This is a genomic window from Chitinophaga eiseniae, assembly GCF_900167135.1.
GTDB classification, from domain to species: domain Bacteria; phylum Bacteroidota; class Bacteroidia; order Chitinophagales; family Chitinophagaceae; genus Chitinophaga; species Chitinophaga eiseniae.
The window spans coordinates 344,835-806,207 of the sequence record NZ_FUWZ01000001.1; the positions used below are offsets into that span (position 1 = coordinate 344,835).

A 461,373-nucleotide genomic window follows, 5' to 3' on the forward strand; every position below is an offset into this window, starting at 1 on the left:
CACAAATGCGAAGAGCGTACCGATGCTCACCATTTCACCCACTACATGTACCGGTACGAAAGCGGAGAACAAGGATACAAACACCATGAACAGCAGGTTGGATTTATACGGCGTGCGGTATTTAGGATGTACGTCGGAGAAAGCTTTCGGCAGCAGGCCGTCCTTCGACATGGAGTAGAACACGCGGGACTGGCCCATGAGCATTACCAGGATCACGGAAGTATAGCCGGCCAGGATAGCGAGGATGATGGCCTGTTGCAGCCAGCCGTAGGGTGTTTTCGCAATGGCGATCGCTACCGGTGCGGCGCTGTCTTTAAATTCTTTATAGTTGGCCAGGCCGGTCATCACGTGGGCAAACAGTACGTACAATATCGTACAGATAACGAGAGAGCCCAGGATACCGATAGGCATGTCTTTCTGCGGCCTTTTGGCTTCCTGCGCGGCGGTAGACACCGCGTCAAAGCCGATGAAAGCGAAGAACACCACAGCGGCGCCGCGCAATACGCCGGAGATACCGAAGTGGCCGAAGCCTTCATTTTCAGGAACATAAGGCGTATAGTTGGCGGGGTCCACATGGTTCCAGCCAACTGCAATAAATACCAGTACAACGGTTACTTTCAGCGCTACCAGCAGGGCGTTGGTGAAGGCGGATTCCCGGGTACCGCGGATCAGCAGCATGGACAGCGCACCTACGATCAGGATAGCGGGAAAGTTCATGTAGCCGTGTACGGTAGTGCCATCCACCAGGGTAACGGTTTCAAAAGGCGAAGCCGTTAGCTGTGCCGGCAGGTGTATGTTGAAATGATGCAGGAATTTTACGAGGTACTGCGACCAGCTGATGGCCACGGTAGCTGCACCCAGTGCATATTCCAGCACGAGGTCCCATCCGATGATCCAGGCCATGAATTCACCCATGGTAGCGTAGGAGTAGGTGTAAGCACTTCCGGCGATAGGGATCATGGAGGCAAATTCGGCATAGCATAAACCTGCGAAAGCGCAACCGATAGCGCCTACGAGGAAGGAGATAGTAACGGCGGGGCCGGCATTGTTGGCTGCTGCCAGACCAGTCAGGGAAAACAGACCTGCGCCGATGATAGCGCCAATACCCAGGGCAACAAGATTCGTTGCGGATAAAGATCTTTTCAGTCCTTTCTCTGACTCGCTCGCCTCATTCATGAGCTGATGTAAAGACTTGGTTCTGGAAAATAGAAGACCCATACAAAAGAAAAGTTGTGGTTGATGTTTTAAGGTAGTTTAGTTCTGTTGTGTTGTATGTCGATCCGTCAAATATAATATCTAAAATCTAGAACGGATACTTTTATTTTAGCCTGAAACGCTTATTTGTACCGGCAGAACCTTATTTTTGGGAAATTTTCCGGTTACAACAATTATTAAATTTTTTAAAGAAGAAAAAATCCTGGCGTTGCATGAAGAAATCATCAAATAAGCTTACGCTGTTCATTTTTATTGCCATGTTGGTAGGCATCAGTACTGGTTATGCAGTTTGGCTGGCTTATACTCCTGCTGAAGACATGTTGAAAACCGGAGCGGCTGCGGCTACGCCAGGCACCCCTGAGGTGTTTGCTGACCGTATTTCTATCCTCACCGATATATTCCTGCGATTGGTGAAAATGATTATCGCTCCATTGGTATTTTCCACCCTCGTGGTAGGCGTGGCCAAAATGGGTGATATCAAGGCAGTGGGCCGCGTTGGCGGCAAAACTATGCTGTGGTTTATCAGTGCAACCTTTGTATCATTGTTCCTTGGCCTGGTGCTCGTGAATATTATGAAGCCCGGCTTGTCTCTCAACCTGCCGCTGCCTGATTCGCATGCCAGTACCGGCATTGCCAAGGCCGATATGACGCTGAGAGGCTTTTTCCATCACGTGGTGCCCGACAGTGTGATAGAAGCGATGGCTAAAAATGAAATTCTGCAGATCGTGATATTCGCGATTTTCTTCGGGGTGGCCGCGGCCGCCATCGGAGAAAAAGCGCAGCCTGTCGTAAAACTGATGGACAGCGTAGCGCATATCATGCTGAAGGTGACCGGCTTTGTCATGAACTTTGCGCCTTTCGCAGTATTCGGCGCCATGGCCGCCATTATCGCTACCAAAGGGCTTTCCGTGCTACTGGTATATGGCAAATTTATCGTTCAGTTTTATCTGGGCCTGTTTAGCTTATGGCTGGTACTGGCATTGGTAGGATGGCTGATCCTCGGCAAGCGCGTGTTCCGTTTGCTGGGCGGTATCAAAGACCCGTTGCTGCTGGCTTTCGGCACCGCCAGCAGTGAAGCGGCGTATCCGCGTACCATGGCGGAACTGGAGCGCTTCGGCTGCGATAACCGCATCGTAAGTTTTGTATTACCCCTGGGTTATTCCTTTAACCTGGACGGCTCCATGATGTATATGACATTTGCCAGCCTGTTTATTGCACAGGCTTATGGCATGCACCTCAGTATGGACCAACAGATCACCATGCTGCTGGTGTTAATGATCACCAGTAAAGGCATTGCAGGCGTACCAAGGGCGTCCCTGGTGGTGATTGCCGGTACCCTGTCCATGTTCCATATCCCCGAAGCAGGCCTGTTACTGCTGCTGGGAGTAGACCACCTGCTGGACATGGGCCGCTCTGCCACCAACGTAATTGGTAACGCAATGGCCACTGCAGTGGTATCCAAATGGGAGAATAAACTGGGCCCTGGCGATAGTGACGGAATGTTAGTTAACAAATAGATAACAGTTTTATTCTTATTTTACCGATTCTGAACAGAATTTACTTAGCATGGACCAGATTTTAGAGTTTTTTAAGCACCTCATTAATCCCTCGTGGATTATTGAACACGGTGGCCTGTACCTGTTACTGGCGATTATTTTTGCGGAGACCGGTTTATTTATTGGCTTTTTTCTCCCCGGCGATTCCCTGCTCTTCGTAGCAGGTATTTACAGTGAAGATCTCTGCCGGAGTTTCTTTGATATGCCGTTTTTTTTCGTGATGCTGCTGATAGCGCTGGCCGGTGTGCTGGGCAATATGGTGGGTTTTTGGTTCGGTAAAAAATCCGGTCCCCTGTTGTTTAAAAAGAAAGATACCTTCTTCTTTAAAAAGAAACACTTACACCAGGCACATGATTTCTTCGTAAAATACGGCGGCGGTGCCATCTTACTGGCCCGTTTCCTCCCCATTATCCGCACCTTCGCTCCTATCGTGGCAGGCATGGTGCAGATGGACAGAAAGAAATTCATGCTGTTTAATATCATCGGTTCCTTTGCCTGGGTGTTTTCCATGATGCTGGCCGGTCACTACCTGGACAAGCTTTTCCCCAACCTGAAAAATCACCTCGAGCTGATCATTCTCGTTATCATCCTGATCACTACCTTACCGGTGATCCTCAAAATAGTTTTCGGAAAAGCGAAACATCATCCGGACCATGATCATCCGGAAGTGACCAACACAACAGATACAACTTTGTAATATTTTTTTGAAAATGGGCTATTTAATAGCCCATTTTTTATTTTACCGTTATTCCTTTTATCAACCAAAAGTCCACATGAAAACTGATAGCCGCCCCGCTTCTATCTTTAACGTAGCCGTGATCGTTGCATCACTGGGTTATTTTGTAGACATCTATGATCTGCTTCTCTTTACGATTGTACGTGTTCCCAGCCTGAAAGATCTGGGCTTGCCGCAGAGCGAAATTGATGCGGGCGCGGGTTTGCTGCTGATCAACGTTCAGATGCTGGGCCTGCTGATTGGCGGCATTGTCTGGGGGATTATCGGCGATAAAAAAGGGCGTCTGAGTGTGTTGTTCGGTTCCATTCTTATTTACTCTGTGGCCAATATCGCGAATGGGTTTGTACACGGTATCAACGGATATATCCTGTGGCGTTTTGTAGCCGGGTTCGGACTGGCGGGAGAGTTGGGGGCCGGCATCACCCTGGTATCGGAGATCCTGTCTAAAGAAAAAAGGGGGTATGGCACTATGATAGTGGCTACTGTAGGTGTTTCGGGCGCTATAGCGGCCAATCTGATCGCGAAACTGGTGGGTGACTGGCGGATCTGTTATTTTATAGGAGGCGGTCTGGGACTGTGTTTGCTGATATTGCGGGTGAGTGTGATGGAATCGCATATGTTCAATGCCGTGCGTACTTCTGCTGCGGCCAGGGGCAGCTTTTTTGCGTTGTTTACCAGCCGGGAGCGGTTTCTTAAGTATTTGAAATGTATTTTGTTAGGAACGCCGACCTGGTTTGTGGTAGGAATCCTGATTGTTTTCTCCAACAAGTTTGCAAAGGAGATGAACGTGGCCGGGGACATCAATCCCGGCGACGCGGTAGCTTTCTGTTATGCGGGGATCACGGTAGGCGACTTTGCTTCCGGTGTGCTCAGCCAGCTATGGAAAAGCCGGCGTAAGGTGATGTTGGTGTTCCTGGTGCTGACAGGCGCCATGGTGGCGGTATACCTGAATATGTTCGGCGCGGCCACCTGGGTGTTTTATACGGTTTGTTTTATCCTTGGCTTCAGTGTAGGCTTCTGGGCTATTTTTGTCACCATTGCCGCAGAGAGTTTTGGCACCAACCTGCGGGCTACGGTGGCCACGACAGTACCCAACTTTGCGCGGGGCATGTTACCGCTGATATCCCTGTTGTTTGTGCAGGTACAGCATTCATTTTCTTTTCTGCAGAGTGGCGCTATCGTAGCCGTGATATGCATCGGCATAGCGATGATAGCGGCCTGGAAGATTGAAGAGACTTTTGGTAAGGACCTGAATTACCTGGAAGAAATTTAGTGGTAGGCTTCCAGCATTTTGTCCAGCAGCTTATTGAGCTGACTGAGTTCTTTTTCGTTCAGTGCTTTGAAGGTGTCATTCAGTTGACCGATTTCCGCGTCAATGGCACTGAGCAGTTCCAGGCCTTTGGCGGTGATTTTTACGTCTACCGCTCTTCTGTCCAGTTCACAGCTTTTACGTTCCACGAGGTCCGCTTTCCGCAGTCTTTCCACGAGACGTGACACATCGCTCATTTTGTCCAGCATGCGGTCTTTCAATACGTTGATGCTGGCGGCTTTGGGGTGTTGTCCGCGGAGGATGCGCAGTATGTTGTACTGCTGCATGGTAATGTCGTAACGTTTGAAAAACTGCTGATGACGGGAGGTGATCCAGTTGCCCACGAAGATGAGGCTCACAAGTCCCCGCTGATTTTCATCTCCGAAATTTTTTTGTGTGATTAGTTTTTCAAGATTTGACATACGCTGTTGCTATGAGTTAGCGAAATGGTGCCCGTATTTGTTTTGGAAGTATTTCATTTATACCAGTTTATGCAGGCTCTGGATCAAAATTACGAATCTTTTTTAACACTGGTTAACATTAGCAAAGGGGCGGGTGCAGGTATTTTTCCCGGGAGGTGAGGCTGTTTTACAAATAACAGCGGATTACAGCAGCGAAAATTTTTTCGGTTGCTGTAATCCGTTTTAAAGTTTGGATACAGGTTACGCAGTGGCAGACTGCATTTTATCCAGGACGTCCATTACTTCCTTCACGTGTTGGGCGGAAGTATTGAGCAGTGTTTTTTCGTCGGCATTGAGTTGCAGTTCCAGTATTTTTTCGATACCGTTTTTACCCAGTACTACGGGAACGCCGAGGTAGATATCTTTCAGGCCGTATTGACCGGTGAGCCATGCACAAACGGGGAAGATACGTTTTTCATCTTTTACGATGGCTTCCACCATTTGGGCGGCTGCAGCGCCGGGAGCGTACCAGGCGGAAGTGCCGAGGAGGTTGACGATTTCGCCGCCGCCTACTTTGGTGCGTTGGATGATGGCGTCGAGTTTATCGGCGGCCACCAGTTCCGTTACCGGAATACCGCTGACAGTGGTGTAGCGGGGGAGGGGTACCATGGTATCGCCATGGCCGCCCATCAGGATGGCCTGAATATCTTTAGGGGAACATCCGATTTCGTCCGCCAGGAAAGCGCGGTAGCGGGCAGTATCAAGGATACCGGCCATGCCGAACACTTTATTGCTGTCTTTTTTGGCGGTCAGGTAAGCGCAGTAGGTCATCACGTCCAGCGGGTTGCTGACAACGATGATAATAGCGTTTGGAGAGTGTTTGGTAATATTTTCAGTAACCGATTTAACGATGTTTGCGTTGGTGGAAATCAGGTCATCGCGGCTCATACCAGGTTTACGGGGGAGACCGGAGGTGATGACTACCACATCGCTGTTGGCGGTTTTGGCGTAATCGTTGGTAACGCCGGTCACCTTAGTGCTGTAATAATCGATGGGGGCCTGTTGCCAGGTGTCCAGCGCCTTGCCTTCAGCTGTTCCTTCCTTAATATCCAATAAAACCACTTCCTGCAGAAAATCTCTATGGGCCAGCACATTGGCGCAGGTAGCGCCCACATTCCCAGCTCCTACTACTGTAACTTTCATCTTGTCGATAGCTTTAAAAGTGAAGAATGATTATAATAAACAAATGTAATGATTCGGGATCAGATCCTGCCGCGGTGCTATTTCCATTTTATAGGGGTATAGCCCAGGTAGTGCACCAGTGAGTCCAGTTTAACCGTGCCTTCAAATCCTTTGATAAATTGTTGTTTTTTATCGTACAGATAAAGTCCCGGGAAGTAGTGGAGATCATAGAAATACATGATCTGGCGGGTGGGTTCGCTGGCCATTATGATGTTGGGGTATTTTTTGATATTATAATGGTCATAGTATTCCTTCATCTGCTCTACTTTAAAGGGTGTTACCATCAGGATCTGTGTATTCTTGAACTTTTCGATGTTTTTCAACATATCTTCCGTCAGCTGTTTACAGTGGTCACAGTCCACGCTGAAAACAAAAATCATGGTTTTTTCGTTCTTGCGGAGGTCATTTTTGGTAATGGTATGGCCGTCCGGCAGGGTCAGCGGGAATGCGGGGATGATGGGATATTGTAAGTACGCTGGTTTGGAGGGAGGGGTATTCTGAGCCTTCAGGAACATTGGTACACAACACAATACAAATAATAAAAACTGACGCATACTACTGTTGATTTGCTTGATTTAAAATTCAATTTAGCCCTTTAATGTCATTTATTGGAGAAAAAAGACGAAAATTGGGTCGAAAAGAGACGAATCTGCCTAATTTTAGGAATTTGTTGTTCGTTCATATGCAAAAATTTCTACTTTTGCAATCCGTATAAATTTTTAACTTAAAATCAGTAACCTATTTATGGCTACCACCGCAGATATCAGAACAGGATTAATCATCAAGCTGGATAACAGTTTGTATTCTGTTGTAGAGTTTGGTCAAAACAAAACCGCCCGTGCAGCTGCAAAAGTTTGGGCTAAATTGAAGGGCGTTGACAATAGCCGTTCTATAGAGCACACCTGGAACTCTGGTGATACCATTTTCCCGGTTCGTATCGAAAAGAAAGCTTTCCAGTACTTATATAAGGATGACACCGGTTACAACTTCATGGACAATGAAACATTTGAACAGATTGCCATGCCGGAACAGTCTATCGATGCTCCCCAGTTCCTGAAAGAAGGCCAGGAAGTAAGTGTTCAGATCAACACTGAAACTGAACAGTACATGGCGGTGGAACTGCCTGACAAAATCGTGGTACTGGTAACGTACTCTGAGCCGGGCGTAAAAGGTGATACGGCCACCCGTACCCTGAAACCTGCTACCGTGGAAACAGGTGCAACCGTGATGGTACCGCTGTTTGTGGAAGAAGGCGAACTGATCCGTGTGAATGCAAAAACCGGCGAATACATCGAAAGAGTAAAGGGGTAATTCATTCAAGGAAATTATTTATTGGCTGCCGGGCTGCCCTTTGGGCGGCCCCGGTTGTCCGGTAAAGGACCATATACGTTCATAAATTATAAACCAAAAACTGTCTACATGGACTTTAAACAGATTCAGGAACTGGTAAAAATGATCAACAAATCAAATATCAGTGAACTGAGCATTGAGCAGGACAAGTTCAAGATTACAATAAAACAGAAAGACAACGAAGTACAGCAGGTAATCGCTGTTCCTGCGGCCGCAGCGCCGATCCAGACGGTAGCAGCTGTAGCTCCGGCAGCCGCTCCGGTACAGGCAGCAGCAGCACCAGCAGCCGCTCCATCTGCACCTAAAGCAGATAACCTGATCACTATCAAATCTCCGATGATCGGTACCTTCTACCGTTCAGCAGGACCTGATAAAGCTCCTTTCATCAATGTAGGCGATGAAGTAACTGCCGGCAAGGTGGTATGCATCATTGAAGCGATGAAATTATTCAATGAAATCGAAAGTGAAGTAAGCGGTAAGATCGTCAAAGTACTCGTTGACGATGCCACTCCGGTAGAATACGATCAACCTTTGTTTTTAGTAGAACCGTAATAACAGCCATTAGCGCTTAGCAGTTAGCCTTTAGCCTCTGACAGATTTTTTACAGGGTTAAAGGCTAACTACTGGGAACTAGTGGCTGAATTGCTCTTAGCTATTATAATCACTTATAAGGAAAACAATGTTTAAAAAAATATTGATTGCCAACCGTGGCGAGATTGCCCTTCGGATTATCCGTACCTGTAAGGAAATGGGTATCAAAACGGTAGCAGTTTATTCTACTGCAGATAAAGACAGCCTGCATGTGAAGTTTGCGGATGAAGCTGTGTGTATTGGTAAACCACAGAGCAGCGAATCTTACCTGAACATCCCTCACCTCATGGCTGCTGCCGAGATCACCAATGCAGACGCTATCCACCCGGGCTACGGCTTCCTGGCGGAGAATGCGCGTTTTGCGGAGATCTGCGGCGAACATGGTATCAAATTCATCGGCCCCACTCCGGAAATGATCCGCAGAATGGGCGACAAGATGACTGCGAAAGAAACCATGATCGCAGCCGGCGTACCGGTTATCCCGGGATCTGAAGGCCTGCTCCAGAGCGTTGAAGAAGCTAAAGTCCTCGCTAAACAAATGGGCCTCCCTGTGATCCTGAAAGCTACTGCCGGCGGCGGTGGTAAAGGGATGCGTGTGGTTTGGGACGAGAGCGAACTGGAGAACGCCTATAACATGGCTAAAAATGAAGCCCGCGCTGCTTTCAATAACGACGGTATCTACATGGAGAAATTCGTGGAAGAGCCCCGCCACATTGAAATCCAGGTTGCAGGTGACCAATATGGCAAAGTATGCCACCTGTCTGAAAGGGACTGCTCTATTCAACGTCGTCACCAAAAACTGGTGGAGGAATCTCCTTCTCCTTTCATGACGCCGGAACTGCGCGAAAAAATGGGTGAAGCCGCCATCAAGGCTGCCAGCGCCATTAATTATGAAAGCGTGGGTACCATCGAATTTCTGGTAGACAAACACCGCAACTTCTATTTCATGGAAATGAACACCCGTATCCAGGTGGAACACGGTGTGACGGAAGAAGTGATCAACTTTGACCTGGTAAAAGAACAGATCAAGATCGCAGCAGGTATTCCTATCTCCGGTAAAAACTATACGCCACAGATGCACGCCATCGAGTGCCGTATCAATGCGGAAGATCCATACAACGATTTCCGTCCTTCTCCGGGCAAAATCACCACCCTGCATATTCCGGGCGGCCACGGCGTACGCGTGGACTCCCACATTTATGCCGGTTATGTGATCCCTCCATATTACGACTCCATGGTTGCTAAAATCATCACCATGGCGCAAACCCGCGAGGAAGCCATCAATACCATGGAACGCGCCCTGAGCGAATTTGTGATTGAAGGCGTTAAAACAACTATTCCTTTCCACCAGCAACTGATGCGCAATGAGGACTTCCGTAAAGGCAACTTTACGACCAAGTTCACCGAAACCTTCAAACTGGTATAAGAAAGTGCACTGTATTGGAAAAGCTCCGGAGATGGCTCCGGAGCTTTTCTGTTTTATGGCCGGTATTCATATTGGAGACCGGCACGGGGCATGAAGATTCCCAGTACCTCCATGTATTCCAGCGGCGGCGCGGGCGCAATTTCCCGCGGCAGGCCATACGGATCGGAACTGATTATTTTGTACGCGTTGTTTTTATTATAGTTTCTGTCGATGAACTGCCATACCGGATGCAGGTTGTGATAATCCGGCTTGTTGCCATACACCGGGTAGGTAACGGAGGTGTCAGGACGTGGGCAGTGAGGGACACAAAGGGAGTCGGGCAGAGAGACATCCAGGTAGATGTTCTCAATTTTCCAGGCATTGCCGTCGTTGTTGTAATAGTAGTTGGTGGTAGTGCGGTAGTGGGGAAATTCAGGTGTCAGGTTAGTGGTGACGGTCCGGATTATCCGGTCCCGGTTATCATAGCTGTAGGCAGTGGTACGTATGGCTTTGGCGTCGATGCGGACCGGGTTAACGGTCGTGTCGTACCTGCCGAAAACATACACGGAGTCCCGGATGATGTTGCCTTTGGGGTCGTGCACGTAACGATAGGCCATTTCAAATGACGGTATACCGGTATCGTAGGCGCCGATCCTGGCGATGAGCCGTTGGTGGTCATCATAGCGGAACAGCCACATGGGCTTGCCGGTAGACACCACGCTGGGAAGGAGTTTGGTAGGATATCCCTTGCGGTTGTAGTAGACTTTGAACGAGTCGGGATAAGCGCTCCTATCATTGATTTGGGAAATCCTGAACAGGTATTGTCCGGGCGGGCCTGTAATGGGACCGTGTTTGAGGCAGGCAGGCAGCACGAGAAGGGCAACGAAGGCGCAGTACAGCAGGGCTGAGGGGCGTTGTTTCATGGGTATATTGATTTTGGTGAGGAAAAACTTTCCTGTGGCAGGTGTACAGGTTAAAAGGGGCAGTGGGGGTAACGGTCAGGGATATATTTTAATATACGCCGAAATACCGGAAAAACAAAGCCCCGGATAAAAATCCGGGGCTAATCATACACCAAAACAATCTTACGGTTTTATCGCAAGAAAAGCAGTTCTCTGTACTTAGGCAGTGCCCATCTTTTATCATCTACCAGGAACTCCAGTTTATCGGAGTGGTAGCGGATAATATCGAAGTACGGTTTAATTTTTTCGCAGTATTCGATCGCTTTCTGGCGGCTGTCGGTCAACTTGTTGGTCACTTTACGTTGCTCGATCATGGCCTGAACATTTTCGCTGATCACGTTGATGTGTTCAGAAATTTTGGCAGCGATCTGTGTTTGTGCTTTGTAGGCAGCTTCACCCATGCCAATTTCTTTCAGTCCGCGGATATTGCTGATCAGGTCGTTGAGATAGCTGATCGCAGCGGGTAAAATAGTGTTGGTGGCCAGGTCTCCGATTACACGGGCTTCGATCTGCACTTTCTTCACGTAGTCTTCCAGCAGGATCTCGTGGCGGGCGTGTAATTCTTTTTCGGTATAAACACCGGTTTCGGTATACAGCTGGGCGGCTTTAGGGGTGATCATCGCATCCAGCGCTTTTGGCGTGGTTTTGATGTTCTGCAACCCTCTTCTTTCAGCTTCTTTTTCCCATTCCTCGCTGTAGCCGTCGCCTTCGAACAATATTTTTTCCGAATCTACAATATATTTCCGAAGAGTTTGCATGATGGCAATCTCTTTTTTCTCACCTTTTTCGATCAGGCCGTCCACTTCCACTTTAAAGTCGGTCAGGGTTTTGGCCACGATGGTGTTCAGAACGGTCATAGCGGAGGCGCAGTTGGCGGTAGAACCTACGGCGCGGAACTCGAACTTGTTGCCGGTGAACGCAAAAGGAGAAGTACGGTTACGGTCGGTGTTGTCCAGCATCAGTTCAGGAATATGACGGTGCAGGTCCAGTTTCAGGATGGCCTCGTCTTGTTCGTCGAACTTGTTGCTTACGCGGGATTTTACTTCCTGCAGTACGTCGTAGAGGTATTTACCGGAGAATACGGAGATGATAGCCGGAGGCGCTTCGTTGGCACCCAGCCGGAAGTCGTTGCTGGCAGAAGCGATAGCGGCTCTCAGCAGGTCGGAGTAATCGTGTACGGCTTTGATGGTGTTCACGAAGAACGTGAGGAACATCAGGTTGGTTTTCGGGGTTTTGCCCGGAGCCAGCAGGTTTACACCGGTATCGGTGGCCATGCTCCAGTTGTTGTGTTTACCGGAACCGTTGATGCCTGCGAATGGTTTTTCGTGCAGCAGCACTTTCAGTTTGTGGCGTTTGGCCACTTTATTCATGATGTCCATCAGCAGGGAGTTGTGGTCCACTGCGATGTTCACTTCTTCAAAGATAGGAGCGCATTCGAACTGGGAAGGCGCAACTTCGTTGTGGCGTGTTCTCAAAGGAATACCCAGTTTGTAGGATTCTTCTTCGAAATCGCGCATGTAAGCATAAATACGCTCGGGGATGGAACCGAAGTAGTGGTCTTCCAGCTGCTGACCTTTGGATGGTGCGTGGCCTACCACGGTACGGCCGGTCATGAGCAGGTCGGGACGGGCGTTTGCCAGATTTTCGTCTACCAGGAAGTATTCCTGTTCCCAACCGAGGGTAGGAGTTACTTTGGTAACGTTCTTATCGAAATAGTTACATACGTCTACAGCGGCTTTGTCGATAGCAGCCAGTGCTTTCAGCAGCGGAGCTTTATAGTCGAGTGATTCGCCGGTGTAAGAAACAAATATCGTAGGGATACAGAGTGTTTTGCCATAACCCTGTTCCAGGATAAAAGCAGGAGAGGAAGGGTCCCAGGCAGTGTAGCCACGGGCTTCAAAAGTAGCTCTCAGACCGCCGTTCGGGAAGCTGGAAGCGTCAGGCTCCTGTTGTACCAGGGCGTCGCCGTCGAAAGTTTCCAGGGCAGATCCGTCACCTTTCAGGGTGAAGAACGAGTCGTGTTTTTCGGCAGTGGTGCCGGTTAAAGGCTGAAACCAGTGAGTGTAGTGGGTTACACCTTTTTTCATAGCCCAGGCTTTCATGCCGGAAGCGATTTGCTCCGCCATTTTGCGTTCCAGCTTGGTGCCATTTTTAATAGAGTTCATCAGGCTTTTGTAAGCCTCGTCGCTCAGATATTCTCTTACAATTCTTCCGGCAAAAACATTGCTGCCAAATACTTCGGTGATTTTACCGTTGTGTTCGGGAAGATTGGAGTCTACGCCAGCTAATCCTTCCAGCGCGGTGAAACGTAACGATTGCATGCTGTAATAATTTTACACAAAAGAACGGTAACCTCGTTGTAAATGCAAATAAATTGTTCACTTTAACCAAAAAATTACATTTCATGGTTTGTAAAGGCGGTTTTTTTGAGAAATGAATAAAAAAAAGAGCTGGTTGAGGTCTGAAACTGATAAATTAAAAATTTTATAATATGATTTAACGAGTACGGCCGTTTGTATTGGTTAACCAACTGCATGTAAAGCACGCCGCGGGAAGGGGCGATAATGAAAAGGATCATGCCCGGGAGGGATACCGCGGGAAGGGGAAATAATGAAAGGGATCATGCCCGGGAGGGACTGATAAGAGGCAGACGAAACGCGAAAAGGGAGAGGGGCTGAGGGGGCGGGACACAATAAAAGGGGGCGTACCGGAAAAAGAGGCAGGCGGGCGGGCTGCTATCATTTTTAAGGCAGTCGTATCACCCCATTTCTTGGCATTTGCCATAAAATCTTGTAGGTTTGCATCTTCTTTTTAATTACTCGTTTTTTTATACTTAAACTACATGCAAACCACCGTAGAAATTGCTGAACAGCTGGGCCTTACTGCTGACGAGTTTGAACGTATTGAATCTATCTTAGGGCGTAATCCCAACTTTACCGAATTGAGTATGTACTCCGTTATGTGGAGTGAGCACTGCTCTTACAAAAACTCAATCGTATGGCTGAAGTCATTACCACGCGAAGGTGACCGTCTCCTCGTGAAGGCGGGTGAGGAAAACGCCGGCCTGGTAGATATCGGTGATGGATACGCAGTTGTATTTAAAATCGAATCCCATAACCACCCTTCTGCTATTGAGCCCTTCCAGGGCGCTGCTACGGGGGTGGGTGGTATCCACCGTGATATCTTCACCATGGGCGCCCGCCCTATCGCGGCACTGAACTCCCTGCGCTTCGGCAATATCAACGATAAAAAAACACAGCACCTGGTAAAAGGTATCGTACACGGTATCGGTCACTATGGTAACTGCTTCGGTGTCCCCACTGTAGGCGGCGAAACTTACTTTGAAGACTGTTACGGCACCAACCCGCTGGTAAACGCCATGAGCGTGGGTATCGTAAAAGTGGGCCAGACTGTTTCCGCTACCTCCCACGGTGAAGGCAACCCCGTTTTCATCGTAGGCTCCGCTACCGGTAAAGACGGTATCGGCGGCGCTTCCTTCGCTTCTGCCAACATCACGGAAGACAGCGCGGAAGACCTGCCTGCAGTACAGGTAGGTGACCCCTTCCAGGAAAAGAAACTGCTGGAAGCCTGTCTCGAAGTCATCAAAACCAACGCTATCATAGGCATGCAGGATATGGGCGCCGCCGGTATCACCTGCTCCACTGCCGAAATGAGCGCTAAAGGCGAACACGGTATGAACATCTGGCTGGATAAAGTACCTACCCGCCAGGAAAATATGAAAGGATGGGAAATGCTGCTGAGCGAAAGCCAGGAACGTATGCTCATCGTAGTAAAAAAAGGCCAGGAAAAACCTATCCTCGATATCTTCGAAAAATGGGACCTGCACTGCGTTCAGATCGGTGAAGTCACCAAAGACACCAACCTGAAATTCTATATGAACGGTGAACTGGAAGCGGACGTACCGGCTGAAAGCCTCGTGCTCGGCGGCGGCGCTCCCCAATATCACCGCGCGTATACTGAACCTGCCTACTTCCAGAAAGTCAAAGCGTTCGATATCCAGAACGTTCCCGATACTGAACATGCCCGCTTCGCGGCAGAAAGGATCATCGCACTGCCTAACATCGCTTCCAAACGCTGGATCTATAACCAGTACGACAGCATGGTAGGTACCGCCAACGCCACTACCAACGCTCCAAGCGACGCTCCGATCGTACTGGTGAAAGGCACTAAAAAAGCGCTGGCCATGACTACCGACTGTAACAGCCGCTACGTATTCGCCGATCCTCACAAAGGCGGCCAGATCGCTGTGGCGGAAGCTGCCCGCAACATCGTTTGCTCCGGCGGTGAACCACTGGCTATCACCAACTGCCTCAACTTCGGTAACCCTTACGATCCGGAAGTATACTACCAGTTCGTACACGCCGTACAGGGTATGGGCGAAGCCTGCCGCAAATTCAACACCCCCGTTACCGGTGGTAACGTGAGCTTCTACAACCAGTCACCCGACGGTGCGGTATATCCTACCCCAACCATCGGTATGGTAGGCCTGCTCGATAGCCTCGATCAGCGCATCACCCTCGACTTCAAAGAAGCCGGCGACCTCGTATATCTGCTGGGCCGCAGCCGCAACGATATCAACAGCTCCGAATACCTGCACAAAATCATCGGCATCGAATTCAGCCCTGCTCCGCATTTCGACCTCGAAGAAGAACTGCAACTGCAGAAAGCTGTCGCCAAACTGAACAAAGCCGGCCTGCTCCAGTCGGCGCACGATGTCAGCGAAGGCGGTCTGTTCGTGACCATGATGGAAAGCGCCATGCCTAAAGGCCTGGGCTTTGAACTGCAGCTGAACGATAAATTCCGTAAAGACGCCTACCTCTTCGGTGAAAGCCAAAGCCGCGTAGTGATCTCCATCAAACCGGAAGACAAAGAGAAATTTGAAGCAGTAATGCACGGTCTGATCGACGCTACCGACGTTTCTGTACGTTACGTGAAAATAGGCGCTGTAACCGGCGATCATGTGAAAGTAGGTGGTGAAGACTGGGGTAAAGTAAGCGACTGGAAACAGATCTACGATACCTCTGTGGAAGAACACTTAAAATAGTTCACGCAAAGGCGCAAAGCAGCAAAGAACGCAAAGTTTCAATAAGATTAATAAGAAAGCAAAGGAGCGAAGACCAATTTGATTTGATCTTCGCTCCTTTGCTTTCTTTGTTTCTTATTTATTCTCTTTGCGTTCTTTGCTGCTTTGCGCCTTTGCGTGATCAGAAATTATACCGGAAACCCAGGTTAAACCGGGCGCCGCTGCCTTTGATATAGGAATTTGTTCTTACCCGCGCCTGCGACATCACCGGGTAATAATCGGCATTCAGCAGGTTATCCACGCCCAGCCGGAGCGACGCGGCGGGGCTGAACCGGTAAGCTGTATACAGGTTGATGAGCGAAAAATCACCCACCGGCCCATTGCCCAGATCATACTCTTTGGTGTTGGGATTGGGGTCGAAACGTTTCCGTACGCCGGAATAGATGTAATACACGCCAAGGTCCCACTGTTTCAGCGGAGAATAGTTCACATTGACGGTCATCTTGTCCGGTGTGATGCGGGTGGTAGGCAGCCATGTCTTCACCCCGTTGATGTCCTTTTTACCTTCTACATGGGTATAAGCTGCATTGGCAGAAAGGTTGGGGAGAAACTGGTAACCTGCGGTGACTTCAAAACCCTGTACGCGCTCCGGCGCTCTTTCCGGCACCGCCACGCCGTTAACGTCTTTCAGGCTGGTACCGAGGTTGGAGGTGCTGATAAAATAAGAACCGGAAGCGTTGAATTTACCAATGTTACTATTGAAGCCCGCTTCGTAGTTGTTGGTAATGATCGCTTTGGTTTCGATGGTATTAATACTGGCGGAGCCATTGCTGACAGCCTTGGCCAGCCGCAGGGTGCGGCCCAGGTCATACAGGGAGAAGCTCTGGGAATAGCTGACGAACGGGTTGAATGCCGGGAACCGGGTATAACGCAGCCCGGCGTTGAACACCAGCGCTTCGTAAGGCAGGTTGCCGCCCTTAACGAAGACGCCGCCGGCATAGTTCCCAAATTTAATGGTCGTATAGTCAGGAATATCGAGCCGGATATTTTCGTAGCGCAGGCCTGCCTTCACCAGGAAGTCTTTGAACAGGTAGGTTTTCAGCTGCGCATAAGGCGCCAGGTTTTTCATGTTCATTTCCGGTACGAAAGGACGTCCGTCGGTCAATGGCTGGGCTGTTTTATCGTTCAGTACGTCGATACCCCAGGTAACATCGCCGTACAGGTTTGGATGGAAATTGAACAACGTGTTAAAATTCACACGGGCACCCATTTTTTTGGAGGTAATGGCTGAATTGCCTGGCGGGGCGTAGAAGTCGGAATATTCAAAGACGGTGTAAAAGTCCTGGTAGTACAGGTTTACGTTCAGTGACGTATTACGGAAGATGTTTTTGCTGGTGAAATTCACATAGGCGTTGTGGTTATAGGGCGTGCCCTGCTTGTCACCGGGATTGGTGCCAATGACGCCAATGATGGGGCGTTGCCCGAATTTACCACCGGAGTCAACGTAGCTGCTGTTCTGCATGGTCCGGTAATAGTTGTACATCACTTCCAGGCGGTTGTTGTCATTGAAATTGTATCCGAGTTTGGCGAACAGGTTCACGTTTTCATTCTGGCTGAGCGACTGGAAAGGGGCTATTACTTCGCCCCTGGCGTCTTTGTTGACACCGGTTTGCTCATAAGTGCCGGCCACTACGTAGTCGAATTTGTTGACGCGGCCGCTGAACTGCTGCGCCACGCGTGCGCCGAGGCTGTTGGCAGCACTGGTGAGCGAGCCGCTGGCGCTGATGTCGGTACTGCCACTGAAGCGTTTATTGGGATTGGCTTTGATGGTGATGAAGTTGATGATGCCGCCATCGGCGCCGTTACCGTAGATGGCGGTGGAACCTTTGATCACTTCCACTCTTTCAATGACAGACACGTCGATGCTGCGCATGTCTTTATCGCCGTTGCGCAGCGGTGTGGATTGCGGAATACCGTCGATCATGATCAGCATACCGCGCCCACGCAGGGTTTGTCCTTTGTTGGCAGATGTATTGGTTCCCAGCGTAAGGCCTGGCACGTTCATGCTCAGCAGCTGGTTAATGTCGGTGGTGATGGCGCTTTGTTCCCGCAGTTGTTTGCCGCTGATGATCGTGATGGAGGACGGGACGGTACCGAGTGTTTCCCGGTTACGGCTGGCGGTAACCACTACTTCGTTCAGGCCTACGTCTGACGGCTGTATGGTCAGTGCAAGGGTAGTGATACTGTCGGTGATGGTCACCGGTTGTTCCAGCGTGTTGTAGCCGATGCCGGTGACGACCAGCTTGTAGCTGCCTGGTTTTATGTGATGGATGCTAAAGGTGCCGTCGGGGCCGGAGAGCGCATGTTTCTGCGTTCCTGCCAGGTAGATGCGCAGCATCGGTACCGCGGTTTGCGCCGTATCGCGGATGGTGCCGGTCAGTTTTTGTGCCGTTGTTTGTAAAGTTACCAGAAGTGCTATAAGGCACAGCGCCAGGTATTGTTTCATTTTCAAAGCTGATGTTTTTTAATGATGTACTTCCGGCGGTACCATATCAGGAAACCGGATACGGACAGGATGCCGGGTGTAAGGCCCAAAAGAGCATACAGTATTTTAACAGGAATACCGCCATAGTTGCCGAAGTGCAGGGGCGCCATGGCAGCGTTGAATTTATCGCCGAGGGGGGCGTTGCTGAAATTGACTGTCTTTTTTATCTGCCCGTTGACATCGAAATGCACGGAGGAACTGTAACGGCCCCAGATAGGTGCTTCGTAGGCATGGCCCAGGATACGGACGGGGTCGCCGGCTTTTTTAGGCGTACGGATGCCCATGGCTTTAAACCCGGGAATTTGTACCGAGGCTTTGGTCAGCATCGCTTCGTAATCAATGGGAAGGGGGACGCCTGCATTGGGAAAAGGACCAGGTGTTTTCCGGTTCTCCAGTACTTTCAGTTGCATCATGAAGCCGGTGAAGGCGATGAGAAGGTTGAACAGCAAGGCCCAGACCCCGACTATGCGATGCAGATTACGCCAACGCCGGGTGCGGCTGCTCCATTCGGGCTTCAGACGGAAGGAAAGCACTTTGTAGATGGACTTCCGGTACACCCAGATACCGGTGAGGAGAGAGATAAACAGCAGGATGCTGACCACCAGCATCACTTTAGCGCCTGTTTTCCCGCTCAGCAGGGAGAAGTGAAGGTATATCAGAAAGCCCGAAAAATAACCGGTATTGGTATGCTGGTGGATGACTTCCCCGGAGTAGGGGTTCAGGAAAAGATATACTTTATGATCGGGGCCGTATTCCGCCCTGACGATGGCTGGTTCTTCCGGGGTTTGCGGCAGCCGGGAAAAGAAAAGATAAGGGGTGCCTGCTTTGAGTGATTTGCCGGCTTGCTGCAGCAGCTCAAACAGCGGTTTACGTTGTGTGCCCGGTGCGATGTGATAGGTTTCATGATGCAGGGCTTCGTCTATTTCTTCGCTGAACACCAGCAGAGAGCCCGTTATGCTGGCAAAAAGCAGCATAATGCCTACGATGAGGCCTGTAATACGGTGAACAGTGAAAAGCTGTTTATGCCAATATTGTTTCAATTTCCTTATTAGTTTTACCTGCTGCCTGGTGCTGATTGACAGGGGGTGGGCACGAAAGTGCTATGTCCCGGTGGTTGACTGTGACCAGTTATCTGTTGCACCAGCTATTTGCAGTCGTGGCTGCAAAGGTACTGCTGTACTGCGGGAAGCGTTTACGCAATCGGGAAAATTATTTGCGGGCAGGGCTGAAAGAGCGGATTTTGACAGTCAGCTGATTTATTGTTGCAGTCTTCTACTTTAACAAGCTATTAACAAAATACCACATTGGTGTTATATGATACTGAGAAAACTACTCTATTTTTGAAATGTAGCAATGATACAACGCTAAATACAGAAAAAGATAATTATATAAAATACTTGGAATCACTTGGTTATTCCAAATTCTATGAAGACCATATATTCTACCATGTCCTGATGAAAATTTAGTGAAATTTTACACCTAGTGAAAGAACGATTTGAGTAGGGCTGAGGAAACTCAGCCCTTTTGTATTTTTGATATTTAGGCCTTCCTATATCTCCTTTGAGAAACTTTGCTGTAGCAACCTCACCAATAATTGACCCCGTAACCCGAAAAATAACATACTTGTGAAATTTTATGTCCGCTTTATAGTTGTGAAGAGATATGTTCCCAAAATGGTAAAGGCTTTGTGGCTTTTGATCATCGTAGGTTTGGTTATATTTATAGCTGGCTCATTTATAGCTGCTATTAAGTTTTTATTACCCTATGCTTTAGGTGGTTGTGTGCTGGGGGCAGTGGCGCAGAATTTTTTCGATCGATATAAAGAAACAGGAGCATGTGCCCTGACTGACCAGGAGATTATTGTCGCATCGGGGGAGGAAATAACACATTATCCGCTTTCCGCCATAACGGATCTTAAACTGCATTTGTTTTACCAACAACATCTGAGTGCGATGAATACGCTTCTTGCGATGTGGGAAGAGCAGGGGATCACCTGCGAATTGTATGGCAGAAAGAATGTGGAGAGAAGGCGGTTCAGGGTATAATTACTCACAGGGTTATCATCAAATGCGCCGATAAAAAAGAGGCTGTCTCAATAGTAAACCTGATGGCGAGAGTTTTCGTTTACGCAATTCTTAACGCCTTCAAATTACTATTGAGACAGCCCCTTTTTATATAAATTAGTTGGCAGATGGCTTATACCATTGGAATTTCTGCCACCTGGTAAACTTTCTCGTCGAGCTTCGCTTTGGTTTCGCTGAAAGCTTTCAGGGTCAGTTCAATATCCTCGTCTGTGTGAGCAGCGGTTGGGATGAGGCGGTAGATGATCTGGCCTTTAGGAATAACGGGGTATACCACGATAGAGCAGAAGATGTTGTAGTTTTCGCGGAGGTCGAGGCACATGGCGGTGGCTTCCGGAATATCTCCCTGCAGGTAGATCGGGGTAACGGGGGAGTTGGTTTTACCGATGTTGAAACCGCGGGCTTTGAGGCCATTCTGCAGTTTATTCACATTTTCCCACAGTTTTGCTTTCATTTCCGGGTATTTGCGCATCAGTTCCACTCTTTTCAGGTGGCCGATAACGATAGGCAGCGGAATAGATTTGGCAAATATCTGGGAGCGCATGTTATAGCGCAGGTAGTTAATGATGGCTTTTTCGCCGCTGATGAAGGCGCCGATGGAAGCACCGGATTTAGCGAAGGTGTTGAACAGGAGGTCGATTTTATCCTGAACGCCTTGTTCTTCGCCGGTACCGGCACCGGTTTTACCCATGGTACCGAAGCCGTGGGCGTCGTCTACCAGCAGGCGGAATTCAAATTTATCTTTCAGGGCAGCGATTTCTTTCAGTTTACCCTGATCGCCGGCCATGCCGAAAACGCCTTCTGTTACTACGAGGATACCGCCGCCTTGTGCGTTGGCCAGTTCGGTAGCGCGTCTCAGTTGTTTTTCACAATCTTCGATGTCATTGTGTTTGAACACATAACGTTTGCCGGGGTGGAGGCGTAAGCCGTCCAGAATGCTGGCGTGGCATTCTGCATCGTACACAATAACGTCCCTGCGGCCGCAAACAGCGTCGATGGCACTCATGACGCCCTGGTAGCCGTAGTTCAGCAGTGTGGTATCTTCTTTACCCATGTAATCGGACAGTTCGCGCTCGAGCTGCTCGTGATAGTTGGTATTGCCGCTCATCATGCGGGCGCCCATAGGCGCTGCCAGACCGAAATCGGCTGCTGCCTTTGCGTCGGTAGCCCGTACTTCCGGATGATTGGCCAGCCCCAGGTAGTTGTTGAGGCTCCAAACTATTTTTTCATTGCCCCGGAATTTCATGCGGGGGCCTATTTCTCCTTCCAGTTTAGGAAAAGCGAAATAGCCATGGGCTCTGTCTGAATGCTCCCCAATGGGGCCCATGTGTTTCAGCAGTTTCTCGAAAATATCCATACGCTATATTATGTAATAGTTAAATGCTTTGATAAAAAGAGGACACAAAGGTATTAAAATATTGCTTTTTCTAAACTTCGATTACTTTTGCCAGCGTCATTTTTAATGCAACAATGTTGCCGGACGCTGCCGGTAAAAGTACATTTATCTTATAAAAAGTAATAATATCTAATGAAAAGGATTTCCCTGATTGCCTTTACCCTGGTCATCGCCACTATAGGCGCCCGGGCACAAAAGGCCACCTCACCAAAACCTTTCAATCATCTGGCGGCAGCCAAAAACAGCAAAACAGCTGCCAGACCTAAACTGATCGTAGGCATGGTCGTAGACCAGATGCGCTGGGACTACCTGTACCGCTATAGCAACAGGTACAGCGCCGGCGGCTTTAAAAGATTGCTGCATGACGGGTTTTCCTGCGAAAATACACTGATCAATTATACCCCCACCATCACCGCCTGTGGTCATACCTGTGTGTATACCGGCTCGGTACCTGCCATACACGGTATTATCGGCAACACCTGGTACAGCCCGGAAATAGGCCGCACCATGTACTGCGTGGAAGATACCACCAGGACCACCGTCGGCAGTGCTTCTGCCGCCGGTAAAATGAGCCCGCGCAATATGCTGGTGACCACCATCGGCGACGAATTGCGCCTCTCCAACCAGTTCCAGAGCAAAGTAGTGGGCGTGGCCATCAAAGACCGCGGCGCCATCCTGCCGGCAGGCCACAGCGCCAACGCTGCTTTCTGGTACGACGGCAGCACCGGCAACTGGGTGACCAGCTCTTACTATATGAACGAGCTGCCATCCTGGGCGCAACAGTTCAACAGCGAAAAATGGCCGCAGCAATACCTGTCCAAACCCTGGACCACGCTGTATCCCATCTCCACCTATACCCTCAGCACGGCAGACGAGAAACCGTATGAAGGCAAGTATAAAAACAGCACCACCGGCACCTCTTTCCCGCATGACCTGAGCAGCATTGCCAACGGTTCCATTGCCGCTTCTCCTTTCGGAAACACTATGACGCTGGAATTTGCCAAAAAAGCCATGGAAGCCTATAACATGGGTAAAGGCGCTGTGACCGATTTTCTCGCTGTCAGCCTGTCTTCCCCGGATTATGTAGGCCACCAGTTTGGTCCCAACTCCATTGAGGTTGAAGACACTTACCTGCGCCTGGACCACGATCTGGCCACTTTCTTCCAGTACCTGGACGCCCATATCGGCAAAGGACAATACCTCTTCTTTATCACTGCCGACCACGGCGTAGCGCATGTACCGGGATTCCTGGAAGAAAACAAGCTGCCCGGCGGTACCTGGGACGACCGCGCCGCCATGAAAGACCTGAACGAGAAACTGGCTGCGAAATTCGGCATAAAAGACGCGATCAAAGCGGTAGACAACTACCAGCTGTGGCTGAACCACGACGCGCTGGAGGCTTCCGGTAAAAACTATAACGACATTCAGCAATTCATCATTACCACCCTGCAGAAATCACCCGCTGTTGCCAAGGTTTTCCCGATCAAAGAGCTGATGGTGACGGTATTACCTGAACCGATGCGTACCATGATGACCAACGGTTACAATACCAAACGCAGCGGCGATATCCAGATCGTTCTTTCCCCTGCATATATCGACGGTGGCAAAACCGGTACCACACACGGTTTATGGTATCCTTACGACGCGCACATCCCGCTGGTATGGATGGGATGGGGGGTGAAACCCGGAAAAACCAACCGCACCGTGGGAATGACGGATATTGCGCCTACCCTGGCCGCCCTGTTGCGTATACAGATGCCCAGCGGCAACGTAGGACAAGTGATCCAGGAGATTACTCATTAAAAGTTTATTCCTTATATTGCTCATGGAAGTACGGATGGTGCCTCCCTTTGGGGCCATCCGTACTACGTAATTCTTTACCATATGGAATTCAACTTGTTGCAATATGAGGTGGCGTCCCGCGTCGCCACGGTCACGCTGAACCGGCCTGACAAACGGAACGCGCTGAACGGCCAGCTGGTAGCGGAGCTCCGGCAGGCATTTGCCCGGGCTGCCGCGGCGGACGACGTGAAAGTGATTGTTTTGAAAGGCAACGGAGAAGCTTTCTGCGCCGGGGCAGACCTGGAATACCTGCAACAGTTGCAGCAAAATACCTATGATGAAAACCTTACAGACTCGCGGGAGCTGATGCAGCTGTTCCGCGAGATCTACCAGCTCGATAAAGTCGTAATAGCCCAGGTAGAAGGTCATGCCGTAGCCGGCGGATGTGGCCTGGTGACCGTTTGTGACCTGAGTTATGCCGTACCCGAAGCCATGATGGGCTATACCGAAGTGAAAATAGGCTTTATCCCTGCCCTGGTGGCTGTTTTCCTGGTCCGTAAAATAGGGGAGGGAAGGGCCCGCGAGTTGTTGCTGACCGGCCGCCTGGTGACCGCCGAAAAAGCCGCCCGCGACGGTCTGATCACCGCTGTTGTTCCTGCCGGAGAAATGAAGGAATATGTAGCCAAAGTGGCCGCCAGTTTGTGTAACGATGCGTCCGGCAACTCCCTGAAGGTGACAAAAAAATTGATTGGCACAGTGTTGGACTTACCTATACAAGACGGGCTGGAGCATGCAGCTGAATTAAATGCCGCCACCCGTGGACATGAAGACTGTAAACGCGGGATAGCTGCGTTTCTGCATAAAGAAAAGCTGGTATGGTAAACCCTGCCGGCTGTCAACCACTCACCAACACCACGACTATGTCATACCGGTTGTTTTTAACATATTTCCTGCTCTGTATCACCAGCCCTATACTGGCGCAACGCGTCATTTCGGACGCCAAGATCGTTTACAAGATAGACCTTCCGCCGGAGCGGGCCCAAATGGATGCCATGCAGGAGGGCAGTACCCTCACCCAGTATATGCGGGGGCAGTTGAGCAGAATAGACATGGACTTCAACATTGTCAAATATACCTACCTGATCAACAGCAAGGAAGAAACGTTGACCACGCTGATAGACCAGCATGGCAATAAGTACCTGATCCGGGCCAGCAAGGGGCAGTACGAAAAGGAGCTGAAGCAGTATGAAAACGTACAGTTCAAGGACCAGCCTGAGACCCGGCAGATAGCGGGGTATACCTGTAAAAAGACCATCGGCACCATGCCGGACGGGGTCACTACCTTCGAGGTGTATTACACGCCCGACCTGGTGCCCGAAAACAGGCATTATAACCGCCGTTTTGCCAATCTGAAAGGGATACCCCTGGAGTTTGAGATCGTGACGAAAACCGGCTCCAAAATGCGAGTAATTGCCACCAAGGTAGAATTGTATCCCATCCCGGCTTCTTATTTCGATATACCGAAGACCGGTTATAAGGTCGTGAGCCCGGAAGAGCTGAAGAATATGCAGTGATGCGGTGGCGCGGGCGCCCGGCCCGGAGGGGGCAGGAATATGCTGGCAGGCGGAAGCTAACAGGCGAGGACATAATTATCTCCCTAAAAAATCATAAAAGCAAAAAGGCCTATCAAGAAGTCGTTAAACTTGTTGATAGGCCCGTATTTGTATTGAAGAAACGTTAAGGTCAGCCTTTCTTAAGCGGCAGGATAATCTGCAGTTTCTGAAAGTTCATGTTGTTGGGCTGCTGTATGGGTTGTACAGTGTAAGGCACAACATATGTCATGTTCCCTTTGGTATAGGTCATGACAGATTGAAAATTAATCACATTGGTATTGGTGAACTTAAAATTCGAATTATAGCTGCCTGTGAATCTGTAACCGGCGTCCAGGGCCAGGTTGGTTTTGGGCATGGCGGTATTTAACACGAAATGGACGTTATCGGTTTTTTTCGCCTTTTCTTTTTCATTATCGGTAGGCAAAAGGGTATTTGCCACTGCGCTGATAGCAAACAGAGCCATAGCGCCTGCTAACAAACAGGACAATGAAAAAGTCTTTGATATGTTGATTTTCGTTTTCATTGTAACACAAATATACAAACTTATTGGATCTGTTATATAACAAATCCTTAACGCAATTTACAACAAATTCTTAATAAAATGTTAAAAAGTTTATAAACGGTTTTAAATGCTGCGATTTGGTGGATACAGAAATGTCTTATATTTACATTAATGAGTAAAGATTTTTCTTTTTTAAACGAGGATTTTGATGATCTGAGAGACTTGTTGCAGCAGTTTGAAAATCTGAGGGCGGGCAAATCTCACTCTTTTCTGGACGAGGACTCATTTGAGCAGATCATAGACTACTATGACGAGCAGGACGAAATGCCGACCGCATTACAAGCCGCCGAAATAGCCATAGCACAGTTTCCCTATTCTTCTACACTCCTGCTGAAAAAGGCCAACTTACTGATAGAAACCAAAAAGTACAAAGAAGCCCTTCATTTACTGGACAAAGCCGCTTTACTGGACCGCAACGATATCAACCTGTATATCCTGCAGACCGATGTATACCTGGCGCTGAACCAGCATCAGAAGGCGGCGGACGTACTGAATGAGCAGATTGACCAGTTTGAGGGGGAAGACAAGACGGAATTGTTACTGGAACTGGCCGACGTATATGATGACTGGGAGGAGTTTGAGAAAGTGTTCGATTGTCTGAAAATGGCGCTGGAGCACGAGCCCAACAACGAGGAAGCGTTGCACAAGATCTGTTTCTGGACAGAGTTTACCGGCAGAAACGAGGAAAGTATCCGCTTACATACCTGGATCATCGACGAGCATCCGTTTAACCAGCTGGCCTGGTTTAACCTCGGAACCGCTTATCAGGGGCTGAAACTGTACGAAAAAGCCATAGACGCTTACCAGTATGCAGTAGCCATTGACGAGAAGTTTGATTACGCCTACCGTAACATGGGCGACGCCTATATCCGCCTGCGCAAGTACGCCGATGCGATCGAGGTATTACAGAAGCACCTGGAAATTGCCAAACCGGAAGACGTGATCTATGAGGCCATCGGCCACTGTTATGAGCGGCAGCGTAAGTATACCCAGGCACGTTATTACTACCGGAAAGCCTCGCACCTGAGCCCCAACGATGATAAGCTGTATTACAAGATCGCCGTGGCCTACATGATGGAGGAGAACTGGGACAATGCCGCCAAATCACTGCTTAATGCACTGAAAATAAACAAACAAAGCGCAGAATACAACATGAGCCTCGGCGAATGTTATCTGCAGATGGGCAAGGAAAAAGATGCCCTGCTTTATTTCGTGAACGCCGTGCGTATCCGTCCGAAGAGCATACAGCCCTGGCAGGAGCTGGTAAAAGGCTTGTATGTGTTTGGTTTTCTGGAGGAGGCGCTTGAGCAACTGGCCGCTGCTGAAGAAAAGGCCGGCCGTAAACCGGTATTCCAATATTACCGGGCCGCCATCCTGATAGCCCAGGGTAAGACAAAAGAAGGATTGCTGCACCTGGAAACCGCGCTGCAGCAGGCTCCCAAGGCCCTTAAAAAACTGGTGGAGCTGGACCCAGCCATTTTACAGCATGTGAGTGTGGTAGACCTGATCGCTCAATACCGCAGGAAACGTTAACCAATGTTATTTACTTTTAAAATAAAGTATAGTCTTCTTATTTTTGCGCCGGCTTTTTAAATTGTCATGGACATAAGCCATTGTATTTCCGGTTACTAAAATTGCAGCTAAACTATCCCAACTTGCCAGGTGAAAAATAGTGTATGTTTTACTGACCAATAAGAAGATAAAAATATTTCAAATGAATTTTAATCTGACACAAATCCCGGAAAGGACGCAGAAACCCCGCACCCATGGACTTACCATGGTGATGGACAAGGGGCTTAGTTTGGAAGAAGCAAGAAATTTTTTATCGGCGTCGGGACCTCACGTGGACATCCTGAAGCTCGGCTTTGGTACTGCGTTTGTCACGCCCAACCTGCGCGCAAAAATTGAGCTTTACCAGTCGGCCAACATTCCGGTATATTTTGGCGGTACTTTGTTTGAAGCATTCCTGATCCGTAACCAGTTTGATGAATACGTGAAACTGGTGAAGGATTACGGTATTAGTTACATGGAAGTGTCTGATGGTTCTATCATCATCCCGCATGCTGAAAAATGCGGCTACATCGAAAAACTGTCCAAAATTGGCCTGGTATTGAGTGAAGTAGGCTCCAAAGATGCGGAACATATTATCCCTCCTTATAAATGGATCGAATTAATGAGAGCGGAACTGTCTGCCGGCGCCACCTATGTGATCGCAGAAGCCCGCGAAAGCGGTAACGTAGGTATCTACCGCGGTACCGGTGAAGTGCGCGAAGGCCTGGTACAGGAAATCCTGACCCAGATCCCCGCCGAAAAAATCATCTGGGAAGCACCACAGAAAGCGCAGCAGCTGTACTTCCTCGAACTGGTAGGCTGCAACGCCAACCTCGGCAACCTCGCCCCGCATGAGGTGATCTCTCTCGAAGCCATGCGCGTAGGCCTGAGAGGCGATACCTTCCACCTGTTTCTCGACAAAGAATAATTATTCCCTAAAGGAATGATATATTGGGACCTGATTATTTATAATGCAACAAAACATTCTAAATAATCAGGTCCTTTTCTGTTTTAAATCATCATGCATGAAAACGTACGGTCTTATTGGTTATCCGCTCAGCCACTCTTTTTCCAAAGGTTTTTTTACCCGGAAATTTGAAGAGGAACATATCGCCGGATGTCAGTATGAAACCTTCCCCATACCCGCCATCACCGAATTGCCGGCATTGCTGGCGCAACATCCGGGCCTGTGCGGACTGAACGTCACCATTCCCTACAAAGAACAGGTGATCCCTTATCTCGATGAACTGAGCGATGCCGCCGCCAACATCGGCGCGGTCAACTGTATCCGCCTGAAGGACGGAAAAAAGAAAGGCTTTAATACGGACGTGATCGGGTTCCGTAATTCCCTGCAGCCCTTGCTGCAACCGCATCACAACCGGGCCCTGGTACTGGGTACCGGCGGCGCCGCCAAAGCGGTCATGTATGCGCTGCAGGAAATGAACATTTCCTTCACAGTAGCCAGCCGTACGCCCGGCAATGGCACCGTGGCCTACAACTCGCTGGACAAGGCTGCCATGGAGGCCCACACGCTCATTATCAATACTACACCACTGGGCATGTATCCTAACGTAGACGCCTGTCCGGATATTCCGTATGACTTCATCACTTCCCGCCATCTGTTGTACGACCTGGTATACAATCCGGCAGAGACCCTGTTCCTGCAAAAGGGGGCCGCACAGGGAGCCGCCATTAAAAACGGGCATGAGATGCTGATACTGCAGGCGGAAGCTTCGTGGGATATCTGGAACGGGTAGTTTCTCGCAAAGCACGCAAAGCAGCAAAGAGCGCAAAGATCATATAAGCGAGCAGAGAAAGCAAAGGAGCGGAGATCAAATTTGATCTCCGCTCCTTTGCTTTCTTATTTAAACTTAAAAAAATCTTTGCGCTCTTTGCTGCTTTGCGTGCTTTGCGAGAACCACCGCGAGCGTTATGCTGGTTTAATCATATAATACATGCACGTAGTCACGAAATCGCGTACATAGGGGATAGCCGCTACGGGCTTCCACTGTTCGCGGGCGCTGACGTTGAACTTGTATTTGTAAATGGGATTGATCAGGTAAAACCGGCGCCGGGTGATTTTATAACCCTGGCGTTTGACGATCCGCTCAAACCGTTCAATGGAAATACCGGTAGACTTCACGTCCATCAATTCCGATACGATATCGTTTTCTTCACCGAACATCCGCAGTACGCCACGATAAACCGGCCTGGGCAGCAGGTGGATATAGGGCACCATGCTCAGGAATTTATTATGACAGATCTGCTGGTGACCGCCGTGCGGCATATACCAGGGAGGGAAACCAAAGTACACCTGTCCGCGCGGCGTAAGCAACTGTTTCAGATGTCCCACAATTTTCTCCTGGTCCGGTATATGTTCAATGGCATCTTTCAGGATGATCACATCGAAAGCGTTACGGAACGCTCCCAGAAAATCGACGTCATAAATATTTTGGGCAATCAGTTTCAGTTGCCCGGTCGTTTCGTATTTCCCCAGAAAACTTCTGGCCAGTTCTATCCTGGCAGGCGCCAGGTCTACTCCCACACAGTGGCAGCCTTTTTCCAGCAACGGTGTCAGCACACCGCCTTCGCCGCAGCCCACTTCCATAACGCGGAGGCCCTCCAGCCGGGGAAACTCCTGCTGGATAAAGGGCACTACGTAATCACGGGAGTTGTCTACCTGCTGCTGATAACGGAGCGTTGCATTCTTATGGTGTTCTAATGACATGTTAGCAAAATTGCGTGAATTTATGCAAAAGCTTCTAGCTTTTACGGGTTATTTGTTACAATATTTTACTATATAACCAGTAGTTATACAGGATATGGTCCGCTAAACGTGATTTAGCTATCTTTGCGGGATGCAAACAACAGATAAGACAAAATACCAGGAAGGAGCTGTAATACTGGTTAATAAACCGCTGACATGGACTTCCTTTGATGTAGTACGCAAAATAAGAAATTTAACCAAAGCCAAAATAGGTCATGCCGGCACGCTGGACCCGCTGGCTACCGGGTTGCTGATCTGCTGCACCGGTAAAATGACCAAAAAAATAAACGAATACCAGGCTCAGGAGAAAGAATATACCGGCACTTTTACCCTTGGTGCCACCACGCCTACTTTCGATATGGAATCGGCGCCGGAAAACTTCAAGGACATCGCCGGCATTGACGAAGCAGCCCTGAAAGCCGCTACCGAAGGGTTTGTAGGCGAAATTATGCAACTGCCGCCCATTCACTCCGCGATCAAACAAAACGGGAAACCCATTTACCTGCTGGCCAGAAAAGGGGTGGATGTGAAAGTAGAACCCCGTAAGATTACCATCTCCGAATTTGAGATCACCAAAATTGAACTGCCTGTAGTGCATTTCCGCGTGGTATGCAGCACGGGCACGTATATACGTTCTCTCGCCAGCGATTATGGTGCTGCTTTGGGTTGTGGCGCTTATCTGAGCAGTTTGTGCCGCACCCGTATCGGTGCATTCAGACTGGAAGAAGCGGTGGATATGGAAACTTTTATATCAGCCAACAGCGCTCCTAAAACGGATAACCAATAGCGATATTCCAGATGATATTGTCTCTGCGCCATTTGCCGTCTCCCAGGTTCCACTCGCTGAGATACCAGCCGTTGTTGCTGTCGGCATAATAAGGCACCTTCACCGGGATACCCCAGTCGAGCCGGATCAGGAAGAAGGAGAAATCCAGCCTCAGGCCGGCGCCGGTACCAATGGCCAGATCGTGATAGAGCTGGTTGAAGCGGAAATCGGAGCCTGGCCTTGTCAGGTCTTTCTTGATCATCCAGATATTACCCATATCCAGGAAGGTGGCGCCTTTGAGATTAATGGTGCCGCCAAACATCCTAAGCAGGTCGAAACGGTATTCCACGTTGCCTTCCAGCTTCATATCGCCGGTTTGGTCCGGGAAGATCTGTGCGCTGGCGGAGGTATCTTTATAAGAGCCGGGGCCCAGTGTACGCAGGCGGAAAGCGCGGATACTGTTAGGGCCGCCGGAGGTGAACTGCCGCACATAAGGCAGTACAGAGGACGTACTGTAAGGGATACCTACCCCTGCATATATCCTCGTTGCCAGCCCGCTATGGACGCCCAGCCGCCAGTAGTGACGGTAATCGGCCTCCATCTTCACAAAATTGGAAATATTTACTTTGGTGAGGGATTCAATGTTTGATCTCTTGCCGGTAGCCATATCTACCAGGCTGTTGATGCCATTCAGCCACAACCCTGATTCTTCGATGTTTGCCCGGAAATAACTGTAATGCCGCTGGTGCAGCAGGTCATTGTTGCTGTAAATGAACGACACGCTTTCCCCGCCAATCAGCGCCGGCTCGAAGCTGCGCTTCAGGTAAGGATTAGGATCTACTGTCTGCGCCTTAAAATTAGGATCGAGGTTAACCCCCACATAGTTCAGGGTAAAGGGTTTTACGATCCAGCGTTTGTATAGGCTTTCGTTCCAGTCGTAACCATAGGAGAGGTTGATACTGGTGATGTCGAACTTCTCGATACGCGACAGGTAATTGGCGCCGAAAGTGAGCCTGGTTTTTACATTGGAGCGGGCAGCCTGCCGGATGTTGAACGGCAGCGCGAAACGGGGCCAGGTAAAGCCCATCTCACCACCAAATTCCCTGGATTGCAGCACCCATCCTTCTTTTTGCCTGTTCACCAGTTCAATACCGGTGTTAAGGCTCATGCTCAGCTGGGTAGCGCTTTTAGCGAGATTGATATGCCGGTAGTTGAGGCTGACGCCGGAGCCCAGCGTATAGTCGGAACTGTTGCTCACTTCGAAGTTGACACCCAGCTCCTGCCGGCGGCGGGGGGTGAGGAACAGGTAGGCGTCCAGTCCGTGTGCGGTATCTTTGCTTTCCCTGTATTGCAGGGTAACGAACTGCCACACGCCGAGGTCGTAGAGTTTGTTGACCGTATTGTTGTACTGCTGCAGCGAGTAGGTTTCCCCGGGCCGGAGCAGGATGGATTTAGACAGTGTTTTAGGTTTCAGGATATCCTGATGGGACCGGATGGTGATGTATTTGCGGTTGTCCTGCCGCAGGGTGGAATCGTTGGGGTTGCCGTTCAGCGGGAAGTCGGGGTACGCATATATTTTACTGATATGATAGCGTTGCCAGGTGGCGTTGGCTGAATCTTCGGGGTTTTTGATCCTCACTTCCACGTCCATCGTAGGTTTTTCGCGGCCTTTGTTTTCCGCGAAGATGTTCACAAATCCTTCAAAGGGATTGAGGGAGTTGCGGAACAGCGCTTTGTTGAGGGTGTCGACTTCGAATTCAACGGCGTCGCGGCCGAACTTATAGTAACCGGCGTCGCGGATGATGCGGGTGAGCCGCTCCCTTTCGGACGACAAGGTAGCGGACTTGTAGGCCACGCCTTTTTTCAGGAGGGACAGGTTCTGATTGGCCTGTACCACCGCGAGGATGTTGGAATCGGGCACCTCGTAGGTGATTTTATCCAGTACGAAGTTGCGGCCGGTATTTACCTTGTAGGTAACGCTGGTTTTGCGGCGTTTGTCGCTGGCGTCGGCTTCCACTGTGGCATAGAAAAAACCCTGGTTGTGCAGGTAGCTGGTCATACGGGAAATAGACTCCCTGGTTTTGGCGGAGTCGTATACCACCGGCTCCTCCATGTTCCTTTTGGAGAGCACCATGTTCCAGAACCAGCTGGATTTTTTCTCGTTATATTTTTGATTGTACAGCCATACTTTAATGCGGGTAGCCAGCAGTTTTTTGTTGGGCTGCTGTGTCATAAGAGACTTGGAAGAGAGGGAGCTGCGGATATCCTGTTTTTCGGAGTTGAGGATGTCCCCATTTACATCTACCGTGCTGCCGACATACAAGGTCTGGTCCTGTTGCAGGTATTTGGTATTGGAACATGCGCCCAAAGCCAGTATGCCAACCAGTAGCAGCAAATATCTCAGCAAAGAAATTCTCGAATTGGGTGGCGGCTGCATCACGGGCGAAAACGTTATAATATTTTAAATGGTAATACTGAACCCTACCTCCTGCCAGCCTGTTTCTTGGCTGATTAAAAGAAATCGTGTAGGTTTGGCCTCATGTTGTCAAAGGCGCAAATTAAATATATTCAATCATTACAGCACAAAAAAAACCGTCAAAAATCCAGCCAGTATATTGCGGAGGGAGATAAGATCGTACAGGAACTACTACAGGCGGGCATGCCCGTGAAAGCAGTATATGCCACCAGCGCATGGCTGCTTCAGCACCGGGAGGCGGTGGACCGTTTACCGGCGGATGCTGTAAAGGAAGTAGATAATGCGGTCCTGAAACAACTGTCGGCGCTGACCACGCCCAACAATGCCATGGCGCTGCTGGACATGCCTGCAGCGGATACCGGCCTCCCTCCGGAAGGAGCGGTAGTACTGGCGCTCGAAGCCATCCAGGACCCGGGCAACATGGGCACGCTGATTCGTATAGCCGACTGGTTTGGTATCCGTCAGCTGATCGTTTCCCCGGATTGTGTGGATGTTTACAATCCCAAAACCATACAAGCCACCATGGGCAGCATTGCCCGGGTACAGGTGAAGGAAATGGATATCCTGCAGCTGCTGGAAGAAAGTAAACTGCCTTCCTATGCCGCCACCCTGCATGGAGAAGACATCACCCGCTTTACCACCCTCCGGGAGGGGATCATCCTGATTGGTAACGAAGGGAGAGGACTGACGGACGACGTCATTGCGCGTGCCACCCACCGGATCACCATCCCGCGCCTTGGAGGCGCGGAGTCCCTGAATGCCGCCGTAGCCGCCGGCGTTATCTGTGGCAGATTATTGATTTAATAGTAAGTGATGCCCCGATATCTTTTTTTGTGTTTGTTGATACTGTGCTTCGCCTGCCAACGTCCTGCACCGCGACAGGTAACGCCTGCTTTTTACTACTGGAAACAGGCATGGACCGGCAATGCCAGCGAAATGCAATACCTGCGCGGGCTGCCAGCTAAAAGGCTATACGTTAAAATGTTTGATACCGACAGGGACCCGGCCACCGGTCAACCCATGCCGGTAGCCATACTGCGGGAACAGGCGCCCCTGCCCGATAGTGTGGACATTGTCCCGGTGGTATTTATCGTGAACGAAGTGTGGGAGAAGCCGGATACCGCGCTGGCCTTTAATATTAACCGGTTGCTGGAACAGTTGTGCCGCGATATCCCCGCCGGCCGTATCCCGGAGGTGCAGATGGACTGCGACTGGACCCGCAGTTCCCGTAACGCCTACTTCGCTTTCCTGCAACAGCTGCGGGAGCAACCTTTTTTCCGTGATCGTACACTTTCCGCCACCATCCGGATGCACCAGGTGAAATTCATGACCGCCAGCGGTGTGCCGCCAGTGGATAAAGGCCTGTTGATGTGCTATAATATGGGCGACCTCCGGAAAATGGGCAGCCACAATTCCATCCTGGATGAAAACACCATGAAATCTTATATCGGCAGCGACAGGGTATCCGCATATCCGGTACCTTTGGATATCGCTTTGCCGCTGTTTGACTGGTCGGTATTGTTCAGGGATGGCCGTTATGCCGGTATTCTCCGCAGCATAGACGATGCCGCGCTACGCGACACCGCCCTGTTTGCGCCTTCCGGCAATCTCTATACGGTGCGGAAAGACAGTGTGGTAAACGGTTACCTGCTCAAGGCCGGTAATGTGGTACGCCGCGAAACCAGCGACCCTGCGGTGCTGGAAAGGGTATCCCGCATGGTGGCCCGGCAACGGCAGGACTATAACCCGGTCGTTATTTTTTATCATTTGGATTCAGTAACCCTTCATAATTATCCGTTGGATGAACTACAAAAAATTTATCGCTTTTTCCATTAGCTTTTGTGCTGTGCTGTTCGGCAATGTGATCTATACCCTGTCCTGCGGACCGGATGCAGATCCCTATGACTATTACATCTCTTTCTTTAATCCTTATCAGTCAGGGAAAGGATACGAGCCGTTTTATTATACCGGCATGAGTCCTTTTTATGACGAAGCCACATCGCCTTCCGAACTGGAGGAGAATATAAGCGACTGGCAGCGGTTTGCCGGCGATAAGGTAAAAGCTGCCGATATCCGCGAGTATGTTTACACGTATACGAAAGACCAGATGTCGGCGGTGGCGACCCGCAGCACGGCTGCTTTGCCCGACAGTATACGCAACAACACCTTTGCAAGGTTCCTGCAGGAGGAACGTAACCAGGATGCGGCCCGCTACCTGCTGTTTGCAAAAAGCTGTGAACCGTCTGTGAGCGTGGCTGACCGCTGGACACCGCCTGACCGCAACAAGTCCCTGATGGATGCCCTGGGAAAAGAAGCGGCGGAGCGCTATGAGCAAACCGGCAATAAGGAACTCCGCGAACGTTATGCTTTTCAGCAGGTAAGGCTGCTGCATTACAGCGGCCGCTATGAAGACGCCTCCGCTACGTTTGATAAATTATTCAGGAAACCCGGTTCATCGCTGATGTATTACAAGGCTCTGGCCCTGAAAGCAGGCGCTGTGCAGCATATGGGCGATTCTGTGCAGGGTGCCTACCTGTTTTCCCGCGTGTTTGACAAAGCACCCGCCCTGCGTGTCAGCTGTTATACCAGTATGAGATGGGGCAACGCGCCGGAAGAAGCCGTTTACAATCTTTGTAAAGACAACCGGGAGAAGTCCATGGTAGCGGCTATCTACGGTATGAGAAAGGACGAGATAACACTGGAGCCGCTGAAGAAAGTATACGATTTTGATCCTGCATCTCCGGCGCTGACCGTATTAATCGGCCGTGAGATCAGCAAGCTGGAATCCCGTTTTCTCGACAGGGTAGTTTCCACTTCCACCGATTCGGCGTCTATGGCCAACATCGTGGCGTTGCCGCCAGAAATGGCCACCATCGCCAATACCCAGATACGGCCGATGATCGGCTGGATGAACAGTGTGATCGACAAAGGGAAGGTGAAAGACCTCGCTTTCTGGCAGGTGAACTCCGCCTATCTTTCTTATATGTGCCGCGACTATGATGTGGCAAGAGCCCAGCTGAACAAGGTGACCAGCAAAGAGCCGGCTATCCGTAACCAGTGGGAGGTAGTCAACCTGCTGATCAACATCAACGAACATAAAACCATCGATAAAGCGCTGGAAGATAAATTACTGGGCACCTTTAGATGGCTGGATGGCCAGCTGGGAGCAGCACCGCGACCGGAAGACTGGTGGGCAAGCGGCCGTGACAGGTTTTTCAGTAAAACTTACCGTAATCTGCTGGGCGCTATCCTGGCACCGAAATATCATCAGCAGAAAGACTATGCGAAAGAAGCGTTGGTCCGTGGCCGTTGTGACAGCCTGCATGTGTATGATTATTTCCTTTCCGGTCAATCCGCCACGGAGCAGATCCGTGATGAGATGAACACCGCGCAGCTGCTGCAATTGCACAACTTCATGAAGTCCACCGATAAAACGCCTTATGAGGCTTACCTCGCAAGTTTCTTCCCGAAGACAGTGGATATGAATGCCAGCATCGCGGAAAGTTACCTGCGTGTGCATGATTTTAAAAATGCGCAGCAATGGTTCAGGAAAGCCGGTAATATGGAAACTTCTTACCTGGTGTTTAAAGAGCTGTTCCAGGACTTCGGGTTGGATAGCGCGGAGAAAGCCTATCCCAAAGTGATCACGCAGTTACAGTTTTGCGACAGGATGCTGGCATTGCAGGATAAGATGAAAGTAACGCCGGTTGATGCGAAGGTGTACTACGAGTACGCTACCGGCTTGTTTAATATCAGTTATTACGGCAGAACGTGGAATTTTGTAAGAAGATTTCGTCCTTCTACCCGGTGGTATACTACCGCATGTGAAAAAGATCCTTTCGAACGGCAGTATTTTGGTACCTATGCTGCGGAAAGTTATTATCTGAAAGCGGCGCAGGCGGCCACAGATCCTGAGTTCAGGGCAAAGTGTTTCTTTATGGCAGCGCGTTGTTACCAGAAACATGTGCCGCCGATGGACGACAGCGATAAATACTACGGAGCGTTGGTACGTAACCGTTACTTCCCCGTGTTGAAGAGCAATTATTCCCAGACACGGCTTTACCAGGAGGTATACGGACAATGCAGTTATCTGCGTGATTACATTAAAAGCGGAAAATAAAGTTACTTGAACTGGATCGCTTTTACCGGTGTGATTTTCCGGATAATCAGCGATGGAATGAGTAGTACCAGCAGGCAGATGGTGAGGGTACCCAGATTAATCAGCAGTATCTCATGCCATCTGACATCGATAGCGGCCACCGACATGTAGTAGGACTCTTCCGGGAGTTTGAAGATGCCGGTGGCCTTTTGCAGAAAGGCCAGTCCGAGCCCGAAAAAGTCACCGATAAATATCCCCATGAGAATAATGTAACCCGCCTGGAAGACGAATATCTTCTGAATTCGCCAATCGCGCATGCCCAGTGCCTTGAGGATGCCTACCATGTTGGTACGTTCCAGTATGAGGATGAGGATAGCGGTGATCATATTGATAACTGCCACGATGGTCATGATCACGATGATGATCAGTTCATTCTGGTTCTGTAGCTGCAGCCAGTCGAAAATGTTGGGGTAGATATCGCGGATAGTGCGGGTAAAGAGTTGATCAGGGAGTACGTTGTTGTCGATGATACGGGCGGTAGTGTCCATCAGGTGGTAGTCTGCCAGCATGATCTCATAGCCGCCCACCTGTGTGGGGTCCCAGTCATTGAGCCGGCGGACGAGGTTGAGATCGCCGACGACATAGGTCTTATCATATTCTTCGATGCCGGTTTTAAAAATCCCTGATACCTGTAATTTGCGGGCGCGGGGTGGCAGTCCGCCTCCCTGGATGAAATAGATGATCACTTTGTCATCGACTTTCAATTGCAGGTCCTGCGCCATGTTGGTGGAAATCATGATTTCCGGGGCGTAGCTGCTATCGTTAAAGCGGGGAGGGCGGCCGCTCTGCATAAAACGTTGCAGCTGTGGCCAGTCGTAGTTTTTGTCTATTCCTTTGAAGATGATACCGTTGATTTCCTTTTCGGACTTGATGATGGCCGATTTGGTAGCATAGGGGTTTACCGACTTCACACCGGGCACTCTTTTGATACTGTCTATCAGGGTGAGGGTGGACGTAAAGGGTATTTCTTCTGTCAGGGGGCCGGCGTTGGGTTGGTATTGATTGACATGAAGATGGCCCCAGAAGCTGAAAATTTTGTCCTGAATGACCTGCTGAAAGCCGTTGACCAGGGCTGTTGCCAGAATCATGACCGCCACGCTGACTGCGGTGGCAGCAACAGCGATGTTGATGATGAATTTCGAAAAAGTGGAGGCTTTATTGAAAGCAATCCTTCTGGCAATAAAAGCAGATAATTCCATTGAACTGAATTCGATTAGGACAAATGTAGGAAATCAAAAATCAAATCTCTAAATAAGCAAATAATCGTAACTTGAATACAACCAAATAGCCAGTATGCGTACAGCAGCTTTTCTTTTATGGGTGGTCCTGGCCGCCTGTCTGTTTACCGGCAGGGTGATGGCGCAGGCCAATGTCATTACGCCGGACCATGTTTACCACAACAACATCAGATCCGTCAAATTCAATCAGCTGGGAGATCCTCTGAGCATGCCCATGTATACCATTGGTACGGGGGAGAAGCTGGAGTTGTCTTTTGATGATATGGACAATGATGTGAAAAACTACTATTACTCTTTTGTGATGTGTAACGCAGACTGGACGCCGGCACAGGTGAACCAGTTTGATTATATGCGGGGTTTTTCTGAAACGAGGATCCTCAACTATAAGATGTCGGCTGTGGCTTTGCAGCGGTATACGCATTACAGTGTGCAGTTGCCGGGTACCGGCAGTTACCCGATCAAGTCGGGCAACTATCTGCTGAAGGTGTACCTTGACAGCGACACCACCCAGCTGGCTTTTACCCGCCGGATGTATGTGGTGGAATCGAAGGCCGGTATTGCCGGGTTTATCCAGCAGCCGGTGTCGCCGAAATTGTTCCGCACACATCAGAAGGTGAATTTTGAGATCAATACCGGTTCGCTGAACATTCAGAATCCTTTTGACCAGATCAAGGTCGTGATCCTGCAGAACTACCGCTGGGACAATGCTATTACCAATCTGAAGCCGCAGTTTATCAACGGCAACGTGATCAAATACAATGCGGAGCTGGATTGTGTGATTCCCGCCGGGAAAGAGTTCCGGTGGATAGACCTGCGTAGCCTGCGCTTACAGACAGAAAGGGTCCGGCATTCGGAGTATCACGCCAACAGTACCGATGTATATGCCGTCACGGATTTTGAGCGGGCGGACAAGCTGTATCAGTTCATCAAAGATGTTAACGGCAAGTATTACCTCGCCACGCTGGATGACTATGATCCCAACTTTGAGGGCGACTACGCTTCTGTGCATTTTACTTTTGCGGCTCCTGAGCCTTATGCCGGTTATGACATGTATATTTTCGGGGAGATGACAAACTATGAGCTGAACAACAACAGCAGGCTGACTTATAACGCGGCCAGCAGGGCTTATGAGGGGACGTTGTTTCTGAAGCAGGGTTACTACAACTATATTTACGGGTTGGTGGATAAAACGGTGCCTAACAGTAAATTCAATACGGAGTTAACAGAAGGTAACTGGTGGGAAACGGAAAATAACTACACGATTCTGTTGTATTTCCGGCCGTTGGGTGGTCGTGCGGATGAGCTGGTGTCGAGCATTACGTTGAATTCGATCCTGAACCGCAAATAGGCGTTTGCGATAAAATAAAAGCAAAGACCTGATGAACAATTCATCAGGTCTTTTGCATTTTTAACAATAAAACACCTATTATATATAACAACAAAACAACCATGTTTGGGTCACACGCCTACGGTCTGCCGTAGTTTCACGATATTGGCGGCGCCGCGTTTGATGATGATGCGGGTGCCTCTTTCGTAGGTGAAATAGCGGTAGAACCAGTTGATGAACACCACCAGTTTGTTACGGAAGCCGAGCAGGCTCATAAGGTGTACGATCATCCACACGATCCAGGCGAAGTAGCCGCTGAGGCGCATGTTGGCGAATTCGGCCACGGCCCTGTTACGGCCAATGGTGGCCATACTGCCGAGGTCTTTGTAATAGAAGCCTTTGAGGGGCTTTTTCTCCAGCAGCAGGCGGATGTTGTGCGCCAGGTTTTTACCCTGCTGGATGGCCACCTGGGCCACCATCGGATATCCTTTCGGGAAGCGCTGGTCGTTGGTCATCTGGGCGATATCGCCGATGGCAAACACGTTTTCATATCCTTTTACCTGGTTGAACTCATTAACGACGATGCGGCCGTTGGGCAGGAGAATATCCTGTGGCAGGCCTGTTACAGGTACGCCTTTCACGCCGGCAGACCAGAGCAGGGATTGTGACTGTATCGTTTCCCCGTTGCTGAGGGTGATGATGTGACCATCATATTCTTTTACGCCGGTGTTGACCATCACTTTTACACCCAGTTCCTGCAACGCTTTTATGGTGCGTTCGGATGTTTTTTCGCTGAAGGAAGCCAGCAGTTTGGGGCCTGCTTCTATCAGGTAAACGTTCATGAGGGATTGGGGCAGATCGGGATAGTCTTTGGGCATAATATATTTCCGCAGTTCGGCGAAGGCGCCTGCCAGTTCCACACCGGTGGGGCCGCCGCCAACCATGACGAAATTGAGTTTGGGTTTTATTTCTTCCGGGTCCTTCAGCAGCAGGCTTTCTTCGAACTGTTTCACCACATAGTTTCTGATCTGTACCGCTTCGATGAGCGATTTCATGCCGATGGCGTTGTCTTCGATGGCTTTGTTGCCGAAGAAGTTGGTGTTGCTGCCAGTGGCGAACACGAGATAGTCGTAGCGAATTTCACCGATACCTGTTTCCAGTATGTTTTCTGCGGTTCTGATACCGGTCACTTCCGCCATACGGAAGACGAGGTTTTTCTGTTTTCTGAAGATACCTCTGAGCGGGAAAGCGATGCTGTCCGGTTCCAGGCCGGCAGTAGATACCTGGTAAAGCAGCGGCTGAAAAAGGTGATAGTTGTTTCTGTCGAGCAATACGATCTGTACCGGAGCATGTTTCAGTTGCTTGGCCAGGTTAATACCACCAAATCCTCCTCCTACAATAACTACGCGCGGTTGGGCAGACTCCGGAATGTTAGGCTGGATCATAATTCATCTGTTTTTTGTGTTGGATATGGCATACCTCGTTATAACATTCTGATACTACCGGCAGTTCAAACGCCGTACCAGTAGTTATCTTTATCAAAGTTACAAAACTTTCAGAAAAAAATGAAAATTAAGAACATGATAAATATCAGGTTTTCAAAAATTTAGTGAGACATTTTTTAGGATAGTCGTTGCCGTAAAAATGGCTTACTGAAGTATGCGGGTGTTTATGCTTAAGACTGTATGGAGCATTGGAATAGGAGAGACGCTATGGTTTGGTTGGCATAGGGGATGTAGCCCGGGGCGCGGACCCCGGGCCTCAAAAATGTATATCACGAAGCCAGGAAAGCATTATATATCAGCGCTGCCGTGACAGCGCCTGCAACGGGCCCTGCGATGGGTATCCAGGCGTAGGCCCAGTCGCTGCCGCCTTTGCCGGAGATAGGCAGTATAGCGTGCATAATGCGTGGACCGAGGTCTCTGGCGGGATTGATGGCGTAGCCGGTGGGGCCGCCGAGGGAGAGGCCGATGGCCAGTACCACGAAAGCTACGGGCAGGGCATCGAGGGAGCCGATGCCGGTAGCGGGCTTGGTGATATAGAATACAGCCAGAATAAAAACGAGCGTGGCAATAAACTCTGTGAGGAAGTTATAGCCGGGTGTTCGTATAGCCGGGATGGTGCAGAACACGCCCAGTTTGCTGGCGGCGTCTGTGGTGGCGTCGAAGTGTTTTTTATAGCAGAGCCAAACGAGGAGGGCGCCGAGCATAGCGCCCAGCATCTGGGCGGCAATGTAGGCGGGTACAAGCGCCCAGCTGAAGGAGCCTTTCACTGCCAGGGCGATGGTAACGGCGGGATTGAGGTGTGCGCCGCTGTATTGTCCGGCGCAGAATACCCCAACAAATACGGCCATGGCCCATCCCATGGTGATGACGATCCAGCCGCCCTGGTTGCCTTTGGACTTGTTGAGTACTACGTTGGCGACTACGCCGTCGCCGAGGGCGATAATAAAAGCTGTTCCGATAATTTCGGCTAAGAATGGTGACATGTGTGGAATTTTTTAGTCTTCTGCTGTCCAGGCCTGGGCCGCTCTGATAGCGCGTTTCCAGTCCTTGCAGAGTTGTTGGCGTTGTGATGTTTCCATAGATGGTTCGAAGGTGGCGTCTACCTTCCATTGGCGGGCGATAGACGGGATGCTGTCCCAGAACCCTACGGCCAGCCCGGCGAGGTAGGCAGCGCCCAGCGCGGTGGTTTCGGTAATATGCGGTCGTACCACACGTACCTGCAGGAGATCTGACTGGAATTGCATGAGCAGGTTGTTGCTGGTGGCGCCGCCATCGACGCGTAGTTCGCTGATCGGCATACCGGCGTCGCCCTCCATGGCTTTGAGCACGTCCATGGTCTGGAAGGCGATGCTGTCGAGCGCGGCGCGGGCGATATGGGCGGCGCTGGTGCCGCGGGTGATGCCCACCATGGTGCCGCGGGCATGCTGGTTCCAGTAGGGGGCGCCCAGTCCCGCGAATGCCGGTACGAAATATACGCCATCGCTGTGAGGCACGGTAGCGGCCAGTTTTTCCACGTCGGCGGAGTGGCGGATGATACCGAGACCGTCACGCAGCCACTGTACTACGGCCCCACCGATGAAGATGCTGCCTTCAAGGGCGTAGGTGGTTTTGCCGTTAATCTGCCAGGCGACGGTCGTGAGCAGGTTGTTTTTAGATGGGATGGGTTTATCGCCGGTATTGAGTACCATAAAACAGCCGGTGCCATAGGTATTTTTCAGCATGCCGGGCTCGGTGCACATTTGTCCGAACAGGGCGGCCTGCTGGTCGCCGGCGATGCCGGCAATAGGAATGCGGTAGGGGGTGAGCGTTGCTTCCGAGTAGCCGTACACTTCGCTGGAAGGTTTTACTTCCGGCAGCATGGAGGCGGGGATGCCGAAGAGGGAGAGCAGTTCATCATCCCATTTCATGTCGTGGATATTAAACAACAATGTGCGGGAGGCATTGCTCACATCGGTGATATGCAGCTGCCCGTTGGAGAAGTTCCAGGTGAGCCAGCTATCTACCGTGCCGAAGGCCAGTTCGCCGGCTTCCGCTTTTTCTCTGACACCGGGCACGTTGTCCAGTATCCATTTTATTTTGGTGGCGGAGAAGTAGGCGTCTATCCGCAGGCCCGTTTTGTCTTTGATGAGTTGTTCCTTGCCGTCTTTGATAAGGCTGTCGCAGTAGGCGGCGGTGCGGCGGTCCTGCCATACGATGGCGTGATGAACAGGTTTGCCGGTTTTACGGTCCCATACGATGGTGGTTTCCCGTTGGTTGGTGATGCCGATGGCCGCGATGTTATCGCCGGTGATGCGTGCTTTGAGCAGCACTTCTGCGGCCACGCTGGCCTGTGATGTCCATATCTCCATGGCATCGTGTTCCACCCATCCGGGCTGGGGGAATATCTGTTTGAATTCTTTTTGTGCAGTCGCTTTGATGCTGCCGTCGTGGTCGAAGATAATGGCGCGGGAGCTGGTGGTGCCCTGGTCCAGCGCAAGAATGTATTTCCCCATCCGGTTAATGGTTTTAGTGGTTAACAATTTACAAAAAAAATCCCCGGCGCAAGAACTGCACCGGGGATACACCATCTAAAAAATATCTTTGAAATTACATTTTCTTGGCATCTTCCAGGAACTTGGCGAGGCCGATATCCGTTAACGGATGTTTCAGCAGGCCAAGGATGGAATCTAACGGGCAGGTACATACGTCGGCACCTACTTCTGCGCATTTAACGATGTGGAGCGCGCTGCGGATGGAAGCTGCGAGGATCTCTGTTTTGAAGCCCTGCAGGCTGTAAATCTGCGCGATCTGTGCAATCAGTTCAACACCGTCCCAGTTGCTGTCATCGATGCGGCCGATGAAAGGAGATACGTAGGCAGCACCTGCTTTGGCAGCCAGGATCGCCTGACCGGCAGAGAACACCAGGGTGCAGTTGGTACGGATACCGTTCTCGGAAAACCATTTGATGGCTTTTACCCCTTCTTTGATCATCGGAACTTTCACCACAATATTGGGGTGAATAGCGGCCAGTTTCTTTCCTTCCTCCACGATAGATTTGAAATCGGTAGAGAATACTTCCGCGCTCACATCACCGTCCACGATTTCGCAGATGTCTGCATAATGTTTCAGGATAGCGGCTTCCCCTTTGATGCCTTCTTTGGCCATCAGCGATGGGTTGGTGGTTACACCATCCAGCACGCCGAGATCATGAGCTTCTCTTATCTGATCGAGATTGGCTGTATCGATAAAGAATTTCATACTATTAAGAATTAGTTTGTAAGGACTAGATTTGTGTCATTTGTGGAGTACACTGTCATTAGTGAAGAGGTGAGCAAATAGTAACCAGATGACTACTGACGAGCGACTAATGACCTTTAAAAAAGAAAAAAGGCAAGTTACTTATATCGCACCGCTTCAACCACCTACCCTTGCTACATTCCTGTCCTGGGGGAGTTCAGCAGGAGCTGGTCGTATAAGACTTGCCGGTTGCAAAGGTAATCCAATCCACTGAAAATCCAAATTTTATAGAAGAAATCTCAAAAAAAATGTTGGATCAGCTCCTTTGGTCTGTGATTTTCTGTTTAAAAAATCAACTAAATATGTATTCACTTCATTTGTTATACTTGAATTTTTGTGTATCTTGTTGGTGTTTTAATCCCCGGCAGTAAGCTGAACATGTGACAGCTCCTCTGTCTTATCTTTCATTCAAAACTATATTCTTATGGACAACGCCAGTAATGCGGCCGTTCTTGCCCTAATGCTTCCCTTTATTATCTTCGGGCTTGCCCTCGCCGTCTTCTCGATTATCTGTATGTGGAAAGTATACAGGAAAGCGGGTTTTGAAGGCTGGGAGTCTATCATCCCCATCTACAGCACGATCATCATGCTGAGAATTATCGGTAAACCATGGTGGTGGCTGCTGCTGTTCTGTATTCCCGTCGTGAACATTATTTTTGCGATCATGGCAATGGACCTGCTCAGCAAAAGTTTTGGAAAAGGCACGGGCTTTACCCTCGGGCTGATTTTCCTGAACTTCATCTTCCTGGCTATCCTGGCATTCGACCGTACCATCGTATACCAGGGCCCGGCAGGCGATCCCAATGCTCCCCGGCCGCAACAGGACATCAACACCATTGGTAAAAACCTCGTTTAATTTTTTTAACCGCTTTATATTTTAACCTATGGATACAATTAACCAAAACAAAAGTTCCGACCTGCTCTCTGACCTGCAGGAAACCGCTAACCTGGAGCACGCCTCCAAAGGCCAGCGTTTTGCCAATCTGCTTATCGACGGCATCATTGTGGGCGTAGCCCAGAATATCCTTGCCGCCGTACTGACACTCGGCTTAATGGAATCTATTTTACTCAGCCTGGTAATTAACCTCGCCTACTACACGGTTATGGAAGGTTCTGCCGGCGGTCGTACTGTCGGCAAAATGGTGACCGGCACGCACGTAGTGAGCACTAACGGAGAACCGCTGACCACCGGCCGTATCATGCTCCGCACCGTTTGCAGATGGGTGCCTTTTGAACCTTTCAGCATGCTGTTTGGTGATGCTCCCTGGCATGACACCTGGACAGACACCGCCGTAGTAAAAGGCAAATAAGTCTGCACAAAAATTTTTCTTTAAACAACAAGGCCGAAGCAATCTGCTTCGGCCTTGTTATTGCTTATCATGTGCATCAGTTGTCACGCGTGGTGTAGTAGTTGTAATCATTCAGCACCGTTTCCAGGAAACTGGTATTGGGCAGTTCCGATTCAATATGAAGCACCTCCTTTACCCGGAAGGCCACCTTGGCCGCCAACACTTCATCTCCGGCTTTTAATGCCTTGTCAAGCAGGTCTTTTACCTTGTTCATGTCCCGGTCGGATAACCGCATGATCTGCGGAAACTGAGGCTGGTAGTCGGAGGCAGACATATCCCGGAAAATGGTTTCTTCAATGCTGCCCTTACGTTTGGTATTGATCACAATGGTGCCGGCCACCAGGTCGCCAAGGCGCTGACTGTAGGGCGTGCGGGCCATCGTTATAATAGGCAGGATCACCGGAATGAAAAACAGCCCGGCCATCAGCGGGGATTCTATCATCCGGAATATCCACCGGATCAGGTGTTGGCTCGCGGTTGGCTGGTTGCCCGTCAGGCTCACCGCCTTTATATGTAAGATCTTCTTCCCCGGAGAAGAACCACCCATGACGATCTCCGTCACCAGGAAATACAGCATGACAGGTAGCATCGCCACCAGTATGACCAATACCATCCGGGCGTCGCTGTTTATTTTAAAAGTGGAGATCACCATAAATGCCGCCAGGACATATACCCCCCGGATCGCAAAATCAATGAGCCACGCCAGGAAACGCGTCATCGCGTCCGCCGTTTCAAATTCGAGGTCAATGTTGAAGGAAGTTGGTATTTTTATGTTGCTCATACTCAAATTTACATATTAGTTTATATATTGTTAAGCGATTTAGTATGTTTGCCCGATACTCCCCCTTGTGCTGTAGGAAGATATCCGGATATTAAATGGGAATTTGACTCACTATGAGAGAATCATTGTTTATCAAGAAAAATTTGCCCCGCTGGAAACAAATCCAGGAGGAGCCAACCGAGGACCCCGATGAAATGGCGGAAAGATTTGTTTCCTTGCTGGATGATCTCTCTTATGCCAAAACATTCTATAGCTTCAGTAAAGTCACCCGATATATCAACGGACTGGCAGCCGGTATTTATCAGCGTATCTACCAAAATCGTAAAGAAGAAGTAGGCCGTTTCCAATTGTTCTTCCGGTATGAACTGCCGCTGTTGTTCCGCCAGTATCACCGGTTGTTGTTGTTTACCTTTTGCTTTTTCCTGTTGTTCTGTATTATCGGCGCTTTTTCCTGCGCTCATGATGAAACTTTTGTCAGAGGTTTTCTGGGCGACGAATATGTGAACATGACAGAACGGAACATTGCGAACAATGACCCGTTTGGCGTATATAAACAAGGCAATCCGCTGCTGATGTTCCTCCAGATAGCTGTCAATAATATACGGGTATCCCTGATGTGTTATGTGGGCGGTATCTTCCTTGGTGCGGGTTCTTTATACCTGTTGCTGCACAACGGCATTATGCTCGGCGTGTTCCAGTATATCTTTTTTTCCCATGGCCTCGGCTTCAAATCCATACTGGTGATCTGGATACACGGAACACTGGAGATTTCCAGTATCGTTATCTCCGGTTGCGCGGGTATTATCCTCGGCAAAAGCCTGTTGTTCCCCGGTACGCGCAAGCGGCTGGACTCCCTGCGCAAAGGCGCAAAAGACGGCATCAAGATCATGGTAACGCTGATTCCTGTTTTTGTGGTGGCGGCTTTCCTCGAAGGCTTTGTTACCCGGTACACCGAAATGCCGTTATGGCTCAGCCTTTTTATACTCGCCGCTTCGCTGTTGTTCATGGTCGGTTACTTTGTCGTATACCCGATCCGTTTACACCGCAAGGGATATCGTTTAAGCGAGACCGGTAAAGTGATCGTCCCGCTGCCCGGTTCAAAGCAGTTAAGTTAATATCATGAGAAGAATTTGCAGAAAATATGGTCAGCGACTGCTGTTGTTATGCCTGCTAAGTGTACCACTGCCAGCGATCTCCCAGGATACGCCTCCTCCGCCAGCGGAAGACGTGCCGCTGCTGGCGCCGCCGGATACCGCGCTGGCGACATCCGTGGCGGAAGATGCTGCTATTGAAACAACACCGGTAGAAACCAGCCCCCTGGTAGATGAATACGGGAAGGAAATAGAACTGCCTCCGTTTGATAAACGGGCGGTAGGCGCAGGTACCATGAAGACGCTGAAAGCAGATAAAAATATGCACTATCGCGATAAGCCCGTGGAAACCACCGACCAGAAAAACGCCGGACGATTTGCTGCTTTTATGTCGATGGTGCTCTATGTCCTCTGGCAATTCAGCTGGGTGATCCTTATCCTGCTGCTGGCAGGCCTCGGCTACCTGTTGTACCGTTTTATGAAAAACAACGGCCTGAGTATCTTCCGAAAACCGAAACTGATCGATGGCCTGGAAGAAATACAGGAAGAGGACCTGCAAAGCGCAGCGGAATATGAAGATAAAATCCGTGCTGCCATTGCCGCCGGGGAAATCAGGCAGGCTGTCCGCTGGTGGTATCTGTATACGCTCTTCCAGCTGGCTAGCCGTCAGCTGATCACGCCCGGCCGGGAAAAAACCAACAACGATTATCTCCGCAGCATGCGGAATACACCTTACTATAAAACGTTTTCCACATTGACACTGGATTATGAATACATCTGGTATGGTGGATTTGATATCAGTGAAGACAACTTCAGGACCGTGGACCAGCAGTTCAGGGATTTTAATCACCAATTAGGCAAAGCTTCGTGAAAAACAGGACCACCTATATCATCATCGGCGTTGTATTGCTGTTGCTAATACTGCTGGCTATCGTCGGCAAAAAGGGCTCCATGGGCGATGACAAGTTGTCCACCAGGATGGCTAAATCATCTTTCTCCAGTAAAGATAAAAAGGCCGGCGGCGCTTATGTGGCATTCAAAACATTACCGGAACTATTTATCCGCCGCTCTATACAGGTGGTGACCAAACCCTTCGCCACCACTTATGCCAGGGAAACGGAACTGCGTTATTCGGGCAACAACTACATCCTGGTGGCCAACGAGCTGTTCACAACAGAGAAAGATATTGAAGCCATGATGGAGTATGTGGCGATCGGGAACTATCTGTTTCTGAGCGTCAACAAGATCGACCCGTTGCTGGCCAAGAAACTGGAATGTAAAATAGAGCATGGTTCGAACTATCAGCCTGGCACTCCTCATAAAGTACAGGGTTATAAAGATAAAACAGTGCCGCTGGATACGAGCTACAGTTACAGCGGGATGATTGCCACCAGCTATTTTTCTGAGATCGATACCACCTATACGAAAGTGCTGGGTTCCAACTTTAAAGGCAAACCCAATTTTGTCCGGGTGGTGCATGGGCGCGGCTGCTTCTTTATTTCGCTGAACCCATACACTTTCAGCAATTACTTCCTGCTGGAAAAAGACAACATTGCAGCACTGGAAACACAGATGTCCTACATGCCGGATAATGCGGCCAATATTTATTGGGACGATTTTTACAGCCACCAGTTCAGCGCACAGTCGGGCGATTTCAGCGAGTGGCAGGTGCTGATGCGTTATCCTTCCATGCGATGGGCTTTATGGCTGGCGGTATTACTGCTGCTGCTGTATGTGATCTTCGAAGGAAAAAGAAGGCAACGTATCATCCCGGAGAAACCTTTGCTGGCCAACAACTCCCTGGAATTTGTGGATGCCATCGGCCAGTTGTATTATCAGCAGCACGACAACTTCAACCTGGCGCATAAAATGACCCTGCACCTGTTGGAGTATATCCGTACCCGTTACTATCTGAATACAAACCATCTCAACCTGCAATTCATAGAAACATTGTCTAAAAAAGCCGCTATGCCGGAAAATGAAGTGCGGGAACTGATCGATATGATTCATAACATACAGTTGGCCGGCGCGGTGAGTGACGAACAGCTGCAGCATTTTTATCAACGCATTCAACATTTTTATTTAAATACGAAATAATGGATATCAATACCTTTCAACCCAGGACTGATTTTACCACCCTGCATGAAGGCGTGGAAGCTATCAGAGCACAGATTGGTCAAGTAATTGTGGGACAGCACCAGATGGTGGACCTCCTGATAGCAGGCCTGCTCACACAAGGGCATGTCCTGATTGAAGGGGTGCCGGGCGTGGCCAAAACACTGACCGCTAAATTACTGGCGCAGTGTATAGACGCTGATTTTTCCAGGATACAGTTTACCCCCGACCTGATGCCGGCGGATGTGCTGGGTACGTCTGTTTTTAATCCCCAGACACGGGAGTTTGAATACAAAAAAGGACCTGTTTTCAGCAATCTCGTACTGATCGACGAAATTAACCGCGCCCCGGCCAAAACGCAGTCGGCGCTTTTTGAGGTGATGGAAGAAAGACAGATCACCAATGATGGCACTACTTATCAGCTGGACCGCCCGTTTATGGTGATTGCCACCCAGAACCCGATAGAACAGGAAGGTACTTACCGGTTGCCGGAAGCGCAGCTGGACCGCTTTCTTTTCAAAGTGGAAGTGAAGTATCCCGATCTGAAAGAAGAAGTGGCGGTGCTGCAAAGTGTGCAGCGGCTGAACGGCGCCACAGACCTGTCTAAAGTAGTGGCCAAAGTAGTGACCGCCACGCAGGTGATCGAATTCCAGAACCTGGTGCGCCAGGTGAGAATTGAAGAAAAGCTGTTGCATTACATTGCTTCCATTATCCAGGAAACCCGCATGAATGCGTCTTTGTACCTGGGTGCTTCACCACGTGCATCCATTGCCGTGATGAACTGCGCCAAAGCCATGGCGGCCATGCGTAACCGGGACTTTGTAGTGCCTGATGATATCGTGGAAATGATTCCGCATGTGCTGCGCCATCGTATTATGCTGACACCGGAAAAAGAAATGGAAGGTATCCGCACAGATGATGTGATTGCACAGATTATCAAGATGGTAGAGGTTCCCAGATAAGCTGATTATATATGTCTTCAACTGTAAAAAACAACTTGTATCAGCAGCTGTTTTTCAGCAATCGCCTGTACATGGGACTGGGAGCCAACATTCTGTTGTTCATCATCTCCTTTTTTATACCCGGGCTGTTCAATGTTGCTATATTGATTTTCGCGGTATTGGTGGTATTGCTGCTGCTCGATATTATACTGCTGGTATTGAGGCCGGCCAATATCCTCGAAGCGATGCGCACAGCCAGTGCACGTTTCAGCAATGGAGATGAAAACGAGGTGGCCGTTACCTGCACCAACCGTTATCCTTTTCCCGTGTTTGTCACCCTGCTGGAAGAGCTGCCCTTCCAGTTCCAGGACCGTAATTTCTCTATGAAGGCGAAACTCAATGCCGGCGAGGAATACGTGTTTAAGTATAAGCTGCGTCCGGTGGAAAGGGGCGTGTACCAGTTCGGATATACTTACATTTTTGTACAGAGTGCGTTGGGCATCGTGAATCGTCGTTTTGTTTTTAATACGGAGCAGGACGTACAGGTATATCCCAGCTTTCAGCAGCTGCGGCATTTTTCGCTGTATTCGTACATGAACCGGCTCAATGAGATAGGCGTACATAAACGCCGCGTTATCGGGCACAGTATGGAGTTTGATCACATCAAACCTTACACCAAGGGGGATGATGTGCGGATGCTCAACTGGAAGGCCACGGCCCGTTCCGGTAACCTGATGGTAAATAACTACGTAGAAGAAAAATCGCAGCAGGTATATTGTGTGATCGACAAGGGACGTAGCATGAAGATGCCTTTTGACGGGCTTACCTTGCTGGACTACGCGATCAACGCATCGTTGGTGTTTAGTAATGTAGCCCTGGGCAAAGGTGACAAGGCGGGGCTGGTGGCGTTTAATGAAAGTGCGGTGGAAGTATTGCCGGCGAGCAACAAGAAAGTACAGCTCAACAAGATACTGGAGCAGCTGTATGCGCAGGAAACACAGTGGAGAGAAAGTGATTTTGAAGCGTTGAGCGTACAGTTGCGTAGTCATTTATCCCATCGTTCCCTGTTGATGTTATTTACCAATTTTGAATCCATGTCCAGTCTGCAGCGGCAATTGCCTTTTCTGCGGCGGCTGGCGAAGTATCACCTGGTGCTGGTTATCTTCTTTGAAAATACAGAGCTGAAGCGGGTGACAGAGCAGTCGGCAACAGATGTGGAGGCTATTTACAAGCAGACGATCGCGCAGAAGTTTGCCTATGATAAAAAACTGATCGTGAAGGAGCTGGCCAAATATGGCATTATGTCTTTGCTGAGTACGCCGGAGCACCTGACGCTGAACGTGGTGAACAAATACCTTGAGTTGAAGGCGCGTACGCTGATTTAATTTTATTGACGCCGGCCCCGTGATCCCGGCTGCTTTGCCGGAGGTGGCAGATCGGGGTCGGGCATTATTTTGATAGGTACTTCCGAACGGATATACAGGTCCGGGTTGGGTTTATACCATGCTTCCATGAGTACTGCCTTTGCAGTATCGTTTTGTTCCACCAGCACATCCTGTCCGATAACAGCGCCGGCAGACGTCCGGAACCGCAGCTGTACGGTATCCAGTGGTAATACACGGCCGCTGCTGAATTTCCCTTCTACGTTCATATAATAGCGGATGTTGCGTTTGATGCTGTCCGTATAATGATTGAAGCGCATGCCTACCAGGTAGGGCAGGGTAAGTGTGTTAGAAAGCGGCGTATTTCCTTCCCTGTTGACGGTAATGGTTATACGATAACGGTCCTTTACCAGTTGAAGACGGTTAAAATAAAGGACCCCGTTCTGAATGCTGCCATTGGAGGAGCTGACCTGTATTTTATTCCAGCGGAGGTTACCGCGTAGCAGACCGGTCGTCTGGCGGCTGCTGCTGTCGGCGTATACCAATTCCAGTCCGAGGGGTACGCGGTCATAGAGTTCCGCCACGGCGGTGGTATCGTACCATATGTTGATACGGGCCACCTTAGCTTGCTGGGCGTGTGTCAGCAGGCTAAGCAGTAATGATATGGACAGCAGCAGGTATTTATTCAAAGCTTAGTGTTTATCGCACCGCCATTTGCCGGGCTACGTATTTGCCCAGGATATCAAACTCCAGGTTAACCAGGTGTCCCGGATGCATGAATTGTACGTTGGTGAATGCGAACGTATATGGTATGATGGCCACTGAAAATTCTTTTTCGGTGATATCGAACACGGTGAGGCTGATGCCGTTCATGCAGATGCTTCCTTTTTCCACGATGAGGCCTGCGTTGGTGGTGGGGTAGGTGAAGCGGTACAGCCAGCTGCCGTTTTGCTCTTCGCGGGCAACGCAGGTACCGGTGCCGTCCACGTGGCCCTGTACCAGGTGGCCGTCGATGCGGCCGTTGAACACCATAGCCCTTTCGAGGTTTACCTTAGCGCCCGGTACGAGCAGCGACAGATTGGTTTTCTGCAGTGTTTCCGCTACGGCTACGGTTTCGTAGGTGTCGCCCTGTATGTTGGTAACGGTCAGGCATACACCGTTGTGGGAAATGCTCTGATCTACTTTCAGTTCACCGGCAATAGACGACTTGATGTTGATGATGAGATTGCCGCCGTCTTTGCGGGTGGATATAACTTCTCCTGTTGTTTCAATGATTCCTGTGAACATGCAGCGAATTTAAGAAAAAAACTATACCCTCGGTTTCCAGGGGATTTCTTCCACGCCCAGCTTGTGGCCGGTCCAGCGGGCCAGCACAAAGAGATAATCGCTCAGGCGGTTGATGTATTTGAGTACCAGTGGTTCGATGAACATTTCCTGCTCCTGCATGCCTACGCAGAGCCTTTCGGTGCGGCGGCATACGCAGCGGGCGATGTGACAGGTAGATACGGCTACGTGTCCGCCCGGGAGAATGAAGTGTTTCATGGGGGGCAGTTCTTCATTCATTTTATCGATGCTGGATTCCAGCAGCTGGATATCTGCTTCGTGGAGATCGGGGATGCGCATTTTTGTTTCCTTGTCGGGGTCGCACGCCAATGCCGCGCCAACGGTGAACAGGCGGTCCTGTATTTCCTTCAGGAGGGTTTTGGTGTCCGGATCTGCCGTATAATCGCTGACCAGCCCGATATAAGAGTTCAGTTCGTCTACCGTGCCGTAGGCATCGATGCGGAGATCGCTCTTGGGTACTTTGGTGCCGCCGATCAGGGAGGTTTTGCCTTTATCCCCTGTTTTGGTGTATATTTTAAGAGACATGCTTTTTTTCTGCAAAATACGAATTACGCAGCGGTCATGATTTGAGAAGGGCTTCTTTTTTCTCATTCACCCTGTCAGACTCGATGACGCCGTCTCTCAGCCGGATAATTCTCCTGGCGTGGTCTGCGATGTCTTCCTCGTGGGTTACCAGCACCACCGTGTTGCCGGAGGCGTGGATGCTGCCGAATATTTCCATGATTTCGATAGACGTTTTCGTATCGAGGTTACCGGTAGGTTCGTCGGCCAGGATCAGGGAGGGGTCGTTGACGAGGGCGCGGGCGATGGCCACACGCTGGCACTGACCGCCGGAGAGTTCGTTGGGCTTGTGTTTGTAGCGGTCGCCCAGTTTCACTCTTTCCAGCATCATGCGCGCTTTCTCTTCCCTTTCTTTTTTACCGATGCCGGCGTAGATCAGGGGTACCGCTACGTTTTCCAGGGCGGTGAGGCGGGGCATGAGGTTGAACTGCTGGAAAACGAAGCCGATTTCTTTGCCGCGTACGCCGGCGAGGGCGTTGTCTTCCATTTTGCTTACATCATGGCCGCTCAGGATATATTTACCGCTGGTGGGGGTGTCCAGGCATCCGAGGATGTTCATGAGGGTAGATTTGCCGGAGCCGGAAGGTCCCATCAGGGCTACATACTCGTTTTTGAAGATGTCCAGGGATACCCCCTTGAGTACAGGTAGCTCATTTTTACCTAAAAAATAGCTTTTTTTGATGTCTTCCAGGTGGATAACGGACTTTTGCATGTGGTTATTTCTTTATGACTTTTGGTACCTCGAAGTATTCTGAGGTGGCCGCAGGTGCGTTTTGAAGGCCTTCTTCCCGGGTGATGGTGGTGATTACCTCGTCTTCCCGGAAAACGTTATAGTCAGCGGTTAGGTGCAACAACGGTTTTACATGGGTAGTATCCAGTTCATTCAGTTTCTCCACAAAGGTGATCATTCGCTGCAGGTCGCCGCGGATGGCGGTTTTCTCCTGCTCGTTGAATTCCAGTCTGGCGAGATCGGCTAACTGTTGTACCAGGGCGTCGTTCACTTCCATAATCAAATTAAATCAAAAAATAATAAAATGTAATGACCAAAAAGGATGGTATCTCAAAAATAGGGATAAACGGAGAGCTTTCAACCGCCTGCCATCGCCTTTTTGGTCATTTTATGATATTTTTTTTACAGACGGGTGGATAAGGGAATATTAAAAGCTAACCGCTTATTCTTTAAATTGCGCCCTGTTATGGCTACAGAAAAAGAAATTGTGGTGAGTGGCATACGCCCCACCGGTTATTTGCATTTAGGCAATTATTTTGGCGCGATTCGTAATTATATCCGGATGCAGGAAGAGTTTGACTGCTACTTCTTTGTGGCGGACTGGCACTCGCTGACGACCCATCCGAACCCGAAAGACCTGCAAGCCAATGTGATGCGGGTACTGGCGGAGAACATCGCTTCCGGCCTGGACCCGGAAAAAGTGACCCTGTACGCGCAAAGCCATGTACCGGAAATAGCGGAGCTGTACCTGCTCATGAATATGCTGGCTTATAAAGGAGAGCTGGAGAAAGTACCAACGTTTAAAGACAAGGTAAGATTACAGCCGGAGAACGTTAACGCCGGCCTGTTGACCTACCCGGTGCTGATGAGCGTGGACATCCTGATCCAGCGCGCCGTGAAAGTGCCGGTGGGTAAAGACCAGGGCCAGCACCTGGAGATGGCCCGCAACTTTGCACAACGTTTTAATAACCGTTACGGCAACCTGTTCCCCGAGCCGGTAGCCTTTAACTATGGTGATAACCTCGTGCGTATCCTGAGCCTCGATGGCAAGGGCGGTAAAATGAGCAAGAGCGAAAACGAGATGTCTACCCTCTACCTGTCTGACAGCGATGAACAGATCCGTAAGAAGCTGGGGAAGGCAAAAACAGACAGCGGTAGCGGCGTTCCGGGTGAACCCATGCCGGAATCCGTGGCCAACCTGATAGAGATCATGAAGCTGGTGTCCACACCAGATACCGTTCAGTTTTATACAGATGCCTTTAACGCGGGTTCGATCCGTTACGGCGATATGAAAACGCAGCTGGGGGAAGATATGGTGAAATTCATCGCACCTATCCGCGAAAAAGCCAAAGACCTGCAGGAAAACAGGGCCTATCTGCATAAGATCATGAAGGAAGGTGCTGAAAAAGCACGGGCAAATGCGGCACAAACTTTGCAACAGGCGAGAAACCTTATGGGTTTAAACTATTTTGAGTAACCACAGCTGTCAGCAATTTTTCAGTATTCACGACCTTTCATTAGCATGGCAAAACAAAATAAAATCAAACATATCGCGATCGCCGGCAATATCGGCGCGGGTAAAACCACCCTCACCGAAATGCTCTGCCGCCACTATAAATGGCACCCGCAGTATGAAGATGTAGAGCACAATCCCTATCTGAATGATTTCTATGAAGATATGCCCCGCTGGTCTTTTAACCTGCAGGTATACTTTCTGAACGGCAGGCTGAAACAACTGCTCGAGATCCAGAACGGAAAAGAGACCGTGATACAGGACCGCACCATCTACGAGGATGCGCATATCTTTGCGCCCAACCTGTATGAGATGGGGCTGATGACCAAAAGGGATTTTGACAATTATTTCAACTTTTTCCAGACGCTGAAAAGCATGGTCAAGCCGCCGGACCTGCTGATCTACCTGCAGGCTTCCGTGCCTACACTGGTAGCGCAGATACAGAAACGGGGAAGGGAATACGAAGAGAATATCCGGCTCGACTATCTCAAACGGCTAAACGAATATTATAACAACTGGATTGAGAAATACGAAGAAGGGCCGTTGCTGGTGATTGATATCGATAAAAATAAATTCCCGGAGAGCGATGAAGATCTCGGGGAGATTATTTCAAAGATAGATTCCCAGTTGTACGGACTTTTCTGATCCGGCGACGATACTTTATTAAACCCCGTCAGGCTATGGCCTGACGGGGTTTTGTTTTTTCAGCCAAAAAATTTTCCGGCGTTAAGAAGTAATTAACATTCTACATTTTTCTCCGTTGTATGTTTGCCGTACCAGAATTGTTTGTTAAACCCTCATCATGAAACCAATGTTATTGACCATTGTTTGTGTGCCATACTTTCTCGTAACGTATGCGCAATCTTTTTGGACGCCTGCCGGGAAAGACGCCGCTGCAGGCAGTTACAGCCGCCGCTTTCAGCAGGTGGCGTCCGCGGCTTATCATCCGGCAGGATTGTCCTGCCTGCGCACTTTCACTGCGGGTATTTATGCCGAGCAGCGTTTTTTATTAAAGGAGATACCGTTCTACCAGGCTATGGCAGCCATCCCGGCGGGCGCCGGCGCTTTCGGGGTGCAGCTGGCGCGTTTGGGTAGCAGTGCTTACTACCGGCAGTTGGTGGGCCTGGCCTATGGGATGCGGCTGGGAGCCAGCGTAGGCATGGGGTTGCAGGGGAGTTATCTCACGGAGGTAACGTCCGGATATGGCAACCGCAGCGGCCTGTCCGTCACGGGTGGACTGCTGTGGCATGCCGGGGAACGATGGCATACGGGTATCCGCATCAGCCATTTCCGGCCGGGAACGACGGTATACAGTGCCGGTATTGGCTTTGAAGCCTCCTCCGCTTTTTTGCTCAGCGCCGAAATAGGAAAAGTCGGCCATGAAACCGCCTGGCTGAGAGCAACCGCCAGCTACAGGATTGTTCCGCCGCTGGCATTGCAATGGGGATTTGCCACCTGTGCACCCTTTCAGCATGCCGGTATCACCATTCATTGGCATATGCTGCGGATCATGTTTGCAGCGGGCTTTCATCCGCAACTGGGCATCACTCCTTCAACCACTATCATATGGCAGCGGGATGGCGCAGAGTAACCGCGGTGTTGCTACTGTTGTGTGGTAGCTGGGGGAAGGTGGTTGCCAGGCAGGAAGAGGAACTGCCCGCCGTCATGGAAAACGCACTGGAAAATGAAACAGCCGTGGCGGACGTTCCTTCCGATGATGATGAAAACTGGCAACAGCTGGAGGATTTCAGACGGCACAAAATACAGCTGAACACTGCCGGCGAGGCAACGTTGCAATCGTTAGGTATGCTGACAGATATACAGATCGGTGAGTTGCTGACATACCGCCGTCTGTTGGGTGACCTGGTCAGTATCTACGAGTTGCAGGCGGTGCCGGGGTTTGAACCCGAACTGATACAACAGCTGCTGCCCTACGTAAAAGTGGGGAACGACCTGTCGCCGCATTATACTTTGCGCGATTATCTGCACAAAGGCGGGCATACCTTGCTGCTGCGGTACGCCAGGCAGCCGGAAAGGGCCCGTGGATATCAGCGCGCAGGCACCGCTGCGGCGGCTTATCAGGGAAGCCCGGACAAGGTATTGCTGCGTTACCGGTACAGCTTTCCGCGTTATGTCAGCTGGGGCGTTACTATGGAAAAAGATGCAGGTGAGCCGTGGAACGGTTTTCCGCGGCAACGGGGATTTGATTATTACAGTGCGCATGTGTTTGTCCGCAATACCGCCTGGCTGAAAACGATCGCACTGGGCGATTACACGGTGAACTTCGGCCAGGGGCTGCTACAATGGCAGGCGCAGGCCTATGGAAAAGGCGCGGCCCCTATGCAGATAAAAAGAGAGGGCGACCTGCTGCGGCCACATACCTCCGCGGGAGAGAGCAATTTTTTCCGCGGGGCGGCCGCTACCTGGGAGCAGGGAACGTGGCAGGCAACCGCTTTTTTTTCATGGCGGCAGCTGGATGGCACACTGACGCCTTCTGATGAGGAGGAAGATAAAAATGCTACGGCTTTGCAGCGCAGCGGTTACCATCGCACAGTGGCAGAGCTTTCCCGTAAGGGCGCTGTGCGGCAGTGGAGCAGCGGGGCCAACATCCGGTACCAACGCCATCGCTGGCAGATCGGGGCCAATGTGGTCGCCCACCGGCTCTATCCTGCACTGCAAAGGGAACTGAAGCCGTACAGCAGTTTCGAATTTACCGGTAGTCAGTTGACCGGCGCCAGTATGGACTATGCGGCCTACTGGAAAAATATTCACCTGTTCGGGGAGCTGGCGGCCAGTGATAACGGGAAGCCTGCCTTTGTACAGGGCGCGCTGGCCAGCGTAGCGCCCACGGTGGATGTGGCAATAGCATACCGGTATTACGACAAAGCCTATCAGTCTTTTTATGCCGCTGGTTTCGGCGATGGTTCCAGGACGGTGAATGAACAGGGATGGTATGCCGGCGTCAGCCTGTTGCTCAGCCGGCGGTGGAAGGTAGAAGGGTATGCTGATTTTTTTCGTTTCCCCTGGCTGAAATACCGTGCTGATGCGCCATCCGGTGGACGTGATTTTTCCGCACAGGCGGTGTATACGCCCGATAAACGCAGCAAGTGGCTGCTGCGGGTCAGCCAGGCCACACATGCGCAAAACAGCCAGTCTCCCGGCAATGCCCTGAAAGTTTTGTCGGATGTAACGTCAACGCATATACGTATACAGGCAGATGTAAGCTGCAGCAGAAGCTGGCAGTTTCGCGGAAGGGGAGAGTACAGTATTTATGCGGCGGACAGTGGCAGGAAAACAGGCTGGATGGGATACCTGGAGGCTGCCTGGCACCCGCGTGCCTGTCCGCTGGCACTGAATGCAAGGCTTGTCCGCTTTGGAACGGCTGACTATAATTCGCGCATATATGCCTATGAGCGCAGTGTGTTATACGATAATGCGGTGTCGCTGTTGTATGGGAACGGTTGGCAGTACTATCTGAATATTAAATGGAAAGTAAACCGCCGTTTGGCTTGCTGGCTGCGGATGCACCAGGTGATTTATCCCGGGCAGCAAACCATCGGAACAGGACCTGAAACAGTGGAAGGCAACAGAAAAACGCTGTTTCAGTTTCAGCTGCTCCGGTCATGGTGAGTATTCCGTAATTCCATATTAATTTTAATTTAGTTAATAAATTGATTTGTAGTTAGTTAGGTTCTTTTTTCCATTTGCTGTTAAAAAAATGTTAAGCGCAAAGGAGCTAGAAAGCTTTTTTTTTATAACTTGGGGATGTTCAACCAAAATCTAAATCCTAAAAAACTAATCAAACCAATGAGCCGCTTTTACCTTAGAAAAGCTGTGTCTTCCAACGGTGGCTATTCCAACGTGTTACTTTTATTTGCTTAGTTGCTTGTTTGCTTGTGACCACATAGATGTGTTTTTGCTTGTCACACCGTAACATTTAATGTTTAATCAAAGCCAGATCAGGAGAACTATATGCCGGTAGTGGTATATACAATCGTATTGTATATACCAGGTTTAGGATAACGATATAAAAAATGTCGGACGTGTGTCCGCTTTCTTTTTCAACCAAAATTTGAATCTTTTTATGAAAAAGGTTTTACTCCTTTTTGCCATGCCTATGGCAATTGTTAGTCTGGCCTACGCACAGGAGCGTCAGGTATCAGGCACAGTAAAGGGCAGCGACGGAAGCCCGGTACTAATGGCGACCATACAAATTAAAGGGACGACCACAGGTACCACTACTGATAAACAGGGAAATTTCCACCTCACTGTTAAAGATGCGAAAACCGTACTGGTAGTAAGAAGCGTAGGCTTCCTCACCCGGGAAGTGACGGTAGGAGAGAATACTACATTAGACATCACGCTGCCGGTAGATACCAAAGCACTGCAGGAAGTAGTGGTAACGGCGCTGGGCATACGCCAGGAGAAAAAAGCGCTCGGCTATGCAGCTCAGGATGTAAAAGGAGAAGAACTGGTCAGAACAGCTCCTTCCAACCCACTCAGCTCCCTCTCCGGTAAAGTAGCAGGCGCCAGTATCGTTACCTCCTCCGGTACGCCCGGCGCTCCGGTGAGAGTGCAGCTCCGTGGCGCTACTACCATCATGGGTAGCAACCAACCACTATTTGTAATTGATGGTTTACCGGTAGATAACAGCGAATCCAACACCTCCAGTGATGGCGCCGGTACTGCCGGTGTACTGCAGTCCAACAGGATGGTAGATATCAACCCTGACGACATTGAAAATATCACTATCCTGAAAGGGCCGGCTGCTGCCGCTTTATACGGTAGTATGGCGTCTAACGGTGCGGTGATCATCACCACAAAGAAAGGAAAAAGAAACCCTGATGGCAGGTCCTTTAATATCTCCTACGGTATTACTGTCAACTTTGATAAAGTAAGCCAGTTACCGGACAGACAAAACAAATACGCCCAGGGTTACGGCGACCTTTCCCATCCCGGCGATGCCGGCGGTCCCAAAGCCTACTCTTTCGGACCAGCCATCGATACCCTGGTGTTTGACGGCAAACCCTATCTGTGGGACAGAAACGGTATGTTGGTGGGCAAAAGCCAGAATCCCGGCGGAAAAGCGGCGATCGTTTATGACCCTTATGATTTCTTCCAGACAGGTATCGGTACACAGAACAACCTGGCCATCAGCGGAGGTACGACCGCCCTCACTTATCGCGTGTCTGCCTCTGTCTATAATCAGAAGGGTATGATCCCGCTCACTGATTTTAAGAAGAATACCATCGCTTTCTCTACAGATTATAAGTTCTCCGATAAATTCACCGTGTTCTCTACCATGAACTATGTGAACTCCGGCGGCAAACGTGCGCAGCAGGGTAGTAACCTGAGCGGTATCATGCTGGGCCTCCTGAGAACAACGCCTACCTTTGATAACTCCAACGGTGTAACAGATCCCTCCGATCCATCCGCCTACCTCCTGGGCGACAACAGCGGCGATCAGCGCAGCTACCGCGGCAGAGGTATCTATGATAACCCCTACTGGACGGTAAATATGAACCCTTACAAAGATAACGTACAACGTTTCTTCGGTACCGTAGGTGCTGTTTACAAGCCATTCGAGTGGTTGAGCATCACGGAAAGGTTCGGCGGAGATTATTCCCTGGACAACCGTAAGCAGATCTATTCCAAAGGCTCCGGCGGTTTCCCTGACGGTCAGTACTTCGAAGATCAGCTGAGCACCCTGGTGATCAACAACGACCTGTTTGCCACTTTTACCAAGAAATCTGGCAAGTTTGACTACTCCTTCCTCGTTGGCCAGAATGTGTACGACTATAAAACCAAATACCTGCATACACAAGGTGACGGCTTGAGTGGTAACGACTTTCAGGGTATCACCAACACCGGTAGCAACACCTTGTCTATCAGCAACTCTCAGCAGCGCAGGGTCGCTTTTTATGGTAAAGCAAACGTAGCCTTCAACAACTACCTGTTCCTCGAACTGACAGGCCGTTATGAAGGCAACAGTACCCTGCCCACACAAAACCAGTTCTTCTTCTATCCTTCCGGTAGCCTTGGTTATGTGTTTACCGAAGGCCTGGGTATCAAAAGCAACATCCTTTCCTATGGTAAAGTACGTGTGGCTTTCTCCAGCGTAGGTCGCGGCCTGAATCCGTACAGCCTGCAAACATACTATGGCCGTACTGCTCCTGGCGATGGCTGGACCAATGGTATCGTTTTCCCGTATAATGGCCTCGTAGGTTATTCCAAAAGCGGTACACTGGGTAACCGCAACCTGACAGCGGAAAAAACCAACCAGTTTGAAACCGGTGCGGAGTTACGCTTCTTCGATAACAGGGTTACACTGGACTACACCTACTATAACGGTAAAAGTAAAGGTCTGCTGAACCAGGTAAGCATCGCTCCCAGTAGCGGCTACAGCTCTGCATTCCTGAATGCGGCTTCCATGCAGAACCATGGTCATGAAGTAACACTGGGTGTTTCCCCCATCCGTAGCAAAGACCTTGACTGGACCATCACCTTCAACTACGCGCAAAACAGAAACAAGGTGCTGGCGCTGGCGGAAGGTATTGACCGCTTCGACTTCAACGGCTTCACCGGTATTTTCGTTTCCGCGATCGTAGGTAAACAATACGGTTCCCTCTACGGTACCGGTTATGTGAAAGATGCGCAGGGCCGCCTGGTGATCAACGATGAAGGTACCCCCGGCGACGGTTCTTACGGCTATCCTATCATCTACGATCCTTTACAATACCTGGGCGATGTAAACCCCAAATGGTCCGGCTCAGTGGGTAATACCCTCAATTATAAAGGCGTTATCCTCAGCTTCCTGATTGAGACCAAACAAGGACAAAGCATATGGAACGGCACCTGGGGAGCTATGACCAACTTCGGTACCAGCGCCAATACGCTGGCAAGAGGCACGCAGACGGTGTTTGAAGGGGTGAAAGGTCATCTGGACGGCAACAACAACGTGGTGACCAAAGGAGAGAAAAACGATATTAAAGCAGATCTCAATGCAGACTACTACAGTGGCGTGGGCAGCGGCTTCGTGGTAAACGAACCATTTGTTCAGGACGCCAGCTGGGTAAGACTGCGTGAAGTCTCTATCGGATACAGACTGGCAGGCTCCAAAGTTTTCAAAAAACAAAAGCCCTGGTTTAATGCAGTAACGCTGACGGCTATTGGAAGAAACCTGTGGTTGAACACCAAATATACCGGCGTAGATCCGGAAACAAGCCTGTTTGGTACCCAGGAAGCCCAAGGGTTTGATTACTTCAACAACCCCGGCTCCAAGACCTATGGTTTCAGTGCAAAATTTGAGTTCTAATTGAAAAATCGAAAAACAGAAGTTATGACTATTCTCAATAAAACACTTGTCGCTGCTGGTTTCGCTGCCCTGCTTACATTGGGTACCGGTTGTAAAAAGTATCTGGATGTGAATTCGGACCCTGACAGACCGGTAGATGCTCCTCCCGCAGCAATCCTCACCGGTGCGGAAGTGACCGCAGGCTTTGTGCTGGGCGGCGCTGACGTTGCCCTTACTTCCAGCCTGCTCTCCAACCAGGTGGATGGCACCAGCCAGCAATTTAAGAACTATCAGCTGTACCAGATTGTGGCAGATAACCTCTCCAACTGCTGGGGCAGCATTTATCAGGGTACACTGAATGACCTGGTAGAACTGCGTAAAATATCAGAACCCAAAAAATGGTATTTCTACAGTGGCGCCAGTAAAGTGCTGACCGCCTATGTATTGGGTACTGCCACAGACTTGTGGGGAGATGTGCCTTACAGCGATGCTTTCCAGGGTCTGGACGCCAAATTCAAGGCGAAATATGATAAACAGGAAGATATCTATAAAACGATCGATGGCTTGCTGACCTCCGCGATCGCTGATCTGAAGCAGCCGCAGCTGGGACCGGTGCCCGGCGCTAATGACGTGATTTATGGCGGAGATCCCGATCTCTGGATTAAGTTTGCCAACTCTTTCCGGATGAGAACAATGATCCATCTCACCAAAAAAGATCCGGCTGGCTATGCCCAGAAAGCGATTGACGCTTCCAACGCCGCCGGCGGCATTATTACAAAAGTAGATGAGCAGGCAGCAGTCGCTTTCCTGAACGATCCTACCCGGGCTAATCCGGTGCAGCAGTTCAATGCCCAGCGTCCGGGTTATATTACCTATGAGGAGTCATTTATGATCAAACAGATGACTGCCCTGGGAGATCCGAGAGTGGATGCTTATCTGACCGGCGGTTTCTACGACTCCAAAAATTCACCGGTTTATTTCATGACGGTGTATGAGCTGGATTTCATCCTGGCAGAAGCACATGCCCGTCTGGGGCATGATGCGCAGGCGCAGAGTTTCTATGAAGCAGGGATCAAAGCATCTTTTGCTTCCGTGAAACTGGATGCCACCGACTATCTCACCAAACCGGAAGTGAAATACGACCCGGCCGCCAGCGCCACAGATAAACTGAAACTCATCATGACGCAGAAATATTACGCGATGTACCTGCAGTCAGAGAATTTCACCGACTGGCGCCGCACAGGCTTCCCGGTGCTGACCTCCAAGAACCCGGGCAAGGAAATCCCCAGACGTTATCCTTACCCGCAGACAGAGCTTTCCTATAACAAAGCGAATGTACCAACCGGTATTTCACTCACTACCAAAATGTGGTGGGATCAGTAAAAAAAGCCATTTAACCGCTTTCCATAAAAAAAGAGGGCTCATTGAGCCCTCTTTTTTTATTTTTGTAGGGCTAAATCATACAGATATGGAAAATCAGCACGAAGAGCAGAATCAGCTTAACATCGAGTTAAATGAAGAGATTGCAGAAGGACAATATGCCAACCTCGCTATAATTACCCATTCCAATGCCGAATTTGTAGTGGATTTCGTCAACGTGATGCCCGGTCTGCCAAAGGCCAAAGTCAAGTCCCGCATCATTCTCACCCCTCAGCATGCCAAGCGCTTCATGAAAGCCTTACAGGATAATATCAAAAAATATGAATCTGTTCACGGTACTATCCAGGACCAGGAACCGGTTTCTGTACCCATGAACTTTGGTGGTCCCACCGCTCAAGCCTGATTGTACCATGGAACATATTTATTCTTATCATCATCTGACGGAGTTCACCCGCGAAGTGTTTATTCGTATGGGTTGTTCCCTGGAACATGCTATGCTGGCCAGCGAAGTGCTGGTAGCGGCGGACCTTCGCGGAATTGACTCCCATGGCGTAGCCCGGCTGTCTGGCTATGTGCGCTTATGGGAAGCCAAAAGGATCAACGCCCGCCCGGACATCCGCATCGTACATGAAACACCCAGCACCGCGGTGGTGGACGGTGATGCAGGCCTCGGCCTGGTAGTGGCGCCTTTTGCCATGGAAGTGGCCATCCGGAAAGCGGCAATAGCAGGCACCGGCTGGGTAAGCGTTAAAAATTCCAACCATTTCGGTATCGCCGGTTATCACGCTATGAAAGCGCTGGACCACGATATGATCGGAATGGCCATGACCAACGCCAGCCCGCTGGTAGCGCCCACCTTTGCGAAAGAAAGAATGTTGGGTACCAATCCCATCGCAGTAGCCATCCCGGCCAGGGAGCAGCCGCCCTTTGTAGCGGATTTCGCCACAACGACTGCGGCCAATGGTAAATTGGAAATCCTGCAGCGCAAAAACCTGGAAGCACCCTATGGCTGGATCCAGGATAAAGATGGCAACCCCAGCACTAACCCCCATGAACTCAAGGACGGCGGGGCATTGCTGCCATTGGGCGGCGACCGCGATCACGGAAGTCATAAAGGGTATTGTTTGGGAGCAATAGTTGATATATTTTCGGCCGTCCTTTCAGGGGCCAATTACGGGCCGTGGGCGCCTCCTTTTGTGAGCTTCCTGCCGCTGGCCCCCGATCCGGTGGGAGAAGGGCTGGGACATTTCTTTGGCGCCATGCGCGTAGATGCGTTCCGTCCGGCCGATGAGTTTAAATCCCATATGGACACCTGGATCAACCGCTTCAGAGCGGCAGTACCGGTGGAAGGGAAAGAAGTGCTCATCCCCGGTGACCCTGAAAGGGAAATGCACCGCGACCGGCTGCAGAACGGGATTCCTGTACTGGCGCCGGTGGTGAAGGATATGCAGGAGGTAGCTGCTAAATTCAAATTGAATTTTTAAATCTCAATCGTTCATATAAACCGCCGGGAAGCAGGCTCGCAGGCTCATCTCCCGGTAACAGGCAAAAACAATATATTCAGATGAAAGTGTTAAAATTTGGTGGAACCTCCGTGGGAAAACCAGAGCGCATGCATTCAGTAGCGCAACTGATCACAGCAGATAATGATCAGAAAATTGTGGTACTGTCTGCCCTGTCAGGCACCACGAACGCACTCGTGGAAATCAGCCAGTCCTTGTCAGAAGGTAAAAAAGCACAGGCGAAGCAGCAGATAGACAAGCTGGAGAGCCATTACAGGTCTTTTTGCGAGGAGCTGGTGAAGCAGGAGGCTGGTCGTGCCAGCGCTAAAGCCATCGTTGATGAACACTTCGAATTTCTGAACATCATCCTGAAGATATCTTTTAACGAAGCGTTGAATAAAGATATCCTCGCACAGGGTGAACTGTTGTCAACCCGCCTGTTCTGCGTATACCTCGAAGAAGCCGGTGTGGCCGCTGTATTGCTGCCGGCGCTCGATTTCATGAGCATCGACGAATACGAAGAACCGGAAATTCCTAAAATCAAAATCAAACTGGGCAACCTGATCAACCAGCATAAAGGACAGTCCGTTTTCATCACTCAGGGATATATCTGCCGCAATGCCAAAGGCGAGGTAGACAACCTGAAACGTGGTGGCAGCGACTATTCCGCTTCCCTGATCGGCGCTGCCATCCAGGCAGAAGAAATTCAAATCTGGACAGACATCGACGGTATGCACAATAACGATCCGCGTGTGGTGAAAAAAACCTTCCCGATCGAGCAACTGTCATTCGACGAAGCTGCCGAGCTGGCTTACTTCGGCGCTAAAATTCTGCACCCGGCTTCTATCTGGCCCGCCCAGCATTTTAATATCCCGGTAAAGCTGCTCAATACCATGCAGCCGGAAGCGAAAGGCACTATTATCACTGAAATGCCCAATGGCAATGGTGCAAAAGCCATCGCAGCGAAAGACGGGATCATCGCCATCAAGATCAAATCCAGCCGCATGTTGCTGGCTTATGGCTTCCTCCGGAAAATATTCGAAGTATTTGAAAAGTACCGTACGCCGATTGATATGATCACCACTTCTGAAGTGGCCGTATCCCTGACGATCGACAGCCAGACGCATCTGGACCAGATCCTGAAAGAACTGCAGCCGTTTGGTACGGTGGAACTGGACCACCACCAGAGCATTGTTTCCATCGTGGGTAACGAGGTGGCGGCTACGCCTTCTATCATCACCAAACTGTTTGATGCCATGGAAGGTATTCCTTTGCGGATGATCTCCTACGGCGGCAGCAGGCATAATATTTCCATCCTGGTCAATGGCCAGTTCAAGGAAAAGACACTGCAGGTGCTGAATAAAGGTCTGTTTGGTTTGGAGTAGTTACATCTCAGAATTGTTATAAAAAGGGGCGTGCCAACCGGTACGCCCCTTTTCATTTTATACTTTTCTCAGCCGCTGATCAAACATAAAGGGCTGGGTGTCCGTAATCGTGATACGACCGGCGTCCGGATGCTGCGGATTGATGAGATAGTTATTTTCTTCGGCAATGACTACAGAAGGGATCCGGAGCACGGCATAACGTGCTGTGTCCACCCACTCGTCGCCGATGGCCTGCAGGGCCGGAAACGGCGCCAGTGATTGCCAGCCGGAGGGAAGATCTTTTTTAGTAAGGACTTTAATGGCAATATCGTCGGGGATGTGAATGGTGGCGATACAAAAGTCCTGAATGATATTTTTTAGCGGAATGTGCACCAGTACTTCCAGCGCAGACAGCGCCCTGCTGCCGGCCGTATACACGATCGAATGTCCCGGACTGTTCCACCGGCCGCCATACAAACGGGAGCCAGTGCCTGTCAGGTCGTTGATGTAGGCACATTTGCTGATCCTGTAAACATCCATGATAGCTACGCGAATATTCCGTGTTCAATGCGTCCCAGTTCGTCTTCAATCAGCTGAAAGCCGAAAGTGGTGTCTAACAGGGAAATAGGAAGTTGATAGTTGAAAGCGGGAAGCGGCGTGCGCATCCACTCCTTGAAGTTTTCCAGGCTGCCGAAAACTTCTGTACCCCGCTGGTAGAGCCGGGAGAGGAGGATAGCCCGCTCGGAGGTGTCGGCAGACAGTTTGGCGTCGTCTGCATAACGTTGCAGTGTTCTTTCCGAAATATGCAGTACCTGCGCCAGTTCCGCCAGTGAAAAAGAAAGTTGACGGCTCAGATTGACCAATGCTCTTTTTAGTACCCCACTGCGGGAAAGCTCAATAAAATCGTAATACCCACTGCCCGAAACGTAAGTTGCCCCCGGGTCTTCCACAATCATCAGGGTGTTTTCCTGCACCTGATATTTTCTTGCATGTTTCATAATTCCCGACATTTGACACAAAAATACAACAAATTGTCGTGATTTGTACGTTTGCTGCTTTCTTTAGGAAAACTTAATGTCAGAATTTTTTATCCTCAAAATACCCGATTTTTTTCATTCGGCTGATTTCCAGGGTGATAACACCGTACTCAATGATCGCTTTTCCATGTAGAATATAAAAACCACCCTTCTGAAAAGGATATTGACGCAAACTGTCGGGGAAATGAACGGTATCAATAAAGTGTCCTTCCCGGTCAAGGAAGGTGCCGAAACACATCGGTTCTCCTTTGGCAGTGCGCATGGGTTTGGTCGTAACAAGGTATCCCAGCGTGGTGACCGGCTGATTAATATACTGGCTGAACGCATGGGCAGGGGTATACGCCGACTGATCGTGGTTCAGTACTTCAAAGGGAGATGCCAGCGGAAAACCCAGGAGGTCTATTTCATCAAAAGCATCTTCGTGCTGATGGTAAGCCAGTTCCGGCAGCTCACAGTTGACGGTGGCGGGTTTGAACAAGGACAGGTTGTGGACGGCGGCAGCGTTTTGCTGGCGTACCAACAGGCTGCTTTTCCACAACAGTTCCTTTTTGGTCTGACCGGTAAACTGAAAGCAGCCAATCCGGATCAGCAGTTCCAGCTGCTCCGCTCCCGGGGAAATGCGGTCGCAGAAATCTTCCAGGTGCAGATAGGGCCCGCATTGGCGGCGCTCTTCGAGTATTCTTTCAGCGAGGGCCTGTTCCAGTCCTTCTACATGGATTAGTCCCACATATACATCCTCTCCTTTGATATTGGTGGGATAGTCGCTGTTATTGATACAGGGTGGATGGATGTGGACGCCGGTTTTTTTCAGTTCCCGGAAATACAGTTCCCGGTTATAAAAGCCACCGAAATTATTAATCACTGCCACCATAAATTCAGCGGGGAAATAAGTTTTCAGATAGAGGCTCTGATAGCTCTCTACCGCAAAACTGGCGGAGTGGGCTTTGGAGAAAGAGAAGTTGGCGAAACTGGCGATTTGTCGCCATACTTCCACGGATACCTCGTACGGCCGCCCCAGTTGTGCACAGTTACTGAAAAAACGTTCCTGTATTTTTTCAAAATCTTTGGAACCTCTGTATTTTCCTGCCATGGCGCGCCGCAGGGAATCGGCATCAGCCAGTTCCATGTTGGCGTATTCATGTGCCACTTTGATCACATCTTCCTGGTATACCATAATGCCGAAGGTGTCGCTGAGTAATTCCCGGATAACAGGGTGCAGGTACGTGACAGTATCGGGGTGTCGGTAGCTGTGGATGTATTGTTTCATCATGCCCGATTGCGCCACACCCGGCCGGATAATAGAGCTGGCGGCCACCAGGGTGAGGTAGTTGTCGCATTCCAGTTTTTGCAGCAGTTGTCGCATAGCAGGGGATTCTATGTAGAAACAGCCAATAGTGTTCACTGTTTTCAGGTTTTCCTTCACTTTGTCATCCACCATAAATGCTTTTACCTGGTGGATATCGATCTCCACCTGTTTGTTTTTCCGGATGATGTCAATGGCGTCGCGGATATGTCCCAGGCCGCGCTGACTGAGGATGTCAAATTTATACAGGCCGGTACGGTCTGCCTGGTGCATGTCCAACTGGGCGGTGCTGAAGCCTTTGGGAGGCAGGTAGGTGGTGCAGTACTGATGAATAGGCGCATCGCTGATGAGGATACCGCCGGCATGGATGCTGAGGTGGTTGGGAAAAGATTTTTCCTGGTCCATCAGCCGGCTGAAATGCTGGATCCTGCGCTGGATATGGTCTTCATTCAGTTGTATGTTGAAGCCGTTTTCCAGGATCTGATCAATTTCTTTTTTAGGGAGACCGTACACCTTACCCATTTCCCGGATGATAGCATTGGTTTGAAACGTAGTGACGGTGCCCAGCAGCGCGGTATGGGCATCACCGTATTTATCAAACACATACCGGATGATGGCGTCACGGTCGCGCCAGGAAAAATCGATATCGAAATCCGGGGGCGAGGTGCGGTAGGGGTTCAGGAAGCGTTCAAAGAAGAGATTCAGTTCTATCGGGTCCACATCCGTTATTTTGAGGCAGTAGGCGATGATGGAATTGGCGCCGCTGCCGCGTCCTACATAGAAAAACTGCCGTTCCTGCGCGTAGCGGATGATATCCCATGTGATCAGGAAGTAGGCTTCAAATTCCTGTTGCGCTACGATGTGCAGCTCTTTTTCGATACGCCGTGCAGCTTCCGCATGATCTTTTCCGTAGCGGTATTCCATACCCTGGAAAGCCAGTTGCCGCAGCAATTCCCGGTCTTCTTCCACGCTGCCCAGGAAGGATTTCCGGTTACGGGGTGTATGCAGTTCCATTTCCACCTCGCAGGTCTCGAGGATGCGCAGGGTATTGGCCACGATATGCGGATACTGTTCAAAGTGTTCCACCATTCCGGCCGGATGGATGAACTGGTCGTGGATAGTGCCGGTGGTGTGTGGTTCCAGCTGGGAGATCAGGATGTTCTGATCGATGGCGCGGAGTACGCGGTGCAGTTCATAATGATCATTGTCCTGGAAGGTGACGGGGTGCATTATCACCAGCTGATGGCGGATGCTGGTGGTATCCACACGGAAGAGTTTATTGAGGTCGCGTGGTTTGATGCCCAGCAGTTCGTGTGGTAGCAGTTGCGCCGGCGCAACCGCCCCCCAGTTGTAGACGGCCCAGGTGCCGGGCAGGGCGGGGGCCCGGTCGGGGAAAGGTATTTCTTTGCTCAGGTGTTCGGAGAGGAAGTGGTTGATCTGCAGCCATCCTTCCTGGTTGCGGGCCAGCAGCAGGTACCTGAAAGTAGACTGGTTACGGCATTCCAGGCCGAGCACGGGTTTTATCAGATGCTGGCGGCAAAGTTCCACAAATTCCCAGGCGTCGGAAGTGATGTTGATGTTGGTGAGGGCCAGTGTGGTGATGCCCAGCTGTGCGGCTTTCCGCACCAGCATTTCAGCGGGCATGGTGCCATAGCGCAGGCTGAAGAATGTTTTGCAGTTCAGGTACATGTTATCCTTTATAATATGGCATGATATCTTTTTTCGGTGCGGGATATTTTCTTTTGTCCGGAGGCACCACGTTGGTGCCTTTTAGCAGCATGTCCCAGCCGAAGCGGTTTTTGATATGATCGATGGCCTGGTAGAGGGAGATCATCTCCTGGCTGTCATCGAAGAGATTGATCTGATAGTTGCCCTGTACAAGATGGCTGAAACGTACGCCGATGAGGCGTACCAGCAGGCGGCGGTCGTATAGTTTTTTAAACAGGTCTTTTACTTTTTCCAGCAGCACGTGATCAGAGCAGCTGTAGGGGATGGTCATCTGTTTGGTAACGGTTTCAAAATCGGAGTACCGGATTTTGACGGTCACGCAGCCGGTCAGTTTATTTTGCTGCCGCAGTTCAAAGGCTATTTTTTCCGTCATACGTACCAGTTCCGCGTGCAGGAATTCCATGTCTATGGTGTCTGCGGGAAAGGTGCTTTCCGTGGAGATGGACTTTTGTTCATAGTAGGGCACAACGGGCGAATCGTCGATGCCATTGGCTTTACGCCAGAGGGAGATTCCGTTTTTCCCCATCCAGGCTTCCAGCAGGGAAGGGGGTACTTCGCTGAGTATTTTCACGGTTTCCACGCCGCGCCGCCGGAGCTGTGCGGCGGTTTCTTTTCCTACCATAGGTATTTTTTCGATGGGCATGGGGGCGAGGAAGTTTTTTTCGGCGCCGAACGGTATTTCCAGTTGCCCGTTGGGTTTGGCCTCATCGGTCGCTACTTTGGATACGAGTTTGTTGGAGGCGAGCCCGAAGGAGATGGGCAGCCCGGATTCTTTGATGATGGCTTTCCGCAGTTCCGAGGTCCATTTAAGGGAACCGAAGAATTTATCCATGCCGGAGAGGTCGAGATAAAATTCGTCGATGGAGGATTTTTCGTATAGCGGTGCTTTGTCGGCGATGATACTGGTTACTTCGCGGGATTTTTCGCTGTACCGGTCCATGTCGCCGCTGCGGACGATGGCGTGAGGGCAGAGGCGGAGCGCTGTTTTCATGGGCATGGCAGAATGGATGCCGTAGCGGCGGGCTTCATAGCTGCAGGCGGCTACTACTGCGCGGTCGCTGCTGCCGCCTATCAGCAGGGGTTTTCCTTTCAGCTGGCTGTCATGCAGGCATTCCACCGACACAAAAAAACAATCCAGATCGAAATGTGCGATCGCTCGCTGTTGTAATGTAATCATGCTGCCCTGTTTAAGTATCGTTGTGTGGTCCTTCCCTCTGTTTACCGGAGCGATCTTTCTTTCCGTTCGGGTGCCCATACCGTGGTTCCCTCTGTTTACCGGAGCGATCTTTCTTTCCGTTCGGGTGCCCTTACCGTGGTTCTCTCTGTTTACCGGAGTGATCTTTATTCCAGTCGGGTGCCCTTATTGCAGCCTTTCCCTCTGTTTACCGTAATTTTTCTTCTTGTTTGGGCGCCCTTACTCCCTCTGTTTACAAGAGCGGTGTTTCTCCGTTCATAAGCGATAAGCGGATGGCAGGCCGGGCGAAGGGTCAGCACGGATAGTGATCAGCAGGGCCTGCCAGCCGTAATCACTTTGATCTGCTGTAAAGGTACTAAATTATTTAGTTTTACTAAAATTATTAGCAATTTTTTATTCAGATTTTATTCCCGGTTTCAATTTTCCTAACTTTGATACAACATATCCGGGGGGCCATCTGTAGTAGATAAGAGAATGGAAATGAAGGTATAAGTAAAGCGTGAATGTTCATCTTTAAACCGTCATCTCATGAAACAGACCAATGCTTCGAAGGAAATTTTTATCCTGGCGCTGTTACTCTTGCCCATGGCTTATCTGGCTATTATCTGGAACTACCTGCCAGTGACTATTCCCACCGATCAGGACGTATTGGAGCAGACTGAAGGCCGTAATGCATTTCTGTTACTGATGATTTTCCTTTTTGTGACCAATGCGCTGATCTACGCGCTCTTCCGTTTTATTCCCAGAACGACGGAGGACAGTCCGGTGCAGGCCAGCGTGGAGCAGCGCGAGTTTTATCGCATCCGTTTCATGATACATATTTACCTGGCGATTTTTACCTGTCTTTTAATTTTTATGGCGAGGCAGGGGGAGCCTTTTGCGATGGAGCGCTGGGCTTTTGTGGGAGTTGGTTTGCTGATTGCGGCGATAGGATTATATTTGTGGAAGTTGCAGCAGGAACCCAATCACTACGTGGGCGTCCGTACGCCGTGGACACTGCAAAGCAAGGAGATCTGGAGGGAGACTCACCGTATGGCCGGTACGCTCTGGGTAAGTGCCGGGGTGGTGATCATGATAGCAGGTTTTTTTCTGTCGCTCGTTACCGGGGTGTTCCTGATCTTTTTTGCGGCGATCGTACTGGCAGCGTTGCCGTACATTTATTCGTTCCGGTTATATAACAAGGACAAAGGATAAGTTTATTCATAGTGGTCAATCATAGAAAAAATGGCGGTCAGTTGACCGCCATTTTTCATGCTGAATAAGTTTGTGCCTAGAACCAGGCAGCACCCAGTGCCTGACGGAAAGGCCAGGGAATCAGGGCCAGTATCAGGATAAATGCGATCCCGTAGAATATAAGGGCCAGCTTGTGTTTCTGGGCATCGGAAGTAGCTTTCTTTACTTTGGATTTGCCGATGTGCACCAGGGCAATGGCAATCACAGCCATCAGGGTATGTTCCACCGTGAAAAAGCGGAGCGCGGAATTTTTCATAGCGGCGCCCATGTCAGCCAGTCCGGCTTTTGCTTTCTCGCTAAATACAAAATATAACAGCAGTCCCACCAGCAGCTGAATATCGCAGAAGATCATGAAAAACAGTCCTGCTTTATTGTCGGCCGCCGTGAATGGTGTTTTTCCGGAAACGCCTTTAAATGCGCGGATCACTGCCCAAAGCCCAGCCAATACGATTGCCCATCTCAGAATAGAATGTAGATGTACCATAACAAGTTGATTTTACCGGGCAAAAATAAGCGAAGCGTCTTGAATATATTTGGGATTTTATAAAATTATTTGCTAATTTTGTTAGCAAGGTACTAAATTATTTAGGTTATGTCCGTAGTATGCCAGAATTTAAAATATCTGCGTAAGCAAAAAGGCTGGACGCAACAGGAGTTTGCAGACAAACTGGGTATTAAGCGTTCCCTGCTGGGTGCTTATGAAGAGGAACGTGCAGAACCTCGTACGGAAGTGCTGGAGCAGGTCAGCGACATGTTCCGGGTTTCCATTGACGACCTGCTCCGCCGGGACCTGGGCTCCCAGAAAGACAGTTTCCTCGAGAAACGCCGTCAGCAGAAACTGGGCAATGCCCGTCAGGCGATCCAGTTTGTGCCCGTAAAAGCCGCTGCCGGTTACCTGGCCGGTTATAACGATGATGAGTTTATCGAAGAACTGAATACGTTTACGCTGCCGATGCTGGGCGCCGGCGACTACCGGGCTTTCGAGATCGCCGGGGATTCCATGCTGCCCGTTCCTTCCGGCTCAGTGATCGTATGTCACAAAGTGGACGGCTGGGAAGAGATCAGGAACAATGAAACCTACGTGGTGGTGACTTCCCGCGAAGGTATCGTCTTCAAAAGGGTGCTGAAAAGCAACCGCGCCAAGTCGAGGATCACACTGGTGTCTGACAACCCCCAGTTTGAACCTTATCCGGTGGAAATGGAAGAGGTACTGGAACTGTGGCAGTCTGATGCGGTCATCAGCAAATCCAGCCAGCAGAGCCGCATGAGCGTTAACCACCTGGCCGACATGGTCAGTCACCTTCAGGACCAGGTGAGCCTGCTGAAAAAGAAAATCAAGGATTAAAGGAAAAGAGTTATTGCAGTAGTGTTGTGTTGGCGGCGTTTATCGTCACAGCGCGCGCCGTTTGCTGGGTGGCTGGTCATCACCGGTCTCTCCCTACTGGTTATTATTCCAGAGGGGTCTTTGCTGATATTCCACACTGCTGTCATTCCAGCGTATCCTTTGCTGGTATTCCACACTGCTGTCATTCCAGGGGCGTCCTTTGCTGGTATTCCACACTGCTGCCATTCCAGCGTATCCTTTGCTGGTATTCCACACTGCTGTCATTCCAGGGGCGTCCTTTGCGGAGATATTTCACACTGCTGTCGTCCGGTAGTGCCCGGCTATTCTTCGTTTGATATTTTGTGGCCAGCGGGCGGAACAGCATTCATAAAGTAGTATTACTTCAAAAGAAACTCCCGCGGTAAGGGGTGTATAAACTATTCATTTCCGGGGATTTAAGCATAACATAAAAAGGGGTGGAAGAAAAAAAAGACATCAGGCCGGTTTGGTTTTTGTTTTTATAAAATGTTGTCTTATCTTTGCATTCCTAAAAAATAAGAGGCAAAAATTATGTTGATCATTGATTCTAAAGATTGCGAAAACATAGACAAGGCGCTTAAAAAATATAAAAAGAAATTTGAGAAAGCACGCATCCTGCTGCAACTCAGATCACGCCAGTCTTTTACTAAACCATCTGTAAAACGCCGTACACAGGTGTTGAAAGCTGTTTACAAACAACAGCTGGCCAGTGGTAAATTGGAAGCTTAGTCTGTTGTAGCCATCACAGGCTTATCAACTCAAAATATTTGATGATTGTAAGGTTATTTAATAACTTTACAATCATCAATCTTTTTGCGTTGAACGAAGTATTATATTCCTTAGCCGAGCGATTCATCTCCTATATTCAGCTCGAAAAGCGATATTCAGAGCACACCTGCACCGCCTATCGCAATGACCTCCTTCAATTTTTTGATTATACTACGGCTGCCTATGGTCCTGTGACCATAGGGGACATTACGCATATTATGGTGCGTAGCTGGCTGGCGAGCCTCATGGAGGATGCCATGACCGCCAAGAGCGTTAACCGCAAAATTTCCACCCTGAAATCCTTTTTTAAATTCTGTATCCGTCAGGAACTGCTGCAGCAGACGCCTATGGCCAAGGTCGTGGCGCCCAGGATCAGCCGCCGCCTGCCGGGATTTATTGACGAGAAAGGGATGAAGGCGCTGGAAGATAACCGCAGTCCTGTTTCCGTGACTGCTCCCTTTATCTTTGCCGATGATTTTGAAGGCGCCACGCACCGGTTGATCTTTGAGATCTTTTATCAGACGGGTATCCGCTTGTCGGAACTGATCTCCCTGCAGGAGTTCCGGGTAGACAAGGGCAACCTGTCGATTAAAGTGATGGGGAAAGGAGGGAAGGAGCGGATTATTCCGATCAGTAACCAGCTGTGCACGCAGATGACCGCATATATGGAGCAGAAGCGGCGGGAACTGGAAGCGTTTGAGCCGGCGGTGTTGCTGGTGCATCCGCACAGCGGTCAGCGGTTATACCCCAAGTATGTATACCTGATGGTCCGCAAGTACCTGACGGACCATGAAATCACTACCTACAGGAAAAAAAGCCCGCACTTACTGCGGCATACTTTCGCCACGCATCTGACGAATAACGGGGCCGACCTGAAAGCGGTCAAGGACCTGTTAGGTCACGCCAGTCTTACGTCCACGCAGATCTACACACATACGACCATTGAGCAGTTGAAGAAGGTATATCAGCAAGCGCACCCCAAGGCGTAGCGCCTTATTTTTTCATTTTAACAAAATATTACGCATTAGAACAGCATTGCATTACAAAAGTGAGTATATTTAATACAGAAGTTCTTTCACAACCAAGAGAATGCCTATGACCATGGTTTACACACTATAACCTAGATTGTTAAATATTTAAAAAATTAGTGCTATGAACGTTCAAATTCAAACTGTGCATTTTGATGCTGATTCAAAACTGATTGATCACGTGAATAAGAAATTGCAGAAACTGAACACTTTTTATGACCGGATTGTCAGTGTGGATGTATTTTTAAAATTGGATAATTTAGCGCATCAGGTTAAAGATAAAATTGCCGAAATAAGAGTACGAATCCCCCGTCAGGACCTCTTTGTCAAGCATGAATCCAAATCCTTCGAAGAGTCCTTTGATCTTGCCTTTGATTCCTTAGTCAACCAGGTAAAACGACAAAAGGAAAAGAAATTTCAATAATTTTTTAAAATAATTTTGGAAATATTAATCTCTTTGCTACCTTTGCCATCCCGATTCAAAAAGAGGGTCGGTAAAGGTAGCAAAGTTCTTTATGGTAGGGCGTTTTCAGGGAGACAGATAAATTTTTAAATATTTGTAACAAACTGAAAAAAAGATTTTGAGATTTGAAAAAATCGCTTAATTTTGCGCTCTCTTTCAACGAGTTACTTTTTTGAAAGAATGTTTTTTGAAAGATGCCAGCATAGCTCAGTTGGCCAGAGCTACTGATTTGTAATCAGTGGGTCGGGGGTTCGAATCCCTCTGCTGGCTCATCAAATTTTGATATTTAGCTATTTTTAAATTTTTAAATTTCAAAATAACCAAATTTCGAAATTTCAAAAACGGGCAGGTTCCAGAGCGGCCAAATGGGGCGGACTGTAAATCCGCTGTCTTTCGACTTCATAGGTTCGAATCCTATCCTGCCCACCAAAACGGCTTGTTCCGCTTTTGCCCTAGCAGAGGCGGAACAATGTTGTTGAGTGGAAGGTGAGAACAAATTCTCGGTTGACAGACAAAGTAATTCCCGGCGCCTGTGATACGACAGCCTTTTATGTTCTTTAATTTATTCAGGAAGATTCATACAGCATTATTACCTTGCTGTGTTGGATTTGTCCGGTATGCGGGAGTAGCTCAGTTGGTAGAGCGACAGCCTTCCAAGCTGTAGGTCGCGGGTTCGAACCTCGTCTCCCGCTCGCATATAATTTCAAGCTGTTGTAGCTCAGGGGTAGAGCACTTCCTTGGTAAGGAAGAGGTCGAGAGTTCAATTCTCTTCAACAGCTCTTTTGAATTTTAGAAGAGAAGCATCGCGGTCGCAGTGACATCACTTCGCCACTACATACACTCCATAAAATTCGGATTTCGGATTCGAATTTGTTAATTCTGCACTCCGAAATAAACTTAGCGTTGTAGCTCAATGGAAGAGCATCCCACAATTTTTACTTTATCGGGAAGGACATGAGTTCAATTCTCATCAGCGGTACAAGTTTGTAAAAAGCCGTGTTTTAAAAACAACTATCAATACAATCTTTACAAACCATCTAAAAAGAAAATACAATGGCAAAAGAAACCTTTAAGCGGGATAAACCCCACGTAAACATTGGTACCATCGGCCACGTGGACCACGGTAAAACTACCTTGACTGCTGCCATTACCACAATTTTGGCAAACAAGGGTCTGGCAGAGAAAAGAGGCTATGATGAGATCGATGCTGCTCCTGAAGAAAAAGAAAGAGGTATCACTATCAATACAGCTCACGTAGAGTATCAGACAGCTAACCGTCACTATGCTCACGTTGACTGCCCTGGTCACGCTGACTATGTGAAAAACATGATCACCGGTGCTGCCCAGATGGACGGTGCTATCCTGGTGGTTGCCGCTACAGACGGTCCTATGCCACAAACCAGAGAGCACATCCTGCTGGCTCGCCAGGTAGGTGTACCTCGTATCGTAGTGTTCATGAACAAAGTTGACCTGGTTGACGATGCTGAGCTGCTGGAACTGGTTGAAATCGAAATCCGTGACCTGCTGAGCTCTAACGGCTTCGACGGTGACAACGTTCCTGTAATCCAGGGTTCTGCTACCGGCGCACTGGCTGGTGACGAAAAATGGGTTGGCGCTATCGAGCAACTGATGGAAGCTGTTGACACTTACATTCCGCTGCCTCCCCGTCCGGTTGATCAGGACTTCCTGATGTCCGTAGAAGACGTATTCTCTATCACCGGTCGTGGTACCGTTGCTACAGGTCGTATCGAACGCGGTCGTATCAAAGTTGGTGAGAACGTTGAAATCGTAGGTCTGCAGGAAGAACCCCTGAAATCTACTTGTACAGGTGTTGAAATGTTCAAAAAACTCCTGGACGAAGGTGAAGCTGGTGACAACGCTGGTCTGCTGCTGCGCGGTATTGAGAAAAACCAGATCCGTCGTGGTATGGTTATCTGCAAACCCGGCTCTATCACTCCGCACACTGAATTCAAATGCGAAGTTTACGTACTGAGCAAAGAAGAAGGTGGCCGTCACACTCCGTTCTTCAACAAATACCGTCCTCAGTTCTACTTCCGTACAACTGACGTAACTGGTGAAGTTGAACTGCCTGCAGGTGTTGAAATGGTTATGCCTGGTGATAACGTTACACTGACTGTAAAACTGATCCAGCCGATCGCGATGGACAAAGGTCTGAAATTCGCTATCCGTGAAGGTGGTCGTACAGTAGGTGCCGGTCAGGTTACTGAAATTATCAAATAAGTATTTCCAAAATACTAAAAGCCATTAGCTTCGGCTATTAAATGTCAGGATTTATTGATATATTTGCTGACTGCTGAAAGCTCAAAGCTAATGGCTTTATACACGGGTATGGTGCAACGGTAGCATACGGGTCTCCAAAACCTTTGATCTGGGTTCGAATCCTAGTACCCGTGCCAAGGTTAATTAAATGGTTGAATTGTTATTATTAAAAAATAGAACAATTCAACCATTTTTAGGCTTTAATCAATTGACCATAAATCGTTAACTTTACAGAATGAATAAGATCAGAAACTACTTCCGCGAGTCTTATCATGAGTTGGTCTACAAAGTATCCTGGCCTACCTGGCAGGAACTGCAGTCCTCCACCATGATCGTGCTGATAGCAACTATCTTTGTTACAGCGCTGGTGTGGGGTATGGACGCCGCTTCCAATTTTGTGTTAGCACACTATTATGAAATATTCAAAAAATAAATAAATGGATGCAACCAATATTCCTGCGCAGGAAACAAAGTGGTATGTACTCCGCGTTGTTAGTGGCAAGGAAAAAAAAGTGAAGGAATACCTGGATATTGAAGTGCGCCGATCTGATTGGGGTAACGTAATCACACAGGTATTTCTCCCGGTGGAAAAAGTATATAAAGTGCAGGCCGGTAAAAAAGTAATGCGTGAGAAAAACTTCTATCCCGGTTATGTGATGATTGAAGCCATCGATGGCAAAATGACCGACGAAGTGATCCAGGCCATCCGTAACGTGTCTGGCGTTATTCACTTCCTGGGTAAGGAAAAACCCATTGCACTCCGTAAAGCCGAAGTCAACAAAATGTTAGGTAAAGTGGACGAACTGAGCGATCAGGGACTCACCATGAGCGAACCTTTCATCGTCGGCGAAACCATCAAGATCATCGACGGACCGTTCAACGACTTCAACGGTGTCATCGAAGAAGTGATCGAAGACAAAAAGAAACTGAAAGTAACCGTGAAAATCTTTGGCCGCGCCACCCCTGTAGAACTGAACTTCATGCAGGTGGAAAAATTAGCATAGTTACGGTACCAAATAATTCTAAAAAAGCGCTCCGCACCCCGGAGCGCTTTTTTTATGCTGATGTTAGAGGGATCACTTTCTGGGCCGCGTCTTCTTCAGGACACTATATGCCAGCTGTCAAACAGCCAATATCCCAAAACCCAAATGATAAAATAACAATATAGGAAAATGAAAAAATTGCTTTGCGGTGTGGCCGGCTGCCTCTTCCTGCTGTCTGCCTCAGCCCAGCAACCGGTAAAGAAACCTGCTGTAACGCCTGTACCCGCCGTCAACTATACGGCCATACCAGATTCGGTAACGGGTTCCTCCGCCTCCATGGCGGCCTGGCTGGTGTCCCACTGTGAAAACAAGACCGCCATGCTTCGCTCGCTCTACGCCTGGATGTCTTCCCACATTAATTATGATGTGGTCAATACCTTCCAGCCCGGTTATTATAAAGATACCGCTGACGCGATCAGCAAAACCCTGCAGACACGCACCGCTGTCTGCGAAGGATATGCCTCGCTGTATGTGGACGTAGCCCGCCGCGCCGGTATCCCGGCCATGGTGGTGACCGGCTACCCGCTGGTCAACGGCCGGCCCGATAATGCCAGTCACGCCTGGGTGGCCGTGCAGCCGGATAGCGAATGGAAGATGATAGACCCCACCTGGGGCTCCGGTTCGGTGAACAATAATAAATACACGCCCCGGCTTACCTGGAGACATTTCCTTGTGGAGCCGCATGAATACCTGAAAACACACGTCCCCTTCGATCCCCTGTTCCAGTTTTCCGAATACCCGTTGCGGCACGATGAAATCCGCGATGGCAAGTGGAGCGGCGGGACGGACCAGCCGGTGTTTGTGTTCAGGGATACGCTGGCCGCCTTTAATAAGATGTCTGCACTGGCCAAGTCCGAGAATATGGCTGCCAGGATAGGGCGCTTCGGGGTGACTAACCAGCTGATCTCCGCAGAGCTGACTTTCCTGACCAACCAGTTGACCGTAGAGCGGCAGAATGCCAGCATTATGGAGCAGAACCGGGTGGCAGACCAGATCAACGAGTGCAGCCGGCTGTATAACCGGTTGACCAACATCTTTAATGACTATGTAAATTTCCGCAACAAGCAGTTTACCCCTGCCAGGCCGGACCAGGAGATAAGGGAGTGGGTAGACGGGATGTCGCGGCAGTCGGACGAGGTAGAGAAGAAGGCGCGGCAGCTGACGGTGAAGGACCCAGGCAACCGCCGTGTATTGCGGGAGGTACTGGAGGCCAATACGCAGTTGAAGCAGCGCATCACCGACGAGCAGGCTTTCGTGGCTAAATATATTAAGACGGGAAAGATGTTCCGGAAGTCACTTTTTTATAAAGTGGGGTTTTAGCTGTACTTTTGCATTCCTCCGGATTATAAGGTTTTTTTAACGGGAATGCAATGGATTTGTAAAAAAAAGGTGACTGGTAGCAAAAAGAGTGCCCAAATTCAAATACTTTTTGGCATTTTGATATTATTATTTACCTTTGCATCCCCTTTAAAAGGTTATTTCAGTTCCTTTTAGTTTTGGGAGTTCTCTGTACAGCAGAGGGCGTTTTAACCAAATTAAACACATAAGAAATGGCAAAAGAGATCGCAACGTACGTGAAATTGCAGGTGAAAGGCGGCCAGGCCAACCCTGCACCTCCGATTGGTCCTGCACTGGGTTCCAAAGGTGTGAACATCATGGAGTTCTGCAAACAGTTCAATGCCCGCACCCAGGATAAAATGGGTAAAGTATTGCCTGTATTGCTGACTGTTTACACTGACAAATCATTTGACTTTGTAATTAAGACTCCTCCGGCACCTGTACAGCTGCTGGAAGCTGCTAAAATTCAAGGTGGTTCTAAAGAGCCTAACCGTAACAAGGTGGGTAAAGTGACCTGGGCACAGGTGGAAGCTATCGCACAGGATAAAATGCCTGATCTGAACTGCTTCACACTGAACAGCGCTATGAAAATGGTAGCTGGTACTGCTCGTAGCATGGGTATTACTGTTGAAGGTAAAGCTCCCTGGGAAAACTAATTGGTTCACCCTGTTAAGGCAGGAACTTTAAATCATTTTGACAATGGCAACTAAAAAGAGAAAAGTAGCGCAGGCTAAAGTTGATAAAAACAAGGCGTATTCGCTGAAAGAAGCCTCTGCTCTGGTAAAAGATATCAACTGCACTAAATTCGACAGCTCTGTCGATATACATATCCGCTTAGGCGTTGATCCTAAGAAAGCAGACCAGGCTATCCGTGGTTCCGTAACGCTTCCCCACGGTACTGGTAAAACTAAGAAAGTTTTAGTACTCTGCACACCTGACAAAGAAGCTGCCGCTAAAGAAGTTGGTGCTGATTTCGTAGGTTTGGACGAGTTTATCCAGAAGATTGAAGCTGGCTGGACTGAGATCGATGTGATCATCGCTACTCCGGCTGTAATGCCTAAAATCGGTAAACTGGGTAAAATCCTGGGTCCCCGCAACCTGATGCCGAACCCGAAAACCGGTACTGTTACCAACGACGTAGCTGCTGCTGTGAACGAGGTGAAAGGTGGTAAAATTACCTTCAAGGTAGATAAAGCTGGTATCATCCACGCTTCTATCGGTCGCGTATCTTTTGCTGCTGATAAAATCGAACAGAACTCTCAGGAGCTGATCAATGCTATCATCAAGCTGAAACCAGCTACTGCAAAAGGCACTTACCTGAAAGGTCTGTCCATGGCTTCTACTATGAGCCCTGGTATCGCCATCGACACTAAATCTGTTCAAAACTAATTGATCACGCGTGTGTAGCCTTATCTGCAAGGAGGGGCTTGCTACAAACGGTAAAATATGAATAAAGATCAAAAAAATGAAGTGATCGAACTGCTGAAAAGTAAGTTCTCTCAATATAACAACTTCTACATCACTAACACCGAATCATTAACGGTAGCGCAGGTTAACGACCTGAGGAAGACTTGCTTTGACAAGCAGGTGGAAATGAAGGTGGCTAAAAACACCCTGATCCGTAAAGCACTGGAATCTCTGGACAGCGAGAAATATGCCGGTATTTTCGATTCTCTGCACGGTGTAACCGCCCTGATGTTCTCTGACAGCCCGAAAGAGCCGGCCCTGATCATCTCCAGCTTCCGTAAAGCGAACGCTAAACTGGAAAAACCAGTACTGAAAGCAGCATTCGTAGCTGACGAAATCTTCATCGGCGACAACCAGCTGACTGCCCTGACCAACATCAAGACCAAGAACGAGCTCATCGGCGAAGTTATCGGTCTGTTGCAATCCCCTGCAAAACGCGTTATCGCTGCTTTGCTGGAAAAAGGCAAGAAAGAAGGCGCAGTGGAAGAAGCTCCTGCTGCAGAATAATTGGAATTTGTGGATTTACGGATTTAGAAATTTTGGAATTTATTCCTCCGTTTAAATCAAAAAATCAAAAAATCCGAAAATCAGAAAATTCCTACATAACAATGGCTTCCAAGTCACAATATAATTAACAAACTTTACAAACATTACATTAAAACATTATAAAATGGCAGACGTAAAAGCATTAGCCGAACAATTAGTAGGTTTAACTGTTAAGGAAGTACAAGAACTCGCAGACGTACTGAAAAACGAGTACGGCATTGAACCAGCAGCTGCTGCAGTAGTAGTTGCAGCCGGCGACGGTGGTGGTGCAGCAGTTGAAGAAAAAACTGCTTTCAACGTAGTGCTGAAATCTGCAGGTGCTTCCAAACTGAACGTTGTTAAGGTTGTAAAAGACCTGACCGGTCTGGGTCTGAAAGAAGCGAAAGAACTGGTTGACGGCGCTCCTAAATCTGTGAAAGAAGGCGTTAGCAAAGCAGAAGCTGAAGATCTGAAAGCTAAGCTGACTGAAGCAGGTGCTGAAGTTGAAATTCAGTAATTCTTTGCTTAGTATACATCTTTTAAAGGTCAAAAGTGCCCATGGTACTTTTGGCCTTATTCCCTTTGGGAAAGTGTCTTTTTCAGAGAGTCAAAACGGGGAATCACCCAGGGTGACTTTGACCAGGTGCAGAAGGCATGTCTAAAATCAGGATGAATATTGGCAAAGAAATCTTAATTTCCCTAATTCTTACAAAGTCATATAACTGCTAACTTCGAATATGTCTCTAAAAAAAGCCCAAACAAACGAAAGAGTAAATTTTGGAAAGATCAAACAAGTTACTGAGACACCGGATCTGTTGGCTATCCAAATCCAATCTTTCAAGGATTTCTTCCAATTAGAAACCACACCAGACAAACGAAATAACGAAGGCCTTTTTAAAGTATTTAAGGAGAACTTCCCGATTACAGATACCCGCAATATCTTCAATCTGGAGTTCCTTGATTATTTCGTAGACCCTCCGCGCTATACCATTGAGGAGTGTATTGAACGTGGGCTTACTTATTCCGTACCGTTGAAGGCGAAACTGCGTCTCAGCTGTAATGATGAGGAGCATGTGGATTTCCAGACAATTGTGCAGGACGTGTTCTTAGGTAACATTCCCTACATGACCCCAAGAGGTACTTTCGTTATTAATGGTGCTGAGCGCGTAGTTGTTTCCCAGCTGCACCGCTCTCCTGGTGTATTCTTTGGTCAGTCTGTTCACCCGAACGGAACCAAGATCTACTCTGCAAGAGTGATCCCGTTCAAAGGGGCCTGGATGGAGTTTGCAACCGACATCAACAATGTGATGTATGCTTACATTGACCGTAAGAAGAAATTCCCTGTTACCACCCTGCTGCGTGCCATCGGTTATGAAACCGATAAGGACATCCTGCAGCTGTTTGGTATGGCTGATGAAGTAAAAGCAGACAAGAAAAGTCTTGATAAATACGCCGGCAAAAAGCTGGCTGCCCGCGTTTTAAGAAGCTGGGTGGAAGACTTTGTGGATGAGGACACCGGTGAAGTGGTAAGTATCGAGCGTAACGAGATTATGCTCGAGCGTGACAGCATTCTGGACGAAGCGAACATCGAGACCATCGTAGATATGGGTCTGAAAAGCGTATTCGTACAGAAAGAAGAGGTGAGCGGCGATTTCTCCATCATCTACAACACATTAAATAAGGATACATCCAACTCCGAGCTGGAAGCCGTTCAGCACATCTACCGCCAACTGCGCGGTGCCGATGCGCCGGATGATGAAACAGCAAGGGGTATCATCGATAAATTATTCTTCTCCGACAAACGTTATGACCTCGGAGACGTAGGCCGTTACAAAATCAACCGGAAACTGGGTCTGTCTACTCCGCTGGACATGAAAGTGCTGACGAAAGACGACATCATTTCCATCATCAAATACCTGGTACAACTCACCAATGGTAAAGCAGAGATCGACGATATCGATCACCTGAGCAACCGTCGTGTACGTACCGTGGGAGAACAGCTGTACGCTCAGTTCGGCGTAGGTCTGGCCCGTATGGCCCGTACCATCCGCGAACGTATGAACGTCCGCGACAACGAGGTGTTTACGCCGGTAGACCTGATCAATGCGAGGACCCTGTCTTCCGTGATCAACTCCTTCTTCGGTACCTCCCAGCTGTCACAGTTCCTCGACCAAACCAACCCGCTGTCTGAGATCACGCATAAACGCCGTATCTCCGCCCTCGGTCCCGGTGGTCTGAGCCGTGAAAGAGCAGGCTTTGAGGTGCGTGACGTTCACTACAGCCACTACGGCCGTCTGTGTACCATCGAAACACCGGAAGGCCCGAACATCGGTCTGATTTCCACCCTTTGCGTACACGCGAAGGTGAATGAAATGGGCTTCATCGAAACACCTTACCGTAAAGTAAACGCGGGCAAGGTAGACATGGTGAAAGTAGAGTTCCTGAGCGCTGAAGAAGAAGATACCGTGAAGATCGCGCAGGCCAACGCTCCGCTGGATGACAAAGGCAACTTCCTCAACGATAAAGTAAAATCCCGCGAAACCGGCGACTTCCCGATCCTGGACAAACAGGACGTGGAGTTCATGGACGTAGCGCCTAACCAGATCGTAGGTCTGAGTGCTTCCCTGATTCCGTTCCTCGAACATGATGACGCCAACCGTGCGTTGATGGGATCAAACATGCAACGTCAGGCCGTGCCACTGCTGAACCCGGAAGTACCTATCGTAGGTACCGGCCTCGAAGCAAAGGCAGCACGCGACTCCCGCCTGCAAATCACTGCAGAAGGCAAGGGCGTGATCGAATTCGTGGACGCCAAGGAAATCCATGTTCGTTACGAGCGTGACGAACTGCAGAAACTGGTGAGCTTCGAAGACGACCTGGTGATCTATAACCTGACCAAATTCGTTAAAACGAACCAGAGTACCTGTATCAACCTCAGACCTTGCGTGAAGAAAGGTCAGCGCGTGGAAATAGGCGACTTCCTCACGGAAGGTTACGCTACCCGCGGCGGTGAACTGGCGCTGGGCCGTAACATGAAAGTGGCGTTCATGCCATGGAAAGGTTACAACTTTGAGGATGCGATCGTAATCTCTGAACGTGTAGCACGTGAAGACCTCTTTACCTCCATCCACATCGACGAATACGAACTGGAAGTACGTGACACCAAACTGGGTGAAGAAGAGCTGACCCCGGATATCCCGAACGTGAGCGAAGAGGCTACGAAAGACCTCGACCAGAACGGTATCATCCGTGTGGGCGCCCACATCAAGGAAGGTGACATCCTGATCGGTAAAATCACTCCGCGTGGTGAATCTGATCCTTCTCCGGAAGAGAAACTCCTCAGAGCGATCTTCGGTGACAAGGCATCTGATGCGAAAGACGCTTCCCTGAAAGCACCTCCGTCCACAGAAGGCGTGGTGATCGACAAGAAGCTGTTCAGCCGCGCTAAGAAAGATAAAAACTCCAAGACCCGTGAAAAAGCGGCGATTGAGAAACTGGAAAAAATACACCAGAAAAATACAGAGGACCTGCTGGAAGTACTGATGAGCAAACTGCTGGTATTGCTGAAAGACAAAGTGTCTCAGGGCGTTACCAACACTTACGGTGAAGTGCTGATCTCCAAAGGTTCCAAGTTCTCCCAGAAGAACCTGGTGAATGTTGATTTCATGAACGTGAACCCGCTGGGCTGGACTACCGACGAGGTGACCAACGACCAGATCAACACCCTGCTGCACAACTACAACATCAAGTACAACGAAGAGCTGGGCCGTTACAAACGTGAGAAATTCAATATCTCCATCGGTGACGAACTGCCTGCCGGCGTACTGAAACTGGCGAAGGTTTACCTGGCCAGCAAACGTAAGCTGAAAGTAGGGGATAAGATGGCGGGCCGCCACGGTAACAAGGGTATCGTTGCCAAGATCGTGCGTGACGAAGACATGCCGTTCCTGGAAGACGGTACACCGCTGGACATCGTACTGAACCCGCTGGGCGTACCTTCCCGTATGAACCTCGGACAGATCTACGAAACCGTACTGGGCTGGGCAGGTCTGAAATTGGGCGTACGTTTCGCTACCCCGATCTTTGACGGTGCTACTACCGAAGAAATAGCCAAATATATCAACGACGCAGGACTGCCGAGCTTTGGCCACACTTACCTGTATGATGGTGAAACCGGCGACCGCTTCCACCAGAAAGCAACCGTGGGTGTGATCTACATGCTCAAACTGAGCCACATGGTGGACGACAAAATGCACGCCCGTTCTATCGGACCGTACAGCCTCATCACGCAACAGCCGCTGGGTGGTAAAGCCCAATTCGGTGGTCAGCGTTTTGGTGAGATGGAGGTGTGGGCACTGGAAGCTTACGGTGCAGCCAACATTCTGCAGGAACTGCTTACCATCAAATCCGATGATATCGTTGGCCGTGCCAAAGCATATGAATCTATCGTAAAAGGTGACAACATCCCGAAAGCCGGTGTACCTGAATCCTTCAACGTATTGATCCATGAATTGCGTGGCCTGGGTCTGGATCTGAAATTTGACTAAGAGCTTTTAGCTACCAGCCATTAGCCCCGGGCTAATGGCTGATAGCTTGGATATTTCGCAGGAATAAAATTTTTGTCGCTGGGCTTAACACCAACGGCTAACAGCTAAAAGCTAATAACAGATGGCTATCAAAAAAGAAAATCGTCCTAAATCTAATTTTAACAGCATCACCATCAGTCTGGCTTCTCCCGATGTAATTCTGGAGCGTTCATACGGTGAGGTGCTGAAACCTGAAACCATCAACTACCGTACTTACAAGCCGGAACGTGATGGTTTGTTCTGCGAAAGAATATTCGGGCCTGTAAAGGATTACGAATGCTATTGCGGAAAATATAAACGTATCCGTTACAAGGGTATCGTGTGCGACCGCTGCGGTGTGGAAGTAACGGAGAAAAAAGTACGTCGTGAAAGAATGGGCCACATCCGTCTGGTAGTGCCCGTTGTACATATATGGTATTTCAAATCCCTCCCTAACAAGATCGGTTACCTGCTGGGAATGTCTTCCAAAAAGCTGGAAACCATCGTTTACTACGAAAGATACGTGGTAATCCAGGCGGGTGCGAAACAGGAGAAAGGAATGAACTACGGTGATCTGCTCACAGAAGAAGAATACCTGGACATCCTGGATACCCTGCCTAAAGACAATCAGCTGTTGCCGGATGAAGATCCCAACAAGTTCATTGCCAAAATGGGTGCTGAAGCGGTGGAAATGATGCTGGCCCGTATTGACCTGGACAGCCTCTCTTACCAGCTGCGTAACCAGGCCGCTACTGAAACTTCCCAGCAACGTAAAGCGGAAGCGCTGAAACGTCTGAGCGTAGTGGAAGCTTTCCGTGACGCCAACAGCCGCGTGGAAAACCGTCCTGAATGGATGGTGATGCAATATATCCCTGTAGTACCGCCTGAACTGCGTCCGTTAGTGCCGCTGGATGGTGGCCGTTTCGCGTCTTCCGACCTGAACGATCTGTACCGCAGGGTGATCATTCGTAACAACCGTCTGAAACGTCTGATCGAAATTAAAGCACCGGAAGTGATCCTGCGTAACGAAAAACGTATGCTGCAGGAAGCGGTGGATTCCCTGTTCGACAACTCCCGTAAATCCAATGCGGTGAAAGCGGAAGGTGGTCGTGCCCTGAAATCCCTCTCCGACGTGCTGAAAGGTAAACAAGGCCGTTTCCGTCAGAACCTCCTCGGTAAACGTGTGGACTACTCCGGTCGTTCCGTTATCGTGGTTGGCCCTGAGCTGAAACTGCATGAGTGCGGTCTGCCGAAAGATATGGCTGCCGAGCTGTTCAAACCGTTTATTATCCGTAAACTGATAGAAAGAGGCATCGTGAAAACCGTGAAATCAGCGAAAAAGCTGGTAGACCGGAAAGAAGCGGTGGTTTGGGACATCCTGGAAAACGTGCTGAAAGGTCACCCGGTATTGTTAAACCGTGCTCCGACCCTGCACCGTCTGTCTATCCAGGCGTTCCAGCCTAAACTGGTGGAAGGTAAAGCGATCCAGCTGCACCCGCTCGTGTGTTCTGCGTTCAACGCCGACTTTGACGGTGACCAGATGGCGGTACACGTGCCGTTGAGCAACGCTGCTATTCTGGAAGCCCAACTGCTGATGCTGTCTTCCCACAACATCCTCAACCCGCAGAACGGTACGCCGATCACCCTGCCTTCCCAGGACATGGTGCTTGGTCTGTATTACATCACCAAGGGTAAGAAAACCATGGGCGATGTAGTGGTAAGAGGTGAAGGCAAAGCGTTCTACTCTGCTGAAGAGGTGATCATTGCCCTGAACGAAGACAGAATTGACCTGCACGCTCACATCCGTGTGAAAACAACGGTGAGAACGGCTGAAGGCAACCTGGAAAACAAACTCGTGGAAACAACTGTAGGCCGCGTACTGTTCAACCAGTTTGTACCGAAAGAAGCAGGTTATGTAAACGCACTGCTGACCAAAAAATCACTGCGTGAAATCATCGGTGATATCATCAAATACACAGATATTCCGAAAACAGCCAAATTCCTGGACGACATCAAACAATTAGGTTTCCGCATGGCGTTCCGCGGTGGTCTGTCATTTAACATCAATGACCTGATCATTCCGGAAGTTAAGCAGGAAATGATTGATGCTGCTGCCGGTGAGGTGGACGAAGTTTGGGATAACTATAACATGGGTCTGATCACCAACAACGAACGTTACAACCAGATCATCGACATCTGGTCCCGCGTGGATACCAAGGTGACAGAAACCCTGATCCGTGAGCTGGCAACAGACAAACAGGGCTTCAACTCTGTTTACATGATGCTCGACTCCGGTGCGCGTGGTTCCAAACAGCAGATCAAACAGCTGGCAGGTATCAGGGGTCTGATGGCCAAGCCGCGTAAGAGTGGTTCTACCGGTTCCGAGATCATTGAAAACCCGGTATTGTCCAACTTTAAAGATGGTCTGAACGTATTGGAATACTTCATCTCTACCCACGGTGCCCGTAAGGGTCTTGCGGATACGGCGTTGAAAACGGCGGATGCGGGTTACCTGACCCGTCGTCTGGTAGACGTTGCCCAGGACGTGGTGATCAACGAAGAGGACTGCGGTACCCTGCGTGGTATTGCTACCGCTGCGTTGAAAGACAACGAAGAGGTGATCGAAACACTGTACGACCGTATCCTTGGCCGTACTTCCCTGCACGACGTATTCGATCCTCATACCGAAGAACTGCTGGTAGGCGCCGGTGAAGAAATCACCGAGGATATCGCTCATAAAATTGAATCCAGCGCGATCGAAACTGTAGAGATCCGTTCCGTACTGACCTGCGAAAGCCGTCGTGGCGTGTGCGTAAGATGTTACGGTAAAAACCTTGCTACCGGTTACACGGCACAGCGTGGTGATGCAGTAGGCATCATCGCTGCCCAGTCCATCGGTGAGCCTGGTACACAGCTGACACTGCGTACGTTCCACGTGGGTGGTGTTGCGGGTTCTACTTCCGTTGAATCCGGCCTCCAGGCTAAATTTGACGGTACTATCCAGTTCGATGGCTTACGTACTACCACCTACGAAAACAACGAAGGTGAAAAAGTACAGGTGGTTATCGGCCGTACCGGTGAGTTGCGTATCATGGACGTGAAAAACGATCGTCTGCTGGTAACCAACAACATTCCTTACGGTTCCACCCTGCTGGTGAAAGACGGACAGAAAGTGGCCAAAGGCGAACAGATTTGTACCTGGGACCCCTTCAACGCCGTTATCGTGTCTGAAATTCCGGGTAACATCCGTTTCGACAGCATCATTGAAGGTATCACCTTCCGTGAAGAGGCAGACGAACAAACCGGTCACCGCGAGAAAGTGGTTATCGAAACCAAAGACAAAAACAAGATCCCGTCTATTTATGTAGATGGTAATAAAGAGGTGAAATCTTACAACTTACCGGTAGGTTCCCACATCGTGATCTCTGAAGGTGATCATGTGAGAGCTGGTCAGGTAATTGTGAAAATACCCCGTATCATCGGTAAACTGCGAGACATCACCGGTGGTCTGCCACGTGTAACCGAGCTGTTTGAAGCACGTAACCCGAGCAACCCTGCCATCGTTTCTGAAATCGACGGTGTGGTAGCCTTTGGTAACATCAAACGTGGTAACCGTGAGATCATCATCGAAAGCCGTGAAGGTCAGATCAAGAAATACCTGGTGCCTTTGACCCGTCACATCCTGGTTCAGGACGGTGACTTCGTGAAGGCCGGTACTTCCCTGTCTGACGGTTCTACTACTCCTGCAGACATCCTGGCTATTAAAGGTCCGTTTGCCGTACAGGAATACCTGGTAAATGAAATCCAGGAAGTATACCGTTTACAGGGTGTAAAGATCAACGACAAACACATCGAGGTGATTGTTCGTCAGATGATGCGCAAAGTAAACATCGAAGATCCCGGAGATACCCGCTTCCTGGAAGGCGATACCGAAGACAGGTTCGACTTCTTCGAAGAGAACGACATGATCTTTGATAAGAAAGTGGTCACTGAAGCCGGCGAGTCCGCCACCCTGAAAGCTGGTCAGATCGTGACCCTGCGTCAGGTGCGTGAAGAAAACTCCCTGCTGCGCCGCGCCGATAAGAAACTGGTAGAATTCCGTGATGCACAACCGGCTACTTCCAGCCCGCTGCTCCAGGGTATTACCAAAGCGTCTCTCGGCACCCGTAGCTGGATCTCCGCTGCGTCCTTCCAGGAAACCACGAAAGTACTGTCTCAGGCAGCGATCAATGGTAAGATCGACGATATGACCGGTCTGAAGGAAAATATCGTTACAGGTCACCTGATCCCGGCCGGTACTGGTCTGCGTGAATTCGAAAACATGATCGTAGGTTCCAAAGAAGAATACGACATCCTGGCCTCTTCCAAAGAAGTGTTCCAGTTTGACGAAGAAGAATAGCTGTGATGGTCATGATTATTACTGATTTTGCTGACTAAGCGAAGATTGGCAGTGTCTGACCAGCAGTTCGAGATAAAGAGGACGCCCTCATTGATGAAAATCGATGAGGGCGTCCTCTTTTGGGATCGTTGATGCCGGCAGACTATTTTATGTAGAAGTCCAGTAACCGGCAAAAGCAGGCGGGATCAGGGAAATCAGTAATAATCATGGTCATCAAAGTTCTTTTTAGTACTTTACAGCCGGTTTTAAAAACGATCCGGAAATTCATGAAAAAACTGCTTATTGTAGTATTGGGATGGCTGATAGTGATGACGGCCTGTAAGAAGAACAGCGATTCTGCCATTCCTGTGACCGCTTCCAGCTTTATGTTTTTTAACGGTGTCCGGGACGTTGTGTATGACATCTGGCTGGATACCACCCTTATTATGAAAAATGTGGCCTTCGGCCAAAGTACGCCCTACCGGGAAATGCGGGCGCAGCTGTATACCATCCGCGTGGTGGACCATAATCGTCCGAAAGATACCATAAGAGTAGGGCAAATAAACCTGCGCAATAAACGGATTTTTTCGACTTATGTGGGGTTTGATTCCGCCAACACACGGCTCGTTGCTATGGCCGTTGAAGACGACCTGACACCAGCTCCGCCGGAAAATATGAAACTTCGGATCGTGAATTTAAGCTGGGCTTTCCGGCCCAACGGGCAATCGGCCACTGTAGACCTGTTTTCCAGGACCACGCCTATCTTCAGGGGTATGGGCTCTCCGCAGTTCACCAACTTTGCCATACTGCCCGGAGACAGTACCTATCCGTTTAATTTCCGGCGTAATGACGACACCACCGTTGTTCCCAATCAGTTCCCTTTTAAGGCAGAAACAGGGAAGATCTATACCGTAGTGCTGACCGGTAACGCAATGACTTCGACTTTGTTCAAGACTTTCACGATCACCAATAATTAGCCCGTTGAGGGCTGTAATGCGTGGGGCTGTAGCAAAAAGCTTCGTTAAAAATGGGAATCCGGATTTGAAAATCCGGTAAAAGCTTTATTTTAGCCCTTCAATTTTAAAACCTTAAAAGGAGTAATCTACCTATTAACATGCGCACTTGTAAACAATTCGTATCAAAAGCATTATTAGCGGCATTGGCAGCCGGTTTATTTATGGCCTGCAACGGCAACAAGGCTGGCAACAACAATGCGCCTGCTAACACTCCCGCCGCGGGTACGAACACTCCCGCAACAGGTTTCAAAATTGCTTATGTGGACCTGGACTCCCTGGAAGCACATTTCGAATACTTCAAACAAAAGAAATCGGAGCTGGAGCAGAAACAACAGGGTATGGAAAATCAGCTGAAAGCGAAAGCCAGAGCTTTACAGTCTGAATACCAGGACCTGCAGCGTAAAGCATCCACGCTGACCCAGGAGCAGGGCGAGGCAGCACAACGCAGCCTGATGGCCAAACAGCAGCAGCTGGAGCAGGAAGCACAGAATATGCGTGCAGATTATGCCCAGAGTGAAACCAAATTCAACGAAGAGCTGCAGAAAAGGCTGGACGATTTTCTGAAATCCTTTAATTCAGATAAACGTTATGCGTATATCTTCTCTTTCCGTACCGGTCAGAGCAACATTCTGTATGCAGATCCGGCTTATGATGTGACCGCAGATGTGATCAAAGGCATGAATGATAAAGGCGCCGAAGCACCTGCCGCCAAATAAAGAAAATAACAGGCAAACATTAAAAATTTTGTCTACCTTATAGTCCCGGTTTCCCAAAGAGCCGGGACTTTTTAATTTCTACCGTTATATGGACATCAACCAAAACAATTCATTCAAGCCCACACTGGGCTTATTAGATGCTACTATGATCGTTGCCGGTTCCATGATAGGGTCCGGTATTTTTATTGTTACCGCAGAGATAGCCCGCAGTGTGGGCGGCGCCGGATGGGTGACGGCCATGTGGGTACTGGCCGGCGTGGTGACGCTCATTGCAGCACTCAGTTACGGCGAGTTATCCGGGATGTTTCCCAAAGCAGGCGGGCAATACGTATATCTGCGTGAAGCCTACAATCCTTTTATCGCTTTTCTGTTTGGCTGGACGCAGTTCGGCGTTATCCAGACAGGTACCATCGCCGCAGTAGCCGTGGCTTTTGCCAAATTTACCGCTTACCTCATCCCCGGATTCAGCGAGAAAAACATCCTCCTGTCGTTCAACGCGGAGCTGAAACCGGTCTTCCAGGTGTCTGCAGCGCAGGTGGTAGCCATCGTTTCCATTATCCTGCTCACCTATATCAATACACGGGGCGTAAAACACGGGAAGGTGATACAGACCGTGTTTACCATGGCCAAGCTGCTGTCGCTGTTCGGGCTGATCATTTTTGGTTTTTTGCTGGGCGCTAAAGCGGAGATCTGGAATGCCAACTGGCAGGACCCGTGGAATCACTTTTCCCTGGAAGCGGTGAACGGGGACACGATTGTTAAATCATTATCAGGATTGGCATTCTTCGGCGCTGTTGCCGTATCCATGAAGGGTTCCCTGTTTTCCAGCGATGCGTGGAACAATGTGACTTTCATTGCTGCAGAAATCAAGAACCCGGCCCGTAACATCGGCCGGTCACTGTTTCTGGGTACGCTGATCGTGACCATTATTTATGTGAGCTGCAACCTGATGTACCTGGCCGTATTGCCACTGCATGACATCGCTTTCGCCGCCAATGACAGGGTGGGGGTAGCCGCTGCAGAGAAGATCTTCGGGGGCATTGGTTCCGGTATTATCGCTGTGATGATCATGATTTCCACTTTCGGCTGCAATAACGGACTGATCCTGTCTGGCGCCCGTATCTATTATACGATGGCGCAGGATGGGCTGTTTTTCCGTAAAGCAGGGGAGCTGAACAAGCACGCAGTGCCCGCCCGCGGACTGTGGATACAATGCTTCTGGGCGTCACTGCTGTGTCTGACAGGCCGTTACAACGACCTGCTGGCGCTGGTGATCTTTGGCGTACTGATCTTTTATGTGCTGACCATCCTGGGCATTTTTGTGCTGAGAAGGAAGCGTCCGGACCTGGAAAGGCCTTACAAGGCTATCGGTTACCCGGTGCTGCCGATGATCTATGTGTTGGTAGCGCTTTCACTGGCCACACTGCTGCTCATTTTCGAATCTAACTATACTTTACCTGGTCTGGGCATCATTTTATTGGGTATTCCCCTCTATTTTCTGGCGATGCGAAGCAAAGGAAAAGCGCTCTCCTAGCTAAAAAGGACAACAAAAAGGGAAATTTAACACAAACGTTGTATAAAATTTTGGGGCCACTGCGGTTTTATTAGCAGTGGCCCCTCTTAATTTGCATAAACAAACGAAGGACTAGTGAAGCAGAACCCTACTGGATCGCAGAAAACCCTATAGCAGAAAAGCTAAAATAAAAATCGGCATTGCCACATCACAACGGAGTAAACGCTGCATGCAGCATCAGTTTTTTATTGAACTAAAATGTATGCCCTGAGTATTTGTTAGAATAGTTGTTGGATAAGTTGTATGTCATTTTATGGACCCTCAAATTATATAAGCCATCAGAGTATTATATATATCTACATCTAAAAAAATTACCAGAAAAATATTTATTGCCAACAATGGTGTTCTATGGACATCATCATCATAGAGTATGAAAAAATATCAGGCGATAGAAAGGTATCTCAACCCCAAGATAACCATTAAAAGCCTACACGATTTGCATTCTCGAACATTCACATGACAATCTTTTACAACAAGCGTATGGTTTCTACCATGCGCTTCTTTTTTATTTTGATATTTAGTCGTTTGATTACCGCGTTGTTAGAGGGAGTGTAGGCGGTTTAAAATATTCAAATGATTAAATAATCAAATCATCAAATGATGGTTATTTTTGCAGCATGTTTACAACCACCTCCAACAGTATATTTGACCGGAGCATACAGGATTATCACCGGTACAATGATGTGCATCAGGCCATCAGCAATCCCTATGAAAAAAGCAGTATTGAACATCTGCTGTATATGAAAAACTGGATCGACACGGTACAATGGCATCTGGAAGATATCATCCGCGATCCGCAGATAAACCCTGCAGAGGCGCTGCATATCAAGCGTTGGATTGACCGGTCCAACCAGGAACGTACCGATGTGGTGGAATATATTGACAGTTATTTCCTTGAGCAATATAAGAACGTGAAACCTGCTGCAGACGCGGAGATCAACACTGAAAGCCCTGCATGGGCCATCGATCGTTTGTCTATTCTCGCCCTGAAGATATATCACATGCAGGAAGAAGCCATCCGTGCAGATGCTACACCGGAGCACCGGGAAGCCTGTCAGCGTAAGCTGGACATCCTGCTGGAGCAACGCACTGATCTGAGCACTGCCATTGAAACGCTGCTGGCAGACATCGCGGCGGGCAAAAAGTACATGAAAGTGTACAAGCAGATGAAGATGTACAATGATCCTTCACTGAACCCTGTATTATACAAGGGGGAAAAATAACCGGTTTCCTTGGCAATTACTACCACTATACTGGTCACCCGTTTTTCCGCCCTCGGGGATGTGGCGATGACCGTGCCGGTCATGAAGCAGGTGCTGGACGAAAATCCGCAGCTGCAGATTGTTTTTGTGACCAACAAAAACTGGGGCGCCCTGTGCGCTGGTATTCCGCGGCTGGTGTTTTTCCCGGCCGATGTAAAAGGCGAACATAAAGGCGTGCCCGGGTTATACCGCTTATTCCGCAGCATCAGCCATCAGTACCGGATTGACGCCGTAGCGGACCTGCACAATGTGCTGCGGTCCAGGATCGTGCGTACTTTTTTCCGGCTGACGGGCAAACGGGTGGCCGCTATTGATAAAGGCCGCGCCGGTAAAAAGGCGCTTACCCGCAAGGAGAACAAGGTGTTGCAGCCACAGACCAGCACTATTGAGCGTTATGCGATCGTTTTCCGACAGCTGGGCCTGCATTGTACCATGGGGACACAGCCGGTTTTTGCCCCACAGCCGCTTCCGGAGCGGGTATTGGCGGTTACCGGCGCCAAAGGCGCCCAGCAGTGGATAGGACTGGCCCCTTTTGCCACCTACCGGGAGAAAATGTACCCGCTGGCCAAAATGGAAATGACACTGGCCGGACTGGCTGCCACCGGCAACTACCGGATATTGCTTTTCGGCGGCGGCAAAAAGGAAGTTGAACAGCTGAATGAGCTGGCGGCGCGTTATCCACAGACCCTCTCCGTAGCAGGCCGTTTTTCGCTGGAGGAAGAACTGACGCTGATCAGCCAGCTGGACGGTATGATCAGCATGGACTCCGCCAATATGCACCTGGCTTCCCTCTATGGGGTGCCAGTAGTGTCCGTATGGGGCGCTACCCACCCGTATGCCGGATTTATGGGCTACGGGCAGTCGGAGCAGCGGGCGGTGCAAATCACTGATCTGAGCTGCCGGCCGTGTTCTGTTTTTGGCAATAAACCCTGTTTCAGAGGCGACCATGCCTGTATGGAATGGATCAAACCGGAACAGATAACAGAAAAAGTAATAAGTGTTATCCGTTAAGATGCTTAACCATGGCGTGTTTTGGTGGATATTCGAAAAATATTGCAAGTTTTTTTTGCAGAAATAAAAAAAGTTATACTTTTGCCATCCCAAACAACAAGGTGATTGCCCAATAGTATAATGGTAGTACGACAGATTTTGGTTCTGTTTGTCTAGGTTCGAATCCTGGTTGGGCAACAAAAAGAGCAAGAAAGACAGATGATGCTCAATAAACTTTAAACCGCTGCGACGAAAGTTTCAGCGGTTTTTGTTTTATATGTTAACTGACACTCGTTTTGCCTTAGCCCTTATTTAATCCCAAATTGTCCCATCGGGAGATGGATACAACTCCAGCCAGAGCGCTTTTATCTGGCATTAATTATTGTCAGTTGAACACAGCCAGTTGGCGGATACAGTGAAGAAAAGTTGAGGTTTTATCGGTATTATATTACTGGTTTCGCATGATTATTAAGCGATTTTATGCTTTGGAAATTAAAATCGGTAGTATATTACCGAAATATAGAAGTTTTGGTAAAAAACTTCGTATCAGAAACGCCGGCGCTTGTTGAAGATAATAAGTATCTGTTTATTGAAACATCTTCTCAAACGGACATGTCTGAATCCGGGGAACTGCTCCGGCCGGAGATCGTAGACGGGACGATGATTGTCAGTATCGGGAAATAGCAATGCTATCAATATACGCATTTGCCAGGAGGGAGCTATACCGGAATTCAGTATAAGGGGGAAAAAGAAAAGACATTCATATGAATTTCTACACACGCAAATGGGTAAAACCAGAAGATCTCAACGCGCATGGTACTTTATTCGGGGGCAGTTTACTGCGGTGGATCGATGAAGAGGCGGCCATTTATTCCATTATCCAGCTGGGCACCAACCGGTGTGTGACCAAGTACATGTCGGAAATCAATTTTATCAATTCCGCCCGGCAGGGAGATATTGTGGAATTGGGCATCAAAGCGGTGCATTTTGGGCGTACATCGCTGACACTGACCTGCGAGGTACGGAATAAGATCACCCAGAAGAGTATCCTGACGATTGATAAAATTGTATTTGTGAGCGTGGATGAAAAAGGACAACCAACGCCGCATGGCAGAACTGCCATTACTTATACCGATGAGCGGTTAAGAGAAGAATAGATTTAATGATTTCATTTAATAAAAATGCAGCAGCGGGAGGACCACTGCTGCATTATCTTTTTTAGACAGTATAAAAAAGAGGGTGGGTAAAACTACAATGGATCAGGCCGGTTAAATATTCGCTCGCGGAGTTCTGCGTGAGGCAGGCAGGTTTTTCAATCCACTTCTTTCATGATCACTGCAAATGAACTCTGTGAAGCAAAAGTACTTACCTGTAGCGGATCTTCGGCATTTGTAGCATCTACATGCCTACTACAAACTAATTTTTTACCTATCTACAAAACCTCTACAAGTTGTATTTTTGGCGGATGAACCATATCCTAAAGACGAGGGTCGTAATAGTGTTTGTAGCCCTGTTTTCTCTACTGACAGCCAGTAGTTTTGCACAGACGGTACAGGATTCCCTGAAGCGGGTATTGCAACAGCCCGGATTAACGCCGGAAGAACAGGTGATGACACGGATCAGGATGGGGCGGGCGCTGGTAGACGGCAGCCGGAAAGACGCCATTGCCAGCACGCGTACCGCGCTGGAGATGAGCCGCTCCCTGAAAGACAAAAAGTATGAAGCACTGGCGCATTCTGCGCTGGTATCGCTGGAATATACCGCGGAAGATACCGCGGTGGCATCGCATCACCTGGACACCGCCTTCCGGCTGGCCCGCGAATCGGGAGACCAGCTGACACTGTCCAGCATATGGTATCGTAAAGGATGGCTGGAAAGCCGTACCGGCAAGCCGCATGAAGCGGTGAAGAGCTTCCAGGAGTCGCTGAAACTGGGCAAAAGCTTCCCGGGCAACGTCTACGAGACCAATGTATATTATAATCTCGCTGCTATTTATGCCGACTGGAACGATACCGAAACACAGTACCGTTACGCAAAAGCCTGCCTGGCTTCCGCGATGTCCCGTTCAGACCCGGACGATATCTGCAACGGCTACCAGGCCATGGCCACCAGTTTTGAATACCAGTTTAACGGCGATACTGCTAAACGGGAACTGCTGGATTCCGCGCTTTACTACAACCGCAAGGCCATTGGTGTTTATGAAGCCAATGCGCAGCGTATCAGCTTTCGCAGCATGATTGCCTTACTGGCGCTCAATACGGCCAACCTGTATGATCAGTTTTTTCCGCGTACTTACCGGGACACGGCACAACATTACCTGGACATCGCGCTGAAGATTGGTAAGGAGACCGACCAACAGGAGGTAGTGGCCAGTTGTTACGGGATGATGAGCACCTTTGCCATGAATGACGGGAATTACAACCAGGCATCCGACCTGTTGCTGGCCGGACTGATTGCATTAAAAACGTATCCTGTGCCCGACAACCGGCTGATGGCGCGCCTGATGGAAGCCTTGTCCGACGTGGCGGAGAGAAAGGGCGACCTGCCCAAGGCGCTGGAATACGCCCGGGAATACAGTCACTATTACGCCAAAGCTTTCGACGCCGATCGCATGGCGATCGCCAAGAAGCTGGAAGCCCAGTACCAGGCCCGTCAACGGGAGCAGGAACTGGTAACGCTCCAGGAGAAAGCGGCGTTTAACCGTAAACTGAATATTGTATATATCGGGCTGATTGTTGCCTGCCTGGTGGCGCTGCTGTATCTGTTCCGGTCCTATCACTTCCGTTTGAAGACCACCATTCAGCAACAGCAGCTGCTGGAAAAGGAGAAGCAGGATGGTGTGTTGCAGATACGCCTGAAAGAAGAAGAGGCCATGCGCCTGCAGCTGGAAAAGCAGGAAGCAGAATTGCAGGCCCGCCTGCAGACGGAAGAAGCGGCGCGTTTGCAGGCAGAACAGGAGCTGATACAGACGCAGAAAGAGCAGTTGCAGAAAGACCTGCTGGCAGGTACCTTACAGGTAGAGCAGAAAAATGAGTTACTCGAAACGTTGCAGGAAAAACTCCGTGATAAGGCAGTACAGCCCGACCTGGTCAAGCAGATTTCCCGGATGATCGAAACGCATAAGCGCATGGACAAAAACTTTGAGACCACGCGGACGGAGTTTGAAAACATCCATCCCGAGTTTTTCCGGAAGCTGCAGGAGAAGGCCGGCAACAATCTTACCAAGCTGGATTTAAAGCACTGTTCCTATATCTCCATCGGTTTGTCCACCAAAGAAATTGCGTCGCATCTGGGCGTGGCGCCGAAGAGTATCCTGATGTCGCGGTACCGTATTAAACAAAAGCTGGGACTGGCCAAGGAAGAGGGGCTGGATGCGTGGCTGATGGCCTGGAGAGAAAATAACCCGCTGAGCGAAGACGCAGCGGGTTAATGGAATTGGGGCCGGATGAAATGTTCGGGCTAAGTTTATTGTTGCAGGAAAACGAACCGGTTCTCAAAGAATTTTCCGATGACCGGTATCGGTTTCTGTACGCCGCTGTTGGCATTGATAATACCAAATACCATGAATATCAGCGGCAGCAGGCTGAGTACGGAGAAGATCGCGGACAGCGCGGGGATAATGCTCAACAGGATGCCGGCGGCCACAGACCATATAAGTCCCGCTACCGCGAGGCCGAGTGCCTGTTCCAGATGGTAGTTAACAAAATTGTCCCTGTTCTCCTTGCTCTTTACATAGGCGATAATCCATCCGATGATTGTAATGTAACCGATGATAGCCCATTGTTTTGTCTTCATAGTTGCGCTGATGTTGATGTTTAAAAAAATGATAAAAGGATAAAATGGAATCAGCACAAAGGTAGGCGACCGCGCAACCGTTCCTGTTTTTGTAGATACTACAGTGGGTCTACAGGGGATGGAAAAGTATATCTACAAAAGATCTACAAGTTTTATAAATAATTAATAATCAAGTTGTTAACTATTCTTTGAATATCAATCCCAACCACCCGATTGATCTCATAGGAGGGAGCGTGGTTTTATAGGCTTACAATTTGTTAGTAGCATACAACATGCTGTAGCCGCCGCCGCAATGATACTTACTATCTAATTTCGCGGCAAATGGAGCACATCCATGAAAAAATTAACTTATATCGGTTGGCTCGGCATGATTGGCATTATCACCACAGGATTCGGCATTATCAGGATATTGTCACAGGTGGTACGCGCCCCGTTTTCTGGCCGGCGCCGCCAATATGATCTCCGCTGCGCCGCATGTACCGGACTTTGCAACGGTATGGCAGTATCTTTTGATCACCTCTGGATGTCTGTCGGTACAGCTGTGAGCGGCATGGTGATCACGACACATAGTGTGGCTTATGCGCCATAAGTGGGAACGGTCTTTGGCGTGGCAACCATAGTGCTGGTAGCGTTGCGGGCCTTTCTCCGTGCCCGTACCCGCAGCCGGTATGCGTGGCACAATGATTGTGCCCCTGCCGGTATGAAAAAATCCATTCTTTCCACATTCGTAAGGGCCATTGGCCTGGGGATAGTATCTGGCATGCGTAGCACCATGGGGCCTGCGTTTGCGAGCCAGTATGCTAACCGTTACCCGTCGCGGCAGCTGAAAGGCAGCCCGCTGGGATTTATGCAGCGGGATACGGTGATGCGAGGCCTGCAGACGATGGCCGCCGGTGAGATGGTGGTAGACAAAGTACCTGGCGTTAAAGACCGTATTATTCCCGGTGCGCTTGCAGCACGGGCTGCCGCCGGCGGATTGGCGGGAGCTACCGTGTACCAGTCCCATGGCGACAAGGCCTGGCGCGGCGCGTTGGTAGGTGCTGTGGCTGCGGTGGCGGCGTCTTACGCCTGCTTTTACCTGCGTAAGTATGCCGGTAAAAAATATAAAGTGAAAGACGGCTTTGCCGGCGGCGTGGAAGATCTGCTGGCGGTGGGTATTGGCGCGGGTTCTACGGCTGGCAAGTAATTATTCGTATAACCTTTTACGTTATACCCCCGGCGTTGCCGGGGTAATCATACTGTATCCTGCGCACGAAGCAACGGAAACTCCACAACCAATGCAATCCATGCCAGGGAGCAATCATACTGTATCCTGCACACGAATACAGGTATCCAGCCCTGCCACCCCGGACGGTGGCGGGGCTTTTGATTTTAATTTATATATTTGAAGTATTCCTTTCGAATGCAAACTTGAACCAACTGAACCAATCGGAAAATTACTCCTGGGAGCAACTGCAACGCGATCCGGCCGCCTTTGAACGATTTTTTAAAATCACGGCTGCGGCTTTGTGCGTCTATGCCCTGCGTATCGTAAAAGACAGGCAGGCGGCGGAAGACATTGTACAGGATTTCTTTTCACGCTTGTGGCAGAAACGCGGCCAACTTAACATACAGGCGCCTCCCCAGCGCTATGCCTACCGGGCGGTACATAATGCCTGCCTTAATTATTTAAGGGACAATCCTGTTATTTCGGACAATGCCCTGCCGGAGCACATACCGGTAGATGAAGAAGCAATAGAACGGGAACTGCAGCTGCAGCAGCGGATACAGCAGCTGGAGCAGGTAGTGGCCGGGTTACCGCAACAATGCAGGACTGTATTTGAAAAAGTATGCCTGGAGCGGAAAAAATACAAAGTGGTAGCAGCAGAACTGGGGATATCGGTGTTCACCGTCAGGAACCAGGTTGCCAAAGCGTATGAAATATTAAGGAATAATATTCTCTTAGAGCTGATCTGCTTACTGGTACTGGATTTACTGGCGGGATGAAAAAATCTTTTAAAAAAATCCCTTGCCGGCGTAGTACATTTTAAACCTATTCGTGTCATCATAACAACGGCCCTTCATCCATGAAAGAGACAGACATTCACATATTATCCGGTATACTGAGCGGGGAACTTCAACCGGAAGATCCAACGGTACAGTCGTGGTTGCAGGAAGACCCTGCAAGAGCGCTGCTGTTGGAGGAACCGGAGCAACTGCGCCGGGTAGTGGAGGAATGGCATTTACAGCAGTCTTTCGATACCCGCCGTATGTGGGCAGGTATTGTAGAGGAGACGGGGCCCGTTGTAGTAAGGCATCGTAACATCCGTATATTATGGCGCGCTGCCGCAGCGGCACTGCTGCTGATAGCCGGTGTTTACTGGTTCATGCAACGGACAAAACAAACAACATTACCCAGCGATACGCTGGCCGCCGTCAAACAGAAGCCCGCCGGCAATTTTGCGATATTGCAGGCCGGGGACGAAACAGTGTCGTTACAGGGCAAAGACAGCAGTTTTGTGCTGGGAGGCAACCAGGTGAATATACATAATGGTCATATGCGGGTGGCCACGGACAAGCCGGTGACCTATACGTTGCGTACACCCCGCGGCGCCAATTACCAGGTGCAACTGCCCGATGGTTCCAAAGTGTGGCTGAATGCGGCATCCAGTATTACCTATCCTTCCGTTTTTCCCGGTAATGAGCGGCGCGTAACAGTGATGGGAGAAGTGTATTTTGAAGTGGCAGCCATAGCGCAGCAACCATTTGTGGTGCAGGCGGGCATACAGGAGATCACCGTGCTCGGAACGGCGTTTGGCATCCGCCAGTATGAAAAAGAACAACAAGGGCTTACTACACTGGTCAATGGAAAAGTAAAAGTGCAGGCCGCCGGAAAAGACCAGGTGCTGCAACCAGGAGAACAGGCCATTGTAAGTGGCAGCCAGCTGCAGGTGATACCTGTGGACACGGAAGAATTTACTTCGTGGAAAGACGGCTGGATACGTTTCCGTAACAAACCATTAATATCCATACTACAAACGATTTCACGGTGGTATGACATCGATATACAGGCAGATGATCAACAACTAACAGGACAGTATTTTACTTGTTATATTAATAAAGAACAGGGACTGGGAGAATGCCTCCAGTCATTGAACAACAGCACCAACCAATTTTTGTTTTCGTTGCAAGGATCAACCATAATAGTGACAAAAAAATAGTCTGCGGGTATTTACAGCTCAGCTGATTTTTAATTAACCAAAATTAATAGTGATGAAACTAAAGGGGATACCTATGCCTTTCCGAAAAGGCTGGTCACTACATTTTCATGCAGTATTGCTCTGTTCCTGTATGACTGTCTTCGCAGGAACAATAACTGTCAGCGCCCAGTCGCCCAAAGCCACCATTACGTTGTCTATCAAAGACAGAACGGTAAAAGCCGTGCTGAAAGAAATTCAGCAAAAGACCTCCTATGAATTTTTTTACAGTGACACAGAAGTAGACCTGAACAGGCACATATCTGTCAACCTGCAGCAAGCCTCCCTGCAGGAAGCTTTGCAGACCGTACTGGGAAAACAATACAACTGGCGCATACAGGGAAAATATGTGTATATCACTGTCCCGCAGCCTTCCAGGGACAGTCATCCCGCCAATTCACAGGAACCGTCTGTAGATAACCGGCTGGTGAGCGGTACCGTTACCACCGTATCGGGTGCGCCGCTGACAGGGGTGACCATCCGGGTAAAAGGTACTGGTAACGGCGCTGTCACAGACGGCAGCGGTCATTTTCAGTTGTATGCAGGGAATGGTCAGCAGCTGGAATTTTCTTTCATTGGTTACGACAGCCGGAAGGTAAAAACTGATACGGTACGCGGCCCGCTGATAGTGGCCTTGTCTGAAACGCCCCGTGCGCTGAACCAGGTAGTGGTTACCGGTTACAGCAACAAACGTATGGGAGAGCTGACCGGTGCAGTATCTCAGGTGACTTCCGAAGAATTGCAGACGACCACCACCCAATCCATCTTTGATAATTTGCAGGGGAAAGTAGCCGGTATGAACGTATCGCTTAGCGGTGGTAACAGTGGCGGTAACACTTCTTCTACAATCGTTATCCGTGGCAAGGGGTCCATGGGACGTAATGCTACACAGCCGCTGGTAGTGATCGATGGCATTATCCAGGAATACATCAATGACAGGGACCCGCTCAGCAATATTTCGCCTACGGACATTGCTTCCGTCACCGTATTGAAAGACGCGGCTTCCGCTGCGCTATATGGCTCCAGGGCGGCCAACGGCGTACTGGTGATCACCACCAAACGCGGCAGCCCTGGTGGCGGTGGTACAAAGGTTGGCGCTAATGTTACCTATGGGCTTAATAAAGCATCGCTGGGTAAATTCAGGGTGATGAACAGCCAGGAGCGGTTCGGTCTGCAACAACAGACTTACCGCAATCAGTATATGGATGCCAACCCCGGCGCCAGCGAAACAGCGATCAACGATTATGTGCATTCGATGGTACCGGACAGTCTATTGAAATATAACACTGACTGGCGTGAGCTGTTTCTGAGAACTGGCCAGACGCAGAATTATAATGTATGGGTGTCCGGTGGCGACCAGCGGGTGAAATATTATGCCTCCGGCGATTATTTTAATGAAGTGGCTCCCCTGATAACTGACAGCTACCGGAAATACAATTTCCGTTTTAACGTGGACTTCCAGGCCACAGAACGGTTGTCACTTTCCACGAACGCAAGCATTTCCTATTCCAATGGTAAGTCAGGCGGCTTTTATACGCCCTACGGCGATGCGTTTAATATCATGCCGTGGGACACGCCTTTTTATGCAGACGGTACGCCTAAAATCGGCGGCCCCGATGAAAAAGGATGGTACAGCGGCGCCAGCTTCAACCCCATGTATGGTAAAGGACGCAGCGACGCTACCACCAAAGCTACGATCGGCGCGTTCGATCTGAATCTGCGTTATAAGTTGACCGACTGGCTGAGCTTCAGTTCGCGTAACCGGTACAGTTTTATCAACATGGACAGGGAACGTTACTCAGATCCGCTGGACCCCACCAGTTTTTTTAACACCCGTGGCGGTTATTACTCCCTTGCTCCCGGCAATACCAATAATATCATCACCACTGAAATGCTGCAGGTAGATAAATCTTTCAACCGGCATCATATTTCAGGATTGGCAGCATTTGAATTTAACCAGGTAACCGCCAAAAACAGCAGTGTTTCCGTGAACGGGCTGAAACCCGGCATACGGGCCATTAGTGCGGGAGATCCTGCCACTTTGTCTTTCAGGAATGAAATCACTGAAACAGCTTATCTGTCCCTGTTCTCCGAACTAAACTATAGCTATGATGGAAAATATTTTGCTACGGCCAGCTTCAGAAGGGATGGCTCTTCCAAGTTCGGGCAAAACAACAAGTATGGTAACTTCTATGCCTTCAGCGGCGCCTGGCAGTTGAGCAGAGAAAATTTCCTGCGTAACGCTAAAAATCTCGACCTGCTGAAACTCCGTGTCAGCTACGGTGTTTCCGGAAACGATCTGCCATTGGGGCCTTATCAGTATCTCACCTTATACCGCTATATTGACGCTACGGAAATATATGATCGCCAGAGCGGTACCCTGCAAGGCTCACAGGGCAACCCCGATCTGCATTGGGAAATGCAGTATACGACCAATATCGGCATTGACGCGGGTTTCTGGGACAGGGTAAACGTTTCCGTAGACCTGTATAATAAACTGAATAAGGGGCTGCTGCTGAGAGTTACACCACCTGCTACCAGCGGTGGTAATACCTATTATCAGAACATGGGCCGCATCCGCAACCAGGGGATTGAAGTGACCATGAATACCCGGCAGTTTAAAAATACGGCAGTGAAATGGTCTACCGATCTCACTTTTGCCTACAATAACAACAAGGTACTGGAACTACAGCCGGGCGCCAAGCTGTTGTATGACGGCCAGTATAGCGGTTCGGCCAAGATTGTGGGTAGCCCGATGAACAGTTATTATATGCCGGTATACGCCGGCGTAGATCCTACTACCGGCGAATCCCGTTTTGAAGTACTGGAAAAAGATGCCGATGGCAATTATACCGGAAAGGTGAACTACACTAATAATCCCGGGGCTGCCACGCTGCAGGTGCTGGGCAACAGCAATCCCAAATACATTGCGGGTATGACGAACAATCTTAGTTACAAGAATTTTACCCTCAGTGTGATGCTAAGTTATTTCGGTGGTTTGAAAATGCTGAACCGCACCCGTGCAGACCAGGACCTTGATGGTGCTGATGTACAGGCCAACAATGCCGCGCCGGCATCCGGACAGGTAAGGTGGCAGCGTCCCGGAGATATCGCTGATCTGCCGAAGGCGGGTAATAAAGTAGATAGTTATTTCCCTACCTCGAGATATGTGGAAGACGGTAGTTTTCTGCGACTGAAGAACATACGGCTGGGTTATGCGCTCTCTGAAAATGTTGTGAAGAAGCTGTGTGTATCTAAAGTGAATGTTTTTGTTTCAGGAGACAACCTGGCCACCTGGACAAAGTTTACCGGTATGGACCCTGAGAACAATTTCGGGGAGGAGAATGCCGGCAAAACACCTTTTACCAGGCGGTTCCTTGCCGGCATACAAGTAACATTTTAATCTTAAACAGTAAAAACAAACGGCTATGAATATAAAACGGTTAAGCATCATCGGTGTTACTGCACTTGTGCTGATCTGTTCCTGCAAAAGTGCACTGGACCTCAAGCCTAAAACCGATCTGGACGCCGGAACGGCGTTGACCGGTTATGAAAATCTGAAAGCGGCATTGAGTGGCGTGTACTCGCTCGTGAATAATTTCAAGTACCTGCCGCGTTATATGAACCTGGTAGAACTGAGTACTGATAACGTGGAGGTGATGAAGGCGGGGAACAATGCTACCACGGCCGGTATCGAATGTTATTCGTTTAAACGTACTGCTTCCATGATGGACCTGGAGGCATGGAACAATGGTTATAAAGCCATTTACCACGCCAATATGGTGATTAATGCGATAGCTGATAATGCTGCGCCTAACATGTTACAGTTAAAAGGAGAGGCCCTTTTTCTGCGCGCTATGCTGCATATGCAGCTGGTACAGGCTTTCGGAAAGCCGTATGCACAAAATGCAGGCGCTCATCCAGGCATACCGTATGTGGTTTCCACGGATGCATCCTTACGGCCTTCCAGGAACACGGTAAAAGAAGTGTACTCCCTGGCCGCTGCCGACTATGAAAAGGCTGCCGGTATTATTTCCGAAACTAAGTCCAATGCCTATGCCAGCAAAGCCGCTTGCTGGGCTGCCCTGGCAGACCTCTACCTGAATGCGGGCGATGCCGCCAAAGCCATCAGTTATGCAGACAAAGTTATTAACGGTAACTACTACACGCTGGTAACCGGGAATGTTTACCTCACGTATTTCAGTACAGATCATAGCAGTGCAGCAGATAAAGAAACCATCTTTACCATTAAAAACCTGGACACCCAGAGCAAATCGTTTTACGGTCTGGGTTACAGCTACACGCAGACAAAGTACGCGGCGGTTTCTGCACCACTGATGAGCCTACTCACGGAAACCACCGGTGACGTACGGCTGGCGTTCTATACTAAGCTGTCCACCACCAGCGGCGATCGCTATTTTACCAACAAGTTTGTACAGAATGGCAACCCTTCGGTGAGCTCGCCGGTGATCTACCGTCTGTCAGACATGTACCTGATCCGGGCGGAAGCCAACGCTAAAAACAATCCGCAGGCAGCGCTGGATGATGTGAACCTCCTGCGTAAACGTGCAGGCATTACCGGTAGTGGGCTATATCAGTTGTCAGACCTTCACGGGAGGGAAAGTGTTTTACAGGTGGTGCTGGATGAAGGGAGAATAGAGTTTGCCTTTGAGAACGGCCGCCGTCGGGCAGCCTTGCTGCGCAACGGTTTGCCGATGGTCCGCGATTATGCCGGCAGTACCGTGCCTGGCAGCCATATCAATATTACCGCGACGGACAACAGCGTGATTTACCCGTTGCCCGCCACAGAAATTACGGTCAATCCTAACCTCACGCAAAATCCATTTTAATCCATTATATGAAAAAGATCACCACTACCATCATCGGCTGTCTTGCGTTCACCGCATTCGCCTGTGCACAGCAGAAGAAGCCTTTTGTGCTGAACGGTAAAATTGCCGGTCAGCCTGACGGCAAGCTCTATATATCGTATGAAGACGTTGCAGATAACAGGAAGTTTGATTCGCTGACGGTCAAAAACGGCAGCTTCATCCTGAAAGGAGACATCGCAGGCCCAGCGGTTGCTTATATACGATCTGCAAACCGGGAGGACAGCCCGGCAACACTCGTGCTGATGCCGGGTACCCAGCAGTTCACCGCCACCAGGGGCCAGCTGAGCATCGGTACTATTACCGGTAATAACGCCAATGAAGGCGTATCCGATTTGCAACGGGAGAAAGCGCTCATTCAGCAGCAATATCAATCCCAGCTGGATTCCATGCGGAATGAGAAAGATCATGACGAGGCTGCGGCCATCCGCGAGAGACTGGCGCCTTTTTTTGAGGGCAACGACCAGGCCGACTACCGCTACTTCCAAAAGTACCCTACTTCCGTGCTGACAGCCTACCTGCTGCGGTTTCACGTGGCCGACCTTACCCTCGATGCGTTGCAGGGCTATTACGACAAACTGGGCGCCGCCACCCAAAAGACCTGCTTTGCCAAACACATTGCGGAGGAAATCAAACAACTCCGCCAGGGTTCACCAGGATCAGTAGCTACTGATTTTACGGCAAAGGATATCGCCGGCAAAGATCTGTCGCTGCGTGACTACAAGGGAAGATATGTACTGCTCGACTTCTGGGCCAGCTGGTGCGTGCCCTGCAGAAAAGGCAACCCCCATCTGAAAACGCTGTATAGCCGTTACCAGCCTAAAGGCTGGGAGATCATTGGTGTTGCCGACGATGACAGGAGTGAGAACGCCTGGAAGACGGCCGTGGCCAAAGATGGTCTGCCCTGGAAACAGGTGCGGAGAGGACTGGACATGTCCAGGCTGAAAAATAATCCGAATGATATTTCATTGAAATACGGTATTCATTCACTGCCCACCAAAATCCTGATCAACCCGGAAGGCGTGATCATAGGGCGTTACGGCAGCGAAGGCGATGAGCTGGACAAAAAACTGAAAGAGATATACGGAGAGTAAGCAAAAACTGACCATCCCGCAAAGGCTGGACGGCAGGGCCGTTCAGCCTTTTTTTTAAGAAAATTTTTGTAACAGTTGTTTTTTATGAAAAAAAATTTACTTTTGCGACCCATTGGTGATTGCCCAATAGTATAATGGTAGTACGACAGATTTTGGTTCTGTTTGTCTAGGTTCGAATCCTGGTTGGGCAACAGAAAACAGGAAAGCCGCTCATTGAGCGGCTTTCCTGTTTTACACACTTTTGACAGCAGCAGAACATACCGCGAAAAAGAAACAGCCTACAAATGAACACCTTCGTATTAAAACCAGACAAAAGAATTTTCTTATTTTATTGATTGTTATTTATTTATGTCGAAGGCATTTTATTAGCGCCCAGGAAATGTCTTTCAAAAATATTCCCCATGTTTCGTAATTATCTGAAAACCCGATGCACAGTCTGAAAGCGGAATAAAATCAGGCGAGTGGTTCCATCAGCTTTATACCCGGCAGATGTTTCCGGACCATATCCACCAGTTGTCGTCTTGTAAAAGGTTTTAGCAGGAAGTCAGTAGCACCGGCGGCCATAAACTCTTCCTGTTCCTGCAGGAATGTTTCCCCGGAGGAAACGATCGCCGGAATGTGACGGGTGGCGTCGCCGGCGGCCCGTAGCGCCAGCAGGAAATTTTTACCGTCCATGACAGGCATTTTACCATCGGTGATGATCAGGTCGGGTGTGATTTTTTTCAGGAGCTCCAGGGCTTCCATACCATTTTCTGCAAAAAAGGGCGTAGGCCCCAGGCTTTTGATAGCGGCACCAAAAGCGGCCTGGTTGAGTTTATCATCTTCCAAAACGAGGATAATATAATCCTGGTACATTTCTTTCTCCGGTTCAGGATAGACTTTCTCCTGCATTCTAAAGCCTGCTTTCAGCGGGAGGGCCAGCAGGAAGCTGGTAGTAGCGCCTGTATTCGTGGCGCTGATAGTCCCGTTTATTTTCTCCACCAGCTGTTTGGTGATAGCCAGTCCAAGGCCGGTGCTTTCCGCCATATGCTCCTTGCTGGCATGAGACACAAAAGGAAGGAAGATATCCTGCAGCTGTTCCGGGTTGAGCGAGCTGTCATTCTGTGTTTCAATGTGGATATGATCGCCGGCCTTTGATACGTTGAACTGCACATCGGAATTTTTGACGGCGTATTTCACCGCGTTGGATGCCAGGTTGTTGATGATTTTGCTGAGGATGGTGCTGTCAGAGAGGATGTATTCCGGCAGCCGGGCGTCGTAGTGGAGCTGGATGCTGATATTTCGTGATGAGGTAATGGGGCGCAGCATCTGGATGCATTCGTTGATGCATTCCCGTAAGCTGAAGCTTTCGTTTTTTACTTCGTTGAACTGGTTTTCTTCTATCTTGGCAAGGTCGAGTTGATTGTTGATAATTTCCCTGATGAGCAGTGACGCTACCTGCAGATGTTCTGTCTCTTTACGGATAGCGGCCACCAGGTCTCTGTCTGCCGGGCGTACCACTTTTTCCAGTTTCGCTACATGTTCGTTGAGCCCTTCCGCGATACCCATGATGGAGGTCAGTGGTGTTCTGATTTCATGATTGGTTTCCCGCAGGTATTTGGTTTTCGCTTCGGACGCTTTTTTCTGTTCCGCCATCATGGTACGTACCTGTTTGATGTAGAAATACAACATGATGCCATTCAGCGCCGTGCCGGTCAATACTACGATCAGCCGGATGGCGAGCATGCTGCTTTTGCTGAAGGTGATGGGGGTAAACAGATGATAGGAATAGTTAACCTCGAGGAGTACCACCATTAAGCCCACATAGGCCCAGAAAAGATTCCGCAGTTTCCTGCTGGTTATCAGCAGGTCGGAGGCGCCCATCAGGAAGGCGGCGAGCAGATGTATTTCTGACACAGGCCCCAGTACGATACCATAAAACACCAGCGCAGCATCCAGTACCACAAAAAATATCAGGATAACGTTATCGACCCCGATGCGGTGGTGAAGGAAGGGCAGGCAGAAGAACAGCACGCCCACAAACAGTTCGAGGTAAAAGGCGGGTGCAAAATCAATCAGGTAAAACACGGCCATGCCAAGGGTGAGTGACAGGACGGCCAGCAGGAGGCAGAGTGTATTAAAAAAGGATACCGGTTTATCCGAATAGGCAGCAATTTTCATAGTCGTTTTTCATTATTCGAGGGTGGCATGGATAATGTATCCCCGAAATTAGTTTTTTCTGTTTTAGGAATACTAATCCTTATGGTTATTTTTGTTCAGATACTTGCCTGTATTCTGAATGCAGTATAAATGAATGTTCTTTTTTACCATTGACATGATACCCGAAATAAACACGATCTGTTACAGCTACCCCGCTCCATCGGCCTTTGTGGCAGGGAGCGAACCCCGCTTATTGCTGGCGGGTTACAGTGAATTGGAAAAAGCAGCGGGACCGGCATTCTTCCACGGAAGCCTGGAACAGCCTTATATCACTGCCCGTTGTTTGATTGCTTTGTCCAATGTAGTGCGGTCGTCGTTTACGTTGTCGCCGGCGCAGGCCGGCCAGATGAAAGACCCGATTGTGACGGCAGGGGCAGAGAAGCTCCGCTTCGAAGGTTTTTCGCAATGTGCCGGCGTATATGCACGGGTGGATGTGCTGCCGGGCGGCCATCGGGGTACATTTTCCGCGAATGGCACAGTGAACGTGGATTTTAATCAACCGATGATCAATGCACTGCATGCCATCGGGAGAAGTGATACCATGCGGCTGACGGTGAACGCTACAGCGATCAGTGTACAAAGCCGGCCGGATGAAAGTATTACCGAAAAGAAGGTGCCTTTGCCGATGAAGTGGATCAAGGGGCTCACAACGGTGCAGCTGTTCCTGGCGGCATCGGAAAAGATGCATACGTTGAATAAGGTGCAGTTGCGGCAGCTGTTTCAGGGCATTCCTGCGGGTACGGTGAAAGCAGACTATTACCTTGCCGTGCGGGGCAACAGGCCGGCTTTTTCACCGGTGAAAACAGCGAATGCCGTTTGTGTGGGTGGCATACACCGCCTGCGTTTACTGGAACCGCTGCTGCCGCTGGCAGACGAGCTGCAGGTGTTTGTACATCCGGATATGCAGAGTACTACATGGCAACTTTATTTCGGTAACGTGCGGTTCAGCCTCAGCCTGTCACGCGAAGCCTGGCGCGGCTTTTCCGGTGAAGGTGCTGCACTGGACGCGCTGATAGCGGACGTGCCTGAAAGGTTGATCAATGCGATGGATAAGTACGGTCATGTGAACCAGGAGTTTAATGCCACGCTGCTGGCGGTGGAAGAACAGGCCGGCTTTGAACAGATAGACCAACTCACGGCCCGCCTTGCAGCGATGGGGCTGCTGGGGTTTGATCCCGACGAGAACATCTATTTTTATCGCCGCCTGCCGTTTAAGCTCAACAGGATCATGAGCCTGAATCCGCGCATGAAAGATGCGGAGCAGTTGCTGGCAGAAGACAAGGTGGCCATTGTTTCACAGAAAGAAAACAAAACCGAAGCGCGTGTAGCCGGCAGTGGTGTTACGCATACTGTGGTGATAGAAGATGATCTGGCCCGCTGTACCTGTACCTGGTTTGCCAAACACCAGGGAGAACGCGGTCCGTGTAAACATATTCTTGCCGTACGGAAAAAATTAAACTGACACTTAACCCAAAAATGATTGTATGACACATTTGGAAGAACTGGAGCAATTGTTAACCACAGAGCGTGAACAGGATATCGTGCCATTTTTACAAAGATTGACCCCCGAAGAAAAAAAAGCACTCAGGCCGGGACTAACCAAACTGGCTGCGTATTACTCAGCGTTTGTGTCACCGAGCCCTAACACCTACACCTCACGGATGACTGTTCCGCAGGCCAGGATGTTGGCAGTCGCCACTTTTGTTTGTTACGACAAAGCCGCTTTCCAGCGCACAAATTTTCATTTTACACTTTTCCGGGAGCGCTTGCTGGACAACATTATTTCCTGGTACATGCCCGGCTGGTTTAATGAATGGGTGCAGGAGATGGCAGAAAAAGAAGCATTGCCGGGCGACCTGGACTATTGGCAGCTGCTGGAACTGCAGGCAAAAGAAGTGCTTACGCTGACGCCTGCCATGGTGGTAAGCCGGCTTCCTATGGCGATCAACGGTAAACACCGGTTATACGAACCTGCACGGTTATTTGAATTTCCGGCCACCCTGTCGGAACATTTCTGGTACCTGTTCGAATACCCGTCCAACATACATTTCAGCGATAACTGGACAAACAGTAAAAAAACAGGAGATACGGAACCCAACTGGAAAGGCTTTATCCTGCAATATACCGGCGATGGTACTATCGACCGCATGCGGGTACTGGAAGAATGTTTGCAGGCGGTGAACCGGAATTTTAATAAGCTCCAGGTGGGCTGGTTTGTGGATATGCTGACATTGCTGAAACCGTCCCGGGCTGAGCTGGAGCAGTTGCAGCCCCTGTTGTTGCAGGCGCTGAATTCGCCGCAGTCCAAAGCGGTGAACACCGCGCTGGGGTACCTGAAAGCCCTCGCCGGCGATAAGCAGTTTAATCATCAGGCTTTGCTTGATCATCTGCCGCAGGTGATGGCCACCGATAAAAAGAATATTATCACCACAGCGCTGCAAATACTGGAAAAAGCAGCTAAAACGCATCCGGAGATTAAACAACGGGCCTGCCTGGAGCTGTGCGCCGCTTTCTTGTCAAAGGATGAGGACCTGCAGGCCAAAGCGGCCAAACTGATATTGCAGTGGGCCGATAAACATGATGTTGCTTTAAGGGAACAACTTTCCCAATACAGCAGCAGTATGCTCGCCAGTACCCGGAGCTCCCTGAAAGACCTGCTGGAAGAAGAACAGGCAGACGTACTGCCCGCAGATCCGGAGGTTACAGCGCGACTGCCGTTGATCGGAGATCATAACCGGATCGTTACAGAAGACCTGGTATTTTTTGCCAGCCAGGTGTTTGAAAATAATGCCACCTGGCATTTTGATCTGCTGCCGGCCATGCTGCTGGCGGCACAGGATAACATCACCACTGAAACATTGTTGCAGCTGGAGCCGGCGTTGCAGCGGGCGGCTACTGTTTTAAAACGGCCTTCCGGTAACATGGGGCTACTGGATATGACGCTGGCTGTGTTCTTCCTGAATTATGGCAAATGGATGGCGGATAACGATGCCGCCTATACGGCCAGACTGAATGAAGTAAAGCAGTCGCAGCACTGGTGGCGGGGCCGTCATGAGATGCCGGAGCTGGAGCACTGGAAGACGTCCCGCACGGAGAGCGCCGTGTATGCTCCACACCGGAAGCTACTGATACTGGCACTGAAGAAGATCCGTGAAAAAGACCCCTTGCCGCTGCTTTCCACCCCCACGCACGAACCGGGCTGGATAGCTCCGGAGGTGCTGGCACAACGATTGGCAATGTATCAGTCAGCCGGCGTATCGCCGGACAGTTTGGACCTGCAGGTGGCCATAGCGCGTTGTGCGCGGCAGGATACTGGCGTAGCATTGGCGCTGGTAGACAAATGGCCTGCCGGCGAATACCGGCAGTTGCTGACTTTCCTACTGGATGCCGCTGCCATGCCGCAGGGACCTTTCACCCTGGAAGACGCCTGGATGCAGGCAGGGCTTACCAAGGCGCCTCAGGCAATCTATGAGGCGTTTGCGGACTTTTCGTATAACCGCTTGCCGGTATCGCTGCTGAATGGTGGTTTTGCGTGGACGACAGGCGGCAAGCCCTACCTGGCATATGGAAAATATAACCCTGAGAAAAGGGACTATGAGCGGTACATGTCGGAGGAGCTGGTGATGGATATTACTTTCCCGGAAGGGGAAATCCTGAAAGGGAAGTCGCCGTTATTGCAGGAGTATATGAACGGCGTGGGAGAGTATTTCTCTGTTTCCATTTCAGATGTGGCCAGGCTGTTGCTGCTCACGCCCAATCATCCGGATGTATTGCTGGCGCGGGTGATGAAGTCCTGTCAACGCTCTTCCGGATTTTATGAGGTGAACGAAACGGGTATCGTGTTAAATACGCTGAAAACCTTGCATAGCCTGGATATTCCTCCTTCTGAAATGATGTATCTCTGCATTGCGCTGAGTATGTTGCACGCCGATAAAACAGTCAAGGCATATGCCGCTGAATACTGGAGCAGCCGTATTCCCGATCATATCAGCAGTGAAAAACTGGGAGGTACTGTTGGTATGCAGCAGCGGGTAGGATGGGCGCCCATGAAACGTTTTACCGATCTGATAACTACACAAACGCAGATCAGCCGGCAGCAGAACGAGGCGTTGGAAACTTTGCTGACAGCCTGTCTTGCTGTATTCTCCGAAACACCGGTAAAAGATCTTAAAAAGCTGCTGGAGGTGTATGGCGAAGTGCTGGCGATCAACAACAGCAGGATCAGCAATGCGGCTGTTATACAGTTGCTGACCGCCTGGCAGGGCAGCAGTGCCGTGAAAAAGGCAGTGCAGCAGTTGTTGAAACGGGTAGTGCAGGCTTAGCCCGTTTTTTCTGTGTACTTTTGAAAAAACATCAGATGTCCGTGTCTAAAAAACTGGTCGTTATTGTAGCGATGGAGGGTACCGCCCTGCTGGATATTGCCGGCCCCTGCGACGTTTTTTCGCAGGCCAATAAAATACTCCGCAACGACGCACAGCGCCAGGGGGATGGTTATGAGATACTGCTGGCTTCGGCAGTGGAAGATCATCACCTGAAAACGCAGAGCGGCGTGGAGTTGATATGCCCGGTAACGATCGGGGAACTGGACCGCCCGATCGACACGCTGCTGATAGCCGGGCTGGGCACTGAATTTCTGCAATACAACCTGCATCATTTTTACGAATGGCTGAATAATGTATATCCCCGCCTGCGCCGTATCGGCTCCGTTTGTATCGGCGCTTATGCGCTGGCGCGGGCAGGGATACTCCGTGGCCGCCGCGCTACTACTCACTGGCAATACACACAGGACTTCCAGGACCGGCACCCTGAAGTGCAGCTGGATACCAATCCGTTTTATACCCGTGACGGGAACGTCTATACGTCCGGCGGCCTGGCTTCCGGTATCGACCTGGCTTTTGCCCTGCTGGAAGAAGATTATGGCCGCGACCTGGCAGCGCAGGTCGCCAAAAGGATGGTCATCTACCTGAAAAGGCCGGGGTACCAAACGCAGTTCGGTGAACTGCTGGACCACCACCGGCTGGCCAATACCCTCGCCGGTAAATTACGGCCCTGGATGACCCAGGAGCTGCATCAGGACCTGAGCGTGGAACGCCTGGCCGCTCAAGCGAATATGAGTCCCCGTAATTTCGCCCGCGTCTTCCTCCGGGAATCTGGTCTCACCCCCGCCAAATTTGTGGAAAAACTACGGGTGGAAACCGCCCGTAAGTACCTCGAGGAGAGCGACCTCAGTATAGAACAGATCGCCGAAAAGTGCGGCCTTGGAGGGATGGTCTCTATGCGGCGCGTCTTCCTCCGCCATATCTCCGTTTCCCCGAGCGACTACCGCCGGAATTTCCGCAGCACCCTGCACCCGTAAGTTGGCAGAAACTGTATATTTTTCGTCATTTGAGACAGATGGCGGTTGCAGTACTTTTGTACGGTAACCAAAATTATTCAAGCGATGAAAATAGCTATCAACGGATTCGGCCGTATCGGAAGAATGACCCTCAGAGCTTTACAGCATAAAGACAATGTGGAAGTAGTAGCCATCAATGACCTGATGGGCGCGGACATCCTCGCTCACCTTTTCAAATATGACACCGCCCATGGAAAATTCCCCGGCACGGTTTCCCATACCAGCCAACACCTGATCGTTAACGGAAAAGAGATACTGCTTACCAGCGAAAAAGACCCTGCTAACCTGCCCTGGGGCCAGCTGGGGGTAGACATGGTGATAGAATCCACCGGGAGATTCACCAGCAAAGACCAGGCGCAGGCACATCTTCGCGCAGGCGCGCGCCGCGTGCTGATCACGGCGCCCGCTTCCGGTGGCGTGAAAACCATCGTCGCCGGTGTTAATGAAGACATTATTGAGCCGGCAGATGAAATACTGTCTACTGCTTCCTGTACCACTAACAGTATCGCTCCTCCGCTGTTTCTGCTGGACAAGGCTTTTGGCATAGCATCCGGCTTTATGACTACTGTTCATGCTTTTACGATGGACCAGATGCTGCAGGACGGCCCGCATAAGGATTTCAGAAGGGCCAGGGCGGCCACACAGTCCATTATTCCCACCACCACCGGCGCAGCTAAAGCCATCGGCGACGTGCTGCCAGCGCTGAAAGGTAAGCTGGACGGTGTTTCTTACCGGGTACCGGTTATTGATGGCTCCATTGCGGAACTATCACTGGTGCTGAAACAACCGGCTACGGCCGCGGAAATCAACGCCTTGCTGAAACACCATGCGGAAACAGATCTGAAAGGTATTCTCGAATACACCGAAGAGGCTTTTGTGTCTGCCGATATCGTGGGTAATACGCATTCCTCCATTGTAGACGGTACCATGACGAAAGTCATCGGCAACCTGGTTAAAGTAGTGGCCTGGTACGATAATGAAACCGGTATTTCCAACCGTATCGCGGAACTGGTTACCAGGGAAACTTACGCGGCAGTTGCTATTTAGAGATTTTTTGATTTGCGATTTTTTGATTTTGTGGATGATAAAAAAAGGAGACCAAAGCGAACAGGTGATTCGCGTTGGTCTCCTTTTAATTTGCTCTTTTGATCCACGAAATCAAAAAATCGTAAATCAAAAAATCCCTGGATGAATTACTGGTAGTTATAATTATCCCAATAAGGTATTACGCCGCGTTGATTGGCCGGTACCCAGAAGATCGGGGTAGTTGTGTTGTTTTCGTTGGCCACTTTTGCGAAGTTGTCCGGGTTGTTGGTCAGCTCCACGGTAGGGTAGTGTACTCTTTCCGGCATTGGTTTCCATACGGAGGAATGCCAGGTGAAAGGCTCCAGTTTCGGGTGACGGGTCCTTCTCAGTTCAGACCACAGCTCATATGGCTGCAGCAGGTTGAGATGGATGTATTTCTGCTGCATCAGGATCTCCATTTTGTCTTCCAGTGTAGCCGCCGCCGTGAATTTGGTTTTGATGTTTTCGCCCCATGCGCTGACGATGGCATCGGTAGGTTTGGAAGGATACAATACAGAATCCAGCGTACCTCTGGCGTAGGTGCTGAGTTGGTTGAGGTAGTACCAGAAGCTGGTGCTATGCATCACTTCGTCCTTGATGTGATCGCCGGCTGTTTTGCCGGTGTTGCCCAGATTTTTCAGCGCTATTTCTGCGAGCAGCAGGTCCAGTTCACCCAGTGTGGCCATGTATACCGGCATATTTTCGTTGCGGTGCAGCGTAATATGGCTGTACATGGACTTGGCATTGGTAGACAGGGAAGACGTGATATTGTCTGCAAAAGCGTAGTAACGCTGGCCGCTGTTGTAGAGCGCTTCCTGCTGTTCGATATTGGCAGACACGCCGCGGTAGTCTTTGAATTTGGTTGGCAGGGCCAGTACCGGCAGGCGTGGATCGTCAATACCGGGTTGATAGGTGGAGTCACCGTAGTTCAACCGTTTCATGATGATGTTGGGAATGAAAGCCGCATAGGCGTTTTCATACAGGCCCCGCTGCCAGGTGCCGCCACCGAATACATCAATCTTATACCACATGGTCCATGTAAGATCGGTGGTGGGCAAGGGTTTGCCCAGTGCGTCCTGGATCAGTGGTTTAGCATATGCTTCATCCACGCCGGCGATGCGCACCAGCATTTTCAGGCGTGTGAAGTTGATGAAGGCCACCCATTTGTTGATATCTCCCTTAAAGGCGAAGTCCTGTTGCTGGAAGACTGTTTTCGCGGCGGGGGACATCTGTGTGAAAGCGGTTGGCAGCGTGTTTACCAGTCCGCCCAGGTCGGCGATGATAGACTGATACACCTGTTTGGGATCGTCGTACTTCGGGAAAAGGTATTGTGTTCCGCCTTTTACGCCCTGAAAAGCGTCGAAGTAGGGGATGGAGTTGAACAGGTCCACCAGTTTGCCGCATTGGTACAGCTTCACGAAGGTGGCCAGTTTCAGGTATACGTCGCCATCCTGTTTCAGTTGTCCTGTACGTAGTTCCACGGAGTCTTTAATGACTTCATAGTTTTTGAGCCGGGTGTAGCTGTTCTGGAAGAAGGACTGGCCGGAGATCGGGAAATCGTCGAAGCCGTTGCCGCTTACCAGGTCGTTGTAGCTGCTGAACCAGTCATAGCGGTAGGAGATATACCGTTGCGCTACCTGTCCGTAGCCGGTGATGCTGGTACCGCCATTGAGGAGGTAATACCATTCTCCGTAGTCCTGGACAAACAGTTTGTTGTTGGTGATCAGCTGTGTGAACAACCCGGGTATTACATCGGTAACGGTGGCGTTGAGTTTGTCCGGGTCATAGAATCTTTTCTCCACATCTTTTTTACAGGCGCTGAAGGTAGCGGCGAGCGCCATCACGGCTATATATAAATATGATTTTTTCATGTTGTCGTTTTTTTATTCGTTAGAAAGCTACGTTCAGCCCCAGTGAGAAAGTACGCAGTGTAGGGTAAATGGTGTTTTCCACATAAGTGTCCGCACCCAAAGCGCCTTCCGGATCGATGTTGGGGATGGATTTATAGAGATAGAACAGGTTACGTGCTGCAGCGGTGATGGTGAGCTTTTGCAGTTTCATGCGTCTTACCACATCGCGGGGAACGTCGTAGGAGAGGGCCACTTCTCTTACTTTGATATAGTTGTTCTTGTACAGGCGGTCCGGAGGGAATGAGGTGGCCAGGTCGTTGGCATAGCTCATATAGTAGCTGCTGGCGTTGGTCATCTGTGTGTTTGGCACATATTTACCGTTTGCGTCCTGCATGACACCGGGGAGAATGAGGCCGTCGTGGTATACGCGGCCGTTCCGGGCGCCGGCGGGAGCGGGCTGGTTATGCTGCCAGGGTACCATATTGCCGTCGGCATCGTAGTAGTAGGCCAGGCCGCCGTGTGCTTCGTCCCTGTATTGCAGCGTGCTTTCCAGTTGACCTACACCGGTAAGGCGGTTGTTGGTATAGGAGAAGATGGTGCCGCCGGATTTGTAATCGAGGCCGATGCGGAGGTTGAAGTCTCTGTAGCGGAAATCGGAGAGGATACCGCCGTAGAATTTAGGCATGATGTTACCGGCAACAATAGACTTCTGATTGTTGAGGGAATACATGCCGTTGGTACCTACGATTTTATTACCGCCATCATCGCGGAGGTAGTCGTACATAATGATTTCTCCGTAGGGGCGTCCTTCGTCGGCATGAACAGATGCAGCGGAGCCATTGATCAGGTTGGAGATCGGGTTGTTGGTAACGCCGGGATAGAGGCGTACCACTTTAGAGCCCTGGCTGGCGGCGTTCACGGTGATGTCCCATCTGTAGTTTTTACCGAGGAGCGGCGTACCGGTGAGGCCCAGTTCGAGGCCCCATGCTTTCACGTCGCCCACGTTGATTTTAAGCCCTGTGGAGCTGGAAGCGGAAGATATCGGCAGATTGAAGATCTGGTTATAACGGTGATTGCTATACGCAGAGAAGTCAATGGTGAGCCTGTTGTCTTTAAAGAAGGAGTTGTTGATACCGATTTCAAACTCTCTTTTGCGCTCCGGTTTCAGTGCGCCGGGAAGGATGGCATCGGGCGGAGTGATAGAGAGCGCGGTAGTGTTGGACAACCGGGTGAAGCTGTACAGGTTGTTGGCGAAATAGCGGTTAGTACCGTTACCTACATCGGCCCAGGAGAGGCGGAGGGTACCGCTGTTCATGCCGGGAATGGCGAAACGTTCGGTGTAGTTCCAGTTGAGGGCTACGCCGGGGTAGAAATATTTGTTGTTTGCCGGGGGCAGGGTAGAGTTCCAGTCCATACGGCCCTGGACCTCGAGGGTGAGTTCACTTTTCCAGGACAGGGAGGCAGAGGCCAGCCAGCTGTACAGTACGTCGTTGCCGCGGTTAAAGCTCCTGATCTGATAGAGGTTGGCGGCAGAAGGTGTACCGGATTCGTTGTTGAAAGAGTACAGGTCTGCGAAGTTGAGGCCGCCGATGGTATTGCTGCCGAGGTAATCGGAGGAGCGCAGGCGGTAAGCGCCGCCGGTGTAGGCAAACAGGTGGAGCCTGTCCTGCATGAACGAACGGTTGTAGTTGAGCAGCGCCTGGTAAGTTTGCACTGTTGAATTTTCCTTGGCGATACCGAAGGAGCCGTTGGCAACGCTGGGTAGTACCCTGGTCACGCTTTTTTCGGTGGTATAGGTGGTATTGTCGTAATCAAGACCGGCCTGTCCCACGAGGAAGAGGTGAGGGGTGAAGTTCAGCGTTACTTTGGCGGAGGTGATCATGTGGATTTTATCATCCTTCAGGGAGTTTTGGGAACGGTCCCACATGAAGCCGCCCAGGTTGGAAAAAGCGGTAGGTACGCCGGCGAGGGAGAGGTCGCGTTTGTATCCTGTCTGATCGGTATAGAAAGGGTAGATCAGGCCGTAATCGTAATCCAGCGGCAGGCCCCAGGCTACGGAGCCGTCGTTGGAACCACGGCGGTTCATGCTGGTGATGTTGTAGATATTGGAGATTACTTCGAAGCTGGCGAGGTTGGAGGCTTTGATGTTTCCGTTAAAGCTGAAAGTGTTTCTTTTCTGCCAGGAGTTGTCGCCGTTGATATCTTTATAGTAGTAGTTGGTATAGGAAGCGCGCACATTGCCTTTGTCGTTGCTGCCGGAGATGGCCACGTTGCCGGTGGTGGAGTGGCCGGGATTAAAGAGTGACAGGAAGTTATTGGTATGCGGTGAATTTTTCACCATGGAGCTGTCGTAGAACATGGCGTTGGCGCCATCGAATTTAGGACCGAAGCTGAAGCGTTTGTTGGGAATGGTCCTGATTTTCTGTCCGTTGACCGTGGCGTAAACCGTGTCGTAGATGTTATCACCGAGGCCGTACTGGTCCTGCAGTTTCAGGTAAGACACCGGTCTTTCCGTGGTGTACTGGATGGAGCCGGTCATGCCCATGCCGGTGGCGTTACGGCCGCTTTTGGTGGTGATGAGCACTACGCCGTTGGCCGCATCGCTGCCATACAGTACGGTGGCTTTAGCGCCTTTCAGGATCACCATGGATTCGATATCTGAAGGGTTGATATCATTGATGCCTGCGCCGTAGTCGAAGCCCTGGCCAACGGGGCCGCCGATGGAGGTTTTACGGTCACTGAGGATAACACCGTCTACCACGAACATCGGGCGGATGTTCTGGTCGGGGTTCATACTGGCGGCGCCGCGGATATTGATTTTGATACCACCCTGGGGGCCGGAGGCGCCCATATTCACGCCCACGCCGGCAGCTTTACCGTAGAGGGAGAGGAAGGGGTTCATGGTGGTACCGGCTTTGGTCAGTTCTTCGCCCTTTATGGTGCTGATGGCGTAGCCCAGCGTTCCTTTGGGGCGTTTAATGCCGAGGGCGGTCACCACCATCTCATTGAGGCCGCTGGAGGCGGTGTGCAGCACTACGTTGACCGTATTGGAACTGCCTACGGTAATAGTGGTGGGTTGGAAACCGACAGAGGAGAACACCAGTACCACGTTGCCCTGTGGTACTTCGATGGAGAAGCGTCCGGCAGCATCCGTTGCGCCTCCGGTTTTAGTCCCTTTTATGAGGTAGGTAACGCCGGGGATAGGGGTGCCGGTGCTGTCCTTTACTACACCGGTTATTTTTCGCTTGTCCTGTGTTACCTCCGTAACGTTCAGGTCCCGTTCTTCTTTCCTGGCATCTTTTTCTTTCAGGGCGATCACTTTTCCGATGATTTCGTAGGAGAAAGGTTGGTCCTGGAAGATGGCTGCCAGTGTATGTTCGAGGGTGGCGTTCTGTACTTGTATGTCTACCGGTTTGCTTTTTTTCAGCATGATATCTTCATACCAGAAGCTGTACCCTGATTGTTTTTTGATGTCTTCGAAGACGCTCAGGAGGGTGGCATGTTTCCGGGATAGTGTAATCTGTTGTGACATAGACCTTGCACTGATTTGCAGGCAGGCCACTGTCAGCAGCAGGGTGACTATTTTAAGTCGCATGATCAGTCTTTTTTTGAAGGTGAGATGTGCACCGGATGTGCCTGTACGGTCAGGCGTGGTTAGGCGTAGCCCTGGCACACAAAAGGGCCGTGCATGACGTTGATATTTCATACATTTGGGATGTTTGAGTTGATAAAATTTTGATACTGCGTTGTGTCATGCCAGCTTAGACATTTATACCAGGGGCGGGTGAGAGCGCTCCTGGTTTTTTTGGCTATGCGGGCACAGATCTTTTAGGGACCTTTGTGCATGTCGTACTAATTTGATTTTGGTTGTGTGTTTAAATGATACTTACTTTTTTTTACTACATGACGATTAATTTCTCCTCTTCCAGTTTGAAATGAATTTTGCTGATTTCGAGCAGGCGTAAAAGTGCCGACAGATCTGCTGTTCGGGGGATGTCGCCGGTGAAGGTACGGGTAGGCACATCTCCTTTAAATACCACTTCAATATTATACCAGCGTTCTACCTGCCGCATGATGGTGCGGATATCGGCGCTTCTGAAAGATATCAGGCCGTTTTTCCAGGCTACGGCGAGGTCGGTGTCTGCATGGTCAATGACTTCCATGGTACCGTTTTCATTGATCAGTGATTGTTGTCCCGGTTTAAGGAGATGATGTGCCATTTGCCGGCTTACCTTGATGGATCCCTGTAAAAGTGTTGTTCTGATGCTATTTTCATTGTTGTAGGCCATGATGTTAAAGCTGGTGCCGAGTACGGCCACTGCTGTTTCGCCGGTGTTGACAAAGAACGGCTGCGCGGCGTTGGGCTGTATTTCGAAATAGGCTTCTCCGGAGAGGGACACCTGTCTAATTGGTCCGGCGAAGGTGGTAGGGTATTGCAGCGATGAAGCTGCGTTGAGCCATACCCGTGATCCATCCGGCAAAACAAGGCTGTACTGACCGCCTTTCGGGGTGCGGAGCGTGTTCCAGCTGACGGCGGTTTCAGACGGGGCTGCCTGTGGTTTATATACCAGTTGACCGGCTTTTGTTTGCAGGCTTACATGTCCTTGTTGCGCTATCTGCCCGTTCATATTACTGTCCAGCTCAATGGTTTTACCGCTGGCAAGGGTGAGAATGGCTTTGTCTGATCCGGGGAGAAATACTTTATGTTGCGCTGTTGCTACGGGCGCTGGTTTTTTTCGCTGGCGTGTCCACAGGATGGTGGCGCCTGCGAGTACCAGCAGTAGTATGGCTGCCGCTGCGCGGTAGCTGCGATAAAACGTTTTAGCCAACGGGCGTGTAATAGTTTTTGCGGAGAGGATATGAGCCAGCATGGCGTCCGACCGGTTACCGAAAACCTTTGTTTCCGTTTCGGCGGATTGTACCCATGCCTCTTCTATCATCCATTCGAGTTGTGCGTCCTGGTCGTCGGAGCCGAGAAATATTCTCAGCTCTTCCAGTTCGGCGGAAGTGGCGGTACGGGTGGTATACTGGCTTAACAGGTATTTTAATCTGTTGTTGTCCATCTGCAAAAGTGAATCTATTTATATAGACAGCGGGGAGGGGTAAAAAGAGGTAATGGCGTGAAAAAAAATTTTTAGGGCCGGCGGCAGGCATCTCCCGAAGGGTAAAAAGGTAGGAGGCGCGGGCAAGCGCATCCCCCGAAGGGTGAAAGTATTTTGGGTAAAATGGCGATGATATCTCCCGAAGGGGAAAAAGTAGCGGGTAAAATGACGATAATATCTCCCGAAGGGGAAAAAGTAGTGGGTAAAATGACGATAATATCTCCCGAAGGGGAAAGATTATTGAGGCAGGAACAAAAGCAGCAGGAGGTTGGTTTCCGGGTGGGTAAGCGCGTAACTGCGGATAGCCCGGAGGGCCAGCACCATATGTTTTTTCACGGTTTCCCGGGAGATCGCCATCCGCTCTGCTATTTCGGCTTGTCTCAGTCCTTCATCGCGGCTGAGCAGGTATACCCGTTGCCGCTGTGCCGGCAGTTCTGAAATAGCCTGGTCGATGATACGGCGATAGCGGGCATCCATGGTTTCTTCAAACGGGTTGCCGGTATCGGCGGCGATGGTCATTTCCCATTGTTGTTTATGTTCCAGTTCGCGGCCCAGTTTTTTAAGGAAGGAGAAAGTGTAATTTTTAGCTACGGTGTAGAGGTAAGGGTGGAAGTGACTTACGTGGCTGAGTTTGTCGCGTTTTTCCCAGATGCGGATAAACACTTCCTGTACAATTTCTTCCGCCATGGAGAGGGAGCCGGTCAGTTGATATACAAAAGCGCCCAGTCGCTGGTGATAGGCATGAAACAACTGCGCAAACGCAGCCTCATCGCCTTGCGATACTAATAATAGTAAATCATGTTCACTATTTAATCGTTGATGCTCCAAGTGAAAAACTGTAAACGCTCTGTATTTTGGTTGACTTGCGTGATAAATATAGACATTTACGAATTACCAACATCCAAATGCGAAAAAAAGCGCATAAAAAAGCGAAGATCATACAGGGATTGGCTGTCTGACCTCCGCTTTTGGTTAACGGGTTGTTATTTTTTCTCTTCGTGATATTCCTGTTCGGTGTTGATAGACCATATGTTGGCTTTGTCGGTAATGCCGGCAGCGATGTTGTCTACCGCCACCATAGCCGTCAGCATAGAGTGGTCTGAGTTATTATATTTATGCATGCCGTTACGGCCTACGAGAAAGAGGTTGCCGAATGTGTCGAGGTAATGGCGTACTTCATCGAACCGTGTATAGGTGCCGAAGTAAGCGGGGTATGTTTTTTCCATGCGGAGCACGGTGGCGTCGAGCACATCTTCCTTGCGGGCCAGCCCTATTTTGCAGAGCTCGTGTATGGCAGTTTCCCTGATTTCGTTATCGCTCAGCCCCCAGAAATCATCGCCTTTGTTACAGAAGTACTCCATGCCTACCCAGGTGGTGTCGGGGTCTTTTACCATGTAGGGGCTCCAGTTGTTGAACAGTTGTAAGCGGCCTACTTTCACGTCTTTTTCCTGGATGTAGATCCAGGTGTCTTTAAGGGTGATGGGCTGGTGTGTGCGTGTTTTCGCATCTTCGAAGCTGAGGTTCTTCAGCAGGATGCCGATGGTGATAAAGTCGCGGTATTGAAGGCCGGCGGCTATTTCACGGACATGGGCCGGCACATCGGCTTTCAGGCCTGCCACCAGTTCCTGTACCGGCATGGTGGAGAAGAAATAATCGCCTTCCAGCACGGTTGTTTCGCCGGTAGTTTTATCCAGTGCTTCGATAGCGGTGATGCGGTTACCGTTGGTACGGATGCCCACTACATCGTGTTGCATCAGCAGGGTAGCGCCCTGTGTTGTCACCTGCCGGGCTACTTCTTCCCAGAGCTGGCCGGGGCCATGTTTGGGATAGAGGAACTGTTCGATCAGGCTGGTCTCCACATTTTTCTGTTTGATGTCTTTGGGTTTGCTGGCGTTCCAGGCGGCTTTGGCGGCGTGGGCGATCGCCTTGCCGATGGAGATGCCTTTAATGCGTTGCGCGCCCCATTCGGCGGATATTTCATTACAGGGAACGCCCCATACTTTTTCGGTGTAGTGTTTAAAAAACAGCAGGTAGAGTGTTTTGCCGAAGCGGTTGATCATAAAATCTTCCAGTGACTTTTCCGGTTTTTTAGGGAAAAGCTGTGCATAGAGGTAGGAGATCATGATGCGGATGGTGGTCATGATGCCCAGTTTGCGCAGCGTATCAATAGACAGCTGCACAGGGTAGGTAAAGAATTTTTTCAGGAAGTAGATGCGGGACAGGCGTTTTCTGACGAGCATCACCAGATCGGGGTTTTCAGCAACGAGAGTATCTGTATCGCTGTTAGGTTGCGGTGCTTTTATTTCCCTTGTTTTTTGCTGGTAGCTGATGGTGAATATTTCAGCCGCTTCTTTGTCCAGTGGCATGACTGTCATCCACCAGTCCATCACCCGGTCGGACTTTGAGAAGAACCGGTGGCCGCCGATATCGATACGGTTTCCTTTATAGTTGACCGTTTTAGAGATGCCGCCGATATCTGTGCTTTTTTCCAGGATGATGGGCATTATATCTGTGCGTTGAAGAAGTTCATAGGCAGCAGTAAGGCCGGCAGGCCCTGCACCGATGATAATCGCTTTCTTTTGCATGAGATAACATCGATTGATGGTGAAGAGTTATTTGAGGGGGGTAGTAAGTAGGGTGCCTGGTTACACCGGCGTGTTTTGGGGTATCGGCAAAAGCAGGGGTGCACCCCGGACATGCAAAAGAATAGTGGAGGACGCTAAAGCTGGCATAATATAATGGTTTATCTCAGGCTGTTCCTCTGTTTACGGACAGCCTGGTTTTTGAGGGTTTTATTACAGGGTCACGCGGCAGCGCTTAATTTGCCACGTATACAATTATAAAAAACAGTACTGAAATAGCGGTTCAGCAACGGTAATGGTTCTTAGAATTTCCACTGGTAGAAGTTGACCGGCGTGTCTTTGCCTTCGCTGATGGTAACGTAACCATCGTTGCCGGGCGTGATGGTAATGCCTTCGCCTTGTTTTTCTATGGTGTAGGGGAGGCGTTGCGCCGGGCGAGCCATGGCCTGTTCCACCGTTTCGTTGGCGTTACGGTGCCAGTAGTAAACGTCGGTCAGGGTTTTGATCACGATATGGCGGCCGTCTTTCGAGATATCGCCGGAGGTGACCCAGGTATAGGGGAGGGTGATGAGTTGTTCCAGCGTGGCGTTGTCACCGTCTTTGAACAGCAGCTGATTGGTTTTATAGAGGCTGACTTTACCTTCTCTTTTACTGACGATATAGATTTTTTTGCCGATGGGATCGATGAGTAATGTTTCCGCATCTCTCGGCCCGTTAGGGTATTCGAGGGTGAGCACGTCCGGCCGGATATGCAGTGATTTGCCCGGTATCTTTGTGGGCTCTTTGAAGCGATAGATCCGGATATGTTTACGTTTGCCGCCGTTGTCGCCGATGTCTCCCACGTACACGTAATGTTTGCCTTTCACAGGACCGATGCCTTCCGCAATATCTTCCATATCGCGGTTGGTGACATCATCGAGTTTGACCGTGCAGGCGAGACGGGCCTGATGGTCCAGCAGGTATACATCCGGCTTGTTGCCACTGTCGTTGTGCGTCCAGAAATAACCGGGCATCGTGCTGCTGGAGGCAATACCGGAAGCTTCCGTGATCTTGCCGGAAGTTATGTAGCCTAAGATAACAGGTTTAACTGTGGTATTGTCTTTGGAAGTCTGTGCAACAGCGGCGGAGCATACGCCGGTCAGCAACAGGACAGTCAGCATAACAGGTAATCGCATAGGGCAATTTACTAAAAAACAGGATGTCGCAAGCAGGCGGCAGTTCAGCAGCAACACCCATCCGACGGGGGACTTTATCCCCTGACAGGGCCGGTGGCGGGCGTCTGGTTTCAGAAGATTGAAAAAAAATTTGGTAATTAATGGAAATGTTATACCTTCGCGTTCCCGAATTGATAATGCCCGATAGTATAATGGTAGTACGACAGACTCTGACTCTGTTTGTCTTGGTTCGAATCCAGGTCGGGCAACAAAAAAGCCGAAGCTTAAGCTTCGGCTTTTTTTATTCCAATGTTTCTTTCGAATCACTGCACATCAAGGCTGATCATGATGTTTTCCCGGGTAATGGGTTTGAGGTCCACCTCCACATATTTCCTGTAAAGATCAATAGCTTCGAGTATGTTGTTATTTAGTTCCCACATATTTTTACCGGTGGTACTAACCGGTAAAAGGTCCATATCTTCCGAATAAGCCAGATAGCCAGTGCAGGTCCTTTCTACGATGAATACGTACTTTGTCATGTCTGATATCTCTATTTTTTTACCGCACCTAATACATCCCTCACCAGTACCTGGTTTGCCTGATCTGTTGTGTCATTATAATAACCGGCTGTCATCACTATTTCCAGGTCCAGCGACGGTATCATGGCGATGATTTGGCCGCCGTTGCCTTCTGCCTGTACCATAGCTGCCTGTTGACCGGCGACTTGTTGTTGGGTGCACCAGAACTGGAAGCCGTAGCCCACGTTCTTTTCATCGGAATCAACGGTCCATTGTGTGGATTGGGCAATCCATGCGGCGGGGATCAGTTGTTTGCCTTGCCATTGTCCTTGTTGCATGTACAGGCGTCCTATGTGCGCCATGTCGATGGGGCGCATCCGCAGCCCTGAAGGCATCCAGTATATGCCGTCGGCCCGTGCACTCCAGAGAAATTGTGTGATGCCCAGCGGCAGGAAAAGGTAGCGGTCGGCGAAATCCCGTATACTCATACCCGTAGTTTTCTCAACGATTTGTCCGAGCAGGTGGGTGTTGCCGCCGCTGTAGTTGAAGAGGGTTCCGGGTTTCGCAGCGCTTTTACATTGCAATACAAAACCGGTAGGGTCTTGTGCTTCCAGCATTTGACGCTCGCTGTTAGTGGGATCGTCATAGGAAATACGTTCGTTCCATTTGAGTCCCGGGGTCATGGTCAGTAAATGCCGGATGGTGATATTGGCTTTATCGCCGGTAGCATACTGCCGATAGGCCGGGAAATAGTCGAAGATTTTATCATCGATACTTTTGATCTTCCCTTGTGCCAGCGCGATGCCAACGCAGGCGGATACGATGCTTTTAGTCACGCTGCGGCAGTCATGCAGGCTGTCGCGTGTATGTGGTATTTTCCCTACCGGCGTAGGGAAAACAGCATCTTCCCCGGCAAAGTATTGTTCGTAGATGAGTTTGTTTTTTCGAAGGATGATAAGGCTGTGGATATTGTATTTGCCGTTGCGGATCTGATTTTCCAGTGTGATGATTTGCTGTTTGTCTATATTGGCTTCATCGAAAGTGCCTGTTTCCTGGTCGGGTGTTTCGGGCACAGGCTTGTCATCATTGTTGTGGCAGGCGCAAAGGAAGAGGGCTAAGAGAAGAGGAATGGCGTTTCTCATAAAAATAGATTTTTCAGTGGTGAGATAAGCATGTCACCATACGACGGGGAGCAGCATACTTACCCCTATGAGAAACGGAGAATTATTACAAAGTTGCGGGTATGGAAGGTTTCATCACGGCCAGTCAACCTTTTGCCGCGGATGGAAGAATCCTTTGATGCAGTTGGGGTTTCTGATGCAGATCTGAATATTGGTTTTTTCGTAAAACCCTGCATCATGATAAAGCGCTTTGCCTTCAATAAATATTCCTCTTATAGAATCAAATGGTTCTGTATTACCCGTGATCTTATGTATATTCTCAATAACGGCACAGTCCAATTCTCTGATAACCTTGTCGACAGAAAAGGGATCTCCTACCGGATTACAATTGACCGGCATTTGCTTGCCAAATAATATGGTGGATTCCCTGAAGCTCTTATATGAGTCTTTTACCAGGTCAATCCATCTTTTGTCAGTCAAGTCAAGACAGTTATTCAAATCCAATATAGCGCCCAATACGGAAGGGACTTTAATTTTCTTCGATCGGTTGGGTGGGTTGGATGCAAAATCCAATGCTCTTTCATAGTTGTTTTGCCAAAAATAGAATCCGGAACCCAACCAGTCGTGTGTATTTGCACTCGCTTTAAGCATAGCGTTTCCAGAAACAACAGTGTCGCAAATTGACTTGTCACAACCATGAAAGCCAATAACCAGCCCAGGATTGGCTGTGTAAAGAAAATCAGTATTTGACATTAAAGGAACAATACAAATGGTGAATAGCAACTTCGTATACCTATTTCGAGGTATTACCTGGTTTTCGGGTAACAGGTGTGGATATTTTGTTTTTTTCATCTGGAGAGTCAACCAGGAGGTGCATAACACCCGCCTCTCTCAAAAACCTGGCAGCCGCTCTTTTAGAGGAAGTTACTTTTTTCCTTTGTGCCAGTAGTGCGTCTTTAATTTGTTGGTATTTTGCGTCGGTCATACCTCAAATATACCCCACATTTTCCCTTCCTTTTGTAAACCAATTGTTAATGAAATACAATGTGTTATAATGATAAAATAATTATCATTCAATATCGTCGCTAACCTGCTTACAGCCTTCGTTTCCTGGAAGTTCAACGCTTCAAATTTTTTTTGAGCCTTCATTTAGAAACGCTTTGAAACTAAATATCTTACATTTGATAGTATCATTTGATAGTATCATTTGATACTATCAAAACCGCAAACCTATGTCCCGTTACCCATCCATCCATCAGCTCACGAAAGAACGTGGTTGCCCGGAAGTGGTAGTTCGCTTTGCTGAAGCGCGTTGTGAAGAATATACGCCGCATGATGTGTTTGTAATGGACATCTGCCGTTGCGGCGATGAATATTTTATCGTGGAATGTGGTTGCATGAATTCCGCCGGCTTCTATGCGGCGGACATTGAAGCGATTGTTACCGCGGTATCCGCTTATTTCGCTGACAAAAAATAAAAAGCAGGCCGCCCAGCGGCCCGCCTGCGATATACTATGTTACGGGCTCAAGTTCATTTAGTTCATCTGTTGTAAAGACTTCCGATCTGATATAAAATCGCACACCCAGCGGGATTTCCAGCGAGAAACTGCTACCTCTTCCGGGTGTGACGTCCAGTATTAAACGGGTATGTTTCCAGTATTCGAACTGGTCGCGGTGCATGTAAAACCGGCAGCCCTCTACTTCTCCGAGACATACGTCACTGCTGCCGGTAATAAATTCACCTGCGCTAAAGCACATCGGCTGGCTCCCGTCGCAACAACCGCCACTCTGATGAAACATCAGCGGGCCGTGGCTGCGTTGTAGCGCATGGATCAGGGCGACAGCCTTTTCGGTGGCAATAACACGGGCTACGCTCATCATCGTATATTGTTACAGGTGGACATGATGACTGTTATCAAAAGAATCCCAGTTTGTTCTTGCTGTACGAGATCAGCATGTTTTTAGTCTGCCGGTAATGCCCCAGCATCATTTTATGGTTTTCCCTGCCAAATCCTGATTTTTTGTAGCCACCAAAAGGGGCATGGGCGGGGTAGGCATGGTAACAGTTCACCCATACGCGCCCTGCCTGAATGGCTCGCGGCACCTGGTACAGTTCATGCGCATCGCGGGTCCATACGCCGGCGCCGAGGCCATATAACGTATCGTTGGCGATGGCGATGGCTTCCTCGGTGGTCCGGAAAGTCGTTACGCAGCTTACCGGCCCGAATATTTCTTCCTGGAAAATGCGCATTTTGTTGTGGCCTTTAAAGAGGGTAGGCTGGATATAATAACCGTGTTCCAGCCCGCTGTTCTGATGAAAGGCTTCGCCGCCGCAGAGTACCTGTGCGCCTTCCTGTTTACCAATTTCGAGATAACTGAGGATCTTATTGTACTGGTCTTCGGATGCCTGCGCACCCATCATCACCGTGCCGTCCAGCGGGTTCCCCATTTTAATGGCTTTGGTGCGGCTGATGACTTTATCCATGAACTTGTCATAAATATTTTCGTGCACAAGGATACGGCTGGGACAGGTACATACTTCCCCCTGGTTGAGCGCGAACATCACTCCGCCTTCCACGGCTTTGTCAAAAAATTCATCGTCAGCATCAGCTACAGATTCGAAGAAGATATTAGGGCTTTTGCCGCCCAGTTCCATGGTGACCGGTATCAGGTTTTCTGAAGCGTACTGCATAATCAGCCGGCCGGTGGTTGTTTCGCCGGTGAAAGCAACTTTCTGTATGCGGGGGGAAGACGCCAGCGGTTTTCCTGCTTCAGGGCCAAAGCCGGTGACGATATTCAGTACGCCGGGAGGCAGCAGTTCACCGATCAGCTCCATCAGGCACATGATGCTGGTGGGCGTCTGTTCTGCGGGTTTTACTACCACACAGCAGCCGGCGGCCAGTGCCGGCGCTATTTTCCAGGCGGCCATCAGCAGGGGGAAGTTCCAGGGAATGATCTGGCCTACCACGCCGATAGGTTCGTGGATATTGATGCAGACCGTCGTTTCATCATGCTCGCTGATGCTTCCTTCTTCGCTGCGGATGACCCCGGCAAAATACCGGAAATGGTCCACTACCAGGGGGAGATCGGCTGCACGGGTTTCCCGGAGGGCTTTCCCGTTGTCGATGGTTTCGATGATGGCGAGGTATTCCAGGTTGTCTTCAATCACCTGCGCGATCTTTATCATCAGGTTACTGCGATAGGTGGGCGATGTTCTGCTCCAGCTCACAAATGCTTCGTGGGCGGCGTCAATGGCTTTCTCTACATCTTTTGCATTGCCCCGGGCGGCCTGCGTAAACGCTTTGCCGTCAACAGGTGATATATTGTCAAAATATTCACCGCTATCCGGTTTTACCCATTTTCCTCCTATATAGTGATCATACCGGGCTTTGAATTCGGGCCTTTGTGCCACGTGGGACGCCGGTGCGGCGGTGGTGGTATTTTTCATAACGGAACGATTTACGTGAAACAATAAGCTAATATGCTAAACCCGCCGGGGATGACGGGAAACTTTCGTACTTATCTATAGCACAATCGTACCTGTCTTTTCCGGCCGGGGAAAAATTTCAGTAAATTGTAGATAGTAAAATATGATGCTGATGCCTGCGAAGAAATATTTAAACCAGATCGATTTTACCCACCCTAAATTCCTGCAGCAACAGGTCGAGAACCGGCGTATCTATAACCTGAAAAACTGTGAGCTGAATATCTTCGAGAGCTATCAGCAGGCGTACCAGGTACCCTTGTCTTTCGGCGATTTTGTGATCACCAGCATGGTGCAGGGCAAGAAGATCATGCACCTGCCGGAACAGCCGGCGTTTGAATATGTTCCAGGCGAATCTGTGATTGTACCGGCCAATGAAACCATGACCATCGATTTCCCGGAAGCTACGCCAGATAATCCCACCCAGTGCATAGCCCTCACCGTGGACGATGCTTATATCCGTAATACCCTCCAATACCTGAACGAACACTATAACAGCGACCACGCGGAAAAAAGCGAGTGGCGCCTGCATTTCAGTAAATATCATTTTGATAATGACGCCGATGTGGCAGCTACTATTAATAAGCTGGTACGCATCTGCCACGGCTCCGACCTGGGGAAAGACATCTATGCAGACCTTAGCATGAAGGAGTTACTGGTACGGATTCTGCAAAGCCAGCATCTGCAGAGGATTTCAGATGAATATGCCGTCAGCAGCAATAACAGCCGTCTGCATTTTGTACTGCATTATATACAGGAACATCTGACGGAAAAAATAGCGGTAGACACGCTTTGTAAAAAAGCTTACCTCAGCCGCAATATCTTCTTTAAATGGTTTAAAGAGCAGTTTGGTATCACCCCACTTGAATACATTAACAGGGAAAGGATCAAACTGGCCAAACAAATGCTGGCCGACAACAGTAACAGCATCAGCCAGGTAAGCATGCGCTGCGGCTTCAACGATACCAACTATTTCGTACGGCTCTTCAAAAACGCGGAAGGCATTACCCCCGGTGCTTATCAGCTCATTTGCCGGAAATAAAACGGATTCCACTCCCTGCAATTAAAAATACTTTGTACTTTGTAGGCTACTGATACGTAGCATGTCATAACCCTATGCTTTTATAAAATGACGCAACACGACCGGACGATCTCCGCTGCTGAGCTGACAGCGGGCTTGCGTAACCACGACAAAGACCTTTTCCAGCAACTGTACCACACTTACAGCAGGGAACTCTATCTGCTGGCTTTCCGCTGGGTACAGGATGAAGGACTGGCGAAAGATATGGTACATAACCTCTTCGTATACCTGTGGGAGAAAGGCCACAGCCTTACGATCACGGGAGAGGTGCGCCATTACCTGTTCCGCGCCGTTACCAACCGCTGTATCAACGAACTGAAACGCCGCTCCCGCACCGTCAGCGAAGAACTGCTCCGCTTTGAATCAGATACCGCCTCCTTTTATGAGATCGCAGATTATATCGTGTTCCAGCAGGAATTGCTGAAACACCTGGCACCATTGCCGCCACGCTGCCGGGAGATTTTCGTGCTGAGCCGGGTACACGGTCTCGAACCCGCTGAAATAGCGGAGAAACTGGGAATTACGCTCAATACCGTCTACTACCAGCTGTCGGTGGCACTCAGTACCCTGCGAACAGCACTGCTCCCCAAAAAAAAGTTACGCTGACATCAAAGTTTATTATTTCCCAATTGTCATAATAGTATAGCGCCATGAAAAAAGAGGAAGTACCAGGATTTATCATAGCCTGTTTGTCTGAACCGGACAATGCAGCGAAACAGCAACAGTTGGAGGACTGGCTGCTGGAAGATGAAACCCATCCTGCTGTACTGGAAGAGTACCGCCGGTTGTGGCAGGCCGCTGCCCAACTGCCGGAAAGTGATTTTGATATGGCCACCGGCTGGGAAAACCTGCAACAAACCACTGTATTGCGCCAGCCGGCCATGATGACGATCTTCCGCCACCACTGGTGGAAAGCTGCAGCGGTGCTGTTACCCGTTATCCTGGTAGCCGCCTGGTGGGCCAGCCATTACGGTCAGCAGGGTGGGATGGTGACCTACATTGCGCAGGGTAGTCTGAAAGACAGCCTGCAGCTGCCAGACGGGTCCAAAGTATTTCTGCGGCCCGGCACCGTGCTGCGTTACCACAAAAGCTTCAAAAGCCGCGCTGTGGAACTGCAGAGCGGAGAAGCATTTTTTGAGATCGTGAAAAACGAGCAGCAGCGCTTTACCGTAACGGCCATCCACGCCGGCGTAGAAGTGCTGGGCACCTCTTTCAATATCAAAACGTCTACCGAATATACGGATGTGGCGGTATGGGACGGTAAAGTAAAACTCAACGCGGACAATGACCTGCCGGGAGTGATACTAACGCCGGCGACTATGGGAAAAGTAGATGCCTATACCGGCCAGGTCGAAAAACTGGCAGGCGCCTTTGAATACCGCTGCGGCTGGGCCAACAACGATGTGAGCTTCAGTAACCAGTCGCTCGGTACCGTGCTCAATACACTGTCGTCTATCCACCAGGTAAGGCTGCGGGCGGCGGATACGGCCATGCTCCAGGAAAATATCACGGTCAGATTTAAAAATATCACGTTAAACGAAGCGCTGGCGGTCATCAGGGAAATGCTTGACCTGAAAGTGGACCAGGTGTCTTCAGCTGAATATATACTCAGAAAAATGAAATAAGTTACCAGCATCACAGTCTCCTGATTCTCCGTTATCGGCTGTAGCAAACTACGCCGGGCCATCGGCCTGCGGCTTTGTTATGCCTGTAATTCACAGATGTCGCCTTATCCCGGGAAGGCGCAGGATGCTGTTGCCAGGGCTGAACCCCTGGGCTATTTATCAACTAAAATCAATGCATTGCATGAAAACACTCAAGTTTTGCTGCACGGTCATACTGATCGTATTCACCTGTGCCTATGCAGCTGCACAAAATAGTGCATCCGTACTGTCGAAGCGGGTGTCGCTGGAGGTGACGGAAAAGCCCGTCCCTGAAATACTGGGCCTCATCGAAAAACAGCTTTCCATTTCCTTCGCTTATCCCAACGAAATAGTGAACGGAAGGGGTAGTTTCTCCTTTAAAGAAAAAAGTATCCCGCTGGAAAATGTGCTGAAAGTGCTGTTTCCCGCTGGTAGCTTCCAGATCAAAGCCATGGGCAACCATGTGGTGATCAAACAACTGAATAAACCGCAAGGCGCAATAATACAGCTTAAGGGCCGTGTGCTCGATAAACAGACCGGTGAAGCATTGCCCGGCGCAGTCATCACCGCCCGGGAAACCAACCAGTCCGTCGTATCTGCTGAAGATGGTTCTTTTACGTTGCCTGTCCCGCAGGGAAGTACCTACAGCGTGGCCTTCATTGGTTACGAGACTACTGCTGCGACAGCTACCACTGCCAAAGCCGCCGATATACAGCTGCCCCGCCGTATCTCCGAAATGAACACCGTAGTGGTTACTGCCCTGGGCATTGGGCGGCAGCAGCGATCTCTCGGTTACGCCTATACGGACCTGAAAGGCGAAGAGTTTACCAAAGCAAGGGAAAACAACCCCATCGCATCGCTGAGCGGCAAAGTGGCTGGCCTGGATGTGAGTATGACTAACAGCGGTGTAGGCGCCTCCGTGAAGGTAACGCTGCGCGGCGTGAAAGTTGTAGGCGGCGATAACCAGCCCCTCTATGTGATAGACGGTGTGCCGATCAATAACTCATCACCCGGACAGGCCGATAAATATGGCGGATACGATCTCGGTGATGGCACCAGCATCATCAACCCGGATGAAATTGCGACCATGTCGGTACTGAAAGGCGGCGCTGCCACTGCCTTGTACGGCAGCAGAGCCTCCAACGGCGTGATCCTCATCACCACCAAAAAAGGCGGCAACAAAGGACTGGAAGTGGAAGTCACCTCCAACGCAGTGTTGGAAAAGTTGCATAACAGCTACGACTTCCAGGAAGAATATGGTATGGGACGTACCGGATCACTGCCCCGTGATGCAGCGACCGCGCGTACTTACTCCCAGTCCAGCTGGGGGCCCCGCTTCAACCCTGACAGCCTAACCTGGCTGTGGAACGGCAAAAAAATGCCTTACGTAAAAGCCGCTAACCCCATTGACAAATTCTTCCGCGAAGGCCTTACACTGTCTAACTCTGTGGCGCTGGCCACCGGTAACGATAAAAGCCAGCTGCGCTTTACCTACACCAACCTGCACAACAAGGATATTGTGCCCACCAGTGGACTGGACCGCCATAACTTTGCGCTGAGAGGGAATTCCCAGCTGACGAGCAAACTGAGCATCGACGCCAAGGTGGCTTATCTCAGCGAAAAAGTGAACAACCGCCCGGCGTTGTCTGACAACCCCAATAACGTAGGGTATGTGCTGAGCGGCATCGCTCCCAATATCTCCATCGACTGGCTGAAAGAATACAAAGATCCCGTTACCGGCAATTATATCGACTGGAACAACGACCAGTACCAGGTAAATCCCTACTGGGCGCTCAACGAGCAACCCAATAACAGCAAACAGGACAGGCTGACGGGTTTTGCCTTGCTCAAATATCAGCTGACACCGTACCTGGCCATTCAGGGCCGCACCGGCACCGACTATTCGAAATTCAGCTTTCGGGAGTTCATCGAAATTTCCTCACCCTTTAATACCTCCGGTGGTATCAATATGAAAGACCGCACGCTCCGTGAAACCAACTCCGAGCTGTTGCTCACCTTCAGTAAACAGGTGAAGGACTTCCAGATTGGCGCTAACCTCGGAACGAACCGCATGGATTATGAAGAAACTGTACTCAATACTACCGGCCGGGATATCAGTGCCAGGGGCATAAAAAGCATCAATAACTTCCAGACAAGACTAAGCAATGAGCTCATCAACCGCAAACGGATCAACTCCGTATATGCCGCGGTAAGCCTGTCGTATAAAAATTATCTGTACCTCGATGTTACCGGCAGAAATGACTGGTCATCTACACTGGCGGCAGGTAATAACTCCTTCTTTTATCCTTCTGTTTCCACCAGCTTCGTTTTCTCCGAGCTGCTGCCTCAGAACGAACTGCTGAACTTCGGGAAAGTGCGCTTCTCTATGGCGCAGACCGGCGCGGACGCCGTTGATCCCTATCAGCTAAGACTGGCGTATGCCGCTAATCCGGACATCCCCGCTGTCGGCGGTTATTCCATCGGCGGCGTGGCGGTGGACAGGGTTCCTTTCGAAGCCCTGAAACCCAGTATCAGCAAGTCATACGAGGCTGGCCTCAATTTGGTGATGCTGAAGAACAAGGTTAACCTGGACGTGACCTTTTATCAGTCCAACACCCGCAACCAGGTGTTGAATGCACCTATTTCCTCCTCCAGCGGCTATACTTCCGCCGTCATTAATTCCGGTAACGTTCAGAACAAAGGTGTGGAAGTAGCGTTGGGCCTGAAGCCTGTCACTACCAAAAACTTCAGCTGGGACATGCATCTTACCTGGGCGCGCAATGTCAACAAGATCCTGGAACTGAGTCCGATGGTGTCCGGCTTCTATACCCAGGCATCCGCCCGCTGGGCCAATGCTTCCATTGTGGCACAGGAGGGAGAGGAATATGGCATCATCGTGGGCCGCAGGTTCCTGCGGGATAGCCAGGGCAACATGATACTTGATGACAAGCTGCTTCCGCGCTACGATGCGGCCGATTCCCGCATCGGCGGCGGCCAGTACAAATGGATCGGCGGCCTTAACAACCGTTTCGCCTATAAAAATTTCACCCTGTCGGTGCTACTGGATGTTAAACAGGGTGGCAACATCTTCTCTATGACCAACCTGCGGGCATATGCTACCGGTCGTCATAAGGGAACGCTCGATGGCCGCGAAGGCTGGGCCCAGTCTGAAAAAGAAAGGGTGGCAGCCGGTGTGGAACCTGCCAACTGGAAGCCTACCGGCGGCATTGCCGTGTCTGGTGTGCAGGAAGACGGCGTGGATGGCAGCGGCAATGTAAAATACAAACAGGTGTCTGGCTTTGCGAATCCGCAGGTGTATTGGGACCGCATCACCAGTAACATACCGGAGGCATTTATTTACGACGCCTCTTTCGTGAAAATCCGCCAGATCACATTGGATTACCGGCTTCCGCAGCGTGTGTTGCGTAAAACGATGATCCGCGATGTGACCTTATCGCTGGTGGCACGCAATCCTTTTATCCTGAGCAAACATGTGCCCAATATCGACCCGCAGTCGAGCTACAACAACAGCAACGGACAAGGGTTTGAATACGGATCGCTGCCTACCCGCCGCTCCTATGGTATTAACCTGTATGCAAAATTCTAAATCGATGAAGATGAAAAGATTTTTTCTGCCGATAATCACCGTATTGCTGCTGGGCAGTTGTACGAAAGATTTTAAAACCATCAACGAAGACCCTACCAAAGGAACAGCGATTGCGCCCGGGCAGCAGCTGGCAGGCGCCGCTTATTTCCTCTCCGGCGGCAGGGAAGCCGGCTACCCTAATTTACACCTCTTTCAACCCATGGTGCAATATGTGGGCGGCGCCTACAGCCAGCGCGCCGGTGGTAAGTTTGTACGGGCAGACTTTGTGACAGAACGGGTATGGGAGATATTCTACAACCGCAGCCTCAAACAATTACAGGATATGCTGTATCATGCGCAGAAAACGCCGGAGCATGTCAACTATGTTGCCGCGGGCCGTATCCTGAAGGTGTATATTTTTTCCATCCTGACCGACACCTATGGCGATGTACCTTATTTTGAAGCAGGACTGGCCTTCTATAATAAGATCTACACACCGAAATACGATAAACAGGAAGATATTTACAACGACCTGTTTAAAGAGCTGGATGAAGCAGTGAAGCAGTTCGACGACAGTAAAACCAAAATACAGAACGATATCGTTTACCAGGGCAACCCTGAAAAATGGAAGAAGCTGGCCAATTCCCTTCGCCTGAGGCTGGGAATGCGCCTTACCAGGATAAACGAAACAAAAGCCAGACAAGAGGTATTGGCAGCCCTGGCAGCCGGCACTTTTACCAGCGCGGAGGATAACTTTAAGATGATCCATGAAGACTTCGCTTTTCCGGACCTCCGGGCAAACGGCTATGCACAGGCGCTGCGGGAAGAATCGGGCTTTAACTACGTGCACGGCACAACTACTTTCGTCAATTATCTGAAGGCTGAAAAAGACCCGCGCCTGGCGTCTTTCTTCATCAACCGGGATGGCAGTGGTAAAGATATTACCCACCTGACCAACTACCTGCCTATCGTACCCGGTTTATACTGGTATGATGACTGGGCCGATTTCAAAGCAGCCGATGGTACCAATGTTCCGCATGGCAACAAATACTGTAAAATCAATACGCCGTTTTTTCAGCAGCAATCTCCTTTCCTGCACCTCGGATTTGCGGAAGTGGAATTCCTGAAGGCGGAAGCCGCCGCCAGGGGCTGGTCCGGCGCCGATGCCAATCAGCACTATCAGCAGGGTATCCGTGCGGCCATGAAACAGCTGGAGCTGTATCCCGGCATGACGCCGGTGGGCGCCCAACAGGTGACCGACTTCGTCAACGCACATACGCTGACGGCCGGTAAGGAGCTGGAGCAGATCAATATGCAGAAATGGGTGGCGCTGTTCCCGAACGGTTATGAAGCCTACGCCAATATGCGCCGCACCGGTTTCCCGGTAACACAGCCGGTGAAAGACCCCCAGGGAGAATCCGTGACCGGCAGAGTGATGCCCCGCAGGTTGTTTTATCCGGCCTCAGAGATATTCAACAATACCCAAAATTATCAGGAAGCCATAGACAGGCTGGGTGGGGAAAACGACTGGCTGAAGAGAGTATGGTGGGACAAATAACGCTTATGACACAATAAAAGGACGTCTCCCGGAGACGTCCTTTTTTATTTTTTATCAGCCGTGAGTTTCTGTTGATAGGCGGCTTTGAGTTCCGCGAGCTGTTTATCATAATCTTCTCTGCCTGCAAAAGCCGACGGATTGTACGGGTCGCCGTCTTTATGTTTTTTATGCAGATCAAACTGACTGGCATGTGCCGCCAGCCACAGGTCGAAGTTAACTTTAGGCATGGTGTCCAGCGTGTAGGCATAGTCTTTCATGATGCCCGGGTAAGCTTTTACGTCAGCAAACTTCCTGTCGATAATGATGGTGGGCATATTGGCCAACAGCACCTTGTAAGCGCGGTTGTCATCTTTTACGTCGAAGATAAAGCTGCAGGAGCCCATGGTATGCCCCGGATGATGCAGCATCACCAGCTGCATGTCTCCCAGGCGGATGGTATCCTTATCCCGCAATACCCGGTCTACTTTCACCGGCCGGAAGGTGCTGCCATATTTCCCCATTTCATAGTCTGTTTTTCCGCCCGATTGGCAAACGCTCGCATCGCCGGCATCCACCATGAACCGGGCGCCCGTTTGTTCCTTTATGGCGGCCATCGCGCCCATGTGATCATAGTGGGCCTGCATGGTCAGCAATATTTTGATGTCCCGGAACCGGAATCCCAGCGCTTCGATATTTTTCCTGATTGTTTTCTCCGACGCGGCCAGACCGGTATTGATCAGGATATTCCCGGCAGTGGTGGTGATCAGGTAACTGGTAAGATCGTAGGTACCTACATAGTAAAGGTTCCCGGCAATACGGAAAGGCTTTTGCGGCCGGCTCCACTCGGGGTTTACCCGCGTAGGTTCTTTTACCTGCTGCGCATAGGCAGCGCTGAGCATGCAAAGCCCTGTCATCAATAAAAACAGGTTTCTTACAAACTGATGTTGCATAGATGGATTGGGTTATGGGAATTGAATGTCAAAAGTAACCGTTAATACTCACCCCGGAAAATCTTTCATGTTTTTTCTGAAGATTTTTCCGGACTCCTTGCTGTCTGTCGCCGCCCAGTTGGCCATGGCCCAAAGTACGTCCCGCAGCGCCCTGCCGGATTTGGTAAGACTATAGGTGACGTGCGGCGGCACTACCGGTTCCGCCTTGCGGTTCACCAATCCATCTGTTTCCAGCTGCTTCAGCTGCTGGATCAATACCTTCTCTGTAATGGCGGATACGGCTCTCCTCAGTTCCCCGTAACGTTTAGGTCCGGATAACAACTGAAATAAAATAATCGGTTTCCAATAGCCGCCGATTTTTTCCATTACATAGGTAACAGGGCATTGCTGGTATGCCTGCTGTTTGTTGGCCTGTATTACAGAGCTTTCTTTAATTGTTGTCATGGTACATACTTTAGGGTAAGTACTAGTAAAAAAGTATGTACAAATATACCTTTGTTGTCACAAATAAAAAACAACGACTATGAAAATTACGATCATTGGATCATTAGGAAATGTAAGCAGGCAGTTGGCCGCTACTTTGATAAGCCAGGGCCATCAGGTGACTATTATCACACAGGATGCCCATAAAACAGGACAAATAGCCGCCATGGGCGCTAAAGCTGCGGTCGGCTCCGTAACTGACAGCGCATTTTTAGCAACCGCCTTTACCGGTGCTGATGCCGTATATACGATGATTCCTCCGCTGGCTGCTGCCACCAACTATTATGAGGAAGTGGCCGCCATCGCCACCGGTTACCGGGAGGCGTTAACCGCCGCGGGGGTGAAATACGTGGTGAATCTGAGCAGCATCGGTGCGGAACAACCTGTCGGTAATGGTTTGTCCGGCGCTTTTTACAAGGTGGAAGATATCCTGAATCAGTTGCCCGACACGCATATCGTACATCTGCGCGCCGGTATGTTTTATACCAATTTTTACGGAAATCTGGAGATGATCTTACAACAGCAGATCGTTGGAAATAACTTCCCGGGAGATATCCCGCTGGGACTGGTGCATCCGCATGATATTGCAGATGCCGCCGCGGCGCTGCTGGCGGCGCCGGCATTTACCGGTAAGTCTTTCCGGTATATCACCAGCGATGAGAAAACCGGCGCTGAAATAGCCATGGTTTTCAGCCAGCTGACAGGACAGCCTGTTTCATGGGCGCCTTTCCCCGACGAGGCCTTACAGCAAGGCGCCATGCAGAACGGATTTTCTGCCCATATGGCTTCGCTGCTGATGCAGGTAGGCGCCAGCATCCGGGAAGGCCGGCTGTTTGCGGCGTATGAAAAAAACAAGGTGATCACCGGCAGGAGAAAGTTTGATGCTTTTGCCGGGGAGATGATGAATGCGGTGGTGAATAGCTGATAATGAAAGACAGGGAGGAGGCATCGCAGGATAAGCGATGCCTCCTCCCTGTTATTTAATAACCGTTACTGTTCCTGTTTTTCGGATGACATCCGGAAATTCGAAACTCTCGTATTCGATGGTCCACAGGTAACTGCCTATCTCTGCAGTGCCACGTCCCGGCAATACGCCGTTCCAGCCTTCGCGGGGATTGGCGGTGCTAAAGACCAGTTGGCCCCATCTGTTGTATACCTGGAAGAGAAACCGTTTAGTGACGCAGTAAACCACCGGTCTGAGAATATCATTCTTTCCGTCTCCGTTTGGAGAGAACGCGGTAGGCAGGTATATGTCACAGCCGCAGTATTTTTCGGTGATACGGATATCGGCGGCGGCTTTACAACCCCATTCATTTTTCACGGTGACTTTATAATTGCCTGATGTGCTCACAGGCAGGGCTGTTGTGGCGGTGAAGGGGCCATCCTGCCAGCTGAAGGCGATAGCATCACTGCTGTAACGGGGGTGAAGCATGAATTGTACGCCACGGCAGATGAGGGTATCGCGGCCAAGCGTCACTGTCGGCAAGGCCCTTACGATGGCTGGTTTGGGTGCTGTAACTTCCACGATGCCACAAGCGCCGTCAATGGCGTATTTCACGGGGTACGCGCCTGGCCTGTTCCAGATGACCGACAGTTTATTTTGTGTGCCCTGTATGTCTGGTTGTCCGGCGATCTGCCATAGGATAGCATTACCAGTGTAGTTTTTTACTTCGATTTCCAACGGTTCGCCCGGGCATACGCCGTCGCTGAAACTGATTTTTCCCGGATCAGTAGCGGCAAGGACGTTGATGGTATGACTGACGGGCTGTGCTGCGATACAGTAGCCAGAGGCCCTCAGCGTAACGGTTTGAACGCCTGCCTGATTCCAGGTGATTTCAGGGAAAGCAGTGCCGCCGCCGGTAATGGCGCCGTTGTCAGTGTCCCAGCTATAGGTGTCTATTTGTCCGTTGTTGTCTGCCCTGATGTGTAGCGGTTTACCCATGCATACTTCCGCCGCCAGGACGAAATCGATGATTTTTTCGTTCTGGATGGACACTTCATGGCTAACGGTTTCTTTCGATATACAGTAGCCGTCAGCTTTCAGGGTAATGGTCTGTTTACCGCCGGTATTAAAAGTGATTGCGGGCGCAGCGGTATTGTTATCTATGATGGTGCCATTGGGGGCGGCCCATTGATAAGCGGTAATGGCGCTGGCGCCGGAGGCTTGCACTTTTACAGGAAGGCCAACGCATACCGTCGCATCTGGTACCGTAAAATCGAAACTACTTCTTTCCTGTACGGTAACCTGTGTTGTTGCAGTGGCTGTGCAGCCATCGGAGAACTTAGCGGTAAGTACGTAGCTGCCCGTATGATGTGCGGTAGCGGTGCCCGTGATCTGGGCGTTCAGCCCGTTGTAGCTGTTGCCATCAGGCGCCTGCCAGTCGACCGTCGCCGGCGTGGCAGCGGTTGACGCCTGCATTTTCAGTGGTTCGCCGTTGCACACTTTGATAGTGGCAACAGCGGTAACGGCAGGAGGGTCTTTCAGCCGCAGCACGGCTGCCGCGGAAACGGCTTCTTTGATACAGGCGCCTGCATTGTTTTCTTTGAGCTGCACCCGAAACTGTCCGGCATCGTCAGCAGTGAAATTGCTTAGTATAAATACTTCTCCCCGGGCGTTGGGAATATCTTTCCATTGTCCATCTGTTTCGTCCAGTTTTTGCCAGGAAAACACAGGGTTATTCAGGGTGATGCCGGTTTGGTCGGCTGCAAATGTGACTGTGCTGCCGAGGCAGGTGGCGGCGGGACTGTTATTGCCATTGATTTTTACAGGAAGCACCGGTTTGCAGGTACTTAGCAGGATATCGTCCACGGCAAGGTCATTACCGCATCCGCCGGGGGCGTCGTTGAGCAGCACTATCTGTATGTTCTGTACGTTCTCCGGCAGGGTGAAGATCATGCCATACTCTTTCCATTTGCCTTTTGGGTCAGGATCTGCCGGGATATATCTTTCTGACAGCTGTCCGAGGATCTGACCGTTTTCATCTTCTATGCGAAAACGGATACGGGAAGGCACAGGCGTGGTATTGGTACCGCATGACACAAGCGGAGAAATAACAGAGCAGGCACTGACAGAGAGCGCATATTGCAGCCCGCCGCAAAGACCGGTGATTTTCTTCCGGTAAAACTCCCCGGGGAGGAAAGAGCCGTTGACAACCATCATACGTCCATCGGGTTTTCCACTATGGTCGGTCATCTGCTTCCATGTCGGACCTCCCTGTGCCAGCTGTGGATTATTGACAACGGAATAATAACCGTCCTGCAGCGGTGCTGTGGTAGAGAACTGGTAAGCGCCGTTGCCCAGGCCGGGCAACGGGGGACCGAAGCCGGTCCCTGTTCCGAAATCTTCCCTGAAAATTTCTTTGCTGTCGGAATCGCAGGTGCCGCGTCTCAGCCGACAGGCCATGTCTTCTCCATCGGTCCGGCCGTTATGATCATCATCAATGCCGTTACCGCATACTTCAATGTCTTTGTCGTTGCCGCCTTCTCCTTCCATAGCAATGCCCCATACATCCCGCATGCTGCCCCTTATCGAATTACTGATCACATAGGTGGTAGCGTCTTCCAGGTCTATCAGTGCCAGCTCTTTGGCTGTGCTTATCAGGTAACAGATGCCGTACTGGTTCGTACCGATACTAAACACACTGCCCCGCACATTCAGTGGCCCTACCAGCCGCTGGGAAGCGATCCTGTTCCTGTCGGCCGTCAGGGTAATTTCTACCAGTGAATTACCACTGGTTACCATGTACAATTTACCATCGCTGAAACATAAATCACCACCAGGATAAGCGATCATGTTTCCTATAAAAGAGGAGGTGAGTGTTTTGAGATTGATTTTATACAGCATGTTGCCGTTGCCGGCTACGAAAAGGTCTCCGTTTCTGTCGCTGACCAGGGAGTTGCCAACACCGAAGGAAGGATTGAGGGTCACAGTGCTGCTGTTACCAGTGGCTGGGTTTACTTCGTAGAGCGATCCTCCGAATACAGCATAAAATTTTCCGTCAGGCGTAATAGCTAGGTCAGCGAACGTTGCCGGCAGGTTGGCCATCTTTTTATAGGAGTAATCTCCCATGTCCACATAACCCAGCTCGTAACCGTTAACTACATATAATTTGTCCTGTGAATAACAACGGCCAAAGACCAGCAGCAGTATAAACAGGGGTAAGCAACGCAATGGTAGTGCTTTCATTTGGTAAGGGTATTGTCGGTACACCCACAAAATTAGAGGAATGGTTGGTGCTTTTCAATGACCTGCAACCATGGATAGTGTCACATGATAAGTATCATCACTTTTCTTTTTGTGATATATCCTTTTATATCTTGCCCGAAAATTATTACCTATGGGATTTTTTCAGCGCTGCTGGGTAATGCAGGGACCGTCAGCCAACAGGAACTGGTAAAGGACTACGGAAAATTACTGACGGATACGGAGGTGATTGAATTGGGTTTTAAGCTGTTCAGAGACACTTTTATTTTTACGAATAAACGGCTGATCCTGGTAGACAAACAGAATAAAAAATGATCATCGTACCCCCGACCCCCGAACCACATAGTATGTTTCCCGCATAAATCAAAGCCGGCGCGGGGCTGGATAAATTGCCCGCTGTTTTGGGGGATAAGGTTGTTTCATGTCCCTTATAAGCAGGGGAAGGTGTTCGCAACATGCCGGGGAATAAAAATATTTTTGGATGACTTACCTATGAAAGAGGGCACAGCTATCTGATACGTTGTACACTGTGCCAAGCATAAAGGGACGCTTTTTCCAGGGCGGCCTGTTTATCCTGTTATGCGGGCGGCCTGGCAAATGCCGATAAAAAAATATAATTTGGCCGCATACCCGGCATTATATTCTTAAAACCAGCCCATGTCAACGGAAGAAGATCATCATGACCTGCAATGGGAGCGACTGCGAAACGGCGACAAACAGGCTTTGTTTGCGCTGTATAACAGTAATTACCCTCACCTGTTGCGCTTTGGGCTGAAATTATGCGGTAACGATGAACTGGTAAAAGACTGTATCACCCAGCTGTTTCTGCAGCTGTGGAGCAAGCAGGCCCAACTGAAGCCGGTGATCAATGTGCCCGCCTACCTGTTTACCGCCCTGAAAAGGCAGCTGCTCGATCAGCTGGCCTATCAGTCGCGTATGCATGATGCCATCAGCCGGATGACCGGTAAAGAGGCCGAAAATGAATTGTCCTATGAAGAAATTATCATCCGGGTGCAGCAGGATGATGAGATAAAACAACGCCTGCATGAGGCTATGAAGTCACTCACGCCCCGGCAAACAGAACTGGTACGCCTCAAATTCTTTGAGGGGCTCAGCTACGAAGAGATCGCCGCACAGACCTCCCAAACCGTGAAAACGGCCTACAACACTATCTACGACGCTATCAGGACCCTCCGGAAAAAACTTTCCTGAAAAAATTTGCTTTTCGTCTAGGAAAAACGGCCGCCCGCGCCGTCTGTATAAAAAAGGGTTTAACAGCATGAACTTCCAGGATTACGAGGCAATCGATTTTGCCTGTGATGCATCTTTCCAGCGTTATTGCCGGGAAGAACACGAAGCGGACATGGCTTTCTGGGCGCAATGGGCCCGGCAGCATCCCGAAAAAACGGCCGCTTTGACCGGGGCGCGCCAGCTGGTAGCGTTGCTGTCTGCCCGCCAGGGTGGGCGTACCGAACAGCTGAAGCAGCTGCAGGATGGGCTGACGCAATATGAGCGGCTGCAACAGGCGCTGGAAGAGGCTTTGCCCGTTCCGGCCGAAGAGGCGCCGGCGTCCGGGACCCGCCGCTTGTATGGGCGCTATGCAGCTGTAGTGGCCGGCGCCATACTCCTCGCTACCGGAGGGTATTTCCTGAGCCGGCAGCAACACACTACGCCTGTAGTGACTGAAATGGCCGCAGCCACCATCATCTCCGCCGGCGATGAACCCCGTAAATCGGTGGTGCTGCCCGACGGTTCGTCCCTCGTGCTGCGGAAAAACAGCCGCGTGGAACTGGCAGAAGGGTTTAACCGGGAAAACCGGGAACTGACGCTGACCGGCGAAGCGTTTTTTGATGTGGCGCAGGACGCCCGCAAACCCTTTATGGTACATACCAGCGCGTTCGATATCAAAGTGCTGGGGACCGTGTTTAACGTCAGCGCCTACACGGGACATCCCACCATGGAAGCAGCCCTGTTCCGCGGAAAAGTAGAGATCACCTGTACGCAGGGACCTGCGCGGAAGATAGTGCTGCAGCCCAATCAGAAGTTGACCGTAGCGGCCCCTGAATCAAATAAGACAGCCGTTGCGCCGGTGCTGAAGGTAGTGCCGCTGGATGCTGACCCCGTGAACCATAAAGCCCGGGAAATAGCCTGGGTGCGCAACCGCCTGGAGATAGAGAATGAACCGCTGGCGGATATTGCGGTGAAACTGGAGAAATGGTACGGTATCCGGATCAGCTTTGCCGACGATGCCGTGAAACAATACCGCTACTCCGGTACGTTTGAGAGCGAAACCGTACTGAAAGCACTGGACGCGCTGCAGTTGTCCTATCCCTTCAATTTCAAAATGGTAAACGACACAATCATTATCAGTAAATAAATATCAACCAGTAACAACCAAAATAAGAAGGGGAGGTGTTCGCACCACCTCCCCGGAATTAGGCCAGATAATGTCCTGAACGATCATTAACTAAACCAACATCAAAGGTATGGTAAAACTTGTATTCCTGAAATGGAAAGGGAAGGCTGTTCCCGCCGGCAAACTGCTGCTCACTATGAAATTGACCATTTTACTTTTTTTAACCTGTCTGCAGGTGCAGGCGGTATGTCTGGCACAGGAAACGATCACCCTGCAGGTGAGGGAAACCAGTATCAAACAGTTCCTGAAAACACTGGAACACCAGACTTCGTACCGGTTTGTTTTTCACGATAAAACACTGCCTGAAAACAGCAAAGTATCTGTTTCCGCCAAAGGCGCTACGCTCGACGCCGTACTGACGCAGGCGCTGGCAGGCACCAACCTGGCCTGGTCCCAGCGGGAAGACGGGCTGGTGGTGTTGTACGCCGCAGATGCCAGCCACAGGCCGGCGGCAGATATCACCATCCGCGGGAAGGTGAGGGGAATAGATAACCTTCCCCTGCCGGGCGTTACCGTGAGGGCCGTAGGCGCCAACGCCGGCGCACTCACCGCCGCCGACGGCAGTTATACGCTTACCGCGCCCGATCAGGTGCGCGTGCTGCAATTCTCCCTCGTGGGATATACTACCCGCCAGGTGGACATCAACGGCCGCCGTGAAATCAACATCACCCTGGAAGAAGATGTGAAAACACTGAATGCGGTAACGGTTACCGGTTATACGAACTACGCCCGCGATAAGTCCACCGCCTCCGCGGGCATCGTGGGAAGCGATAAAATAACACAGGTGCCCATGGCCAGCTTTGAACAGATATTACAGGGCCGCGTACCGGGTATGGTGATATCCGCAGGCTCCGGCCAGCCGGGGGCAGCGGCCACCGTTACTGTCCGCGGCGTTGGTACCATCAACGGCAGCTCCTCCGTGCTCTACGTCATGGACGGTATCCCCATCGAAGCAGGACAGTTCCAGGGCATCAACCCCGAAGACATTGCCTCCGTGACGGTGCTCAAAGATGCCTCCGCAAAAGCACTGTACGGTTCCCGCGGCTCCAACGGCGTGATCGTGATCACCACCAAAAAAGGACAGGCAGGTAAACTGCAGTTTGCCTATAAATCACAGTACGGCTTCTCCAATATGACCACCCCGAAGTTCAAAATGATGAACTCCGCGGAGCATCTGCAATATGAAGAAGAGATCGGGCTGGAAACCGGTTCCAATGTAGGCCCGGGCTGGGAGTTCTCCCCGAAAAACCCGGACTATGCCACTAAAACCCCTGAAGAGAAAAGACTGGCCGATCATATCCTCGACAGTCTCCGTAATACCAATACCGACTGGCGTAAGATATTCCTGCGTACCGGCAAGTTCCAGGAACATCAGCTGAGCGCCAGCGGCGGTAATGACAACGTCCGCTTCTACAGCTCCCTGAACTATTTCGATCAGCAGGGGATCGCGTTAGGGACCGGCCTGAAACGTTACAGCCTGAAGAACAATGTGGACTTCAGCGCCGGCCGGTTGACCGGTAACGTGAACGTTGGCCTCGCCTATTCCGAATCTTCCTATCTGCCGGTAGAAGCTTCCAGCAGCGGTTCTAACCCGCTGGCAGCCGTATACTACGCACTGCCCTATGAATATCCGTACCTGCCCGATGGCACGCTGGTCACCAACTGGAACGACGATGTATACCCCGTTTATGACCTGCGCGAAGGCAGCAACGCCCTGGAAGCATTACTCAACACCAGCACGAAAGACAACCAGCTGAAAAGTATCATCGGTACGTCGCTGAACTTTACCATCGCCAAAGGGTTGGTGGCTAAAACAAGACTGGGGCTCGATTTCAGGGAAACGACCACAGAAAAATGGGTGAACCCCGATTCCTATTCCGGCTATAAAGTGGATAACGGAGAGAAAGGCAGCTTCGGTGAAGGCTCCACCCGTAACTTTACGCTGGTGACTACTTCCGGTCTGACTTACACTAAAAATATCGCCGACCGTCACGACTTCGAAGTGTCCGGTTATTTTGAATTCACCAAAAACAACTACCGCGCTTTCAACTATACCGGCTTTGACCTCGACGGCCGCCTGCCGGCCACACCAGCGGCCATTACGCCCGGATCGCCCTTTGCACCGGTGGTAGGCGGCCGCCGCACCCGCAGTGCGCTGGCTTCCTACATCGCCGTAGGCCGTTATACTTTCGACGAAAAATATACCCTTAACGCCTCCTTCCGCTATGATGGTGCGTCTACCGTGCCGCCCTCCAACCGGTGGCACGGTTTCTATTCCCTCGGTATAGGATGGGAAGTGAAAAAAGAGAACTTCCTCAAAGACGTGAGTTTTGTGGATAACCTGCGCTTCCGCGCCAGCTACGGTACTTCCGCCAACCCGTTTTCCACGCTCGGCCCCTTCGCGTATTTCCGCACCTATGGTACCGACCAGTATGCCGGCCGCCCGGCTATTGTGCCGTCACAACCCGGTAATACAGCTTATGACTGGGAATATGCCAAAGAGCTGAACATCGGTTTCGACCTGGGTATCTGGAACAACCGTATCCGCATGGTGACAGACGTGTACAATAAAATCACCAACAACCTGTTCATCGAACAGCCGCTGTCCATTACTTCCGGTTTCAGCAGCATGTTCCTCAACTCAGGCGCCATGCGCAACCGCGGCATCGAGATGGACGTACAGGTGGATATCGTCCGCAAAAAGGATTTCACCTGGAACGCAGGCTTCAACTTCGCCTACAATAAAAACGTGATCACCGATTTAGGCGGGGCCAGCGAGTTTACCCAGGGCGATTCAAAAATTGTAAGGGTAGGGCTGCCTTATGGTTCCCATTATGCGCCGAAATGGGCCGGCGTAGACCCGCAGACCGGCGACCCGCTGTATTACGACCGGAGCGGCAAAACCACCAGCGATTATAATGAAACCGCGCTGAGCGTAGCCGAATTCGGTACCTATATTCCGCCTTTCACCGGTGGTTTTAATACCGGCATTACGTATAAAGGGATTTATCTGAATGCGCTGTTCACTTTTGCAGATAAAACCATGCGTTATCTCAACGAAGATTATTACAATGAGAACCCGGCATTTGCCAGCAGCAACCAGTCCGTGCGCATGTTGTACAACCGCTGGAAGAAACCCGGCGACAACGCCATCCTGCCCCGGTTTGACAGCAAGCGCGGTTACTCTTCCCGCGACATACAGGACGCTTCCTATCTCCGCCTGAGAAATGTGAGCATCGGCTACAATTTCCCGAAAGCACTGTTATCGCACCTGAAGTTTGTCCAGGGTGTGCAGGCGTTTGCGCAGGGACAGAACCTCCTCACCTTTACCCAATGGAAAAGCTTCGATCCGGAAAACAACAACGGCGAAGGGCGTTTCGACTACCCCGCCGCACGGACTTACACCTTTGGCCTGAATGTTAACTTTTAAATCCTGCTGTTCATGATCCGTTATATCCAACATACTGTTAAATACCTGGCGCTGATGCTGCCGGTATGCCTGCTGTCGTGCAACAAACAGCTGGACCTGTCGCCCACCGACAATATCATCGATCCGGAGAGGACGTTCCGTAATGTGGCCGACCTGAATGGCGGCCTGCTGGGCGCTTATTCAAGGCTCACCTATAATACCATCTACACCGTATCACTGGTGACCGATGAGTGTATGCTGCCCAGTGAAAACGGTACCGGCGGCGGCGTGGCTTCTTACCGCTGGCAGATAGATCCCGGTAACGGCACCATTACCGCTTCTTTTGGCGAATACTATGTGACCATCGATCGTGTCAACCGCGTGCTGGCGGCCCTGCCAAAAGTGCCGGCCAAAGGCGATGAAATAGCGCAGCGCGACCAGTACCAGGGTGAGCTGCTGGCGCTGAGAGCGTATTGCCATTTCCAGCTGTTGCAGAGTTACGCACAGGACTATACGCCGAATGCATTGGGCGTGCCTTATATGGATGTCTCTAAAATCAGTTCACCCGCCCGTAATACTTTCGCAGAAGTGATGACACGTATTGAAGATGATCTCAAGGCGGCAAAGAAGCTGATCCCTGCTTCGTTTGACGATAATACCCATATCACCCTGGCTGCCGTTTCCGCTATCCAGGCACGGGTAGCCCTGTACGAAAAAAAGTGGGCAGATGCAGTAACATATGCCACGGAAACTATTCTGGCGATGCCGCTGGCTGCGCGGAATAAGTTTTCTGCTATCTGGAAAGATACTGACGAATCTGAGGTGATCTGGAAACTGAAGCAGATGGCCGGGACCAACGATGATCTGATTGGCGGTGTTTATTTCAAAAAACGTGTAGCCTTATACGTTCCTTCCTTTGAGCTGGTTAAACTGTTTGATAAAACGAACGATATACGTTACACTGCGTACATAGAATTTGACGACAGCCGCGGCGCCGGTAAATCCGTCTACCTGGTGAACAAGTATGCCGGCAGCGGTGGTAACCCGGGCCTGGCGGACCTGAAGCTGTTCCGTACCGGAGAGATGTACCTGATCCGGGCGGAAGCGGCAGCAGAGCTGGGGCAGTCTGCCAATGCCGCCAGTGACCTGAACAACCTGCGTGCCGCCCGTATTGAAGGTTACACGCCGCAGCCGTTCGCCGATAAAGATGCGCTGATCACCGCCATATACACCGAACGGTTTAAAGAGCTGGCTTTTGAAGGCCATCGTTTGTTTGACCTGCGCCGGCGTTCCCTGCCGGTAACCCGTGAGCCGGAAGACGCTGTCAACGCGCTGGGCGCCGTGCTGCTGAAGCCCGGTCAGCGCGGATATGTGTTCCCCATCCCGGATGCCGAAACCAAGGCCAATAAAAATATGGAGCAGAACAAACCTTATTAATCCAATTAAAACAGATCGCGATGAACGGAATAAAGATATTAGGCCTGTTAACAGTCATAGCACCATGTTTCAGCAGTTGTGGCGATGCCGCAAATGTTTCGGAAAATATTCCGGGCCGCCCGGCTTCTATCGGTATCGTCGGTGATACGGCCGATGTAGCGAAGCCTGTAACGGGAGGGGTGGCGCTGATAGGTGGCGGCGGTAATGTAGACGGGGCTTTCCGGTGGATGATAGCCCGCAGCGGTGGTGGCGATGTAGTGGTGCTCACCGCCTCCAATAACGGTGGTTACAATGTAGACATCGATTCGCTGGGCGAGGTGAACTCCGTGGAAACGCTGAACATCACCAGCCGGGAACTGGCAGACAATGATACAGTAGCGAATATTATCCGCAATGCTGAAATGTTGTTTATCGCCGGTGGGGACCAGTCCAGGTATATGAACAACTGGAGAGGCACTAAAACAGCCGCGGCGATCAATTACCTGCTGACGGAGAAAAAGGCGCCGGTAGGCGGTACCAGTGCGGGTTGTGCGGTCCTTAGCGGGCTGTATTACAGCGGCGAAGGTGGCAGCGCCGTGTCCGACAGCGTATTGGCCAACCCTTACGATACGCTGGTAAAAGTATATAACAATGATTTCCTGCGGGCGCCATACCTGTCAAAGGTGATCAGCGATCAGCATTATGTGAAACGTGGGCGGCAGGGCCGGCATGTGACTTTTATGAGCCGTATCATCACAGACTACGGTATTTTCCCGGTGGGTATCGCACCGGACGAGAAGACCGCCGTGTGTATCGATGAAAACGGCATCGCCAAAGTTTTTGGTGTTAGCAAAGCTTATTTTATCTTAACGGATAGTCTCAAAAAACCTGAACTTTGTGTGGAAGGGCAGCCGCTGCAATGGAACTGCAACGGGGAAGCGCTCAAAGTATATGAGATACCCGCCTCCGCTACGGGCAATGGCAGCTTCCGGGTGTCTGATTTTGATACAACGGCCGCCAGCGGCGGTACCTGGTACTGGTGGTGGGTAGACAAGGGAGTATTGAAGACAAAACAAATCCCGTAACATCATGATCGTCATGGTTATTACTGATTCTCCTGGTTAACGGAGCCGGAAACAATTGAATGATTTTATAAAATAAGATATCAGATGAAAAGAAGTTTTTGCTATTTGTTACTGTCCTGTTGCCTGATGATGGCCTGGAATACGGTGTCAGCACAGAAAAAAGCCGGGCCGTATGTACTGGTGATACATGGTGGCGCGGGCACTATCCTGAAAAAGAACATGTCGCCCGCCATGGAAGAAGCATATAAGGTGTCCCTGAAACGTGCACTGGAAAAGGGTTATGGCGTACTGCAGTCCGGCGGCAGCAGTCTCGATGCTGTGGAAGCCACCGTGTGTGTACTGGAAGACGACTCTCTTTTTAACGCCGGTAAAGGCGCGGTGTTTACTCATGACGGCCGCAACGAGCTGGATGCCGCAATTATGAGCGGTAAGACGAGAGCGGCAGGCGCCGTAGCAGGCGTAACGGTGGTGAAGAACCCCATTAGCGCCGCCCGTGCTGTGATGGAGAAATCCGAACATGTGATGATGATAGGCCCGGGCGCGGAAAAATTTGCCAAAGAAGCAGGACTGGAAATAGTGGACCCTTCTTACTTCCGGACGGAGTCCCGTTGGAGAGGCCTGCAGAAAGCGTTACAGGAAGACTCGCTGGCTGCGGCCCGGTCCAACGCCTATACGAATCCTGCGAAGTTCGGCATTATCAACAAGGACAATAAATTCGGCACCGTTGGGGCCGTGGCGCTGGACAAACAGGGTAACCTGGCAGCTGCTACGTCTACCGGTGGCATGACTAACAAAAAGTACGGCCGTGTGGGTGATTCCCCGGTTATCGGCGCCGGTACCTATGCCAATAATAACACCGTGGCGGTGTCCTGCACCGGCTGGGGCGAGTATTATATCCGTAATGTGGTGGCTTACGACCTGTCTGCGCTGATAGAATACAAAGGGTTGTCTGTACAGGATGCCGGTAAAACGGTGATCAAAAAAGTAGGCGATATGGGCGGCGACGGCGGCCTTATTGCGTTGGACAAAAACGGTAATATGGCCATGCCTTTTAACACCGAAGGGATGTACCGCGGCGCTGTTACCAAAGACGGCAAAATTGAAATTTACATCTATAAATAGACGGACGATTTTGTCCTGAGATAGTTCCTGTTTGGAGGGCTGACCATGAGGGCAGCCCTTTTATCTTTAAAGCTGCCGGGCACATGGCATAGCACAGCAAACGGCTATCACCTGGCCGTCGCCGGTAGGGGGGTATTCATCTGGTCCCGGGCGCGGCACAGCAAACAGCTATCACCTGGCCGTCGCCCGGTGGGAGTATTCATCCGGCCTTTCCTCTCTTATAATGCCATCGATTGCGTTCTCCGGGCGGCTGGCAGCGTATCATCTCCCGGATAATTGTCTTGTTAATCCAGTATCAGCATCCGCTAAATTTCAGGTATTGTGGATAAGTGGACTGGCCTACCTTACCAAAGCCATCTTTATCAATGGGAATGCGATTCACAATCATTTGCAGATGCAGGATCTGTTAGAGAAAATATACAGGGACAATGACCAACTTGCCTTTCGCCAGCTGTTTTTGCAGTATAGCGACCGGCTGATTGTGTTTGCGGCTTCGCTGTTACCCTCCCGGGAAGAGGCGGAAGAAGCGGTGTCCGATGTTTTTGTGAAGATATGGCAGAACCGCGCCGGTCTTGCAACGGTACGCAACCTCAACACTTATCTGTACACAGCTGTCCGCAATACGGCCTGTAATTACCGCATCAGCGCCGGCAGGATGCCGGAGATATTAACAGGAGAGTATATACAAGTGGCTGTCAATACCATGGCTGCCTCCCCGGAAGATATGCTGATCAGTAAGGAAAACCTGCGGAAGATAGAATCCGCCATCAATCTGTTGCCCTCCCGCTGTAAACTTATATTCCGCCTGGTGAAAGAAGATGGTCTCAAATACCGGGAGGTGGCTGAGATCCTCGAAGTATCCATCAACACCGTGAATACCCAAATGGCGATCGCCCTCAAAAAGCTCGGTGAGGTGATCGATATCCGTCAGCATTTCGGCTGGATGGAATAAAAAAAGTTGAAAATTTTTTTCCCTCGCTTCATAGTATTTCTCCAAAATACTGTCTTATCTGTTACATCACCGTAACTATCAATTAATGGAACAACACGAAAGGCTTTGGGAACTGATGGCCAAACGGACGGCAGGTTCGCTGTCGCCCGCCGAGGAGATGGAGCTGGAAGTGCTGCTGGAAGCCTCTCCGGAGGCCGCCCGGCAACAGGCGCTGTTGGACAAGGTATCCCTGCAAAGCACCGGAAAACCCACGCCGGAACGGAAGGAAATGCTGCTGGACCGCATCATGGGGGGGATTGCCGCCGGCGAAAGCCGGGAAGCGCTGCCGGTAGTGTCGGAAAACAGTATACCGGTACGGCGGGGCCGTTGGCGGATAATGGCCGCCGCATCGCTGCTATTGCTGCTGGGCGCAGCTATGGTGCTGTACCTGCGTACCAGTACCTCCACCAACGCAGTGGTATGGAGCACGGTACAAACGAGGCCCGGTTCCAAAACCCGTATCACCCTCCCGGATGGTACCCTGGTGATGCTCAACGCCGGCAGTACGCTGTCTTATCCCAGCAATTTTGCTAAATCCGGCAGGGTAGTGAAACTGACCGGTGAAGGGTATTTTGATGTGACCAGAATGCCTAACGATCCTTTTGTGATCCACACCAATACGATCGATATAAAAGTACTGGGCACCACCTTCAACGTGCGGGCGTATGCGGATGAATCACATACCGAAACAGCCCTGATCAGCGGCGCGGTGGAAGTCACCGTGAAAGACGGCGGCAAACAACATATTACGCTTAGCCCCAAACAAAAATTACTGGTGGCCAACACGATTACAGACACCGCAAAGCCTGCAACAACAGCCCGTCCGGACGAACTGAAGCCACTCATCGTGCTGGAAAGCATTGAAAAGGAACACGGGGGTAACCAGATAGCGGAGACAGCCTGGGTGGACAACAGGTTTGTATACCGCAACGAAACTTTTTTACAACTGATCAAACGAATGGAAAGATGGTATGGAATTACCATCGAATGCCATAATCAATCTTTATTACAGACCTCTTTTACCGGTAACGTACAGGGAGAGTCACTGGACCAGCTGCTAGGCATGTTAAAACAGACCAAACAATTCGAATATAACGTCACCGCAGGAAAAGTCTTTATTCATTAATCAAAGTCTAAATCGATAGTTATGAAAGTACCATCAGGATTTACCTGATAACCACCTGTAACATCTTTAAAAAAAACGGGAAATGCGCGCACATTCCCCGTTGTCAAGTATCAGGAGACCTTTACGCTTGAAGGTTTCAGGGACTCCTATTGTATCAACTCAACAAATCCAAGGTATGAAAAAATTTACTAAGTCGGGACCTCCCCCCGTGCGGGCGAAGGTCCAGCAGATGTTATTGATTATGAAATTCACCACGTTGTTGCTATTACTGGTAGCGCAGGCTTCGGCCAGTGTTTATTCCCAGAAAAAGATCAATATCCGGGCAGAGGCCACACTGCTGGATAAAATGCTGATCATGCTGGAGAAAAAATCCAATTACCGTTTTTTCTTTAATAATGATGAGTTGAAAGACATAGCCCCTGTATCTGTTGATATGAGCGGCGTTACCGTGACAGCGGTGCTGGACCGCCTGCTGCCACCGCTCAACCTGCATTACAAAGTGCTGGACAATAATGTGGTGGTGGTGAGCCGCGCCGGTAACGAAATCCGCGACAAACATATCAAAGGAAAGGTGGTCAACGCCAAAGGCGAACCACTGCCCGGCGTAACGGTAAAAGTCTCCGGCGCCAACGCCGGCGCTGTTACCAACGCCAACGGGGAGTATGAGTTGAACGCCCCGGACAACGCCACGCTGGTGTTTTCCTTTATCGGCCATATCCAGCAGACCGTTGCCGTAGAAGGGCGTAGTACTGTTAACATCACCTTACAGGAAGATACCCAGGGCCTCAATGAAGTGGTCGTGGTAGGTTATGGCACCCAGAAAAAAGGCGACCTCACCGGCGCCGTAGCCACGCTGGACGGTAAAAAGCTGGAGAGCCGCCCGCTGGTGAACCTGGCGCAGGGCCTGCAGGGGATGGTGCCCAACCTTAACGTGAACCTCAACAACGGCGCTCCGGGCAAAGGCGCCACCTTCAACGTGCGCGGTAATACCTCTATCAACGGCGGTGGCCCGCTGGTGCTGGTAGACGGTGTACAGATGGACCCCAACCTCATCAATCCCGCTGACGTGGCCAATGTAACCGTGTTAAAAGATGCGGCATCTGCCGCTATCTATGGGGTGAGAGGCGCTTACGGCGTTATCCTCATCACTACTAAAAAGCCCGGTAAAGATGCGCCGCTGCGGCTCAACTACTCCACCTCCTATACCATCACCCGCCCCACCCGTATGCCGAAATACCTCAATTCGGTAGATTATATCCGTATGCACCGCGAAGCAGATCGCACCGGTCAGCTCTCCGGCGGTAACGCAGCCTCTGAACCCTTTACCACAGAAGATTCTACCCGGGCGGCAGCCTATTTCAACGACCCGGGCAACAACCTGCCGGTATATGTGGACCCCGCCAACCCCTCCAAATACCGCTACGTAGGCAATACAGACTGGATCAAAGAACTGTACCCCGGATGGGCCCCTATGATGGACCACAACGTGTCTATCTCCGGCGGCCAGGGCAAAACCGGCTACGTCGCCTCTCTTGGTTACTTCGACCAGAAAGGGTTGCTGAAAGTGGCCAATGAAGACTTTAAAAGATATAATGCCAGCCTGAAACTGAACACTGAAGCCACTTCCTGGCTGGAACTGAATATGAAAATGATGCTCAACCGCACCGAGAGCAATAAACCAACTCCTGCCAGCCATGGCGGCCTTTCATCCGGCTGGATCTCCGGCGACCTTCGCCCGATCATGCCCGTGTACCACCCCGACGGCCACTTCTCAGGACAGGGCTCGTTTACCAATATCGTAGCCCTCGCCACCCTCAACGGCCGCACCAAAGAAACCGCCAATGACCTCTGGCTCACCGGTGGCTTCGTACTGAAACCCCTGAAAAACCTGCGTATCGTAGGCGACTACACCTGGAACAGCTATGGGCTCAACAACCAGCAGCATTTTAAAGAATACCAGGAATACGGCGCCAACGGCATCCTGCTGGGCACTTTCCCATGGAGTAAACCCAGCAGCGTAAAAGAAAGTAACAACAACGATTATTACACTGCCCTGAATGCTTACGCAGAATACTCCCGCCAGTTTGGTCAACATTTCCTGAAAGCCATGGTGGGCTACAACCAGGAAAAGAAACAGGTGAAAGGTTTTAACGTAAAAGTGAAAAACCTCATCGACCAGACCATGCCGGCCATCAACCTCAACAACGATAACAGCCCGCTGGCCGACGGCCGCCAGTACAGCTGGGCGCTGGCAGGTTCCTTCTTCCGCCTGAACTACGACTATGCCAACAAATACCTGCTGGAAGTCAACGGCCGCTATGATGGCACTTCCCGTTTCCCGGCCAGCAGCCGCTATGTGTTCCTGCCTTCTGTATCTGCCGGCTGGCGCGTATCTGAAGAAGGGTTTTTTAAACCGCTGCTGGAGGTGATCAACGACCTGAAACTGCGCGCGTCTTACGGCACACTGGGCAACCAGGCGCTGAACCCCGATCAGAACGCAAATACGGATATTTACCCTTACATCCCCACCATGCCAGGCGGTAAAGTGGATTATATCTTCGACGATCAGAAAGGTGTGTACGTAGGTGTTCCCGGACTGGTAAGCCAGCATTTTACCTGGGAAAAAGTAAGCACCCGCAACTTCGGTATGGACATTACCCTGCTGAAAAACCGCCTCAGCGCTACGTTCGACTGGTACATCCGCGATACCAAAGACATGTTGCTGAACGGTTATCCGTTGCCCGGCATCCTCGGCACCTCCGCACCGAAAGTGAATACCGGTGAAATGCGTACCAAAGGCTGGGAACTGGGGGTTAACTGGAGAGATAAAATCAACGACGACCTCTCTTATGAAGTAAACCTCGCTTTGTCCGATTATTCCGCTACCATCACCCGGTACGATCTCAATCCTACCAAAACACTGGGCGACAAATCCTATTATGTAGGCCAAAAACTGGACGAGATATGGGGATACGTGACTGACGGTTTCTTCCAGTCAGACGCTGATGCTGCGTCCGCAGACCAGTCCAACCTCTGGAACGGTAAATGGCTGGCCGGCGATATCAGATTCCAGGACCTGAACGGCGACAAAAAAATTACCAGGGGCCAGAATACCGCTGTAGATCCGGGCGACCGCCGTGTGATCGGTAACAAAACACCGCGTTACCAGTTCGGGCTGAACCTCTCCGTACAGTACAAAAACTTCGACTTCAATATGCTCATCCAGGGTATCGGCAAACGCGACGTGATGCTTGATGGCAACACTTTCTGGGGTTTCAAAAGCGAATGGGACGTACCAATGGTGTACCAACTGGATTACTGGACACCTGAAAACCCTAATGCCTATTATCCCCGTCAGCGCTTCGGTGGCGGCGGCAACTTCCAGGCACAGACCAAGTACCTGCAGAATGCCGCCTATGCCCGTATGAAAAACCTATCCATCGGATACACATTGCCGGCTTCCGCTATGCGTGCCATGCGTATGCAGAAACTGCGTGTGTACGTGTCTGCACAGAACCTGTTCGAAGTCACCAAATTGCATAAAGCCTACGATCCGGAAATATTTGAAGCGAAAGACTATCCGCTCAACAGGGCCATTTCTTTCGGTTTGCAACTGGGCTTATAATCAATCCAAAACATGATGATGATGAAAAGTAAAAATATCATATATGCGTTAGCGTTAGCAGTCATGGCGATGACCGGCTGTAAGCGTGATTCTTTCCTCGACCTGAACCCGGACGATGCTTTCAGCGATCCGACTTTTTTCAAGAACGAGTCTGACCTGAAGCTGTACTGCAACGGGTTTTACAGCACGTTGCCCGTGATGGACAACAATTCCGACAACAACTCCGATAATATGGTGCCGCGCAGTAAAGACCCGTTTTTATCCGGGCAGTACATTGTGCCGATAGTAAAAAATGATGACAACGGAGAATGGAGCTGGAAGAACGAGAGAAGTGTGAACTACTTTCTGTCCCGCTACCAGCGCGCCCAGGCAGGGGATGATGTGAAAAATAAATATGCCGCAGAAGCGCGCTTCTTCCGTGCGTTGTATTTCTGGCAGAAAGTAAAACGTTATGGCGATGTGCCCTGGTTTTCGAAAGACCTGAATGAGAACTCACCGGAGCTGGACCTGCCGCGTACACCGCACAAACAAGTGATGGACTCTGTGCTGGCTGACCTGAATTTTGCCGTAGCCAATCTGCCGGTGCCGGGCAGCGCGGAGAAAGGCCGCCTGCATAAATATGCAGCAGCTGCGCTGAAAGCGCGTATTTGCCTGTGGGAAGGTACTTACCGCAAGTATCACAACCTGGGAAATGACCAGCCGATGATACGGGAAGCCGCCAACGCCGCGCAACTGGTGATCGCCAGCGGGGACTACGATCTGTACAGTACGGGTCATCCTGCTACCGACTATTACAACCTGTTTATACAGGAAGAGCTGCAGGGCAACAAGGAAGCGATAATGCCCAAGCGCTTTATCAAAGACGTATTCATGCATAACCTCACCCGCCAGCTGGGAGAGGGCAACACCGGTTTCAGTAAAAGCTTTGTGCGTTCTTTCCTGTGCACCGACGGCCTGCCGACGTCCCTCAGTCCTTCTTATAAGGGAGACGACTCTATCCAGGCGGAGATCACCAACCGAGATCCCCGTTTTGGACAGCTGATTGCCACACCGGGTTTTGTGTTCCAGGTAGATGCCAGCGGCAATAAGGATCTTATCACCCTGCCGCGTATAGGCACCAGCGTTACAAGCACCGGTTATCAGCGCGTGAAAGGACGTTCTTCCAGCCTGGAACAGTGGAATGCTAATCAGTCTACGCTGGACCTGTTTATCTTCCGTTATGCAGAGGTGCTGCTGGTATATGCAGAAGCCAAGGCAGAGCTTAACGAGTGCGACCAGAACGTGATCGATCAGACGATTAGCCGTTTACGTGCAAGAGTAGGGATGCCCGCCATGCAGATCGCTGCCCTGAGAAAAGACCCGAAATCCGATTTCCCCGGACTGCCGGTGCTGCTCGATGAAATACGCCGGGAGAGAAGGGTAGAGCTGGCCGCTGAAGGTTTCCGTTTTGATGATCTGCTGCGCTGGAACGCCGGTAAACTCATCGAAAACCCTGAATCCATCCTGGGTATGAAGCTGCGGCCTGAAGTAAAAGCCCAGTATCCCAACCAGGGGCAGGTGAAAGACATCGTACTGGATGCCAACGGCTATATCCGGGTATATCCTGATATCACTAACAGGATATGGAACGAGAAAATGTACCTGTATCCTATTCCTACACAGGAGCTGACATTGAATCCGAAGCTGCTGCCGCAGAATAAGGGCTGGTAATTAAATACGAATTGAGGATTTGGGGCATGTATGAACAAATGGTTTGTTCGTACATGCCCCAAATGGTTTTATCACTGTGGTATCTGTTTGTAGTTATCTTGATGAGTATTTTAATACGCTGATGTTGTTTTTCAGGTGAGTGTTTTATATTTTAAGCGTCTTGTAGGAAGTTCCTGCATGGGACCTCAATTCATAATTCGTAATTGCAGGGAAATGTTATTTAATTATGAAATCCGGTCACAGCAGGCTTGAGCGGGAGAGGGATGAAACCGGCTGCCACTGGCGGATTTAGAGCAGCAACCAAAATTTCACGTATCATCGGATTTTCCGATAGTCATTACAGTGACAACATTGCCATATTATATTTGTGACCAAAATCTATCTGGATGACCGCCCACGAGCTACATACGGACAACGACCTGTTCCGGGCGATTGCCAACGGAGATGAGAAAGCGTTTGCGACGCTTTTTCATCAGTATCGTAATAAAGTATACACCATCGCCTGGAAGATCACCGGCTCGGAAGCCGTGGCAGAGGAGATCGTATTGGACGTATTTTTAAAAGTATGGTTGAAGAGAGCGCAGTTGCCGGAGCTGGAATACTTTACCGCCTGGCTGTTCACCATTACCCGAAACCGCGTATTTAAAACGCTGAAGCAGCTGGCGCAGCAGGCCACCAGTCACGCTATCTCCGACCAGGAAGAGTGGCTGTTGCCGGCCGTGGCCTCTTCCAGCGAGCGGCTGTTGGAAAAAGAATACCGGCAGATACTTCACGACGCCGTATCCCGGTTGTCGCCACAGCAACAGAAAGTTTATCAGCTGATCAAAGAACACGGCATGAAACGGGAAGAGGCGGCCAGGGTGCTGAATCTCTCGCCCGAAACCGTAAAACGCCACCTGGCAGAGGCGATGCACTTCATTCGCACTTATTGCAGCTATCATCTGGGCACCTACGCCACCCTGTTCCTTATTAAGGAATTGTTATGAAGCATATTTTTTCTGTTTCCCACTGACCCATTTTTCTTTTCTAGGGATTTCTTTTGATATACCCGGCATAAATCCGGTTTACCGCATGTCCCGTTTTGAATCATTATTCCGCAAATCGCTGGAGAAGACCAGTACCGAAGCAGAGCGGCAGGAGCTCCTGCAACTGATAGCCCGGTCGCAGCACGACGGGGAGCTGTTGCAGCTGCTGGACGAGGTGATCGCCGGTTCCGGCAACGAACGGGCGATGCCTGACCATCGGGCGCAGGAGATACTGGCGCTTATTGTACAGGCCGGTGGGAAATCACAGCCGAAAGGCCGAACCATGCGTATGCGCTGGTGGGCCGCCGCCGCTTCGCTGTTGCTGTTGGCGGGCGCCGCGGGATATCTGCTCCGCCGCCCTGCAACACCTGCTACCGGTACGCTGCCACCGCTGGCGATGGAGGACATACGTCCTGCGGCACAAAGCGCCATCCTCACCCTGGACGACGGCAGCCAGGTAACGCTCGACAGCCTGCACCAGGGCAGTATCCGCAATGCTGCCGGCGCCCTTATCCATCTGAGTCAAAATACGCTGGCTTACAGTGGCGATAAAGACGTTGCAGGTGCCTGCAATACCTTGTCCACCCCCCGCGGAAAACTATTTCATCTTCTCTTGCCGGACGGTACGGAAGTGTGGCTCAACGCCGCCAGTTCGCTGCGTTACCCTGTCAGCTTTAACGCCACCGAGCGCGTGGTGGAACTCAGCGGGGAAGCCTATTTTGAAGTGAAACACGCCGCCACAAGGCCTTTTCGGGTAAAGACCGGCCCACAGAGCGAAGTCAGGGTACTGGGGACGGGCTTTAACGTGAATGCCTATACTAACGAACCAGCTATCACCACTACTTTGTTGCACGGCAGTGTGCAGGTGGTGGCAGCACAGCGGCCAACGCTGCTGAAACCGGGCCAGCAGGCAGCGGTAGCGGGGACGGATGTTAAAATACAAACGACAGACACCAGCCAGGTGACGGCCTGGAAGGAAGGCATGTTCCAGTTCGATAACACCAGCATCCAACAGGTGATGAACCAGCTGGAACGGTGGTACGATATCACGGTCGTTTATGAAAACGGTGTCCCCGACATCCGCTTCGGCGGTAAGATGGAGCGGGACCTTGACCTGCACAGCATATTGAGAATACTGGAAATATCTAATGTACATTATCGCCTGGAGGAACGAAAACTAATCATCACACAATAACAAAAGAAGATTGTCATACCAGCCATTACTGCGCCCCGGGAGCGCAGCGGGGTATCGTATGCCTGTAATGATCCTTAAAAATTCTGAAACACCACCATGATGTCCAAACAGCTTTACGCAACAAGACCTTCTCTTCCGCCGGACAATACGTCCCGGCAGAACAGCAGTCGGACAGCCGGCCGCCGCACGCTGTGGCCATATATGCTGCTATTGTCTGCCATCCTGTGCCTGCAGGTGCAGGCCCGCACGCTGGGGCAGTCCGTCACCCTGTCGGGTAAAAATCTCTCTTTTAAAGAGATCTTCCACGTGCTGGAAAAACAAACCGGCTATGTCGTGTTCTACAACACCGCCATGTTAAGCAACACAAAACCGGTAACCATCACTGTGAAAAACATGCATATCACAGAATTCCTGCGTACCGTGATGGCCGACCAGCCGATCGATTTCGAGATCAGCGCCAAAACCATTACCATTAAAGAGAAAGCGAAGCCCGCTGCAACAGCGGCGCCGGTGCTGCCCGATAAGGAACTGGCCCAAGACCCGCCGGTGAAGGGAAAGGTGCTGGACAACGAAGGGAATCCCCTTCCCGGCGCTACCGTGGCTGTTGCCGGGAGTACTCATGGTGTGCAGACCAACGAGAAAGGAGAATTCAGCATTGCGGCAGGGAAAAACGCCACGCTGCTGATCACTTACATCGGTTTCGAAAGGAAGGTGGTAGCGCTGGCCCACGAACAACAACCGCTGACCATACAACTGACGCTGGCAAAAAAAGACATCAATGAAGTGGTGGTGATCGGCTACGGCGCGGTCGCAAAAAAAGACCTCACCGGCGCTGTTTCTATCGTACGTCCCGCAGATATTGAAGGCATCCCCGCTACCCGCGTGGACCAGATGCTGCAAGGCCGTATTGCCGGCGCAGAAATCGTTTCCACCGACGGAGAACCCGGCGCCGCTACCTCTGTGCGCATCCGCGGTACCCGCTCTATCACCGCCAGCAACGAACCACTGTATATTGTGGACGGCCTGATGGACGGTATCTCCAGCCTCAATGAACTGAACCCTTCCGATATCGCGTCCATCAACGTGCTGAAAGACGCGTCTTCTACCGCCATCTACGGCTCCCGTGGCAGCAACGGCGTGATCATCATCACTACCAAATCCGGTGCTAACAGGTCAGGCAAAACAAATTTTACTTTCCGCTCCGACCTCGGCAGCTCTGTATTGCCCCGTTACCTGGACCTCATGAATGCCACAGAGTTTGCCCAGCTGCAAAACGACCGGTTTTATTTCAGTAACTCCGCCAACCCGGCAAAGCCGCTGGAAGAGTATCCTTACCCCAACCCGTTGTCATTGGGAGAAGGCACCAACTGGACAGAAGAGATCACCCGCACGGCGCCATACCAGAACTATACGCTGTCTGCCAACGGCGGAGACAAAGCCACACAGTATTATTTCTCCGCCAACTATAACAACAACCAGGGCATCATCAAAAACAGCGGCCTGCAACGTTACCAGGTACGTCTCAATCTTGACAGGACCATCAGCCGTTATGTAAAAGCAGGCGTACGCTTCAACTACTCGCAGATTGCCCGCAAACTCAACAACGCCGACGTAGGTACGAGCACGTTATGGTACCGCTCTACCATCTTCCTGTCGCCCACCATGCCGGCATATAAGCCGGACGGCAGCTTCAACGACTGGAACACCCAGTGGTACAGCGGTACCCTCTTCGATTCACCGCTGGCCAATGTGGAGCTCAAACAGAACAATGCGCTGGAAAAAAGCCTGAGCGCTATGGGATATATCGAAATTACCCCGGTGAAAAATATCCTGATCAGGTCCACCGTTTCATATACCGATTACAGTAAGAATGACAACCAGTTTATTCCTTCCACCATGCCGTCCCGCGCAAACGCCAACACCGGCGCTTATGCATATAAACGCAGCTACTACGATAATAACATCCTCAACGAGAATACCATTACCTATAAAAACAGCTGGAACAAAAAGCACAACTTCAATGCGATGTATGGTTTTACTGTACAGAAGAAAAAGTTCAATAACATGACCGCCAGCGGTAATGGCTATTTTATCGATGACGTGGGCACGAACGATATGGGCGCACTGCCTTCCAAAGAAACGATCAACATTGGCTCCTCGCTGGAAAACCTGGGCCGTATGTCTCACCTGGCACGTATCAACTACAACTATCGCAACAGGTATTACTTAACGGCTACCGGCCGTGCGGACGGTGCTTCCAACTTCTCGCAAAAAAATAAATGGGCATACTTCCCGTCTGCCGCCGTGAAATGGAATATCGCCAACGAGCCGTTCATGCGCCGTTTCCGGGACATCAGCGAGTTGTCTGTGAGGCTGAGCGCCGGTACCTCCGGTAACGATGCGATCTCCCGTTACCAGTCGCTCTCCCGCCTTAATTCCACTTCTTCCGGTTACCTGTTGGGTGGTATACAACCGGTAGCTTACTACCCGGCGCGCATCGAAAACGAAGGACTTACCTGGGAAAAGACCACGTCTTATAACGCCGGGCTGGACCTGTCATTCCTCAACAAACGGGTGGACATCTCCCTGGAAGTATATAAAAGCAACACCTCTGACCTCTTGCTGACTGTGCAGCTGCCTACGCATACCGGTTTCGGTTCCAGGCTGGCCAATATCGGAAAAACGTCTAACAAAGGCATTGAATTGACGGTCAACACAGAAAATATCCGCCGGAAAAATTTCTCCTGGTCTACCACTTTTACCATCGCTCATAACAGGCAGCTGGTAGAAGACATCGGCGGGCTGGACAGGGTATCCGTGTATGACAACCCTTACGGTGCCCAGTATATGATGTATGGTTACGTAAAAGGACAACCGCTGAATGCCTTGTGGGGCATGGAGTACGCCGGGGTGTGGAAAAGCCAGGCAGAAATAGAACAGAATAAAAAAGACAGGCAATACGCTTCGTCAGCAGTCAGCTATTATTCACCCGGCCGGCAGCGTTACATCGATCAGAACCACGACGGTATCCTCGATAACAACGATCTGGTGTACCTCGGGAACGCCGATCCTGACTTCTATGGCGGTATTCAGAATACGATCAGGTTCAAAAAGCTGATGGTCTCTTTTTATTTCAACTACAGTGTAGGCGGGCAGATTTATAATCCTACGGAATTGTTCATGGGCACAGGCACCTACCTGAGTAACCAGTACCGATATATGGTCAATGCGTGGCACCCCGTACGGAATCCCAATTCCGACTATCCGCGCGCTGATTCCAAAGATGACATTCCCAACGACCGGTTCGTGCATTCCGCTACTTTCCTGCGGTTCAAAAATTTCTCCATTGCCTATCCTTTTGATCTGAGCAGGATCACGCGTAAGCGGCTGCAGTCTGTCTCCCTCTCGCTGGGAGGCAACAACCTCGTGCTGTGGAAGCACTACAACGGCTATGATCCTGAAGTGTCCACACAGAGCGGTGGTTCTACCATGCGCCGCATGGACAACGGCGCGTATCCATCCAGCCGTACCATCACCTTCGGTGCAGAATTAAAATTTTAAAGTATTGGGTATGAAAAGAAAATTGAATTATATCGTTGCCTTGCTGTTGTTGGCTGGCGCTGCCGGGTGGACCGGCTGTAGCAAGCTGCTGGAAGAAGAGCCGAGCAGTTTCGTGAGCCCGGGAGATTTTTTCAGGAATGAAAACCAGTGTATCGCTGCACTGAACGGCTGTTATATGCCGCTCAACAGTATCTATATTTCTGATCTGATCATTCCGCTGGAAGGGTCTACCGACCTGGCTTTTCTTAACTCCTCGCAGCTGGATGCCAAATTCGAAATATCCCCTGCCAATCCGGGTATGGGAGACAATATCTGGACTGCCTGTTATAAGGGTGTGATGTATTGCAACGCCGCTATAGAAGGCATTGAAAATGCCACCATTGCGGCCGACAGGAAACCGTCGCTGAAAGCAGAAGCCGTGGTGCTAAGGGCGTTGTATTACTATATCCTTACCAGCACTTTCAATGATGTACCTTTTTATACACAGAACGTTAACAGCCTGACCGCCCTCAACGAGGTGATGAAGCTGGGCAGAATGAGTGCTGTGGAAACAAGGGACAAGCTGATAAAGGAGTTGCAGGAATATGCCCCTAAACTGCCGCAGGTGCGTACCTCCGAAGTGCCGCAGAACCGCATTTCCGCTGCCATGGCATATATGCTGATCGGTAAGATGGCCTTGTGGAACAAACAATATCCCGTATGCGTGGAAGCCATGGAAGCGATCAGAAAGGTGTATGGCCAGCTGGCGCAGTATCCGTTGGAGGACACCTGGTTCCGCAATAAGAACACGGCCGAATCTATTTTTGAAGTGCAATATACCTGGTCAGCCACCGGTCTGAAAAAGACTACTAACGTAGCAGCATTCTTCACACCCACCAAAGCTTCCGGTACCAGCACCTATGATGGGGTGAACATTCCGGAGCTGGGAGCCAAAGCCAATCCTTTTAACTCCGTGACGCCGACGGAGTATTTCATGAAGCTTTATGACTATGCCGATCCGCGCCGGGAGATGATCCTGGCTTATAGCTACAACGGCGCTTATTTCAAGCGCCCCATGCAGAACAACGGTACCGGTAAAGCCTGGATGGGGCCTAAGTTCTGGTGCCCTGCCATGGATAACATCGCCGATGGAAACAACCAGAAAGTGTTCCGTTATGCTGATGCACTGCTGATGCTGGCGGAAGCCGCCAACGAAACCGGCGACGCAGGTCTCGCACTCCAATGCCTCAACGAAGTAAAAGGCCGTGCTTATGATGCGCTGAAGCTACCGGCTTATCCCGGTAAGACGGAGTTCTTCGAAGAAGTGAAAAAAGAGCGTGCCCGCGAACTGATGGGGGAATACGGCCGTAAATGGGACCTCGTGAGATGGGGCGTCTTCTTCCGCGCTGTCGGTGAAACAGCCGGTGCGGAATATGAGGTCATCAAAAACAACCTGCGGCCTTATCATGAATATTATCCGATACCGGACAAGGAAGTAGTACGTTCCGGTGGTATTCTTACTAATCCAGCTTATAAATAATTTATCATGAATCGTATTTTAATATCGTTGTTTTTCTGTCTGTATATCGCCGATGCGCAGGCACAGGCCCCGCTTCGTGTGTTGAGCTACAACATACTGGAGGGGATGGTGACCGACACCACCAAGGGAAAGGAAGTGTTTGTACAATGGGTGAAACAATTCAACCCGGATATGGTGGCTTTGCAGGAGTGTAATAAATTCACCCAGAAAACACTGGAGGAACTGGCTGCCACCTGGGGTCATCCCTATGCCGTGATCGTAAAAGAGAACGGTTATCCTACCGGGCTTACTTCCCGGTATCCCATCACCAATATCCAAAAGGTAACGGAGAACATGACCCATGGCTTTATTATGGCCAATGTGCTGGATTATAATATTGTGGTGTTACATCTTAATCCGCATAAGTTCCGCAAGCGCCGGGAGGAGATCGCCAATATCCTGGCCAACATCGCACAAAAGAAAGATAAGCATGGTTGGGTACTAATGGGGGATTTTAACTCCAACACCCCGTTGGACATGGCCCGCCTGGACACCAATAGGATCAAGGCAGCCCATCTCAATGCTGTGAAGAAAAATCCGAAAATTGAAAATCTGGAGGATGGCAGCATTGATTTCAAGGTGCAGCAACACCTGCTGGATGCGGGTTTTGTAGACGCCCTTTATGCATATGACCGGGCGGAACGTGCTACCGGCGGCAAGGATACTATCCGCAGTAAATCCCGCATAGATTATATCTATCTCAGTAAAGATCTGGCGAAGAAAGTAAAGACCTGTCATTTTATTTATGATGATTTCACGGCCAAATACTCCGACCACCGGCCTGTTTACATGGAACTGAAAAAATAATGGCTGCTATGAAAAAATATTTATTCGACTATTATATGTTCATCGCAGCAGCTATCTTATTGATGGCGGCGGCTTGCCGTAAAACGGAAGACTACCGCTTCAGTACACCGCTGGCGATCGATGCCCGTATCATCCGGCTGGGTGCTGCGGCAGATACCACCCGCTTCATCGTGTATGCCGATGGCGACTGGAACCTGGAGCTGGCAGCCGAAACGCCGTGGCTGCAGTTACAGACTACCAGCGGTCACGGTAAGAGCGATGCGCTCGTGGAAGTAACGGATAACAGCGGGCAGCTACCCCGTGCTGCCAAACTGGTGGTGAAAGGCGGTGGTAAATCTGACACCATCGTGCTACAACAAAAAGGGCTTACCCCTGCGCTGGCCATCATGGACGAAACGGCGCAGACTATCTCGAACGGAGGTACCTATAAGTCGGTGATCAATACCAACGTACCGCTGGACCTGATGACGGTGGGTTACGGCTACGACGCTACGGGAGCCGTCAACTGGTTGTCGGGCCTTCTGGTAAAAGATGGTTACCTGTTCTTTAAAGTAGATACCAACCAGCTGCCTGTTGCACGGACGGTGATGCTGCGCCTCAGCTACCTCGATGCGCTGGGCACTACCACCAAAGACAGCATTGTTATTAAACAGCAGCCGGGCATGAGCTATGAAGGGGCCGTGCAGAAGGACTTTGCCTATGTAAAACAAGCGTTGGCCAATGGTGTTGTCAGCGAAAATATTTTTGTGGAAGGTATTGTGATCAGTGACAAAGGGCATCCCAATATGGCGCAAAACCTCAATAAATCCACCGATAAGCACAGTCTCGACAAAACAGAAAACAGTATAGCCGTGTACGTACAAAGCCCGGATGGTACCAGTGGCCTGTATTTCAAAACGAAGACGCCGGGAGATAATATCTTCAACTTCAACGACCGGGTGAAGATATGGCTGAAAGGCGTCACCGTACAGCAACTGCAGAATCCGTCCCGCACGGTTGTTTCCGGTGTTGATGTACTGCATATTATGAAGAAAGATGCCGGTACCGGCGTGTTGCAACCGAGGGAAAAGTATATGTCCGCTTTAACCGACAATGATCTCTATACCTATGTGAAGCTGAAAGACGTAGAGATTTCCGTTCCCAGCGGGGCCTTTACCAATATCAACGAAGGCTATGCAGCGCGTATGGATTGTTATCCGATGAACATCCGGGATATACAGGGCAGCAGCATGTATATGCTCACCAACCTGGACGTGCTGTACCGCCGCGATGGCAGAAAGGTGCCGCAGGGCTCCGGGGCTGTTGCCGGTATCGTGGTGCATGAAACGTACGACCGTTACGGTGGTAACATCGGAAAGTATGCTATCCGCCATCTGAAGCGGGAGGATATTGCGCTCAACGAAGACCGGACCAATGGTTTTTCGCATGTGCTGGTGGAGTGGAGCCGGTTTAAAACGGAATATGCCGCCACGCCTACCGAAACACAGCACCCATTGACGCCGGATGTTGGCAGCGGCCGTATTTACCAGAGCGGCAAAAAATATCTCGACTATACCAGCAGCGGCATTACGCCTACTACGGATTACAATGGCCTGCTGCAGGAGCCTACCACCAACAAAGGGGCTGTGAGCAATGGAGGCTGGGGCTGTAAAGGCTGGTGGAACGCTGCTACCAATACCGGTGAGTCCTGGGTGATAGAAGTATCCACGAAAGGCGTCAGTTCCCCGCTGTCTGTGCAGGTGGAAGGGAACAGCGACATCGGTGGGCCGCGTAACTTTGTGGCTGAATGGTCAGTGGACAACGCTGCCTGGAACAGTCTTGGTAACTTTACTTTCCAGGACGTGGCCAACTGGTCCAATACTTTGCTGACGCAGGTAGCGGGGCAGAAGGTGCTGAATTTCCAGCTGCCGCAGGCGGCTTCCGGTCAGGATAAGCTGTACATCCGGTTACGGGTGGCCAATAAAACGGCCGGTACTACGAACAGCGCTACAGGCGGGTCGATAACAGCAACGGCTACCTGCCGGTTGTCGCATGTGTCGGTGAAGTATAACAAGTAAGATTTTATTATCTGCCTATCAAGGAGACTACGGGAAAAGTAGTCTCCTTTTTTTATTTATCTGACGGTAACTTTATATCTTTAGATGGTTAGCCTAATCGTAAAATAATATGCCCAAAAATAAACTGGACACATTCAAAAACTACCTCGGATACGACGGGAATAAAGTCAATGAAGCAAAAGCATTGGCGGTATTGGAAGAAATAGGTGTAGGCGCCGTGAATGACGGCGCTTTCCTGAAGGGGACGGACTTCGCGGCAGCATATAATGAAAGAAGAACTGAAAATAACGCATAAACTTTATAGGAGACTTTTATAATTATTACATTCAATGAAAAGATATAGAACCCTATACCTGATTATCGCTTGCCTGCTTACAGCATGCCTGGACCCGTTTTTGCAAGATGAGAAAAAGATAACAGGCAATTTATACCTTTTGAAAAATGAAAATCATGATATATCAGTTGGTGTAGGAGGTGATGGTAGTAATTATCAGCTATTAACCGATGGACAGGTAGTAGAAGTCTTCGTTGCGGATACCAATTTGTATGTAAAAGAGATCGTTAACTGGAACGCTATCGATACGGTATACAATTCCATGTCAATGACGAATGACAGAGAAAATGTAACGTGTGACAGGTATACTTATGATTCGGTGAAGAACCTGGTGGTTCTGCGTAAAGGTATTATCATATCGGGATGGCACGTTCCTAAATAAAAAAATAATATATGCTAGCTTCGAGAGATGAAGCAGTTGCCTTTGCTTCCTTTTTGAAAATCACATTGCTGTCGGAAGAGGAGAGACAAAAGGAGTTGTACAACGCAAAATGCGAACACGAGATAGCCGATGAAACAGTAATGATAGATGAAGTACAGCTATTACAACAATATATCCAGGCAAAGTTTGTTCGATATACAAACACATATATCGAGACATTCTTCCATGCGAAATTTGGTTTGCATATAAAGATTACAGGTGCTGGACCAGTGTTACATGCTTGTCGCTGTTGTAACTATAAAACGTTGGCGGAAGTGTGCGCGTATGATATCTGCCCGGTTTGTTTTTGGGAAGACGACGGTACATCGGAAACATATAAATATAGTTCGCCCAATAGGATGACATTATCGGAAGCAAGGGCAAACTTTAAAAGGTATGGAGTCGTGGAGGAGCGGTTCGTGGCTATCGTTGATCCAGAGAGGATGATGCAATATTCTCCAGGCACTGGAGATGATCAACCGGGTATATTCCCTACCTTCGCGCCATGAACGAAGAACAACTGATCTCCTGGGTGAGAAAATGTATGCAGCCTATTGGCCCTATCAGCACGCGGCCGGTTATGCAGGGGCAGGCTATCTATCTGGAAGGTGTTCTCTTCGCTTATGCGGCGGGAGAGCAGCTTTGGTTCCGGACTGATGATGAAAGCGACCTGGTATGGGATGCTGCTGGCAGCGAATGGTTGCGTGGCACGAAGAAAGATGGTTCCGCTACGTATGAACCATACCGCAGCGCACCGGAATCGGCCTATACGGATGAGAAGGAGATGCGTAAATGGGCCAAGCAGGGTATGGCCGCCGGACGACGGGGAAAGAAAAATTAACCACTACAACGGGACGTTGTAGCTCACCTTTACCTTGTCCATTACCACGTGTGTGTAAAAATGTTTCAGGTTCGGGTTGTCCATAAGATGTTTTTTGGAGAACGCTTCAAAATGGGCCATGTCCCGTGTATGAACGATGAGTACAAAGTCATAGGTGCCCGTCACATAATAACATTGCGCCACCTCGGCGCAATTTTTCATGGCGGCTTTGAATTTATCGATTGACTTAGAGCTGCCTTCGTGCAGCACCACATCCACCACGCAGCTGATGCCTATGCCTGCGGCCAGTGGAGAGATGACAGCCACCTCCGCTTCAATCACCTTTTCATTCCGCAGTCTCGTAAGGCGCCGTTGCACGGCGCTCTGGCTCAGGTTCACCTCTTCGCTGAGCTGTTCAGTGGTGAGCCGGTTGTTTTGTTGCAACAGGCGGAGCAACGCTTTGTCATATTCATCGAGTGGAAACATAATTTACCCGTTTGTAACAGGAAAATAGGTAAAATATGCCGATTGTGGAACGATAACGGAGAATTTAGTCGCTGTGACGCCGGTAATTTTGTGGTATAGCTAAAAATAATATACCATGACGTCCGCATTACCTGTTCAAACACTCCTCAACACGGTGTTCTCCCCGGAAGAAATACAGCGCTTCAGGGAAGAGACTGCCGGTACCCGCCATGTCATCCACCTCAATAATGCAGGGGCAGGATTGATGCCCGATGTGGTAACGCAGGCGCAGCTGGACCATATCTCCCTGGAGTCCCGCATCGGAGGGTATGAAGCCGCTGCTTTGCAGGCCGAGGTGGTAAAGGCTTTTTATCAGCAATGTGCCCTGCTGCTGAACTGCAAACCTGCCAATATCGCTTTTACGGCCAGCGCTACCGATTCCTATACACGGGCCCTGTCGGCCATCCCCTTTGAAAAAGACGATGTGATACTGACAGACCGCGACGACTTCGTTTCCAACCAGATCCAGTTTCTTTCTCTTCAGAAAAGGATAGGTGTCAGGATTGTACACATCAACAATGCGGCAGTTGGTGGGGTAGACCTGAACGACCTCGGGGAAAAGCTGCATCATTACCGGCCAAGGCTACTGGCAATAACCCATATTCCCACCAACTCCGGGCTGGTGCAGCCAGTGCATGAGATCGCTGCTATCTATAGTGATTATGTAAAAGTACATCCCGGTAAAACCTGGTACATCCTCGACGCATGCCAGAGCGCCGGGCAGATGAAGCTGGACGTAAAAGCGTTGCAATGCGATTTTTTAAGCATGACCTGTCGTAAGTTCCTCAGAGGCCCCCGCGGTACCGGAGCACTGTACATCGCAGACAGCGCATTGCAGGCAGGATTGGAGCCGATGTTCATCGATATGAGGGGAGCCGAATGGACCGGAAAGGATAGTTATCAGCAACAACCCGATGCAAAACGGTTTGAGGATTGGGAGTTTGCCTATTCCTCTGTTATCGGTACGAAGGCCGCCATAGAATATTGTCTGCAGATAGGGGAAGAGCGTATCTGGCAGCAGGTACGGCTGATGGCCGCTATCACAAGGGAAAAGCTGGAGGCGATAGACAAGGTCCGGGTGCTGGACCGCGGCCCGGAAAAAGGCGGACTGGTAACTTTTCATGTAGAAGGGAGTGACCCGCTACACATCGTGAACGGGCTGTTAAAAAGAAAGATCAACGTAGTGCCCAGCTATCGTGCATTCGGCCTGCTAGACTTCGATGATAAAGGCGTGAAATGGGCCGTCAGGGCTTCGCCGCACTATTATAATACAGTGGAGGAAATTGATGCGTTTATTGCATCGCTGAAAGAAATTATCTGAATAAAAAGCCGGACATCTTTTACCAGGAAGATGCCCGGCCTTTTTTATTAAGTGTACTATTTACCCTATTAGCGAAAAAAGTATCTGTCTTGGGTAAAATCAAATAAATAACCTACACTATTTTTCTCCATATTTGCTTTAAGATTCAACCGAAATTTAATGACCTTGTGCGAATCGGACCAAAGAACCCGTGAATTCCGAAAGGCGCTGTAAATTCAAAGCAGAACTGTATTTCCACTGACTAACAAAAGCTGATCCTTGTACTGACAGGCGTTATGAAATCCTAAAGACGACTACTTATCCACAGATCTTTTGCTGGCCAATGCCGACGAGAAAAGATAATGTTTATGGCTATTTTAATGCAAACGATTGCATTTCAAATGGTTAACGGTCGGTGATCCCATACAGATGATCGCAGCAACAGGTACTTTTCCGGCATTTTTTATGCAAACGATTGCAAAAAATAAATCGCTATTTTATCAATCCTTAAAAAAAGTACGCATGTACAAAAGACTACCAGTAACACGATAAAAACAATACAACACTGATATCAACCAAAACAGTTTAATGACCGGCAGCGCGATAACCGCAGCCTGCCTGAGAGATCTATGCCCATAAGCATGGTCCGCCTAAATAAATTTCACATGAAAAACAGCATTCTCTTCTTCCTGTGTTGCACATGGATGTCATTGCTGCTGCTACTGCCCGTAAAGACAACCGGGCAGGGTAAGCCAACAACCGGCACCGTCACGGAAAAAATCAAAAAAGAAGTCCGCGGACTGGTAACCGACACCTCCGGCGCACCCATGCCCGGCGTTACCGTACTGGTGAAAAACAGCCCGAACATCGGTACCACCACCGACATGAATGGCCGCTACATTCTGGCCGTACCGGACAATACTACCGTTATCGTCTATACGATGGTGGGGTACACGCCACAGGAAATACCGCTCAACGCCCGCGGTATCATCAATGTACAACTGAAAACATCTTCCAGTCAGCTGAATGAAACCGTCGTGGTGGCCTATGGTAAACAGAAAAAGGCTTCGGTCATCGGCTCCATCACCACCATCAATCCCGGTGAACTGAAAGTGCCCTCCAGCAATCTCACTACGGCACTGGCAGGCCGCCTCGCAGGCGTTATCGCCTATCAGCGCAGCGGTGAGCCCGGCATGGACAACGCGGAATTTTTTATCCGCGGCGCCACCACCTTCGGCTACAAAAAAAGTCCGCTTATCCTCATCGATGGCATCGAATACGATGTCACAGAACTGGCCCGCCTCACAACAGACGATATCGCCAGTTTCTCCATCATGAAAGACGCTACGGCCAACGCCCTCTACGGCGCCCGCGGCGCCAACGGCGTCATCCTCGTCACCACCAAAGAAGGAAAGGAAGGCAAGGCCAAATTCAACCTACGCCTCGAAAACTCTATCTCGGCACCTACCCGCGATGTGGAACTGGCAGATCCCATCACCTATATGGAACTGAACAACGAAGCAGTGCTCACCCGTAACCCGCTGGCGCCGGTCACCTACCCGCAAAGCAAAATAGATAACACCAAAGCCGGTACCAATAAAGACGTGTTTCCCACCACCAACTGGAAAGAAATGCTCTTTAAAAAACAGACGGTCAACAAACGGGCTAACTTCAACCTGGGCGGCGGCGGACAAATAGCCACCTACTTCGTCTCCGGCGGCTATACGAAAGACAACGGTATCCTCAACGTGGATGGCCGCAATAACTTCAACAACAACATCGACCTCACCACCTATACGCTACGTTCCAACGTCAACATACGGGTAACGAAATCAACCTCCGCTATGGTACGCCTGCACGGCACCTTCGATGAATATAAGGGGCCCATCGACGGTGGCGAAAAACTCTACCAGAAAATGATCTGGTCCAACCAGGTGCTTTTCCCCGCTTATTACCCGGCTGACGACGCCCACCAGTTCGTTGCCCACCCGCTGTTCGGCAACTTCAACAACGGCGAATACCTCAACCCCTACGCCGACATGGTGAAAGGATACAAACAATACTCCCGCTCCCTGATGCTGGCGCAGTTCGAGATAAAACAAGACCTGTCCTCCTTCATCACAAAAGGCCTGTCTGTCCGCGCCATGATGAATACCAACCGCCAGGCTTACTTCGATGTGTCCCGCCAGTACTCGCCTTTCTGGTATGCCGCCAACAACTACGACAAACTCAATAATACCTACGTATTGCGGGACATCAACCCAGACCAGGGAACAGATTATCTGAATTATGTACCAGGTAAAAGGACCGTGGCGTCTACCTTCTACCTGGAATCTGCAGTGGATTATAACCGGACTTTCGATAAACATGGTCTCGCCGGCATGCTCATCTTCATTGCCCGCAACAATCTCCAGACCATCGACGATATCTCCAATCCCGGTGTCAACCTGCTGCAGAAATCACTGCCGTCCCGCAACCTGGGCCTCTCCGGCCGCGTTACCTATTCTTACGATAACCGCTTCTTCGGGGAATTTAACTTCGGCTACAACGGTTCCGAACGTTTCTACAAAACAGAACGTTACGGCTTCTTCCCCTCTGCAGGAGCAGCCTGGTTCGTTTCCAACGAAAAATTCTTCCAGCCGCTGGAAAAGGTCATCACCAAGCTAAAAGTCAGAGCCAATTATGGCCTGGTAGGTAACGACGCTATCGGCAATGAAGATGACCGCTTCTTTTACCTCTCCAACGTAAACATGAACGACGGCAAGCGGGGAGCCACCTTCGGCGTAAATGGCGGCTATAACCGGTCGGGCATCTCCATCGGCCGCTACGACAACCAGGCCATCACCTGGGAAACGGCCCAAAACTCCACCTTCGGACTGGAGATCAGCCTGTTCAACAAACTGGACATCATCGCGGAATATTTCACGGAACAACGGTACAATATCCTCATGGACAGAGCCTCCACGCCCAAAACCATGGGCCTGCAGGCTACGCCCAAAGCCAATGTAGGCAAGGCGCAATCCAATGCCTTCGACTTCACGGCTGATTTTAATACCAACATCGGCAGGGAATTTTTTCTGACCATGCGCGGCAACTTCACCTTTGCACGCAATAAATTCAAAGCGTACGAAGAACCCCGCTACGACGAATGGTACCGCTACCACGTAGGCTACCCGATTTCCCAACGCTGGGGATACATCGCGGAACGCCTCTTTATCGATGACGAAGAAGTAAGAAGCTCCCCCCAGCAGGCTTTCGGTAACTTCAAAACCATGGGCGGCGATATCAAATTCCGCGATGTCAACGGCGACGGACAAATCACGCCCAGCGATATGGTACCCATCGGTTTCCCTACCACGCCTGAAATTATCTACGGCTTCGGCTTCAGCGCCAAATACAAAGGCGTGGACTTCTCTGCCTTCTTCCAGGGATCCGCCCGGTCTTCCTTCTGGATAGACGTCAATGCTACTTCTCCCTTCATAGACGTGGACGACAACAGCGCTGTTACTTCCGAAACACAACTGCTGAAAGCATATGCAGACAGTCACTGGTCGGAAGAAAACCGCAACCTGTACGCTCTCTGGCCCCGCTTAAGCCCGGTACTCAATACCAACAGCACCCAAAGCAGCACCTGGTTTATGCGCAACGGCGCATTTCTTCGTCTCAAACAGGTGGAACTGGGATACACCGTGCCGCAGCATCTTACAAAACGTATCCACATGTCTAACCTGCGGGTGTACGCCAATGCCACCAACCTGGTCACTTTTTCCAAATTCAAACTGTGGGACATTGAAATGGGCGGAAAGGGACTTGGATACCCTATCCAGCGGGTGGTGAACTTTGGTTTGATGGTGGGCTTCTGATAACGACTAAAATTAAAATCATGAGATATAAAATAATGATCGCATTGGTATGGATCGGCGCTTTCTGTTCCTGCAGCAAGTACCTCGATGTGGTGCCGGACAACGTGCCTACGATCGACAATGCTTTTACCCTGCGCTCCTCCGCAGAAAAATACCTGTTCACCTGTTTTTCCTATATGCCCAGGAACGGGCATTTCAACGATAACGTGGCTTTCAACGGAGCCGATGAAGTATGGTACGATGACCCCATCCGCGATGTGGACCCTACCAATTTCAATATCGCCAAAGGACTGCAAAGCATGACCAGCCCGCTGGCCAACTACTGGAGCGGTACCGCCCGCGGTACTTCGCTCTTTATAGGCATCCGCGACTGTAATACTTTCCTCGCCAATATTGGCAAGGTGAGAGAACTGCGACCATATGAGCGGGAGCGATGGACCGCAGAGGTCAAATTCCTGAAGGCCTATTACCATTTCTTCCTGCTTCGCTGCTATGGCCCTATCCCGCTGATCAAAGAAAACCTGCCGGTGTCTGCGGGCTCCGAGGAAGTACAGGTATATCGCCAGCCGATAGATACCTGTATCAATTACATTGTACAGTTGCTGGATGAAGCTGCGGGCAACGAGTTCCTGCCGGCTAAACTGGAAGGCACCGAAAATACCGAACTGGGAAGAATCACCAAATGCATCGCACTGGCGCTGAAAGCCAAAGTGCTGGTGACTGCCGCCAGTCCCTTCTTCAACGGTAACCCCGATTACAGCCGTATGATAGATAATCGCGGGGTACAACTATTTCCTGCCAGCTACAGCGCTGAAAAATGGGCCCGCGCCGCGCAAGCCTGCAAGGAAGCAATAGATATTTGTCACGCTAACGGGTATACGCTGTATCACTTCCCCGGTAACTTCGGCTATAAGATCAACGATACCCTGCAGACGCAGCTGGATATCCGTGCAGCCATGACCGATAAACAGAATAATACGGAAGTGATCTGGCCCAATACCAACAGTACCGCCGGCGATATACAACGGTGGTCCATGCCGCTGATCGCCAACGGCGCCAGCACTGCCGGCCCTAAAGGCATCATCGCGCCCACAATGAAGATGATAGAGATGTTCTACAGCAAAAACGGAGTGCCTATCACAGAAGACAAAACATGGGATTACAGTAAACGTTATACGCTGCGTACCGCTGCTGCTGCAGACAAATATTACATCCGGACAGGGGAACAGACCGTGGAACTGCATTATGACCGGGAGCCGCGTTTCTACGCCGACGTAGCGTTTGACCGCGCGGTATGGTTTGGCAACTGGATACTCAATTATAACAAAGACAGCGCGCTCTATTTCGTGAAAGCCCGTGCTACGGAAATCGCCTCCCGGAGAGGTATCAGCAACTACTCCGTGACTGGCTACTGGGTGAAGAAAACAGTCAACATCGAAAGCAGCGCCGCTACCGATGGTAATATCACCAGCGGCCTGGTTGCTTATCCGTGGCCGGAAATGAGGCTTGCGGATCTTTACCTGCTGTACTCGGAAGCGTTGAATGAGGTAAACGGTCCGGGCGCCGGCACCATGCAGTGGATCAACCTGGTGAGGACAAGGGCGGGGCTCAAATCAATAGAAGAATCCTGGACCAACTTCTCCAAAAATCCGGTGAAATATACCACCAAAGAAGGACTGCGGGAAATCATACAGCAGGAGAGGGCTATTGAGCTGTGCTTCGAAGGCCAGCGTTTCTGGGACCTGAGACGGTGGAAAACAGCGCACGTGGCGCTCAATAACCCGATCAAGGGATGGGATATCACACAGAACGCAGCGCCTTCCTACTATAAGGAAGTCCTCTTGTTCAATCAGCGCTTCGGCATGCGTGATTACCTGTGGCCTATTGAAAATGGCGAGATGATCATCAACAAAAACCTGGTGCAGAATCCCGGCTGGTAATCTTTTTCATGATGCTAAAAATTTACTGAAATGAAACGTTTTCATATTCTTTTATGTACAATACTGACAGCTTTCTTCGCCTGTAAGCAGGACCAGCTGAAACCTATCTCCGGAGATAAAACGCCGCCAAACCCGATCATGAACCCTACAGTCATAGGCATGGCGGGAGCGGCAGAAATCTCTTATTCTCTTCCGGACGATCAGAACCTCTCGTATGTGCGGGCCGAGTTTGAGATCAATGGCGTAAAGAAAGAGGCTAAGTCCTCCTATTTCAAAAGATCCGTGAGGGTGGAAGGTTTCGGCGATACCGCGGAACATACGGTGACGCTTTATGCCGTCAGCCGCGCGGAGGTGGCTTCTTCGCCTGTGCAAGTCAGGGTGAAACCATTGCCGCCGGCTATCTGGAAAGTATACAAATCGCTGGACGTGGCGGAGGCTTTCGGCGGACTGCAAGTGAAATTCAGCAATGAAGACAGGGGTAAAATCGTGATCGTTACGCTGCTCTACGATCCTGCGGCTAAAGAATGGCGTAATGTGAACAACTTCTATTATGGCCTGGATTCCGGCAGGTTTACTGTCCGTGGGCTGCAGCCGGTAAAGCAGCAGTTTGGTATTTATATCAAGGACCGCTGGGATAATAAAAGCGACACCCTGCGGTTTGAACTGACACCCATATACGAAGAAGAGCTGGACAAGTCGAAGTTCATGAGCGCTATGAAGAAAAAATATCCCATACCGCAGGTGGCGCCGTTGCCGAAAACGCCCGGTGTAAAGATTGTGGAACCGGGCAACCTGTCGTCCTGGCCGATTGATAATATGTGGAACGGTATCATCGGCAACGAAGGGTATCATACTACGGAAAACAAGGACGTGCCTGTCTGGATACCCATTGATCTTGGCGTAAAGGCGGTGATCAGCCGTTATAAGATCTGGCAGCGGCAGGCCGCTTATATCTACAACCATGGTAATCCGCATGAGTGGGAGTTGTGGGGCACCAATACCCCGACAGATGTGAACAGCTGGGTGAAGCTGGACCATCAGATCATGGAGAAGCCTTCCGGGCTGCCACTGGGCCAGAATTCCAACGAAGACATCGATGCTGCCGCGGCAGGGCAGGAGTATGAACTGCCCGTCGGTACGCCGGCGGTGCGGTACATCGCATGGAAACACATCGACAGCTGGGCTGCCGTTGACGGTATTATCGGGCATCTCCACATCAGTGAGATCGCTATCTGGGGACAAATCAAAAAATAATCAAAATAATTATCATGAAAGATATAAAAGCCCGATGGCTGTTGCCGGTGATGGTATTACTGCTGGCAGCCTGCAGCAAAATGGACGATACCTATCAGCAGTTCCTGGACGGAGGGGAGATCATCTATACCGGCAGGGTGGATTCGCTGAAAGTGTTGCCTGGTAAGAACAGGGTATTGTTGTCCTGGTACCTGGTATCAGACCCGAAAATAACCACCTGCCGCGTATACTGGAACCAGCGTGGCGATTCGACAGAAGTGCCTGTAAAACGTACAGGCGGTACCGATACCATCCGGCTGATACTGGATAAGCTGCCGGAGAATATTTACACTTTCCAGGTGTATACCTACGACAATGCAGGGCACTCGTCCGTAAAGGAAGAGGCGATCGGCAACGCTTACGGCGACGCCTATATTGCCACGCTGTCTAACCGGCCCGTGCGCTCCGCCAAATACGACGCTGCCAAAAAGGAAACGACCATCTGGTGGTTTGGTGTGAATAATCAGGTACAACATGTGGAGGTATTGTATACTAATTCCGCCGGTGTGGAAACGAAAGTGGTGCAGCGTGCTGACAGTGTGCCGGAGAATCCGCGTGATCCGCTGGAATTCCGTGCTTCGCTGAAGCTGCCGGATTATAAGGCAGGCACATCCTTCCGCTTCAGGACAGCCTATAAACCGGTAAAGATAGCGATCGACACATTTTATACAGCTTATGAAACGCGGGTCATGCAATAATGATCAAAAAAATTATAACGGGAAATGTGTATTTTGGAAGACCATGCTGGCGGAAACCGTCGTATAAATTTTCCCGTTTAGAAAATACATCACTGATACAGCGAAAAATAATCCACTATATGAAAGCAATGATGGCAGGCCTGTTGACACTGCTGGTGATCAACACAGAAATGGCTACAGCACAGAAAAAATCCGCCGCTGCGGACCTGACGCATTTTCCAAAGGGAAGTACGCCGAAAGAAATCGGTAAGAGGGTGGCGGAACGTTTTGTTGCCTCGCCGCATCCCAACTTCGGAAAACCAGCGCCGCCGAAGAAAATCACCTACCCGGAAGTTTGCGCGTGGTATGGAGCGCTAACGTTTGCACAAGAAAGCGGTGATAAGGCGCTGTCAGGTAAGCTGGCGCAGCGTTTTGAGCCGTTCTTTACCACGGAAGCCTCGTTGGTGCCTGCTGCGGACCATGTGGACCACACTGTTTTCGGCGCAGTGCCGCTGGAGCTGTATATGCAGACCAAAGACAAACGTTACCTGGACATGGGAAAGGCCATTGCTGACAAACAGTGGGGCACACCGGAAGGGCCGCATGTAAAGCCTGAATCGCAGGGGTATGCAGACCGGGGGCTGACCTGGCAAACGCGTATGTGGATTGACGATATGTTCATGATCACCGCGGTGCAGTCGCAGGCCTATCGCGCGACCGGTGATAAGGCGTATATTGACCGCGCCGCAAAGGAGATGGTCGTTTATCTGGATTCCTTACAGCAGCCTAACGGCCTCTTTTATCATGCGCCGGACGTGCCTTACTTCTGGGGCCGCGGCGACGGCTGGATGGCAGCGGGTATGAGCGAACTGCTGCGTTCCCTGGGCAAAGACAATCCCGACCGGGAGCGTATTATGAAAGGATATAAAATCATGATGGCGTCTCTGTTGAAGTACCAGGCGCCCGATGGCATGTGGCGGCAGCTGATCGATGACCCGGAAGCCTGGCCGGAAACTTCCGCTACAGGGATGTTTACCTTCGCCATGATCACCGGTGTGAAGAACGGATGGCTGGATGCAGCCACCTATGGCCCTGCGGCACGCAAGGCCTGGCTGGCGCTGGTGAAGTATATCGATGATAATGCAGATGTACGGGAAGTGTGTGAAGGCACCAATAAAAAGAACAACCGGCAGTATTATCTCGACCGCGGCCGTATTACCGGCGACATGCACGGACAGGCGCCACTGTTGTGGTGTGCCACGGCCCTTTTGAGAAAATAAAAAATTTTGGAATTTTTTGATTTAAGGATTTCGGGAGTTATTTGTCCATTGAGTATTTGATGTTTCTAAAATAGCTGGATGGTCAAATAACTCCCGAAATCCTTAAATCAAAAGATCCGTAAATGCGTTGCTTCGTCAGTAATCTCCTTGCCTTCCTGTTCCTGCTGCTTTTCCGCCTCCTCTGCTGCGATATCCCTTCTGTCTTCTTCCTCCATTAGTTCATCGATTTCGAGATCATCTTCCTCTTCGCTCAGCATATCTTCAGATGCGTCTGTACTGCGTGATTGCTCATCCTGGTTGCCCCGCTGAGGCACAGGTTCCTGTTGATGGTTGATGACATCGTCCGGTTGAATATCATCTTCACGCAGGGGTCCTATGGGTGTGTGCTGCGTAGTCATATTGGATAATTTATACTGTTAACCCCCAAAAGACACGCCGTATTTTCGCAATGATTTTTGCTATTAATTCTAACTACGTATATAATAATTTATAATTATAACTAATACGAATTTAATTATTAAATAATAATATTTGTTACTAATTTATACGGTCGAATGAATGGCCATTGTATGAGAAACCTGGCTTTTTCTTAGCCATATAAATTGTATTCCACGGTATGATTTATATAAAAGAAAAGATATGAACATAACAGATGCTGAATTGGTTTTACGGCTCCGAAACAACGACGTGAGCGCTTTTGACAGCCTATATGGGAATTATCATCAGGCCGTGTACCGCAATATCCTCAAGTTTGTAAAAGATGTAGCTGTAGCAGAAGACATCTTGCAGGAAGTGTTTGCCAGGTTGTGGGAGAAGCGTTTGGAGATACAGGCGGAACAGTCCGTAGGCGGCTGGCTGTTTGTGATCAGCTTCAACCTGTCGGTCAGCTGGGTACGCAAAAAACTCAAAGAACAGGCGCTGCATAAAAACCTGCTGGACCTGGGGCCGGAAGATCATATGATGATTGACCGGAAAAACATGGACGAAGAACAGTACAGCCTGCTTGAGCAGGCCATCGCGCAGTTATCTCCCAAAAAAAGGACGATTGTAACCCGCTGCAAGCTGGAAGGCAAAACCTATGACGAAGTAGCCAGCGAGCTCAATATCTCCCGTAATACCGTTAAAGAACATCTCTCTGCCGCCATGGTCAAATTAAATGACTATATGCTCCGCAATGGTGACCATAAATACATCGTTCTCTTCCTTTTTTTCTTTACCCTTCACAACGCTTCCAATTAAGTTTCTGATAGGAAATGAATTAGGATAAAATAAATATGTTTTTTTTGTGGGAATTACCCACCCACTTTTTATCAACCTGCGTATTTAAATTAAACCGTCACGATAGTGCACAACAGAAAGGAATACCTCAGACAACTGCTACATACGGAGAACTGGTCTGCCACGGAGCAGGAATGGATGCTACAGTACCTGGAAGAAAACGATCTGTCTGACCTGGAAGCGGTAGCCAAAGAGTACTTTCAGGCAGAAGGCCCTGAAATAAAAAATTTGCTGGACGAACGGTTATCAGCCCGACTGCTGAAAAAAATACATCGCCGTGCAGGTATTTCGCAGCCACGCATCTTCGTCCTGTATGGAAGAAAGATAGCAGCCGCTGCCGCCGTAGTGCTGCTCGCCGGCGCATCCTGGTACCTGCTGGTACGTCAGCAGGTGAAACAACTGGTGATGAGCAGCGGCCACCAACATAAAACAGTGACATTACCCGACGGATCTATGGTATACCTGGAAAAAAGTTCCAGCATCACCTATCCCGAAAACTTTGGAAAAAAAAACAGAACGCTGCAACTCAACGGTGAAGCCTTCTTCGACGTAAAACAGAACAGTAAACATCCGTTTGTGATATCCTCAGCCCTGATCAACACCACCGTACTGGGCACTTCCTTCAACATGGAAGCCCGTAACAATGGTGTCGCAAAAGTAGTAGTAATATCCGGCAGCGTACAGGTAAACACCCGTACCGGTGAAACCAGTCCGCAGCATCAACTGGTGCTCAGCGCCAACAAAAGCGCAGTTTACCACGCCGCTTCCCGGGGACTGGAACTGATAGACGCTACAGAGGATGCACGCTTTTTCCGGCAGAAACAGAGCGGAAAATTTAGCTATAAGGGACAGCCATTGTCCGCAGTGCTCAATGACCTGCAACGCTTTTATAACGTGCCGGTCAGCGCCGACAAAAAAATGGAACATTGCAGCTTCTTTGGCGATTTCAACACCACCGACGATCTGCAGGAAACACTTACAATCATTGCCGTGACCTTGAACGCCAGCATTAAAAGAGATGCTAACGGAGACGGATATGTTATAGTTGATGGCAATTGCCACTAATAACCGATTAAAGAAGAAAATACCGTTAACCAAAATCAAATGCAAGATGGAATACTTGTTTTGTAGCTAAAGACCTGACTTACTTAGAGAAATAAAAGTTGTATTGCTGGTAAGCTATCCTGTGTAACTTTTAGCCTGGAAATGGTTCTCATACCTGGTTATCTGCCATTGATGGAATACGCCTGTATTCTTTCAACAGGGCCCCTATTGCCAATACATTCCCGATATTTTTTCATTTCACAACCAAACTAAATTGCTATTATGAATCATATCGCTTCTTTCTCGTCTGGTTAATAATAATTGTCTTATAGACACTAAAAAATAAACTGCATAGCAGAAGGCCCTTTATTGCCCGGTTTTCCAGCAAAGCCGGAGAGGGATTCCTATTACCCGGAATGAAACAAACATTTATTCAATATGCATAGTAAAACCCGATACTACATTTGTTGTCTGACGCTCTTCCTGTCGCTGTTCCACCTGCAGGCGGGCGCCGTGGATCTTCAGGATGCGCTCGACAAAAAAATTACCCTCCACCTGCACGATGTCGTACTGAAAGATGCACTGGAGAAAATCAGCAACCTCGCGGAAGTATCCTTTGTATACGTCGGCAGCGAAGTACTGAACGCCAACAAAATCAGCATCTCCGCCCGCAACGAAAAAGTCGGTGATCTGCTGCACAAAATATTAACGCCCTACGCCCTGTCCTACAGCGTTATCTACGACCGTATCGTCATTAAACACGACGCCTCCCGGAAAGTGACAGCCCTCGCCACTGTCAGCACTACCCGACAGGTAACGCCGCGCTTCACGGACATAAAAGGCATCGTCACCTCTGAAAAGAAAGAACCGCTGCCTGGCGTGACCATCATCCTGAAAGGCTCTTCAAGAGGCACCACCACCAACGCTAAAGGCGAATTCGAAATCCGCAGGGTGCCCGGCGACGCCATACTGGTGTTCAACTTCACCGGCTACAAAATGGAAGAAGTGCACTCCCGCGAATTCAAAAACGGCAGCCTTACCATCGTGATGAAAGAAAAACCCACCCGCCTCCAGGAAGTGGTGGTGACCGGCTTTCAAAGCATCGATAAAAGTAAATTCTCCGGAGCAGCTACCCGCCTCAAAGGCGACGATGTAAAAATCGACGGGGTAACGGATGTCAGCCGCATGCTCGAAGGCCGCGTGGCCGGCGTGGCCATACAGAACGTATCCGGCACCTTCGGCACCGCACCGAAAGTAAGGGTACGCGGCGCCACCTCCATCAACGGCGACAACAAACCGCTCTGGGTAGTTGACGGCGTAGTACTGGAAGACGTGGTGAACATCTCCAACGACCAGCTGTCCAGCGGAGACCCCACTACCTTGCTGGGGTCTGCAGTGGCAGGCCTCAACGCCAACGATATTGAAAGTTTCGATATCCTGAAAGATGCCGCGGCTACTGCCTTGTACGGCGCCCGCGCCATGAACGGCGTAGTGGTGATCACCACCAAAAAAGGACGTGCAGGCAAACCCGTTATCGCCTACAGCGGCAACTTCAGCACCCAGTTGAAACCCAACTACAACAATTTCAATATCATGAACTCCGGCCAGCAGATGTCTGTGCTGGCGGAGTTGGAGCGTAAAGGCATCCTCACTTCGGATATCCTTTCCCGTGGTGATATCGGCGTTTTCGGTAAACTCTACGAATCACTGGACGCGGACGGCGATGGCAATTTCCCCGTACAGAACGATCCTGCCGCGATGAAAGCCTTCCTGCTGCGCTACGCCAACGCCAACACCGACTGGTTTGGCCTGCTGTTCCGCAATAACTTTGTGCAGGAACATTCGCTCAGCATCTCTTCCGGTACCGATAAATCGCAGTCTTATTTTTCCACCAGCTTCTATAGTGATAATGGCTGGACACTGGCCGATAAAGTAAACCGCTACACCCTCAATTACCGTAATACCTATAAATTCTCTGACCGGCTGACCGCCGGTTTCTCCGCTTTGGCATCTGTGCGTCAGCAAAAAGCGCCGGGAGCACTAACCCGCAGCAGTAATCCGGTGGAAGGGCAATATGACCGCGACTTTGATATCAACCCGTTCAGCTACTCGCTCAACACCAGCCGCACGCTCACCGCCTATGATCAGAACGGCCACCTTGAGTATTTCCGGAGAAACTTCGCGCCGTTCAATATCATCAATGAACTGCGCAACAACTCCCTCAACCTGAACATGATGGACCTGCGCCTCCAGGGCGATCTCGGCTGGAAACTCACCCGTAACATCCGTTACGAATTTACCGGCGCTATCCGCTACGTAAAATCCTCGAGGGAACATCAGATCACGGAGAACGCCAACATGGCCAACGCGTACCGCGCCGCCGGGAACGCTACCATCGCACGGAACAACAAATTCCTCTACCGCAATCCCGACGATCCGGATGCACAGCCTGTCATCGTACTGCCCGCCGGCGGTTTCTACAACCGTACAGAAGACCAGCTGATGAACTTCGACTTCCGTAACGGCCTTACCTACGCCGACACGTTTGCCCGGAAGCATAACATCAACCTGCTGGTAGGGCAACAGGTGAAATATGCCGACCGGCAGAACGCATCCAACACCGGCTACGGCTATCAGTATGAAAACGGCGGAACACCGTTTGTAGATTACCGTATCCTTAAGCAAACCATTGAGTCTAATTTTCCTTACTACGGCATGGGCCGCGATTATGACCGCTTTGCGGCTTTTTATGCTTCCGGCACTTATGCCTACAACAACAAATACAACCTCACCGCCACCGGCCGTTATGACGGTTCCAACAGGCTGGGACAGTCCCGCAAAGCCCGCTGGCTGCCTACCTGGAGCGTGGCAGGTTCGTGGAACATGGAGCAGGAACCCTTCCTGCAGAAAGTGAACTGGCTCAACTACCTCACGCTGCGCGCCAGCTACGGTTTGACCGCCAGCATGGGCCCCGCTACCAATTCCAACATCGTTTTCCAGACTATCAACACCCGCAGGCCGCACCTCAATGAAGTGGAATCTGTGATCGCCCTCGCGCACCTGCAAAATGACGACCTCACCTGGGAAAAGCTCTATACCACCAACGTCGGACTGGACGGCGGATTTTTCAACAACCGGCTTAATATCTCTCTCGACCTCTACACCCGCAAGAGCTTCGATCTTATCAGTATTATCAAAACATCCGGCATAGGTGGCGAAATGTATAAAGCGGCCAACTATGCCGATATGACTTCCAAAGGAGTGGAACTGCTGATCGGAGGGGATGTGGTACGTAAAAAGGACTGGGGTTGGAAAGCCAACATCACCTTCGGTTACAATACCAATAAGATCACCAATGCCAAGAATATCCCGGCCATTTTTGATCTGGTAGTAGCAGAAGGCGGCAACAAAGAAGGGTATCCGGTGCATAGCCTGTTTTCTTTACAGTACAAAGGCCTTTCTCCGAAAACAGGCATGCCCTCCTTCATCAACCAGGATGGCGTGGTAAGTCCCGATGTAAACCTGCAGGACCTTAAAACAGCGCAACTGGTGTATGAAGGCCCCGTAGATCCCCCGGTGACCGGCGGTTTCTCCAATACTTTCCGCTATAAAGCCCTTTCACTCAATGTCTTCTTTACTTATCAATGGGGCAACAAAATCAGGTTGTACCCTGCTTTTAAAACCGCTTATTCCGATCTGGACGCCATGCCCAAAGAGTTTTATGACCGCTGGGTAATGCCGGGAGATGAAGGTACCACCCGCGTGCCTTCTATCCTCGACGCCTATGAACAAACGCTGATCCGCGGCGCCTATCCGTACAACAACTACAACTATTCCACTGAACGGGTGGCTAAAGGAGATTTTATCCGGCTGAAAACCGTATCGCTGACTTATCAGCTGCCCGTTTCCCTCATTCGCCGTGTTGGTTTCAACAGCATGTCAGTGAGCGGCGCCGCTATCAACCCGTGGCTCATCTATGCCGATAAAAAGCTGCATGGCCAGGACCCGGAATTCTTTAATTCCGGCGGCGTAGCCCAGCCTATTCAGAAGCAATTCACCCTGTCAATAAAAGTTGGTATTTAAAAATGGACCTATGGAACTGAGATATATAACTGTTTCGACTACACGTTTTATAAGACCCTTTGTGACAGCTGCGCTGACCGTCTGCCTGCTCACACTGGGCGGCTGTCGCAAGTATCTCGAGCAGGTGCCGGACAGCACCTGGACAGACCTCAGCACGCCCGACAAAGTGTCTAAGCTGCTGGGCACCGCTTACCCGCAGTCCTCCTATGTCACCATGTGCGAAGCGATGACAGACAATGTGTCTGACAAAGGCGCCGGCGTCATCAGCCGCCCCAACCAGGACGCGTATTTCTTCCGGGACATACAGTCCATCGAACAGGACTCTCCCGAAGCATACTGGACGGCCTGTTATGTCGCCATCGCTGCGGCCAACCAGGCGCTGCAGGCCTGTGAAAAAGCCGCTGATAAAAAGGCCTACGCCACCCAACGCGGGGAGGCACTGGTAGCACGCGCCTATGCACACTTTATGCTGGTCAACATCTTCTCCCGGATGTATGATGCCGCCACCGCTGCCAACGATCCCGGTATTCCCTATGTGACCGTTCCGGAAACAGTGGTGATCAAACAGTACGAACGCAAGACCGTGGCCTATGTGTATGATATGGTGGAGAAAGACCTGCTGGAAGGCTTGCCGCTGATCAGCGATGATACCTACAAAGTGCCGCGTTACCATTTTAACCGCAGCGCTGCCTATGCTTTCGCCACCCGGTTCTATCTCTACAAGAAAGACTATGCGAAAGTGGTACAGTATGCCGACATGGCCTTTGCCAACAACGATGTGGCCAACAATATGCGCGGCTGGAACACTACTTACAGCGCCCTGTCACCCGAACAGATCTTCGATCTCTATGCCAACGCCAAGGAGAACGCCAACCTGTTACTGGTAGAGACACAGTCCCTCTACGGCCGCAGCGTAGGCCAATACCGCTATGACCTGGACTATGCCAAACAGATACAGATCCTCGGGTACAATGTCACCGGCGGCCGCTGGGCTTACCCGCTCTATTACACCGGCTCCCAGAACTACTTCGTGCCCAAGCTGACGGAATACTTTGTGAAATCTTCTGTCAACGCTACTATCGGTCAGCCTTATGTAATGGTGCCGTTGTTCACCACCGAAGAAGTACTGTTCAACCGGGCGGAAGCCAATGCGCACCTGGGAAGGACCGCTGCCTCTCTGAAAGATCTGAACCTCTTCGCCAGCAAACGTATCCGCAACTACGATCCGTCTGTGCACACGATCACCACTTCCTCCATCCGTAGCTTCTACGGTATCAGCAATGAAAAAGACGGCCTGGTACATACCATCCTCGACTTCAAAAGAGCGGAATACCTGCAGGAAGGCATGCGCTGGTTTGACCTGCAGCGCTACAAAATGACGGTGGTGCATACTACCCGCGAAGGAGAGGTGCTGGAACTGAAACCGGGAGATAACCAATGGTTGTTCCAGATACCACAGTCCGCCACCACTTCCGGCATCGCATTAAATCCGAGATAATAATCAACCAAACCAAAATCGCTGCATATGAAACTTTTTCTTCTCGCTTTGTCCTTTCTGTTGCTGATGTCCTGCAGCAAGAAGGACGACCTGGGCAAGGTAGACGACATCCCCGGACTGGGAGGCGATACCTGGGTAAAAGGCCCGCTGGACCGGTGGCTCTTTGATACGCTCACCGTGCCATACAACATTGCCGTAAAATATAAATGGGACCAGTTTGAATTTGAACTGAATAAAACGTTGGTGCCTCCCCGTGAGGACAAGATCATCCCGGTGATGAGCGCCATCAAAAAAGTATGGATGAGCACTTATATCGCGGAAGCCGGTGAGTTGTTTTTCCGCCGCTACTGCCCCAAGTACTTCATCCTCAGTGGCAGCGCCAGCTGGAACGAAAACGGCACCATCACGCTGGGCACCGCAGAAGGCGGCCGTAAAGTAGTGTTGTACCTCGTCAACGATTTCGTTACCCGCGACATGCCCAACTATAAACCCGGCGACTCTGCCAATGTGAAACAGATGTTTCATGTTATTGAACATGAGTTTGGCCATATCCTGCACCAGACAGTGATGTACCCCGTGGAATTCAAGCGTATAACCGCCGGTCTGTACACCGCCAACTGGAATAATATCGATGATATATCCGCCCGTAGGGATGGCTTCGTTACCCCTTATGCCATGTCGGGTTATGACGACGATTTTGTGGAGATGATATCCGTCATGCTGGTAGAAGGCAGGGCCGGATTTGATAAGATCGTGAACAGCATCCCTCCGGGATACAGCATCAATGGTACGCCGCAGGCCGAAGCCAAAGCGAGGCTCCGCCGTAAGGAAGCCATGGTGGTCAGCTACTTCCAGACCGTATGGCACATCGATTTTTACAGCCTGCAATCCCGCACCAGAAGAGAAATCAATAAGCTATTGTATTAACCATTTGGGTATGAGAAAGAAACTTTTGTACTTATTACTGGTCCTTGCAGGGATCTACTCCTGTAAGAAAGAATCAGACCCGCTGTTCGACAAGTCGCCGGATGAGCGCCTCAACGATACGTTACAACGCTATCAGCAGATACTGACCCGCGCGCCTTACGGCTGGAAAGCCATGGTGTATCCGGGCGGCTCTCCCAAATCGGTGTACAGCTTTTATTTCCGGTTCAACGACTCCAACCGGGTGCAGATGTACAGCGACTTTGAACCGTCGTCCACCGTTACTGCCAAAGAAAGCAGCTGGCGGCTCAAAGCATTGCAACAGCCAAGCCTCCTGTTCGATACCTACTCTTACTTGCACGTGCTCTGTGATCCCGATGCGGGCGAGAACGGTGGTGAATACGGTAGAGGGCTGGGATCGGACTTCGAGTTTGCCATCAACGGCATGACCGGCGACACGATGGTGCTGACCGGCCGTTTCAACAGAAGCCGGGCCATATTGGTAAAGGCTACACAGCAGGAACAGGCAGATTATTACCAGCAGCATATCAACCGCAACATCGATAGTGTACGGAAAATACTGACCTATTTCCACAAACTGACCACCGGTACGGCGCGCTACGATGTGGAAGTGAACACGCTGACCCACCGTATCACCTTTACCTGGGTGGCAGGTGGACAGGTAAAGACTGCTACTACCGGCTACTACTATACGTCCAAAGGTATTGCCCTGTCACCGGCATTTACGGACGGTTCCACTACCATCAGCCAATTCGATAACATCAAATTTGAAGACGGCGCCGTAAAAGGCACCATCAACGGTCAGCCTGCCAGTATCTCCGAAACGGTAAGACCACTGGCCATAGATATCGCTGCACCCAAGCGCTGGTACCAGTACGCCCTTAACCAGCGCCGTTACTGGATTGCCGAAAGAGGCTTTCATGTCAACGGCGTGGACGATGCCTACGGACTGCATACGCTGCCGGATTACATGGCAGCCACGTTCTGGCCTGAGGCCGCCGGTCCCGGTTCTGGTATCGATGCCTTCGGCATCATCGTACCCGACGAAGGCCAGCCTACGCTGATGTATGGCGTACTGCATGATACCCCCGCTTTCACCACCGACGGCCGCGTGATCTTCAATGACAGAGGGTTGTTTGGCAACCCGCCGCCGGACCCTACGCCGTTGTTGCGTACCCGTACGCTGATGGCGGAACAGACAGGTTTCTTCCTTGTACAGACAGGCGCCACCACCTATGACATGGTCAGCGCCAAAGACGGTAAATCATGGATCACCTGGGTGTTCTGATAAAAGATTAACCCCATCTGAAAACCAGCAAATGTTTTTCTATATGAGAAATTATACGCTTTCGTTTATTCACAAAACCATCCTCGTGGCCGGAATGCTGCTGATGTTGAGCAGCCGGCTGCTGGCGCAGACCGATATCAACATCGGCACCGGGACCACGGGAAACAGCGATATCGGATATCCCTGCCCGTTACAGGACTATTTCGAAGGTAACAGGGCACAGTACCTGTTCACCGCAGCGGAACTCAGCGCTGCCGGTATGGCCCCGGGATATATTACCGGTATCAAGTTCGTTGTTAAAAACCTGAACACTGCCGATGTGATCGAACAATACGGGATCAGCATCGGCGGTACTACCGTAGGCACGCTCGACGAAACCAGCTGGGTGCCCGGTACGACCGTAGTACGCGCCCCGGCAGACTATACCATTCTCAATGGTGTGAACAACTTCCCTTTCAGTAATAACTTCTTCTGGAACGGAACTGACAACATTGTGGTGGAAGTGTGCAGTGGCGCACAGGTCACAGATCCCGGCACCTTCTATTCCAACAATCCGGAAGTGGCTTTCACCACCGGACTGACGTTCAACGGCTCGCATACCTATCGCGCCGATAACGAAAATAACCTCTGCGGTACCACCGATACTGATAACACCGGTACCATGACCACCCGCCCGAACATCACCTTTTCCTGGATACCTGCCACCCCCTGTACCGGCACACCCAACGCAGGCACCGCAGTTTCCAGTGTAAGCACGGTGTGTCTGAACGGTACTTTTGATTTGCGGTTGACAGGCGCCACGGTGGCTTCCGGGCTGACTTACCAATGGCAACAGTCCGCCAATAACACTACCTGGACCAATATCGCCGGCGCCACCAAGAGCATGCTGACTACCACACAGTCCGCCTCCACCTGGTACCGTTGTATCGTTACCTGTACCACAAGTACGCAAACGGCTACTTCCGCGAGCGTAAACGTAACGTCGCCCACATTGGTGTCCGGTACGTTCACCATCAACAAAGGGGCGCCTACGGGAGGCACCAACTTTGCTTCTTTCAACGATGCCTATAATTATCTTAAATGCGGTATCAGCGGCCCCGTAATATTTAATGTGGTGGCTAACAGCGGCCCCTATACGGAGCAGTTGCTGCTGAAACCCGTGCCAGGCGCCTCCGCCACCAACACTATTACCTTTAACGGTAACGGCGATACGCTGAAATTTGCCGGCACCTCTGCCAACAGGGGAGTGATCCAGCTGGATAACGCCGACTACTTCACTTTTAACAACCTGGTGATAAAAGCCACCGGCACCGGTTCTTCCGGTTATGGCTGGGGCGTTTTCCTCACCAACGACGCTGATTTTAATACCATTAAGAACTCCACCATACTGGTAGATTCCACATCTACCAGCAGCACTGCCTATGCCGGCATTGTGATCAGCAGTTCCTACACATCGCCTACCACCTCCGGTGATGCCAAATGTGATAATAATACTTTCGCCTCCAATAAAATTATTGGCGGCTACTATGGTATTGTGCTCACAGGCAGCAGCACCATGGCCAATATGAGCAATAAGATCACCAACAATACGATTACCGAATTCTATAATTCCGGGGTGAATGCCAGCGGATCATTTAACACGTTAGTGGAGAACAATATCATCAGCAGGCCGACCCGGTCCACGGTGTCGACCTTCTATGGTATTAATTTCTCCAACCTGAATACCAAAGCCAATATTACCCGTAACCGCATCAGCAACCCCTTCGGCGGTGCGCCTGCCAGCGTGAGCGCCAGTTATGGTATTTACTTCTCCGGTACCGACGCGTTGTCGCAACTGGAGAACGTGGTGTCGAACAACCTGGTCTATAACTTCACGGGCAGGGGAGATGCCTACGGTATCTATAACTCCAGCTCCGACAACGTTTGGTATTTCCATAATACCATTGCGCTGGACGGAACCTCTACCAGCTCCACCACCTATACGGCACGTGGCTTCTATCAGACGTCCAAAGCCGACGGTATTGAATTTATCAATAACCTCATCGCAGTCACCCGTGGCGGTGGCGGCAGCAAATACGCTGTGTATTTTGGTACCACCACCGGTACCATTCATGCCAACAATAACCTGTACTATCTGGCCGCACAGGGCGGTACCAGTTTTACCGGGTATTATAATGCCAACCGCAGCTCGCTGCTGGACTGGAAGACCGCTTCCCAGCAAGACACTGCGTCGCTGGCCTCCAACCCGCTGTTTGCAGGCGTGGCTTCCGGTAACTATCAGCCTACCAGCGCTTCTGTAGATAACAAAGGGCTGCCGGCCGGCATTACTGTCGATATTAACAGCAATACCCGCAGCACCACCACACCGGACATCGGCGCTTATGAGTTTACGCCCGGTCCGTGTACAACGCCACCCACACCCGGCGAAGCTACGGTGAGCGCCACACCGGTATGTATCAACCGCAAAGTGTCACTCAGCCTGATCAACAACAGTATCGGCCTGGGACAGAGCTACCAGTGGCAAACAGCCACAGCGGCTGCAGGGCCCTATACCAACATCGGAAACCCGATGACCAATCCGGATACGACTATAACGGCAGCGGCTACCCTGTATTACCGTGTGGCAGTCACCTGTAGCGGCAATACAGCTTACAGCGCACCGGTGCAGCTCACCGTGAACCCGGCTTTCCCGGGCGGTACCTATACCATTAACAAGGGGGCACCGTCCAGCGCGACCAACTTCGTCAGCTTTAACGCTGCCAAAGCGGCCATGGAATGCGGTATCGCAGGTCCGGTGGTATTCAACGTAGTATCCGGCTCCGGTCCCTACGCCGAGCAGCTGATACTCGACTCCATCGCCGGTATGTCCGCTACCAATACCGTGACTTTTAACGGTAACGGCAACACGATCAAGTTTGCACCAAATGATGATAATGAAAGAGCCGTGATCAAACTGCGTGGGGCCGACTACATCACTTTTGACAGCCTCGTGATAGACGCCCGTGGCGGTACTTATGGCTACGGCGTACAACTGCTGGCGAATGCGGACAGGAATAAAATTACCCATAGCCGCATCCTGACAGATAATACCTCTACCAGCTCCAGCGTCGCTGGTGTCGTGATCAACGGCGCGGATGCCAGCACCAGCAGCGGTACCAACAACGGCTGCGACAGCAACCTGGTAAGTGGCAACAAGATCGACGGCGGTTATTACGGCGTGATCGTCTACGGCGCCTCATCGGGATCGCCGGCCGGTAACCGTATCGATAGCAATGCCATCAGCGAATTCTATTCCTACGGCGTGTACCTGTATAATGCGGAAAATACCGTTGTAGACCATAACGACATCTTCCGGACAACGCGCAGCAGCGTGTCTTACTCCAACTATGGCGTTAGCGTAAGTAGTAAAGGCGATGGTAACATTATCAGCGGTAACCGCATTCACGGCCTCTTTAACGGCGCTACCGGCACCACCAACTCCTTCTATGGTATTGAGTTCACCAGTGCCGACGCGACCGCTGCCAACCCCGCGAAGATCATTAATAACGTGATTTATGATATCCGTGGCGGTGGTACCCAGCGTGGTTTCTATAACTATAGCAGCGACTTTACGCTGTATTACCATAACACCGTTGCCCTGAACGACGCTGTCAATACCAGCAGCGCAGAAGCTACCGGTATTTACCAGTCCAGCACCGTGGCGGGCGTTCAGTTCCTCGATAACATCCTCGATATCAGCCGCACAGGTGGCGGCAACAGGACCGGTATTTCTATTGCGGCTTCCGCAGAATTCAAATCCGACTACAACGATATCTTCGTGCAGAGCAGCCGTAATACCGCCTACACCGGTAATAACGGTACCAACTACGCTACACTGGCCGACTGGCGCGCAGGTGCGAAACTGGACAGCAACTCCCTCGCTGTTCAGCCGGTATTTGCAGATCCTTCCGTTGGTAATTTCGCACCGGTAATTTCTCCGTTGGATAACAGCGGCCGCCCGGTAGGCGTAACCAAAGATATCCTCGGTGTTACCCGTAGCACCACCACACCGGATATGGGTGCTTTTGAAATCAACATCCCGGAATGTACCTCTCCGCCGGTAGCCGGTAATGCTACGGTAGATCCGACCACGCCGATTTGTATGGGCACCGCTATCAAGCTGGACCTTGTGGGTAACAGCAAAGGTGGTCATCAGACCTATCAATGGCAGGTATCCGCTAACGCTGCCGGTCCGTGGAAATATGTGAGCGACACCCAGTACGTAAGTGTTTACAACACCATCGCCGGTGCTGAGAAATACTATCGTTGCGCTGTGGTGTGCAGCAACAGGGACACGGTATACTCCACACCGGTGAAAGTAAACCTGAATGATCCTTTACTGGCAGGCACTTACACCATTAACCCGGCGCTGCCTTCCAGCACGACCAACTTCCAGTCCTTCGCCGCTGCGGTGTCCAAACTGGAATGCGGTATCGCAGGACCGGTGCTGTTCCTCGCTGCCAACGGTTCTTATACCGAACAGCTGACTATGAGGCATATCCCCGGCGCTTCCACGGTGAACAGGGTGACCTTCAGCAGCGCCTCCGGTAATGCGGCAGACGTGACTATCACCTATGCAGGTACTTCCGCACGGAACTATGTGCTGAAACTTGACAGCGTGGATTATGTGACCTGGAGAAAAATCACCTTCAAACCCACCGGTACTACCTATGCAAGGGCAGTGGAGTTTGCGAAGAAAGCTTCTTTTGACAGCCTGCAGCTTTGTACCATCACATTGCCGGTTACGACTTCGACCGGTACCAACAGCGCCGGTGTTTACGCCAGCAACTGTCTCGGTCTGGGCAACGTGATCACCGGTAACACCATCACCGAAGGTAGTAACGGCGTATACTGGCAGAACGGCTATGGGGACAATATGTCTCCCGGCGTCACTATCGACAGCAACACCATCGCCCGTTCCTACAGTTACGGTATTTATGCCGAGTATGTCAACAGGCTGGTGGCCCAAAAGAACACCATCAACCTGAGTGGCGCGCTGGCAAGCACTGCGTACGGTATCTATGCCGATGATTGCGATACCGCCATTAGCATTGTAAGGAACAAAATCAATATTAATAATACCAGCTCCAAAGGATATGCGATCTACCTCACTTACTGTCAACCGGGAGCAGGTGCTCCGGGCCGCGTGACCGGCAACGAGATCTATGCCCGCACCGCCAACACCGGTGAGCTGAGAGGTATTACGCTGACGTCTTCCAACCGTATCAGTGTGAACAACAACGTGGTGAGCGTTCATACCACTGCCAGCAATTCGTATGGTGTTTACAGTGAGTACGGTAATAATCTCAATTATCTCAATAACAGTATCCTCAATACTTCCACCAGCAGCAACAACAACTATGCAGCTTATTTCGCGCATACTTCTTCTTCTGCATCACCGGTGAAAGTGAGGAATAACATTTTCGCGGCCGATACAGGCCGTACCATGTATGTGGGCAACCCGAACTTCCTGAACAGCGATTATAACACGCTGTATACGAAAGGTGCTGTGTTGGTAAGACAAAATACGCCGGGCACCTCGTATGGCACACTGGCGGCTTACCGTACCGGTAGCGGCCTGGATGCCAACTCACTGGTGTACAAACCTGCCTTTGTGGGTCCGGCCGACCTGCATCCGGTGCTGACCGATCCGGAAGTATGGGCTATCCATGGCCGTGGCGTACAGGTGCCGGGCAACGATAAAGACATCGACGGTAAACCGAGGCCGGTGACATTACAGGAAGGGGTGCCGGACATGGGTGCTTATGAGTTCCTGCCAACCTCCGTGCCGCCGGCATTACCGGCTTTCCCGGCCGCTCCGGCAGCAGGTGTTACCCAAACGTTCATGTTTGGTACCGACACCGTGACGAAGGTGACCTGGAACAATGCCACTTTGCCCTCTAATATGACCGTGCGTCGCTATTCCGGTGTGAAACCGCCGAATATCGCTCCGGGAACAGACTTCATGTATTTCTATACAGACGTGGACGTTACCCCGGCCAGCGGCGTGTACAACTTCAACATCCAGCAGTTCTACCTCGATCCATGGCAGGGATATATCAAACGCCAGAAAGATATCCGGCTGGCGATGACCGACAGCACGGACAAATGGAAGACAGATACGCTGAGCAAGGTGAATGACATCACTAACGTGATCACCGACAGCACCCTGCATTATTTCGATAAATTCACCGGCCTGAATGGCGGCAACAACGCGCCGCAGCAGCTGCAGCCGGCAGACAGTTCCAACAGGGGCACCCGTTTCTGGGTGGGCTACGGCCACCACCAGTTCTTCACCGGTGATAACAGCCAGCAGATGGTGCTGTACCTGAACGCGAAAGATTCCTCTAACGTCACCGTAAGAGTGAATGGCACCGCCTGGGAACGCACCTATCACATTCCGGCCAATAAAACCATCACGACGGAAACACTGCCCAAAGGCGGTATGAACGACGCCCGTCTGCTGGAAGAAGGCTGGTCCGACAGAGGTATCAGCATCGAAAGTGACGTGCCCATCGTAGCCTATGCGCATATTTATGGCAGCGCCTCTTCCGGCGCCTCCATGCTGCTGCCGGTAGGTACTTATGGTTACGATTATTATGCCCTTACCTCCAGGCAGAATTATTCCACGGATACTTACTCCTGGTTCTATGTGGTGGCGGATTATGACAATACCACCCTGGAGATCACGCCGACCGTGCCTACGCTGGCCGGCAGGCCTGCCAACCAGACGTTTACCGTGACGCTGAACAAAGGAGAGGTATACCAGGTGTTGGGTTCGCTGCAAGCCGGTTCTGAGGGATACGATGTATCCGGCTCCCATGTACGCTCCATCGTTAACAGCGACGGTAAGTGCTTCCCGGTTGCCTTCTTCTCCGGTAGCAGCCGTACCGGCATCGGATGCGGCAACAGCGCCGGTTCTTCCGGTGATAACCTGATCCAGCAGAACTTCCCGTCACAGGCCTGGGGTAAAAAATACCTGACGGCGCCGACTTCCATCGATGATGACGCCGCCAGCTTTATGACCAACATCTTCCGGGTGCTGGTAAAAGACCCGGCCACAGTGGTGAAACGTAATGGCGTAGCGTTAACAGGGTTAATCAATAACCGCTTCTACCAGTTTGAAAGTAATACCGCTGATTATATCGACGCCAATCAGCCGGTGATGGTAGCGCAGTATATGTCATCCAGCGGATCCTGTGACAACACATGGGGCGACGGTGATCCGGAAATGATCTATGTCAGCCCGCTGGAACAAGGTATCAAACAAGTCGGTTTGTACCGCAATACCGTTGAGTCTATCAACACCAACTATCTTACCCTCATCATACCAACAGGCGGATTGAGTTCTTTACGGATCGACGGCAGCAACGTGTTTGACCACACCTATGCACATCCTAACTATACCGGTTATACGGTGGTAGTGAAAAGGTGGGATGCAGACGCTGCGCAATGTAATGTTATCGCAGACTCGGCCTTCACCGCTATCACCTATGGTCTTGGCAGTGTGGAAAGCTACGGTTACAACGCCGGAACGCTCGTAAAGAACCTCAATATCCTGCCGGCCTTCAGCAACGTGCTGAATCCGTCCAGCGGCAGCAACAACACGTACACCTGCGTGAAAACGCCGTTCCGTTTCTCCATGTTGATACCGGTGAAACCCACCAAACTCACCTGGAAGCTGAGCGCTGTGAAGAACCTGACGCCAGCGGTGGACGTGGTACAGACCAACCCGGTACCGAAAGATTCGTTGATCGCCAACGAACGTACTTACTACCGTTTTGTGCTGCCGGATGAATATGTGTTCTCCGCGCCGGGCACTTACAATATCCCGATCGAGATCTCCCATCCGGACATTGAAAGCTGTAACAACAGCTTTGAGGCCATCCTCACGATGAAAGTTATACCGGCGCCCGTGGTGAACTTCACCAGCAACTACACCGGCTGTGTGGGCGATGTGGCCCAGTTTACTGGTAGCGCCACTACCAGCAATAATGTGGGTATCAGCAGCTGGAACTGGAATTTCGGTGATACTACCTACGCATACCGGAAGGATACCACCAAACAGTTTAAATACCCCGGCATCCACAAAGTGAAGCTCAGTATCGTTGCGGCAGAAGGCTGTATCGGCGATACCACGAAAGAAGTGGAAGTATATACGCCGGGCGTGGCCGCGGTGGTGAAAGACTCCCTGACCGTGTGCAGTGGCAGCGATGCATCGCTGGCCGTGAAAGATCCGGAGGCGGGCGTTCTGTACAACTGGTACGACGCACCTGCAGGCGGTAACCTGCTGTTTACCGGTAACGTATACACGATCACAGCTGCTACCGTCAGCGGTACCTACTACCTCGAAGCCATCAACCATGGCTGTCCGGGCGCTACCCGTGCCAAAGTGGTGGTACATGTGCTGCCATTGCTGACGACGCCGGTGGTGAAAGTGGATACCGTAGGCGTCAACCTGATCCGCTTCAAATGGGCGGCGGTGCCGAATGCTACCAGCTACGAAGTGTCTACCGACGGTGGTCTTACCTGGACGCAGCCGTCTTCCGGAAGAGAAGGGCTGGAGCATGTGATCAGCGGCCTGCAGCCTTCCCAGAGCGTGAAGCTCCTCGTGAAGGTGAGAGGTTGCGAAGACAAAATCTCCGATCCGGCCGAAGGCAAAACCCTGCCGGATGGCATCTACATCCCCAATACGTTCACACCGAACAACGACGGTAAGAACGATGTGCTGAAAGTATATGGCTACATCATCAACAAATTACATATCGCCATATTCGACCAGTGGGGTGAAAAAGTGTTTGAGTCCAACAGCCAGGATATAGGATGGGACGGTACTTACAAAGGCAAAACCCTGCCGTCAGGCGTATACATCTATGTGTGTCACCTGGTGCTGAAAGACGGTTCCACCGTAGAGAAGAAAGGAGTGATCAACCTGATCCGATAACCCAAAAATGTAAGGTGATGAAGTACTTGCTTGCTTTCATAATTACAGCTGCGTTGCTGCATGGGGTGTTTCCCCGTGCAGCAGCTACCAGCTGCCGGCAGGGAATAGACAGCCTGGTCAACAGCGCCCGGTCTATCACTGCCTATCCTAATCCGGCCTCCGTGTCCGTGCGTGTGAAATCTGCGAAGAACCTGCGTGAACTGGTGATCTACGCACTGGATGGCAGGCAGGTGAGAAGAGTAGCCGCACCGGGAAAAGATAACCTGGTGCCGGTTTCAGGACTGGGACAAGGTCCTTATATGCTGCGGGCCTTATTTGAAGATGGGACAAGAACCTCAAAGATGATCATCAAACAATAATCATTTCAAGATGAAAAATTGTACAAGATGTTTACCAAAATAACCAATCATCCTGCCTGCCAACGGCTACAGCGATGTCTCATGGCCATATCTGTGTTAGTGTTGCAGTTCGTAGCCTTCAGTTCGCACGCCCAGAATCTTTCCAACAAAGGGAAAGACTTCTGGGTTGGCTACGGACATCATCAGTTCATGGAGCCGGGAGGGGGCAACTCACAGGAGATGATCCTGTACCTGAGCGCCGAACAGGCCGCTACGGTAACAGTGAGTATCACCGGCACTGCCTGGACCCGGACCTACACCATCCCCGCCAATACGGTCATAGCAACAGACCTGATCCCTAAAACAGGCGCCAACGACGCCCGTTTGTATTCACCGCCGCCTTCGTTCGGCGGTACCGGCGGCGAAGGTACCTTCAACAATAAATCGATCCATATTCACAGTAATGTGCCGATCGTAGCCTATGCGCATATCTTCGGCAGCGCCTCTTCCGGCGCTACCATGCTGATGCCGGAAGAAACATGGGGTTATTCCTATATCTCTGTCAACAGTCAGCAGGACTATGCCTCCGATTGTTTCTCCTGGATGTTTGTGGTAGCCAACCAGAACAATACCGTGGTAGAAATTACACCTTCCGTGCTGACCCGTAACGGCCGTGCGCCGGGCGTTCCCTTCACCGTTACCCTTAACCGCGGGGATATCTACCAGCTGGTAGGCGGTGCGCTGGCAGGTTCCAAAGGACGGGAGCTTACCGGTACCACCGTAAAATCTATCGGTAATTCCGCCGGGGAATGTTATCCGGTGGCCGTTTTCTCCGGCAGCAGCCGTACGTCGCAGTCCTGTACCAACAGCGGTGGCAGCGGCGATAACAATATTCAGCAGGTGTTCCCTTTCCAGGCCTGGGGTAAACGTTACCTGACAGCACCGTATTCCCATTCCGGCACGCCTACTTCCAACCAGACATCCATGTATAAAGTAGTAGTGAAAGACCCTGCTACCGTGGTGAAAAAGAACGGCGCGGTCATGGGGCCGTTGATCGCCAACTCCTACTACGAGTACAATAGTAATACCGCCGACTATATTGAAGCCGATAAACCTGTACTGGTAGCCCAATATATGCCGTCTTCCGGCTCCTGCGGCAACAACGATCCGCTGGGAGACCCGGAGATGGTATACCTCAGCCCGATAGAACAGGCTGTTAAAAGAACCGGTTTTTACCGTAACAACCGGGAGTTTATTACGGTCAACTACCTGACGCTGATCATCCCCACCGGCGGTATCGGATCGCTGTTGATCGACGGCAGTCCGTTGTTTAATACCTCCTATCCGCATCCCAACCTCACCGGTTATTCCGTAGTGGTGAAACGCTGGACCGCTGCACAGGCACAATGTATTGTGACCAGCGATTCCGCCTTTACCGCTACCACCTATGGTCTTGGCAGCGTAGAAAGCTATGGCTACAATGCCGGTACACTGATCAACAACCTGAACGCAGTGGGTTCTATTCACAACGAGTACGATACATCTAAAGCTACCAATGATTTTACCTGTACGCAAACGCCGGTGCAACTGTCTATCCTGATGGCCTACAAGCCCACCAAAATGGTGTGGAAACTGAGCCTTCTGGGGGCGGCCATTACACCCAATGCAGATGTGACCGTGAACGCGCCGGTGCCTGTCGCTACCGTGGTGATCAACGGTATCACCTATTATAAATACACTTTGCCCGGCTCCTATAAATTTACCAACACCGGGGAATTTGATATTACGGTGATGTCTACCCATCCTTCCATAGAGAACTGTACCAACACAGAAAAGGTGGGATATACCATTTCCGTGAAGCCCAAGCCCCGTGCGATATCCAGCTATGCTTATTCAGGTTGTACACTGGACAGCGCCATCTTCAAAGGAGAAAACAATCAACCTGATTATAAGATCGATCGCTGGAAGTGGGAGTTCCCCGGTCCGGCGCTGGACAGTGGCATTGAAGTGCATCATGCCTTCCTGCCGGGACAGGCCAACGTGAAACTGACCGTGATCTCTGCCGATGGTTGTGTAGGAGACACTTCCTTCCAGGTAAAGGCGGTGGCCAAACCGGTGGCCAATTTCACCAGTGATGTGCCATCGCTGTGCGAAGGCGCTCCCGTGAAGCTGACAGACAACTCCACTTACGGCGGAACAACGCCGCTGAAAGAATGGTACTGGGACTTTGGCAACGACTCTGTGAAGAAGGCCACTACCAATGCGCCGGAGTCTATGACGTATGACGGCCATAAAACTTACACCATTAAACATATGGTGAAGGTGAGCGACTTGTGTATCAGCGACACCATTACCAAAACCATCACTGTATACGCGAAGCCTCATGCGGCCTTTACATTCCCCGGTGATTGTCTGCCGGTAAATGGCGTGGTACAGTTTTCCAGCACCGCCACCGTGCCCGATGCACAGACGCTGACCGGCCACAGCTGGGATTTTGGTGATGCCGGCGCTACGCCTGCCAATCCCAACACTTCATTACTGCCGTCTCCTACGCATGCCTATACGAAGTTTGGTACCTACACGATCAAATACCAGGTAACTACCGATAAAGGTTGTACGAAAGATACCACCATCACTGCCAGCTTTAAACTGAAACCACAACTGGCGTATGCACCGGTAAACGGGATATGCGTAAACGTGAAAGGAAGTATCAAAGTGGCCAATGCGGCTGTGCAGAACGGGGTGACCGGCAAGGGCTACTACAAAGGTCCGGCTACCGACTCCTCCGGTAATTTCACACCTTCCGCGGCTGGCGCCGGTACGCATAAAATCTGGTATGTGTTCAACACCAGCACAGGCTGTTCCGATTCCGTGGCTACAGACGTGGTCGTATATCCGAAACCCACCGCCACCTTTACCGCCACCGCCAATGTCTGCCTTGGCCAGCCTGCGTTGATCACTGACCAGTCCACTATCACCGGTGGTGTCATCAGCACCTGGAAATGGGACGACGGTAAAGGCCAGCAGACGCAGGTAAACAACAATACGCCGTTTAATGTGCTTTATACCGCCGATGGCAGCTACACCGTGAAACTGGTGGCTGTCAGCGATCATCAGTGTTTGAGCGATACCGCCTCCATGAAGGTAGGTGTACATCCTTTACCCGAGGTGAACTTCCAGCTGCCAGCATCCATTTGTATGCCGGAAGGTAGCGCGCAGTTCACCAACCTGAGCAAGATCAAGGATAACTCAGCACTTACCTGGAAGTGGAACTTCGGAGATGGCAGCGCTGCCTCCGCGCTGAAAGACCCGCTGCATAACTATACAGCCTATGGTCCGTTTGACGTAGTGCTGGCAGCCACTTCCCCCTTCGGTTGCGCCGATAGCGCCACCAAGCGTATGGAAGCTTTCTTCGGTCAGCCCGTCGCTTCATTTAAGGTATCTCCGGATACTTTGTGCCAGGGAACAGATAATACGTTCACCGACCAGAGCACCGACGCTAAAAGCAATATCACCACCTGGGCATGGGAATTTGGCGATGGTTCTACTTCTTCCGCGCAGAACCCGGTGAAGAAATACACTGAGCCCGGTGAGTACGGCGTAAAACTGAAAGTGAGTAACGCCGCAGGATGCACGTCAGCACCTTTCACCAGTAAAGTGGTGGTGTACCTGCAACCGGTGATTGATGCAGGGCAGTCGTTTGTGGTACCGCAGGGAACGGTGATCACTTTCAGGCCTACTGCCAATGATTCGGTGAACCTGAAGTTCCGTTGGGAACCGGCAGCTGACTTCCCGAACCCGACGCTGCTGTCGCCCTCTATCCCGGCTATGCATGACGAGGTGTATACGCTGACCGCCACCGGAAAACACAACTGTACCGCTAAAGACCAGCTGTCTGTTAAAGTGCTGAAGCCCGTGTTGCCACCCAATGCGTTCTCTCCCAACGGCGATAATATCAACGACAAATGGGTGATCTACAACCTGAGCGACTATCCCGACAGCAAGGTGGAAGTATTCAACCGCTATGGTCAACGGGTGTATCAGTCCACCGGTTATCCACAGCCCTGGGATGGCAGCTTTAAGGGCAACCCGTTGCCGGTCGGCACTTACTATTACGTCATCACCCTGCGTAACGGATTTGCGCCGCTGTCAGGGTATGTGGCCATCATCCGATAACGAACATTATTCACATAAAACACCGACACAAAATGAGAATAAAAATTGCAACATGGCTCATGTCAGTGACAGCCCTCTTCGCCTGCTCCAGGGCGATGGCCCAGGCTGACCCGCATTTCTCGCAGTATTATACCTATCCGTCGTGGCTCAACCCGGCCCTGACCGGGGCTTTCGACGGAGATTACCGGATTGCTGCGATATACCGGACACAATGGGGAAATATCAGCCCGTTTAAAACATATGGTATCACGGCCGAAGTACCGACCGCCAAAAATATCAACTTCGGCGCCAGTGTGCTGAACCAGGCTGCCGGCGATGGTGGGTACAACTATACCACCGGGTATGTCAGCGCCGCTTACACCGGTGTGAAGCTGGACGCTGCGCATTATCACCAGCTTAACTTCGGGCTGCAGCTGGGGTTTATCCAGCGCCGCTTCGATCCTTCCAAGCTCACCTTCGGTGAGCAATGGAACCCGGTGACAGGCTATAATCCCGCTAACCCGGTAACGGATGTACTGACCCGCACTTCTTCACTTTCTTTTGATGCCGGTGCCGGTGCGCTCTATTACGATGCCACACCCGGTAAGAAGTTTAATATCTATGGCGGTTTTTCGGTGATACATCTCACCCGGCCGCAGGACCAGTTTGCCGCTGCCGGCGATGCCCGTTTTCCCATGCGCTTTAACGTGCATGGCGGCGTGAAACTAACGTTGTCGGACATACTGAGCATTACGCCCAACTTCCTGTTTATGGCGCAGGGCCCGGCGCAGGAGAAGATGATTGGCGCTTATGGTCAACTGAAAGCGGCGCCTGAAACGGATTTCCTGCTGGGTCTGAACTACCGCCTGAAGGATGCTTTCACCACCCATGCCGGGTTTATTTACAAGAGTATGATGCTGGGGGTGAGCTATGATATCAATACCTCCGACCTGAGCAAGATGGCCCGCGGTTCCAACAGTTTCGAAGTATCGCTCACTTTTATCGGAAGAAGGAAAGTGAAGACGCCGGAAGTGGAATTCGTATGCCCCCGTTTGTAATTCATCTCTACATGTAACAGACATCTCATGAAAAAAATATTATTTACCGCATCCGTGTTACTGGCCACCATGACGCTACAGGCGCAGTTTACCTACGATTATCTGAAAGCGGCCGATCAATACTATAAGAAGGAAGACTATAATTCGGCCGTGCAGTATTATGAAAAATACCTCGGCACCAGGAACAAATCTTTTCGACAGGATTCCTATAAACCTTATGCAGCGGTGAATGCCAGCCGTAAAACAACGGTGCCGGTGAGCAGCGCGCAGCAGGCGGTATATAAACTGGCGGAAAGCTACCGTAACCTGCATAACTATGAAAAGGCGGCGCCGCACTACGAAACGGTGCTGGAAGCCGACGCGAAAAGTTTCCCGCTGGCAGCCTATTATTATGCTGTTTCCCTCCGTGCCCTCGGTAAGTATGAAGACGCAGAGAAAGCGTTCCATAATTTTCTGCAGGGCTACGGTTCCAAAGACAGCTACAGTGCCGCTGCCGAACGGGAAGTGAATAACCTCGCATTTGTCAATGCTCAATTGAAACGGTCTGACCTGTCCCTCTATGAAATACGCAAAGCGCCGGCAGCACTCAATACTACCGGCGCCAGCTACGCGCCGCTCTGGACGGCTGATGGCGCGTTGCTGTTTACCTCTACGCGTCCGGACCCTGCGAAGAACAAAGGTTTTGTCAACAGGGTGTATACCGCCGACTATGCCGACGGGCAGGCTGCCAACATTAAATTGTTGGCGGTCGCCCAACCTGAATCGCTGCACCAGGGCGCCGTCAGCATCACCCCTGACGGGCAGCAGCTGTTCATCACCCGCTGGCAGATCGATCATGGGAAAAAAGTGACTTCCCTCTGGGTGTCCCGCAAAAGCGGCAGTAATTGGAGCGAGCCGGTAGCATTAGATGCTGTGATCAATGTTCCAGGCAGTAATACACAGCAGCCTTTTGTACTGCCCGATGGTAAACACCTGCTGTATGCCAGCGACCGCCCCGGAGGACAGGGAGGGTTTGACCTGTGGTACGCCACGCTGGATGAAACAGGTAAACCTGTAAGTACCGCGAATCTCGGCGAGGTGATCAATACGGCGGATAACGAACAGGCGCCTTATTATCATGCAGCGACCCGCACGCTGGTGTTTTCCACCGATGGAAGGACCGGCATGGGCGGTTACGATTTCTTCAGCAGCAAGGGAGAGCCGGGCAACTTTCAGGCGCCGGTGAATATGGGATATCCCGTCAATTCCGTCAAGGACGACATTTACTTCGCCAGCCGGAGCAATAACCGCAACCTGTTGGACGATGTGCTGCTGGGCACGGACAGGGCGGCGGAATGTTGCCTCGAACTTTTCTTTCTGCATAAAACCCGTCCAGCGCGGCAGCTGAGCGGTATCGTGGTGGCATGTAACAGTAATACGCCGGTAGCAGGAGCAGAAGTACGTATCATCGATACCGTTAGTCACCAGGTAGTCACCACCCGCAGCACCGGTGCTGATGGCAGCTATGCTTTCACGTTGGATGAATACCAGCCGCTGGTAGCTATCGCTAATGCCGTGGGTTATACGCAGGGCACGCAACACATTGACCTGCCGCAGAATGAAGATACCGCCGCTATCACCGCACCGGCGTTGTGCCTTACCCCGATTGTGACACCACCGTCTCCGGTGACGCTTGAAAATGTGTACTACGATTATGATAAAGCGACGCTGAAGCCCGAGTCCTCCGCATCGCTGGATAAACTGGCAGCACTGCTGGAGGAAAATCCCGACATGGAGATTGAACTGGCTGCCCATACCGACAGTAAAGGCGGCAAACGCTACAATCAGCGCCTGTCTGAAGCCCGCGCCAAGAGCTGCGTAGACTATCTGGTGGAAAAAGGAATAGATGCGCACCGGCTCACCTACAAAGGTTATGGCGCCACTATGCCGATAGCGCCCAATACGCTGCCGGACGGATCAGACAATCCGGAAGGAAGACAGCAGAACAGAAGGACCACCTTCACAATACTGAAGAAATAGGAGCGGACCTGTTTTTAACCTAAAACATTGAGTCATGAAAAAGTTTGTGTTAACTGGTCTGATAGGATTGATGGCGATGTGGGCGCAGGCGCAGCAGCAGCCGCACTACACACAGTATATCATGAATCCTTTCATCATCAATCCTGCTGTGGCAGGAATAGAAAACTACTGGGACCTGCGCCTGAGCCACCGGCATCAGTGGGCGGGATTGAATGGTGCGCCGGTGACCACCTATCTGACGGTGCACGGGCCGTTGCGCAAATCGGATTACAGCAGTGCTTCGCCTACAGGCTTTGAGATGCCGGGAGAAAATCCGCGGGGCAAAGCTTACTGGCGCGACTATACGACGCCTCCGCCGCACCCCGGCGCCGGCCTGACCATTCTGAATGACAAAGCCGGCCCGCTGAACCGCTTCGCCATTAGCGCTGCCTATGCGCATCATATCAACTTGACGCCCACGATGAGCCTCAGTGCGGGGTTGTCGCTCGGTATGCAACAGGTGAGCCTGGATGCAGGCAAGGTAGGTTTCCTGGACCCCAATGACCCCGCCATCAACGGTACGGGCATCCTGAACCGCTGGCGGCCGGACATCGGCGCAGGTCTGTGGCTGTATGCCGCTGATTTTTTTGCCGGGGCTTCTGCACAGAATATCATCCCGCAGAAAATCGGTTTTGATAACGGTAAGCTGGCCGGCGATAGCCTGTACCAGGGAAAGCTGGTGCCACACCTCTTTTTTACGACGGGCTACCGCTTATGGATCAACGATGATATTAATGTGCTGCCTTCTGTTATGGTGAAGTTTATCACGGCTATGCCGGTGAGCGTGGATGTTAATGCGCGCATGATGTTCCGCGACCGTTTCTGGGCAGGGGCCTCATATCGCCTGCATGACGGGGTGGCGGGCATGTTTGGGGTGAACATCAACTCTACTTTCAATATCGGTTACTCTTACGACTATACGGCGTCGACACTAAATACTGTCAGCAAGGGATCGCATGAGATCATGATCGGTTTCCTGTTGGGTAACAAATACGGGGACACCTGTCCACGGAATGTATGGTAGAAACATCAATCAAAATAAACACTTAAATCCAAATTGTAATGATGAAACAAGTATTGCGCTGCATGCCCTATGCACTTATTCTTTCTGTTGTAGTTTGCTTCATGTCCTGCTCCAAAGATGGTCCGCAGGGTCCTGCCGGTCCTAATGGTTCCAATGGCGCACAGGGTCCGCAGGGTCCCAAAGGTGATCCGGGGGACCCGGGTTCTGCCAATGTTATTTATTCCGGCTGGTTGGATGTTCGTTTTCAGGGAGCGCAGACAGTGACCAATCCTGATGGCACGGTAGATACGGTATTATATGCTGCCGCAATCAATGCGCCTAAACTGGATTCTGCCGTATTGGCCAATGCATTGGTGAATGTGTATATCAACCTCGGGACGGCATCTCAGCAGAGTATCGTGCTGTTGCCTTACACCGATGAGTTTGGAACACTGATCCGTTATGTGGCAGCGTCCAAATCCATCAATCTTATTTCTAATGGTAATCCCAGTACCCAGACGACTACGGCTGGTAAACGTTATCAATACCGTTACGTGATTGTGCCGGGTGGCGTATCTGCCCGCTCCTCCGGCAGTCTGGACTGGAAAAATTATAGCCAGGTTCGGCAAGCGCTGAACCTGCAAGACTAGGTTATTTACTCATAGCCTCCAGCATATAGAAACTATGGTCTCCCTGTCGAGGGAGACCGTTTCCTGAACCTATTTTTTAACGCTTGAAACCTGTGTATGAACAAGTATTCTGATTTTACCGACCACGAGTTGATTCGCCTGTACGTAGATGGCGATAACCACGCGTTCACCACGCTGGTACATCGTCATAAAAACAGATTATATACCACTATCGTGCTGCTGGTACGCAACCGCGATCTGGCAGAAGATATTTTTCAGGAAGTATTTATCAAGATTGTCAATGCCCTGCATAGCGGGCAATATGCTGACAATAACCGTTTCCTCGCCTGGGCGGTGCGGATTGCCCACAACTGCTGTATCAGCCACTTCCGTAAAGCCAGCGCCTGGGGTAAAACGATGGTAGCTCCCTATAATGATGAGATGGGAGACAGCCTGGACCTGATGGAACACAGTGCCGAGCATCACCTGATCACGCATGAAACCAACCAGGAAATCGGCGCTATGCTGGACCAGCTGCCGCCGGTACAGCGCGAAGCCGTGATTTTACGGTATTATGCAGACCTGAGTTACAAAGAGATGGCCCAGACAATTGGTATCAGTATCAATACGGCGTTGGGCAGGGTACGTTACGCGATCATGAACCTGCGGAAACAGATGTTGGTAGAAGGGGTTTGATATCCGGTATCAATTCGCTGCATTGATAAGGTTAACCACTACTTTAATCATCATGTCCATTTCATCTGCTTTACTTTCAGCAATCATCAGTGTCATGGCTACGAGTGCGTTGTCCGCGATACGTTTGGACCCGTCTTTCCGGTAGAGCAAATTATTTTTCCCCATAAACCAGACAAACAGAAAAGCAGCGATACGCTTGTTGCCATCTGAAAACGAATGGTTTTTGACCACAAAGTATAACAGGTGCGCTGCTTTTTCTTCTACGCCGGGGTATAATGTTATGCCGTCGAACGTCTGGTAAATTACCGCCAGGGAACTGCGGAAGGAATCGTCTTTTTCGTTGCCAAAGAGGCTGCTGCCTCCGAACTTGTCTTTCAGTCCGTGGATAGCAGCCATGGCAGCCGGATAGGTAATGTGGAAAAGATTGTCCGCCGTAGTGCCGGTGATCTGTAGCCGCTGGTGGTCGTACTGATCAAGAATGTCTAACGCATAGGCATAATCGGTCAGCACCTGCTGCAAGGCCGCTGTCTCATCGGTAGGCATGGCCGGGGCTGCTGGTAACAGCTGGGCGTTGAGGGTTTTGCTGACCCAGGACCGGAACTGTATGCAGCGTTTGGAGGAAATGCGGTAGGCAATGGCAATGGCTATTTCCAGTGCATAGCTATCGGTGCCATTGTTGGTAGATGCTTCTTCGGCTTCCCCTTCCAGGTAAAGTTTTTCGATGTGAAGACGGATTTCTTCCTCCGTTAGTTCAAGAAGTGCTGCTATTTGAGGTATGTCGAGCCAAATAACGCCTTCATGGAGTGTTGCAGTAATGGCAACCTGGTGATCTGTTATTGGATGGCGAAGAGAAGAATTTTGGGTAACTATGTTGAACATCAATAGTGGAGTTGGATATTCTGGTAATAATGGATGCTATCAGAGCCTGATGGATAATTGTACTTGACCACCCAGACCTATTGTGACGATTTTTTGTAATGTTGAAAGCCGGACCTCCTTCACATCATTTTCGATTTTAGAAATGTACGATTTGGTAGTCCCGACTTTATCCGCCAGCTCCTCCTGCGTTAATCCTTTTGCTAATCGCGCTTCATGCAACAATGCTCCTATTTTAAAGATTTCATAACCGGCATCGAATTCATCCCTCTTTGGAGTTCCGCGTTTGCCGTAGTGTTTATCCATGAATTGATCGAGCGTCGTGAGATTATTTTTTTTGTTTTTCATATTCATATTCTTTTTTAATCTTCAATGCTTTGATTATTTCCTGTTTAGGTGTTTGGGGAGACTTTTTTTGAAAGCCGTTAACTAAGACTATGAGCTGTCCTTCATCGAAAAAGCAAAAGCAAAAGATGCGGTAGTAATCACTGTAATAATGAATGCGAATTTCATAAAGTCCATTTGTGCCTTCAATGTGTTTTAGATATGTTTCCGGAACTCTTTTTTGATGTTCCAGCAGCTGCAAGGTCCACAATATTTTGTTCTGCACCTTGTCCTGTTGCTTCGTAATAAAGTCTTCAAAATAGTTTTTGTAGAATGTAACAGGTCTATATTTATTTGTCTTCATGTAAAATATTAAAAGTTTTCCTAAAGGGCAACTTTTTTTGTTTAATAATATTTATTTTATTGTATTTTAGTTTTTTATAAATATTTTTTATTTTATTTTGAAATTAATTTTTTACGGATGCTGGGGTTTATTTCGTGCCTTAAGGAGTTCAGGGTACCACAGTGTTTATTGAAGACCTTTGTGTTTTCTTAATATAATGGTGATTGAGCGAATGACAGGTATTTTCTGACATAGGATAACGATTTAAATCTTACCATAACGTGTCCTGCAATTTCATCACTTCCCAGCCTGGGAGGTATAAACTTGGTCGATAAAATAGATTGCGGATCTTTTTCAAAAAAGCCTGACATACGCATAGCTCCTGGCGTAGTTGAATTGGTCGCGGAATACTGAATTTCATGTTAAATTGTTTTGATGAACTGCCCGTAATATCCACCATTCTATTTCCCGAAATGTTAATCACTTGTAAATGATCGAAATTCGATCCCGGTGATTCTCCGGGGGCATTTTTTTGAGAATTACAGTATCGTGCAGAAGCCTGTAGTGTACCACCACAAAGAATTTGTACCTCCCCATAACAGTGCATGACAGCCCGGCCCGCTGTTTTATCTACTTTAGTAAAAAACAGATACAAAAATTCCACATGGCTGTAATCGCAGGTATTATATTCCACTTCATAGGCGGCTTCGCCTCGGGCAGCTTCTACATGCCCTTCAAGAAAGTAAAAGGCTGGCAATGGGAATCGTACTGGCTCGCCGGCGGGCTGTTCTCCTGGCTGATCGTACCCCCGTTGGCGGCATGGCTTACCCTGCCGGGGTTCGCTGAACTGATTGCGCAGGCGTCCTGGAGCACCCTGGGAGCCACCTACGTCTTCGGGCTCCTCTGGGGCATCGGCGGCCTTACCTACGGACTGGGTATCCGTTACCTTGGCATGTCGCTCGGGAATTCGGTGATGCTGGGCTGCTGTTCGCTGTTCGGCGCACTGGTGCCGGCGGTGTATTACAACATGGTGCCTGCGGCGGGGAAAACATCCTTATCGGATATGATCGGCAGCAGCTGGGGACAGGTAGTGCTGGCTGGTATGCTGGTATGTCTCGCAGGCATCTGCATCTGCGGTAAGGCGGGCATGATGAAGGAAAAGGAATTGCCGGAAGAAGAAAAGAAAAAAGCGGTGGCGGAGTTCAACGTGATAAAAGGGCTGATAGTGGGCGTTATCTCGGGCATTCTCAGCTCCTGTTTTGTATACGGCATAGAAGCAGGGAAAAGTATGGCGGAAATGGCGGTAGCGCGCGGACTTGAACCTTTGTACCAGAACAACGTTACCTATGTGGTGCTACTCTGGGGCGGCCTCACCACCAACCTGATATGGTGTGTGCTGCTGAACCTGCGCAACCGCTCTTACAGAGACTATACGAACAAACAGACCCCGCTGGCCGCCAACTATTTCTTCTCAGCGCTGGCCGGTGTAACGTGGTTCCTGCAGTTTTTCTTTTACGGCATGGGCGAAAGCAAACTGGGCAATGGCGCCAGCTCCTGGATACTGCACATGGCTTTTATCATCCTGATCGCTAACCTGTGGGGACTGGCACTGAAAGAGTGGAAGGGCGTCAGCACAAAGGCCAAAGCCACCATCATCGCCGGAAATCTTACTATTCTCCTTTCTGTATTAATCGTTGGTTACGGAAATTCTCTTAAATAAATATTTGTATGTCGCTGGAAAGAACACAGTTTAAAAATGTCAGCTATTTATGGGATGACGCTACGGCGGCGGCTATGGCCGGCGATGAAGTAGCGCTGCTGATATACCGCTCCAATCTGCTGGGCGCCGATCTGCGCCTTACCAACTACGGCGGCGGTAATACTTCCTGTAAAGCCGTCGTGCCGGACCCGCTCACCGGCAGCGAAACGGAAGTCATGTGGGTAAAGGGCTCCGGCGGTGACCTCGGCACCCTGAAACGCAACGGCCTCGCAGCGTTATATACTGACCGCCTCCGCAAGCTGGAGAACGTATACCGCGGCATCGCCTTTGAAGATGAGATGGTGGCGCTGTTCAACCTCTGTTTGTATGATCCTGCCTCCCGGCCTCCATCCATCGATACCCCGCTGCACGCTTTCCTGCCCTTCAAACATATAGACCACCTGCATCCGGATGCGGTGATCGCGATCGCTGCCGCGAAAAACGGACAACAGATCACACAGGAGCTGTTTGGCGGTTCCATCGGATGGGTACCCTGGCAGCGCCCCGGCTTCGACCTGGGACTGCAGCTACGGAAATGCCTGCACAACAACCCGGGCATCCGGGGCATCATCCTCGCCTCTCACGGCCTCTTTACCTGGGGAGATACTGCATATGAATGTTACCTGAACACGCTGGAGGTGATCGACAAAGCGGCGGATTACATCGATGCGAAAGTAGCGCAGCAGCCTGCCGTATTCGGCGGCAGGGTCATACCGGAACTGCCGGCGGAACAACGCCGCAGCCAGGCAGCGGCACTGGCGCCGGTACTGAGGGGCTTCGCCTCCTCCTGTCAGTCGATGGTCGGGCATTTTACAGACGCACCGGAAGTGATGGAATTCATTAACGCCAAAGACCTGCACCGCCTGGCGCCCATGGGCACCAGTTGCCCGGACCACTTCCTGCGGACGAAAATATCCCCGCTGGTGCTAGACCTCGCCCCGGAAGAAGACCTGCACGATCTGCCGGCGATAAAGAACAGGATCGCCCCCCTGTTTGAAGCCTATCGTCGCATGTACGCGGAATATTACCGGCAGTGCAGACACGATAACAGCCCAGCCATGCGCGACCCCAACCCGGTAGTGATACTGTGGCCCGGCGTGGGCATGTTCACCTTCGCCAAAGACAAACAGACAGCCCGCGTGGCCGCTGAATTTTATATCAACGCCATCCATGTAATGCGTGGATCTGAAGCAATTTCTGAGTATATTTCGTTACCAAGGCAGGAAGCTTTCAACATAGAATACTGGTTGCTGGAAGAAGCCAAACTGCAACGGATGCCGGAGCCTAAAGCGCTCAGCGGCCGTGTAGCACTGGTGACCGGCAGCGCCGGCGGCATCGGCAAAGCCATCGCCCGCAAGTTCGTAGCAGAAGGCGCCGTGGTGGTGATCAGCGATAACGACGAAACCCGCCTGCAGAACGCCGGCAGGGAGTTTGAACAGCAGGTCGGCAAAGATGCGTTTGCGGCCGCACTGCTCGATGTGACCCGCCCGGCCACCATCCGGCAGGCTTTCGCACAGGCAGCCCTCAGCTTCGGTGGGGTAGACCTGATCGTGAACTGCGCCGGCCTCTCTATCTCAAAACCGCTGGAAGCCCATACGGAGGCTGACTGGGACCTGCTCTACGACGTGCTCGTGAAAGGTCAGTTCCTCGTCACCCAGGCAGGCGTGGAAGTGATGAGAAAACAACAGCTCGGCGGCGACGTCATTAATATCGTCAGCAAAAACGCCCTGATGAGCGGCCCGGATAACGCCGCCTATGGCTCGGCGAAAGCAGCACAACTGCACCTTAGCAGGCTCAATGCGGCTGAACTGGGAAAAGACCGTATACGCGTCAACGTTGTCAACCCGGATGCGGTCATCTCCGATAGTAAAATATGGGAAGGCGCCTGGGCGGAAGGCCGCGCCAAAGCATATGGCATCACGGTCGCTGAACTACCCGCTTTCTATGCCAAACGCACCCTGCTGAATGAAATCATCCTGCCGGAAGATATCGCCAACGCCTGCTTCGCCCTGGCGGGAGGTCTCCTCCACAAATCCACCGGCAATGTACTCAACGTAGACGGCGGTATCGCCGCCGCTTTTGTCAGATAACAAAAACCGTTTGTATGCAGATAGACCAACATCGGATCACCGCCTGTAACGAGCCCCTCACGGCGGCGCACCAACGCAGGCTTCAATTTCTCAGGCAGGAAATACCACATACGGAAGAAATTATCGGTCAACTGACCGCTTTCCAGGTGGCCATCCCCAGCTGGGCGCTGGGGACCGGCGGTACCCGCTTCGGCCGCTTCCCCGGCGGCGGAGAACCCCGCTCGCTGGAAGAAAAACTGGAAGACATCGGCCTCCTGCATGCGCTCAACCGCGGCAGCGGCGCGGTATCCCTGCACATCCCCTGGGACATCCCCTCCAACGCGGCACACATACGCACCGTAGCCTCCCAGCTGGGACTGCAGTTCGATGCCATGAACTCCAACACCTTCCAGGACCAGCCCGGACAGCAACACAGCTACAAATTCGGCTCTCTCGCCCATACGGACAAGGCTACACGTCAACAGGCGATAGCGCACAACCTGGAAGTAATGCACTATGGCCGCGAACTGGGCGCTAAGGCACTCACCATCTGGCTGAGCGACGGCTCCTGCTTCCCCGGACAGCTGAATTTCCGCCACGCTTTCGACCACGCACTGGAAAGCTTTGGCGAAATTTATCAGGCATTACCGGATGACTGGAAACTGTTCATCGAATACAAAGCCTTTGAACCTAACTTTTATTCCACCACCGTGGGCGACTGGGGCCAGTCACTGCTGTATACTTCCAAGCTGGGACCCAAAGCCTTTACCCTCGTGGACCTGGGACATCACCTGCCTAATGCCAACATCGAACAGATCGTGGCGCTGTTGCTCCGCGAAGGCAAACTGGGCGGCTTCCATTTCAACGATTCCAAATACGGCGACGACGATCTCACCGTCGGCTGTATCCGCCCTTATCAGCTGTTTCTCATCTTCAATGAACTGATAGACGGCATGGACGCCCGCCACATGGAACACGCCACAGACATGGGCTGGATGATCGATGCCAGCCATAATGTGAAAGATCCGCTGGAAGACCTGCTACAGTCCGTGGAGGCCATCCGCATCGCTTATGCACAAGCGCTGCTGGTGGACCGCTCGCGGCTGACGGCTGCGCAAAACAACAACGATACCGTACAGGCGCAGGAAATCCTGCAACACGCCTTCCGTACGGACGTGCGTCCGCTCATCGCAGAAGCCCGCCTCCGCGCCGGCGGCGCGCTGGACCCGCTGGCGGTTTTCAGAAAAGAAAAGGTACGCGATCAGCTGGTCGGTGAAAGAGGTAAAACTACTATCGCTACCGGGCTGTAATCACAGCCCGCCGCCTAAATAAATTCCACATGCCCGTTCCCGTTATAGCTGTTTTCGATATAGGCAAAACGAATAAAAAACTGTTGCTGCTCAATGAACAATACCATATTGTCTTTGAACAGCAAACCTCTATGCAGGAGACCACCGACGATACCGGCGACCCCTGCGAAGACCTGCCGCTCCTGGTAAATAATATGCGTCAACAGCTGGCCGCCGTGCTGGCGATGAAGGAGTTTGAAATAAAAGCCGTTAACATATCCGCCTATGGCGCCAGTCTTGTATATATCGATGAAAACGGCGCGCCCGCCGGCCCGCTGTATAATTACCTGAAACCATACCCGGAAGCGCTGTTGACCCGCTTCTATAACTCTTTTGGCGGCAGGGAACAGTTCTCCCACCAGACGGCCTCACCAGCCCTCGGCAGCCTGAATGCAGGTTTACAGCTCTATCGCGTAAAACACCAGCAGCCATCGCTGTATAGCCGTACCCGTTATGTACTGCATCTGCCCCAGTTTCTCAGTTACCTGTTTTCCTGTGCGCCGTTTTCGGAGATGACCAGTATCGGTTGCCATACCGGCCTCTGGGACTTTACCAGGCAACAGTACCATCCATGGGTAAGCCTGGAAGGATGGCTCGACAAGTTACCGCCGATAACGCCCACAGATCACACTACGCCTGTGCAGCTCAATGATAAAGCCATACGGGTGGGCATAGGCATACACGACAGCTCCGCCGCCCTGCTGCCTTACCTGCTGCAGTTCCGCGAGCCTTTTGTATTACTGTCTACCGGTACCTGGTGCATCAGCATGAACCCGTTTAACCACGAACCGCTTACCTCAGAAGAGTTGCAGCAGGACTGTCTCTGTTATCTCCGTTATGACGGCCGCCCGGTGAAGTCGTCGCGTTTGTTTGCCGGGCATGCACATGACACCGCGGTACAACAGATCGCCGCATTTTTCAGAGAAGATCCGCGGCATTTTAAAGAACTGCCTTACGATCCGCAGGTAACCGGACAGTTAGTATCCTCGCCGGAATTTAGTATTTTGGAGATGTCGCGCTATGAAAACAGCAGCGCCGCTTATCATCACCTGGTGATGATGCTGGTGAAACAACAGTACCATGCCACCCGGCTGGTGCTGGGCCAGACAACGATAGGGCGGTTGTTCGTAGATGGCGGCTTTGCCCGTAACAACATCTACATGCACCTGCTGGCCAGGGTATTCCCGGACATGGAAGTATATGCCGCCACGGTATCACAGGCCTCCGCAACAGGCGCCGCACTGGTGATACACAACAGCTGGAATGCCGGACCGGTGCCCGGTCACCTGGTGCAACTGAAACGCTACGCCGCAACTTTTTAAGATATGAAAGTACCAAGACTGATAGACCTGATCGTGATAGATGAATACTCGGCTACACCGAAGTACCTGCAGCTGGCGAACTCTATCCTGAAAGGGCTGGAGAACGGACAGATCAAACCGGCGGATGTGTTGCCCTCCATCAATGAACTGAGTTTTGAACTCGACATCTCGCGCGATACGGCGGAGAAAGGATACCGTTATCTTAAGAAAGCCGGCGTGCTGGGGTCCGTGCCTGGCAAAGGTTATTTTATCCCGGACAGTGAAGTGCCGGCCATCCCGCGTATCTTCCTGCTTTTTAATAAACTGAGCGCGCACAAAAAAATCGTGTACGACGCGTTCATGGCGGCGCTGGGCAACCAGGTGGCGGTGGATTTTTATATCTACAACAATGACTATGCGCTGTTTAAAAAACTGCTGACCAACAAACGGGAAGATTATTCCTACTACGTTATCATCCCTCATTTTACAGAAAGAGGGGAGAAGGCAAACGCGATCATCAACACTTTACCGAAAGACAAACTGGTGATCCTGGATAAAAAAGTAGATGGCATTACGGGTGATTTTGGCGCGGTGTATGAAAATTTTGAAGAAGATATCTACAACGCCCTGCGGGAGGCGCGTCCGGCGTTAAGTAAATACCACACGCTGAAGATCATCTTCCCGGATGACTGCTATATTCCGTCCGAATTGCTGACCGGATTCACCCGCTTTTGCCAGGATTATGCGTTCTCCTACAAGATCCTGCATGATGCGGCAGATGAGCCGATCGATACAGGCGAGGTATATATTACACTGATGGAAGACGACCTGGTGAAACTGATAGAGAGGATCAATGCTTTATCGTTGACCGTAGGGGAACAGGTAGGTGTTATTTCGTACAATGAAACACCCCTGAAAAGAATCATCCTGAATGGTATCACTACGATCTCCACTGATTTTCAGAAGATGGGTGAACTGGCCGCCCAGCTGGTGCTCGAACGTTCGGTAGCACATATGGAAGTGCCTTTCCGGCTCCGTTTAAGGGCTTCTCTCTGATATTATGGTTTGCGTGTATATACGTAATCGAAGAATGCGTATTTACAGAACGCTTTTTATGTTGCCGAAGCTGTAATTTTGTATCACCGTTTCCGGAAAACGCATACAGTTCACTTTACCCCAAAACCCCAAAACTACAAGGTATGCCTGTGCAATACCTCGTTGTGCTTAAACCCCAACATCATGAAAAAGTTAGCAGCAAGTCTGGCCGGCGCTATCGGTTCGCGCTACCTGAAAAACAGGAACCAGCTTATCTTCGTCGAATACGGCGGTTTCATTTCCACTATTGATCTTTCTCCTGCCGCCGCTACGGTGGTATCCCAGGGCACTGTCGACATTAAGGGCACCTGGTCGTTTGATTGTGAAACCGGCGCCAATGTTCCCATGGGCGGTCCTGCTGATATCTGGTGGGAACAGATTGACAGCGTTAAAAGGCAGATGGTGCCGCAAGGCAGCGCCCGTATCGTCAATCTCGGCATAACGGATTTTAACCTCGTGACAGCAGCTTCCCTGCAGTCTTACACCTACACCAGTACGCCCATTATCGGAAATAACGACGCTTCCAATAAGTTAGTCAACGGTGATGTCTTTTGCGTGAAAACCAAAGAAGGCAACTATTGTAAATTAAAAGTGATCGCTTACGGCTACAATCTTAAAGTACAGTGGGTAACCTACAAGCTGAATCCTATCTACAAACGTATCGGCAGCGGTTATAACCAGCCGGAAGATATTGCGGTAACGGCCAATGAACAAACAGCCTATGTGACCGAACGTACCGGTAATGTGTTAAGAGTGAGCCTGGCGGCGGCCAACCGCGCGTCTGCCACGGTAGTGTGTTCCGGGCTGAATGCGCCACAGCAGCTGTGGCTGGATGAGGCGCATATGCAGGCCTATGTGGTGGAATATGCCAACCCCGGCAACCTTGTGCGCGTAGATTTGAATACCGGCGCCAAAACCGTGATATTCAGCGGTTTGCAGTTCGCAGTAGGTGTAACGCTTACCGCTGATCTCTCCACCGCCTACGTCACAGAACAGGGCCTTGCCGGTGTTAGCCGCATCACACTGGCTACCCGCGCCAAAACACTCATCGCCGGCGGTTTAACCGCCCCCTTCTTCCTGACCTGGGCCGACAACACCGAAAGCAGGCTACTGGTGGCAGAACGCGACCCTGCCAACCGTATCACCGCTGTAGATGTCACCAAAACCGTCGGGAATACAAACGTGTTCATCGGCGGTACGGCCGCGAGGCCTTCCAGCATTGCAGTGATACAGCCCGGTAATTACTGCGTGTGCTGCAATGATGAAGTGGATCAATACACCCTCACCGCCACTACGGGCAACTGGTTGTACAAAGGCATCGGTTACGTTCCCTGGAACCTCATTACCGCCGCAGGAAAGGCCGATACCACCTCTCAACCTGCTTACCCGTTCCAATTCCCGAAAGATTCTCCTTTTGGAGGAACATTGCCGGTAAATATCGATCATTACAACGCCTGGAATAACAGCGTACGCTATTACAAAGTGCTGATAGATGGCAGCCCGCGGTTCGACTCCTGGAATGATCTCCGCCTTAACCCGGTGAACGGGCATTACGATATCATAGAGCTGCAAAAGCCTGATGTCAACGGCTTTTATAATGTGCATAACCCTGCGTTTGTGTATTACAATACCGATCTGGGTTGTTTGCTCAACAGCCTGTCTGTTCCCAGTGGCGCACATACGCTCCGGCTGGAGTTTTACAACTCCGCGCACGTGCTGCTGTCTTCCATGAGTAATGCGTTGCTGGTAAATAATGATCAGTGTGTGGCCAGTATGGACATGCCGCTGTTGAATATTACGCCGGCCGATCCGAATTGCGGTTACCTGAAATACACCAATACGGCGGATATCGTGAAGCTACACTGGACTGCTTCGCACCCGCAGGGTTTTGCTACCTGGTCTTTTGGTATCATCAAGGGCGCGCACGGCTATTTCGGTGCTTCCGGCGCATTGTTCCCCGCTACATCGCACACAGAAACTTTCACCAAAAGTGTGGCGGATATGCTGGGCGCCTGCCCGGGCGTAGCAGCATTTGCGGAGTCGCTGTATGTGGCGTCAACAGTGATTAATGGTGTGGGGCGTCAAAGCCAGTATGATGCTTCGGCATCTATTGCTTTCTGTCTGGCGCCGTGACCATTGGGTTATTTGGCTATTTGGGTATTTTTTTATTGGATTTACGGATTTTGAGGTTTTTTGATTTTGGAATTTATTCACGAAGATCATAGTATGTTAAAACAATGCTGATCTCCGCTGCATTTTAAATCTCAAAATCAAAAAATTCCAAAATCCGTAAATCAAAACTCAACGGCCGGTAAATTTTCATATTGAACCCTTGCTATGACAGATTCATCGTCGGGCTTTGCTTTCCGGACGGAATTGACCGGCCAGTATTCCAACTGTTCTGCCGGATATTCATGCTGAATGATATTACGTATATCTGTTTCCGTTAGATCTTTTTTAACCCATTGCATTGCGAGGTCGTCCGGTAACATCAGCGGCATTCTGCCGGCATTGTCGCCGCCGTTATGTATCTGTTTCATGACAGGGTTGGCGGCCCGGGTGAGGAGGGTGAAGGTGGGAATGCGTTCCGGTTTATCTACGTCCCAGGAGTTGGAGTAGGCCCATAATCCTGCGATGAAGAAGATGTCTTCCTCACGGGAATGGATAAAATAAGGCACTTTGTTTTTCCAGCCGGGTATCTGTCTGTATTCGAAGAAACCGGTGACAGGCACCAGGCAGCGCTGGTGACGGATGGCGTTCCACATGGTGCCGCTTTCCGGTACTTTTTCGCTGCGGGCGTTCAGGTACATCTGCCGTTGCCGTTTTACTTTTTCAGCGGTGTCCAGCAGTTTGGGGATAGGGCCCCAGGTAAACCGGTCCACCTGCAGGCCGTCGTTGTCCACAACAACAGGCCATTGCGGAAAAGACATGCCTATTTTATGATAGGTGGCTGTAAAATCGAAGTTCGGGCGGATGCCTGTCTGCAGCAGCGGTACCCGCTTCAATATCTTTTGCAGGTTGGCATTCAGTGCAATATCGTAACACATTATTTTAATAGCTTTCTATTGCGGGTAAAGGTACTTTTATTTCTTCATCTCCATATTTCAGGGAGAGATATAACTCTCCGTATTGCAGCCCGTATTCGATCCGGATATGGTCTGTGGGCCAGGCGGTGTACTGGCTGATATAATGTTTTACATGTTGTACCAGCTGCGGGTCCGGTGTTTGACGCTCCGGATCTATCTGCGCAGCATATATTTTATAACCCGCCGGCTGTGCGGCTGCCTGGTACAGTTTTTCTTTCTCTTCCGGGTGACTGGTCTGGTAGATATATTTACGCCGGTCGAACCGGATATGCTGAAAATGCGCGTTGGCGCTGACAATATCTTTATACGGCGTGATCAGGAAAACTTCCCGGATATGGGCATCGGCAGGGGAGGGACCCACTGCGCAGGACTGGCGCACAAAAAAGCCATATCCTTCCTGTAGCAGCGCGGATAAAAGCGCCGCAGACAATATCATTAACGGATGATGCATAACAGTCGTCATTTCACTATTTACGCATGTCCATAATCACTGCCGTTACAATACCCCATACCTGGAAATCCGCGTCTTCCGTGATGATCACCGGTTTGTGAAAAGGATTCTCCGGATGCAACACCCAGTTACGTCCCGCCTTTACCAGTCGTTTGATGGTAAACTCGCCGTTGAGCGTACCTGCAATAATATCGCCTGTAGAAGGCCGGACAGACCGGTCCACCACGGCCAGGGAGCCGTCCGGGATATGCGCTTCGCTCATGCTGTCGCCTTTGACCCGCACCACAAAGGCATTGCGGGCATCAGTGGGTATAATACGGGAGAGATCAATGTTTTCCTGTTCGTTCAGGGCAGGTGAGGGATGACCCGCGGAAATGCTGGTGTCAAAATATGGCAGGGTCATGTTAGGCTCACTCCACTTCAATGCTTCCATACAACTATCGCTTTAAATGAATACTAATATTATTAGCAAATTAAAGCTAAATAATTTAGTTTATGAAGTCCGTTAACAGATCGTTTGCAAAGGACCTAATGCCCATTGGACGCTAACTGCCGGCAAATCAACCGGATGGGGAAAATGACCGCTAAAACAGGCGCAGCATAATTTTTTTTAGCCTGAATGCGGGCCGCGGCCCACTGCGGCAGAATTACAGGACATGGGAATTTTTTCTATATTTGTGTATAATTTGAACGGAGGAGCAGCATTTTAAGTTCCGGATTAACCAACATAGCCCCGGCCCGTAGCTATCATTCCCGCTTACATTCAGTTTATTCCGTCGATTTTTTATAACCCGCATCAGGGTGATATCTTTGTGTGCCACATCATTGTGCCACCATAATAGGATATTCCCGATGCTCATTTGTTAACAACTTAATACGATCAACCTATGGCTTACATAATGGTAGATGTAGAATCAGACGGCCCCATCCCCGGAGATTATTCCATGATCTCTTTCGGCGCCGTATTGGTGGAAGAAAGCCTGAACACCACGTTTTACGGGAAACTAAAACCCATCTCAGAGAATTATATCCCTGAAGCACTGGCCGTGTCCGGCCATACCCGGGAAGAAACCCTGCAGTTCGATGACCCCAAAAGCGTAATGTCGGACTTTGCCGCCTGGCTGCGCAGCAACTGCCGGGACAGGCCTATCTTCATCAGCGACAACAACGGCTTTGACTGGATGTTTATCTGCTGGTACTTTCATCATTTCACCGGCAGCAACCCTTTCGGGTTCAGCTCCCAAAACCTGGGCAGCCTCTATAAAGGACTGGTGAAGGATACCTTTCAGAATTTTAAACACCTGCGGAGGGCCAAACATACCCATCATCCGGTAGATGACGCCACCGGCAACGCCGAAGCCCTGCTGGCACTCAAAAAAGAATATGGCCTGAAAATTAAATGGTGATTAACAAAAAAATAAGTTTGATTTCCCGATTTACTTATTATTTTTGTACCCGACATTATGATTAACAACGTACATATCCATCATCACCATCATTCTTACCGAGCAGGTAGGCTGGGATGATAATGTGTATACAACCATATTAGATTCATCATCAGGGGCTTACCACACGGTAAGCCCCTTTTTTTATTTTTACACATCATGAAACTAAAGATCGCCATCCAGAAATCCGGCCGCCTGCACGATGATTCCATCAAATTGCTGAAGGAATGCGGCATCGACATTAACAATGGTGTTAACAAACTGAAAACGGAAGCCAGCAACTTCCCGCTGGAAGTGTTTTTCCTCCGTGATGATGATATCCCGCAGTACATAGAAGACGGCGTGGCGGATATTGGTATCGTCGGCGAAAACGTAGTGCTGGAGAAGAAAAAGCAGGTCAATATTGTGGAGAAACTGGGCTTCGGCAAATGCCGCCTGTCCATGGCGGTGCCCAAGTCTTTTGAATACACAACAGTAAAAGACCTCGAGAACACCCGCATCGCTACCAGTTACCCCTTGATCGTACAGGAATTCCTGCAACGCAACGGTATCAGGGCGGAGATCCACGAGATCAGCGGATCGGTGGAAATAGCCCCCGGCATTGGTCTGGCGGACGCTATCTGTGACCTCGTCAGCAGCGGTTCCACCCTCTTCATGAATGGCCTTAAAGAAGTAGAGACCGTCCTCAAATCTGAAGCAGTGCTCGCAGCCTGCCACAACCTGCAACCGGAACAACAGGTACTGCTCGATAAACTGGTGTTCCGTATCCAGGCAGTGAAAAGAGCCAAAAACACCAAATACATCCTGCTCAACGCCCCCAATGAAAAGCTCAACGAGATCATCGGTCTGCTGCCGGGCATGAAAAGCCCCACAGTATTGCCTTTGGCGCAGGAAGGGTGGAGCTCCGTTCACTCTGTGCTCAATGAAAATGATTTCTGGGACATCATCGAAAACCTGAAAGCCGCCGGCGCACAAGGTATCCTCGTAGTACCCATCGAAAAAATGGTGATCTGATAAAAAGCGACGACAAACATGCAAACAATAAAATTTCCCGATAAAGCTACCTGGAACACTTTGCTGCAACGCCCGGTGATGGATACCACCGCACTGGAAGCCAAAGTGGAGGCTATTCTCCGTGATGTGCAGGAGAACGGTGACCAGGTTGTGAAAAAATATGCGGCTGAATTTGACAAGGTGCAACTGACCGACCTTGAGGTAAAGCCGGAGGCATTCGCAGCGGCGGAAGCCGCGCTGGAACCAGCGCTGAAAGCAGCAATCCGGCAGGCAGCCCGGAATATCACCACCTTTCACAAAGCACAACAGGAGAAACCACAGATCATAGAGACCATGCCGGGCGTACAGTGCTGGCGCAAGCCGGTTGGCATAGAGAAAGTGGGACTGTATATCCCCGGCGGTTCCGCACCGTTGTTCTCTACCATCCTTATGCTGGGTATCCCCGCTACCATCGCGGGTTGTAAAGAGATCGTCCTCTGTACGCCGTCCTTACATCCGGCTATCCTGTATACAGCACAGCTGGTGGGCATCTCCCGGGTGTTTACCATCGGCGGGGTACAGGCTATCGGCGCCATGGCTTACGGTACGGAAACAGTGCCCAGGGTATATAAGATCTTCGGTCCGGGCAACCAGTACGTGACCTGCGCCAAACAGCTGGTCAACAAAAGAGGCGTGGCCATCGATATGCCGGCAGGCCCCTCGGAAGTGGCTGTGCTGGCAGATGAGAGCTGCGTGCCTGCTTTTGTGGCGGCCGATTTGCTCTCCCAGGCAGAACACGGCCCCGACAGCCAGGTAGTGCTGGTCACCACCAGCGAAAAAGTCCTGGCCGACGTGGAAAAAGCCCTGCAGGCACAGCTGGACAAGCTTCCCCGTAAATCTATTGCCACCGCAGCACTGGATAACAGCAAAATGATACTGGTACAGGACATTGATACGGCGATGGAAATGCTCAACACGTATGCGCCGGAACACCTGATCCTGGCCTGCCGTAACGAGCTCAACGTAGCGGATAAAGTCACCAACGCAGGCTCCGTATTCCTCGGCAACTATACACCGGAAAGCGCCGGGGACTACGCCTCCGGCACTAACCACACCCTGCCGACCAACGGTTATGCTACCGCCTACAGCGGCGTATCTTTGGACAGTTTCGTAAAGAAAATTACCTTCCAGCAGATAACACCGCAGGGCCTTCAGCAAATTGGTCCCACCATCGAAGCCATGGCCGCGGCAGAAGGGCTGGACGCGCACAAGAACGCCGTCACTGTCAGACTTCAATCCAATAACTAACTATCAACGTTCCGTCATGTTTAATCTGGAATCCCTGCTCAGGGAAAATATAAAAAGACTGGTACCATACTCTTCCGCCAGGGACGAATTTAAAGGACAGGCGTCCGTATTCCTGGATGCCAATGAAAACGCTTTCGGATCGCCGCTGCCGGTGAACTACAACCGCTACCCAGATCCGATGCAGTGGCCGCTGAAATACAAACTGGCCGACATCAAAGGCGTACCGCCGCAGAACATCTTCCTCGGCAATGGCAGCGACGAGCCTATCGATCTGCTGTACCGCGCCTTCTGTAACCCCGGTGGCCGCGATAACGTGGTGCTCTGCCCGCCTACCTACGGCATGTACGAGGTGAGCGCCCATATCAATGATGTGACCATCCGTAAAGTGAGCCTCACGTCTGAGTTCCAGCTGGACATCGAAGGGCTGCAACAGGCCATCGATGAAAATACCAAGCTGGTATTCATCTGCTCTCCTAACAATCCTACCGGCAACTCCATCAACCGGTCAGATATAGAACTGCTGCTGAATAACTTCGACGGCATCGTGGTGATCGATGAAGCATATATCAATTTCTCCCGCCAGAAATCCTTTATACAGGAGCTGACCGAATACCCTAATCTCGTGGTGCTGCAAACCCTGTCCAAAGCATGGGGACTGGCAGGCCTCCGCGTAGGGATGGCTTTCGCCGGAGAGGATATCATCAACGTTTTCAATAAGGTAAAACCGCCTTATAACATCAGCCAGGCTACGCAGGAGCTGGCGCTGCAGGCGCTGGACAACGTGGCGCGCGTGAATGAATGGATCCGCGAGGTGGTGGTAGAACGCGACCTGCTCTCTGCCGGACTGGAACAGCTGCCGCAGGTGCTGAAAGTATATCCCAGCGACGCCAACTTCATCCTGGTACAGACCACTGACGCCAAGGGCATCTATCAGTACCTGACCGAACGCGGTATTGTGGTGCGCGACCGCTCCAAAGTAGAGCTCTGCATGGGCTGCCTCCGCATCACCGTGGGCACGCCGGCAGAAAACGTACAGCTCCTCGACGCCTTAAAATCTTTTAACCTGAAAACTGAAACATCGGTATCTGCATGAAACGAGTACTCTTTATAGACCGCGACGGTACCCTGATCAAAGAAGTACCGCCTACCTACCAGATCGACAGCCTGGATAAAGTGGAGTTTTATCCCAAAGTATTTGTGAACATGGCCCGCATCGCGGCCGAACTGGACTACGAGCTGGTGATGGTCACCAACCAGGACGGGCTGGGCACCGCTTCCTTCCCGGAAGATACCTTCTGGCCTGCGCAGAACATGATCCTGAAAGCTTTCGAAAACGAAGGCGTGACGTTCACTGAGATTTTTATTGACCGTAGCTTCCCGGCCGACAATGCGCCTACCCGCAAGCCCGCCACCGGTATGCTCACGCGCTTTTTCTCCGGGGAGTACGACCTGGCCAATTCTTTCGTGATCGGCGACCGTATCACCGATGTGCAGCTGGCCAAAAACCTCGGCGCCAAGGCGGTCTGGCTCAACGAAGGCAATAACCTCGGCGGCGCAGAAATCAGTGATACCATACAGGAGCTGGCATCCGTGATCGCACTCGAGTCTACCGACTGGAACCGCATCTATGAATTCCTGAAGCTGGGACTTAGAACGGTAACGCATGTACGTAAAACCAACGAAACAGATATCACCATCAGCCTGAACCTGGACGGCAGCGGTAAAGCCAGTGTGCACACCGGCCTTGGATTCTTTGATCATATGCTAGACCAGATCGCCCGCCACGGTTCCATCGACCTCGCTATCACCGCCAAAGGCGACCTGCATATCGACGAGCATCATACCATTGAAGATACCGGTATAGCCCTTGGCGAAGCCATTGCCAAAGCGCTGGGCGACAAACGCGGTATCGAGCGGTATGGCTTCTGCCTGCCGATGGACGACTGCCTGGCGCAGGTGGGTATCGACTTCGGCGGCCGTAACTGGCTGGTATGGGACGCGGAATTTAAACGCGAAAAGATAGGGGAGATGCCTACCGAAATGTTCTTCCACTTCTTTAAGTCCTTCTCCGATGGGGCCAAAGCCAACCTGAACATCAAAGCGGAAGGCGAAAACGAGCATCATAAGATAGAAGCGATCTTTAAATGTTTCGCCAAAGCGATCCGGATGGCGGTAAAACGTAATCCGTATAATATGCAGCTGCCAAGTACCAAGGGGCTATTATAGCACGCAAAGACGCTAAGCAGCTAAGAGCGCAAAGATCATATAAGCGAGCAGAGAAAGTAAAGGAGCGGAGATCACAGGGTGATCGAGCTAATGGAACTATGCACAGGACATAAAATTTGATCTCTGCTCCTTTGTTTTCTTATTTAAAACTTAAAAAAATCTTTGCGCTCTTAGCTGCTTAGCGCCTTTGCGAGAAAAAAAAAATTTGCATTTGTTATAAAAATGTTCCAATTTTGTCTCGCTATGAAAAATATCATGACAAATAAACATTGGTGGTGGCACGGAATCAATTCCTGATCTGTGTTACAGTGCCATGTTTCGTCTGAAATATACTTGGAAAGGCTCGCTGTTACACAGCGGGCCTTTCGGCTTTTCAGGCACATCCTTTTTCTAACAAACAGCAAACACTTTCACCCTGAATATCATGCGTACCATTCAAGTAAAAACAAGATCCAAACAGATGCTGGCGGACATCTTCACGCCAGTGGGCATCTATCTGCGGTTGCGCGACAAGTTCCCCGGCTCCATCCTCCTGGAAAGTACGGACTACCGCGCCAGCGAAAACAGCTATTCCTATATCTGTATCAAGCCTATAGCAGGCATCGAAGTCACCTCCACCAGCCACTTCGAATTTAAATATCCCAACCTGCCGGTGGAAAAAAAGGAGCTGAAAGACACCCAGAAAGTGCTGGACGAATTACAGAAGTTCCTCGGTAGCTTCACCTTCAACGGCAACCACCCCGTACCGCTTGCCCAGACGCTCTTTGGATATAGCACGTTTGACTCGGTACAGTTCTTTGAAACCATCGAATTCGATAAAAATAAAAAAGGCGGTAACGCACAGATACCCCTGATGCGGTACCGCTTTTACCAATATGTGATCGCCATCAACCACTTCAAAGACGAACTTTACCTCTGTGAAAACCAGATAGAAGGCCTCGACAGTGAGTTTGACCTGGTAGAATCACTCATCCGCCACAAGGATTCTCCCGGTTATCCTTTCGCCACCAACGGGGAAGAAACCAGTAACATGACAGACGCGGAATATATGCAGATGGTGGAACAAGGCAAACAACACTGTTTTCGCGGAGATGTCTTCCAGGTGGTCCTTTCCCGAGCCTTCAAAAGGTCCTTCACCGGTGATGAATTCAACGTATACCGCGCTCTCCGCTCCATCAATCCCTCCCCCTACCTCTTCTTCTTCGATTACGGCGATTATAAATTAATGGGTTCTTCTCCGGAAGCACAAATAGTGATCAAGGACGGCACTGCCGCTATCCACCCGATTGCAGGCACCTTCCGCCGTACCGGCGATGACCGCCAGGATAAAATACTGGCTGATAAACTGCTGCAGGACCCGAAAGAAAATGCCGAACACGTGATGCTGGTAGACCTTGCCCGCAATGACCTCAGCAGAAACGCCACCAATGTGGAGGTATCCACCTATCGCCAGGTACAATATTACTCCCACGTGATCCACCTGGTGAGCGAAGTGAAAGGAAAAGTAGACCCCACCATCAATCCTTTTGCATTGCTGGCCTCTTCCTTCCCTGCAGGCACCCTCTCGGGAGCGCCCAAGTACCGCGCCATGGAGATCATTGATGCGCTGGAACCTACGCCCCGCGGCTTCTATGGCGGCTGTATCGGTTGGGTGGGCTTTAACGGCAACTTCAACCATGCCATTATGATCCGTTCCATCCTCAGTAAAATGAACACCCTTTACTATCAGGCCGGCGCCGGCGTAGTGGCTAAATCAGTGGCTTCTTCTGAACTGGAAGAAGTAGGCAATAAACTCAATGCATTAAAACAAGCCATCCTGCTGGCACAAAAAATCTGACATGAATATCCTCGTTTTCGATAACTACGACTCTTTTACCTATAACCTCGTTCACCTCGTGGAAAAGCTGGTCAACAGCAAAGTGACCGTTGTCCGCAACGACGAAATAGCCCTCGAAAAGGTGAACGATTATGATAAGATCATCCTGTCGCCCGGTCCCGGTATCCCGGAAGAAGCCGGCCTGCTGCTGCCGCTGATCAAAGAATATGCACCGTCCAAATCCATTTTCGGCGTATGTCTCGGCTTACAGGCCATCGGCCAGGCTTTCGGCGGTTCGCTCATCAACCTCCGCGAAGTGTACCACGGCGTAGCCACCAACGTAAAAATCATTTCCGATGAAGGCCGCCTCTTCAAAGGCATGCCCCGCGATATACAGGCCGGCCGTTATCACTCCTGGGTGATCGACAAAGCCACCCTCCCCGCTGAGCTGACACTGACAGCAGAAGACGAGGAAGGCTTTATCATGGCCCTGCAGCATAACAAATACGATGTAAGCGGCGTACAGTTCCACCCGGAAAGTGTACTCACGCCACAGGGAGAACAGATACTGAAAAACTGGCTGGCATTATAATACCACCGCCGTTTTTTAAACTTCTCTTTGCTCATTTTAAATACATCCATCTGGTATGAAAAAGATACTTAACTACCTGTTCGAACATAAAACTTTTACCCGCGAAGGGGCTAAAGATATCCTGATCAACATCTCCAAAGGCATGTACAACGAGAGTGAACTCGCTGCTTTCATGACCGTGTTCCTCATGCGCAGCATCACTATCGATGAACTGCTGGGCTTCCGCGATGCCTTGCTGGAGCTGTGTATCCCCGTAAAACTGAATGGCTACGATGTGCTGGATATCGTAGGTACCGGCGGGGATGCAAAAAATACCTTTAATATTTCTACCTTGTCGTGCTTTATCGTGGCCGGCGCAGGGGGTAAAGTGGCTAAACACGGTAACTACGGCGTGTCTTCCATCAGCGGCGCCTCCAATCTCATGGAACTCGTAGGCTACAAGTTCAAGGCCGACGACGCCAAACTCCGCACCGAGCTGGAAGAAGCAGGCCTCTGTTTCCTGCACGCGCCCCTGTTTCACCCGGCACTTAAAAACGTGGCCGGTATCCGCCGCGAACTGGGCATCCGCACGTTCTTTAACATGCTTGGCCCGCTGGTAAACCCGGCTTTCGCCCAGCACCAGCTGATCGGCGTATACAGCCTCGAAATGGCCCGCGTGTACAACTACCTGTTCCAGCAAACCGACAAAAAATTTGTCATCGTGCACAGCCTCGACGGTTATGATGAGATCTCCCTCACCGCAGACACCAAAGTCATCACCAACGACGGTGAACAGGACTGGACACCGGAACAGCTCGGCAAACGCAAAGTACATCCGGAAGATATCTATGGCGGTAACTCCGTAGAAGAAGCCGCAAAGATCTTTATGAAAATACTCAAAGGCGAGGGCACCTGGGCACAGAACTCTGTAGTGCTGGCCAACGCCGCCATGGGCCTCTACAGCCTCGGTAAACACAGCTCTTACAACGACGCCTTTGCCGCCGCCGTAGAATCCCTGGAATCCGGTAATGCCCATAAAGCATTCAAAAAACTGATTGAATTACAATAAGGCTGATGAAAAACATATTAGCAGAAATAGTCGCCCATAAACAAGTGGAAGTAGCGGCCCGCAAACAACAACGCAGCGCAGAAGAACTGCAGCAGACCTCTGTGTTCGACCGCGAGCCGCTGTCGCTCCGCAGCTTCCTGCAGCACCCCGAAAAAACAGGTATCATCGCGGAATTCAAACGACGCTCTCCTTCCAAAGGGCTGATCAATGGTGAAGTAACGGTGCAGCAGGTCACCACCGCTTATACCCGTTACGGCGCTTCCGGCCTCTCCGTACTGACGGACGAGAAATATTTCGGCGGTTCTTCCGACGATCTGCAACAGGCGCGCAGCTTCAACCAGATACCCATCCTGCGAAAGGATTTTGTGATCGATGAATACCAGATCCTCGAAGCTAAAGCCATCGGCGCCGATGTGATACTGCTCATCGCAGAATGCCTCGATGCCGCACAGGTGGCGCACCTCTCCCGGTTCGCACACAACCTCGGCCTCGAAGTGCTGCTGGAAGTACACAGCGAAGCACAGCTGGAAAAAGTAACGGACCACACCCACCTCGTAGGCGTGAACAACCGCGACCTGATCACTTTCCAGGTGGACTTCAACCGCTCCTGCGAACTGGCGCCGAAAATTCCGGCCGACAAAATCAAAGTGGCGGAAAGCGGTATCAACGACCCGGCAGCCATCTTAACACTGAAAGCCGCCGGCTTCCAGGGCTTCCTGATCGGAGAACATTTTATGAAACAGGAAGATCCTGCCCGCGCCTTCGAAAATTTTGTACAGATATTAAACGACCTGCAGGCTAAATAATCTCATCATGCGTATTAAAGTGTGCGGTATCACCAGGGCGGCAGATTTACAGGGACTGACAGACAACCAGGTGGACTACGCCGGGTTTATCTTCTATGAAAAGTCACCCCGCTTCGCCGCCAACAAGATAGATGCCCGTACCGTGCGGGAAACCACCGGTATCCGTAAGGTAGGCGTGTTTGTGAACGCCACGCCGGAACAGATACTGCGTACGGTGGCAGACTATGCGCTGGACATGGTGCAGCTGCATGGCGATGAAACACCTGCCTTCTGCGCCACCATCCGGGAAACCGTGCCGGTGATCAAGGCTTTTCGTATAGGCGTTGACGCAGACTGGCAAACATTATTGGCGCCTTATGTGCCGGTAACGGATTATTTCCTCTTCGATACCGCCTCCGTAAAAGGTTATGGCGGCACCGGAGAGCGGTTTAACTGGGAGCTGCTGCAGCAATACCCGTTTGACCACCCTTTCCTGCTGAGCGGCGGCATCACCCCGGAAGATGTAGACGCTATCCGGGAACTGGAACTGCCAGCGCTTTTTGCAGTAGACATCAACAGCAAATTTGAGGACGCTCCCGGCATCAAGAATATGGAGAAAGTGACGTTGTTCGTAGCCGGTATGCAGAAAATATCTAAATAACTAAATTTAAAAATATTCTCCATGGACATTGCAATTGACACCAGCAAATCCAGGTACCACATAGACAAGAACGGCTATTACGGCAGATTTGGCGGCGCCTATGTTCCTGAAATGCTGTTCCCTAATGTGGACGAACTGCAACACAAGTATATGGAAGTGCTCAGCGACCCGGCCTTTCAGCAGGAGTTCGAAGCCTTGCTGCGCGATTACGTAGGTCGCCCTTCGCCGCTGTACTTCGCCAAACGCCTCTCTGAAAAATACCAGGCGAAAATTTTCCTTAAACGGGAAGACCTGAACCATACCGGCGCGCATAAGGTGAACAACACCATCGGGCAGATCCTGCTGGCAAAGCGGCTGGGCAAAAAGCGGATCATCGCAGAAACCGGCGCCGGTCAGCATGGTGTGGCCACCGCCACCGTATGTGCGCTGATGGGCATGGAATGCGTGGTGTATATGGGCAGCATCGATATTGAGAGACAGGCGCCCAACGTGTCCCGCATGAAAATGCTGGGCGCCACCGTAGTGGCGGCCACCAGCGGCAGTCAAACCTTAAAAGATGCTACCAATGAAGCGATCCGCGACTGGATCAACAACCCGGTAGACACACATTATATCCTCGGCACCGCTGCCGGTCCGCATCCTTATCCTGATATGGTAGCCCGCCTCCAGTCAGTGATCAGCGAAGAGATCCGCAAGCAGCTGCTGGAAAAAACCGGCAGCGAACTTCCTGATTATGTGGTGGCCTGCATCGGTGGCGGCAGCAATGCCGCCGGCGCTTTCTTCCACTACCTCGATGAAGAGGAAGTGAAGCTGGTAGCCGTAGAAGCCGGAGGTAAAGGGGTGCATAGCGGTCACTCTGCCGCTACCACCCAGCTGGGTAAAATAGGTATTATCCACGCTTCCAAAACATTGCTCATGCAGACAGAAGACGGCCAGATCACCGAGCCGTATTCTATCTCCGCCGGACTGGACTACCCCGGCATCGGGCCCATGCACGCGCACCTGTACGAAACAGGCCGCGCCATGTTCCTCGACGCTACCGACGATGAAGCCCTGGCCGCCGCCTACGAGCTGTGCAAACTGGAAGGTATCATCCCCGCCATGGAATCAGCCCATGCGCTGGCCAAACTGAAAGACCTGCCATTCAACCCCGATGATGTGGTGGTGGTATGCCTGTCAGGCCGCGGTGATAAAGACCTGAATACCTACATCCGTCACATGAATAAATAATCTGGAGTATGCAAAACCGTATTGACCAATTGTTTGCTGCCAAACAACACGGTGTTCTGAATATATATTGCACCGCCGGGTATCCGGAACTGAATGATACCCTGCCGGTGATGACAGCCCTGCAACAACACGGGGCAGACCTGATCGAACTGGGCATGCCCTTTTCCGACCCGCTGGCCGACGGCCCCGTTATCCAGGACAGCGGCACCCGCGCATTGAAAAACGGCATGAGCGTACATACACTCTTTGAACAGCTGGCCGGCTTCCGGGAACGTATATACGTCCCCGTTATCCTTATGGGATATCTGAACCCGGTATTACTGTACGGTGTGGAAGCCTTCGTGAAAAAATGTGCAGAAGCAGGTGTGGACGGGGTTATCCTGCCCGATCTGCCTATGGCGGAATATGCAGCGGAATACAAAACCATCTTCGAACAAAACAATGTCCACCTCATCTTCCTGGTGACCCCGGAAACCAGTGATGAACGTATCCGTCAGCTGGACAGCCTCAGCAGGGGGTTCCTGTATGCCGTGTCTTCTTCTTCCACTACCGGAAAAGACAAAGACATGTCGCATCAGCAGGCCTACTTTGAAAGGCTGCAGCAGCTGAAGCTGCAAAACCCGGTGCTCATTGGTTTTGGTATTAAAGACAAAACCACTTTCGACACCGCCTGCCGTTATACCAACGGGGCCATTATTGGCACTGCCTTTATCAAAGCATTGGGAGAAGGCAAGGATATTGACAGCACAGTTCGTACTTTTATTGGCGCTATCAAAAACTAATTATGAAAACAGCCATCATAAAATACAATGCCGGGAATATCCGCTCCGTACAGTTTGCACTGGAGCGTTTAGGCGTAGACGGTATTGTGACGGATAATCCGGAAGAGATCCTGTCGGCCGACAGGGTGATCTTCCCCGGGGTAGGCGAAGCCAGTACCGCCATGCGGTACCTGCAGGAGCGCAACCTCGACAAGCTGATTGCCGGCCTGCAACAGCCGGTGCTGGGCATCTGCCTGGGTATGCAGCTGCTGTGCCGCCACTCGGAAGAAAATGATACGCCATGCATCGGTGTGTTTGACGTGGAAGTGAAACGTTTCACTTCCCCGGTGGAGAACCTGCTGAAGATACCACAGATAGGCTGGAACAATATTACCGGCCTGCATAGCGTGATGTTTGAGCATGTGCCGGAAAACAGCTACATGTATTTTGTGCACAGTTATTATGCGGCGCTGGGCGCAGACACGGTGGCCATCACCAATTATGTGATCAACTACAGTGCTGCGTTGCAGAAAGATAATTTTTATGCGGTGCAGTTCCACCCCGAAAAATCGGCGGAACACGGCGCCCGTATCATCGAAAACTTTTTGAACTTATAAAATGCAAATCAGAAGGATCAGTGTGGATGACGCGTTGCTACGGGTACGCAGAGATGTATTGTATCCCAACGCAACGCTGGATGCGGTCACGGTAGATCATGATGCTGACGGCCTGCATTTCGGGGTGTTTGACGGCGGACAGCTGGTGACGGTAGTGTCGCTATTCCCCGGGAAAGGAGAGGCACAGTTCCGCAAGCTGGCGACAGTGCCGGCAGCGCAGGGTAAAGGATATGGAAAAGCCATACTGGACCACCTGGCAGACATCTGCCGGAAAGAAAATATCCAACTCCTCTGGTGCAACGCCCGTGAAACGGCAGTATCTTTTTACCACCGCCTCGGGTATGCCACCCGGGGCAATTATTTTGTAAAAGAAGGCATTAATTTCATCCGCATGGAACTATCATTGGAAAAGCCTGCAGCCAAACGTTTTGAGGTAATCCCTGCCATCGATATTATCGATGGTAAATGTGTGCGCCTCACGCAGGGCGACTACAGCCAGCAGAAAGTATATAACGAACATCCGCTGGAAGTGGCGAAAGAATTTGAAGCGTTGGGCGTTCGCCGCCTGCACCTGGTAGACCTCGACGGCGCCAAAAAAGGCGCTGTGGTAAACTGGAAAGTGCTGGAGAATATTGCCGGCAAAACTTCGCTGATAACAGATTTTGGCGGCGGCATCAAAACCGGCAAAGACCTGGAGATCGTATATGAATGCGGTGCAGCGCTGGCAACTATCGGCAGCGTAGCGGTGAAATCGCCGGAGCTGTTTTTTAGCTGGGTAGAGCGTTTCGGGGCAGACAAAATTTTCCTCGGCGCCGATGTGAAAGAAGAGAAAATAGCCGTAGGCGGATGGCTGGAAACTACCGGCCTGTCTGTATTTGATTTTCTGGAGTCCAATATAGATCGCGGCGTGCAAAACATTTTTTGTACAGATATCGCGAAAGATGGTCTGTTGGCAGGTCCTTCCATCGACCTGTATAAAAAGATCATCGGCGGGTTCCCCGGGATCAACTTTGTGGCCAGCGGTGGCGTCAGCAACATCGGCGATGTGGCCGCCCTGCAGGAAATAGGCTGCCACGGCGTGATCATCGGAAAAGCGATCTACGAAGGAAAAATTTCAACAGCGGAATTAAAATCATTCCTCTAAAATTATTAACGTATGCTGACCAAACGTATCATACCCTGTCTGGATATCAAAGACGGCCGTACCGTGAAAGGTATCAATTTTGAAAATATCCGGGACGCAGGTGATCCTATTGAGCTGGGCGCATTATATGCGGCTCAGGGAGCGGATGAACTGGTGTTTCTGGATATAACGGCAACGAATGAACGAAGAAAAACACTGGCCGAACTGGTCACCCGCATCGCACGGCATGTCAATATACCTTTTACCGTAGGTGGTGGTATTGCGGAAGTGGAGGATGTGTATGCGCTCCTGCAATCCGGCGCAGACAAGATCTCTGTGAATACCGCTGCGTTTAAAAATCCGGGGCTGGTAGACACGCTGGCACGGGAATTTGGCAGTCAGTGTATTGTGCTGGCTATTGACACACGGTTTGAGGACGGCGACTGGTATGTGTATCTGAATGGCGGCCGTGTAAAAACAGACCGTAAGGCATTCGACTGGGCCAAAGAGGCGGTAGACCGCGGCGCCGGTGAGATACTGCTCACGTCGATGAACAATGACGGCACCAAGCAGGGCTTTGCGCTGGATATCACGGCGCAGCTGTCACAAAACCTGCATGTACCGGTGATCGCTTCCGGTGGTGCAGGCACTATGGAACATTTCGTTGACGTATTTGGAAACGCACAGGCAGATGCAGCGCTGGCCGCCAGCATCTTCCATTATAAAGAAATTGAAATTCCGGCGCTCAAAACTTTCCTGTATGAGAAAGGTGTGAATGTCCGGTTTTAACCACCGCTGAAATTGCTTATCATGCAAATAGATTTTGAAAAATCGGCCGATGGCCTGGTACCGGCCATCATCCAGGATGCCGCCACCGGCAAAGTGCTCATGCTCGGATATATGAACCGCGAAGCACTGGACAAAACGCTGGCTGACAACAAAGTCACCTTTTACAGCCGTTCCAAAAAACGCCTGTGGACAAAAGGGGAGGAGAGCGGTAATTTCCTCCTGTTGCAGGACCTGATGGTGGACTGCGACTCCGATACCATCCTGATCAAAGCTAATCCGGTAGGCCCCGTATGTCACACCGGAGCCGATACCTGCTGGAATGAAGTCAATAACAGCAATGATTTCCTGGCACGTCTCGAAAGCATCATCACCGACCGGAAAAACAATCCTTCCGATAAATCCTATACCTCCCAGCTGTTTGCCAGAGGCATTAACAAAGTGGCGCAGAAAGTAGGCGAGGAGGCCGTGGAAGTGGTGATCGAAGCCAAAGATGATAACGACGAACTGTTTTTGAACGAATCGGCCGATCTGCTGTATCATTACCTGGTCCTCCTGCAGGCCAAGGGTTTTACGCTGGCAGACGTTATAAAGGTGTTAAAAGAAAGACATAAATAACAGCCATTTGGCTGCAGTAGATAGCGGATTACCAACGGAGTACGTTGAATATGCATGAGACTTTTTGTGTATATTTATTTCTCTGTTCGTAATTCGCTTTCTGTATTTTGTAATTGTTGTAAATTACGTCCCAACTACTAATTAAAATAAATTATAATGAAAGGGATTTTCCTGTTAGCGGCAGGTGCTTTATTATCTGCCGGTGTTTATGCCCAGCAGGTGTCCGGAACGGTGAAAGGTGCAAATGGCAAAAAGCTGTACCTGTTTGATGACCAGGATAACAATCCGGACGACTCGCTGACCATACAGAACGAACAGTTTACCTTTAAGGTAAAAGCAGGCAAGGAACCTTCAGTATATGCGCTGATTCTGCAGGATGTGAATTATCCCATGCTGTTCGTGTCCGGTGGAGAGCCTATCCATTTTACGACCACCACGGCCACCTACCCGCTGGCATCTGCCGTAAAAGGCAATGAAAACACGGTCGCCATGCAGGCCTATCAGAAAGCCTTCGATCCATTGATCAAACGTGCGCAGGACCTCAACCAGGAAGCGCGCGAAATCAACCCGGAAGATGAACCGACCAAAAACGCTTTCCGTAAGAAAGCCGATCAGTTCAGCAAAGACATCGTGAAAACAGGCACTGATTTTATTAAGTCGCATCCTAAAAGCATCGCCAGTATCTGGCTGATGATGAACGAGCTGCGTTCCCGCGTAGAGCCCGCTGAGTTTCAGCAGCTGTTTGAGTCACTGGACAAATCCGTACGCGAAAGCGCTTACGGCAATAGTGTTACCGCCTACATAAAAAGCCTGAAGGCAAATGCGGTGAATATTCCCGCGGATGATTTTTCCCAGGAAGATGCCAAGGGCAACCCGGTAAAACTGTCTTCTTTCAGAGGAAAATATGTGCTGGTAGATTTCTGGGCCAGCTGGTGCGGCCCGTGCAGACAGGAAAATCCGAATGTGGTAAAAGCGTTTAACAAGTATAAAGGCAAGAACTTCACCATCCTCGGCGTATCGCTGGATAATGACCGGGACCGCTGGCTGCGGGCCGTTCAGCAGGATGGGCTTGCCTGGACGCAGGTGTCTGACCTGAAAGGATGGGGCAACGAGGTAGCGGTGCAGTATGGTATCCAGTCTATCCCTGCCAATATGCTGATTGGCCCTGACGGCACTATCCTGGCGCGCAACCTGCGCGGGGAGGAACTGGAACAGAAACTCCAGGAAATCCTGAAATAGCCGTTTATCAAAATCAGGTTGACAATACGCGGCTGATTTATCAAATTTGTTATTCGTTAAAAAATTAAAAACCAATGAAGAAATATTTTGTAGGGATCGCCCTACTGATGCCGGCTGTAGCGTTGTTCGCTCAGGGAAAAAAAGCAGGAACTGCAGGCAAACCGTTCACTATCCAGGGAACTATCTCTCAACAGCAGAAACCTGCTGTCATATTCCTCAGAATGCGCAAAGGCGGTGAATATCTGACCGACAGCGCGCAGGTGAAAGACGGTAAGTTCACCTTTAACGGTACGCTGGAAGAACCGCTGCTGGCCAGCCTGATGCTGGTACAGCGCAGTGGCGAAAAACCCGTGTCCATGGGCCGTGATATGCTCGCCGTATTCCTGGACAAGGGCAACATCGTAGTAGCCACCACCGATTCTATCAGTAAGGCTACTGTTAGCGGTTCCCGTGCTCATGAGGACTATAAGCTGCTGCAGGAGCAACTGAAAAAGGTGAACGAAAAAGGTACCGCGTTGCAGCAACAGTACCGCGAGCTGGCTAAAAATAAAGATGAAGAGGGTCTCAAAAAGCTGGAATCCGCTTTTGATGCACTGGATGCAGAAGAAAAGAAAATAGAGAACGAGTTCTTCACTAAAAACGCCGGTTCTCCCATCGCACTGTACGTGCTAAACCAGGTAGCCGGTTATGATATCAAACCTGAACAGGTAACGCCACTTTACAAAAAGCTGAACAAGGAAGCGAAAAACTCTCCTTCCGGTAAAGAGTTCGCCAAACGTCTCGAATCAGCCCGCAAAACAGCGGTAGGCCAGTCCGCTCTGGAATTTGCACAAGCAGATGCCAACGGTAAAAACATCAGCCTGTCTTCCTTCCGCGGAAAATATGTACTGGTAGATTTCTGGGCCAGCTGGTGCGGTCCCTGCCGCGCTGAAAACCCTAACGTGGTAAAAGCTTACGACAAATTCAAAGACAAAGGTTTTGACATCCTGGGCGTGTCCCTCGATGATAAAAAAGATAAATGGCTGGCTGCCGTAGAAGCCGACAAACTCACCTGGTCACATGTTTCCGACCTGAAAGGCTGGAAAAATGCTGCCGCTGAACTGTACGGCGTACGGGCTATCCCGCAGAACGTGCTGATCGACCCGAAAGGAAAGATCGTTGCTAAAAACCTGCGTGGCGAAGACCTCGAAAAGAAATTAGCAGAGGTGCTGCCTTAATTACTCCGAAGGTTTAAAACAAAGTATACCGGGCTGGCCTGATGAGGTCAGCCCTTTTTATTACCCAGGTCTTCGCCCTTCACCTTCGTCTCCACGACCTGCCTCTTTTCCTTCTTCAACTTTAGCCTCCGCCTTCTGCCTTCGCCCTTCGCCTTCGTCTCCACGACCTGCCTCTTTTCCTTCTTCAACTTTAGCCTCCGTCTTCTGCCTTCGCCTTCGTCTTCGTCTCCACGGCCTGCCTCTTCTCCTTCTTCAACTTTAGCCTCCGCCTTCGCCTCCGTCTCCACGGCCTGCCTCTTCCACTTCTTCATCTTTAGCTTCCGTCTCCGTCTCCGCCTTCTGCCTTCGCTTCCACCTTCACAGTTCGCCTTAGCCTTCTCCCCGCCACCCCTCACCTCGCACTGTTTCTTCACACTCCCTGCAATTCTTATCATGATTATGATTTTATCTATTGATAATTAATTAGTTATGGGAATAGTCTTCATCTCCCGAAAAAAATATATTTTGAATTACGAAACTTTCGTAGATTTACGAAACATTCGTAATTAAGTTAATTCACACACTATATGGAAAAACTCACACAGCAGGAGGAAGCGGCCATGCTGGCGATATGGAAAACGGAGAAAGGGTTTGTGAAGGATTTTCTGGAGAACCATCCGGCGCCGGCGCCGCCTTATACTACGCTGGCATCTACAATTAAAAATTTAGAGAAAAAAGGATATGTGGAAAGCCGGAAGGTAGGTAACGTATATGAATACACGCCGGTGATCGCGGAAGTGACCTACAAAAACAAATTCATGAATGGTTTTGTAAAGGACTACTTCGAGAACTCCTACAAAGAGCTGGTTTCCTTCTTCGCGAAGGAGAAAAAGATCAGCCCGGAAGAGTTGAAAGAGATCATTAAGATGATTGAAAACGGTAAATGATTAAAACCCGGAAACAATGATACCTGCCATACTGATATACCTGTTCAAAGCCAATGTGGCGCTTACCTTATTTTTCCTGGCTTACCGGCTGGGGCTGCGGCGGCTGACTTTTTACACGCTTAATCGTGTATTTCTGTTGTGCGGCATCGTTTGCTCATCCCTGTTTCCGCTGGTGTCTGTCAACACGTTTGTGGAACGGCATGAAACCCTCGCCGGCGGTATCGCTTACCTGCCGGACCTCAGCGCACTAACGGCACCGGCTGAACGATTCACCATGTGGACCGTCCTCGTGTATGTCTTCTGGGCAGGAGTAGCGGTCATGACGGTACGCCTCGCCATACAGTTACTGTCCCTGTGGAAAATACACCGGTGTTCCAGGCCGGCCAATGTAGACGGCGTGCCCGTAAGGGCTTTGCAGCAGCAGGTAAACCCATTTTCTTTTTTTCGCCATATTTATATCAACCCCTCCCTGCACCTGCCGGAAGAAAGGTTGGGCATCCTCAGCCACGAAAAAGTACATGTACGGCAGTGGCACAGCGCGGATGTGGTGCTGGGAGAACTGAACAACATCTTCTACTGGTTTAATCCGGGCGCATGGCTCATGAAAACGGCCATCCGTGAAAACCTGGAATTTATTACGGACCGCCATCTGCTCAAAGAAGGCGTAGACAAAGCCGCTTATCAATACAGTCTCATAAAAGTTAGTGGGATCCCATATGCGACGGCCATCGCAAACAATTTCAATTTCTCACATTTAAAAAACAGGATCATTATGATGAACAGGAAAAAATCATCCACTTTCCAGCTGGTGCGCTATGTGGCGCTCGGCGCAGTGGTAGGAGGCCTGGTATTATCGCTCAACTACAGCAGGGCTTCCGTTGGTCCGCAGGTGGTAAAAGCTGTCCGCGACTCCCAGGAGAGAAGCCTGGTATTATCGCTCCACTACAACAAGACTTCTGTTGGTCCAGAGGGGGTGAAAGCTGTCCGCGACTCTCAGCCGGCGGTGGCGGCCGCTCCCATGGGAATCAGGATAGTAAAGGAGGGCGACGAGGTAAAGGTCGCCATGGCGGACGCACAAAATGCCCCCACAGCCCAACCCGCTGCAACAGCAAAAAATGCGGCTCCCAAAGCCAACAGCCATCCCAGTCCGGCCCCACAGGCAAAACCTGCCATAGCGGTAAGGACCGGAGGTGAACAACCACTCTATCTGCTCAATGACAGGGTGATCACCCAGGCAGAAATGAACAGTCTCAACCCAAACGACATAGAATCTGTTAACGTATTCAAGGGCAGCGGCATCACTGACGACGTTCTTACTCAATACGGTGAAAAAGCCCGCAATGGAATTGTGGCCATCTACACCCGTACCTGGGTAGCTACCGGGAAAAAACGTTTCGGCGCCGCTCCTACATCTACTGTTGCCGGTACTGCCACTTCCGGAGGAGCCTCCACTTTCATGGCTACACAAAGTAGCGGTGTGCATACGGGAAACGCTGCGACGAACGTAAAGACCAATACAAATACCAATGCCAACACGAACACCAGTACCAATACCGACTCGCAGGTAAACGTTAAAATCGTTGCTGAAGGGAATCCGGTAGCGAATATTACTTCCGAAAACGCTGTCTCCATCACGGCTGATAAAATCATCGTTCAGGACAAGAAAAACACGCAAAAAACCGGAAAGCAATAATAGACAATAAACTACGCATATTAACCCACAAAAAGCCACGGTCCGCCACCGTGGCATTTTTGTTGAAAGACAACTTTCTCCGGACCTTAACGTTATACTTAAGCACCCGGATAAAATTGTTGTCTATGTTACAGAAAGGCGATCAAGCACCCGATTTTACCCTCGCGGCATCTCCCGATAAAATGGTTACGCTTTCGGACCTCCGGGGTAAAAATGTGATACTGGCGTTTTATCCGGCCGACTGGAGCCCGGTATGTACCGATCAAATGGGACTGTACAACGAAATGCTCCGTTTTTTTGAACGTCATAACGCGGTATTACTGGGTATTTCGGTAGACGGAAAATGGTGCCACCAGGCTTTTGCAAAGGACAGAAACCTGCATTTCGACCTGCTGGCCGATTTTGAACCGAAAGGGGCTGTCTCCCGGCAATATGGCGTGTATAAAAATGGTGAGAGCCTGCGTGCGCTGTTTGTCATAGACGATCAGGGTGTAATACAATGGAGCTATCTGTCGCCCATCGGGGAGAACCCGGGCGCCGATGGTATCCTGCAGGCACTGGAAACGATGAACGCAACGGCCTGATACCGCTCTTTCGTCATTTGTAATTGAAACATATGCTTACACCTCCCATTACCAGCCGCGACCACGTCACAGGTAACCAGCAAGGCTCCACGGAGATTGTGGAGTATGGCGACTTTCAATGTCCTTATTGTGGGGAAGCTTTTGGAATAGTCCGCGACCTGTTGCAGGCGCTCGGCAATGTAAAGTTCGTCTTCCGCCACTTTCCGCTGGCAGAATCGCACGAGTACGCCATGGATGCCGCTATAGCAACAGAAGCAGCAGCCAGGCAACAACAGTTCTGGCCCATGCATGATGCCCTGTACCAGCATCAGCAGGAACTTTCTGATGAGTTGTTCACTGAACTGGCGCAACAACTGCAGCTGAACCTGGACCAGTTCCGGGAAGACATGCAGGACAACATACTGGTCAGCAAAGTAGAAGCTGATTTTGAAAGCGGCATCCGCAGCGGTGTAAACGGTACGCCCACTTTTTTCATTAACGGAAAGCGGTTTAACGGCGATTATCGGAACTTACTCGCCGTGGTTCGCCACTGACCGCACACAACGGAAACCGAGATTTGCAAGCCCCGATTCCGGCGTTGTCTTCATTCTGGCAGACACCCGGTACCCCCGGCAGTACTCATCGCTGCACATGTAGGAACCCCCACGGATCACATGTTTCTGTTGCCCCGGATCTTCCGGATCATACCCCTTTGCCGGCCCTGCAGGGTTGGCAGTACCATTACCCACCTGCGCGTAGTAGTTGACATCGTACAGGTCAGACACCCATTCCCATACATTGCCGGCCATATCGTAGAGCTGGTAACCGTTAGGCTTATACGATTTCACCGGCGCTGTTGCCGTGAAACCGTCTGTGGTAGTAGTATCGTAAGGGAAATGTCCGTTCCATGTATTAGCCTTCGCCACGCCGCTGGTAAGCGCTTCGCCGCCCCAGGGATATAGCTGATTGGAAAGTCCGCCCCTGGCGGCATATTCCCACTCTGCCTCCGTCGGCAGCCGCTTGCCTGCCCATTGTGCGTAAGCCTGCGCATCCAGGTAGGATATCTGGGTCACCGGATGATCTTCGCGGCCTTTGATATCACTGTCCGGCCCCTCCGGATGCCGCCAGCTGGCGCCGGCAATAAAACTCCACCAGCCGGACACGTCATTCAACGGTACCCGGTGGTCAGGCGGCGTGAATACCAGCGCGCCTGCCGCCAGCATACTGCTGTCCGGCTCCGGAGAACCCGGAGGGAGACTGGCCATCAGCTCTTCTTTCGAAATCGGCTTTTCAGCAGTGGTGACATAACCGGTGGCCGCCACAAAAGCAGCAAATTCCCGGTTGGTGACCTCATGTTCATCCATCCAGAAACTGTCTACCCTGACAGTATGTTTGGGATACTCGTCGGGCATGCCCGTACTGTCATCTGCGCCCATACTGAAACTGCCGCCCGGTATCAATACCATCCGGTTCAAAGTATCCGGTGCCCCGGTGGCTGCAACAGCCGTATCCTGCTGAACGGGCGCTTTACCGCCGCCCCCGCAGGCCGTAAAGGCCGCCGCCATTATGCTGAGATATATCAAATGCCTGGTCATCTGCACAAAATAAAGCTTTCCGGCAAAGAAGCAAAGCGGTCCCGCGGAGTTCTCGCAAAGCACGCAAAGCAGCAAAGAGCGCAAAGATTTTTTTAAGTTAAAATAAGAAAGCAAAGGAGCGGAGATCAAATTTGATCTCCGCTCCTTTGCTTTCTCTGCTCGCTTATATGATCTTTGCGCTCTTTGCTGCTTTGCGTGCTTTGCGTGAACTCTCCCTGTTAACAATAAAATAATCACTTTTTTACGCAAAGAGTCGTAAACTGCAGGTTGATCTGATGCAGCCCGGCTGCACCGTTTATTCAGCTATTAGATATGCTACAATCAGCCATCCCTTTCACCCGGAAGGATTTCGGGGATGATTTCCTGTGGGGCGTCACCATTTCTGCGTTTCAAAACGAAGGCGCACACGACCTCGACGGCAAAGGAGCCTCCATCTGGGACACCTTCTCCCGCCGCAAAGGAAAAATCCGCGATAAAACCCACGCACAGGTGGCGTGCGATTTCTATAACCGTTATACACAGGATATCCTGCTGGCGAAAATGCTGGGGTTCAACGTGTTCCGCTTCTCCCTGTCCTGGGCGAGGATCATCCCCGGCGGTACAGGCGCTGTCAACCAGGCGGGTATTGACTTCTACCACCGCGTGATAGATGCCTGCCTGGAACTGGGGCTGGAACCCTATGTGACGCTGTATCACTGGGACCTGCCACAGGCCCTGGAAAACAAAGGCGGCTGGTGCCACCGCGGCGTGGTATTCGCCTTCGAAAACTATGTACGGGTATGTGCTAAAGCTTTCGGCAACAAGGTGAAAAACTGGATCGTCCTCAACGAACCTTTTGGGTTCACGGCTTTGGGATATATGCTGGGGGTACACGCGCCCGGTAAAATCGGGCTGTCCTGGTTTCTGCCGGCGGTGCACCACACGGTGATGGCACAGGCAGAAGGAGGGCGTGTACTGCGCGAAGAGGTGGCCGGCGCCAATATCGGTACGGCCCTGTCCTGCTCGCAGGTCATCCCGTTTACCAACAACGAAAAAGACCTGCAGGCAGCCCGCAAAGCAGATGCGCTGTTCAACCGGCTGTTCCTGGAACCCGCGCTGGGTATGGGTTACCCGGTAGATGATTTTCCGCTGTTAAAACGTATTGAAAGACGTTACGCCCTGTGGCGCGATTGGGATAAACTGGCGTTTGACTTCGATTTTATCGGGGTGCAGAATTATTTTCCACTCGTGGTAAAATACAACGCTTTTATGCCGGTGGTCAACATATCGGAGGTGAAACCACGGGCGCGTAATGTGCCCACCACCGCGCTGGGCTGGGAGATCAACGGTAACGGCCTGTATGAAGTGCTCAAACAGTTCGGGGCCTACGATGGCGTGAAGAAACTCATTGTGACGGAAGGCGGCGCCGCCTTCCCCGACCTGCGCGCGGAAGACGGTACCATTCACGATACAGACCGCATTCAATATTTTGCCGAATACCTCGAAGGCGTCCTCAAAGCCAGAAAAGAAGGTATCCCGGTAGATGGTTATTTCGCCTGGACTCTCACCGATAACTTCGAATGGGCCGAAGGGTACCGCGCCCGCTTTGGCCTGGTGCATATCGATTTTGAAACACAGCACCGCACCATCAAAAGCTCCGGTTACTGGTTCCGCGAATTATTACAACCGGACGCCTGATTACTGGTTCAGCCGCTTGAGGAACCAGATGTCCCGCAGGCTGAAGTTAAACACCGCATTCACATAATTCTCCTTGATCAGCCCGTTGGCGGTAGTGCCCCGCTGACCGGCTTCTATCCCCACATAGTAGCGCAACTGTCCCGTTTTGCCGGGTAAAGAAAGGCCCAGCGTACCGGAGATATCTTTTATGACCGTATTCTTGATCACCAGCGGCGACTCGTTGTAGCTGAAGCCTGCCTGTAAGATCAACCCCTCTATGGGACGGTTGTAGTACTGTTTGTTGATAGCATATTCCACGCCGGTGGAAAACCGCTGTCCGTCCTGGTAGTAGTAATTCAGTCCCTTGTCGCCCAGGCCGTTCCACTGCTGACGCCGGTAGTCGGCCACCCAGGTGATGGTGTTGTTGGTGAGGGAGATACCGCCGCCGAATTCGGCCGGCAGGGTAAAATAACCGGGCGCCAGCTGCTCAGTGTAATACGGCGTGTTGTCCTGGTTAACGATGTTGAGTTTCTGTTGCAGCTTCATCTTTGTCTCGAAGCGGTAGGTGGCGCCAAGGCCCAGCTGCCAGTCTTTGGATAGTTTGGCCACATATTGTGCGCCTGCTGTGAAATTGGGCTTGAAGGTGTATTGGTTATGCTGTGTGGCCAGAGAGTCGGAGCCAACGGTCTGACTGATATTGATAGGGCCGAACAGGAATCCGGTGGAAACACCGACGGAAAAATGTTTGTTGAGCTGAAAACCATTGGAGATATAGGCGCGGTTCAAACCGCCGGTACCGGTAGTGGTAGCGGTGATGGGGGTGCCTGTGCCGGTGATGAACTTGTTGTTGAGCAACTTGTAATCTACTGTGCTGAAGGGAGTAATACCGGCGCCGATGCCCCACCAGCGGGCTGCTTTAAAGCCGAGTGCCAGGCGTTTGAAATTGAGGTCGGTGGCGGTCTGTGAGATGTTGCTGCCGGAGTAACTGAGATATTGACCTTTCAGGGAGGCGTCGAACATGAAGTTCTGCGTCGGTAAGGCGCTGTAGGAGGCCGGATTCAGCTCGTTCAGGTAGCCGCTGTTGCGGCGGCCTATGCCGGTGCTGCCAAGCCCGAAATTGCGGCTGTAATCCCTTGTTTCGAGATCGCCGATGCCGTAGGCGGAATAAATAGAGTTGATGCCATGTTGTGCTTCCGCGGCGCTGGCGAGCAGCAACAGCGCGGTTACACTAGTATATATTTTTTTGCGCATAGTCATGTCCGTTATTTATACAGCAGGTAGTAGACCTGTATTTTGATTTTCTTTTTAGGTACCTGCTGGTCATTGATCACCAGTCTGTCCAAACTGTTTCTCCCGGAGCCGCCGGGCGTTGTCAGCAGCAGGCCGCGGAGGGCGGTGGCGTCGGCAGTGAGCTGTGTATTGCAGTAGTTGGTGATGTCGTAGGTGTAATAGGTGTTTTCGTTGTACATATTGTCTACCGCGAGGCTGCCATAGGCGAGGGTATCGGTGACGGTATTGGTTTTGTCCACCTGGCACAGCGCCAGGTTGGCAGGTATCTGGCTGCTGCCGTTGAAAGTACCGGCGGCAGGGTAAACGGTGAGGATCACTTTCATGATCTTAAAAAATTGTCCCAGTTGTGACATGTTTTTGAGATAGGGGAGATCGATGCGGGTACCTACGCCTGTCAGTGATTGCGTGAAAGACATGTTGCCGGTAGCGGAAGACGGCAGTTCCTTTACAGTGCCCTGCAGCTGCGCAAGGGGCGTACCGGTGCGGTTTACGCTGATCTGGTTGAACTGCAGTTCGCTGGCATTCATCTTAAAATCCACATATTTTGCTGTGGGTATGATCTCATTGATATGATAATACAGGCGCATCGTCAGCGACGTGTCCTGTGCCATAAACGTCATCAGGGAAGCGCTTCCGGGGCCGGGCACGATCTTCAGGCCACGGAAGAAATCCAGGAAGTTGGGTCCGGCCGACATCTCCGGTTTTTTATCGCGCAGCAGGGTGAAGAGTTGGTTGCCCAGTGCGTCGGATAAAGGGATACGCACGGTTTTATCCGTTTTCGGACGGACGATACCGGTGAAAGTGCCCAGTGGCGTGTTTTCTGTAGCGAAGTTACTGTTGTTGTAGAGGTTGTAGAATGTTTTGGCAAACTGGATGGTCTGTGTCACCCGGTATACCTGCAGGCTTTGCGGTTGCAGGGAATCGCCGGCGATATAGCCGGTGGGGCGCAGGAGGAGCCGCAGGGAATCGAAGCCGGAGCCGTTGACCGGTATGTTCGCTCCCGAAGGTTGTATGAGCTGGAAGTAGGAACCGGCGGTGACGGCGCCCAGGTAAGGGTCTGATTGGGTGCCTACCAGCAACATGCCGGTGCCGGAGGTAGGCACGGAATCATACCGGATGGTTTTCATGGCTACCGACAGGGTGTCGGTAAGGATATAGTCCGTTTGTTGGTCGTCTATCACATTATCATAGGAGAAGCCGGCCTTCTGGCAGGCTGCCATACCGGTCAGCCATACCAGCAGCAGCAAATATCTTACGTTGCCTTGCTGCTTGGCGCCTTTGCGTGAAACAAATAAAGCCAAAGGCCTTACATTCCTTTGCTTCCTTCTTATTCCTTTGCGTGAAAAAAAATCATAGTTCATGGTGCGCAATTTTAGACACGATCGATACTTGCCGTTGCTGTAATATGCCAACGGGCATTATTCATCGATGAATCCATTGTTCTGTTCTTTGTGCCGCCAAAAGGGCCTGTATTGCGGTCAAACGCAAAAGATTACTGCTGGCAGATGAAAAAGCGGTATCCGTCAGTTAAAAAGAGGGGAATGTCTATTTCCTGTTTGCCGGAATGCTTCCACGGATAATTTTGGCGACAGTAAAACGAACATGCGAATGCGTTATTTAAAAGGTTACAGTTTATTATTGGTCGCTTCCCTGGTGGCCTGTTCCAAGGACTCCTCCACGACTACTAAAGTAGGCAACTGGATCAAGCGTTCTGAGTTTGAAGGGGTGGGCAGAAGCGCTGCCGCTTCCTTTGTGATAGATAACAAAGCCTATGTCGGCACCGGTTACGATGGTGAAAACAGGCTGCAGGATTTCTGGGTGTTTGATGTGACCCTGAACCAGTGGACGCAGAAAGCACCGTTCCCGGGCGTAGGCCGCAGCGGCGCTGTTGGTATGGCCATTGCCGGAAAAGGATACATCGGTACGGGGTATGACGGGCTCAACAAGCTGAATGATTTTTACCAGTACGATCCTGCTGCCAATACCTGGGCCCGCAAGGCGGATTTTACCGGCACGGCACGGTATGGCGCCGTCGCTTTTGCACTGAATGATAAAGGATATGTCGCCACAGGATATGACGGCAACTGGCTGAAAGACAACTGGCGCTATGATCCGGCGGCCAACGCATGGACACAGGTACAAAGCCTTACCAGCGGTAAAAGGCAGGATGCCAATGTATTTGTGATCAACAACAAAGCCTACCTGTGCATGGGTATTGCCAACGGTAGCTATGTGTCGGATTTCTACTCGTTTGACGGGACCTCCGAAACATGGACACAACTGCGTGCTATCGACAACGTAACCGATCAGAGCTATGACGACGATTATAATTTCAAAGGCAGCGGCGCCGCGTCTTTCGCAATGCGCGGCCTGGGATATGTAGTGTCCGGCACCAAAAGCAGCCTGTCGTCTGCTGTATGGGAATACAATCCGGGTACTGACCTGTGGGTGCAGAAAACGGATTTTGAAGGGGCGGCACGCAACGGGGCCACCGGCTTTTCCGTGAAAGACAGGGGCTTTGTTGTGCTGGGCACCAGCTCCAGCCAGCCGTTCGATAATATGTTTGAATTTGACCCAACGGCGGAATATAACCAGTATGACTAAACGAAAATTAATATGGACCGTGCCGCTAACGCTGCTGCTGTTGCCGGCAGCGTACCGGTATCACCGGCACGCCTCGCCGGATGCAGATATGGTGCAGCTGACAGTAGTGCCCTTTGAAACGGGCGGCGGCTGGGGCTACCAGGTGATGGTGGACCATCGTTCTTTCATCTGCCAGGATGTGATTCCCGGCATCGCGGGCAACCGGCCTTTCCGCACGAAGACAGATGCGCAAAGGGTGGGACAGGCAGTGGTGGAAAAACTGATGGCGCATCAAAGGCCCACCATAACACTAACGGAATTAATGAAAATGCAGGTAGCTGGCGTGCAATAAGAATGTTGTCTGTTCAGAGGTGTGATCCCGCCTGGTTTTAAGACGTCTTAAGACCGGGTGGGATTCCCTGTGGGCGCAATTTTAAGAAGATTTTAAGAAGCTTTTGATCTCGTTCCAATTTTAACAATCCCTTATACCAGGATTAACAAACTTTAACACACGCTATACCGGATACCGTTGTATGTTTATCGCATCAATTACAATGATGCTCCATTTCAAACGTATATTAAAGAATCGCCCGGTCGTCGTCTCCCTGCACATATTGGCATGGGTATGCTTTTTATTCTTTCCTTTTTTCATTTACCGTATTCAGATTCTGCATAAAACTTTTTTTGTCAAGGAGCTGATTGACAACCTCTTTCTGATCGCTATTTTTTATCTGAACATCTATGTACTGATACCGCGTTATTTCAACCGCCAGAAGATTGTACAGTACCTCTGCACCGTGATATTACTGGTGGTGTTTATTACCGCGCAGCAGGCGGCGCTGGACTTTTATTTCTTCCGCAATTATATCGGCCGTGGCCCGATGATGACCGTGCGGCTGGATAAAGCCAAATTAGCCAATGATGTAACAACCAGGACGTTTCCTTCGTTTAACCATCGTTATGACCTGAGAGAAGAAGAGGGCGTAAGGTTAACTGCCAGCGCCATGGCCACACCGTTGGGCAATACCAAAGTACATGTCACTTCCATGGCCAAGCCGGTGATGACGACTATGCCAATGCCGCCGCCACGCTGGTTCCGGGTCATTGAAGACAAAGTCTCTTTCTGGGATTACCTGTTGTTCCCGGAAGTGCTTCGCCGCTCTGGTTTTTTTGCATTGCTGATGTTGTTTATGAGTGGATTCATCAAAATTGCTGTAGAGTGGTTTGAAAGTGAAAAACAACGGGAAGCGTTGAAAGTAGAAAAACTGAATGCAGAACTGAAATTCCTGAAGTCACAAATCAATCCGCATTTTCTTTTTAATTGTCTGAATACTATTTATTCACTGGCACATAAACAATCAGGACAAACAGAACACGCGATCCTGAAGTTGTCAACCATTATGCGGTATATGATCTACGAATCCAATGAGGACAAAGTACAATTGGAGCAGGAACTGAAATACCTACAGGATTACATCGATATACAACGGTTGCGGTTGCCGCAGGAAATTGACATCCATTATCATGTAGATGGCCGGGCGTCGGGCTTCCTGATAGAACCGATGCTGCTGGTGCCTTTTGTGGAGAATGCATTTAAGCACGGCATCAGCTATGCCGAAGAATCCTTTATCAACATCGACATCACTATTACCGAAAATATGATCAGATTAATTGTCAGAAACAGCCTCTTTAAAGAACGGGTATCCGAAAGAGGCGGTATCGGGTTACAGAACGTATTGAAAAGACTGGACATGCTCTATCATGGAGACCATGAAATCACTATTACGGAAACAGACAACCAGTTTATTGTGGATCTTAAAATAGTATTGAAAAAATGATAAAGTGTATCGCTGTGGATGACGAACCGCTGGCGCTGGAAATCCTGGAGGACTACATCCGCAAAGTGCCTTTCCTTCAGCTGGCCGGTAAGTTTGAAAACGCCGCCAATGCCCTGCGCTTTATCCAGGAAGAACCAGTGGACCTGGTTTTTCTGGATATCAAGATGCCGGATATCACCGGCATACAGTTCCTGAAGTCCCTGAAATACCCGCCGATGGTCATCTTCACCACCGCTTACGGGGAGTATGCGCTGGACGGATTTAACCTCGATGTAGTGGATTATCTGCTGAAACCCGTTCCGTTCGAACGTTTCCTGAAAGCGGCCGCCAAAGCGGGTGAAACGTTTACGGCTAACCAGCAGAAGGCGGCGCCCCTTGATACCGCCACTTTTTCCAACGACTACATCTTTATCAAGACAGAATATAAAATCATCAAGATCAATCTTGAAGACATTCTTTTCATCGAAGCACTCAAAGACTATACGAAAATTTATACTCCCAATCTGCCCGTGCTGACGCTGCGCAGCCTCAAGTCATTCGAAACCCGCCTGCCGGCCGATAAGTTTATCCGCGTACACCGCTCTTACCTGGTGTCACTCAATAAAATCAATTCGGTGGAAAAAAATACCGTGATGATCGCTAACCAGTCCATCCCCATCAGCGATGGCTACCGCGACCGTTTTTATGACCTGATCAACAGAAATTCCTGACCATTTGAGATTTGGGTATTTTGATATTTGAAAATATCTGAATATCAAAATACCCAAATTTTTCGGAACTTTGGTGGCACCATTAGAAAATAGCCTTCATCAAAAACCACCAACATTGGAAAGAATTTATTTTGATAATGCAGCGACCACCTCTCTGGACCCGGTGGTATTGGATGCCATGCTGCCTTATATGACGGAAAAGTTCGGTAACCCTTCATCTATCTACTCTTATGGAAGAGAAACCAGGCTGGGTATAGAAAATGCACGTAAATCAGTGGCGAAGATCCTGAACGCCCACCCGGGAGAAATCTTTTTTACTTCCGGTGGTACCGAAAGCAGCAATACGGCTATCAATGCTGCGATCAACGACCTGGGATGCAAACACGTCATCTCTTCCCCGATAGAACACCATGCTACCCTGCACACCGTGGAGTACCTGCATCACCATCGTGGTATCGGGTTGTCTTTTGTCAAAATACTGCCATCCGGCCATATTGACATGGACCACCTCCGCGAGTTATTGCAAAATGCAGGCGGGAAATGCCTGGTAACGCTGATGCACGCCAACAACGAAATCGGCAATCTCCTCGATCTGAACGCCGTAGGCACCCTGTGCAAGGAATTTGACGCTATCTTCCATTCAGATACCGTGCAAACCGTAGGACATTACCCGTTTGACCTGCGTAATACGCCGGTCCATTTCATTACCGCTGCAGGACACAAATTCCACGGCCCTAAAGGCGTGGGTATCCTGTATATTAATGAAAATGTGAAAATTACTCCCTACATCCAGGGAGGCAGCCAGGAACGCAATATGCGCGCCGGCACCGAAAACCTCTACGGTATCATCGGGTTTGCCAAAGCGCTGGAACTGGCCACAGAACATCATGCGGAGCACAGTGCCTATATCAACGACCTGCGTCAGTACATGGCGGCTGAACTGGAAAAGAATATTCCGGGTGTTACCTTCAACGGCGACCTGAAAGGCCGTAGCCTGTACACTGTGCTGAACGTATCTTTCCCGAAGTCAGAGAAGAGCGAAATGATCCTGTTCAACCTCGATATTAACGGTATCTGCGCTTCCGGTGGCAGCGCCTGCACGTCCGGGGCCAATGCGGGCTCTCATGTGATCCGCGCCATCAACAGCAATCCTAACCAGATAGCGGTGCGTTTCTCCTTCTCCAAAAACAATACAAGAACAGAGGTGGATAAGGTGATTGCCAAGTTGAAGGAGTTGATTTAGGGATTTTTTGATTTACGATTTTTAAATTTCGAGAATAAAAAAGGAGACCAAAGCGGATAAAACTCGCTTTGGTCTCCTTTTTTATCAATCTATGAAATCAAAAAATCGTAAATCAAAAAATCACTACATGAATTCTTTGATGTCCTGCATGATTCTTTTGGCTATGTTGTCTGCCGTGGTTTCATTCTGGCTTTCTGCATAGATACGGATAATTGGTTCCGTATTGGAGGTGCGAAGGTGTACCCAATCTTTGTCGAATTCGATCTTCAGGCCATCTTCCGTGTTTACCGGTTGATTTTTGTATTTGCCTTTGATTTTTTCGAAGATGGTTTTTACGTCCACCCCTTTGTCCAGCTCGATTTTATTTTTGGAGATGAAATAGTCAGGGTAGCTGTTACGCAGCGCTTTGATGCTTTTTTTGCTATGCGCGAGGTGGGTCAGGAAGAGACCGATGCCGATGAGTGCATCGCGGCCGTAGTGCAGGTCCGGCACGATGATGCCGCCGTTGCCTTCACCGCCGATAACGGCGTTGGTCGCTTTCATTTTTCTCACCACGTTCACTTCGCCTACGGCAGAGGGGTTGTATTCGCCGCCGTTTTTCAGTGTCACGTCTTTCAAAGCCTGTGTGGAAGACATGTTGGAAACGGTATTGCCCTTGCGTTTGCTGAGCACATAGTCGGCCACCGCTACGAGGGTGTATTCTTCACCGAACATGCTGCCGTCTTCACAAACGAAGCAGAGGCGGTCTACGTCCGGATCTACGGCGATGCCCAGGTCGGCGTTGGATTTATTCACTTCGTTGGACAATGCGGTCAGGTTTTCCGGCAGCGGTTCAGGGTTATGGCTGAATTTGCCGGTCACTTCCGGGAACAGCACTTCCACTTCGTTTACGCCCAGTGCTTTCAGCAACGGGGGAACGAACAGTGCGCCGGTGGAGTTAACGGCGTCCACCACCACTTTGAAATTACGCTCCCTGATAGCGGGCACATCCACCAAAGGATAGTTCACTATAAGGTCTACATGTTTTTGCAGGTAAGAATCGTCCTGTGTGTAGGAACCGAGTTTGTTCACGTCCACAAAGGTGAAGTCTTCACGTGCTGCAATGTCGAGCAGGATTGCGCCGTCTTCGCCGGAAATGAACTCGCCTTCTGCATTCAGCAGTTTCAGGGCGTTCCATTCTTTCGGATTATGGCTGGCGGTAAGGATGATACCACCGGCAGCATTTTCCATTTTTACAGCAATTTCTACTGTCGGCGTAGTAGACAGGCCCAGATCAACTACATCGATTCCCAGGCTGTTGAGCGTGGATACTACCAGGTTTTTCACCATTTCGCCGGAAATACGGCCATCACGGCCTATTACCACTTTGCGGTTGTCGGTCTGGGAGGAGAGCCAGGTCCCGTAAGCTGCAGTGAATTTCACCACGTCAAGAGGAGAGAGTCCTTCACCGGGTTTGCCGCCTATGGTTCCGCGAATACCGGATATTGATTTGATCAGTGCCACGAGATTCAATTTTTTAAGGAAGGCAAATATAAAAAAAACCGTTCCAGATTTCCTAATTATGAAAAGATGAGCAGCCTTACCGACAGATCGACCATTTTCACCGTTCAGTTTTCATTATATTTGCAGCTACGCTTTTAAAAAAACAGCTATACGTTGCATGCAATACTTCTGGAAGAATATACCCCGGTATATTCGTTATGTGCTTGTTCAGACGCTCTATCTCTTCCTGCTGATGGTGTTGTTCAGGCTCGTATTTTACCTGTTCTTCTTTAAAACCACCATTACCGACAATGCGACGATCGCAAAAGCGTGGTACCTGGGCACCAAGTTCGATCTCCGGCTGGCGCTCATCCTGGTGATCCCTGTCGCCCTCACGGCGGTGATCGCCCGTAACGGCTTCTTTACGTCGAAGGTTATACGTAAAGCAGTGGCCATTTACCTCTTCATCGTTTTTACCGCCCTCACCTTATTATATATCCTCGATCTGGGACACTATGACTATCTCGGCATCCGCCTGGACCCTTCCATCCTGCGTTTCCTCGCCAAAGGGGAACGGGCAGACAACGCCCGGATGGTATGGCAAAGTTACCCGGTGGTACGCGGCTTCCTCGGTCTTTTTGTGTTCCTGTTCCTCGTTTTCCGCCTGCAACGCCGCACCTGGAACCGTTTTGCGGCCCAGCCGCCGGTATATCTGCGCAACTGGCCTTTTACCACTTATGTGACCGGGCTGACACTGCTCGTTGCCGCCGGTATCTACGGCAATTTCGCCTATTTCCCGCTGCGCTGGAGCCAGGCCATGTTCACCCGCGACAACGGTGTCACCAGCCTCGGGCTCAACCCCCTCCTGTATTTCGCCTCCAATTTCTCCGTACAGGGAGACACCTACGATATTAACCGCACCAAAACCTATTACCCGTATGTGGCCAACTACCTCAAGGTAGATAAGTCCGATACGGAAAAACTGGATTTTGTGCGCACCGTTCCCGGCGATGATGCCAAACCAAGGCTCAATGTGGTCCTGGTGATGCTGGAATCCACCGGCGCCGCCCCCACCAGCATGTACGGCAACCCCATGCAGGCCACGCCCAATATGCAACGGCTGGCCGACAGCGGGGTGCTCTTCAAAAATTTCTACGTGCCGGCCATCAGCACGGCAAAAACGGTTTTCGGCGTCACTACCGGCCTGCCGGACATCACCGCCGTAAAAACTGCCAGCCGCCATCCTAAAATGCTGGACCAACGCATTATCATGGACCAGTTCAAAGGCTACGAAAAGCTGTACCTCCTCGGAGGCAACACCAACTGGGCCAATATCCGCGCGGTATTTACCAACAATGTGGAAGGCATCAGCATCCATGAAGAAGGCATGTACAAATCCGCCAAAGCCGACGTATGGGGCATCTCCGATTATGACCTGATCACCGAGGCCAGCGAGATCTTCAAAGCAAACAACGACCAGAAGAAGCCGTTCGTGGCTTTCCTCCAGCTGGCAGACAACCACCCGCCGTATACTACCACCAGCGGCGCCGGCGACTTCAAAAAAGTGACGGAGAAAGACATCGACATGGAGAAATTCAAAAAATCCGGCTTCGTGTCCATCGATCAGTTCAACGCCCTCCGGTATGAAGACTATAACGTAGGCCACCTGATTGACATGGCCCGTAAAGACGGTTACCTGAACAATACCGTCTTTATGTTCTTCGGCGACCATAACTGTATCCTCAATCCGTATTCGTTTATGCCGCTGCCGGAATATGAACTGGCCACCGGTGGCGTACACGTAACGGCCTTTATGTACAGCCCCGCCCATGTAAAACCGCAGGTGGTGAATACGCCCGGCAGCCTGCTGGACGTATATCCGACCATGGCCAGCCTGGTGGGCCTGCCGTATAAAAACTATACGCTCGGCCTCAACCTGTTCGACAGCACCCGGACGGACAGCAAATACGCGTTCATCACGTATCTGCGCAATCAGCAGCCGTATTACGGCCTCATAGGGGACCAGTACCTTTACGAGATCAATCTGGTCACCGATGCCACCGCGCTGTACGACCTGAAAGGCGATCCGCTGAAGAACATACTGGCTCAACAGCCAGACACTGCAAAAAATCTGGATAATTTAACACGTGGCTTCTACGAAAGCACGCGATATTTGATGTTTAATAACAAAAAGTAATATTTGCCGCTGGCACGATTGCATTATGGACATAGATATAGACAAAAGCTGGTTTAAAGATTGGTTTAATTCTCCTTACTACCACCTGCTCTACAACAACCGCGACGAGCAGGAGGCTGCTGCATTTATAGACAAGCTGCTGGCCTATCTGCAGGCGCCCGTTCACGCTTCCATGCTCGACGTGGCCTGTGGCAGGGGACGTCATGCCAAATACCTGGCAGACAAAGGGTACGATGTGACCGGCATAGATCTCTCCATAGAAAGCATCAACATCGCCAAAAAACTGGAAAATGAACACCTGAGCTTCTTCCAGCATGATATGCGGCTGCCTTTCCGGGTCAACTATTTCGATGTGGTGTTTAATTTCTTCACCAGCTTCGGCTATTTCGAGTCACAGCGCGACAATGACAACGCGCTGCGGACGCTGGCCAACGCGCTCCGCCCCGGTGGAAAACTCGTACTGGACTATCTCAACAGCCCCTACGTGGAACAACACCTGGTATACGACGAAGTGAAGGAAAAAGAAAACGTGGTGTTCGACATCCGACGGGAGGTGAAAAATCATAAATTTCTCAAAAAAATCAATATTCTCGATAAAACCCTCCTAAGAAGGGCCACTTTCGCGGAGAGCGTGAACGCTTTCACCCGTGCGGATTTTGAGCAGATGTTCGCCAAACAGGGCCTCGTGATCACGGAGATATTCGGAGACTATCATTTTAACAGCTATGACGAGCAGCGTTCGCCGCGTATGGTCCTCATTGCCCAAAAACCTTAGCCATGCTTGAAAGTATCCTGAAACAGGACCTTCGCTTGTTCCTGCATATCAACGGGCAATGGTATAACGCTGTACTGGATGTGATCCTGCCTTTTGTGCGGGAACCCTATGTATGGGCGCCGCTGTACCTGTTCCTGGCGCTGTTTGTTACCATCAACTACGGCTGGAAAGGATTTTTCTGGATCCTGTTTTTCCTGCTGTGTTTTGCGCTGGCAGACCAGAGCAGCCTGTATATCAAACAGGCCTTCGGCCGGCTCAGGCCCTGCCGCGACCCCATCGTGTCGCACTATGCGCGGGTGCTGGTCGTGTATTGCCCTATGAGCGGCAGCTTTACCTCTAACCATGCCGCGAACCATTTTGCGTTGGCGACGTTTTGTTTCTTAACTTTAAAATCAGCATTTGGCCGGTACGCCCTGTTATTTTTCCTGTGGGCGGCTGTTATCGGCTACGCGCAGGTATATGTAGGCGTGCACTATCCGCTGGACGTAGTGGGTGGCGGCTTATTGGGTACTTTGATCGGGCTGCTGAGCGGTAGTTTTTTCCAGCGCCGCATAAGACTGGAGCCTGAACACATATCATGAACTGGACATATCTGATACTCATACTGTTGGCTACGCTCGCCGGTGGGGTTATTCCCATGACGATCAGGCGTATCAACGCCAATTTTACCATTTACCTGCTGGCTTTCACCGGGGCTTTCCTGTTTGGGGTGACCATTATGCACCTGCTGCCGGAAGTATACCATGAACTGGGCCATAGTGCGGGTATTTACATTGTATTGGGCTTTTTCCTGCAGGTATTCCTGCAACAGCTGTCACACGGTATGGAACACGGGCACACACACCTGCCGGGCGAGCACCATCACCATATTGCCGTAACGCCGCTGCTGCTGGGCCTCTCCATCCATGCTTTTATGGAAGGTATCCCGCTGGGCTTTAAATACGAAGACCAGTCGGCGCTACCCTCCCTGATGATCGGGGTGGCGGCCCACAAGGTGCCGGAAGCGCTGACACTCATCACCGTGATGATCCATGCCCATAAATCAAAAACACAACTCTGGCAGATACTCCTGGCTTTTGCCGTGGTAACGCCGGTGGCAGCGATACTTGCCTGGTGGATGGGCAACCGCTTCGATATCGTATCCCACTATTTACTGTACGTGGTGGCATTGGTGATAGGTGCATTCCTGCACATTTCCACGACCATTTTTTATGAAAGTGGCACCAAACACCATGAACTGAGCGGGAAAAAAGTATTGGCCATCGCAACAGGGCTGGTACTGGCATTTCTTACATTGATATTTGAATAATTTTTTATTTTTAGACTTTAAATCATGGAAGTCGTCGTCATTATCCTCATCCTTATTTTAGTTAACGGCATTTTCGCAATGTCGGAAACAGCGTTGGTCTCGGCCCGCAAGAGCCGTCTGGAACAACAAGCCAATAAAGGGGATGAAAAAGCAAAGGCCGCACTGAAGCTGGCCAACCGCCCGGACACCTTTCTTTCAACGGTGCAGATAGGGCTCACGCTCATCGGTATCCTGATCGGTATCTATTCCGGTGGTACTATGAAAAACGAGGTAATGGCCTGGCTCAACCAGTATCCCGCAGTAGCCGCCTACAGCAGCCTGCTTTCCACTGTTATCGTTGTTATCGTTATCACTTACTTTTTACTGGTACTGGGAGAACTGGTGCCTAAAAGACTGGGCGCCGCCCGGCCCGAAGGTATCGCCAAGAGAATGGCCAAGCCCATGCAGGTCGTTTCCTGGCTCACTTTCCCTTTCATCTGGCTGTTGACCGCCTCCACCAACGTATTGGTAAAGATATTCAACCTGCACCCGGAAGGAGCGCATGTAACAGAAGAGGAAATTAAAGCCATCATCAGTGAAGGCACTACCTCCGGCGCTATTGAAGAAACAGAACAGGAAATCATCGAGCGGGTGTTTCACCTGGGTGACCGCAACATCACCTCGCTGATGACCTACCGCAACGATATCACCTGGCTCGATATCAACGAACCACCGGCCGCTTACCAGGAAAAAATTCATGAGAGCCTGCACAATGTATACCCGGTATGCGAAGGACAGATAGACAGCATTAAAGGCATCGTGTCTATCAAAGACCTGTATGCCGTGACCGGCAAATCCACGCCGCTGGCGCAGATTATCCGTAAACCACTGTTCGTGCCGGAAAACAATACCGCCTACCAGGTACTGGAGAAATTTAAAGAAACGCACGTGCACGCCGCGTTTATCGTAGATGAATATGGCACGTTTCTGGGTATGATCACGCTCAACGATATTCTGGAAGCGATCGTGGGTGACATGCCGGAAACGGAAGAAACAGACGATTATGAAATGGTGATCCGCGACGACGGCTCCTGGCTGGTAGACGCACAGATACCGTTTTATGATTTTCTGGCCGAATTTGATAAGGAAGAGTGGATGACGGAATTTGAGCAGGACTTTGATACCCTGGCCGGATTTATCCTGCATCACCTGGAACATATTCCCAAAACAGGAGAGAAGTTCCAATGGCGCGGTTTTGAATTCGAGATAATGGATATGGACGCTCACCGTATAGATAAAGTGCTGGTGACGCCACCTGTGCAAACTGAAGAAGAATAAAACCAACTGTCCCCCCAAAGCAGGTATTTGTCACATGCGTACTTACCCGTAATTCGTGAATGTCCGGGTGGATTTATTTGATTAAATCCATCTTTGTACTATTTTTGAGCACTTTTTCACATAAATAAATAAATAATATAATATAAAATGGTTGTATTAGGAAGTAAGTCGCTGACCCTCGATGAGGTGTACAGAGTGCTTTACGCCGGCGAAGAGCTGAGCCTGGAAGCAGCGGCATTACAGCAGGTGGAAGCCAGCTTTTTGTTTCTGAAAAAATTTTCTGCCAAAAAGCTGATTTATGGTATCAACACTGGTTTTGGTCCGATGGCCCAATATCGCATCAGCGACAGCGATACTTTTCAGCTGCAATATAACCTGATCCGCAGCCACAGCACGGGCGCGGGCAAACCGCTTTCCCCGGTGATCACCAAAGCACTGATGATTGCGCGGCTGAGCAGCTTTATGCAGGCGCATTCCGGTATTCACCCGGAGGTGGCGATCCTGCTGAAAGACCTTATCAACAAAAACGTATACCCCTGTGTGTTTGAGCACGGCGGCGTAGGCGCCAGCGGCGACCTGGTGCAGCTGGCCCACCTGGCGCTGGTACTGATCGGCGAAGGGGAGGTGTGGTATGAAGATAAAATGCAACCTACGGCGGAAGTCTTTGCCCGCCTGGGTTTAAAACCTATCGGTATTCACGTGCGGGAAGGGCTGGCCATCATCAACGGCACTTCCGCTATGACCGGCGCCGGCCTGGTAAACCTGATACAGGCCCGGCAATTGCTGGGTTGGGCAGTAACCCTCTCGGCCATGATCAACGAAATCGTGGAAGCGTTCGACGACCACCTGTCTGCCGAACTGAACGCCGTGAAAATGCACGTAGGCCAGAACACGGTAGCGGCCAAAATGCGGGAGGTGCTGCAGGGCAGCAGAATGGTAAGGCACCGTCCGGACCACCTCTACAAAGAACTGGAAGAAGAGATCTTTAAAGATAAAGTACAGGAATACTATTCCCTGCGTTGCGTGCCCCAGATCCTGGGCCCCGTGTATGATACCCTCATACAGGCAGAGAAAGTAGTGATACATGAGCTCAACTCCGTGAGCGATAACCCGGTAGTGGACCATGAACTGGAAAACGTATTCCATGGTGGCAACTTCCACGGCGATTACATCTCCCTGGAGATGGACAAGCTGAAGATAGCTACCACCCGTTTATCCATGCTGGCAGAGCGGCAACTCAATTACCTGCTGAACGAGAAGCTGAACCACAAGTTCCCGCCGTTTATGAACCTCGGCAAACTGGGCTTCAACTTCGGTATGCAGGGCGCGCAGTTTACTGCTACCTCTACCGTGGCGGAAAACCAGACGTTGTCTTTCCCGATGTACGTGCACAGCATTCCGAACAACAACGATAACCAGGATATTGTGAGCATGGGCTGTAACTCCGCGCTGATGGCCAACAAGGTGATCGCCAATACTTTTGAGGTGCTGGCTATTCATACGTTGACCATCATGCAGGCCGTGGATTACCTGCAATGCCAGGACAGGCTGGCAGGTTTCTCCCGCAAGGTGTACCAGGAAGTAAGGGCAATTTATCCTAAATTTATTGAGGACAGTCCGATGTACAAGGACCTCGGCAAGATTAAGGAGTACCTGTTGTGTAATGAGCCGGTAAAAATGTTCTGATTTCCCCCTCAGACAGGGAGAGTAAATACGGCACGCCGTCATTCGTAACCCAGTAATTCGTAATTTTCATGAAATGTGCCTTGATTACAGGAGGCTCCCGCGGTATAGGCAGGGCAGTATGTATTAAAATGGCAGAATTGGGATATCATGTCCTGATCAACTATAAAGGCAATGAAGCCGCCGCCCGGGACACCCTGGAGGCGGTGAAAGCCAAGGGCAGCAGCGGAGAGCTGTTGCAATTCAATGTGGGAGATGCCGCCGAAGTACAGACGGTGCTGGGTGGATGGATAGAGCAAAACAAAGACCAGCACCACATTGAAGTGCTGGTAAACAACGCCGGCATCCGGGAAGACTCCCTGATGTTCTGGATGGCCGAAGCACAATGGAATAATGTATTGAATATCAGCCTGAATGGTTTCTACCACGTGACCAAACAGGTGCTGAATGCGATGCTGTTGAAGCGTTACGGCCGTATCATCAATATGGTATCCTTATCCGGCATTAAAGGGCTTCCGGGACAGACCAACTACTCCGCCGCCAAGGCCGGTGTAATTGGCGCTACCAAAGCGCTGGCGCAGGAAGTGGCCAAAAGGGGCGTTACCGTGAATGCTATTGCGCCCGGCTTTATCAAAACAGATATGACCGCCGAGCTGAATGAAAAGGAGCTGGCCGCGCAGGTGCCGATGAACCGATTCGGTACCCCCGAAGAGGTGGCAGAAGCCGTCGCCTTCCTGTCATCCAAAGCCGCCGGTTACATCACAGGAGAGGTGCTGAACATCAACGGCGGTCTCCATACTTAAAAAGCAGTTTATACATGAACCGAGTAGTGATCACTGGAATGGGAATCTACTCCTGCATTGGCAAAGATATGCAGGAGGTAAGGGATTCATTGTATAAGGGCAAATCCGGTATTGTACTGGACCCGGCGCGTAAGGCATTCGGCTATCGTTCCGGCCTGACCGGCCACCTGGAGCGTCCTGAACTGAAAGGGCTGCTGGACCGCCGTGCAAGGCTGATGATGCCCGAACAGGCAGAATTTGCGTATATGGCCACCCGTGAGGCGCTTGCCCAGGCGGGAATGGACCAGGACTATATTGACAAAACCCCGGTGGGCCTGTTGTACGGCAACGACAGCTCGGCCAAACCGGTCGTAGAGGCGAATGATATCATGCGGGAGAAGAAAGACACCATGCTGGTAGGTTCCGGCTCCGTGTTCCAGACCATGAACTCCACCGTGAACATGAACCTGGCTACTATTTTTAAGCTGCGGGGCGTTAACTTCACCGTGAGCGCCGCCTGCGCCAGCGGTTCCCATGCTATCGGCCTCGGCTATATGTTTATCCGCAACGGTATGCAGGACGCTGTGATCTGCGGCGGCGCGCAGGAAGTGAACGTATATGCGATGGGCAATTTCGACGCCATCGCCGCATTCTCCGTCCGTGAAGACGATCCGGCCCGCGCTTCCCGGCCCTTCGACCGCGACCGCGACGGCCTGGTGCCCAGCGGCGGCGCCGCTACCGTGATCCTGGAAAGCCTGGAATCTGCCCAACGCAGAGGCGCTACCATCCTCGGTGAAGTAATGGGCTACGGGTTCTCCTCCAATGGCAGCCATATCTCCAACCCCACTGTGGACGGACCCGTGCGGTCCCTGCAAATCGCACTGCAGGATGCCGGACTGAAAGCAGCCGATATCGAATATATCAACGCCCACGCAACATCTACACCAGCAGGTGACGCCAGTGAGGCCAGCGCCATCTATGAAGTGTTTGGCACCTCCAATCCGTACGTCAGCTCCACCAAGTCCATGACCGGCCACGAATGCTGGATGGCCGGCGCCAGCGAAATCGTTTACTCCATGCTGATGATGCAAAACGATTTTATTGCCCCCAATATCAATCTGGAAAATCCGGACGGAGATGCAGCCAAACTGAATATCAATACAAAAACCATTGATAAAAAATTTAATATATTTTTGTCGAACTCTTTTGGCTTTGGGGGGACCAACTCGTCCCTCATTGTCAGGAAATGGACTGGTATTTAGGGATTTCCTGATTTTGGGATTTTTTGATTTGAAAATAGCCCTGGCTTTAATCGCCAAATCAAAAAATCCCAAAATCAAGAAATCCGTAAATGTTTTAACTTTGGAAGATAAAATCAGGATTGGGTAAGATTAACCGCTATAAATTATTTTAAAACGACCTATATCTGATTCGCACATTTATGGATATAAAGGAAATAATAACTGTTACGAACAAGTTTCTGGTGGAGGAGTTTGAAGCAAACCCCACGGACATTAAGCCTGAAGCAAACCTCAAATCTACGCTGGATCTCGACAGCCTGGATTATATTGACATGGTGGTGGTGATAGAAGATAATTTCGGTTTTAAAGTAAAACCGGAAGACTTCCAGTCTATCGTTACCTTCCAGGATTTCTACGATTATGTAACGGCTCGTGTTCAACAAAAAGAACTGGTATAATGCCATCCTGGCAGGGAAAGTCGAAAGGAAATAAGCTGGGTTACAGTATTTTTATTTTCATATTACGGTATGGAGGTGTTTACCCTGCTTATTTTCTGTTGAGATTTGTCGCTTTTTATTACTTTTTATTTTCCCGGAGCTCTTCCAAACCCATCTATCAATACTTTCATACCAAAATAGGCTATGGCAGGTGGAAGTCTTTACGCTGCCTGTACCGTAACTATTATATATTCGGCCAGACGCTGATCGATAAGATCGTTGTGATGGCGGATATGGCCAACAAGTTTACATTCGATTTTGACGGGGAACATCATCTGCGTGAAATGGTGACCGGAGGGCGCGGCGGTATTATGCTGAGCGCACACCTGGGCAACTGGGAAGTGGCCGGGCACCTGTTTAAAAGGCTGCAGACCCGTATTAATATTGTCATGTTCGACGGGGAGCACCAGCGTATTAAAGAATACCTGTCTTCCGTGACCGGCGACCGGAATGTGAATATCATTGTGATCAAAGACGACCTGTCGCATATCTACGCCATCAACGAAGCCCTGAGCAACCAGGAGCTGGTATGTATGCATGCAGACCGTTTTCTGCCGGGCAATAAAACCGTGACTGCCCCACTGCTGGGCCATGATGCCCGCTTCCCTATGGGCCCTTTCCTGCTGGCCGCCACTTTCCGGGTACCCGTATGCGTGGTGTTTGCCTTCAAAGAAACGGCCACCCATTATCATTTTTACGCAACGGAGCCACGCACCTACCATGGCCGCCGTCAACAGGGTATAGAAACAGCTGTGGCTGATTTCACGGTTTTACTGGAGGAAAAAATCCACCGTTACCCGGAGCAATGGTTCAACTATTATGATTTTTGGGAATAATCCGTGTATTTACGCTTAATAATGTCGAGGATTTCAATTTATTTCGTGTTTTGTCTATAAATAATAACTTGTGCAGATGTTCATTCATTCAGACGATATTACTGCTTACATCCCCCAGCGTACACCGATTGTCATGATCAGTGGCATCCTGGAAGTGGACGGTCCGAAAACCCGTACCGCCCTGCATATTGCCCCCGATAACGTATTTGTGGAAAACGGAGTGCTTCTGCCTCCGGGCCTCATGGAAAATATAGCCCAGACCGCCGCCGCCCGGATCGGCTACATCGCCAAACAGGAAAACAGCCCCGTGCCGCTGGGTTTTATCGGGGCGGTGAATAACCTGGAAATATTTGAACTGCCACCGGCCGGACAAACCATCGAAACCACCACGGAAATAGGAGGAGAAGTATTTAATGCAACAATGGTGACCGGAAAAGTCATGTACGACGGTAGAGTGATGGCGCAGTGTGAAATGAAAATTTTCATCAACCCCCTTAATAAATAAAATAAGTTATGATCCGTAAAGTTTTTACCCTGACCATCCTTATCTGTAGCTGCTTTATCGGGACAATGCACGCCCAGAAACTGAAGAACTTTCTGGAAAATACAGACACCCCGTTTATCTGGCTGGGCGTGGATTTCACCCAGGCCCGCCTGCTTGGTGACGCCGCCGCCGGTGACATCAACCGACACTTCGCCGGTATCAACGATGTGATCAGGAATGAACCCAAAAAATACGATGTGAAGGGCGCCTTTCACCGCTCCGGCGTGGAGTTCGATCTTAGCGAAACCAATGCGCGGAACGCTGATATCAACATCGACAAAATGAAGTCAGAAAACACTGCTGACTACAACCGCCTGAAGCCGGAAGACATCACCAAACTGGTGAAAGGCTATAAATTCGGCGATAAAAAAGGCATTGGCGTGCTGTTTGTCATGGAAGCAATGAGCAAAACAGAAAAAGAGGCTGCCATGTACGTAACCGTAGTGGATATGGGCACCCGCAACGTGCTCATGACAGAACGCATGACCGGCAAGGCACAGGGCTTCGGTTTCCGCAACTACTGGGCTTACACTGTGCACAAAGTGCTGGAACACATCGACTACAAAAAGCTGAAAGAAAAATATGCCGACGCGAAAGATCCTGTGGAAGAAGTGCCGGTAGCACCTAAAAAAGACACTAAAACGGCCGTGGCAAAAGAAGAAAAAGCCAAAAAAGCGCCGAAGAAGAAAGGATAAACCATTTAGAGATTTTTTGATTTACGACTTTTTGATTTCGGGGTAGATAGCAGAGGAGAACAATGAGACTTTTTATTGGCCCTTATAACCGCAAAATCAAAAAGTCGTAAATCAAAAAATCCGAAAATAGCTTGATATGGACGCTATAACCGAATGCACCGAATTTCCGGTGAAGTTTAACGAAGTGGATTCACTGAGCATAGTCTGGCATGGCCACTATGTACGGTATTTTGAAGACGGAAGAGAAGCTTTCGGTGAAAAGTATGCTTTACGTTACCTGGATATTTTTAATGCCGGATTTACTGCGCCGGTGGTGAATTTACAGTGCGACTATAAACGTCCGCTGCGCTATGGCGACCGCGTAAAAGTGGCAACCACCTTCGTGGACGACCTGGCTGCAAAGATCAGATTTGAATATGTGCTTTCCAATCCCGCTACCGGTGAAATCATCGCAAAAGGTTCCTCCGTACAGGTGTTCCTGGACAAAGAGACCGAGCTGCTGCAGCTGACAACCCCGGCTTTCTTTGACGATTGGAAAAAAAGACACTTGTATAACCACCTTTAGATAATGGATGATGGTCTTTGTAGTTGCAGATAATATTGTTGGGCCGCTGGGCGTAAATACGGATGAAAACTTTGAACAGGTCATCCGGGGCAACAGTGGCATCCGTTTACAGGACCGGGAAGACTACGGCCCCGCACCTTTTCATGGCGCTATGATACCTCATGAACTGTTGCAGAAAGCTATTCGCGGACTTAACCTGGAAGACTATACGAAATTTGAACAGCTGGTGATCGTTTCCGTTACGGAAGCGTTGTCACATACAACCATCCGGCTGTCAGACCCCCGCACAGGGCTGATTATTTCCACTACCAAAGGTAATATCGAACTACTGGAACAGCAGGAAGAAGGAGTAACGCCGCCGCGGGAGCAATTGCAACCTGCCGCTACGGCGCGTAAAATAGCGGCCCGCCTGGGCGCCGTGAACACCCCACTGGTCATCAGCAGCGCGTGTATATCCGGTCTGGTGGCTATTTTAACGGGTCAGCGGCTGATCGCTTCGGGGCAATACGACCATGTGGTGGTCACCGGAGCTGATGTGCTCACCCGCTTTGTCCTGTCCGGCTTCCAGTCATTCCAGGCAGTGAGCGCAATACCCTGCCGGCCTTTCGACGCCGATCGCACCGGCGTATCGCTGGGAGAAGCCGCTGCTACCATGATCCTCAGCAAAGACCCGCACAACGCGGACATCCGGTTGGGCGCCGGCGCTATCAGCAACGACGCCAATCATATTTCCGGCCCTTCCCGTACCGGCATGGAGCTGGCTGCCGCCATGCAACTGGCCCTCAGCGGCAGCGGCCTGCACCCGGAAGACATCGGGTTTGTGTCAGCACATGGCACCGCCACACTGTACAACGATGAAATGGAAGCCAAAGCCCTGCATCATGCAGGACTGGCGGCCGTGCCGGTCAACAGCCTCAAAGGTTATTATGGCCACACCCTCGGCGCCGCCGGACTGGTGGAAGCCATTATCAGTGTAAAAGCCATGAAAAACGGCGTTATACTGCCCACCAAAGGATACGAAACACCCGGTGTGAGTATGCCTGTCAACGTTAGCAATACCCTGCGCCATCAGCCGTCCCGCCACTTCCTTAAAACAGTGTCCGGTTTCGGCGGTTGCAACGCAGCCATGATATTCAGTAAAAAGTAACGACCGGTCAGGGAAACATTCCCTCGTCCGTCATTCTCTAAAGTCGATTTATGTTTAACAAGGAAACGAAAACAGCATTACAGGCAAAAGAAGCAGCATTATGGCTGGCCTTCGCTCCGATAGCTTTCCAGGCTACGAGAGCGCTGCGAGACATGGGCATTCTGAAAGCAGTGAGTGACAGCGGATCTGCGGGCATCACCATTGAGGAGATCATGGAAAAAACCAATATGAACCGCTATGCAGTGAGAGTATTGCTGGAAGCCGGTTTAGGAATGGAACTGGTGATCGTGAACGATAAAAAATATACACTGACCAAAACAGGCTACTTTATCCTGCACGATCAGTTGACCCGCATCAACATGGACTTTACGCAGGACATCTGCTACAAAGGCATGTACCACCTGGAAGACAGCCTGCGCAACGGGAAACCGGAAGGCCTGAAAGAACTGGGACCCTGGGACACCATCTATCCCGGCCTGTCGCTGCTGCCGCCAGCTGTAGGCAAAAGCTGGTTCGACTTTGACCACTACTATTCCGACCTCGCTACCCCAGGCGCGCTGGACATCGTTTTTGAAAATAAACCCAAACGCCTGCTCGACATCGGCGGTAATACCGGTAAATGGGCACTGGCCTGCACAGCAAAAGATCCGGAAGTGGAAGTGACCATCTTCGATATTCCCGGTCAGGCCAACATCGCGCAGCAGAAAATGAAAGATGCCGGCGTGGCAGACCGCGTGCATTTCCATATTGCCAATATCCTGCACGAAGAGATCCCTTTCCCTAAAGGTTTTGATGCCATCTGGATGAGCCAGTTCCTCGACTGTTTCTCCGAAGCGGAAATAGTGTCCATCCTCTCCCGTTGCCGCGAAGCGCTCAATGACAACGGTACCATTTACATCCTGGAACCGTTCTGGAACCGCCAGCAGTTTAAATCAGCGGCTTTCTGCCTCCAGCAGACATCCCTGTATTTCACCGCTATGGCCAATGGCAACAGCCAGATGTACCATACCGACGACTTCTTTAAGTGCATCACCGATGCAGGACTGGTAGTCGCCGAAGAGAATGACAAGATGGGGCTCAACTATACGCTGCTAAAAGTTAAAAAACCATAAAAACAATTTTCGATTTTTTGATTTTGGAATTTTTTGATTTCAGAATCCCCAAAATCGAAAATCCCCAAATTTCTAAATCGTAAATGTTTTTACCGTATGAAAACTGAACAAGTAGATGTTTTAGTGATAGGTGCGGGACCTGCCGGTACAGTAGCGGCGTCTATTATCCACCAGGCAGGTTATAAGGTGAAAATCGTGGAGAAGATGAAATTTCCCCGGTTCGTGATCGGAGAAAGCCTGCTGCCCCGCAGTATGGACGCGCTGAATGAAGCCGGTTTCATCGATGCCATCAAAGCCAAAGGTTTTCAGGAAAAATTTGGCGCCAAGTTCGTGAAAGGCGAGGCCCTCTGCGATTTTACTTTCAAGGAGCAGTACACGCCGGGCTGGACCTGGACCTGGCAGGTGACCAGGGCCGATTTTGATAAAACACTGGCGGACACCGTAGAAAGTATGGGCGTACCGGTAGCATATGAAACTACGGTAACGGACATACGATTCAATGGATCTGATTCCGTAACAACGGTAGAAGATAAAGACGGGAACAAATCTACTATCGAAGCCCGCTTTATTGTGGATGGGAGCGGCTACGGCCGGGTAATTCCCCGCTTGTTCAACCTGGAAAAAAATTCCAACCTCCAGCCCCGTAAGGCACTCTTCGCCCATGCGGTAGACACGCGCCGCTCTATGGCCGACGAGCCTAACCGCATCACGGCGGTGGTGCACAAAAAAGGCGTCTGGATCTGGATCATTCCGTTCTCCACCGGCGTTACCTCCCTCGGTTTCGTTGGCGACCCGGAGTTTTTTGCCCAGTACCCCGGTACCGACGAGGAAGTATACCGCGCCCTGCTGGAAGCAGAGCCGTATACCCGCGAGCGTTTCCGGGACGTGGAACTGGTATTTGAGCCCAGGGTGCTCCAGTCCTGGTCTGCCACCACCGATAAGTTTTATGGAGATGGTTTTGTGCTGACCGGCAACGTGACAGAATTTTTGGACCCGATTTTCTCTTCTGGCGTAACTTTGGCCTGCGTTTCCAGCCAAACGGCTGCTAAACTGGTCATCAAAAAGCTGCGCGGAGAGGAAGTGGACTGGGAAAAGGAATATATGGAACCTACCCTGCAAGGGGTCAACACCTTCCGGTCTTATGTAATGGCATGGTATGAAGGTACGCTGGACACCATCTTCTTCAAGAAAGACGCAGACCCGGTGATCAAAGGACAGATCTGTTCCGTATTGGCCGGATATGTATGGGATATGAGCAACCCGTTTGTGAAAAACCATGACACGGCCCTGAAGCGGCTGGCCAGGACCATAGAATTAACAGAAAAATTAAAAAGCAGTTCAGAGATTGAATAGCGCGGAAGCATATATTACAGGAAGTTGTATTATCAGGGACCACGGCATCTGGTTGAACGGCGCATTGCTGTGGGAAGCAGACCGGGGCATGGACTTACAGGAATGGCTGCGGGCGGGTTATGACCGGTTTTCCGGGCAGTATCCCAAGTTCCATAAAATGGACGCCCTCAGCAAACTGGGATGGCTGGCAGCAGAAGTACTGCTCAAACATGCGCCTGTACAGGCGCTGCCGCCGGAAGCCGTAGGCATGGTGTTGTCTAACCGCAGTGGCAGCCTGGATACAGACATCCGTTATTACGCCACCGTGAAGGATATCGCCAGTCCGGCGCTTTTTGTATATACCCTTCCCAACATTGTGATGGGGGAAATCTGCATCCGGCATGGTTTTAAAGGAGAGAATACTTTCTTCGTATCTGAAAACTTTGACCCGACGCTGATGAGCACCTACCCGGTGCAACTGCTTGCCACCACACCGCTACAGGCTTGCCTTTGCGGCTGGGTGGAAGTAATGGGGGAAGATTACGAGGTGGCGTTGTTCCTGACGGAGAAAATGCCGCGAGGGCAGGCCCTGCCGTTGACAGCCACTGCGCTGCAGGACATCTATCAAAATACTAAATAAAAAAAATAACACACTCGCTACATGGAACAGTTGATGGCAGATCTGAAAAAACAGATCATCGAACAATTGAATTTGCAGGAAGTAACACCGGAAAGCATCGGCAACGATGAACCGCTGTTTAAAGAAGGGCTGGGTCTCGATTCTATCGATGCGCTGGAACTGATCGTATTGCTGCAACAGCATTATAATATCCGTATCGCCAACCCTGAGCAGGGACCGGAGATTTTTTACTCCATCCGTTCCATGGCGGAATTTATTGTCGCTCAACAAACAGCCAAAGCATGAGTGAAAAGGTGTGGATAGCGGGTGGCGGCGTCATCAGCGGCATAGGCATGAACTTACGGGAGAGCCTGCAGGCTTTCCGTGAGATGCGACCGGGCATGGGCGCCATGAAATACCTGTCATCCATGCATCGTAACACTTTCCCCGTAGCGGAAGTGAAAGCTGATAACGACATGCTGGCCGATATGGCCGGGCTGCCTGAAAATATCAGCCGCACGGCCCTGCTCAGCCTGATCGCTGCCAGGGAAGCGTGGCAATCGTCCGGTTTGGGCGATATCTCCCGCTACCGCGTCGGATTGGTGTCCGGTAATACGGTAGGGGGCATGGACAAAACGGAAGACTTTTTCGCGGAGTACCTGGCAGACAACCGCAAAGGACGCCTGCAGCAGGTGATGCACCACGAATGCGGCAGCATCACCGAAATAGTGGCCGATGCCATGGGCATCCGTCACCATGTGTCTACCATCAGCACGGCCTGTTCATCCGGCGCTAACGCGCTGATGTATGGCTATCGCCTGATACGCAACAATATCGTGGACGTGGTGATCGCTGGTGGTACAGACGCACTGACCCGCTTTACGCTCAACGGTTTCAACACCCTCATGATCCTCGACCAGCAGCCTTGCCGCCCCTTCGATGAAACCCGCACCGGGCTTAATCTGGGTGAAGGCGCCGGTTACGTGGTGCTGGTGTCCGACAGCCTGGCCGCTCAGCTGCAGCCCTGGTGCCGCCTCAGCGGCTTCGCCAACGCCAACGATGCCTATCACCAGACGGCCTCCTCGCCCGACGGCACCGGCAACTACCTGGCGATGAAAGGCGCACTGGACATGAGCGGACTGCAACCGCAGCAGATCGGGTACATTAACCTGCATGGCACCGGTACCGGTAACAACGATGTGTCGGAAGGCATCGCTATCAACCGCATCTTTGCGCCGCATTTCCCGGCCATGAGCTCCACCAAATCGTTCACTGGGCATACCCTGGGCGCCAGCGGTGGTATTGAAGCGGTATTGTCGGCCGTAGCCGTGAAAGAAGGGATCATCTATCCCAATGCACGTTTTGAGCACCAGATGAAGGAACTGCCGTTTGCCCCGGCCACCACCTGGTCCGAAGGGAATGACCTCCGCCATGTGATGTCCAACTCCTTTGGTTTTGGCGGTAACTGTTCCAGTCTGGTTTTTTCCAGCTTTTAGTGATTAAATGAAATTATGTTGAGCATCTATATAAACGGCGCCGGTTGTATTTCTCCGCAGGAAACTGCGGCAGGAGGGCCCATGCTGGCCAATCTGCGCGAATATGAGCAGGTAAAGCTGGCAACGGTGGACCCGGACTACAAACAGTGGATCGACGTAAAACAGATCCGCCGCATGAGCCGTGTGGTAAAAATGGGCGTCGGCGCGGCCAACCTCAGCCTGCAGGCCGCCGGGATCGCTATGCCGGACGCCATCGTAACAGGCACTGCCTACGGCTGCCTCGACGATACCGGCGTATTCCTCACCAAAATGGTGAATCAACAGGAAGAAATGCTGACGCCGACCGCTTTTATCCAGAGCACGCATAATACGGTAGGCGGACAGATAGCGCTGCTGCTGGGCTGCAACGCCTATAACAACACATTCGTGCACCGCGGATTCTCTTTCGAAAACGCTTTGCTGGACACCATCATGATGCTCCGTGAAGGCAGCGCGCAACAGATACTGGTGGGCGGACTGGATGAACTGACACCGCACAGCTACCAGATACTGTCCCGCTTCGGACTGTATAAAAAAGAACCGGTGAAAACCATGGAGCTGCTGAACAGCCCCACCTGCGGCACGATCGCCGGCGAAGGCGCCGCTTTCTTCACCCTGGGCGTGCAGCCGGGAACCAATACTGCTGCGGAACTCACCGGTATCAGCACCCTCTATAAACCGATGTGGGAAGGAGAGGTGATCGGCCACATCATGAAGTTCCTCGAAGACAACAACTACACCCCCAACGATATTGATCTGCTGGTCACCGGCAGAAACGGTGACATCGGGCAGGATGAAATTTATGAAGAAGTAGTGGAAGCACTCTTCCCCGAACATCCGGAGGCCAGCTTCAAACATCTCTGCGGAGAATACCCGACAGCAGTTGGTTTTGGCATGTGGCTGGCCAACGGCATCCTGGCTGACCAGGCAGTGCCCGAAGCAGCCATGTTCTATGGCCAGGCGCCCCGCCGCATCAAAAAAATATTATTGTATAACCATCACCAGGGTACGCATCATTCCCTCGTTTTGCTCTCTCATGTTGAATAGCCGGACAGCAAATATCATCATCATTGCGGGCATCGCCGTACTGCTGGGCATCAGGTTGTCCGGCTTGTACCCGTCTCTGTCACTCTGGTGGCTGGTAGTACCGCCATTGTTACTGCTGCCTTTCTACATCAGAGGCGCCATGAACATCCGCTCCGGCTTCTTCATCAAAACCGTCTGCGCAGCACCTACCACCGAAAACGTGGTGGCGCTCTCCTTCGACGATGGGCCCGAGGCAACACACACGCCCCTGATCCTCGATATCCTGGATGCGCACCAGGTGAAAGCCGCGTTCTTCTGCATCGGGAAAAACATAGAAGGCAACGCTCACTTACTGCAACGGATACACGCAGAAGGACATATGATCGGTAATCATACCTATTCGCATGATTTCTGGTTCGATATGCATACCAGCAGCTCTATGGGTAAGGATATGGAAAAGATGGACACCGTTACCATCAACGCCACCGGGTTGCAGCCGCGCCTGTTCCGCCCGCCATACGGGGTCACCAACCCCAACCTGGCAAGGGCCATCAAAAGAAACAACTACGTGCCGGTGGGCTGGAGTATCCGCTCCATGGACACCATGGCCACAGATGAAAATAAATTACTGCAGAAAATCATGTCAGAACTGCATCCCGGTGCGGTGATCCTGTTACATGACACCTGCAGCATCACCGCCAGTATCCTGCCCCGGTTGATCAGCGCCATCAAAGCGGAAGGCTACCGGTTGGAAAGGATGGATAAAATGTTAAAAGTGCCAGCTTATGTGTAAATGGATGATGATATGCCTGATTTCCCTGTTGTCGCTGCAGTTGCAGGCGCAGTCCGGCTTTAAACCGGTGGCAGACCTGTCGGCCGTGAAAAAGGAGTTTGCGAAAGCCGCGCAGCAGACACAGAGCATTCAGTGCGATTTTGTGCAGGAAAAGAACCTGAGCATGCTCTCCGATAAAATTGTATCGAAAGGGAAGTTCTGGTTCAAGCGGGAAAATAAAGTCCGCATGGAATACCAGCAGCCTTCCTATTATCTGCTGGTCATGAACGGAAAAGATATCCGCATCAAAGACGCCCAGAAGGAAAGCAAAGTGTCCGGTAAAAACAATAAGCTGTTTGAACAGATCAATAAAATCACGGTCGACTGTGTGCGCGGCACTGTGCTGGACAATACAGACTTTATCACCAAAGCGTTTGAAAATGCGCAGCATTACCGCCTGGAGATGGTGCCTGTCAACAAAGCCATGGCGGGTTACTTTAAGATGATCACCCTGCTGGTGGATAAAAAAGATTTTACCGTAGCGGGCATCACAATGGCGGAGCCCTCCGGTGATGATACCAACATCAGCTTTTTACATAAACAAGTGAATGCGAATATTCCGGATGCGGTATTTATGGTTAAATAGCATACTGTTATGCGTGTTGCTGACCAGCTGCACTTCCGTATATAAGGGATTGCAGCGTACGGAAGGAAAGGTGGACTGCATACGGCAGTTCAGTCCTGCTTTCGATGCTACCTTGTACAGTACACAGGTGAATATACTGAAGCATCACCTGAGCGGGTTGCTGTTTTTTAAGCAGATGCCTGACAGCAGCCTCCGGGTAGTGTTTGCCAACGAGATGGGATTCAAATTTTTTGATTTTGAATTTGATAAACAGGGAAATTTTACGAAACATTACCTGTTGCCCAAAATGGATAAAAAGGCGGTCGTGACAACATTACGACAGGATTTTGAACTGGTGCTGCTGCAGCCGGACCTGCGTCAGGCACATATAGCTACGGATAGCCGGTACCGTTATGTCGTAGTGCCCACAGCCAAAGGCAACAACTACTATATCACGGATACCGCCTGTACACAATTGGTACGTATCGAGAAGTCGTCTAAGCGTAAACCGGTGGTGAAAGTGTGGATGGAGCATTATACACAGGGAACGCCGGATACAGTCCGTATCGAACATCAGAACTTCCGGTTCAATATCTCACTGCAGAAAACGGTGAAGAAGTAAACAGGAAGCTGAAGGACCGGATGGATCTTGCTCAGAAACAACAATATCAACATATCAAAACATAAAAATGCTGAAAGGAAACTTTTATAACATAACCACCATCGCAAATGAAGAAGGCCAGGTAAACCTCACACTGGAACTGAATGCGGCGCATCCTATTTTCGGCGGTCACTTTCCGGAACAGCCGGTAGTGCCCGGCGTATGTATGATGCAGATCATCACGGAAACACTGCAGGATGCAGTACAACAGAAAGTATTGCTGCAAAAAGCCGGCCTGATGAAGTTCCTGAATATGATAGATCCGGTGCAACAGCCGCAGGTGGATGTAACCCTGACGTATAAAGCGGAAGAGAACGGAGGATGGAAAGTGAATGCCACCCTGAAAAAGGAAGCCACCACATTTATGAAATTTCAGGGAGTATTTAAATAAGTGACAGTCAACAGTACACATAACGAACATTTTGAGCGTCACCGCGCTGCCGTGCTCATACCTACCTACAACAACGCCACTACGCTGGAAGAGGTAGTCAGGGGCGTATTGTCCTATACTTCACATGTGATTGTTGTGAATGACGGCGCCACAGACCATACCAGCGCTATTCTCGAAAAATACCCGGCCCTTCATAAAGTATCGTATAACCCTAACCGTGGTAAAGGCATCGCCCTCCGCCGCGGTTTCGAATATGCGCTGGCGCAGGGATATGACTATGTGATCACCATGGATGCGGACGGACAGCATTTTGCTTCCGATCTGCCCGGAATGCTGGAAAAGATCAGCACCCACCCGGATACGCTGGTGATAGGCGCCCGTAACCTGAACGAAGAAAACATGCCCGGCAAAAATACTTTTGCCAACAAGTTTTCCAACTTCTGGTTTTATGTGGAAACAGGACTGAAAGGGCCGGACACCCAATCGGGCTACCGGTTGTACCCGTTGCGCCGCATGGGCCGTACCCGCTGGTGGTGCAGCAAATATGAATTTGAAATAGAAGTGCTGGTACGCAGCGCCTGGAAAGGCGTAAAAATAGACTGGACACCGGTAAAAGTGTATTATCCGCCTGCAGAAGAAAGGATATCCCACTTCCGTCCGTTCCGGGACTTTTCGCGTATCAGCGTATTAAATACCGTACTGGTGCTCATTACCTTCCTCTACATCAAGCCACGCGATCTTTTTCTGTGGATGCTGAAAAAAGAGAACTGGAAAAAGTTCTGGAAGGAGGAGATATTAAAGTCTGACGAATCCAATGCGCGCAAAGCGGCTGCCATTGGTTTAGGCGTATTCATGGGCATTGTGCCCATATGGGGATTCCAGCTGCTGGTGGCTTTCCTGTTATCCGTTAAACTAAAGCTCAATAAGGCGCTGGTGTTTCTGGCAGCCCATGTAAGCACACCGCCTTTAACACCCTTCGTGATCTTTTTTAGTTTCCTGGCAGGGAAAGTATGGATGGGAAGATCAGCCAAAGACCTCTTGTTCGATAAACAGATCACCGTAACGGCAGTAAGAGACAACCTGCTGCAATATGTTTTCGGCGCTATTACACTGGCCATAGCCGGCGGACTGGCAGCCTGGGCGATCAGTTATATATTATTGGCCATATTCAGAAAAAACAAATAACTACTTACGGACTATTGATTACTGCTGGCTTCCCCCATTTGTAATCTGTGATCCGTAATTCGTAACCAAGTCACATATGAGCAGTCTTTTCGTAGCGATTTATAATTTTTTTGACCGGCACAAACTGGCGTTGTGGTGTTGCACCATCGTCAGCTTCGTAGTGGTCGGCTTTTTAGCGTCGCGTATCAGGCTGGAAGAAGATATTACCAAAATACTGCCACAGGACCGGAAGCTGGACAAGCTGCAGCAGGTTTTCCAGGATTCCAAATTTGCGGATAAACTGGTGGTGACGCTGTCACAGAAAGATACCACCAAAGCGCCCGTGCCGGACAGTCTTACCGCCTGTGCCGCCTCTCTGGTGGCTTCTGCCGGTAACCAGCTGTCGCCCTACATCCGGCAGATACAGGGACAGACAGAAGACGCTCAGGTGATGGGGATGATGGACCTCATCCAGCAAAACCTGCCCATATTCCTGGAAGCGGACGACTATACGAAAATTGACAGCCTGCTGGCGCCGGAGCAGTTACAACGTTCCCTGCAATATGATTACAATACGCTGATTTCTCCTGCCGGCCTGGTGCTGAAGCGGGTGATACAGGCAGACCCGGTAGGCATTTCCTGGATAGGCATCAAAAAACTGCAACACCTTCAGTACGATGATCATTTTGAGCTGTACGACAACTATGTGATGACGAAAGATCACCGTCACCTGATGCTGTTTATCACCCCGGCTAACCCTCCCGGTGCTACGAAAATCAATTCCAGCTTCCTGGCAGGGCTGGATCTTATCAAAGACAGCCTGTCCCGTCAATATCCGGATGTCGACGTCAGTTATTTCGGCGGTACGGCTGTTTCCGCCGGCAACGCCACACAGCTGCGGCAGGATACGCTGCTCACGCAGGGTATCACCGTAGTGCTGCTGGTAGCGCTGATAGCCCTGTTTTTCCGGAAGAAACGTGCGCCGGTACTGGTAATGCTGCCGGTGATCTTCGGAGGCCTCTTTTCACTGGCCTGTATCTACCTGATCAAAGGGCATATTTCCGTGATGGCATTGGGCGCCGGCGCCGTGGTGCTGGGCATCGCGGTGAATTATTCCCTGCATGTGTTCAACCACTACCGTCATACCGACGATATCCGGGAAGTGATTGCGGACCTGGCCACACCCATGACACTGGGCAGCTTTACCACCATTGGTGGTTTCCTGTGTTTGCAGTTTGTGCATTCGCCCATGCTGCGCGATGTAGGGCTGTTTGCCGCGCTCAGCCTTGTAGGCGCCGCCTTGTTTTCCCTTATCTTTTTACCGCACTGGATTGTGCTGGGCAAACGCGACAGCAAACCTGCGGCGCATCACGACAATTGGCTGGACCGCTTCTCCGCCCTCCGGCCGGAGCGTAATAAATATCTGGTAGGCGCTATCTTCCTGCTGACTATCGTGTTTTTCTTTACAGCCCGCAAAGTCTCTTTCGAAAGCGACATGATGCGCATGAACTTCATGTCGCGGGAACTGAAAGCTGCAGAAGCGCAGCTGAACGCCATCAATGCTTATACCGCGCAATCGGTATATGTGGTGTCTGAAGGTGACAACCTGGAGGCCGCCCTGCAAAATACGGAACAGCTGACGCCTGCTATTAACAGGTTGCAGGCCGAAGGCGTGGTGAAAAAATACGCCGGCGTACAAACGTTGCTGCTGTCGGAGAAAGAACAGCAAGCGCGCATCGATCGCTGGAAACGTTACTGGACACCTGAAAAGCAGTCGCAGTTGCTCTCCTGGCTCCGTACACATGGTGCTGAGGTGGGTTTCAGCGCTACTGCTTTCGATAAGTTCGCCGCATTGCTGAGTACTTCCTACCAGCCGATGGCGAAGGCCGATGTAGATACCTTCCGCAAAGGCACCCTGGGCGATTTTATCATTGAGAAAAATGGGCGTACCGGCATTGTGACGTTGCTGAAAGTGGACCCTGCCCGTAAGAACGAAGTATACGCCGCCCTCGATCGGCACGCACACACGACCGTGCTGGATAAACAGTATGCCGCTAACCGCCTGGTGGAAGTGATAAAGGAAGAATTCAACAGCATTGCCTGGATGACTTCCATGCTGGTGTTTCTGGCGCTGCTATTGTCTTACGGCCGTATAGAACTGGCCCTGATCACTTTTATCCCGATGGCTATCAGCTGGGTGTGGATATTGGGCATCATGGGACTGTTGGGTATCAAGTTTAATATTGTTAACATCATCCTTTCCACTTTTATCTTCGGTTTGGGAGATGACTACAGCATATTTATGATGGACGGGCTGTTGCAGGAATACAAGACCGGCAAGAAGACGCTGTCATCTTTCAAATCGTCTATTTTTCTATCGGCCATTACCACCATCCTGGGACTGGGGGTACTGATTTTCGCACAGCACCCGTCGCTGAAGTCTATTGCGCTGATCTCCATCATTGGTATTGGTACGGTAGTGTTGATTTCGCAGGTGATGATACCGGTATTGTTCAACTGGCTGATCACCAACCGTGTGAAAAAAGGATATGCACCCTGGACCTTCAAAGGCTGGGTGTTGTCCGTATTTTCCTTCATGTACTTTACCACCGGCTGTCTGATCATGACGCTGCTGGGTAATATCCTGATCCGTATTAATCCGTTCAATAAAGAAAAGGGGAAGCTGTTGTATCACCGTATTTTGTCGGCCTATACGCACAGCGTGCTGTATATCATGACTAACGTGAAAAAGCGGATCATCAATCCGGCGAATGAGCAGTTGCAGCAGCCGGCGGTGATCATTAGCAACCATCAGTCTTTCCTCGATATTCTGGTGTCTACCATGCTGCATCCGAAGGTGATCCTGCTTACCAACCAATGGGTGTGGCGTTCACCGGTATTCGGTGCTGTGGTACGGCTGGCGGACTATTACCCGGTGGCTGACGGAGCGGAAGGAGCTATCGATAAACTGAGGGCGCGCGTGGAAGAAGGATATTCCATTGTGGTATATCCGGAAGGTACCCGTTCCCCTGACCCGGTGATTAAACGTTTCCACAAAGGAGCTTTCTATATTGCCGAACAGCTGGGGCTGGACATTCTGCCAATGGTTATCCACGGTACCGCCTATACGATGTCTAAAGGCGATTTTCTCCTGAAAGACGGGCATGTAACCGTGAAATACCTGCCGCGTATTACGCAGGACGATAAAAGCTGGGGCGATCACTACAGCGCCCGTACGAAATCCATCAGCCGTTATTTTAAGCAGGAATACGAAAATTTACGGCAGGAGATAGAAGTACCTTCTTATTTCCGCGAGCAGTTAAAATACAATTTCATCTATAAAGGGCCGGTGCTGGAATGGTACATGAAGGTAAAGACCAGCCTGGAGCGTAACTATGAGCTGTTTAACCGCCTGTTGCCGCAGGAGGGTCGTATCCTTGACATCGGCTGTGGATATGGCTTTATGAGCTATATGCTGGCCTATGTGTCTCCCGGCCGCGATATTACCGGTATCGACTATGATGAAGAGAAAATCGCTACCGCAGCAAATTGTTACGCTAAGCCGAAGAACCTGCAATTTATCCATGGTGATATCGCCGATACGCCATTCGAAAAATACGATGCTTTCATTTTGAGTGATGTGCTGCATTACCTGCAGCCGGATGAACAGGAACAGCTGCTGCAGCAGTGCATTGAGCGGCTTACTCCTGATGGCGTAATAGTGGTGAGAGACGGCGATGCTGACAAAGCCAAACGTCATGAGGGCACAAGATTCACTGAATTTTTATCAACCCGGGTTATAGGATTTAATAAAACGAAGAACAGGGAACTATCGTTCTTTTCGGCTGCGCACGTGCGCGGCCTGGTAGGCAAATATGGCGCTGTAGCAGAAGAAATTGACAACACCCGTTATACATCCAACGTAATATTTGTTATCAAAAAATCACCCCAAAAAAATTATGCAGAACTATGATGTGATCATTATCGGCAGTGGCCTCGGCGGACTGGTATGTGGAGCCATCCTCAGCCGGAATGGTTATAAAGTACGCATATACGAAAAGAACCGCCAACCTGGCGGTTGCCTCCAGACTTTTTCCCGTGATAAGGTCATCTTTGATTCCGGCGTGCATTATATCGGCGGGCTGGGAGAAGGGGAGAACCTGAACAAGGTATTTTCCTATCTGGGCATTATGGACAAGCTGAAGCTGAAACGGATGGACCCTGAAGGCTTCGATCACATTAATTTTGGTACAGAAGACAAAATATATCGTATCGCGGAGGGCCGGGACCGTTTTATCCGTACACTGGCTGCCGATTTTCCGGAAGAAACAGATGCTTTGCATGCCTATTGCGATAAAATCAGTGAAGTATGCGGCAAGTTTCCGCTGTACAACCTGCGGCTCGGCGACTATGAGGAGAAGCGTAGCGTATTGACCTTGAATGCGGCCAATGTTATCGAAAGTTTTACCCGTAACCCGCGTTTGCAGCAGGTGCTGGCCGGTAATAACCTGTTATATGCCGGCGTGAAGGAGAAAACGCCATTCTACGTACATGCGTTGGTGTTAAACAGCTACATACAGAGTTCCTGGAAATGTGTGGATGGAGGGTCACAGATTGCCCGCCTGTTATGCCGGCGCATCAAGGAGAACGGAGGGGAGGTGGTCCGCAATACAGCAGTAAAGAAGATCGTGGGGCAGGGCGACCGGGTAGATCACCTGGTATTGGAGACCGGGGCAAAAGTGAAGGCTGATCATTATATATCCAACCTGCATCCGGCGCAAACCACGGCGATCACGGAAAGCGATGTTATCCGCGGGGCCTACCGTACGCGTATGCAGAACCTGGAGAACTCTGTCGGCGGCTTCGTATTGAACGTGGTACTGAAGCCGGGGACCTTTCCTTATATCAATCATAACTACTATCATCACGCCACGGACGATGCCTGGGCAGGGATAGACTATACGCCGGACCAGTGGCCGCAGACCTATGCTATTTATGTGTCTGCCAGCTCCCGGCATGAAACCTATGCAGACAGCCTTTCTGTGATGACGTATATGCGTTACGATGAGGTGGCGCCCTGGCAGCACACCTTTAATACAGAAAGCCAGGAGGCCAGCCGCGGGGCTGACTATGAGGCGTTCAAGGTACACAAAGCCGAACAGCTCATCGACGCCGTGGAGCGGAAATTCCCTGGTTTCCGCAACTGTGTGCAGTCGTATTACGTTGCTACGCCGCTTTCCTACCGGGATTATATCGGTACCGGCGACGGCAGCATGTACGGTATCATGAAAGACAGTACAGACCCGCTGCGGACCATGGTTTCGGCCCGCACCCGGTTGTCTAATTTGTATCTTACCGGGCAAAACCTGAACTTGCATGGAATTCTGGGGGTCACTATCAGCAGTGTGATCACCTCGGCGGAGCTGCTGGGGATGGAATTCCTGGTAGAAGAAATTAATCAGTCAATACTTAAATAAAAGTGGAAAAGAAAAAAAGAAGTGGATGGCGAAGGCTGGGACGGGTGCTGTTGTTTACAGTGGGCGCCCTCCTGTTGTTGTTTGTCGCGCTGGCTATATACCTGGTGTCAGTTAGCCGTATGACGCCGCCGGAGATCGCTGATAAATCGGCGCTACAGCTACAGCGCAAAGCGCTGGACAGCACTTCCTGGACTATTGGCAACAACTGGTTCCGCAAAAGCAACAGCGGGCTGTATGAAATGTATGTGGAAGGAGCGCCCTTTGAAAGAGGGGTGATCAATGGCAAGTTGTCGGGTGAGCTGATCCGTCACCAGGAAGATGTTTTTGTGGAGCAGATCAAAAAGATGATCCCTTCTCCCTTCTACCTTCGTTTTCTGCGGTATTTTACCGGTTGGTTCAACAGGCACCTGAGTGATCATGTGGACGAGGAGTTTAAAGAAGAGATCTATGGTGAGTCCTTCTCGGCTGCCAGCGGTTACGACTGGGTAGGCAGCAACTACGAAAGGCTGATGAACTACCACGGGGCGCATGATATTGGCCATGCCCTGCAAGGCATGATGCTGGTGGGCTGTACGTCTTTCGGCACCTGGAATGACAACTCTGCCGACAGTAATCTGATCATTGGCCGCAATTTCGACTTCTACATGGGAGATAAGTTCGCCGAAGATAAAATGGTGGTGTTTTATCACCCCGACAAAGGGCACAACTTTATGTTCGTTACCTGGGGCGGTTTCACGGGGGTAGTATCCGGTATGAATGATAAAGGGCTGACCGTTACCATCAATGCCGCCAAAACCAACGTACCTACCGGAGCCGCTACGCCTGTTTCGCTGGTGGCGAGAGAGATACTGCAATATGCCCGCAATATCCGGGAAGCATGGGCTATTGCGCAGAAAAGGAAGATGTTCGTGTCTGAGTCTTTTTTGATCGGTTCAGCGGAAGATAATAAGGCGGTCGTGATTGAAAAGACACCGGAAGGCATGGACCTCTACGATCCTAAAAAGAACTTTATCACCTGCACCAACCACTTCCAGGGCGACTCGCTGGGTAGCCTGGAGTCCAATAAGTTGCAGATCAAAGAGAGTGCTTCTGCCTACCGTTACGAGCGCCTCAACGAACTGCTGAAAGCGAACGGTCCCAATACCGTACAGAAGACCATCAGCATCCTGCGCGACCGCAAAGGGCTGCATGGCGCTGATATCGGTCTGGGTAATGAGAAAGCCATCAATCAGTTCATTGCGCACCATGGCATCGTGTTTGAGCCGAAGAAGAAAATGGTATGGGTATCTGCTGCGCCGTGGCAGCTGGGGCAGTTTGTAGCCTACGATCTGAATAAGATCTTCAGCATGCGTGGCCTCGATAGTGATCATGAAGTGTATGACAGCGTGCAGAACGTACCTGCCGATAGTTTCCTGCAGACCAACGAATACACCGCGTTCCGGGTGTATCGCCGGTTGAAGGCGCAGCTGATGGATGGTGGCGATATTGATACCAAAGCGCTGGTAGCTTCTAACCCGGAGTATTACCACACGTATGTGCTGGCAGGCGATTACGATTTCAAAAAGGGTAACTTTGCAGCAGCAAAACAATACTATGAAACGGCGCTCACCAAGGTGATAGCCACCAAAGGAGAGGAGCGGCATATCCGCCGGCAACTGGAAAAATGTAATGCTAAACTGTCCGGAAAATGATTGTCGGTATAGGTACAGATATCACTGATGTGGCACGTATTGCGGCGAGACTGGCTAAAGGCAACGGTTTCCGGGATCTCGTGTTTACCCCGGAGGAGATTGCCTACTGCGAGCAGCAGGCAGCGCCGCAGGAGAGTTATGCCGCGCGCTTTGCCGCCAAAGAAGCCTTTCTGAAGGCGCTGGGCACGGGGTGGGGTAATGGCGGCGTGAACTTCAACGAAATAGAGATACGCAACGATGCCGCCGGAAAACCGGAACTGTTCCTGCTGACAGACAATCCCCGGTATACCTCGCTGGGCGTAAAAAAAATATGGGTGTCATTGTCGCATGAAAAAAATGCAGCAGTGGCCATGGTAATTCTTGAAAGCTGAATATCGTAACATATGTACATTCCCGATATAGAACTACAGTCGAAGGCCGCCATCAGGGCATTCCAGGAGAAAGAAGTCATGCGGCTGCTCGGTTATCTGCGTGAGTTCTCTCCCTTTTACAGGTCGTGGTTCAAACAACACGACATACATCCGGAGAAAGTCCGCTCGCTGGAAGACTTCAGCCAGATCCCTCCGGTGACCAAGCAGGACCTGCAGGAGCATAATTGGGAATTTCTTTGCGTAGATAAAAGTCATATCGCAGAATATACCACCACCTCCGGTACTTTAGGCCGTCCGGTGATTATTGCGCTGACAGAAAAAGACCTTCAGCGTCTCAGTTATAACGAATACATTTCTTTCTGTTGTGCCGACGGTACCGACAGCGATATCTTTCAGCTGATGCTGACGCTGGACCGTCAGTTTATGGCCGGTATGGCGTATTACAACGGTATCCGTAAACTGGGCGCCGGCGTGTTGCGTGTAGGCCCCGGCGTGCCCAGCATGCAGTGGGAGAATATCCAACGTATCAAACCAACGACGATCGTCGGTGTACCTTCTTTCATTGTAAAGCTGATCGCCTACGCGAAAGAACATCATATCAACATCAACGAAACATCCGTCCGCAAAGCTGTGTGCATCGGTGAAAATATCCGCAATACCGATTTCTCGCTGAACGTGCTGGGCAAAAAAATAACCGAACAGTGGAACATTCAGCTGTATTCCACCTACGCTTCCACCGAAATGCAGACAGCATTTACGGAATGCAAAGCCGGCAAAGGCGGTCACCATCATCCCGAATTGCTCTACGTGGAACTGCTGGACGAAAACAACCAGCCAGTGGCTCCGGAGCAGGAAGGAGAGGTAACCATCACCACGCTGGGCGTGGAAGGCATGCCGCTGCTGCGCTATAAAACCGGCGATATCTGCCAGTACCATGAGGAAATATGCAGCTGTGGAAGGCATACGCTGCGCCTGTCTCCCGTCATCGGCCGGAAAAAACAGATGATCAAATACAAAGGCACCACCCTGTACCCGCCCGCCCTCTTTGACCTGCTCAACGATATGGAAGAAGTGAGGGAGTTTGTGGTGGAAGTATACGCCAACGAACTAGGTACCGACGAGATAGTGCTGCATGTATGGCCTACCGAAGAATCAGAAGAGATGGACCGTAAGATCAAATCCTACCTGCAGGCTAAACTGCGTGTGATACCACAAGTGAAATATTGCGGCCAGCAAGATATTATGCGGATGCAGTTTCCGGAGAATAGCCGGAAGCCGGTGAAATTCCTGGACAACAGAAGCTAACGATAATGCAGGCGAAGGGTCAGGTGGCAGACCCTTCGCTCATACTTTTATGTAATTTGCCCCACTGCTCCAGCTGCGCCAGGATAGGTAACAACCCCTTCCCGATAGGTGTTAGTTCATATTCCACCCTTAGCGGCACCTCCGCGTAGGCCGTCCTGGACACCAGCTTGTCTTCTTCCATTTTCTTCAGCTGTAGTGTCAGCATTCTCTCAGTGATATTTGGGATCTTATTTTTGAGTTCTGTGAACCTTAATTTTCCCTGTTTCAGATAATAACAGATCGACAATATCCATTGCCCACTGATCAGGTTTACCGCATAAATCTCCGCACAGGTTTCTTCCAGGTTTTTCTTGTTTTCAAAATTCACGGATGTATCCTTGATCTTACTCATACTTACATTTTTGTTCGTTGAATACAATCGGTTGCCCGCTTGAACGGGGCTTGCATTTCCTCCTAAATTTACAAAAAAAAGCGCAAGCACTTTGTGATGATGAACAAGACAATAACCCTGTTGCTGCTCTCTTTGGGCAGTCTGCATTTAGAAGCACAACATATGATGAACACGGACAGAATGGATAAAAGATTGAAGGCAGGCATGGATAGCACCGCCTCCCTGGAGATAGATAACGAAACCTTCCTGCATCACCCGGAAATTATTCAGCAGGAAAGGGCCGCTTTCACGAGGAATAACCCGGCGCCCCGGCCGGAAAATATCCAGGTAAGTGATGTGTTTGTCAACAGCTCGCGGGATAACTATAAGATCAGGCTGCACGTCTACCAGGCGAAGAACTTCGACGCAGATCATGTGATCGTATACTTCCATGGTGGTGGGTATGTTTTTGGTATGCCAGAGCAGGTCGATGAACAGATGTTTAAGATCGCCGCTGATCTGAAAGCCACCATCATCTCCGTTGACTACCGGTTATCACCGCAGTACAAATTTCCCATCCCGGTACTGGACGGGTATGACGCTTTACAATGGACCGTCAGCAACGGTAAGACTGCCCTAAACATTAACCCGGACAACATTGTCGTTTTCGGCGCCAGCGCCGGCGGACACCTGGCAGCAGCTGTAGCACAAATGGCGGCGGACCACCAAGTGAAAAATATCAGGCATCAGTTTCTGCTATACCCTGTTATCCACAACCAACTGAATACACCATCGATGAATGAATTCGTGGATGCACCGCTTTGGAGCAAAACTGCTGCTTCCGCAGCCTGGCTTCATTTCCTCGGAAAAGAAAAAATGGGTCAGTCCATCCGGTTTGCAGACCTGACCAACTTTGATAAGTTCCGGCAGCTGCCACCGGCCACTATCGTGGCATGCGAGCTGGACCCGCTCAGAGACGAGGATATCGCCTACGCACAGCAGTTGTACAAGGCGGGTGTGAAAACAGAGCTGTGGGTGATCCCCGGCGCGGTCCATATTTTTGATTTGTTCTCATCGCCGCTGAGAGAAGAGTTTTACCGGTTTATGATTGATAAGATGGAGAAAGTGTGGTGGAATAGCTCAATCAATATTCTTTAAATCAAAGCTATATTCGTAGCTTATTTCAGAAGAAGTATCCTGGTTTTTAAGCCAGGCTGCTTCTTCATGGCTTTTCTCAACAATTTCAGCTGTTGAAAAAGATTTAAAGTTAGAAATAACTTTATCCAGTGTTTTTTGTTCTGTTTCACTGATGTACCTACGGAACTCATTCATATCAATATCTTTCTTATAACAAAATCTGTTGCCGGCATATTCAGGGAACGCGACTTCATCAACCTCCACATACTGGTTGTTACACACTATGTTATAGAGGCCTCCATAATTTGTTGGGACTGGTCCCCATTTGTATGCTTTATATATTATTCCACTAATACCAGAGCCCTGATGTTTAAAATGGTCAAAATCCGCATAGAATAAGAGTTTGTTAAGCAGCGTGGTAAAGGGATTGAGTTCTTTTACCAGATATTGGATCATATATCCGACTCTGGGGAGACTGGGGACTCTGAATCCATTATTGATATTAGGTAGTTTACTGGGGAAAACGTCGAGTTCCAGTTCTCTGACAAAATGTTCATGCTCGTAACGTTGAACTAGAGACTGTGCTTTCTTCAAGATGTCTTCGTACTCTTGTTGACTGAATTGATCCTTACTTAAATTGATCAACTTCAGAAACTCATGAGGATCTTCAGCGAGTCGGAGATATTTACCAATAGAGGCGCTGGGCATTTCTCCATTCTCAAAATTACGATACCCGTTAGCTCCTAAACCAAGTATAATGCTCATCTTGGCGGAACTTAACCCGTATTTGGATTTTAATAGTTTTATTTCTTCGGGATTAGGTATACCGTATTTTGCGCGATACCTGTTGAGGACCTGGTTTTGATTCAGGGTATCAATTTCATCATTTGTGAACTGCTCTCCTGTATCTTCGCAAACATAATAGTGGTAGGTGATATCGAAGGATTCCTTTCGATATTCCATTGTCATAGATTCTTTTTCCAGCCGTGCTTTACCGCCTGTAAACGGACTTTCCATAATTGTTATTTTAAAGGATATAGCATTGGGCTTTCTGCAATATGAAACGAGATACATATCGTAGTCTTTCCGGGAAGGCCCATCGTGACTTTTATGTATATCTCCGTCCCCTTGTATCTTTTGCCAAATACCCACATGTCTGGTCCACCATTCAATGTGTCTTTTCTAGGCCCCTCTGAATAATCTTCAACTTTAAGGGACTTGACCAACATAGTCCTTTGATCAGGTCTCATTTCCAGCGCTAAAAGCGTCCTACCATTTTTACCCCTGTCATCCCGATAGATGACTCCCCATATGCTCATTTTCTGGTGAAAGGCTCTGAGAAACTGAGCAACCTCTGCTACTTTGGTCAGCATTTATATTTGTGTAAATATCAAATATGATAAGTGAATAAAATATATCGCAGCTGAATTGCAAGTTACAAAGTTATAGAATTCTATAATTTTCAACTAATAAGTTTGTTTTATTATATTTTTTCCTATAAAGTCAACTATTTAGTTGTGGTTTATTTTATTTCGAGGGTAGTAATAAACTCCTTCGCTGCCCTGAGCGTCAATGACGGGGCTTCTTTATGTGGTGTATGGCCAATGCCCGGTAAAATATACTTCGAGGCTTTACCACTTACCTGGCTGATGGTTTTTTCTTGGATTGATGATGTCGCAGAATACTGTAAAGACAATAACTTTAGTTTGGTGTTTTCGAAACATAGTTTCGGATAACTATCAGAGAAATCATATCGATTAATCTTTATCTACATCGAAGACAATAAATCCTTAGCAGGAACATATAAACTCCCGGCAGTACAGTATTTCCGGGAGGATGGTATAGCTGGCGGTGGTTTTACCGGCGCCATTGCAACCTGCTATGATATAAAGATCCGGCATTATTAGTTATTTAAAACTCCATCACTGCATTCGCTGTTGGATTATCCAGCTTAGTACTTTGTCTTTTCCCGCCTACGATCACATGGATCATATTGATCTGTGAAGGATGTTGCTGATACAACAGGTCATTCATCACGGCCACTTTTTTCGGTGCGGGGATATTTTCGGCGGAGAGGAAGCTCCAGACGGCATCTTCTTCTATCTTATAGCCCAGGAAGTGCAGGGGTATTTTTTTCCCGTCGAGGGTCACCTGCAGGTGTTTGGAGAGATAGTCTGCCATTATTTTTTCTACCTGTTGACGGTTAGCGGGTTTGATGATGTCGAAAGAGGTATTGTATTGGGCTTTCAGTGTATTTTCCAGGTCGTCGGCGAAAATACGGCAGCTGATTTCCAGCTCTTTTTTGGCAGTGTTGTGCGTAATCTCTGTCACACTCACGTAGAACGGGTGCAGAAGGGCCATCCAGGCCACTGTCCACCATTTACATAATAATAAACCCACTAGACTAATTTTATTGGGAAAATTAATTTTTACTTTCTATAATTACCAAATTTAGACAAAAGAAGGGCAATGGACCTGATGTATTTTGAGCTGGGATGGCAGCATATTCTCAACTGGGAAGGTTATGATCATATACTTTTTGTGATTGCCCTGAGCGCTGTTTATGTGGTGAACGAATGGAAAAAGCTGCTGGTCCTGGTGACCGCCTTTACGATCGGACATTCTATTACACTGGCGTTGAGTGTGTTACATATTATCAGGGTGTCCAGTTCGCTGGTGGAGTTCCTGATCCCGGTAACGATCTGTATTACGGCGTTGTCTAACATTTTCCGTAGAAATGAGGCGCCGCAGCACCTGCAGCTGAACTATTTCTACGCGTTATTTTTCGGGCTGATACACGGACTGGGGTTCTCCAACTACCTGAAAAGTCTGCTGGGCAGCCAGGCCAACATTGTGAAACCACTGCTGGGATTCAATATCGGACTGGAATTTGGCCAGCTCCTGATCGTAGGCGTGGTGATGCTGATATCTGCCATTATCGTTAACATCGGACGGGTAAGCCGTCGTGACTGGAACATGTTTTTATCTTCTGCCACCTTTGGCGTCGCCTTCCTGATGGTGATCCAGGGCGTGAGAGAGCTGTTGAAATAAAATCTGAAATCTAAATCCTCTATGAGAAAAAATCTGTATCTCCTCGGTATCTTATGCAGCACTGCGATGGCGCTGCATGCGCAGAACCCGGGGTCTAACCACGGTAACCGCTTTGAGCAACTGGGCACTATGCTTCAGTCGCCCAATATGTACCGCTCCGCCTCCGGCGCGCCCGGCCCCAAATACTGGCAGCAGCGGGCCGACTATGAGATCAGTGCAGAACTGGATGACAACAAACAGCGGCTCACCGGCGCTGAAACAGTCACCTATTTCAATAATTCACCGGACCCGCTGACTTACATCTGGCTGCAGCTGGATGAGAACGAGCACGATCCGAAAAGCGACAACCGCAGCTTCGACGGCAGCAAAATATCTGATAAAATGAGCTTGCGGGATATCCGCGGTATCCTGCCGCCTACCGGCGATCTGGGCGTGAAAATTGTCAAAGTGACGGATGCCGACGGCAAACCGCTGCCCTATACCATCAATCAGACCATGATGCGCATCGACCTGCCCAAAACACTGATGCCAGGCGAGAAATACCGCTTTAAGGTGGACTGGTGGTACAACCTGTCCGACCGTATGGTGACCGGCGGCCGCGGCGGTTATGAATATTTCCCGGAAGACAAAAACTACCTGTATACCATCACCCAATGGTATCCCCGGCTGGCGGTGTATTCCGACTTCCAGGGGTGGCAGAACAAACAGTTTACCGGCAGAGGCGAATTCGCGCTCACCTTCGGTAACTTCAAAGTACGCCTGACCGTGCCAGCTGATCATATCGTAGGCGCTACCGGCGAATGCCGGAACTACAAAGAAATGCTTTCTCCTGCCCAATACCAGCGCTGGCAACAGGCGCAGAACAGCAAAGAACCTATCGAAGTAGTAACGCTCGATGAAGCAAAGAAAGCCCTGCAAAATAAATCAGGCAGCCGTAAAACATGGGTATATGAAGCACAGAACGTACGCGACTTCGCCCTTGTTTCCTCCCGCCGCCTCGTATGGGACGCTATGGCAGCCAATGTGGAAGGCAACAAGGTAATGGCCATGTCCTACTACGGCCCTGAAGCCTATCCGCTCTACCGCCGTTATTCCACCAAAGTGGTAGCGCATACCGTAAAATCCTACTCCAGCCACACCATACCGTACCCTTACCCGGTGGCGATCTCCGTAGAAGCGGCCAATGGGATGGAGTACCCGATGATCTGCTTCAACTACGGCCGTGCAGATAAAGACGGTACCTATTCTGAATCCACCAAAAACGGCATGATCGGCGTTATCATCCACGAAGTAGGACATAACTTCTTCCCGATGATCGTTAACTCCGACGAACGCCAGTGGTCCTGGATGGACGAAGGCCTCAATACTTTCTGCCAGTTCATGGCGGAGCAGGAATGGGATAACAATTTCCCCTCTTCCCGCGGCCCCGCACATAAGATCGTGGACTATATGAAGATGCCGAAAGATCAGCTGGAGCCTATCATGACCAACTCAGAAAATATTATCCAGTTTGGACCGAATGCATACGCCAAACCCGCCACAGCGCTCAATATACTCCGGGAAACCGTGATGGGGCGCGAACTGTTCGACTTCGCTTTCCGTGAATACGCACGCCGCTGGGCTTTTAAACATCCTACACCGGCAGATTTCTTCCGCACGATGGAGGATGCTTCGGCTGTTGACCTGGATTGGTTCTGGCGTGGATGGTTCTTCTCCATCGAACCGGTGGATATCTCCATCGATAACGTAAAATGGTACAACCTCAATACGAAAAATCCGGCCACCAACAGCCAGGAAGCGAAAGCTGCTTACGACCGTAACATGGACCACGTGGCCCGCCAGCGCAATAAAGCGGCAGGCGTTAAATTTGTCGTAGACCAGGATACCAGCCTGCAGGACTTCTACAGCAAATGGAACCGCTTCGAAGTGGCGCCGGAAGACAAAGCTGCCTACGATCAGTTCTATAACAACCTGGCACCCGCGGAAAAAGAATTGTATGATAGCAAAAAGAACTTCTATGAAGTGACGCTTTCCAACGCGGGAGGACTGGTGATGCCGGTAATCCTCGAATGGACATTTGCCGACGGCACCAAAGAAACAGACCGTATCTCCGCCTACATCTGGCGCAAGAACGAAAATCAGGTGACCAAAGTGTTTGCAAAAGACAAAAAAGTGGTGGCCCTTAAACTGGACCCTCTCCGTGAAACAGCCGATATTGATGAAAGCAACAACAGCTGGCCAAGAGAAGCGGCGCCATCCCGGTTTGATATGTTCAGGGAAGGAGGTGCGGTGAGAGGCGCCTCCTCCGGCGATAACCCGATGAAAAAAGCCCTTAATAAATAACGTTGATGAAACATACGCTCACCCTCTTACTGTTATTCTGTTCCCTGCAGACGCTCCGCGCCGGTAATGCAGACACTGTCAGCATTCCCAGCGCCGCCATGCATCGCAGCTACAAATGCGTGGTCGTAACGCCGGCGTCCTACAAGGAAGGCACCAGGCGCTATCCCGTGGTGTACCTGCTGCACGGCTACAGCGGCAACTACGCCAACTGGATCACTAAAGTGCCGGCCATCAAAGAACTGGCGGATACCTATCAATGCATGATCGTATGCCCCGATGGCGCTTTCATGAGCTGGTACCTCGACAGTCCCCGTGACAGCTCCATGCGCTTTGAAACTTATGTAGGGAAAGAAATACCGGCATATATCGACCAGCACTACCAGACGCTGCCCGACCCGCGCCATCGCGCTATTACCGGGCTCAGCATGGGTGGCCACGGCGCCCTGTACCTGGCCATGCGGCACCCGGAAGTGTTCGGCGCTGCCGGTAGTATGAGCGGAGGCGTAGACTTCAGACCGTTTCCCAAAAGTTGGGAAATTGTAAAACTGCTGGGAGAACCGGGTGAAGACGGTGCTAACTGGACCGCCTATACGGTAATGGCGCAGCTCGGCAAACTAAAGCCGGGTACCCTGTCCATGGTGATCGACTGCGGCGTGAAAGACTTTTTTATCGACGTAAACCGCGCTTTACATCAGCAACTGCTCGAAAAAGGCATAGACCACGATTATACTGAACGGCCTGGCCAGCATGACTGGAACTACTGGGGTAATTCCATCCACTACCACATGCTGTTCTTCCATCGTTTCTTCCAATAATCAATACAAAGGCATAAAAAAATGAAGCCGTCCCGGGAACGGGGCGGCTTTTTTAACTTGCTAATATGTCCTGTTGATCTATGAAAATTTGATGGTGGTTTTTATTGAAAAAAGCGGCCGTAAGCAGGACTGCAAGCGGCCGGATTATTTTCATGTGACCTAAGTTGAATGCTAAGCGAAATCAGTTGCTTTGTACAGACCCAGATAGGCACGGGCGACAATGATTTTGGCATAGGTCTGTTTGTTGTTGATGACGTAGTACGCCCTGTACATCAGATAGCAATGAATCGCAGCAGCTCAGTTATAGGTACCCATGTTTCATTACGTGTTATTATCAGAACTATTTTCGTTATCCGCCAGGAAGTCGTGCGTATAGCTGAATAGTACCATCGAAAATGAATTTTTTTTAATGTGTAATGTATACACATTGTAAAAACGGGGAAAAGGTGCTTCCCATCCCTTTTCGGTCCGGGCGTTCGTATACCAGGGCCGCACCGTTTGCTATCATTCATTAATGGTGGTGTCTGGGGCCTCAGCCCCGGGCATACCTGGCAGCCCCGGAAACAACGAAAAAAAAGCCGGTCCTCGATAGGACCGGCATTTTTTTTTATGCACGCGATTCAAAATAAGTATTTGACAGGCTCAGTGCGGTATGTCCCACCAGAGTCTCACGCCGCCATTGTCTGCAGCGCCGGGGCCCAGCAGTTTGATGGCTTTTTCCACTTCCGCTTTGTTGGAAGTGTACTCTGTGGACGGGAACGGGATCCTTCTGATCTGTATATCGGTATTGATAGTACCATTGCTGTAGTTGGTCACTACCGGGAAGAGTTTCGGATAGCCGGTTCTGCGGTATTCGCTCCAGGCTTCCTGTCCTTCAGGGTAGATGGCAATCCATTTCTGCGTGATGATCCGCTCCATTTTAGCTGCCTTGGTGGCGGCATCATCCCATTTGATGGTGATGTTGGTCATGGCAACATGGTTATTGGCAGCGTTACGCGGGTCTACGTAATCAATCGGTTTGGCAGTATTGTCTGCCACATAATTGTTGACAGCAACAGGGTCTGCATCCCACTGGCTGAAGGAAGCACGCATACCTTTTTCGTACAGCTCACCCGGAGTGCCGCCGGCATTGCCCCAGCCGTTGAGGGCTGCTTCTGCGCGAAGGAACCATACTTCTGCTGCAGTCATCAGCTGAAGGGGGGTAGTGGCTTTAAAGGTTTTGGTTTCTGCGGTAGCCGGAACGGAATAACCGTTATACGCCGGTTTGGCTTCTACCAGGCTGCCGATACGGATGCCTTTATATTTTCCGGGGTAAGCGGTGGCATGATCGAAATACTTCGGTAGGCGCGGGTCATTATATCCCACCAGGAAAGATTCCATGGAAGCGTTCATGGCATTGTCCGTCCATGCTGTTACAATGGTGAACAACGGGTTCTTCAGCCCGAAGCCGGATACGTTCGCGTTGTCTTTGGTGATCTCCATCACGCCGCCATTGGCAGGGTTCAGCGCCTTTTCGGCTTCTGCCTGCGCTTTGGCTGCAGCTACACCGGAGATACGGACAGCCAGGCGCAAACGCAGTGAGTTGGCAAACTTGATCCACTGTTTGTAATCACCGCCATACAGCATGTCGAATTTAGCAAAGAGGGATACGCCCGGATGCTGGGTCACATAAGTGTTCAGCGTGGTTACGGCCGTGTCCAGCTCTTTAAAGAAGCGGTTATATACGTCCTCCTGTTTGTCGTAGGAAGAAGTAGTACCGCCGCTGCCATAGCTGCTGTAAGGAATAGGACCGTAGATGTCGGTCACCCGGTGCATGGCTTCTACTTTCAGGATCAGCGCGATAGCCCAGAACTCTGGTGCGGATACCGCCGCGCCTCTTCTCCTTACTTCATAAATAGGCGCCATCACGTTGTTGTACGCCAGGTTGAACGGGGCAGCGTTCCAGCCGTCTACCAGGGAATAGGTCATGTTGTTAACGTTACCGCGGAAGTTGTTCGGCGGCATCATATAACCGGAATATACGTCGCCCATCAGGTTCTGTTGCAGCTGATAGTCGGCCGTGGTATTATTGAAGTTGAAGTAGATGGAAGACTGTATCTGCGGGAAGAAACCACCGATATAGTTGAAGTCGGCCTTCAGGTCATCTTCGGTCAACCCGGTATTGTCCGTGTTGTATTCCTCGAAGTTTTTGGTACAGGCGTTAAGGCCCAGGATACCAGCCGCCAGCGCGATGATGGCCACCGGCTTATATAGTTTGAATCTTAATTTTTTCATCTGTGTTGAATTAAAGGTGAACATGATTAGAAACCAACATTCAGGTTAAAGCCAAAGCTACGGGTGGCCGGTAAGCCGAACATATCCACACCGGAAAGACCGTTATTGGTTGCCATAGCGATTTCCGGATCATACGGCGCCTTTTTGGAGATGTACCAGAGGTTTCTGCCTACCAGGGAAAGACGGATGTTCTTTACAAAACCATTGCCCAGCACTCTGGAAGGAATAGCATAACCGAGCGACAGTTCCCTTAACCTTACCACGCTGGCGTCATACATATATTCCCCGCTCACACCGTCACGACCGCCGATAGTACCATACCATTTTTCAGCATCTACTTTGGTAACCGGTTGTTTGGTCGTTTCAGATACACCGTTAACGATCACACCACCTGCTTTACGGGCTTCGCCGGTACGGGCAGACACACCGTATTTATCCATTACGGCTTCTGTCATAGACATTACCTTGCCGCCAAACTTACCGTCAACCAGGAAGCTCAGGTTGAAGTTTTTGTAGGAGAAGCGGTTGCTCCATCCTGCCTGCCATTTGGGGTTAGGATTACCAACAAACACGAGGTCGGAAGTTACCAGCGGCGTACCGTCAGCACCGATGATCACACGGCCGCTTTCGTCTCTCTTCAGCGCTTTACCGAAGATGTCGCCATAAGAACCGCCTTTCTCGATAATGGAAGCGAAAGTGTTGGAACCGGCGGGGGTCAGGATAAACTGGTCGATGTTATCTGCCAGCTCTACCACCTTGTTTTTGTTCTGGGAATAGTTCACAGTAGTGTTCCAGGTGAAATCTTTGGACTGGAAAACGTTGTAACCCAATACTACTTCGAAACCGCTGTTCTGGATATTACCAGCATTGATGAAGCGGAAGCTGTAGCCTGTTCCCGGAGGTACGGCGATCTGGAAGTACTGGTTGGTGGTATTCGTTTTATAGTAGGTGAAGTCGAAGTTCAGCCTGTTGTTCAGCAAACGCCATTCTGTACCGATTTCCAATGACTTGGTCCTTTCTGGTTTCAGGTCGGTGAAAGGCGCCTGGTTGTTGAACAGGAAGGTGCCGCCCACCTGGCCCAGCCTGTTGAGCGGGTTGGTTACATACAGGGGAACGGAGTTACCTACAACAGCGTAAGAGCCACGGAGTTTAGCATAGCTAACCGGCTCCGGCATGTTGAACAATTGATGGAGCATGAAGGAAAGGCCGGCAGAGGGATAAAAGTAGGAGCCGTTTGGAGTGAACGCCAGATTGGATGACCAGTCATTACGTCCGCTGAGGTCCAGGAACACCAGGTCTTTGAAAGACAGGTTTACGTTCCCGAATACGGCCTGCAGCTGGCTGTGATTCTCTGGCGCAGTCTGTATCAGGCTGCCGGCGGTCATGTTCTGCAGCATAAATTTATTCGCCACATAAAGGTCGCCGAGGTAGCTGTCTGCAGTCATACCCTTGGTACGGGTATCGTTAACGCTGGTACCAACCAGGGCATTTAGTTTAAAATTGGTACCGAGGTTGCGGTTCAGGTTCAGGATCAAATCACCGTAGAACTGGGTGGTGGTGAGGTCGCTCATGATGTAACGGCCGTTAGCGCCTGCCAGTACAGGGTTGGTGCCTGCATAGAACTGTCCGTCGTAAGTATCGTTGGTACGGTCCATATTACCGCGGGCCTGCAGATACAACCAGTCATTGAAATCGTATTTGGCGCTGACGTTGAAGAGCGTTCTGTTACGTGCGGCCTGGCTGTTGTTTCTGTTAACGATCCAGTAAGGGTTCTGTTGTACGTCTTCGTTGAAAGGCCAGTTCTGCAAGTTGATCTGGCGAACAGGATCGAACTTGTTATAAGTTTTATATGGTGACATGTCGCGGCCTCTGGGGAATAAATAAAGACCGGTGAGCGGGTTGAAGTACAAGCCGGTTACAGGACCATTGTCTGTTTTCTGTGTGATAATATTCACGTTACCATCCAGGGTCAGTTTGTCGTTGAGGAACTTGGCTGTTTCCCGGAAAGAGAAGTTGTGACGATTGAGATCGTTGCCCGGCATCACTGCTTTGGCATTGGTATTGGCATAGGAGAAATAAGACTGCGCTTTTTCTGTGCCGGCAGTGAAGTTGATGGCGTTGATCCAGGTGTTGCCATTGCGGAAGAAATCGGACACATTATCCTGTGCGTTGTTGATTTCAGGGCCCCAGCTTTGGGTAGCACCGTCTTTGGTGGCGCCGTAGGAATTCTGCAGCTCCGGTTTATATGCAACTTTATCGAGTGTGAAACCGCTGGAGAATTCTACTTTGGCGTTACCTGCTTTACCTTTTTTGGTGGTGATGAGGATAACACCGTTGGCGGCCTGGCTGCCATACAGTGCGGCAGCGGAAGCGCCTTTCAGTACGGATACGCTTTCGATATCGTCAGGGTTCATATTGGAGATACCGTCACCACCATCGCGGCCAGGAGTAAAGGTAGAGGTACCATCGCCACCCCAGGTGCTGTTAGGCTGCTGGGTAGTGTAGTTGGTCATGGGGATACCGTCGATTACATACAGCGGCTGGTTGGTGCTTTGGGCAGATTTGTTACCGCGCAGTGTTACTTTAACGGAACCACCTACGCCGGAACCACTCCTGCTCACCGTGATACCGGCAGCTTTACCGGAGATAGAGTTCATGACATTCGCATCTTTAGCGGTAGTCAGTTCTTCATTGCCCAACCGCTGTGTAGAGTAGGTCAGGGATTTGGCGGCTTTTTTCACACCGAGAGCGGTGACCACCAGTTCATTCAGTCCTTTTACATTCTCGTCCAGTCGTACGTCGAGCGTAGCGCTGTTGCCTACGGTTGCTTCCCGTGAACCGAAGCCGATGGAAGAAAACACCAATACGTCGCCGGCCTTGGCATTGAGGTGGTATTGGCCGTTGGCATTGGTTTGTGCGCCTTTGGTAGTCCCTTTTACCTGAACGGAAACACCCGGCAATGGCGTGCCTTTGGTATCACGCACGGTACCACTGATTTCCTTTTCCTGTAAAATGCTACGGAATGAAGCTGTGGGCGTATAAGTATTGCCGGCAGCCTTCGCATATGCATTGTCTGCTAATATGGAAGTGAGCGCCATTCCCGTTACAGCACACACTTTCATAAGGCGTAGGTTTTTTTTCATACTTGCCTTTTTTTTGGTTAATAATTGGTATTTAAATGTTGTGGATAAGAACTGACTCATGTATCGCGTGCCTGCTGATACAATACGCTGTCACGTGCCGTCTGGAAAAAAAATACACTCCCCATTAGCATGGCGAAAGCCATCCTTTACCCTCTTTTTTATTGAATTGACGTGGTTTGTTAGCACAGGTATTCCCTTCGGAAATGCAACACGCTTTTTCGTGCTGATCCCGTTATAGTTTTTCGTGCCTGTTCTTCTTACATGAAACTTTTATTTTGAATGATATTGCCTCGCCGATGTTTTCATTTGGATGACGCATCATAAGCGCTACAGGAAGGAAGTCGTGCGTTAATAGAAATGGTACTACAGTAGTCAAAAAAAAAATTACGAATTACGAATTACGGATTACGAATTACGAATTGAGGGCTCCATATAGCCAGGTCACTTACTAACCTTTCCATAAAGAAGCCCTCAATTCGTAATTCGTAATCCGTAATTCGTAATTATTTGGTGTCCCACCATAATCGGGTGCCGCCATTGTCATCCGCTTTTAGCATCTTCCTGGCACGCCCCAGCGCCTGCGGGTTGGTAACTTCTTCTATCTGCGGGAACGGCAGCCGACGGATGAATTTCTCCGTGCTGATGGTATTGTTGCTGTTATTGATCACCACCGGGAACAATTTCGGATAACCCGTTCTGCGGAACTCCGTCCAGGCTTCCTGTCCCTCGGGGAACATGGCGATCCATTTCTGGGTGATGATACGCTCCAGCTTCTCTTCCTTTGAAGCCTGCTCGTCCCACTTAACAGTAATCTTACTGAGATGTTGGCTGCCTGCAGGCACATCGTTTTCTCTATTATTAGGATCTACATAGGGCCTCGGTTTACTGCTGTCGTTTTTCAAATAGTCGTTTACGTTAGTGATGCCATATTGGTCAAAGGATGTGCTGACACCTCTTTCATAATTATAGACAGCGCTGCCGGCGCCATCCCAATTGTTCAGCGCCGCTTCTGCCTTGAGGAACCAGGCTTCAGCTGCGGCCATGAACTGGATCCTGTTCTCCAGGCGGGCCAGCTTGGAGTAACCGGTGTACTGCTCTTTCAGGGAAATACGGATACCATTGCGGATACCATGATAAATGCCTTGTCCCTCATCGGTGTGCACAAAATAATGCGGCAGACGGGGATCGTTATATCCTGTGAGGATCGACTCCATGGGAGCGCTCATGCGGAGGTCGGCCCAGGTGTAACACATAATATTAAGCGGATGGGTGACCGGTGAAATGTCCACAGCGAAGTTGTCTTTCGCTTCCTGCAGCAACCCCAAAGGATGTTTCAGCGCCGCTTCCCCCTCTTTTCTCGCCTGGGCCGGATCAGCGCCGTTAATGCGGACGGCCAGCCGCAACCGCAGGGTGTTGGCGAATTTTATCCATTTGATATAGTCGCCTTTATATACCAGGTCAAACGCCTGGAAACGCTGTGGGCTGCCACGGTTGACATAATCGGTCAACAGGTTGATGGCGGTGTCCAGGTCATGGAAAAAAGTAGCGTATGCCTGCTGCTGGGAATCATACTCAAAAACATTGTCGTTGTTGATCTCCCCGAAATGGTTGTAGATAATAGGCCCGAAGATATCGCTGATACGGTGCATGGCCTCCACTTTCATGATGGTGGCCCAGGCGTAAAAATCAGGGTACTTTGTCCCGGCCTTTTGCTGTGTGAACACACAGGGCTTCATCACCCAACGATACGCCTCGTTCCATGGATGAACGTTCCAGTAATAAAGCAAGCCGTAGTTCATGTTGTTGATATTGCCTTCAAAGGGCGTCGGCGACATCATATACCCGGAAAAAATATCGGCGTTGAGGTTTTGCTGCAACTGCGCCGTTGGCGGATCGTTATAGCGCAACAGGTACAGCTGCGCCTGGGTGATAGGAGCGCCCATCAGTTGAAAATCGCCCTTCAGGTCGCTCTCGGTAAAATCGTATGGATTTTTGTTGATATCGGTGAATTTACCGGTACAGCCGCTACCCAACGTGAGGGCGGCCATTGCCAGCAGCATGCTATGGATCCGTTTACGCATGATCGTTAGATTTAAAACCCGAATTTTAAGTTGACGCCCATACTGCGTAAGGGCGGTAATCCGAATACATCCACGCCCTGGAGACCATTGCCGGAACCCATGGAGACTTCCGGGTCAAAAGGAGCGTCGAGCTTAAAGAAAAAGAGATTCCTGCCGATAACGCCTACCCGCATGCTGCGCAGCCATTTCCACTTCAGGGGAAGCAGGTAGCTGAGGCTCAGTTCCCGCAGCCGGATGTTGGTAGCGTTGTACATATACATTTCCCCGATACCGGAACGGCCGCCGATGATGGTGTAGTAATTGGCGGCGTCTATTTTTCCGGTGTAAGGCGTGCCGTCCGCCAGCGCCGCGTTGAGTGACACACCGCCGTTGTCACGGGCCTGGGCGGTTACTTCGCTCACGCCGTAATAATCCAGCACGGCCTGGGTAACGCTCATCACCTTGCCACCGAAACGGCCGTCTACCAGGAAGCTTAAAGTAAAATTGCGGTAGTAGAAACTGTTGTTCCATCCCAGCATGAAGTCGGGATTGGGGTTCCCCACTTTCTTAAAAGTACCTGTGGTAGAGAGCTTCCCGTTTTCATCCACAATCACCTGGCCTTTATCGTTGCGTTTTAATTCTTTGTTGGAATAAATATCGCCCCAGGAGCCGCCTTCCTGTATAAAGGAGCCAAACATATTAACGCCAAAATCAGTAAGGGTAAACATGTTGCTGGTATCGGCGCCGGCAATTTTTTTATTGCTCAGCTGCAACACGATATTGCGGTTGGTGGAGAAGTTGACGGTGCTGGTCCAGCTGAAGCCCTTGGTCTGTATGGGTATTGCGCTCACGGATGCTTCCAGCCCCTTGTTCTGGATATTGCCCATATTGAGGTAATAGGTCATGAATCCGGAGCCGGGAGGAGCTGGCACTTCCATGTATTGTTTGTAGTTATTGTTTTTGTAGATGGTGATATCCGCGTTGAGCCTGTTGTTGAACAGGTGCACTTCCAGTCCGGCCTCGAAGGAGCGGTTGTCTTCCGGTTCGAGATATATGCCGGGGTAGGGGGTACGGAGGTTAAGCAGCACCCTGCTTACGCCGGCGGTAGTTTGCATGGTAAACGGCGCCGGGTTGGAGGCATAGCTGGCGATGTCGTTGCCTACTTTGGCATAGGAGATGCGCGTGCGCAGGAGGTTAAAGGCTTTAGGCAGCTTAAACATGTCTGTCCAGATGGCCGATAGCCCCAACGAATAATAAAAGTAGCCTTTTGCGAGGGTGGGCGTAAAAGCGAAGGTGCTGGACCAGTCATTGCGTCCGGTAAGATCGAGGAACAGGAAGTTTTTGAAGCCCAGCTGGGCGTTGCCGAAAATAGCCTGTAGCTGTTTCTGTTCTACACTGTGCTGTGCGTCGAGCGACTTTTCGGCGATGTTGGACAGGGAGAATTTATTGGGATAAATAAGACCGGGTTCTGCATTCGGATTAGCGCCGTTGAAAGCGCGTTCGTGCGCTTTAATGTCGGTAATGCTGGCGCCTACATTACCCGCAAGATGTAGCCACTGGTTCACTTTCCCGCTGGCGTTCACCATGAGATCGGCATACAGCTGGGTGTTGAATTCTTTTTCCAGGATGTAGCGGCCATTGGAATCTGACAGTACACGCTGTGTGCCGGCGTAGGCTTCCAGCTCGTATTGGTCCAGCGATTTATCGAAGCTGGCGCGTCCCTTGAACGAAAGCCAGTTGTTCAGCTGGTAGTTGAGCGCCAGGGAGGCCATGCCCCGGTAGCGGTTGTCCAGGCGGCGGTTGCGTTGCAATGCCCACATGGGGTTCTGCTGATCGTCCTGGCCTATCCATTCTTTATCGTGCCGGATGTTCCACCAGTTCTGCATGTAGAGGCTCCGGGCGGTATCGTAGTATTCGAACTGGTTTTTATAGGCGTTGAAATCGAGGCCGCGGGGAAAGATATACAGGCCGGAAATGGGACTGTAGTACAGCCCGGACGACAGGCGGTTGACCGACGACTGTGCCAGAAAAGAGGCGTTGGCGTCCATTACCAGCTTGTTGTTGAGCAGCCGGAGCGTCTCCCGGAAATTGATCGTATGCCGGTTGAATTTGCCGGTGGGCAGAATGCCTTTGTTGGTAGTGTTGGAGTAGGAAAAATAGGTTTGTGCTGTTTCCGTGCCGCCGCTGAAGGAGATGGTATTGATCCAGGTGGCGCCGGTGTTATAGAAGTCTTTTACATGATCGGTCGACTTTACCGGAGCGCCCCAGCTGCCCAGGGAGCCGGGTTTGGGTTTGCTGACGGAATCGTAGGGCGCTTCTGTTTGTCCATAGCGGTATTGAAGGCTGGGCAACATGGAGGGTTTTTCGATGGTGAAGTCGGAGGCTACCTCTATGTGGCTTCTGCCGGGTTTCCCTTTTTTGGTGGTGATGAGGATTACGCCATTGGCGGCCTGGCTGCCGTATAAAGCGGCGGCGGAGGCGCCTTTGAGGATGCTGACGCTTTCGATATCGTCGGGGTTGATGTTGGAGATGCCATCGCCGCCATCGCGGCCGCCGCCGCCGATGGTATTGTTGGCCTGCCCCCATACGTCCTGTGGCTGCGACGGGGTATAGTTGGCATACGGTACGCCGTCAACGATGTACAGTGGCTGGTTTTCGCGGGTGGATTTATTGCCGCGCAATACTACCCTGACGGTGCCGCCGATACCGGAGGCGTTGCGGGTGATGCATACTCCGGCCGCTTTACCGGAGATGCTGTTCATGAAATTGGCGTCTTTGACGAGGGAAACGTCGTCGCCACCCAGCTGCTGCGTGGAGTAGGGCAGTTCCCTCGATTTTTTCTGTATGCCAAGGGCGGTGACCACCAGTTCCCCCAGTGCTTTGATGTTTTCGTGAAGTGTAATGTTAATTTGGCTGCTGGTGCCTACGGTGACTTCGCGTGTCAGATATCCCACATAACTGAACAACAACACGTCGCCGGGGTTGGCGCTAATGCTGAACCCCGCGTCGGCGTCTGTTTGTGTGCCTTTGTTGCTGTTCCTGATTTGAACGGTTACTCCCTGAAGCGGCGTGCCTTTATTATCGCGTACGGTACCGGTGATTTCTCTTTCCAGTGAAACGTGCTTTAACAGGTCGACGGTTGACGTGCCGCCTGTTTCAATGTCGGCTCCTACAATGATTTTGTTGTTGATACGGGTAAACTTCAATCCGGTTTGTGCTGATAACAACGCCAGAACGTCATCGATAGGTGTTTTGGTGCAGTTGAGCGTAACCTTTTTCTTCAGGTTAAGATCAGTTTTGTCGTAGTGGAAGTTCAGCCCGGTTTTGACCGATATTTCGGTCATCACGTCTTCCAGGTTTTTGTTTTTCGCCTGGATACTGACAACAATTGTCGATGGCGGCTGCTGTATTTCTTCGGCAAACGCGCTACTCAGGGTGTTCAAGCTACCGGCCAGCAGCAATGTCAGCATTAACCCCATGGATATGAACCATGTTATGGGGTAAGGCTTTACCCTCATATGAGTCTATTTTTTATTTACAAGATAAACGGTGTCTTTTTTAATGGTATATGATAAGGATTTGGCGATACAGATAATGTCCATTACTTCGGATAGGCTTTCATTTCTGAAATTGCCGGTATAATTCCATGCTGTTTTGTCGCTTTCATTGATGATGGTCACACCGTAACGGTTCTCGATGCCGGTCATGAGCTCAATATAGGGTGCGTCTTTAAATACAAGATAACCATGCTTCCAGCCGGTGATTTCTTCCGGTTTGGCGAAAGATGTTTTGACCATGCTCAGCAGCTGGCGGTCGTAGCTGATTTGTTCGCTGGGGAGCAGCACAAAAGAGCGGGCGGCCTGGCTGTTTTGCAGCGGGTCTATTTTCACCTTGCCGGTGAGCAGGGCTACCGTGACTTTATTTTCAGTACTATAGGCGCGGATGTTAAAGGTGGTGCCCAGTGCGGTGGTGGCCAGTTCGGTGGTACGGACCACGAAATGGCGGTTGGCGTCGGGCGCAGCGTTGAAAAAGGCTTCTCCCTCGTCGAGGTAAACGCTTCTTTCGGTGGCGCTGAATTTTTCCGGATAACGCAGTTTACTGTTGGCGTTCAGCGCCACGGTACTGCCGTCTTCCAGCGTAATATTTTCCTGGTGCCCTTTGAGCGTCGTAATTTCCACGAAGCCGTCTTTCACCACGCGGTTACTGCCGGTGGCCGGGTGATAGGCCAGCGGTGCGTCGGCGGGAGTGGCGGTATGTCGGTTGCTGTTAAACCAGAACAGGCCTGCCGCCACAATAATGGCAGCAGCAGCGGCGGCTGACAACAGCCAGGGCCGCAGGCGGCGCACTTTGGGCGCCGGCGTGATCTGTTCCCGGATGCGCAGTTTCACCTCTTCCAGCTCCAGATCGAGCGTCTGCTCGTCTGCAATGGTCGACTGGTGACTGTTGATCTGTTCAAACCACTGTTCTATGATTTTCGCTTCCTCCGGTGAGCAGTCCCCCTGTTGATATCGCTCCAGCAATATTTTTATCTGTTCTGTGTCCACCTGATAGCGTTTTTGGATGATAGTAAGTCGTGGTAACGTGGAATTAGTACCATGGCAATACCCGAATATTTTGCAAAAATTAACGGTTGGCAGTGAAAATAAGCGAAATAACGAGCAATATAACGTCGGTTTGCGCATAGCTGGCCCGCAGTATCTTGAGGGCTTTGGTGATCTGGTTCTTCACCGTTTGCTGGGAAAGCCCCAGGTGGTTGGAAATCTGTTCTATAGATAAGTTTTCAAACCTGCTCAGCATGAAAATTTCCTTCATTTTCTCCGGTAAATGGTTAATCGCCTCAAACAACTCCTGCGACCTGGCCTTGTAATCCACCGCGTCTTCCACAGAATGCGGCTGTGCATCAAAATGTTCTATCAGTTGCTGCAGGTACTTCCGGTAGGTGGCGTTTTTCCGGTAAATATCAATGATCTTGTGCCGGGCCGCCTGGTAGAGATAAGATTTCAGCGATTCTTTCAGTACAAGGGAATGGCGTTTCTCCCAGAGGGAAATAAACAGGTCCTGCAGTACGTCCTTACTGATCTCTCCCGCGTCCAGCTTGCTGTATATAAAGAGATACAACATTTTACTGTAGCGGTCATAGATGGCATTGAAGGCAGCACTGTCGTCGCTTTTGAGCAGCGACACTAACTGGTTATCTGAATAACTGCTGAACATTGAATTACAGTAGCAATTAGATGTTTTGGTTGAATTACTATCGTTGAAAGTAAGAAGAAATTTTGTTATTTAGCTATTTTGTTATTTTGTTATTTGTCAGATTTCGCTAACAGCAAGGATATCAAGGGAAACAGGGAGGCCGCTAAACAATTCAATAACCCAATACCTAAATAACCAAATAACCAAATAACCAAATAACCAAATAACCAAATAACCAAATAACCAAATAACCAAATAACCAAATAACCAAATGGTCAGGCTTCCTTCAGGCGCAACTCGTTCTTGTATTCTTTGGGCGTTTTTCCCACTATCTCTTTAAAAAACCGGTTAAAATTGGACAGGTTCTTGAACCCACAGGAATAAGCGATTTCTGCAATAGACCAGTCCTCTTCTGTCAAACGCTTGCAGGCATGGCCTATCCGTACCTCGTTCAGGAACTGTACAAATGACTTTTTGGTGCGGTTCTTAAAGAAGCGGCAGAAAGACTGCGGTGAGAGGTTCGTGATGCTCGCCACGTCCTGCAGGGAGATCTCCTTGGAGAAGTTGTTCATCACATATTTAAAGACCTCGTCTATTTTGTGGTTGTCCTTTACGTTGTAGGCGTGGGAATACCCAGTGCTGGCCAGATAGTAACAGTCACGCGTTTCCGACAATGTTTTCAGGATGCTGAGCAGCGAAATGATCCTGTCCAATCCCTCTTTTTTGGGAAGCGATAGTATCTCCGGCTTCAGCTTGTCATAGGTGGACCCTATAATTTTCATCCCGCGCTGCGCGCGATGAAACAGCTCGCTCAGCGCCTTGGTTTCCGGGAGGCCGTAAAATTTTTCACCAAAAATATCTTTCGGGAAATAAATCACCACAGAACGGGCTTTCAGGTTCTCGTCACCTTTATAGTATTCCTCTTCATTATACCATACGTGGGGAATGTGCGGCCCCAGAAACACCATATCGCCCTCCTCAAAGCTCTCGATGCTGTCCCCAACAATCCTCTTCCCGTGGCTCTCCGTAACAAACACCAGCTCACACTCCGGGTGGAAGTGGAAAGGCGTGTTAAAATACGGATCACATCGTTCTATGATGGTGATCTGATTATCGGCAAAAGCCCCAACTTTAATAAGAATGGGTTTCATTCAAGTATTAATTTTTAAACGAGTATTATCCTGGCAATCCCCTTGTTTAGTATTGCCATTGTCCTATGAATGTTGCCAAATTATTAAAAATTGGTTAAAAAAATATCATTATTGCGAAAATGACCCTTAAATGTCATACACCTGCCGCTTATCCCTGTTTACAAGATTTAGCAACTTTTTTGGAATAATTGGCGCAAGAATGTAAATTTCAGCTTTCATTTTGTAAATTACGCTGGGCTAAATCGATATAGCATTTGTTGTCTATGAAAGGAATCTCTATTAAAGATATCGCAAAACAGGCAGGGGTTTCTCCTACGACTGTCTCGTTTGTGCTAAACGGCAAAGCGAAAGAGAAGCGGATCAGCGAGCAGGTAAGCAAAAAAATCCAGAAAATAGCTACCCGGCTTAAGTATAAACCAAATCAGCTGGCACGCGGCCTCCGTACAGGAAAAACCAAAACCATCGGCCTCATTGTGGAAGATATTGCCAACAACTTCTTCGCCAGCCTTGCGAAAGTAATGGAAGACGAAGCAGATAAGCACGGCTATAAAGTGCTTTACGGCAGTACGGAAGACAATACCGAAAAAGCAAAAGGACTCCTGGAAGTACTCAAGTACCGCCAGGTAGACGCCTACATCGTAACACCTACCAAAAACCTGGATAAGGAAATAGAACAGCTCAAGGCCACTTCCAAACCGGTAGTGCTCATGGACCGCTATTTCCCGCATGTAAGCTCCCACTACGTGGTGGTCGACAACTACCAGGGCGCCTATAACGTCACCAGCCACCTGGCCAACCAGGGCTATAAAAAAATCGCGATCGTCACCATCACTTCCGACCAGATACAGATGAAAGACCGTCTCGATGGATTTACAGCCGCACTCAAAGACCATCATCTCCCTTATAATAAAAGCCTCGTTAAAAAAATTCCGTTTGAGCTGGAACGCGAAGCCTTCAACACGGAAATCAAAAAATTCCTCACCTCCGTCAAAGGCATCGATGCCGTATTCTTCGCTACCAACTACCTCGGCATCTATGGCATCGAAAGCATCCGCTCCCTCGGCTGGGAAATAGGACCCCAGATCGGCGTGGCCAGCTTCGACGACCACGACCTGTTCCGCCTTCACAGCCCGTCTATCACCTGCGTGGCGCAACCGATTACAGAGATTGGCAAAAACATCGTGGAAGTACTGATGCAGGAACTCAACCACCCGTCGGCTACCCCGCGCCAGATTGTGCTGGAGCCTTCCGTGATCGTCAGGGCTTCTTCCGACCCCGGAAAAAAATAACCCACCCCCTCCTTTTCCTGTCTTCCCGTTCCTGTGATACCTGCGGGAACAAAAAGCCGTGTCCTGTTGTTATCTGATACAGTTTCCGGTTTTGTGGCTGCTCACCCCCTCTGCCGGAATACTATTCAACCAAAACCATCCCCGGTTTATTTCTTCACTTTTATCGCATTAAACATGATCAGAAACGCTACTCATGTGCTGTTGTTTGTGTTATTGTTGCTGACCACTCCCGTGGTTTGGGCGCAACAGGCCATTACCGGAAAGGTAACAGACGATACCGGTCAACCGCTTTCCGGTGTGAACATCCTGGTGAAAGGCACCTCAAAAGGAACCACTACCAATGCGGAAGGAAACTTCTCCCTCTCTGTCCCCCCGGGCAGCACGCTGGTGTTCCGTTATCTCGGCTTCCTCCCCCAGGAAGTGCCCGTAGGCAACGAATCCCAGCTAACCATCACCCTCAAAACAGACGAAAAAAACCTGGGAGAAGTAGTGGTAACCGCACTCGGTATCAAGAAGGAAAAGAAAGCGCTGGGCTACTCCGTGTCTGAAGTAAAAGGAGAGGAACTCACGCAGGCACGCAGTACCAACATCGCCAATACCCTCTCCGGTAAAGTGGCCGGCCTCAATGTCACCTCCACAGCTACCGGGCCCGCAGGCTCCAGCCGTATTATCCTCCGTGGTAATACCTCCATCGATAAAAACAGGAACAACCAACCTCTTATAGTGGTAGATGGGATTCCTATCAATAATGATAACCTCGGTACCGCCGGTGAATACGGCGGTACAGACGCCGGTGACGGTATCTCCAGCATCAACCCCGACGATATCGCTACCATTTCCGTCCTTAAAGGCGGCACCGCCGCTGCATTGTATGGCTCCCGCGCTTCCAACGGGGTGATACTGATCACCACTAAAGGCGGAGCCAACCGTAAAGGCGTAGGCGTGGAATTCAGCAGCAACATCGTCATCGACAGACCCGTGGTGGAAAACCTGGACTGGCAATATGACTATGGTATGGGCCTCAACGGCCTCAAACCACAAACAGCCGCAGAAGCCCGCGCCGCAGGACTCTTCAGCTGGGGCGCCCCGCTCGACGGCGCTGCTGTGATCCAGTACGACGGCGTCAGCAGACCCTATAGTGCCGTGAAAAACAACTTCAAAAAATTCTATCGCAGCGGTTATACCTTCACCAACTCCGTTGCCGCCAGCGGTGGCAACGAAAAGGTGACCTGGCGCTTCGGAGCCACCGATATGAAAAACGAAGCCACCCTGCCCAATTCCGGTATCCGCCGTGACAACCTCTCCCTCAACGTGTCGGCATGGCTCGGAAAAAAACTGCATCTCAACGTGTACGCTAAATACATCCGCGAACGCACCACCAACAGGCCCCGCGTATCCGATTCACCCGGTAACGCCAACTTCGCGCTCTACCTGCTGCCCACCTCCCTCGCCGTACAAACACTGAGAGACAGCAAGCTGAATGCCGACGGCAACGAATTCCGGTGGAACGCCAATGAATACATCACCAACCCCTGGTTCTCTGTCTATGACTTTGAACAGGCCGATAAAAAAGATCGCTTTATCAACTCCGCGGAACTGCGCTACGATGTCCTCGACTGGCTCTATGTCAAAGGCCGCATCGGCGCAGATATGTTCTTCCGCGACAATAAGGCGGTCACCCCTAACGGTACCGCCTATATCCCCGGCGGCCAGATCAATGACCAGACACGCCAGAATTTCTACGAACTGAATGCCGACGTGATGATCGGCGTGGAAAAAGCGTTCGACGAAAAATGGCGCATCTCCGGTTTCGTTGGCGCCAACGTGATGCGGAACAAAAATGATAAACTGTACCTGACCGGCAATACCTTCAATATCCCGTATTTCTACGACCAGAGCAACCTGCAGACGAAAACCGTTACCAACGATATTTTCGAGAAGAGGATCAATTCGCTCTACGCTTCCGCTGAACTGTCTTTTAAAAGTTATCTCTATCTGACGCTCACCGGCCGCAACGACTGGTTTTCTACGCTGCCGGTCAACAGTAACAGTATCTTCTACCCGTCTGCCGGTCTTAGCTTTGTGCTCTCCGATGCAGTTACCATGCCCAAATGGATCAACTACGCCAAGCTGCGCACTTCCTGGGCGCAGGTGGGCGGCGATACAGACCCTTACCGTCTCCGGCTGTCCTACCAGGTGCAGAACCCGCTGGTATTGGGCACTACCAGCCTTCCGGTGGCAGACGTGAAAAAGGCGCAGGATGGCAGCTACGCGGTGCCTAACGCTAATCTCAAACCTTACGTCAATACCAGCTATGAAGCCGGCTTTGAAGCCCGCTTCTTCGACAACCGCCTGTCTGTCGACTTTTCCTGGTATACCCGTAAAACCAAAGACGATATCGTACAAACGACGATCTCCAATGCTTCGGGGTATAACACCGCCTTCATCAACGTCGGTAAGGTAAACAACAAAGGGGTAGAACTTATGATAACAGGAACGCCTGTACGTAGTAAGAATTTCACCTGGGACATTACCCCCAACTTCGCGTACAACAAAAGCGAAGTGGTTCAGCTCGATGGTAAACTGAATGCGCTGAAAGTATCTGACGTACGTACTTTCAACGTCACCATCCAGCAGGTGCCACACCAGCCCTTTGGCGTTATCCAGGGATATAGTTTCCAGCGCGATGATCAGGGTAACATCCTCTTTAACGCTGCCGGTAAGCCGCTGCAGGGACCGCTGACCATCTTCGGAACAGGCGTGGCGCCTTATACGCTGGGCGTCACCAACACATTTACCTATAAAGCTTTCTCGCTGGGCGTGCTGATAGATTCCCGCTGGGGCAACAAGCTGTACTCCGGTACCAACGACTACGGGTACTATTTCGGTTTACAGAAAGCTACGCTGGACGGCCGCTCCGGTGGTGTGACCATTAAAGCACAGGACCCCAACGATCCCACCAAGTATGTAGACAAAGTAGTGGATGCCCAGGATTATTACCAGAACATTGCTTTCAACATCGCGGAGCCGTTTATCTACAGCGGCGCCTTTATAAAGCTGCGCCAGGTAATACTGACCTACAGCCTGCCTTCCGGTATCCTGAACAAAACACCATTTACCGGCGCATCGCTCTCTTTTGTGGCGAGGAACCTGTGGATCATTTATAAAGACGTGCCCAATGTGGACCCCGAATCCACTTACAGCAACAGCGCGGGACAGGGTGCTGAACTGTTGGGTTATCCACAGTCCAGAAGTTTTGGTTTGAACCTGAATGTAAAATTCTAAATCGCTTTGATCATGGTTAAATCAATATATGTACACGGAACAGTAGTATTGCTGCTATGGCTGTCGCTGGTTTCCTGCACCAAAAACTTTGAGAAAATCAATACCGACCCGACGGCCGCCCCGGTGGTGGCGCCGGGCATCCTGCTCACGAGAGGGCTGCTGTATGTTTCTGGTGGCGAATTTGAAGCGTGGCGGACCAACCTTATCTACTGCGGCCCCATGGTACAGCATCTTTCCTCTACCAGTCTGACTTATGTTGGAGACAAATACCTGTATAACGATGGTTACAGCGGATCGGCGTTTAACTCGTTTTATCCTAACGGCGTAAAAATACTCACTACGCTGATAGAGCAGACGAAGACAGATCCATCGCAGGCAAATTTTACCGCGATGGCCATGATCGCCCGGGTGATGATGTTGCAGCGGCTGACGGACCTGTACGGCAATGTACCTTATGTAGCTGCCGGCAGGGGATTTATAGATCAGAACTTTACGCCGGCCTACGATGCCCAGGACGCTATCTATGCCGGCTTTGCAGCGGAACTGCAGGAGGCCGCCGGTATGCTCGATGCAGGAAAGCCTACGCCGGGCAATGCCGATATTTCCGGCTACGGTGGCGTGCCTGCCCAGTGGAAGAAGCTGGCTTATTCGCTGCTGCTGCGGGTAGGACTGCGGCTTTCCAAAAAAACGGACCCGTCGCAGGGTAGGGGCTGGGTGCAGAAAGCGCTGGCAGGCGGCGTGTTTACCGCCAACACCGATGCTTTTTACATCCAGCACGCCGCGGGTGACTATGATAATCCCAATAGTCACGTGATCGGGGTGTATCCCGGCAGCAGGGCCGAAACAGGGAAAGACAACCAGGGCATCAAGCTGTCGAAGTTTTTTGTGGACTTGTTGAAAACCAGGGCAGATCCCCGGTTGCGGATCATTTCCGAACTGCCCAAAGCCGATTCCACGCCTGGCGGTTCCAATGACCCGGCGGTGCAGAAGGGCCTGCCCAGTGGGTTTGATAATACGTCAGACCCGGTGTATGGCATCGGTTCCACCGGCGACGCCAACCTGGCGCATTATTCACAGCCGCGGCAGGTCATCGCACAGCCTAATTCGCCGAATATCTTCATCACCTATTCCGAAGTACAGCTGATGCTGGCGGAAGCTGCCGCCCGTGGCTGGATTGCCGGCGACCCTGTGGCTTATTTCACCACCGGCGTGAAGTCCGGCATCTGGCAATGGACGCTGTATTCCTCTTCCATTACGTACGACGATGCGGCGGCCACCGTTTATGCCACCGCGCAGGCGGCCCCGCTGGCGGGAACGCTGGCAGCAAAGCTGGAAGCAATTAATATCCAGTATTATATCACCACTTTCCTGAATGAATATGAGGCCTACGCCAACTGGCGCCGCAGCGGTTTCCCGGTACTGACGCCGGTAAACTATAAGAATAATGAAACCAATGGCCGCATACCGCGCAGGTTGCGTTATCCCAGGAACGATTATGATGTGAACCGCGCGAACGTAGAGGCCGCCAATGCCGCACAGGGACCGGATATTTTTATGACGCCGGTGTGGTGGGATAAGCCCTGATCGTCTATTTTAAACAGTAAAAAAAATGCCATGAAAAAACACCTCCTGTTTTCAACCATTTTTGTATTAGCCTGCCTGTCGCTCCAGGCGCAGGATTCCCTGGGGATGTCCCAGACCGTCAGTTTCCGTAATGCAGTCGACAATAATTTAGGCGTCAGGTTTGGCACTGCCCTTAGTTTTCATCCAAAGGAGAATACCGTTGGCACTCCTTATTTATATGCCGACTGGGGCCGTTTGTGGATCGATTCTATGGATAATAAGCCCGTAAGCCGTTCGGTGGTATACGACGCCAACCTGGACCTGGAAAAAAATATGCTGATCGTAAAAGGTGGCGACGGAAAGGCTTATGCACCGGAAGTGAATAACGTACAGGCCTTCCATTTCAGGAAAGGAGAGGAGCAAAACGCCTTTGTAACCCTGAAGGTAGACGGGATGCAGAAATTTGTGGAACAGCTGGCAGCAGGCAGATACAGGCTGGTGAAAGACGTTAAAGTGACATTCCACCCAGCCGACTTCGTGGACAAAGGGATGGTACAGAGCGGCAAAAACTACGATGAATACAAGAAAGCGTACACTTACTACCTGGTCAAAGATCAGGTGCCTGTGAAGGTGATGCTGCGTAAAAAACAGTTCCTGGAGGCTTTGCAAGACCCTGCAGCCCAAATGGCGGCAAAAAAATTCCTCTCTGAATATAGGGGAGCTTTCGATGAAACAGCTGCCAGGCGGACGATTGAAGCGGTGAATAAATAACCGGCAGCAACACGTTTCTTCGATTTATTAGCTGGTATTTTCTGCAGCGCCGGATGAAACGCAGCTGCATATTCTTCCAATATATTAGCCCCGGGATAAGCCCGGGGCTAATATGGATATCAAACATTTTCCACGCCCACAGAAGTTTTTCAGCCCTGCTGAACAGATGAACTGATATTATTTTCTTCCATAGCCATATTATTTTATTGGTTTTAACGACTTGTTAACCAAACATCAAAAAATTGTTAAATCTTTTTTGCACTTCTCATAATTATCCCTAAGTTTGAAACTGATATTTCTGTTGAGAAAACTTGTTGTGAAATGAAAATGAAGGATGCACGGGCGAACAGGTTTTTTTTTGAAATATATTGCTAAAACGTTTTACTACTGTAGTAATGCGGGAACAGTGAACAATGAAATAGCCAATGGAGTAAGTCCATCTTAAATGCGGAAACGGAAACTATGTTTTGCCTGCCTATTGTACTGCCTTCTGCAGTCAGTTGCTGGAAAATGGTTTACCATGCACTTATGTAATTGCCATGTGACTGATCACTTTGTTATAATTTAAACCAAAAGGAAGCTATGCGAAGATCATTTCTTCTCACCACGTTGCTTTTCTTATGCTGTTGCTTTGCTGCATGGGCGCAGGATAAAAAAGCTGTTACGGGAACCGTAAAAGATGAAAAAGGAACGCCTTTGCCGGGTGTAACGGTAAAGGAAAAAGGAACTGCCAACGGCGCCATGTCGGGTGCTGATGGTACCTTTAAAGTACAGGTGGCTTCCGACGCTACGCTGGTCCTCTCTTACATCGGTTTTATGAATCAGGAGGTGCCGGTAAACGGGCAAACCACCCTGAGCATCGTCTTGAAAGAAGACAACAAAAATCTGAACGAAGTAGTGGTTACCGCCATGGGTATGAAACGTGAACAACGTAAACTCGGCTATGCGGTAACAGAATTGAAAGGTGCGGATGTTGCCAAAACCAACTCCATCAACCCGGTATCCGCCCTGCAGGGTAAAGTTGCCGGTCTTGATATCTCCGCTGCTGCCGGCGGCCCTGCTGCAGCTCCCCGTATCGTATTGCGTGGCGCCAAATCACTGAACGGTAAAGATCAGCCGATCTTCATCGTGGATGGGGTGATCTTCGAAAACGATGAAAGCGCTGCTGACGTAAACTTCGGTAACGTACTGAAAAACCTCAACCCGGACGACTATGAGTCTGTAACCGTACTGAAAGGTGCTGCCGCTACAGCACTCTACGGCTCCCGCGCTATCAACGGCGCTATCCTCATTACCACCAAAAAAGGTAATGCAAGAAAAGGAATAGGCGTTACCGTTAGCCAGACGGCCCAGATCGAAAAAGTATACCGCGGCGCCATCGACCTGCAAAATGGTTACGGTCAGGGTATCGATGGTTCTTACGACAATACTGCCGGCGGTTACAGCTTCGGTCCTAAAATGGACGGCAGAATGGTACAGCTGCCAAACGGCACCAGCGTACCCTTTACACCTAAACCTAACAACGCTAAAGATCTTTACCAAACCGGTAAATACTTTAATACCAACGTGGCCATGGAAGGCGGTAACGACAAAGGAACTTTCCGTTTGTCTTACTCCCACCTGGACAACAACTCCGTTTCTCCGAACAACAGCTTCGGCAGAAACACTTTTGCTTTCCGTGGTTCTTCCCAGATCTCCAGAGTGCTGAGCGCAGATGCGGGCGTAACTTACGCTACCTCCAAAACACTGAACCCCGACCGTCAGGGTGGTGATTACACCAACTACAACATCGGCCGTAAATGGGTGTATGTGTTCCCGCGTAACTACGATCCTTCTATCTGGAGCAAGCCGGAAAACTACCTCGGACCCAACGGTGGCCGTGCTAACCTGAGCACCAACCCGGGCGCTGACTATTTCTATCAGCAGGCTTACAACAGCTGGACCCGTAAAGAATCGCTGATCACAGGTAATTTTGCCCTCACCGCGGTGGCCACCAACTGGCTGAAATTCATTGGTAAAGCCAACTTCAGCAGCGAACAATCTACTGATGAACGTAAAGAAGTGGGGACTTCTGATTTCTTCAAAGGTTCCGATGCTTTTTATTCCATTGCAGGGGTGAACAAATCCCAGTATACCTTCACCGGTATGGCGATCATCACGCCGAAACTCGGTAAAAAATTCGACGGTAGCCTGAACCTGGGTGGTGAAACCTGGAACAGCGGCATCGGCAGACAATACAACAATTACTCCGATGGCGGTTTGCGTATTCCGTTCTTGTACGATATCTCTAACAGTATCAACGCGCCGATCGTGAAGAATGATCCGTTGCTTCGCAAACGCATCAACTCACTGTTCTTCGCGGCCAGCCTGGCTTATAACAATGAACTGTTCCTGGATGTGACCGGCCGTAACGACTGGTCTTCTGCGCTGACTTATCCGAAAGGCAGCAACGGAAAAACCACTAACTCTTATTTCTATCCATCTGTAAGTGCTGCGTGGGAATTCACCCAGACACTGAAAGAAGAAATGCCCTCCTGGATCAGCTATGGTAAGTTGCGTGCTTCCTATGCGATGGTAGGTGGTGACCTCGATCCTTATCAAATCAATGTTGGCTATTATACCCCTAGCTTGTTCCAGGGCTCCGCTACCGGTAAAAATTTACCGCTGGTAAATATATATAATACAGACATCCTGCCGAATATGGCCCTGAAACCTTCCATCTCCAAAAGCTGGGAGCTGGGCGCCAATGTTCGCTTCTTCAACAACCGTCTGGGCTTTGACTTTGCCTGGTACCGCACCAATATCACCAACCAGATCATCAATCTGCCTACACCGATTGAATCCGGTGTTACCTCCCGTTATATCAACGCCGGTAGCATGATCAACAGAGGTATTGAATTGTCCATCAACGGTACGCCCATCCAGCATAAAAACTTCACCTGGGACGTAACCCTGAATGGTAGCCGCAACAAAAACAAAATCATCAGCCTTGCACCTGGCGTAGACCAATTGCAACTGAACGAAGACCAGGGCGTAAAAGCCATTGCTTCTGTAGGCGGTAGCTATGGCAACCTGATTACTGACTACGGCTATACCCGCGACGCTAACGGTAAACCGATCATCTCCCTTGGCGGCAGCGACTTCCCTTACAAATTTGTACGTGGTGGTGCGGTAGTGGGTAATATCATGCCCGACTTCAACCTGGGCCTGCAGAATAGCTTCACCTACAAAAACTGGAACCTCGGTGTATTGATCCAGGCCCGTATCGGTGGTGACTTCTTCTCTGCTTCCCATCAATACGGTACTGGTCGTGGTACTACTGCCAACACCATGTATGGTCGTGATTCCGAACACGGCGGTATCACCTTTACCGATGGTTCCGGTGTAACCCGCAATGACGGTATGATCCCGGACGCGGTGTTCCAGAAAGGTACTACCATCTCCAAAGACGGCCAGAATATTGCGCTGGATGGTATGACCTACCAACAGGCATATGAAAAAGGATATGTATCCCCGCTGACGCCGTTCCAGTACTATGGTATGGTGGGCGACTGGGGTATCGGTATCCGCGAAGCTTCCGTATTCGACGCTTCTTATGTAGCATTGCGTGAAGTATCTCTCGGCTACTCCCTGCCTACAGACCTGGTACAACGCTGGAGACTGAACAGCCTGCGCGTATCACTCGTGGGCCGTAACCTGGGTTACCTGTTCAACAATCTGCCTGATCACATCAACCCGGAAGCAGTACGTAACAACAAAACATCTGCTTTCTCCGAGTATGGCGCTGTACCGTTTGTCCGTAACATGGGCCTGACTGTACAGGTAGGATTCTAATAACCGTTTAACAACTGAACAACATGAAACATGTAAATAAATGGGGATTGGGCGTAGCAGTAGCTGGTATGATGCTGACCGCCTGTACCAAAAACTTTGAAGATCTCAACCAAAACCCGCAGGTAAGTGAAGACGTACCACCGGAAATGTTGATCACCCAGTCTGAAAAAGGCATTGTAGACCGCGATTTTGACTGGTTCTACGACGCTTATACCTACCAGCTGCAATGGATGCAGTTTGGTGTGGCCGCTCCGGGATCGTCTCCCACCGGCCTTTTCAGTCCGACTAACACGAACGACTTCTATAACGCTTTTTATAAAGGCATCGGCCGCAACCTCGTGGAAATGGAAGCGGTAGTGTCCAGGAAACCGGAAGCAGAACGGGCACAGTATGGCAACGTACTGGCGATTGCTAAAATCCTGAAGGTGTACAGCGCCTGGAGGGCTTCCGACGCTAATGGCAGCATGCCTTATTCCAACGCGTTCCAGGCCCGTTCCGACGCTAACTTCACACCAACTTATGATACGCAGGAAAAACTGTTCCCTATGTGGGATACGGAGCTGAAAGCCGCCATCACCACCCTGCAGAGCGGTCTCTCCGGACAGGCTTCTCCGGGTAACGCTGAGATCTTTTACTCCGGCGACATCGCCAAATGGGTAAAAGCAGCCAACGTGCTGCGTATCAAACTGGCCATGCGCCAGCTGAAAAGGACACCGGATAAGGCTACCGCTATCATTAAAGATGCAATGGCAGTTAAAGACGGTCTCTTTGTAAACAACGCCGACGAATGGAAGTTCCTGTCTGCTGATGCGAGCTTTGCCCGCGCCGGTAACTGGGCAATGGACAATAATCCGCTGTCTGCCAGCAAAAACATGCTGGACTACATGTACAATAACAACGATCCCCGTCTGGGCATCTTTTATGAGAAAAACAGCTACACCAAAGAACTGGTGGACAGCCTCATCAAAGGCGGCGCCTTCCCGGCTTCCGCCCAGTACAACGAACGCCGTTATTTCGGCCTGCCTGCCAGCCCCGACAGGAGAAGCGTAAAAGCTGACTCTGTGATCTTTAACGTAAAACGTTATAAGATGACCTTCAACGGGAAGGAAGTCACCCGCACCGTAGATACTGTGTCTGCCGTGCAACGCCGCCTGTTTGACCTGGATGCGGAAAACGGTAACAATAACGGTGCACGCTATACGCAGCCTATCCTGAGCTACGCTGAACAGTGCTTCATGCTGGCTGAACTGGCGGTAAGAGGTATCATTACCGGTACTGCGGAAACCTACTATAAAAACGGTGTGGAAGCTTCTATCAAAGCTTATGACGATATGGGCCGCGAAGCAAAGATCCGCGACTACGCGCCGCTGGATGCTGCTGCCATCGCTGCCTACCTGGATAAACCAAATGTTGCCTTTACCGGCGCTAACGATGTGCTGCTGGAAAAAATCAACATCCAGAACTTCCTGAACCTGTTCAAATCTCCCTGGGAAGCATGGGGCGCCTGGAAAAGAGCTGGTATCCCCAAAGTAGGCGGTATCCTGCCTTTTGAACCCATGCAGGTGGCTGGCCAGAATGTGGTAATCCCCCGTCGCTGGATGCTCCCGCAGCCAACCATCGCCAACCAGACCAACTGGAGAAACGCCATCACCGAAATGCAGCAAACCGGTGAATACGGCAACGCGGACAACGATTTCACCGGCCGCGTATGGTGGGATAAAAAATAGCTTGATAACAAATTCGCATTCATAGCAGCCTTTGCTGAATACATAAAAGCGGCTGTTCCCCGGGGAACAGCCGCTTTTTTTATCTCCCCCCTCAAAAAGAATTATAACCCCAACTCCAAATTGGCATTAACTTCGTATTGACCAGCCTGTCCTGCAACACATCGCTGATATACTTCTTACCCCTGAAAATTTTCTGAATGGCAGATTTAAACTCTTCCGGCGGCGCGTTTTTGGACAGGTAGCCATCCGCCCCTGCTTTCAGGTACTCCGGCGCGTGCAGGGCTTCATTGCAGCTGGAAAAGATGAGGATGGCCGTTTGAGCCTGCCGCAGCTTCACGGCCGGCACCATCAGGATGGTATCGCCCCCCCGGAATATGGATGTCCGGCAGCAGCATGTCAAGTAGCTCCTTCTCCGGTTTTTTGATGGCTTCGTCAAATGTTTCTGTTTCCGCAATGTCGGCGTGAGGGAAAAGTTCCCGGATCATCAGGATAGCGCCCATCCGGACTACGCTTGGTCTTCGGCGATAAGGAATGATGGCATGGCAAATAGGTATGGTCAGGACAAATGTGCTATTCTTTTTTGATACTGTCTGTAGTAATATTTCTACAACGGCCATATTATTATGACGGTGACTTTGAAGAACTACTACGAACGCTGTGCAGATGAAGCGGTAAATTGTCATTTGCAAAAATCACTATCCATCATACTGTTATTCAAATAAAGCATGACGGATAGTAAAGTTGCTATATGGTTACCATCCGGCGCAAGCCGTATGTGTAACGTTAACCCAAATTTGGCAAGCATAGGACCAGATATGGCAGCACCGGGGTGGTAGCCGGATGCTGCTACTATCACTTATCAGATATAAAAGCGGCTGGCTGTGTCCACAGTTCAGCATTATCTTTTAATTGATCATCTCTTTAATCTCGCTTAGTTTGAGCAAAGCTTCTACAGGAGTCAGCCTGTTGATGTCAACAGTGCCCAGTTTCTCCCGTATCTGCTGGAATGTGTCACTGTGTGCGTCAAAAATATTGAGCTGCAATTTTTGCGTGGGCGTCGTGATATTTTTGATGTTCTTCTGCAAGGGCGTATCAATATGTTTTTCTTCCAGGTTCGCCAGTACTTCATTGGCACGGTTGATCAGTTCCGGCGGCATACCGGCCATACGGGCCACATGGATACCGAAGCTGTGGCGGCTGCCACCCGGCGCCAGCTTACGCAGGAAGATGATTTTGTTGCCCGACTCCATATTGGTGATATGGAAGTTTTTCACCCGGGTATGTTTGTTCTCCAGCTCATTGAGTTCATGATAGTGCGTGGCAAACAGTGTCTTCGGGCGGTGATCGGTCATATCATGCAGGTACTCCACAATGCTCCATGCGATGGAGATGCCGTCGTAGGTACTGGTGCCACGGCCGATTTCATCCAGTATCACCAGGCTGCGTGGCGTAATGGTGTTAATAATGCTGGCGGTTTCGTTCATCTCCACCATAAAGGTAGATTCTCCACCGCTCAGGTTATCGGAGGCGCCTACACGCGTGAATATTTTGTCGGTCAGCCCGATCTCGGCGCTGGTGGCGGGTACGAAGCTGCCCATGTGCGCCATTAGGGTGATGAGTGCGGTCTGCCGGAGCAGCGCTGATTTACCGCTCATGTTGGGTCCGGTCAGGATGATGATCTGCTGATCGTCTTTATTGAGCTGGATATCGTTGGCCACGTAGGTTTCGCCGGCAGGCAGGCCCCTTTCTATCACCGGGTGACGGCCTTCGCGGATGTCGAGCTGGTAGCCATCAGTGATGACAGGCCGGCGGTATTTATATTGTAATGCATTGTTGGCGAAGCAGAGGAGGCAGTCGAGCTGCGCAAACACCTGTGCATCCTGCTGTACCGGTTCTATAAAAGGTTGCAGCGCCGCGAGCAGTTCGTCGAACAGCCGTGTTTCCAGCGTCAGTATTTTGTCTTCTGCGCCTACTATTTTTTCTTCGTACTCCTTCAGTTCCGGTGTAATATAACGTTCGGCGTTGGCCAGCGTTTGTTTACGTATCCAGGTGTCGGGCACTTTATTTTTGTGGGTGTTGGTTACCTCCAGGTAATAGCCGAAAACGTTGTTGAAGGCTATTTTCAGGGAAGGAATACCGGTGGCTTCCGACTCTTTCTGTTGTATCTGCAGGAGGTAGTCTTTGCCTTTGGTGGCGATGCCACGCAGGTCGTCCAGTTCTTTGTTGACGCCATCGCGGATAACGCCGCCCTTGTTGACCAGCACCGGTGGGTTTTCCATCACTTCGTTGAGTATCCTGGTGAGGATAGGGGCGCAAGCATCCAGTTTTTCGTTGAGTCGTAACAGGTAGTCATTGCCGCTTTGTCCCAGCAGTTCCTGTACGGCCTGTACCTGTTCGAGGGAACGGGCGAGCTGCATTACTTCACGCGGGTTGATTTTACGCAGCGGGATCTTGGATACCAGTCTTTCCAGGTCGCCGGTGAGTTTGAGATGATGCACCAGTTGCTGGGCCAGTTCGGTTTCTTTGATGAAATAGGTGAGCGTGTCCAGGCGCTGGTTGATCTGGGCGATGTCCCGCAGGGGGAATACCAGCCAGCGTTTGAGCAGGCGGCCGCCCATAGGGGTAACGGTGTTGTCCAGCACTTTAAGCAGGGTATGACCGTTTTCTACGCTGCTATGCAGCAGTTCCAGGTTACGCACGGTGAAGCGGTCCATCCAGAGGAAGTCGTCCTGGCTGATGCGCTGTATGCGGGTGATATGTTGCAGGTGCGGATGTTCGGTGTCTTTCAGGTAGTGCATGGTGGCGCCGGCCGCGATGATGGCGGCATCCATGCCTTCCACGCCAAATCCTTTGAGGGAGTGGGTCTGGAAGTGTTTCAGCAGAATGTCTTCTGCGTAACTGGTGGTAAAGATCCACTCGTCGAGGTTATAGGTATAAAAGCGGCTGCCGAAAGTGGCTTTGAAATGTTTCTGTTGCTGACGGGCAAACACCACTTCTGCCGGGCGGAAGCTCTGCAGGAGCTTGTCCACATACTCAGTGCTGCCTTCGGCGACGATGAATTCGCCGGTGGAAATATCGAGAAAAGAGACGCCTGTAATGTCTTTGCCGAAGTGAACGGCCGCCAGGAAGTTGTTGCTGGCGTTCTCCAGGAGCTTGTCATTTACGGCTACGCCGGGCGTTACCATTTCGGTCACCCCGCGTTTTACAATGCCTTTAACGGTTTTAGGGTCTTCCAGCTGATCGCAGACGGCTACACGGTGACCGGCTTTCACCAGTTTGTGCAGATAGGTGTCCAGCGAGTGGTGGGGGAAACCTGCGAGGTCAACGTAAGAAGCAGATCCATTGGCTCTTTTGGTTAACACAATGCCCAGTACCCTTGAGGCAATCACTGCGTCTTCGTTGAAGGTCTCGTAAAAGTCGCCCACGCGGAATAATAGTACTGCATCCGGGTATTTGTCTTTGATAGCCTTATGCTGTAGCATCAGTGGCGTTTCTTCTGATTTACTTTTTGCCATGGCGCAAATATATAAAACTCATCCGATCCGGTTATCTTTGCAGATCATGAGAAAGTTAAGCATGGATGAACTGGGCCGTAAAACGGTGGACGAGTTCAAGGCAGCAGATAAGACGCCCGTGGTACTGGTACTGGACAATGTACGCAGTATGCACAATGTGGGATCGGTTTTCCGAACGGCAGACGCGTTCCTGTTACAGGGCATCGTATTGTGTGGCTATACGCCGGTGCCGCCGCACCGCGATATTAACAAAACAGCCCTCGGTGCTACCGAAACGGTGGACTGGCAATACTTCCCTACTACCATGGAGGCCGTGGAGGCCCTGAAAAACGCCGGATACCGCATCATGACCATTGAACAGGCCGCCGGCAGCGTGATGCTCGACGCTTTTGTGCCTCCCGCCAGTCAGCCACTGGCACTTGTATTCGGCAACGAGGTGAGCGGCGTGGACGCCGGGGTAATGAAAATAGCTGACGGCTGTATCGAAATACCCCAGTCAGGCATGAAACACTCCCTGAATATTTCCGTTAGCACCGGTATTGTAGTTTGGGATATCTTTGTAAAACTGAAAGCCGCCGCCGGCCGCTAAGTTTATATTTAAGAGCTGTTAGCTCAACTGTTTACATATGATTACTACTATTAACAAGTATCTGTCGCTGGTAAAGTTCAGTCACACCATCTTTGCCATGCCGTTTGCATTGACCGGTTATTTTATGGCTACCACCAAAGGGGGAGGCAGTTTTAGCTGGACAACCTTCGGGCTGGTGGTGCTGTGCATGGTATTTGCCCGCAGCGCCGCCATGGCGTTCAACCGCTGGCTGGACATGGACATTGACAAACTGAACCCCAGGACGGCCAAAAGGGAGATCCCGGCAGGCATTATCTCCCCGCAGAATGCCATGTTTTTCATCCTGATCAATGTGATGTTGTTTATCCTCACCACCTGGTTCATCAACCGTGTCTGTTTTTTCCTGTCGCCCATCGCGCTGTTGGTGGTACTGGGATATAGCTATACCAAACGTTTTACGGCCCTGTGCCATATGGTGCTGGGCGTAGGGCTGTCGCTGGCGCCGATAGGGGCGTACCTGGCGGTGACAGGCGAGTTTGCCCTGCTGCCGGTGCTGGTATCTGTGCTGGTGCTGTGCTGGGTATCCGGTTTTGACATTATCTATTCGCTGCAGGACGAAGATTTCGACAAGTCCCAACGGTTGAACTCCATTCCGGCATGGCTGGGCCTCACCGGCGCGCTGCGTTTTTCCGAATTGCTGCATGTGATATCCGCGGCGCTGGTGATCACCATCGGCATATACGGACATTATCACTGGCTGTTCTGGATAGGCGCCGCTGTGTTCATCGCCATGCTCATATCCCAGCACCTGCTGGTAAAACCACATGACCTCAGCAAGGTCAATGTGATGTTTATGACTACCAATGGTATTGCCAGCGTAGTGTTTGCCGTTTTTGTGATTGCAGACATGCTGATCATTTAGCGTTTTTTTGATTTATGGATTTTTTGATTTATGGATTTTTTGATTTTTGGGGATAACCAGCGTATCCATATGTCAAAATAAATCAATCAGAAAGTCGCACTGATCAACAAATTTCACAACAACTAATTCAAATCAAAAATCCGTAAATCAAAAAATCCGTAAATCAAAAAATCCCTAAATCAAAAAATCCCTAAATGGTATGGCGCGTGTAATGGCTATCGATTATGGAAAAAAACGGACCGGACTGGCTGTGACAGATCCGCTGCAGCTGATTGCCAGCGGGCTTACTACTATCCCTACCCATGAGCTGATCCCTTATCTGAAAAAATATTTCGCCGCCGAAGAGGTAGAGGCGATTATCATCGGGGAGCCTAAAAACCTGGATGGCAACGCTACCCATGCCACGCCGCTGGTGGAAGAATGCGTCCGCATTCTCCGGAAGAACTTCCCCCAGGTGCCGGTGAAAAAGGTGGATGAGCGCTTTACCTCCAAAATAGCTTTCCAGAGTATGATAGACAGTGGCCTGAAGAAAAAGGACCGCCAGAATAAAGGCCTGGTGGATGAAATCAGCGCCACCATTATCTTACAGGAGTACCTGCAAAATAAAATTTAGCCATTTATTTATTTTTTCATTTAAATATTTTGATATTTAACTACGGATACCCATTCAAATAACTAAATATCAAAATATCAAAATCTCAAAATAACCAAATGTCGTACCTTTGCAGATCAATAAAAAACAGCACAAGATCATGATATTGCCAATTGTTGCATACGGGCACCCGGTACTGAGAAAAGTAGCAGATGACATTACGCCCGATTATCCCCAGTTGAAGGAACTTATAGCCAATATGTGGGAAACAATGTACGGCTCCAACGGAGTAGGCATTGCAGCCCCTCAGATCAACAAATCCATCCGCCTGTTCGTGGTAGACAGCAAACAGATCATCGACGGCCTGGAAGACGATGAAAAGAGCGAATATCCGGGAGACGAAGGGATCAAGGAAGTGTTTATCAACGCGCACATCGTGGAAACCGGCGGAAAGGAATGGGCTTACAACGAAGGTTGCCTGAGCATTCCGAAAGTACGGGAAGACGTATACCGCGATGAAACCGTGACCCTTTCCTATGTGAATGAGCATTTTGAACCGCAGCAGAAAACCTTTACCGGCGTGACTGCCCGCGTGATCCTGCACGAATACGACCACATCGATGGCAAACTGTTTATCGATCACCTCAAGCCGCTGAAACGCAGGATGTTGAAAAGCAAACTCGATGATATCACCAAAGGAAAGATAAGGGTGGACTACAAAATGACATTTCCTAAATAGGAAATAATTTTGTAATGTAAAGAAAACCCTTTATTTTGGTATTGTAAAGATTAACCATCCGTATCCATTTTGGGAACTACCTTATCATATACTGAAATAGAGCTCATTCAGGGACTGCAAGCCAGGGATGAAAAATTATTCAGTTACTTATATGACCATTACTCACCCGCCTTGTATGGGGTGGCGCTCAAAATAGTTACGGATGATGCTTCCGCAGGAGATGTGCTCCAGGAAGTATTTATAAAGATCTGGAAGAATATAGACCGATACGATCCCTCCAAAGGCCGCCTTTTTACCTGGATGCTCAACATTGCCAGGAATACCGCTATCGACAGCTTAAGGTCAAAAGCCCATAAACTTGATCAGAAAGTACAAGACGTAACCAGCGCCAATCTGATGTATGAGCCGCAACTGGCCGTACACCTGTCCGTAGACCATCTCGGGTTAACGAAGGTGATCGAGGGCCTCCCCAAAGATCAGCGTGTTATCATTGATCTGGCCTACTTCAAAGGTTGTACACAGGAAGAAATCGCCAAAACCCTTGATATACCTTTGGGAACAGTGAAGACCAGAATGCGCAATGCGATTATGCAGTTGAGAATCCTATTAAAACAATTATAACGCACAGTGGATGTACAACGTTACATATCATCCGGTATCCTGGAGAGTTATGTGTTTGGGCTGCTTACCGAAGCAGAACACAGCGAAGTAGAAACTATCGCGGCACAGTATCCTCAGGTAAAAGCCGCTGTCCAGGAGTTGCAGCTGGACAGGGAGCGGTTTGTACAGTTGTATGCCATGGCGCCGCCAGCCGGTATCAAAGACCGCCTGCTGGACATGATCCGGGAAGAAGAAACACCTGCCGGGAATGTGTTGCTGCCGGAAGAACTACGCGCGCCGGCCGCTGCCAGCGGTGCTCACGAAGCGCCTGTGAAACGGCTCAACGGCAATAGCCGTAAATCCGGTGCTGAAAAAGTCTGGAAATACATTGCGGCCGCTATTATCCTGTTGTTCCTCGGAAGCGTAATACTCAACTTCTTTTTCTTCAGTCGCTCTACAGACTATAAAAGCCGCTACCAGTCGCTGATAGCTGCCAAAGAAAAGCTGGACGCTGAAAAGGAAAGCCAGTCGCTCACCGCCAGCCAGGAAATACAGAAGGAGTTGGACATGCTGAAAGACCCGGCTTTTAAATGGATTAAGCTGGAAGGCTTCGGCGCCAACGCCGGACAAATCGTGACGGTTTGCTGGAACCCCGTTTCCCACGCCGTTTTTCTCATGGCACAAACTTTACCGCTGCCTCCGGCCGGTAAACAATATCAGTTATGGGCCATCCATAACAAAAAGCTGGTAGACGCCGGCGTGTTCCGTAGCGGAGCGCAGGTGACACAGAAAGTTCAGCCGATGAAGCCGGCAGAAGCGGCAGAAGGCTTTGCCATCACACTCGAGAAGGAAGGCGGCAGCACACAGCCTACTATGGACCAGTTGCAGCTGTCGGCCAAAATACAGAAATAGTAACAGGCAACTACGGGTTGTAATTGATTAATCCGTAAATTGCTCCCGATACCTCGGAAAACCATTAGTTACACGCTCGGCACAGTTTACTCAGATTAGCAAGGTAGTTTATATAGATTTTTTTCAGTTGCGGATGGCGCTACCTATGATGTCATGGAATGAATTCAACCAAATATACCGATCAACCAAACCTGGCTGCCTGTCTTGGATTATCATGTAACATACACAGAAGCAGAACTGGTACAAGGCCTTCATGCCCGCGACCAGAAAGTATTCAGTTTCCTCTATGATCACTATTCGCCGGCACTCTATGGCGTGATCGTAAAGGTACTGAACGACCATACGCAGGCTATTGACGTGCTGCAGGACGTATTCCTGAAAATATGGCGTTATGCAGACCAGTACAATGAAGACAAAGGACGCCTGTTTACCTGGATGCTGAATATCGCCCGCAATACTGCGATCGATGTGCTGCGCTCCAAAGCCTATAAACTTGAACAGAAAATCCAAAATATTACGGATGACGTACATCTAAACGGTGGCCCGTTAACCGTGTACCAATCCGTAGATTATCTCGGTTTCTCCAAAGTCCTGGACAAACTGACCAAAGAACAACGTACCCTTATCGATCTGGCTTATTACAAAGGCTGTACCCAGGAAGAAATTTCCCGGGCGCTCGATATTCCGCTGGGTACCGTGAAAACCAGACTGCGTAACGCCATCATCCAGTTAAGGAGCATTTTGAACAAATAAACCTTTTGCGTGGACGCCCGATTCATCATATCGTCCGGACTGATAGAATTGTATACTGCCGGCCTGGTCTCCGATATAGAAGGCCGGGAGCTGGAGGCTGCCATGCAACAATTTCCCGAAGTGGCCGAAGCAGTGGCCACCTGCCAGCGGAACCTGGAAGAATATGTGAAGCTTCAGTCCGTATCCCCGCCTGAAAGTATTAAAATACGCCTGCTCAACCTCATTAATACAGATCCCCTCATACAGGGTACAGCAACCACTGCTGATAACCTGCAATTCACTAAAACCTCCCCCATGGAACAAACCAACGTCCTGTCCGTTCCGGAAACCAAAGGAGTTTCCTGGAAATGGATCGCTGCTGCAGCCGCCGTACTGCTCATTGGCAGCGTCATCCTCAACTTTTTTTATTTCAACCGGTGGAAAGAATTCCGGGAGTACAAAGACAAATACCAGTCGCTACTCCTGTCTCAGAACTCCATCATCTCCAAAACCAATGAGTACAAGACCAGACTGGAACAACTCCAGGAATCCATGCAGGTCATGGAAGATCCGAAAGTCATGAAAGTGACCATGCCGGGTACTGCGTCCTTCCCGACAGCCATCGCAACGGTCTTCTGGAACCGGGACAACCAACAGGTATACCTGAAGGTCAACAACCTGCCGGAACCGGCCGCCGACAAACAATACCAGCTGTGGGCCATCGTAGACGGCAAACCGGTGGATATGGGCGTGTTCGAAATGGGCGATACAGCAAGCCTGCTGCAGAAAATGAAGATCACCGGCAAAGCACAAATGTTTGCCGTAACCCTGGAAAAGAAAGGCGGCGCCGTTTCTCCAACCATGGAGCAGATGTACGTAGCCGGCAAAATCCCGGGCTGATAATAACATCAACAGCCGGCAGCCCCCGCTGCCGGCCCGTTTACACCACTGATCCCAGCGGAGATAACAGGACCCCCGGCACCCCTGTTGTCTCCGCTGCTTTTTTAACGAATTCCTAACACCGGAAAGCTTACAGCTTTTCCCTAAATTGCAGCATGTCACATTTTTGGAAAAGTATAGCCGCAACCGTTGTTGCGGGATTCCTGCAACTAACACACCTGGCCGCTCAGGACACAGCCCGGTACAAAGGCATGACTGTTAACCTGGACGAAGTGATCGTGGAAGCAAAACGTATAGGCTTCGACGTTAATAGTTTTATCAAAAGGGTGGAGGAAGACACCACCTTTTACCGCGCCTTCAAAAACCTGCATATCGTTGGGTTTCAGGCCGACAACGACATCCGTATCCTCGATAAAAAAGGCGGCGTGCAGGCCTCCCTTAAAAGCAAAACCCGCCAGCATGTAAAAGGCCGCTGCCGTAATATGGAAGTGCTCGACCAGCAGGTGACCGGCGACTTCTACACCCGCAAAGGGAACTACAACTACTATACGGCTGAACTGTACGGCAACCTGTTCTTTACCACCGGTACCGTCTGCGAAGGCGGCAGCGGCGAAAGCTCCAGCAGCGGCGGTGCCATGGCCCGCCATAAAGCCCAGCTCAAACAACTCATCTTCAACCCCGGCAAACCCGTAAAAGGCGTGCCCATCGTAGGACCGAAAGTCGCCATCTTCGATCGGGACGTGATGCGGTTTTACGACTTCTCCATCAGCGCGGAAACCTATGTGGACGGCACCCCTTGCTACGTGTTTTCCGCCAAAGCTAAACCTGACCTCAGCCGCATAGACCGCGGCGATGTGGTGGTAGACGAACTGATCACCTGGTTCAATAAAGAGAATTTTGAAATTGTAGGCCGTAAATACGCCCTGTCGTACAAAACGATGCTGTTTGATTTTAATGTGAAGATGAACGTGCAGATGACCAAACAGTTCGGCCTGCTGATACCCGCACTGGTGACCTACAACGGTACCTGGGACGTGGCTTTCAAAAAGCGGGAAACAGCCGCTTTTGTCGCTAAATTCTATGATTTTAAAGCATCGGAATAACTAATACAGCACTGTGACCGTACCGGTCTTATGCACAGGTATACGGGTATACACTTCACGGTAATCCACAATCCACACATAGGTGCCCAGATCTGCCTGCAGGCCTTTCACGCGGCCTGTCCAGCCTATCTGCGGGTCTGTGGTGTAAAATACCCGCTCGCCCCACCGGTTGTAGATACTCAGGGTATATTGTTCTATCGGGCACCGGTACCGCGGCCGGAAATAGTCATTGCGCCCGTCCCCGTTCGGTGTAAAGGCATTGGGAAAATGAACGGTGCATTCGCAATCATGGTAATCCACCCTTACTGAATCCACGCTCTTGCCGCAGGCGTTCCAGGCGGTCAGGGAATAGATGCCCGGCTGCCTCACCATGAATTGCGGGATGCTGGTGCTGTCCTGCCACTTGAAAGGCGCACCGCCGGCCCCCACCACCGGTATCTGGTATACTTCATTACGGCACAACAGGGTGTCCGGCCCCAGGTGTACCCGCAAGGTATCGTTGAAAGACACGTGGATGGTGTCCGTCGATTCACACCGCCCGATCTGGGCATGCACGAAATAGTTGCCCGGTTTGGTTACATAATAGGTGGCCTGGTCAGAACCATCCTGCCAGCGGTACAGCCCGTTGCCGAAATCTGCCGTCAGGACCAGGAAATTGCCGCTACAGATGGTAGTATCATTGCCCAGGTTGAGTTTGCGCAGCCGGTTGAAGTTCACGAAAATAGTGTCCACCACGTTGCAGATATGATTGATCTCTACCAACGCCCAGATATTGGCTTCATAGTTCACGCTGATAGATGGCGTGGTGGCGCCGTTGCTCCATTTCCAGGCGGTAGCTTCCGGAACGGAAGGCGCGAGGGTAATGGATTCTCCCGGACAGAGCAATGTATCAGGGCCAAGGCTGAAAGGGTAGGGCGGACCGGTAAAAGTGATGGTAATGGCATCGTTGATTTCGGCGCATCCTTTAGGGAACACCCGCACGCTGTAAGTGCCGGAAGTCCGTACATCCTGCACCGGATCGGTGTTGCCGGTGTTCCAGAGATAGGTGCAGTTCTGTGCGGTGGCGTCGAGCTGCAACTGTTCACCGGAGCATAACACCAGGTCAGGGCCCAGTTCTATTTTGGGTATCGGCGTGTAAAATACGTTGACAGAATCGGGAATCAGGCAACCGTTGATCTTCACTTTGTAGGTGGCGGAAGTGTCTACCAGGATATCCGGCAACGTGGAACTGTCCTGCCACAGGTAAGTGGCGCCGGGTATCACGGGAGCGCTGAGGGTCATGGTACCGCCTTCGCAAAGGGTCACATCCTGCGGACCAAAGTCGAAAATCACCGGCGTAACAATGGTAATAGGTTGTGTGGTAACATCCCGTACACCGTTGCGCCACGCAACCAGTGTAACGGTGTAGGTGCCCGTTAGCTGATAGGCGTGAAAAGCGCCGCGTATTTTATCAGAAGAGTCTTTTTCTGCAGACGGAGGGTCTCCAAAATACCATTTCACAGAGTCGATGCCTGCCGGTTGCCGGATGACAAAAAACACACTGTCCTCCACACAGGTGGACGATGCCGTGAAAGGGGTGACGGCGCTGGATTTCAGGGCAACCGGCAACAAGGCCAGCAGTAGGAAAAGGATGCGAGATAAACGGCGTGTTTGGAGGCTTCTCATGTTTGTTGACATGGTAATGGCCGCTAAGATAATCGAAATATATAAATAAATAGTAATAATTTAGGGTGAAATAAAAAGCCTCCGGAGATCGATGTCTGCGGAGGCTTTTACTATTTTAATCTTCCCATTTTTGTTGTTTGCCTTCTTCTTCCTGGAGGGGCCTTGCGGTGGTGTACCGGCTCCATTTTTCCAGCACCTGTGTAAAGTCCGTTGGCAGTGGGCTTTCGAAGTACATCTGCTTGCGGGTGCGAGGATGGATAAAGCCCAGCTGCTGGGCGTGGAGCGCATGCCGGGGCATGATCTCGAAGCAGTTTTCCACAAACTGTTTGTATTTGGCGAAGACGGTGCCTTTCAGGATGCGGTTGCCACCGTAGGTGTCATCGTTAAAAAGGGAGTGTCCGATGTGTTGCATGTGCACGCGGATCTGGTGGGTACGGCCTGTTTCGAGGCGGCACTCCACCTTGGTAACGTAGTTGAAACGCTCCAGCACGCGGTAATGAGTAATGGCTTCCTTACCGTATTCGCCGTCAGGATAGGCGTCCATGATCTTGCGCAGGCGCTGGTGACGGCCAACGTGGGCCACTACAGTGCCTTCGTCTTCCTCGAAATCGCCCCATACGAGTGCTATATAACGACGGTGAACAGTGTGGTCGAAAAACTGTTTGGCCAGATCGGTCATGGCTTTCTCTGATTTGGCCACTACCAGCAGGCCGGAAGTGTTTTTATCGATACGGTGTACCAGCCCGAAGCGCGGGATTTCCGGCGTGGTGGCCTGCGTTTTGTCACCCAGGTACCAGGAGAGGCCGTTGACCAGCGTGCCGGTATAATTACCGCATCCGGGGTGTACAACCATGCCGGCGGGCTTATCGATAATCAGCACGTCCTCGTCTTCGTAAACAATATTGAGGGGTATCTCCTCCGGCACCACTTCGGTGCTTTCGGGGTTTTTGTTGGAAAATACGACGATTTTGTCCAGCGGCCGGATCTTATAGTTGGCTTTAACAGGCTTGTCATTTACCAACACCATCTCCGTGTCCAGGGCATTCTGGACCTTGTTGCGGGTAGCGCCTTCGATACGGGCGGTCAGGAACTTGTCGATACGGATGGGTTCCTGGCCTTTGTCCACCACCATATTGATCTTCTCATACAGTTCCTCACTGCCCTCCCCGTTTTCCAGCTCGTCTTCCAGTTCCAGCAATTCTTCAGCCATTACAGTAAATTTTGGCAAAGGTAAAATAAAATACCCGTCCTGCCCGCCCTGATACGCCTTAGCGCTTTGTTTTATATCTTTGCATCCGGGATTTTTCTCTTTAAACACGGACCACGGCGGTCCGGAAAAAAGCATAGGAGTGTAGCACCTTTCAGTATGGAAAAGCAGGAGATCATCGTCAGAGACCTTGGCAAAATAGATTATCAGGAAGCCTGGGACTACCAGGAACAGCTATTGAAGGACAATGTACAACGGAAGGCCCAGGCGCCGGACCAATGGCCCAAACCAACCACCAATTACCTCCTTTTCTGTGAGCATCTGCCCGTATATACCCTCGGTAAGAGCGGTCATATGGAAAACCTGCTGTTGACCCCGGAAGAGCTGGCCCGGCAGGGAATAGGCTTTGTGCCTACCAACCGCGGCGGTGATATCACCTTCCACGGCCCCGGCCAGATAGTAGGGTATCCCATCCTCGACCTTGAAAATTTCTTCACCGATATCGGAAAATACCTGCGCTGCCTCGAAGAGGTGATCATCCGGACCCTCGCCGAATACGGCGTTACCGGCGACCGGTCACCAGGTGAAACCGGCGTATGGCTGGACCCGCAGGATAAAACCAAAGCCCGCAAAATCTGCGCAATGGGCGTGCGCTGCAGCCGCTGGGTCACAATGCACGGTTTTGCGCTCAATGTAAATACGCCCATGAACTACTTCAACAACATCATCCCCTGCGGTATCGCTGATAAACAGGTGGCTTCCCTGGACAAGGAAGTAGGCCGCGAAGTACCCATGGAAGAAGTGAAAGAGAAGCTGAAAAAACATTTTGCGGAAGTATTCGGCGCCGTAGTTATTTAGGAATTTTTTGATTTACGATTTTGGAATTTCAGCGACTATAATCCAGGCTACTATTGCGGATAAAGCAAGAAGACCGAAGCGAGTACTAAATCGCTTCGGTCTTCTTGCTTTATCAATCTATGAAATTCCAAAATCGTAAATCAAAAAATCCTTAAATCTACATGCGGTAATTCAGCGGAATATAAAAATTCCATTTCTCCTTCAGGCGGCCGTCCTCAAACAATTCAAAATTGAACCAGCCGGCATGCATGAAAATTGCTTTCTCCAGTATGAGGGACGGACCTTTTACATGTTCAATCTCAAACAGGAAGGCGCCGTTAGGCTCATAAAATTTGACAGAATATTTTTTCTGCGGCGCATCGTTCAGTTTGATATTGATGTTACCGTCAGCAGTGGTATAGATGTAGTTGGAAGGGTGCCATACCACTTTGGGTTCTTTATTCTCCTCGGTGGCGGGCTTGTTGGGGTTGCGGGTAGCATCTTTAATATCTGCGTATTGCAGCTTCATGTCTGCTTTGATGGTGCTGTCTGGCAGGGCCAGCATGGTTTTGCTGTACATAAACCGGCCGTTGTTGAACAGAATGAAGAGGCGGTAATAGTTAGATCCCGGCAATGGTTTATTGTCCAGGTAGGCATTCCTGGTTTGTGTGGGATAGCTGGCGTAACCGATGGTATTAAAGTTCAGCACACTGTCCAGTGAGCGCTGAATGCCGATCTCTTTTACCTCCATGAATCCGGATATCCAATCCAGCTGGATCTTGCCGGTTTTAATGGTGGCAGTAAATTCAGGTAGTACCGGAGGCAGTATTTCCTGCCCCTTGCCTGTGAGTGCTATCGATATAAAAAGTCCAATGGCGAATGTTAAACGCGCGACCTGCTTCATACTAAAAATCCGTATCTCTTAAAGTTGGCAAAAATACACTACCGTTCAAATATAACGAACAGTTTTTATAGGGAGAGAACGCCCGGAGGCAGGGAAAGATTGCCCTGCAACCCGCCGGTATGTATTAATAATACTTTGCTATTGTCGGGAAAGTAGCGCTGATGGATTAATTGACGGAAAGCATGGACCAGTTTTCCGGTGTAAATGATGTCGGTCGGAATGCCTGTTTCTGCAAAAAAAGTATTGATAAAATCTATAAGTTCCGGTTTTACTTTTGCGTAGCCGCCCCCATGAAACTCATGTAATAGCTGCCAGTGGCATGTTTGGCCTGGATGCAGCAGGGCTTTCACCGCTGCTTCGAGGTAGCCTGCGCCTTTGAGCACGGGAATGCCGATAATGGTTTGTGCCGCAGTGGCGCTGTTGATAAGGCCGGCCAGGGTGGTGCCGGTTCCCGTGGCACAAAGGATATGTGTAAAATGGTCGGTGGGGAACAGGGATAAGATTTCTTCGCAGCCGCGGGCGCCGGCAGCGTTGTGCCCGCCCTCCGGTATGATGTGGGTGTCGGGCCGGTTTTCAAAGGAGGTGCGGTGGTGGCGGTAGGTTTCCCGGCTAACGAATTCCAGCTCCATACCCTTGTCCAACGCGGTCTGCAGCGTATGCCCCAATACTGCGGGCCGTTCGCCGCGGATGATACCGGTGCAGCGCAGGCCGGCCTGGCAGCAGGCTGCGGCTGTGGCGGCAATGTGATTGGAGAAGGCGCCGCCGAAAGTCAGTATATGTTGTTTGCCATCGCTGCGGGCAGCCTCCAGGTTGTATTTGAGCTTAAACCATTTGTTTCCCGAGATTTCCGTGTCCAGCTTATCTAGCCGCAACATCGCCGCTGCTATTGGCGCCGGCAGCCAGGGAGGAGTGATGTTGTCTAATGTGATATTGCTGGTGTCCATTGTTTCAATATAATCCCGTGTTCCGGGGGCGGGGGCCCGGGGAACACGGGATACCGGTGATTATTCATTCGTCAGAAATCCGCCTTTGCCGCGGTACAGCTTTACTGGTTTGTCCAGTTTCACTTTCAGTACGGTTACGTACTTATCCTGTACGTTTTCCGGTACATCGATGTAAACAAGCCCTGGTACGGGGCTCCAGGATATTTTGCCTACAACTTTATGATTCAGTTGAGTGCCGTTGCCTACTACGCTTATCTCTTCAATTTTGTTGCTCAGCCCTTTGATCACGGTCTGTCCGCTGGTTTTGCCGGGCAGGAAGAGATACAGGGTGGTAGAGTCTTTGGAGAGGGTGGTGGGGCCGTAGAAGTGTCCCAGCGGCAGGCCTGCGACGGTATTGAAAACGGCTTCGCCGTTCTTTTTATTCCAGGCGCCCAGTTCTTTCAGGATGTTCACTTCTTCCGGGGGGATGGTGCCGTCGGCTTTGGGACCGATGTCCAGCAGGAGGTTACCGCCGTTGGCTACGGCATCTACGAAGATGGTGATAATTTCGAAAGGTGTTTTCCAGTTGGTGTCCTGTGGCTGCCATCCCCAGTTGTTGTTGATGGTCATGCACAGCTCCCACCAGTGGTAGTGGGGGCGGGTCACCGGGAAGTTTTGTTCCGGGGTGTCGTAGTCGCCATAGCCCTGTAAACGTCCGTTGATAATGGTGTTGGGGTTATGGGTGGTGAGCATTTTACGCATTTTGGCGGCTTCCCATTCTTCTGCGGAGTGTTCCCAGTCGCCATCAAACCACCAAAGGTCGGGGTTGAATTTCGTCATGACCTCTTCCATCTGGCCTTCGTAGAATTTCAGGAAACGCTGCCAGCGGGCGGGTTGCGTCTTAATGTCATAGCGGTTGCTGTCTTTCAGGAACTGGGGATAATCGGGATAACTCCAGTCGATCAGCGAAAAATAGGCACCACATTTGATGCTGTCGCGCCGCAAAGCGGTGTAGAGCGGCGTGAGCACGTCCCGTTTGGCGGGGGTGCTGTTAACGACGTCGAGCTTGCTGTATTTGCTGTCCCACAAAGCCACGCCGTCGTGGTGTTTGGTGGTAACGACCGCGTAGCGGGCGCCGGATTCTTTGATCAGATCGGCCCATTCCTGCGGATTGTAATTACTGGCAGTAAAGCCTTTCAGCTGCTGCATGTAATCGGGGTGGGAGATTTTTTTGTTGTGGAATGACCAGGATTCATCGATTCCTTTCACTGAATAAATGCCCCAGTGGATGAAGATGCCGAGTTTGGCGTCGGCAAACCATTGCATTTTGTCTTTGATGTCGTCCGGATTGGTTTTCTGTTGCGCATCAGCAGTCATACAAAGCTGCAGGGCACAGGCTCCCAGCACAAGTAGTCTTTTCATCGTTCCGTTTAAATTAATCATTAAAATATGTGTTGTCCACAAAAAGAAAGCGTGAAAATAGGTTTAATGATTATATTTAGCGCCGATATTTTCAGGCAAAACATTGAAAATTATAAAATAATATCAGAAAAATGCAACCGACTTTATTGATTTTAGCGGCCGGAATGGCCAGTCGATATGGCAGTTTGAAGCAAATCCAGGCTTTCGGGCCCAGTGGTGAGACTATCATTGACTACTCTATTTACGATGCTATCCGTGCCGGCTTTGGCAAGATCGTATTTATTATCCGGGAGAATTTTGCCACAGAGTTCAAAGAGATCTTTGAACCTAAGCTCAAAGGCCGTGTAGCAACGGATTACGTGTTCCAGAACATGGATTCTTTCACCAGCGGTTACCAGATCCCCGCAGATCGTACCAAGCCCTGGGGCACTGCGCACGCCATCCTGTGTGCGAAAGACGCCATCAATGAACCTTTTGCCGTGATCAATGCGGACGATTTTTACGGAGCGGACGCTTTCGTGAAAATGGCTGCATTCCTGAAGGGCGACGCCAAAGCGGACATCTACAGCGTAGTAGGTTACGAGCTGGGCAAAACAGTAAGCGAGCACGGTTCCGTGTCCCGCGGTGTTTGCGCAGTGGACGGCGCCGGTTTCCTCTCTGCCATCAATGAAAGAACGAAAATTTATACTGACAATGGCCAGATCGTTTATGAAGAAGCCGATGGCAGCAAACACCCGCTGGGTGCTGATACGCCGGTTTCCATGAACTTCTGGGGCTTCCATCCCAGCGTATTTGACATGAGCCAGTCGCTGTTCAACGAGTTCCTGGAGAAAAACGGCACCAACCCGAAATCGGAGTTCTTTATTCCGATTGTGGCTGACGAATTTATCCGTCGTGGTATCGGTAAGGTAAAAGTATTGCCTACCACAGCGAAATGGTTTGGGGTTACTTACAAGGAAGATGCACCCGGTGTTCAGGCCAGTCTGTCAGAATTGGTTAAAAACGGAGCATATCCCGACAATTTATGGAAATAACACCCAACAACTTAATCCTTCAGGCTTTTGGACTGGAGCCTGAAGGATTAAACGTCCGAAGATTCGGATCAGGACACATCAACAACACTTTTCTGCTCGAAAAGAAGGAGGACGGCAGCAAATATGTTTTACAGAAAATCAATGTAAACGTATTTAAGGAACCCGGGGTCATAGCCGCCAACCAAAGAATGGCAGCCGATTATCTCGCAGCACATCATCCGGGGTATCTGTTCATTACGCCCATACCCACTGTCAACGGGGAAGAGCTCTTTGTAATGGACAACGAATACTGGCGAATGATTCCGTTTATTGCCGGGTCCGTGACGGTAGATCAGGCAGATAACCCAAAGCAGGCATATGAAGCCGCCAAACAGTTTGGCCGCCTTGCCAGTTACCTTTCGGGCATCGACCTGAAGCCGTTTAAAGCTTCGATTCCGAACTTTCACAACCTTACCCTCCGTTACGCCGCTTTCCAGGAAGCCATCCGTAACGCCAGGGAAGACAGAAAGGCAGCAGCAGAAGAGCTGATTGACGAATTCCTCCGCTACTCCGACATCGCAGTCACCTACGAACAGCTGAAAACAAATCCCGAATTCAGGGACCATCTGATGCACCACGATACCAAAATCAACAATGTGCTGCTCAACAAAGACACATATGAAGGTATTTGCGTCTGCGACCTGGATACACTGATGCCGGGAAAAATCATCTCAGACCTCGGAGACATGGTACGCACCTACGTCTGCCCCGTTTCCGAAGAAGAACCAGATGTCAGCCAGATCGTTATCCGCGAAGCGTACTTTGAAGCCCTCATGCAGGGATACCTCGAAGAAATCGGCGGCACTTTAACCAAAGTGGAAAAAGAACAGCTCTTTTTTGCAGGAAAGTTCATGATCTACATGCAGGGAATCCGGTTCCTCACCGACTATCTCAACGGTGATGTGTATTACCCGATCAGGTACGCCCGGCACAATTTTGACCGCGCTCACAATCAGCTCATACTGCTGAAGCGCCTCATCGAAAAACAAGACACCTTGCAGGCCATCATCAATAAGTGCCTCCATGTCAGTGAACAGGTTTAGACTAGTGAACAATTAAATGAAATCTTTAAAAAGACCCGGTGCAACTGCACCGGGTCTTTTTTATCTCTCCATCTTCGTTTTCATCTTCGTTTTCATCTCCGTTTTCATCTCCGTTTTCATCTTCATCCACCTTCCGGCATCCCCAAAATGGTTCGTCGAATCGGCGAAATCAGTTTTAATCATGGCCATCACAGTTAGTGGTTGGTAACTGGTTTTATCAGTTTGTTAGAAACGAACTAATATTTGACTTCTTTTTTTGAATATTTTCAAAAACATATTAAGGGATTAATTTTTGACGAAATATTTAGCCCTTTGTTGTTTTTTATTTTTTTCACGAATACATTTGTACTGATAGAAACAATTATCACCTCCTTATGTGGGAAAATAAAGACAATATAAAACTTAATCACATCGTACCTCAGCTCAACTGGGCTATCACGAAGGTCGTGATTATCGTCGTTGTCATTATTAGCCACCATTTCGGAGGATAGGTACACGTGCATAATCAAAATCGATATAACGCCTTCCTCCGCAAAGAGGAAGGCTTTTTTTTTGACCACTAACTACATTTTGACGCTAATAATTCAATTTTATGTATAGCTATTACAACAACGACACCATTCTCTATCTCGACGGTGAGTATCTGAAAGCAACAGCAGCCACCACTGACCTTTTCGGTCAATCGCTTCACTACGGCTACGCCGTGTTCGAAGGCATCCGCGCTTATAAAACAGCGAACGGAGAAGTAAAAGTCTTCAAAGCAAAGGAACACTTCGACCGCCTGAAGCGCTCCTGCGAACTGATCCACATCCCTTACAACTTTGACAACGATGAGCTGATCGCCGCGTGTTACAAGGTGCTGGAGATGAACAACATGGAGGAAGCCTATATCCGCCCGCTGGTGTTCTGTCCGCCCAACATGACCCTGAAAGCAGCGAGCAAGTCCAACATACTTATCTGTGCATGGGAATGGGGCGCCTACCTCGGTGAAAAACTCCTGCGCATCATGACTTCCTCTTTTGAAAGACCGAACCCGAAAGCGTTCCAGATAGAATCCAAATCGGCCGGCCTGTATGTAAACTCGATACTTGCCTCCCAGGAAGCCAAACAAAAAGGATACGACGAAGCACTGCTGCTGGATATGAATGGTAATGTTGCGGAAGGCCCGGGCGCTAACATCTTCTTTGAAAAAGACGGCAAAATCTTCACTCCCCCTCCCGGTAACATTCTCCCCGGCATTACCCGCGCCACCGTTATCGAACTTTGCCACGAACTGCAAATCCCGCTCGAAGAAAAACTGTTCACCATCGATGAATTAAAACAGGCAGACGCCGCTTTCTTCTGCGGTACCGCTGCAGAGGTAGTAGGCCTCGAATCTATCGACGGACAAACTTTCGCCAAACCCTGGGCATCTTCTCTCGGAAAAGTATTACAACAGGCGTACAAAGCGAAAGTGCTCGAAAAAACCTTTCAACGCGAAGCACAATTAGCATAGCCTTTAGCTGTTAGTATTTTAGCTGTCAGTGCTAAATGCTGGCAGCTAAAAGCTAAAAGCTTCCCTTGGACCTTGTAAAACGAAAAACAAAGAATCCTCTACAGTAAAGACTTTGAGCGATCCGGAAGCAGATTTGAAGACCGGTTTACCGAAAATATTTGGTTTGAATTTGCCGGCCTCACCGGGTATTTTGTGAAGGATTTTTAAAATAGGGTTACTGTCAAACAGCTGGTAATCCGGGAAATATTAATAGCAATGGAATTAAATAAATACAGCAAGACGATTACTCAGGACCCTACGCAGCCCGCTGCGCAGGCACAGCTCTACGGTATCGGCCTCACAGAAGCAGACCTGAAAAAAGCACAGGTCGGCATCGCCTCCATGGGCTACGATGGCAATACCTGCAATATGCACCTCAATGACCTCGCACAGGATGTGAAAAAAAGCGTCTGGGCCAACGACCTGGTCGGCCTGACTTTCCACACCATCGGCGTCAGTGACGGTATGAGCAACGGTACCCCCGGTATGCGTTATTCCCTGGTAAGCCGCGACCTGATCGCTGATTCCATTGAAACCGTTTGTGGTGCGCAATATTATGATGCGCTGATCACTGTGCCCGGCTGCGATAAAAACATGCCCGGCTCCCTGATGGCCATGGGCCGTCTCAATCGCCCCGCTATCATGGTATACGGCGGTACTATCGCACCCGGCAAATACAAAGGCCAGGACCTTAACATCATCTCCGCCTTCGAAGCACTGGGTCAGAAAATGGCCGGTAAACTCGACGAAGGCGACTTTAAAGGCATCGTACAAAACTCCTGCCCCGGCGCCGGCGCCTGCGGCGGTATGTACACGGCCAATACCATGTCTTCCGCTATCGAAGCACTCGGTATGAGCCTGCCCTACAGCTCATCCAGCCCCGCACTGAGCAAGGAAAAAAAGGAAGAATGCGCCAACGTAGGCCAGTACATCCGCCTGCTCCTTGAAAAAGATATTAAACCCAGAGATATCATGACCAAAGAGGCTTTTGAAAATGCCCTCACTGTGATCATGGCCCTGGGCGGCAGCACCAACGCAGTACTGCACTTTATCGCTATCGCAAAATCTGTGGGCGTGTCCGTAACACTGGCCGATTTCCAGCTGTCCAGCGACAAAACTCCCCTGATCGCAGACCTGAAACCCAGCGGTAAATTCCTTATGGAAGACCTCCACAACATCGGCGGCGTTCCGTTAGTGATGAAATATCTGCTGAAAAAAGGCTACCTGCATGGTCATTGCCTGACCGTAACCGGCAAAACCCTCGCTGAAAATCTGGAAAACGTTCCGGATATCGACTTCAGCAAACAGGATATTATCGTTCCCGTGGAGAAGCCGCTGAAAGCCAACGGCCATATCCAGATATTATACGGCAACCTCGCTGAAAAAGGCTCCGTTGCCAAAATCACCGGTAAGGAAGGCGAACAGTTCAGAGGGCCTGCCCGCGTATTCGACGGTGAATTTGAACTCATCGCCGGCATCCAGTCCGGACGAGTGAAAGAAGGCGATGTGGTGGTGATCCGCCAGGTAGGCCCGAAAGGCGCCCCCGGTATGCCTGAAATGCTGAAACCTACCAGCGCCATCATGGGCGTGGGCCTGGGTAAAAGCGTGGCACTGATCACCGACGGCCGCTTCTCCGGTGGTACCCACGGTTTCGTGGTGGGACATATCACCCCTGAAGCTTTCGAAGGCGGTAACATCGCACTGGTAGAAGACGGTGACATGATCGAGATAGATGCAGTGAACAATACCATCAATATGGAAGTGAGCGACGAAGAACTGGCAGCCCGCAGGGCCCGGTGGACCGCTCCCGCCCTGAAGGTATCCAATGGAATCTTATTTAAGTACGCAAAACTTGTTAAAAATGCAACAGAAGGATGTGTTACCGATGAAAGCTGAGAAAGCCGATAAGCGGTTGTCTGCAAAGCCTGTTATCTCCGGCTCAGAAGCTGTGATCCGTTCCCTCATCGCAGAAGGTGTGGACACCATCTTCGGTTATCCCGGCGGGGCTATCATGCCTATCTATGATGCCCTGTACGATTTCCAGGACAAGGTACATCATATACTGGTAAGGCATGAACAGGGTGCTACACATGCGGCCCAGGGTTATGCCCGCAGCTCCGGCAAAGTAGGCGTGGCTTTCGCCACCTCCGGCCCGGGCGCTACCAACCTGGTCACCGGCCTTGCAGACGCTTATATGGACAGTACGCCCATGGTGTGCATCACCGGTCAGGTGGCTGCCTCCCTGCTGGGCACAGACGCTTTCCAGGAAACTGACGTGATCGGTATCACCATGCCCATCACTAAATGGAATATACAGGTGACCCGCCAGGAAGACATTCCCGGCGCCATCGCCAAAGCTTTTTATATCGCCCGCAGCGGCCGTCCCGGCCCCGTACTGGTGGATATCACCAAAAACGCACAGGTCGGCGAATGTGAATATGAGTATGTACCGTGCAAGCATATACGTAGTTATCAGCCGGTACCGGAATTGAGACTGGACGCGGTGAAAGAAGCTGCTGCGCTGATCAACGCAGCGAAGAAGCCCTACCTGCTGGTAGGCCACGGCGTACTGCTGTCCGGCGCTGAAAAAGAACTGATAGCGCTGGCGGAGAAAGCACAGATACCCATGGCTTCCACACTGCTCGGTTTGTCTGCCGTTCCGGTAGATCATCCGCTGTATGTTGGCCTGCTGGGTATGCACGGCAACTATGCACCGAACATCCTCACCGGCGAATGCGATACCGTTATCGCAGTAGGCATGCGTTTCGATGACCGGGTAACCGGTGACGTGAGCACCTACGTAGCCAACGCAAAAGTAATCCACATTGAAATCGATGCGGCTGAAATCAATAAAATCATCAAAGCAGACGTAGCCCTGCATGCGGATGCTAAAACCGCGCTCCAGGCGCTGCTGAAAGAAGTACAGCCCGCCAGACATGAGGAATGGCTTGCTGAGTTCAGGGCCGCAGACAAAAAGGAATACGATAAAGTTCAGCATGGTGAACTGTATCCTGAAACCGGTGAACTGAAAATGGCGGAAGTGGTACGCCTTATCTCTGAAAAAACAAAAGGAGAAGCAGTACTGGTAACAGACGTGGGACAACACCAGATGATCGCTTCCCGTTATTACCGCTTCAAAAATCCAAATACCAACATCACTTCCGGTGGCATGGGCACCATGGGCTTCTCCCTGCCAGCGGCCATGGGCGCTAAAATGGGAACGCCGGAAAAAGAAGTGGTAGCCGTTATCGGTGATGGCTGCTTCCAGATGACCCTCCAGGAACTGGGCACCATCTACCAATCCAAAATAGGCGTGAAGATCGTGATCCTGAACAACAACTTCCTCGGCATGGTACGCCAGTGGCAGCAACTGTTCTTCGATAAACGTTACTCTTCCACTGAAATGGTCAACCCCGATTTCGTGCAGATCGCCAAAGGATTTTTTATCCCCGGCAAAAAAGTCACCGCCAGAGAAGATATCTCCGCTGCCATCGATGAAATGCTGGCCACTGACGGAGCTTACCTGCTGGAAGTAGTAGTGGAAAAAGAAGACAACGTGTTCCCGATGATTCCTGCCGGTACCCCTGTTACCACCATCAGACTGGAATAATACTACCCGATTATAACAGACAAGTAAATAAATTTTTTACAAGAATTGCCTCTCTTTTTCACCGGCCCAAGGCCGCCAACAGGAGGGAGGATGCCCAAGCTGTTTTTATGCAAAAAGAATATACAGTCACGGTTTATACGGAAGACCGTATAGGTATCACCAACCGTATCACCATTATATTTACCCGCAGAGGGATCAATATCACCAGTCTGACAACTGCTGAAACAGAGATTCCCGGCGTGTTTAAGTTTATCATAACGGTGATGTCTACACGTGAAAAACTGGATAAGGTGGTCGGTCAGATCGAAAGACTGATTGAAATTCACCGTGCCTTTGTACACGAGGAAGAGGAAGTGGTGTACCAGGAACTGGCATTGTATAAGATTTCCACCAAATCACTGGAGTCCGGTGATATCGAACGGCTGATCCGTGACCATCAGGCACGTATCCTGACAATTACGGCAGACTATTTTGTGATCGAAAAAACCGGTCACCAGCAGGAACTGACAGCCTTTATCAAAAAGCTGGAACCCTATGGTCTGATTGAATATTCCAAAAGCGGAAGGGTGGCCATCGTAAAATGGAGCCGCCGTTTCCACGACCACCTGAAAGAACTGCAGGCCTCATCGGAGGCGTAAGCGCCGGAAGCTGCAACACATAAACAAGCCTTTATTCACATTTACTTAAAATTTACAGCTAATAGCTAATGGCTAGTAGCTAAAAGCTAAAAACACAAAACATGGCAACCATCAATTTTGGAGGTGTACTCGAAGAAGTAGTAACCAGGGAAGAATTCCCAATGGAAAAAGCAAGGGAAGTCCTGAAAAACGAAGTCATCGCTGTTATCGGCTATGGTGTACAAGGCCCCGGCCAGGCACTGAACCTGAAAGATAACGGCTTCAACGTTATCGTTGGTCAGCGTAAAAATTCCAAAACCTGGGATAAAGCAGTAGCTGATGGCTGGGTTCCGGGCGAAACTTTATTCGATATCGAAGAAGCCGCTGCCAAAGGTACCATCATCCAGTTCCTGTTGTCCGACGCAGGTCAGATCACCCTGTGGCCCACCCTGAAACAACACCTGACTCCTGGTAAAGCACTGTATTTCTCCCATGGATTTGGTATCACCTATAAAGAACAGACCGGTATCATACCACCTGCTGATGTAGACGTAATCCTGGTAGCCCCCAAAGGTTCCGGTACCTCCCTGCGCCGCCTGTTCCTGGCTGGTCAGGGCCTGAACTCCAGCTACGCTATCTTCCAGGACGCTACCGGCCGCGCTAAAGAACGCGTAGTAGCACTGGGTATCGGCGTTGGCTCCGGTTACCTGTTTGAAACAGATTTCAAAAAAGAAGTATTCTCCGACCTCACCGGCGAACGTGGTTCACTGATGGGCTGTATCCAGGGTATCTTCGCTGCTCAATACGAAACACTGCGCAGAAACGGTCACTCTCCGTCTGAAGCATTCAACGAAACAGTAGAAGAGCTGACCCAGTCTCTCATGCCGCTCGTTGCTGAAAATGGTATGGACTGGATGTACGCTAACTGCTCTACTACCGCTCAGCGCGGTGCGCTCGACTGGTGGAAGAAGTTTAAAGACGCTACCCAGCCTGTATTTGACGAGCTGTATGCCAGCGTTGCTGCCGGTAAAGAAGCTGCCCGTTCTATCGCCTCCAACAGCACTCCGGACTACCGCGAGAAACTGAACGAAGAGCTGAAAGAACTGCGCGAAAGCGAAATGTGGCAGGCCGGCGCAGCTGTTCGTAAGCTGAGACCGAACGCATAATTGATTTTTTGATTTTTTGATTTTCGATTTTTTGATTTTGCGGAGTGGTAACCAGGGTCCAATCTTGGTTGACAAACCACAAAATCAAAAAATCGAAAATCAAAAAATCAAAAAATCAAAAAATCTACAAATAGATTCTAATATGTCCTCTAATGTAATATCTGGCGTTAGCCCGCTCAATATCCTCGACGCGTCGGTGAAATTGAAGCCCGTGGTGAACCGCACCCCGTTGACTTATAGCGCTACGCTTTCCCGTCGCTATAACTGTGATGTATATCTGAAAAGAGAGGATATGCAGATTGTACGCTCCTACAAACTCCGCGGCGCCTACAATCTGATCAGCAGCCTGCCTGCCGATCTGCTGGCTAAAGGCGTTACCTGCGCCAGCGCCGGTAACCATGCACAGGGTTTTGCCTATGCCTGTAAAGCCATGAACATCAAAGGCGTGGTCTTCATGCCGATCATCACACCAAAGCAAAAAGTAAATCAGGTCAATATGTTCGGTGGCGATAACATCGAAATACGCCTCACCGGCGATACTTTCGATGACTGCTCCGCCGAAGCGCAAGCCTTTACCGCCGCCAGCGGCATGACCTTCATTCCGCCCTTCGATAATGCTAAAATCGTGGAAGGACAAGGCACCGTGGCAGTAGAAATTCTGGAAGACCAGACCAACATCGATTATTTATTTGTACCCGTAGGCGGTGGCGGTCTTGCCGCCGGCGTAGGCACCTACTTCAAAACCTACAGCCCTAAAACCCGCATCATCGGCGTAGAACCGGAAGGCGCCCCCTCTATGATGCGCGCTTTCGAAAACGGTGGCCCGGTAACCCTCGATGAAATAGAACGTTTCGTGGACGGGGCCGCTGTGAAAAGAGTCGGCGCCCTCAACTACGAGGTATGCCGTGAAGTACTGGACAAAATGCACCTCGTACCGGAAGGCATGGTGTGCTCCACCATCCTCAAACTGTATAATGAAGATGCTATCGTGGTAGAACCTGCCGGCGCGCTCTCTATCACCGCCCTTCAGGACCACGCGGAAGAAATCAAAGGGAAAAAAGTAGTCTGCATCATCAGCGGCAGTAACAACGATATCGACCGTATGCAGGAAATAAAGGAACGCTCACTCCTCTACGAAGGACTGAAACATTACTTTATCGTTCGCTTTGCACAGCGTCCGGGCGCACTCAGGGAATTCCTGAACCATATCCTCGGACCTAACGACGATATCACCCGCTTTGAATTTATTCAGAAACATAACAAGGAAACGGGCCCGGCATTAGTAGGCATAGAACTGAAGTGCAGGGAGGATTACGATATCCTCATCGCTAATTTCCGGAAATATAACTTTCAATTCACCGAATTGAATAAAGACGATAACCTGTTTGGTTATCTGGTTTAGAGTTTGACAAATAGTTGTTTTAAGAGTAATACAAGCCTGGTCATTTTTATGAGCGGGCTTTTTTTATTGCTCTACCACCGCGTGTAACGTGGCGAGATAGTCGTCTTTCAGATAAGGATGCAGGTTTTCGTCTGCCAGTTGGGCCTGGATTTTTTTGATAACCACCTGCTTCACTTCCAATGGCATTATATCATGTTTCTCCAACTGCTGTTTGACCGTATCGTAGAAAACAACAAATGACTTTTTCCTGGGTGCGATATCCGGCACCGACATAAGATATTCCCACTTCCTGTCCCACGTCTGGTACTGCGGAAAAACATGGATATGCAACGCCACATAAAAGTTGACTTTCCTGTTATCAATGGTAGCTACCAGGTAGTCGAACATGACATCGGTGGGCGTTAGTCCATACCGTAATACCATATTGCCTAATGCTGAAACCACATTGACCTGTAATTTGGTGTTTTCCGGGAATTGCCGGCCAATAGCCACTAATATGGCGCCCAGGTCATTGCTGGACAATACCGGGGTATAAAAGGTGGACACTTCCGCACGCGGGATTTTTTCGAACTCCCGGACAGCTGTTTCCAGTTCTGGTTCTGTGAGTTGCTGCCAGTGGAGTAATTTGTCTTTTAATGAATGTAAAGCGTCAGTTTGTAATGCCATGGTTGGGTGCTGTGATCTTCTGGTAATCGTGCGAATGGTTGTTAACGCGATAAATATAGGGAGAATGCTGGGTTGGAAAAAAATAAAAAAGGCAGGTGGATGTTTCGCGCTCCCCAAAAAGTGTCCAACTTTTTTTGGGGCATTACAATGCCTGCCTTTTTTAGAAAAATGCGATAAACAATTATTTCTTCAGACTGGCGATATCAATCACAAAACGGTATTTCACATCACCCTTCATCATGCGGTCATAGGCGGTGTTGATATCTTTGATGTCAATAACTTCCACATCACTGACAATATTATGCTCGGCGCAGTAATCCAGCATCTCCTGCGTTTCGCGGATGCCGCCAATCAGTGAACCCGCGATACTGCGGCGACCCATAATAAGATTGAAAGCAGGTACGGTGGAAGGTTCCGGTGGTATGCCCAGGCAGATCATCACACCGTCGAGCGTCAGCAGTCGCAGGAACTGGTTATAGTCGTGCGGGGCAGATACGGTATTAATAATAAAATCAAAGGTGTTGCGCAGGCGCTTCATCTGTTCTTTGTCCTTGATCAGGGCGAAATGGTGTGCCCCCAGCTTTTTAGCGTCTGCCTCTTTGGAAGGAGAGGTGCTGAGCATGGTCACTTCGGCGCCCATGGAATGGGCCAGTTTAACGGCCATATGCCCGAGGCCGCCCAGTCCCAGCACCCCTACTTTATGTCCCTTGCCCACCTTCCAGTGACGCAGCGGGGAGTAGGTGGTGATACCAGCGCACAGCAGCGGCGCTACGCCTTCGAGCGGCAGCTTATCGGATATTTTCAGCGTATATTTTTCATCCGTCACGATCTGCGTGGAATAGCCGCCGTACGTCAGTGTTTTACGGTCCATCTCCGTACCGTTGTAAGTGCTGGCATTCCCTTTTTCACAGTATTGCTCTTCTCCGGCCTGACAGGGGGTACATTCCCGGCAGGAGTCCACAAAACAGCCGATGCCCGCCAGGTCGCCCACCTTGAATTTGGTGACATGGTCGCCGACTTTTACGATACGGCCCACGATCTCATGGCCGGGTACCATCGGGTACACAGAACCGCCCCATTCATCCCGCACCTGGTGAATATCCGAGTGGCATACACCACAATAAAGGATTTCAATCTGTACATCATGGGGGCCGACTTCTCTCCGCTGAAAGTTCCACGGACCGAGAGGGGAAGTAGCATTTTGTGCTGCGTAAGCTTGGGTATCAATCATGGTCGTTGATTTTGGATTCCGAAACTACTGATTTTTAAGCAGTTTTATGCTGACCGCGATCCTGTTGCCAATTGTTTAACTTAGTAGGATGTTAAGCTATTGGGAGAAGCAAAGTCTGCTTCAGTACGACTATATTATCGCCGGAAGCGGCATCGTAGGCCTTTCTGCGGCTATCAGCCTGCGGGAGCGGGAACCGGGGGCACGGGTGCTGGTGCTGGAAAGGGAGGTGCTGCCTACCGGGGCCAGTACCAAAAATGCCGGGTTCGCCTGTATCGGGAGCCTCACGGAGATACTGGCCGACCTGCAAACGATGCCGGCCGAAACGGTACTGGAGCTGGTAGCCATGCGGCGGACCGGCCTGCAGCTGCTCCGCCGGCGGCTTGGCGATGACCGGATCGGCTATCGGGAAAACGGCAGCTATGAACTGATCGGCGTCCGCGAAGAATGGGCCCTGCATCAGTTGGACGAGGTCAACCGTATGCTGGCCGGCGTACTCGGCCAAACGCCTGCATTCTCCCTGGCCACTGATAAACTATCGTCTTTTGGCTTCGCGCCGGACCATGTAAAGGCCGTGGTCAGTAATCACTATGAAGGGGAACTGCATACCGGGCAAATGATGCGTGCGCTCATCGATAAAACGATCGCCATGGGGGTGGAGATAAAAACCGGCTGCCCCGTCACCCGCATGGAAGACCTGCGCTCCGGGGTGAATGTGGTGGTCACCCATCAGCTGCTGAAAGAAGAGGTGGTGTTCCGTGCCCGGAAACTGCTGGTATGTACCAATGCTTTTACCCGTCAACTGCTGCCCGAACTGGAAGTCACCCCGGGAAGAGGGCAGGTGCTTATCACGGAACCGGTCCCCGGCCTGCCTTTTAAGGGTATTTTCCACCTGGAGGAAGGTTATTTTTATTTCCGCGAACTCGATGGCCGCGTGTTGCTGGGCGGTGGGCGCCAGCTGGATTTCTCCGGCGAAACCTCCACGGAGTTCCGCTACAACGACCGTATCCAGCACGAACTGGAGGAAATGCTGCGCCACCTGGTACTCCCCGGGCGGCCCTTCACCATCGCCGACCGGTGGACGGGCATCATGGCCTTCGGCAGCACCAAACAACCGATCGTGCGCGCCTATTCCGGTAATATTATCCTGGGTGTGCGCATGGGCGGCATGGGCGTAGCCATAGGATCGCTCATAGGGGATAAAATAGCGGCCATGGCGTTGCAGTGATGACGCCCCAACCATCTGCCGGCCATGAGCCGTCCGCACAGCATCCGGGCAGCGGCTGAGCAACCCGCGCAGCCACTGTCCCAACCACCCGCCCTAAAACCTTCCCGCCGGCCGGAAAACCCTAACGCCAACGGCTCTCCGGTTTTTTGTTAAAGTGCTTTGATAGCAATTTTAAATGTATAGATTTGACCTCCCGGGAAAACCGCAGTAACGCTGCGGTTTTTAGTTTTTGCTTTTTTATGGTGCATAAGTGTATTTGATACATTTATTTCACTATATTGATCCGCCAAATTTATTATACAAACCACGTTTGAACATTTATGCAACCAAACTTACTTCACTACGTCGATTACCTGGTATTCCTGGTATATTTTGTAATAGTGGCCGGCTACGGGTATTATATCTACCAGAAAAAAAAGAAGGCGACAACAGACTCCAAGGACTTTTTCCTGGCGGAAGGCTCGCTGACCTGGTGGGCGATCGGCGCTTCCCTCATTGCCTCCAATATCTCGGCAGAACAGTTTATCGGTATGTCCGGCTCCGGTTTCTCTATGGGCCTGGCTATCTCCACCTATGAATGGATGGCGGCAGCCACGCTGATCGTGGTAGCGGTCTTTTTCCTCCCCATTTACCTGAAAAACAAGATCTACACAATGCCCCAGTTCCTGGAACGCCGGTACAACCAAACGGTGAGTACTATTATGGCGGTGTTCTGGCTGCTGCTGTACGTGGTGGTAAACCTCACGTCCATTCTGTATCTGGGCGCATTGGCGATTAATAAAATCTCCGGTATCGACTTCTACGTCTGCATGGTGGCGCTGTCGTTCTTTGCGGTGCTCATCACCCTCGGCGGTATGAAAGTGATCGGTTATACAGACGTTATCCAGGTGTTCTTCCTCATCCTGGGCGGCCTGGCTACCACTTACCTGGCGCTGGACCTCGTGGCGCAGCACTTCGGTGAGAGCGGTGTGATGAAAGGCTTCAGCCTGCTGCATCAGCATGCCGACGACCATTTCCATATGATCTTCAAAAAAGAGGACGCCCATTACCTCGACCTGCCGGGACTGAGCATATTGGTAGGGGGTATGTGGATCGTGAACCTCAACTACTGGGGCTGTAACCAGTACATCACACAGCGCGCACTGGGCGCCGATCTGAAAACCGCCCGCAGCGGCCTGCTGTTCGCCGGTTTCCTGAAACTGCTCATGCCTATCATCGTGGTGCTGCCGGGTATCGCGGCTTATGTGCTGTACCAGCAGGGCCAGTTCCACACAGAGATGATGCAGGGCGGCTCCCTGAACCCGGATAACGCTTACCCGGTGCTGCTCAACCTGCTGCCCAGCGGCTTGAAAGGCCTGGCCTTTGCGGCGCTCACCGCGGCAGTGGTGGCCTCGCTGGCCGGTAAAGCCAACAGTATCTCCACCATTTTTACGTTAGATATTTATAAGAAGATATATCATAAAGAAGCCGATGAACAGAAAGTAGTACGGGTAGGTCGCGTGACGGTGATCGTCGCCATGGTGCTCGCCATTATCCTTTCCAATTTCCTCGGTATCGACAAAAAAGGCGGATTCCAGTTTATCCAGGAATACACAGGCTTCGTGTCCCCGGGCGTATTTGCCATGTTTATCATGGGTTTCTTCTGGAAACGGACCACTTCCAACGCGGCGCTCTTTGCCATGATCGTTGGATTGCTGATGTCTTTTGTGCTGAAGTTCCTGCCCAACTGGGTGGACCTGCAGCCGCTCTACCAGTTTGGCTGGGCCGCCCCCAATGCGGCAGGCGTTTATGAAATGGCCTTCATCGACCGTATGGGCATCGTGTTCGTGATCTGTGTGGTGGGTATGATCATCATCTCCCTGGCCGATCCTTCCAGCAAGAACAATCCGAAAGGACTGGAAATCGACAGCAGCATGTTTAAAACTGCGATGCCGTTTACGATCGGCGCATTGTTCATCGTCGGTATTCTCATTGCACTGTATACTGTTTATTGGTAATCGTTATTCACAACAGATATGTATTTTATTGGTTACGATATTGGCTCTTCTTCTATTAAAGCCGCACTGCTGGACGCAGACACCGGCCGTTGCCTGGCAACGGCCACCAGTCCGTCCCGTGAGATGCCCATTTTAGTGCCGCATCCCAATTGGGCGGAACAGGACCCGGAAAGCTGGTGGCAGGAGGTGGTGAACGCCACCGCGCTCCTGCGCCGGCAGCACGCCTTCGATCCGGCCATGGTGAAAGGGATCGGCATCGCCTACCAGATGCATGGCCTCGTCTGCGTGGACAAAGACATGCAGGTACTGCGCCCGGCCATTATCTGGTGCGACAGCCGAGCGGTGGAAACAGGGCGCAAAGCCTTCTCCGCACTGGGGGAGTCCTATTGCCTCTCTCACCTGCTGAATTCCCCCGGTAATTTTACCGCTTCCAAACTGCGATGGATACACGAAAACGAGCCGCAGGTGTACGAACGGATCCATAAAGTAATGTTGCCCGGCGATTTCATCGCCCTGAAGCTCACCGGCGAAGCCACTACTACGGTGTCCGGCCTTTCTGAGGGTACTTTCTGGGACTTCCCGGGTAATGCTGTCAGCAGCCAGCTGCTCGATTATTATCAGATCAATCCGCAACTGTTGTCGGCCATAGTGCCCACCTTCGGCATACAGGGCCAGCTCTCCGCCACGGCAGCCGCAACGCTGCAACTGGCGCCTGGCACACCGGTCACCTACCGCGCCGGCGACCAGCCCAACAACGCTTTTTCGCTCAACGTGCTCGAACCCGGTGAAGCGGCCACCACCGCCGGTACCTCCGGCGTGGTATATGCTGTTCACGACCAGCATACCTTCGATCGTGAAAGCCGCGTCAATACGTTTGTGCATGTAAACAACGACGCACAGCATACCCGCGACGGCGTGCTCATGTGCCTCAATGGCACCGGTATCGCCAATTCCTGGTTGCGCAATATGATCGGCGACATCAGTTATGCTGATATGAACGATGCCGCAGCCCAGGCCCCTCCGGGAGCTGATGGCCTGCTGGTATTCCCCTTCGGCAACGGCGCAGAAAGAATACTGGGCAACAAAAGCACAGGCGCTACCGTCAGCGGCCTCGATTTCAACCGGCACCAAAGGGCGCATATGCTGAGGGCCGTACAGGAAGGGATCGTCTTCGGACTCAATTACGGCCTCGACATCATGACAGACATGGGCCTCGGCATACACCGTATGCGCGCCGGTCACGCCAATATGTTCCTCAGCCCGCTCTTCCGGGAAGCTTTTGCGAATACGGCCAATGTGGTCATCGAACTATATAATACAGACGGGGCGCAGGGCGCCGCCAGAGGTGCGGCCGTCGGCGCCGGTTACCTGTCTGTCAAAGAAGTCTTCAGAGGCATGGAATGTCTCGCGGTAATAGAACCCGATAACCGGCTCCGCGACTACTATACAGAAGCATACAGCCACTGGCTGTCAGGCCTGCATTCGTTGCTGGCTAACGGTTAATGATATACGACATTTTAAAATCCACTTTTATGAGCATTACACTAGGAAATCACGAGTATTTTAAAGGCATCGGGCAGATCCGCTACGAAGGACCGGAATCAGACAACCCGCTGGCCTACCGCTGGTACGATGAAAACCGCCTCATCGCCGGCAAATCCATGAAAGAACTGTTCCGCTTCGCCGTAAGCTACTGGCATACCTTCTGCGGCACCGGCGGCGACCCCTTCGGACCAGGCACCAAACACTTCCCCTGGCTGGTATCCACAGATCCTGTACAAAGCGCAAAAGACAAAATGGATGCTGCTTTCGAATTCATCACCAAACTGGGCCTGCCTTACTATTGTTTCCACGACGTAGACCTGGTGGACGAAGGCGCTACTATCGCCGAATACGAAAGCAGAATGCAGCAGGTCGTGGATTACGCCAAACAGAAACAGGATGTGAGCGGCGTGAAACTGCTCTGGGGCACCGCTAATGTGTTCAGCAACCCGCGCTACATGAACGGAGCAGCCACCAATCCCGATTTCCCTGCACTGGCTTATGCCGGCACACAGGTGAAAAATGCGCTCGACGCCACCATCGCACTGAAAGGAGAGAACTACGTTTTCTGGGGCGGCCGCGAGGGCTATATGACCCTGCTCAATACCAACATGAAAAGAGAACAGGAACACCTGGCGCAATTCCTGACTGTCGCCCGCGACTATGCCCGTAAACAAGGCTTCAAAGGCACTTTCTTTATCGAACCGAAACCCTGTGAGCCTACCAAACATCAGTATGACTACGATAGCGCCACCGTTATCGGTTTCCTGCGCTATTACGGACTGGACAAGGATTTTAAACTGAATATTGAAGTGAACCATGCCACCCTGGCCGGTCATACCTTCCAGCATGAGCTGCAGGTAGCCGCCGATGCCGGAATGCTGGGCAGCATCGACGCCAATCGCGGCGATTATCAAAATGGCTGGGATACCGATCAGTTCCCCACACATCTCAACGAACTGGTGGAAAGCATGCTCGTTATCCTCGAAGCCGGCGGCTTCGCCGGCGGCGGCGTTAACTTCGACGCTAAAACCCGCCGTAACTCTACCGACCTGGAAGATATCTTCCACGCGCATATCGGTGGTATCGACGCCTTCGCCAGGGCCGCGGTCATCGCCGAAAAAGTACTGACAAAAACAGCCTATAAAAAATTCCGGGCAGACCGCTACGCCTCCTTCGATTCCGGCAACGGGAAAGCCTTCGAAGAAGGCAAGCTCACCCTGGAAGACCTGCGCAATATCGCCGCCTCCAACGGAGAACCCGCCCAGGTCAGCGGTAAGCAGGAATGGCTCGAAAATATGATCAACAACTGTATTTAATCACGCAAAGGCGCAAAGGAGCAAAGCAGCAAAGAATTTCGCCGCTTCTGCTATCTTTGCGCCTTTGCTGCTTTGCGCCTTGGCGTGAACAAAACAATGAACAATGACAATCAATACTTTTCATGAGGCAGGATTTGATATCATCGCCCTCACTGACGAACAAAGCGGCACACAGGTGGAGATCGTGCCGGCCCATGGCGCATTGTTGCACGCTTTTAAAGTGCGCCGCCAGGGTAAACTGATCAACCTGATAGACAGCTACAGCAGCCTCGAAGATCTCCGGGAGAACCTGCATAGCAGTTTTAAAAGCGTTAAACTCAGCCCTTTTGCCTGCCGTATCAAAGACGCGGCCTACGAATGGCAGGGCAATACCTATAGCATCGAAAAAACAATAGCGCCCGGAAATGCCATCCATGGTTTGTTGTATGATGCAAAATTCATAGTGGCAGCACAGGAAGCTACCGCGCGGGAAGCCACTGTGACACTATCTTACAGCTTCCGCGAGGAAGATACCGGCTACCCTTTCAGCTACGATTGCCACGCCACCTATACGCTGCGCCCGGACAACGAACTGCAGGTGACCACTAAAATTGTCAATAACAGCCAGACCTCCATCCCGGTGATGGACGGATGGCATCCATATTTCTCCACCGGCACGCCGGTAGATAAGCTGGTGCTCACCTTCGCCTCCAAAGAAATCGTGGAGTTTGACGCCAAACTGATACCGACAGGAAAAGTATTGCCCTACACGGAATTTGTAAAAGGTAAAAAACTGGCCGGCGTGGAACTGGACAACTCTTTTGTGCTGGACTTTTCCCAGGCGCAACCACTCGCCTCCCTGCTGGACCCGGTGAAAAATATCCAGATCGATTTTTTCCCGGGCGATCACTATCCTGTTTTGCAGGTATATATACCACCACATCGCAACAGTATCGCCGTGGAAAACCTGAGCGGTGCGCCCAACGCCTTTAATAATGGGATCGGCCTGGTAACTTTGGCCGCTGGTGAAAACAGAACTTTCGACACGAAAATAAAAATCACAGCATAGCCACGGCGGTGCTGTCAGCTATAAACGTCCTCCGGTCTCCCACCGGAGGATTTGTTTTTTAACAACCGCCCCAATTTATTTAAATTGTGGGCTGGAATGGATATGAACAATACACGCTCAGTATTGGTTGTTCACGGAGAGGAAGGATAGTCAGGATTAAAAACATACACAATTTATGAAGGCTCACACGCGTATTCTGTTGCTGGGTTGCATCGCCGGGATGTTGTTTCCTTTTGTTGCAAAAGCACAGGTCATCGTAACCGGACAGATTTCTGACAGCAACAAACTGGTGCTGCCGTACGCCACTATTACCAACCTCACCACAGGCAAACATTCCCTGTCTGATCAGGGCGGTTTTTACAAAATTGATGCTACCCGGAATGACAAGATCGTTTTCACTTTTGTGGGCTACCTGCCGGACACCGTGAAGGTAACGCAGACTACCGGCACACAGACGATCAATGTGAAGCTGGTCGTGGCCAGCCGTTTTCTGAAAGGCGTGGAAATTTCCTCTCAGTATACCCCTTATCAGCTGGATTCCATTGAGCGCCGCCGGCAGTACGGTTACCTGCTGGACCTGCCCAATAAGCCACTGGCCGGTGGCAGTACGCCGCAGGGTGCCGGTATCGTCTTCAGTCCGTTTACCCGCTATTCCAAGAGCGAAAAACAAAAAAGACAGTTCAAAAAGAATTACGAGGAGATGGAGAAAGAGAAATACATCGATTCCCGTTTTACACCGGTGCTTGTCAGCCAGGTGACCGGGCTCAAAGGGGATTCTCTTCAGTTGTTCATGCGGGACAATTATCCGGATTACGAAACGATGCGGACCATTGGACATAACGACCTGCTGTACTGGATTACAGACAAATACAAAACCTGGATCAAAAAGTAAAGACATAGAAAAAGGGTGAAGAACAAGCCGAAGTCTTCACCCTTTTGATTTATAGGCTATTGTGTTCAAAAACTTAGTTATAGACCTTCACCATATATACAAACTCTTCCAGTTTCCTGATCTGATCTATTCTATTCACCCCCTCCAGATGGCTTTTATTACGGGCCATTTCTTTTTTCATGCCTTTATCTTTCGGCATTTCATCCAGCAACCGTTTCAGGTGGGCTGATTTCACTGCGAAGGCGATGCCGTCGGAGGTGGTTTGTTTGCCTGTAACGATACCTACCACATCACCCTGGTTGTCTAACAGGGGAGCGCCGCTATTGCCGGGATTGACAGGGATAGACACCTGGTAGGCGGTCGTATCGCCGTTGAAGCCGGTTTTTGCGCTGATGTAACCTTTGCCGTAAACGATTTCATCGCGGGGGAAGCCCATGGTGAAAACTTCTTCGCCCAGTCTGGCGTTCTGTGGTTTCAGTGCGTAGGGCAGCGGCTGGCTTTTAAAGGTAGAGTCGGCAATTTTGAGTACCGCCAGATCGCTGGAGATGTCTTCAAAAACGCTGACAGCCTTGAAAGCTTCACCTTTATTGTTCTGCACATACACAGAATCAGCGCCGGCCACTACGTGATAATTGGTAACGATGTAACCGTTACCGGATACTGCGAAACCAGTACCGCCGTAAGTGCCGGGATTCACCGGTGCTCTGTTTTTATTATTGATATCATTGATGAGTGCGTTCTGGGAGCGCTGGATATTGTTCAGCACTCTTCTCACGTCCTCATATTGGGCGGTGGATTTGTTTTTAGCGGCGTTCTGCAGGACAGCGATGGTAGACAGGGAGGTTACCAGTGCGATACAGGCAGCGGCTGCCAGGTTGGTAATGGTACGGCGGCGGATGGTTACCCTTTTGGCAGCCAGGTTTTCTTCCTGGGCCTGTTTGCGGAGGGTTGGCATGTCCAGCTGCCGGTGAAGGTGGTCCATTTTAGCCTTCAGCGACTGCCGCTGACCAAAATGTTGCAGCTGCTGCAGGAACAACGCCTGCTCTTCTACCTGACGGTCGATTTGCGGATTGTTTTTACGCAGTTCCTCAAAAACGGCTTTTTCCTGTCCGCTCATTTCTCCGTCCAGGTAGCGTTCAATTTCACGTAATAAATTCATGTCATCTTTCATGGCCGTTGCTGCTTATAAGGATGTATTATACTGATCAAAAAATAACTTCTTCAGGCGCATCAGACACTTATACTTCTGATTTTTAGCGTTTTCGGCGTTGGTATAGCCGAATTTCTCCGCTATTTCCTGCATGGACCGCTTCTGTATATAATAATCTTCCAGAATGGTCTTACAGGGTTCGCCAATATTGCCCATCGCACTTTCCATGATCCGGAACTGTTCGTCTCTGGCGGCGTGTTCGTCTACCACTTCCGTGGCCGGGATTGTATCTTCCATTTCCGGTGGGATCGCATAAAGCCCGTAGGTGCTTTGTACTTTTTTCAGCCACAGGTGGCGGCATACCGAATAGAGGAAAGTTTTTAAACGGCTGGTCAGGTTAAAACTACCCTCGCAGGCCTTTTCATATAGAATGATGATTGCTTCCTGGAAAACATCCTTGGCGTCGTCTTCGCTGCCATTGTGTTGTAAAATCATGCGCAGCACTACCGGAAAATTCTCAGAATAGATGGTTTCCAATGACTTATCATCACTTCTTGCCAATCCCAGCAATAATTCCCTGTCTCTTGTTATATCTTGATGTTGCTTCACTCTTAATACGATTATTAGGCATTTGGTAACCCAAAGTACCGAAAAAAAAAATTTTAAAAGTTTGGGTTACCTTTTGGGTGATCCCGGTATAAAGGATAAATCATTCAAAAAACACCTTTAAATTATTTGTACGATGAAGAACGTAATTAAACTTGGTTTCCTGGCTCTGTCTTTCGGTCTGTTCGCTGTAGCTTGCGGCGGTGGTGAAAAACCTGCTACCGATTCTACTGCAACTAACGCTGGCGCTGTAATCGACTCTGCTGCTGCAACTGTTGATTCTGCTGCTGCTGGTGCTGCTGCTATGGTTGATTCTGCTGCTGCAAAAATCGACTCAGTTGCTGCTAAAGTTGACTCTGCTGCTGCTAAGCACTAATTAGCAAACTCTTATTAAATTTATATGACCGCTACGGCTATCGCTGTAGCGGTTTTTTTATGCCCTTTTATATTGCTGATGAGCTCGCTGTTTAAATTTTTTAAAATGATGCCTCCGCTACCGTTTTAATATATGTCACTGATCTTCTTTTTCCACAATTTTAGATTAAATTCAATAATTGCCCCTTATTATTCAAAAAAATGTATTTTTTATATCAGACGCTTGGATAATTAAAACCGTGCCGTATTTTTGTGACACGTTCAAAAAGAGCATATGACTACACAAGCGACTTTCGGATTTTTTGGCTTCTATTATTTCTGGTACCAGGAATAGGGAGGTCGTTTGTAAGTAAAAAGATAAAAGAAACTACAAAAAGCCTCCCGCGAAAACGGGAGGTTTTTTAATTATCAAAATATAGTATATGTCAAACCGTCACTTTAACACTTATTATTTTTATTACTTCTTTTTTGCGAAGAAGCAGGGGACTCGTTTGCAATAAAATACTTTACATAGGTAAAATAAAGCAAAGGGTCCCGGAGACGGGGCCCTTCTTGTTTCAAATAGCTAGTTGCTACAGCAACTATAAAACAATAAAAAATCAACTCCATACACATGAAAATTGCCATACAAGGGTTTGAAGGTGCTTTCCACCAGATAGCTGCACAGAGTTTCTTCGGAAAACAGACCGATATTGAAGCCTGTGCCACCTTTTCCGAGCTGGTGCGTAAGGTAAAACAGGACCCCGGCGTGGACGCCGGTATCATGGCCATCGAAAACTCCATCGCCGGCAGCATTTTACCGAACTACAGCCTCCTCAAAAACTCCGGCCTGCATGTGACCGGTGAAGTATACCTGCAGATCAACCAGCACCTCATGGTGCTGCCCGGTCAGCAACTGGAAGATATCCGCGAGGTACATTCCCATCCCATGGCTCTTTTACAGTGTATCGATTTTCTTGAAAAACACCCGCACATCAAACTGGTGGAAACGGAGGATACTGCGCTCAGCGCCAAACACGTACGTCAGAAGAAACTGAAGAGCGTGGCTGCCATCGCCGGCAAACTGGCCGCTGAAATTTATGAGCTGGATATCATCGCGCCCAACATCCAGACCAACAAAAACAATTATACCCGCTTTCTGGCGCTGTCCCGCACCGCCGCGCCTGTCGCCCCGGATGCGAATAAAGCCTCTGTTTATTTTCATACCAGCCACGAAAGAGGTACCCTCGCCAAAGTGCTGACGAAAATCGCAGACGCAGGTATCAACTTGTCCAAACTGCAGTCTTTTCCCATCCCGGCCAAAGAATGGAACTATTACTTCCACGCCGATATGGAATTCGAAAATCCGGCACACTTCGAAAAAGCGCTCGGAAAAATAGCGGCGCTTACCGAAAACCTCAAAGTGCTGGGCATCTACAGAAAAGGCAAAACACATTAATCAGTATTCAGAAATCAGGCATATGCAGATACAGGTTGCTAAAAGATTACAGGGAACAGAAGAATACTATTTCTCCAAAAAACTGCGGGAAATAGACGAAATGAACCAAAACGGTCCCAAAGTGATTAATCTGGGTATAGGAAGCCCGGACCTGCCCCCGCACCCGTCCGTGGTGGAGGCGCTCCATGAACAGGCCGCCCTGCCCAATACACACGCCTACCAGGGGTACAAAGGTATCCCCGCGTTGCGTAAGGCGATGGCCGACTGGTACCAGCGCTATTATGCGGTAACACTGCATCCGGACACGGAAGTGCTGCCCCTCATCGGTTCCAAGGAAGGTATCATGCACATCTGCATGACCTACCTCCAGGCGGGCGATGAAGCGCTGATCCCCAATCCGGGTTACCCTACCTACCGCTCTGCGGTCAACCTGAGCGGCGCCACCGTGGTAGATTATGACCTGGTAGCAGAAAACGGCTGGCTCCCCGATCTGGACGCACTGGCCCAAAAAGACCTGAGCCGGGTGAAAATCATGTGGGTCAACTATCCCCATATGCCTACCGGCGCAAAAGTGAACAAGGAGTTTGCCGCAAAGCTGATCGCTTTTGCCAAACAGCATCATATCCTGATCTGCCACGACAACCCGTACAGCTTTATCCTCAACGAACAGCCCGAAAGCCTGTTGCAGTTTGAAGGTGCACGCGATGTGGTGCTGGAACTCAACTCCCTCAGCAAATCTTCCAACATGGCCGGCTGGCGCGTTGGCATGCTGGTGGGAAAAGCCGAATGGATCGCCGATGTGCTCCGCTTTAAAAGCAATATGGACTCCGGTATGTTCCAGCCCCTGCAGATGGCCGCTGTAAAAGCACTGCAACTGGGCCGCGAATGGTACGACGAGCTCAATAAAATATACCGCGCCCGCCGCGAAAAAGTATTCCGGCTGCTGGACCTGCTGCAATGCGTTTACGATAAAAACCAGGTAGGCATGTTCGTATGGGCACACATCCCGGATACTATCGATAACGGCTACACGCTCAGCGATGAAGTACTGCAAAAAGCACGGGTATTCATTACGCCCGGCGGTATTTTCGGAAGTAACGGTAACGGCTATGTCCGCGTAAGCCTCTGTCAGGATGAAAAGGTTTTCCAGGACGCCATTGACCGTATAAAAACTGCGATAAAATGATTGTAACGATAATAGGCACAGGCCTGATCGGCGGCTCGCTGGCCATCACCCTCCGGGAAAAAGGAGTGGCCGAGAAGATCATCGGCGTGGACCAGCAGGAAGAACATCTGCAAAAAGCCAAAGCGCTCAACATCATCGATGAAGGCATGCCGCTCAACGATGCGCTGCAATGCTCCGACCTCGTGATACTGGCCATCCCCGTAGATGCAGTACTGCAGGTGCTGCCCACCCTGATGGACAAAGTACGCCCCAACCAGGTGATCATGGACGTAGGGTCCACCAAAGAAAAAATATTGCAACTCGTTGCCGGTCATCCCAACCGCGGCCGCTTTGTGGCGGCCCACCCGATGGCCGGCACCGAGTATTCCGGTCCCGATGCCGCTATACGCAACCTCTTCACCCACAAAACCATGGTGCTCTGCGATGTGAAAAACAGCGATGAAGACGCTCTCGAAATGGTGGAAGACATGGTAGACAAACTGCAAATGCGTACCGTATATATGAATGGCCAGGAGCATGACCTGCACACGGCCTACGTGTCGCATATCTCCCACATCACCTCTTTTGCGCTGGCGCTCACCGTACTCAAAAAAGAAAAAGAGTCCGGCCGCATCTTTGAACTCGCCAGCGGCGGTTTCGAATCTACCGTGCGCCTCGCCAAAAGTTCGCCGGACATGTGGGTGCCCATCTTCAAACACAACCGCGGCAACGTGCTCGATGTGCTCGATGAACACATCCACCAGCTGCAACAGATGAAGTCACTGCTCGAAAACGAAGACTATGACGCCTTCTACAAACTGATCCAGAAATCAAACAAAATCAGGAAAATCCTGAAATAAACATAAATTCTAACAATCTACTTAACTTCAATACTATGGTACAGACAATGGAAGAAATATTATCCAAAACCAAATTCTCAGATCCTTCATCTGATAAAAAGCCGTTGATCATCTCCGGCCCCTGCAGCGCTGAAACAGAAGAGCAGGTTTTAGCTACCGCGTTGGCATTACAAAAAACCGGTAAAGTGGACGTATTGCGCGCCGGCATCTGGAAACCCCGCACCCGTCCGGGTTCTTTCGAAGGCATCGGCACTAAAGGCCTCGCATGGCTGCAGAAAGCCCGCGAACTGACCGGCCTGCCGCTGGCAGTGGAAGTGGCAACCGCTAAACAGGTGGAAGACGCGCTGCACTTTGGTGTGGATATCCTGTGGGTAGGAGCCCGGACCACAGTAAACCCCTTCTCTGTACAGGAAGTGGCAGACGCACTGAAAGGTGTGGACACCACCGTACTGATCAAAAACCCGATCAACCCCGACCTGGAACTGTGGATCGGCGCCGTGGAAAGAATCCAGAAAGCAGGCATCAGCAAAGTAGGCCTCATTCACCGCGGTTTCTCCAGCTACGGTAACACCCAATACCGCAATGCGCCCATGTGGCACCTCGCTATCGAGCTGAAACGCCGTATGCCTGAACTGCCCATGATCTGCGACCCCAGCCACATCTCCGGCCGCCGCGATATCCTGCAGGAAGTTTCCCAGGAAGCGATCGACCTGGACTACGATGGCCTGATGCTCGAAACTCACGTAGACCCGGACAACGCCTGGAGCGACGCCAAACAACAGGTAACTCCTGAGAAACTGGCTGAACTGCTCGACGGTATCGTTTGGAGAAGAGAACACACCGATAAAAAAGATTTTAACACCGCCCTCGAAAAACTGCGTGCGCAGATCAACCAGGTGGATGACGAAATCATGCTGCTGCTCGGCAACCGTATGAAAATCGCTGAGAAAATCGGCATGTACAAAAAAGAAAATAATATCACCATCCTGCAAACCAACCGCTGGAATGAAATCCTGGACCGCAACATCGCGAAAGGCGAGAAACTGGGCCTGACAAAAGAATTCATCCTGAAATACTTCGACGCGGTGCACCTGGAATCCATCAACCGCCAGAACAGGGTGATGAACGAAGAAAAATAAACAGCATCATTGGCTGATCGCTAAAATCAATGAATGAAAAAGCTAACCAATAATTTTCAGCAGCAGGCAACGACCTATTTCATGGGAGAAAGCCTGCTGCAGTTGGGAAACCATGTAGACCGGAACCGGTCGGTGCTCGTGATCGATGAAAATGTGGAAAGACTGCACGGCCATCACCTGCACGACTGGAAAAAAATCGTAGTGCCTGCCGGCGAAGAAGTGAAAAACATGGCTACCGTGGAACTGGTCATCGACGGACTGGTAGCCCATGAGGCCGACCGCAAAACCACCCTTATCGGTATCGGCGGCGGCATGATCACCGACGTGGCAGGTTTCGCAGCCAGCATTTATATGAGAGGCATTCCCTTCGGGTTTGTTCCCTCCACGCTGCTGGCACAGGTAGATGCTTCCATCGGCGGCAAAAACGGGGTCAGTCATGGTAAACACAAAAACCTGCTGGGCACTATCCGTCAGCCGGAATTCATCCTCTTCGACTACGCGCTGCCCCTCACCATGCCCGCAGAAGAGTGGCACAACGGCTTCGCAGAGATCATCAAATATGCCTGCATCATGGATGCCGAACTGTTTGATTATCTCGAAGTTAACCGGGAAAAAGCGCTGGCGAGAGATGTAGCGGTACTGGAATACCTGGTGGAAAAATCAGTGGCTGCCAAAACCAAAGTAGTACTGGAAGATGAGTTCGAAAACGGCCCGCGCCGCTGGCTCAACTTCGGTCACACGCTGGGACATGCCGTTGAAAAACTGGAGCATATCGCACACGGTAAAGCAGTGGCCATCGGTATGGTAGCTGCGGCACGTTTCTCCGAACAACTGATGGGCTTCTCCAACGATCAGACCCTGCGGCTGATAAAACTGATCACCGATTATCAGTTGCCGGTAGCTTTTACCTCCGACAAAGCAGCCGTGTTTGATATCTTTAAGCTGGACAAAAAACGGGAAAAAGACGCCATCCATTTTGTGCTGCTGGAGAAAATAGGGAAAGCCACCACCATGCCTGTTCCTATCACAGATCTGCAACTGCTGCTGCAGGCGTTGTAATTATTTTCTAAACATCTAAAGGCGGACGACACATATATATGCAAGTAACTGTATCACCCGGCATCGTTAAAGGCACCGTTACGGCCAATCCTTCCAAAAGCGCCATGCAACGCGCCGTAGCCGCTGCGCTGCTGGCCAATGGCACGACTATTATCCGTAACCCCGGCCTGAGCAACGATTGCCTGGCAGCGCTCGAGGTAGCGGAAAACCTCGGCGCCAGAATAAAAAGGGGAGATGATCATTTTGAAATCACCAGTCAGGGCGTAAAACCGTTTTACGACGAAATCAACTGCGGAGAATCCGGCCTCGGTATCCGTATGTTTACGCCCATCGCTGCGCTGGCTTCCATTCCGATCACCATCGTTGGGCATGGCAGCCTCACTACCCGCCCCATGCACTTCTTCGAAGAAGTGCTGCCACAGCTGGACGTGAAATGCACCACCCAGGACGGTAAACTACCCCTGCATATACAGGGCCCGCTGCAACCGAAAAATATCACTATCGACGGCTCGCTCAGTTCCCAGTTCCTCACCGGCCTGCTGATGGCCTACGGCGCCGCAGCGGAAGAGGTGACCATCACCGTAAAAGATCTTAAAAGCAAACCTTACATCGCGTTAACCCTGCACCTGATGGAACACTTCGGGGTAAAGGTGGAAGAACAGGACTTCGAGCAGTTCCGTTTCGGTAAAAAACAAGCTTATAACGCTACCGACTATACGGTGGAGGGCGACTGGAGCGGGGCCGCGTTTCTGCTGGTAGCCGCCGCTGTAGCCGGTAATGCTGAAGTACAGCACCTCAATACCGCCTCCGCCCAGTCGGACAAGGCGATCCTCGAAGCGCTGGAAAAGGCCGGCACCCACATCCTGCCGGGTGTCTTCACCGTAAATATTCAGAAGAACGGGCTCAATGCCTTCGAAATAGATGCCACCGACTGTCCGGACCTGTTTCCGCCGCTCGTAGCGCTGGCAGCTAACTGTAACGGCACTACGAAAATAAAAGGCGTGAGCCGCCTCGCTCACAAAGAAAGCGACCGTGGCCTCACCTTGCAGGAAGAATTCGGCAAAATGGGCATCCGCATAGACCTCGAGGGAGACATCATGCTGGTGCATGGTGGTACCGGCATCAAAGGCGCGCACGTACATTCCCATAACGACCACCGCATCGCCATGGCCTGCGCCGTAGCAGCCCTCACGGCTGATGGTCCGGTGACGATCGAAAATGCAGAAGCGGTAAACAAATCGTATCCTGAATTCTACGACCATCTGCAGCTGCTGGGCGGTCAGGTAGCCGTAGCTGCCAACAGCTAACGGCATCCTTTTTTATTCAATCTTAAATCATCAGTGTGTGAACAGTTTTGGCAGATTATTCAGGGTGAATGTTTTCGGAGAATCCCACGGCGCCAGCGTAGGGGTTAACATCGACGGCGTACCGGCAGGTATGCCGCTCAGACAGGAAGACTTCCTGCACGACCTGGAACGGCGCAAAGGCGGCTCCAGAGGCACTACCCCCCGCAAGGAGGAAGACCTGCCCTTTATCAAGTCAGGCGTATTCAACGATCATACTACCGGCGCACCGGTCACCATCCTCTTTGAAAATAACAACACCCGCAGCACAGACTATGAGAAGCTGCGTGAGTTCCCGCGGCCCGGTCATGCTGACTTTGTGGCGACCCATAAATATGGGGGCTTTGAAGACTACCGCGGCGGCGGCCACTTCAGCGGCAGGCTTACGCTCAACCTCGTAGCGGCAGGTGTCATCGCCAAAAAGATCCTGGGTGACAGCATCCAGGTTAAAGCCACCATCACGGAAGTAGGCGGTTACGCCAATCCGGAAGAAGGCCTGGAAGCAGCCATCGCCGCTAAAGACTCTGTCGGCGGTATTGTGGAATGTGTGGTAGACGGGCTGCCCATCGGCCTCGGTGAACCGTTCTTCGATTCGCTGGAGTCCAGCCTGGCCCATGCTGTATTTGCGATCCCCGCAGTAAAGGGAATTGAATTCGGCGCCGGCTTCGCCGCTGCTAAAATGAAAGGACTGGAACATAACGATCCTATCCTGGACACTACCGGAAAAACAGCTACCAACAACGCCGGCGGCGTGGTAGGCGGTATTACCAACGGCAACCCGCTGGTGTTCCGTATCGCTGTCAAACCCACGTCCAGCACGCCCAAAGAACAACAAACGCTGAACATCGCCAGCGGACAGGTGGAAACTTTCAGCGTGAAAGGCCGCCACGACCTCTGCATCGCACTGCGGGTACCGGTGGTACTGGAAGCCGTGACAGCTATGGTACTGGCTGACTTTATGCTGCTGGAACAGCTGCGCCCGAGAGTATATAAATCATAGGAAGACCTGGCAAAAAACATAAAAAAGCATCCTGTCAAACAGGATGCTTTTTTATTGGTGGCAATGCCGTTATTATTTTACGATGTCGAGCAGCTCCACATCAAACACCAGCGCACTGCCGGGGCCGATTTTCGGACCAGCGCCGCGGTCGCCGTAGGCCAGGTCTGAAGGAATGAAGAGACGCCATTTGGAACCTACCGGCATCAGCTGCAGGGCTTCTGTCCAGCCTCTGATCACGCCGCTCACCGGGAAGGAAATAGGCTCGCCTCTGTCTACAGAGCTGTCGAATACGGTACCATCGATGAGTGTACCATGATAGTGTGTTTTCACCTTATCGTTGATGGTAGGTTTGGGCCCGGTGCCTTCTTTCAGGATCTGGTACTGCAGGCCGCTGGGGAGGGTTACCACGCCCGGTTTGGCTTTGTTTTCTGCCAGGAATTTATCGCTGGCTTCGCGGTTTTTAGCCACTTTTTCCGCTTTCAGTTGCTGAAGGTAATTGCTAATGCTCATCTCACTCTGGTCTTTTGATAATGTTAATGTTTTATTGGTCAGCATGTCCTGGATGGCTTTGGCCAGCAGGGTCGTGTTGACATTCGTTAAGCCCTGTGCTTTCAGGTTCTCGGCAATGTTGACGCCGATGCCATAGCTCAGGGAATCCATCCTGTTTTTCAGTAAAGCAGGTTTTGCAGCGGTATGGGACACCGGTTTGGCCTTGGGCACGGGTTTTTTCTGGCTGAAGCCCTGCAGGCCCAGCAAACCCAATACACCGGTAAAAATGTATTTTTTGTACATAAATTTGTGGTTGTCAATAACTTTGATACAAATAAGGGTTTATTAAAGCCTTCGCAAGTTAAGGAATTAACTTTTTACAAGCATGGTTGCTCTGGTACAACAAAAGGGAGACTTGCTTTGTTGGCGTAAAAATAAAACCGCATGTTAACCGTTCAGACGTCTATGAAGTTCAGTATTCTAACAACAATAGTAGCAGTGTTGCTGACAGGCAGCCTGCAGGCACAGGATTCAACAGACTTATGGTCAAAGGCGAAAGCCAACCCTAACCTGGGGAGGCAGAAATTTATAGAGCTAAAGCTGCATACCGGGGGGCACCTGTATAATGGCGAAGAACTATCGAACGCGCTGAAGCATGGCTACGAGTCGGTGGAACTGCGGATGGCGTGGATGTCTACCGGCAAGCAGGAATGGCAGCGGGCGCTTAACTACCCCAGTTATGGTATTGGTTTCTATACCGGTAATATCGGAGACGCCACTGTCCTGGGTAATCCCAGCGGTATATACGGCTTCTTTTATGCGCCCTTCCACCGCCGCAAAAGGCATCACTTTGAAGCAGGGCTGTCGCTGGGTTTCACTTACGACCTGAACCCGTATGACCAGGATAAAAATCCGCTCAACGATGCCATCAGCTCCAAAGTAGATGTCTACTTTAACGTGGGCGCCAGCGGCGTATGGCGACTGTCGGAGCTGTTCGACTTCGTTTACGGGGTAGACCTTACGCATTTCTCCAACGGCCGCACCCATACACCCAACCTGGGTCTCAATATGGCGGGCCTTCACGCCGGTTTGCGGGTACATTACAACACGATCCGCAATATTGTACAGCAACAGATAGATCCGCATTACGTGGCGCGAATCCGGCCCACCTACATCGATAGCCCACTGTCCAAACTGAAACATAAACAGGAATGGAGCCTCTATGGCGCCTTTGGCGTAGTACAGGCAGACAGCCGCTATGGTGTGAGGGCTTTTTATGGCACTGCTTCGGCTGTATTGGACTGGAGCTATCTGTACAGCCATGTATGTAGCTTCGGCGCCGGTCTCGACGGATTTTACGATGGTTCCCTCGGATTGGTGTACGGGCAGAGATATGGTAAGGTATCCACCTTTGATAAAATGCTGCTGGGGGCTCATATTGGCCACTCGCTTCATTTGCAGCGCTTCGATATCGTTACGCAGGCAGGTACTTATCTTTGGCGGCGCGATAATGAAAAGGGAAACTGGTTCCTGCGGGTGGCGCTTCGTTATAACGTAAGCAAATACGGCTTCCTGCAGATAGGGCTCAAAACGCAGAACGGCGCGGCGGCGGACTGGATCGAGTGGGGCGGCGGTGGAAGATTGTAGCCCCGCGGAGTTCACGCGGAGTTCTCGCGGGGTTCTCGCAAAGCACGCAAAGGAGCAAAGAGCGCAAAGAATAAATATAAGCGAGCAGAGAAAGCAAAGGAGCGGAGATCAAATTTGATCTCCGCTCCTTTGCTTTCTTATTTAAACTTAAAAAAATCTTTGCGCTCTTTGCTCCTTTGCGTGCTTTGCGAGAACTCCGCGGGATTACTGCGTTATCGGCAACAATACTTTAGATGCGTGCGTGGCATCGTGGTAGATCTTAATATCCGCCTTCTTAAAATCTTTATCAGTGGCTTTATAGATATCCATGAACTGTTGCGGGTTGCGGTCTGCCAGTGGGAACCAGCTGCTTTGTATCTGGACCATGATACGGTGGCCTTTCTGGAAAGTATGGGCCACGTCAGGCATGGTGAATTTCACCGGCGTAGGCTGGCCCGGAACAAACGCTTCCGGTTTTTCGAAGCTGTTGCGAAATTTGCCGCGCATGATTTCGCCGCGTACCAGCATTTGGTAGCCGCCCATGGGATAGGTGGAGGAAGGAACACGACGGTGCTCTGAAGCAGCGTCTTCTTCGTATTTGAAATCATTCGGGAATACGTCGATCAGCTTCACCACAAAATCGGCATCAGTACCGGTTGTGCTGGCCACGATGTCGGCGATTACCGGGCCGGCAAGGGTAATGTCTTTGTCCAGCACTTCTGATTCAAACACCACAACATCCGGTCTGCGGGAAGCAAAACGTTGGTCGTCGGTCATATAGTTGATGGTACGGCCGAAGTGTACGTCTTCTGTATAAGGCACTGGTTTGGCAGGATCGCTGATGTATTCGCTGAAACTATTGCCGGCGGCAGGTGGTGTGAAGGCCAGTTTACCGTCAGGTTGCAGGTAAATGGGTTGTTCCTTCATATCGGCCGGAGGCCATTGCGGCAGCCTTTTCCATTCGTTTTTGCCGGTAAAGAAGATCGTAGCTTCTGCAATATCGGGCGCCTGCCCTTTACCTTTCAGGTAATAGTTGAAGAAAGGAATTTCGATGTTGTTGGCATAGTACTCAGAGGTATTGCTGCCAAAGCGGACGTTGCCCAGATGGGTACCGTCGTTGGAGGCCCACTGGCCATGGTACCAGGGCCCCATTACAATGCGGTTGTTGGTGTTGGGGCTTTGCGTTTCGATGCTCTTATAGGTGTTCCAGGCGCCGAAGCAGTCTTCCGCGTCGAATACACCGCCTACTACCAGCATGGTGGGTTTTACGTTTTTCAGGAAGTTGCGTACGTTACGCGCCTGCCAGTAACTGTCGTAGGTTGGGTGCGCGTACATTTCATGCCAGAAGGGAATGCTGTCGCCGATAATTTTGGAGAAATTAGGCAACGCCCCGGTTTCGAGATAGTATTTGTAGTTGTCGCGGGTGTAGTATTCGATGCCTTTAGGTCCTACGGTAGTAGGTTTCGGGTGCGGATGGTCAAATACGGTGTAGAAAGAAAATGCATCCGTGAGCATGAATGCACCGTTGTGGTGGAAATCATCTCCCATGAACCAGTCTGTTACCGGCGCCTGCGGGCTGACAGCTTTCAGCGCAGGGTGATTGCTCAGCGCGCCCATGGTGGAGTAAAAACCAGGGTAGGAAATACCGAAGATGCCTACGTTGCCGTTGTTGCCGGCGAGATTTTTCACCAGCCAGTCGATGGTGTCATAGGTATCGCTGGCCTCATCGATTTCATTTTTTCCCTTTTTAGTGGCGTTAAAAGGGCGTACGTTCACAAACTTACCTTCGCTCATCCAGGTGCCTCTGACATCCTGGATCACCATGATATAACCTTCGTGCAGGTATTGATTATAATGGTTCTTGTACAACGGACGGAACTTACCCTCACCGTAAGGCGCGCAGGAGTATGGAGTACGCGTCATCAGGATGGGGTGTTTCTCCGACTGGTCTTTGGGAAGATAGATGGAGGTAAACAGTTTGACCCCGTCCCGCATGGGGATATACACTTCTTTTTTAGTGTAGTGGGTATACATCCAGAGGGAATCCTGGTTAACAGCCTTCGTAACGACAGGAAAGACGAACAGCGCGGCGCAGGCCAGCAGCAGCCATTTTCTCATAAACGGTTTGTTTTAGATGGGGGCTAAAGTAGCAAAAAAATAAGGTAATGTGACCGCAGAAATGGGTGAGCGGTCAACCGGCCAGCTTTTCGCGTTCTTTTTTAGGCAGACTGGCCACTACGAGATCGTATGAGTTTTTGATCCACTGCAATATCAGTTTGTTGGAAATATTGGAGTGCATATCTACCGTGTTCCAGTGCTTTTTGTTCATGTGCCAGCCGGGAGTGACGCCCTCGTAGCGCTCCCGCAGCTCTACCGCTTCATCCGGGTCACATTTCAGGTTGACGCTGCTGAACTCTTCAAGATCGGTGAGGGCAAACATTTTGCCGCAGACTTTATATACGAGGGTCTGTTCCCCGAAAGGGAATTCTTCCGTAACGCCCGGAAGGGAATTGCAGTATTGACAAAACTGTTCGATGTCCATGTATGGCAGGGTTTTATGGACGACAAAGATAAAAAAAACTAAGCGGCCGGTTATGGTTTAATGATCTTGTACTGGTAAGTGATAACGGTGTTATCGCCGATGCGTTGGTCTTTCGGATAAGCCGAAGTGTCAAGTGGCGTATACGTCACCGGCATGGTCATTGACCCGCCGTTAACTTCCTGAAGCTGTATGCTGGTGACGTAATGCTCGCTGGCCAGGTAGGGATAGCCTTTCCAGTTGTTTTGCAGGTCGGCGGTGACGGCCTGTAGCAGCAGCGGATTTCTGGAAAGATAGCGGTGCAGCGGATTGGTCTGACCGTTGTAAGTCATGGTGTATCGGTACCCTTCCAGCACAAGAGTACCACCGGTAATGTTGACATAATTATGCGTGACGAATTGCTGAACGTCTTGTTGCTGGTAAGTATACTCCTTAAATTGGAGCATTGTTCCGAAAATAGTGTTATCGAAAATGAAAGTATCCTTTGAGCCGGCCAGTGTGAATTGCCGGGAGGTATTTATCTGCAGTGACGTGGTGTCGTACCCGGATATTTCTTCGCCCAGGTTACGGTACAGGGTACTGTAGATCATCAGCCTGCCAGATGTCCATGCCAGCGAATCGCGCTGGCTCAGGCTTTTGAGCGTATTATCATTTTCATTGTAATAATGGGCTGTTTTCACGTACCCGTCAGCGTTATAGCTGAAGGCGATATAATTCTGCCATTGCCGGTAGGAGGTGTTGTAGTCCCAGCGCTGTATCAGCTGCAGCCGGTCGTTGTAGACAAAGCTGTCTTTCGGGATGCCGTTGAGGCGGATGGAGGTTACCAGGTAGGTGTCCTGCGGTGGCGGCGGTGGTGACGGCGGATCTACATGTTCTTTTTTACACTGACAGGCGTGTGTCAGCAACAGGACTACGGTGAGCAGGCACCAACCATATTTTCTCAGGCAGGGCATGAAGGGCATCATGAAAGATACCTAAGATAAGGTTTAATGGTCATATTTTCCCGCAGTATTGCCGGTAGATAAGTTGAGAAAATATACCGGTACGTCGGACAGCCAACGTACCGGTTGAAGGTGTAGGTTAAAGCTATTTTTTGTTGATGGCGATGATCACGCGGGAATACCGGGCGTAAGTGATTTCCACTTCCTGGCCGGCACGATAGCCTTCGAGGGCGCCCCGCATCCAGTAAAACAGGCGTTTTTTCTGGTTGTCCAGCTTTATCATGATATTGGTCTGTGTATCGTTGTTCTCAAGGTATACCGCTTCCATGGGGGCCTGCAGCGTGGCTTTCTGTAAGGCTACCAGGTCTTTCTTCAGCGCCCAGTAACGGATATCGGTTACTTTGATCAGCGCAAACACAAGCGCTATCACAAAACTGATCATCCATACCCAAAACCAGATGTTTTTATAGGAGAATAAAGACTCATCCGCATCGCCCAGTGTATTATGCGTATACAGGTAAATCTGCGGTATGATAGCCGCTACTAATAATACAATAAAACCTATTAACGCAAATTTCCGTAACTGCTGTTTGTTCCGCTTCAGTGCTTGTTGTAGTAAAAAATTCTCCTCAGTTGTAATAAAGGTGTAGTCGGACATAGTTCGATGGTTTTTCAGTTGGCTAATATATAGATAAACAGTCAATTAATTAAATTTATATATATAATATTTTAATTGATGATTGTTATTTTGCTAATTTTTCAACAGGAAGATATTTTTTTAGATAAAATATTATCATATATGTGGATGGGTACATTAACGTTTATATAATTCGTAGTGCGACCGGAAATGGAATAAGTTTTCTAATTTGCGCGTCTTTAACCCATCCTGTTATTACTCCCCAACATCATCATATAACTAAAACAACGATCGTGAAGCGGATTTTCAATTTACTGGCGGCAGCATTGCTCATGGCGACCAGCCTGCATGCGCAGGATACGGCACAACTGACGGTGGAAGGACGGAAAAACAGCGCCTCCCAGCAGACAAAACCTTATGTGATCATGATATCGATTGACGGGTTCCGGTATGATTACGCTGAGAAGTACAACGCGCAAAACCTGCTCCGTCTCTCCGGCCAGGGCGTAAGAGCTACTGCCATGCAACCGTCTTTTCCTACACTGACTTTCCCCAATCACTATACGCTGGCCACCGGTATGTACCCGGCCCATCACGGGCTGGTAGATAACCACTTTTACGACCGTAAGCGGGACGCGATTTATAAGGTAGGCAACCGTGAAGCAGTGGAAGACGGTACCTGGTATGGCGGCGTACCGCTGTGGGTACTGGCGGAAAAACAGCAGCTGGTCAGCGCCAGCTATTTCTGGGTTGGCTCTGAAAGCGCCATCCAGAACATCCGGCCCACCTACTACTTTAAATACCAGGAAAAAACAGGCATCGACCAGCGCATTCAGACAGTGGTGAACTGGCTGCAACTGCCGGTAGAACAACGGCCACATCTTATCACTTTCTACTTCCCGGAAGTAGATCATATGGGACATCGCTACGGTCCTGAAAGCGACAGCGTGAAAAACGCTGTACAATTTGTGGACGCAGCCATCGGCCGCATGCAGGAGGCTGTGAACAAGCTGAACCTGCCGGTCAACTTTGTCATCGTTTCGGACCATGGCATGGCGCGCGTAGACACGGAACGCACCCTTTCCCTGCCAGACAGCCCTGCATTAAAACCGCTGCGTATCGTTTCCAGCAACGAGAAAATAATGCTCTATGGCAATAATGAAGCGGAAATCAGAGCTGGCTATGACTTCCTGAAACAACACGAAAATCACTACACTGTCTACCTGAAAAAAGAAGCGCCGGAAAGATGGCATTACGGACAGGAAGATGTGTACAACCGTATCGGTGATATCGTAGTGCTGGCAGAGGCCAACTACGCCTTTGATAGTCCTGCAAAAAAAATGTACCCCGGGCACCATGGTTTCGATAACAATCTTACAGAGATGAATGCTATCTTCATGGCCTGGGGACCAGCCTTCAGACCGAATACACGCATCGCCACTTTCGAAAACATACATGTGTACCCGTTAGTAGCCCGTATTCTTGGCCTGGATATCACCCAGCCGATAGACGGTAAACTGGAAGTGCTGGAACCGGTATTAAACCAATAGCGTCATGGACCAGCAAGATAGCTACGGGCTGCTGTTGCAGCATGTCGCCCGGCATATTCAGCTTACAACGGAAGAACAGCAATATTTCGTCAGCCTGCTGAAATCACGCCGCCTGCAAAGGCGCCAGTGGTTGCTGCAGGCCGGCGACACCTGCCGCTACGAAAACTTCATCGTGGAAGGATGCCTGCGTTCCTATATCACCGACAGGAACGACGCAGAGCATGTCCTGCATTTTGCGGTGGAAGATTGGTGGATCACCGACCTGGAAAGCCTTCTTACACAAACGCCTTCGCAGGTGAGCATCGAGGCGCTGGAGCCTTCGTTGGTATTGCAGCTGGAGCGTGACGCCCTGCAATCCCTGTATCAGCGGGTGCCGGCATTTGAACGGTTTTTCAGGATACTGCACCAGAATGCCTACCTGGCGCAAAACCGCCGGATACTGCAAAATATCAGCCATACGGCGGCCGAACGCTACGATGCTTTTTTACGGCAATACCCCACCATTGCGGCCCGCGTACCTCAGAAATACCTCGCTTCCTACCTGGGCATGACCCCGGTGTTCCTCAGTCAGCTCCGGCAGCAGAAAGCCGGGAAATTAAAGTAGTTGAACACCATTTATTAAAGTAGTTGAATATTTACCGGCAGCAGGTAAAATAGCTTTGCAGGTAAATAACAACGACATGAAAATATCCAACATTCAACTTCAGCCCGATCCGTATAAACCTTTCCATCTTTCACAGGGATACCGTGCGGGCGACCTGCTCTTTATCAGTGGTCAGACAGCCATCGGCGACGACGGGCAGTTACAGGGCATCGGCGACTTTGATGTACAGGCGGAGAAGGCCTTTCAGAACCTCGAAAAGGTGCTGAAGGCCGGTGGTTCCAGTTTGCCGAACGTGATCAAAGTGACCATCCTGCTGCGCGATATGGGCAACTTTAACAAGATCGTAGCCCTGCGTAAACGTTTCTTCACGGCGCCTTACCCGGCAGACACCATCATGGAAGTATCCTCTCTTTATTCTCCGGATGCGCTGATAGAAATTGAAGCGGTGGCGGTGGCCGATGAAGCGGCTGAGCGATAAACGAACGATACCGCATAAAAAAAACTGCCCCATCCCGGGGCAGCTTTTTTTATTGTTAAATGAGCTTTTACGCTACAGATTCCTCGTAGGCACTTACTGGTTCGCAGGTGCAGATCAGGTTTCTGTCGCCGTGAGTGTTGTTCACACGGCTTACGGAAGGCCAGAATTTATTGGCTTTCACATATTCCAGCGGGTAAGCTGCCTGCTGACGGCCGTAAGGACGGTTCCATTCATCGGCTGTGATCACGTGCTGGGTATGAGGCGCGTTTTTAAGTACGTTGTTTTGTTTGTCGGCAGTACCTTCTTCCACGGCGCGGATCTCTTCGCGGATCGCCAGCAGGGCGTCGCAGAAGCGGTCCAGTTCACCTTTGTCCTCACTTTCGGTAGGCTCTATCATGATGGTGCCCGGTACCGGGAAGCTCATGGTAGGAGCGTGGAAACCGTAGTCCATCAGGCGTTTGGCCACATCTTCCGCTTCAATGCCGGCAGATGCTTTAAACGGACGGAGATCTACGATGAACTCGTGGGCGCAGGTGCCGTTCACACCGGTGTACAGGATATCGTATGCTTTCTCCAGTCTCGCCTTCATGTAGTTGGCATTCAGGATAGCATATTCGGAAGCCTGTTTCACGCCGGTGTTGCCGAGCATGCGGATATAAGCGTAAGAAATGAGCAGGATGCTGGCAGAACCAAACGGTGCTGCAGATACGGCATGGGATACTTTACCGTTGTTCAGTTCCACGTGACCTGGCAGGAATGGTGTCAGGTGTTTGGCCACACAGATGGGGCCCATGCCGGGACCGCCGCCACCGTGGGGGATAGCGAAGGTTTTGTGCAGGTTCAGGTGGCACACGTCTGCGCCGATGATACCCGGAGCGGTGAGGCCTACCTGGGCGTTCATATTGGCGCCGTCCATATATACCTGGCCGCCGTGTTCATGGATGGTGGCACAGATTTCTTTCACTGATTCTTCATATACACCGTAGGTGGAAGGATAAGTGATCATGATACCGGCGAGGTCTTTGGCATGTAAAGCAGCTTTGGCTTTCAGGTCGGTCACGTCGATGTAACCGTTTTCCAGTGCTTTTACCACTACTACCTTGAAACCAGCCATTACTGCAGATGCGGGGTTGGTACCGTGGGCGCTGATAGGGATCAGCATCACGTTACGGTGTCCTTCACCTCTGCTTTGGTGATATTGACGGATCACCAGCAGACCAGCGTATTCGCCCTGAGCGCCGCTGTTAGGCTGCAGGCTGCACGCGTCGAAACCGGTGATCTGGCTGAGGTATTCGCCCAGTTCGGAAGTCATTTGCAGGTAACCGCCGGCCTGTTCTTTCGGGGCAAACGGGTGCATCTTGCTCCAGTGGGCCCAGCTCAGCGGGATCATTTCGGAGGCTGCATTCAGCTTCATGGTGCAGGAACCGAGGGAGATCATCGACGTGTTCAGTGACAGGTCTTTGTTTTCCAGCATTTTCAGGTAACGCATCATCAGCGATTCGCTGTGGTAGCTGTTGAAGACCGGGTGCTGCAGATAAGCGGAGGCACGTTCCAGACCAGCCGGGATAGCGGCTTTGCTGTTGGAAACACCGGCTGCGTCCACACTACCGGCACCGAATACACGGAGAATATCGTTAACGTCGGTGATGGTGGCGGTTTCATCGAGAGAGATGCCAACCTGGCCATTGGCGAAATAACGGAAGTTGATACCAGCTGCTTCAGCGGCTGCTTTCACATCGCCGGCGCCTTCCACCACGATGGTGTCGAAGAAGCTGCCTGCGGCCAGTTTCAGTCCTTTGGCCTGTAATTTTTCTGCCAGCGCAGCAGTGAGCAACGCTACACGGGTAGCGATGTTCTTCAGTCCCTCAGGGCCATGGTACACGGCGTACATTGCCGCCATATTGGCCAGCAGGGCCTGTGCTGTACAGATATTGGAAGTTGCTTTTTCGCGTTTGATATGCTGTTCACGGGTCTGCAGCGCCATACGCAGGGCACGCTGACCTTGTGCGTCGATGCTAACACCAATGATGCGGCCGGGAATAGAACGTTTGAAGTCGTCTTTCACGGAGAAGAAAGCCGCGTGAGGACCACCAAAGCCCAAAGGAACACCAAAACGTTGGGCAGAGCCGAAGGCTGCGTCTGCACCCAGTTCACCCGGAGAAGCCAGCAGCGTCAATGCCAGCAGGTCGGTGGCTACGCCAACAAAAGCGCCCACGGCATGTACTTTCTGAATAAACTCCTGGTAATCTTCAACACCACCCACATTGTTGGGGTATTGAATCAGCGCGCCAAAGTAGTCGGCGTCGAACTGCGCGGTTTTGTAATCACCCACCACCACTTCAATGTTCAGTGGTGTAGCACGGGTCTGGATAACGTCCAGCGTTTGGGGATAAACGTTGGTATCTACAAAAAACTTAGGCCTGGTTACATGGTCATGGTCTTTGTTGAGGGCGTTGAAGAACATGGTCATTGCTTCAGCCGCTGCAGTAGCTTCATCCAGCAGTGACGCATTGGAAATCGGTAAGCCCGTCAGGTCGCTGACCATCGTCTGGTAGTTCAGCAGGCTTTCCAGCCGTCCCTGTGAAATCTCTGCCTGGTACGGCGTGTACTGCGTGTACCATCCCGGGTTCTCAAATACGTTGCGCAGGATCACGCTCGGCGTGATCGTGTCGAAATAACCCTGGCCAATGTAATTACGCATTACCTTGTTCTTCAGGGAAATTTCTTTCAGATGGCGTAGGTAGTCGCTCTCGCTCATCGCTGCCGGAACAGCCAGCGGGTGTTGCATACGGATGGCGCCTGGAACAGTTTTGTTGATCAGCTCATCCAGGTTGGCAATGCCAATGCTTTCCAGCATCTGGTTCTTCTCAGCTTCATTCGGACCAATGTGACGGTGCACGAATTCAATTTGTTGGATATCAAAAAGATTCATGATGTAAGCAGGTATTAGAAATAGAATGCGCAAAGCTATGCAGATTTTAAGCAACCGCCAAACAACGGCCCTGAGAGATGGAAAACAGTGATAAATGATACCACCCCCCGGATGCCTACTGTCATGATTTTGTCCACCGGGTATTTGCTTATCTTTGCAGCAATGAGCAAGATTTTAGAAGATTGGGAACAGAAGGCCAAAGACAAACAAAAGGCCAATAAACAATTTCTGCAGAAACTGCAGACCCGCCGCGGCAAAGGGGTGGAAAAACTCCTGCCGGACCTTCATGAGGAAGCCTTCAGCCATATCGACTGCATGGACTGCGCCCGCTGCTGCAAGTCTATCAGCCCCCGCTTTAAAGCACCGGACATCAAAAGGATCTCCAAATACCTGGGCATGAAAGAAGGCGCTTTTATTGAGACTTACCTGCGTATAGACAAAGATGAGGATTATGTGGTGAAATCAAGCCCCTGCCCGTTTTTAGGGGGAGATAACGGCTGCAGCATCTACGACGTGCGCCCGGGCGACTGCGCTAACTATCCGTATACCGACAGCTATGATTTTTTCAAACGGCCCAATATCACCTACGAAAACAGCACCATCTGTCCCGCCGTGTTTTACATATTGGAAAAGTTGAAAGACACTATGAAAATGTAGGAATTTTTTGATTTACTGATTTTCTGATGTCCGCGATTTTAATCCCAGAAATTCCAAAATCCGTAAATCAAAAAAATGCCTAAATCTGTTACGGTTTGAGATCCAGCTTACGCATGGCCGGACTGATAACATAGGTGGTGACCACCACGGCCAGCGTAACACAACCGCCAAACACCACAGAGGTAACCAGGCCCAGTTTCCTGGCCATAAAGCCGCTCTCAAAAGCACCCAGCTCATTGGAGGAACCCACGAACATGGAACTTACAGCAGCCACGCGGCCGCGCATATCGTCCGGCGTCTTCAGCTGAAGAATTGTCTGGCGGATGATCACACTGATGCCATCCAGCGCTCCGCTGACCAGCAACGCGGCCATAGACAGCCAGAAGCTGGTAGAGAGACCAAAGATTATAATGGTCAGGCCAAACCCAAACACGGCAGCCAGCAGTTTAATACCCGGTTTGTTGACCAGTGGCCGGTGCGCTATGATGAACATGGTGATCAGCGCGCCCACCGCAGGAGCGGAACGTAACAGTCCATACCCCAGCGAGCCTACGTGCAGCACATCTGTGGCAAAAGCCGGTAACATCGCCACCGCCCCGCCAAACAACACGGCAAACATATCCAGCGCCATGGCTCCAAGTACTACTTTGGTCCTCCATACAAAACGCATCCCGCTGGTAAGACCCTGGAAGAACGTTTCTCCCCGCTCCTGATAATAAATAGGTTTGGGCTTGATCAATATCAGGCTGTAAAGCGGTGCGAGGAAAACGGCCACCACCAGCAACATAGACCAGTGGACGCCGAACCAGTAGATACAAAGCCCGCCCAGCGCAGGTCCCAGCACGCCGCCGATCTGCCAGGCAGAACTGCTCCAGGTGGAAGCATTGGCATATAATGCGCGGGGCACCAGTAAAGACAGCAGGGAAAAATTAGATGGACTCACAAAAGCCCGCACCACACCGCCGGTAAATACCAGGAAGTAGATCGATATCAATATCCAGTGGGTAGACATGCCCGCCACCGCTCTGTCCCACGTGAGCAAAAATAAACCGGTACTGATAAAAAGATAGGCGATCACACATTTCAGCAACAGGCCACGCTTCTCGCGCTTGTCTACCAGGTGCCCGGCAAAAGGCGCCAGCGTAACAGCAGGGATGACCTCAGACAATCCGATGAACCCCAGGGAAAGCGGGTCGTGGGAGAGGGCATATACTTTCCATTCGATGATGGCAAACTGCATGGCCAGCGCAAATACCAGCGCAAAGCGGATGACCAGATAGTAGTTAAACTCCTTGTAGCGTAGCGAAGCGTATGGGTCGTTTCTGGGTGTAGAGGCCGTTGTGTCCAAGCGGGTGTAATTTCCTGCTAAGGTAAAAAGCAGCAGGGAAAAAGCAAAAAGTCATCAGTGAAGGAATAATAATCCGCTATTTTTAGTGCTTCTTAAATTCCGCACTACTATGAAAATACGAGGGTTGTTATGTGGGATGTTCATTCCCCTGTTAGTCGCCCATGCCGCCTGCGCCGGAGATCCTGGCAAAGCGGCGCCTCCTGCCAGAAAAGCGAGGCTGCAACTGGTTACAGATAAGTTTATTTCCCCGGTGAATATGGCCGTGCCGCATGACGGTACAGGCCGGTTGTTTTTCTGCCAGAAGGAAGGAAAGGTATGGATCGTGGACAGGAAAGGCAACCAGCTGCAGACGCCCTTTCTGGACGTAAGCGGGGATATGGTGAAGGTCAATCCAGCCTACGACGAAAGAGGTTTGCTGGGCATGGCTTTTCATCCCGACTTCAAAAAGAACCGCAAATTTTATGTGTATTACAGCGCCCCGGTGCCTAACCCGGTCAAACGGGTGCTGGACCACAAAAGCCGCCTGGTGGAGTTTACCGCATCCGCCACCAATCCGAACGCGGCCGATCCGGCCTCCAAACGGGTGCTGATGGAGATCGACCAGCCAGAGTCCAACCACAACGGTGGCCAGCTGGCCTTCGGCCGTGACGGCTACCTCTACATCGGCCTGGGCGACGGTGGCGGCGGCGGAGACAAACACGGCGCCGCCGGCAACGGGCAGGACCTCGGCACCGTGCTGGGAAAAATACTGCGTATAGACGTGAATGGTACTCCCTATAAAGTGCCGGCTGACAATCCGTTTGTAAAAACAGCCGGAGCAAAGCCGGAAATATGGGCCTATGGCCTGCGTAACCCGTGGCGCTTCTCTTTCGACAGATCTACCGGTCAACTGTTTGCCGGCGACGTGGGACAAGCCAAATATGAAGAGGTGGACATCATCACCAAAGGCGGCAACTATGGTTGGCGCATCATGGAGGGGTATCATGAATTCAATGTCCCCGCTGGTACAAACCGCAACAAACTGCTGCCCCCGATACACGAGTACGACCACGATCTGGGCATCAGCATCACCGGAGGGTATGTGTATAGGGGAAACGCTATCCCCTCCCTGAAAGGACTTTATATTTTCGGCGATTACAACGGGAAAACATTTGTGCTGGCGCAGAAAGGGAATAAATGGGAACGCGCCGACCTGGAGCTGTCTGGCCGCCCTGCGGATAACCCCTTCATTCTCAGCTGGGGAGAAGATGAGCAGGGAGAAATCTATATGCTCACCAGTATGTCTACCAAAGACGGCTTCAAAGGCGCAGTGTATAAGCTGGTCAGGGAATAGCTTCTCGCAAAGACGCTAAGTTTTTTGGCTTGTTTTTAAGTTGAAATTTAAGAACGCAAAGGAGCGGAGACCGCCTTATATGATTTTGTTTTATTTTTATTCAGAATTAACAACCAGTGCATATGAGTGTAAATGGTATAAATACGATTGATCAACCATGATCTGACTGATATGTGATCTCCGCTCCTTTGCGTTCTTAAATTTCAACTTAAAAACAAGCCAAAAAACTTAGCGTCTTTGCGAGAAACCCCTCCTTCCGACCGTTTGGCCCAATTTTTTGTTAAAAGGAAATAATTTCAAGTGGCAACGGACGATTTTATTTTATATTTGATCAGACAACGTTTACGTTAATAGAGATACATATGAGACTGAAAGTGATTATCCCGGTTGTGCTCCTCAGCATATCCGCCGGTGTGTTGGCTTTTAACAAGCTAGGCCATGCAGACGATCCCCCTGGCCGTTACGAAGTCATCATGAACCTGGTAGGCCAGATGCTGAAGGAAGGGCACTACCAACCCAAATCCATCGATGACGCCTTCTCCAAAGAGGTTTTCAATAAATATGTGCGCAGCCTGGACGTGGAAAAGAAATTTTTCCTCAAATCAGACATCACCCGTCTGGAACCGCTGGCCACCCATATTGACGACGAATTGAAAGGTGCTCCGGTAGACTGTTTCCGCAATATCAACACCATCATCAAACAGCGGGTGGCGGAAGCGGCAGCCATCTACCCGGAACTGCTCTCCAAACCGTTCGACTTCACCGTGGACGAGAAAGTGACCCTCGACCCCGAAAAGCTGGATTACCCGGCCGACGAGAACGCACGGAAAGAAGCCTGGCGCAAAGTGCTGAAATACCGTACGCTCGAAAAGCTGACGGACCTCCAGGAGCTGAGAGACAAAGCCAAAGACGGCGACAGCGCTAAATCCAAAACCGACGCCCAGCTGGAAAGCGAAGCCCGCGTGAAAGTAAAACAGCTGTACGACCGCTATTTTGAGCGTCTGAAAAACAGGCAAAACGACAACGATCGCTTCAACTTATACGTGAATGCCATTACCACCACGATGGACCCGCATACCGACTACTTCCCGCCGGATGAAAAACGTGCCTTCGAAGAGCAGATGGCCGGTAAATTCTTCGGTATCGGTGCACAGCTGAAAGAAGAAGGCGACCGCATCAAAGTGATCAGCATCGTGACAGGCAGCCCCAGCTGGAAACAAGGCCAGCTGAAAGCCAACGACGTGATCCAGAAAGTAGCACAGGGCAACGCTGAGCCAGTGGACATCACCGGCTATCCTGTAGAAGACGCCGTGAAACTGATCCGCGGTAAAAAAGGCACCCCGGTGAAACTGACCGTGAAAAGTGTGGACGGCACCATCAAAGACATTACCATCGTCCGCGATGAAATCGTAACAGAAGAAACTTTTGCGAAATCCGCCATCATCAATGGCCAGCATAAAATCGGGTATATCTACCTGCCGGAATTCTATGCCGACTTCAACGACCGCAACGGCGCCCGCAGCGCGGAAGACGTAGCCAAAGAAGTGGCCAAACTGAAAGCCGAAAAAGTAGAAGGTATCATCCTCGATCTGCGCTTCAACGGCGGCGGCTCCCTCCAGGACGTAGTACAGATGGCCGGCCTCTTTATTCCGGAAGGTCCTGTGGTACAGGTACGCTCCAGAGGCGGTGATGCAGTTGTACTGCGCGACCGTGATAAAAACGTGCAATACGATGGCCCGCTGGCAATCATGGTCAATGAATACAGCGCCTCCGCTTCTGAAATCATGGCTGCTGCCATGCAGGACTATAAACGCGCCGTGATCATCGGTAGTGGCCAAACATTCGGTAAAGGCACAGTACAACGGCTGTTCAACCTCGACGATTTCTACCCGGTAAAAGACGGCGGCAGCCTCGGCGCGCTGAAACTGACCCAGCAGAAATTCTACCGGGCCAACGGCGGCTCCACCCAGCTGAAAGGCGTAGCTTCCGATGTAGTACTGCCGGATCCATACTATGATGTGGCAGAACGTAAAGACAGCGACGCGCTGGCATGGGACGAAATTCCCCGCGCAGCACTCACACCATGGATTAACCCGGTGCCGACAGAAGCGCTGAAAAAGAACAGCGAGAAAAGAATGGCCAACAGCCCGGCTTTCAAACTGCTCAACGAAAATCTGAACACGCTCAAAAAACTGGAAAAGCAGGAGACCTATTCACTGAACCTGCAGACCTTTAAGTCTGAACAGAAAAGCAACAGCGCCGCCTTGAAAAAATATGACGCTGTAAATGATAAGGTGAAAGAACTGAGCATTGTGAACATCAGGTCAGACATGGAAAAACTCGGCAATGACTCCTCCAAGATCGCACGTAATAAAGACTGGATCAAGGTAAGGACCAAAGACATCTACCTCGATGAAGCCGTAAATGTGATGAACGATCTGATTGCCATGTCACTGCCGAAGATGGAACGCAAACCTAACCGGTAAGAGAATACATAAAAAGCGAACCGCCCATTGATCCTGTCAGTGGGCGGTTCGCTTTTTAGTAGTAATATGTTGGATTCGCTTACATCTCCGCTTGATCAGAAGAGTCAGCAACAATCATCGTCGTCATTTGCTGCGGTTAAGTTCTTCCAGCGCTTTCTTCACCACCGGATCGGTAGCATTGATCGTTTCATAGAATCCTTCCGTGCGGTACAACTGGCGGGCCAGCATGGCTTTCAGGCGGGTCCTGATTTCAGTGTCGTCATGACCGCTGAGTTGCTGAAGACCGGGTACGCTGTCTTTCTGTGCGTAGGTTTTGAATGCCTCGAACAGGGCAGGGGAGGTCTGGAAGTTTTTCGTGAAATCTTCCGCATCCTTGTATTGCTTGAAGGCATCTTTGTTGCTGGTGTAGTACTGGTAGGCGAAGTTGCTCAGCGTATTACGTGTATAGATGGCTGTTAGCGTACGGGAGTAGCGGGAGGTATCGAACGGGACGAAGATGTCCGGGGTGATACCGCCGCCGCCGTATACACGGCGTCCGGAGGCTGTCTTGTAAGGAACGGTATCGGTGATTTTGATACTGTCTTTGTTGACCAGTTCGCCGTGATGATAACGTTCCATGATATCATCATCATAGGCGGTACCGTTGCCATAAGGTTTCTGGATGCTTCTGCCGGAGGGGATATAGTACCGGGCTACGGTGAGGCGGAGGGCGCCGCCGTTGTCCAGGTCGTATTGTTCCTGTACAAGGCCTTTACCGAAGGTACGGCGGCCGATGACAGCGCCGCGGTCCCAGTCCTGGATGGCGCCGGCGAGTATTTCACTGGCTGAGGCGGAGCCTTCATCGGTGAGGATGGCCAGTGCGCCGCGTTCAAACATGCCGGGACGTTTGGTTTTATAGTCGGTGCGGGGATAGTCCTTCCCTTTGGTATATACCACCAGTTTGTTGTCTGTCAGCAGTTCATCGGCGATGCGGATAGCAGCGTCCATGAAACCGCCGGGGTTCTGGCGTACGTCGATGATCAGTTTTTCCATGCCCTGCTGTTGCAGTTTACGCATGGCTTTCATGAACTCGTCGAAAGTGGTGGCGGAGAATTTGTTGATTTTGATATAACCGATGCCGGGGGCTGCTATGTAGCTGGCATCGATGCTGTAGATGGGAATGACGCCTCTTTTAATAGGCACCTGTATCTGTTTCTGCTGGCGCAGCAGGGTGGTGTTGACCATGGAGCCTGCAGGGCCGCGCAGCAGTTTACGGATTTTATCGGGGGTGATACCGTTGCCGGCCACCAGGCTGTCGTTGACCCGAAGGATCTTATCGCCGGTTTGTACGCCGGCTGCTTCTGAGGGGCCGCCGCTTAGTACGGATATGACATTTACGGTGTCGGCGGTGATATTGAACTCTACGCCGATGCCCTGGAAATTGCCTTCCATGTCTTCGTTGACAGCCTGCAGCGCGGAAGGGGGAATATAGACAGAGTGCGGATCGAGGTGGCTCAGCAGTCCTTCGATGGCTTCCTGTTGTACTTTATCGGCATCCAGTGTATCTACATATTTTGTTTTGATAAGGTCCATCACTTCCTGTAACGGTCCCCGGGTGGGTTTGGTGAAGAAAACGGTGGTACCGCCTGTGTTGGACCCGGGCATTTTGTGGCCAAGGAACATCCCAAGGGCCAGCACTACCGCAAAGAGAAGAGGTAAAAAAACATTCAGCTTCCTGTTTGACATAATTTGATTATTATCCCGCTAATTTATGACCAATCTAACCATGTAATATAAGCCGCAGGCGGAAGGAAATCTGCTGCGCGCATGCATCATCATAGCTTAAACTCGGGGGTGGCATTTGTTTTTATGAAACCCTTTTGTTTAAATTGTGACAAAAATAGCATAAATCAGGAGCAAACGCTTACGATTCTTTAATTTCATAAATTACAGGATGGCTGCAAGAACAAAGCTGATCGCTGACAGCGGATCGACAAAGACGGAATGGGCCCTGCTGGGAGACCGTGAGCCCGGGATCTATCATACGCAGGGCGTAAGCCCGTATTTTCAGACGGCAGAACAGATCCGGCAGATCATGCAGGTGGAACTGATCCCCCAGCTGCCGGCCGGCACCGTGGTAGACGAGGTCTATTTTTATGGTACCGGTCTTGCCCAGCAGAAGAACACACAGCTGGTGACCGACTGCCTGAAGGCGGTCTGGCCTTCCGCCGCTGTAGATGTGAACCACGACCTGATGGGAGCTGCCCGCGCCTTGTGCGGTCGCACGCCGGGCATCGCCAGTATCCTGGGCACCGGCTCCAACTCCTGCTATTTTGATGGCAATACCATCGTGAAAAACAATCCGGGCCTGGGTTATATCCTGGGCGACGAAGGCAGCGGCGCTTATCTCGGCAGAAAAGTACTGCAGTACTATCTGTACAATACCTTCGATGAAGAACTGATGGTCCGTTTCGACCAGAAGTACAATACCAGTAAAGACGAAATCCTCGAAAACGTATACCGTAAGCCACTGGCTAACCGTTACCTGTCAACGTATTCCACTTTCCTGTCTGAAAACAGGGGCCACTTCCTGATTGAAAATATCCTGGAAGACGGCCTGAATGACTTTTTCTTCAACCATCTGTATAAATACCGGGAGAGCTGGACCACCTCGTTGCATTTCACAGGCGGCATCGCCTGGCATTTCCAGGATATCCTGAAAGAGTTGTGTGAACTGTATGAACTGCCGCTCGGCAAAATCCTGCGCACGCCCATGGAAGGCCTCATTGAATATCACCATCGTTAATCATTTCTACAACAGATCATATATGGCATTTGTAAAAGTAACTGAACAGACTTCAAATTATCGTCACCTCGAAAAGATGAGCCTGACGGAATTATTGACCAACATCAATAACGAAGACCGGTCAGTTCCCGTGGCCGTGGAAAAATCCATCCCACAGATTGAAAAACTCGTGGCAGCCATCGCGGATAAAATGCTGGCAGGCGGACGTTTGTTCTATATCGGCGCCGGTACCAGCGGCCGCCTGGGCATCGTGGATGCCTCCGAATGCCCGCCTACTTTCGGCGTACCACAGGGACTGGTCATTGGCCTGATCGCCGGAGGCGACGCCGCCATCCGCAAAGCCGTGGAGTTTGCCGAAGATGACCGTGAGCAGGGATGGAAAGACTTACAGGAATTTAATATCACCGATAAAGATGTGGTGGTAGGCATCGCTGCCAGCGGTACCACACCCTATGTGATCGGTGCGCTCGATAAATGCCGCAGCAACGGTATCATTACCGGCAGCATCAGCTGCAACCCCGATTCCCCGGTATCCGCCGCCGCCGATTTCCCGGTGGAAGTAGTGGTAGGACCGGAGTTTGTGACCGGCAGCACCCGCATGAAAAGCGGTACCGCACAGAAACTGGTGCTCAATATGGTGTCTACCGCCGTGATGATCCAGCTGGGCAGGGTAGAAGATAACAAAATGGTAAACATGCAGCTGAGCAACGAAAAATTAGTGGACAGAGGCGTGAAAATGCTGATGGAGAAACTGTCGATCACCGATTACGAACAGGCACAGCAGCTGCTGCTGAAAGCCGGCAGCGTGAAAAAGGCGATGGACGATTTTGCCAAAGCCTGATTAAATTAGACATTTGTAGCCGGAAACTACGCATGCATACAATCGAACCATATTATAACTGGAGGCACCTGTACGCCGCTGAAGAAGACGAGCTATCGCCCTTCTACGGGCGGGAATACAGTGAATTTGAATTCTCCAATACAGTCTACAATTATTATGTTCATCCGCAGTGGGACGACTTCGGGTCCCGCAACCTGTACCTGAAAATCCTCTTCGCCGACTACCAGTACAACTTCGCCATCATAGAACTGCTGGGAGAATGGAACGATGCGATCGACAACGATATCATGACCCTCAAACGGGAAATCATCGATGTGCTCATCGCTGAAGGGATCTATAAGTTTATCCTTATCGTCGAAAATGTAATGAATTTCCACTCTTCCGATGACTGCTACTATGAAGAATGGTGGGATGATATCAAAGACGAAGGCGGATGGATCGTTGCCCTCAATATGCCGGAACAAACCAGGCAGGAGTTCGAAAAAGCACGCCTGCAACACTACGTCCACCTGCTGGATGACGACAAATGGCGAACATATCAACCACTGCATTTGTATAATATGATAGACAATATCATGCTAAAACTTTTGGAATAATTTATATTATATTTTCAGTACAAAATGAAAGATAATATGCATAAAATCATTGATTTTTAGTTTTTTATGCATTGTAAATTATTTTTACGTACCTAAAAACCTGATAAATATCATTTGGTTTTTATTTTTCCTGCGCTAAATTTGCCCGACATTTCAATCAACTTTTTATACAAGGAAGCTTAGAATTTTACTTATGAAGTGGTCACAGTTTTTTAATACATCTATCGGTAAGAAGTTATTGGTAGGTGCTACCGGTTTGTTTCTTTGCAGTTTTGTTATTGTGCACCTGGCAGGCAACTTCCAGCTGCTGTATAACGACGAAGGCAAGGCATTTAACGCATATGCCCAGTTCATGGGACATAACGGCCTGATTCAGTTCATCGCCTGGGGCCTTAAAGTAGTGATCATCATCCACGCACTGATCGCGCTGAAGCTCACTTTTTCCAACAGGGCTGCCCGTCCGGTGAAGTACGCCATCAACCCGGGTAACCAGACATCTTCCTGGTTCAGCCGTCAGATGGCGATCATGGGAAGCATCCTCCTTATCTTTATTGTGATCCACCTGGCCAATTTCTGGGGCAAGTTCCACTACGCTGAAATGCCTACCCGTACCTACGAAGGCATCCACGAACCACTGAAAGACCTCTATGCGCTGAGCTATGAAACCTTCCAGAACGTATGGCTCGTTATCCTCTATGTAGTGGGGATGATCGGTCTCTCTTTCCACCTGATCCACGGTTTTAAGAGCGCCTTCCAGACTTTTGGTCTGAATCACAAAAAATACAACGGTTTGATCAATTTCGTAGGCGTATGGATCTTCGGTATCCTGATCCCTATTGGCTTTGCCCTGATCCCGATTGTTATCTATTTAAAAAAATAATTCTGTAAAGTAAGGATATATGTTGAACGCAAAAATTCCAGCCGGCCCGTTAAATTCCAAATGGGAAGACTATAAAGGACATTGTAAACTGGTAAACCCTGCCAACAAGCGCAGCCTCGAAGTGATCGTGATTGGTACTGGTTTGGCCGGCGCTTCAGCAGCGGCTTCATTAGGTGAGTTAGGGTATAAGGTTAAAGCATTCTGCTTTCAGGATAGTCCGCGCCGCGCGCACAGTATTGCTGCCCAGGGTGGTATCAATGCGGCCAAAAACTACCAGAACGACGGTGACTCCGTTTACCGCCTGTTCTATGATACCGTTAAAGGTGGCGACTACCGCGCCCGCGAAGCCAACGTGCATCGCCTGGCGGAGGTGAGTGGCAACATTATAGATCAATGCGTGGCACAGGGTGTTCCCTTTGCCCGTGAATACGGTGGCCTGCTGAGCAACCGCTCTTTCGGCGGTACACAGGTACAACGTACTTTCTATGCTGCCGGTCAAACCGGTCAGCAGCTCCTGCTCGGCGCCTACTCCGCACTGGAGCGCCAGGTAGCCCTGGGTAACGTGAAAATGTACTCCCGCCACGAAATGCTGGACATCGTAAAGATCGATGGCAAAGCACGCGGTATCATCGCACGCGACCTGATCACCGGTGAACTGGAACGCCATTTCGGCCATGCAGTACTGATCTGCAGCGGCGGTTACGGCAACGTGTTCTACCTGTCCACCAACGCCATGGGTTCTAACGTAACAGCAGCCTGGAAAGCCACTAAAAACGGCGCTTACTTCGCCAATCCCTGCTTTACACAGATCCACCCCACCTGTATCCCTGTTTCCGGCGATCACCAGTCCAAACTGACCCTCATGTCAGAATCACTGCGTAACGACGGCCGCATCTGGGTACCCAAAAAACAAAACGACACCCGCAAAGCCAGCGATATTCCGGAAGAGGAAAGAGACTACTACCTGGAAAGAAGATACCCTGCCTTCGGTAACCTCGTTCCCCGCGACGTGGCCTCCCGCGCCGCCAAAGAAAGATGCGACGCCGGTTATGGCGTAGGTACCTCCAAACAGGCGGTATTCCTCGACTTCGCCGCAGCCATCGAACGTTACGGTAACATCGAAGCCGGTAAACGCCAGCTCAACAATCTCCCTAAAGCAGAGATCATTAAACTGGGTAAAGAAGTAGTAGCAGAAAAATATGGTAACCTGTTCGATATGTACGCCAAAATCACCGGCGAAAACCCGTACGAACAACCCATGCGTATCTATCCTGCCGTACACTATACCATGGGCGGCCTCTGGGTAGACTACGAACTGCAAACCACCGTTCCCGGCCTGTACTCCCTCGGTGAAGCCAACTTCTCCGACCACGGTGCCAACCGCCTCGGCGCTTCCGCACTGATGCAAGGCCTGGCCGACGGCTACTTCGTCATCCCTTACACCCTCGGTAACTACCTCGCAGATGAAATCCGCACCAAAGCTATCCCGGTAGACCACCCGGCCTTCACGGAAGCAGAAAACAAGGTGAAAGAAACCATCTCCAAACTGATGGGCATCAATGGAAGCAAGTCTGTAGACCACTTCCATAAAAAGCTCGGTAAGATCATGTGGGACAAGTGCGGTATGGCCCGTAACGAAAAAGGTCTGAAAGAAGCGATCGAAGAAATCAAAGCGCTGCGCGCCGAATTCTGGAAAGATGTTCGTGTACCGGGTGGCGAAAAAGAATTTAACCCTGAACTGGAAAAAGCCGGCCGTGTGGCTGACTTCCTGGAACTGGGTGAACTGATGTGCATCGACGCCCTGGAACGCCGCGAATCCTGCGGTGGACACTTCCGCGAAGAGTCCCAGACTCCGGACGGCGAAGCACAACGTGACGACGCTAACTTCAGCTACGTAGCAGCATGGGAATACAAAGGCCCCGGTCAGTTCGAACTGCACAAGGAAGCACTGGAATTCGTAGAATGTAAACCTACGCAACGTAGCTATAAATAAGGGTATTGGCCCATTGCTTTACAAAGGGCCGGGATTGTAAAATAAAATAATTGTCCAGCGAATATGGAACATTATAACATGAACCTCACCTTAAAGGTGTGGAAACAAAAAAATACAAATGCTCAGGGTGGATTTGAAACATATTCCGTAAAAGACATCTCTTCTGAAATGTCTTTCCTCGAAATGTTCGACGTACTGAACGAGCAACTGATCAACGAAGGAAAAGAACCGATCGCATTTGACCACGACTGCCGCGAAGGTATCTGTGGTATGTGCTCCATGCACATCAACGGCCGCGCACACGGTCCGTGGGCCGGTACCACTACCTGCCAGCTGCACATGCGCGCTTTCAAAGACGGCGATACCATCACGGTAGAACCCTGGAGAGCAGGCGCTTTCCCTGTACTGAAAGACCTTACGGTTGACAGACGCGCATTTGACCGTATCATCGAAGCAGGTGGTTATATCTCTGTAAACACCGGCAACGCACAGGACGCCAACTGCCTCCCTGTTGATAAACACAAAGCAGACCTGGCTTTCGCAGCTGCGGCCTGTATCGGTTGCGGCGCCTGCGTGGCAGCATGTAAGAACTCTTCTGCCATGCTGTTCGTTTCTGCCAAAGTATCCCAGCTGGCACTGCTGCCACAAGGTGATCCTGAGCGCCAGACCCGTGCGCTCAACATGGTTGCCCAGATGGACAAGGAAGGTTTCGGTAGCTGTACCAACACCGGCGCCTGCGAAGCAGAATGCCCGAAAGAAATCTCCCTCACCAATATCGCCCGCCTGAACAGAGAGTTCATCGGCGCCGGCTTCGGTTCTGAAAAATAGTCTGACATATAATGCAAAAACGGCGCAGGTACTATACCTGCGCCGTTTTTTTATAGCTTAACCCTCCGTTATTTAATCCTCGCAGCCATATCCCGCCAGTCGTAAAAGTGGAAAGTTTTATCCGTACTCATCACCACAAAAATACCCTGCGGATATTTCGGGCCCAGGTTTGCATTCACCACATCCGATCCGTCACTGTTAATAGCAGATACCGGTATCTTGGCCAGTAACACAGGCTGGGCCGCCTCCCGGCGGTAAATATTAAAACTGTTGGCCTCCTGGTCTGATACAAGGATATAACCCGTGCTGTCGCCTGTCTTATAAATACTGATACCCTCATTGTCGGCCTTAAAATCGCCGCTGCCAAACAACGCCAGCTCCTGGTCGCCACGTGCCGGATCTGCATAATAACGGCGAACACCGGTTTGTTCATCGGAATAATACACATAGCCCAGCTCATTGTCTACCGCTACGCTCTCTATCTCCTTTTTCCCACTGTAAGCGCCAAACTTACGTACTACCGTTCCCGTTACTTGTCCTTTGCCGTTGCCGGTCAACTGGTATTGCCACAGGTAACCCTGTGCCGGCCCGGATTTGCGGCTAACGATGGCGAAAATCGTTTTGTCTGACGGCCGGGTATACAGGCTGATGCCCATCGGTCCGCGCTCTTTTTCTCCGGCAAATACTTCCAGCCCGCCATTGTCAACGGGCTCCATATCGGGCAACCGGTAGATGCGCAGTTTGTTGGTTTCCCGTTCTGTCGTTACGGCAATGTCCACCGGCTGGTTATTCAGCAGCAGGCCATAAGCGATATCCACATTGTTGGGGCGTTTCAGGCCATTTATTTTCTTCACGATCTCACCATCGAGATTGTACACATACAACGCACCATCGGTATTTTTATCGGTGCCGATGATCAGGCTTTTGCTGCTGTCGGCCTTGTTGATCCAGATAGCCAGATCATCACTGTCGTATTGGGTGACCGGTGTAACAGCCACCGGCTTTACCGCATCAGCAGCCGGAGCGGGGATGGTCTTGTGTTGTCTGTTATTGCAGGCAGTGAAGCCGGCTACTACGCCTGCTACTGCTACCACTACTGCTACGCTCTTTTTATAACACATATAAATTCCAAAATCAAAAAATCAAAAAATCAAAAAATTCCAAAATCCAAAATCCCAAATCCCAAATCCCAAATTCCAAAATTCCAAAATTCCAAAATCCGAAATCCAGTAACCCAATTCCCAAATAGCCTAATAGCCAAATTAGTGCTGGTTTCCGCTACCATCCTGCTGATAAGCGCCAATGTCTTTACCCGGACGCATTACATCGGCAGCGGCTTCCGTTTTGATAGTGGTGATGTTCATCGGGTCAAACTGGCTGTTACCTTTCCCTACGGCCGGTGAAGCAGGCTTCACACGGAAGTTGGAAGTGCCCTGTTGCAGTAATGCCAACGCCTGTTGTTTCCAGCTCACCGGCGGCGCTTTAACCGTGCCTCCTAAGGTAGAGTAATCAAACTGATCTACATCATAAGAATAGAAAACTGGGTTGTTTTGCCTGATGTCTCCGTGGATGTCGGTAGGGGTGAAGACAGACACACCGTCTGTGGAGTTGAACTGGTTTACCAGCGTAGGGGCGTTACCGTAAAACAGGTTGTTGCCATAGGTAAGGTTGGCAAGGTCCGCTCCGGTACCTGCGCCGCCTACTACGCGCAGGCTTACGCGGCAGTTGATAAAGAGGTTGTTGAAGGCTTTTCCTTTGGCGAATGCTTCAAAGTTGATACCACCGCCGCGGCCTTCTTTGGTTTGACGGAAACCACAGTTGATCATCGTGTTGTTGTAGATGTACACGTTGGCCTGCGTGGTCTTGTCGCCGGAATTGGACACTTTGAAAGCGTTGGTAGCAGTACCGATGGCAACGTTAAAAGCGACGTCGCCGATGGTGCCGGACTTCATGTTCAGTGCTTCACCGCCTTTTTCACCGCACATCTCGAACGTATTACGCAGGATGCTGATACGGCCGCCATCCGTGCGGATCGCATCGTCTTTACTGCCCCTGATCCAGCAGTCCTCCAGGATGAAATTCTTGTCAACGTTGGCGAAATAGATCATGTACCGCGGATCGCCGGCTTTATATACGTCATTACCGATAGCCACGGGGCCGCCGGCAAATTCGATATGCGTCCATTTCAGGACCAGGTCGCCCCCTTGTTTGTCTTTGGCAGGCGTACACTGAATACCGCCCCAGATGCCTTTGAAAGCGTTGTCGCTGGTACGCAGGTTTTCCGATACGGTGATGTAATTGGGTGCTTCTTTGGTACCGAGACTGATAAAGCTGCCGTTGACGGTGATCTGCGGGCTTTTCAGCTGGCTGCTGCCGTCGCCGAGCGCGATGAGTTTAACGCCGTTTTGCATGAAAAGGGTATCGCCATCATTGATGGTGATATCGGTGGCGAAATAATAAGTTTTGCCGGCTAACAGCGTACCCTGGATACTGCCGGACAAGGTATCGGAGGTAATGGGTTTGCTGGGGGTGATGACCGGTTTGGAGATCGTCACCTCCGCTTCTTTATGGCAGGAGGTGAAGAGGGTACCGGCGGCAGCTGCGGCGAGGATATAGTGATGCAATTTCATGTTCGTAAGATTTTAGAGTTTGAAACGGAGGCCCAGCAGGTACGTCTGGCCGTAGGTGTTTTTGCGGACGAATAGATTTTTACCCACCACCTGTTCAGGTACACCGGCAGCAGATTTTTCCGTGTTGGGGCTCTTAATGAAGAGCTCATACGGCGTGTTCAGCAGGTTGCCCACTTTAGCGTAAGCGTACAGTTTTTTCCAGATTCTTTTCTCTGCGGAGAAGTCCAGTTGCACGAAACCTTTCTGCCAGATATCGTTGTTGTGGAACTGGGATACGATATCGATACGTTCGCCGGTATATACCATCGCCAGCTGCGCGTCGAAGCCGGCATGGGCGTCTTTATACAGCAGGGAAAGGTTACCGATGTGTTTGGATTGCCCCTGCAACGGGCGTTCCTGGCTAACGGTTTTCTGGGTGATATTACCGTTGTCTTCCCGGTACCACTGCATTTTGTTGCTGGTGATGGAAGAGTTGGTATAGGTATAGTTCAGGCGGATACCAAATTTGCGGATATACTTGGCGGCTTCCAGTTCAAAACCATAGTTGGTGGCGGTACCGAAGTTACCGCTCATGAGGTTGATGCTGCGGCCGTTTTGTACGAGCGCAGATTCAATCGGATCTTTGATCCGTTTGTAGAAAACGCCTGCCAGCAGTTCATCCAGCGCTTTCGGGAAGTATTCGTAACGCAGGTCGAAGTTGTCGGAGCTAGATCTTTTCAGGAAAGGGTTGCCCACTTCATCGTAGTCCTGGTCGGGATCTCCGCCACGGTGAGGAATGGTTTCATAGAAACCTGGACGGCTGATGGCGGAGTAGTAGGAGAGGCGGATGTTTCGTTTGCTGTCAGGCATGTATTTGAAGTGAATGCCCGGCAATACGTCCACGTATTTAATAGTACCTGTTTTCCCTTCCACGTTGGACGGTACGGCAGATTCCCAGAAAGCTTTGGTATGCTCTACCCGCACGCCGGCGAGCGTTTGCAGGCGGCCGATCTGGAATTTTACCTGACCGTAGTAGGCGCCTACGTTTTCGGTGAAATCATAGTTCAGGGCGTCGTCAGAAGCGCCCAGCCTGTTAAACAGGGTGAGTTTGTGCGCATCGATGTCGCCGTTGAAGTGCTGCGTGGTGGAGTCCGGACGCAGGGTGTACTGGTCGTAGTAGCTATGGCGCTGTTTGTTGCGGTACATGCCTCCCACGGAGATCTCAGTTTTGATACCACCGATTTTGGGAGTATAGACAAAATTGAGATAACCGCTTTTGTCCTGGTCAGAGTTGCGGGCCCACTCGTGGGTAACGCCGCCCAGTGCGTCCAGCAGCACCGGTTCCTGTTTAAGGGAGTTGTCTTTCTGTGGTGTAACGCCGGTATTTACATTGAGTTCGGTGCGATCAGGCACGTTGGCAGTCGCTTTGGAATATACGGCTGACCAGTCCATATGCAGGTGGTCTGCCAGTTTATGTTTACCCTGTAAGGTAAAGTTACTGATCTGCTGTACGCTGCGCTCACTGCGGTAGTTGTTGCTCACCCTGCCGGAACCCGGTACGGTGCGGCCCAGTTCGAGGCTGGTGTCTGAACTGAAGCGGAACAGGTTCTGGCCGAGGTTCATATAGGCAGCGTAGAGGGACAGCTGCTGGTCGTCGTTGAACTGGTAATCCACTTTGGCGTGCATGCCTGCCCGTTGTTGCTGGATGGAATACTGCCTGTTTTTGGCGGCGGTAAAAGCGGGATCGTTGTTGTTTTTGTCTACTTCTGTTTGCAGGAACAGGGATTGATTGGAGCGGTAGGTATTTTGATAGCTGATACCGGCGATAGCGCCCAGTTTGCCGTTTTTGCTGCGGCCGCCGGCGCTGATGCCGAATACGCTGGCTACCGGCGCTTTACCGGTATTAAGGTGCAGCGGGTTGTTGGTGAAATCGCTGAGATGGGCTTCGTAGGTATTGCCGTTACGCAGGCGAGGGGAGGTTTTGGCAGAACCGCTTCTGCTGAAGCGGGTGAAATCGTTGTCAAACAGCGTTTGTGCGTAACCGATAGCGGCGTTGGCATTCAGCATAAAATGTTTCGGTGCATCTTTCATCACCATGTTGGTGGCGCCGCCGATGGCATCGCCTTCCATATTGGGCGTGATGGCTTTATATACCTCGAGGCGGTCTACCAGGTCGGCCGGGAAGATATCGAGGGGTACGTACCTGTTTTTGTTGTCCGGGCTGGGTATTTTGATACCGTTGATCAGTGTGTACTGGTATCTTTTATCCATACCGCGGATGATGGCGTACTGGCCGTCGCCGTTGTTGCTGCGTTCCAGGGACACGCCGGAGACGCGCTGCATCACGTTGGCGATGGTGATGTCCGGTGATACCTGGATGGCGGCTGCAGATACCGCATTCAGCACCATATCCGCTTTCTGTACCGTTTTCAGGGCGCTTTTTTCGCTGCCTTTGTCGCCTTTGCCGGTGACGGTCAGGGTTTTCAGCGCCACGTCTTTGGATTCCATTTCGATGTTCAGGGTGTTTACCTGTCCTTCGCAGTGGATTTTCTTTTCCACTTCATGATGCCCGAGATCTTTTACCTTGATCTCATAATCACCCGCAGGCACATCGCGGAAAACGAAACTGCCGTCCAGGCCGGTGGTGCCGCTGGCAGTATAATGTTCGTTTTTCAGCTTCACCGCTGCTCCTGTCAGCGGCTGTCCTGTTTGTTTGTCGGTTACGGTCCCTCTCACGCCGGTGGTTGTTTGTGCCAAGGCACAAATTCCCGACATGATAAAGATAAGCAGTGGTAAAAATAACTTCATACAGAGTGGTTTTGTCGGGGCGAAATAACCGTTCTTCCAGCACTGTAGCACTATAGAGGCCGTTAAGTCTTTATGAAGGAATTGTGAAGTTTGTATTAAGTTTCCGCAAACACGCTGAAGCGTTTTAGCAGGCCATCAAAATATCTTATCGACCGTTCATAATTCGAATGCCTGATTGCTGATATTTTTTATTATCATAGTATCGCTTTTAAAATCTTATTAAAATCTTATTGCGATATGTCAGACCAATCCCGCAGGAAGTTTATCAAACACATTGGCAGCACGGCGGCGCTGCTGGGCATCGGCCAACTGGCGGCCCTTGGCCGGGAAAACGAACCGGTGACCCTCCTGCAACCGGAACAGCCATTTGCCGCTAACGACAAAATCCGCCTGGCCTGCGTAGGCATGGGCATCATGGGCTTTGGCGACGTGGATACCGCCATTAAGGTACCCGGCGTGGAATTCGTGGCGGCAGCCGACCTGTACACCGGCCACCTGGACCGTGTAAAAGAGGTCTACGGTCCCAACATATTCACCACCCGCGACTACCGCGAACTGCTGCAACGCAAAGACATCGACGCCATCATCGTGGCTACGCCCGACCACTGGCACGACACCATCTCCATCGCAGCCATGGAAGCAGGTAAAGCGGTCTACTGTGAGAAACCAATGGTACAGCAGGTAGAAGAAGGACATAAAGTGATCGCCACGCAACAACGCACCAAAGCGGTGTTCCAGGTGGGCAGCCAGCGGGTAAGCAGCATCGCCCTCGCGGAGGCGCGTAAACGCTACCAGGCCGGTGAAATCGGTCAGTTGAACGTGGTGGAGGCCCGCATGGACCGTCACAGCGCACTCGGCGCCTGGCAGTATTCCATCCCTACAGACGCTTCTCCCGCCACCGTGGATTTTGATGCTTTCCTGAAAGACACCGCTAAAGTACCTTTCGACGCCAAACGGTTTTTCCGCTGGCGCAACTATCAGGCCTACGGCACCGGCATCCCCGGCGACCTGTTTGTACACCTGATCTCCGGCCTGCATTTTATCACCGGTTCACTCGGCCCCACCAGCATATACGCCAGCGGCAGCCTTTCACAATGGAAAGATGGCCGCGACGTGCCCGATGTAGTGGTGGCTATTTTTGACTATCCGGAAACCAAAGAACACCCGGCCTTCCAGATGACCCTCCGCGTTAATTTCGCAGACGGCAGCGGCGGCGGCGAATATACCCGCCTGATCGGTACCGACGGTGTAATGGAAATAGGATGGAACGACTTTAAAATCAAAAAACATAAACTGCCTGAAGCACCCGGCTATGGCGGTTGGGACACCTTCCGCACCTTCTCCGAAAAACAACAGGCGGAGTTTGTGAAAGACTATAACGCCCATTATGGCGGCAACAAAGGCAAAGCGGTGGAGACGACCAGTAACTACGCTGCACCTGCGGGATACGACGACCGCCTGGACCACTTCAAAAATTTCTTTGAATCCATGCGTACAGGCAAGACCGTAGTGGAAGATGCTACCTTCGGTCTTCGCGCCGCCGGGCCGGCCCTGGTGACCAACCAGAGCTACTTCAGTAAAAAAATGCTCCGCTGGGACCCGGTGAAAATGCGCGTGCTGGCATAATCAAAAGCTGCAGCCAAAACATGTTCAAAATACGGGCGTCATGGTAATCTTTCCATGGCGCCTTTTTTATGCGGAAAATATCGGCCGCAATTGCTTAAATTGGGTAAAACCTGTTTTACATGAAGAAAGTAAGTTTACTTGTAGTCGCAGGAATTGTGTTATTGTCTTGTCAAGAAAAGAAAAAAAATATGAACAACCAGGAGAATTTTCAGCCACCAGTCGCGGAAAAGATACCGAAAGAGCTAACGATACACGGTGACACCAGGATCGATAACTATTACTGGATGAACAACCGGGAAGATCCCAAAGTACTGTCCTGGCTAACCGCCGAAAACGCCTACCTCGACTCCGTGATGGCTCCCGAAAAAGACCTGCGGACCAAACTGTTTGAAGAGATGAAAGGCCGCATCAAAGAAACGGATATGAGCGTGCCCTATCTTAAAAACGGTTATTACTACTACTCCCGTTTTGAAAAGGGAAAAGAATATCCCATCTACTGCCGTAAAAAAGGTAGTCTCGAGGCGGACGAGGAAATCATCCTCAATGTCAATGACCTGGCTGTGGGACATACCTATTGCGCCGTAACGGGACTGAGTGTCAGCCCCGATACCAAACTGCTGGCCTATGGCATCGATACGGTTAGCCGTCGCCGTTATACCATCCATATCAAGAACCTGGAAACAGGGGAAGTCTTCACAGATGCCATCACTGAAACAACCGGCGGTTCCTGCTGGGCCAACGATAACAAGACATTCTTCTACAGCCGTAAAGATACCGTTACCCTTCGTGCCGACCGGATCATGAAACACGTACTGGGCAACAATGCGGACAAAGAAGTATACCACGAGAAAGATGAAACATTCAGCCTCAGTTTACAGAAAACAAAATCCGGCAAATACATCATTATCCACAGCGGCAGCACCCTTTCTTCCGAAAGCCGCGTGCTCGATGCTTCTAAACCCGACGGTGCTTTCGCCGTGTTCCAGCCGCGCACCAAAGACATGTTGTACGACATCGATCATAAAGACGATAAGTTTTACATCATCACCAACTGGAACGCGCTGAACTTCCGGCTGATGGAAACTCCGCTGGACAAAACCGGCCGTGATCACTGGAAAGAAGTCATCCCTCACCGCAGCGACGTGCTGCTGTCCGGCCTGGATGTTTTCAAAGAATTCATGGTGCTGGAAGAAAGGAAAAACGGGCTTACACAGATCCGCGTGATCAACGATAAAACACACCAGGAAAAATACCTCTCTTTCGCAGAACCGGCGTATGACGCCTACCTGGGGAACAACCCGGAGATGGACAGCAAAGAACTGCGCTACCACTATACTTCCATGATCACGCCCAACTCCGTGTATGATTACAACATGGAAACCGGTAAGCAGGAACTGAAACGCCAGCAGGAAGTGCTCGGCGGTTATGATCCGAAAAACTACACCACGGAAAGGCTCATGGCCACCGCTACAGACGGTACCAAAGTGCCTGTTTCCATTGTCTATAAAAAAGACTTCCACAAAAACGGGAAAGCACCGCTGTTGCTTTACGGATACGGTTCCTATGGCAACAGTATCGATGCCGGTTTCAGTTCCAACAGAATCAGCCTGCTGGACCGGGGCTTTGCTTTCGCCATCGCGCATGTGCGCGGTGGACAGGAAATGGGACGCCAGTGGTATGAAGATGGTAAGATGTTCAAAAAGAAAAACACCTTTACCGATTTCATCGACTGCGCCGATTTTCTCGTGAAACAAAACTATACCAATCCCGGCCAGCTGTACGCTATGGGCGGCAGCGCCGGCGGCCTGCTGATGGGCGCGGTGGTGAATATGCGGCCGGAGCTGTTCCATGGCGTAGTGGCAGCTGTACCGTTTGTAGACGTGGTGACGACCATGCTGGATGAAAGCATTCCGCTCACCACCGGCGAATTCGATGAATGGGGCAACCCCAAGAACAAAGATGCTTATGAGTACATGAAGTCCTATTCACCGTATGATAACGTGACCGCCAAAGACTATCCCAATATGCTGGTGACCACCGGTCTGCACGATTCACAGGTGCAATACTGGGAGCCTGCCAAATGGGTGGCCAAACTGCGGGAACTGAAAACAGACAAAAATATGCTGCTGCTGCATACTAATATGGAAGCCGGCCACGGTGGCGCCTCCGGACGGTTTGAGGCACTGAAGGAAGTAGCGCTGGAATACGCGTTTTTCCTGAAGTTGGCGAAGTAGTCACGCAAAGGCGCTAAGCAGCAAAGGCGCTAAGATTTTATAAGATTAACAAGAAAGCAAAGGAGCGAAGATCAATTCAATTTGATCTTCGCTCCTTTGCTTTCTTTATTTCTTATTAATTTTCTTAGCGCCTTTGCTGCTTAGCGCCTTTGCGTGAACAGAATTATATTGGTATCTTCTCCGACTGTACTGCTTTGCCAAAGAAGATCTCCGCCATCACATCAAAAATGCCAGGATCGTCTGTGGTAAAGAACCGGCGCTGGCTGTTGCGGCTCAGGCGGGACTCCATTTCCGGATGACGTTTCAGGTAATCCTTGAGGCTGTGCGCCACCACTTTTCCTTGCGACAGTACGGTGATGCCGCCGGGAAGGTGCTGCCGTATCTTTTTCATCAGCAGCGGGTAGTGGGTGCATCCCAGCACCAGCGTGTCTATGTTGGATGACTGGGACAGTATCTTGTCCAGGTATTCCTTCACAAAATAGTCGGCGCCGGCGCTTTCGTGCTCATTATTTTCCACCAGTGGCACCCACATGGGGCAGGCCAGCTGATAGGTTTGTACTTCCGGGAAGAATTTTTTGATTTCTATCGGGTACGATGCTGAAGCCACGGTCCCTTTGGTGGCCAGGATGCCCACTTCACCGGTCTGGGTAAGGGTCCCTACCATTTCGGTGGTGGGGCGTATTACGCCCAGAACGCGCCTGTCGGGGGCTATCTGCGGAAGGTCTTTCTGCTGTATGGTACGCAGCGCTTTGGCGGAGGCGGTGTTACAGGCCAGGACAACCAGCGGGCAGCCCATGTCGAACAGCTGTCGTACGCATTGCAGCGTATAGGCGTGAATGGTGTCAAAGCCGCGGTTGCCATACGGCGCACGGGCGTTGTCGCCAAGATAAATGTAGTCGTATTGCGGCAGTTCCGCGATGATTTCCTTCAGCACGGTAAGGCCGCCATAGCCGGAGTCGAAAACGCCGATAGGGCCCATGACGATATGCTTTATTGGTTATTCTCTTTTTGCATGATGCCGGAACCAGTCAGGTCGTATATCTTCTGGATCTCGTGCAGTACCCCTTCGAAATCAATCTGCAGGTCTTTCAGCTGGCCGTTTTTGATGTCGTACACCCATCCGTGCACGGTAGGGAAACCTTTGGCCAGGTACGACTTCTGTACCGCCGCTGTTTTGATGACATTGATGGCCTGTTCCTGCACATTCAGCTCCACCAGGCGGTTGTAACGATCGTGTTCATCCTGGATGGCATTGAGCTCATCCATATGCAGGCGGTATACATCGCGGATGTTACGCAGCCAGGGATTGAGGATGCCCAGGTCTTTGGGCTGCATGGCGGCTTTAACGCCTCCACAGTTGTAATGCCCGCAGACAACGATATGTTTCACCTCGAGGTGTACCACGGCGTAGTTGATGACCGCCATCACGTTCAGGTCGGTATTGGGCACCACGTTGGCGATGTTGCGGTGTACAAATATTTCACCGGCGCCCAGTCCCATGATTTCATTGGTAGGTACCCGGCTGTCACTGCAACCGATATAAAGGTACTCCGGCGTCTGGGTGTCCGCCATCTTTTCAAAGAACTCCGCGTCGGTGGCCAGCTTGGATGCTATCCACTGGCGGTTGTTTTCAAATACCTGGTTATAAGTTGTCATTGCCGTAATATTTTGGACTAAAGATACGTACAGAATGATAAAAGGAAATACAAAGCCTTAAAAATCAAGCATTAAATATTGATTTTGATATGGATCTGTTAACTTGGAATCCAGTGATAGTATTCGTACCTTTGCAGCTTCAAAATTTACATAGCCAGCATGATCAGTGTTAAAAACGTAACGCTCTCTTTTGGAAAGAGAGTATTGTTTGACGAAGTAAACCTCAATTTCACGAAAGGGAACTGTTATGGTGTGATTGGGGCTAATGGAGCGGGTAAATCTACCTTCCTGAAGATATTGTCCGGCGAAATAGAGCCGAACAAAGGCACCGTGGAAATCACTCCCGGCGAGCGCATGAGCGTACTGAAACAGAACCACTTCGAGTTTGACGAGGTTACGGTACTGAATGCAGTATTGATGGGCAACAAGAAGCTGTGGGAAATCGCCAAGGAAAAGGACGCTATCTACTCCAAAGAAGATTTTTCTGAGGAAGACGGTATGCGTGCCGGTGAACTGGAAGCAGAATACGGCGAAATGGGCGGTTATACTGCAGAAAGTGATGCTGGTGTACTGCTGGGCGACCTCGGTGTAAAAGAAGAGTTCCACAGCGTGCTCATGAAAGACATCCCCGGTAGCCTCAAAGTAAGGGTGCTGCTGGCACAGGCCCTGTTCGGCAACCCCGACATCCTGCTGCTGGATGAGCCCACGAACGACCTGGACGTGGAAACGATCGGATGGCTGGAAAACTTCCTGGCCGATTACGAAAATATCGTGATCGTGGTATCCCACGACCGTCACTTCCTCGATGCCGTATGTACGCATGTGGCCGACGTAGACCGCGCTAAAATCCAGATTTTCTCCGGTAACTACTCTTTCTGGTACGAGTCATCCCAACTGATGGCCCGCCAGATCGCCGATAAGAACAAGAAAATGGAAGATAAGCGGAGAGACCTCATGGACTTCATCGCCCGCTTTAGCGCGAACGCTTCCAAAAGTAAACAGGCTACTTCCCGTAAGAAAGCCCTCGAAAAACTGGTTATTGAAGATATTCAGCCTTCCAATCGTAAATACCCCGGCATTATCTTCAAACAACAGCGTGAGGTAGGTAACCAGATCCTGAATGTGGAAAAACTGGAAAAAGCAGTGGATGGCCGTAAACTCTTTACGGATGTGACTTTCTCCGTGAATAAAAACGATAAGGTCGCTTTCCTGTCTAAAGACCACCTGGCACTGACGACCTTCTTCCAGATCATTGCCGGCGAAATGGAAGCAGACAGTGGTAAGATGGAATGGGGTACTACCGTTACCAACGCTTACCTGCCGAACGACAACTCCGCTTACTTCACCAAAGAATCTTCACTGAACCTGCTGGACTGGCTGCGTCAGTACGTGCCTACGCATGTGACCGATGTGGACGAGCCTTTCCTGCGCGGTTTCCTCGGCAAAATGCTGTTTGCCGGTGACGAGATCATGAAGAAAACTTCCGTACTCAGCGGTGGTGAAAAAGTACGTTGCATGGTAAGCCGGATGATGCTGCAGGACCCGAACGTGGTGATCCTCGATGAGCCGACCAACCACCTGGACCTGGAGTCTATCCAGTCTTTCAACGAAAGCATGATCAATTACAAAGGTATTGTGCTGTTTACCACACATGACCACACGTTCATGCAGTCAGTGGCCAACCGTATCATTGAGCTGACGCCTAAAGGCATCATCGACCGTATGATGACTTTCGACGAGTACCTGGCCGATGAACGCGTGAAAGCACTGCGCGAAGAAATGTACAACAATGCAGTTTTTGCATAAATTATCTGTAAAGCATAAAAGCGAAGACCTGAGCATTCCGCTCAGGTCTTCGCTTTTTTAGTTGGAATAGTAGTTAGTAAGCAAGGACTAAAGGTATTCTTCTATTACCTTCATTTTATTCTTGTCCAGTGGCTTGGTAATATACGCCATCAGTTCAGGGGTATGTTGCACTTTCTGCATGTCACGTACGTCCACGGAAGAGGAGCACATGATAATAGGAATATTGTTTTTGAGCGATGATTTCAGTCCGCGGTAAGCCTCTATAAAATCCCATCCGTTCATCCGCTGCATGTTCATGTCCAGGATGATGAGAGCAGGCAGCGTAGGTTGTGGATTGCTGGATAGCTGTTCCAGCGCTTCTTCCGCACACAGGAAGGAATTAATGACAAGATTATCGTCCTGTTGCACCAACATCTTTTTGATAATGAAGTGGAAAATTTCATCATCATCTACAACGTACACTATTTTGTTCATGTCTTCCATGCTTATGGTTTAATTGGGCTGCTGAACTGGTCCGGTCAAATAGCATCGGCACACAAAAAAATAGGGAATGCAATTCCTGTATCAGAGTTCCTGTCTGCATTAAATGACTACGATTCAGGGCATAACAAATACTGAAATCGCAGATCGTTTTCATGACATAAAACGGGTTAAAGCTGGTACATATACTCAGGTCACATCCTCGATTCAAAGCATTGGTCCCGGTAATTCCACCATTTTTTAGGCGGCCTTAGGCTATTTTGTAATTATAGTCGCAAAGAACGTTAATTTAATTTTATTTTTATATATAACTTTTTATCAATAACTAATCGTTAACAATTAGCGGCTGTTGAAAAATTATCTGTCATTCTTACTGGTGGCTGCTTTGCGAGGGAATCTAATCTTGATCGAAGAGGGTGGGGACTGAGAAAAGCGTGTTTATTTGTGCCTCTGATGACCACTGCGACAAACCGTATATTATTAGTATACTGTTGTTAAAACCGGTATAAAAAAAGCAGGACAATGATGTCCTGCTTTTATGTTGATTATCTTTTATCAGATTAGAAGAGACCACCTTTTTTGAGGGTAACTTTACCCTGACCGATTTTATAACCGTTGTGATAGATTTCAACAGTATAATCACCTACTTTATAGTCGGAGTTCTGTTTCCAGTCCATGGATACGGATTGTTTCTGACCAGTTACGTAAGCGACTGTTTTTTTGGTGGTGTACAGTTTCTCTGTACCGTCTTCCAGGGTGAACCTGCCGGAACCCAGTGCTTCTACAGCCAGCGGGGTGTTATCAGGAGCAGTGATCGCCACGAAAATTTCTTTGTCACCGGTAGGTGCAATTCTGTTATCATCCAGCTCGAAGCTTACCCGCATCATGTCTGCGCGTTTGGCTTTGGAAGTTTCCACTTCCTTGCCGTTGTGTTTTACGCGAAGCGGCAGCAGCTGGATGTTGGAGGCATGTAATACAGAGCCAAGGTCTACTTGTTTGTTCAGGCTGTCTTTTACCACGCTCACGGAGTCCCTTTCCTTGCGGGCTACGTCTCTTTCACCGGCCAGTACAATTTTTTCACCTTCCAGGCGCTCGATGGTTTCCTGATAACCTTCAATGTTGGTTTTCAGCTGTTCAATCAGGCGACGTGCTTCTGCCAGTTGTGCCTGCGTTGCATTTTTATTGCTCAGGATGCTGGAAATACGGGCTTTCATATCCTGAATTTCTTTGTCCTTGGTTTTAACAAGGCTATCCATGCGGGTATTCTGGGAAATCAGGTCGTCCAGACGGGCGTTGGCAGCATTATATTCCTGTTGTAAGGCATCACGGGAAGAAGAAATGGAATCTATCTGAACAGTCTTTTGTGCGATTTGCTCACCGGATTTATTTTTGTCGTACAGCATATAAATCCATGTACCTGCCAGTGCAGCGATTAAAATACCGTAAATTAGACCATTGCGGCTGCGTGGTTTTTCTGGTCCGGGTGAACCCGGTGCAGGTGTGTTAAAAGTGTTCTCAGTCATAGTTGTTTGTTTTATGTTTAATTGTTATATGGTTAAAAATCGTTATTCAAAAATAGTATAATAATATCTATATTTTATCAAACCCATAAAAGTCTTCAAAACGTGTTACCTAATATAGGATTAGATCAATTATTGTTGTTGGACATAGAGACCACTCCGGCTACGGCGGCATTGGAACAGTTGCCGGACAATATGCAACGGCTCTGGGGAGAAAAAATGGCAAAAACTGCGCCAGAATCCGAAAACGAAGCGGAAGTATACGCTGACAGGGCAGGCATCTACGCCGAATTTGGAAAAATTATATGTATATCTGTAGGCTTCTTCAGCCTGGAAAATAATGCCTATCATTTGCGGATGAAATCGTTTTATGATGACGATGAATCAATTGTGCTCAATGGTTTTTTAGCATTAGTAGATAAATTCCATACGAAGTACCCCCACTTCCAGTTCGCCGGTCATAACATAAAAGAATTTGATATTCCGTTTATTTGCCGCCGGTCTGTTATTCATCAGTTATCTTTGCCCAAACCTTTACAACTGCACGGGTTCAAACCATGGGAAATGCCCATGCTCGACACCCTGCATCTCTGGCGCTTCGGAGACGTACGCCATTATATCTCCCTGAAACTGCTCACCGCCGTACTGGGCATCGAAACGCCCAAAGATGATATCGACGGCAGCATGGTAGGGAAAGTATATTGGAAAGACCACGACCTGGAAAGGATCGTGGCCTACTGCCAGAAAGATGTAACAGCCGTAGCCCAGCTACTGCTCCGGTTTAAAAGACTACCCCTCTTACGGGAAGAACAGGTGACCCTGGTGAAATAAACCAGGCCAAACCCACAAATGCAGATCATGGAATATCAGGATATCATACGCGACTGGAAACAAAAGAAATTCAAGCCGCTCTACTGGCTGGAAGGAGACGAAGAGTTTTTTATCGACCAGGTGACCGCCTACGCGGAACACGACCTGCTCGATGAAGCGGAGAAGGGGTTTAACCTCACGGTACTTTATGGAAAAGATACCGACTGGGCCGCTGTCGTCAACGCCTGCCGCCGCTATCCCATGTTTGCGGAAAAACAGGTGGTGGTGCTCAAGGAAGCCCAGTCCATGCGCGACCTGCTCAAACTGGAAGGCTACATCGATAACCTCATGCCATCAACGGTATTCGTGGTGGCCCATAAACAGGGCAAAATCGACGGTCGCAGCAAAATGGCCAAACTCATTAAAGAGAAAGGCGTCCTGCTGTCTACCAAAAAAATGTACGATAACCAGTTGCCCGCCTGGGTGGAAGCCTACGTCAACAGCCGGGAACTGGCCATCACACAAAAAGCTGCCATCCTGCTGGTAGACCATATCGGCAACGACCTTTCCCGCATCGCCAACGAAATAGACAAACTGCTGGTCAATCTGCCGGCAGGCAAAAAAATAGATGAAGGGGATATCGAGAAATATGTAGGCATCAGCAAGGAATACAACGTATTTGAATTGCAAAACGCCCTCGGACAAAAGAACGCCGAAAAGGTATTCCGCATCGTCGCTTATTTTGCTGCCAATCCCAAAGCTGCCCCTATCCAGATGACGCTGCCCGCCCTGTATAATTTCTTCGCCAAAGTAAACCTGATCTTCGGGGTGAAAGGCGGCGAAAAGGAAATCGCCGCGGCACTGGGCGTACACCCGTTTTTTGTGAAGGATTATATGGCCGCCGCCCGTCAATATGGCCCGGAAGGCGCGGAAAAAGCCATCCTGCTGCTACAGCAGTACAACCTGCGCAGCATCGGTATCAACGACGCAGGGGTGGAAGACGGAGAACTGATGAAGGAACTGATGTATAAAGTAATGAACTGATTAAATCATAGCTGAATGCACCCCGTATTACGTATCATACTAGGTATTGCTGTGCTGCTGGCCGGCCTCTATGCACTATTCTCCACGGTAACGTTTATCAGGGTGATGGTGAATCTGCATCCGGTAGTGAAAAACGGCGGCTATACGACCGGGTATGTGCTGCAGGCAGCAGGAATGCTGGGCGGGGGACTGGTATTGACCACTTATTTCTTCTACAGGGCCTATAAGCTGTTGAAACCCCGGAAAAAAGAGGCGCCAATCGAGTTTCTGGGAGAAGAGTTCTAAACCTTTGCCTTTAAGATCTCCCGCGATTTCGCAGAATCCTTGTCCATCTGCACAATCAGGTCTTTGATGTCGTCAAACTTCTGATTGGCGCGGATATATTCCACAAAATAGACGGTCAGCTCCTTGCCGTACAGGTCTTCATTAAAATCAAACAGGTGTACTTCGAGGCGCAGATCGGTGCCATTGAAGGTAGGGCGGAAGCCGATGCTCATCACGGCAGGCTGGGGAGCTTCATGTCCGGGAACATCCACCCATATGGCGTAGATCCCTTCTGCGGGAATGAGTTTGCGTTCGTCTTTCAGGTGCAGGTTGGCCGTGGGATAACCCAGCTGGCGGCCCATCTTGTCGCCATGCACCACGGTGCCGCTCAGGAAATAAGGGTACTCCAGCAGTTGATTGGCCAGCAATACCTCGCCCTCCTGCAGGCTTTTGCGGATTTTGGTAGAACTCACGGTCAGGTCGTTGACAACCTGCTGGGGAATCTCCACCAGCCGGAAACCGTACTGCTGCTGTTCTGCTTCCAGCAGTTCCAGTCCGCCTTCACGGTTATGTCCAAAACGGTGGTCATAACCAATAATTATGGTGTGTGGCTTGAAACGCGCTACCAGGAAGTCTTCCAGATATTCGCGGGCGGAGAGCTCGGAAAACGCTTTGGTGAAGGGTACCACCACCAGGTGATCAATGCCTGCCCGTTCCAGCAGGGCGATCTTTTCCGGCAGGGTGGTGAGCAACCGGATATTATTGGGGCGCGGCGCCAGTACTTCCCGCGGGTGCGGGTCAAAGGTGACGATCACGGTCTCTCCGTCACACTCCGCAGCAGCCTGCTCCAGTTGTTGTATAATGAAGCGGTGTCCTGCATGTACGCCATCAAAAGTGCCTATCGTGATAATGGCATTACCAAATTCCGGTAAATGCTTTAAGTCCCTGTGAACCTGCATATAATTCAATAACATCAAAAATGCCATGCAAATCTAACACATTCAGCGGGCATTATGCAGGGAATCTGTTACTTTTGCAGCCAGATTATTTCTTTATTTTCATTTTTATTTGATTTCCGGTGGATAATAATATTTACGCCAAACGTGGTGTTTCAGCTGGCAAGGAAGATGTGCACAATGCCATTAAAAATATTGATAAAGGCCTGTTTCCGAAGGCGTTCTGCAAAATAGTGCCGGATATCCTGGGTGGCGACGAAGCTTATTGCAATATTATGCATGCGGACGGCGCCGGTACCAAATCCTCCCTGGCCTACATGTACTGGAAGGAAACCGGCGATCTGAGCGTATGGAAAGGCATTGCACAGGATGCTATTATCATGAACATGGACGACCTGCTCTGCGTAGGCGCCACAGACAATATCCTGCTGTCTTCCACCATCGGCCGTAATAAACAGCTGCTGCCCGGTGAAGTGATCGCCGCTATCATCAACGGCACCGAAGATATCCTCGCGGAACTGCGCAAACACGGTATCAGCATCTATTCCACCGGCGGAGAAACCGCGGACGTGGGCGACCTGGTACGCACCATCATCGTGGATTCTACGGTGACAGCCCGCATGAAACGCAGCGATGTGATCTCCAACGATCGCATTCAGGCCGGCGATGTGGTAGTAGGGCTGGCCTCCTATGGACAAGCGGCTTACGAAACCGAATATAACGGCGGTATGGGCAGCAACGGCCTTACCAGCGCCCGCCACGATGTGTTCAATAAGGCCATGGCCGCAAAATATCCTGAAAGCTACGATCCGGGCATCCCGGCTGAACTGGTGTTCAGCGGTAAAAAAGCCCTGACAGATAAAATAGATATCCCCGGCTTCGGCGCCATCGACGCCGGTAAACTGGTGCTGTCACCCACCCGTACCTATGCGCCGGTGATCAAAAAGGTGCTGGAACAGTTCCGTCCGCAGATACACGGAATGGTACACTGTAGCGGTGGTGCGCAGACCAAGGTGCTGCATTTCATCGAAAACCTGCATGTCATCAAAGACAACCTGTTCCCCGTACCACCGCTGTTTACCCTGATCCAGGAACAGTCCGGCACCTCCTGGAAAGAAATGTACCAGGTGTTCAATATGGGCCACCGGATGGAATTGTATGTACCGGAAGCGATTGCGGCGGACATCATCAGCATTTCCAAAAGCTTTAATATCGACGCACAGATCATCGGAAGAGTAGAAGCTGCAGAACAGAAGCAAGTCACCGTAAAAGCGCCGGCAGGCACTTTTATTTACCAATAACAGCAACTTGTTTTAAGATAAAAAATAAGCGCCGGGCCTGTCAGGTCCGGCGCTGTTGTTTTAGTTTTAGCAAAAATGGACGATTATTGTTGTAATGTAAAACGTATGGGCAGGTTAAACTGAACAGCGACATTCCTGCCGTTTTGTTTGCCGGCTATCCACTCAGGCATGGCATTTACCACCCGGATGGCTTCTTCTTCGAGACCGTTTCCTTTGGCGGCGCCTACTGTTCTGGTGTCTTTGATTTTTCCTTCCTTGTCTACCACAAACTGTACGAATACGGTACCGGCGGTCTTTTTCTCCCTAGCTTCTTTAGGATACCGGATATTCTTTGACAGGTATTGCACCAGCGCTTCCTCGCCACCTACGAATGTTGGCGGGTTTTCCACAAAGGTGAAGATCTCTTCTTTGACGGCAGAGGGTTGGAACCGGACCGTATCAGGACGCTGGCCCATTACCACGGGCGTTTGTTCCTGTAGGGTGAACCGGATGGGGAGTACATATTCAACGGGCACTTTTTTCCCTTTGATTTCTCCCGGTTTCCATTGCGGCATGCCTTTGATCACGCGGATACCTTCTTCTTCCAGGCCGCCGCCCAACGGGCGGTTAACGGCTACAGGCTGGGTGACATTACCCTTTTCATCGATAATGAAGCGGATCTGAATGGTGCCCTGGATGTCATTTGTCTGAGCTTCTTTCGGATAACGGATGCTTCTGCTGAGGTAGCGGGCCAAACCAGCTTCTCCTTCAGGGAAAACGGGGCGGATCGTCAGCTTGGCGAGGCTTTGTACTTTTCCGGGGCCGGAGCTGTAGGAAGTGACGTGTACGGGCGGAAGCGTATCTGTTCCGGATAATACTGGATTGCCGGAGGGTACCAGCGCCCGAATGGCGGAGGGACGCTGGTCTACCACAAAGGCAAGTGAGCAGAAGATAAGGGCGCTGACAGGCAGCACCAGTATCCTGCGCAAATAGCTGAACCGGGGTTGGCGGAATTGTGTAAGCATAAAAATTCTGCGTTTTATGGGCGGATGGAAAAAATCGTTGGTAATCGAAAACTGCCGGCTGTTAAAGGCGTTGCGGAGAATGTTTTCGGCATAGCCCGCTACTTCGTTGCCTGCTGCTTTCTGATCGGCGATAAATTCATGCACGAGCGACAATTCACGTTTGATGAGGTGAAAGAAAGGGTTGATCCAGCAGAGGGCGGTCACCACTTCCAGCAGCATTTTGTCAATGCTGTGTTTCTCCCGCAGGTGCACCAGTTCGTGCTGCAGTACCTGTTTGTTCTCCGGGCTGTCGAGGTTGACCTCGGTGTCCCAGAAAATATACCGGAAGAAGGAGAAGGGTGCTTTCACCCGGGGGCTGCGCGCAAAGCGGAAAGGGGGTATTTCCTGCACGTCGCTGCTGCGTATCAGCCGGCGGATGCCAAAGATGCCGGCGCATAGGCGGCATAGCAGGAAGACCACTATCAATGCGTAGATAACGGTAAGGGTTATACGTAAATAGTCAGAAGGGCTTGTCGACGGCGTGGCGGCCACTGCCTCCCGCAGGGTGATGATTTTGCTGGTGTACACTACTACGGCGGAAGGTTGCTCCGAATTGCCGGGTAGCGGGATCTGTAGCAGCGGGGTAACTAACGACACCAGGGTGATGAGCATCAGGTAATATCGGTTCCAGTGATGAAACCGGTTGTTACGCAGGGCCAGGTGGTAATAACCATACAATAGGGCGCTGCACAGTACGACTTTCTCCAGGTAGATAAGCGCTGTCATGTGGAATGCTTTTGATGCGGGTGGATGCTGTTATTGTTTGTCGTGGTCCTTGATCTTCTTTATCAGTTGCTCCAGGTCGTTGACACTGATTTCTTTCTCCTTCACGAAAAAGGACACCATGTTACTGAAAGAACCGCCGAAATAACTTTTGGCCAGGCTGTTCAGGGTTTTGTGGCTGTAGGCCTCCTTGGAGATCAGGGCGTGGTACTGGTGGGATTTACCAAATGCCTTAAAATCCACAAACCCTTTTTCGATCAGGATTTTAACAAGCGTGGATACGGTGTTATAGTGCGGTTTGGGCTCAGGCAGGGCTTCGATAATGTCTTTTACAAAGGCAGGCCCTGTTTGCCAGAGCGCCTGCATGATCTGCTCTTCCGCTTTGGTAAGCTGTTTCATAGCGAATTTGAATTGTTATTTCTAAGGTATAACTAAATATTTAGTTTAACAACTATTTTTTTAGTTTTTGAACAGAAAACTGTGGGTGGCCTTTTGGCAAATCAGGTGAATGAGCAATCATGTTATCAGCGGTTACGGGGAAATTTGTTAAAAGAAGACACAACGAATTATTTTTTAATTGGTTATTTTTGTCGCCATAACGCAGTTTTGCATTAAACAGAACAAGTACATGACACCCGAACAGCCGATTATCCAGTTAACGAATGCGAGTATTTACCAGGGAAATTCTTTGATTTTGTCTGATGTGAATATTACAGTGAATAAAGGAGAGTTTGTATATCTTATTGGTAAAACGGGGACGGGCAAGTCCAGTCTGCTGAAGACGCTGTACGGGGACCTGCCTTTAAAGGACGGTACCGGCCAGGTCGTGGGTTTTGACCTGAAGAAGATGGACTGGAAGAAGGTGCCTTACCTGCGTCGTAACCTGGGCGTGGTGTTCCAGGACTTTCAGCTGCTGACCGACCGTAACGTGCACGACAACCTGAAATTTGCGCTGCGGGCCACGGGCTGGCAGGACAATAAACAGATGGAGGATAAGATAGCGGATGTGCTGGACAAGGTGGGGTTGGGCACGAAAGGGTTCAAAATGCCATATGAACTGTCGGGTGGCGAGCAGCAGCGTATTGACATTGCGCGGGCGATGCTCAATTCCCCCCGGCTGATCCTGGCAGACGAGCCTACGGGCAACCTGGACCCGGAGACTTCCGACGGCATTATGCAGCTGTTGTTCCGTATTTGCCGGGAGGGCACCGCCATCGTGATGGCCACCCATGACTACATCGTTTTACAAAAGTTCCCGTCCAGGGTGCTGCGTACCGAAAATGGTCATGTGACAGACAACGCGGCGTTGAATTTCTCTGCTTAGTTGGTTAGAAGTGAATTACAGATATAAATTATTCAGAATTAATTATAAATTACGGCTTTATTGGTAATTCGTATTTTTTAAATTACCTTTGCACCGGAAAAATAGCGACAAAAAACATTATTATTACTTATTATTATTAAAGATGTCTTACTTAACTGTTGAAAAGAAAGCCAATATTTTTAAGGAATTTGGTGGAAGCGAGAAAAATACAGGCTCCGTGGAAGCGCAAATTGCCCTGCTGACTGAGCGTATCAACAGCATTTCCGGTCACCTGAAACAAAACAAAAAAGATTTCTCCACTCATCGCGGACTGATGAAAATGGTAGGTCAGAGAAAGCGTCTGCTCGCTTATCTGTCTAAAACCAACCTTACCGGCTATCGTGCCCTCATTGAGAAGTTAGGTCTCAGGAAGTAACAATGACTTGATTATAGCGCTATTCCCAACTTTTATGTTGGGAATAGTTTTTTTGTATGTATACGTTTTGTTATCCTTGTGATTGTAATAAATGGATAACGTTATCTAATTAATCCTCACTTTTTTATGAATCTGACACCTATCTCAGTGAAATTCGATATAGGAGACGGTCGTATCGTGACCATCGAGACCGGCAAGTTGGCCCGTCAGGCTGACGGAGCGGTAACGGTGCGTTTGGGGAATGCAATTCTGCTGGCCACTGTGGTAGCGAATAAAGAACCTAAACCCGGCCAGTCCTTCTTCCCACTTACTGTTGACTACCAGGAAAAATTTGCTTCTGCCGGCCGCATACCCGGATCTTTTTTCAAACGCGAAGGCAGACTATCCGATTATGAAGTCCTGATCTCCCGCCTGATCGACCGTGCATTACGCCCACTGTTCCCCGACAACTATTTATGCGAAGTACAGGTACTGGTTACACTCATCTCTTCTGATCCTGAGGTAATGCCCGATGCACTGGCCTGCCTGGCCGCATCTGCTGCACTCGCCGTTTCTGACGTGCCCATCCAGGAGATCATCTCCGAAGTACGGGTAGCCCGCATTGAAGGCAAATATGTGATCAACCCGAACCGTACCGATCTGGCCAAAGCCGATATGGACTTCATCATTGGTGCTACTGAAAAGAACATCATGATGGTGGAAGGGGAGAGCAAAGAGTGCCAGGAAGAAGACCTGATCGCTGCTATCGAGGCTGCACACGCCGCTATCAGGGTACAGGTAAAAGCACAGGAAGAACTGCGCGACCTGAAAGGCGTGAAAGGCAAACGCGAATACACGCTGCCTCATCAGAACGAAGAACTGAAAGCAAAAGTGACCGCTTTTGCGAAAGATAAAATTTACGCGGTAGCGAAATCCGCTTCTGCCAAACATGACCGCAGCGATGCGTTCAAAAAAATCGCGGAAGAGCTGAAAGAAAGCCTCGGCGAACTGCCGGAAGAAGATGCACCGCTCGTAGGTGAATACTTCCACGACCTGGAGAAAGAGGTGATCCGCAACATGATCCTCGACGAGTCTGTCCGCCTGGACGGCCGCGCGCTGGACCAGGTGCGCCCGCTGGCGATGGAAACAGACATTCTGCCTTCCCCGCACGGCTCTGCCCTGTTCACCCGTGGTGAAACCCAGTCCCTCACGACTGTTACCCTGGGTACACCTGAAGATGAGCTGCTGATCGAAAGCGCTGCTACTTCCAACTACTCTAAATTCATCCTGCACTACAACTTCCCGCCATTCTCCACCGGTGAGGTGAAAATGATGCGCGGCCCAGGCCGTCGTGAAGTAGGGCACGGTAACCTGGCCATGCGCTCCCTGAGGCAAATGATGCCTGGTTCCGATTACGCCTACACCGTACGTGTAGTATCCGATATCCTCGAGTCTAACGGTTCTTCCTCCATGGCGACCGTATGTGCCGGCTCACTGGCGCTGATGGACGCAGGTGTGCCGCTGCCAAAACACGTTTCCGGCGTGGCCATGGGCCTCATCTCCCGTGCGTCTGACGGCAAATGGGCGGTGCTGACCGACATCCTGGGTGATGAAGATCACCTCGGTGATATGGACTTTAAAGTAACCGGTACCCGCGACGGTATCGTAGGTATCCAGATGGATATCAAAGTGGACGGCCTGAGCATGGACGTAATGCGCTCCGCACTGGCACAGGCAAAGAAAGGACGACTGCACATCGTGGAAGCGATGTATGCTGTTGTTCCTGCTGCCCGTCCTGAACCAAAACCACACGCACCACGTATGGAGAAGATCATCATCGACCGCGAATTTATCGGCGCAGTGATCGGACCGGGTGGTAAAATCATACAGGAAATCCAACGCGAAACCGGTACTACCATCAATATTGAAGAGGTAGGCGAAACCGGTGAAGTGAGCATCTTCTCTTCACAGAAAGAGAGCCTGGACAAAGCCGTGGCATGGGTGAAAGGCATCGTAGCCGTTCCGGAAGTAGGAGAGGTGTACGAGTCTGTTGTTAAATCCATCATGCCATACGGCGCTTTCGTAGAGTTCATGCCTGGCAAACAAGGCCTGCTGCACATCTCCGAAGTATCCTGGAAACGCCTCGAAACTATGGAAGGCGTACTGTCTGAAGGTGAAAAGGTAAAAGTAAAACTCACCGGTACCGATCCTAAAACCGGTAAGTTCAAACTGAGCCGTAAAGTGCTGATGCCGAAACCGGAAGGATACGTAGAACGCGAAGAAGGCGATCGCGGCGAACGCCGTGATCGCGGTGATCGCGGTGACAGACGTGACCGTGGCCCTCGCGACGACAGACGCGGTGGCGGTGACCGTGACCGTGGCGACAGACGTGGTCCCCGTGATGACCGTGGCCCTCGTGATGACCGCGGCCCTCGCCCTGAGCGCCAGGACTTCCCGGAAAAACCACAGGAACCTACCTTCGACGAAGAATAGTTCCGGGTTTTACCCAACACAGTTTATAACTGAAATTAAATAAACGAGAAAGCAGCTACTGTCTAGTGGCTGCTTTTTCGTTTACTGGCGGAAACAAAAAAGGCATCTCCCGGAGATGCCCTTTTTATTTGTGTCATCGGAATGGCTACCTGTGCGTGATCTGCTCTACGCAGAAAGTGCTCTCCCGGAAAATCTCTTTGCCGTTGTTCATCCGGAATACCCGGTAGTTGTTGTTATTGATAGGCTCAAAGATGAGCTTGTATGCCGGTTGTACGATTTTGCTGCCCCTTTCCACGAGTTTCAGGTTGCCAGTGGCCAACAGGTCGGGCAGTATCTCTTCCACATAAGGCATCAGGATGCCGCAATCCTCCGCCCACAGCAGGTTCATCCTGTCCGTCCGGAAATTGATCTCTTTATTGAGGGTGTCTTCCAGGAAACAGTAGGCTTTCAGGAAGTGGTTGGCCATATCGTTGGCATTGAGCTTTGCAAACTGGATGTTCCGGAATACTTTGTTGCTGTTCTTGTTGTTGCGCAGCGTGGTGTCCATCGTGATCATATAATCGAGCAGATGCTGCCGGTCGAAGATAAGGACAACATTGTCTCCCTGGTAAACTACAGAGTCTCTGAAGGGTTCGGACGGCGGCTGTACTTTAATCACTGTTTGTGCCGTGGCGGCCCATGAGCAGGCAATGCCTGCGAGCAGGAGCAGTAATGTTTTCATAGGTAATATTGGTTAATTTTTACATGTCAAATATAATAATATTAATATAAAATGTTATAAATTAGCCCCGGGTAAATATTTTCTTACTATTTCGCCGTACCGGTGGTTGTTTCGGGCAAATCATTATATTTGCCACATATGTCACATATTGCCATTACGCTGCAGGCCAGCGCTGAACAGGCCGACCTGCTGGTTGCACAGTTATCGGATGCGGGTTACGAGGGATTTGAGGAGCAAACGGACCAACTGATCGCCTATATTCCGGAAGCTGATTTTGAAGAAGTATTATTGCAGTCGATTCTTTTACCTTACGGTATTACCTATACGAAAGAGACCATTCAGCAGACAAACTGGAATGCGGTGTGGGAGAGCAATTTTGAGCCTGTGCAGGTAGATGGCTTTTGTGGCATCAGGGCCGGTTTTCATCCGCCTTTTACGCCGGCGCCTACCTATGAGATCGTGATCACGCCCAAGATGTCATTCGGTACCGGGCACCATGCCACTACCTCATCTATGATACGGTTGATGCAACATCTTTCATTTGAAGGGAAGAAAGTGTTCGATTTCGGTACCGGTACGGGGATTCTGGCCATTCTGGCCGACAAGATGGGAGCAGCAAAGACAGACGCGATTGACTATGACGAGTGGGCGGTCAACAATACGCTGGAGAACATTCAGACCAATTATACGCAGCATACCACGGTATGGCAGGCTGACAACCTGGATGCGGTGACGGACACATACGATATCATACTGGCCAACATCAATCTGAACGTACTATTGCGCTTTATGAATGATATGCGCCGTTTAATGGCACCCGATGGCATCCTGCTGCTGAGTGGTATTATGCCCTCAGACGAACAGCAAATACTCGCCTCGGCTGTTCCGGCGGGTTTTGTGTTGCTGGATAAAATAGAAAAAGACAACTGGCTGGCACTGAAACTGAAGGCGTCTGGAAAGGAATAGTTTTAAATTTTATATGAAAAGTGCTGATAATCCAACTTTTGTGTTACAAACTTTTCTAATGTTTGCTTAATTTTAACACAGAATTTGTTATCTTAGCAATCCTAACTTATAGTGATGACAGAAATTTTATTGCTTTTTTGTGCTTATCTGATCGGTTCAGTACCTACAGCTGTATGGGTAAGTAAAGGTGTCTTCGGGATGGATATCAGGGAATATGGCAGCGGTAACGCCGGTGCTACCAACACATTCCGTGTACTGGGCCCCAAAGCAGGAACTTTTGTGATGGTAGTAGACATGTTGAAAGGTGTACTGGCGGTGCGGTTAGCATATCTCGTTTCTTACTATCACGACCCCGAGCATCTGACACAGCTGGTGAACCTCCAGATCGGTCTGGGCCTGACGGCCGTAGTAGGGCACATTTTCCCAATCTGGGCCAATTTCAGGGGCGGTAAAGGCATCGCCACACTGTTCGGCCTGGTACTGGCCATTCAGCCGGTAGTAGCGCTGTGCTGCGTGGGCGTATTTCTGATGATCCTGTTCCTGACACGTTATGTGTCCTTAAGTTCTATCATCGCCAGCATCGCATTTCCTGTCCTCATCCTGTATATCTTTAATGAACCTGAAATATACTACCGCATCTTTGCCATCGCTGTGGCGCTGATGGTCGTATTAACACATCAGAAAAATATCACCCGTCTGTTGAAAGGTAACGAGAGCAAAGTTCCTTTGTTCAGGAACAGAAAGGAAAAACATTAATTCAGCTATTAGGCTATAAACATCGAAGCATAAAGTAGAAAGCCGGGCCAGCCGAAGTGTGCACGCTTTTTGCTTTATGCTTTTCTGCATTATAAATTTGATTCACCCATGAAAAAGATCGCACTTATCTTTACTGCCGGCATCGGGCTGTTAGCAGCGTGTACACGCGTACCTATTACAGGCCGCAGCCAGTTAAACCTGCTCCCCGAAAGCACCATGCAATCCATGGCCCTCCAGGAATACCAGTCATTTCTCTCTTCCAACAAGGTAGTGTCGCAAAGCACCAATAAGGACGCGGAAATGGTAAAAAGAGTAGGACAAAGGATTGCCGCCGCTGTTACTGCGTACATGAACCAGAATAACATGGGCAACCAGATAGCTGACTATAAATGGGAATTCAACCTCGTAGATAGTAAAGAAGTGAACGCCTGGTGTATGCCGGGAGGAAAAGTAGTGGTGTACACCGGACTGCTGCCCGTAACGCAGAACGAAACAGCTTTAGCCTGTGTAATGGGACACGAAATTGCCCACGCCATCGCCCGCCATGGTAACGAACGTATGAGCCAGGGACTGGTGGCACAAGGCATCCAGGTGGCAGGTTCCGTAGCCCTGGGTAAAAACCCCACCGCTGTCAACCTGTTCAACCAGGCCTTCGGCGTAGGCGGTAACCTCGGTATCATGGCCTTCTCCCGCCAGAACGAACTGGAAGCCGACCACCTCGGTGTTATCTTCATGGCAATGGCCGGTTACAACCCGCAGGAATCCATTCCCTTCTGGCAACGCATGGCCAACATGAGCCAGGGCCAGAAACCACCGGAATTCATGAGCACCCACCCGAGCGACGCCAGACGTGTACAACAGCTTCAGCAACTGATGCCGGAAGCCATGAAATACTACAGGCCCAGATAATACCATGTGGAGATTTTTTGATTTAAGATTTTTTGATTTACGATTTTTTGATTTTGTAAACAGATAATAAAGAAGCCCGAAGCGAGTACAAATCACTTCGGGCTTCTTTATTAAAAAAATTACTGGCTGCGTTGAATCGCGAAATCAAAAAATCGTAAATCAAAAAATCGTAAATCAAAAAATCCGTAAATCAAAAAATCCGTAAATCCCTACATATCTATCTCGATAACCTTTTTGTTCTTCTGTATTTTTGTCTTCTCCGGCACATGTGCGAGGATTTCCTTCTTAAAAGCCTCTATCAGCGCCTGTTTGATAAAATGCCGATGGGTAACAAGACTGATTTCCCTTACCGGCTCCGGCGTTTTAAAATAACGTACCATGTTCAGCTGACGGCTGCTCAGGTCCTGTAATGACAGTTCCGGTAAAATGGTATAGCCTTCGTTGAGGTCTACCATCCGTTTGAGCGTTTCCACGCTGCCGGTATTGTACTCAAGGTTCTTGTGCTCGCCCATGGTGAACTTGTCCTTGCAGATGTTCAGCACCTGGTTACGCATACAGTGCCCTTCGTTGAGCAGCCACACATCCTTCAGCTCCAGTTCTTCCGCCCGCACGACTTTCTTTTCATACAGCGGGTTGCTTTTGGCGGCATACACTACAAACGATTCATAAAACAGCGGATGCTCCTCCAGGTGCGGGTTATGCAACGGTGTCGCCAGCAGGCCGCAATCCAGCAGTTCCTGCTTCAGCTGCTGAATAATCTGTTCTGTAGGATATTCCCATATTTCCAGTTTTACCCTGGGATATTTTTTCATGAAACCGGTCAGGATACGGGGAAGAAGATAAGGCGCAAGGGTAGGGATGATGCCCACTTTCAGGTTGCCCTGAACTTCCTTTTTCTGGTCGGCGATAATTTCCCGGATACGGGCATTTTCCTTCAGGATAATCCTCGCCTGCGCTACTACCGCAATACCGATTTCGGTGGGGACCACAGGCAGTTTACTGCGGTCAAATAATTTAATGCCCAGCTCATCTTCCAGTTTTTGTATCTGCATACTCAGCGTGGGCTGCGTTACGAAGCATTTTTCCGCCGCTACCACAAAGCTCCGGTAGGTGTCTACCGCAACAATGTACTCCAATTGAACCGTTGTCATACTGCAAAGGTATTGATAAAATCTATAGGAAACATCTTTGGAATCATAATCAGAAGGGCAGTCATCTGCGGATGGCTGCCCTTCTGATATCGTAAAAATTTTGTTGAATGCGTGTATTAGAAGATCCGGTAGCGATACTTGATTTTTTCTGTATTGCTATACAGTTCCCGGATATTGATAGATGCCTGTATCTCTTGTACGGCGTCGGTTTTCAGGCTGCGGAATTCCGCCTGTTTGTTGTCGATAACGCTTTTGTCAGCCAGCCCGTTGTCCTGTGCAATCTTCAGCGAGTTGTTCACCTTGGTGTAATAAGAATCCAACAGGGTGAAGTATTCGTTGTAAAGATTTTCGAAACGTTTGGTTTGCAGCACCAGGTCTTCCAGCTGATTGTTCACCTCTTTCAGATTGGGGTTTTCCCGCAACAGCGACTCATAGTCGATGCGTTTGTTTTTAGTGTACTTTGTTTCCAGCTGACTAAAATATTCTACCACTTTCTCTTTTTTGAACTCGTAAAAATATTCGTTCATCGTCTGGCTCAACGGCTTGGCGCCTTTCTGCGGTGCCGGGAACTTCAGGGAAGTAGTGGTAAACGAGAGGTGGTCAAACAAATTGTCCTGCAACAGGCTGAGCTGGTCCTTGTTGAAATTGAGGCCATACTCAAATTTCTGGTTGGCATCGTTCAGCGCCGTATAGTACACAACATATTTGTTCAGCTCTTTTTCAAAATCCTGCAGTGACTTCTGATTAATCTGCTTGTTATTCACACTGACGCTGTGCAGGAAGTTCATCACCGAGTTGGCGATGGCCAGCGGTGGCGTCAGGGAGGTAAAGCTCTGGAAAATAGGGCTGTTGATAATGGATTTGGTAGACTCCACTATTTTGGAATTTTTTTCGCCCTTAGCGGATTTGTTTTTCAGGATGATTTTTTCCACCAGTTCCACGATGCGGTCACTCAGAGAGAACCCTAAAGCCTTGCTTTCAGGGTTGTTGAGCGAGGTAATGAATACATCGAGGTTATTGGTAGTGGTACGTGATTTCAGGTCAATGATTTTTTTATTGAGCAGGTAATACGTCTCGCTGGCATTGATAATATTGTTTTTAATGAGATCGTACTTACTGATATTATCGATCTCTTTACCCTGCAGTAGTGCCTGGATCGCGTTGGAGTTGGTTTTATCATTGTCCGTGATACGTTGCATTTCTTCCACCAGCTTGCGGATGGTGGTGTCCTGCGTTTTGATGACCGGAGAGGTAATGGCTTTTAATTCCGGGTCCTGGGCTTGTGCGGCCTGAAAGGTTAACAAAAAGATAAAGGGTGCAGGCAGCACTTTCATCCATTTGATAGCGCGGGAAGTTTTTCCGGGCTGTACTAACGGTAACGAATTATTACAAGTGGCCCCCAAACCATTGCCATGCTTCATTTCCGTTGGTAGGTGTTTTAACATGTTCTTTTTGCTTTTTGTTAACAAAAATTTTAGAAAATATGATGCCAAAATCATCAAGCTACAAAGATAAATAATTAATAATAGTTAAAATTAAATCATGATGACTGGTACAACATGGGCATTTGCGCAATATATTTTGAATTATCCGCAGGTGAGTTACCTTTGCACTCAAATTTGATCCACTTTCATGCTGAATGACAAAAAGATAGTGGTTGTATTACCGGCCTACAACGCAGCACTTACACTGGAGAAGACATTCCGGGAAATCCCTTTCGACATCGTGGACGATGTGGTACTGGTAGACGATGCCAGCAAGGACGATACCCTGGAAATAGGAAGACAACTGGGGATTAGGCACCTGATCCGCCATGACAACAACAAGGGATATGGCGGTAACCAGAAATCCTGTTATAACAAGGCGCTGGAACTGGGCGCAGACGTGGTGGTAATGCTTCACCCGGACTACCAGTACACCCCCAAGCTGATCACTGCCATGTGCAGTATCATCGCCAACGGGCTGTACCCGGTTGTTTTCGGTTCCCGTATCCTCGGTAAAGGCGCTCTCAAAGGCGGAATGCCGCTGTATAAGTACATATTTAACCGTATGCTTACGCTCACGCAGAACATCCTGATCGGCCAGAAGCTGAGCGAGTACCACACCGGTTACCGTACCTTTTCGGGAGAAGTGTTGCGGAATATCAACTACATGGCCAATAGTGACGACTTTGTATTTGATAATGAAATGATTTCGCAGATATTCATGAAAGGATACGATATTGCGGAAATAACCTGCCCGACCAAGTATTTTGAAGAGGCTTCCAGCATCAATTTCAAAAGGAGCGCCATTTATGGCCTGGGTGTATTAAGGGTGTCTTTACAGCACCGTATGCACATGTGGGGCCTTTATAAAGGAAAAATTTATTAAAAAATTCGTATAGTCAGTGAGTTTAGCGCAGCAGTATCGATTAGCTACCAAATACATCCGGTATTATTTTACCGCAGGAAACCGTCATGATGTTCATTCCCCTTTCGTTTTTTCGCTGATAGAAGACGTTTTGCTGGATAAAAGCCGTCATGACGCCTTCGGTGAGATAGAACAGCTGCGCAAACAACTGCTGGCCAGCACCGAAACCCTGCAGGTCACCGACCTGGGGGCCGGCTCCCTTATTTCGTCCGGCAATGAACGGAAAGTCAGCGATATTACCCGTTATGCCGCCAAACAGCCTAAATTCGGGCAGCTGTTCTACCGGTTGGCGCAGTACCTCCAACCGAAACAACTGCTTGAATTAGGGACTTCTATGGGCCTTTCCACGGCTTATATGGCCAAGGCTGTGCCCGGTGCGCAGGTATATACTATTGAAGGCTGCCCTAATATTGCCGCCAGAGCCCGCAAAAACTTTGATGCGCTGCAGTTGCACAACATCACGCAGGTAACCGGTAATTTTGACACGGTATTGCCCGATGTGCTTCGCCAGATACAGCGGCCGGACTGGGTATATATCGATGGTAACCACCGCAAAGACCCTACACTGGCCTATTTTGAACAGTGCCTGCAACATGTGCACGAATATTCCCTCCTCATTTTTGACGACATCCACTGGACCCCGGACATGGAAGCTGCCTGGCATACCATCCAGGAACACCCGGAGGTGACCATGACCATCGACCTGTTTTTTATAGGGCTGGTGTTCTTCCGGAAAGACTTCAAAGTGAAACAACACTTCACGCTGAAATATTAAAAAAATTTAAAAATACCGGTTAACAGGTAGTATATTAGGAACAAATTCCTCATATGAACTACTTCAGATACCTGCTGGTTTGCTGTAGCCTTTTGCTGACAGCCACCGGAAGCCAGGCACAGGACCTCAGCGCCTTCAGTTACGAAAGCTATTACCGCCAGGGCGATACCCTGCGCTATCGCCTGCTCATGCCGGTGAATTACGACGTCCACAAAAAATATCCGCTCATCGTTTTTCTGCACGGCGCAGGGGAGCGGGGCTACGATAACAACGCGCAGCTGTTGCATGGCGGCACTATGTTCCTGCGCGACAGTCTTCGGAATAATTACCCGGCTTTCGTACTGGCGCCGCAGTGCCCTACCGGCAGCTCCTGGGCGCCCATGAAGCTCAAACGCGACAGTCTGGGCAGGATCGTGGCAGGTGAATTTCCGCTGGATGCACCGGCGCCACCGGCCATGACGGCACTTAATTCCCTGCTGGACAGCCTGTTGGCCAGTGGTAAAATCGATACCAAAAGAGTGTACATCGGTGGCCTGTCTATGGGTGGCATGGGCACCTTCTACATGATCACCAAAAGACCTGAATTGTTTGCCGCCGCTTTCCCGATCTGCGGCGCCGGTAACACAGAAGAAGCCGGCCGTTTCGCCCGTAAGGTGCCGGTATGGATTTTTCACGGCGGGGCTGACAACGTAGTGCCCGTGGAAGCATCCCGCGCCTATGACACCAAACTGAAATCACTGCGCGCGGAATACAAATACACTGAATACCCCGGCGTAGGGCATAACAGCTGGGACAATGTGTTCGTTGAACCGGACCTTTTCCGGTGGCTGTTCGCTCATAAAAAGAAATAATGCCTCGCAGGACTGAAGCCCCTGGCGAAAACCAGTCCCCATTTTGTATAGAAGCATGCTCGTACCGTAAATTCGCACCAGGTACGCCCATTCCAACATAAAAAACGGCAGCCCAACCGGGCTGCCGTTGCTTTGTAAAACCTTTTCGGGTCAAATCAATATCACTTCATCTTCCAAAAAAGAAAGGTTTTATTCATCACATTCATCCATACGCCTCTTGCCATTCTAATCTTCATGTATCAAGCAATCGCATTTATCTCCGTATTGATCTCCTCATTTATCTCCGCTGAACCAGTCGAATCAGCACCAATCATGTACATCCATGTTCATCATGGTGTTCCGCCAAGTGATCTGTACAGGGATACCAGTCCCTGGTACATGCCTTTGCGGGTATTTACCAGCGCCAGCTCTGCTTCCAGCACGCTTTTCTGCGCGGTGATCACCTCCAGGTAATTGGCATAGCCGGTGGTGAACAGAATATTGGCGGTGGATACGGCCTGTTGTAATACCAGCACTTCTTTGGATTTGAGGGAAAACGCCTGTTGCTGGTTTTCCACTTTATTCAGTGCGGTGGCCACTTCCTGGTAACCGTTCACAATAGTCTGCTGGTATTCATAAAATGCCGTGTAGGCGTTAGCGGTAGAGATGTTGTATTGTGCTTTCAACTGTTTTTTGTTGAAGATGGGGGCGGTGATGCTGCCCAGTGCGCCCCATGCGATAGACGCGGGGGATTTAAACAGCAGGCCGGCTTTGAAAGCATTGAAGCCCGCGTACGGTGAAATAGTAAGGCCGGGAAAGAAAGCGGCCCTTGCGGCTTTTACGTCGGCTTTGGTGGCGCTCAGTTCCAGCTCCGCCCGCTGGATATCGGGCCGGTTCAGCAACAGGTTGGCCGGGATGCCGGAAGGGATCACCGGTGGCTGATAGGTGCTGTCTACCACGTCGGACACGGGACTGCGCTCAATATGCTGCGGCAGCCTGCCCATCAGGGCGTTGAGTTGGTTTTCGATCGAAGCTATTTCCTGTTTTACGCCGTATTCCAGGGCCTGGGTGCTCAGCAGCTGGGCGGTGAACTGCTGCACGGCCAGTTCGGTGGCGCGGCCGGCATCTTTCTGTATATGTACCGTGGCGACAGCTGTCTCCTGTAGTTTAATGTTGCGGTGGATGATGGCCAGTTCGTTGTCCATGGCCAGCAACTCGTAATAGAGGCTGGTAATACCTGCCACCACCTGTGTGGTAAGCAGGCGCCGGGCTTCGCTGGTAGCCAGGAAGCGGGCCATAGTGGCGTGCCGCTGTTGCTTCAGTTTACCCCAGAGATCAATTTCCCAGGAACTTCTGATACCCACGAAGTACTCTGGTGTCGGATCTGTTCCTACCCGCTGATCGTCGTTGATGTTGGGCGATTTGTTGGTATCAAAGTTACCCACGCCGGTCATGGTATAGTCGGCGAAGCGGTCTGCCCCGGCGGTTACCGACAGGTTTACAGCGGGCAGCCATGCATTCCGCGCCATCATCAGGTTGGCCTGTGCAGCGGAGATACGGCGGGTGGCGGCCAGCAGGTCGTAGTTGTTCAACAGCGCGCTGTCGATCAGGTTCTTCAGGTGCTGGTCCTGGAAGATGCGGTCGAAGCTGGCCAGTGTTATGGTATCAGCATCCGGTGCGGTGGTAACGGGTGTTACCTTGCGGTCCGGCAGCTGTAGTTCTTTCTGGGTGGTGCAGGCGCCGACGCCCGTCAGCAGACAGGCGCCCAGCGCGTATTGATATATTCGTTTATTCATTGGTGTAAGCTTTCAGTTCAACATTCTTTTTCGGAATCATAGAGGCAAACAGCACATAGAGGCCGGGGATGATGATCACACCGAAGAGGGTGCCTATCAACATGCCGCCGGCAGCAGCGGTACCAATGGACCTGTTACCCATAGCGCCCGCACCTGAAGCGATACACAACGGGATCAGACCGGCGATGAAGGCAAAGGATGTCATCAGGATGGGCCTCAGCCTGGACACCGCGCCTTCTTTGGCGGCTTCGAGCACGGAAGCGCCATGTTTATTACGCAGGATGGCGAATTCTACGATGAGGATGGCGTTTTTACCGAGCAGCCCCACCAGCATGACCAGCGCTACCTGTGCATAAATGTTGTTTTCCAGTCCCACCAGTTTCAGGGAGATGAAAGCCCCGAAGATACCTGCAGGGAGTGACAACAGTACCGGCAGCGGCAGCAGGAAGCTCTCATACTGCGCGGCCAGCAACAGGTATACGAACACCAGTACGATGGCGAAGATGTAGATGGCCTGGTTACCGGAAAGGATCTGTTCACGGGTCATGCCGCTCCATTCGTAGCTGAAGCCTCTGGGCAGTTCCTTTGCGGCTACTTCCTGTACGGCTTCAATCGCCTGGCTGCTGCTGTAGCCGGGGGCTGCGTCACCGTTGATCATGGCGGCGGTGTACATGTTGTAGCGGGTGAGCTGCTCCGGTCCGTATACGCGTTCCAGTTTCACGAAGTCCGCGTAGGACACCATCTCGCCCCTGTCGTTTTTAACATGCAGTTTGAGCAGGTCTTCCGGCTTGGTCCTGTAGGCAGGATCGGCCTGTACCATTACTTTATACATCTGCCCGAAGCGGATGAAGTTGGAGGCGTAGTAGCTACCCATCAGCGTTTGCAGGTTTTTCATGGCATTTTCAATGCTGACGCCTTTTTTGGCGGCCATGCCCTGGTCCACATGGATAAGGTATTGCGGGAATTCGGCGTCGAAGCTGGTGAAGGCGGCGCCTATTTCAGGGCGTTTCTTCAGCGCGTCGATGAACTTGTTGGTAATTTGTGCCGTCTGCCGGAGGTCGCCGCTGCCGCTGCGGTCCAGCAGGCGCAGTTCGAAGCCGCTGGCGTTACCGAAACCGGGCACGGTAGGCGGCGGGAAGAACTCGATGCTGGCATCTGCAATGCCGGCGGACAGCTTTTGCAGTTTGGTGATGATATCGCTCACGGTGGCTTTACGCTGGTCCCATGGTTTAAGGTTCACCATGCCCATGCCGTAAGAGGCCCCTGCCACTTCGTTTACAAGGCTGTAACCGGCGAGGGTGGACACGGATTCCACATCGTCCAGCTGGGCGGCGATGGCCTGTATCTGGTCCAGCACATCTTCTGTGCGTTCTACGGTAGCGCCCGGAGGGGCCGTCACGTTCACGTAGATCATGCCCTGGTCTTCTGTGGGGATGAAGCCGGAAGGCAGGATGGCGCTGGCCCCCCAGGTGGCCACAAAGAAGCCTACGAGGGCTATCAGGGTGATGATTTTGCGGCCGGCGATGAAGCTCACCAGTTTGGCGTATTTATTTTCGGTAGCGGTATAGCCTTTGTTGAACCCGTTGAAGAAACGCTGCAGCAGGTTCTTTTTACGTGGTTTGCCGTGCGTGTCTTTGAGCATGATAGCGCAGAGTGCAGGCGTTAACGTTACCGCGTTGATACCGGATATCACGATGGAGATGGCGAGGGTGAGGGAGAACTGCCGGTAGAACACACCCACGGGGCCGGAGAGGAATGCTACCGGGATAAACACGGCAGACATTACCAGCGTGATGGCCACGAGTGCGCCGCTGATTTCTCTCATGGCGGCGATGGTGGCTTCCATGGGCGGGAGGTGGTCTTCACTCATTTTTACGTGCACGGCCTCCACTACCACAATGGCGTTGTCTACCACGATACCGATGGCCAGTACCAGCGCGAAGAGGGTGAGCAGGTTGATGGAGAAGCCCATCATCTGCATGAAGGCCAGCGTACCGATAAGGGCCACGGGCACCGCCAGTGCGGGGATGAGGGTAGATCGGAAGTCCTGCAGGAAGATGAACACCACCACGAATACGAGCAGGAACGCTTCAAAGAGGGTGCGTACCACCTCATGGATGGAGGCGTCGAGGAAGCGGGACACGTCATAATTGAAGTTGTAGGTCATGCCCGGAGGGAAAGAGGTGTTTTTCATCTCTTCCATCTTTTGCTTCACATTGGTGATCACCTCGCGGGCGTTGGAGCCGGGCCGCTGTTTGAGCATGATGGAGGCAGAGGGTTTGCCGTCTGTTTTGGACACCATGCTGTAGGTGAGGGAGCCGAATTCCACTTCTGCAACGTCTTTGAGATGGAGTACCGATCCGTCGGCGCCGGCTCTCAGTACGATCTGCCTGTATTGTTCCGGTTCAAAGAACTTGCCGGTATAACGGAGCACATATTGCAGCAACAGTGGATTTTTATCGGAGCTTTCGCCGGTTTTACCGGGAGCGGCTTCGATGTTCTGTTTGCGGATAGCGTCGATCACTTCATCGGAAGACACGTTGTAGGCCAGCATGCGGTCTGGCTTGAGCCACACGCGCATAGCGTATTCCTTGGCGCCCATGATTTCGGCGCGGCCTACCCCGTCAATACGTTTCAGTTCCTGCAATACGTTGATATCAGCGAAGTTGTAGATGAACTGTTCATCCAGTGAGGTGTCTTCACTCATCACGTTGAGATACAGCAGCATACTGTTCACTTCTTTCTCTGTGGTAACACCGGCTTTGATCACCTCTTCGGGCAACTCGTCGATAATGGTGGCCACCCTGTTTTGTACGTTTACGGCGGCCTGGTCGGGGTCTATACCTACCTGGAAGAATACCTGGATAACGGTGATGCCGTCGTTACTGGATACGGACGACATGTACGTCATGCCAGGGACCCCGTTGATCGCGCGTTCCAGTGGTGTAGACACCGCTTTGGCGGCTACTTCGGCATTAGCGCCGGTATATTTGGCCGTCACGGTCACAGAGGGCGGTACGATATCCGGGAACTGGGTGACCGGCAGCGTGAAAAGCGCCAGCAGGCCTATCAGGGTGATAATAAGCGATATGACCAGTGATAACACCGGTCTTTTAATAAATATTTCAAACATTGATCTCTCTTTTACAGCTAATAAGCAGGGTGATTTATATTCTCAGCAGACTGTCCATCGGCACCGTGCGGGGGGCGATCTGTACGCCGTCGCGGATGTTGCGCACACCTTCGCATACGATGCGGTCGCCGGCTTTAAGGCCGGATTTCACGATGTAGAAATGAGAGAACCGGGCCTGCGGAACGAAATTCCGCATCGTTACCTTGTTGGAAGTGTCTACAACGAAGACATAGTTTTTGTCCTGCATTTCAAACACCGCTTTCTGCGGGATGATGATAGCGCTGTCGATTTCCGAGGTGAGCCGCACTTTGCCGCTGGCGCCATGTTTCAGGAGCTTGGCGGGGTTGGAGAAGCGGGCCCTGAAGGCGATGGAGCCGGTGGTTTCCTCGAATTCGCTTTCCATGGTTTCAATTTTGCCGACGTTCGGATAATCGCTGCCGTCAGCGAGTACGAGATGTACCTGGTTGTAGCTGTTGTCGCCTTTGGCGATGGCTTTGCTGTATTGGAGATATTCAGTTTCGGAAACGTTGAAGTAGGCGTACACTTCACGGGTGTCTGACACGGTGGTCAGCAGGGCGCCTTCGCTGATGAGGCTTCCTTTTTTCAGCGGTAAACGGTCAATAACGCCGTCGAAAGGCGCGCGGATACTGGTATAGGAAAGGCGCATGGAAGCGTTGCTTTCGGCGGAACGGGCTTCGTCGATTTTAGCCTCTGCTGCGGCAAGGCGGGCCTTGGCCACTTCCAGTTCAGAGGCGGCGATCACTTTTTTCTCTACCAGCATTTTCACGCGTTCCAGCTCAAGCGATGCTGATTTCGCTTCCGCTACCATACTACTGAGGACGGCTTTGGCTTTGGTAAGCTCGGCGCTGTATTCCGCATCGTTGATGCCAAACAACAGCTGCCCTTTTTTTACTTCCTGTCCTTCATCCACATAAATTTTATCCAGAAAACCACTCACACGGGCACGTATTTCCACATTCTGAACGGCTTGTATATCGGTAACATATGTACGATGCAGCATGGTGTCCTTTATCACAAGACTGGTAACAGGTAATGATTTCAGGTCCTCATTTCCGGTACTTTCTCCTTTGGTGACGCAACCTGCCACGAATAACGCGAGCAGTGATGCGTAAATCCCTGTATTTTGACGCATAGATATAACAATATTGGTTCCGGTGAATGCCGGAAGTTTAGTTCTAACACATAGGAAGGCACATTCCGCGTCAAAAAGCGGCAATGGTTATCATCTCCCTAAAAAAGTAAAAAAGAAATCAATAAAAAACGAAAGGGAGCGTGTACTCAGAATGGCGTAAACCGGAAGAGAAAACTGTAGTAGGCAGGTAAAAAAGCCTTCTGCCGGGCATATTCGCCTGGCAGGTTTTCTTTGATGAGGCAGTATTGGGACGAACCGCTGTCATCCATATAACCCACACGGGTGGCTATACTGAATTGTTGGGAGGAAGCGCTGAGGTAGTACCGCGTTTTACGGCGGTGTTTGGTTGCATGGATGCATTCCCGGTCATCTGCGGCGTCATCGGCTTCGATGTGCGGCGGCAGTTTGGAGGCCAGGTGTTCAAGATAATCTTCGAGCGCCGCCTGCCGGTGGATCTGTTCAAACAACAGGTGTTTGTGCGCAGCCAGCGAGGGCAGCACGCTTGCTGTTAGCTGTGCTATTAACAACAGACAAACAAACATCCAACGTTTTCGTATGTGTGACGATATGCTCACAGAGCACAAAATTAATTTATTTTTTGATTTGCTTATTTGGTATTTGATAATCGGTATGTTACCTTTTTTTAAAATGGTATGAAAAAGGGTTGGCGAGCGCCAACCCTTTTTCATTGAGCAAGATTATAATTATATGTTAAACTATTGTTTGATGGCCTGCATCGCGGCTTTGGCAGCCTGGATGGTGGCATCAAGCTCTTCTGTGGTCAGCGCATTGCACATAAACCAGCTTTCGAAGGCAGATGGCGGCAGATATACGCCACGTTCCAGCATGGCATGGAAGAAACGGCGGAATAGTTCGTTATTGGCAGCGGAGGCGCTGGTGAAGTCAATAATCGGATATTCGGTAAAGTGTACGCTCAGCATGGAGCCCAGGTTATTGATCTGGTACACGCTGCCGGAGGCGCCAAAGGCTTCGCGGAGGCCTTTCACCAGGTAATCGGCTTTTTCCTGCAGCTGCTGGTAGATAACGGGGTTATCATTCAGCGTTTGCAGCAGGGTATAACCGGCGATCATGGCGATTGGGTTGCCGCTCAGGGTGCCTGCCTGGTATACTTTCCCGGCGGGTGCCAGGTGCTCCATAATCGTTTTGGGCCCTGCCACCGCACCTACGGGCATCCCGGCGCCGATAATTTTACCGAAGGTCACCAGGTCGGCGCGGATGCCGAACAGTTCCTGTGCGCCGCCGCGGGCGAGACGGAAGCCAGTCATCACTTCGTCAAAAATGAGCAGGATGCCGTTGGCATCGCAGAGCTGGCGCAGCCCTTCGAGGAATCCCGGCTGGGGCAGGATACAACCCATATTACCGGCCACTGGTTCTACGATGATGGCGGCGATCTGTTCCGGATGGTCTGCGATCAGCTGTTCCACGGCCGGGAGGTTATTATAGGGTGCGGTCAGTGTATCGTCTGCCACGGTGGCTGTTACCCCGGGAACGGACTGTATGCCGAGCGTGGCCACGCCGCTGCCGGCGCTTACCAGGAATGCGTCTGCATGGCCATGGTAACAACCTTCAAACTTGATGAATTTGTTGCGGCCGGTATAGCCACGGGCCAGCCGGATGGCGGTCATACAGGCTTCGGTACCGGAGTTCACCATACGCACCATGTCAATATTGGGAACCATGCTGACAATGAGCTCCGCGATTTTTATTTCCAGTTCTGTAGGCGCGCCAAAGGAAGTGGAGAAGGCGGCATATTCCTGGATGGCTTTTACCACCGGTTCGTAGGCGTGGCCGAGGATCATGGGGCCCCAGGAATTGATGTAATCAATATAGCTGTTGCCGTCCACATCATACATAAAAGCGCCTTGCGCGCGCTGCATGAATACCGGTACGCCACCTACGCTTTTGAATGCACGTACGGGGGAGTTTACGCCGCCAGGGATGACCTCTTTGGCTTTCCCGAATAACATTTCACTTTTGCTGTAGCTGTACATGAAAGGAAATTATTTTATTTAAATATTTTATACAGATAGATCTCCTGCAAGATACTGAATTAGGCATTCAGCAGTCTTACGGCATCTTTCGCGAAATAGGTGGCGATCAGGTCGGCGCCGGCGCGTTTGATGCTGGTCATGCTTTCCAGGATGGCCTTGTTCTCGTCGAGCCAGCCGTTTTGCGCGGCGGCCTTGATCATGGCATATTCGCCGCTGACATGGTAGGCGCTAACGGGAACGGTTGTACGGTCTTTGAGGATGCGCATAATATCGAGGTAGGCCATGGCGGGCTTTACCATCACGATATCGGCGCCTTCCTCGATGTCCATCAGTGTTTCCTTGATCGCTTCGCGGGAATTGGCGTAGTCCATCTGATAGGTCTTTTTGTCGCCGAAGCCGGGAGCGGAGTCCAGCGCATCACGGAAGGGACCGTAGAAGCAGGAAGCATATTTGGCACTGTAGGCCATGATGCCTGTTTTGTCGAAGCCGTTTTGTTCAAGGATATTACGGATCGCGAGGATGCGGCCGTCCATCATGTCGCTGGGCGCCACGAAATCAGCGCCGGCCTGTGCGTGGCTGAGGCTCATACGGGCCAGTACTTCCACGGTAGGGTCGTTCACGATTTCGGTGCCTTCCACGATACCATCGTGGCCGTAGCTGGAGTAGGGGTCCAGCGCCACGTCTGTCATCACTACCATTTCCGGAACAGCATTTTTGATGCCGCGGATGGCGCGCTGCATCAGCCCGTCCGGGTTCACCGCTTCGGTACCTTTGTTATCTTTAACGCTGTCGGGCGCTTTCACAAAAAGCAATACACTTTTAATGCCGAGGCTCCATAATTCTTTGGCCTCCCGGATGGTGAGGTCCAGTGAATACCGGAAATAGCCGGGCATCGAGCTGATCTCTTCCTGCACATTTTCTCCTTCAGTTACAAACAGGGGGGCGATGAAATCGCTCGGCCGCAATATTGTTTCTGCTACCATTGCACGAATGGCAGGGGAGGTGCGTAGGATACGGTTTCTTCTTATCATCATTTTATTTTCGAATTTTTTTATTTTCGAATTTTTTGATTTACGGATTTTTTGATTTGCTTAAGTTATCCTTAGCTGTTTTGGCTGTTGCATTAAATATCAACACTAGTTCTTTCGCTTCTTTTATCAGTGTGTTGGCCATCGCAGAAGCAACAATCCGCGTAGCTATCAGAATTTCCAGCCAGTATAACGATTCATCAGCTTCTTCCAGCACTACTTTTATTTTATATATAAAATCGGGTCTGGATTTGGCGCGGCAGGCAGCTCTGTAATTAGCACCAACACTACCGGCTGATCTGATTAACTGTTTGGCGATTTCATATGCAGCGGCATTTTTAGGTAAAGTCTCACATAATTGAATAACAGCAATATGAAACTTTTGGGTTCTTTCCTGTAAAGTGAACTTATCCATGGATATTGAGGGTTGGTTAACAAATCAACGGTTAGTTAATTTACCAAAAATCCGCAATAACCCATTTTATATTTATTTGATCTCCTACCTCATATATCCCCAAAATCCCCAAATCCCCAAATCCCAAAATCAAAAAATCCCCAAATCCCCAAATCTCTAAATATTAATCCAGTCGCGCGGCTTCAGCCATTCGGTGAGCTGCGCTTCGGCGCTTCCGGGTTCCGGATGGAAGTCATATTCCCAGCGGGCTACCGGCGGAAGGCTCATCAGGATGGATTCTGTACGGCCATTGGTTTTTAACCCGAACAAAGTGCCGCGGTCGTGAATAAGATTGAATTCCACATAACGGCCACGTCTATACGCCTGCCAGCTTCTGTGGGCTTCGGTATAGGGGAGGTCTTTTGTTTTCTCCACGATGGGCAGGTAGGCCTTCAGGAAAGCGTTACCGTTGGCTTTGGAGAAAGCGAAAAGTTCTTCTGCGGTTTTTTCCGCATGGGGGCGGAGGTAATCGTAGAAGATACCGCCGATGCCGCGGGCTTCGTTATTGCGGTGTTTATTCACGAAATATTCATCGCAATGTTTTTTGTATTTCGGGTAGAGGTCTGTGCCGAAGGGGTCGCAGGCCTCTTTAAACGTGCGGTGGAAATGGTGGCCGTCTTTTTCATCGAGATAATACGGCGTAAGATCGGCGCCGCCGCCAAACCAGCTGTCTTTCAGCTGTCCGTCCTGGTCATACAGTTCGAAATAGCGGAAATTGGCATGTACCGTGGGCACGAACGGGTTGAGCGGATGGATCACCAGGGAGATGCCGCAGGCCATGAATTTGCTGTTGTTTACGCCAAACTGTTGCGCCATTACTTCCGGCAGGTCGCCATGTACCACGGAGGTGCTGACGCCGCCTTTTTCAAACACGTTGCCGTCGGCGATCACGCGGGAGCGGCCGCCGCCGCCGCCGGGACGTTCCCAGTGGTCTTCCCGGAAGGTGGCTTTGCCATCTGTTTTTTCGAAGGCGCTGCATATTTCATCCTGCAGGTCCCGAATAAAGGTGATGAATTCGTTTTTGATGCTCATGATGGTTTAGCCGTGTGCTTTAACAGTTTCAACAAATGCTTTGGCATGGTCTACCGGTACGTTGGGCAGGATGCCGTGGCCGAGGTTGGCGATATAGCGCTGACGGCCAAAGCCTTTCAGCATTTCCTTCACTGATTTCTCAATTTCAGGGATGGGCGCCAGCAGTTTGGCCGGATCGAAGTTGCCCTGCAGGGTGATGTTGCTGCCGGCAAACTGGCGGGCCAGCTCCGGTTTAATGCACCAGTCGATACCGAGGCCGTGGGCGCCGGTGGCGGCCATGTCTTCCAGCGCAAACCAGGCGCCTTTGGCAAAAACGATGGTCGGGCAAACGTCTTTCATCGCTGTTACGATCTGGCGGATGTATTGCAGGGAGAAGGTTTCAAAGTCCACCGGGCTGAGCAGGCCACCCCAGGAGTCGAATACCTGTACGGTATCTGCACCGGCGGCCACCTGTGCTTTCAGGTAAGCGATGGTGGTATCGGTGATCATCTGCAGCAGCTGATGGGCTACGGCAGGTTGCTGGTAACAGAAGGCTTTGGCTTCATCGAAAGTTTTGGAGCCTTTGCCCTGTACCATATAGCAGAGTAATGTCCATGGCGCACCAGCGAAGCCGATCAGCGGTACGCGGCCGGCGAGGGTCTGTTTGGTGAGCTTCAGGGCATCGAACACATAATGCAATCTTTCGTGCACATCGGGAACGCATAAACGTTGAAGATCGTGCGCGCCTTTTACCGGCTGTGGCAGCAGGGGGCCTATTTTTTCCACCAGCTGTACTTCCATGCCCATCGCCTGCGGCACCACGAGGATATCGGAGAAAATGATGGCGGCATCCACCCCTACCTGGTCTACCGGCATCACGGTGATTTCAGTGGCCAGTTCAGGATTTTCGCAGCGTTCAAAGAAGCTATATTTATCACGCAGTTTGATGTAATCCGGTAAATAGCGGCCTGCCTGACGCATCATCCATACGGGCGTGCGGGAAACAGTTTCGCCTCTAAGGGCCTTCAGCAATAAATCATTCTTCAATGCGCTCATTCGTAGCAATTAATGTTGTTAAAGTAAAATATAGCTGTTGTCACCATGGACTCCGCATCGGTGACGGGGGCCATGATGATCTTGTTATCGGTGTATTCCCTCAGGAGGGTGGCGGTGGTGCGGCCGATGGCAAAACATACGGTCTTCAGCGGCAGCCTGTTGGCGGAAAAATAGCTTTTTACCGCACTGGGACTGAAGAACATGATCCCGTCGTATTCATCGGCCACCACGGTGGGTGTGGGAATATTTTCGTAGATCACGTATTCGTTGACTGTAATACCTGCATTCCGTAGGCCTTGCGGCAGTTCATCGCGGCGTTGGTTGCCGCAGAAAAAATGTACTTCGCGGATATTGCCCAGCGCGATGATGGCGGCTGCCAGGTCTTTGCCATAGGAGGCTTCCGCGAGGATGGGATTCTCCGGCAGTTCCTGCTGTAAAAGTTGTTTGGTATTGCCGTTTATGCAGCAAACAGGATTGCTGATGACATAAAACGTATCATTATGAAGATAATATCTCAGAAAGATATTGGCCGCATGTGCGCTGGTAAAAACGATCGGTATCGTGTTGTCGCTGAATATGCGGGTCATATTTTCTTCTCCCAGCAGATCGTTGTTGGCCAAAGGTTTTATCTGGATAAAGTCCTGTACTTCCACGGCAATACCGTGATCGCCGGCTTCGGCGATCAGGTTTCCAGGCAGGGGCCTGGTACACAGTATGCGGTATTTGGCATTATCTGGCATTTCTGATTTCAGCTACTACTTCAGCGCCGCCCTGTGCCATAATTTCCTCCGCGGCGGCCTGGCCGAGGTGTTGTGCGGCTGTAGCGGGCACTTCGCGGCTGATGGAGAAGAACCGGGAGCCGTCGAGGCTGCAGAGTTCTCCGCTGAAGTGTATGGTATTATTATCTATATGAGCGTAAGCGCTGATAGGGGTGGTGCATCCGCCCATCAGTGTACGCAGGAATTCGCGTTCGATAGCAGTGGCGAGGGCTGTTTCCGCATGGTTAAAGGCGGCACAGGCTTCGCGGCAGAAGGTGTCGTCTTCGCGGCATACGGCCACTACGGCGCCCTGTGCGGGAGCGGGCAGCATCCAGTCCAGGTCTATGGCATTGGACGGGCGTACGTTGATCCTTTCCAGTCCGGCCACAGCGAAGATGGCGCCGTCCCAGTTTTCCGCTGCCAGTTTCTGCAGGCGGGTGTTGACGTTGCCGCGCAGGTTGTGCAGCAGGTGTTGCGGATATTTCCGCAGCCACTGTGCCTTGCGGCGTACGCTGCTGGTGGCGATATTAGCCACATAGCCCGGCTGATCGAGGAAAGCGGTATCGTTTTTATATACCAGCAGGTCTTTTACCGGTCCGCGTTTTAACACGGCTGCCTGTACAATCTGTTGGGGCAGCTGGGTGGGCACGTCTTTGAAAGAGTGAACGGCGATGTCGATGCGATTGTTGAGCAGCGCCAGGTCGAGGCTTTTGGTGAAGATGCCCTGCACGCCGATTTCGTACAGTGGTGTAACGAGGTCGATGTCGCCTTCGCTTTTGATGGGCACGAGGGTTGTTTTGTAGCCCTGTGCATTGAGCAGATCATTAACCTGGTGTGCCTGCCATAAGGCCAGCTGGCTTTCTCGTGTGCCTATCCTGATAATTTTGTCCATGATGATTAGTCCTGCTTGACGCCTGCTTCGAAAATATCATTGATCATGGCGATATACAGGTCGCTTTTGTCGGTTTCCTTGCGGACCTTGCCTGCCATGAGATTGATCATTTTCTGTATGATACGGGAAGACACTTGTTCCATGTCTTCCACTTTATAGCCGGAGCCGTTTTTCTGTTGTTGTATTTCGCGGGTGTGGATCTCCTGTAATTTGTCTTTTACTGCTTTGAGCACAACGGCATGTTTGCGCATTTTGTACCAGTAGAGGAATTCGGCCATATACTCCTCGATGATGGCGAGGGCTTTGGGCACTTCACCCAGCCTGTTTTGCAGGGTTTCGTCCTGTACTTTGGACAGTTCATCGACGTTGATCAGGGACACATGTTCCAGGTCGCCAACAGCTGATTCCACGTTGAACGGGATGGAGAGGTCGACGATCAGTTTAGGGGAGGACTGATAGAAGTGGGATGCCAGTACCGTAGGTTCGGGGGCATTGGAGGCTACGAGCACCACATCGGCGGCCTGCATTTCAGGGACCATGTTTTCGTAGGGTGCGTAACGCAGTCCGTGCTGGCCGGCAAAATCGGCGGCCACCTGGAGGGTGCGGTTGATGAGGGTGATCTCTTTCACGCCCAGGTATTCAATCATGTTCTTGCAGGTGTTGCGGCCTATTTTGCCGACGCCTACGAGCACGATTTTTTTATGGCGGATATCCGGGCATTGGCGTTCCAGCAGGCGTACGGTGGCGAAAGCCACTGACACGGTGCCTTTGCTAAGGCCGGTTTCTGTCTTGATCAGTTTGGAAACCTGTAATACGCTGTTGACCAGTCTTTCGAGGAAGCTGCCGAGGCATTGTTGTGCCTTGGCGAATTTGGCAGCGTTGCGTATCTGGCCGATGATTTCATAATCACCGAGGATCTGTGAATCGAGGCCGGTGCCTACCTGGTACAGGTGGCGGATGGCTTCTTCGCCGGATTTGACATAGGCCAGTTCTTCCAGCTGTGCACGGTCGCCGTGCGTCTCGCGGGACAACAGGTCCAGCAGGTCGCCGGCAGAATTGGCGAACCCGTATACTTCTGTTCTGTTACAAGTGGAGAGTACAAAGAGATCATCTAATTGCACAGTCCTGGCATGCTCCAGGAGTTGTTGGTATTGGGCCGGATTAATGGCGTATAATCCCCTGATAGCAGCGTCGGTTTTCTTATAGTTGATGCCAACGATATGAAAATTTGCTATTTCTTTTGAGTGACTGACCTGCATGTTTTTGAATAAGCTTCCGGCTGCAAAAATACTTGCATACGCCGCAAACAAAAGGGATTAGGCTGTCATTAGTGTGTCATTTCTCCTACTGGTGTTCTGTACGACGAAAAAATGATTTTTATCAGTTTTTTGCCTGTCCGGCGTCATAAGGCGGATGGTAACACGAATATACGAAAAATACCATTGGATTCATTACAAACACATGACATTCGGGCCGGTGGCCGGGCTTTGCAGCCCCTTCCTGAAAAAGCATTTTGTGTGGATTTGTTATTTACTTTTGCAGCAATTTATTAAGCACCATGGTATCTAAATCTGAAGTTGGCATTATTCTGATGAATCTGGGTTCGCCCGACAGTACGGCAGTTCCCGATGTAAAACGTTATCTGCTGGAGTTTCTGATGGACAAGCGTGTGATCGATTATCCATGGCTGTTCCGTAAAATACTCATAGAAGGGATCATTGTTCCCCGCCGTGCGGAGAAATCGGCCGAAGCTTATTCCTCCATCTGGTGGGAAGACGGCTCTCCGCTGATCGTGCTGACCAAACAATTACAGGCGGCCGTGCAGCATGATATGGATGTTCCTGTGGAGATAGCCATGCGTTATGGCAATCCGCATCCGGAAGTGGCATTTGACAATCTGCTGAAAAAGAACCCGCAGCTCAGGGAGGTGATCCTGCTGCCTTTGTATCCGCATTACGCCATGTCCTCTTATGAAACAGCGGCGGAGTATGCGAAAGAAATCTACAAAAAGAAAAAATATAAATTCAAACTCTCCGTCATACCGCCTTTCTATGATGAGCCTGCCTATATTGACGCCATCGCAGAGAGCATGCGGCCCTTCCTGCAACAGCGCCACGACTATGTGCTGTTCAGTTACCACGGGGTGCCGGAACGGCATATCCGTAAAGGAGATGTTACCGGCCATCATTGCATGAAGGTAACGGACTGCTGCCATGTGAAGTCGGCGGCCCATGAATTCTGTTACCGGCATCAGGTGACGATTACAGCGGAGCTGGTAGCGGCTAAACTGGGACTGCCCCGGGAAAAATGGGGGATCTCTTTCCAGTCGCGCCTGGGCCGGGAGGAATGGTTGAAGCCTTATACTGCCGGTTTGTTGGAGACATTGCCGAAAGAGGGGAAGAAAAACCTGCTGGTGGTATGTCCGGCGTTTGTGTCTGACTGCCTGGAAACACTGGAAGAGATTGCAGTGGAAGGGAAACATTCATTTATGAGCAACGGTGGCGATAGTTTTACCATGATACCTTGTCTGAACGTGCATCCGATGTGGGTAAACGCTATCGTCAAATACTGTAACCAGATCATGCAAGCGGAAACCGTATAATCCTGTTCATATGCCACAGAAACCCGTTTTGATCATCGGGGCCGGTATTTCCGGTCTGAGCATCGCCTACGAGCTGCAAAAAAGAGAAGTGCCCTACCTGGTGCTGGAAGCGGCCGGTCACAGCGGCGGTATGATACATTCATTCAACAAGGAAGGTTTTGAGCTGGACGCTGGTCCGAATACCATCGCCACTACGCCGGAAACGATGGCTTTTCTCCACGAAATCGGCCTGGAGCAGGAGATACTGCCTGCCGCTGCTGTAAGCAAAAACCGTTTCCTGGTGAGAAACAACCGGTTGCACGCCGTATCGCCTCATCCGTTCAAAATCATGGGATCTGATTATATCAGCCGTGGCAGCAAATGGCGCCTGTTTACCGAGCGGTTCCGCAAACCCGCGCCGGTACAGGGAGAAGAGACGGTGACCCATTTCGTGGAGCGGCGGTTCAACAAAGAGATTGCCGATTATCTATTCGATCCGATATTGTCCGGCATTTATGCCGGTAATCCCGACCTGATGAGCATTGCCGAGGTGTTGCCCGCATTGCCGCGCTGGGAAAGGGAATACGGTAGCGTCACCAAGGGGCTCATGAAAGAAAAGGGCGTAATGGCGGGGCGCAAGATCATCAGTCTCGCGGGCGGTAATCAAACGCTCACGCGGCGTTTGCAGGAGCGTTTGCAAACACCGGTATGTTTTCAGACGACCGTGAAAAAAATTGAGATAGCGCCGGATGGCGGTTACCAGGTAGTCTGTGACGGGCAGGGCGGAGCATCCATACTGGAAGCCGATCGTATTATTCTGACCACGCCGGCCTATACTGCTGCACGGCAGCTGGCGGCGCTGGACGAAGGGCTGGCTGCGTTGTTGCAACAGGTGTATTACCCGCGCATGGGCGTGCTGCACCTGGGCTTTGAGGCCAGTGCGCTGCCGCAGCCGCTGGAAGGCTTTGGTTTCCTGGTGCCCCATGCTGAGAAACTGCATTTCCTCGGCGCCATCTGCAATTCGGCCATCTTCCCGCATAAAGCGCCCGACGGGAAGCTGCTGCTGACTGTCTTTACCGGCGGTTCCCGGCAGGAGCACTATTTCGATGAGCTGGGCGCCGCACAATTACAGGAAACGGTGGTGAAAGAGATCCGTTCGCTGCTGGGGCTGACAGCAGGCCCTGTGATGCAGCATTTTAGTTTTATACAACAGGCTATCCCGCAACTGAATACCGGACATGCAAAGTTGCGTGCTGCCGTTGCCGCCATGGAGCACAACTATCCCGGCATATTGCTCAAAAGTAATTTTGTACAGGGCGTGGCCTTACCTGCGCTGATACAGCATGCCGTGTCGCTGGCAGATAAGCTGAAGAAAAATTAATCAGCGATTTTGTTTCTTAGTTGCCGTTTTTTCTTTAAATTCCATTATAAATTTCCACCAGATGATTGCAGGAATTTTAAAAGAAAAAAACGGTGAAACCCGGGTGTCCCTCACGCCTGAAATCGTGAAACAGCTGCAGCAGATGTCGGTAACCGTGTGGGTGGAGCAGGGTGCCGGCGCTCAGGCTTTCTATAACGATGACGCCTATATGCAGGCGGGGGCGCAGATAAAAACGGCCGCCGAAATCCTTTCCCAATCCGATATCATTTTTACGTTGCAGCCGCCTCCGCGGGAGCTGGCAGCGCAGATACCCGCCGGGAAGGTGATCCTGGGCGTGCTGCAGCCGTTGTTCCGTCCGGAAGAGGTGGAGTACTGGGCTGCACAGCAGATTACGGCGCTCAGCCTCGACGCCATTCCCCGCACCACCCGTGCGCAGGTGATGGACGTGCTTAGCTCCCAGGCCAATATCGCCGGTTATAAGGCGGTACTTCTGGCTGCGTATACCTATTCCCGTTATTTCCCCATGTTCATGACAGCTGCGGGCAGTATCGCCCCGGCCAAAGTGCTGATACTGGGCGCCGGTGTGGCGGGCTTGCAGGCCATCGCCACCGCCAGGAGACTGGGCGCTGTTGTGGAGGTATTTGACACCCGCCCTGCCGTAAAAGAAGAGGTGATGAGCCTTGGCGCCCGCTTCGTGGAAGTGGACGGCGCCGCAGACGCCTCCTCCGCCGGCGGTTATGCCGTAGAGCAAAGCGCTGATTATCAGCAAAAACAACAGGCTAAAATCGCCGAAAGCATCGCCAAAGCAGATATTGTTATCACCACCGCTCAAATACCGGGCAAAAAAGCACCCGTGCTGGTCACCCAACCCATGCTGGACCAGATGCGCAGCGGTGCTGTGATCATAGATATGGCCGCCGCCACCGGTGGTAACACCGCCCTTACCCGGAACAATGAAACCGTGCTTTACCAGGGTGTTACCATCATCGGTAATTCCAACCTCGCCGCCTCCATGCCGGCGGACGCCAGCAAACTATACGCTAAAAACGTTTTCAATTTCCTGAAACTTATATTGACCAAAGAGGGAAACCTGCAGCTGAATTTTGAGGATGACATTGTGAAGGGCGCCTGCATTACCCACAATGGCGAGATCGTTCACGAGCGCCTGAAAAGCGCGAAACCGGCTGCCAGCATCTGATCGCTGATAGCGGGACCGTACCGGCTAATCAAATACCGCAAGCATGGAACATATTCTATCTTTTATTCAACAACATATAGAGCTGATCTATATCGTGATCCTCTCCGTTTTCCTCGGCGTGGAAGTGATTTCACGGGTACCGTCTGTGTTGCACACGCCGCTGATGAGCGGCGCCAACGCTATTCACGGCGTGGTGATCATCGGTGCGATCATCGTGATGGGGCAGGCGGAGCAGGACAATTATCTGGCGCTGGTCCTCGGCTTCCTGGCGGTTATTCTGGGTACGGTCAATGTGGTGGGCGGTTTCGTGGTAACAGACCGTATGCTGGAGATGTTCAAAAAGAAAAAGAAATAACGGTTTAAAGCGCAATGTTTATGGGACTCAGTGTACTATCTGTTATCTATCTGATCGGCTCTGTTACGTTTATTCTTGGCCTGAAAATGCTCAGTAAACCGGATACTGCCCGCAAAGGCAATCTGGTGGCGGCTGCCGGCATGGCGCTCGCCATTGTGGGCACCATCTTCCTGTATAAATCCGACGGAAAACATCTGCATAACTACGGCTGGATTGCTGCCGGCCTCCTTATAGGCAGCGTCATCGGCGTGATGGCTGCCAAAAAAGTAAAGATGACGGCCATGCCGGAAATGGTGAGTATGTTCAACGGCATGGGTGGCGCTTGCGCCGCCCTCATCTCCGTGGTGGAGTTTGATCACCTGGTACATTCACGGTTTGATCTTAGGGAGGTGTTCTCCGGGATGGCGGAACAGGCGGTGCTGCAATTGCACAAGTTGCTCCAGTCCGGCACGGACATGTCGGTGGACCTCAGCCCTGATCTGCGCGGGCATCTGCTGATTATTCTGCTGGGCCTGATCATCGGCGCTGTTTCTTTTGCCGGCAGCGTGGTGGCATGGGGCAAACTCAATGGCCGTATCCGCGATTTTGCTTTCAAAGGGCAGCATATCGTTAATCTTGTAGTGATGGCGATCGTGGTGATCGGTGCGGCAGTGCTGGTGCTGACAGTCAACCAGCGCATGGAAGACACGATGAAAGCTGGTTCCGCAGACGGGTTGCTTAGTTTTCAATTGTTATTTTACCTGATACTGATCTGTGCGCTGATCTACGGCGTTTTGTTTGTGTTGCCCATTGGCGGCGCTGACATGCCGGTGGTCATATCCCTGCTCAATTCCTTTACCGGCGTAGCTGCCGCCTGTGGCGGTTTCCTGTACGACAACCCGGTGATGCTCACCGGTGGTATCCTGGTAGGATCTGCCGGTACTATCCTGACCATCCTCATGTGCCGGGCGATGAACCGTTCGCTGAAAAATGTGCTGATCGGCTCTTTCGGCGGCGGCGCTGCAGCCGCAGCAGCGGGAGGCAAGGAACAGGGCAGCTACAAGGAAATCAGTTTGTCGGATGCCGCCGTGGTGATGGCTTATGCCGGCAAGGTGATGATCGTTCCCGGTTACGGCCTTGCCGTAGCACAGGCGCAACACGCCTGCCATGAGCTGGAAAAACTGCTGGAAGATAAAGGTGTGGAGGTGAAATACGCCATTCATCCGGTGGCGGGCCGTATGCCCGGCCATATGAACGTATTGCTGGCGGAGGCGGACGTGCCCTATGAGAAATTGCTGGAGATGGAAGATGCCAACGCAGAAATGCCTACAACCGATGCTGTACTGGTACTGGGAGCCAACGATGTGGTAAACCCGGCCGCTAAAAGCGATCCTGCCAGCCCTATCTACGGAATGCCTATCCTGGAAGTGGAAAACGCCAAACTGGTGATCGTGAATAAACGTAGTATGAAGCCAGGTTATGCCGGCATCGAAAATGAGTTGTTTTTTCAACCAAAAACATCCATGTTGTTTGGAGATGCCAAACAGGTATTGCAACAGCTGGTGGCAGAAATTAAGCAGGTATAGTCCCGCAGCGGCGCAGAGGGCCGGATTTGTTCTCGCAAAGTCGCTAAGCAGCAAAGCGCGCAAAGAATGTTTTTAAGAAAGCAAAGGAGCGAAGATCAAACATCTGATCTTCGCTCCTTTGCTTTCTCTGCTCGCTTACATCATCTTTGTTTTCTTTGCTCGCTTACATCATCTTTGCGTTCTTTGCTGCTTAGCGACTTTGCGAGAACCCCGAACCTTCGTATTTTTGCGGAAAAAGCGCATTGTCCAATCCATTACCCGCAACACTGATAGCCTCCCTGGAAGGCCTTCCCGGTTTTGACCGGGCGCCGTTTGAGCAGGTGCATGCAGCAGCAGAAAAAATTACTTCCCTGAGATTAAATCCACTGAAAGTATCTGGTAAGGCAGTACAGGAGAGCATCTTGTCCGCTTTGTCGGCCGATGGGGCTACACAGGTGCCGTGGAGCACAACAGGATTCTACCTGCCCCGGCGTCCTTCTTTTACGCTGGACCCTTACTTTCACGCAGGGGCGTATTATGTGCAGGAAGCTTCTTCCATGTTTCTCGAGCATGCAGTGCGGGCAACGACAGATCTGGACCAGCCGCTGAAAGTGCTGGACCTCTGTGCGGCGCCGGGCGGTAAATCTACCTTACTGCAATCGTTGCTCAATGAACAGAGCCTGCTGGTGGCCAATGAGGTCATTAAGCCAAGAGCTTCGCTGCTGGCGGATAATCTCAGTAAATGGGGCGCTGCCAACGTGGTGGTGAGTAATAATGACCCTCGTGATTTCAGCCGGCTGCCGGGTTATTTTGACCTGGTCGTGATTGATGCCCCCTGCTCCGGTTCTGGCCTTTTCCGCCGTGATCCCGAGCTGATCCCGGAATGGTCGCCGGAAAATGTGCAGCTATGCAGCCAGCGCCAGCAAAGAATTCTGGCCGATGTGCTGCCGGCGTTGAAGGAAGACGGTATCCTTATCTATTCCACCTGCTCCTTCTCAAAAGAAGAAGATGAAATAATATTGGATTGGCTCGCCGATCATTTTGAACTGGAAAATATTCCGCTGAATATCCCGGAAGAATGGCAGATAGTTACAACGGTAACGGATAAACGAAACTGTGCCGGTTACCGTTTTTATCCCAACAGGCTGAAGGGCGAAGGCTTTTTTATCAGCTGTTTCCGCAAAAAGGAAATGGCGCACGCGGCGAAACGCAAAGAGACGAAATCGGCGGTCGTGAATGCAAAGGAAAAAGAATTGTTGGCCTCCTGGATACAGTTGCCCGACGGATATGGTTATCTGCCCCATCAGGACGAAATGCTGATTTTATCCCCATTGTTGACAACAGAAATCGCATTCTTGCAACAACAGTTGTATATTCGCAAGGCGGGCGTTAAAGCGGGCCAGGTAGGAAAGAAGGAATTGATACCGGACCACCAGCTGTCCATGAGCCCACTGGTGGCGGAACGCGTGCCGGTAGTGGACGTGGAGCTGAAAGCGGCATTGCAATACCTGCGCAAGGAAGATCCGGGCATCGATACACCTGTCAGAGGATGGGCGTTGATGCGTTACGGTCAGATGGCCCTGGGATGGGCCAAAATACTCCCCAACCGCATGAACAACTATTATCCTAAAGAACTCCGTATTTTGAAAGATATCAGCGGGCTGTAAAAAACACCCGCGCTATTTGTTCCCGCTGTCACATATTTGTGAAATAGGCTGCCAACAAGTGTTTGCCGGTGAGTTGCGACCAACTGCGTCTCCTCATGACAAACAACAAAAAGCATGTTTTTTCGTTTGTTTTATTAAATATTTTTGTCAATTTTATCGCATATATTCGTTGCCCGAAAAAGGACGGTCATTCAATCATAAAAAGAGTTAGTATGGTAAAATCGATTCTATCAATAGCCTTGTTTGGTTTAAGTGCAGGAGTGGTAAAAGCGCAGGACACACTGCTGGTACAGGGTACCACACCGGCTCTTTACATCTCTCACGTTGTTAAAAAAGGAGAGAACTTCTATAGCCTGAGCCGTGCCTATGGCGTGCCCCCCAAAGAAATTGCTGCTGCCAACAAGATAACGATGGATCACGGATTGCAGTTAGGACATCAGCTGCATATCCCGCTGACAAATGCGAATTTCTCCCAGAAAGCGGATGCCAGCGGAACACCGGTATATCACAAAGTATCTGAGAAAGAAACTTTATACCGCGTCAGTGTTAACTACAACAAAGTACCCCTGGACAATATTCGCCAATGGAACAGCTTTCAGGGCGACGGTCTGAAGAAAGACAGCTACATCATTGTCGGCTACCTGAAAGGAGGCAGCGGCGCTACTGTTGCAGCTCCGGCACCGGCCCCCGCTCCCCGCAAGGAGGTGGTGAAAAACGAGCCGAAAGAACAGACACCTCCG

372 protein-coding genes, 9 tRNA genes and 1 other RNA gene (2 of these 382 running past the window's edge) are annotated in these 461,373 nt (G+C 50.6%); 268 read left to right on the top strand and 114 right to left on the bottom strand.

The window, feature by feature from the left end; genetic code table 11:
- A protein-coding gene (locus B5D63_RS01475) for an amino acid permease (RefSeq protein WP_200816889.1) crosses the window boundary here: on the bottom strand, positions 1 to 1,176 show its 5' portion. Its footprint begins 234 nt before the window's first position; the window shows 1,176 of its 1,410 coding nt (coding positions 1-1,176); the start codon lies at positions 1,174 to 1,176; the stop codon falls past the left edge of the window.
- A gap of 251 nt (positions 1,177 to 1,427) precedes the next feature.
- Between B5D63_RS01475 and B5D63_RS01480 the strand changes: the two genes are divergently transcribed.
- From B5D63_RS01480 to B5D63_RS01490, 3 genes are all read left to right on the top strand, one after another.
- A complete protein-coding gene (locus B5D63_RS01480; RefSeq protein ID WP_078667009.1) occupies positions 1,428 to 2,732 on the top strand; it encodes a dicarboxylate/amino acid:cation symporter in 1,305 nt (434 codons plus the stop codon).
- Positions 2,733 to 2,781: 49 nt separating this feature from the next.
- Complete coding sequence (locus B5D63_RS01485; protein WP_078667010.1) at positions 2,782 to 3,468, top strand: DedA family protein; 687 nt, start codon at positions 2,782 to 2,784, stop codon at positions 3,466 to 3,468.
- 76 nt (positions 3,469 to 3,544) lie between these two features.
- Entirely contained in the window at positions 3,545 to 4,780 is a 1,236-nt protein-coding gene (locus B5D63_RS01490; protein ID WP_078667011.1) for an MFS transporter, read from the top strand.
- On the opposite strand, the gene B5D63_RS01495 is transcribed toward B5D63_RS01490, so the two are convergent.
- From B5D63_RS01495 to B5D63_RS01505, 3 genes are all read right to left on the bottom strand, one after another.
- On the bottom strand, positions 4,777 to 5,238 hold the full coding sequence (locus B5D63_RS01495) for a MarR family winged helix-turn-helix transcriptional regulator (RefSeq protein WP_078667012.1): 462 nt from the start codon (positions 5,236 to 5,238) through the stop codon (positions 4,777 to 4,779). The two genes, B5D63_RS01490 and B5D63_RS01495, sit on opposite strands and share 4 nt — an antisense overlap.
- A gap of 240 nt (positions 5,239 to 5,478) precedes the next feature.
- Positions 5,479 to 6,420 carry a malate dehydrogenase gene (gene mdh / locus B5D63_RS01500; protein WP_078667013.1) on the bottom strand — a complete coding sequence of 314 codons (942 nt, stop codon included), beginning with the start codon at positions 6,418 to 6,420 and terminating at the stop codon, positions 5,479 to 5,481.
- 77 nt (positions 6,421 to 6,497) lie between these two features.
- Positions 6,498 to 7,013 carry a peroxiredoxin family protein gene (locus B5D63_RS01505; RefSeq protein WP_078667014.1) on the bottom strand — a complete coding sequence of 172 codons (516 nt, stop codon included), beginning with the start codon at positions 7,011 to 7,013 and terminating at the stop codon, positions 6,498 to 6,500.
- Positions 7,014 to 7,203: 190 nt separating this feature from the next.
- Here B5D63_RS01505 and efp point away from each other — a divergent pair, with 190 nt between their 5' ends.
- The 3 genes from efp to accC all read left to right on the top strand — a co-directional run bounded on the left by efp (position 7,204) and on the right by accC (position 9,826).
- The gene (efp, locus tag B5D63_RS01510; RefSeq protein ID WP_078667015.1) at positions 7,204 to 7,770 is read left to right on the top strand and encodes an elongation factor P; all 567 of its coding nucleotides are present in this window, start codon (positions 7,204 to 7,206) and stop codon (positions 7,768 to 7,770) included.
- Positions 7,771 to 7,878: 108 nt separating this feature from the next.
- Positions 7,879 to 8,361 (top strand): acetyl-CoA carboxylase biotin carboxyl carrier protein, encoded by a 483-nt coding sequence (accB, locus tag B5D63_RS01515; protein WP_078667016.1) that lies wholly within the window; start codon positions 7,879 to 7,881, stop codon positions 8,359 to 8,361.
- A 127-nt stretch (positions 8,362 to 8,488) separates the two neighbouring features.
- Entirely contained in the window at positions 8,489 to 9,826 is a 1,338-nt protein-coding gene (gene accC / locus B5D63_RS01520; RefSeq protein WP_078667017.1) for an acetyl-CoA carboxylase biotin carboxylase subunit, read from the top strand.
- Between the two features lie 53 nt (positions 9,827 to 9,879).
- On the opposite strand, the gene B5D63_RS01525 is transcribed toward accC, so the two are convergent.
- The gene (locus B5D63_RS01525) at positions 9,880 to 10,728 is read right to left on the bottom strand and encodes a hypothetical protein (RefSeq protein WP_078667018.1); all 849 of its coding nucleotides are present in this window, start codon (positions 10,726 to 10,728) and stop codon (positions 9,880 to 9,882) included.
- Positions 10,729 to 10,898: 170 nt separating this feature from the next.
- Positions 10,899 to 13,088, bottom strand: a complete 2,190-nt coding sequence (locus B5D63_RS01530) for a glutamine synthetase III family protein (RefSeq protein ID WP_078667019.1) — start codon at positions 13,086 to 13,088, stop codon at positions 10,899 to 10,901.
- Between the two features lie 521 nt (positions 13,089 to 13,609).
- Here B5D63_RS01530 and purL point away from each other — a divergent pair.
- Positions 13,610 to 15,832, top strand: a complete 2,223-nt coding sequence (gene purL, locus B5D63_RS01540) for a phosphoribosylformylglycinamidine synthase subunit PurL (protein WP_078667021.1) — start codon at positions 13,610 to 13,612, stop codon at positions 15,830 to 15,832.
- Between the two features lie 160 nt (positions 15,833 to 15,992).
- Here purL and B5D63_RS01545 read toward each other — a convergent pair whose 3' ends face one another.
- Both B5D63_RS01545 and B5D63_RS01550 read right to left on the bottom strand, forming a co-directional pair.
- A complete protein-coding gene (locus tag B5D63_RS01545) occupies positions 15,993 to 18,317 on the bottom strand; it encodes a TonB-dependent receptor (RefSeq protein WP_078667022.1) in 2,325 nt (774 codons plus the stop codon).
- Between the two features lie 2 nt (positions 18,318 to 18,319).
- Complete coding sequence (locus B5D63_RS01550) at positions 18,320 to 19,396, bottom strand: PepSY-associated TM helix domain-containing protein (protein ID WP_078667023.1); 1,077 nt, start codon at positions 19,394 to 19,396, stop codon at positions 18,320 to 18,322.
- A gap of 585 nt (positions 19,397 to 19,981) precedes the next feature.
- Between B5D63_RS01550 and B5D63_RS01555 the strand changes: the two genes are divergently transcribed.
- Complete coding sequence (locus B5D63_RS01555; protein ID WP_078667024.1) at positions 19,982 to 20,401, top strand: hypothetical protein; 420 nt, start codon at positions 19,982 to 19,984, stop codon at positions 20,399 to 20,401.
- A gap of 151 nt (positions 20,402 to 20,552) precedes the next feature.
- Here B5D63_RS01555 and B5D63_RS01560 read toward each other — a convergent pair whose 3' ends face one another.
- Positions 20,553 to 21,794: an aminotransferase class I/II-fold pyridoxal phosphate-dependent enzyme gene (locus B5D63_RS01560; protein WP_078667025.1), complete on the bottom strand. Its 1,242-nt coding sequence runs from the start codon at positions 21,792 to 21,794 to the stop codon at positions 20,553 to 20,555.
- A gap of 171 nt (positions 21,795 to 21,965) precedes the next feature.
- Here B5D63_RS01560 and pafA point away from each other — a divergent pair, with 171 nt between their 5' ends.
- The 3 genes from pafA (at position 21,966) to B5D63_RS01575 (ending at position 25,189) form a co-directional block, all read left to right on the top strand.
- Complete coding sequence (pafA, locus tag B5D63_RS01565) at positions 21,966 to 23,636, top strand: alkaline phosphatase PafA (protein ID WP_078667026.1); 1,671 nt, start codon at positions 21,966 to 21,968, stop codon at positions 23,634 to 23,636.
- An 81-nt stretch (positions 23,637 to 23,717) separates the two neighbouring features.
- Positions 23,718 to 24,497: an enoyl-CoA hydratase/isomerase family protein gene (locus B5D63_RS01570; RefSeq protein ID WP_078667027.1), complete on the top strand. Its 780-nt coding sequence runs from the start codon at positions 23,718 to 23,720 to the stop codon at positions 24,495 to 24,497.
- Complete coding sequence (locus tag B5D63_RS01575) at positions 24,491 to 25,189, top strand: hypothetical protein (RefSeq protein WP_078667028.1); 699 nt, start codon at positions 24,491 to 24,493, stop codon at positions 25,187 to 25,189. The genes B5D63_RS01570 and B5D63_RS01575 overlap by 7 nt, the downstream gene beginning before the upstream one ends.
- Before the next feature lie 169 nt (positions 25,190 to 25,358).
- On the opposite strand, the gene B5D63_RS01580 is transcribed toward B5D63_RS01575, so the two are convergent.
- Positions 25,359 to 25,751, bottom strand: coding sequence for a hypothetical protein (locus B5D63_RS01580; protein WP_143312730.1), 393 nt, complete (start codon positions 25,749 to 25,751; stop codon positions 25,359 to 25,361).
- A gap of 150 nt (positions 25,752 to 25,901) precedes the next feature.
- On the opposite strand from B5D63_RS01580, the gene B5D63_RS01585 reads away from it, so the two are divergent.
- The 3 genes from B5D63_RS01585 (at position 25,902) to B5D63_RS01595 (ending at position 29,098) form a co-directional block, all read left to right on the top strand.
- Positions 25,902 to 27,323, top strand: coding sequence for a tetratricopeptide repeat protein (locus B5D63_RS01585; protein WP_078667030.1), 1,422 nt, complete (start codon positions 25,902 to 25,904; stop codon positions 27,321 to 27,323).
- A 181-nt stretch (positions 27,324 to 27,504) separates the two neighbouring features.
- Positions 27,505 to 28,269, top strand: coding sequence for a phosphosulfolactate synthase (locus B5D63_RS01590; protein WP_078667031.1), 765 nt, complete (start codon positions 27,505 to 27,507; stop codon positions 28,267 to 28,269).
- Positions 28,270 to 28,366: 97 nt separating this feature from the next.
- Entirely contained in the window at positions 28,367 to 29,098 is a 732-nt protein-coding gene (locus B5D63_RS01595) for a shikimate dehydrogenase family protein (RefSeq protein WP_078667032.1), read from the top strand.
- A gap of 173 nt (positions 29,099 to 29,271) precedes the next feature.
- On the opposite strand, the gene B5D63_RS01600 is transcribed toward B5D63_RS01595, so the two are convergent.
- Positions 29,272 to 30,069 carry a class I SAM-dependent methyltransferase gene (locus tag B5D63_RS01600; protein ID WP_078667033.1) on the bottom strand — a complete coding sequence of 266 codons (798 nt, stop codon included), beginning with the start codon at positions 30,067 to 30,069 and terminating at the stop codon, positions 29,272 to 29,274.
- Between the two features lie 130 nt (positions 30,070 to 30,199).
- Between B5D63_RS01600 and truB the strand changes: the two genes are divergently transcribed.
- A complete protein-coding gene (gene truB, locus B5D63_RS01605) occupies positions 30,200 to 30,895 on the top strand; it encodes a tRNA pseudouridine(55) synthase TruB (protein ID WP_078667034.1) in 696 nt (231 codons plus the stop codon).
- On the opposite strand, the gene tamL is transcribed toward truB, so the two are convergent.
- The gene (gene tamL / locus B5D63_RS01610) at positions 30,876 to 33,281 is read right to left on the bottom strand and encodes a translocation and assembly module lipoprotein TamL (protein ID WP_159455854.1); all 2,406 of its coding nucleotides are present in this window, start codon (positions 33,279 to 33,281) and stop codon (positions 30,876 to 30,878) included. The two genes, truB and tamL, sit on opposite strands and share 20 nt — an antisense overlap.
- A 132-nt stretch (positions 33,282 to 33,413) precedes the next feature.
- Here tamL and B5D63_RS01615 point away from each other — a divergent pair, with 132 nt between their 5' ends.
- The 3 genes from B5D63_RS01615 to B5D63_RS01625 are packed head-to-tail and all read left to right on the top strand — an operon-like array spanning position 33,414 to position 37,470.
- Positions 33,414 to 34,154 (top strand): TrmH family RNA methyltransferase, encoded by a 741-nt coding sequence (locus B5D63_RS01615; protein ID WP_078667036.1) that lies wholly within the window; start codon positions 33,414 to 33,416, stop codon positions 34,152 to 34,154.
- A 33-nt stretch (positions 34,155 to 34,187) separates the two neighbouring features.
- Positions 34,188 to 35,186: a hypothetical protein gene (locus B5D63_RS01620; RefSeq protein ID WP_235021437.1), complete on the top strand. Its 999-nt coding sequence runs from the start codon at positions 34,188 to 34,190 to the stop codon at positions 35,184 to 35,186.
- Complete coding sequence (locus B5D63_RS01625) at positions 35,152 to 37,470, top strand: hypothetical protein (RefSeq protein WP_078667038.1); 2,319 nt, start codon at positions 35,152 to 35,154, stop codon at positions 37,468 to 37,470. Before B5D63_RS01620 ends, B5D63_RS01625 begins: the two co-directional genes overlap by 35 nt.
- Before the next feature lie 2 nt (positions 37,471 to 37,472).
- Here B5D63_RS01625 and B5D63_RS01630 read toward each other — a convergent pair whose 3' ends face one another.
- Positions 37,473 to 38,708 (bottom strand): ABC transporter permease, encoded by a 1,236-nt coding sequence (locus tag B5D63_RS01630; protein WP_078667039.1) that lies wholly within the window; start codon positions 38,706 to 38,708, stop codon positions 37,473 to 37,475.
- A 94-nt stretch (positions 38,709 to 38,802) separates the two neighbouring features.
- Between B5D63_RS01630 and B5D63_RS01635 the strand changes: the two genes are divergently transcribed.
- Entirely contained in the window at positions 38,803 to 40,095 is a 1,293-nt protein-coding gene (locus B5D63_RS01635) for a type IX secretion system plug protein (RefSeq protein WP_078667040.1), read from the top strand.
- A 110-nt stretch (positions 40,096 to 40,205) separates the two neighbouring features.
- Here the strand turns inward: B5D63_RS01635 and B5D63_RS01640 are convergent, their stop codons facing one another.
- From B5D63_RS01640 to ffs, 5 genes are all read right to left on the bottom strand, one after another.
- Positions 40,206 to 41,519 carry an NAD(P)/FAD-dependent oxidoreductase gene (locus tag B5D63_RS01640; RefSeq protein ID WP_078667041.1) on the bottom strand — a complete coding sequence of 438 codons (1,314 nt, stop codon included), beginning with the start codon at positions 41,517 to 41,519 and terminating at the stop codon, positions 40,206 to 40,208.
- Between the two features lie 329 nt (positions 41,520 to 41,848).
- On the bottom strand, positions 41,849 to 42,562 hold the full coding sequence (locus tag B5D63_RS01645) for an MIP/aquaporin family protein (RefSeq protein ID WP_078667042.1): 714 nt from the start codon (positions 42,560 to 42,562) through the stop codon (positions 41,849 to 41,851).
- Positions 42,563 to 42,574: 12 nt separating this feature from the next.
- Positions 42,575 to 44,071, bottom strand: a complete 1,497-nt coding sequence (gene glpK, locus B5D63_RS01650) for a glycerol kinase GlpK (RefSeq protein ID WP_078667043.1) — start codon at positions 44,069 to 44,071, stop codon at positions 42,575 to 42,577.
- A 94-nt stretch (positions 44,072 to 44,165) separates the two neighbouring features.
- A complete protein-coding gene (gene fsa, locus B5D63_RS01655) occupies positions 44,166 to 44,816 on the bottom strand; it encodes a fructose-6-phosphate aldolase (protein WP_078667044.1) in 651 nt (216 codons plus the stop codon).
- A gap of 127 nt (positions 44,817 to 44,943) precedes the next feature.
- An RNA gene (gene ffs, locus B5D63_RS01660) (signal recognition particle sRNA small type) lies at positions 44,944 to 45,043 on the bottom strand.
- A 236-nt stretch (positions 45,044 to 45,279) separates the two neighbouring features.
- Here ffs and B5D63_RS01665 point away from each other — a divergent pair.
- Both B5D63_RS01665 and B5D63_RS01670 read left to right on the top strand, forming a co-directional pair.
- Positions 45,280 to 45,711 (top strand): DUF5684 domain-containing protein, encoded by a 432-nt coding sequence (locus tag B5D63_RS01665; protein ID WP_078667045.1) that lies wholly within the window; start codon positions 45,280 to 45,282, stop codon positions 45,709 to 45,711.
- 28 nt (positions 45,712 to 45,739) lie between these two features.
- Positions 45,740 to 46,165 (top strand): RDD family protein, encoded by a 426-nt coding sequence (locus tag B5D63_RS01670; RefSeq protein WP_078667046.1) that lies wholly within the window; start codon positions 45,740 to 45,742, stop codon positions 46,163 to 46,165.
- A 76-nt stretch (positions 46,166 to 46,241) separates the two neighbouring features.
- Here B5D63_RS01670 and B5D63_RS01675 read toward each other — a convergent pair whose 3' ends face one another.
- Positions 46,242 to 46,985, bottom strand: coding sequence for an RDD family protein (locus tag B5D63_RS01675; protein WP_078667047.1), 744 nt, complete (start codon positions 46,983 to 46,985; stop codon positions 46,242 to 46,244).
- 113 nt (positions 46,986 to 47,098) lie between these two features.
- Between B5D63_RS01675 and B5D63_RS01680 the strand changes: the two genes are divergently transcribed.
- The 5 genes from B5D63_RS01680 to B5D63_RS01700 are packed head-to-tail and all read left to right on the top strand — an operon-like array spanning position 47,099 to position 52,517.
- Positions 47,099 to 48,100 carry a stage II sporulation protein M gene (locus B5D63_RS01680; protein WP_078667048.1) on the top strand — a complete coding sequence of 334 codons (1,002 nt, stop codon included), beginning with the start codon at positions 47,099 to 47,101 and terminating at the stop codon, positions 48,098 to 48,100.
- 4 nt (positions 48,101 to 48,104) lie between these two features.
- On the top strand, positions 48,105 to 48,947 hold the full coding sequence (locus B5D63_RS01685) for a DUF4129 domain-containing protein (RefSeq protein ID WP_143312733.1): 843 nt from the start codon (positions 48,105 to 48,107) through the stop codon (positions 48,945 to 48,947).
- On the top strand, positions 48,944 to 50,173 hold the full coding sequence (locus tag B5D63_RS01690; RefSeq protein ID WP_078667050.1) for a DUF4350 domain-containing protein: 1,230 nt from the start codon (positions 48,944 to 48,946) through the stop codon (positions 50,171 to 50,173). The genes B5D63_RS01685 and B5D63_RS01690 overlap by 4 nt, the downstream gene beginning before the upstream one ends.
- Complete coding sequence (locus B5D63_RS01695) at positions 50,173 to 51,153, top strand: AAA family ATPase (protein ID WP_078667051.1); 981 nt, start codon at positions 50,173 to 50,175, stop codon at positions 51,151 to 51,153. Before B5D63_RS01690 ends, B5D63_RS01695 begins: the two co-directional genes overlap by 1 nt.
- A gap of 11 nt (positions 51,154 to 51,164) precedes the next feature.
- Complete coding sequence (locus B5D63_RS01700) at positions 51,165 to 52,517, top strand: DUF58 domain-containing protein (RefSeq protein WP_078667052.1); 1,353 nt, start codon at positions 51,165 to 51,167, stop codon at positions 52,515 to 52,517.
- A gap of 2 nt (positions 52,518 to 52,519) precedes the next feature.
- Here B5D63_RS01700 and B5D63_RS01705 read toward each other — a convergent pair whose 3' ends face one another.
- Genes B5D63_RS01705 through gatC form a run of 5 tightly spaced genes read right to left on the bottom strand, consistent with a single transcriptional unit; the run spans position 52,520 to position 55,426 of the window.
- Entirely contained in the window at positions 52,520 to 53,203 is a 684-nt protein-coding gene (locus B5D63_RS01705; RefSeq protein ID WP_078667053.1) for a hypothetical protein, read from the bottom strand.
- A 10-nt stretch (positions 53,204 to 53,213) separates the two neighbouring features.
- The gene (locus B5D63_RS01710) at positions 53,214 to 53,801 is read right to left on the bottom strand and encodes a riboflavin synthase (protein ID WP_078667054.1); all 588 of its coding nucleotides are present in this window, start codon (positions 53,799 to 53,801) and stop codon (positions 53,214 to 53,216) included.
- A 21-nt stretch (positions 53,802 to 53,822) separates the two neighbouring features.
- Positions 53,823 to 54,383, bottom strand: a complete 561-nt coding sequence (locus B5D63_RS01715) for a cob(I)yrinic acid a,c-diamide adenosyltransferase (protein ID WP_078668494.1) — start codon at positions 54,381 to 54,383, stop codon at positions 53,823 to 53,825.
- Positions 54,384 to 54,417: 34 nt separating this feature from the next.
- On the bottom strand, positions 54,418 to 55,131 hold the full coding sequence (locus B5D63_RS01720; RefSeq protein WP_078667055.1) for an ABC transporter ATP-binding protein: 714 nt from the start codon (positions 55,129 to 55,131) through the stop codon (positions 54,418 to 54,420).
- A 4-nt stretch (positions 55,132 to 55,135) separates the two neighbouring features.
- Positions 55,136 to 55,426 carry an Asp-tRNA(Asn)/Glu-tRNA(Gln) amidotransferase subunit GatC gene (gatC, locus tag B5D63_RS01725; RefSeq protein WP_078667056.1) on the bottom strand — a complete coding sequence of 97 codons (291 nt, stop codon included), beginning with the start codon at positions 55,424 to 55,426 and terminating at the stop codon, positions 55,136 to 55,138.
- A gap of 189 nt (positions 55,427 to 55,615) precedes the next feature.
- On the opposite strand from gatC, the gene trpS reads away from it, so the two are divergent.
- The 9 genes from trpS to B5D63_RS01765 all read left to right on the top strand — a co-directional run bounded on the left by trpS (position 55,616) and on the right by B5D63_RS01765 (position 68,223).
- Positions 55,616 to 56,626, top strand: coding sequence for a tryptophan--tRNA ligase (trpS, locus tag B5D63_RS01730; RefSeq protein ID WP_078667057.1), 1,011 nt, complete (start codon positions 55,616 to 55,618; stop codon positions 56,624 to 56,626).
- A gap of 45 nt (positions 56,627 to 56,671) precedes the next feature.
- Complete coding sequence (locus B5D63_RS01735; RefSeq protein ID WP_078667058.1) at positions 56,672 to 57,307, top strand: deoxynucleoside kinase; 636 nt, start codon at positions 56,672 to 56,674, stop codon at positions 57,305 to 57,307.
- A 157-nt stretch (positions 57,308 to 57,464) separates the two neighbouring features.
- Positions 57,465 to 58,253: a hypothetical protein gene (locus B5D63_RS34915; protein WP_159455856.1), complete on the top strand. Its 789-nt coding sequence runs from the start codon at positions 57,465 to 57,467 to the stop codon at positions 58,251 to 58,253.
- Positions 58,229 to 60,292 (top strand): ComEA family DNA-binding protein, encoded by a 2,064-nt coding sequence (locus tag B5D63_RS01740; protein ID WP_159455857.1) that lies wholly within the window; start codon positions 58,229 to 58,231, stop codon positions 60,290 to 60,292. The genes B5D63_RS34915 and B5D63_RS01740 overlap by 25 nt, the downstream gene beginning before the upstream one ends.
- Positions 60,293 to 60,746: 454 nt before the next feature.
- Positions 60,747 to 63,977, top strand: coding sequence for a SusC/RagA family TonB-linked outer membrane protein (locus B5D63_RS01745; RefSeq protein ID WP_143312734.1), 3,231 nt, complete (start codon positions 60,747 to 60,749; stop codon positions 63,975 to 63,977).
- A 24-nt stretch (positions 63,978 to 64,001) separates the two neighbouring features.
- The gene (locus tag B5D63_RS01750; protein WP_078667061.1) at positions 64,002 to 65,339 is read left to right on the top strand and encodes a SusD/RagB family nutrient-binding outer membrane lipoprotein; all 1,338 of its coding nucleotides are present in this window, start codon (positions 64,002 to 64,004) and stop codon (positions 65,337 to 65,339) included.
- Between the two features lie 85 nt (positions 65,340 to 65,424).
- Positions 65,425 to 65,739 carry a DUF3467 domain-containing protein gene (locus B5D63_RS01755; protein WP_078667062.1) on the top strand — a complete coding sequence of 105 codons (315 nt, stop codon included), beginning with the start codon at positions 65,425 to 65,427 and terminating at the stop codon, positions 65,737 to 65,739.
- Between the two features lie 7 nt (positions 65,740 to 65,746).
- A complete protein-coding gene (locus B5D63_RS01760) occupies positions 65,747 to 66,820 on the top strand; it encodes an Ldh family oxidoreductase (RefSeq protein WP_078667063.1) in 1,074 nt (357 codons plus the stop codon).
- An 80-nt stretch (positions 66,821 to 66,900) separates the two neighbouring features.
- Positions 66,901 to 68,223: an aspartate kinase gene (locus B5D63_RS01765; RefSeq protein WP_078667064.1), complete on the top strand. Its 1,323-nt coding sequence runs from the start codon at positions 66,901 to 66,903 to the stop codon at positions 68,221 to 68,223.
- Between the two features lie 57 nt (positions 68,224 to 68,280).
- Here B5D63_RS01765 and B5D63_RS01770 read toward each other — a convergent pair whose 3' ends face one another.
- The 4 genes from B5D63_RS01770 to dinB form a co-directional block, all read right to left on the bottom strand.
- On the bottom strand, positions 68,281 to 68,742 hold the full coding sequence (locus tag B5D63_RS01770) for an RES family NAD+ phosphorylase (protein ID WP_078667065.1): 462 nt from the start codon (positions 68,740 to 68,742) through the stop codon (positions 68,281 to 68,283).
- Positions 68,743 to 68,747: 5 nt separating this feature from the next.
- Complete coding sequence (gene parS, locus B5D63_RS01775) at positions 68,748 to 69,200, bottom strand: type II RES/Xre toxin-antitoxin system antitoxin (protein WP_159455858.1); 453 nt, start codon at positions 69,198 to 69,200, stop codon at positions 68,748 to 68,750.
- 79 nt (positions 69,201 to 69,279) lie between these two features.
- The gene (locus B5D63_RS01780; protein ID WP_078667067.1) at positions 69,280 to 72,231 is read right to left on the bottom strand and encodes a DNA polymerase III subunit alpha; all 2,952 of its coding nucleotides are present in this window, start codon (positions 72,229 to 72,231) and stop codon (positions 69,280 to 69,282) included.
- A 1-nt stretch (position 72,232) separates the two neighbouring features.
- Positions 72,233 to 73,447 (bottom strand): DNA polymerase IV, encoded by a 1,215-nt coding sequence (gene dinB, locus B5D63_RS01785; RefSeq protein ID WP_078668495.1) that lies wholly within the window; start codon positions 73,445 to 73,447, stop codon positions 72,233 to 72,235.
- A gap of 546 nt (positions 73,448 to 73,993) precedes the next feature.
- Between dinB and B5D63_RS01790 the strand changes: the two genes are divergently transcribed.
- Positions 73,994 to 74,659 (top strand): SdpI family protein, encoded by a 666-nt coding sequence (locus tag B5D63_RS01790; protein ID WP_078667068.1) that lies wholly within the window; start codon positions 73,994 to 73,996, stop codon positions 74,657 to 74,659.
- 76 nt (positions 74,660 to 74,735) lie between these two features.
- On the opposite strand, the gene B5D63_RS01795 is transcribed toward B5D63_RS01790, so the two are convergent.
- Entirely contained in the window at positions 74,736 to 75,182 is a 447-nt protein-coding gene (locus tag B5D63_RS01795) for a hypothetical protein (protein ID WP_078667069.1), read from the bottom strand.
- Between the two features lie 108 nt (positions 75,183 to 75,290).
- Here B5D63_RS01795 and B5D63_RS01800 point away from each other — a divergent pair, with 108 nt between their 5' ends.
- Complete coding sequence (locus tag B5D63_RS01800; RefSeq protein WP_078667070.1) at positions 75,291 to 76,043, top strand: XRE family transcriptional regulator; 753 nt, start codon at positions 75,291 to 75,293, stop codon at positions 76,041 to 76,043.
- Positions 76,044 to 76,224: 181 nt separating this feature from the next.
- Here the strand turns inward: B5D63_RS01800 and B5D63_RS01805 are convergent, their stop codons facing one another.
- The gene (locus tag B5D63_RS01805) at positions 76,225 to 76,407 is read right to left on the bottom strand and encodes a hypothetical protein (RefSeq protein ID WP_078667071.1); all 183 of its coding nucleotides are present in this window, start codon (positions 76,405 to 76,407) and stop codon (positions 76,225 to 76,227) included.
- 185 nt (positions 76,408 to 76,592) lie between these two features.
- On the opposite strand from B5D63_RS01805, the gene rpsU reads away from it, so the two are divergent.
- The 28 genes from rpsU (at position 76,593) to B5D63_RS01940 (ending at position 102,903) form a co-directional block, all read left to right on the top strand.
- Positions 76,593 to 76,790, top strand: coding sequence for a 30S ribosomal protein S21 (gene rpsU / locus B5D63_RS01810; RefSeq protein WP_078667072.1), 198 nt, complete (start codon positions 76,593 to 76,595; stop codon positions 76,788 to 76,790).
- An 89-nt stretch (positions 76,791 to 76,879) separates the two neighbouring features.
- The gene (locus tag B5D63_RS01815; protein WP_078668496.1) at positions 76,880 to 77,818 is read left to right on the top strand and encodes a tyrosine-type recombinase/integrase; all 939 of its coding nucleotides are present in this window, start codon (positions 76,880 to 76,882) and stop codon (positions 77,816 to 77,818) included.
- A 163-nt stretch (positions 77,819 to 77,981) separates the two neighbouring features.
- Positions 77,982 to 78,281 carry an HPF/RaiA family ribosome-associated protein gene (locus B5D63_RS01820; protein WP_078667073.1) on the top strand — a complete coding sequence of 100 codons (300 nt, stop codon included), beginning with the start codon at positions 77,982 to 77,984 and terminating at the stop codon, positions 78,279 to 78,281.
- Between the two features lie 235 nt (positions 78,282 to 78,516).
- Positions 78,517 to 78,590: transfer RNA gene (locus B5D63_RS01825), tRNA-Thr, on the top strand.
- A 73-nt stretch (positions 78,591 to 78,663) separates the two neighbouring features.
- Positions 78,664 to 78,749 (top strand) — tRNA-Tyr (locus tag B5D63_RS01830).
- Between the two features lie 190 nt (positions 78,750 to 78,939).
- Positions 78,940 to 79,012: transfer RNA gene (locus tag B5D63_RS01835), tRNA-Gly, on the top strand.
- 15 nt (positions 79,013 to 79,027) lie between these two features.
- A tRNA-Thr gene (locus B5D63_RS01840) sits at positions 79,028 to 79,099 on the top strand.
- A 120-nt stretch (positions 79,100 to 79,219) separates the two neighbouring features.
- A tRNA-OTHER gene (locus tag B5D63_RS01845) sits at positions 79,220 to 79,299 on the top strand.
- Between the two features lie 74 nt (positions 79,300 to 79,373).
- Positions 79,374 to 80,561, top strand: coding sequence for an elongation factor Tu (tuf, locus tag B5D63_RS01850; RefSeq protein WP_078667074.1), 1,188 nt, complete (start codon positions 79,374 to 79,376; stop codon positions 80,559 to 80,561).
- A 102-nt stretch (positions 80,562 to 80,663) separates the two neighbouring features.
- Positions 80,664 to 80,737: transfer RNA gene (locus B5D63_RS01855), tRNA-Trp, on the top strand.
- A gap of 98 nt (positions 80,738 to 80,835) precedes the next feature.
- A complete protein-coding gene (gene secE, locus B5D63_RS01860; protein WP_078667075.1) occupies positions 80,836 to 81,033 on the top strand; it encodes a preprotein translocase subunit SecE in 198 nt (65 codons plus the stop codon).
- Between the two features lie 4 nt (positions 81,034 to 81,037).
- Positions 81,038 to 81,604, top strand: a complete 567-nt coding sequence (gene nusG / locus B5D63_RS01865) for a transcription termination/antitermination protein NusG (RefSeq protein WP_078667076.1) — start codon at positions 81,038 to 81,040, stop codon at positions 81,602 to 81,604.
- A gap of 168 nt (positions 81,605 to 81,772) precedes the next feature.
- Positions 81,773 to 82,963: a transglutaminase domain-containing protein gene (locus B5D63_RS01870; protein WP_078667077.1), complete on the top strand. Its 1,191-nt coding sequence runs from the start codon at positions 81,773 to 81,775 to the stop codon at positions 82,961 to 82,963.
- A 230-nt stretch (positions 82,964 to 83,193) separates the two neighbouring features.
- Positions 83,194 to 83,637: a 50S ribosomal protein L11 gene (gene rplK, locus B5D63_RS01875; protein ID WP_078667078.1), complete on the top strand. Its 444-nt coding sequence runs from the start codon at positions 83,194 to 83,196 to the stop codon at positions 83,635 to 83,637.
- 43 nt (positions 83,638 to 83,680) lie between these two features.
- Positions 83,681 to 84,370 carry a 50S ribosomal protein L1 gene (rplA, locus tag B5D63_RS01880; protein ID WP_078667079.1) on the top strand — a complete coding sequence of 230 codons (690 nt, stop codon included), beginning with the start codon at positions 83,681 to 83,683 and terminating at the stop codon, positions 84,368 to 84,370.
- Between the two features lie 57 nt (positions 84,371 to 84,427).
- Positions 84,428 to 84,955, top strand: a complete 528-nt coding sequence (gene rplJ, locus B5D63_RS01885) for a 50S ribosomal protein L10 (RefSeq protein WP_078667080.1) — start codon at positions 84,428 to 84,430, stop codon at positions 84,953 to 84,955.
- 163 nt (positions 84,956 to 85,118) lie between these two features.
- Entirely contained in the window at positions 85,119 to 85,490 is a 372-nt protein-coding gene (gene rplL / locus B5D63_RS01890) for a 50S ribosomal protein L7/L12 (protein ID WP_078667081.1), read from the top strand.
- Between the two features lie 220 nt (positions 85,491 to 85,710).
- Positions 85,711 to 89,520 (top strand): DNA-directed RNA polymerase subunit beta, encoded by a 3,810-nt coding sequence (gene rpoB, locus B5D63_RS01895; RefSeq protein ID WP_078667082.1) that lies wholly within the window; start codon positions 85,711 to 85,713, stop codon positions 89,518 to 89,520.
- A 121-nt stretch (positions 89,521 to 89,641) separates the two neighbouring features.
- Positions 89,642 to 93,937, top strand: a complete 4,296-nt coding sequence (rpoC, locus tag B5D63_RS01900; RefSeq protein WP_078667083.1) for a DNA-directed RNA polymerase subunit beta' — start codon at positions 89,642 to 89,644, stop codon at positions 93,935 to 93,937.
- 266 nt (positions 93,938 to 94,203) lie between these two features.
- On the top strand, positions 94,204 to 94,893 hold the full coding sequence (locus B5D63_RS01905; protein WP_159455859.1) for a DUF4397 domain-containing protein: 690 nt from the start codon (positions 94,204 to 94,206) through the stop codon (positions 94,891 to 94,893).
- Between the two features lie 137 nt (positions 94,894 to 95,030).
- Entirely contained in the window at positions 95,031 to 95,648 is a 618-nt protein-coding gene (locus B5D63_RS01910; RefSeq protein WP_078667085.1) for an OmpH/Skp family outer membrane protein, read from the top strand.
- A gap of 88 nt (positions 95,649 to 95,736) precedes the next feature.
- A complete protein-coding gene (locus tag B5D63_RS01915) occupies positions 95,737 to 97,182 on the top strand; it encodes an APC family permease (protein ID WP_078667086.1) in 1,446 nt (481 codons plus the stop codon).
- A gap of 656 nt (positions 97,183 to 97,838) precedes the next feature.
- Positions 97,839 to 98,444: a DUF4254 domain-containing protein gene (locus B5D63_RS01920; protein ID WP_078667087.1), complete on the top strand. Its 606-nt coding sequence runs from the start codon at positions 97,839 to 97,841 to the stop codon at positions 98,442 to 98,444.
- A gap of 9 nt (positions 98,445 to 98,453) precedes the next feature.
- A complete protein-coding gene (locus B5D63_RS01925; protein WP_200816891.1) occupies positions 98,454 to 99,494 on the top strand; it encodes a glycosyltransferase family 9 protein in 1,041 nt (346 codons plus the stop codon).
- A 106-nt stretch (positions 99,495 to 99,600) separates the two neighbouring features.
- Positions 99,601 to 99,671 (top strand) — tRNA-Gln (locus tag B5D63_RS01930).
- Positions 99,672 to 100,001: 330 nt separating this feature from the next.
- Entirely contained in the window at positions 100,002 to 100,157 is a 156-nt protein-coding gene (locus B5D63_RS34920) for a hypothetical protein (protein ID WP_159455860.1), read from the top strand.
- 80 nt (positions 100,158 to 100,237) lie between these two features.
- Positions 100,238 to 100,630, top strand: coding sequence for an acyl-CoA thioesterase (locus tag B5D63_RS01935; protein ID WP_078667088.1), 393 nt, complete (start codon positions 100,238 to 100,240; stop codon positions 100,628 to 100,630).
- 308 nt (positions 100,631 to 100,938) lie between these two features.
- Positions 100,939 to 102,903 carry a LuxR C-terminal-related transcriptional regulator gene (locus tag B5D63_RS01940; RefSeq protein WP_078667089.1) on the top strand — a complete coding sequence of 655 codons (1,965 nt, stop codon included), beginning with the start codon at positions 100,939 to 100,941 and terminating at the stop codon, positions 102,901 to 102,903.
- Positions 102,904 to 102,938: 35 nt separating this feature from the next.
- Here the strand turns inward: B5D63_RS01940 and B5D63_RS01945 are convergent, their stop codons facing one another.
- The gene (locus tag B5D63_RS01945) at positions 102,939 to 103,268 is read right to left on the bottom strand and encodes a magnetosome magnetite crystal formation protein family (protein ID WP_143312736.1); all 330 of its coding nucleotides are present in this window, start codon (positions 103,266 to 103,268) and stop codon (positions 102,939 to 102,941) included.
- 334 nt (positions 103,269 to 103,602) lie between these two features.
- Between B5D63_RS01945 and B5D63_RS01950 the strand changes: the two genes are divergently transcribed.
- From B5D63_RS01950 to B5D63_RS01985, 8 genes are all read left to right on the top strand, one after another.
- Entirely contained in the window at positions 103,603 to 103,857 is a 255-nt protein-coding gene (locus B5D63_RS01950; RefSeq protein WP_078667091.1) for a hypothetical protein, read from the top strand.
- Between the two features lie 18 nt (positions 103,858 to 103,875).
- Positions 103,876 to 104,454: a DUF4126 family protein gene (locus tag B5D63_RS01955; protein ID WP_143312737.1), complete on the top strand. Its 579-nt coding sequence runs from the start codon at positions 103,876 to 103,878 to the stop codon at positions 104,452 to 104,454.
- Positions 104,455 to 104,678: 224 nt separating this feature from the next.
- Positions 104,679 to 105,254: an RNA polymerase sigma-70 factor gene (locus B5D63_RS01960; protein ID WP_159455861.1), complete on the top strand. Its 576-nt coding sequence runs from the start codon at positions 104,679 to 104,681 to the stop codon at positions 105,252 to 105,254.
- An 80-nt stretch (positions 105,255 to 105,334) separates the two neighbouring features.
- Positions 105,335 to 106,468, top strand: a complete 1,134-nt coding sequence (locus B5D63_RS01965; RefSeq protein WP_078667094.1) for a FecR family protein — start codon at positions 105,335 to 105,337, stop codon at positions 106,466 to 106,468.
- Between the two features lie 73 nt (positions 106,469 to 106,541).
- Positions 106,542 to 109,907, top strand: coding sequence for a TonB-dependent receptor (locus B5D63_RS01970; protein WP_235021440.1), 3,366 nt, complete (start codon positions 106,542 to 106,544; stop codon positions 109,905 to 109,907).
- A 25-nt stretch (positions 109,908 to 109,932) separates the two neighbouring features.
- Positions 109,933 to 111,354, top strand: coding sequence for a RagB/SusD family nutrient uptake outer membrane protein (locus B5D63_RS01975; RefSeq protein ID WP_078667096.1), 1,422 nt, complete (start codon positions 109,933 to 109,935; stop codon positions 111,352 to 111,354).
- Between the two features lie 8 nt (positions 111,355 to 111,362).
- The gene (locus B5D63_RS01980) at positions 111,363 to 112,484 is read left to right on the top strand and encodes a TlpA disulfide reductase family protein (RefSeq protein WP_078667097.1); all 1,122 of its coding nucleotides are present in this window, start codon (positions 111,363 to 111,365) and stop codon (positions 112,482 to 112,484) included.
- 120 nt (positions 112,485 to 112,604) lie between these two features.
- Positions 112,605 to 112,675: transfer RNA gene (locus B5D63_RS01985), tRNA-Gln, on the top strand.
- A 262-nt stretch (positions 112,676 to 112,937) separates the two neighbouring features.
- Here the strand turns inward: B5D63_RS01985 and B5D63_RS01990 are convergent.
- Positions 112,938 to 114,644 carry a hybrid sensor histidine kinase/response regulator gene (locus tag B5D63_RS01990; protein WP_078667098.1) on the bottom strand — a complete coding sequence of 569 codons (1,707 nt, stop codon included), beginning with the start codon at positions 114,642 to 114,644 and terminating at the stop codon, positions 112,938 to 112,940.
- A gap of 154 nt (positions 114,645 to 114,798) precedes the next feature.
- Between B5D63_RS01990 and B5D63_RS01995 the strand changes: the two genes are divergently transcribed.
- From B5D63_RS01995 to gap, 4 genes are all read left to right on the top strand, one after another.
- Positions 114,799 to 116,145, top strand: coding sequence for an SWIM zinc finger family protein (locus tag B5D63_RS01995; RefSeq protein WP_078668498.1), 1,347 nt, complete (start codon positions 114,799 to 114,801; stop codon positions 116,143 to 116,145).
- Between the two features lie 22 nt (positions 116,146 to 116,167).
- Entirely contained in the window at positions 116,168 to 119,005 is a 2,838-nt protein-coding gene (locus tag B5D63_RS02000) for a DUF6493 family protein (RefSeq protein WP_078667099.1), read from the top strand.
- A 35-nt stretch (positions 119,006 to 119,040) separates the two neighbouring features.
- On the top strand, positions 119,041 to 120,039 hold the full coding sequence (locus B5D63_RS02005; RefSeq protein ID WP_078667100.1) for a GlxA family transcriptional regulator: 999 nt from the start codon (positions 119,041 to 119,043) through the stop codon (positions 120,037 to 120,039).
- Between the two features lie 84 nt (positions 120,040 to 120,123).
- Positions 120,124 to 121,125, top strand: a complete 1,002-nt coding sequence (gene gap, locus B5D63_RS02010) for a type I glyceraldehyde-3-phosphate dehydrogenase (RefSeq protein WP_078667101.1) — start codon at positions 120,124 to 120,126, stop codon at positions 121,123 to 121,125.
- A gap of 146 nt (positions 121,126 to 121,271) precedes the next feature.
- Here gap and B5D63_RS02015 read toward each other — a convergent pair whose 3' ends face one another.
- From B5D63_RS02015 to B5D63_RS02040, 6 genes are all read right to left on the bottom strand, one after another.
- Complete coding sequence (locus B5D63_RS02015) at positions 121,272 to 123,014, bottom strand: SusD/RagB family nutrient-binding outer membrane lipoprotein (RefSeq protein WP_078667102.1); 1,743 nt, start codon at positions 123,012 to 123,014, stop codon at positions 121,272 to 121,274.
- Positions 123,015 to 123,033: 19 nt separating this feature from the next.
- Positions 123,034 to 126,588 carry a SusC/RagA family TonB-linked outer membrane protein gene (locus tag B5D63_RS02020; RefSeq protein WP_159455862.1) on the bottom strand — a complete coding sequence of 1,185 codons (3,555 nt, stop codon included), beginning with the start codon at positions 126,586 to 126,588 and terminating at the stop codon, positions 123,034 to 123,036.
- 304 nt (positions 126,589 to 126,892) lie between these two features.
- Positions 126,893 to 128,056, bottom strand: coding sequence for a FecR family protein (locus tag B5D63_RS02025; RefSeq protein ID WP_078667104.1), 1,164 nt, complete (start codon positions 128,054 to 128,056; stop codon positions 126,893 to 126,895).
- Between the two features lie 276 nt (positions 128,057 to 128,332).
- The gene (locus B5D63_RS02030; RefSeq protein WP_159455863.1) at positions 128,333 to 128,923 is read right to left on the bottom strand and encodes an RNA polymerase sigma-70 factor; all 591 of its coding nucleotides are present in this window, start codon (positions 128,921 to 128,923) and stop codon (positions 128,333 to 128,335) included.
- Between the two features lie 155 nt (positions 128,924 to 129,078).
- Positions 129,079 to 130,680: an NAD(P)/FAD-dependent oxidoreductase gene (locus tag B5D63_RS02035; protein WP_078667106.1), complete on the bottom strand. Its 1,602-nt coding sequence runs from the start codon at positions 130,678 to 130,680 to the stop codon at positions 129,079 to 129,081.
- A 299-nt stretch (positions 130,681 to 130,979) separates the two neighbouring features.
- Positions 130,980 to 131,852 (bottom strand): hypothetical protein, encoded by an 873-nt coding sequence (locus B5D63_RS02040; RefSeq protein ID WP_143312738.1) that lies wholly within the window; start codon positions 131,850 to 131,852, stop codon positions 130,980 to 130,982.
- Positions 131,853 to 132,029: 177 nt separating this feature from the next.
- On the opposite strand from B5D63_RS02040, the gene B5D63_RS02045 reads away from it, so the two are divergent.
- Positions 132,030 to 132,100: transfer RNA gene (locus tag B5D63_RS02045), tRNA-Gln, on the top strand.
- Positions 132,101 to 132,154: 54 nt separating this feature from the next.
- On the opposite strand, the gene B5D63_RS02050 is transcribed toward B5D63_RS02045, so the two are convergent.
- The 3 genes from B5D63_RS02050 to B5D63_RS02060 form a co-directional block, all read right to left on the bottom strand.
- Entirely contained in the window at positions 132,155 to 132,370 is a 216-nt protein-coding gene (locus B5D63_RS02050; protein WP_078667108.1) for a hypothetical protein, read from the bottom strand.
- Between the two features lie 11 nt (positions 132,371 to 132,381).
- A complete protein-coding gene (locus tag B5D63_RS02055; RefSeq protein WP_078667109.1) occupies positions 132,382 to 133,491 on the bottom strand; it encodes a serine hydrolase domain-containing protein in 1,110 nt (369 codons plus the stop codon).
- A 114-nt stretch (positions 133,492 to 133,605) separates the two neighbouring features.
- Positions 133,606 to 134,223 (bottom strand): hypothetical protein, encoded by a 618-nt coding sequence (locus B5D63_RS02060; protein ID WP_078668499.1) that lies wholly within the window; start codon positions 134,221 to 134,223, stop codon positions 133,606 to 133,608.
- A 479-nt stretch (positions 134,224 to 134,702) separates the two neighbouring features.
- Here B5D63_RS02060 and B5D63_RS02070 point away from each other — a divergent pair, with 479 nt between their 5' ends.
- Entirely contained in the window at positions 134,703 to 134,948 is a 246-nt protein-coding gene (locus B5D63_RS02070; protein ID WP_078667111.1) for an ATP-grasp domain-containing protein, read from the top strand.
- 34 nt (positions 134,949 to 134,982) lie between these two features.
- Here B5D63_RS02070 and B5D63_RS02075 read toward each other — a convergent pair whose 3' ends face one another.
- Together B5D63_RS02075 and B5D63_RS02080 are read right to left on the bottom strand one after the other, a co-directional pair.
- The gene (locus B5D63_RS02075) at positions 134,983 to 135,351 is read right to left on the bottom strand and encodes a DUF779 domain-containing protein (RefSeq protein ID WP_235021441.1); all 369 of its coding nucleotides are present in this window, start codon (positions 135,349 to 135,351) and stop codon (positions 134,983 to 134,985) included.
- A gap of 34 nt (positions 135,352 to 135,385) precedes the next feature.
- Complete coding sequence (locus tag B5D63_RS02080) at positions 135,386 to 136,918, bottom strand: aldehyde dehydrogenase family protein (RefSeq protein WP_078667113.1); 1,533 nt, start codon at positions 136,916 to 136,918, stop codon at positions 135,386 to 135,388.
- A 151-nt stretch (positions 136,919 to 137,069) separates the two neighbouring features.
- Between B5D63_RS02080 and B5D63_RS02085 the strand changes: the two genes are divergently transcribed.
- The 5 genes from B5D63_RS02085 to B5D63_RS02105 all read left to right on the top strand — a co-directional run bounded on the left by B5D63_RS02085 (position 137,070) and on the right by B5D63_RS02105 (position 144,822).
- Positions 137,070 to 137,996, top strand: a complete 927-nt coding sequence (locus tag B5D63_RS02085) for an AraC family transcriptional regulator (protein WP_078668500.1) — start codon at positions 137,070 to 137,072, stop codon at positions 137,994 to 137,996.
- An 87-nt stretch (positions 137,997 to 138,083) separates the two neighbouring features.
- Positions 138,084 to 138,641, top strand: a complete 558-nt coding sequence (locus tag B5D63_RS02090) for an RNA polymerase sigma-70 factor (protein ID WP_078667114.1) — start codon at positions 138,084 to 138,086, stop codon at positions 138,639 to 138,641.
- Positions 138,642 to 138,685: 44 nt separating this feature from the next.
- Entirely contained in the window at positions 138,686 to 139,660 is a 975-nt protein-coding gene (locus B5D63_RS02095) for a FecR family protein (RefSeq protein ID WP_078667115.1), read from the top strand.
- A gap of 181 nt (positions 139,661 to 139,841) precedes the next feature.
- Entirely contained in the window at positions 139,842 to 143,285 is a 3,444-nt protein-coding gene (locus B5D63_RS02100) for a SusC/RagA family TonB-linked outer membrane protein (RefSeq protein ID WP_159455864.1), read from the top strand.
- A gap of 10 nt (positions 143,286 to 143,295) precedes the next feature.
- Positions 143,296 to 144,822, top strand: coding sequence for a SusD/RagB family nutrient-binding outer membrane lipoprotein (locus B5D63_RS02105; RefSeq protein WP_159455865.1), 1,527 nt, complete (start codon positions 143,296 to 143,298; stop codon positions 144,820 to 144,822).
- A gap of 44 nt (positions 144,823 to 144,866) precedes the next feature.
- Here the strand turns inward: B5D63_RS02105 and bla are convergent, their stop codons facing one another.
- Together bla and B5D63_RS02115 are read right to left on the bottom strand one after the other, a co-directional pair.
- A complete protein-coding gene (bla, locus tag B5D63_RS02110; RefSeq protein ID WP_078667118.1) occupies positions 144,867 to 145,751 on the bottom strand; it encodes a subclass B3 metallo-beta-lactamase in 885 nt (294 codons plus the stop codon).
- Between the two features lie 48 nt (positions 145,752 to 145,799).
- On the bottom strand, positions 145,800 to 146,195 hold the full coding sequence (locus B5D63_RS02115; protein ID WP_078667119.1) for a winged helix-turn-helix transcriptional regulator: 396 nt from the start codon (positions 146,193 to 146,195) through the stop codon (positions 145,800 to 145,802).
- A gap of 79 nt (positions 146,196 to 146,274) precedes the next feature.
- Here B5D63_RS02115 and B5D63_RS02120 point away from each other — a divergent pair, with 79 nt between their 5' ends.
- A complete protein-coding gene (locus B5D63_RS02120) occupies positions 146,275 to 147,159 on the top strand; it encodes an NmrA family NAD(P)-binding protein (protein ID WP_078667120.1) in 885 nt (294 codons plus the stop codon).
- Positions 147,160 to 147,210: 51 nt separating this feature from the next.
- Here B5D63_RS02120 and B5D63_RS02125 read toward each other — a convergent pair whose 3' ends face one another.
- Positions 147,211 to 150,420, bottom strand: a complete 3,210-nt coding sequence (locus B5D63_RS02125) for a T9SS type B sorting domain-containing protein (protein ID WP_078667121.1) — start codon at positions 150,418 to 150,420, stop codon at positions 147,211 to 147,213.
- Positions 150,421 to 150,504: 84 nt separating this feature from the next.
- Here B5D63_RS02125 and B5D63_RS02130 point away from each other — a divergent pair, with 84 nt between their 5' ends.
- The 21 genes from B5D63_RS02130 to B5D63_RS02230 all read left to right on the top strand — a co-directional run bounded on the left by B5D63_RS02130 (position 150,505) and on the right by B5D63_RS02230 (position 179,137).
- Positions 150,505 to 150,753, top strand: a complete 249-nt coding sequence (locus B5D63_RS02130; RefSeq protein ID WP_235021442.1) for a PH domain-containing protein — start codon at positions 150,505 to 150,507, stop codon at positions 150,751 to 150,753.
- Positions 150,754 to 151,095: 342 nt separating this feature from the next.
- A complete protein-coding gene (locus tag B5D63_RS02135; RefSeq protein ID WP_078667122.1) occupies positions 151,096 to 151,650 on the top strand; it encodes an RNA polymerase sigma factor in 555 nt (184 codons plus the stop codon).
- Positions 151,651 to 151,717: 67 nt separating this feature from the next.
- Complete coding sequence (locus B5D63_RS02140) at positions 151,718 to 152,815, top strand: FecR family protein (protein WP_078667123.1); 1,098 nt, start codon at positions 151,718 to 151,720, stop codon at positions 152,813 to 152,815.
- A gap of 109 nt (positions 152,816 to 152,924) precedes the next feature.
- Positions 152,925 to 156,284 carry a TonB-dependent receptor gene (locus B5D63_RS02145; protein ID WP_200816893.1) on the top strand — a complete coding sequence of 1,120 codons (3,360 nt, stop codon included), beginning with the start codon at positions 152,925 to 152,927 and terminating at the stop codon, positions 156,282 to 156,284.
- A gap of 12 nt (positions 156,285 to 156,296) precedes the next feature.
- Positions 156,297 to 157,700, top strand: coding sequence for a RagB/SusD family nutrient uptake outer membrane protein (locus B5D63_RS02150; protein ID WP_078667124.1), 1,404 nt, complete (start codon positions 156,297 to 156,299; stop codon positions 157,698 to 157,700).
- Positions 157,701 to 157,720: 20 nt separating this feature from the next.
- Positions 157,721 to 158,764: a cyanophycinase gene (locus tag B5D63_RS02155; protein ID WP_078667125.1), complete on the top strand. Its 1,044-nt coding sequence runs from the start codon at positions 157,721 to 157,723 to the stop codon at positions 158,762 to 158,764.
- A gap of 84 nt (positions 158,765 to 158,848) precedes the next feature.
- Positions 158,849 to 159,886, top strand: a complete 1,038-nt coding sequence (locus B5D63_RS02160) for an isoaspartyl peptidase/L-asparaginase family protein (protein WP_078667126.1) — start codon at positions 158,849 to 158,851, stop codon at positions 159,884 to 159,886.
- Positions 159,887 to 160,280: 394 nt separating this feature from the next.
- Positions 160,281 to 160,838, top strand: a complete 558-nt coding sequence (locus B5D63_RS02165; protein ID WP_159455866.1) for an RNA polymerase sigma factor — start codon at positions 160,281 to 160,283, stop codon at positions 160,836 to 160,838.
- Between the two features lie 85 nt (positions 160,839 to 160,923).
- Positions 160,924 to 162,003, top strand: a complete 1,080-nt coding sequence (locus B5D63_RS02170; protein ID WP_078667128.1) for a FecR family protein — start codon at positions 160,924 to 160,926, stop codon at positions 162,001 to 162,003.
- 175 nt (positions 162,004 to 162,178) lie between these two features.
- On the top strand, positions 162,179 to 165,628 hold the full coding sequence (locus tag B5D63_RS02175; protein ID WP_200816894.1) for a TonB-dependent receptor: 3,450 nt from the start codon (positions 162,179 to 162,181) through the stop codon (positions 165,626 to 165,628).
- Positions 165,629 to 165,640: 12 nt separating this feature from the next.
- Positions 165,641 to 167,338 carry a RagB/SusD family nutrient uptake outer membrane protein gene (locus B5D63_RS02180; protein ID WP_200816895.1) on the top strand — a complete coding sequence of 566 codons (1,698 nt, stop codon included), beginning with the start codon at positions 165,641 to 165,643 and terminating at the stop codon, positions 167,336 to 167,338.
- Between the two features lie 386 nt (positions 167,339 to 167,724).
- Positions 167,725 to 168,324, top strand: coding sequence for an RNA polymerase sigma factor (locus tag B5D63_RS02185; protein ID WP_078667129.1), 600 nt, complete (start codon positions 167,725 to 167,727; stop codon positions 168,322 to 168,324).
- Positions 168,325 to 168,409: 85 nt separating this feature from the next.
- Complete coding sequence (locus tag B5D63_RS02190; protein WP_078667130.1) at positions 168,410 to 169,558, top strand: FecR family protein; 1,149 nt, start codon at positions 168,410 to 168,412, stop codon at positions 169,556 to 169,558.
- A 96-nt stretch (positions 169,559 to 169,654) separates the two neighbouring features.
- Positions 169,655 to 173,119: a TonB-dependent receptor gene (locus B5D63_RS02195; protein ID WP_078667131.1), complete on the top strand. Its 3,465-nt coding sequence runs from the start codon at positions 169,655 to 169,657 to the stop codon at positions 173,117 to 173,119.
- Positions 173,120 to 173,129: 10 nt separating this feature from the next.
- A complete protein-coding gene (locus B5D63_RS02200; RefSeq protein ID WP_078667132.1) occupies positions 173,130 to 174,638 on the top strand; it encodes a RagB/SusD family nutrient uptake outer membrane protein in 1,509 nt (502 codons plus the stop codon).
- A 6-nt stretch (positions 174,639 to 174,644) separates the two neighbouring features.
- On the top strand, positions 174,645 to 175,484 hold the full coding sequence (locus B5D63_RS02205; RefSeq protein ID WP_078667133.1) for an endonuclease/exonuclease/phosphatase family protein: 840 nt from the start codon (positions 174,645 to 174,647) through the stop codon (positions 175,482 to 175,484).
- Positions 175,485 to 175,492: 8 nt separating this feature from the next.
- A complete protein-coding gene (locus tag B5D63_RS02210; RefSeq protein ID WP_143312739.1) occupies positions 175,493 to 177,541 on the top strand; it encodes a BACON domain-containing protein in 2,049 nt (682 codons plus the stop codon).
- 109 nt (positions 177,542 to 177,650) lie between these two features.
- On the top strand, positions 177,651 to 177,836 hold the full coding sequence (locus B5D63_RS02215; RefSeq protein WP_078667135.1) for a hypothetical protein: 186 nt from the start codon (positions 177,651 to 177,653) through the stop codon (positions 177,834 to 177,836).
- Between the two features lie 34 nt (positions 177,837 to 177,870).
- Positions 177,871 to 178,257, top strand: a complete 387-nt coding sequence (locus B5D63_RS02220; protein WP_078667136.1) for a hypothetical protein — start codon at positions 177,871 to 177,873, stop codon at positions 178,255 to 178,257.
- An 11-nt stretch (positions 178,258 to 178,268) separates the two neighbouring features.
- Positions 178,269 to 178,805, top strand: a complete 537-nt coding sequence (locus B5D63_RS02225; RefSeq protein WP_200816896.1) for a CPCC family cysteine-rich protein — start codon at positions 178,269 to 178,271, stop codon at positions 178,803 to 178,805.
- A complete protein-coding gene (locus tag B5D63_RS02230; RefSeq protein ID WP_078667137.1) occupies positions 178,802 to 179,137 on the top strand; it encodes a TfoX/Sxy family protein in 336 nt (111 codons plus the stop codon). The genes B5D63_RS02225 and B5D63_RS02230 overlap by 4 nt, the downstream gene beginning before the upstream one ends.
- A gap of 3 nt (positions 179,138 to 179,140) precedes the next feature.
- On the opposite strand, the gene B5D63_RS02235 is transcribed toward B5D63_RS02230, so the two are convergent.
- Complete coding sequence (locus B5D63_RS02235) at positions 179,141 to 179,602, bottom strand: Lrp/AsnC family transcriptional regulator (protein WP_078667138.1); 462 nt, start codon at positions 179,600 to 179,602, stop codon at positions 179,141 to 179,143.
- Positions 179,603 to 179,717: 115 nt separating this feature from the next.
- Here B5D63_RS02235 and B5D63_RS02240 point away from each other — a divergent pair, with 115 nt between their 5' ends.
- The 6 genes from B5D63_RS02240 to B5D63_RS02265 all read left to right on the top strand — a co-directional run bounded on the left by B5D63_RS02240 (position 179,718) and on the right by B5D63_RS02265 (position 189,994).
- Positions 179,718 to 180,962 carry an aminotransferase class V-fold PLP-dependent enzyme gene (locus B5D63_RS02240; protein WP_078667139.1) on the top strand — a complete coding sequence of 415 codons (1,245 nt, stop codon included), beginning with the start codon at positions 179,718 to 179,720 and terminating at the stop codon, positions 180,960 to 180,962.
- Positions 180,963 to 181,606: 644 nt separating this feature from the next.
- Positions 181,607 to 184,804 carry a SusC/RagA family TonB-linked outer membrane protein gene (locus B5D63_RS02245; protein WP_078667140.1) on the top strand — a complete coding sequence of 1,066 codons (3,198 nt, stop codon included), beginning with the start codon at positions 181,607 to 181,609 and terminating at the stop codon, positions 184,802 to 184,804.
- Between the two features lie 20 nt (positions 184,805 to 184,824).
- Positions 184,825 to 186,744 carry a RagB/SusD family nutrient uptake outer membrane protein gene (locus B5D63_RS02250; protein ID WP_078667141.1) on the top strand — a complete coding sequence of 640 codons (1,920 nt, stop codon included), beginning with the start codon at positions 184,825 to 184,827 and terminating at the stop codon, positions 186,742 to 186,744.
- 30 nt (positions 186,745 to 186,774) lie between these two features.
- Positions 186,775 to 187,998, top strand: a complete 1,224-nt coding sequence (locus B5D63_RS02255) for a DUF5000 domain-containing lipoprotein (RefSeq protein ID WP_078667142.1) — start codon at positions 186,775 to 186,777, stop codon at positions 187,996 to 187,998.
- A gap of 14 nt (positions 187,999 to 188,012) precedes the next feature.
- Complete coding sequence (locus B5D63_RS02260) at positions 188,013 to 188,735, top strand: DUF4998 domain-containing protein (RefSeq protein WP_078667143.1); 723 nt, start codon at positions 188,013 to 188,015, stop codon at positions 188,733 to 188,735.
- A 119-nt stretch (positions 188,736 to 188,854) separates the two neighbouring features.
- Positions 188,855 to 189,994, top strand: a complete 1,140-nt coding sequence (locus tag B5D63_RS02265; protein WP_078667144.1) for a glycoside hydrolase family 88/105 protein — start codon at positions 188,855 to 188,857, stop codon at positions 189,992 to 189,994.
- Positions 189,995 to 190,101: 107 nt separating this feature from the next.
- On the opposite strand, the gene B5D63_RS02270 is transcribed toward B5D63_RS02265, so the two are convergent.
- Entirely contained in the window at positions 190,102 to 190,392 is a 291-nt protein-coding gene (locus tag B5D63_RS02270; protein ID WP_078667145.1) for a hypothetical protein, read from the bottom strand.
- Positions 190,393 to 190,633: 241 nt separating this feature from the next.
- Between B5D63_RS02270 and B5D63_RS02275 the strand changes: the two genes are divergently transcribed.
- The 14 genes from B5D63_RS02275 to B5D63_RS02340 all read left to right on the top strand — a co-directional run bounded on the left by B5D63_RS02275 (position 190,634) and on the right by B5D63_RS02340 (position 219,050).
- The gene (locus B5D63_RS02275) at positions 190,634 to 191,233 is read left to right on the top strand and encodes an RNA polymerase sigma factor (RefSeq protein WP_078667146.1); all 600 of its coding nucleotides are present in this window, start codon (positions 190,634 to 190,636) and stop codon (positions 191,231 to 191,233) included.
- 105 nt (positions 191,234 to 191,338) lie between these two features.
- A complete protein-coding gene (locus B5D63_RS02280) occupies positions 191,339 to 192,337 on the top strand; it encodes a FecR family protein (RefSeq protein WP_078667147.1) in 999 nt (332 codons plus the stop codon).
- A gap of 417 nt (positions 192,338 to 192,754) precedes the next feature.
- Positions 192,755 to 196,399: a SusC/RagA family TonB-linked outer membrane protein gene (locus B5D63_RS02285; RefSeq protein WP_078667148.1), complete on the top strand. Its 3,645-nt coding sequence runs from the start codon at positions 192,755 to 192,757 to the stop codon at positions 196,397 to 196,399.
- A gap of 10 nt (positions 196,400 to 196,409) precedes the next feature.
- A complete protein-coding gene (locus B5D63_RS02290) occupies positions 196,410 to 197,897 on the top strand; it encodes a RagB/SusD family nutrient uptake outer membrane protein (RefSeq protein ID WP_078667149.1) in 1,488 nt (495 codons plus the stop codon).
- Between the two features lie 27 nt (positions 197,898 to 197,924).
- Entirely contained in the window at positions 197,925 to 198,824 is a 900-nt protein-coding gene (locus B5D63_RS02295; protein ID WP_078667150.1) for a zinc-binding metallopeptidase, read from the top strand.
- Positions 198,825 to 198,834: 10 nt separating this feature from the next.
- Positions 198,835 to 200,130 carry a DUF4302 domain-containing protein gene (locus tag B5D63_RS02300; protein WP_078667151.1) on the top strand — a complete coding sequence of 432 codons (1,296 nt, stop codon included), beginning with the start codon at positions 198,835 to 198,837 and terminating at the stop codon, positions 200,128 to 200,130.
- A 43-nt stretch (positions 200,131 to 200,173) separates the two neighbouring features.
- Complete coding sequence (locus B5D63_RS02305) at positions 200,174 to 209,113, top strand: Ig-like domain-containing protein (protein ID WP_159455867.1); 8,940 nt, start codon at positions 200,174 to 200,176, stop codon at positions 209,111 to 209,113.
- 17 nt (positions 209,114 to 209,130) lie between these two features.
- On the top strand, positions 209,131 to 209,472 hold the full coding sequence (locus B5D63_RS02310) for a T9SS type A sorting domain-containing protein (protein WP_078667153.1): 342 nt from the start codon (positions 209,131 to 209,133) through the stop codon (positions 209,470 to 209,472).
- Positions 209,473 to 209,499: 27 nt separating this feature from the next.
- Positions 209,500 to 213,627: a PKD domain-containing protein gene (locus B5D63_RS02315; protein ID WP_078667154.1), complete on the top strand. Its 4,128-nt coding sequence runs from the start codon at positions 209,500 to 209,502 to the stop codon at positions 213,625 to 213,627.
- A gap of 32 nt (positions 213,628 to 213,659) precedes the next feature.
- The gene (locus B5D63_RS02320) at positions 213,660 to 214,664 is read left to right on the top strand and encodes a PorP/SprF family type IX secretion system membrane protein (RefSeq protein ID WP_078667155.1); all 1,005 of its coding nucleotides are present in this window, start codon (positions 213,660 to 213,662) and stop codon (positions 214,662 to 214,664) included.
- 27 nt (positions 214,665 to 214,691) lie between these two features.
- Entirely contained in the window at positions 214,692 to 216,683 is a 1,992-nt protein-coding gene (locus B5D63_RS02325; RefSeq protein WP_078667156.1) for an OmpA family protein, read from the top strand.
- Positions 216,684 to 216,717: 34 nt separating this feature from the next.
- Positions 216,718 to 217,746: a PorP/SprF family type IX secretion system membrane protein gene (locus tag B5D63_RS02330; RefSeq protein ID WP_078667157.1), complete on the top strand. Its 1,029-nt coding sequence runs from the start codon at positions 216,718 to 216,720 to the stop codon at positions 217,744 to 217,746.
- Positions 217,747 to 217,784: 38 nt separating this feature from the next.
- Positions 217,785 to 218,375, top strand: a complete 591-nt coding sequence (locus B5D63_RS34535; protein ID WP_143312741.1) for a collagen-like triple helix repeat-containing protein — start codon at positions 217,785 to 217,787, stop codon at positions 218,373 to 218,375.
- A gap of 96 nt (positions 218,376 to 218,471) precedes the next feature.
- Positions 218,472 to 219,050, top strand: a complete 579-nt coding sequence (locus B5D63_RS02340) for an RNA polymerase sigma factor (protein ID WP_078667158.1) — start codon at positions 218,472 to 218,474, stop codon at positions 219,048 to 219,050.
- Between the two features lie 9 nt (positions 219,051 to 219,059).
- Here B5D63_RS02340 and B5D63_RS02345 read toward each other — a convergent pair whose 3' ends face one another.
- Genes B5D63_RS02345 through B5D63_RS02355 form a run of 3 tightly spaced genes read right to left on the bottom strand, consistent with a single transcriptional unit; the run spans position 219,060 to position 220,614 of the window.
- Positions 219,060 to 219,929, bottom strand: coding sequence for a type II toxin-antitoxin system death-on-curing family toxin (locus B5D63_RS02345; RefSeq protein ID WP_078667159.1), 870 nt, complete (start codon positions 219,927 to 219,929; stop codon positions 219,060 to 219,062).
- Positions 219,930 to 219,968: 39 nt separating this feature from the next.
- Positions 219,969 to 220,274, bottom strand: a complete 306-nt coding sequence (locus B5D63_RS02350) for a helix-turn-helix domain-containing protein (protein ID WP_078667160.1) — start codon at positions 220,272 to 220,274, stop codon at positions 219,969 to 219,971.
- Entirely contained in the window at positions 220,255 to 220,614 is a 360-nt protein-coding gene (locus B5D63_RS02355; RefSeq protein ID WP_078667161.1) for a type II toxin-antitoxin system RelE/ParE family toxin, read from the bottom strand. Before B5D63_RS02355 ends, B5D63_RS02350 begins: the two co-directional genes overlap by 20 nt.
- A gap of 643 nt (positions 220,615 to 221,257) precedes the next feature.
- Here B5D63_RS02355 and rhaT point away from each other — a divergent pair.
- From rhaT to B5D63_RS02385, 6 genes are all read left to right on the top strand, one after another.
- Positions 221,258 to 222,313: an L-rhamnose/proton symporter RhaT gene (gene rhaT / locus B5D63_RS02360; RefSeq protein ID WP_078668505.1), complete on the top strand. Its 1,056-nt coding sequence runs from the start codon at positions 221,258 to 221,260 to the stop codon at positions 222,311 to 222,313.
- A gap of 8 nt (positions 222,314 to 222,321) precedes the next feature.
- The gene (locus tag B5D63_RS02365) at positions 222,322 to 224,442 is read left to right on the top strand and encodes a bifunctional aldolase/short-chain dehydrogenase (RefSeq protein ID WP_078667162.1); all 2,121 of its coding nucleotides are present in this window, start codon (positions 222,322 to 222,324) and stop codon (positions 224,440 to 224,442) included.
- 14 nt (positions 224,443 to 224,456) lie between these two features.
- Positions 224,457 to 225,731: a sugar isomerase gene (locus tag B5D63_RS02370; protein WP_078667163.1), complete on the top strand. Its 1,275-nt coding sequence runs from the start codon at positions 224,457 to 224,459 to the stop codon at positions 225,729 to 225,731.
- A gap of 29 nt (positions 225,732 to 225,760) precedes the next feature.
- Positions 225,761 to 227,092 (top strand): FGGY-family carbohydrate kinase, encoded by a 1,332-nt coding sequence (locus B5D63_RS02375; protein ID WP_078667164.1) that lies wholly within the window; start codon positions 225,761 to 225,763, stop codon positions 227,090 to 227,092.
- Positions 227,093 to 227,095: 3 nt separating this feature from the next.
- Complete coding sequence (locus B5D63_RS02380) at positions 227,096 to 228,127, top strand: winged helix-turn-helix domain-containing protein (RefSeq protein WP_078667165.1); 1,032 nt, start codon at positions 227,096 to 227,098, stop codon at positions 228,125 to 228,127.
- Positions 228,128 to 228,310: 183 nt separating this feature from the next.
- Entirely contained in the window at positions 228,311 to 230,299 is a 1,989-nt protein-coding gene (locus tag B5D63_RS02385; protein WP_078667166.1) for a YncE family protein, read from the top strand.
- Positions 230,300 to 230,460: 161 nt separating this feature from the next.
- Here the strand turns inward: B5D63_RS02385 and B5D63_RS02390 are convergent, their stop codons facing one another.
- Genes B5D63_RS02390 through B5D63_RS02400 form a run of 3 tightly spaced genes read right to left on the bottom strand, consistent with a single transcriptional unit; the run spans position 230,461 to position 232,136 of the window.
- Positions 230,461 to 231,213 carry an SOS response-associated peptidase gene (locus B5D63_RS02390; protein ID WP_078667167.1) on the bottom strand — a complete coding sequence of 251 codons (753 nt, stop codon included), beginning with the start codon at positions 231,211 to 231,213 and terminating at the stop codon, positions 230,461 to 230,463.
- 4 nt (positions 231,214 to 231,217) lie between these two features.
- Positions 231,218 to 231,703, bottom strand: coding sequence for a hypothetical protein (locus B5D63_RS02395; RefSeq protein ID WP_143312742.1), 486 nt, complete (start codon positions 231,701 to 231,703; stop codon positions 231,218 to 231,220).
- 16 nt (positions 231,704 to 231,719) lie between these two features.
- Positions 231,720 to 232,136 carry a LexA family protein gene (locus B5D63_RS02400; protein ID WP_078667169.1) on the bottom strand — a complete coding sequence of 139 codons (417 nt, stop codon included), beginning with the start codon at positions 232,134 to 232,136 and terminating at the stop codon, positions 231,720 to 231,722.
- 454 nt (positions 232,137 to 232,590) lie between these two features.
- Between B5D63_RS02400 and B5D63_RS02405 the strand changes: the two genes are divergently transcribed.
- From B5D63_RS02405 to B5D63_RS02490, 18 genes are all read left to right on the top strand, one after another.
- Positions 232,591 to 233,109: a 3'-5' exonuclease family protein gene (locus B5D63_RS02405; protein ID WP_078667170.1), complete on the top strand. Its 519-nt coding sequence runs from the start codon at positions 232,591 to 232,593 to the stop codon at positions 233,107 to 233,109.
- Positions 233,110 to 233,307: 198 nt separating this feature from the next.
- Positions 233,308 to 234,162: an ATP phosphoribosyltransferase gene (gene hisG / locus B5D63_RS02410; RefSeq protein ID WP_200816897.1), complete on the top strand. Its 855-nt coding sequence runs from the start codon at positions 233,308 to 233,310 to the stop codon at positions 234,160 to 234,162.
- Between the two features lie 18 nt (positions 234,163 to 234,180).
- Positions 234,181 to 235,449, top strand: a complete 1,269-nt coding sequence (hisD, locus tag B5D63_RS02415; RefSeq protein WP_078667172.1) for a histidinol dehydrogenase — start codon at positions 234,181 to 234,183, stop codon at positions 235,447 to 235,449.
- 16 nt (positions 235,450 to 235,465) lie between these two features.
- On the top strand, positions 235,466 to 236,542 hold the full coding sequence (gene hisC / locus B5D63_RS02420; RefSeq protein WP_078667173.1) for a histidinol-phosphate transaminase: 1,077 nt from the start codon (positions 235,466 to 235,468) through the stop codon (positions 236,540 to 236,542).
- Positions 236,539 to 237,675, top strand: a complete 1,137-nt coding sequence (gene hisB, locus B5D63_RS02425; RefSeq protein WP_078667174.1) for a bifunctional histidinol-phosphatase/imidazoleglycerol-phosphate dehydratase HisB — start codon at positions 236,539 to 236,541, stop codon at positions 237,673 to 237,675. Before hisC ends, hisB begins: the two co-directional genes overlap by 4 nt.
- A 424-nt stretch (positions 237,676 to 238,099) precedes the next feature.
- Positions 238,100 to 239,512, top strand: a complete 1,413-nt coding sequence (locus B5D63_RS02430) for an anthranilate synthase component I family protein (RefSeq protein WP_078667175.1) — start codon at positions 238,100 to 238,102, stop codon at positions 239,510 to 239,512.
- 1 nt (position 239,513) lies between these two features.
- The gene (locus tag B5D63_RS02435) at positions 239,514 to 240,083 is read left to right on the top strand and encodes an anthranilate synthase component II (protein WP_078667176.1); all 570 of its coding nucleotides are present in this window, start codon (positions 239,514 to 239,516) and stop codon (positions 240,081 to 240,083) included.
- Between the two features lie 55 nt (positions 240,084 to 240,138).
- The gene (gene trpD / locus B5D63_RS02440) at positions 240,139 to 241,131 is read left to right on the top strand and encodes an anthranilate phosphoribosyltransferase (RefSeq protein ID WP_078667177.1); all 993 of its coding nucleotides are present in this window, start codon (positions 240,139 to 240,141) and stop codon (positions 241,129 to 241,131) included.
- Between the two features lie 5 nt (positions 241,132 to 241,136).
- Positions 241,137 to 241,937, top strand: a complete 801-nt coding sequence (trpC, locus tag B5D63_RS02445) for an indole-3-glycerol phosphate synthase TrpC (protein WP_078667178.1) — start codon at positions 241,137 to 241,139, stop codon at positions 241,935 to 241,937.
- 7 nt (positions 241,938 to 241,944) lie between these two features.
- Entirely contained in the window at positions 241,945 to 242,577 is a 633-nt protein-coding gene (locus B5D63_RS02450) for a phosphoribosylanthranilate isomerase (RefSeq protein WP_078667179.1), read from the top strand.
- 21 nt (positions 242,578 to 242,598) lie between these two features.
- Complete coding sequence (gene trpB / locus B5D63_RS02455) at positions 242,599 to 243,807, top strand: tryptophan synthase subunit beta (RefSeq protein WP_078667180.1); 1,209 nt, start codon at positions 242,599 to 242,601, stop codon at positions 243,805 to 243,807.
- An 8-nt stretch (positions 243,808 to 243,815) separates the two neighbouring features.
- Complete coding sequence (gene trpA / locus B5D63_RS02460; RefSeq protein WP_078667181.1) at positions 243,816 to 244,589, top strand: tryptophan synthase subunit alpha; 774 nt, start codon at positions 243,816 to 243,818, stop codon at positions 244,587 to 244,589.
- Between the two features lie 2 nt (positions 244,590 to 244,591).
- On the top strand, positions 244,592 to 245,185 hold the full coding sequence (gene hisH, locus B5D63_RS02465) for an imidazole glycerol phosphate synthase subunit HisH (RefSeq protein ID WP_078667182.1): 594 nt from the start codon (positions 244,592 to 244,594) through the stop codon (positions 245,183 to 245,185).
- A gap of 1 nt (position 245,186) precedes the next feature.
- Positions 245,187 to 246,329 carry a 1-(5-phosphoribosyl)-5-[(5-phosphoribosylamino)methylideneamino]imidazole-4-carboxamide isomerase gene (hisA, locus tag B5D63_RS02470; RefSeq protein WP_078667183.1) on the top strand — a complete coding sequence of 381 codons (1,143 nt, stop codon included), beginning with the start codon at positions 245,187 to 245,189 and terminating at the stop codon, positions 246,327 to 246,329.
- Between the two features lie 12 nt (positions 246,330 to 246,341).
- A complete protein-coding gene (hisF, locus tag B5D63_RS02475; RefSeq protein ID WP_078667184.1) occupies positions 246,342 to 247,097 on the top strand; it encodes an imidazole glycerol phosphate synthase subunit HisF in 756 nt (251 codons plus the stop codon).
- Positions 247,098 to 247,118: 21 nt separating this feature from the next.
- Positions 247,119 to 247,712: a bifunctional phosphoribosyl-AMP cyclohydrolase/phosphoribosyl-ATP diphosphatase HisIE gene (gene hisIE / locus B5D63_RS02480; protein WP_078667185.1), complete on the top strand. Its 594-nt coding sequence runs from the start codon at positions 247,119 to 247,121 to the stop codon at positions 247,710 to 247,712.
- Between the two features lie 156 nt (positions 247,713 to 247,868).
- The gene (locus tag B5D63_RS02485) at positions 247,869 to 248,951 is read left to right on the top strand and encodes a TlpA disulfide reductase family protein (RefSeq protein WP_078667186.1); all 1,083 of its coding nucleotides are present in this window, start codon (positions 247,869 to 247,871) and stop codon (positions 248,949 to 248,951) included.
- A 74-nt stretch (positions 248,952 to 249,025) separates the two neighbouring features.
- Entirely contained in the window at positions 249,026 to 250,168 is a 1,143-nt protein-coding gene (locus B5D63_RS02490; protein WP_078667187.1) for a TlpA disulfide reductase family protein, read from the top strand.
- 47 nt (positions 250,169 to 250,215) lie between these two features.
- Here the strand turns inward: B5D63_RS02490 and B5D63_RS02495 are convergent, their stop codons facing one another.
- On the bottom strand, positions 250,216 to 250,602 hold the full coding sequence (locus B5D63_RS02495) for a hypothetical protein (protein WP_078667188.1): 387 nt from the start codon (positions 250,600 to 250,602) through the stop codon (positions 250,216 to 250,218).
- 132 nt (positions 250,603 to 250,734) lie between these two features.
- Here B5D63_RS02495 and B5D63_RS02500 point away from each other — a divergent pair, with 132 nt between their 5' ends.
- The 4 genes from B5D63_RS02500 (at position 250,735) to B5D63_RS02515 (ending at position 253,904) form a co-directional block, all read left to right on the top strand.
- Positions 250,735 to 251,094 (top strand): BlaI/MecI/CopY family transcriptional regulator, encoded by a 360-nt coding sequence (locus tag B5D63_RS02500; protein ID WP_078667189.1) that lies wholly within the window; start codon positions 250,735 to 250,737, stop codon positions 251,092 to 251,094.
- 16 nt (positions 251,095 to 251,110) lie between these two features.
- Positions 251,111 to 252,787 (top strand): M56 family metallopeptidase, encoded by a 1,677-nt coding sequence (locus B5D63_RS02505; protein ID WP_078667190.1) that lies wholly within the window; start codon positions 251,111 to 251,113, stop codon positions 252,785 to 252,787.
- 125 nt (positions 252,788 to 252,912) lie between these two features.
- On the top strand, positions 252,913 to 253,371 hold the full coding sequence (locus B5D63_RS02510; protein ID WP_078667191.1) for a redoxin domain-containing protein: 459 nt from the start codon (positions 252,913 to 252,915) through the stop codon (positions 253,369 to 253,371).
- Between the two features lie 32 nt (positions 253,372 to 253,403).
- Positions 253,404 to 253,904, top strand: a complete 501-nt coding sequence (locus B5D63_RS02515; protein ID WP_078667192.1) for a DsbA family protein — start codon at positions 253,404 to 253,406, stop codon at positions 253,902 to 253,904.
- Here the strand turns inward: B5D63_RS02515 and B5D63_RS02520 are convergent.
- Positions 253,881 to 254,945: a formylglycine-generating enzyme family protein gene (locus B5D63_RS02520; protein ID WP_078668506.1), complete on the bottom strand. Its 1,065-nt coding sequence runs from the start codon at positions 254,943 to 254,945 to the stop codon at positions 253,881 to 253,883. The two genes, B5D63_RS02515 and B5D63_RS02520, sit on opposite strands and share 24 nt — an antisense overlap.
- A gap of 312 nt (positions 254,946 to 255,257) precedes the next feature.
- On the opposite strand from B5D63_RS02520, the gene B5D63_RS02525 reads away from it, so the two are divergent.
- Positions 255,258 to 256,622, top strand: coding sequence for a GH1 family beta-glucosidase (locus B5D63_RS02525; protein WP_078667193.1), 1,365 nt, complete (start codon positions 255,258 to 255,260; stop codon positions 256,620 to 256,622).
- On the opposite strand, the gene B5D63_RS02530 is transcribed toward B5D63_RS02525, so the two are convergent.
- Positions 256,623 to 257,852, bottom strand: a complete 1,230-nt coding sequence (locus B5D63_RS02530; RefSeq protein ID WP_143312743.1) for a BamG family beta-barrel-assembly machinery protein — start codon at positions 257,850 to 257,852, stop codon at positions 256,623 to 256,625.
- 11 nt (positions 257,853 to 257,863) lie between these two features.
- Positions 257,864 to 259,192, bottom strand: coding sequence for a DUF4270 family protein (locus tag B5D63_RS02535; protein ID WP_159455868.1), 1,329 nt, complete (start codon positions 259,190 to 259,192; stop codon positions 257,864 to 257,866).
- A gap of 307 nt (positions 259,193 to 259,499) precedes the next feature.
- On the opposite strand from B5D63_RS02535, the gene B5D63_RS02540 reads away from it, so the two are divergent.
- The 5 genes from B5D63_RS02540 (at position 259,500) to B5D63_RS02560 (ending at position 264,265) form a co-directional block, all read left to right on the top strand.
- Positions 259,500 to 260,495: a Kelch repeat-containing protein gene (locus B5D63_RS02540; RefSeq protein WP_078667196.1), complete on the top strand. Its 996-nt coding sequence runs from the start codon at positions 259,500 to 259,502 to the stop codon at positions 260,493 to 260,495.
- A complete protein-coding gene (locus B5D63_RS02545; protein ID WP_078667197.1) occupies positions 260,488 to 260,826 on the top strand; it encodes a DUF4907 domain-containing protein in 339 nt (112 codons plus the stop codon). The genes B5D63_RS02540 and B5D63_RS02545 overlap by 8 nt, the downstream gene beginning before the upstream one ends.
- Positions 260,827 to 261,007: 181 nt before the next feature.
- Positions 261,008 to 262,312 carry a sensor histidine kinase gene (locus tag B5D63_RS02550; protein ID WP_078667198.1) on the top strand — a complete coding sequence of 435 codons (1,305 nt, stop codon included), beginning with the start codon at positions 261,008 to 261,010 and terminating at the stop codon, positions 262,310 to 262,312.
- Positions 262,309 to 263,022: a LytR/AlgR family response regulator transcription factor gene (locus B5D63_RS02555; protein ID WP_078667199.1), complete on the top strand. Its 714-nt coding sequence runs from the start codon at positions 262,309 to 262,311 to the stop codon at positions 263,020 to 263,022. Before B5D63_RS02550 ends, B5D63_RS02555 begins: the two co-directional genes overlap by 4 nt.
- A gap of 115 nt (positions 263,023 to 263,137) precedes the next feature.
- On the top strand, positions 263,138 to 264,265 hold the full coding sequence (locus tag B5D63_RS02560) for a cysteine desulfurase family protein (protein ID WP_078667200.1): 1,128 nt from the start codon (positions 263,138 to 263,140) through the stop codon (positions 264,263 to 264,265).
- Positions 264,266 to 264,388: 123 nt separating this feature from the next.
- On the opposite strand, the gene glmM is transcribed toward B5D63_RS02560, so the two are convergent.
- Positions 264,389 to 265,768 carry a phosphoglucosamine mutase gene (glmM, locus tag B5D63_RS02565; protein ID WP_078668507.1) on the bottom strand — a complete coding sequence of 460 codons (1,380 nt, stop codon included), beginning with the start codon at positions 265,766 to 265,768 and terminating at the stop codon, positions 264,389 to 264,391.
- 157 nt (positions 265,769 to 265,925) lie between these two features.
- Between glmM and B5D63_RS02570 the strand changes: the two genes are divergently transcribed.
- The 30 genes from B5D63_RS02570 (at position 265,926) to B5D63_RS02715 (ending at position 297,416) form a co-directional block, all read left to right on the top strand.
- Complete coding sequence (locus B5D63_RS02570; RefSeq protein ID WP_078667201.1) at positions 265,926 to 267,944, top strand: LTA synthase family protein; 2,019 nt, start codon at positions 265,926 to 265,928, stop codon at positions 267,942 to 267,944.
- 25 nt (positions 267,945 to 267,969) lie between these two features.
- Positions 267,970 to 268,719, top strand: a complete 750-nt coding sequence (locus tag B5D63_RS02575; RefSeq protein ID WP_078667202.1) for a class I SAM-dependent methyltransferase — start codon at positions 267,970 to 267,972, stop codon at positions 268,717 to 268,719.
- A 2-nt stretch (positions 268,720 to 268,721) separates the two neighbouring features.
- Positions 268,722 to 269,300: a phosphatase PAP2 family protein gene (locus tag B5D63_RS02580; RefSeq protein ID WP_078667203.1), complete on the top strand. Its 579-nt coding sequence runs from the start codon at positions 268,722 to 268,724 to the stop codon at positions 269,298 to 269,300.
- On the top strand, positions 269,297 to 270,028 hold the full coding sequence (locus B5D63_RS02585; RefSeq protein ID WP_078667204.1) for a ZIP family metal transporter: 732 nt from the start codon (positions 269,297 to 269,299) through the stop codon (positions 270,026 to 270,028). The genes B5D63_RS02580 and B5D63_RS02585 overlap by 4 nt, the downstream gene beginning before the upstream one ends.
- A 24-nt stretch (positions 270,029 to 270,052) precedes the next feature.
- On the top strand, positions 270,053 to 271,345 hold the full coding sequence (locus B5D63_RS02590; protein ID WP_078667205.1) for a hemolysin family protein: 1,293 nt from the start codon (positions 270,053 to 270,055) through the stop codon (positions 271,343 to 271,345).
- Positions 271,346 to 271,492: 147 nt separating this feature from the next.
- Positions 271,493 to 273,031: a flexirubin biosynthesis tyrosine ammonia-lyase FlxA gene (locus B5D63_RS02595; RefSeq protein WP_078667206.1), complete on the top strand. Its 1,539-nt coding sequence runs from the start codon at positions 271,493 to 271,495 to the stop codon at positions 273,029 to 273,031.
- Positions 273,032 to 273,099: 68 nt separating this feature from the next.
- Positions 273,100 to 273,831, top strand: coding sequence for a flexirubin biosynthesis SDR family reductase FlxB (gene fabG, locus B5D63_RS02600; protein WP_078667207.1), 732 nt, complete (start codon positions 273,100 to 273,102; stop codon positions 273,829 to 273,831).
- A 14-nt stretch (positions 273,832 to 273,845) separates the two neighbouring features.
- The gene (locus B5D63_RS02605; RefSeq protein ID WP_078667208.1) at positions 273,846 to 275,072 is read left to right on the top strand and encodes a beta-ketoacyl-[acyl-carrier-protein] synthase family protein; all 1,227 of its coding nucleotides are present in this window, start codon (positions 273,846 to 273,848) and stop codon (positions 275,070 to 275,072) included.
- 179 nt (positions 275,073 to 275,251) lie between these two features.
- The gene (locus tag B5D63_RS02610; RefSeq protein ID WP_078667209.1) at positions 275,252 to 275,509 is read left to right on the top strand and encodes an acyl carrier protein; all 258 of its coding nucleotides are present in this window, start codon (positions 275,252 to 275,254) and stop codon (positions 275,507 to 275,509) included.
- The gene (locus B5D63_RS02615) at positions 275,509 to 276,384 is read left to right on the top strand and encodes an LpxL/LpxP family acyltransferase (protein WP_078667210.1); all 876 of its coding nucleotides are present in this window, start codon (positions 275,509 to 275,511) and stop codon (positions 276,382 to 276,384) included. The genes B5D63_RS02610 and B5D63_RS02615 overlap by 1 nt, the downstream gene beginning before the upstream one ends.
- 76 nt (positions 276,385 to 276,460) lie before the next feature.
- Positions 276,461 to 276,889 (top strand): hotdog family protein, encoded by a 429-nt coding sequence (locus tag B5D63_RS02620; protein WP_078667211.1) that lies wholly within the window; start codon positions 276,461 to 276,463, stop codon positions 276,887 to 276,889.
- A gap of 8 nt (positions 276,890 to 276,897) precedes the next feature.
- On the top strand, positions 276,898 to 277,623 hold the full coding sequence (locus B5D63_RS02625; protein ID WP_078667212.1) for a hypothetical protein: 726 nt from the start codon (positions 276,898 to 276,900) through the stop codon (positions 277,621 to 277,623).
- A gap of 136 nt (positions 277,624 to 277,759) precedes the next feature.
- On the top strand, positions 277,760 to 278,188 hold the full coding sequence (locus B5D63_RS02630) for an acyl-CoA thioesterase (RefSeq protein ID WP_078667213.1): 429 nt from the start codon (positions 277,760 to 277,762) through the stop codon (positions 278,186 to 278,188).
- Positions 278,189 to 278,195: 7 nt separating this feature from the next.
- Positions 278,196 to 279,335, top strand: coding sequence for a beta-ketoacyl-[acyl-carrier-protein] synthase family protein (locus tag B5D63_RS02635; RefSeq protein WP_078667214.1), 1,140 nt, complete (start codon positions 278,196 to 278,198; stop codon positions 279,333 to 279,335).
- A 50-nt stretch (positions 279,336 to 279,385) separates the two neighbouring features.
- Complete coding sequence (locus B5D63_RS02640) at positions 279,386 to 280,447, top strand: class I SAM-dependent methyltransferase (RefSeq protein ID WP_078667215.1); 1,062 nt, start codon at positions 279,386 to 279,388, stop codon at positions 280,445 to 280,447.
- Positions 280,448 to 280,543: 96 nt separating this feature from the next.
- Positions 280,544 to 281,800 (top strand): NAD(P)/FAD-dependent oxidoreductase, encoded by a 1,257-nt coding sequence (locus B5D63_RS02645; protein WP_078667216.1) that lies wholly within the window; start codon positions 280,544 to 280,546, stop codon positions 281,798 to 281,800.
- A complete protein-coding gene (locus tag B5D63_RS02650; protein ID WP_078667217.1) occupies positions 281,793 to 282,419 on the top strand; it encodes a beta-ketoacyl-[acyl-carrier-protein] synthase family protein in 627 nt (208 codons plus the stop codon). Before B5D63_RS02645 ends, B5D63_RS02650 begins: the two co-directional genes overlap by 8 nt.
- A gap of 21 nt (positions 282,420 to 282,440) precedes the next feature.
- Positions 282,441 to 282,704 (top strand): phosphopantetheine-binding protein, encoded by a 264-nt coding sequence (locus B5D63_RS02655; protein WP_078667218.1) that lies wholly within the window; start codon positions 282,441 to 282,443, stop codon positions 282,702 to 282,704.
- Complete coding sequence (locus B5D63_RS02660) at positions 282,701 to 283,894, top strand: beta-ketoacyl-[acyl-carrier-protein] synthase family protein (protein ID WP_078667219.1); 1,194 nt, start codon at positions 282,701 to 282,703, stop codon at positions 283,892 to 283,894. The genes B5D63_RS02655 and B5D63_RS02660 overlap by 4 nt, the downstream gene beginning before the upstream one ends.
- A gap of 15 nt (positions 283,895 to 283,909) precedes the next feature.
- Positions 283,910 to 284,980, top strand: a complete 1,071-nt coding sequence (locus B5D63_RS02665; RefSeq protein WP_143312745.1) for a beta-ketoacyl synthase chain length factor — start codon at positions 283,910 to 283,912, stop codon at positions 284,978 to 284,980.
- Positions 284,970 to 285,752: a polysaccharide deacetylase family protein gene (locus B5D63_RS02670; protein WP_078667220.1), complete on the top strand. Its 783-nt coding sequence runs from the start codon at positions 284,970 to 284,972 to the stop codon at positions 285,750 to 285,752. Before B5D63_RS02665 ends, B5D63_RS02670 begins: the two co-directional genes overlap by 11 nt.
- On the top strand, positions 285,745 to 286,377 hold the full coding sequence (locus B5D63_RS02675) for a flexirubin biosynthesis/transport protein LolA2 (protein WP_078667221.1): 633 nt from the start codon (positions 285,745 to 285,747) through the stop codon (positions 286,375 to 286,377). The genes B5D63_RS02670 and B5D63_RS02675 overlap by 8 nt, the downstream gene beginning before the upstream one ends.
- Positions 286,340 to 286,978 carry a flexirubin biosynthesis protein LolB2 gene (locus B5D63_RS02680; protein WP_235021443.1) on the top strand — a complete coding sequence of 213 codons (639 nt, stop codon included), beginning with the start codon at positions 286,340 to 286,342 and terminating at the stop codon, positions 286,976 to 286,978. Before B5D63_RS02675 ends, B5D63_RS02680 begins: the two co-directional genes overlap by 38 nt.
- Before the next feature lie 67 nt (positions 286,979 to 287,045).
- Complete coding sequence (locus B5D63_RS02685; protein ID WP_078667223.1) at positions 287,046 to 287,408, top strand: ApeI family dehydratase; 363 nt, start codon at positions 287,046 to 287,048, stop codon at positions 287,406 to 287,408.
- The gene (locus B5D63_RS02690) at positions 287,409 to 288,593 is read left to right on the top strand and encodes a DUF2062 domain-containing protein (protein WP_078667224.1); all 1,185 of its coding nucleotides are present in this window, start codon (positions 287,409 to 287,411) and stop codon (positions 288,591 to 288,593) included.
- 76 nt (positions 288,594 to 288,669) lie between these two features.
- Positions 288,670 to 292,545 carry a trifunctional MMPL family transporter/lysophospholipid acyltransferase/class I SAM-dependent methyltransferase gene (locus B5D63_RS02695; protein WP_078667225.1) on the top strand — a complete coding sequence of 1,292 codons (3,876 nt, stop codon included), beginning with the start codon at positions 288,670 to 288,672 and terminating at the stop codon, positions 292,543 to 292,545.
- Positions 292,532 to 294,049: a phytoene desaturase family protein gene (locus tag B5D63_RS02700; RefSeq protein ID WP_078667226.1), complete on the top strand. Its 1,518-nt coding sequence runs from the start codon at positions 292,532 to 292,534 to the stop codon at positions 294,047 to 294,049. The genes B5D63_RS02695 and B5D63_RS02700 overlap by 14 nt, the downstream gene beginning before the upstream one ends.
- 2 nt (positions 294,050 to 294,051) lie before the next feature.
- Positions 294,052 to 295,740: a C45 family autoproteolytic acyltransferase/hydrolase gene (locus tag B5D63_RS02705; RefSeq protein WP_235021444.1), complete on the top strand. Its 1,689-nt coding sequence runs from the start codon at positions 294,052 to 294,054 to the stop codon at positions 295,738 to 295,740.
- On the top strand, positions 295,737 to 296,111 hold the full coding sequence (gene acpS, locus B5D63_RS02710) for a holo-ACP synthase (RefSeq protein WP_078667228.1): 375 nt from the start codon (positions 295,737 to 295,739) through the stop codon (positions 296,109 to 296,111). Before B5D63_RS02705 ends, acpS begins: the two co-directional genes overlap by 4 nt.
- 12 nt (positions 296,112 to 296,123) lie before the next feature.
- Complete coding sequence (locus tag B5D63_RS02715) at positions 296,124 to 297,416, top strand: flexirubin biosynthesis putative acyl-CoA ligase FlxY (RefSeq protein WP_078667229.1); 1,293 nt, start codon at positions 296,124 to 296,126, stop codon at positions 297,414 to 297,416.
- A 19-nt stretch (positions 297,417 to 297,435) separates the two neighbouring features.
- On the opposite strand, the gene B5D63_RS02720 is transcribed toward B5D63_RS02715, so the two are convergent.
- Positions 297,436 to 297,807, bottom strand: coding sequence for a winged helix-turn-helix transcriptional regulator (locus B5D63_RS02720; protein WP_078667230.1), 372 nt, complete (start codon positions 297,805 to 297,807; stop codon positions 297,436 to 297,438).
- A 96-nt stretch (positions 297,808 to 297,903) separates the two neighbouring features.
- Here B5D63_RS02720 and B5D63_RS02725 point away from each other — a divergent pair, with 96 nt between their 5' ends.
- Entirely contained in the window at positions 297,904 to 298,944 is a 1,041-nt protein-coding gene (locus B5D63_RS02725; RefSeq protein ID WP_200816898.1) for an alpha/beta hydrolase, read from the top strand.
- Here the strand turns inward: B5D63_RS02725 and B5D63_RS02730 are convergent.
- The 3 genes from B5D63_RS02730 to B5D63_RS02740 form a co-directional block, all read right to left on the bottom strand.
- Positions 298,927 to 299,940 carry a type II toxin-antitoxin system antitoxin SocA domain-containing protein gene (locus B5D63_RS02730; protein ID WP_159455869.1) on the bottom strand — a complete coding sequence of 338 codons (1,014 nt, stop codon included), beginning with the start codon at positions 299,938 to 299,940 and terminating at the stop codon, positions 298,927 to 298,929. The two genes, B5D63_RS02725 and B5D63_RS02730, sit on opposite strands and share 18 nt — an antisense overlap.
- Before the next feature lie 5 nt (positions 299,941 to 299,945).
- A complete protein-coding gene (locus B5D63_RS02735) occupies positions 299,946 to 300,296 on the bottom strand; it encodes a toxin (RefSeq protein ID WP_078667232.1) in 351 nt (116 codons plus the stop codon).
- Positions 300,297 to 300,834: 538 nt separating this feature from the next.
- Positions 300,835 to 301,323, bottom strand: coding sequence for a DUF6702 family protein (locus B5D63_RS02740; protein WP_078667233.1), 489 nt, complete (start codon positions 301,321 to 301,323; stop codon positions 300,835 to 300,837).
- A 69-nt stretch (positions 301,324 to 301,392) separates the two neighbouring features.
- Here B5D63_RS02740 and B5D63_RS02745 point away from each other — a divergent pair, with 69 nt between their 5' ends.
- The 3 genes from B5D63_RS02745 to B5D63_RS02755 are packed head-to-tail and all read left to right on the top strand — an operon-like array spanning position 301,393 to position 305,132.
- On the top strand, positions 301,393 to 301,974 hold the full coding sequence (locus tag B5D63_RS02745; RefSeq protein WP_235021445.1) for a HupE/UreJ family protein: 582 nt from the start codon (positions 301,393 to 301,395) through the stop codon (positions 301,972 to 301,974).
- A 21-nt stretch (positions 301,975 to 301,995) separates the two neighbouring features.
- Positions 301,996 to 304,317 (top strand): M1 family metallopeptidase, encoded by a 2,322-nt coding sequence (locus B5D63_RS02750; protein ID WP_078667234.1) that lies wholly within the window; start codon positions 301,996 to 301,998, stop codon positions 304,315 to 304,317.
- A 5-nt stretch (positions 304,318 to 304,322) separates the two neighbouring features.
- On the top strand, positions 304,323 to 305,132 hold the full coding sequence (locus tag B5D63_RS02755) for an alpha/beta hydrolase (RefSeq protein ID WP_078667235.1): 810 nt from the start codon (positions 304,323 to 304,325) through the stop codon (positions 305,130 to 305,132).
- A gap of 642 nt (positions 305,133 to 305,774) precedes the next feature.
- On the opposite strand, the gene B5D63_RS02760 is transcribed toward B5D63_RS02755, so the two are convergent.
- The 7 genes from B5D63_RS02760 to B5D63_RS02790 form a co-directional block, all read right to left on the bottom strand.
- The gene (locus B5D63_RS02760; RefSeq protein ID WP_078668511.1) at positions 305,775 to 307,406 is read right to left on the bottom strand and encodes a RagB/SusD family nutrient uptake outer membrane protein; all 1,632 of its coding nucleotides are present in this window, start codon (positions 307,404 to 307,406) and stop codon (positions 305,775 to 305,777) included.
- Positions 307,407 to 307,432: 26 nt separating this feature from the next.
- Positions 307,433 to 310,549 (bottom strand): SusC/RagA family TonB-linked outer membrane protein, encoded by a 3,117-nt coding sequence (locus B5D63_RS02765; protein WP_159455870.1) that lies wholly within the window; start codon positions 310,547 to 310,549, stop codon positions 307,433 to 307,435.
- A 503-nt stretch (positions 310,550 to 311,052) separates the two neighbouring features.
- Entirely contained in the window at positions 311,053 to 312,630 is a 1,578-nt protein-coding gene (locus B5D63_RS02770; RefSeq protein ID WP_078667237.1) for a SusD/RagB family nutrient-binding outer membrane lipoprotein, read from the bottom strand.
- An 11-nt stretch (positions 312,631 to 312,641) separates the two neighbouring features.
- Positions 312,642 to 316,127, bottom strand: a complete 3,486-nt coding sequence (locus tag B5D63_RS02775; RefSeq protein WP_078667238.1) for a SusC/RagA family TonB-linked outer membrane protein — start codon at positions 316,125 to 316,127, stop codon at positions 312,642 to 312,644.
- Between the two features lie 6 nt (positions 316,128 to 316,133).
- The gene (locus B5D63_RS02780; protein ID WP_159455871.1) at positions 316,134 to 317,153 is read right to left on the bottom strand and encodes a FecR family protein; all 1,020 of its coding nucleotides are present in this window, start codon (positions 317,151 to 317,153) and stop codon (positions 316,134 to 316,136) included.
- A 79-nt stretch (positions 317,154 to 317,232) separates the two neighbouring features.
- Entirely contained in the window at positions 317,233 to 317,823 is a 591-nt protein-coding gene (locus B5D63_RS02785) for an RNA polymerase sigma factor (protein ID WP_078667240.1), read from the bottom strand.
- Between the two features lie 254 nt (positions 317,824 to 318,077).
- Positions 318,078 to 318,953 (bottom strand): AraC family transcriptional regulator, encoded by an 876-nt coding sequence (locus tag B5D63_RS02790; RefSeq protein ID WP_078667241.1) that lies wholly within the window; start codon positions 318,951 to 318,953, stop codon positions 318,078 to 318,080.
- Positions 318,954 to 319,216: 263 nt separating this feature from the next.
- On the opposite strand from B5D63_RS02790, the gene B5D63_RS02795 reads away from it, so the two are divergent.
- From B5D63_RS02795 to B5D63_RS02820, 6 genes are all read left to right on the top strand, one after another.
- Complete coding sequence (locus B5D63_RS02795) at positions 319,217 to 320,242, top strand: LacI family DNA-binding transcriptional regulator (RefSeq protein ID WP_078667242.1); 1,026 nt, start codon at positions 319,217 to 319,219, stop codon at positions 320,240 to 320,242.
- 174 nt (positions 320,243 to 320,416) lie between these two features.
- Positions 320,417 to 323,527, top strand: coding sequence for a SusC/RagA family TonB-linked outer membrane protein (locus B5D63_RS02800; RefSeq protein WP_078667243.1), 3,111 nt, complete (start codon positions 320,417 to 320,419; stop codon positions 323,525 to 323,527).
- A gap of 12 nt (positions 323,528 to 323,539) precedes the next feature.
- Positions 323,540 to 325,111 (top strand): SusD/RagB family nutrient-binding outer membrane lipoprotein, encoded by a 1,572-nt coding sequence (locus B5D63_RS02805; protein ID WP_078667244.1) that lies wholly within the window; start codon positions 323,540 to 323,542, stop codon positions 325,109 to 325,111.
- Between the two features lie 30 nt (positions 325,112 to 325,141).
- A complete protein-coding gene (locus B5D63_RS02810) occupies positions 325,142 to 325,861 on the top strand; it encodes a hypothetical protein (protein WP_078667245.1) in 720 nt (239 codons plus the stop codon).
- A 582-nt stretch (positions 325,862 to 326,443) separates the two neighbouring features.
- The gene (locus tag B5D63_RS02815; protein WP_078667246.1) at positions 326,444 to 329,695 is read left to right on the top strand and encodes a SusC/RagA family TonB-linked outer membrane protein; all 3,252 of its coding nucleotides are present in this window, start codon (positions 326,444 to 326,446) and stop codon (positions 329,693 to 329,695) included.
- 23 nt (positions 329,696 to 329,718) lie between these two features.
- Positions 329,719 to 331,422 carry a SusD/RagB family nutrient-binding outer membrane lipoprotein gene (locus B5D63_RS02820; RefSeq protein WP_078667247.1) on the top strand — a complete coding sequence of 568 codons (1,704 nt, stop codon included), beginning with the start codon at positions 329,719 to 329,721 and terminating at the stop codon, positions 331,420 to 331,422.
- A gap of 91 nt (positions 331,423 to 331,513) precedes the next feature.
- Here the strand turns inward: B5D63_RS02820 and B5D63_RS02825 are convergent, their stop codons facing one another.
- Together B5D63_RS02825 and mutS are read right to left on the bottom strand one after the other, a co-directional pair.
- Positions 331,514 to 331,822: a response regulator gene (locus tag B5D63_RS02825; RefSeq protein WP_078667248.1), complete on the bottom strand. Its 309-nt coding sequence runs from the start codon at positions 331,820 to 331,822 to the stop codon at positions 331,514 to 331,516.
- 505 nt (positions 331,823 to 332,327) lie between these two features.
- On the bottom strand, positions 332,328 to 334,937 hold the full coding sequence (gene mutS / locus B5D63_RS02830) for a DNA mismatch repair protein MutS (RefSeq protein ID WP_078667249.1): 2,610 nt from the start codon (positions 334,935 to 334,937) through the stop codon (positions 332,328 to 332,330).
- Between the two features lie 46 nt (positions 334,938 to 334,983).
- Between mutS and B5D63_RS02835 the strand changes: the two genes are divergently transcribed.
- The 9 genes from B5D63_RS02835 (at position 334,984) to B5D63_RS02875 (ending at position 342,005) form a co-directional block, all read left to right on the top strand.
- The gene (locus B5D63_RS02835) at positions 334,984 to 335,526 is read left to right on the top strand and encodes an RNA methyltransferase (protein ID WP_078668512.1); all 543 of its coding nucleotides are present in this window, start codon (positions 334,984 to 334,986) and stop codon (positions 335,524 to 335,526) included.
- A gap of 37 nt (positions 335,527 to 335,563) precedes the next feature.
- On the top strand, positions 335,564 to 336,427 hold the full coding sequence (locus tag B5D63_RS02840) for a UbiA-like polyprenyltransferase (RefSeq protein WP_078667250.1): 864 nt from the start codon (positions 335,564 to 335,566) through the stop codon (positions 336,425 to 336,427).
- 199 nt (positions 336,428 to 336,626) lie between these two features.
- Positions 336,627 to 337,040, top strand: a complete 414-nt coding sequence (gene ruvX, locus B5D63_RS02845) for a Holliday junction resolvase RuvX (RefSeq protein ID WP_078667251.1) — start codon at positions 336,627 to 336,629, stop codon at positions 337,038 to 337,040.
- 139 nt (positions 337,041 to 337,179) lie between these two features.
- Entirely contained in the window at positions 337,180 to 337,758 is a 579-nt protein-coding gene (gene def / locus B5D63_RS02850; RefSeq protein ID WP_078668513.1) for a peptide deformylase, read from the top strand.
- Between the two features lie 69 nt (positions 337,759 to 337,827).
- The gene (locus tag B5D63_RS02855) at positions 337,828 to 338,379 is read left to right on the top strand and encodes an RNA polymerase sigma factor (RefSeq protein WP_078667252.1); all 552 of its coding nucleotides are present in this window, start codon (positions 337,828 to 337,830) and stop codon (positions 338,377 to 338,379) included.
- A 6-nt stretch (positions 338,380 to 338,385) separates the two neighbouring features.
- Positions 338,386 to 339,270 (top strand): anti-sigma factor, encoded by an 885-nt coding sequence (locus B5D63_RS02860; protein ID WP_078667253.1) that lies wholly within the window; start codon positions 338,386 to 338,388, stop codon positions 339,268 to 339,270.
- A 204-nt stretch (positions 339,271 to 339,474) separates the two neighbouring features.
- Complete coding sequence (locus B5D63_RS02865; RefSeq protein WP_078667254.1) at positions 339,475 to 340,023, top strand: RNA polymerase sigma factor; 549 nt, start codon at positions 339,475 to 339,477, stop codon at positions 340,021 to 340,023.
- 9 nt (positions 340,024 to 340,032) lie between these two features.
- A complete protein-coding gene (locus B5D63_RS02870; protein WP_078667255.1) occupies positions 340,033 to 340,902 on the top strand; it encodes an anti-sigma factor in 870 nt (289 codons plus the stop codon).
- A 155-nt stretch (positions 340,903 to 341,057) separates the two neighbouring features.
- Positions 341,058 to 342,005, top strand: a complete 948-nt coding sequence (locus tag B5D63_RS02875; RefSeq protein WP_078667256.1) for a hypothetical protein — start codon at positions 341,058 to 341,060, stop codon at positions 342,003 to 342,005.
- Here the strand turns inward: B5D63_RS02875 and B5D63_RS02880 are convergent, their stop codons facing one another.
- Positions 342,006 to 343,670, bottom strand: coding sequence for a T9SS type B sorting domain-containing protein (locus tag B5D63_RS02880; RefSeq protein ID WP_159455872.1), 1,665 nt, complete (start codon positions 343,668 to 343,670; stop codon positions 342,006 to 342,008).
- Positions 343,671 to 343,785: 115 nt separating this feature from the next.
- A complete protein-coding gene (locus B5D63_RS02885) occupies positions 343,786 to 344,880 on the bottom strand; it encodes an RluA family pseudouridine synthase (RefSeq protein ID WP_078668514.1) in 1,095 nt (364 codons plus the stop codon).
- Positions 344,881 to 345,036: 156 nt separating this feature from the next.
- Here B5D63_RS02885 and lipB point away from each other — a divergent pair, with 156 nt between their 5' ends.
- Entirely contained in the window at positions 345,037 to 345,735 is a 699-nt protein-coding gene (gene lipB / locus B5D63_RS02890) for a lipoyl(octanoyl) transferase LipB (RefSeq protein WP_078667258.1), read from the top strand.
- A 157-nt stretch (positions 345,736 to 345,892) separates the two neighbouring features.
- Here lipB and B5D63_RS02895 read toward each other — a convergent pair whose 3' ends face one another.
- The 3 genes from B5D63_RS02895 to B5D63_RS02905 all read right to left on the bottom strand — a co-directional run bounded on the left by B5D63_RS02895 (position 345,893) and on the right by B5D63_RS02905 (position 348,963).
- On the bottom strand, positions 345,893 to 346,618 hold the full coding sequence (locus tag B5D63_RS02895; RefSeq protein ID WP_078667259.1) for a hypothetical protein: 726 nt from the start codon (positions 346,616 to 346,618) through the stop codon (positions 345,893 to 345,895).
- 65 nt (positions 346,619 to 346,683) lie between these two features.
- Positions 346,684 to 347,562 (bottom strand): 1-aminocyclopropane-1-carboxylate deaminase/D-cysteine desulfhydrase, encoded by an 879-nt coding sequence (locus B5D63_RS02900; protein ID WP_143312747.1) that lies wholly within the window; start codon positions 347,560 to 347,562, stop codon positions 346,684 to 346,686.
- Between the two features lie 60 nt (positions 347,563 to 347,622).
- Positions 347,623 to 348,963: an alpha-L-fucosidase gene (locus B5D63_RS02905; RefSeq protein ID WP_078667260.1), complete on the bottom strand. Its 1,341-nt coding sequence runs from the start codon at positions 348,961 to 348,963 to the stop codon at positions 347,623 to 347,625.
- 131 nt (positions 348,964 to 349,094) lie between these two features.
- Between B5D63_RS02905 and B5D63_RS02910 the strand changes: the two genes are divergently transcribed.
- From B5D63_RS02910 to ilvA, 8 genes are all read left to right on the top strand, one after another.
- The gene (locus B5D63_RS02910) at positions 349,095 to 349,997 is read left to right on the top strand and encodes a nucleotidyltransferase family protein (protein ID WP_078667261.1); all 903 of its coding nucleotides are present in this window, start codon (positions 349,095 to 349,097) and stop codon (positions 349,995 to 349,997) included.
- Positions 349,988 to 351,079, top strand: coding sequence for a phosphotransferase enzyme family protein (locus B5D63_RS02915; protein ID WP_078667262.1), 1,092 nt, complete (start codon positions 349,988 to 349,990; stop codon positions 351,077 to 351,079). The genes B5D63_RS02910 and B5D63_RS02915 overlap by 10 nt, the downstream gene beginning before the upstream one ends.
- Before the next feature lie 592 nt (positions 351,080 to 351,671).
- Positions 351,672 to 352,574 (top strand): branched-chain amino acid transaminase, encoded by a 903-nt coding sequence (locus B5D63_RS02925; RefSeq protein ID WP_078667264.1) that lies wholly within the window; start codon positions 351,672 to 351,674, stop codon positions 352,572 to 352,574.
- 255 nt (positions 352,575 to 352,829) lie between these two features.
- Positions 352,830 to 354,509, top strand: coding sequence for a dihydroxy-acid dehydratase (ilvD, locus tag B5D63_RS02930; RefSeq protein WP_078667265.1), 1,680 nt, complete (start codon positions 352,830 to 352,832; stop codon positions 354,507 to 354,509).
- Positions 354,475 to 356,223 (top strand): biosynthetic-type acetolactate synthase large subunit, encoded by a 1,749-nt coding sequence (gene ilvB, locus B5D63_RS02935; protein ID WP_235021447.1) that lies wholly within the window; start codon positions 354,475 to 354,477, stop codon positions 356,221 to 356,223. Before ilvD ends, ilvB begins: the two co-directional genes overlap by 35 nt.
- 107 nt (positions 356,224 to 356,330) lie before the next feature.
- Entirely contained in the window at positions 356,331 to 356,861 is a 531-nt protein-coding gene (ilvN, locus tag B5D63_RS02940) for an acetolactate synthase small subunit (RefSeq protein ID WP_078667267.1), read from the top strand.
- 101 nt (positions 356,862 to 356,962) lie between these two features.
- The gene (gene ilvC / locus B5D63_RS02945; protein ID WP_078667268.1) at positions 356,963 to 358,006 is read left to right on the top strand and encodes a ketol-acid reductoisomerase; all 1,044 of its coding nucleotides are present in this window, start codon (positions 356,963 to 356,965) and stop codon (positions 358,004 to 358,006) included.
- A gap of 142 nt (positions 358,007 to 358,148) precedes the next feature.
- On the top strand, positions 358,149 to 359,408 hold the full coding sequence (gene ilvA, locus B5D63_RS02950; protein WP_078667269.1) for a threonine ammonia-lyase IlvA: 1,260 nt from the start codon (positions 358,149 to 358,151) through the stop codon (positions 359,406 to 359,408).
- A gap of 63 nt (positions 359,409 to 359,471) precedes the next feature.
- Here the strand turns inward: ilvA and B5D63_RS02955 are convergent, their stop codons facing one another.
- Entirely contained in the window at positions 359,472 to 360,074 is a 603-nt protein-coding gene (locus B5D63_RS02955) for a hypothetical protein (RefSeq protein ID WP_078667270.1), read from the bottom strand.
- Between the two features lie 181 nt (positions 360,075 to 360,255).
- Positions 360,256 to 361,305 (bottom strand): NAD(P)-dependent alcohol dehydrogenase, encoded by a 1,050-nt coding sequence (locus B5D63_RS02960; protein WP_078667271.1) that lies wholly within the window; start codon positions 361,303 to 361,305, stop codon positions 360,256 to 360,258.
- 88 nt (positions 361,306 to 361,393) lie between these two features.
- Between B5D63_RS02960 and B5D63_RS02965 the strand changes: the two genes are divergently transcribed.
- The 6 genes from B5D63_RS02965 to B5D63_RS02990 all read left to right on the top strand — a co-directional run bounded on the left by B5D63_RS02965 (position 361,394) and on the right by B5D63_RS02990 (position 369,328).
- Positions 361,394 to 362,530, top strand: a complete 1,137-nt coding sequence (locus tag B5D63_RS02965; RefSeq protein ID WP_078667272.1) for an NAD(P)/FAD-dependent oxidoreductase — start codon at positions 361,394 to 361,396, stop codon at positions 362,528 to 362,530.
- A gap of 320 nt (positions 362,531 to 362,850) precedes the next feature.
- Positions 362,851 to 364,527: a sodium/sugar symporter gene (locus B5D63_RS02970; protein WP_078667273.1), complete on the top strand. Its 1,677-nt coding sequence runs from the start codon at positions 362,851 to 362,853 to the stop codon at positions 364,525 to 364,527.
- Positions 364,528 to 364,545: 18 nt separating this feature from the next.
- A complete protein-coding gene (locus B5D63_RS02975; protein ID WP_078667274.1) occupies positions 364,546 to 366,030 on the top strand; it encodes a xylulokinase in 1,485 nt (494 codons plus the stop codon).
- Between the two features lie 29 nt (positions 366,031 to 366,059).
- A complete protein-coding gene (gene xylA, locus B5D63_RS02980; RefSeq protein ID WP_078667275.1) occupies positions 366,060 to 367,388 on the top strand; it encodes a xylose isomerase in 1,329 nt (442 codons plus the stop codon).
- A 103-nt stretch (positions 367,389 to 367,491) separates the two neighbouring features.
- Positions 367,492 to 368,436 carry an aldose 1-epimerase gene (locus B5D63_RS02985; protein ID WP_078667276.1) on the top strand — a complete coding sequence of 315 codons (945 nt, stop codon included), beginning with the start codon at positions 367,492 to 367,494 and terminating at the stop codon, positions 368,434 to 368,436.
- Between the two features lie 175 nt (positions 368,437 to 368,611).
- On the top strand, positions 368,612 to 369,328 hold the full coding sequence (locus tag B5D63_RS02990; RefSeq protein ID WP_078667277.1) for a carboxypeptidase-like regulatory domain-containing protein: 717 nt from the start codon (positions 368,612 to 368,614) through the stop codon (positions 369,326 to 369,328).
- 73 nt (positions 369,329 to 369,401) lie between these two features.
- Here the strand turns inward: B5D63_RS02990 and B5D63_RS02995 are convergent, their stop codons facing one another.
- Together B5D63_RS02995 and B5D63_RS03000 are read right to left on the bottom strand one after the other, a co-directional pair.
- On the bottom strand, positions 369,402 to 370,487 hold the full coding sequence (locus B5D63_RS02995) for a S1C family serine protease (protein WP_159455873.1): 1,086 nt from the start codon (positions 370,485 to 370,487) through the stop codon (positions 369,402 to 369,404).
- Between the two features lie 24 nt (positions 370,488 to 370,511).
- The gene (locus B5D63_RS03000; RefSeq protein ID WP_078667279.1) at positions 370,512 to 371,087 is read right to left on the bottom strand and encodes an RNA polymerase sigma factor; all 576 of its coding nucleotides are present in this window, start codon (positions 371,085 to 371,087) and stop codon (positions 370,512 to 370,514) included.
- A gap of 133 nt (positions 371,088 to 371,220) precedes the next feature.
- On the opposite strand from B5D63_RS03000, the gene B5D63_RS03005 reads away from it, so the two are divergent.
- From B5D63_RS03005 to B5D63_RS03040, 8 genes are all read left to right on the top strand, one after another.
- On the top strand, positions 371,221 to 371,460 hold the full coding sequence (locus tag B5D63_RS03005) for a hypothetical protein (protein ID WP_078667280.1): 240 nt from the start codon (positions 371,221 to 371,223) through the stop codon (positions 371,458 to 371,460).
- A 612-nt stretch (positions 371,461 to 372,072) separates the two neighbouring features.
- The gene (locus tag B5D63_RS03010; RefSeq protein ID WP_078667281.1) at positions 372,073 to 372,897 is read left to right on the top strand and encodes a prephenate dehydratase; all 825 of its coding nucleotides are present in this window, start codon (positions 372,073 to 372,075) and stop codon (positions 372,895 to 372,897) included.
- A 22-nt stretch (positions 372,898 to 372,919) separates the two neighbouring features.
- Positions 372,920 to 374,083, top strand: coding sequence for a pyridoxal phosphate-dependent aminotransferase (locus tag B5D63_RS03015; protein WP_078667282.1), 1,164 nt, complete (start codon positions 372,920 to 372,922; stop codon positions 374,081 to 374,083).
- Entirely contained in the window at positions 374,080 to 374,922 is an 843-nt protein-coding gene (locus tag B5D63_RS03020; RefSeq protein ID WP_078667283.1) for a prephenate dehydrogenase, read from the top strand. Before B5D63_RS03015 ends, B5D63_RS03020 begins: the two co-directional genes overlap by 4 nt.
- Before the next feature lie 35 nt (positions 374,923 to 374,957).
- Positions 374,958 to 376,061, top strand: coding sequence for a chorismate mutase (locus B5D63_RS03025; protein WP_235021448.1), 1,104 nt, complete (start codon positions 374,958 to 374,960; stop codon positions 376,059 to 376,061).
- A gap of 33 nt (positions 376,062 to 376,094) precedes the next feature.
- Positions 376,095 to 377,120, top strand: coding sequence for a 3-dehydroquinate synthase (aroB, locus tag B5D63_RS03030; protein ID WP_078667284.1), 1,026 nt, complete (start codon positions 376,095 to 376,097; stop codon positions 377,118 to 377,120).
- A gap of 38 nt (positions 377,121 to 377,158) precedes the next feature.
- Complete coding sequence (gene aroA / locus B5D63_RS03035; protein ID WP_078667285.1) at positions 377,159 to 378,427, top strand: 3-phosphoshikimate 1-carboxyvinyltransferase; 1,269 nt, start codon at positions 377,159 to 377,161, stop codon at positions 378,425 to 378,427.
- 37 nt (positions 378,428 to 378,464) lie between these two features.
- A complete protein-coding gene (locus B5D63_RS03040; protein WP_078667286.1) occupies positions 378,465 to 379,463 on the top strand; it encodes a chorismate synthase in 999 nt (332 codons plus the stop codon).
- 72 nt (positions 379,464 to 379,535) lie between these two features.
- Here the strand turns inward: B5D63_RS03040 and B5D63_RS03045 are convergent, their stop codons facing one another.
- The gene (locus B5D63_RS03045) at positions 379,536 to 380,255 is read right to left on the bottom strand and encodes a BamJ family beta-barrel-assembly machinery protein (RefSeq protein WP_078667287.1); all 720 of its coding nucleotides are present in this window, start codon (positions 380,253 to 380,255) and stop codon (positions 379,536 to 379,538) included.
- Between the two features lie 141 nt (positions 380,256 to 380,396).
- Between B5D63_RS03045 and B5D63_RS03050 the strand changes: the two genes are divergently transcribed.
- Positions 380,397 to 381,599: an acyloxyacyl hydrolase gene (locus B5D63_RS03050; protein ID WP_078667288.1), complete on the top strand. Its 1,203-nt coding sequence runs from the start codon at positions 380,397 to 380,399 to the stop codon at positions 381,597 to 381,599.
- 204 nt (positions 381,600 to 381,803) lie between these two features.
- Here the strand turns inward: B5D63_RS03050 and B5D63_RS03055 are convergent, their stop codons facing one another.
- From B5D63_RS03055 to B5D63_RS03070, 4 genes are all read right to left on the bottom strand, one after another.
- The gene (locus B5D63_RS03055; RefSeq protein WP_078667289.1) at positions 381,804 to 383,696 is read right to left on the bottom strand and encodes a CocE/NonD family hydrolase; all 1,893 of its coding nucleotides are present in this window, start codon (positions 383,694 to 383,696) and stop codon (positions 381,804 to 381,806) included.
- 73 nt (positions 383,697 to 383,769) lie between these two features.
- Complete coding sequence (locus B5D63_RS03060; RefSeq protein WP_078667290.1) at positions 383,770 to 384,120, bottom strand: MmcQ/YjbR family DNA-binding protein; 351 nt, start codon at positions 384,118 to 384,120, stop codon at positions 383,770 to 383,772.
- A gap of 50 nt (positions 384,121 to 384,170) precedes the next feature.
- On the bottom strand, positions 384,171 to 385,082 hold the full coding sequence (locus B5D63_RS03065; RefSeq protein ID WP_078667291.1) for a hypothetical protein: 912 nt from the start codon (positions 385,080 to 385,082) through the stop codon (positions 384,171 to 384,173).
- Between the two features lie 121 nt (positions 385,083 to 385,203).
- Entirely contained in the window at positions 385,204 to 385,716 is a 513-nt protein-coding gene (locus tag B5D63_RS03070) for a hypothetical protein (protein WP_078667292.1), read from the bottom strand.
- 272 nt (positions 385,717 to 385,988) lie between these two features.
- On the opposite strand from B5D63_RS03070, the gene B5D63_RS03075 reads away from it, so the two are divergent.
- The 3 genes from B5D63_RS03075 to B5D63_RS03085 all read left to right on the top strand — a co-directional run bounded on the left by B5D63_RS03075 (position 385,989) and on the right by B5D63_RS03085 (position 388,327).
- Positions 385,989 to 387,245 carry an alkaline phosphatase family protein gene (locus B5D63_RS03075; protein ID WP_200816899.1) on the top strand — a complete coding sequence of 419 codons (1,257 nt, stop codon included), beginning with the start codon at positions 385,989 to 385,991 and terminating at the stop codon, positions 387,243 to 387,245.
- A 4-nt stretch (positions 387,246 to 387,249) separates the two neighbouring features.
- On the top strand, positions 387,250 to 387,849 hold the full coding sequence (locus B5D63_RS03080; RefSeq protein ID WP_078667293.1) for a Crp/Fnr family transcriptional regulator: 600 nt from the start codon (positions 387,250 to 387,252) through the stop codon (positions 387,847 to 387,849).
- Between the two features lie 76 nt (positions 387,850 to 387,925).
- The gene (locus B5D63_RS03085; RefSeq protein WP_078668518.1) at positions 387,926 to 388,327 is read left to right on the top strand and encodes a RidA family protein; all 402 of its coding nucleotides are present in this window, start codon (positions 387,926 to 387,928) and stop codon (positions 388,325 to 388,327) included.
- Between the two features lie 67 nt (positions 388,328 to 388,394).
- On the opposite strand, the gene gcvP is transcribed toward B5D63_RS03085, so the two are convergent.
- Positions 388,395 to 391,259 carry an aminomethyl-transferring glycine dehydrogenase gene (gcvP, locus tag B5D63_RS03090; RefSeq protein ID WP_078667294.1) on the bottom strand — a complete coding sequence of 955 codons (2,865 nt, stop codon included), beginning with the start codon at positions 391,257 to 391,259 and terminating at the stop codon, positions 388,395 to 388,397.
- Between the two features lie 162 nt (positions 391,260 to 391,421).
- On the opposite strand from gcvP, the gene B5D63_RS03095 reads away from it, so the two are divergent.
- Positions 391,422 to 391,916 (top strand): YkgJ family cysteine cluster protein, encoded by a 495-nt coding sequence (locus B5D63_RS03095; protein WP_078668519.1) that lies wholly within the window; start codon positions 391,422 to 391,424, stop codon positions 391,914 to 391,916.
- An 88-nt stretch (positions 391,917 to 392,004) separates the two neighbouring features.
- Here B5D63_RS03095 and B5D63_RS03100 read toward each other — a convergent pair whose 3' ends face one another.
- A complete protein-coding gene (locus B5D63_RS03100) occupies positions 392,005 to 393,264 on the bottom strand; it encodes an MFS transporter (RefSeq protein WP_078667295.1) in 1,260 nt (419 codons plus the stop codon).
- Between the two features lie 109 nt (positions 393,265 to 393,373).
- Between B5D63_RS03100 and B5D63_RS03105 the strand changes: the two genes are divergently transcribed.
- Positions 393,374 to 394,597, top strand: a complete 1,224-nt coding sequence (locus B5D63_RS03105) for a PQQ-dependent sugar dehydrogenase (protein WP_078667296.1) — start codon at positions 393,374 to 393,376, stop codon at positions 394,595 to 394,597.
- 362 nt (positions 394,598 to 394,959) lie between these two features.
- On the top strand, positions 394,960 to 397,083 hold the full coding sequence (locus tag B5D63_RS03110; protein ID WP_078667297.1) for a carboxy terminal-processing peptidase: 2,124 nt from the start codon (positions 394,960 to 394,962) through the stop codon (positions 397,081 to 397,083).
- 123 nt (positions 397,084 to 397,206) lie between these two features.
- On the opposite strand, the gene B5D63_RS03115 is transcribed toward B5D63_RS03110, so the two are convergent.
- Positions 397,207 to 398,808 carry a S41 family peptidase gene (locus B5D63_RS03115; protein ID WP_078667298.1) on the bottom strand — a complete coding sequence of 534 codons (1,602 nt, stop codon included), beginning with the start codon at positions 398,806 to 398,808 and terminating at the stop codon, positions 397,207 to 397,209.
- 208 nt (positions 398,809 to 399,016) lie between these two features.
- Between B5D63_RS03115 and B5D63_RS03120 the strand changes: the two genes are divergently transcribed.
- The 6 genes from B5D63_RS03120 (at position 399,017) to B5D63_RS03145 (ending at position 405,006) form a co-directional block, all read left to right on the top strand.
- Positions 399,017 to 399,868, top strand: a complete 852-nt coding sequence (locus B5D63_RS03120) for an N-acetylglucosamine kinase (RefSeq protein WP_078667299.1) — start codon at positions 399,017 to 399,019, stop codon at positions 399,866 to 399,868.
- 22 nt (positions 399,869 to 399,890) lie between these two features.
- Positions 399,891 to 400,709: an N-acetylmuramic acid 6-phosphate etherase gene (gene murQ / locus B5D63_RS03125; protein ID WP_078668520.1), complete on the top strand. Its 819-nt coding sequence runs from the start codon at positions 399,891 to 399,893 to the stop codon at positions 400,707 to 400,709.
- A gap of 32 nt (positions 400,710 to 400,741) precedes the next feature.
- Positions 400,742 to 401,305 (top strand): hypothetical protein, encoded by a 564-nt coding sequence (locus tag B5D63_RS03130; protein ID WP_078667300.1) that lies wholly within the window; start codon positions 400,742 to 400,744, stop codon positions 401,303 to 401,305.
- Positions 401,306 to 401,498: 193 nt separating this feature from the next.
- Complete coding sequence (locus tag B5D63_RS03135; protein ID WP_078667301.1) at positions 401,499 to 402,185, top strand: succinate dehydrogenase cytochrome b subunit; 687 nt, start codon at positions 401,499 to 401,501, stop codon at positions 402,183 to 402,185.
- Positions 402,186 to 402,204: 19 nt separating this feature from the next.
- The gene (locus tag B5D63_RS03140) at positions 402,205 to 404,178 is read left to right on the top strand and encodes a fumarate reductase/succinate dehydrogenase flavoprotein subunit (protein WP_078667302.1); all 1,974 of its coding nucleotides are present in this window, start codon (positions 402,205 to 402,207) and stop codon (positions 404,176 to 404,178) included.
- 63 nt (positions 404,179 to 404,241) lie between these two features.
- A complete protein-coding gene (locus B5D63_RS03145) occupies positions 404,242 to 405,006 on the top strand; it encodes a succinate dehydrogenase/fumarate reductase iron-sulfur subunit (protein WP_078667303.1) in 765 nt (254 codons plus the stop codon).
- 68 nt (positions 405,007 to 405,074) lie between these two features.
- Here B5D63_RS03145 and B5D63_RS03150 read toward each other — a convergent pair whose 3' ends face one another.
- The 3 genes from B5D63_RS03150 to B5D63_RS03160 form a co-directional block, all read right to left on the bottom strand.
- Entirely contained in the window at positions 405,075 to 406,127 is a 1,053-nt protein-coding gene (locus B5D63_RS03150) for a phytase (RefSeq protein WP_078667304.1), read from the bottom strand.
- A 141-nt stretch (positions 406,128 to 406,268) separates the two neighbouring features.
- On the bottom strand, positions 406,269 to 407,636 hold the full coding sequence (locus B5D63_RS03155) for a hypothetical protein (protein WP_078667305.1): 1,368 nt from the start codon (positions 407,634 to 407,636) through the stop codon (positions 406,269 to 406,271).
- A gap of 12 nt (positions 407,637 to 407,648) precedes the next feature.
- Positions 407,649 to 410,423, bottom strand: a complete 2,775-nt coding sequence (locus tag B5D63_RS03160) for a TonB-dependent receptor domain-containing protein (protein WP_078667306.1) — start codon at positions 410,421 to 410,423, stop codon at positions 407,649 to 407,651.
- Positions 410,424 to 410,660: 237 nt separating this feature from the next.
- Here B5D63_RS03160 and B5D63_RS03165 point away from each other — a divergent pair, with 237 nt between their 5' ends.
- Positions 410,661 to 412,049, top strand: coding sequence for a Gfo/Idh/MocA family protein (locus tag B5D63_RS03165; protein ID WP_078667307.1), 1,389 nt, complete (start codon positions 410,661 to 410,663; stop codon positions 412,047 to 412,049).
- 188 nt (positions 412,050 to 412,237) lie between these two features.
- Positions 412,238 to 414,283, top strand: coding sequence for a S9 family peptidase (locus B5D63_RS03170; RefSeq protein WP_235021449.1), 2,046 nt, complete (start codon positions 412,238 to 412,240; stop codon positions 414,281 to 414,283).
- A 163-nt stretch (positions 414,284 to 414,446) separates the two neighbouring features.
- On the opposite strand, the gene murI is transcribed toward B5D63_RS03170, so the two are convergent.
- Together murI and B5D63_RS03180 are read right to left on the bottom strand one after the other, a co-directional pair.
- A complete protein-coding gene (gene murI, locus B5D63_RS03175) occupies positions 414,447 to 415,262 on the bottom strand; it encodes a glutamate racemase (RefSeq protein ID WP_078667309.1) in 816 nt (271 codons plus the stop codon).
- A gap of 11 nt (positions 415,263 to 415,273) precedes the next feature.
- The gene (locus tag B5D63_RS03180; protein ID WP_078667310.1) at positions 415,274 to 415,939 is read right to left on the bottom strand and encodes a carbonic anhydrase; all 666 of its coding nucleotides are present in this window, start codon (positions 415,937 to 415,939) and stop codon (positions 415,274 to 415,276) included.
- Between the two features lie 159 nt (positions 415,940 to 416,098).
- Here B5D63_RS03180 and B5D63_RS03185 point away from each other — a divergent pair, with 159 nt between their 5' ends.
- The gene (locus B5D63_RS03185; protein WP_078667311.1) at positions 416,099 to 417,745 is read left to right on the top strand and encodes an ABC-F family ATP-binding cassette domain-containing protein; all 1,647 of its coding nucleotides are present in this window, start codon (positions 416,099 to 416,101) and stop codon (positions 417,743 to 417,745) included.
- An 87-nt stretch (positions 417,746 to 417,832) separates the two neighbouring features.
- On the opposite strand, the gene B5D63_RS03190 is transcribed toward B5D63_RS03185, so the two are convergent.
- Both B5D63_RS03190 and B5D63_RS03195 read right to left on the bottom strand, forming a co-directional pair.
- Positions 417,833 to 418,228, bottom strand: coding sequence for a response regulator (locus B5D63_RS03190; RefSeq protein ID WP_078667312.1), 396 nt, complete (start codon positions 418,226 to 418,228; stop codon positions 417,833 to 417,835).
- A 557-nt stretch (positions 418,229 to 418,785) separates the two neighbouring features.
- Complete coding sequence (locus B5D63_RS03195; protein WP_078667313.1) at positions 418,786 to 419,748, bottom strand: hypothetical protein; 963 nt, start codon at positions 419,746 to 419,748, stop codon at positions 418,786 to 418,788.
- A 102-nt stretch (positions 419,749 to 419,850) separates the two neighbouring features.
- On the opposite strand from B5D63_RS03195, the gene B5D63_RS03200 reads away from it, so the two are divergent.
- The 3 genes from B5D63_RS03200 to B5D63_RS03210 are packed head-to-tail and all read left to right on the top strand — an operon-like array spanning position 419,851 to position 421,884.
- Entirely contained in the window at positions 419,851 to 420,576 is a 726-nt protein-coding gene (locus B5D63_RS03200) for a ribonuclease H-like domain-containing protein (RefSeq protein ID WP_078667314.1), read from the top strand.
- A 27-nt stretch (positions 420,577 to 420,603) separates the two neighbouring features.
- Positions 420,604 to 421,599, top strand: coding sequence for a DNA polymerase III subunit delta (holA, locus tag B5D63_RS03205; protein ID WP_078668521.1), 996 nt, complete (start codon positions 420,604 to 420,606; stop codon positions 421,597 to 421,599).
- Between the two features lie 15 nt (positions 421,600 to 421,614).
- Entirely contained in the window at positions 421,615 to 421,884 is a 270-nt protein-coding gene (locus tag B5D63_RS03210) for a hypothetical protein (protein WP_078667315.1), read from the top strand.
- On the opposite strand, the gene B5D63_RS03215 is transcribed toward B5D63_RS03210, so the two are convergent.
- Positions 421,881 to 422,822 carry a bifunctional riboflavin kinase/FAD synthetase gene (locus B5D63_RS03215; protein ID WP_078668522.1) on the bottom strand — a complete coding sequence of 314 codons (942 nt, stop codon included), beginning with the start codon at positions 422,820 to 422,822 and terminating at the stop codon, positions 421,881 to 421,883. The two genes, B5D63_RS03210 and B5D63_RS03215, sit on opposite strands and share 4 nt — an antisense overlap.
- Positions 422,823 to 422,941: 119 nt before the next feature.
- On the opposite strand from B5D63_RS03215, the gene B5D63_RS03220 reads away from it, so the two are divergent.
- Complete coding sequence (locus B5D63_RS03220) at positions 422,942 to 424,120, top strand: AIR synthase related protein (protein WP_078667316.1); 1,179 nt, start codon at positions 422,942 to 422,944, stop codon at positions 424,118 to 424,120.
- Between the two features lie 83 nt (positions 424,121 to 424,203).
- On the opposite strand, the gene B5D63_RS03225 is transcribed toward B5D63_RS03220, so the two are convergent.
- Positions 424,204 to 425,889 (bottom strand): M56 family metallopeptidase, encoded by a 1,686-nt coding sequence (locus B5D63_RS03225; protein WP_078667317.1) that lies wholly within the window; start codon positions 425,887 to 425,889, stop codon positions 424,204 to 424,206.
- A gap of 30 nt (positions 425,890 to 425,919) precedes the next feature.
- The gene (locus B5D63_RS03230; RefSeq protein WP_078667318.1) at positions 425,920 to 426,285 is read right to left on the bottom strand and encodes a BlaI/MecI/CopY family transcriptional regulator; all 366 of its coding nucleotides are present in this window, start codon (positions 426,283 to 426,285) and stop codon (positions 425,920 to 425,922) included.
- Between the two features lie 229 nt (positions 426,286 to 426,514).
- On the opposite strand from B5D63_RS03230, the gene B5D63_RS03235 reads away from it, so the two are divergent.
- From B5D63_RS03235 to B5D63_RS03245, 3 genes are all read left to right on the top strand, one after another.
- Positions 426,515 to 427,210, top strand: coding sequence for a cell division ATP-binding protein FtsE (locus B5D63_RS03235; protein ID WP_078667319.1), 696 nt, complete (start codon positions 426,515 to 426,517; stop codon positions 427,208 to 427,210).
- A gap of 142 nt (positions 427,211 to 427,352) precedes the next feature.
- Positions 427,353 to 427,625 carry a 30S ribosomal protein S15 gene (gene rpsO, locus B5D63_RS03240; protein ID WP_078667320.1) on the top strand — a complete coding sequence of 91 codons (273 nt, stop codon included), beginning with the start codon at positions 427,353 to 427,355 and terminating at the stop codon, positions 427,623 to 427,625.
- A gap of 126 nt (positions 427,626 to 427,751) precedes the next feature.
- A complete protein-coding gene (locus tag B5D63_RS03245; RefSeq protein ID WP_078667321.1) occupies positions 427,752 to 430,097 on the top strand; it encodes a polyribonucleotide nucleotidyltransferase in 2,346 nt (781 codons plus the stop codon).
- A 145-nt stretch (positions 430,098 to 430,242) separates the two neighbouring features.
- On the opposite strand, the gene B5D63_RS03250 is transcribed toward B5D63_RS03245, so the two are convergent.
- On the bottom strand, positions 430,243 to 430,818 hold the full coding sequence (locus tag B5D63_RS03250; protein WP_078667322.1) for a hypothetical protein: 576 nt from the start codon (positions 430,816 to 430,818) through the stop codon (positions 430,243 to 430,245).
- A gap of 138 nt (positions 430,819 to 430,956) precedes the next feature.
- On the opposite strand from B5D63_RS03250, the gene prmA reads away from it, so the two are divergent.
- From prmA to B5D63_RS03265, 3 genes are all read left to right on the top strand, one after another.
- Positions 430,957 to 431,784 carry a 50S ribosomal protein L11 methyltransferase gene (prmA, locus tag B5D63_RS03255; protein WP_078667323.1) on the top strand — a complete coding sequence of 276 codons (828 nt, stop codon included), beginning with the start codon at positions 430,957 to 430,959 and terminating at the stop codon, positions 431,782 to 431,784.
- A gap of 114 nt (positions 431,785 to 431,898) precedes the next feature.
- Complete coding sequence (plsY, locus tag B5D63_RS03260) at positions 431,899 to 432,540, top strand: glycerol-3-phosphate 1-O-acyltransferase PlsY (protein ID WP_078667324.1); 642 nt, start codon at positions 431,899 to 431,901, stop codon at positions 432,538 to 432,540.
- A 108-nt stretch (positions 432,541 to 432,648) separates the two neighbouring features.
- A complete protein-coding gene (locus B5D63_RS03265; RefSeq protein ID WP_078668523.1) occupies positions 432,649 to 433,449 on the top strand; it encodes a M48 family metallopeptidase in 801 nt (266 codons plus the stop codon).
- Between the two features lie 209 nt (positions 433,450 to 433,658).
- On the opposite strand, the gene B5D63_RS03270 is transcribed toward B5D63_RS03265, so the two are convergent.
- Together B5D63_RS03270 and B5D63_RS03275 are read right to left on the bottom strand one after the other, a co-directional pair.
- A complete protein-coding gene (locus B5D63_RS03270) occupies positions 433,659 to 434,600 on the bottom strand; it encodes a hydrogen peroxide-inducible genes activator (RefSeq protein ID WP_078667325.1) in 942 nt (313 codons plus the stop codon).
- Positions 434,601 to 434,716: 116 nt separating this feature from the next.
- Positions 434,717 to 436,045 (bottom strand): hypothetical protein, encoded by a 1,329-nt coding sequence (locus B5D63_RS03275; protein ID WP_143312748.1) that lies wholly within the window; start codon positions 436,043 to 436,045, stop codon positions 434,717 to 434,719.
- 187 nt (positions 436,046 to 436,232) lie between these two features.
- On the opposite strand from B5D63_RS03275, the gene B5D63_RS03280 reads away from it, so the two are divergent.
- Genes B5D63_RS03280 through B5D63_RS03290 form a run of 3 tightly spaced genes read left to right on the top strand, consistent with a single transcriptional unit; the run spans position 436,233 to position 438,635 of the window.
- Positions 436,233 to 436,970 carry a glycosyltransferase family 2 protein gene (locus tag B5D63_RS03280; RefSeq protein ID WP_078667327.1) on the top strand — a complete coding sequence of 246 codons (738 nt, stop codon included), beginning with the start codon at positions 436,233 to 436,235 and terminating at the stop codon, positions 436,968 to 436,970.
- Positions 436,971 to 436,986: 16 nt separating this feature from the next.
- Positions 436,987 to 437,784, top strand: a complete 798-nt coding sequence (locus B5D63_RS03285; RefSeq protein ID WP_078667328.1) for an O-methyltransferase — start codon at positions 436,987 to 436,989, stop codon at positions 437,782 to 437,784.
- A gap of 53 nt (positions 437,785 to 437,837) precedes the next feature.
- Positions 437,838 to 438,635 (top strand): carboxylesterase family protein, encoded by a 798-nt coding sequence (locus tag B5D63_RS03290; protein WP_078667329.1) that lies wholly within the window; start codon positions 437,838 to 437,840, stop codon positions 438,633 to 438,635.
- Between the two features lie 329 nt (positions 438,636 to 438,964).
- Here B5D63_RS03290 and B5D63_RS03295 read toward each other — a convergent pair whose 3' ends face one another.
- From B5D63_RS03295 to hemA, 12 genes are all read right to left on the bottom strand, one after another.
- Positions 438,965 to 440,410 (bottom strand): TolC family protein, encoded by a 1,446-nt coding sequence (locus B5D63_RS03295; RefSeq protein ID WP_078667330.1) that lies wholly within the window; start codon positions 440,408 to 440,410, stop codon positions 438,965 to 438,967.
- Positions 440,403 to 443,543, bottom strand: coding sequence for an efflux RND transporter permease subunit (locus B5D63_RS03300; RefSeq protein ID WP_078667331.1), 3,141 nt, complete (start codon positions 443,541 to 443,543; stop codon positions 440,403 to 440,405). Before B5D63_RS03300 ends, B5D63_RS03295 begins: the two co-directional genes overlap by 8 nt.
- A 34-nt stretch (positions 443,544 to 443,577) precedes the next feature.
- Positions 443,578 to 444,696, bottom strand: coding sequence for an efflux RND transporter periplasmic adaptor subunit (locus B5D63_RS03305; RefSeq protein ID WP_078667332.1), 1,119 nt, complete (start codon positions 444,694 to 444,696; stop codon positions 443,578 to 443,580).
- Positions 444,697 to 444,842: 146 nt separating this feature from the next.
- Complete coding sequence (locus B5D63_RS03310) at positions 444,843 to 445,271, bottom strand: hypothetical protein (protein ID WP_143312749.1); 429 nt, start codon at positions 445,269 to 445,271, stop codon at positions 444,843 to 444,845.
- 141 nt (positions 445,272 to 445,412) lie between these two features.
- Positions 445,413 to 446,708, bottom strand: a complete 1,296-nt coding sequence (hemL, locus tag B5D63_RS03315) for a glutamate-1-semialdehyde 2,1-aminomutase (RefSeq protein WP_078667334.1) — start codon at positions 446,706 to 446,708, stop codon at positions 445,413 to 445,415.
- A 59-nt stretch (positions 446,709 to 446,767) separates the two neighbouring features.
- Positions 446,768 to 447,742, bottom strand: a complete 975-nt coding sequence (gene hemB, locus B5D63_RS03320; protein ID WP_262488128.1) for a porphobilinogen synthase — start codon at positions 447,740 to 447,742, stop codon at positions 446,768 to 446,770.
- 37 nt (positions 447,743 to 447,779) lie between these two features.
- Positions 447,780 to 448,151, bottom strand: coding sequence for a four helix bundle protein (locus tag B5D63_RS03325; RefSeq protein ID WP_078667335.1), 372 nt, complete (start codon positions 448,149 to 448,151; stop codon positions 447,780 to 447,782).
- A 156-nt stretch (positions 448,152 to 448,307) separates the two neighbouring features.
- The gene (gene hemF / locus B5D63_RS03330) at positions 448,308 to 449,222 is read right to left on the bottom strand and encodes an oxygen-dependent coproporphyrinogen oxidase (protein WP_078667336.1); all 915 of its coding nucleotides are present in this window, start codon (positions 449,220 to 449,222) and stop codon (positions 448,308 to 448,310) included.
- A gap of 6 nt (positions 449,223 to 449,228) precedes the next feature.
- The gene (hemE, locus tag B5D63_RS03335) at positions 449,229 to 450,257 is read right to left on the bottom strand and encodes a uroporphyrinogen decarboxylase (protein WP_078667337.1); all 1,029 of its coding nucleotides are present in this window, start codon (positions 450,255 to 450,257) and stop codon (positions 449,229 to 449,231) included.
- Positions 450,254 to 450,997, bottom strand: coding sequence for a uroporphyrinogen-III synthase (locus B5D63_RS03340; protein WP_078667338.1), 744 nt, complete (start codon positions 450,995 to 450,997; stop codon positions 450,254 to 450,256). Before B5D63_RS03340 ends, hemE begins: the two co-directional genes overlap by 4 nt.
- The gene (gene hemC / locus B5D63_RS03345) at positions 450,987 to 451,907 is read right to left on the bottom strand and encodes a hydroxymethylbilane synthase (protein WP_078667339.1); all 921 of its coding nucleotides are present in this window, start codon (positions 451,905 to 451,907) and stop codon (positions 450,987 to 450,989) included. The genes B5D63_RS03340 and hemC overlap by 11 nt, the downstream gene beginning before the upstream one ends.
- Positions 451,908 to 451,912: 5 nt before the next feature.
- Positions 451,913 to 453,166 (bottom strand): glutamyl-tRNA reductase, encoded by a 1,254-nt coding sequence (gene hemA, locus B5D63_RS03350; RefSeq protein WP_078667340.1) that lies wholly within the window; start codon positions 453,164 to 453,166, stop codon positions 451,913 to 451,915.
- Between the two features lie 299 nt (positions 453,167 to 453,465).
- On the opposite strand from hemA, the gene hemH reads away from it, so the two are divergent.
- From hemH to B5D63_RS03385, 7 genes are all read left to right on the top strand, one after another.
- Entirely contained in the window at positions 453,466 to 454,509 is a 1,044-nt protein-coding gene (gene hemH / locus B5D63_RS03355) for a ferrochelatase (protein ID WP_078667341.1), read from the top strand.
- Positions 454,510 to 454,519: 10 nt separating this feature from the next.
- Positions 454,520 to 455,869, top strand: coding sequence for a protoporphyrinogen oxidase (gene hemG, locus B5D63_RS03360; protein ID WP_078667342.1), 1,350 nt, complete (start codon positions 454,520 to 454,522; stop codon positions 455,867 to 455,869).
- Positions 455,870 to 455,930: 61 nt separating this feature from the next.
- Positions 455,931 to 457,067: a Re/Si-specific NAD(P)(+) transhydrogenase subunit alpha gene (locus B5D63_RS03365; RefSeq protein ID WP_078667343.1), complete on the top strand. Its 1,137-nt coding sequence runs from the start codon at positions 455,931 to 455,933 to the stop codon at positions 457,065 to 457,067.
- A 43-nt stretch (positions 457,068 to 457,110) separates the two neighbouring features.
- Positions 457,111 to 457,422, top strand: coding sequence for an NAD(P) transhydrogenase subunit alpha part 2 (locus tag B5D63_RS03370; RefSeq protein ID WP_078667344.1), 312 nt, complete (start codon positions 457,111 to 457,113; stop codon positions 457,420 to 457,422).
- A 20-nt stretch (positions 457,423 to 457,442) separates the two neighbouring features.
- The gene (locus B5D63_RS03375) at positions 457,443 to 458,987 is read left to right on the top strand and encodes an NAD(P)(+) transhydrogenase (Re/Si-specific) subunit beta (protein ID WP_078668525.1); all 1,545 of its coding nucleotides are present in this window, start codon (positions 457,443 to 457,445) and stop codon (positions 458,985 to 458,987) included.
- A gap of 242 nt (positions 458,988 to 459,229) precedes the next feature.
- On the top strand, positions 459,230 to 460,633 hold the full coding sequence (locus B5D63_RS03380) for a methyltransferase RsmF C-terminal domain-like protein (protein ID WP_078667345.1): 1,404 nt from the start codon (positions 459,230 to 459,232) through the stop codon (positions 460,631 to 460,633).
- A gap of 212 nt (positions 460,634 to 460,845) precedes the next feature.
- Positions 460,846 to 461,373, top strand: the 5' portion of a protein-coding gene (locus B5D63_RS03385; RefSeq protein ID WP_159455875.1) for a LysM peptidoglycan-binding domain-containing protein. It continues 456 nt past the right edge of the window; the window shows 528 of its 984 coding nt (coding positions 1-528); it begins with the start codon at positions 460,846 to 460,848; the stop codon falls past the right edge of the window.

Bases quoted from the DNA above. Each gene is read 5' to 3' on its own strand.
- B5D63_RS03060 (WP_078667290.1), bottom strand. From the start codon at position 384,120: ATGGACATCGAACAGTTTTGTCAATACTGCAATTCCCTTCCGGGCGTT.
- hemC (WP_078667339.1), bottom strand. From the start codon at position 451,907: ATGGACAAAATTATCAGGATAGGCACACGAGAAAGCCAGCTGGCCTTA.
- hemE (WP_078667337.1), bottom strand. From the start codon at position 450,257: ATGAGCGCATTGAAGAATGATTTATTGCTGAAGGCCCTTAGAGGCGAA.
- B5D63_RS01625 (WP_078667038.1), top strand. From the start codon at position 35,152: ATGAACTACAAAAAATTTATCGCTTTTTCCATTAGCTTTTGTGCTGTG.
- B5D63_RS03170 (WP_235021449.1), top strand. From the start codon at position 412,238: ATGAACAACCAGGAGAATTTTCAGCCACCAGTCGCGGAAAAGATACCG.
- B5D63_RS03365 (WP_078667343.1), top strand. From the start codon at position 455,931: ATGATTGCAGGAATTTTAAAAGAAAAAAACGGTGAAACCCGGGTGTCC.
- B5D63_RS01545 (WP_078667022.1), bottom strand. From the start codon at position 18,317: ATGAAACAATACCTGGCGCTGTGCCTTATAGCACTTCTGGTAACTTTA.
- hisH (WP_078667182.1), top strand. From the start codon at position 244,592: ATGAAAACAGCCATCATAAAATACAATGCCGGGAATATCCGCTCCGTA.
- B5D63_RS03180 (WP_078667310.1), bottom strand. From the start codon at position 415,939: ATGACAACTTATAACCAGGTATTTGAAAACAACCGCCAGTGGATAGCA.
- B5D63_RS01665 (WP_078667045.1), top strand. From the start codon at position 45,280: ATGGACAACGCCAGTAATGCGGCCGTTCTTGCCCTAATGCTTCCCTTT.
- fabG (WP_078667207.1), top strand. From the start codon at position 273,100: ATGAAATGTGCCTTGATTACAGGAGGCTCCCGCGGTATAGGCAGGGCA.
- B5D63_RS02605 (WP_078667208.1), top strand. From the start codon at position 273,846: ATGAACCGAGTAGTGATCACTGGAATGGGAATCTACTCCTGCATTGGC.
- B5D63_RS01595 (WP_078667032.1), top strand. From the start codon at position 28,367: ATGAAAACGTACGGTCTTATTGGTTATCCGCTCAGCCACTCTTTTTCC.
- B5D63_RS02185 (WP_078667129.1), top strand. From the start codon at position 167,725: ATGACCGCCCACGAGCTACATACGGACAACGACCTGTTCCGGGCGATT.
- B5D63_RS02580 (WP_078667203.1), top strand. From the start codon at position 268,722: ATGCTTGAAAGTATCCTGAAACAGGACCTTCGCTTGTTCCTGCATATC.
- B5D63_RS01915 (WP_078667086.1), top strand. From the start codon at position 95,737: ATGGACATCAACCAAAACAATTCATTCAAGCCCACACTGGGCTTATTA.
- B5D63_RS02510 (WP_078667191.1), top strand. From the start codon at position 252,913: ATGTTACAGAAAGGCGATCAAGCACCCGATTTTACCCTCGCGGCATCT.
- B5D63_RS02230 (WP_078667137.1), top strand. From the start codon at position 178,802: ATGAACGAAGAACAACTGATCTCCTGGGTGAGAAAATGTATGCAGCCT.
- B5D63_RS02720 (WP_078667230.1), bottom strand. From the start codon at position 297,807: ATGAGTAAGATCAAGGATACATCCGTGAATTTTGAAAACAAGAAAAAC.
- B5D63_RS02895 (WP_078667259.1), bottom strand. From the start codon at position 346,618: ATGAAGCAGGTCGCGCGTTTAACATTCGCCATTGGACTTTTTATATCG.
- B5D63_RS03190 (WP_078667312.1), bottom strand. From the start codon at position 418,228: ATGGAAGACATGAACAAAATAGTGTACGTTGTAGATGATGATGAAATT.
- B5D63_RS02220 (WP_078667136.1), top strand. From the start codon at position 177,871: ATGAAAAGATATAGAACCCTATACCTGATTATCGCTTGCCTGCTTACA.
- B5D63_RS02670 (WP_078667220.1), top strand. From the start codon at position 284,970: ATGTTGAATAGCCGGACAGCAAATATCATCATCATTGCGGGCATCGCC.
- B5D63_RS01675 (WP_078667047.1), bottom strand. From the start codon at position 46,985: ATGAGCAACATAAAAATACCAACTTCCTTCAACATTGACCTCGAATTT.
- B5D63_RS02620 (WP_078667211.1), top strand. From the start codon at position 276,461: ATGTTCATTCATTCAGACGATATTACTGCTTACATCCCCCAGCGTACA.
- B5D63_RS02375 (WP_078667164.1), top strand. From the start codon at position 225,761: ATGCCCGTTCCCGTTATAGCTGTTTTCGATATAGGCAAAACGAATAAA.
- B5D63_RS02625 (WP_078667212.1), top strand. From the start codon at position 276,898: ATGATCCGTAAAGTTTTTACCCTGACCATCCTTATCTGTAGCTGCTTT.
- hemH (WP_078667341.1), top strand. From the start codon at position 453,466: ATGGTATCTAAATCTGAAGTTGGCATTATTCTGATGAATCTGGGTTCG.
- xylA (WP_078667275.1), top strand. From the start codon at position 366,060: ATGAGCATTACACTAGGAAATCACGAGTATTTTAAAGGCATCGGGCAG.
- B5D63_RS02885 (WP_078668514.1), bottom strand. From the start codon at position 344,880: ATGGCTGAAGAATTGCTGGAACTGGAAGACGAGCTGGAAAACGGGGAG.
- B5D63_RS01700 (WP_078667052.1), top strand. From the start codon at position 51,165: ATGTCTTCAACTGTAAAAAACAACTTGTATCAGCAGCTGTTTTTCAGC.
- B5D63_RS03225 (WP_078667317.1), bottom strand. From the start codon at position 425,889: ATGACAGCGCTTATCTACCTGGAGAAAGTCGTACTGTGCAGCGCCCTA.
- B5D63_RS02190 (WP_078667130.1), top strand. From the start codon at position 168,410: ATGTCCCGTTTTGAATCATTATTCCGCAAATCGCTGGAGAAGACCAGT.
- rhaT (WP_078668505.1), top strand. From the start codon at position 221,258: ATGGCTGTAATCGCAGGTATTATATTCCACTTCATAGGCGGCTTCGCC.
- B5D63_RS03160 (WP_078667306.1), bottom strand. From the start codon at position 410,423: ATGAAGTTATTTTTACCACTGCTTATCTTTATCATGTCGGGAATTTGT.
- B5D63_RS02800 (WP_078667243.1), top strand. From the start codon at position 320,417: ATGATCAGAAACGCTACTCATGTGCTGTTGTTTGTGTTATTGTTGCTG.
- B5D63_RS01780 (WP_078667067.1), bottom strand. From the start codon at position 72,231: ATGTACCTGAACTGCAAAACATTCTTCAGCCTGCGCTATGGCACCATG.
- B5D63_RS02340 (WP_078667158.1), top strand. From the start codon at position 218,472: ATGAACAAGTATTCTGATTTTACCGACCACGAGTTGATTCGCCTGTAC.
- B5D63_RS02900 (WP_143312747.1), bottom strand. From the start codon at position 347,562: ATGGACACCAGCAATATCACATTAGACAACATCACTCCTCCCTGGCTG.
- rpsU (WP_078667072.1), top strand. From the start codon at position 76,593: ATGTTGATCATTGATTCTAAAGATTGCGAAAACATAGACAAGGCGCTT.
- B5D63_RS01975 (WP_078667096.1), top strand. From the start codon at position 109,933: ATGAATATAAAACGGTTAAGCATCATCGGTGTTACTGCACTTGTGCTG.
- B5D63_RS03005 (WP_078667280.1), top strand. From the start codon at position 371,221: ATGAAGAACGTAATTAAACTTGGTTTCCTGGCTCTGTCTTTCGGTCTG.
- B5D63_RS01770 (WP_078667065.1), bottom strand. From the start codon at position 68,742: ATGGATGTTTACAGGATCAGCAAATGTGCCTACATCAACGACCTGACA.
- B5D63_RS02315 (WP_078667154.1), top strand. From the start codon at position 209,500: ATGTTTACCAAAATAACCAATCATCCTGCCTGCCAACGGCTACAGCGA.
- B5D63_RS02145 (WP_200816893.1), top strand. From the start codon at position 152,925: ATGGTAAAACTTGTATTCCTGAAATGGAAAGGGAAGGCTGTTCCCGCC.
- glpK (WP_078667043.1), bottom strand. From the start codon at position 44,071: ATGGGGAAATACATTCTTGCGCTGGACCAGGGCACCACCAGCTCCCGC.
- B5D63_RS03275 (WP_143312748.1), bottom strand. From the start codon at position 436,045: ATGTTAAAACACCTACCAACGGAAATGAAGCATGGCAATGGTTTGGGG.
- B5D63_RS01525 (WP_078667018.1), bottom strand. From the start codon at position 10,728: ATGAAACAACGCCCCTCAGCCCTGCTGTACTGCGCCTTCGTTGCCCTT.
- B5D63_RS03300 (WP_078667331.1), bottom strand. From the start codon at position 443,543: ATGTTTGAAATATTTATTAAAAGACCGGTGTTATCACTGGTCATATCG.
- B5D63_RS01585 (WP_078667030.1), top strand. From the start codon at position 25,902: ATGAGTAAAGATTTTTCTTTTTTAAACGAGGATTTTGATGATCTGAGA.
- B5D63_RS02215 (WP_078667135.1), top strand. From the start codon at position 177,651: ATGCCCAAAAATAAACTGGACACATTCAAAAACTACCTCGGATACGAC.
- B5D63_RS02405 (WP_078667170.1), top strand. From the start codon at position 232,591: ATGGCTTACATAATGGTAGATGTAGAATCAGACGGCCCCATCCCCGGA.
- B5D63_RS01715 (WP_078668494.1), bottom strand. From the start codon at position 54,383: ATGTCTCTTAAAATATACACCAAAACAGGGGATAAAGGCAAAACCTCC.
- B5D63_RS03265 (WP_078668523.1), top strand. From the start codon at position 432,649: ATGAAAAAGATCGCACTTATCTTTACTGCCGGCATCGGGCTGTTAGCA.
- B5D63_RS02635 (WP_078667214.1), top strand. From the start codon at position 278,196: ATGATGGTCTTTGTAGTTGCAGATAATATTGTTGGGCCGCTGGGCGTA.
- B5D63_RS02250 (WP_078667141.1), top strand. From the start codon at position 184,825: ATGAGATATAAAATAATGATCGCATTGGTATGGATCGGCGCTTTCTGT.
- prmA (WP_078667323.1), top strand. From the start codon at position 430,957: ATGTCACATATTGCCATTACGCTGCAGGCCAGCGCTGAACAGGCCGAC.
- B5D63_RS02015 (WP_078667102.1), bottom strand. From the start codon at position 123,014: ATGAAAAAATCATATTTATATATAGCCGTGATGGCGCTCGCCGCTACC.
- B5D63_RS01735 (WP_078667058.1), top strand. From the start codon at position 56,672: ATGGCAAAACAAAATAAAATCAAACATATCGCGATCGCCGGCAATATC.
- B5D63_RS02735 (WP_078667232.1), bottom strand. From the start codon at position 300,296: ATGCTGACCAAAGTAGCAGAGGTTGCTCAGTTTCTCAGAGCCTTTCAC.
- B5D63_RS02630 (WP_078667213.1), top strand. From the start codon at position 277,760: ATGGACGCTATAACCGAATGCACCGAATTTCCGGTGAAGTTTAACGAA.
- B5D63_RS02235 (WP_078667138.1), bottom strand. From the start codon at position 179,602: ATGTTTCCACTCGATGAATATGACAAAGCGTTGCTCCGCCTGTTGCAA.
- B5D63_RS02875 (WP_078667256.1), top strand. From the start codon at position 341,058: ATGTCACATTTTTGGAAAAGTATAGCCGCAACCGTTGTTGCGGGATTC.
- B5D63_RS02025 (WP_078667104.1), bottom strand. From the start codon at position 128,056: ATGGACAACAACAGATTAAAATACCTGTTAAGCCAGTATACCACCCGT.
- lipB (WP_078667258.1), top strand. From the start codon at position 345,037: ATGGAAAAGCAGGAGATCATCGTCAGAGACCTTGGCAAAATAGATTAT.
- trpA (WP_078667181.1), top strand. From the start codon at position 243,816: ATGCAAAACCGTATTGACCAATTGTTTGCTGCCAAACAACACGGTGTT.
- pafA (WP_078667026.1), top strand. From the start codon at position 21,966: ATGAAAAGGATTTCCCTGATTGCCTTTACCCTGGTCATCGCCACTATA.
- B5D63_RS03140 (WP_078667302.1), top strand. From the start codon at position 402,205: ATGTTGAACGCAAAAATTCCAGCCGGCCCGTTAAATTCCAAATGGGAA.
- hemF (WP_078667336.1), bottom strand. From the start codon at position 449,222: ATGAGCATCAAAAACGAATTCATCACCTTTATTCGGGACCTGCAGGAT.
- hisG (WP_200816897.1), top strand. From the start codon at position 233,308: ATGAAACTAAAGATCGCCATCCAGAAATCCGGCCGCCTGCACGATGAT.
- B5D63_RS02330 (WP_078667157.1), top strand. From the start codon at position 216,718: ATGAAAAAGTTTGTGTTAACTGGTCTGATAGGATTGATGGCGATGTGG.
- B5D63_RS02520 (WP_078668506.1), bottom strand. From the start codon at position 254,945: ATGACCAGGCATTTGATATATCTCAGCATAATGGCGGCGGCCTTTACG.
- B5D63_RS03010 (WP_078667281.1), top strand. From the start codon at position 372,073: ATGAAAATTGCCATACAAGGGTTTGAAGGTGCTTTCCACCAGATAGCT.
- B5D63_RS02660 (WP_078667219.1), top strand. From the start codon at position 282,701: ATGAGTGAAAAGGTGTGGATAGCGGGTGGCGGCGTCATCAGCGGCATA.
- B5D63_RS02175 (WP_200816894.1), top strand. From the start codon at position 162,179: ATGAAAAAATTTACTAAGTCGGGACCTCCCCCCGTGCGGGCGAAGGTC.
- fsa (WP_078667044.1), bottom strand. From the start codon at position 44,816: ATGAAATTCTTTATCGATACAGCCAATCTCGATCAGATAAGAGAAGCT.
- B5D63_RS01910 (WP_078667085.1), top strand. From the start codon at position 95,031: ATGCGCACTTGTAAACAATTCGTATCAAAAGCATTATTAGCGGCATTG.
- B5D63_RS01940 (WP_078667089.1), top strand. From the start codon at position 100,939: ATGAACCATATCCTAAAGACGAGGGTCGTAATAGTGTTTGTAGCCCTG.
- B5D63_RS02880 (WP_159455872.1), bottom strand. From the start codon at position 343,670: ATGAGAAGCCTCCAAACACGCCGTTTATCTCGCATCCTTTTCCTACTG.
- B5D63_RS01870 (WP_078667077.1), top strand. From the start codon at position 81,773: ATGAAAAAATTGCTTTGCGGTGTGGCCGGCTGCCTCTTCCTGCTGTCT.
- B5D63_RS01720 (WP_078667055.1), bottom strand. From the start codon at position 55,131: ATGCAAAAGTCCGTTATCCACCTGGAAGACATCAAAAAAAGCTATTTT.
- B5D63_RS01635 (WP_078667040.1), top strand. From the start codon at position 38,803: ATGCGTACAGCAGCTTTTCTTTTATGGGTGGTCCTGGCCGCCTGTCTG.
- B5D63_RS02755 (WP_078667235.1), top strand. From the start codon at position 304,323: ATGAAACATACGCTCACCCTCTTACTGTTATTCTGTTCCCTGCAGACG.
- B5D63_RS01745 (WP_143312734.1), top strand. From the start codon at position 60,747: ATGAAAAAGGTTTTACTCCTTTTTGCCATGCCTATGGCAATTGTTAGT.
- B5D63_RS02260 (WP_078667143.1), top strand. From the start codon at position 188,013: ATGAAAGATATAAAAGCCCGATGGCTGTTGCCGGTGATGGTATTACTG.
- hisIE (WP_078667185.1), top strand. From the start codon at position 247,119: ATGCAAATAGATTTTGAAAAATCGGCCGATGGCCTGGTACCGGCCATC.
- B5D63_RS02975 (WP_078667274.1), top strand. From the start codon at position 364,546: ATGTATTTTATTGGTTACGATATTGGCTCTTCTTCTATTAAAGCCGCA.
- dinB (WP_078668495.1), bottom strand. From the start codon at position 73,447: ATGATTACATTACAACAGCGAGCGATCGCACATTTCGATCTGGATTGT.
- B5D63_RS02365 (WP_078667162.1), top strand. From the start codon at position 222,322: ATGTCGCTGGAAAGAACACAGTTTAAAAATGTCAGCTATTTATGGGAT.
- B5D63_RS01765 (WP_078667064.1), top strand. From the start codon at position 66,901: ATGAAAGTGTTAAAATTTGGTGGAACCTCCGTGGGAAAACCAGAGCGC.
- B5D63_RS03270 (WP_078667325.1), bottom strand. From the start codon at position 434,600: ATGACAACGGTTCAATTGGAGTACATTGTTGCGGTAGACACCTACCGG.
- hisA (WP_078667183.1), top strand. From the start codon at position 245,187: ATGCAAATCAGAAGGATCAGTGTGGATGACGCGTTGCTACGGGTACGC.
- B5D63_RS02130 (WP_235021442.1), top strand. From the start codon at position 150,505: ATGATAAGTATCATCACTTTTCTTTTTGTGATATATCCTTTTATATCT.
- B5D63_RS02020 (WP_159455862.1), bottom strand. From the start codon at position 126,588: ATGCGACTTAAAATAGTCACCCTGCTGCTGACAGTGGCCTGCCTGCAA.
- B5D63_RS01645 (WP_078667042.1), bottom strand. From the start codon at position 42,562: ATGTCACCATTCTTAGCCGAAATTATCGGAACAGCTTTTATTATCGCC.
- B5D63_RS01965 (WP_078667094.1), top strand. From the start codon at position 105,335: ATGAAAGAGACAGACATTCACATATTATCCGGTATACTGAGCGGGGAA.
- B5D63_RS03230 (WP_078667318.1), bottom strand. From the start codon at position 426,285: ATGAAACAGCTTACCAAAGCGGAAGAGCAGATCATGCAGGCGCTCTGG.
- rpsO (WP_078667320.1), top strand. From the start codon at position 427,353: ATGTCTTACTTAACTGTTGAAAAGAAAGCCAATATTTTTAAGGAATTT.
- hisD (WP_078667172.1), top strand. From the start codon at position 234,181: ATGCAAACAATAAAATTTCCCGATAAAGCTACCTGGAACACTTTGCTG.
- B5D63_RS02685 (WP_078667223.1), top strand. From the start codon at position 287,046: ATGCTGAAAGGAAACTTTTATAACATAACCACCATCGCAAATGAAGAA.
- B5D63_RS02285 (WP_078667148.1), top strand. From the start codon at position 192,755: ATGCATAGTAAAACCCGATACTACATTTGTTGTCTGACGCTCTTCCTG.
- B5D63_RS01820 (WP_078667073.1), top strand. From the start codon at position 77,982: ATGAACGTTCAAATTCAAACTGTGCATTTTGATGCTGATTCAAAACTG.
- B5D63_RS02775 (WP_078667238.1), bottom strand. From the start codon at position 316,127: ATGAGGGTAAAGCCTTACCCCATAACATGGTTCATATCCATGGGGTTA.
- B5D63_RS01580 (WP_143312730.1), bottom strand. From the start codon at position 25,751: ATGAAAACGAAAATCAACATATCAAAGACTTTTTCATTGTCCTGTTTG.
- B5D63_RS02115 (WP_078667119.1), bottom strand. From the start codon at position 146,195: ATGACAACAATTAAAGAAAGCTCTGTAATACAGGCCAACAAACAGCAG.
- rplL (WP_078667081.1), top strand. From the start codon at position 85,119: ATGGCAGACGTAAAAGCATTAGCCGAACAATTAGTAGGTTTAACTGTT.
- B5D63_RS01590 (WP_078667031.1), top strand. From the start codon at position 27,505: ATGAATTTTAATCTGACACAAATCCCGGAAAGGACGCAGAAACCCCGC.
- ilvD (WP_078667265.1), top strand. From the start codon at position 352,830: ATGGAATTAAATAAATACAGCAAGACGATTACTCAGGACCCTACGCAG.
- B5D63_RS02075 (WP_235021441.1), bottom strand. From the start codon at position 135,351: ATGATGAGCGTAGCCCGTGTTATTGCCACCGAAAAGGCTGTCGCCCTG.
- murQ (WP_078668520.1), top strand. From the start codon at position 399,891: ATGGCATTTGTAAAAGTAACTGAACAGACTTCAAATTATCGTCACCTC.
- ruvX (WP_078667251.1), top strand. From the start codon at position 336,627: ATGGCGCGTGTAATGGCTATCGATTATGGAAAAAAACGGACCGGACTG.
- B5D63_RS01600 (WP_078667033.1), bottom strand. From the start codon at position 30,069: ATGTCATTAGAACACCATAAGAATGCAACGCTCCGTTATCAGCAGCAG.
- B5D63_RS02150 (WP_078667124.1), top strand. From the start codon at position 156,297: ATGATCCGTTATATCCAACATACTGTTAAATACCTGGCGCTGATGCTG.
- hisB (WP_078667174.1), top strand. From the start codon at position 236,539: ATGAAACGAGTACTCTTTATAGACCGCGACGGTACCCTGATCAAAGAA.
- B5D63_RS01710 (WP_078667054.1), bottom strand. From the start codon at position 53,801: ATGTTCACAGGAATCATTGAAACAACAGGAGAAGTTATATCCACCCGC.
- parS (WP_159455858.1), bottom strand. From the start codon at position 69,200: ATGAAACATGCAAGAAAATATCAGGTGCAGGAAAACACCCTGATGATT.
- B5D63_RS02550 (WP_078667198.1), top strand. From the start codon at position 261,008: ATGTTTATCGCATCAATTACAATGATGCTCCATTTCAAACGTATATTA.
- B5D63_RS03045 (WP_078667287.1), bottom strand. From the start codon at position 380,255: ATGTACAAAAAATACATTTTTACCGGTGTATTGGGTTTGCTGGGCCTG.
- B5D63_RS01685 (WP_143312733.1), top strand. From the start codon at position 48,105: ATGAGAAGAATTTGCAGAAAATATGGTCAGCGACTGCTGTTGTTATGC.
- B5D63_RS03115 (WP_078667298.1), bottom strand. From the start codon at position 398,808: ATGTCAAACAGGAAGCTGAATGTTTTTTTACCTCTTCTCTTTGCGGTA.
- B5D63_RS02655 (WP_078667218.1), top strand. From the start codon at position 282,441: ATGGAACAGTTGATGGCAGATCTGAAAAAACAGATCATCGAACAATTG.
- B5D63_RS02990 (WP_078667277.1), top strand. From the start codon at position 368,612: ATGAAGGCTCACACGCGTATTCTGTTGCTGGGTTGCATCGCCGGGATG.
- B5D63_RS02385 (WP_078667166.1), top strand. From the start codon at position 228,311: ATGAAAAAGTTAGCAGCAAGTCTGGCCGGCGCTATCGGTTCGCGCTAC.
- B5D63_RS03065 (WP_078667291.1), bottom strand. From the start codon at position 385,082: ATGATGCCCTTCATGCCCTGCCTGAGAAAATATGGTTGGTGCCTGCTC.
- B5D63_RS02530 (WP_143312743.1), bottom strand. From the start codon at position 257,852: ATGCGCAAAAAAATATATACTAGTGTAACCGCGCTGTTGCTGCTCGCC.
- trpB (WP_078667180.1), top strand. From the start codon at position 242,599: ATGGACATTGCAATTGACACCAGCAAATCCAGGTACCACATAGACAAG.
- B5D63_RS01680 (WP_078667048.1), top strand. From the start codon at position 47,099: ATGAGAGAATCATTGTTTATCAAGAAAAATTTGCCCCGCTGGAAACAA.
- ilvA (WP_078667269.1), top strand. From the start codon at position 358,149: ATGTCCTCTAATGTAATATCTGGCGTTAGCCCGCTCAATATCCTCGAC.
- gcvP (WP_078667294.1), bottom strand. From the start codon at position 391,259: ATGAATCTTTTTGATATCCAACAAATTGAATTCGTGCACCGTCACATT.
- B5D63_RS02070 (WP_078667111.1), top strand. From the start codon at position 134,703: ATGTCCCGTTACCCATCCATCCATCAGCTCACGAAAGAACGTGGTTGC.
- B5D63_RS02160 (WP_078667126.1), top strand. From the start codon at position 158,849: ATGAAAAGAAGTTTTTGCTATTTGTTACTGTCCTGTTGCCTGATGATG.
- B5D63_RS01740 (WP_159455857.1), top strand. From the start codon at position 58,229: ATGGCAGCGGGATGGCGCAGAGTAACCGCGGTGTTGCTACTGTTGTGT.
- B5D63_RS02995 (WP_159455873.1), bottom strand. From the start codon at position 370,487: ATGAATTTATTACGTGAAATTGAACGCTACCTGGACGGAGAAATGAGC.
- B5D63_RS02390 (WP_078667167.1), bottom strand. From the start codon at position 231,213: ATGTGTTACGATATTGCACTGAATGCCAACCTGCAAAAGATATTGAAG.
- B5D63_RS01750 (WP_078667061.1), top strand. From the start codon at position 64,002: ATGACTATTCTCAATAAAACACTTGTCGCTGCTGGTTTCGCTGCCCTG.
- hisC (WP_078667173.1), top strand. From the start codon at position 235,466: ATGTTTAATCTGGAATCCCTGCTCAGGGAAAATATAAAAAGACTGGTA.
- B5D63_RS02245 (WP_078667140.1), top strand. From the start codon at position 181,607: ATGAAAAACAGCATTCTCTTCTTCCTGTGTTGCACATGGATGTCATTG.
- ilvN (WP_078667267.1), top strand. From the start codon at position 356,331: ATGCAAAAAGAATATACAGTCACGGTTTATACGGAAGACCGTATAGGT.
- B5D63_RS02910 (WP_078667261.1), top strand. From the start codon at position 349,095: ATGCAACCGACTTTATTGATTTTAGCGGCCGGAATGGCCAGTCGATAT.
- B5D63_RS02125 (WP_078667121.1), bottom strand. From the start codon at position 150,420: ATGAAAGCACTACCATTGCGTTGCTTACCCCTGTTTATACTGCTGCTG.
- B5D63_RS02915 (WP_078667262.1), top strand. From the start codon at position 349,988: ATGGAAATAACACCCAACAACTTAATCCTTCAGGCTTTTGGACTGGAG.
- plsY (WP_078667324.1), top strand. From the start codon at position 431,899: ATGACAGAAATTTTATTGCTTTTTTGTGCTTATCTGATCGGTTCAGTA.
- B5D63_RS02080 (WP_078667113.1), bottom strand. From the start codon at position 136,918: ATGAAAAATACCACCACCGCCGCACCGGCGTCCCACGTGGCACAAAGG.
- B5D63_RS01505 (WP_078667014.1), bottom strand. From the start codon at position 7,013: ATGCGTCAGTTTTTATTATTTGTATTGTGTTGTGTACCAATGTTCCTG.
- B5D63_RS02170 (WP_078667128.1), top strand. From the start codon at position 160,924: ATGGAACAACACGAAAGGCTTTGGGAACTGATGGCCAAACGGACGGCA.
- hemL (WP_078667334.1), bottom strand. From the start codon at position 446,708: ATGTACAGCTACAGCAAAAGTGAAATGTTATTCGGGAAAGCCAAAGAG.
- B5D63_RS02490 (WP_078667187.1), top strand. From the start codon at position 249,026: ATGAAGAAATATTTTGTAGGGATCGCCCTACTGATGCCGGCTGTAGCG.
- B5D63_RS01760 (WP_078667063.1), top strand. From the start codon at position 65,747: ATGGAACATATTTATTCTTATCATCATCTGACGGAGTTCACCCGCGAA.
- aroB (WP_078667284.1), top strand. From the start codon at position 376,095: ATGAAAAAGCTAACCAATAATTTTCAGCAGCAGGCAACGACCTATTTC.
- B5D63_RS03070 (WP_078667292.1), bottom strand. From the start codon at position 385,716: ATGTCCGACTACACCTTTATTACAACTGAGGAGAATTTTTTACTACAA.
- B5D63_RS03110 (WP_078667297.1), top strand. From the start codon at position 394,960: ATGAGACTGAAAGTGATTATCCCGGTTGTGCTCCTCAGCATATCCGCC.
- B5D63_RS03120 (WP_078667299.1), top strand. From the start codon at position 399,017: ATGGCTGCAAGAACAAAGCTGATCGCTGACAGCGGATCGACAAAGACG.
- B5D63_RS03295 (WP_078667330.1), bottom strand. From the start codon at position 440,410: ATGAATAAACGAATATATCAATACGCGCTGGGCGCCTGTCTGCTGACG.
- B5D63_RS03055 (WP_078667289.1), bottom strand. From the start codon at position 383,696: ATGAGAAAATGGCTGCTGCTGGCCTGCGCCGCGCTGTTCGTCTTTCCT.
- B5D63_RS01905 (WP_159455859.1), top strand. From the start codon at position 94,204: ATGAAAAAACTGCTTATTGTAGTATTGGGATGGCTGATAGTGATGACG.
- gatC (WP_078667056.1), bottom strand. From the start codon at position 55,426: ATGGAAGTGAACGACGCCCTGGTACAACAGTTAGCCGATCTCGCCAGA.
- B5D63_RS03185 (WP_078667311.1), top strand. From the start codon at position 416,099: ATGATCAGTGTTAAAAACGTAACGCTCTCTTTTGGAAAGAGAGTATTG.
- B5D63_RS02140 (WP_078667123.1), top strand. From the start codon at position 151,718: ATGAACTTCCAGGATTACGAGGCAATCGATTTTGCCTGTGATGCATCT.
- B5D63_RS02265 (WP_078667144.1), top strand. From the start codon at position 188,855: ATGAAAGCAATGATGGCAGGCCTGTTGACACTGCTGGTGATCAACACA.
- B5D63_RS03375 (WP_078668525.1), top strand. From the start codon at position 457,443: ATGGGACTCAGTGTACTATCTGTTATCTATCTGATCGGCTCTGTTACG.
- B5D63_RS02590 (WP_078667205.1), top strand. From the start codon at position 270,053: ATGGAAGTCGTCGTCATTATCCTCATCCTTATTTTAGTTAACGGCATT.
- B5D63_RS03165 (WP_078667307.1), top strand. From the start codon at position 410,661: ATGTCAGACCAATCCCGCAGGAAGTTTATCAAACACATTGGCAGCACG.
- rpoC (WP_078667083.1), top strand. From the start codon at position 89,642: ATGGCTATCAAAAAAGAAAATCGTCCTAAATCTAATTTTAACAGCATC.
- B5D63_RS02595 (WP_078667206.1), top strand. From the start codon at position 271,493: ATGGTTGTATTAGGAAGTAAGTCGCTGACCCTCGATGAGGTGTACAGA.
- B5D63_RS02815 (WP_078667246.1), top strand. From the start codon at position 326,444: ATGCGAAGATCATTTCTTCTCACCACGTTGCTTTTCTTATGCTGTTGC.
- B5D63_RS01995 (WP_078668498.1), top strand. From the start codon at position 114,799: ATGATACCCGAAATAAACACGATCTGTTACAGCTACCCCGCTCCATCG.
- tuf (WP_078667074.1), top strand. From the start codon at position 79,374: ATGGCAAAAGAAACCTTTAAGCGGGATAAACCCCACGTAAACATTGGT.
- rpoB (WP_078667082.1), top strand. From the start codon at position 85,711: ATGTCTCTAAAAAAAGCCCAAACAAACGAAAGAGTAAATTTTGGAAAG.
- B5D63_RS02295 (WP_078667150.1), top strand. From the start codon at position 197,925: ATGAAACTTTTTCTTCTCGCTTTGTCCTTTCTGTTGCTGATGTCCTGC.
- B5D63_RS01945 (WP_143312736.1), bottom strand. From the start codon at position 103,268: ATGAAGACAAAACAATGGGCTATCATCGGTTACATTACAATCATCGGA.
- B5D63_RS02380 (WP_078667165.1), top strand. From the start codon at position 227,096: ATGAAAGTACCAAGACTGATAGACCTGATCGTGATAGATGAATACTCG.
- B5D63_RS02270 (WP_078667145.1), bottom strand. From the start codon at position 190,392: ATGACTACGCAGCACACACCCATAGGACCCCTGCGTGAAGATGATATT.
- B5D63_RS02085 (WP_078668500.1), top strand. From the start codon at position 137,070: ATGCCTGCGAAGAAATATTTAAACCAGATCGATTTTACCCACCCTAAA.
- rplK (WP_078667078.1), top strand. From the start codon at position 83,194: ATGGCAAAAGAGATCGCAACGTACGTGAAATTGCAGGTGAAAGGCGGC.
- B5D63_RS02745 (WP_235021445.1), top strand. From the start codon at position 301,393: ATGGACCTGATGTATTTTGAGCTGGGATGGCAGCATATTCTCAACTGG.
- B5D63_RS01640 (WP_078667041.1), bottom strand. From the start codon at position 41,519: ATGATCCAGCCTAACATTCCGGAGTCTGCCCAACCGCGCGTAGTTATT.
- B5D63_RS02585 (WP_078667204.1), top strand. From the start codon at position 269,297: ATGAACTGGACATATCTGATACTCATACTGTTGGCTACGCTCGCCGGT.
- B5D63_RS03215 (WP_078668522.1), bottom strand. From the start codon at position 422,822: ATGCAGGTTCACAGGGACTTAAAGCATTTACCGGAATTTGGTAATGCC.
- B5D63_RS02165 (WP_159455866.1), top strand. From the start codon at position 160,281: ATGCAGGATCTGTTAGAGAAAATATACAGGGACAATGACCAACTTGCC.
- B5D63_RS02820 (WP_078667247.1), top strand. From the start codon at position 329,719: ATGAAACATGTAAATAAATGGGGATTGGGCGTAGCAGTAGCTGGTATG.
- B5D63_RS01920 (WP_078667087.1), top strand. From the start codon at position 97,839: ATGTTTACAACCACCTCCAACAGTATATTTGACCGGAGCATACAGGAT.
- B5D63_RS02195 (WP_078667131.1), top strand. From the start codon at position 169,655: ATGATGTCCAAACAGCTTTACGCAACAAGACCTTCTCTTCCGCCGGAC.
- B5D63_RS02225 (WP_200816896.1), top strand. From the start codon at position 178,269: ATGCTAGCTTCGAGAGATGAAGCAGTTGCCTTTGCTTCCTTTTTGAAA.
- efp (WP_078667015.1), top strand. From the start codon at position 7,204: ATGGCTACCACCGCAGATATCAGAACAGGATTAATCATCAAGCTGGAT.
- trpS (WP_078667057.1), top strand. From the start codon at position 55,616: ATGGCTACAGAAAAAGAAATTGTGGTGAGTGGCATACGCCCCACCGGT.
- trpD (WP_078667177.1), top strand. From the start codon at position 240,139: ATGAAAAAGATACTTAACTACCTGTTCGAACATAAAACTTTTACCCGC.
- B5D63_RS02370 (WP_078667163.1), top strand. From the start codon at position 224,457: ATGCAGATAGACCAACATCGGATCACCGCCTGTAACGAGCCCCTCACG.
- B5D63_RS02555 (WP_078667199.1), top strand. From the start codon at position 262,309: ATGATAAAGTGTATCGCTGTGGATGACGAACCGCTGGCGCTGGAAATC.
- B5D63_RS02805 (WP_078667244.1), top strand. From the start codon at position 323,540: ATGGTTAAATCAATATATGTACACGGAACAGTAGTATTGCTGCTATGG.
- B5D63_RS01990 (WP_078667098.1), bottom strand. From the start codon at position 114,644: ATGAAAATTGCTGCCTATTCGGATAAACCGGTATCCTTTTTTAATACA.
- B5D63_RS02055 (WP_078667109.1), bottom strand. From the start codon at position 133,491: ATGAGAAACGCCATTCCTCTTCTCTTAGCCCTCTTCCTTTGCGCCTGC.
- B5D63_RS01970 (WP_235021440.1), top strand. From the start codon at position 106,542: ATGCCTTTCCGAAAAGGCTGGTCACTACATTTTCATGCAGTATTGCTC.
- B5D63_RS01695 (WP_078667051.1), top strand. From the start codon at position 50,173: ATGGATATCAATACCTTTCAACCCAGGACTGATTTTACCACCCTGCAT.
- B5D63_RS02695 (WP_078667225.1), top strand. From the start codon at position 288,670: ATGAGCAGTCTTTTCGTAGCGATTTATAATTTTTTTGACCGGCACAAA.
- B5D63_RS03025 (WP_235021448.1), top strand. From the start codon at position 374,958: ATGGTACAGACAATGGAAGAAATATTATCCAAAACCAAATTCTCAGAT.
- B5D63_RS03020 (WP_078667283.1), top strand. From the start codon at position 374,080: ATGATTGTAACGATAATAGGCACAGGCCTGATCGGCGGCTCGCTGGCC.
- B5D63_RS03105 (WP_078667296.1), top strand. From the start codon at position 393,374: ATGAAAATACGAGGGTTGTTATGTGGGATGTTCATTCCCCTGTTAGTC.
- B5D63_RS01805 (WP_078667071.1), bottom strand. From the start codon at position 76,407: ATGCTGTTCCGCCCGCTGGCCACAAAATATCAAACGAAGAATAGCCGG.
- accC (WP_078667017.1), top strand. From the start codon at position 8,489: ATGTTTAAAAAAATATTGATTGCCAACCGTGGCGAGATTGCCCTTCGG.
- B5D63_RS02200 (WP_078667132.1), top strand. From the start codon at position 173,130: ATGAAAAGAAAATTGAATTATATCGTTGCCTTGCTGTTGTTGGCTGGC.
- B5D63_RS02430 (WP_078667175.1), top strand. From the start codon at position 238,100: ATGCGTACCATTCAAGTAAAAACAAGATCCAAACAGATGCTGGCGGAC.
- B5D63_RS01490 (WP_078667011.1), top strand. From the start codon at position 3,545: ATGAAAACTGATAGCCGCCCCGCTTCTATCTTTAACGTAGCCGTGATC.
- B5D63_RS02925 (WP_078667264.1), top strand. From the start codon at position 351,672: ATGTATAGCTATTACAACAACGACACCATTCTCTATCTCGACGGTGAG.
- B5D63_RS01800 (WP_078667070.1), top strand. From the start codon at position 75,291: ATGTCCGTAGTATGCCAGAATTTAAAATATCTGCGTAAGCAAAAAGGC.
- B5D63_RS01790 (WP_078667068.1), top strand. From the start codon at position 73,994: ATGAAACAGACCAATGCTTCGAAGGAAATTTTTATCCTGGCGCTGTTA.
- B5D63_RS02135 (WP_078667122.1), top strand. From the start codon at position 151,096: ATGTCAACGGAAGAAGATCATCATGACCTGCAATGGGAGCGACTGCGA.
- B5D63_RS02500 (WP_078667189.1), top strand. From the start codon at position 250,735: ATGGAAAAACTCACACAGCAGGAGGAAGCGGCCATGCTGGCGATATGG.
- B5D63_RS02100 (WP_159455864.1), top strand. From the start codon at position 139,842: ATGAAAACACTCAAGTTTTGCTGCACGGTCATACTGATCGTATTCACC.
- B5D63_RS03095 (WP_078668519.1), top strand. From the start codon at position 391,422: ATGAGCAAGATTTTAGAAGATTGGGAACAGAAGGCCAAAGACAAACAA.
- B5D63_RS34535 (WP_143312741.1), top strand. From the start codon at position 217,785: ATGATGAAACAAGTATTGCGCTGCATGCCCTATGCACTTATTCTTTCT.
- B5D63_RS02760 (WP_078668511.1), bottom strand. From the start codon at position 307,406: ATGAAAAAATTAAGATTCAAACTATATAAGCCGGTGGCCATCATCGCG.
- B5D63_RS03050 (WP_078667288.1), top strand. From the start codon at position 380,397: ATGTTAACCGTTCAGACGTCTATGAAGTTCAGTATTCTAACAACAATA.
- B5D63_RS34915 (WP_159455856.1), top strand. From the start codon at position 57,465: ATGAAACCAATGTTATTGACCATTGTTTGTGTGCCATACTTTCTCGTA.
- B5D63_RS03235 (WP_078667319.1), top strand. From the start codon at position 426,515: ATGACACCCGAACAGCCGATTATCCAGTTAACGAATGCGAGTATTTAC.
- B5D63_RS03150 (WP_078667304.1), bottom strand. From the start codon at position 406,127: ATGTGTTATAAAAAGAGCGTAGCAGTAGTGGTAGCAGTAGCAGGCGTA.
- B5D63_RS03145 (WP_078667303.1), top strand. From the start codon at position 404,242: ATGGAACATTATAACATGAACCTCACCTTAAAGGTGTGGAAACAAAAA.
- B5D63_RS02000 (WP_078667099.1), top strand. From the start codon at position 116,168: ATGACACATTTGGAAGAACTGGAGCAATTGTTAACCACAGAGCGTGAA.
- B5D63_RS02750 (WP_078667234.1), top strand. From the start codon at position 301,996: ATGAGAAAAAATCTGTATCTCCTCGGTATCTTATGCAGCACTGCGATG.
- B5D63_RS02795 (WP_078667242.1), top strand. From the start codon at position 319,217: ATGAAAGGAATCTCTATTAAAGATATCGCAAAACAGGCAGGGGTTTCT.
- B5D63_RS01950 (WP_078667091.1), top strand. From the start codon at position 103,603: ATGAAAAAATTAACTTATATCGGTTGGCTCGGCATGATTGGCATTATC.
- B5D63_RS02485 (WP_078667186.1), top strand. From the start codon at position 247,869: ATGAAAGGGATTTTCCTGTTAGCGGCAGGTGCTTTATTATCTGCCGGT.
- B5D63_RS02240 (WP_078667139.1), top strand. From the start codon at position 179,718: ATGACGTCCGCATTACCTGTTCAAACACTCCTCAACACGGTGTTCTCC.
- B5D63_RS02255 (WP_078667142.1), top strand. From the start codon at position 186,775: ATGAAACGTTTTCATATTCTTTTATGTACAATACTGACAGCTTTCTTC.
- B5D63_RS02645 (WP_078667216.1), top strand. From the start codon at position 280,544: ATGAAAACTGAACAAGTAGATGTTTTAGTGATAGGTGCGGGACCTGCC.
- B5D63_RS02840 (WP_078667250.1), top strand. From the start codon at position 335,564: ATGATTACTACTATTAACAAGTATCTGTCGCTGGTAAAGTTCAGTCAC.
- B5D63_RS02615 (WP_078667210.1), top strand. From the start codon at position 275,509: ATGCCATCCTGGCAGGGAAAGTCGAAAGGAAATAAGCTGGGTTACAGT.
- B5D63_RS03245 (WP_078667321.1), top strand. From the start codon at position 427,752: ATGAATCTGACACCTATCTCAGTGAAATTCGATATAGGAGACGGTCGT.
- B5D63_RS02725 (WP_200816898.1), top strand. From the start codon at position 297,904: ATGATGAACAAGACAATAACCCTGTTGCTGCTCTCTTTGGGCAGTCTG.
- B5D63_RS02325 (WP_078667156.1), top strand. From the start codon at position 214,692: ATGAAAAAAATATTATTTACCGCATCCGTGTTACTGGCCACCATGACG.
- B5D63_RS02495 (WP_078667188.1), bottom strand. From the start codon at position 250,602: ATGATAAGAATTGCAGGGAGTGTGAAGAAACAGTGCGAGGTGAGGGGT.
- B5D63_RS02095 (WP_078667115.1), top strand. From the start codon at position 138,686: ATGAAAAAAGAGGAAGTACCAGGATTTATCATAGCCTGTTTGTCTGAA.
- holA (WP_078668521.1), top strand. From the start codon at position 420,604: ATGGAATATCAGGATATCATACGCGACTGGAAACAAAAGAAATTCAAG.
- ilvC (WP_078667268.1), top strand. From the start codon at position 356,963: ATGGCAACCATCAATTTTGGAGGTGTACTCGAAGAAGTAGTAACCAGG.
- B5D63_RS02715 (WP_078667229.1), top strand. From the start codon at position 296,124: ATGTACATTCCCGATATAGAACTACAGTCGAAGGCCGCCATCAGGGCA.
- rplA (WP_078667079.1), top strand. From the start codon at position 83,681: ATGGCAACTAAAAAGAGAAAAGTAGCGCAGGCTAAAGTTGATAAAAAC.
- B5D63_RS02665 (WP_143312745.1), top strand. From the start codon at position 283,910: ATGTTGAGCATCTATATAAACGGCGCCGGTTGTATTTCTCCGCAGGAA.
- B5D63_RS02155 (WP_078667125.1), top strand. From the start codon at position 157,721: ATGAACGGAATAAAGATATTAGGCCTGTTAACAGTCATAGCACCATGT.
- B5D63_RS02985 (WP_078667276.1), top strand. From the start codon at position 367,492: ATGACAATCAATACTTTTCATGAGGCAGGATTTGATATCATCGCCCTC.
- B5D63_RS02640 (WP_078667215.1), top strand. From the start codon at position 279,386: ATGTTTAACAAGGAAACGAAAACAGCATTACAGGCAAAAGAAGCAGCA.
- B5D63_RS02275 (WP_078667146.1), top strand. From the start codon at position 190,634: ATGAACATAACAGATGCTGAATTGGTTTTACGGCTCCGAAACAACGAC.
- nusG (WP_078667076.1), top strand. From the start codon at position 81,038: ATGGATGCAACCAATATTCCTGCGCAGGAAACAAAGTGGTATGTACTC.
- B5D63_RS02395 (WP_143312742.1), bottom strand. From the start codon at position 231,703: ATGCATCATCCGTTAATGATATTGTCTGCGGCGCTTTTATCCGCGCTG.
- B5D63_RS02350 (WP_078667160.1), bottom strand. From the start codon at position 220,274: ATGAAAAACAAAAAAAATAATCTCACGACGCTCGATCAATTCATGGAT.
- B5D63_RS03290 (WP_078667329.1), top strand. From the start codon at position 437,838: ATGAACTACTTCAGATACCTGCTGGTTTGCTGTAGCCTTTTGCTGACA.
- B5D63_RS02005 (WP_078667100.1), top strand. From the start codon at position 119,041: ATGTCCGTGTCTAAAAAACTGGTCGTTATTGTAGCGATGGAGGGTACC.
- B5D63_RS01530 (WP_078667019.1), bottom strand. From the start codon at position 13,088: ATGCAATCGTTACGTTTCACCGCGCTGGAAGGATTAGCTGGCGTAGAC.
- B5D63_RS01570 (WP_078667027.1), top strand. From the start codon at position 23,718: ATGGAATTCAACTTGTTGCAATATGAGGTGGCGTCCCGCGTCGCCACG.
- B5D63_RS02515 (WP_078667192.1), top strand. From the start codon at position 253,404: ATGCTTACACCTCCCATTACCAGCCGCGACCACGTCACAGGTAACCAG.
- B5D63_RS02035 (WP_078667106.1), bottom strand. From the start codon at position 130,680: ATGCAAAAGAAAGCGATTATCATCGGTGCAGGGCCTGCCGGCCTTACT.
- B5D63_RS01495 (WP_078667012.1), bottom strand. From the start codon at position 5,238: ATGTCAAATCTTGAAAAACTAATCACACAAAAAAATTTCGGAGATGAA.
- hisF (WP_078667184.1), top strand. From the start codon at position 246,342: ATGCTGACCAAACGTATCATACCCTGTCTGGATATCAAAGACGGCCGT.
- B5D63_RS03210 (WP_078667315.1), top strand. From the start codon at position 421,615: ATGCACCCCGTATTACGTATCATACTAGGTATTGCTGTGCTGCTGGCC.
- B5D63_RS02320 (WP_078667155.1), top strand. From the start codon at position 213,660: ATGAGAATAAAAATTGCAACATGGCTCATGTCAGTGACAGCCCTCTTC.
- B5D63_RS02435 (WP_078667176.1), top strand. From the start codon at position 239,514: ATGAATATCCTCGTTTTCGATAACTACGACTCTTTTACCTATAACCTC.
- B5D63_RS02345 (WP_078667159.1), bottom strand. From the start codon at position 219,929: ATGTTCAACATAGTTACCCAAAATTCTTCTCTTCGCCATCCAATAACA.
- B5D63_RS03305 (WP_078667332.1), bottom strand. From the start codon at position 444,696: ATGCGTCAAAATACAGGGATTTACGCATCACTGCTCGCGTTATTCGTG.
- B5D63_RS01485 (WP_078667010.1), top strand. From the start codon at position 2,782: ATGGACCAGATTTTAGAGTTTTTTAAGCACCTCATTAATCCCTCGTGG.
- B5D63_RS02300 (WP_078667151.1), top strand. From the start codon at position 198,835: ATGAGAAAGAAACTTTTGTACTTATTACTGGTCCTTGCAGGGATCTAC.
- B5D63_RS02570 (WP_078667201.1), top strand. From the start codon at position 265,926: ATGCAATACTTCTGGAAGAATATACCCCGGTATATTCGTTATGTGCTT.
- B5D63_RS01795 (WP_078667069.1), bottom strand. From the start codon at position 75,182: ATGGTACATCTACATTCTATTCTGAGATGGGCAATCGTATTGGCTGGG.
- B5D63_RS02505 (WP_078667190.1), top strand. From the start codon at position 251,111: ATGATACCTGCCATACTGATATACCTGTTCAAAGCCAATGTGGCGCTT.
- B5D63_RS03135 (WP_078667301.1), top strand. From the start codon at position 401,499: ATGAAGTGGTCACAGTTTTTTAATACATCTATCGGTAAGAAGTTATTG.
- B5D63_RS02765 (WP_159455870.1), bottom strand. From the start codon at position 310,549: ATGAAAAAAAACCTACGCCTTATGAAAGTGTGTGCTGTAACGGGAATG.
- B5D63_RS02205 (WP_078667133.1), top strand. From the start codon at position 174,645: ATGAATCGTATTTTAATATCGTTGTTTTTCTGTCTGTATATCGCCGAT.
- secE (WP_078667075.1), top strand. From the start codon at position 80,836: ATGAATAAGATCAGAAACTACTTCCGCGAGTCTTATCATGAGTTGGTC.
- B5D63_RS03370 (WP_078667344.1), top strand. From the start codon at position 457,111: ATGGAACATATTCTATCTTTTATTCAACAACATATAGAGCTGATCTAT.
- B5D63_RS02790 (WP_078667241.1), bottom strand. From the start codon at position 318,953: ATGAAACCCATTCTTATTAAAGTTGGGGCTTTTGCCGATAATCAGATC.
- def (WP_078668513.1), top strand. From the start codon at position 337,180: ATGATATTGCCAATTGTTGCATACGGGCACCCGGTACTGAGAAAAGTA.
- B5D63_RS01575 (WP_078667028.1), top strand. From the start codon at position 24,491: ATGGTAAACCCTGCCGGCTGTCAACCACTCACCAACACCACGACTATG.
- mutS (WP_078667249.1), bottom strand. From the start codon at position 334,937: ATGGCAAAAAGTAAATCAGAAGAAACGCCACTGATGCTACAGCATAAG.
- B5D63_RS02105 (WP_159455865.1), top strand. From the start codon at position 143,296: ATGAAAAGATTTTTTCTGCCGATAATCACCGTATTGCTGCTGGGCAGT.
- B5D63_RS01980 (WP_078667097.1), top strand. From the start codon at position 111,363: ATGAAAAAGATCACCACTACCATCATCGGCTGTCTTGCGTTCACCGCA.
- acpS (WP_078667228.1), top strand. From the start codon at position 295,737: ATGATTGTCGGTATAGGTACAGATATCACTGATGTGGCACGTATTGCG.
- bla (WP_078667118.1), bottom strand. From the start codon at position 145,751: ATGCAACATCAGTTTGTAAGAAACCTGTTTTTATTGATGACAGGGCTT.
- trpC (WP_078667178.1), top strand. From the start codon at position 241,137: ATGAAAAACATATTAGCAGAAATAGTCGCCCATAAACAAGTGGAAGTA.
- B5D63_RS02210 (WP_143312739.1), top strand. From the start codon at position 175,493: ATGAAAAAATATTTATTCGACTATTATATGTTCATCGCAGCAGCTATC.
- B5D63_RS03085 (WP_078668518.1), top strand. From the start codon at position 387,926: ATGAAAATATCCAACATTCAACTTCAGCCCGATCCGTATAAACCTTTC.
- B5D63_RS02305 (WP_159455867.1), top strand. From the start codon at position 200,174: ATGAGAAATTATACGCTTTCGTTTATTCACAAAACCATCCTCGTGGCC.
- B5D63_RS02355 (WP_078667161.1), bottom strand. From the start codon at position 220,614: ATGAAGACAAATAAATATAGACCTGTTACATTCTACAAAAACTATTTT.
- rplJ (WP_078667080.1), top strand. From the start codon at position 84,428: ATGAATAAAGATCAAAAAAATGAAGTGATCGAACTGCTGAAAAGTAAG.
- B5D63_RS02960 (WP_078667271.1), bottom strand. From the start codon at position 361,305: ATGATTGATACCCAAGCTTACGCAGCACAAAATGCTACTTCCCCTCTC.
- B5D63_RS02545 (WP_078667197.1), top strand. From the start codon at position 260,488: ATGACTAAACGAAAATTAATATGGACCGTGCCGCTAACGCTGCTGCTG.
- mdh (WP_078667013.1), bottom strand. From the start codon at position 6,420: ATGAAAGTTACAGTAGTAGGAGCTGGGAATGTGGGCGCTACCTGCGCC.
- B5D63_RS02050 (WP_078667108.1), bottom strand. From the start codon at position 132,370: ATGACAAAGTACGTATTCATCGTAGAAAGGACCTGCACTGGCTATCTG.
- B5D63_RS02610 (WP_078667209.1), top strand. From the start codon at position 275,252: ATGGATATAAAGGAAATAATAACTGTTACGAACAAGTTTCTGGTGGAG.
- B5D63_RS01670 (WP_078667046.1), top strand. From the start codon at position 45,740: ATGGATACAATTAACCAAAACAAAAGTTCCGACCTGCTCTCTGACCTG.
- B5D63_RS02290 (WP_078667149.1), top strand. From the start codon at position 196,410: ATGGAACTGAGATATATAACTGTTTCGACTACACGTTTTATAAGACCC.
- B5D63_RS02680 (WP_235021443.1), top strand. From the start codon at position 286,340: ATGCGAATATTCCGGATGCGGTATTTATGGTTAAATAGCATACTGTTA.
- B5D63_RS01560 (WP_078667025.1), bottom strand. From the start codon at position 21,794: ATGGATATTTTCGAGAAACTGCTGAAACACATGGGCCCCATTGGGGAG.
- B5D63_RS02955 (WP_078667270.1), bottom strand. From the start codon at position 360,074: ATGGCATTACAAACTGACGCTTTACATTCATTAAAAGACAAATTACTC.
- B5D63_RS03130 (WP_078667300.1), top strand. From the start codon at position 400,742: ATGCATACAATCGAACCATATTATAACTGGAGGCACCTGTACGCCGCT.
- accB (WP_078667016.1), top strand. From the start codon at position 7,879: ATGGACTTTAAACAGATTCAGGAACTGGTAAAAATGATCAACAAATCA.
- B5D63_RS03080 (WP_078667293.1), top strand. From the start codon at position 387,250: ATGGACCAGCAAGATAGCTACGGGCTGCTGTTGCAGCATGTCGCCCGG.
- B5D63_RS01615 (WP_078667036.1), top strand. From the start codon at position 33,414: ATGTTGTCAAAGGCGCAAATTAAATATATTCAATCATTACAGCACAAA.
- B5D63_RS01480 (WP_078667009.1), top strand. From the start codon at position 1,428: ATGAAGAAATCATCAAATAAGCTTACGCTGTTCATTTTTATTGCCATG.
- B5D63_RS01755 (WP_078667062.1), top strand. From the start codon at position 65,425: ATGGAAAATCAGCACGAAGAGCAGAATCAGCTTAACATCGAGTTAAAT.
- B5D63_RS02090 (WP_078667114.1), top strand. From the start codon at position 138,084: ATGACGCAACACGACCGGACGATCTCCGCTGCTGAGCTGACAGCGGGC.
- aroA (WP_078667285.1), top strand. From the start codon at position 377,159: ATGCAAGTAACTGTATCACCCGGCATCGTTAAAGGCACCGTTACGGCC.
- B5D63_RS02835 (WP_078668512.1), top strand. From the start codon at position 334,984: ATGAGAAAGTTAAGCATGGATGAACTGGGCCGTAAAACGGTGGACGAG.
- gap (WP_078667101.1), top strand. From the start codon at position 120,124: ATGAAAATAGCTATCAACGGATTCGGCCGTATCGGAAGAATGACCCTC.
- hemB (WP_262488128.1), bottom strand. From the start codon at position 447,742: ATGATGATAAGAAGAAACCGTATCCTACGCACCTCCCCTGCCATTCGT.
- B5D63_RS02785 (WP_078667240.1), bottom strand. From the start codon at position 317,823: ATGTTCAGCAGTTATTCAGATAACCAGTTAGTGTCGCTGCTCAAAAGC.
- B5D63_RS02575 (WP_078667202.1), top strand. From the start codon at position 267,970: ATGGACATAGATATAGACAAAAGCTGGTTTAAAGATTGGTTTAATTCT.
- B5D63_RS02700 (WP_078667226.1), top strand. From the start codon at position 292,532: ATGCAGAACTATGATGTGATCATTATCGGCAGTGGCCTCGGCGGACTG.
- ilvB (WP_235021447.1), top strand. From the start codon at position 354,475: ATGCAACAGAAGGATGTGTTACCGATGAAAGCTGAGAAAGCCGATAAG.
- B5D63_RS02060 (WP_078668499.1), bottom strand. From the start codon at position 134,223: ATGTCAAATACTGATTTTCTTTACACAGCCAATCCTGGGCTGGTTATT.
- B5D63_RS03015 (WP_078667282.1), top strand. From the start codon at position 372,920: ATGCAGATACAGGTTGCTAAAAGATTACAGGGAACAGAAGAATACTAT.
- hemA (WP_078667340.1), bottom strand. From the start codon at position 453,166: ATGCAGGTCAGTCACTCAAAAGAAATAGCAAATTTTCATATCGTTGGC.
- B5D63_RS03280 (WP_078667327.1), top strand. From the start codon at position 436,233: ATGCTGAATGACAAAAAGATAGTGGTTGTATTACCGGCCTACAACGCA.
- purL (WP_078667021.1), top strand. From the start codon at position 13,610: ATGCAAACCACCGTAGAAATTGCTGAACAGCTGGGCCTTACTGCTGAC.
- B5D63_RS03340 (WP_078667338.1), bottom strand. From the start codon at position 450,997: ATGCCAGATAATGCCAAATACCGCATACTGTGTACCAGGCCCCTGCCT.
- B5D63_RS02525 (WP_078667193.1), top strand. From the start codon at position 255,258: ATGCTACAATCAGCCATCCCTTTCACCCGGAAGGATTTCGGGGATGAT.
- B5D63_RS03250 (WP_078667322.1), bottom strand. From the start codon at position 430,818: ATGAAAACATTACTGCTCCTGCTCGCAGGCATTGCCTGCTCATGGGCC.
- B5D63_RS02540 (WP_078667196.1), top strand. From the start codon at position 259,500: ATGCGTTATTTAAAAGGTTACAGTTTATTATTGGTCGCTTCCCTGGTG.
- B5D63_RS02180 (WP_200816895.1), top strand. From the start codon at position 165,641: ATGATGATGATGAAAAGTAAAAATATCATATATGCGTTAGCGTTAGCA.
- B5D63_RS02400 (WP_078667169.1), bottom strand. From the start codon at position 232,136: ATGGAAGCATTGAAGTGGAGTGAGCCTAACATGACCCTGCCATATTTT.
- B5D63_RS02970 (WP_078667273.1), top strand. From the start codon at position 362,851: ATGCAACCAAACTTACTTCACTACGTCGATTACCTGGTATTCCTGGTA.
- B5D63_RS01630 (WP_078667039.1), bottom strand. From the start codon at position 38,708: ATGGAATTATCTGCTTTTATTGCCAGAAGGATTGCTTTCAATAAAGCC.
- B5D63_RS02965 (WP_078667272.1), top strand. From the start codon at position 361,394: ATGTTAAGCTATTGGGAGAAGCAAAGTCTGCTTCAGTACGACTATATT.
- B5D63_RS02450 (WP_078667179.1), top strand. From the start codon at position 241,945: ATGCGTATTAAAGTGTGCGGTATCACCAGGGCGGCAGATTTACAGGGA.
- murI (WP_078667309.1), bottom strand. From the start codon at position 415,262: ATGGGCCCTATCGGCGTTTTCGACTCCGGCTATGGCGGCCTTACCGTG.
- B5D63_RS02770 (WP_078667237.1), bottom strand. From the start codon at position 312,630: ATGCGTAAACGGATCCATAGCATGCTGCTGGCAATGGCCGCCCTCACG.
- B5D63_RS02310 (WP_078667153.1), top strand. From the start codon at position 209,131: ATGAAGTACTTGCTTGCTTTCATAATTACAGCTGCGTTGCTGCATGGG.
- B5D63_RS02040 (WP_143312738.1), bottom strand. From the start codon at position 131,852: ATGCGATTACCTGTTATGCTGACTGTCCTGTTGCTGACCGGCGTATGC.
- B5D63_RS03155 (WP_078667305.1), bottom strand. From the start codon at position 407,636: ATGAAATTGCATCACTATATCCTCGCCGCAGCTGCCGCCGGTACCCTC.
- hemG (WP_078667342.1), top strand. From the start codon at position 454,520: ATGCCACAGAAACCCGTTTTGATCATCGGGGCCGGTATTTCCGGTCTG.
- B5D63_RS02675 (WP_078667221.1), top strand. From the start codon at position 285,745: ATGTGTAAATGGATGATGATATGCCTGATTTCCCTGTTGTCGCTGCAG.
- B5D63_RS02120 (WP_078667120.1), top strand. From the start codon at position 146,275: ATGAAAATTACGATCATTGGATCATTAGGAAATGTAAGCAGGCAGTTG.
- B5D63_RS02810 (WP_078667245.1), top strand. From the start codon at position 325,142: ATGAAAAAACACCTCCTGTTTTCAACCATTTTTGTATTAGCCTGCCTG.
- truB (WP_078667034.1), top strand. From the start codon at position 30,200: ATGCAAACAACAGATAAGACAAAATACCAGGAAGGAGCTGTAATACTG.
- B5D63_RS02905 (WP_078667260.1), bottom strand. From the start codon at position 348,963: ATGAAAAGACTACTTGTGCTGGGAGCCTGTGCCCTGCAGCTTTGTATG.
- B5D63_RS02730 (WP_159455869.1), bottom strand. From the start codon at position 299,940: ATGGAAAGTCCGTTTACAGGCGGTAAAGCACGGCTGGAAAAAGAATCT.
- B5D63_RS03195 (WP_078667313.1), bottom strand. From the start codon at position 419,748: ATGACTGAGAACACTTTTAACACACCTGCACCGGGTTCACCCGGACCA.
- B5D63_RS01935 (WP_078667088.1), top strand. From the start codon at position 100,238: ATGAATTTCTACACACGCAAATGGGTAAAACCAGAAGATCTCAACGCG.
- B5D63_RS03325 (WP_078667335.1), bottom strand. From the start codon at position 448,151: ATGGATAAGTTCACTTTACAGGAAAGAACCCAAAAGTTTCATATTGCT.